This window comes from Pantoea sp. FN0302 (genome assembly GCF_050113775.1).
In the GTDB taxonomy this organism is placed as follows: Bacteria; Pseudomonadota; Gammaproteobacteria; order Enterobacterales; family Enterobacteriaceae; genus Mixta; species Mixta alhagi.
The window spans coordinates 113,556-574,928 of the sequence record NZ_JBNJSM010000001.1 but is presented as its reverse complement, the minus strand read 5'-3'; the positions used below and the strand labels follow the sequence as shown (position 1 = coordinate 574,928).

The following is a 461,373-nucleotide window of genomic DNA, read 5'->3' as shown; positions in this document are numbered from 1 at the left end:
AGCGATTGAGGCCGTTGGATGTAATGGTAAAGGGGCTCTGCGGTGAAGGACATAGTCATATTCTTATTAAAGATAAGAATCAGCACTTCGTAATCTTCGAAAATGATCTTCTTTTCATCGAAGGTGATACCATCAAACAGCTCGCGTTTAAAGAGCTTATTCCAGAGAAAGCCGGGGATCTCCCCTTCCAGCATAGCAATTAATGCCTGCTTGCCGGTCAGCGTACCGGCAGGCGCAAAGCGGTTAGTGACTTTTTTACTGCTGCCGTCTTCGCTTTCATAAAAATAGAGACACTGAGAAACATCTGCCTGCTTTTTTTCCAGCGTATTGACCAGTAAAGCGATCATATTGCTTTCCAGATAATCATCGGAATCCAGGAAGGCAATATAGTCGCCGCTGGCGGCGGCAACCAGCCGATTACGGGTTGCAGAAACGCCAAGATTAGGCTGATTCTGCTGAAGAACAAAGCGCACGTCTGGATGATTATCGCGTACCGCCTCTACCAGCGCGAACGTATTATCCGTTGAGCAATCATCGATAATAACGATTTCGAGATTTTTATAACTCTGGTTAATAATCGAAAGCAGCGTTTTCTCGATAAACTTTTCGCAGTTATAGACTGGGATCAGTACACTTACTAAAGCTTCAGTAGACATCGCACGATCTCTCTTACTCAATTTTTTATCTGACATCAGCGCCACACTCATGCAGGCTGTTGCCCGCTAATTAATGCGATTAGGCTGTCATAAGATTTTTTCTTATCGAACTCTTGCTCAACCTTGTAACGTGCCGCCTTAAGCATCGGCATCAAATCAGGTTTTTCATCCGCGATTTTAGCGATGACATCAGCCAACGCAGCGGCATCCTTTTCTTTAATCAGCCAGCCATTCTTGCCATCTTCAACCAATTCAGGAATGCCGCTGTGCCAGGTAGAAACTACTGGAATTCCACGCGCCATCGCTTCCATCAATGCCACCGGCACCCCTTCCATATCACCGTCTTCCGCCGTTTGCGAAGGCAGCATAAAAACATCTGATTCACGCAGAAACTGGTTAATCACCTGCGGCGACTGGAAACCGTGCAGAATGACATGGTCCTGCAGACCGTAACGGGCGATGGTCTGCTCAACCTCATCGCGCTGCGGGCCGTTGCCCAGCACATTGTAGATAAAGGAATAACCGCCTTCTTTCAGGATGCGGCATGCTTCCAGGGAGGTGAAAATGCCCTTTTTATCGGTCAAACGGGCAATCGTCAGCAGGCGGATCGGCTCGCCAATCTGGGTCAGTGGTGAAAAGTCGAAATCTTCAGTATCAATACCGACGCGCATAATATGCGTTTTGGTCGCATCGCCGCCCAATGAGCGAATGCGTTCCGCCCATAGTCGGCTAATAGGCAGAATAAATTTACTGTCCTGAAACAGCTCTCTGTAATCCTCTGCGTAGGTTTCCAGAATACGGTGAGTGGAAATATCGTAGCCGTGAAAGATTGTTGCCAGCTCGCCTTTCAGGACGCCAAATTTACGTAGCTTATTTGCCAGTACGCCAGCGGTGCCGAAATGTGCGATAAACAGATCGGCATGATAACTCTGTTTATTAGCGGCAATAATCGCCGGCAGAGAGAGATTTTTGGAGCTGTAGCCATACTTTTTGTAGTTAAGGGCTGGCAGCACATTGAATTTTGCCTGCACCAATCCTTTCACAATGGTTTTCAAACGACTCATGGCGCGAGCGCTGGTTTTATTTTCTTCAGCAGATAATAAATAGTGCGTTTTTTGCAACAGCGCATAGCGATCTTTCTTTGCAAATTCTTCAATTGCCGGTCCAGGCAGCACCGCAATTATTTCGACATCAAATCCTCTTTCTATAAAATAGGTTATCTGGTTTATTACAAATGTTTCTGAAGGCACCGGAAAAGTATAAACAAAAAAAGAGATTTTCATTGCCACCTCTGTCTACGATAGCTAAATACCTAAAAAAAAGGAGATAACCCATCTTCGTTAAAGATGGCACCTCCTTATTTTTTAAGCAAATATAATCGTAAAGCTCATTCAGCGTCGCCAAAAATGACGAGCGGCACATTCCTTGCCTTAACGCTGTTTCGCTAAATATAGATTAAAATCCTGCTATCCTGTCAGAAAATCAATGTATCGCTTTGCTGGCTTACCTGCAAGAGTAAACCAGCCTGCTTTTATTTACTGTTGAAAATTAAACAAGTATTTTTTAATAAGCTGTTTTACTGATAAAGCCTTTAAAGAGAGTCAGAAAAATAATGCGCATATCAAGCCACAGGCTCCAGTCACGGATGTACTGCAGATCGAACTCAACACGTTTTTCCATTTTTTCCAGCGTATCGGTCTCACCACGCCAGCCATTAATTTGTGCCCAGCCGGTAATGCCTGGTTTCACCTTATGGCGCAGCATATAGCCCTGAATAATCGAGCGATATTGTTCATTATGAGCAACGGCATGCGGACGCGGCCCAACAATAGACATATCGCCTTTTAATACATTGATGAACTGCGGCAGCTCATCCAGCGACGTCGAGCGTAAAATACGACCAATAGGTGTAATACGCGCATCGCCTTTCGTGGCCTGGGTAACCGTATCGCCATTCTCCATCACCGACATTGAGCGGAACTTCCACACTTTAATCGGCTTACCGTCCATGCCATAACGCACCTGGCGGAAAATCACCGGGCCCGGCGAGGTGAATTTCACCAGCGCGGCAATGGTCAACAGCGCAGGAGAGATAAACAACAGAATACAGGAAGAAACCACGATATCTTCGATACGCTTCAACACCATATTGATGCCGTTCATTGGCGTTTCAAACAGCGGCACCACCGGCACGCCATTAATTTCTTCGGTGCGCGACTGAAGAATATTAAAGGTGAAAATATCCGGGATAAGCATTACCGAACAGGTGGTGTCAGAAAGTTTGTTCACCAGCTCGCGGATCGCCATTTCTTCTGACATCGCCATGGCGATATAAATTTTATCCAGTTTCCCTTCCCGGGCATCAACCAACAGCTGCTCAAGATTGCCGCAGTAGTTGATATTGCCAGCATCACTACGAGATTCATTAGCAACGTCAGAATAAAGCCCGACAACGTTCATACCCATCCAGGGTGCGTTAATGAAACTATTAGCAAGTGAAACGCCAATGGGCATATTTCCGACGATGGCGACATTGCGCGTATTGTATCCCAGCTTGCGAATAATACGGGCAAAATAGCGAATTGCCAGACGGCAGGCGATAAAACCGATCGCCACAATCCCAAACCACAACAAATAAGCTTTAAAATTAAGATCCAGATCGCTGACGAACGACATCACGCCTGCAGTAATCAAAATACTTAATGCCCAGTTTTGCAAAATAAGCTGTAGCTCGTGGGCGAAACTCACACCGCGCCAGGAGCGATAAAAATCAGTAATACCGCCAATCATCTGGAATAATGCCAGAGCGGTAAGTGAAAGTAGCCACCAGGATGATGAAAAAGACTGGGATTCAATGCGTGCTAAAATATACAGCCCGGTAAACATCACAAAAATGTCAGAAAAACGCTGTATTATGGAAATAATCGACGCGTTAGTACGGGTACGAAATCCACTCGCCGTCATCATTTTATTATCATCCCTGCCTAATTCATGCATGATTGAAGACATGTCTTAGACCTCGCTAGTTAATTGGTGTTCAACGTTTCAGTATGTCGGCATATAAACCATGCGTTTTGGCTATCATAGCCTGCGAAGTAAAGTTATTGGTAAATAATTGATTTCCTTTTCGCCCCTTCTCCCTCAAATCAGATTTATCCAGGCGGTTTAGTACAGAAAGTAAGGAGTCAGAGTCACCGTTTTTAAACAGATAACCCGTTTCATTATTAATTACCACTTCCGGCAGTGAAGTTGCATCACTGGCAATAATTGGCACTGAATAGCTCATTGCCTCCAGCGGCACCATCGCGAACCCTTCCCAACGGCTGGGAATGACCAGCACATCCGCCGCGATAAAATAAGGTTCCATCTGGCTGGCTTTAAGCCAGCCGGTATACTCCGCCCCCGGCAGCTTTTCAATTTTCTCGGCGCTGTGTACGCTGTCGCCAATCAACGTCAGGTGAATATTGGGATTTTGATTACGCTTCATGGCATCCAGTAAAATATCGTAGCCTTTCTGGTAATCAAAACGCCCAACAAACAGCACGTTAATACGCGGATCGGCTAGCGTATCCGCCTTGACGATCTGCCGTTCAGCCACGCCGTTATGAATCACTACCAGCTTATCAGCGCTAATGCCGTGCGCCTTTGCCTGGTCAGCTTCATACTGACTGACGCAAATAATGGCGTCCGTCATTGGCAGCAACGCTTTTTCGATAAAGGAATAGATCTTTTTCTTACCGTTACTGGTCTGCATCAGGAAGCTAAATGCATGCGGGCAGTAAACCACTTTCGGACGAACAACAGGCCACAGCAACAGCAAACAGGCACGGCCAATAACGCCGGCAAAGGAACTGTGAAGATGCACCACGTCGGGCTTGAATTTGATTACCGTGCGGCAAAACGCAGCGGCAAATGAAAACAGCGCGCCGACCGACCGGCCCTTACGTTGCCATTTCACGACGTTTTCTGCATGTGCCGTATCCAGTTCTCCGGCCTGATCCGCCGGGATCAGGCACTGGATTTGATAACTGTTCTTCTCATCCTGTTGTGCCGCAACGAGTTGTTTTAAAACTGTGGCAACGCCACCTTTTATTGTCTCTGCAGCATGGAGGATTTTCATTTACTCTTCCTTTTTGAATTTCCCAAAACTTAAATAGACGTAAAACATTAATGGATAGAATGGCGACAGGTGACGCAGGTAGCTGCCATAATCTGGTTCAAACAGGCTCTGAATAACCGTGTAGGAAATAATCGCCAGCGCAAACACCACAACCAGCGGATAGGTTCTGTCCTGCAGGGCGGCATGAAGCGTTTGCCAGATTCTTCTGAACATCAAAATAATAAAGGTAGAAATAACCACATAATAAGGTGACAACATTAAAATCAGTGGGAACGGGAAAAAGAATGTTATCCACGTCAGACTAACGTTTAACCAGCCAAATAACGGATTACCGGCCGGGAACCAGGGACGAATCAGGGTATTGCTACCGTCACCTTCTCTCTCCAGTCGGTGTTCATTCACTTCATTACGGAAATTATCTACGTCAATGCCTAAACCATACTGGAAGCCAAGCGCCAGTACCAGCAGCGAAAGCAGACATAAAATAAATATCCACTTTCCTTTATGGACATAACGCGACATTAACAGCAGGGCATAAAACTCTATTAAAAACAGGAACCAGTATGTCCTGAAATAATAGGCGTAGAACAGAGCAAAGCAGGTCCATATTAATAGCCCGGCAGTACGATTCGCAAAGGTGATGAGCAACGGCATCATCATCAAAAATACGATAAAGTCTTTACTCTGCCACGTCAGGTTAATCATTGAAGAAAAGCAGAAAAACAAGAACACGCCGATATCAAATATATTCATCGAACCACCGCGCACCTTGATGAAAATAAATACAAAGGTGCTGATGATGAGAATGGCTGAAATCAGCGCAAATACAATCGAGCTTTGTTCAAATCCCAACAGTTTATAAAAGTAAGCTGTGCTGCCGTAGGAGTTTCCGGGGCCGAAGCTATAGGTAAACTTCATAAAGCTAAAGATGGTGATTTGGTCTGAAAAGAAGTACGGTTTCATCACCGACTCTTTTACTAACGCCACTCCCACCATCATCAACATCATAAATAAGAACAGCATAAAGGTCATATGTGGATCGAAATAGAGATAGCGATTCTTTCTTATACCTATCTTCATCGATAAAAATTTCATTGTATTTTCGCCATTCCAATTGCTGTTTTAAATCACTTCCCCGGAACAAAACGTTTCGCGGTAATAGTGGCTAACTTTTTAAATCTTTCATTCATCATCGCCATAAAATGGCTGAATTTAATTTTTCTCGACAGCAGCAGCTTTAAATAGATAGCCACGCCTTTCGATTTTTCATTAGAGAGCAAATAACTGTCGGCAATAATCTTTGCGTAGAAGCCGAACCAGATATAGCTGGGTACGCGCTTTTTAATGCTCTCCAGCCAGATTAACGATTTATCGCGTTTACCGTCGGAAGAGATACGCGCGGTAGAGTCCGAATCGTCATAAATGGTCAGCGGCAGGTCGAGATAAAAAAAGCTGGCTCCCCTCTCCTGCAGACGCAGGGCGAAATCCCAGTCCTGATGTTTACGCAGCGTAGGATCAAACTGCGTTTGTTTGGCTATCGCGGCGTCAAGCAGTAGCGTACTGGTTTGAAAATCGTTGCCCAGCAGCAGGAACTCCATGATCGAGGAATATTTTTTCAGGTCTTTATTCCGTCGCAGGTGCATGCCCTCAGGACGCTTATTATATTTAGCCGTCATGCAAACGCGGTTTTTACCCGGCTGCTGGCGTAAATAGGCCAGTTGTTTTTCCAGCTTCTCTGGCACCCACTCATCGTCGGAATCGAGCAAGGCGATAAACTCACCGCTGCTGCGCTCAATTCCTTCATTGCGCGGACGCGTGCCGCTGCTGTTTTGCGCCAGCTGAATAAAATGTACGCGCTCATCTTTAACGCCCGCCATGACCTCAGCGGTATTATCCGTGGAAGCATCATCCACCACGAACACTTCGATGTTACGCCAGGTTTGATTTAAAACGCTGTTTAGGGTTTTTAAAATGATGTCGGCACGATTATAGGTGGGAATAACAACGCTGATTAAAGGCGTAGACTCAGTCATAACATCAGTCTCAATGTGATTCGTTTTAAAAACCTTAAAAGGCCAGCCGCGAACGGCTGGCACTCTCGTTTTACGGCTTGGTCGATTCGTAGCTATAGTGGTAATAGCCATAACCGTAGGCGCTGGCAGCTTTTTTCACCACCAGGTTCAGAATGGCGCCTTTAATCTCAATACCGTTCTGCTCAAAGCGACGAACGCTGACTTCAATCTCTTTCACCGTGGATTTCTCAAATCCTGCCACCACCATACTGGTGCCGGCCTGCATACCGATAATGGCCGCATCGGTCACCGCCAGAATCGGCGGGGTATCGATAATCACGATATCGTACTGCTTCTGCACGTTGGCCATCAGGTCGATAAACTTCTGACTCATCAGCAGTTCAGACGGGTTAGGCGGCAGCTGACCGCGCGGAATAAAGTCCAGCCCGCTGACGTTAGTGGGTCGAATCGCCTGCTGCAGCGTTGCCTGATTTGACAGCAGGTCAGACAGACCGTGACGGTTATCGGTATTAAACAGCTCGTGCGAATAGCCTTTACGCATATCGCCATCGATAAACAGTACGCGCTGGCCTGACTGTGCAACCACGGCGGCCAGGTTAGTGCTGATAAAGGTTTTACCGATATCCGGGCTGCTACCGGAGATCATGACGATATTGTTAGGCGCATCCAGCATAGCGAAGTGCATGGTAGTACGCAGACTACGTACCGCTTCAACCGCCAGATCCGTTGGGTTTGCCAGCGCCAGCAACTCACCGCCGCGTATCGCTTTTTTGCCCTTATCTTTGCCCAGCATCGCCAGCTTACGATCGCGTTGCTGCTGCCATTCAGAGATAGGAATACTGGCGTATACGTTGATGCCGCTGTTTTCCAGCTGCTCCGGGCTCTCGATGCCACGAATCAGAATGGTTTTCATCAGCACGTAGATGGTGGAAGCCAGCAGGCCCAGCACCAGAGAAACGGCGATGATAATGGCAGAGCGCGGAGCGATCGGCTTGTTCAGCACCAGTGCCGGGTCAACGATACGTACGTTACCCACGGTGCTGGCTTTGTTGATGCTCAGCTCTTGCTGCTTGTTCAGCAGCTGCATGAACACCGCCTGGCCTGCATCGACATCACGCGTCAGACGAATAATTTCTTGCTGAGTGCGCGGCAGGGCTGAAACTTTACCCTCCAGCGATTTTTTCTCATCCCGCAGCGTCTTACGCTTTTCCAACAGCGTGCGATAGGCCGGGTGCTCTTTGGTATAGAGCTTGGAGATTTCCGCCTCACGGAAAGTCAGTTCGTTCAGCTGGTTATCCACATTAACCATGGTATCCAGCATCGACTTGGCTTCCAGCGTCAGATCCACTGAATCGTTTTGCTGACGGAACGCGTTCAGTTTGTTCTCAGCATCATCCAGCTTCTGACGCACCTGCGGCAGCTGACGTTGAATAAAATCGAGGCTCTTTTGCGCTTCCTCAGATTTACGTTCAACGTTTTGCAGCAGATAGTTTTCCGTAATGGCGCGCAGCGTATCCTGCGTCAACTGCGGATCGGAACCGTTCAGGGTTAATGCCAGCACGCCGGTATCTTTGCCCTGATCCACCACGCTCAGACGGCCTACCAAATCATTGTAGGTCGGCAGATAGCCATTTTTCTGCACAACAAAGGCGTCGCCCGGCCCGGCATTGGTGTCAGAGACGAGGATTTTTACTTTGCCCTGCCCTACATACTGGCCTACTTTGCCTTTTACCAGTTCACCGTCTTCGCCAGAGAGGGTAAAGGTGTGGTTCTCACCGATAACCAGCTCAAGCTTCTGACCGATCAGTTCCGGCGGCAATTCCAGACGAGAAACGGCGAGTTTTTTATCGTCGTTGCCCATCAGGCGCGCCCAGCCAGCACCCACAACCGGCAGATATTTCGGCGCGACGGTGGTTTGCAGGTTAAGATCTTCGATGGTTTTACCCAGCACCATCCGGGACATGATCAGACCAATCTGCGCATCTGAAGCCGGTTTGGTATCCGGCATCAGATTGGAGAGTTGAGTCATCACCAGGCTGCCCTGGTTTTGTTCAACCTGTACCAGCGCATCGGCCCGATAAACCGGGGTGGCGAGGATGGAGTAGATAATACCTATTACTGCGAATAGTGCGGTTACGCCAATAATGAGCCAGCGATGATCGATAATTGAACCGTATAAACGGGCTACATCGATTTCATCTTTGGCATCTGCAATTTTCTGCGAGCTATCTGATTTTTTGTTGACCATTATTATGCCTGATTATCGATTTAATGCGTGGGCCCATTTCTGAGCGGCGTCATCCAATAAAAGGTATACAGATTCAAAAGCCTCTATACTTTTTCGATATGGATCCGGGATTTCACGACCTGCGCACCAATGACCAAACAGCATGGTTTTGCCGCGAACTTCCGGGGCGATATTACTGATGTCATTGATATGCTGTTTTTCCATCACCAGGATCAGATCGTTTTCTCTGCACATGGCTGAAGTGATTTTGCGGGCGCGGTGCCCTTCCAGCGAGAGATCGTGTTGCTCTGCCACCTTGATGGCGTTTTCATCTGCTGGATAGTTCACCAGCGCGCCTAATCCTGCTGATTCAACTTTCACATCCGGGCAGTAGCGTTTTAGTAATCGTTCGCCAGTTGGCGAACGGCAGATATTGCCCACGCAGACAATGAGAATTGAATTAAACATATTCATCACCAGTTTTTGATATCTCTCGCTGAGTTGATGCTGTAGCGAACACTGTTGATGGTAGGCAGCAACTGATTGATGACGCGGTTCCAGCGGGTAAGCGGTGTTGCGGTCACGTAGACGATGTCATACGGCTGCAGCTGGAATTCCGTGCCCAGTACCATCGCGGTCGCATCAGCAGTATTAAGCTGATAGATATTCGCAACCTTGCCGCCCTGTTCGCGGTTCGGACGAATAACAAACACGCCGGTGGCGTTAGAGACATCCTGGTTCAGCCCTTCCGCATTGCCCAGTGCTTCCGTCAGCGTCATGCCGCTGCGATCCATTTTCAACGTCTGCTGGCGGTTCACTTCGCCCATGACAAAGATTTTCAGTTCGTCATTGCGCGGCACGTACAGAATATCGCCCGGATAGAGCAGGCGGTTTTGCGTCAAATCGCCGTTCTGCATCAGCGCCTGCAGAGAAATACGTTGTTCACGGCCATTGTGGGTCAGCACCACGTTACGCCAGTCGGCGTCTGCGGAGAGACCGCCTGCGGTGTTAATCGCATCCAGGACGGTCAACGGGATATTGGTGATTTCCTGTTTACCAGAGGTACCGACTTCGCCGGTGACGTAGACCTTTTGCGAACGGAAAGCCGCGATATTTACATCAACCTGCGGGCTTTCAATATAGCTGGCCAGACGACTCTGCAGCTCGCTGCGCACTTGCTGGATGGTTTTACCGGCGACCTTTACCTTACCGATGTAAGGATAATAGATGGTGCCATCTGAATGGACCCAGTTACCGGTGTCGCTGGCGCTGCGGTACTGGCCGGCTGGAGTCGTCAGCTCCGGGTGATCCCAAACGGTAACGCTCAACACATCGCCTACGCCGATACGATACTCATAGTTAGCCAGCTCACGATCGAGCTGCGGGTTCGGCTGGGCAACAATAGGTTTTCTGCGCAGCTGCTCGACCAACATCGGGGTAAGAGGAAAGACGTTAACCATTTTGTTGATGTCATAATCAGCGTCCTGCTGCTTGATAACATCTTTACCGCTGGTAGAAACATTTTGCCCTGGGACTACGGTACAGCCACTGATAAGTGAGATTGACACCAGTAACGGAGCCAACTTTAGTTTCGTTTTCATCATTGAATTATCATCACTATTGCTGATTTATTGTCTAAAGCGGTGTGTGTCGCCGCAAAAAAAAGTTCATGAATAAACGTCAATTCACGACCAATCTGCTCTAACTATTGCTGTTCCGTCATGAGATGTTTGCCCCTCGTTTTATGCATAAATGTCCCTGCTGCGAAAGCCACTCTGTCAACGCCCGGTAAAAACAGAGGCGGCCCGCTGTCCTGCAGTTCGACCATTAATGGTCAGCTTACTGACCGTATCGGTATTAATTCGTCCTGTAATGCCGGCATTAAGGCCTGAATCAGGTTTTATGATGGCATCAGTTATTCTGTCGTATTTATTTAGCATTAGTCTTAAAACAACAGAAATTTATACATTACTCTTGACGGGCATATTTGAACCCAACAGCCAGAGTTTAAGCACGCTACCGCCCCTGGCTTTCAGCTACCAATGCTGTTAAATCAGAAACAGTGCTATTTGAGGCGCAGGGATCGGTTAGCTCTTATAAGCTACATTAAGCCAAAGGGATTACTCATTTATCTGAGCGCAGCAAAAGAGCCGCATCAATTATCTCGGTCCGATCACATAAGTTATGGCTAGATTTTTATACTATTGACTGGTTGTGACAAGCACAGGAAAGCAGATCCATAGCACTTTCAGAATAAGACTAAAGAATATAAAAAATAATGGTTAATTTTCAGTAAGTTACCCCGACAGCGCCTTTCTTTTTTTTCCAGATAATTCCGGCTTGATAATAACTTTTATTACATAATGCAACCAGATGGCGTTTATTTCTGCAGCAGATGTTAATAATTACCTCTCTCTGCCCCCGTAAAATCCCAATAAGCTTGAGTGCTAATATATGCCTATCAGGCGCACATTAAGGCTTGCGCTTTTTTTGTTTAGGATTTATCTCAGGTAATATTGCGTTTTCATTATTCAGATTCCATCATCGCTCAGCAAAATAAACAATAAAAGGTGAAACAGGGTATGGAATGGATCGCAGATCCATCAATCTGGGCCGGACTGGTTACATTAATTGTGCTTGAACTGGTGCTGGGTATCGATAATTTGATCTTTATTGCCATCCTGGCGGAAAAGCTGCCTGCCGCGCAGCGCGATCGCGCCCGCGTTACCGGGCTGCTGTTGGCGTTGCTTATGCGCATGGCGCTACTGACCTCGATCGCATGGTTAACCGGGCTTACGCGCCCGCTGTTGACGCTATTCAGTCACACTTTTAGCACCCGCGATGTGATTATGCTGATCGGCGGATTATTCCTGCTGTTTAAGGCCACTATGGAGCTCAATGAGCGACTGGAGGGACGCGACAGTGATGAGAATCCACAGAAGCATGGCGCGCGCTTCTGGCCGGTGGTGGCGCAGATTGTCGTGCTGGATGCCGTTTTCTCACTGGATGCGGTTATCACTGCCGTTGGGATGGTGGATCACCTGCCAGTGATGATGGCTGCGGTGGCTATCGCCATCTGCCTGATGATCCTTGCCAGCAAACCGTTAACCCGCTTTGTTAACGGCCACCCAACCATTGTGATTCTTTGCCTGAGCTTCTTGCTGATGATTGGCTTTAGCCTGATTGCTGAAGGGTTTGGCTTCCATATTCCCAAAGGCTATCTCTATGCTGCTATTGGCTTCTCTATCTTAATTGAATGTCTTAATCAGCTGTCGCAGTTCAATCGCCGTCGCTTTCTTTCATCGACCATACCGCTGCGCAAACGCACCGCCGAAGCGGTACTGCATCTGCTGCGCGGTCAGCACGCCGAAGCGGAGCTGGATGCGGAGACCGCTTCGCTGGTGGGAGAGGCCGATGAGCACGCGGTCTTTAATAAACAGGAACGCCAGATGGTCGTGCGGGTTATGAGCATGGCGCAACGCAGCGTCAGCAGTATTATGACCTCGCGTCACGATATCGAACATATTGACCTGAGTAATAGCCCGCAAAAGATAATGGCGCAGCTGGACCGTAATCAGCATACCAGGATCTTAATTACCGAAAACGGCAGCGAGCCGCTGGGAGTGGTGCATATTATCGATCTTCTGCATCAGTCGCTGCATCATAACTCTCTCGACCTGCGCGCTTTGATTCGTCAGCCGCTAATTTTCCCGGAACAGCTTACGCTGCTGCTGGCGCTGGAGCAGTTCCGTAGCGCGCGCACCCATTTCGCCTTTGTGGTGGATGAGTTTGGTTCGGTGGAGGGCGTGGTGACCCTGAGCGACATCATGGAAACCATTGCCGGTAATTTACCAAATGAAAGCGACGAGCTGGACGCGCGCTATGATATTCGTCAGAAAGAGGATGGCAGCTGGATAGCCAATGGCCATATGCCGCTGGAAGATCTGGAGATGTATATCGACCTGCCGCTAAACGAAAAGCGCGATTATCACACCATTGCCGGTCTGCTGATGGATCAGCTGCAGCATATTCCTCAGGCGGGCGAAGAGCTGCAGATCGGCGACTGGCTTATTCGCACTTTAGAAGTGGAAAGCCATCGCGTGCATAAGGTGCAGATTATTCCGTTTGCTCAGCGCGAGTCGGATACCGAGGCGTAAACAGCCATAACGCGTTACCGCTGAGGAGAGCGCCAGGCGCAGGATATCAGGCGATTCCTGCGCCAGAGCGACTATTGCGGCGCTTTTTCCGGCGTCACATTTTTCTGATTACGCTGTGACCACTCATCCAGGCGCGATTTGATTTGACTCTCAAGCTTCTGACGCAGCAGCTGATCCACTTTCAGGTTGTATTGCAGATTATCCCAGCCGCCGTAGATATGCAGCGGAACCGCCGTCTGTTGCAGTGTGGCGATAAGGTCATTATCCCCTTTCCAGCCACTGGTAACCTGCACGCCAAAATGAATATCGCACTGACGACGCAGCATATCTATCTCACCCGCGCCGCCCAGACGGAAGCCGGAAGCCCCGCCCTGTAGGTTTTTAAGCGTAATAAGGCCATCTTTTAAGGTTGCCTGTGCCTGCAGCTTATCAAGGCGGGTTTCGTTACTGTTGCCCGTTTCATCTCCGCTGCTGACCCGATCGCTGTTACGGGCCACGGCCCGCTGGACCAGTTGCTGAAAATTCATGCCGATAATGCGAGCTGAATCCAGTGCTACTTCGGCTTCGCCGCGCCAGCGCCGATGAAAATCAACAACGCTCAGTCCCTCTCCACTCATGTTACCGGTTAATGTCAGCTGGCCATCCAGCGTTGGCGGCAGAGCAAACGCCTGCAGCAACGGCGCTAATGCAATATTCTGCAGCGCCGGACGCAGCGCCACCGCAACCGACTGCTGATGCAGATTTAAGGTGCCCGGTAACGAGAAAGTGCCCTCGCCTACCCGTCCGTTCAGCGTATTAAGCGCTATGTTACCCTGATGATTTTGCGCATCCAGCGCTACCTGCTGCATATCCATGCCACGCCAGCGCAACGTATCGACCTGAAGCTTCAGCGCTGCATTCAGACTGTTCAGGGGATGATCGTAACGGGTGGGTTCGGCGATCACCGGCGCGCGGCTAAAGGCGGTGGCGACAGACATGCCAGGCGAAGCGCTGGTTGGCGAATTCAGGCCGGAAAGCGCATCCAGATCGAGATGCGGCGAGCGCATATCAATCGTGACCGCCGGCGCGTTGCCAAGCTTGCCGCTGATAGCGCCGTTCAGCTGGCTGTCACCCAATGTCAGCGCCACGTTTTGCAATGAAAAACGCTGGCTGTCATTCAGCCACTCCGCCTGCAGGCTGCCTTTGCCCTGCAATCCCGTTGCAGGCAGACCCGGTCCCTGTAGCTGCCAGCTCAGCGACTTCACCGTACCACTTACGCGCTGCGGATAATTGGCCACATTCATCTCGCCATCCAGCGACAGCTGCAGCTCACGCTGATCGCGGCTAACCCGCGTCGCCAGTGACAGCCTCGCCTCACGGCGGCTGTCCTGCGTCAGGGAGAGATTAAGATCGCGAAAGTTAATCTCTTCTCCCTGCGGCTGACGCCAGATTAACAGGCTGTCAGCCACTTCGAGATGACTGATATCGAAAGTCCAGCCTTTTACCGGTTCCGGCGGCGTTGAGTCCGTCGGCCCTACCGGCGCATCGGCTGGCTGTTGAGCTTCGCTCTCCGGCGTCAGGCGGATCACTGCGCTCTTCAGCATGACCTGCTTAACGCTGAGCTGATGCGACAGTAAAGGAAAGAGATGGACATCAAGCCGCATGTTTTCAGCCATCACCATCGGCTGCTGTGCGCCAGGGGCGGTAACCGACATACGTCCGGCAAGGATGCTAAGCTGCGGCCAGACATGCCAGCGCAAATCGCCCTCCAGGCGCAGTTGATAGCCGCTACGCTGTTCAACCTGCTGCACCATATAGTTGCGAAAATCGTTGGGGTTAACCAACAGTACCAGCGCTGTCATGCCCGCTACAATCACGACGAATAAAATAGCCAGCGTGGTAATTAATCGTCTCATCCCATCCCCTGTTCAGGCAGTTAGTCTTTATCGATCCGACTGGCGTCCGCGCCCTGCTGCCCTTTGTATTTAGCATCTTCACGACGGTTATATGGGCGGGCGGCGGGACCAGACAAAGGTTCAAAGCTTAGCGCACCGATCAGCATACCGGGACGCAAGGCCAACGGCAGCTTACCTGAATTATAGAACTCCAGTACGATACGGCCCTGCCAGCCGGGATCGATGCGGTGCGCGGTCACATGCACCATTAAACCCAGACGCGCCAGCGATGAACGACCATCAAGCCAGCCGACCAAATCGTCAGGCAGCGTGACCGATTCCAGGGTCACGGCCAGCGCCAGCTCGCCCGGATGCAGATAAAACGCCTCACCCTCCGGCAGCACAATCTCATCGCTCATCACGCGATCCAGTGCCGCGCTGACCTCATGTTTAGGGCCGCTTAAGTCGATATAGGCTGCAGTATGCCCACGAAAAGTACGAAACTGATTGCCCAACCGCACGTCCACGGTTGCGCCGTTGATGCGCTCTACTGGCGGGCGCGGCGTAATCGCCAGCTTGCCGTTATCAAGCCAGGCTTCAATATCGCGATCGCATAATCTCATCGCCGTTTACTCCTTTTTCTTCGGGCTGACGCGCTTACTCAAAGAATTGATTGATTTTCGCTTTCAGAATATCGATGGCAATGCGGTTTTTACCCCCGCGCGGCACGATGATATCGGCGTACTGCTTGGAGGGTTCAATAAACTGCAGGAACATCGGACGCACGGTTTTTTGATACTGCGCCATTACCGAATCCATTGAGCGGCCGCGTTCGTTCACGTCGCGCTTCATACGACGCATCAGGCAGATATCCAGCGGGGTATCGACAAAAATGGAGAAATTCATCTCTTCGCGCAGGCGGGCATCGGTTAACAGCAGGATCCCTTCGAGAATAATGACCTTTTTCGGTTTGAGATGAATGGTTTCCTGCGTGCGGGTATGTTCAACGTAGCTGTAAACCGGCAATTCAATATGCTGGCCCGCTTTCAGGGCCTGAAGATGATGCAGCAGCAAATCATGATCCATCGCGCTGGGATGGTCATAGTTCGTTTTAATCCGCTCTTCCATAGTGAGGTGGCTTTGGTCTTTGTAATAACTGTCTTCAGGAATCACGCCGATATGCTCATCGCCGACCTGTTCGCGGATTTCACGATACAGCGTGCTGGCAATTAAACTTTTTCCTGATGCGGATGCGCCTGCGATACCTACAATGACGCATTGATGGGACTTGTCAGTCATAAAATTAAAGACCTGATAACTGTGTGACGTGGCACCAGGCGATGTCGAAACATCATCCTTAGCGTTCAGTCAGATATTGAGAGGATTAACTGGCGGCAATTATAGGGAGATCGCCGGTTTGATGCCAGAAAAAAGCAGCTTGCCCGTCGCCGGGCGATGAAGCGCTGCACGGAATGCCCGCTTTTCAGACTTTCTCCTTTGGCGCGCCCCCATTTCACCGATAAACTGCTACGCGCGATCCAGCTCTCACTTTTCGTGGCAGCGTAGCGACGCCCCTTCTCGCCAGTTGGCGAGAAGCATACTCATAACAGAAAGGTTGGCTATGTCCTGGAGAACGATTACCTATTTTGGCGACAGCATGTTGCTGATCCCCACAGCAATTCTTATCGCGCTGATCCTGCCCTGGAAAAGCAGCGATCGGCGCACGGTCTGGTTTTGGCTGTTGGCCTTTGGGCTAGCGGGACTGATCGTCAGCGTGTCGAAAATCCTGTTTATGGGGTTCGGCATCGGTAGCGCCCGCTTTAACTTCACCGGCTTTAGCGGACACAGCGCGATGTCAGCCACTCTCTGGCCGGTTATGCTCTGGCTGCTGTCAGGTCGGCTGCCCGCATTCTGGCGCGGCGTGGCGGTGACAATTGGCTATATGGTGCCGCTATTGGTGGGCGCTTCACGCCTGGTGCTGCTCGCGCATTCGAAAAGCGAAGTCGCCAGCGGTTTGCTGATCGGCTTTACGCTCAGCACGCTATTCCTGATCAATCAGCGCAATACGCAGCTGAAAGGCTTCTCCCTGCCGCAGGTCAGCGCCGCGCTGCTGCTGCCGCTGGTGCTTATTGGTCACGGACGCATCGCCCCTACGCAAAACTTTCTTGCACACCTCTCTGCTGATCTTGCCGGGCTGGAAAAGCCCTGGACACGCGCGGATCTGCTAAAACAGCGGCAGCCAGGCTATCAATCGTTTGAATAAACTGGCTATTTCAGCGGTTGCCATCGGGTTGGTTTTAACATCCTGTGCTAGCATCACCAAAGTGATATAACGCCTGCTCGCGCTTTTGCGGGCAGGCTCGCCGGACCCGTGAATGACAACCCATACTATTTCGCCCGCGCACAGCACGTTATCTTCTTTCAGGCCCGCTCTGCTGCTGGGCCTGATCTGCTTTATCGCCTCGCTGTTTTGCCTGACGCTGAGGGTGCTCGATAATGCTATTTCGCCCATCTGGTATGCTTCGGCGCTGATGACGGCGGTGGTTTTTCGCAGCCGTGGCCGCCAGCAGGCACTGCTGTTGCTGGCCTGCCTGGCCGGTACGCTGGGCGCGCATATTATGGTTTTGGGGCCGCACTGGCCGCTGTTCTCTTTTGCCTTTATCAATCTGCTGCAAAGCCTGCTGGGCGGCTACCTGCTGCGCCTGTTGATCAAGCCTGAATCCGCGCTCGATTCGCTGATGAGCTGGTTGAAGATAGTGGTTACGGCGGGGATGCTGGTGCCGTTAGCCAGCGGGCTTGTCGCGCTCTGGTGGTCCCACTTTTCTGGCGGCACGCCTACCCTGCGCTTTTTTACTGTCTGGGTATTATCAGAAGTTATCGGCATGCTGGCGCTCGGCCCAATCTGTCTGCTGTGGCAGCCGCGCTACCTGCGTCTGCAGGTGCAGCAGGACGTACTGTTGGCAACGCTGATCGCCCTGGCCGCTTCATTGCTTATGAGCTTTCTGGCGCTGCGCTTTTTACCCTGGCCCTTTACTTTTGTCATGGTGATTCTGTTTTGGGTTGCGGTACGTCTGCCGCGCCTCGCCGCATTTTTAGTTTTTTTCGCCAACGTCTCGCTGATATCGCTGATGCTGGTGCTGGGTTTGGTCAGCATGCCGGCGTTCAATTCTTCATTTATGATCACCGCGCCCTGGCTGCCGCTTCTGCTGATTTTGATCCCCAGTCACATGATGACGATGGTGATGCACGCCTTCCGCGAAGAGAAAAAACATATCCGCGCCAGCGAAGAGACGAACCGACGGCTAATGGAGCGCATTACGCTGGCTAATGAAGCGGGCGGCATCGGCGTCTGGGAATGGGATGTCATGCGCAATGAAATGAGCTGGGACCGACGCATGTATACTATTTATGAGCTGGAGCCAACCTTGCGTCCTACCTATGCGTTTTGGCTCAGCCGCCTGCTACCGGAAGATCGTCCCCTCGCGCAAGAGGCGGTACGGCGCGCGCTGGAGGATGACATCCCTTTCAGCATGGAGTGCCGGATTACTACCCGCAACGGCCTGCGCTTTATCCGCACGCAGGCGGAGAGCCAGCGCAACGCCGAGGGAAAAATTGCGCGGCTGCTGGGCATTAACCAGGACATTACCGAACTGCGCCTGCTGACCGAAGCGCTGTACCGTGAAAAAGAGCAGATGTTGATTACGCTGGACGCCATCGGCGAAGCGGTAATCAGCACCGATGAAGAGATGCGCGTGACGTTTATGAACCCGGTCGCCGAACAGATGAGCGGCTGGACGCAGGAGCAGGCGGCAGGAAAATCGCTGGGTGATATTTTGCGCATTACCCACGGCGCGCGCGGCCCGGAAGTAGAGGATATTCTGTGCTGTAACCTTCCCGGCACCATGAACGATCCCGATCGCGATCTGGTGTTGCATAACGCTTCCGGCGAACATTTCGCTATTCAGTACAGCCTGACGCCGCTGAAAACAGTGACGGGAAAAAACATCGGCAGCGTTATGGTGATGCAGGATGTAAGCGAATCGCGTGAAATGCTGAAACGTCTGCATTACAGCGCTTCACACGATACGCTAACGCGGCTACCTAATCGGGCCAGTTTTGACCACCAGCTTAAACGGCTGCTGCTCTCCGCCAGCGAAAGGCAACAACAGCACGTTCTGGTGTTTATCGATCTCGATCGTTTTAAAGCGGTCAATGACAGCGCCGGGCATGCGGCAGGTGACGCGCTGCTCACTGAGCTGGCCGAATTAATGACGCACCGGCTGCGTAGCAACGATTTTCTGGCTCGTCTTGGCGGCGATGAGTTCGGCCTGTTGATAGCCGACTGTGGAATAAGCGCGGCCCGTCAGGTGGCGCAGGATATTGTCAACGCCATTAATGACTACCGCTTTTTATGGGAAAGCAAGCTCTACCGCATTGGTGCCAGCGCCGGACTAACGTTGATTAATGGGGATAACTGTCAGAGCAGCGAGGTGCTGGCGCAGGCGGATTTGGCCTGTTACAACGCCAAGCACAACGGACGCGGTCAACTGACCGTGTATGAAACCCGGCCCCAGCCAGCGACGCCGGTTACGCTTACATTTAAAGAGCAGGCCACACCTCCTGATAAGCCGCTACGTTGGCAGGCCTGGTCGGTATCGGCCCCTGGCAAGACACAAACCGCCAGTTTTCATCTTTTGCAACCCCGACTCACCAACGCACAGGGGCATGAAGCCGATATCACTGACTATCGCGCCGCGTTACCAAATGACACGCGGCGTCTGGCGTTGGATCACGCGCTGATTGAGAGTTTTTTCTCTCTTTACGCGCCGGGCATCGCCCGGAAAGGGTTACAAATCGTGTTGCCGCTGACAGTCGAAGGCTTGATGAACGTGGCATGGCAGAAGACGCTTTTCAGCCACCTTGACGCCAGTCCGCTGCATGGTGATGCGTTAATTATGAGTCTGGAAACCTGCGCGCTGTTACAGCATAGCGAGGCGTTGCGTCCTGTCCTGCAGCATCTGCGTCAGCAGGGTTGCCGTATCCTGCTGCGTGATTTTGGCCGCAACCTGGATCTCTTTAAGCAGATTGCCCATGAACAGATCGATTTTATACAGCTGTCTCCCGACCTTACTGCCAACGTGCATTTTAATCTGATGGACGAGATGCTGGTTTCTATTATTCACGGACAGGCGCAGCGGCTGAACATCGCTACCGTTGCCGGGCCGGTGGACCTGGCGATGGCGTTGTCAACGCTGAACAGTATCGGCATTGATGGCGTTTGGGGCGATGCGCTCAGCAGCTGCGTGCCGTTAAACACGCTGCTGGAAAACAGCTTTTTCGCCATTAAATAGCCAGCCGATGAGCACAGGGCAATTTGCAACGTGTGAAACATTTGCCAGTGCCGATCGGCTCGGGTAAAGTCACCCCCTTTTTTCTTAAGGGGGATCTTTATGTTTATCGGTTTTGATTACGGAACGGCTAACTGTTCCGTGGCCGTGGTAGAAAATGGCGCGCCGCGGCTGCTTAAACTGGAAAAGGATTCTCCTTATCTGCCCTCAATGCTGTGCGGGCCGACGCGCGAAGCGATCAGCGAATGGCTCTTTCGCCATCATCAGGTGCCGACGCCGGAAGCGGAAAATCAGGCGCTGCTGCGGCGCGCCATCGCCTTTAACCGCGATGAAGATATTGAAGTAACCCCCGGCAGCATCCACTTTGGTCTTGATGCGCTGTCGCAGTATATGACCGACTCTGAAGAGGTCTGGTTTGTTAAATCGCCCAAATCCTTTCTCGGTGCCAACGGCTTGAAGCCGCAGCAGATCGCCCTGTTTGAAGATCTGGTGTGCGCCATGATGCTGCATATTCGCCAAACCGCAGAACAGCAGCTGAGCGGATCCATCGATCAGGCGGTGATTGGTCGACCGGTTAACTTTCAGGGATTAGGCGGCGACGAGGCGAACCGTCAGGCTCAGGGCATTCTGGCGCGAGCTGCCAGCCGCGCCGGTTTCCGTGATGTGATCTTTCAGTTTGAACCGGTGGCGGCGGGGCTCGATTTTGAAGCCACGCTGCAGGAAGAAAAGCGGGTGCTGGTGGTGGATATCGGCGGGGGCACCACCGACTGCAGTATGCTGCTGATGGGTCCGCAATGGCACAATCGCGCCGATCGCACCAGCAGCCTGTTAGGGCACAGCGGCTGCCGCGTTGGTGGTAACGATCTGGATATTGCGCTGGCTTATAAAGAGCTGATGCCGCTGCTGGGGCTGGGCGGAGAAACGCAAAAAGGCACCGCCCTGCCCGCCCTGCCCTGGTGGAACGCGGTGGCGATCAACGACGTTCCGGCGCAAAGCGACTTTTATTCAGCCGCCTGCCGCAAACTGTTACAGGATCTGATACGCGATGCGCGTCAGCCGGAAAAGGTGCAGCGCCTGCTGAAAGTCTGGCAGCAGCGCCTTAGCTATCGCCTGGTGCGGGCGGCGGAAGAGAGCAAAATCGCCCTTTCCGACCGGGCTGAAACCAGCGCAGCGCTGGCGTTTATCGAAGCCGGATTACGCACGGATATCGCCAGCAAAGGGCTGGAAGCGGCCATCGCCGCGCCGCTGGATCGTATCCAGGAGCAGGTCAGGCTGGCGCTGGAAACCAGCGGCACCACGCCAGATATGATCTACCTGACCGGCGGCAGCGCCCGCTCGCCGCTGTTGCGTCAGGCGCTGCAGCAGCAGCTGCCTGCCATTCCGCTGGCCTCCGGCGATGATTTCGGCTCGGTCACCGCCGGGCTGGCTCGCTGGGCGCAAATTATGTTTGCCTGACGATGCTTTAAAACAATTAACGCGGTTTCCTGGCGCGCGCATGTTAGCATTTCAGCCCCGTAATTAAAGTATGGATACATTTATCGTGAGCCTGTGGAATCTCAGTTTTCAACAGTATCTCGCTTTTGCTCTGCTGCTGATGCTGCTTTATCGCTATACCGGAGCGATGGTTTGTCTGGCAGTGATGGTTACAGGCGCTTCGCTCTGGCGCGTCTGTTACGGCGAAGCCTTACCGGCGTTACTGCTGCTGTTGCTTATCGGTAGCGCATTGGGCGTGCTGATTTTTTACGCGGAGCGATATCGCTCAATGCGCAAAGCCAACCGCTTTTTTGTTCAATAATAGGCTAATGGCCAGGCAGCCGCATAAAAAAAGCGCCCGCAGGCGCATTTTTATCAGGCTGGCTTAATAGCGGCTGGCCTGCGTGATCTTTTCCACTTCATCCAGATTCAGCCGTAGCTGGGCTGCTTTCACCAGCTCATTTAACTGCTCCAGCGACGTGGCGCTAACGATGGGAGCAGTGATCCCCGGACGGACAATCTGCCACGCCAGCGCGACCTGCGTTGGGGTAATGCCGCGCGCCTGAGATACCTCGTCCAGCGCCTGCAAAATACGCAGCCCACGCTCGTTAAGGTATTTCTCTACCACGCCCTGCCCGCGCTTGCTCTTGCTGGCATCCTCCGGACGACGATATTTGCCGCTCAGAAAGCCGCTGGCCAGCGAATAGTAATTGATCACACCGATGTCATTTTCAGTGGCAACCTGCTCCAGACCGCTTTCATATTCCTGGCGATCGTAGAGGTTATACTCCGGTTGCAGGGTCTCATAACGCGCCAGGCCATTTTCTTCGCTGATCTTCAGCGCCTGTGTGAGACGATCCGCTGAATAGTTAGAGGCGCCGATCGCACGCACTTTACCTTCCCGGATCAGATCGTCGAACGCTTTTAACGTCTCCTCCAGTGGGGTTTGATCGTCATCGCGATGCGCCTGATAAAGATCGATATAGTCGGTTTGCAGACGACGCAGCGAATCTTCCACCGCCTGCCGAATATAGTTGGCTGACAGTCCGGTTTTCTCCGGCGACAGCTCCATGCCCACTTTGGTAGCCAGCACAATTTTGTCGCGTTTGCCGCTTTTTTTCAGCCAGTTGCCAATGATGGTTTCCGATTCTCCCCCCTGGTTGCCCGGTGCCCAGCGTGAATAAACATCAGCGGTATCAATGAACCACAGCCCTTTTTCCACCAGCGCATCCAGCAGTGAGAAAGAGGTATCCTGGTCCACGGTCCAGCCAAAAACGTTGCCGCCAAAGGTAAGCGTAGGAACTTCAATGCCACTGCGCCCAAGCTGACGGGTTTCAATCTGGTTCATCATTGTTCTCCTGAATTAATGTATTGCCAACCTGTTGATGAGCGTAGCAAACATCTGTGCTTCTGTATCAGTTTCTGATGCCCTGCTCTGATTTGTCTCATCTGATGAGATTGCGGATACTTACGTCAGCCTTACGGCTGCCTTACAGATATTCTTATTTCCTTCATTTTTTTATCCTGTTTGGTAACTACACTGGTTAACTTTGCGGGAATAGCCTGACTGTCCCGCCTGGAACTATTGATTACACTGCCGGAGAGCAATAAACAGCAATGAATGCCTCACGCTCTATATCTAAAAAAATTCTGTTATTGATCCTTGTCGCGCTGGTCGCCGTTGCCGGTTATTTTTTATGGCCTAAAGGTGATGGCGGCAGCACCACAAACGCCTCCCAACAGCAGCCGCGCGGCAAAAACGGCAGGCGTAACATGCCGCTGGCGCCGGTACAGGCCGCCACCGCGCAGACGCAAAGCGTACCGCAATACTTTTCTGGTCTGGGCACCGTCACCGCCGCCAATACGGTGACGGTGCGCAGCCGCGTTGACGGCCAGCTGATGGCGATTCATTTTCAGGAAGGGCAACAGGTCGAGGCGGGTCAGCTGCTGGCGGAGATCGATCCACGTCCTTATCAGGTGGCGCTGGCACAGGCGCAGGGACAGCTGGCGCGTGATAAGGCAACGCTGGCTAACGCCCAGCGCGATCTGGCGCGCTATCAAAAACTGGCGAAGAGCAGCCTGGTCTCTCAGCAGGAGCTGGATACCCAGCGGTCGCTGGTCAGTGAAACCCAGGGCACCATCAAGGCGGACGAAGGCAGCGTCGCCAGCGCCGAACTTAATCTCACCTACAGCCGCATTACCGCGCCGATTGCCGGTCGCGTCGGCCTGAAGCAGGTCGATGTCGGCAACTATATCACCAGCGGTGACAGCACCGGGCTGGTGGTGCTGACGCAAACGCACCCGATCGATGTGCTGTTCACCCTGCCGGAAAATAACATTCAGCCAATTTTACAGGCGCAGAAAGCGGGCCAGCCGCTGATTGTAGAGGCCTGGGATCGCAGTAACAGCACCATGCTGACGCAGGGCGAGCTGCTTAGTCTGGATAACCAGATTGATACCACCACCGGTACCATCAAGCTGAAGGCCCGTTTCAGCAACGAGGATGACCGTCTGTTTCCCAATCAGTTTGTGAATGCGCGCCTGAAGGTCAATACGCTGCATGACGCAGTGGTAATTCCCGTTGCCGCGTTGCAGATGGGCAGCGAAGGCAATTTCGTCTGGGTCATCAACAGCGAGAACCAGGTGAGTAAGAAAAGCGTCAAGCCAGGGCTACAGGATAGCGAAAAAGTGGTTATCAGCGCCGGGCTGGATGCTGGCGAACGGGTGGTCACCGACGGGCTGGATCGCCTGACGGAAGGGGCAAAAGTAGAGGTGGTAGCGCCGCAAACAACGCCGCTGGCCAGCGATAAAGCCACTCAGCCCGCGCGCGCAAAAGGAGATCGCGCTTGATGCAGGTTTTACCTCCTAATGCCACCGGCGGCCCATCGCGCCACTTTATTCTGCGACCGGTCGCCACCACGCTGTTAATGGTCGCTATTCTGCTGGCCGGTATTCTGGGCTATCGCTTTTTGCCGGTTTCCGCGCTCCCGGAAGTGGATTACCCCACCATTCAGGTGGTCACGCTTTATCCTGGCGCCAGCCCCGATGTGGTCACCTCCGCCATTACCGCGCCGCTGGAGCGTCAGTTCGGACAGATGTCCGGGCTGCAGCAGATGTCGTCGCAGAGTTCCGGTGGTGCTTCGGTTGTGACTTTACAGTTTCAGCTTACGCTGCCGCTGGATGTCGCTGAGCAGGAAGTGCAGGCGGCAATTAACTCCGCCACCAACCTGCTGCCGGATGATTTACCCAATCCGCCGGTTTACAGTAAGGTCAACCCCGCCGATCCGCCGATTATGACACTGGCGGTGACCACCACCAGCATGCCGATGACGCAGGTGCAGGATATGGTGGAAACCCGTATCGCCCAGAAAATCTCCCAGGTTAGCGGCGTGGGGCTGGTTACGCTGTCGGGCGGGCAGCGTCCGGCAGTGCGTGTAAAAATGAATGCGCAGGCGCTGGCGGCACTCGGTCTTGACAGCGAAACGGTACGTACCGCTATCGCCAACGCCAACGTTAACTCAGCGAAAGGCAGCCTTGACGGACCAGAGCGCTCAATTACCTTGTCGGCCAACGACCAGATGCAGTCGGCGGAAGATTATCGTCAGCTGATTATCACCTACAGCAATAACGCGCCGGTGCGGCTGGGCGATGTCGCTACCGTTGAACAGGGTGCGGAAAACAGCTGGCTCGGCGCATGGGCCAACCGGCAGCAGGCGATTGTGCTTAACGTTCAGCGCCAGCCGGGAGCGAATATCATCGCGACCGCCGACAATATTCGTAGCCTGCTGCCTGAACTGACCGCCTCGCTGCCGAAATCGGTCGAAGTAAAATTACTTTCCGACCGTACCACCAATATCCGCGCCTCGGTGCATGATGTGCAGCTGGAGCTGCTGCTGGCGCTGGCGCTGGTGGTGATGATTATTTACCTGTTTCTGCGCAACGTCCCCGCCACCATTATTCCGGCGGTAGCGGTGCCGCTATCATTGATCGGCACCTTTGCGGTGCTCTGGCTGCTCGGCTTCTCAGTGAATAACCTGACGCTGATGGCGCTCACCATCGCCACTGGTTTTGTGGTGGACGATGCGATAGTGGTGATCGAGAACATATCCCGCTATATCGAGCAGGGGGAAAAGCCACTGGCCGCCACGCTGAAAGGGGCTGGTGAGATTGGCTTTACCATTATCTCCCTCACCTTCTCACTGATTGCTGTGCTGATCCCGCTGCTGTTTATGGGCGATATCGTCGGACGTCTGTTCCGCGAGTTTGCCGTTACGCTGGCGGTGGCAATATTGATTTCCGCTATTGTCTCGCTGACGCTCACGCCGATGATGTGCGCACGTATGCTAAATGCGGAATCGCTGCGCCGTCAGAACCGCTTTTCCCGCGCCAGCGAAGCGATGTTCGAACGTATTATCGCCGTTTATGGTCGCTTGCTGACCCGCGTGTTAAACCATCCGTGGCTCACGCTGGGCGTGGCGTTGGGTACGCTGGTCCTGACGCTGCTGCTGTGGATGTTCATACCCAAAGGCTTCTTCCCGCTACAGGATAACGGCATTATTCAGGGTACGCTGCAGGCACCGCAAAGCGTCTCTTACAGCAGCATGGCGCAGCGCACGCGCGATGTCGCCTCGATTATTGAGCGCGATCCGGCGGTGCAGAGCGTCACCTCATTCGTCGGCGTTGATGGCACCAATCCGGCACTGAACAGCGCACGCGTCCAGATTAACCTGAAGCCGCTGGATGAGCGTGACGATCGTATTCCGGCGGTGATTGAGCGTCTGCAAAGCGCGGTAGCGCGCGTGCCGGGCGTCACGCTGTGGCTGCAGCCGGTGCAGGATTTAACTATCGATACCCAGCTGAGCCGCACGCAGTATCAGTTTACGCTGCAAACCGGCTCGCTGGCGTCGTTAAGCCAGTGGGTGCCGCAGCTGTTGGCGCGCCTGCGTACGCTGCCGCAGCTGAAGGATGTCAGCAGCGACTGGCAGGATCAGGGGCTGGAGGCGTATGTTAAAGTCGACCGCGACAGCGCCAGCCGCCTCGGCATCAGCATGAGCGATATTGATAATGCGCTGTATAACGCGTTCGGCCAGCGGCTGATTTCCACCATTTACACCCAGGCCAATCAGTATCGCGTGGTGCTGGAGCAGGATACGCAAAACGCGCCTGGGCTGCAGGCGCTGGAGGCTATCCGCATCGCTACCAGCGACGGCGGCACGGTGCCGCTCAGCACCATTGCCCGGGTTGAGCAGCAGCATGGCGCGCTGACGATTAACCACCTCGATCAGTTCCCGTCAACCACCTTCTCGTTCAACCTCAACAGCGGTTATTCGCTGGGCGAAGCGGTACAGGCGATTAGCGCGGCGGAAAAAGATCTGGCGATGCCGTCGGAAATCATGACCCGCTTTCAGGGCAGCACGCTGGCGTTTCAGGCGGCGCTGGGCAGCACGGTATGGCTGATTGTGGCCGCCATCGTGGCGATGTATATCGTGCTTGGCGTGCTGTATGAGAGCTTTATCCATCCTATCACCATCCTCTCTACCCTGCCCACCGCCGGTGTAGGCGCGCTGCTGGCGCTGCTGTTGAGCGGTCACGAGCTGGATATTATTGCCATCATCGGCATTATTCTGCTGATCGGTATCGTGAAGAAAAACGCCATCATGATGATCGATTTCGCGCTTGCCGCCGAGCGCGAACAGGGTAAAACGCCCTATGACGCCATCTATCAGGCCTGTTTGCTGCGCTTTCGTCCCATACTGATGACCACGCTGGCGGCGCTGCTGGGCGCGTTGCCGCTGATGCTGAGCACCGGCGTCGGCGCTGAACTGCGTCGTCCGCTCGGCATTGCCATGGTCGGCGGGCTGATCCTCAGCCAGGTGTTGACGCTGTTCACCACGCCGGTGATTTACCTGCTGTTCGATCGCCTGGCGCACTATACGCGTCGCCGTTTGCAGCGCGGGGAGGCGCAGTCGTGAAGTTTTTTGCGCTGTTTATCTACCGACCGGTCGCCACCACGCTGTTAACGCTGGCGATTGCGCTGGTCGGCATACTTGGCTTTCGCCTGCTGCCGGTGTCGCCGCTGCCGCAGGTTGATTTCCCGGTGATTATGATTAGCGCTTCGCTGCCGGGCGCGTCGCCGGAAACCATGGCGTCATCGGTAGCGACGCCGCTGGAGCGTTCGCTGGGGCGCATTGCTGGCGTCAGTGAAATGACCTCCACCAGTTCGCTGGGCAGTACGCGCATCATTATGGTGTTTGACTACGATCGCGATATTAACGGCGCGGCGCGTGATGTGCAGGCGGCGATCAACGCCGCGCAAAGTCTGTTGCCCAGCGGGATGCCAGCCCGTCCCAGCTGGCGCAAGGCGAACCCGTCCGATGCGCCGATCATGATTATGACGCTGACCTCCGATGACTGGACGCCCGGTCAGATGTATGACTACGCCTCGACGCAGCTGGCGCAAAAGCTGGCGCAGATTGAAGGGGTTGGCGACGTGACCGTTGGCGGCAGCTCGCTGCCAGCGGTGCGGGTACAGCTGAATCCACAGGCGTTGTTTAATCAAGGCGTTTCGCTGGATGCGGTGCGCCAGGCGATCGCCAACGCCAATGTGCGCCGTCCGCAGGGGGCGGTGGAAAACACTGGAGAGCGCTGGCAGCTCAGAACCAATGATGAGCTGAAAACCGCAGCGGAATATCAGCCGCTGGTGGTGCATTACAACAATGGCGCAGCGGTGCGCCTGGCGGATGTCGCCACGGTTACCGACTCGGTGCAGGATGTGCGCAACGCCGGGATGACCAACGCTAAACCGGCGGTGCTGTTGGTGATCCGCAAAACCGCTGACGCCAACGTGATCCAGACCGTTGACCGCATTCGCGCCGAGCTGCCGGAGCTGCATGAAATTATTCCCGCCGCCATTAATCTGGCGGTGGCACAGGATCGCTCACCGACCATTCGCGCCTCGCTGGAAGAGGTAGAACAATCGCTGGTGATTGCCGTGGCGCTGGTGATTCTGGTGGTGTTTCTGTTCCTGCGCTCTGGTCGCGCGACCCTGATTCCGGCGGTGGCGGTGCCGGTCTCGCTGATTGGCACCTTTGCCGCTATGTACCTGTGCGGATTCAGTCTCAACAACCTGTCGCTGATGGCGCTCACCATTGCCACCGGTTTTGTAGTAGATGACGCTATCGTAGTGCTGGAGAATATTTCCCGCCATATCGAAGCGGGAATGAAACCCTTGCAGGCGGCGCTGCAAGGCGTACGCGAAGTGGGCTTTACCGTACTGTCGATGAGCATCTCGCTGGTGGCGGTATTTATTCCGCTACTGCTGATGGGCGGGCTGGTGGGACGGCTGTTCCGCGAATTTGCCGTCACCCTGTCGGTAGCGATTATGATCTCGCTGGTGATTTCTATCACCCTGACGCCGATGATGTGCGCCTGGCTGTTGAAGGCGAAACGGGCTGGCAGCCAGCCACGCACCCGAGGTTTTAACCGCCTGCTGCTGGGCCTGCAACGCGGCTATGGCCGCTCACTGCACTGGGTGCTGGAGCGGGCGCGCTGGACGTTGCTGCTGCTGCTGGCCACCATCGGTCTGACGGTATATCTCTATATCACCATTCCAAAAACCTTTTTCCCTGAACAGGACACTGGCCGCCTGATGGGCTTTATCTCTGCCGATCAGAGTATCTCTTTCCAGGCAATGCGCGGCAAGCTGGCGGAATTTATGCAGATCATTCGTCAGGATCCGGCGGTGGATAACGTAACCGGTTTTACCGGCGGTTCGCGCACCAACAGCGGCTCGATGTTTATCTCACTGAAGCCGCTCTCCGAGCGTACTGAAAGCGCCCAACAGGTGATTGCCCGGCTACGCGTCAAGCTGGCGAAGGAGCCGGGTGCCAGCCTGTTTCTGATGCCGGTGCAGGATATTCGCGTTGGCGGACGAGAGGCCAACGCCAGCTATCAATACACGCTGCTGTCAGATAATTTAAGCGACCTGCGCAACTGGGAGCCGAAAATTCGTGCGGCGTTCAGCAAGCTGCCGGAGCTGGCGGACGTGAGTTCCGACCAGCAGGACAAAGGCGCAGAAATGGCGCTGACTTACGATCGGCAAAGCATGGCGCGGCTGGGCATTGATGTTTCCGACGCTAACGCCCTGCTGAACAACGCTTTTGGGCAGCGCCAGATCTCCACCATTTATCAGCCGCTTAATCAGTACAAAGTGGTCATGGAAGTGGATCCGCGCTATACCCAGGATATCAGTGCGCTGGATCAGATGTTTTTGATCAACAGCGACGGCAAGCCCATTCCGCTGTCGTGGTTTGCCCGCTGGCAACCCGCCAATGCGCCGCTCTCGGTGAATCATCAGGGACTGTCGGCAGCGTCTACCATCGCCTTTAACCTGCCGGAAGGCGTTTCGCTGTCGCAGGCGTCAGAGGCGATTGAGCGCACCATTACCGCGCTGGGCGTGCCTTCCAGCGTGCGCGGCAGCTTTGCCGGTACCGCACAGGTGTTTAAAGAGACGCAGAACAGCCAGCTGTGGCTGATCCTTGCGGCGATCGCTACCGTCTATATTGTGCTGGGCATCCTGTATGAGAGCTATGTGCATCCGCTGACCATTCTCTCTACGCTGCCCTCGGCGGGCGTTGGCGCGCTGCTGGCGCTGGAGCTTTTCGGCGCGCCCTTTAGCCTGATTGCGCTGATCGGCATTATGCTGCTGATTGGCATCGTAAAGAAGAATGCCATCATGATGGTGGACTTTGCGCTGGAGGCGCAGCGCAACAGCAGCATGAGCGCACGCGAAGCAATCTTCCAGGCGTCACTGCTGCGCTTTCGTCCGATAGTGATGACCACGCTGGCCGCCCTGCTGGGCGCGCTGCCGCTGGTACTGACCAGCGGCGACGGCGCGGAGCTGCGTCAGCCGCTCGGCATTACCATTGTTGGCGGGCTGGTAATGAGCCAGCTGTTAACGCTCTATACCACGCCGGTGGTTTATCTCTATATGGACAAGCTGCGGCGACAGAAAAAACCGCTGGCGGTCGCCGGTTAACCGGCCGCCAGGCTTAAGACATAACCGGGGCGAACTATGAAGAATGCACAATCTGCATCGGTACGCTGGCAGCTGTGGATCGTTGCCATTGGCTTTTTTATGCAGACGCTGGATACCACCATTGTGAATACCGCCCTGCCCACAATGGCGCGCGATTTAGGGGTCGATCCGCTCCAGATGCATTCGGTGGTGGTTTCCTATGTGCTGACGGTGGCGGTAACGCTGCCGCTCAGCGGCTGGCTGGCGGACCGCTTTGGCGTGCGCAACATCTTTTTTGCCGCTATCGTGCTGTTTAGCCTCGGTTCGCTGTTTTGTGCGCTGGCGGGAACCCTGAATCAGCTGGTGCTGGCCCGCGTGTTGCAGGGCTTCGGCGGCGCGATGCTGGTGCCGGTGGGCCGCCTGACGGTAATGAAAATCGTGCCGCGTGAGCAATATATGGCGGCCATGACCTTTGTCACGCTGCCGGGGCAGATTGGCCCACTGGTTGGCCCGGCGCTGGGCGGCGTGCTGGTGGAGTATGCCAGCTGGCACTGGATTTTCCTGATTAACCTGCCGGTGGGGATTCTGGGGGCGCTGGCGACCATTATGCTGATGCCTAACTACTCTATGCAGACGCGCCGCTTCGACTTTTCCGGTTTTCTGCTGCTGGCGGCGGGCATGGCGACATTGACGCTGGCGCTGGACGGGCAACACGGATCCGGCAATTCGCCGCTGGCGCTGGGGCTGTTGATTCTGGCGGGCGTCTTCTCGCTGCTGTTCTATCTGATGCATGCGCGGGCTAATGATAACGCGCTGTTCAGCCTGACGCTGTTCGACAACCGCACCTACTCAATCGGCCTGCTGGGCAGCCTGACCGGACGTATCGGCAGTGGGATGTTGCCATTTCTTACCCCGCTGTTTTTGCAGCTTGGCATGGGCTACAGTCCGTTTCATGCAGGTCTGATGATGATCCCGATGGTGCTGGGCAATATGGGCATGAAGCGCATCGTGGTGCAGATCGTTAACCGCTTTGGCTACCGTAATGTGCTGGTAGGCTCCACCCTGGCGCTGGCGGGCGTGGTATTGCTGTTTCCGCTGGTGGCGCTGATGGGCTGGATCTGGGCGCTGCCGATCGTGCTGTTTTTCCAGGGGATGGTAAATGCTATTCGCTTCTCCTCAATGAATACGCTGACGTTAAAAGAGCTGCCAGATAATCTCGCCTCCAGCGGCAACAGCCTGCTGTCGATGATTATGCAGCTGGCGATGAGTATTGGCGTCACCATTGCTGGCCTGCTGTTGGGCGCTTTTGGTCATCACGCCGCTATCGACAGCGAAATGGCCCATGAAACCTTTATCTATACCTGGATTTGCGTGGCGCTGGTGATCGCGCTGCCAGCGCTGGTTTTCTGGCGCGTACCAAAAGCATCAAGTAAGAATGCGGCGCTGGGCCGCGGGAGATCGTCGCGTTAATGGGTAAATTGCGTTTTGGCATCAGCGCGAAGCTGTTTTGCGCTATTTTTTCTACCTGCATGCTGGTGCTGATCACCATGCACTGGGGCGTCCGCCTGAGTTTTGAGCACGGCTTTATCGATTACATCAAGCGCGGCAATGAACAGCGGCTGACGCTGCTGAGCGAGGCGCTGGCAGATCAGTATCAGCAGCACGGCAACTGGGATTTTTTGCGCAACAATAACCGGCTGGTGTTCTCTATTCTGCGCTCGCTGGAGCAGAATCCAGATACCAGTAATCATCTGCCGCCGCATGGCTGGCGCACCCAGTTCTGGATTATCGACCAGCGCTATCATGTGCTGATCGGCCCGCGCTCACCGGTGCCGCAGGAGGGGATCCGCCGCGCCATTAATACCGACAGCGGGCATGTTGTCGGCTGGGTAATCGGATCGCCGCCGGAGCGCCTGACGCGCAGCGCCGATATTAATTTCGATCAGCAGCAGCGGCGAACCAGCTGGCTGATTGTTGGACTCTCAACGCTGCTGGCGGCGGCGGTGACCTGGCTGATGTCGCGTGGGCTGCTGGCTCCGGTCAGGCGGCTGGTTGCTGGCACCCACCAGCTGGCAGCAGGTCATTTTACCAGTCGGGTGGCGGTAAGCAGTCAGGATGAGCTGGGGCGACTGGCGCAGGATTTTAACCGTCTTGCCAGCTCTCTGGAAAAAAACGAAAGCATGCGGCGCGCCTTTATGGCAGATATTTCCCACGAGCTGCGTACGCCGCTGGCGATCCTGCGCGGCGAGCTGGAGGCGATGCAGGATGGCGTGCGTAAACTGACGCCTGAAGCGGTCACTTCGCTGCTGATGGAGGTCGCCACGCTCACCAAGCTGGTCGACGATCTCCATCAGCTGTCACTGTCGGATGAAGGCGCCCTTGCCTATCGCAAAAGCTCAACCGACCTGGCGGCGTTGCTGGAGCTGGTCGCCGGTAACTTCTATGCCCGCTACGCCAGTCATGCTTTAAGGCTGCAACTGTCGCTGGTGGAGCAGGCACCCTTTTTTGGCGACCCCGATCGGCTGATCCAGCTGTTTACCAATCTGCTGGAAAACAGCCTGCGTTACACCGATGCGGGAGGAACGGTAAAAATGACGCTGCAAAGCACAACGGATCGCTGGCAGCTGCTGATTGATGATTCCGCGCCGGGCGTTGCTGACGCGCAACGGGAACAAATATTTGAGCGTTTTTACCGCACCGAAGGCTCCCGCAATCGCGCCAGCGGCGGCTCAGGGCTGGGTCTGGCGATCTGCCGCAATATTGTCGAAGCGCATGGCGGTACGATGTCGGCGGATCACTCTGATTTAGGTGGACTGCAAATCAGGGTAGAATTGCCGCACGATAAATCCTGAATAGCCAGCCATGACCGAATTTAACATGCCCCTTATCCTGATTGTGGAAGATGAACCAAAGATCGCTCAGCTGATGATCGACTATCTGCAGGCGGCCAGCTACCGCACCCATCATCTGGCACGTGGCGACGAGGTTCTTGCTTTTGTAAAACAAACGCCGCCGGACCTGATCCTGCTGGATTTGATGCTGCCCGGGCTGGATGGCCTTTCCGTCTGTCGTGAGCTACGCCGCTTTTCCGATCTGCCGGTTGTAATGGTTACCGCAAAAATCGAAGAGATCGATCGCCTGCTGGGGCTGGAGATTGGCGCGGATGATTATATCTGTAAGCCCTTCAGCCCGCGTGAAGTGGTGGCGCGCGTAAAAACGATTCTGCGTCGCTGTCAGCGCAGCCTGGAAGATACCGCACCGCCGTCGCCGCTGCTGGTAAATGAAGCGCGTTTTCAGGCCAGCTGGGCGGGAAAAGCGCTCGATCTGACGCCCGCCGAGTTTCGTCTGCTGAAAACGCTGGCGCAGGAACCGGGTAAAGTCTTTTCGCGCGAGCAGCTGTTAAACCACCTTTATGACGATTATCGCGTGGTCACCGATCGTACCATCGACAGCCATATCAAAAACCTGCGCCGCAAGCTGGAGGCGCTGGACGCCGATCAGCCCTTTATTCGCGCCGTCTACGGCATGGGCTACCGCTGGGAGGCGGATGCGTGTCGCTTGATCTAGCGCAATTTACATCGCTGCTTCAGCCGCTTAGAATTTCTCACCTTTTAACGGGCCATCAATTTTTGCTGTGCCCGTCAGCAATATCTGACCTGACATCAGACTGAGAATATTATGTTTAAACCGGAACTCCTTTCTCCGGCCGGTACGCTGAAAAATATGCGCTACGCCTTTGCCTATGGCGCAGACGCCGTGTATGCCGGTCAGCCACGCTACAGCCTGCGGGTGCGCAACAACGAATTTAACCATCACAATCTGGCGCTGGGTATTCAGGAAGCGCACGCGCTGGGTAAAAAATTTTATGTGGTTGTGAACATCGCCCCGCATAACGCCAAGCTGAAAACCTTTATCCGCGATCTCCAGCCGGTGATTGATATGCAGCCGGACGCGCTGATTATGTCCGATCCCGGCCTGATCATGATGGTGCGCGATGCGTTCCCCGCGATGCCGATCCATCTGTCGGTTCAGGCCAACGCGGTTAACTGGGCGACGGTGAAATTCTGGCAACAGATGGGGCTGTCGCGCGTTATTTTGTCCCGCGAGCTGTCGCTGGAAGAGATTGAAGAGATCCGCCAGCAGGTGCCGGAAATGGAGCTGGAGATCTTTGTGCATGGTGCGCTTTGCATGGCCTATTCCGGGCGCTGCCTGCTTTCTGGTTATATCAACAAGCGCGACCCCAACCAGGGCACCTGCACCAACGCCTGCCGCTGGGAGTACAAGGTTCAGGAAGGCAAAGAGGATGAGATCGGCAATATTGTACATCAGTATGAGCCGATTCCGGTGCAGGATGTCACCCCGACGCTCGGTGCCGGTCAGCCGACCGATAAAGTGTTTATGATTGAAGAGGCGATGCGGCCCGGCGAATATATGACCGCGTTCGAAGATGAGCACGGCACCTATATCATGAATTCCAAAGATCTGCGTGCCGTGGCGCACGTGGAGCGCCTGACGCGGATGGGTGTGCACTCGCTGAAGATCGAAGGACGCACCAAATCATTTTACTACTGCGCCCGTACCGCCCAGGTTTATCGTCGCGCTATCGACGACGCTGCTGCTGGCAAGCCGTTCGATCCCTCGCTGCTCACTACGCTGGAAGGCCTGGCGCATCGCGGTTACACCGAAGGTTTCCTGCGCCGCCATACCCATGACAGCTATCAAAACTACGATTATGGCTATTCGATCTCTGAGCGTCAGCAGTTTGTCGGCGAGTTTACCGGCGAACGACGCGGCGCGCTGGCGCAGGTTGACGTGAAAAATAAGTTCTCCGTGGGCGACAGCCTGGAGCTGATGACCCCCGCCGGTAACCTGCACTTTACGCTGACGGCGCTGGAAAACAGTAAAGGTCAGTCGGCTGAGGTTGCACCGGGCAATGGCCATATGGTCTGGCTGCCGGTACCGGAGGAGGTAGATTTGAACTTTGCTCTGCTGATGCGCAATCTTAACGGCACCACTACGCGTAATCCGCACGCGGAGGCGAACGCCTCCAGCGCAAATTAATGATCCGCCATAACAGTTTTTAGAATTTGATCACATTAGCCGGCGCGGTTTGTCGATAACATCGCGCTTGCTAAAACGAGCAAAAAGAAACGGCAGTCTATACCAGGAACCACCTCATTCGCCCGCCCGGCTCCCCCGCGCGGGTTTTTCTTTGCGTGTTGCTCTTAAAGCCCCCCCGTACGCACAGCTTTTTCCCGCTTCTGTGCTATAAAAACAGTCTGACAAAGATGAGTGAGCGACTCAACGCATGGAGGATTCAGGCCCCTGCGCAGGTGCGTTGTTTTGATGTCACTCTTACTACAATATTTGCTGCCAAGGGAAATAGCATGGAAAAACAGGCTTTGACACTGGTGATCCTGAATGGAAAAGGGGCGGGAAACGAGGCGCTGCGTACGGCGATCGCTACGCTACGCGCTGAAGGTTATCCTATTGAAGTGCGCGTAACCTGGGAAACAGGCGACAGCGAGCGTTATCTGCAGGAAGCTATTGCCCTGCATGCCACGACCGTGGTGGCGGGCGGCGGCGACGGCACCATTAATGAACTGGCGAACAGCCTGATCAAGATTGCATCCTCTTCCCGGCCGGTTTTAGGGATTTTACCGTTGGGCACCGCCAATGACTTCGCGACCAGCGCCGGTATCCCTGAAGATCCCGAGGCCGCGCTGCGGCTGGCGATTGCGGGAGAAACCGTCAATATCGATCTGGCGCGCGTTAATCAGGATCGCTATTTCATTAACATGGCCACTGGCGGTTTCGGCACGCGTATCACCACCGAAACGCCGGAAAAGCTGAAATCTGCTTTGGGCGGCGTCTCCTATTTTATTCATGGTTTGATGCGCATGGATGCGTTAAAGGCGGACAGCTGCGCCATCAGCGGTCCCGATTTCTCCTGGAATGGCGATGCGCTGGCGATCGGCGTCGGCAATGGACGCCAGGCAGGCGGCGGCCAGCGTCTTTGTCCACGGGCATTTATTAACGATGGCTTACTGGATCTGAGTATCGTCAATTCACAAGAGCTGCTTTCCACGCTGCTGCACTCTTTAACCAGCGATGAACAGAATCCGAATATCATTTCCGCTTCGCTGCCGTGGCTGAAGATCTCTTCACCCAACGAGATGACTTTTAACCTCGACGGCGAGCCACTCAGCGGCACTGAGTTTCATATTGAGGTCATCGCCGGAGCGCTGACTTGCCGTTTACCGCCGCAATGTGAACTTATCGCCTGACATAACTTTTCTGCCTGCGGCTAAAATGTTTTAGCTACCAGGCAGTTACCCTCTCTCTTCGCTGCTTCCAATCATACCCGATGCCCTTGTTTCTGGCCTGTTAGACGGTGGGTTAAACATATTCTTTACAACACAACCTGACAGCGCGAAACAGTGTGATCGCGATCGAACTCCTGCCCATCTCTACTTGTATGGTAGTACAACAGCGCTTAGATTTCGTTCATCCGAAGTCGCTATCAAGGTCAGAAGAATGAAAATCGTTAACGCTGAAGTCTTTGTTACCTGCCCGGGCAGGAATTTTGTCACGCTGAAAATTACCACCGATCAAGGGATCACTGGCATTGGCGATGCCACGCTCAACGGACGCGAGCTGCCGGTCGCTTCCTATCTGAAAGATCATATCTGTCCGCAGCTGATTGGCCGCGACGCGCATCAAATCGAAGATATCTGGCAGTTCTTTTATAAAGGCGCCTACTGGCGACGCGGCCCGGTCACGATGTCCGCGATTTCCGCCGTTGATATGGCGCTGTGGGATATCAAAGCCAAAGCCGCCAACATGCCGCTCTATCAGCTGCTGGGCGGCGCATCGCGTACCGGCGTTATGGTCTACTGCCACACCACCGGCCACAGTATTGATGAAGTGCTGGATGACTATGCGCGTCATAAAGAGATGGGCTTTAAGGCGATTCGCGTGCAGTGCGGCGTGCCGGGCATGAAAACCACCTACGGCATGGCAAAAGGCAAAGGCATGGCCTATGAACCCGCCACTAAAGGCGACTGGCCGGAAGAGCAGCTCTGGTCGAGCGAAAAGTATCTCGATTTTACGCCAAAACTGTTCGCTGCCGTGCGTGAACGCTTTGGCTTCGATGAGCACCTGCTGCATGACATGCACCATCGCCTGACGCCGATCGAAGCGGCACGCTTTGGCAAGCGCATCGAAGATTACCGACTGTTCTGGATGGAAGATCCTACTCCGGCAGAAAACCAGGAGTGCTTCCGCCTGATCCGCCAGCATACCGTTACGCCAATTGCCGTGGGCGAAGTATTTAACAGCATCTGGGATTGCAAACAGCTGATTGAAGAGCAGCTGATCGACTATATCCGCACCACCATTACCCATGCGGGCGGCATCACCGGCATGCGCCGCATCGCTGATTTTGCCTCGCTGTATCAGGTTCGCACCGGATCGCACGGCCCGTCCGATCTGTCGCCGATCTGCATGGCTGCGGCGCTGCATTTCGATCTCTGGGTACCGAACTTTGGCGTACAGGAATATATGGGTTACTCCGAGCAGATGCTGGAAGTCTTCCCGCACAGCTGGACCTTCGATAACGGCTATATGCATCCGGGCGATAAGCCAGGCCTGGGCATTGAGTTTGATGAAAAGCTGGCAGCGAAATATCCCTATGAGCCCGCCTATTTGCCGGTCGCCCGCCTTGAAGACGGCACCCTGTGGAACTGGTAAGGAAATGATGATGAAAAGCGTGGTTATCCAACAACCCGGCGAACTGCAGCTACAACAGCGCGCATTACCGGAACCAGCCGCAGGCGAAGTACGGGTAAAAGTGCGCTACGCCAGCATTTGCGGTTCAGATGTGCATATCTGGCACGGCCATAACCCTTTTGCGCGCTATCCGCGCGTTATCGGTCATGAATTTTTTGGCGTGATCGACGCCGTCGGCGCAGGCGTTGATGCCGCTCGCATCGGCGAACGCGTGGCGGTCGATCCGGTAGTGAGCTGCGGCCACTGCTATCCCTGCTCGGTGGGCCGCCCGAACGTCTGCCGTGAGCTACAGGTGATTGGCGTGCATCGCGACGGCGGCTTTAGCGAATATGCCGTTGCGCCAGCCCGCAATGCTTACCGCGTGCCGGATGCCATTCCCGATAAGCTGGCCAGCCTGATTGAGCCCTTTACCATTGCCGCCAATATCACCGCCTTTTTGCAGCCCACCGCGCAGGACGTTGCGCTGGTCTATGGCGCGGGTCCAATGGGCCTGACGGCGATCCAGGTGTTAAAAGGCGTGTATGGCGTGCGGCAGGTGCTGGTGGTGGATCGTCTGCCGGAGCGGCTGGCGTTAGCGCAACAAAGCGGCGCGGATGTGGTCTTTAATAACAGCGAGGTGCCGCTGGCGGCCCAGCTGGAAGGCGTACAGCCGACGCTGATTATTGACGCCGCCTGCCATCCATCGATTCTGGCGGAAGCGGCGGCGCTGGCCTCACCGGCGGCACGTATCGGCCTGCTTGGTTTCTCTGCCGAACCCTGCACGCTAACGCAGCAAAGCCTGACCAGTAAAGAACTGTCGCTGTTTACCTCGCGCTTAAACAGCCATCGTTTCCCGCAGGTCATTGAATGGATTGAGCGCGGCGCTATCCAGCCAGAGAAGCTGGTTACGCACTATTTCCCGCTTGCCGAGGTTGAACAAGCCATGACCCTGTTTGAAAAAGATCCGCGTACCTGCTGCAAAGTTATTTTATCTGTTGAATAAGCCAGGGGTTGGGCGACGCTGTCGCCCTCCCGTAAATTATTATAATTATCAAACGATTACGGAGATACCATGTTCAAGAATTTACGTTGGACCATAGTACTTCTGCTGTTTCTGGTCTACATGATCAATTACCTCGATCGCGTAGCGCTTTCCCTCACCGTACCGATGATTGAAAAAGATTTGATGCTGAACGCCGAGCAGTTCGGCATGATTTTCGGCAGCTTCTTTTTCGGTTATGCCCTGTTTAACTTTATTGGCGGCCTCGCCACCGATAAATATGGCCCGACGCTGGTGCTGGGCATCGCTGTTGGCATGTGGTCGCTGTTCTGTGGCCTGACCGCCATTGCGACCGGCTTTTGGTCGATGCTGATCCTGCGCGTGCTGTTCGGTATGGCAGAAGGCCCGATCTGCGCCTCCGCCAACAAGGCAATTAACGGCTGGTTCCCGAAAAAACAGGCGGCCACCGCGATGGGCTTTCTGAGCGCCGGTTCGCCGCTGGGCGGCGCAGTAGCCGGACCGATTATCGGCTATCTGGCGCTGGCGTTCGGCTGGCGACCGGCGTTTATCATTATCTGTTCGATTGGCATCGTCTGGATGGTGGTGTGGTTTTTCATTGCTGCGGATAATCCGGCGCGCAGTAAACGTGTTTCCGCCGAGGAACACGCATTAATCGATAAACTCAAAGAGGCACAGCCGGGCGACGAGCCGGAGCTGGATCAGGCAGCGCACGGACTGGGCTACTATCTGCGTCAGCCGATTATCCTGGTTACCGCCTTCGCCTTCTTTTGCTACAACTACATTTTGTTCTTCTTCCTGAGCTGGTTCCCGGCTTATCTGGTGCAGGCGCACAACCTGGACATCAAATCGATGAGCATGACCACCGTTATCCCCTGGATTGTGGGTTTTGTCGGTCTGGCGCTGGGCGGCTGGATCTCCGATAAGATTTTCAACATCACCGGTCGTCTGCTGCTGTCGCGAAAAATTGTGCTGGTGGTCTCGTTACTCGCCGCTGCCCTTTGTGTGGCGCTGGCCGGTACGGTAGAAGGGGTAACTTCTGCGGTATTGCTGATGTCGGTCTCTATCTTCTTCCTGTATATCACCGGCGCGATCTACTGGGCGATTATTCAGGATGTAGTGCATAAAAGCCGTGTCGGCGGCATTAGCGGCTTTATCCATCTGATTGGCAGCCTGTCCGGGATTATCGGCCCGATCGTTACCGGTTTTATTGTGCAGCATACCGGCAAATTTGACAGCGCCTTTGTGCTGGCGGGCGTGATTGCCGCGTTAGGCGCGATGCTGGTGCTGTTTGTGATCAAAAGCCCGAAAGCCACCAACAAACCTGTTTCTGTATAACCACTTCCGGCGCGCATGGCGCGCCTTTTACGTTAAGTAAGAAGGATTTTCTCATGCTATCCGTTGAGACACTGGCAGACGATGTTTTGGTTCCCGATTACGATCGTTCCCGGCTGCGCGCACGCATTCTGCATATCGGTTTTGGCGCTTTTCATCGCGCCCATCAGGCAGTATGCGCTGACCGGCTGGCGCGGGAGCAGCAGAGCGACTGGGGTTATATCGAGTGCGAGATCAATCTCCACAGCACCGGCACGCTGGTGGAATCGCTGCGTCAGCAGGATCATCTGTACACCGTGACGGAGATGGCGGACAGCGGTAAAACATCACGTGCGGTAGGAGTGATTACCGCTGCCGTAAATGCGCGTACCGATGGAATCGACGCGGTGATTGAGGCGATGTGTCAGCCAGATATCGCTATCGTCTCAATGACCGTGACCGAAAAAGGCTACTGCCACCATCCCGCCACCGGCCAGCTTAACCTTGAGCATCCCGTTATCCAGCACGATATCGCCCACCCCGATGCGCCCCAGTCGCTGCCCGGCGTGATTCTGGCTGCCGTGAAGCGCCGCCGCGAACGCGATCTGCCGCCTTTCAGCGTGATGTCTTGCGATAATATGCCGGAAAACGGTCATGTCACGCGCAATGTGGTGTTACAGCTGGCAGAGAAACAGGATGCCGGACTGGCAGACTATATTCGTCATCATCTGACCTTTCCCTCTACCATGGTGGATCGCATTGTTCCGGCAATGACCCAGGAAGCGCTGGATACGCTGGGCGAAAAGCTGGGCTGCTACGATCCGGTTGCCGTGCAGTGCGAACCCTTTTTCCAGTGGGTGATTGAAGATAATTTCGTTAATGGTCGCCCTGCCTGGGAAAAGGCTGGCGCAGAACTGGTAGAGGATGTGCTGCCGTTCGAGGAGATGAAGCTGCGTATGCTTAACGGCAGCCACTCCTTTCTGGCTTATCTCGGCTACCTGGCAGGCTATCAACACATCAGCGACTGTATGGAAGATGAAAATTTCCTGCGTGCCGCCCGCACGCTGATGCTGGCGGAACAGGCCCCAACCCTGCGTACCCAAAATGTGGACCTGGTCGCCTACGCCGATTCGCTGATTGCGCGCTATCAAAACCGCGCCATCAAGCATCGCACCTGGCAAATCGCCTCTGACGGTACGCAAAAGCTGCCGCAGCGCTGGCTTGACAGCATCCGCTGGCATCTGGCGCATAACAGCCGTTTCGATCTGCTGGCGCTGGGCGTGGCGGGCTGGATCCGCTATGTCGGCGGCGTTGATGAACAGGGCAATGCGATTGAAATTAACGATCCGTTAAAAGAGACGCTGGCACAGCGCGTCAGTGAAAGTGCTGAAGGCGAAGCGCGTATTGCTGCCCTGCTCTCGCTACAGAAAGTATTTGGCGACGACTTGCCGGCTAATGAGCAGTTCACCACGCGGGTGCTGGATTTTTATCAGCAACTACTGAAATCCGGGGCGAAAGAAACGGTTAAGCAGCTTATCGCAAGCTATTAATTGTTCCTTTGACAAAAGGGCTGGCGCGGAGCTAACGGGCTGTTTAGACTGAAGGCTTTCGCGTCCAGCTGTCCAGGAAAGTTGTCGTATGTCAATAGCCTACACCATTACCGCTAACGAGCCGGTTAACCAGCAGATTTATCGCTTTTTGCGTCAGGATATTGTCACCTGCGTCATTCACCCTGGTTCACTGCTGTCAGAAAAAGAGGTCTCTTCACGTTTTAACGTGTCACGTCAGCCGGTGCGGGAAGCCTTTATCAAACTGGCGGAGGCTGGACTGGTACAAATCCTGCCGCAGCGCGGCACCTTTGTCCGTAAAATTTCCGCTCAGCGCGTGGCAGATGGCCGCTTTATTCGCGAAGCGGTAGAGATTGCCGTGGTGCGTCGGGCAGCAATGGAAGCGGCGCCCGCAGCGTTAATGGCATTGGAACATAACCTTCAGCTGCAAAAAATGGCGGCGCAGCGCCATGACGTACAGGCTTTTTTAATGCTGGACGATGAATTTCATCTGCTGATTGCACAAAGTATTCACTGTGAGCTGGCGTGGGAGACGGTAGAAAATATCAAAGCCACCATGGACCGCGTGCGCTTTCTAACGCTCAGCAAAGTTTCGCCGCCGGAGAGTCTGATTGAACAGCATGAGGAGATCCTCAGCACGTTGCGCAATAAAGATGCCGACGGCGCTGAACAGGCAATGCGTCGACATCTGCAGGAGATGATTTTCTCTATTACGCCTATCGCCGAGCAGAACAGCGAATGGTTTGAGCAGGTTTAACGGCTGGCCGGGCGGCTCCAGGCCGCCCGGCCAGCAATCAGGCGACAGTAATGTCGTTAGCTAAATAGACATCCTGCACGGCATTGATTAACGCCACGCCATCCTTCATCGATTTCTTAAACGCCTTGCGGCCCAGAATCAGGCCCATGCCGCCTGCGCGTTTATTGATCACCGCTGTACGAATCGATTCAGCGATATCGGTCTCGCCCGCCGATGCGCCGCCTGAGTTAATCAACCCGGCACGGCCCATATAGCAGTTAGCCAGCTGATAGCGCACCAGATCAATCGGGTTTTCACTGGTGAGTTTGCTGTAAACGCGTTCATCGGTGTGACCAAATTTCACCATATTGTAGCCGCCGTTATTCTCCGCCATTTTCTGTTTTACGATATCTGCACCAATGGTGGCGGCGAGATGGTTGGCCTGACCGGAAAGGTCGGCGCTAACGTGATAATCCACGCCCTCTTTTTTAAAGGCGTTATTGCGCAGATAGGCCCAAAGCACGGTTACCATTCCCAGCTCATGTGCACGCTCAAAGGCGGCGGAAACCTCTTCAATCTGACGGCGAGACTGTTCAGAGCCAAAATAAATAGTGGCGCCCACCGCTACCGCGCCCAGATTAAACGCCTGCTCAACGCTGGCGTAGAGGGTTTGATCATACTGTGCCGGATAGCTCAGGGTTTCGTTATGGTTCAGCTTTACCATAAACGGGATTTTATGCGCATAGCGGCGCGATACCGATGCCAGCACGCCATAGGTTGAGGCCACGCAGTTACAGCCCGCCTCAATAGCCAGCTCAACAATGTTTTTCGGATCGAAATAGCGCGGATTGGCGGCAAAAGAGGCACCGGCGGAGTGCTCCACGCCCTGATCGACCGGCAGAATAGAAAGATAGCCGGTGCCCGCCAATCGCCCGGAATTGTACAACGTCTGCATATTGCGCAGCACCGCAGGAGGACGATTGTTATCAATCATCACCCGATCGATATAATCCGCGCCCGGAAGGTAAAGGCTTTCCGCTGGAATGGTCATGCAGCGATGTTGCAAAAGGCTGTCTGCTTCTTTGCCCAATAACTGTACGATGTCCGTCATGTTTGCTCCTGTAAGGTTGAGGCGAGGCTTGACTGATCGGGCAGGGTTCCCACCGCCCGACGACCCGGCACAGACTGACCTCGTTTCCCTCACTAACGCAAACTGCTGACTCCATTTTTCAGAAATATTCGCGGGTAAATTTTACGTTACGCCTACCACCAGCGATAAAAATGGTGCACAGGCCCGATGCCCTTTCCTACCTGTAGCGTATCAGCCTGTTCCAGCGCGCCCTGTAGCCAGCTTTTAGCCGCTGCAATCGTAGTGGCCCAGTCATTATGACGCGGGCGTAGGGCAGCCAGCGCCGAAGAGAGCGTACAGCCGGTACCGTGCGTATTACGCGTGGCGATGCGCGGCGCAGTAAAACGTTGCTCGCCTTCACGGGTAAACAGCCAGTCCGGGCTTTCGGCATCGCTGAGGTGCCCGCCCTTGATCAGCACCGCCTCGCAGCCCAGCGCCAGCAGCGCTCTGCCCTGCTGCTTCATTTCCGCCTCATTACGCGCGTGATGCGTTTCCAGCAGCGCCGCCGCCTCTGGCAGGTTAGGCGTAATCAACGACACCTGCGGCAACAACTGCTGGCGCAATGTCTCGACCGCCTGCGGCGACAACAGCGCATCGCCGCTTTTCGCCAGCATCACCGTATCCAGCACTACCCAGGGAATTGCGGCGTGGCGAAGCCTTTCTGCTACCGCTTCGACAATATCACTCTCCGCCAGCATGCCGATTTTGGCGCTATCAATACGCACATCGCTTAATACTGAATCCAGCTGTGCGGCGACAAAGTCAGGTTCGATACGGTAAACCGACTGCACGCCGCAAGTATTTTGCGCTACCAGCGCCGTGATTACGCTGGTGCCATAAGCGCCCAACGCAGAAAAGGTTTTCAGATCGGCCTGGATACCTGCGCCGCCGCTGGGATCGGTACCGGCAATGGTTAATGCGTTGATGCGGATCATGCCAGCGCCTCCTCATTCAGGTTCCAGAGTCCGTCAAGAAAGGCCGGGATAAAACTGCCCGGCCCGCTTGTTGAAGCTGCTGCCTGAGCGCCGACGCAGGAGATAATCCGGCAGGCGCTGGCAACATGCAGCAGCCGATCGCCCGGCAACGCCGCAAAGCCAGCCACCACCGCCGAAAGCGCGCAGCCGGTGCCAACCACGCGCGTCATCAGCGATGAGCCGCCTGGAATGCACAGCGTGCGCTCGCCATCGGTGACGTAATCCACCTCGCCGGTAATGGCAACGATGGTGGCATAGCGCCGGGCCAGCTGCTGGGCAGCAGAAAGCGCTGATTCCGTCGAGTGCTGCGTATCCACGCCGCGTCCGCCGCCCTGCTGTAGCGCCAGCGCGAGAATTTCAGAGGCGTTGCCACGAATCGCTGCGGGCCGCAGCGTCAGCAGTTGCTGGCAGAATTCGCTACGCAAGCGCAGCGCCCCTACTGCTACTGGATCGAGCGTCCAGGGCGTGTCGGCTGCGTTAGCGGCGTTGACTGCTGCCAGCATGGCTGCGGCACGCGACTGGGTCAGCGTCCCGACATTAATCAGCAGCGCATCGGCGATAGCGCTAAACTGCGCGGCTTCTTCGGCATCGATAACCATCGCGGGCGAGGCGTGCAGCGCCAGCAAGACGTTAGCAGTAAAGGATTGCACCACATCGTTAGTCATGCAGTGGATCAGCGGCGCGCGCTGGCGGAACAGGGAGAGTGTGTGCGCAACAAGCGCGTTATCAGGCAGATCAGGCTGTTTCATAATGCTCCTGGCCGACGTTCAGGAAGCAATGCCGACCAGGCATCTGACTTCCCTACGCTGGCATTATCCAGATCAGGTAATACGGGTATTTCTCAGCCTTCACAAAGAAGGGCACCCCGAGTCATTTAAAATCAATAGGTTGTGATTAGCGTCTTGTTCAGACCTGTTAAGGATAATGCCAGTGGGAACAAGGAGAAACAAGTTTTAAAATCAGTACAGGAAGAGGCATAAATGATACTTGCCGCAGTCTGTGAAAAATCACTAACTAATGCGAGAACAACCATGGGCCTGACACTATTTTATTCACCGGGATCTGTAACGAAACCACAAACTGCAACGGGCTATCCGGCTGTGCCAGATAGTGATATCACAGGATGCCAGGCTGCCCTCATGTCATGAATATATTGATCGGATCTGCGCGAGCTGAGCACTTAGCCGCGCTACAAGCTATTGAATTAGCATCGTTTGAAACGTTACGCAGCGAAGGTGCCGTTGCCGGATCGCCTGCCGCAGGCAGTATGGAAGAATTCAGCAAGCTATTGCATGAAGGGTTGCTGCTCGCTGCCTTTATTCCGGGAGAAATTCCGGTCGGGTTCGCCGGTGCCTTTATTGTTGATAACTGGCTGCATATCGCCGAAGCTGATGTCCATCCAATCTGGCAGCGTCAGGGGATTGGCCGACAATTAATGAATGCGCTGCTTTCAGAAGGGAAGCGGCGTGGCTTAACGGGTGCCTCGCTGACAACCGATCGCTATGCGCCATTTAATGCTCCTTTTTACGCCTCGCTTGGCTTTCAAATCGCCGAAGGTAAGGTCATTCAGCCCCGTCTGAGAGAATTGCTCACAGCGGAAGTCGCATCAGGATTAAACCCGCAACGCCGTGTTGCGATGCAACTCTTCTATTGATATCGGGTTGGTTTTCAGGGCACTAAACAATAAATGGCGGTCAGCGGCGAAAAGCGCGGGTGTGCTACGCGTTACGCCGCATCCTCTCCTGCCTATACCTCAAGCAACCGTAAAAGAGCATCCAGTGACGCTACCGGGCCGCTGTGATTCACCGTTGAACGGGTTGTATCCCAGGACTTTGCATCATCCGTGCAGTAATCAGCGATGCAGGGAATATTTGCATCCTCATCCAGCAAGCCCACAGGGATCCATACGTAAGGCATTCCCCTTAAGACATTAGGAACCGTTGAGCCACACGCCGAACAAAAATCGGTGCGGTAACCGCCTGGTTTTGTCCAGCTTTTGATCGCGCCCTCACCCTTTATCCAGGCAAAGTTTTCCAGCTTAACCAGCGTGGCCAGATTAAAGCCAACTCCCGTTTGCTTGCGACAGAGTGAACAGTGACAGCGATAAAATGCCTTTGGCGGGACAACTAATCTAAACCCTACGCTGCCACACAGACATGAACCATCCATAAAATCCCTTCCTTAAACGCTATTGTTTTATCACTGTTCCCAGCTCCAGCAGAATGCTCCGCCGCCAGGTCATATAGCCTATAGAATTCCAGCAGGAGCGGAAAAAGAAAACAGACGCGATGTCCCTCGCCTGCCGGGAAATAATTCGTCCGGCAGGCAAGATACTTAAGCTTTCCGCCTTACTGGCGCGCCAGGCCTACCGCTTCACCCAGTTGCCATACCGCCATCGCATAGTGATTACTGTGGTTATAGCGGGTGATCACATAGAAGTTCGGCAGGCCGTACCAGTACTGATAAGATTTCCCCATATCAAAACGCAGCAGGCTCACCTGCGGATTACCGTTAATAGCGGCTTGTGGACGCAGTCCCGCTGCCGCCAGGCTGGACAGGCTGTAGCGGGTCTTAAAGCCATTCTCCAGCCCCGGCGCCTGACCGCTGGCCGGTACCGCAACGGTTTTACCCGGCTGCCAGCCGTGCTGTTTGAAATAGTTTGCTACGCTGCCAATGGCATCAACCGGATCCCAAAGGTTGATATGTCCGTCGCCGTTAAAATCGACCGCATACTGTTTTTCAGAAGAGGGCATAAATTGCCCATAGCCCATCGCACCCGCATAGGAACCACGCAGATCGAGCGGATCCTGCTGTTCTTTACGCGCCATCAGCAAAAAGGTTTCCAGTTCGCTGCTGAAAAACTCCGCCCGACGAGGATAGGCAAATGCAAGCGTAGCCAGCGCATCGATAATGCGCGTTTTACCCATGACGCGGCCCCAGCGTGTTTCCACACCAATAATGCCAACAATGATTTCCGGCGGAACGCCATATTCCCGCTGCGCGCGCTGTAGCGCATCCTGATACTGATTCCAGAAGACCACGCCGTTCTGTACGTTATCTGGCGTAATGAATTTATTGCGGTAACGAATCCATGCGCCGTTCGGCCCGGAAGGCGGCTGATAACCGGGCGTCGGCGCCTGGCGATCCATAAGGCGCAGCACCCAGCCCAGGCGTTTTGTTTGCGCCAGCACATCGTGCAGTTGTTGGCGATTAAAACCATGCTCCCGCACCATTTTATCGATAAAGCGTTCGGTCTCCGGATTACCGGCAAAATCACCGCTTAACGGATGAATTTCGTGTGCGGGCTTAAGTAAAAATCCACCTTCTCCCAGAAAAGGGTTGCCGCTTTGCGGCGGGGTCGGCGTCGGTTTGCTGCTACAGGCAGCCAGGGTCAGAATCAGCGGTAGAAGAAGGCGAGCATGACGCATTACAAATCCATATATTCAGCGATAAAAAAGAATTAATGGTAATCATGGATTGGTAATACGTAAAAGAAAATTCCTAATTTACTGAAAATTTCTGATGGCGTTGAGAAAGTGTAAATAACCGGCGTTGCGGGGTAATATGCAAAGCGTTTTGAACAGCGCGGCAAGGGGGTCAGCACAGACCTCCTTGCCGCTGTTGTTACGGATGGTCGCGCCGAAACAGCGTCCATTCTTCAATGCGCTCGCCGCCCGGTAAACGACAATAGCTCTTCTCGCCTTCTGCGGTTTGCACCCTTTCCAGCGTGCCCCCCTGCTTAATGCAGTAAGCCGAGGCGGGATTTGGCATGCCAATCAGCGGTTGCCCCTTCTGCGGCACTGATTGGTGGCTGCACCCTGTTACCGCCAGTGCAGTCAGCAGCATGATACTTTTTTTCATATTCACCCCATTGTCAGGGCGGCGTGCCGATCGCTCACCGCCAAACCTGATTATTGCGTAACCGCGTCGCTGACGGCGCTATCCGCCTGCCACAGGCGATATTTCACCTGAACGTCGGCTGGCGTATAAACCACAATCGGTAGCTTGCTGTTATAGCGTTGCAGGCTGTGGGCGCCGATATTGGCGGTAACAAATGCCTGATGTTTGCTGCTATTGATACAGGCCATCCGCGTAGAGGCCGGAGGGGTCAGGTTTTTAACCACATAATAGTTGTAACTCCAACCGTTCAGCGTCTGCTGCTCTATCTGCGCGCCCATCAGATGTTGGTTACAGTCTACTTCCAGCGTTTTACCGATCAGCAGTTCTACTTTATACAACTCTTCGTTTTGCTGCTGCGGCAGCCAGATGACCTGCCGGACCTGGCCTTTTTCCGCAGCCGGATAAGGCGCGACGCTTTCCAACTGAGGATGCCCCTCCGCTTTCTTCGGCTGCTGCGCGCACGCTGATACCGTGATACAGAGCGCACTAAGCAATATTGCTTTCATTTTCATCTTCATTTCTGCCTTTTATTGATGCATTTATCCAGGCTAACACGAAACAGCCGTAGTTAATGCTGAACCTAATCAAAAAAAGGGTAAAAAGCCAGACTGCGTTATTCGTGAGCGATGTGGAAAATTGTTGTGAGCTGATGCAACGAAAAGAAAATATCTGTGACATGGAGCGAGATCTGCATCACAAAACTCCCCCCACCAGCAAGAATATCCATCTCTATGGACCATTTAACATCACGCCCGCCGCAAAGAATTTTGTATGTTGCCCTATGGTGCAGTAAATAAATCTGGAGCGGTAAATGTCTTACGTTAACAGTAATTTAGATATAGATGATATGCACAGACGCAAAGTGCGTCGTATGAATCTGTTTATCTCTGTTTCCGCCGCGCTGGCTGGCCTGCTGTTCGGGCTGGACATCGGCGTGATTGCCGGGGCTTTACCTTTTATTACCGACCATTTTTCCCTGACCAGCCACCAGCAGGAGTGGGTGGTCAGCAGCATGATGCTCGGCGCGGCGCTGGGTGCCATCTGTAACGGTTGGGTCTCTTCACGTCTGGGGCGCAAATATAGCCTGATGGCAGGCGCAGTATTATTTATCCTTGGCTCACTGGGGTCCGCTTTTGCCGATAGCCTTGAAGTGCTGCTGGGGGCGCGCGTGGTGTTGGGCGTAGCGGTAGGCATCGCCTCTTACACCGCCCCGCTCTATCTTTCTGAAATGGCCAGCGAAAATATTCGCGGAAAAATGATCAGCATGTATCAGTTGATGATCACCTTCGGCATTCTGCTGGCGTTTCTTTCCGATACTGCGCTGAGCTACAGCGGCAACTGGCGCGCCATGCTGGGTATTCTGGCGCTCCCGGCGGTGCTGTTATTCGGCCTGGTGATTTTCCTGCCAAACAGCCCGCGCTGGCTGGCGGCGAAAGGCTTACATATCGAGGCGGAAGAAGTGTTGCGTATGCTGCGCGATACCTCCGATAAAGCCCGCGCCGAACTGAATGAGATCCGTCAAAGCCTGCAGATGAAACAGGGCGGCTGGACGCTGTTCAAACGCAACAGCAACGTACGCCGGGCGGTGTTTCTGGGCATGCTGCTGCAGGCGATGCAGCAATTTACCGGCATGAACATCATCATGTATTACGCACCGCAAATTTTCAAAATGGCGGGCTTCAGCAATACGCAACAGCAGATGATGGCGACGGTAGTAGTTGGATTAACCTTTATGCTGGCTACGCTGATTGCAGTGTTTACCGTGGATAAAGCGGGCAGGAAACCGGTGCTGAAGATTGGCTTTTCGGTGATGGCGTTTGCCACGCTGGTGCTGGGCTACTGCCTGATGCAGGCTGGCAAAGGCGATATCACTCCCGGCCTCTCCTGGCTGTCGGTGGGAATGACCATGATGTGCATCGCGGGTTATGCCATGAGCGCCGCACCGGTGGTCTGGATCCTCTGCTCAGAGATTCAGCCGCTGAAATGCCGTGATTTTGGTATCACCTGCTCTACCACCACTAACTGGGTGGCTAACATGATCATTGGCGCAACGTTCCTGACGCTGCTGGATGTGATTGGCGCTGCGGGCACGTTCTGGCTCTATACCGGTTTTAATCTGGTGTTTATCGCGATCACTTTCTGGCTGATCCCTGAAACGAAAAACGTCACGCTGGAACATATCGAGAAGAACCTGATGGCCGGTAAAAAGCTGCGGGATTTAGGGCAGTAACACCTTTGGTATCCTGTGCCAATGCTGTATCAATTACCTTTGTACCGTTTGGGCCTGAACAGCAGGCCCAAACGTTTTTGCATGATGGCATCACCGTTGCCGCCCCTGGCATGTTTATCTCTCCCTTTAGTATGTTGTAACTAAGAAAATGCGCAGCGTTGTGCATTCGCCAGCGCCGTCACGCTTTCCACTATTGATTCCGTTGAACCCCCCCTTTTTTGATACCGCACAACCTGCAACTACCCATATAGAGGTATACAGGTATGTTTTTTTAACGGACGCAACGTTCATTAAATAAATAATTATAAACCAGGAGGTTACATGGCGAGGAACAGGCGCTTTTTACGCTTCGCGTGGCTTAAAAGCTGGCGAATTATGGGGCTGTTGCTGCTGGGAGCGATAGTGGGTGTTGCGGTATTAGCCGGCAGCGTCACGATAATGCATAAAACCAGCGACAGCGAGTTTTGCGTTTCATGCCACAGCATGCAACGTCCGCTGGCGGAATATCAGGGCAGCATTCATTTTCAAAACCCGGCGGGCATCCGAGCCGGGTGCGCTGATTGCCATGTTCCGCCCCAGCCGGTGGATTATATGCTGACAAAAATGGGGGCGTTAAAGGATGTAGTCGGCGAAATCAGCGGCAAGATCGATAGTGAGGAGAAATATAACGCCCATAAACTCACGATGGCGGAATCGGTCTGGAAAACCATGAAAGCCAACGACTCAGCAACCTGCCGTAGCTGTCATAGCTTTGATGCGATGGATGTGCTGGCTCAGCGCCCGGAGGCGCGTAAAGCGCATCCCGTCGCCATCCGTGACGGTCAAACCTGTATCGACTGCCATCGCGGCGTCGCGCATATTCTGCCGGACATGCGTGCCAGCAATGCCAGCGGTGCCACGCAGCTGTTGAACGCCGCCGCCCATACCCCGGCTCAGGCGACACGCCTCTATGCCGTCGCCACGCAGCCGTTCCGTCTTGACCCCAAATCTGACCAGACTCACGGCACCCTGTTCCCTTCCAGCGAAATCACCGTGGTAGAGCGCAACGGCGAACAGCTGCAGGCGCGTCTTAACGGCTGGCAGCAGCAGAATGTGCCCGGTGCCATCTATGCCGCGCCGGGAAAACGCATTATGAGCGCGGTGCTGGATGAGCGTGCCGCCGCGCAGGTGGTCGTGCTGAACAGGCAGACCGACAGCGAAACCGGCCAGCAGTGGAATCAGGTTTCGCTTACCTTCTGGCTGCCGCAAAAAGCCCTGATTGATGACCAGCAGAAAATCTGGCAGTACGCCGCCGGACTGATGTCCGCCAACTGTACCGGCTGCCACGGTCTGACCGCGTTGGATCACTACAACGCGAACCAATGGATTGGCGTGATGAAAGGCATGGCACCGCGCACCTCGCTGGATCAGGAGCAGCTGCGCCTGCTGACCCAGTATGCGCAGAAGCACGCCAGCGATATGAACAACAGAGAGGGACGTGAAAAATGAAAAAAAATCTCACCTCCGGCTGGTCACGCCGACGCTTTTTACAGGCGGGCGGCGGCCTGCTGGCCACCAGCGCACTGCATTTCGGTTACAGTAAAACCGCACTGGCTAAAGCGATTGGTCAGGCACTGCCACAGTTTACCGCCCTGCGTCCGGCGCAAAAAGGCATCCTTACCGCCGCGCACTGGGGCGCTTTCGAAGCGATTATCGAAAATGATCGGATGATTGGCGTACAGCCGGTTTCGGACGATCCGGCGCCAAATGAGCTAATAGCGATGGCGCCCTGGCAGGTTTATGCGCCTAACCGCATCAAAACACCCATGGTACGTAAAAGCTGGCTGGAAAACGGACCTGGCAGCCATCCTGAACGACGCGGGCGCGATAAGTGGGTTGCAGTCAGCTGGGAAAAAGCGATCGCGCTGGTGAGCACGGAAATTAAGCGACTGCAGCAGGATTACGGCCCTTCCGCTATTTACGCTGGCTCTTACGGCTGGAAAAGCACCGGTATGCTGCACAACTGCCGCGCCCTGCTACAGCGTTTAATGAACCTGTGCGGCGGCTTTCTCAGCTACAGCGGCGACTACTCCACCGGCGCAGCCCAGGTAATTATGTCGCACGTGGTCGGCTCTATGGAGGTTTACGAGCAGCAAACCAGTTGGCCCAACGTGCTGGAGCATAGCGAGCTGGTGATTTTGTGGGGCTGTAATCCTCAAACCACGCTGAAAAACAGCTGGAACGTGCCGGATCATATGGGTCTGGAGGGCTTTGCCCAACTGGCGAAAAAAGGCGTCAGGACGATCGCCATCGATCCGATTCGCCAGCCAGGGGCAAAAGCGCTGAATGCCGAGTGGATCGCGCCGCATGCCTATACCGATAGCGCAATGATGCTGGGCATTGCCCATACTTTGCTCAGCGAACAGCTGCATGATGAGGCCTTCCTGAAACGTTACACCGTGGGATTCGATCGCTTCCGCGCCAGTCTGCTGGGTGAAGATGACGGGGTGGTGAAAAATGCGCAATGGGCCAGCACAATCTGCGGCGTTGAAGCGGAAACCATCCGCCAGCTGGCGCGTGATATGGCGCAAAAGCGCACCATGATCATGGCTGGCTGGGGCATTCAGCGTCAGCACCATGGCGAACAGCCGCACTGGCTGCTGGTTACTCTGGCTGCGATGCTGGGTCAGATTGGCCTGCCCGGCGGCGGCTTCGGCTTTAGCTATCACTACTCTTCCGGCGGCAGCCCCACGGCGCGCGGCGGCATTATTTCCGGCATCAGCGCAGGTGACGCGCCCAAAAACGCCCCCGCACCGATTCCGGTGGCACGCATCGCCGACTGTCTGGCGAACCCCGGCAAGACAATTGATTTTAACGGCCGTCAGGTGACGTATCCGGATGTAAAAATGGTCTATGTTGCTGGCGGCAACCCTTTTCATCATCATCAGGATACCAATTATCTGCTGCAGGCGTGGCGGCGGCCGGAAACCATTGTGGTGCAGGAGCCTTACTGGACCGCGACCGCCAGGCACGCTGATATTGTGTTGCCCTGCACCACCAGCTATGAACGCAACGATCTCGATATGGGCGGCGACTACTCCCAGCTGTATGTTTTCCCGATGCGCCAGTGCGTTGCGCCACAGCATCAGGCTCGCAATGACTTCGATATATTTCGGGCGATCGCGGCGCGCCTCGGCGTGGAGCAGGCCTTTACCGAAGGCCGGGACGAGATGCTGTGGCTGAAATCGATGTACGATAATATGAAAGGCCAGGCGCGTACCGCAGGCGTGGCGCTGCCGCCTTTTGATATGTTCTGGCAGTCAAACAGCTATATCCGTTTTCCTGTTCCTGAAGCTAACAAACAGTGGGTACGCTTCGCCGATTTTCGCGCCGACCCGCTGCTTAATCCGCTGGGTACGCCTTCCGGCAAGATTGAAATTTTCTCACAGCGCATCGCTGCGATGCAGTACGCGGATTGTCCGGGACTACCGGGCTGGCTACCGCCGCAGGAGTGGCACGGTAGCCCGCTGGCTGAACGCTGGCCGCTGTCGCTTAACACAGCGCATCCGGCCCTGCGGCTCCATTCACAGCTGGATAATACCCCGCTGCGCAAGAAGCACGCGGTTGCCAATCGCGAGGAGATCCTTATCAATCCGCAGGATGCCGCGCGGCGCGGAATTCGCAGCGGCGATCTGGTGCGCGCCTTTAACGCGCGCGGGCAGATTCTGGTCGGCGCACTGGTTACCGAAGATATCCGTCCTGGCGTGGTGCGTATCAGCGAAGGTGCCTGGTACGATCCCGCCGAGCCCGCCCAGCCCGGTACGCTGTGTCGCAACGGCAACGTAAACTGCCTCACCGTTGATATCGGTACCTCTATGCTGGCGCAGGGCAACTGTGGCCATATGGCACTGCTGGAGATTGAAAAGTATCAGGGCGATGCGCCTCCCAACACAGCGCACGCCATGCCGTCCGGCGTGGTCTGATTGGTGTTTGCGCTGCCGCCCCGAAGCCGGGGCGGTTTTACCTGATACAAGCCTTTCTTCCCCCCCGCTCCATCCACCCGCCATTAATCATGCTAATTTTATTAACATCTGTTGATCTCGCACGGTGCATAAGGAGAACGCATGCATATACGACCTTTTACCGAAGCTGACCGCCCTTTTTTGCGCACGCTGTTCCTTGCCTCGCGTAAAGCAAACTGGACATGGCTTGATCCCGAGGGCTGGCAGCTGGAAGATTTTGACCAGGTGGTGTTAGGCGAAAAGGTGCTGGTTGCCGAAGAGGAAGGGCACCGGCTGGGTTTTGCTGCCTGGCTGGAAAATGACAATTTTCTGCATAGCCTGTTTATCGATCCCCAGTATCAGGGACGCGGCGTCGGTAGTGCGCTGCTCCAGGCAATTCAGGCGCGCTTTACCTCTACCGGCGCACTGAAGTGCCTGCTGGAAAATAAATCGGCCCAGCAATTTTATCTGCATCATGGCTGGCAAATCGTTTCTGAGGGGGAAAGCGAACATGGACGCTACCTGCTGATGCACTATCGTAAAGCGACCCGACTGCGCTACGCACAACAGCAGGCATGATTTAACCTATTGATAATATTTGATTATTTTATTTAACCCCCTAAAAGCGTGAACTCTCTGCATCGTTTCTTACTGCCAGTGCCAGATTGCCTGAGCCGGTGACCGTAACGGAAAGGTTTCCCCAGACTTGCTTCGTTAGTTTTATCTCTATCAATCGAAAGACGCATTTTCAGGCTGCCGATTGCGCTGCGGGTTCCGGCGCAGGCAGGTTTCAGATCTTGATGGAGATAAACATGAGTTTTCAACTGGCATTACCGGGCATCAGCCTGCATGGCTATGAAGCCATTGCCGATATGGCGCGCCTGCTGACGCAAAAAAACTGGGGCAAGGCGCTGATTGTGACCGACGCGCAGCTGGCGCAGCTGGGTTTAACCCGCAGCCTGACCCAAAGCCTGGATCAACAGGCGATTCCTTATGCCCTGTTTACCGGCGTCGCGCCCAATCCCACAGAACAACAGGTGCAGGCCGGTATTGCCGCCTTTCGTGAGCAGCAGTGCGATTTTCTGATCGCCTTTGGCGGCGGCAGCCCGATTGATACCGCCAAAGCCATTAAAATTCTCACCGCCAATCCGGGCCGCGCGGTGGATTACGCGGGCGTTGGCAAAGTGCGTCAGCCCGGCGTGCCATTGGTGGCGATTAATACCACCGCCGGTACCGCCGCCGAAGCCACCAGCAATGCGGTGATCACCGACAGCGATCGTCAAATTAAGCAGGTTATTATCGATACTCACCTGATCCCTGATATTGCCGTTGACGATCCGGCGGTGATGCTGGGCATTCCGCCTGATGTCACCGCTGCAACCGGTATGGATGCGCTGACGCATGCGCTGGAAGCCTATGTTTCGCTGGGTGCGCATGTTCTCACCGATCCTTCAGCGCTGGAAGCGATGGCTCTTATCCGCCGCTGGCTGCCGATCGCAGTTGAGGAAGGAGACAATCGCGAGGCGCGCGAAATGATGGCCTGCGCGCAGTATCTGGCAGGCATGGCTTTTAACAGCGCCGGATTGGGTCTGGTGCATGCGCTGGCCCATCAGCCGGGCGCTACTCACAATCTTCCGCATGGCGTCTGCAACGCAATTTTACTGCCGGTAGTGGCGGCCTTTAACCGCTCCGCCAGCGTGGCCCGTTTCGCCCGTATTGCCGTTGCGCTGGGGGTCGATACTTCCGCTATGGACGATGAGGCTGCCAGCCATGCCGCGATTCAGGCGCTGCGCCAGCTGGCAGCACAGGTTGGCATCCCTTCCGGCTTCCGCCAGCTGGGCATTAATGAAAACGATATCGAAGGCTGGCTGGATAAAGCGCTGGCCGATCCCTGCGCGCCCGCGAATCCCCGCCCTGCCACGCGTGAGCAGGTACGGGAACTCTATCTCCAGGCGCTGTAACGGTTACAGGGCGCGGAAAGCGATGTCGCCAGGGATAACCTCTCCCTGCCAGTAAAGCTCAGCTGCCACCGCGCCCGCCAGTTGACGATAGATCTCGGCAAATTCACTCTCCGGTCGGCGGATCACTGTGGGCTGACCGGCATCAAGATCTTCACGCAGCGTAATATGCAGCGGCAGCTGGCCCAGCAGGCGGGTATGATATTTTTCCGCCAGCATCTCTGCTCCGCCGCTGCCGAAAATCGCTTCATGATGGCCGCAGTTGCTGCAAATATGCATGCTCATATTTTCCACCACGCCCAGCACCGGCACGTCAACCTTTTCAAACATCACAATCCCTTTGCGGGCATCGATCAATGCCACATCCTGCGGCGTCGTTACCACTACCGCGCCGGTCACCGGCACGTTTTGCGCCAGCGTCAGTTGAATATCGCCAGTGCCCGGCGGCATATCCAGCACCAGGTAATCCAGATCTGGCCACAGGGTTTCATTAAGCAGCTGCATCAGCGCTTTGCTGGCCATCGGGCCGCGCCATACCATCGCGTTATCTTCGGTAACCAGATAGCCGATTGAGTTGGTGGCCAGGCCATGCACCATAATCGGTGCCATATGCTTGCCGTCCGGTGAAGAGGGACGCTGATCTTCGGTGCCCAGCATGGTCGGCACCGATGGGCCGTAAATATCAGCATCCAGAAGACCGACGCGTGCGCCTTCCGCCGCCAGCGCCAGCGCCATGTTTACTGCGGTACTGGATTTGCCTACGCCGCCTTTACCTGAGCTAACGGCAATAATATTTTTCACACCGTTAACGCCCGGCTGGTTTTTTACCCGCTTCAGAGTGGCGACATCATGGCTTAAACGCCAGTCGATCGCCTGCGCGCCGGTAATACGCAGCAGATCGGCGCTGGTTTGCTCCTGTAACGCTTCAAAACCGCTGCCCCAGGCAAAGGGCATTTTGATTTCAATATGCAGCTTGTTGTCCATCAACGCGACATGGTTCAGCGCTTTCAGCGCGGTGAGGTTATGCTTCAGCGTCGGATGGGTAAAGGTTTTTAATACGCCTGCGGTCATGGCGCGCAGCGTGTCGGGCGCTAAGGCCCTCTGGGAGTGTGAACTCATCCCTTCTCCTTGTGTTCGGGTTGTTTTATGTCCGGGCTGGTCGCCTGTTTCGACAACCAGCCTTTTCCGGGCATAAGTTGATGTTTCTAAGCATACCAGAAGCCCGTACAAATCGTATTTGCCTGACAGCGCGCGAAATCCCTTTGTTTACGTCAGGTCGGGCTTTCGGTTACCATCTAAAGCCCTTTTTAACCAGAAGAAATAAGTCCCGCTATGACTCAAGTCGCGAAAAAAATAATGGTAACGTGCGCTCTGCCGTACGCTAATGGCCCTATCCATCTCGGCCATATGCTGGAGCACATTCAGGCTGATATTTGGGTCCGTTACCAGCGAATGCGCGGCAATCAGGTTTGGTTCATTTGTGCCGACGACGCGCACGGCACCCCGATTATGCTGAAAGCACAGCAGATGGGAATTACGCCTGAGCAGATGATTGCTGAGATGAGTCAGGCGCATCAGAAAGATTTCGCTGGCTTTAACATCAGCTACGACAACTATCACTCCACGCACAGCGATGAGAACCGCGAGCTGTCGGAGCTGATTTATACCCGTCTGAAAGAGAACGGGTTTATTAAAAATCGTACTATTTCGCAGTTATTCGATCCGGAAAAAGGCATGTTTCTGCCGGATCGCTTTGTAAAAGGCACCTGCCCGAAATGTAAATCGGCCGACCAGTATGGTGATAACTGCGAAGTGTGCGGCGCAACCTATAGCCCGACCGAGCTGATCGATCCGAAATCGGTGATTTCCGGCGCGACGCCGGTGATGCGTGATTCTGAGCATTTCTTCTTCGATCTGCCCTCCTTCAGCGAAATGCTGCAGGCCTGGACTCGCTCCGGCGCGTTGCAGGAGCAGGTAGCAAATAAAATGCAGGAGTGGTTTGAATCGGGTCTGCAACAGTGGGATATCTCCCGCGATGCGCCCTATTTCGGCTTTGAGATCCCGGGCGCGCCGGGTAAATATTTTTATGTCTGGCTGGATGCGCCGATCGGCTATATGGGCTCGTTCAGGAACCTGTGCGATAAGCGTGGCGATCTGAACTTTGACGAATACTGGCAGAAAGACTCCACTACCGAGCTGTATCACTTTATCGGTAAGGATATTGTTTACTTCCACAGCCTGTTCTGGCCAGCCATGCTGGAAGGCAGCAATTTCCGTAAGCCGAACAACCTGTTTGTTCATGGCTACGTGACGGTAAACGGCGCCAAGATGTCTAAATCGCGCGGCACCTTTATCAAGGCCAGCACCTGGCTTGAGCATCTGGATGCCGACAGCCTGCGCTATTACTATGCGGCCAAGCTCTCTTCACGCATCGATGATATTGACCTTAACCTGGAGGATTTTGTCCAGCGCGTTAATGCCGATATCGTCAATAAAGTGGTTAACCTGGCTTCACGCAACGCTGGCTTTATCGCCAAACGTTTCGGCGGCAAGCTGGCAGACCATCTGGCAGATCCGGCGCTGTATAAGACCTTTACCGATGCCGCTGACAGCATTGGCGATGCCTGGCTCAGCCGCGAATATGGCCGAGCGATCCGTGAAATCATGGCGCTGGCGGACGTGGCTAACCGCTATGTTGATGAACAGGCACCGTGGGTGGTGGCGAAGCAGGAGGGCCGCGATGCCGATCTGCAGGCGATCTGCACCATGGGCATTAATCTGTTCCGCGTGCTGATGACCTGGCTGAAGCCGGTACTGCCATCGTTAAGTGAGCGCGCGGAAAGCTTCCTGAAAACTGAACTGCAGTGGGATGCGATCGCTACGCCGCTGCTGGATCATGAGGTTGCCACGTTTAAAGCCCTTTACAGCCGTATCGAAATGCCGAAGGTAAACGCGCTGATCGAAGCATCAAAAGAAGATGCCGCTGCCGCCGCAAAACCAGCGGTCTCCGGCCCGCTGGCGGACGATCCCATCGCTGACACCATTACCATCGACGATTTTGCCAAAGTGGATATGCGCGTGGCGTTGATTAAAACCGCCGAGCTGGTTGAAGGTTCCGATAAGCTGCTGCGTCTGGAGCTGGATGTGGGTGGTGAAATGCGCCAGATCTTCTCCGGTATTCGCGCCGCTTACCCGGATCCGTCGGTGCTGGTGGGGCGTCATACCATTATCGTGGCTAACCTGGCCCCGCGTAAAATGCGCTTTGGCGTATCGGAAGGCATGGTGCTGTCGGCAGGCCCGGGTGGTAAAGATCTGTTTATTCTCGGCGCGGACGGCGCTCAGCCGGGCATGCCGGTAAAATAAAACTCCTTGATGGGGAGCGTTAAAACCGGGTCCGGTGCCGGCGACGGACGTTCCGGCCAATGGTAAAGACGCCCCCTGACAGCCTGGCCTGCGGATGTTATGCCGCAGGCCGCTTTACTCCTTCATCGCTCTTACAGATAAACGTGACCGGTAGCACGAAAAGGGGTTTCAGCGTATGATTATCAGCGCTAACCACAGGAGTCTGCCATGTCAGTTGTGCTGTCTGCCTGCTGGCGCTATCTGCGCGCCTTCATCATTATTTATCTCTGTCTCTATGCCGGTATCGGTATTTCATCCCTGCTGCCTATCGTGATCCCCGGCAGTATCATCGGCATGCTGATCCTCTTTTTGCTGCTGGGATTTCAGATTGTCCCGGTAAAATGGGTGAAGCCTGGCTGTTATCTGATCATCCGTTACATGGCACTGCTGTTTGTACCGATCAGCGTCGGCGTGATGAACTACACCGATATCCTCACCGCTCAGTTCGGCCCGATTATGGTTTCCTGTGTGCTCAGCACCCTGCTGGTATTAATGGTTGTCGGCTACAGCTCGCATCGCCTGCACAGCAAGCCCATCGTGGGGGAAAATAAAAATGAGTGATATGTGGTGGTCGCTGCCGCTGACCCTGGCGGTGTTTTTTTCTGCCCGCTGGCTGGCGGCGCGGGTAAAAATTTCCCTGTTTAATCCGCTGCTGATCTCAATGGCGGTGATCATTCCCCTGCTGTTGCTGATCAATATGCCCTACGCGCGCTACTTCCAGGGCAGCGAGATCCTGAATAGTCTGTTGCAGCCTTCCGTGGTCGCGCTGGCCCTGCCGCTCTATGAGCAAATCCATCAAATTCGCGCCCGCTGGAAATCGATTATCGGCGTCTGTTTTATTGGCAGCATTACCGCCATGGTCTCCGGCACCGCTATCGCCCTGTGGCTTGGCGCAACGCCGGAAATTGCCGCCACCATTATGCCGAAATCGGTCACCACGCCGATTGCGATGGCAGTTTCCGCCTCACTGCATGGCATTCCGGCGATTAGTGCTATCTGTGTACTGATTGCAGGCGTACTGGGCGCGGTATTTGGCCACATGCTGCTTAACCTGATGCGAATTAAAACCAAAGCCTCACGCGGACTGGCGATCGGCAACGCGTCGCATGCGCTTGGCACGGCACGCTGCGCCGAAATGGACTATCAGGAAGGGGCATTCAGTTCGCTGGCGCTGGTAATCTGCGGCATCATTACCTCGTTGCTGGCACCGTTTCTTTTTCCTGTGTTGCTCGCCCTTTTTGGCTAAAAGTTGCGAGAGATCGCGCAAATTGTAATTTCATTTCATACATTGCATTGCCGTAGCGACACAGATCACATATAACCCGTTGTCGGTGCTTTACAATTTTGGGATATCCCTTTTATAAGAGGCATGCAATGCATCCACGTTTTCGTCCGGCCTTTGCCGACTTAGCGGCTGAACTTCAGACCGCCCTTCTTCCCATCCTTGACGCTGAAGATTTTGCCGCCTTTTTAACACCCGACCAGGTCGATTCTTTATGTCAGCGGAGCGGCATGGATGCAGACGCTTTAGCACTGGCGCTGCTGCCGCTGGCTGCTGCCTGCGCCGTTACGCCGCTGTCGCACTTTAACGTCGGCGCCGTTGCGCGCGGCAACAGCGGGCACTGGTATTTTGGTGCTAATATGGAATTTGCCGGTGCCACTATGCAGCAGACGGTGCATGCGGAGCAGAGCGCGGTAACCCACGCCTGGCTACGTGGCGAAAGCGGCCTGCAAACGATCACGGTCAACTACACGCCCTGCGGCCACTGCCGCCAGTTTATGAACGAACTGAACAGCGGCACGGCGCTGCGTATCAGTTTACCTGGCCGCCCGGTGGCGACGCTGGGCGACTATCTGCCGGACTCCTTTGGCCCACGAGATCTGCATATCTCCACCCTGGTGATGGATGAGGTTGATCACGGCTATGCGCCCACAGGAGATGCGCTGGCTCAGGCGGCCATCGCGGCGGCCAACCGCAGCCATGCCCCCTACAGCCAGGCGCATAGCGGCATTGCGCTGGAAAGCGCCAGCGGCGCAATTTATCACGGCGGATATATTGAAAATGCGGCCTTTAACCCCAGCCTGCCTCCGCTACAGGCGGCGCTGATCCTGCTGAATATGCATGGCGAAAGCTGCCAGCAGATCGTCCGCGCCGTACTGGCGGAACTGCCCGATGCGCAATTGCAGCAGCAGCCCGCCACCGCCGCCACCCTTCAGGCGCTGGGCTGCGGTACGCTTCATACCGTTACGCTAAAAAAAGCGTAACGCCTGGCGCAAAGTGTCAGCTTTTGTTATCGAAAGTTAACAAAAGCTGTACTTCTGCGAGAATTTTCTTAGGATCGTGGCACCCCTTATCGTGATAAAAACACGGGCCACTTCCCCAAAGAGAACGTGCCTGTAACCGGAGCAAACACTGCATGGAACTCGATTACGAGAGTAAACGTCCGCTTTATATTCCCTACGCTGGTCCCATTCTGCTGGAATTTCCACTACTCAACAAAGGCAGCGCCTTTACCATTGAAGAGCGCAACGACTTTAACCTTAACGGCCTGCTGCCGGAAACAGTGGAAACCATTGAGGAACAGGCGGAGCGTGCCTGGCGTCAGTTTCAGGATTTTAAAAACAATAACGATAAGCACGTCTACCTGCGCAACATTCAGGACACTAACGAAACGCTGTTCTATCGCCTGCTCGACAATCATCTGGAAGAGATGATGCCGATTATTTATACCCCGACGGTAGGGGCTGCCTGCGAGCATTTCTCCGAGATCTACCGTCGCGCGCGCGGGCTGTTTATCTCCTACCCCAATCGCGCCAGCATTGAAGATATGCTGCAGAACGCCACCAAACAGAATGTGAAGGTGATCGTGGTCACCGACGGCGAACGTATTCTGGGTCTTGGCGATCAGGGTATCGGTGGCATGGGCATTCCGATCGGTAAACTGTCGCTCTATACCGCCTGCGGCGGCATCAGCCCGGCTTACACCCTGCCGGTGGTGCTGGATGTCGGCACCAATAATCAGCAGTTGCTGAACGATCCGCTCTATATGGGCTGGCGTCATCCGCGTATTACCGGCGAAGAGTATGACCGCTTTGTCGATGAATTTATTCAGGCGGTGCGCAGCCGCTGGCCGAACGTGCTGCTGCAGTTTGAAGATTTCGCCCAGAAGAACGCAATGCCGTTGCTGGAGCGCTATCGCGATCAGCTTTGCTGTTTCAACGATGATATTCAGGGCACCGCCGCAGTAACGCTTGGCACACTGATCGCCGCCAGCCGTGCTGCGGGCAATCGCCTGCGCGATCAAAACGTGGTATTCCTCGGCGCGGGTTCCGCAGGTTGCGGCATCGCCGAACAGATTATCGCCCAGATGAAATCGGAAGGTTTGAGCGATGAAGAAGCGCGCGCCAAAGTCTTTATGGTGGACCGCTTTGGCCTGCTGACCGATAAGTTGCCTAACCTGCTCAGCTTCCAGAGCAAGCTGGTACAGAAAAGCGAAAACCTTAGCGACTGGAATCTGCCCAGCGACGCCATCTCGCTGATGGATGTAGTGCGCAATGCCAAACCAGATATTTTGATTGGCGTATCGGGCCAGCCGGGTCTGTTCAGCGAAGAAATTATCCGCGAGATGCATAAACATTGCGCGCGTCCGATCGTGATGCCCCTTTCTAACCCAACCTCCCGGGTAGAAGCCACGCCAGCCGACCTGCTCAGCTGGACCGATGGCGCGGCGCTGGTTGCGACCGGCAGCCCATTTGCGCCGGTAACCTGGCAGGGCAAAACCTATCCTATTGCCCAGTGCAACAACTCCTATATTTTCCCGGGCATAGGTTTGGGCGTGATCGCCTCTGGCGCAACGCGCGTAACCGACAGCATGCTGATGGCGGCCAGCCGCGCGCTGGCAGACTGCTCGCCGCTGGTAAATGAAGGCGAAGGGCCGGTGCTGCCGGAAATCAAAGATATTCAGGGCGTATCCAAAGTGATCGCGATGGCGGTAGGCAAGGCGGCGCAGCTGGCGGGCGTGGCGGTTGTCACCTCGGAAGATGTGCTCTCCCGGGCGATTGCCAATAATTTCTGGATGCCGCAGTATCGTAACTATCGTCGCACCTCGATTTAAGCGACACCCTCTCCACCCGAGCAACGGCGGAGATTGTTTAAAAAAGCCGCGCCCGACCGGCGCGCGCTTGCTTCACGTTAACGCCTCAAGTAGCCTTGAGACATTCTTTCCGCCCCATCCTGAGCAATGCCGAACATGTTGAAACGCATGACATATGGTCTGATTATCATCCTGCTGTTGATGATCCTGACCGCGCTCGGCCTCGATCGCTGGATTGCATGGAAAACGGCCCCGTGGATTTATGAAGATCTGACCTCGTTGCCGCATCGTCAGGTGGGTGTGGTGCTGGGCACCGCCAAATATTATCGTACCGGCGTACAGAACCAGTACTACTACTACCGCATCCGGGGCGCAATCAATGCCTATAACAGCGGCAAGGTTAACTATCTGCTGCTCAGCGGCGATAACGCGCAGCAGAGCTACAACGAGCCGATGACCATGCGTCGCGATCTGATCGCCGCTGGCGTCAATCCTGGCGATATCGTACTGGATTATGCCGGATTTCGTACTCTCGATTCGATTGTGCGCACCCGCAAAGTGTTTGATACCAACGATTTTATTATTATTACCCAACGCTTCCACTGCGAACGTGCGCTGTTTATCGCGCTGCATATGGGCATCCAGGCGCAGTGCTACGCGGTGCCCTCGCCGAAAAATATGTTAACGGTTCGCGCGCGTGAAGTGGCCGCCCGTCTTGGCGCGCTGGCCGATCTCTATATTATGAAGCGTGAGCCGCGTTTTCTTGGCCCGCTGATCCCAATCCCGGCGGTGCATGAAGTGCCGCAGGATGCGCAGAGCTATCCGGCGGTGACGCCGGAACAGCTGCTGGAGCTGGAGCAAAAGCGACAGAAGAAGTAGCGGCTTCTCTGTCGCCTCTTATAACGCCGCCTTGCTATTGAGTAGCGAATGAGACTCAGAGCCAGCGCTGCTGCGGATAAAGCGAGACGCGGATATTGAACAGATGCACCATGGCCGCAAAGGTCGCCGGGCAGGTAAGCGAAAGCGTCTCCAGCTTTTTCAGTAACTGATTCAGTTCATCCAGTAAATCCTGATGCGGCTGGGTCTGTAACGCCTTTATTTTGCGCCGCAGATAGAGGCTCAGCTCGTGAAACATCTGGCTGCTGTCAATCCGATGCTGTTGCAGCTCCGTGTGATAGCGCGCGTAAAAGTCATAGCAGTTAGCGCCAATCCAGGTTTCAGCGATCAGATCGCCTGCCGCACTTAGCTCAGCATCAGGATCGAGCTGTCTGCGCGGCAGAATGATATTGACCCGGTCGAGCATGCGGATAATAAAATGCTGGCGCATCAGCAGAGAAGAAGAGTTCCTTTCCACCGCTTTAATGAACCCCAGCAGATCCCTTATTCCCATGGAAAACGCGCGCCGGGCGATCCAGGAAGGCCGCCTGTTTCTGATAATGGCAGAAAGCGCCACGGCAATGATGATGCCGGCCAGAGTAGAAATACCGGCATTCAGCGTCGCAATCAAATTGGGCACATAGTGATGGCTAAGCCCAATAAAGCCGGGCAGCTGAATGGCCACGCTCAGCCCTATCAAATTGGTGGCAGGCCGGGCCAGTACCAGACCCAGCACGAACAGTCCGGGAAACAGGCAGATGATCAGCGCCTGTAACGTATTGGCCTGCGGTATCAGCACCGCGATATAAAACAGACTGATCAGCAGCGCAATTACCACGCCTTTAATAAACAGCCGCATGGGCGTGACCGGAGAATCGATGCTGGCAAAAAAAGAGCTGGTGATTGCTGCCATCAGCGGCGCATTCGCTCCGTCAGCCCAGCCGCTGCCTATCCAGAACAGCGAGGAAAGAAAGGTCGCCATAAACGCGGTTACGGCCGAAAGCAGCAACAGGCGCTGGTCGGTATGCCGCATATTCGTGCTGCTTTTAGACAAAACGGCATCGCTGCTGCTGTAGAGATCCGCTGCACGGGCGGTCACATTGTGCCAGGCGTCATCAATGCGGACAAAATTCCCCAGCCGCTCCAGTAGCCCGGTAAAGAGTAAAATCTCCTCCGTGCTGATGTTTCCTTCACGCCACGCTTGTTGCAGGGAAGTCTGACATTCCGCAAGCAGGTGCTGTATCACTGCCGTATTGCGGGAAACATCAAAATTAAGCCATAAGAGGAAGTGTTGAAAAACATGCGTCACGCACGGCGGAAACGGGATTTTCAGTTCGGCCAGCAGCGTGAGCCGGGTTTCAATCGCGGTCAGCGTTGGCAACAGCCAGGTTAAATGCTTGTACTGTACGCTGACCAGCCTGATCACGTTGCGCGCGGCCTCGCCATCATAGATACAGTGGGTGAGAAGCGTTTCAACATTCAGTGGATAGTTCGCCATGCCAATCAGGATATCTTCCCGCTCAGGCGAACGGCGTCCTGAGGTATGGGCAATTAAATCATTACAGAGTTTCTGTGCCGTTTTATACCAGTTGTTTACGCTCTGGCTTAGCAGATGATGCATGGGAACAGGCAGTATCAGTCGGTGAATCAGCGAACTACAGACGATACCCAACGTAATCTCTTCAAGGCGTGAAATCACCGTCCCGGTAATGGCATAGGGCGAGCTGACATCAGGAAATCCCATAATAGCCGCGCTGTATCCAGCCAGCATAAAAATATAGCTTTTAGGCGTACGATCTTTCAGCGACAGATAGAGACAAACGGACACCCATAACGAAACGCTAAAGCTGAAAAACAGCGGTGACTGCACCGTTTCGGGATAAATCAATAAAATAAAGAAACCGCCAAGCAGCGTTCCCAACAGGCGAAACACCGATTTTGACAGCGTGGAAGCGGCATATAACTGCGAAGTAACAAAAACCGTTGTTACTGCCCAGGCAGGTTTTTCAAAGTTAAGGAGAAGCGCAATCGATAAAGCCAGAAACGCGGCGAGAGACGTTTTGCATGAAAACAAAACCGCGCTTTTTGTGAACCACTTCATTTAGGGGGAGTACCGTAGCACAAGTATGTGCCGCCTATTCTGGCAAACGGAATAAAAACTTACTCTCACTAAAAATATACAAATTGTTTCCAGCGTGGCTTTAATTATTTAATTAAATTAAAACATCGCCGTTTTAATTTGTTTTATTTAATCACATTAATGCTTATTACTTATCTTTCTCCAGGCAATAGCATGTTCAAAAAAAGCCAGCTGCCTGTATTCCGCTGATTGCTAATAGCTATAAAGATGGTATCAGGTGAATAAAATTAACCTATAACATCACAGGCGGCGGTTTTCACCGCCGCCTTGGTGCTTATTTTTTACGCGAATATTTCAGTGAGTCTAGCGCCACGGCGAAAATGATAATGCCGCCCTTGATAATGTACTGCCAGTAAGGGTTAACGCCGATATAGGTCAGACCGTAGTTGATAACGGTAAAGATCAGTACCCCGGTCACCACGCCCGCTACGGTACCGACGCCGCCGGCAAAGGAGACGCCGCCCACCACGCACGCCGCGATGGCATCCAGTTCGTACATAAAGCCAAGGTTGTTGGTGGCGCTGCCGATACGGCCCGCTTCCAGCAACCCGCCGAAGGCATAGAACACGCCGGACAGCGCATAAATCAGGATCAGGTTAAGAGGAACGTTAACGCCGGAAACTCTTGCCGCTTCCGGGTTGCCGCCAATGGCAAAAATGTTTTTGCCGAAGCGCGTTTTGTTCCACAGGATCCAGACAAACACAATAGCGATAATGGCGTAGAACGTGATGTAAGAGAGTTTAAAATCGCCAAAACGCAGAAAGCCCTGGGTAAAGGTAGAGAAGCTCGCGTCAAATCCGGCAATCGGCGAAGCGCCCACGTAATCGTAATAGAGCGAGTTAATGCCGTAGACGATAATCATGGTGCCCAGCGTGGTGATAAACGGCGTCACTTTCAGATAAGCGATAATGATGCCGTTAACCAGACCAATCAGGCCGCCCACCACACAGACCACCAGAATCACCAGCGGGATCGGTAAGGTAGCCATGTCAGGGAACACTTTATTGGCGTTTTCCATCGACTGCAGCAGCGTTGCCGCTACCACCGCCGCCAGCCCAACCTGTCGTCCGGCGGAAAGGTCAGTGCCCTGGGTAACAATCAATCCAGCCACGCCCAGCGCGATAATAATACGCACCGAAGACTGAGTCAGAATATTACTCAGGTTCATTAAGCTGAGAAAAGTGGGATCCTGGAAGATAATAATTGCCAGCAGCACCAGCAATACCATATAAATGCCGCCCTCTTTTAACCAGGTCAGCGCATTCTTTTTAGTTGTAGCTTTCATGGTAACAGCCCTTACATCATTAAAGGTGTAACGACGCTAAACGTAATATTTCGTTCTGCGTGGTATTTTTGGTTTCGACAATACCGGCAACGAGACCGTTACTCATTACCAGGATCCGGTCAGTAATTCCCAACAGCTCCGGCATTTCAGAAGAGATAATAATGATGCCTTTATCTTTCTTCGCCAGCTCGGAAATAAGCTGATAAATTTCAAACTTTGCGCCAACGTCTATGCCGCGCGTTGGTTCATCCAGCATTAATATTTCCGGCTGGGTAAGCAGCCAGCGGCCAATAATCACTTTCTGCTGGTTACCACCGGAAAGCGAGCCTATTGAGGTATGATGTCCCGGCGTTTTTACCCGCATGGAATCAATCACCCACTGGGTATCGCTTTTCATACGGCTGTTATCCAGCAGGCCGAAGCGGTTTTTATACTGACGAATATTAGAAATTAACGAGTTAAAGCCAATATCCAGGTAGGCGTAAATCCCGGTGGATCGACGCTCTTCGGTAACCAGCGCAAAGCCGTGGTTAATCGCCTCATTGGCGCTGTGATTATTGATCGCCTTGCCGTGCAGCTTAATGGTGCCGCCCGACTTTTCGCGAATGCCAAACAGCGTCTCTACGATATCGGTACGCTTGGCGCCCACCAGACCGGCAATGCCAAGGATCTCCCCTTTATGCAGATCGAAGGAAACATCACGGATCGAAGGCTGACGTAGCGAGGTCAGATTGCGCACTTCCAGAATCACTTCGCCCGGCACGTTGGTTTTATCGGGGAAACGCTGATTCAGAGAGCGTCCTACCATCATGGCGATGATCTTATCCATATCCAGCCCTTCCAGCGGCTGGGTATTGATCCACTGGCCGTCGCGCAGAATGGTAATTTCATCGCAAAGCTGAAATATCTCTTCCATCTTATGTGAGATATAAACAATGCCGCAGCCACGATCTTTTAGCTTACGAATAATGGTAAACAGATGATTAACTTCTTTCTCAGTCAGAGAAGAGGTAGGCTCATCCATAATCACGATTTTAGCGTCATAGGAAAATGCTTTGGCAATTTCCACCATCTGCATTTGCGAAACGGAAAGCAGCGCTACTTTGTCGCGCGGATCGATATCAATATCCAGCTCATCAAAAATGGCCTTGGTATCGCGATACATTTTATCGTGATCGACAAATATGCCTTTGCGCGGATAACGCCCCAGCCACATGTTGTCCATTACCGAACGCTGCAGCACCAGGTTTAATTCCTGATGCACCATGGATACGCCATTTTCCAGCGCCTCTTTCGCGCTCTGGAAATTAACCTCTTTACCCTGAAAAACAATGCTGCCGCTGTCCTTACTGTAAATACCAAACAGGCATTTTAATAAGGTCGATTTCCCCGCGCCATTCTCTCCCATCAGCGCGTGAACGGAATGCGGCCGGACTTTTAGATTGACATTATCTAAAGCCTTTACGCCGGGAAATGACTTATTGACATTAGTCATCTCCAGCAAATATTCATGCTGTGCTGTTTTTTCACTGGCCATAATTTACCTGGCTAAATATATCTGCGTCTGGCAAAAAAGGGCACAGCTATCGCTGTGCCCGACTTCGTTTATTTACTGAATTGAGCAAGGTTTTCTTTATCTACCGCAACGTAAGGAATACGTACGATTTTATTTTCCAGCTTAAAGTTGGTGCCTTCAGCAGCCGGTTTGCCAGCCGCCAGATTTTTCGCCAGTTCAAAGGTGGCTTTCGCCTGGTTGGCACCGTCGTTCAGTACCGTACCGGCCATTGCACCCGATTTCACCATTGCCAGCGCTTCCGGCAGCGCATCGACGCCGAATACCGGAATGGAAGATTTATTGTGCGCCTTCAGCGCTTCTACCGCGCCCATCGCCATCGCATCGTTGTTAGCGATCACTACTTCGATTTTGTTGGCGTTAGGGCCAGAGAGCCAGGCGTCAACTTTGTCTTTTGCCTGAGCGGTGTCCCACATCGCGGTATCCATCGCCAGCTGCTGCGTTTTGATACCGTCTTTATTCAGCGTCTCGATCACGTATTTGGTACGTGCTTCCGCATCCGGGTGACCCGGTTCGCCTTTCAGCAGCACGAACTGAATCTGACCATCTTTATTCAGATCCCATGCCGGCGTCGCTTTCCAGTGCTTCTCAATCAGCTGCCCCTGGATCACGCCAGACTCTTTAGAATCGGTACCGACATAATACGCTTTGTCATAGCCAGCCAGCACTTTGGCGCTCGGTTCTTTGTTAAAGAACACCACCGGTACGTCGTTGCTGCGCGCTTTATCAATCACTACGCCTGCCGCTGCCGGGTCAACCAGGTTGATTGCCAGCGCTTTAACCCCTTTTGCCAGCAGCACGTCAATCTGATCATTCTGTTTTGACTGGTCATTCTGCGAGTCATTCATCAGCAGTTGGACGCCACCGGCAGCCTGCGCATCTTTTTCCAGATCCTTACGCACCATCGACATAAAGTTATCGTCATATTTATAGATGGTCACGCCAATACGGGTATCTGCTGCGTGCGCCGTTGCACCAAACATCATGCTGGCAACCAGGGCTGTGAGGGTGAAAACCTTCTTATTCATAATATTAGTATCTCCGGTTTTTACAGGGGTCGTTCTACATCCAAACCCTCCATCCAGCAGATGAAGGTGTGCGGATACTCAGTGAAAAAATCGGCCTGGGCGGGTAGTTAACTAAACGTTACGCAAAGCCGATGGATTGCTGACACAAAACCTGACTTCCTTAATCGGTAACGCTTCCTGGAAAGTAATGCCAAACTGTTGCGCGGCACGCTGTAGAGCAGTTCAGCCTGCAGGCTAAAACCGTTACATAATGTTTCATCGCCGTTAAGTCGCTGCTATCATAGAGAGGCGTATGTTAATTAACTGTGAATTTACTCACAGATTGAAAACGGTTACATGGCGGAATCGTTTGAAAGAGTGACCGGCCCCACATTTTGCCGGGCGGCCACTGAATGACGCCGCACCAGCGTTGGCATAAAAAAGTGTCGGGCGCTGGTATCCAGTTCGCCGACTGCGCCTTTTAATGCCAGCTCCGTAGCCAGTTTTGCCATAGATACAATGGGATAACGGATAGTGGTCAGCTGCGGATCGGTATAGCGCGACACCGGAATATCATCGAAGCCGATAATAGAGATATGCTGCGGCACCAGAATACCGTTATCTTTTAACGCGGTCAGCGCGCCGGTAGCCATGCTGTCGTTATAGGTAAATAGCGCCGTAAGCCGCACATTGCGCCCCAGCAGCTCAACCATGGCCGCCTCCCCGCCCTGCATGTCCGGCTCGCCGCTGCCGATCCAGACGTCCGGCGGCGTAATGCCCTGCTCGCGCAGCGCCTGCAGCCAGCCCGCCCGACGCTGTTCCTCATCCTCAATCGCATGGCTGGAGCCGAGATAGCCAATACGCGTATGGCCCTGCTGTAGCAGCATACGCGTCGCCATGAGCGCCCCGCTTACGTTATCCAGCCCGACGCAGCGATATTCATAGCCGGGTACGATACGGTTGACCAGCACCATGCCCGGCACCTGATCCATAAAGTTGCCCAGCTCGGCATCGGAAAGAGATTTGGAATGCACCACCAGCGCGTTGCAGCGTTGACGGATTAATACTTCAATGGCGTGGCGCTCTTCCTGTTCCTGATGCCAGGAGTTGCTGATGAGCACATGTTTTTGCACCCGCTGCGCCACGCTATCCACTGCTTTTACCAGCGCACCGAAAAAGGGATCGGAAACATCCATCACCACCACGCCGATGGTATCGCTAACCTGCGTGGCCAGCGCTTGCGCATTCGCATTTGGCCGATAGCCCAGGGTATCCACCGCCTGCTGCACAGCGTCACGGGTTTCAGCTGTTACCGCGCTGCTGTTATTCAGCACGCGCGAGACTGTTGCGACGGAGACGCCCGCCAGACGCGCGACATCACGAATAGTTATCATGATGAGTGACCTGAAATAAGGAAGATATGCTGCATGATGTACCTGCCAACTGGGATTGCTGGCGGCTATTCTGGCAGGCAACCGCGACGGGCTACGTGAAACAGGTCACACTCATGAAAACGGTTACATACAATTTTGTAACAATTGTGACAGGCGTCATTGTCCAGGGCGGGCGCTGTTCAGCGGTTTGCCTGCTGCCAACGCGGTAAGCTTACGCCATAACCACTCCAGCGGTCCCTGACGAAACCGGCGCAGCCACAGCGTGGAAAACAGCAGATTTGCCAGCCAGACCAGCGGCACCAGCATCAACAGCTGCAGCCGGTCGAAGTGCATAAACAGGCCCAGATGGTAGAACAGCGTGGTACAAATCAGGGTTTGCAGCAGATAGTTAGTTAACGCCATCCGGCCTACGCAGCAGATCGGCTGGGTGATTTTCAACCTGGCCAGCTGAGGCCAGAAGCCGAAGCAAAGCGCTGCATAGCCAAGGCTAATCAGCGGCGCGGCCAGGTCGCGCGGCGCCTGCAGGTAAAACGCTGACCAGCGAAACGCCCAGTCCAGCTGCCACTGTAACAGCGTCGCCGGCAGTTGAATCAGCCAGCCGAGGCCTAATAAGATCGCTGCCGTGCGGCGATAGTGACGACGACTAAACGCCCCCTGCAACCAGCCATTGCGCATCAGCGCACCGCCGATCATCATCAGCCCCGCCAGCTGCCAGCCATACTGCGCGCCCAGCGCCAGCAGCATGGATGAGAGATGATCGAGGCGGTTTTGCACCGCATTCCAGCCGCCGTTTAGCTTCCAGAAAGTTTCATACTGTATATCCGCCGCGCCGGGCAGCCAGGAGCGCGCCGGTTCCGGCGAGGAAATCAGGCCAAACAGCAGCAGTACGCCAACGCCGACCAGATAAAGCATCACGCCGGTGTTAAACAACGAGCGCGTGGAAGGAACATCGCGGATCATTCGCCAGGCAATCAGGCCGATAATGCCGTAGGCGAGAAGAATATCCCCTTCCCAGAGGAAAAGAGCGTGAATAAACCCGAAGATCACCAGCCAGCTTAAGCGTGCCTGAAGCCAGCGTTTGCCGCGCGGCAACAGCATTTGCAGGCCCGCGCCGAACAGCAGGGCAAACAGCGTAAGGAATTTACTTTGCGCCAGCAGATCGAGCGCCGCCCAGCTAAGCGCATCGCTCAGAGAGGGCTGACCGTGCCAGGCAGGGTTCAGGTAAGCGGCGGAAGGCAGGCCGAAGCCGCTGATATTCAGCAGCAGGATACCGAGAATGGCGAGACCACGAATAAAATCCAGCGTGATATTTCGTTGCATGCCCGTTCCTGCTGCGCTTCCCTCTGCCGTCAGAGGAGATTAGTTATGACGCACCGCACGTAAAAATTCCTGGCGCGTGTTCTGACTGGACTTGAACAGGCCGCCCAGCGATGTTGTGGTGGTAGCGCTGTTGGCATCGCGAATGCCGCGCGCCTTAACGCAGTAGTGCACCGCGTCAATCGATACCGCTACGTTATTGGTGCCGAGCAGCGTCTGCAACGCAATCAGTACCTGCTGCGTCAAACGTTCCTGGACCTGCGGACGCTGGGCAAAGAACTGAACGATGCGGTTGATTTTTGACAGACCAATCACCTTATCTTTGGGAATATAGGCAACGGTCGCCTGACCATCAATAATCACAAAATGATGCTCACAGGTGCTGGTTAGGGTAATGTCCCGCACGGTCACCATCTCATCCACCTTCATTTTATTTTCAATAAGGGTGATTTTGGGAAAGTTCGCGTAATCCAGACCAGAGAAAATTTCATTAACATACATCTTGGCGATGCGGTGTGGGGTTTCCATCAGGCTGTCATCTTCTAAATCAAGATTGAGCAGCTGCATGATTTCAGTCATATGCCCGGCAATCAGCCGCTTACGCGTTTCGTCATCCATTTCACGTACGGGCGCACGTAACGGGGTTTCCAGTCCACGCGCGACCAGCGCGTCGTGAACCAGAGCAGCTTCATGACTTAACGTCGCCATGTAATGTTTCTCCAGCAGGTGTAACAGCCGATAATCGCCAGCGTGGTCGTTATCGGGGTAATAATCTGAGGGCGTATTCTGAAGCACTCCGCCCGGTTTATCCAGTGAATACACGTAATCACCACTGAAATTGCTTCATGCAGCGCGTCGCCACACCAGAGCGCCAGCCACCAGCAGCGCCGCGCCAGCAACATATAACGCGGGGTCGAGGCGATGCAGAAACAGGCTGGAAAGCGAGGAGAGCATCGGCCCGGTCAGTTGGCCAATGGCGTAGCCGGTGGTCAGCAATCCTGCCAGATAGCGCGCATGCTGCGGAGCCAGCTCACGACCATACTGCAGCGTAAGCTGCACCACGCAAAGGAAACCGCCGCCCGTCAGCAGCGCGCCCAGCAGCAAACCGCCGATGCCCGGCATCAGTCCGCCGATAAACACTCCCAGCGCCTGCGCCCATAGCGCTATCGCCAGTCGGGTATGAGAGCCAGCCAATTGTCGGGTCACAATGCCAGGCACAATACCTGCCACTGCCGCCCCGCCAAAAATCGGCCAGACAAACTGGGCGAACAGACTGTGTGGGAAGCGAGTAACTGCCAGCTGGGAGAGAAAGGTGGCAGGCAGGATATAGCCGAAGCCTGCCAGGCTGTAGCTCCAGACCAGCCGCTTAAGGTTGCCGTTCAGTACCAGCGGCGCGGGGGCCGTTTCTGGCTGGTGCAGCTCGCCCCGGCGCGGCAGGTTGATCGCAATCGGCGCAACCAGCAGCAGCGCCAGCGTGCCGTAGGCCAGCCATGCGCCAGCCGCCGAGAGATGGTAGTGATTCAACAGCACTGCCAGCATGCCGCTAAGGAAAATACCGATACCCGGCCCGGCAAAAACCATCGCCAGCAGCGCCGGTCTGCCCTGCTTTTGCAACTGCTCGCCGCACCATGCCGCTACCAGCACCATCGCCCAGCCGCTGGCCCAGCCGATAAGAAAGCGCAGCGCGCCATGTAGCCAGGGATCGTTCAGCCATGCCGAAAGCAGCGTCAGCACCACCGCGCCCCAGACGCCCGCCTGCAGCCGCCACTCCACGCGCTGACGGGCGCGCATCGCATCAAAGGAGCCACAGAGATAGCCCAGATAGTTAAGCGCCGCCACCAGACTGGCGCTGGTTAACGTTAGCTGATGCCCGGCAATCATCAGCGGCACCTGCGGCGTAAAAGCAAAACGCCCGATGCCCATCGCCACCACCAAGGACAGCAGCGCACTGAGCGCAATGCGCCCTGCCCCTGTCTGAGCGCCCCGATTCTGCATAAGCCATATCATCTTTTGTAATCAACGGTTGCGCCCATGATGCGCGACGTTTAAACTCACGAAAAGTGAATATTTATAACCAAGTTGATTACGGTAAGAGAACAGATGGATTTAGTCCAGTTACGTATGTTCTGCCTGGTTGCAGAAACCGGTTCGGTGGCGCGCGCCGCTGAACAGCTGCATCGTGTGCCCTCTAACCTGACCACGCGCCTGCGTCAGCTTGAGCAGGAGATCGGCGTTGACCTGTTTATTCGTGAAAAACAACGCCTGCGTTTGTCGCCGATGGGCCATAATTTCCTGAGCTACGCCCAAAAAATTTTGACGCTGAGCGAAGAGGCGCTGAGCATGGCGCGCAACGGCGAGCCGGGGGGCAATTTCGCCCTTGGTTCAATGGAGAGCACTGCCGCCACGCGCCTGCCGAACCTGCTGGCGGCTTATCATCAGCGTTATCCGGCGGTGGCGCTTTCGCTGATCACCGGCACTTCTGGCGAGATTATCGATCGCGTGCGCGAAGGAACCCTTGCGGCAGCGCTGGTTGACGGGCCGGTGAATTATGAAGAGCTGAACGGCTGCATTGCCTTTCGTGAACAGATGATACTGATTTCCAGCGCTGGCCATGAGCCGATCCGCAGCGCGGTGGACGCCAGCAGCGATACGGTTTTCGCCTTTCGCAGCAGTTGTTCCTATCGCCTGCGGCTGGAAGAGTGGTTTCGCGAAGATGGCGTGCAACCGCATAATGTTATGGAGATCCAGTCCTATCACGCCATGATGGCCTGCGTTGCCAGCGGTGCTGGCGTGGCGCTGATCCCGCAGTCGGTGCTGGCGCAGATGCCTGCCCGCGAGCGGGTTCAGGCGCATGTGCTGCCGCCTAAGTTTTCTGATACCGCCACCTGGCTAATCTGGCGGCGTGATGCGTTTACCCCGAATGTGGAAGCGCTGAAATATCTGATTATTGAACAGTTTGACGACAAACCCGTTAACGATGAACTGATGCATCCTTTGGAGCTGATAAATGGAAATGATTAAAACCCGTGCCGCCGTTGCCTGGGCCGCAGGCGAACCGCTGAAAATTGAAGAAGTGGATTTGATGCCGCCGCAGAAAGGTGAAGTCCTGGTGCGTATTGTCGCCACCGGCGTTTGTCATACCGATGCTTACACACTGTCGGGCAAGGATCCTGAAGGCGTATTCCCGGCAATCCTCGGCCACGAAGGCGGCGGTATTGTGGAAGCGGTAGGCGAAGGCGTCACCAGCGTTGAAGTCGGCGATCATGTGATCCCGCTCTACACGCCGGAATGTGGCAAATGTAAGTTCTGCCTGTCCGGCAAAACTAACCTCTGCCAGGCGATTCGTACCACTCAGGGTAAAGGCCTGATGCCGGACGGCACCACCCGTTTCTTTAAAGACGGCAAGCCGATTTTCCACTACATGGGCACCTCAACCTTCTCTGAATACACCGTCGTGCCGGAAATCTCGCTGGCTAAAATCAGCAAAGAAGCGCCGCTGGAAGAAGTCTGTCTGCTGGGCTGCGGCGTCACTACCGGTATGGGTGCGGTAATGAACACCGCTAAAGTCAAAGAAGGCGACACTGTTGCTATTTTCGGTCTGGGCGGCATTGGCCTGTCGGCGATCATTGGTGCGAAGATGGCGAAAGCGGGCCGTATTATCGGCATCGACATCAATACCAGCAAATTCGATCTGGCACGCAAGCTGGGTGCCACCGATCTGGTTAACCCGAAAGATTACGATAAGCCGATTCAGGAAGTGATCGTTGAGATGACTGACGGCGGCGTAGATTACTCGTTCGAATGTATCGGTAACGTTAACGTAATGCGTTCAGCGCTGGAGTGCTGCCATAAAGGCTGGGGTGAGTCGGTAATTATCGGCGTTGCGGGCGCGGGCGAAGAGATCTCTACCCGTCCTTTCCAGCTGGTGACCGGACGCGTCTGGCGCGGCTCCGCCTTTGGCGGCGTAAAAGGTCGTTCGCAGCTGCCGGGTATCGTGCAGGATTACCTTGACGGTAAATTCCAGCTAAACGATTTTATTACCCACACCATGCCGCTGGAGGAGATCAATGAAGCGTTCGAGCTGATGCATGAAGGCAAATCGATCCGCTCCGTGGTGCATTTCAGTAAATAAACGGGAGCCATCATGCCAACGACGCTGGAATTACTGGAAGAACATCGCCTGTTTGGCGGCTGGCAGCAGCGCTGGCGGCACCACTCGTCGGTGCTGGGCTGCAACATGACCTTCGGCATTTTTTTGCCAGGTCCGCAGGGCGATGCGCCGCCACCGGTGGTCTGGTGCCTGGCGGGCCTGACCTGCACTGATGAAAACTTTTCCGTGAAGTCAGGCGCGCAGCGTGTGGCGGCGGAGCTGGGCCTGGTACTGGTGATGCCCGATACCAGCCCACGTGGTGATGAGGTGCCGAACGATGCAGCTTACGACCTGGGACAGGGCGCGGGTTTCTATCTGAATGCAACGCAGGAACCCTGGCGGCAGAATTTTCATATGTACGATTACGTTAACGAGGAGCTGCCGGCGTTGATTGCCGCAAGCTTTAAGGTAAGCGATCGTCAGGCGGTGATGGGGCATTCGATGGGCGGTCACGGCGCGCTGATGCTGGCGCTACGTAATCCGCAAAAATTTGCCTCAGCTTCTGCGTTCGCCCCGATCGTTAATCCCTGCTCGGTGCCTTGGGGTCAGAAAGCCTTTAACGCCTACTTAGGTGAAGATCGTGAGCAGTGGCGGCAATATGACAGCTGCTGGCTAATGCAGCAGGCGCAGCAGCAGCTGCCGTTGCTGATCGATCAGGGCGACAGCGATCAGTTCCTGGCCGATCAGCTACAGCCAGAGCAGCTGGAGGCGATCGCGCAGCAGAAAGGCTGGCCGCTGACGCTGCGTATTCAGCCGGGTTACGATCACAGCTATTTCTTTATTTCCTCGTTTGTTGAGGATCACCTGCGCTTTCATGCGCAGCATCTGTTGGCATAAAACCAGGGGCGGCGCAGGCCGCCCTTATTCCTGCAGAACCTACAGTACATCCCCAGACAGTAGCGGCGTCCATCTTGGGTATAACCCTTATCATCGCGGCTGAATCATACCGTGTTCAATAGTCTGTCTCTGAGCACAGAGAAACAGGTGCATTGCATATCGGCCACTCTCAGGCGCGCGGCGCTCCGGCACATATGCCACGCCTAATCTTCCGTGAAGGTCCATAACTCAATCTGCTGCCTTAAATCGTTAATCCACTATACTGACTATTGCAGTTGTAATTTACATACGAGGCTACGCACGGTTAATGGCCTGACACCAACCTTACCCATGACCACCCGGAGAGCAAAATGCTAAAGAGTAAAACCTTGAAAGGGCTGCTGGCCGTATCGGCAGTAGCAGTTATGTTCAGCACGGTCGGCGTGCAAGCTCAGACGCCAACGAGCGCCGTGCAGAATGACGCCGCAGGCCAGACCGGCTCGCGTGCCGGGCTCAGCTCCGGCGACGAAAAAGCGTTGAAGGACATGGCGCAGGCCAATATCAATGAAATCGCCGCCGCCAAGATCGCGCTGAGCAAGGCTCAGGGCAGTGAAGTCAAAGAATTTGCTCAGCAGATGGTCGACGACCACGGCGGTGCCTTGACCAAAGTACAGGCGGTCGCCCAACAAAAGGGCGTGACACTGCCAACTGAGCCGGACGCCAGCCACAAGGCCATAGCCGCCATGCTGGAAAAGCAGAGCGGCGACGCATTTGACAAGATGTATATGGAAAACGCCGGCATCAAAGACCACAAGATGGTGCTGTCGACGCTGCAGAGTGACGCCATGAAGATCAAGGATCCGGATGTGAAGGCCCTGGCCGACGCGCACACGCCGGTTGTCGAGCAGCACCTAAAATCTGCCCAGCAGATCGGTATGCCAGCAGGTAAGTAAACAGGTTGTTCGTGGGCGCATGGTCCTGCGCTCCGGGCGCGACCACAGTCAACAGGACGTTATTAACTGTTCCCTTGCCTATTCGCTGAACCCAGCCCTTATTTATTCGCCGTTGTGTTAGCGCTTTAAATAAGGGCTGGATGGCTTACAGGCCGGGTTCCGCTACCAGTCCGTCAATAAGTACCTGCGGCGAACCCTGTGAGCAGCGCTCAATGCGGCCACGCACGCCATATACTTTGGCCAGGCTTTCCGCAGTAATGACCGTTTCCGGTTCACCATCAGCAATTAACCTGCCCTGCTGCAGCATCAATACATGCTCTGCATGGCGCAGCGCAATATTAATGTCGTGAACCACAACCAGGGTAACAATATTTCGCAGCCGGGTTTCCCGCCGCACTAAATCCATTACGTGAAACTGATAATTTAAATCGAGCGCGCTTAGCGGTTCGTCCAGCAATAACAGCTGCGGACGTCGAATTAATGATTGCGCTAATCCCACCAGCTGTTTTTGCCCGCCGGAAAGCTGATCAAGATAGCTTAATGCCAGATGCGCAATACCCAACTGTTCCAGCAACGCCATGACTTCCGCTTCGCTGGCTGCGCTGGCGCCGTAACCTCCGGAGGCGCGCTGAGCAACAATAATGGATTCCAGCACATGTAAATGCACGCCCGCCGGCAGCGACTGCGGCAGATAAACCACTTTTTCCGCACGGCGCGCAAACGGCAGCGCCATTAACTCTTCACCGTTAAGCCAGAGTTCGCCCTGGGCCTGATTCAGGCCAGCCAGGGAACGCAGCAACGTTGATTTACCGCAGCCGTTTGGCCCCAGCAGCACGGTGATTTTGCCGCGCGGCAGTCGGGGAACGTTGAGGTTTTCAATGACTTTACGTTTCGGATAGCCAGTGTGAAACGCACGGATCTGTAAGCCTTCCATCAGACATTCCCCCGATGACGCAGAATAATGGTCAGGAAAAACGGCACGCCGACCAGCGACGTAACGATGCCGACCGGAATAATGATGCCCGGGATCAGGTTTTTGGAAGCCACAGAGGCCATCGACAGCACCAGCGCGCCGGTCAGCGCGCTGGCAGGCAGATAGAAGCGGTGATCTTCACCGAATATCAGCCGGGAGATATGCGGCGCAACCAGGCCAATAAAGCCGATCGGTCCGACAAAAGCCACCGCCAGCGCCGAAAGGATACTGATACGCAGCAGCGTGCCGAGACGCAGACGACGCACGTCGATGCCAAAGCTGATAGCGCGATCTTCACCAAGGCGCAGCGCGGTCAGCTTCCATGAACTCATCAGGGAGAACGGCAGCAGCAGCAGCACCGCCGCGCTTAAAATACCCAGCTTTTCCCAGGAGGCGCGCGCCAGGCTGCCCATGGTCCAGAACACCAGCCCCTGCAACGTATCTTCGCTGGCTATAAACTGCAGCATGGAGACCAGAGCATTAAAGGTAAACACCAGCGCAATACCAAACAGCACCACGCCGGAGGTGGCAACCCGCGTCCAGCGCGTGACGCCATCCAGCATCAGCGCAGCAAACAGCGCAAAGACAAAAGCGTTGCCGGAGATAAACCACTGATCGGGAATACCGGGAATGCCGATGCCGAGAATAATGGCCAGCGCGGCACCGAACGCCGCTGCGGATGAAACGCCCAGCGTAAACGGGCTGGCCAGCGGATTATTCAGGATGGTTTGCATTTCCGCACCGGCCAGGCCAAGCGCCAGGCCCACCACCACTGCCATCAGTGCATAGGGCAGACGGATTTCCCACACGATGACTCGTGTTCCGGCATCTACGCTCTCCGGCTGCAGCAAAGTATGCCAGAGTGTCTCCAGCGTCAGGCCGGAAGGGCCAAGGGTAAAATCGACGATTAGCGAGGCCAGAATAGCCAGCAGCAACAGGCCCATCATCATCAGGCGGTGCCGTAACAGCTGGCGGTAGCGTCCCATCACCTGCTCAGGCGGTTTAGCGCTGGCATAGTGGGCGGATTCGGGTGTCACACTCATGTTAAATCCTGTCAATGTCCGTTATTTCCGGCGCGGGCGGGCTGTGTCCCTTGCGTTAGTGGAGCCGCAATAAAGTTTGCGCGCCGCCCTGCTCCGCCGCTGGCCGCAGGCCCAACGGTAAGGGCTGGAACAATAAAACAAACGATAATGGTTATCAATGCAATTTGTGGCATCGTACCAGATAACAAAAAGGCGCAACTTTCGTCGCGCCTTTATTTTATTTGCCCGGCATTAACCGTTATTCACCGAAGCGTGGAAATTCCATATCGCGATAGCGTACGAAACGGCTGCGGCGTACCAGCTTGTAGCCAAACCAGATGATCAGGAACAGCGGAATGCCGATATAGGTAGCAGCCACGCCGTACCAGTCAATGGTGTCCGCCAGGAAAGCCTGATAGTTCTGACCGAGTGTAATAATCAAACAGAGCACAAAGGCGAAAATCGGCCCCAGCGGGAAGAAACCGGACAGGTAAGGCAGGTCTTCCAGCTTATGTCCCTGCGCCACGTAGCCGCGACGGAAGCGATAGTGGCTGATGGCAATGCCCAGCCAGGCGATAAAGCCAGTCATCCCGGAAGTATTCAGCAGCCACAGGTAAACCTGCTGGTTACCAAATTTTGAGGTCAGGAAGCAGAGCGCCGCTACCACGGTGGTGGCATAGAGCGCGTTACGCGGCACGCCGTTTTTCGACAGCTTAGCGAAAATACGCGGCGCTTTGCCTTCGCTGGCAAGGGTAAACAGCATGCGCGTCGAGGCGTACATCCCGGAGTTGCCCGCCGACAGCACCGCCGTCAGGATCACCGCGTTCATAACCGCCGCCGCCGACAGCAGACCGGCATGCTGGAACACCAGCGTAAACGGACTAACGCTGATATCTTTTACATCGTTACGCAGCAGGCTGGGATCGGTGTAAGGAATAATCAGGCTGATAATCAGAATGGCGAAGATATAAAACAGCAGGATACGCCAGAACACCTGACGTACCGCGCGCGGAATATTTTTTGCCGGATCTTCCGACTCGCCCGCCGCGATACCAATCAGTTCAGTCCCCTGGAAAGAGAAGCCGACAATCATCGCCACGCCAATCATTGCCGAAAAACCGCCAGCGAAAGGTGCTTCGCCAATCTGCCAGTTTTGCCAGCCAGCGCTCTCTCCGCCGCGCAGAATACCAATCATCATCAGCACGCCGATAATGATAAAGATAATCACGGTGGTGACTTTGATCAGTGAGAACCAGTATTCCGCCTCGCCAAAGCCTTTTACCGAAATATAGTTCAGCAGGAACATCAGGCCGAGGAACAGTGCGCTCCAGATCCAGCCCGGCGTATCCGGGAACCAGTAACTCATCACCAGCTGTGATGCCACCAGGTCAACGGCGATGGTAACCGCCCAGTTGTACCAGTAGTTCCAGCCAAGCGCGAAGCCAAACCCTTCTTCGACATATTTGGCACCATAGGTGGAGAAAGAGCCGGAAACCGGCATAAACGCCGCCAGTTCGCCGAGACTGGTCATCAAAAAGTAAACCATCAGCCCGATAAGCGCATAGGAGAGCAGCGCACCGCCAGGCCCCGCCTGCGAGATCGTCGCGCCAGAGGCGACAAACAGCCCGGTGCCGATAGATCCGCCGATAGCGATCATTGTCAGATGGCGCGCTTTTAGCGCACGCTGCAACCCAGGTGGTTGTGTTGTTTTTTTATCCTGAACCATATTTAAACGCTGTAAATGGGGTGAAAAGAGGCGCGATTGTAGCAACTCATCGGGTCAAGTATAGTGATAACCCTGCGTTATAAGTTACCTTCATGATCCGCGTTGGATTATTAGCCGTGCCCGTTGCTTACTCCCGGCAATAGCTCAGAAAGCGGCTCAGCGCCTTGGAGATATGCTTCTGCCGATGATGGATACGATAAAGTGTACGCGACAACGTTGGCAACGGCACCTTGATTTCCACCAGCGAGCCCGTTTCCAGCTGTTCGGCAATCACCCGCCGCGATAGGCAGCTAATGCCCATCCCGTGCCGTACCGCATGCTTGATCGCCTCAGAATTGCCCAGCTCCAGCGCCAGCTGAAAATGCGGCAGGTGCGAGAGCAGCAGATAATCCACGATTTCACGCGTGCCCGAGCCGTGCTCACGCAGGATCCAGGGCGCAGCGGCCAGGCTCTCCAGCGTGACCGGCTGCTGGCGCAACGGCGTATCAGGCGCGGCAAACACCACCAGCTCATCCTGCAGCCAGGGTTCGCTGATGATGTCGCTGAGGTGGCAGGGCCCTTCTATCAGCCCAAGATCCACGCGAAAATCGGCCACCGCATTGATCACATCCTGACTGTTGCCCACGCTCAGCTCCAGCGGCAGCTGCGGATAGTCGCGTCGCCAGGCGGCAAGCATTCCCGGCAACAGGTAGTTGCCAATGGTGCTGCTGGCGTACAGCCTAATCGCGCCGTTGTCTTCGCGAAACAGCTGTTCAATATCGGTCGCCTGCTCCAGCAGCCCTACCGCGCGTGGATAGAGCAGACGGCCATGTTCGTTTACCACCAGCCGCTTGCCCACGCGATCGAATAGCTGCACGCCCAGCTGCCCCTCCAGGTCGGCCAGCGCCGCGCTGACCGCCGACTGCGAAAGCGCCAGTTGCTGTGAAGCCTGGGTAGTAGAACCGCTTTTCAGCACCTCGGTAAAGACTTCTATTTGACGCAGCGTAATATGCATCGATTGTCCTTTACGTCACAAAATGCCTGACGCCCCACATCAGCAGCGCCAGCCAAAACAGCAGCAAAATAATAAGGCTGCTGCTCATCATTTTTTTACCCTGCCGCTGGCGTAGCTCAGCGTTGGCCTCGCTGCGGGCGCGTACCTGCGTTGGCATCAGGCGCAACAGCAGCATCACACCCGACGGTACGATAACCGCATCATCCAGCCATCCCACAATGGGCATTACATCAGGGATCAGGTCGATGGGGCTAACCGCATAAACCGCCAGCCCCCCGGTAAAAAGCTTTAACCACAGAGGCGCATGAGGGTCGCGACAGGCGAACCATAGCGTAAGCGCATCTTTTTTAATAAGCCGCACCCAGCGACGTAGACGATTAAACAGCACTTTCACCTCCGCCTATATTACTTATTCCGATTGATAATAAATATATAATCAATTTCACTTTTAAGCCAGGCGCGGCGCACACTTGCCTTACAGGAAAAAAGGAATCTGCATATGGCTGAGTTAACCCTGACAAAACCGCACTATCGTCCAGCACGTTTTTTACCTGGGCTGCTGCTGACCGGCCTGATGGCTGCCGCTGCGCTGACGCTGGGCAATCAGCCTTCCTTTGCCGCGCTGGGTCTGAGCGGGCTGACGCTGGCGATCGTTATGGGCATGCTGTTGGGCAATACCCTTTATCCGCATCTTCACGCTGTGTGCGATAGCGGCGTGCTGCTGGCGAAACAGCGTCTGCTACGGCTGGGGATTATCCTGTACGGTTTTCGTCTTACCTTCCAGCAGATTGCAGGCGTCGGCATCAGCGGCATCGTTATTGATGCGCTGACGCTAAGCTCAACCTTTCTGCTGGCCTGCTGGCTTGGCCGTCGCTGGCTGGGGCTGGATCGCGAGAGCTGCTGGCTGATCGGCGCAGGCAGCAGCATCTGCGGTGCTGCTGCCGTGCTGGCAACCGAACCGGTGGTCAAAGCGCAGGCGGCAAAGGTGGCGGTGGCGATCGCTACCGTAGTGCTGTTCGGCACGCTGGCAATTTTTATCTGGCCGCTGCTCTGGCCGCTGGCGCAGCAGCTGTTTCCTGCGCTGACCATGACGCAGTTCGGCATTTATACCGGTTCGACGGTGCATGAGGTGGCGCAGGTGGTTGCGGCGGGCCACGCGATCGGCCCGGAGGCGGAAAACGCAGCGGTCATCGCCAAAATGCTGCGAGTCATGATGCTGGCACCGTTTCTGCTGCTGCTCTCCGCCTGGATCCAGCGCCAGAGCCCGCACTCTTCGACGCAGCGAAGCGCCGTGCCGTTTCCCTGGTTTGCCCTGATGTTTATTGCGGTGACGCTGTTTAACTCCTTCCATCTGCTGCCTGCTGGCTGGATTACGTTTATTAACCAGCTCGATACGCTGCTGCTGGCGATGGCGATGGCTGCCCTGGGGCTGACGACGCGCCTGAGCGCGATTAAACAGGCAGGCATGCGCCCGCTGCTGTTGGGCCTGATGCTGTTTATCTGGCTACTGCTGGGCGGCGGTGCCATTAACCTGCTGGTTCACCATTTCATGCCATAGGCGCATCAGTTATCATGGCCTGCCTGCTCAGGCAGGCCATTAACAGGAGAACAGCATGAAATTTATTGGCGCGCATGTCAGTGCGGCGGGCGGTGTGGAACAGGCGGTGTTACGCGCTCATGAACTGGAGGCAACCGCTTTTGCGCTGTTTACCAAAAACCAGCGGCAGTGGCGGGCAGCGCCGTTATCCACTGCGACCATCGACGCCTTTCGCAGCGCCTGCGAAAAGTACGGCTATAGCAGCGGTCAAATCCTGCCGCATGACAGCTTTTTAATTAATCTCGGTCATCCGCAGGAAGAGCCGCTGGAGAAATCCCGCCACGCCTTTATCGATGAGCTGCAACGTTGCGAACAGCTGGGGCTGTCCCTGCTTAACTTCCATCCCGGCAGCCACCTCAGCCAGATTGACGAAGATGCGTGTCTGCAGCGTATTGCTGAGTCGGTGAATATTGCGCTGGATAAAACCACCGGCGTTACCGCAGTGATTGAAAACACGGCAGGCCAGGGCAGTAATCTGGGCTATCGCTTTGAACATCTGGCGGCGATTATCGATCGGGTAGAAGATAAGTCGCGCGTTGGTGTCTGTATTGATACCTGTCATGCGTTTGCTGGCGGCTACGACCTGCGCACCGAAGCGGACTGCGAGGCGACTTTCGCCGAGTTTGAACGCATTGTGGGCTTTCAGTATCTGCGCGGTATGCATCTGAACGATGCGAAAAGCGCCTATGCCAGCCGCGTCGATCGGCATCACAGCCTGGGTGAAGGCAATATTGGCAAAACCGTGTTTAGCTGGCTGATGAAAGATAGCCGCTTTGACCATATTCCGCTGATCCTGGAAACCATTAATCCCGATATCTGGAAAGATGAGATCGCCTGGCTGAAGTCGCAGCAGCTTGCTTCTGAAGGCACTCCCACACTTTGAATGCAGGCGCTATAAAAAAAGCCAGCCCGAAGGCTGGCTTTTTAACAACGTGAACCGGTTAATCAGGCTTTTACCAGCTCAGCTTCAGGGCGCTTCAGCACCGCATAAGAGACGCCAGCCAGCAACGTACCTACCGCAATCGCCAGCAGATAACCCAGCACCGGGGTGATCGCGCCCGGGATCAACAGCACAAACAGACCGCCGTGCGGCGCCATCAGTTTTGCGCCTACCATCATGGAGATGGCACCCGTCACCGCGCCGCCAATGATACAGCACGGCAGAACGCGCATTGGATCGCGAGCGGCAAACGGAATAGCCCCTTCGGAAATAAAGCACAGCCCCAGCACCAGCGCCGCTTTACCGCCCTCCTGCTGACCCTTGTTGAATTTCCGGCGCGCCAGCAGCGTCGCAACGCCCATCGCCAGCGGTGGCACCATACCGGCAGCCATAATTGCCGCCATCGGCGCATAGGTTTGCGAACTCAGCAATCCCACACCAAAGGCATAGGCGACTTTGTTAATCGGCCCGCCCATATCAGCACACATCATACCGCCAAGGATTGCGCCCAGCAGCACCGCATTCGCTGTGCCCATATTGCCCAGCCAGTGCGTCAGACCTTCCATGATTTTCGCGACCGGCGTACCCACCACGTAAATCATCAGCAGGCCGGTAATCAGGCTTGCTACCAGCGGAATAATCAAAATCGGTTTCAGCGCTTCCATACTCTGCGGCAGCTTTACTTTGCTGCTCAGGAATTTGGCGGCATAACCCGCAATAAAACCGGCAATAATCCCGCCAAGGAAACCGGCGTTAATTGAACTGGCCAGCATCCCGCCAATCAAACCCGGCGTCAGGCCCGGACGGTCAGCGATAGAGAAAGCGATGAAGCCTGCCAGCACCGGTACCATCAGCGCAAAAGCGGTGCCGCCGCCAATCTGCATCAGCGCCGCCGCCAGCGTGCCCTGCTCTTTAAACGCGGTAATACCAAAAGCAAAGGAAAGCGCAATTGACAGACCGCCCGCCACGACCATCGGCAGCATATAGGAAACGCCGGTCAACAGGTGACGATAGGCCCCGGCGCGCTCTTTCTGCTCGCCGTCGCTGGACGCGCCCGACTGATTGCCTTTCGGCTGATAAGGCCGCGCTTCAGCCAGCGCCTTGTCAAACTCCTGCGCGGTTTTCTTCAGCGCCAGGCCGGTAGAGGTGCGGTACATCGGCTTACCGGCAAATTTCGCCAGATCCACTTCGATATCTGCCGCCACGATCACCAGATCGGCATCGGCGATTTCCTGCGGGGTAATTGGGTTACCCGCCCCAACCGAACCGCGTGTTTCCACTTTTACCCACCAGCCGCGTTTTTTCGCTTCGGTTTCAATCGCTTCGGCAGCCATAAAGGTATGCGCTACGCCGGTTGGACAGGCGGTGATCGCCACAATGCGTTTTGCGCCTGTCGCAGCGGCGTCGGCGGTTGCCGCCGGAGCCGCAATCGGTTCCACAGCCGGAGCCTGCCAGGGTTTTGCTTCTGCTTTGGCGCGCGCAAGGAAAGCCTGCGGATCGCGTACCGCCTGCGCCGCCTCGCCCAGCCATACCGCTTTGCCGTTCAGCGCACTGTCAGCAGGCATCTTGCTGCCCAGCGCAATCACCAGTTCAGCATCAGCAGGATTTTCCACCAGCGTCAGGCCAGCATTGCCCGCCGCCGCCGTGATAAGTTGTTTTGCCATATAACCGGAGGCCAGCCCCAGCGAAGGATCTGTAATCAGCAGCGTTTTCATTCTACCTCTCCTGCTGTCAGTTAAAGGGTTTCAGGTCGACGCGCGCCATCATCGCGGCCAACTGAGTACGATCGGTAACGCCCACATTGCTTTGGCTGACCGCCAGCGCGGCAACCGCTGTCGCCAGGCGCAGCGTATGTTCGCTTGATTCGCGCATCAGCAGGCCGTAGATCAGCCCGCCTACCATGGAGTCGCCTGCACCCACGGTGCTGACCACCTCACAGGCCGGTGGTTTGGCGATCCACTCGCCGGAGGCGTTGACCCACAGCGCGCCTTCCGCACCCAGCGAAATCACCACATGAGCAATGCCCTGCTCGCGCAGCGCATGCGCAGCTTCAATAACATCTTCAAGCGTGGGCAGCTTGCGTCCGGCCCAGATCTCCAGCTCGCGGCGGTTTGGTTTCACCAGCCAGGGCGCAGCTTTCAGTCCTGCCACCAGCGCTTCGCGGCTGCTGTCAAAAATAATGCAGGGACACTGGGCACGCAGATCGCTCATCCAGCGGGTAAAGGCTTCCGGCGCAACGCCAGCCGGCAGGCTGCCGCTAACGCAAACCATATCGAACTGTCCAAGCCAGGTCAGGGAATCAGTGGTGAAACGCTCCCAGTCCTGCGCGCTCACGTCAAAACCGGAAAAGTTCAGGTCGGTGACTTCGCCATCTTTCTCGGTAAGCTTAACGTTGATACGCGTGCGGCCCGGCACCACATGGAAACGGTTGGCGATACCCAGTTCGCTAAACAGATGCTGGAAGCCGTCCTGATTCTCTTTACCCAGAAAACCGCCAACGGTGACATCAATGCCCAGATCCTTCAGCACTTTCGCCACGTTAATGCCTTTGCCGGCGGCATGCAGCCCGGTGGTTTTCACCAGGTTAACTTCACCACGCTCAATTTCCGGGCAATATCCCACCAGGTCATAGGCCGGATTTAGCGTGATGGTTGCAACGCGTCTGCTCATGCTGCCCCCTCGCCAAGGCCGCTGTTAATGGCCTCTTCAATCGCATTCAGCGCCTGCTGCGCATCTTCACCGCTGGCGGTAAAGCGCAGGCGATGTCCTTTTTTCACACCCAGCGCCACTACCTTCATCAGGCTGCGACCATTGGCTGGCTTACCGCTGCCGTCAAGGTTGGTGATCGTGACATCACAGTTGAATTGCTTGATCACGCTGACCAGCGCGGTGCCTGGTCGGGCATGCAAACCATGTTCGTTGCGGATAATAAATTCCGCCGTCAGCACTTCCGCCTGTTCATCCACTTCGCTGGTTAACAGCGCCAGCACGCCAGCGGCATCCGCTTTCAGCAGACGCTCCGCTTTATTTTTCAGCAGCAGATCGCTGAGATAGTTAAGCACCTGCAGCGGCTTATCATCAGCCACCGCCACGGTCACCAGCATCGCTGCGGTTTCACCATCAACAACAACAGGCTGTGCGACGCGGCTGACCGCTACGGCGCTGCCCAGATTGCCTTCGGTGCTGTCGTTCAGCCAGATGCCCTGGCCAAGGTTCAGCGGCTTCGCGCCAATAACCTGCGCGACAAAACGTGCATCAACCGCACCCGCCTGCTGCAGTCGGCCCGCATTGAGCGCCTGTAGCGTCATTAAATCGCTGGCGTTGACATCAACGGCAATCAGCGAGGTATCAAATTTGAATTCGCTGCCCTGCTTTTCACCCATCAGCAGGCTGCGCAGTTCTTCGGCAGAGCTGGTGGTTCTTAATTGCGCGGCAACATCATCATCGCTCAGCACATGGGTAAGCTGACGCAGCAGCGCCAGATGCTCGTCGGAACGGGCGGCGATACCGATTACCACATACGCGGTTTGATCGTCGCCCCAGACAATGCCTTGCGGAAACTGAAACACCTGCACGCCGGTCTGCTTAACCAGGTCGCGGGTGTCGGTGGTGCCGTGAGGGATTGCAATGCCGTTGCCCAGATAAGTTGAAGTTTGTTGTTCGCGGGCCAGCATGCCGTTGACATACCCTTCGCCTACATTGCCTGCGGCAGTCAGCGCTGCGGCGACCTGGCGAATGGCCTCTTCTTTATTACTGGCTGTCTGCCCTGGATGGATAGCCTTGATATCGAGCTGGAACATAGTTCTCCTCTCCTGCCGAAATTGAATCGTTTCAGCTGTATTGAGAAAAAAAGCGTTACCCCATGCCAACTTTACTTGCGAGATAACGCTGAAACGTTTCAATCAGTTTGGTACAGAGTAGCGTTGACACGCAAGTTATGTCTGAATCCACGTAGCATATTTTTGAAGCAACGCACATTTCATTTACGTTTTCAGAATAATTCTGCTGCAAAGCTGAAAATAGCGCTGACGGCAAAGGTGCTTCATCGTTCAGCTTCAGCAAGCATCAGCTGATAAGAATAAGAGGCGGTAAAAGACCACAGGAAAGGCGAACAGGCAGGGATATTTTCAGGGGGCAGTGGCTGCTTCCAGTGTTAACAGCCAGGTAAGCGCCTGCTCACGGGAGGAGCCGCACATTTCAGCGGAAGGCTGCAAACCAGCGCAGACTTTAGGGCGCAGCGGCGAGCCGAATATTTTACAGCGCTGTTGGGCATCCAGCTGAATACAGGGCGTATTGGCCGGCTTGCCCTGCGGCATGCCGGGAATGGGTGATGAGATGGACGGCGCTGTACAACAGGCCCCACAACCGCTACGACATTCCATAACATTCCCCCGCTGAAAACCTCGCGACAATAGCAGCCCGTTTCATGAATTGCTATCTGACTCGTTAAAAATCGCTGCGGGATCTTGCCTGTTCTGCTGGCCGGGAGTACTTTGTCGCGATTCTTAACTATACGATGCAGAGAGAATGTAGATGCCAAAAGCTAACGAAATTAAACGCGGTATGGCCGTGACCTGGAACGGCAAGCTGCTGCTGGTTAAAGACATTGATATTCAAAGCCCCAGCGCACGCGGCGCCTCAACTTTATATAAAATGCGTTTTACCGATATTCGTACCGGTATGAAAGTAGAAGAACGTTTTAAAGGCGACGATATCGTTGACGCTATCTCTCTGGTTCGCCGCTCGGTAACCTTTTCTTATGTCGATGGCGATGAATATGTGTTTATGGATGAAGAGGACTACACCCCTTACATCCTGAAAAAAGAGCAAATCGAAGAAGAGCTGCTGTTCATTCCTGAAGGCGGGATGCCGGGTATGCAAGTGCTGACGATGGATGGTCAGGTGCTGGCGCTTGAGTTGCCGCAGACCGTTGATATGGAAATTGTGGATACTTCGCCAGGCATTAAAGGCGCTTCAGCCAGCGCACGTACCAAACCCGCCGTGATGGCAACCGGATTATCTATTCAGGTGCCGGAATATCTTAGTAACGGCGACAAAATCCGTATTCATATTGCGGAGCGCCGCTATATGGGTCGCGCTGACTAAAATTCCGCTCTGTCTTTCACCAAACCAAATGTTACATTATAACATTTGGTTATTACTGATAGCTGACGATAATCAGTCCCCGCTGCTGCTGGTTATCCAGCCAGATAAGCTGGGCTTGCACACTTTTCTCCGCCAGATCGCTGCGGGTAAGGTGCGCTAACGGCTGAGACTGACGCAACCATTGACCCTGACGATAACACTCGCTGTTTAATGTGCCCTGCGCTACTGCGATATTGCAGCCTGGCTCCTCCAGGCCGCCATGAAACATAAGGGTTCCGCTGCTGTGAGCAGAAAGAGATAACAGCGTTAATATTAAGGTCAAGCCGATGCGGTATTTCATGATTATCGCGCCCCTGATGGTTTATTGCCGGTTAAATATATCATTAACGGCATTTCGTTAGTTTGCAGCAGCAGCAGAAGGCGAATTAATCAATAAAAGGAGATCTCCATGATCCAGGTCAACCTGATTACCGGGTTTCTTGGCAGCGGCAAAACTACCACGCTGCTGCATCTGCTGGCGCAGAAACCAGAAGGCGAAAACTGGGCCATCCTGGTAAATGAGTTTGGTGAAATCGGTATCGATGGCGCGCTGCTGGCCGAAAGCGGCGCGGTATTAAAAGAGATCCCCGGCGGCTGCATGTGCTGCGTTAATGGTCTGCCCATGCAGGTAGGGCTTAATATGTTGCTACGTCAGCATCAGCTTGATCGCCTGCTGATCGAACCCACCGGTCTGGGTCATCCCAAACAGATCCTGGATATGCTGAGCGCCGAAGTTTACCAGCCCTGGCTGACGCTTCAGGCTTCGCTGGCGCTGCTGGATCCGCGTCAGCTAAGCGATGCGCGCGTATGGACCAATGAAAATTTCCGCGATCAGCTGGCCGCGGCGGATATTATCATCGCCAACAAGCAGGATCGCTGGCAGGAAGAAGATCGACAGGCACTGGCGCAGTGGCAGGCGGAGGCGCTGGCAGGTCGCCTGCTGGTCTCCACCGAGTATGGCCGCATCGATCCGGCGCTGTTGGCGCAACCGCGCCGTAATCTGCGTACGCTGCCGCAGAGCGAGGCGCATCAGCATAGTCACCCTGGTTCAGGGCTCTCAGCGCTACGTCTCGATCGCAATGCGCGCTGGCGTCGCGCCTTTAATCAGGGCCAGGGCTATTACGCCTGCGGCTGGGCTTTTGACAGCGATACGCTGTTCGATACCATCGGCATTCTTGAGTGGGCGCGCCTGGCTCCGGTGACCCGCGTTAAAGGGGTTATGCGCATCGCTGAAGGCGCGGTCAGCATTAATCGTCAGGGTGCCGATTTCCATATCGAGACGCGCCAGGCGCCGCCGCCGGATAGCCGGATCGAAATTATTCACGACAGTGAAGCGGACTGGAATCAGCTACAAAGCGAGTTGTTGAAGCTCCGTTTAAGCGATAATACCTAGGCTATGTCGCTATTTTTGACCTTTGCTGTGAGTTCCCTATGAACGCAAAACGTTTGGCGATTATTCTGCTGCTGAACTTACTTGGGGTGGCGCTGTTTTTATCCTGGTTCGTGCCTGAACATCACGGTGCCTGGTTCAGCATCGACAGCGCGATTTTTCTCTGGTTTAACCAGCATATGGCCACCAGTCATGCGTTTGCCTTATTGCTGGCGATCACTAATTATCGCGGCTTTGATGCGGTATCGCTGCTGGCGATGGGCCTGCTGTACTGGTCGTACTGGCTGCGTGAAACGCCGCAAGAGCGTCGCCGTATGCTGGCGATCGGTATCTGCATGCTGTTGACGGCGGTGGTGCTCAACCAGCTCGGCCATCTGCTGCCGGTAAAACACAGCAGCCCGACGCTGTTTTTTGAGCAGGCTTATCGTGTAAGCGAGCTGACTGGCATTCCTGCCAAGGATGCCTCCAAAGACAGCTTCCCGGGCGATCACGGCATGATGCTGATGATCTTTGCCTGCTTTATGCTGCGCTACTTTGGCAAAAGGGCTTTTGCCATTGCGCTGGTTATTGTGGTGCTGTTTTCGCTGCCGCGCATTATGGCGGGCGCGCACTGGTTTACCGATGTTGCGGTAGGTTCGCTCTCGGTGGTGCTGGTTGGGTTGAGCTGGTGGCTGATAACGCCGGCCAGCGATGCGCTGGTTAACTGGCTCTGGCGCACCCTGCCCGGCAAATATAAACCCGGTTTGCCGCGCTAACCTTTTGCCTGCGCGTGTCGAAACCGTGAAAAGCCCCGTCTGGTTATTGCCGACGGGGCTTTTTTATTTCCTGGTAATGAGTCTGCTAATTAGCGACGTAAAAGAAATAGTGATGACCGCCCGGCCTGAATATTGGCGGGCGGCCCTGCTTGTCCAGCCTGTTTTTTCTGAAAAATGCCGCTATCCGATAAATTGACCGGTTAAAGCCCCTTTAATCCCGCCATTATTTGCACAAAGTTGTCGATAAAGTAGCCAAATGGTTATGTATTGATTTCACATCAAAAAAACCTATAAAAAAGTGCGTAAAACCACTCGCCATGCGGCTTGCAATCGGTTAACCTCAGCCACAGCCAGGCAAAAGTCGTACGTAATGTACGCTTCTGTAAATAAAAAATGTGCGTATTCACACATTTTAAAGATTCAGAAATTGTCTTATGTGCTGGGAGTATTTAATCTCGTGCCGTTTTGCTCATTAATCAGCGACCTCCGGTCGTAAGGACTTCAAGGGATAATAAACACAATGGTCAAATCTCAACCGTTTCTGAGATATATCTTGCGGGTAATCCCTGCTGTCGCGCTGGCGACATTACTCTCAGCATGTAGTGGTCATCACGGACAAAATGCGCAAACTGAGACCCATGCAGTGAATAACCAGAATGGTTTTTTACTTCAAGCGTCTCAGGATGAATTTGAACAAATGGTGCAGAATGTCGATATTAAATCGCGCATTCTGGAACAATATGCCGACTGGAAAGGCGTGCGTTATCGTTTAGGCGGTACCACTAAACGTGGCATTGATTGTTCCGCATTTGTACAACTCACTTTCCGTGAACAATTCGGTCTTGATCTGCCGCGCTCAACTTCAGAGCAAAAAGATACTGGCCGTGAGGTGGCGCGTACCAAGCTGCGTCCTGGCGATCTGGTGCTGTTCCGGGCGGGCTCTACCGGCCGCCACGTAGGGATTTACCTGGGCAACGACAATTTTGTCCATGCTTCGACCAGCAGCGGTGTCATGATCTCCAGTCTCAACGATTCATACTGGAAAAATCGTTATCGCGAAGCACGACGCGTATTGAGCCGAACACAAAGTTAATTCTTCTCCCTGAAGTTTGATATTAATGAGCAATTAAAAACGCTGCCCCGGCAGCGTTTTTTTCGCCCTGAATACACAGCTTTTGGAAAAAATGCCCTGCTAAAAACCTTTACTCCAGAATAGCAAGACATACAGCCTCACTCGTTATATTCTCCGTTTCTTATTACCAGATACTGGCTGTACTAATTCTCACTATAAAAAAGGCTAAAGCGGGAGATTATGCCCAATGCCATTGTCCAAAGTTATAAAGCGCCAAGCGGATCATCCGCGCCGGATAGCCTGGATCAGTACCGTTGCGGGTCTCATTTTCTTTCTTATTTTTAGCACCGCTACTCTGTTTATTATTCAGCACAAGCGGGCGCAGCAACATGATCGGCTGGCCAATGCCAGCAAGGTTTATATGCAGAATTTGTTTAATAATCTGCAGAAAAATCTGCTGCCGCTACTTAAGTATACTAACGATAGCTGTCAGCGCGTCAGTAGCATACTTACCTCGCGCGCAGCCTTTATCAACGATATTCGCACTATCATGCTGGTGCGCGACGGTCAGGCCTGGTGTTCATCGGCTACCGGCGCTTTTCTGCTACCGGTGCGTAATTTTTCCTCCTCGCTGGTGCTGTCGCGTCCATATGATGTTGCGTTGGTCGGCGGCACGCCCATGCTTCCCCATCAGCCTGCGATTTTGCTGTGGCTACAGCATCCCAGTGTTGCCAGTCAAGGTATACTCGCCACGCTGGATGTTAATATGACGCCTTTGCTGTTGCTGGCAGCGAGCCAGGAGAGCCTGGATGGACTGGCAATCGTATCAGGCGATAAGGCGCTGCTCACCTGGAGTAATAAGCTAATTCCGCGCATGGCGCTGCCCGCTACCGCCCTGCGTCAGTTTAGCGTGCCGGGTTACGCGTTGACCTTCTATCTGTACGGTGAAGAACTCTCGGTACGCGATATCGCTTTCGTGTTACTGGCTGGCCTGCTGCTGGCGGTGATAGTGGCGTCGGTCAGCTGGCTACTCTTTTCAGTGCGTCTGCGCCCCGGCAAAGAGATTTTGCTGGGCATTAAACGTAATGAGTTTCACGTGGTTTATCAGCCGTTGATCGAAGCGGCATCCGGTCGCGTCTACGGGCTGGAAGCTCTGCTACGCTGGACGCATCCGGTAACCGGCCCTATTCCGCCTGATGCCTTTATCACCTATGCCGAAAGCCAGAATATGATCGTCCCGCTGACGCGCCATCTGTTCAGGCTGGTCGCGCAGGATGCCCGGCTGCTTTGCTGCCATCTCCCACCGGGTGCTACGATGGGGCTGAATATTGCGCCGGGGCATCTCTCTGCCCCAGGCTTTCGCCAGGATGTGAACGAGTGGATTGCCAGCATGCCGCCTGCGCATTTTGATTACGTATTTGAAATAACCGAACGCACCATGGTTGCCGGGCAAAAGGCGGCGGCAGTATTTGACTGGCTGCACGAACAGCAGATCACCATCGCGATTGATGATTTTGGCACCGGTCATAGCGCGCTGATCTATCTGGAGAAATTCAGCTTTGACTATTTGAAAATCGATCGTGGTTTCGTGCAAAGTATCGGCATGGAAACGGTTACTTCACCAGTACTGGATGCGGTATTGACGCTGGCGCGTAAGCTAAACTTGAAAACCGTTGCCGAAGGCGTAGAGACGGAGGAGCAGGCCGCCTGGCTGATTAAGCGCGGCGTGACCCATATGCAGGGTTATCTGTTTAGCCGCCCGTTACCGCCTGAGCAGCTTATCCAATATTTGCAAAAGCAGCAGGCCGATCGAGCCGATGCTTAGCCCGCTGGTTCTTGACGGCGGCCACCGCGCCGCCTGTTTGTTCGGGAGATAACCGATTTAATGTTACTTCGTCTGCTTATACTGGCTCTTGCTATTGGCGCAGCGCCTGCTGCGTGGGCCGAAGTCATTCAGGAAGGCCACGCTTTCGCCGAGCTGGGCGAGCCAAAATATGACGCAAATTTTACCCATTATGATTACGCTAATCCGGCTGCGCCGAAAGGCGGTAAAATTACCCTGGCGGTGATAGGTAATTACGATAACTTCAACCGCTTTGCCTCTCGCGGCTATCCCGGTGAAGGAACCATTACGCTGTACGATCGGCTGTTCGCCACCTCTGACGATGAGCTCGGCAGCTACTATCCACTGATTGCAGAGTATGCACGCTATCCCGCCGATTTTAAGTGGGCGGAGATCACACTCAATCCCCGCGCCCGCTTTCATGATGGTTCGCCGATTACCGCGCAGGATGTCGCCTTTACCTTTGAAAAGTTTATGACCGAAGGCGTAACCTCATTTCGTCTGGTCTATAAAGGCGTTACGGTAAAAGCGATTTCACGGCTGACGGTACGCATTGAGCTGCCGAAAGCGGATAAAAGCCAGATGCTGGGGCTGTTTAACATGGTGGTGCTGTCGGAGAAATTCTGGCAGTCGCGTAAATTCAACGAGCCGCTGGGCTATCCGCCGCTCTCCAGCGGCCCCTACCGTATCAGCGCCTATAAAATTGGCCAGTATATTACCTATTCGCGTGTTAAAGATTACTGGGCCGCCGATCTGCCGGTAAACAAAGGCCGCTTTAATTTCGATACCATCCGCTACGACTATTACCTGGATGACAATGTCGCCTTTGAGGCCTTTAAAGCGGGCGCCTCAGATTTCCGCGCTGAAGGCTCGGCCAAGAACTGGGCGACCCAGTACCGTGGCAGCAGTTTCGAGCAGCAACAGATCGTGAAAGAGGCGCGACCGAATCAGGTCACCACCGATACGGCCTGGCTGGCATTTAATAATGAAAAGCCGCTGTTCAGTGACCGTCGGGTGCGTCAGGCGTTAACGCTGGCCTTTGATTTCGAATGGATGAACAAGGCGCTGTTTTATGGTGCCTATTTACGCAGCAGCAGCTATTTCCAGAATACCGAATATGCCGCACGCGGCTACCCGGATGCTGCGGAACTGGCGATCCTCGCGCCGTATAAAGGCCAAATTCCGGATGAGGTATTCAGCGAGCGTTATCAGCCGCCGCGCAGCGACGGCAGCGGCTACGATCGCGCCAACTTGCTCAAAGCGCTGGCGCTGCTGAAGCAGGCGGGCTGGCAGCTTAAAAATCAGCAGTTGGTTAACAGCGCCGGACAGCCGTTTCGTTTTGAACTGCTGCTGCCGAGCGGTGGTAATATCGCCTGGGTGCTCCCCTTCCAGCACAGTCTTAAGCGTTTAGGCATTACCGTAGATATTCGCCGGGTCGACAGCTCGCAATATTTACGGCGGCTGCGAGGTGGTGATTATGATATGACGCCAGGGCTGTATTACGCCACGCCCTGGCCAAACAGCAGCCTTAGCCAGCTCTGGCAGTCGCCATTTATCGATTCCAGCTGGAACCGGCCACGGGTAAAAAGTCCGGTGCTGGATGCGTTAATCGATCGTATTCTGGCGCATCAGGGCGATAAGGCAGCGCTGCTGCCGTTAGGGCGCGCGCTGGACCGCATCCTGCTGTGGAACTATTACATGATCCCGATGTGGTATGGTGCCAGTGACCGCTACGCCTGGTGGAATAAATTTTCACATCCCACAGTAACGCCCGCCTTTTCCGTCGGGCTGGAGAACTGGTGGTACGATGTGAACAAGGCTGAAAAATTGCCGGCCCAGCGGCGTTAAGGAGTCAATTTGGGCGCTTATTTGATTCGTCGTTTACTGCTGATTATCCCCACGCTGTGGGCGATCATTACGCTGAATTTTTTTATTGTGCAGATTGCGCCCGGCGGCCCGGTAGAACAGGCGCTGGCTAACGCGCAGTTTGGTCAGACCACCGGTTTGCCCGGCAGCGATGGCGCGGAAAGCAGCCGGGCAATACTTAACAGCTCGCCGGGCGATAGTCAGTATCGCGGCTCGCGCGGCCTCGATCCTGAAGTCATCGCCGAGATCACCAAACGTTACGGTTTCGATAAACCGCTACACGAGCGCTATTTCAACCTGTTGTGGGACTATATTCGCTTTGATTTCGGCGACAGTCTTTTCCGCAGCGCCTCGGTGATCCAGATGATTAAAGAGAGCCTGCCGGTGTCGATATCGCTTGGCCTGTGGAGTACTTTGATTATTTATCTGGTGTCGATTCCGCTGGGTATTAAAAAAGCGGTACGCAACGGCAGCGCCTTTGATGTCTGGAGCAGCACCCTGATTATCATTGGTTATGCGATCCCCGCCTTTCTGTTTGGCATCATGCTGATTGTGCTGTTTGCCGGCGGCAGTTATCTGGACTGGTTTCCGCTGCGCGGCCTGACGTCGCCGCAGTTTGCTACGCTGCCCTGGTATGAAAAGATCGCTGACTACTTTTGGCATATTACGCTGCCGGTAGTGGCGACGGTAATCGGCGGCTTCGCCACCTTAACTATGCTGACAAAAAACTCCTTTCTGGATGAGATACGTAAACAGTATGTGGTGACCGCGCGTGCAAAAGGGCTGGATGAAAACAAAATTCTCTACCGGCATGTATTTCGCAACGCCATGCTGTTGGTTATCGCCGGTTTCCCCGCCACATTTATCAGCATGTTTTTCACCGGCTCGCTGCTGATTGAAGTCATGTTTTCACTTAACGGTCTGGGCCTGCTGGGCTATGACGCCACCATCCAGCGCGACTATCCGGTGATGTTTGGTACGCTGTATATTTTTACCCTGATCGGCCTGCTGCTCAATATCTTAAGCGATATTACCTATACGCTGGTCGATCCTCGCATCGACTTTGAGGGACGATAATGAGCCGTTTAAGTCCGGTAAACCAGGCGCGCTGGCAGCGCTTCAGGCAAAATCGTCGCGGCTACTGGTCGCTGTGGCTGTTTGCGCTGATCTTTATACTATGTCTGGGCGCGGAACTGCTGGCTAACGACAAGCCGCTATTGGTGCATTATCAGGATCGCTGGTATGCCCCGCTGCTGTTTAACTATAGCGAAAGCGATTTCGGTGGTCCTTTTGCTACCGCCGCAGATTATCAGGATCCGTGGCTGAAACAGCGTCTGACGCAGGATGGTTGGGCGCTGTGGGCGCCGATCCGCTTTGATGACGACACCATTAATTTTGCCACGAAAGTCCCCTTCCCTTCTCCGCCCTCTACGCAAAACTGGCTGGGTACCGACGCCAACGGCGGCGATGTGCTGGCGCGCATTTTGTACGGCACGCGCATTTCTCTGCTGTTTGGCCTGATGCTGACGCTGATTTCCAGCGTTATCGGCATTACGGTGGGCGCGATGCAGGGCTATTTTGGCGGCAAAGTGGATCTGTTTGGTCAACGTATTATTGAAATCTGGTCCGGTATGCCGACACTGTTTTTGATTATTCTGCTTTCCAGCGTTGTCCAGCCCGGCTTCTGGTGGTTGCTGGCAATTACCGTGGCATTTGGCTGGATGAGCCTGGTCGGCGTGGTGCGCGCCGAGTTCTTGCGCACACGCAACTTTGACTATATTCGGGCGGCAACCGCGCTGGGCGTCAGCGACAGCCGGATTATGCTGCGCCATATTTTACCCAATGCGATGGTCGCGACCCTGACCTGGCTGCCGTTTATTTTGTGTGGTTCAATCACTACCTTAACCTCGCTCGATTTCCTGGGCTTTGGCCTGCCGCTCGGCTCTCCTTCGCTCGGCGAGCTGCTGCTGCAGGGGAAAAACAATCTGCAGGCGCCCTGGCTCGGTCTGGCGGGCTTCTTTACTCTGGCTATTTTACTGTCGCTGCTGATTTTTATCGGCGAAGCGGTACGTGACGCATTCGATCCCGCTAAGGTCTCCTGATATGTCTTTTCCCCTGCTTAGCATCAATCATCTCAGCATCGCTTTTCGCCACGGCGCTACCGAGCAACGCGTGGTGGATGACCTTTCGCTTAGGGTCGAAGCGGGCGAAACGCTGGCGCTGGTCGGCGAATCTGGCTCCGGCAAAAGCGTTACCGCGCTTTCAGTGATGCGTCTGCTGCCGTCACCGCCGGTGGTCTGGCCGCAGGGTGAGATCCTGTTCGAAGGGCAGGATCTGCTGCGCGCCGATGAACGCACGCTACAGCGGCTGCGCGGCAACCGCATGGCCATGATTTTTCAGGAACCGATGGTGTCGCTTAACCCATTGCATACTCTGGAAAAACAGCTGTATGAGGTGCTGTCGCTGCATCGGGGCATGCGACGCGAGGCGGCGCGCGCTGAAATGCTAAGCTGTCTTGATCGGGTTGGCATCCGTAACGCGCGTGCGCGCCTGGCTGACTATCCGCATCAGCTTTCCGGTGGCGAGCGTCAGCGCGTTATGATTGCGATGGCGCTGCTGACCCAGCCAGATTTATTGATCGCCGATGAGCCAACCACCGCGCTGGATGTCACGGTGCAGGCGCAGATCCTCACGCTGCTGAAAGAGCTGAAGCGCGAGCTGAATATGGGCCTGCTGTTTATTACTCATAACCTGAACATTGTTCGCCAACTGGCCGATAGCGTCAGCGTGATGCAAAACGGTAAAGGTGTAGAGCATAATCGCTGCGATCGGCTGTTTGCGACGCCGCAGCATCCCTATACGCGTAAGCTGATCGATGCGGAGCCGACCGGACGTCCCGCACCGGTTGACCAAAGCCAGCCCGCGCTTCTGCAGGTGAATCAGTTGCAGGTGGCTTTTGCAGTAAAACGCGGGCTGCTGCGCCGTACCACGCATCAATATCAGGCATTAAAGAACCTCAGCTTTACCCTGCGGCCCGGAGAAAGCCTGGGGCTGGTGGGCGAATCTGGCTCCGGGAAAAGCACAACCGGTCTGGCGCTGCTGCGGCTCATCGCCTCGCAGGGCGAGATTAACTTTGCAGGTCAGCCGCTACAGCATCTTAGCCGTCGGCAAATGCTGCCCTGGCGGCCCCGGCTACAGGTGGTTTTTCAGGATCCTAACTCTTCGCTGAACCCACGCCTGAACGTGGTGCAGATTATTGAAGAAGGTTTACAGGTACATCGTCCGGCGCTTACGGCGCAGCAGCGTGAAGAGCAGGTAATTCAGGTAATGCAGGAGGTCGGGCTCGATCCCGCTACCCGACATCGTTATCCGGCGGAATTTTCCGGCGGTCAGCGTCAGCGCATTGCTATCGCCCGCGCCTTGATCCTGCAACCTGAACTGGTGATCCTCGATGAGCCAACCTCCTCGCTGGATCGCTCGGTGCAGAAGCAGATCCTGGAGCTGTTAAAAAAGCTGCAGCAAGAGCATCGCCTGGCCTACATTTTTATCAGCCACGATTTGCAGGTGGTGCGTTCGCTGTGCCATCAGGTGGTGGTTTTGCGTCAGGGCGAAGTGGTTGAGCAGGGAGATTGCGCTGCGGTTTTTGCCGCACCGCAGCAGGAATATACGAGGCAATTGTTAACGCTGGCGCAAACGGCGGATTAGCAGAGGCACCGCAGCGCCTTATCAGTATCACTATCTGGCCGATAGCTAGCCAAATGACCGGAGTGACCGAATCAAAGCGACTGAGCGGTAAAGGTTTCGGCAATCGCCACGCCCTGATTTTTCAGGCGTACCGTGGCAGCGCTTTCATCGCTGCGCTGCACAAACAGACAGGGCTCGCCTTGCCACTCGACAATGGCACATTCCACCTGGATTTCCGCCAGCATGGCGCGCATTTTCTGCATCACTTCCCAGGCGGGCGCACCATCATGGCTAAGCAGCCGCAAACCAATCAAATCGTCATCGGCCGCCAGCGTATTCAGTTCTATCGCCCCGCCAGCCATTCCGGCAGCCCAACGGTAGCTTTGTGGTAAGCGATGTACAATCGACAATTGTAAAGTGTTCAAATGCAATCCCCAGGGCACCTGATGCTCGCGGTTCGCTGCCTCCGATCACAGCCTGACCAGATGGCAAAAGCGCGTAGCGAGCATTTTATTGTTACGGCATTTTGAGAGGTAGCTCTCATTTTGCTGCTATATGTACCGCGTTCGGGAAACAGGCACAACCACTTTTGCTTCATCCCTGTAACTTTTACACGCCTATACTTTTACATATAATCAACAAACCGCACTTTTGCCAGGGCGAAGAACGTTAACTTGCCTGCGTGTGCTTATGCGCGCGGCTGGCATAGCTAAACAGCAGCAGCGAACAGGTGGCGCATAAGGCTATTGACCATACCATCGGCCAGGCGGTGGTAAAATTAGCCATAGAGAGCAGTGCGCCTACCAACGCGCCCACACCAAAGCGCAGCGTGCCTGCCAGCGACGATGCGGTGCCGGCAATATGAGGAAACTCATCCAGAATTACCGCCATCGCGTTAGAGGAAACCATCGCCACACAGCCGATAAACAGCGCCACGCCAAACACCAGCGGCAGAAAACCGAGATCGAACGCGCTGACCACCAGCAGCCAGATGCCCATAGCAAACTGGATCAGCAGGCCAAATCGAAACATTGCCAGCGCACCAAAGCGGCGCACCGAGCGGCTGTTAATCAGCGTCATAATAAACAGGAACACTACGTTTAACCCAAAGTAGTAGCCAAAGTTCTGCGGCGAGACATGGTTAACTTCGATATAAACAAACGGCCCGGCGTTAAGAAATGAAAACAGCCCGGCAAACGAGAAGCCGCTGGCCATCATGTAGCTAAAGGCGCGCTTATGGCGAAACAGCGACAGAAAATTGCGTAGCGTGGTGCGTAAATGAAAGCGCTGGCGCTGCTCTTTTGGTAGCGTTTCGCGAATTTGCGTCGCGACCATTACCGTGACCGCCAGCGCCGCCAGCGACAGACTCCAGAAAATCGCATGCCAGCTCCACAGCACCAGCAGCCAGCCGCCGATAATCGGTGCCAGCAGCGGCGCAATGGTGGTTACCAGCATGACAAACGACATCATGCGTGAAAACTCCTCTTTCGAGAAAGCGTCACGCATAAGCGCGTTAATTACCACACTGGCCGCTGCCGCCGAAAGGCCGTGCAGAAACCGCATATTAATCAGCTGCTCAATGCTTTGTGACAGGGCACAGGCGGCCGCAGCCAGCGCAAAAATCAGCGTGCCGATGGTGATCACCGGCTTGCGGCCATAACTGTCCGCCAGCGGGCCATATACCAGCTGTCCCAGCGCAAAGCCCAGGATATAGACGTTAAGCGTCATCTGTACGCTGCCGGCGGACACGCCAAATTCCCTGGCGATCTGCGGCATCGCTGGCAAATACATATCGATCGATAAAGGCATTAACATCGCCAGCAGGCCAAGGATAATCACCAGCCCGATCGAGGAATTTTTTTCCTTACGCAACCTCTGCTCCTTTTGTCAGCTTATGCCACAGATGTCATGGTTAACGCGGCGCGCCGACGCTGGCGACCTCTTCCTCGGTCAGCGGGCGGTATTCGCCCGGCTCCAGATCGTCATCCAGCGTAATCTCGCCGATGCGCTCACGATGCAGCGCCACCACATGGTTGCCTATCGCGGCAAACATACGTTTTACCTGGTGATAGCGCCCTTCGCTGATGGTCAGACGCACCTCTGTTTCGCTAAGCACCTCCAGCGTGGCCGGTTTAGTCAGCGTTTTTTCTCCATGCAGCTGCACGCCCTCAGCAAACAGCTGCGCGGTATCTTCCCGTAGCGGATGCTCCAGCGTGACCCGATACGTTTTTTCACAATGGTGACGCGGCGAGGTAATGCGATGCGACCACTGGCCGTCATCGGTGAGCAGCACCAGCCCGGTGGTGTCAATATCAAGACGCCCTGCCGCATGCAGTTTCCATGCGGTCGGCTCCTCAATAAAATAGAGAATGGTAGGATGATCGGGATCGTCGGTAGAGCAGACATAGCCCTGCGGTTTGTTCAGCATAAAATAGCGCGGCCCGACCTGAAGCTGGAGCAGATTACCTTCATATTCTACCTGGTGTTCCGGCAGCACTTTAAATGCGCCGTCGCGTACAATTTCGCCGTCTACCGTTACGCGTTTGGCCCGCAGTTCCCGTGCGGCGATGGCCCGGCTAACTTCCAGTTGTTGAGAAAGAAATTTATCAAGTCGCATTACTGTTTTGATGCCTGTTGTCTGACCTGGAGAGATACGCCTGCGGCGCATTAAGAGCGCTAAGTATACCTGGAGTTGTCAGCAGCGGACAGAGTGAAATGCCGTTTCACCCGCTTTCATGGCATAATATGGGCCGGTTTCCAAAATCAATTCTGCTCATGTCGTTTACTCTGCGTCCTTATCAACAGGAAGCGGTTGAAGCCACGCTTAACCACTTCCGCCGCTCCCAACAGCCTGCGGTTATCGTGCTGCCCACCGGCGCCGGTAAAAGTCTGGTGATTGCCGAACTGGCGCGGCTGGCGCGCGGACGCGTGCTGGTGCTGGCTCACGTTAAAGAGCTGGTGGCGCAAAACCACAGCAAATATCTGGCGCTGGGGCTGGAAGCGGATATTTTCGCTGCCGGACTGGCGCGCAAAGAGAGTAAAAGCAAAGTGGTATTTGGCAGCGTTCAGTCGGTGGCGCGTAATCTGCCGCTGTTCGACAGCGCCTTTTCGCTGCTGATTGTCGATGAGTGTCATCGCATCGGCGACGATGAAAACAGCCAGTACCAGCAGATCCTTACGCATCTGCGTCAGCATAATCCTCAGTTGCGGCTGCTGGGGCTGACCGCAACGCCCTATCGTCTCGGCAAAGGCTGGATCTATCGGTTTCACTATCATGGCATGGTGCGCGGCGACGAGCGCGCCCTGTTCCATGACTGCATTTATGAACTGCCGCTGCGTTATATGATCAAGCATGGCTTTCTGGTGCCGCCGGAACGCCTGGATATGCCGGTGGTGCAGTACGATTTCAGCCGCCTGAGCGCCCAGGGTAACGGCCTGTTTGCCGAAGCCGATCTTAACCGCGAGCTAAAACAGCAGCAGCGTATTACGCCGCATATTATTAGCCAGATCGTAGAATTTTCCGCCGAGCGTAAAGGCGTAATGATTTTTGCCGCCACCGTTGAACATGCCAAAGAGGTGCTGTCGCTGCTGCCGGAAGGTAAAGCGCTGGTCAGCGCCGACACGCCAGGGCCGGAGCGCGATGCGCTAATCAATGCGTTCAAACAGCAGCAGATCAAATATCTGGTTAATGTCGCGGTGTTAACCACCGGCTTTGACGCGCCGCATGTCGACCTGATCGCGATTTTGCGTCCTACCGAATCGATCAGCCTCTACCAGCAGATTGTGGGGCGTGGACTGCGTCTGTGTGAAGGAAAGAGCGACTGCCTGATTCTGGATTATGCCGGTAACCCGCACGATCTTTTTACGCCGGAAGTGGGCGCGCCGAAAGGTCAGAGCGATAACCAGCCGGTGCAGGTATTTTGCCCGGCCTGCGGCTTCGCCAATACTTTCTGGGGCAAAACCACCGCTGACGGCACCTTGATCGAGCACTTTGGTCGCCGCTGCCAGGGCGTGCTGGAGGATGACGAAGGGAATCGTGAACAGTGCGACTATCGTTTTCGCTTTAAAAGCTGTCCGCACTGCAACGCGGAAAATGATATTGCCGCGCGCCGCTGCCATGAGTGCGATGCGGTGCTGGTCGATCCCGATGATATGCTGAAAGCCGCGCTGAAGCTCAAGGATGCGCTGGTGTTACGCTGCGGCGGCATGACGCTTGAGGCGGGCCGTGACGATAAAGGTGAATGGCTGAAGGCCACCTATTACGATGAGGATGGCACCAGCGTTAGCGAACGCTTCCGCCTACAAACGTCGGCCCAGCGCACTGCCTTTGAGCAACTGTTTATGCGGCCGCATCAGCGCGCGCCTGGCGTACCGCTCGGCTGGCAAAGCGCCCGTGACGTGGTCGCGCTGCAGCCACTGCTGCGTCATCCCGACTTTGTCGTGGCACGCGCACGCGGGCAGTTCTGGCAGGTGCGGGAAAAGGTATTCGATTATCAGGGCCGCTATCGCCGCGCTAATGAGCTGCGCTAATGAGCTGCGCCAGGCGCGCAGGCTTCAGCACTTCCGTTTGCCCCGGCGGCTAAACATCGCTATAATGCCGCGCGCTTTTGTCTGACAAGAGCTGAACAATCCAACCTGCTGCTGGGTCGCCTGTAGCAGGATCATTTATTAAAGAGAGTTACCATGTTAACTATCAAAGCAACTGAACGTAAAGAGCAGGGTAAGGGTGCGAGCCGCCGCCTGCGTGCTGCTAACAAATTCCCGGCTATCATCTATGGTGGCAAGGAAGCAGCAGTTTCTATCGAACTGGATCACGACTCTGTGCTGAACCTGCAGGCTAAGCCTGGCTTCTACACCGACGAACTGGTTCTGGTTGTCGATGGTAAAGAGACCAAAGTTAAAGTGCAGGCTGTACAGCGTCACCCGTTCAAGCCAAAACTGCACCACATGGACTTCGTTCGCGTTTAATCGCGTTTCGGACCCAAAAAAAACGCCGCATCTGCGGCGTTTTTTTATGCCTGCGCGCGGGCAGTAACCCACGCGCTCGCGTTTACTGCCCGCCAGTGCGACGCTGCAGCTGATCGCGCAGATTTGGCGGCGTGCCCTTGATGGTCAGGGTATCGGTCGCCGGATCCCAGAAGATACGCTCGCCCAGCAGCATGGCATCAAAATTGATGGTTAGCCCACCGCCGCGGCCGGCAAATTTGGTCAGCTGACGCAGCGTAGTGCGATCTGCCGGGAAGCTCTCTTCCAGTTCGTATCCCTGCTCCTTAGTAAACTGCTGAAAGTTCTTTTCCCCCAGCGGCGGCAACTCGCGCGCCAGCTCTTCAATGGCAATCTCTTCGCCCGCCTGCAGCTGTTCGTTACAGTAGCTGTAGACCTGCTGGCGATAGTTTTGCCGCTCGGCTTTATCCAGGCTGGATTCGGCACAGTAGTCGTCCACCGCCTGCAGTAATCCCCGGTTCTGCGCTTTGGTATCCAGCCCTACGCTGGCTCCCAGAAAATCCATGAAGAAATCAGCGACCTTACGCCCGACGCGCCCGCGCAGGAAGGTCAAATAACGCGTGGATTCCGGATTCGTTTCCCATTCGGTTAAATCAATGCGCGCAACGATATCGGCGTGGTTAATATCCAGGTAGTGAACGCTGCTGATATCAAGCTGCTCATTAACGCGCATGCTGCTTTGACTGTTCAGTACGGCGATCAATAAATACTCCACCGCCAGATAGCGGTAGTGGCAAAACAGTACAATGCCGCCTTCGGCAAAAGGATATTTTGCCAGTTCATCGCGCAGCCGTCCGGTCGCGGCCCGGCTGAAGGCCAGAAAATCCTGCTGGCCATCGCGGCATTCCCGCAGGGTTTGCGCCAGTTCGCTCTCGGCGTTAAACAGGCCAAACGCTTTGCTTTTCGCGCTGTAGATCCGGTGCAGCTCTTCCACCAGTTCCGACACGGCCTGGGTGGCGGGCAGCAGGCTATCACGCAGCACCAGTTCCAGCGTTTGCTCATCACGTTTGATCAACTGATGCAGGGCAATCTGGTCGATATCCAGACTCATGTTAGACTCTCCTTTAAGCTTCAGGCGCGTATTCAAACACCCCGAGCCCTTGCGATCAACTGGCGACTTCATCATCCGGAAGCGTTGCCGAAGTTTAACGCTACGGACACGATAAAAGTGCAGAAAAAAAGGCGTGCTTACGGTAAGATACCGCCTTTTCAATACGTATTAGTTAAGGTTATGCCACAATCATCCCGTTATAGTGACGAACGCGTGGAGCAGATCCTCGCGCAGCTGGTGCAGGTGCTGGAATCAAACCAGGCACCAACCGATCTTTCCCTGATGGTGCTGGGAAACATGGTCACCAACTTAATCAATACCAGCGTAGCGCCTGCACAGCGTCGTGCGCTGGCCCGTTCCTTCGCTGATGCGCTGCAAGCCTCAGTGCGCGAAGATAAAGCCCATTAATGTGATGATCTGACCGCAAATATGGTTACCAATCGGCAACGCTACCGTGAAAAAGTCTCCCAGATGATTAGCTGGGGGCACTGGTTCGCGTTGTTTAATATCATTTTTGCTACCCTGCTGGGCAGCCGTTATCTGCTGGTTGCTGACTGGCCCGGTTCACTGGCGGGGCGCGTTTACGCGTTTACCAGTTGGATCGGCCACTTCAGCTTCATTGTTTTTGCGGCCTATCTGCTGCTGATCTTTCCCCTCACATTTGTGGTGATGTCGCAGCGTTTGCTGCGCTTTTTATCCGCTATTGTCGCCACCGCCGGGCTTACGCTGCTGCTGGTTGACAGTACCGTGTTTAACCGTTTCCATCTTCACCTGAATCCGGTGGTCTGGGAGCTGGTCGTTAACCCGGATCAAAGCGAAATGGCGCGAGACTGGCAGCTGATGTTTATCAGCGTGCCGGCTATTTTTCTGGTGCAGATGCTGTTCGCCACCTGGAGCTGGCAAAAGCTGCGTAGCCTTAACCGCCGCAGCTTTGGCAAGCCGCTGGCCGCGCTGTTTATTAGCGCCTTTTTTGCCAGCCACCTGCTTTATATCTGGGCAGACGCCAACTTCTATCGCCCGATCACCATGCAGCGCGCTAACTTGCCGCTCTCTTATCCGATGACCGCCCGCCGTTTTCTGGAAAAGCATGGCTTACTGGATGCACAGGAATATCAACGCCGTCTGATGCAGCAGGGCAATCCGGAAGCGGTTTCTGTGGCTTATCCGCTGAGCGATATTCGCTTTAGCGACGGCGGCTCCGGTCAAAATCTGCTGGTGATTACTGTTGACGGTCTTAATCAGGCTTCTCTACCTAAGACGCTGCCTAACCTGACGCGCTTCGGGGAAGAGAACGTACGTTTCAACCAGCATTTTACTGCGGGCAGCTCGCCGGATAGCGGCCTGTTTGGCCTGTTTTACGGCATTTCTCCCAGCTATATGGATGGGGTACTGGCCTCGCGTATCCCTTCTGCCTTTATTAATGCGCTAAGTCAGCAAGGCTATCAGTTTGGCTTGTTTGCCTCTGATGGTTTCAGCTCGCCGCTTTATCGTCAGGCGCTGCTGGCTGATTTTTCTCTGCCGTTGGCAGGCGATCAGCCCAACAGTCAGACTACCGGGCAATGGCAGCGCTGGCTCGGTTCGCTGCCGTCAGGCCGCGCGCCGTGGTTCTCATGGATTTCCTATACCGGGCTGAGCGATCTGCCGGATGGCGCTAAACAGCGCGCGCAGCGCTATAGCCGTAACGCCAAAGAAATTGATAGCGAGATCGGTCAGGTATTAGCCACGCTGCAGCAAAAAGGACTGTTGGATAATACCGTGGTGGTGATCACCGCTCAGCAGGCCGTTACGTTGCATGCTCAGCAGAGTAATGATGCCCGCCCTGCCCTGCAGGTTCCGTTGCTGATCCACTGGCCGAATACGCCAGCGCAAACCATCAACAAGCTGACCGATCATCAGGATGTTATGACGACGTTAATGCAGCGCCTGCTGCATGTCAGCACGCCCCCTGCGGAGTATTCGCAGGGAGAGGATCTGTTTGCTGCCAGACGTCGCCATGACTGGGTTACCAGTGCGGATAACGATCGGCTCATTGTCACCACGTCGCAAATTACGCTGGTGCTGGATGCTAACGGCAGCTATCAGGCTTATAACCGCGAAGGTCAGCAATTGAAGGATCATAAGCCGCAGTTGGCACTGCTGCTGCAAGTGCTGACAGACGAGAAACGCTTTATCGCTAACTGATTATTAATAAAGCAGTTAGAAAGCCGGCGTCTTGCATTTAGCGAGATTCCAGGTAGTATAGCGTCCACATATCGGCACGTAGCGCAGCCTGGTAGCGCACTGTCATGGGGTGTCAGGGGTCGGAGGTTCAAATCCTCTCGTGCCGACCAAATTCCCTAAAAAACCAGCCCTAACCGGCTGGTTTTTTTCTTCCTGAAAATACCGGACGGCAGAAGCCCAGCAGCATTCTGATATTGCAGGGTAAATTTCTGCACAGGTAGTTTTCAGGACCCTATACCGCCCTGTTAACTCACACATCCTTTCGTTTATATTTTTCTGGCCTTAAAAATCTGATAAATTCAGTTTGATTTTTATCTACCTGAAAGGAATTAAGGTATGAGCAACTACAGGGAAATAGCGCAGCGTATAGTAAAAATACTCATCTCACCCGATTCAGCTTTCGGCTTCTGGAATGGCGTGCTTTCAGTACCAAAAGATATTGGTTATCTGGCATATGGCTTTATAGATACTGACTCACGGTATATTCGGGAAACCGAACGCATCAGGATAGTGACAGCGATTCGCTATGGCATTTTGAAGAATCATAATTTCATTAAAACCATTGAGATCGTGTTTGAGGCTTTTAATCAATATGTCCCGCAAGAAAAACAGAACAGTATCTACAGTAAAACACTGTTTTCCATTGCGGGCAGAGCCACGACTAATACGCTGATTTCTGGACGATTAGCACAAGCTATTGCACAAAATTCAGGCTTTTTTGTCGGCATACGTGGTAGTGTCGTTGGTAATGTATTACTGGCCGGAGGAATGGCGGAACGCAGTATTTATACGTCCCTACGGCTTCAAAATTACGCTCCTGAGGTTTATAAAGCTCTACGAGCTCACAATTATGATTTACTTTATTTTTTACTTGAGCCAGCTTTGCAACCCTTTGTAGAAGCGTTACATGTGAAATGGACTAACGGAACGCCAGCCTTTAACCGAATTCTCGATGCGGTAGATAATGAACTCAAACAAAAATGATGCAAAACACGAGACCGCTATTCGCATACTCCTGCATTACGCTGGTTCACTAATCGGTGGATTGCTCGTATTCCTGTGCGCCTACTGGTTTTTCCATTTTGAGACCTGGACAGAACGAGGCATCTATATTGGCCTGACACTACTGGCTGTATACATAATGCTTAAACTGGTGCCCAAAAAGTACCGTTAAATCCGCCCTGGCTGACTCAATACACTGCGAAACACCTGTTTGACAGGTTCGATATCTCTCTATGGTTACGTATTTTCTTTGCGCAACGAAATATTTTCCCTGAGCAATCATTCGCTTATTAATTTCTTTAATGAGGGGATCTATAAACTTTTTACCGCAGGCCGATAGTAACAACGTTCATTAATCATCCAGGTAAACCCTCATGAAATTATCGACCCGACTTGCGGCTGGATATGGCCTGCTTATCTTACTGTTAGTTCTTTGCGCTGGCGTAGCGCTGCATGCCCTGACTAATGCTCGGGAAGGCATGGACGATACGGTGAACGTTAAGATGAAAAAATATCAGCTGATCCTTGATATGCGCGGCAGCATTCGGGATATGGCTATTGCCGTTCGCAACCTGGCGCTGCTGAGTGATCCAAAGGCAATGCAGCCGGAGTGGGAGCGTCTGCAGAAGCAAAAGCAGCTTTACATTCATAATCGCGAAGAACTGTCGCAGATAATGAAAATTGATTCGACGTCGGCAGGACGCGATGCCTTCCGCAAGGTGCTGGATAATGAAGAGGCGGCATTTAACGCCTATGAAAAAGCGGGACAGCTCGGCTTGCAAAACCTGCAGCAGGAGACAACCACCTACCTGATGACCGTAACGCGTCCGGCGCAAAATAAGTTGCTCGACGCGCTAAACATCATGACCAATGTGCAAATGCAAAACGCCCGCAATGCGGTTACGGATAGCAGCGACGAAATCACGCGTACCTTTATTTTCCTGAGCGTGCTGGTAGCAGTGTCGATAGCGTTGGCGGCGGCAACAGGTTTTATAACCGTACGGAGCCTGATGCGACAGTTAGGCGGTGAACCGGCGCAGGCGCAGACGCTGGCAGCGGCCATCGCAGACGGCGATCTTACCTCCACCATGTCGTTGCGTTCGGGCGATACCACCAGCCTGCTGGCCTCGCTGTTGCGTATGCAAACGCGCCTGAGCGAGATGGTCACACAGATTAAAGATGCCTCCGCTTCCGTTTCACTCGCCTCGGATGAAATCGCGCGCGGCAATACCGAGCTTTCTGCACGTACCGAGCAGCAGGCTGCCGCTCTGCAGGAAACCGCTGCCAGCATGGAGCAGCTCACAGCAACGGTGAAAAGCAACACGGCAGGTGCCAGCCATACGGCAGGGTCGGCGCGTGATACCGCTACTCTGGCCCGTAACGGGGAAGAGAGCGTGCGCAAGATGAACAAAACCATGGCTGATATCTCTCTCAGCGCGGCGAAGGTAAGGGACATTACCAGCACCATTGAAGGTATTGCGTTCCAGACCAACATTCTGGCGCTGAATGCTGCCGTTGAGGCAGCGCGCGCTGGCGAGCAGGGACGCGGTTTTGCGGTAGTCGCTGGCGAAGTGCGCACCCTGGCGCAGCGCAGCGCCACGGCGGCAAGAGATATCAAAGGGCTTATCGAAGAGGCGGTAACACTGGTGGATCAAGGGGTCACGGTTGCTGACGGCACTGCGGCCAGCATTATGAGCGTGGTCACTATGGTCAGCGAACTGGCCAGTGCGATGGATGAAATCGCGCTCGCTTCAAAAGAACAGATGCAGGGGATCTCCCAGATCAGCGTCGCGGTAGGTCAGATGGATGGTGTCACGCAGAGCAACGCCGCGCTGGTTGAAGAGTCCAGCACCGCGTCGCAGTCGCTGGCGGAGCAGGTTCATGCCTTACGGGGTATGGTGGATACTTTCCGCGTCTGATCGGAACAATATTTGATGCCAGCCGAAGGCCTGAGGCTGGCCTGGTTTTCACCAAACAGCGTGCAAAGCACGCTGTGCCTAACACCAGATGCTGCGACATATATTTCAGTAAACTTACAATCTCTTGTTAAAAAAATGCAGGAATGTCATCATTAGCTATATCAACACATACAGTTATGCGCGTTTCAGGGTCATTCTTTATGATTTACGATTGTTTTCTTTATTATGACGAAGATATGCTGCTGGAGTTACGACTCAACGTCCTGGCTCCTCATATTGATAAATTTGTCATTGTTGAATCTACCCACACTTTTACCGGCAAGAAAAAAAAACTTAACTTTGATATTTCCCGCTTTCAAAAATGGGCCGATAAGATTATTTATGTGGTATTCGATGAGGTGCCCCACGAGGATGCCTGGGAGAATGAACGACGTACGCGTAACCATTTGATGGCAGGTCTGGCGCAGGCAAACGATGAAGACATCATTATTATCTCTGATGTTGATGAAATTATTTCACCTGCGGCTTTACAACATTTTAATAAACGCGCGCTCTGTACAGTTTTACATCTTAATTTTTATAACTATCAATTTAATCTTCAGGTGTTCAACGCTGATGGCTCGCCGCGAAAATGTACCTTAGCCAAAATGACCACTTTCAGGACGCTGCAACGCTTTTTTAACGGCAAACCAGAAGATTTCCGTAATGTGAAACGCTCACCTATTCACCAGCGATGGTTTAAATGGAATTATCTTAAATACCGCACCCGCATTATCCCTGATGCCGGCTGGCATTTCTCCTGGTTAATGCATCCGGAGCGGATTGCAGAAAAAATGTCGAGTATCTCTCATACTGAATATGATGTGCCTCAACTAAATAATCTGGAGCATATTCAGGCTGTGATGTCAGAAGGGAAGGATATCTGGAAGCGAGAAAGGATATTAAAAGCCGTTCCTCTGTGTAAGGAACAATTCCCCCTTCCGCTGGTAGAAAATCAGGAAAAGTATCGCGATTTTATCCGGTAGCCTTCAGTTAATCAGGGCCGGATAAATGCTGCGCCCTGTCACAAAGCGGTTTAACTTAATAAAACCTTCACATTATTGTCACAAATCTTTCCTAGCCTGTTGCCACCTTAACGAAACGGGAATCAGGCTATGGCGGCTGTTAAAGCAAAAAACATACAGGATACTGAAGCCCTGCTGCATTCAGGCGTTAACAAGGTGGAGCTGGACTGGGAGATAGACAGCGATGATTTCTTCCATCTTGCCAGCCACTGGTGCGAGCGTGGAGCAAAAATTACCCGCTCTCAGCATCACTTCGTGCTGTCGGTAAAAGGTTTCGCTATCCCGCCAAATGACTGACAACACTCGGCCGGGGTTGCGTTCGCATACCCCGGCTTACGGTACACGCCTAACGCCCGGTATCGGTGCGCTGAACTGCATCCAGCGTCGCCTTCTCTCTCTCACTACCTGTTAACTCGTACAGCTCCCCTTCGCGCATCTCCAGCAGCCGATCGGCATGGATAAAATAGTGATCGTCGTGGCTGATGGCGAAAACGGTTTTGCCGCTTTGCTGTAGCCAGGGCAAGAGTTCACGATAGAAAACCCGGCGGAAATGGGGATCCTGATCGGCGGCCCACTCATCCAGCAGCAGAATATCACGCTGCTCCGCCGCTGCCAGCAGCAACGCCAGACGCTTGCTCTGCCCTTTCGACAGCTGCAGGTTCACTACCCTGTTTCCATCCAGTTTTAGCTTGTCCTGCATTTTCAGTCGTTCCAGCCACTGTTGCACCAGCACCGGGCTGGCCGGCTGCGCGTCAGGACCGATAAGACGATCAAACAGATGGACGTCGGTGAAAACCGCAGAGAAGAGATGGCGGTAACGCTCAATATCCGTTACCGCTTCACCATCAAGCAGAATGGTGCCGGAAACCGGCTGATAGAGACCGGTCAGCAACATCGCCAGCGTCGATTTTCCGCTGCCATTGCCGCCAATCAAAAATACCAGTTCGCCGCGCTTCAGCGTCAGGTTGATCGGCCCAACGCTGAAACCGTTATCGCCATAATGGAAAACCAGGTCACGCAACTCCAGCGTTTGCCAGTCGGCGACAGCGGAGGTGGTTGAGAAATGCTCGTGCCACTCCGCCAGCTGAAAGCTCCGCAGCTTATTAAAAGCCACCTGGGCGCTTAACAGCGTTGGCAGTGCACCAACCGCCTGCAGCAGCGGCGTGCGTAAAAACAGCAGCATCAGAGAGTAGGTCGCGGCGACGGCGGTATTCGCCCATCCCAGACCGTTGGCCATAAAGAACACCATACCGATCGCACCCAGCATCATAATGTTCGACCAGTTAACCGCGCTGAGATGAAAGGTATCGGCACGCACGATATGGTGCCGGTAAGCGTTGGCATTTTCCTGATAAACGGTGTCATAAATCTGCTGCGCGCGCGTGCGGTTCAGCGCCAACTCTTTGCGGCCATCTATCACTGTCTGGTAATCGGCATAGAGACGATCTTCCGTCTCGCGCAGCTTCGCCATATGGCTGTAAACACGCGAAACCAGCAACCAGCCGCCGATAATGGTCACCGCAACCCAGATTGCCGTTACTGCCAGCATCCCCGGTGACAGCCAGGCAAGATAAGCCGCCGAGCCGATGGTCAGAATAATCCCCTGGATCAGCTCCGGCAGACGCACAAAGGCGATGGTGATATTGCGCACATCGCTGGTGAGCCCCGCCAGTAACTGTGCGCTGCCGATCTGTTCAATACGTTGAATATGCGTATCGAGGATACGCTTGATAAACTGACCGCGCAGCTTCCAGACAAAGTGATGTCCCAGCAGCGTCAGCGCCAGCTGTGAGGCCAGCGTGACCGCCATCAGCAGCAGCAACAGGCCAAGAAAAGTTGGCAGAACCGCCATTGAAGCATTGATACTGACAATCAGCTCGCGGTTAATGTAAGCAATAATGCCGATACCCAGCGCCGCACTGAGCAGATTAAGCACAATTATCGCAATAAACGGCCAGCGGTACTGTTTATAAACGACGGAGAGCAACTCCATAACTGCATCCTGATAAAAAACAAAGCAGCCTGCAGTTTAATGAGAAGCTAATCGATAGCAATAATAATTCTCAATCAGAATAATACAGATCTAACCTCAGCGCGCGCAGCGGAAAGTCAGGTTGTAACGGAACGCGCCCGCCAGAGGATGAATGCCCGCTTTTACCGGCAGGATACCGTGAAAACGCAGCCGTGAGGCGCCACCCCATACCACTACGTCGCCATGTTCCAGCATTACACGCTGAACGGCATCGCCGCGTTCAAAGCCACCAAACTGAAACACCGCCGGCAGACCAAGAGACACCGAGACGATGGGCTGTCGCAGATCCTTTTCATCCTTATCCTGATGAAGCGACAGTTTTGCACCCGGTTCATAGCGGTTAATCAGGCAGGCGTCAGGCTGAAAATGGCTAAAGCCCGCCTCCTGCGCGCACGCCTGTGCCAGCAAACGAAACGTCTGCGGCATCGGCGGCCAGCGGCGTCCGGTTTCATTATCTTCACCGGTATACTGATAGCCGCGCGCATCGCTCGACCAGCCGAGATCGCCACAGTTGGTCATCGCCACCGACATGCGGTGACCGCCCGGCGTAATGCGATGATGGAAAGGGTTACTCTGCGCTACCTCTTCAATCTGCGCCAACAGGCTGGCCGCCTGCTCGCGGGCACGCCGTCGCAGAATAACCGCACCCTCTGCCAGAGGCTCAGCCCAGGGGGCTTCTTCACTAAACAGATCTAACATTGCCGCTCCGCTTTCCGCCGTAAACCTTGTTGCATGCTAACGGGACGCAGAGGCGCCCTGCAACATAAATGCGCGAAACTGTGGCGACATCCAGCTGCTGAAACCCTCTTTATCTTTGGTAATCAGATAGACCGCCAGCTTTTCCCGCAGCGCCAGCGCTTTGGCTTTTTCAGTGCCCAGCACCATCAGGCCGGTATCCCAGCCGTCCGCTTCCAGCGCGGTAGTGGCGATAACGGTCGCAGAGACCAGACGGTGTTCAATGGGCTGACCGCTTTGCGGATCGATGACGTGGGAAATACGTCTGCCGTCCAGCTCGTAATAGTTGCGGTAGCTGCCTGACGTGCTGATGCCGTGCCCCTGTAAATTGACCAGCGCCTGCACAGCGTTCTCACGATCGGTCGGCTTCTGAATCGCCACCCGCCAGGTTTTGCCCGCAGTGTTACGGCCACGCGTCAGCACTGCGCCGCCAACCGAGACCAGATAGTTATGGATGCCCTCCTTTTCCATCAGGCGCGCCAGATGATCGGTAGCGAAGCCCTCTCCCATGGTAGAGAGATCGACATACAGCCCCGGCAAATCTTTCTGCAGATAAGCACCGTCGGCGCGTTCAATCACCTGCAAATGTTGCAGGCCGGTCAACGCTTTCGCCGCATTGATCTCCGCCTGCGACGGCGTATGCAATGGCTGTTTATCCGGACCAAAACCCCACAGATTAACCAGCGGCCCCACGGTAATATCCATCGCGCCCTGGGTTAACCTGCCAATACGCAGCGACACTGTGACGATATTGGCCATCTCCTGGCTAATAGGTTGCGGACTGAGGTCATGAGATTGGTTAAAGCGCGACAGTACGGAGTCCTTTTTCCACGTTGACAGCTCGTGGTCATCCCTGTCCAGCTGCTGCTGAATTTTCGCACGCAGCTCCTCTTGTCGGTCTGCTGACACGCCCGCCAGGCTAACGCGCCACTGGGTTCCCATGGTTTTACCTGTCAGCACCAGCCCGTTATCCGTCGGCGTCTGCTGCCGTTCACAGCCCGTCGCCAGCAATCCCAGCAGCATTACCGCTGCCAGCGCTCTTTTTTTCATTGCTTTCATCTTCATCTGTCGTTGTATTGTTCGGCGAGGCGGCACTACGCACGACGCACCGTGGCGGCACATTTTGCCCCATTTCTGCTCAGGCGATGTTGACAAATGTGCCTTAAATCCGGATTAACGGGCAAAACAAAGATGGCACGAGATGTGCTTTATTCAGGCAGGTTAACGCTATTAGGGGAAATGCGTATGCACTATGCAGGCTCGCGCCAACAGTGGATATACTGCCTTCTGGCCTGTTGCAGCTTTACGCCTGGCGGCACAGGGTTTGAAGGTATGTGGGGAGATGCGCTGAAAATGGTGCCCGGCGCGCAAAACAGTGAGGGTTCTGCCCCTCTAAAGCGAGGCGTAAAAAAGGCGACGCTGAGCGTCGCCTTGCAGAAAGCGGGAATGATTAGAACTGATAAACCAGGCCCAGCGCCACTACGTCATCGGTGTTGATACCAGCTGCGTCGGTAAACGCGTTGTCATCCAGCAGGTTGATCTGATAATCAACATAGGTAGACATGTTTTTGTTGAAGTAGTAAGTCGCGCCTACGTCGATATACTTTTTCAGGTTCTGCTTGCCGTAACCCTGGATATCTTTACCGCGAGAGGTCACATAAGCCAGGGACGGACGCAGACCGAAGTCGAACTGATACTGCGCAACCAGTTCCCAGTTGTCTGCTTTATCAGCAAAACCGTAGGCTGCCTGATCGTCGTCGCCGAAACGGGTAGCGTTATAAGAACGGGTGTACATCGCCGCCAGGTAGATGTTGTTTGCGTCATATTTGAGGCCGCCGGTATACGCTTCCGCTTTGTCGCCGTTGCCCAGAATCGCACCGCTGTTCTGGTAGTTAGTACGGTCAGACTGGAACATTGCCGCACCCAGCCCCAGGCCGTTGCCCAGGTCGTAAGTGGTGCTCAGGCCCCAGCCATCGCCGTTCTGCGCCACAGCTTTACGGCTGCCAGCTTCTTCCGGGTTGCTGTCATTTTTGCCCTGGTACTGTACGGCAAAGTTCCAGCCGTCAACCAGGCCGAAGAAGTTGTTGTTACGGTAAGTAGCTACGCCGTTAGCGCGCTGGAACATAAAGTTGTCTGCGCCGTAGGTATCGCCGCCGAACTCCGGCAGGACATCGGTCCATGCGCCGATGTCATAAGCCACGCCGTAGTTACGACCGTAGTCGAACGAACCTGCGTCACCAAATTTGATACCGGCAAAGCCAACACGCGTATAAGAATCTTCGGTGCCTTCGTTTTCGGAATGGTTCAGAGCAACCTGATACTCCCACTGACCATAGCCGGTCAGCTGCTCAGAGATTTGGGTTTCGCCTTTAAAACCGAAACGCAAATAAGATTGGTCGCCGTCGCTGCCGTCGTTGTCAGAGAAATAGTGCAGACCGTCCACTTTGCCGAACAGGTCAAGTTTATTGCCGTCTTTATTATAGATCTCTGCTGCGCCTGCGGAGCCTGCTACTAACAGCGCCGGGACCATCAGGGAGAGAATATGACGTTTCATTTTTATTACCCTCTGGTTATGTGCCTTATAATTGCCACTGCTTGTCGAGCGTTTATTTTTCGGTCGACAGCTCATTGTTCAATCGCCAGAAGTAATAATCCATAAAGAAAATGCTACTAATTTTCCAAAACTGTTTCTATATATTTTATTTTTATCGGTAAATGTAAATTACGTGGAACTTTTAAACAGCACATAGCGTTAAAAAATTAAGCACTATTTGATAAGAAATATCTTTATTACAGGTTATCAGAGAGTTAAAAATAACCATGATATCAGCACTGAATGATAAAAAATTTCTTATTGAGGGTTATAAAATAGATCCCGCTATCATCATTTTATTTCATTATTACCTTCATTCACCCTGAATGAGCTGTTTTACCCTTATATTCTGCCGGACATTAACTGTCCGGCTTTTTTTATCAATTTTTAACCAGCGCCCTACTGCAAACGCGCCAGCTGATGATTGGCGGTTATCCGCCTCCTGCTCAGTTACAAATATTTTTTAAACCACTCTGTCTGAACGCGAATAACCTGCTGGAAATGTGCGCCGGTATAGATATCGTAATGACGGGCATCGGCCTGCTCATACAGTTTCTTCTCCTGAGCACCAATGGCGGCAAATAAAGCGCGGCCCTGCTCTGGTGGATTAACGGTATCATTTTCGGCAATCACCACCAGCGAAGGGCATGTGACCTGAGCGGCAGAAAGAGCTGGTTTATATTGTAATGTTTCGCGCACCGTCAGGAACGGGATTTTAATATCCATCTTTGGATAAAGCGCCCGATTCTCTTCAAAAAAGGCTTTGGATTCGGCATCGCTTAATACGCGGTTGACGCTCACCATCATCTCTTTACCGCTATTTTTCTGCTTTTCAGCCATTTTATCCAGTGTGGCAATAAAGGCGTTTTTCTCTTGCTCATCCATTTGGCCGCTAACGATCGCTTCACCATCGGCAAAGGCCAACTGGCTGACAATACATTTAATTTCTGACGCTTCCGCCGCCGCGCCAAAGACATGGCATCCGCCAAAAGAGGTTCCCCAGAGACCGATGCGTTGTGCATCAAGCTCTGGCTGCTGCTGAGCCCAGCGCACCACGGAAAGAATGTCGGCAATCTGCATTGCCGGGATCAGGCGGCCCCGCTCACCGTCACTGTCGCCAAATCCACGGTAATCAAAGGTAATAGCCGCGAAACCGGCCCCGACAAAGGCCTCGGCAAACGCTGGCAGCAGAATTTCTCGAATGCCGCAGAACCCATGACATAAAACGATAACCGGTTTTTTACCTTCACCGCCTGGTTTGTGCAGCGTAATAACAATACCGTCATCATTTTTTTGCGTTAAAACATCCATTAACCTGTTTCCTGTATTTATTTAACCTGATACACACGCTTTACTTTTTAACAGCGCGCATATTATAAAACGGGAAAAGAGTAAACTTTGAGAGATTCGTCTGGGTTATTATTTAAACCTATTATTTTTCGCATTGTTGTCACAAAAAACAAGCTACGGCGCTTAGCGTTCACGCATCGCTTCGTTAATTTTATTTAGCGGTTTAATTAAATAATCCATTACTGATTTTTGACCGGTTTTTATCTCTACATTGGCGACCATGCCTGGCAGAATTGGAAATTTACGGCCAGCGCGGTTAGTCAACTCCGCTTTTTGCGTGCGCACATAAACGCGATAATAATACTGATCGCGCTTTACCTCATCCTGGAGGGTATCCGGGGAAACCGTTTCCACTTCGCCATCCAGATCGCCATAAATTGAAGAATCGTAGGCGGTAATTTTCACTACGGCAGGCAGGCCAGGCCGAATATAGGCGATATCTCGCGGGTTAATGCGGGTTTCAATCAGTAGCTGATCCTCCAGCGGCACAATCTCCATCAATTTACCGCCCGGCTGCAACACGCCTCCAACCGTGGTCACCTGTATATCTTTTACGATGCCGCGCACCGGGGATAACAGCGTGGCACGCGTCAGCTGATCCTCTTTGCCGGTCAATCCCTGTAGCTGGGCGTCCAGCTCGGCATTATTTTTGACCTGTTCTTCGCGCGCGCGCACCGCATATTCGTTACGCGCTTCGTCGATTTTGCCGCGCAGTTCGCTCACCTGCCGACGCAGACGAATCACTTCCACCTCGCCCGCCGCGCCCTTCGCCACCAGCGGCGCGGTCATGCGTAACTCTTCCTGCACCAGCTTCAGCGACTGTTGCAGGTTGTTGACGGTTTCCAGTAAATTACGGCGTCGTGACTCATAGAGCTGCGTTTCACGCGCTACCAGTTCCGGCTCACGCAGCGTTTGCTCGCTAAACTGCAGCGGCTCGCCGGTGAGCTCGGCGCGTAATCGTTCCGCTGAGGCACGCAGAGTGCGTACTTTCGACTGCGCCTCGCCAAAATTGGACTGAAAGCGGGTTGGATCAAGCCGCGCCAGAACCTGCCCTTTACTGACAATATCCCCTTCATGCACGTTCAGCTGATTAACGATACCGCCGTCAAGGCTCTCAATTACCTGCGCCCGGCTGGAGGGCGTCACTTTGCCGGTGCCCACCGTGACTTCATCGAGAATAGCGAAATGCGCCCAGACCAAAAAGATCACCAGCGCGGCGCTGCACAGCCAGATAATCAGCGAGGTGCGGCGTTCATGGGTTTTTAACTGGCGATCAACCGTAACCTGCGTCATGCGGCATCTCCTTTGGTTGGCTTCGCCGCGCTGGCGCTACGCAAAATATCATCGCGCGGGCCATCTGCGACAATACGACCGTTGTCCATCACCACAATCCTGTCCACCAGCTTTAACAGCGCCGGACGATGGGTTACCAATACCAGCGTGCGCCCGCTTAGCCAGCTTTTCATTTGCCGGATCACATGTTCTTCCAGTTGTTCATCCATCGAGGCGGTGGGTTCATCCAGCAGCACCACCTGCGGCTGACGCAGGATCATACGGCTGATAAGCACCATCTGGCGCTGACCGCCGGAGAGACCGCGGCCACCCTCGTTAATAATACGATCCAGGCTGGCGGCATCCTGCTGCACCAGGCTCAGTGCGCCGCTGACGCGCAGCGCCTGCAGCATCTCCTGTTCGCTGGCATGCGGATTGCCCAGCATCAGGTTTTGCCGCAGGGTGCCAAAAAACAGCCGGGAGTCCTGCGACAGCCAGCCCAGCTGACGCCGCAAATCAACCGGATCGATACCACTGATATCCACGCCATCAACAATCACCTTGCCCTGCGTCGCTTTCGCCTGTCCCGCCAGCAGCTTTAGCAGCGTCGATTTTCCGGCGCCAACTTTGCCCAGCAGCGCGATGCGCTCGCCTGGCTTGATCTGCAGCTGCCCGATGTTCAGCACATTTTTGACATTTTCTTCATCGTAGGTGTACTGCACGTTACGCAGATCGTAATGACCGGCCAGTGTCGGACAGTGCGCCATCTCGCCCTCTTCCGGCTGATCGAGCGGCTTTTTCAGCAGCTCATCCAGCCCTTTCATCGCGCTTTTGGCATGTTGCCAGCGTGAGAAAATCATCGTCAGCTGCATCAGCGGCGCAATGGTGCGTGAGGAGAGCAGGCTGCTGGCGACCAGCGTGCCGGTGGTGATATCGCCCGCCAGCACCAGATAGGTACCGTATACCAGCATGCTCGCGTAGGTCAGCTGCTGTACCGATGAGGCCCAGCCGGTGAGTCTCGCTCCCCACAGTCGCTGTTTCATGCCGATAGCGGCGCTCACTTCATGCGTCTGCTCCCACTGGCGCTGGAAATAGGGTTCCGCCTGTAGCGCTTTGATATCCTCTACGCCCTCAATGGTTTCCACCAGCACCGCATTACGCAGCGCTCCTTCGCGCATCCCTTCCTTCGCCAGTTTTGCCATCGGGATCTGCACCAGCAGGCCCGGGATCACAATCAGCGGGATCGCCAGCAGCGGAATGATCACCAGCGGACCGCCGATAAACCCCATGATAAACAGGAACAGAATAACAAACGGCAGGTCCGCCGCCGCGCCAACGGTGGTGGAGGTCAACAGCTCGCGTACCTGATCGATCTCACGCAGCTGCGAGATAAAAGAACCGGTGGATTTCGGACGCGCTTCGTTACGAATATTCATCGCTCGCGCAAACAGCATGGAAGAGATCTTGAGGTCGATGCGTTTGCCCATCAGATCGGAGACCTGGGTACGCATCAGACGGATCAGGTATTCAATCGCAGCGGCGATCAGCACGCCGGCAAATAGCACCCACAGCGTCGGCTCCGACTGCGCCGGGATCACGCGGTCATAAACCTGCATCGAAAACAGGATGCCCGCCAGCGCCAGCACATTACCCACCACCGAGGCGAGAGAGATTTCAGCGATGCGCCGTCCCATGCCGCGAAAGTTTTTCCAGAACCAGTGCTCCTCATACGGCTGCACAAACTCATCAATGCGCGCATCGCGTGCGCGCGCCGCCACGCCGGGCACCGCCACCTGCTGCTGACTTTGCGCCAGCAGCTCCGTCAGATCGCTTTCACGCACCACATCGCCGCCATCGCTCAGCCAGTAGTGCGCGCGTCCTTCAGCATCGATCGCCTCGACCACTGCCACGCTGCCGTTATCCAGCAGCAGGATCACCGGCGTCACCTCCTGTCGCCAGCGTAACTTTTCACGCGGCGTCATGCTGAGATGCAGGCCCAGCAGCCCTGCCAGACGCTCCAGCTGTTTATCAGACGGCAGATGCTCAAACCAGCGCATCTGCTGACGCAGCGTTTTACCATCGGCGGGCTTGCCGAAGCGGGCGGCAACCCGCAGCATCGCCGCGATCCAGTTATCGGTAGAGGTGGTCATAGTCGCTGCCTTATTCATCTCTGTTACCTGCTTGCTAATTCAGTGAAGGCAGACGCTCGCCGCTCTGCTTTTCGCGATCGATGCCCATCATATCCAGCAGATTGTCCACCGCTGCCGCATAGCGCACCGTGGCATTCCAGCCGTCATACAGCGCGGTGATGCGCATGCTGTCAGCCTGAAACACATCCTGCTCGACGCTGAGCAGATCGTTGAGGCTGCGCTTGCTGAGCCGGTACTCGTCCGCATAAACCGAGCGGGTGTGCTCTGCGCTTTCCAGCTGTACTTCTCCCGCCTGCTGACGCTGCTGCGCGCCGATCATGTCGGCGTAGGCGGTGGAGGCGTTCTGGTTAATATCGAGCTTGGCGCGCTGGATTTCCGCCTGCGCCGCCTGACGCGCCGCCTCAGCGGAGCGGGTGCGGGCATCGACCAGCCCCCCCTGATAAAGAGGCGCTTCTACCCGTAGCTGCAGTTCATCATCCCAGTAAGATCGGTTGTCGTTTTCATAGCGGGTACGTCCCGCCTCCACTTTAACCGTGGGCCAGTGATTCGATGCCGCCTGGTTAACCCGCTCGCGGGCCGCCTGCTGCCTGGCCTGCGCGCTGCGCACCGCGGCGCTTTTCTCATAGGCGATACGGTCCAGCGTTACCTGCTGCTGTAACAGCGATTCCGGCAGCTCTGGCAGGTTATCGGAGATGACGCCGGTGAGTACCGTAAGCTGCGCCTGCGCCGAACGCTGCTGAGCACGATACTGCTCCAGCGTGGCGCGCATTCCGGCCAGACGCGTGCCCGCCTGCAGCACGTCAGACTGCGAATTCAGGCCAGCATCGGCACGCAGTCTGGCGATGTCGCGCACATGCTCCAGTGAGGCGATATTTTTTCGTGCAGACACCACCAGCGCCTGATAGCGCTTCACCTCCAGGTAGGTCTGCAGCGTATCGGCGGCAACGGTTGTCATGGTATCGAACAGGGCAAAACGGTAGGCGTCAGAAAGCGCATGCTGCTCATCGATCGCTCCGCCGGTACGCCCAAAGTCATACAGTAGCTGGCTAAGCATCACGCCACCGGAGGCGGTATTGTTCAGGCTGCCGGAGGAGTTGGTCTGATTCGATCGTCCGCCGGTCGCCTGCAGGGAAATCTGCGGATACCAGGCGCTTTTGGCGGCGTCCAGCTCCGCCTCGCCCACGTTGATCTGTGCAGCGGCCTGGGCAATTTGTGGATTACGGGCGAAAGCGCGCAGAATCGCTTCACGTAGCGTAAGCGTGGCGATGCGCTCCTCGGTAGGTGCGGCACGCCAGTTAAATTCAGCTTTCGGCTCTGAGGCCGCCCAGGCGACATGCCCCACGCAGCCCCACGCGGCGCTCAGGCAAAGAGAAATAAGGAGTTTACGCATGCAGCTCGATCAACCTTTTTATTATTCGTACGCGTGAGGCAGGAGCCGTTCCCTCGTGCGATACTCATATCCGGTAAAATAACATCATGAATCATTACCGAATTCCATTCATTTTATTAATCAGTTGCGTAATTTTGCCGTCAGCTATTTTGCGGTATAAATCACATTCTCACTAACAGGTATAAAGGCGCCTGCTAAAGGACAAAGGCAGCACAAGGCCGCCTAAGTCATTAAAAAACAACTTTGTAACATTGCTTGAATATTAAAATGAACTAAACATTGTTATCAGACTACCGGCTGTAAATGCTGCTGTTGCAGCAGCTCGGCCAGCGCATTTTCCGTCGTCGGCGCATGGTGAGCGGCATCCTCGCTTTGCGTCGCGCTGTAGCCGACAGCGGTCACGCCGTGCCACATATCCGCCGGAGCGGGCGGCAGCGCCGTTTCCTCATTATGGCCTAAGATTTCTGCGCCAGCGGTTGCCTTTGCCACGCCCACGCCCTGTGCGGCGGTTTCGCCGTCAGCGACTGACTGCGCCGTTTGCCCGTCATACGCAGACGCTTCCACATGAGCTGCTGGCTTCGCCGATTCCACGCCGTGCACAGACGTTTCGGCGCCGGTGGTTGCCTGCGTATCTGTTCTGGTCTGGGCGTCAGCATCGGTGGCGGTTAAGCGATCCACCAGCGCGGCAAGCGAGGGCTGGCTGGCGCTGTGCAGACCGAGCGACGCCGTATCCAGCGGCTGGGCGCCATCGTCAACGCCCACGGTTTCCGTGGCGGTCAACGTTGCCGCGTGCATGGCCAGCGCGTCGGAGGCGTCATGACTCTGCGTCGACTGAACATCGCTAAAGGTCACCGCGCCATCGGCATCCACGGTAATAATCTTCGCCTGCACCTGGGTCACATTCGAACCGCTCCAGCTCAGCCAGTCGCTCATCATGGCGACGACGGTATAACTGCCGGGCTTAAGCGCCTCTACGTCGCTAGCGGGCACAGTGACCTGCCAGTGGTTATCGTAGCCCTGCCCATCTTTGCCCGCCTCAACGACAGAGGTGTAGGTTTTGCCGTTCAGCGTAACGTACACCGTTGAGCCAATGCCCAGTCCCTCGCCGGAGGAGCGGGAGGAACTGATAATCAGATCGCTATGCTTTTCCGCGCCGCTGAGATGGTTGTCGCCGCTGATCGGATCAAATTCAAACGTCATGGGATAATGATAGGGATAGCTGCCCGCCGCCGTTTTAATCGCGCGCGTAGCGGCAAACTGATTGCCGTCCTGATCCTGGTAGCTGATGGTAATATGGGTCGTGGTGCCGTTTTTGACGCTAAACAGATCGGGAACATTGACGCTCCAGACGCCCTCGCTGGTAACGGTGCCGAAAAACACCTTGTCCCCGGCGGTCAATTTCACCGTACTGTCCGCCGGAATGCCGGTGGCATGGCCGGTAATATAGAAAGGCGCCGCGATTTCACCGCCATCCACGTTGTTGTCGCCGGAAATCGTATCGATGGTTAACACCGGCGTTTCGTTACCTTCGCCGTTATGGTTCAGCGTCAGGGTTTTCGCCACCTGCGCCACTTCCTTCGCCCCACCGTAGAACACGGTGGCGATCAGCGTAATCTGGCCGTCCGGCAGCGCCTGTACATCTTCCTTCGGCACGGTAATCACCCAGCGGCTGTCGGTGGTGGTTTTGGTGCTGTAGGTGTGGCCGTTCAGCATCACCTGCACCTCATGTCCGCTGTCGATATAGCGGCCCCAGCCGGAAATCAGCAGTTCGCCGCCGCGCTCGACGGCGCTCAGCACGTCATCGCCGGTGACTTTATTCACCGCCAGCGTCGGTACCTTATTGCTGCTGTTGGTCAACGTAAACTGCGTGCTGACGTGATGATCCACGCCCGCGCTGTCGGTATGATCGGCGGTGACCGTCACTTTGCCGCCGGGAATGGCAGCGATATCGCTTTCCGGCACGGTGACGGCCCACATACCGTCGTTACCCAGCGTACCGCTGTAGGTTTTCCCATGCAGAGTGATCAACACGGTGTCGCCTGGCATTCCCTGATACGCGTAGCCGGAAATGACCGTAGCGTTGCCGTGCTCATTATTCGTGATGGCGTTGTTGACTGAGATCGGATTAAACGCCAGATCAGGGTCCATTACGGTAAAAGTCTTGGTCTGGGTGCTGTTCACGCTTTCGCCCGTGTTCAGCGTAGCGTTAATCGAGGCGATCACCGTATAGCTGCCGGGCGGCAGCGCCTGTACATCCCTGGCGGGCACGGTAATCTGCCAGTGGTTATCATAATTGCCGCCTTCCACCACGCCGGTATAGGTTTTGCCGTTAAGCGTGACGTAAACTGTCTCGCCGAAGCCAAGGTTTTCACCGGAGAATTTCGAGCCGGTGATAATCAGATCGCTGTGCCCTTCCTGCGCATCGACCTTGCCGTCAATGCTGATGGTATCGATCTGAAACGCCATCGGATATTTATAAGGGTAGCTTGAAGGCACCAGATGGATTTCGCGGCTGGCGGCCACCTCATTGCCGACGCTGTCCTGCCAGCTGACGACCGCATGGGTGGAATTGGCGTTTTTGGCGTTATACAGCTGTCCAACTTTGACGCTCCAGACGCCGTCGCTGGTCACTTCGCCATAAAAGACTTTATCCGCAATGGTCAGCTTAATGCGACTGCCTGCCGGAATGTTGCTGGCATGGCCGGTAAGGAAAGTTGTGGCGCCGATTTCATAGAGGCTAATGGTGTCATCTGCGGATACGGTATCAATCTCCAGCGACGGCGACGCCTTGCCCGCGCCCTCGTTATTCAGCGTCAGGGTTTTCGCCACCTCTGCGACGCGCGCCTCATGGCCGAGCGAAGCCAGCAGCGTAATCTTTCCTTCCGGCAGCGCCTGCACATCTTCCTGCGGCACGCTGATGGTCCAGCGGCTGTCTTTGGTGGTGGTGGCGTGATACTGATGGCCGTTCAGCGTTACCGTGACCTCATACCCTTCGCCGATATTGCGGCCCCAACCGGAAATCAGCAGATCGCCGCCGCGTTCGATGGCGCTCAGCACATCGTCGCCGGTCACCTTGTTAAGAAACAGCGTCGGCACTGACGGACTTGCGGTGCCCGCCAGCAGGTTAATCTGGCTGGTGGCCTCGTGCGCCACGCCCGTACTGTCGATATGAGAGGCGTTAACGGTCACTTTGCCGTTGGGGATTTGCGCGATATCGCTTTCCGGCACGGTAACGTACCACATCGCATCATTGCCCAGCGTGCCGCTGTAGCTTTTGCCATGCAGGGTGACGGTAACGGTGTCGCCTGGATTGCCCTGGCGCACATAGCCGGACACCACGGTGGCGTTGCCATGCTCGTAATAGCCGATGGTGTTATCGATGGAGATCGGGTTGATGGTGATCGTCTCGTCCGCTGCCGCCGCGCGCGTCGGGGCGTCAGCCTGTTGATGGCTGGATAAGGATGTCGTCGCCACGCGCGGCGAGGCGGTATCCGTTTCAGCCGCGAGACTGGTCACCAGGGTAGCGTCAGAAAAAGGAAGCGCAGCGGCAAGCCGCTGACGATCGATGGTGTTGGCCATAATAAATCTCCTGTGGCGCCAGATGAAAAATTGCCGTGGACAGACGCACCCCGCGGCCGGGATGAATGCACAGCTTTATTTATCCTTTCAAAACCTGAAAGGGAGGGTTGGCGCGCACCAGAGCTGAATCAGCCCAATAACCAGGCAATGAAACATTATCTAAAAACGGTTTGTTACCGTCATGTGCGACCAGATATAAAGAAAACAGGTAAGAACAGCATCTTTATCAATTTATCTTATCGATTAATAAAATTAATCGATGGCACCAAAATGGGGCAGCGCAATTTTACTTTTATTACATGCGTGCTGGCTAATCCCTTGATATCACGCTGTCTGCACGCGAAGCGCCGCTGTCCTTGTTAAGCTGAGGTGCCGCTTAACACTGTGCCGCCTTTGACTGTTACGCAGCGGGAATATTTAGGAATTAACCTAGGGGCTAAAATGTAGTTTCTGGCGTAGCCGACTACCTCAATCAGCGCTTCCCGCGCTCTTTAGCTGTAGGTGAAAAATGCGGCGACGCTGAATAAATCGGCAACGTCGTGTGAAATAAGCGGGCTTCGTTGGGCGACCGGTAAAAAACGGGGCGCGTCGGCCCCGTTGTTGAGTACAAGCGCAGCCTGAGGAAAGCGATCGTGTCTGTATGCGGCAAATCCTGCGACAGGGGGAACACTGCTACAATCTGCCGTCTGGGGTTCTGCTACCCTCGGCGCAGTTTTCCTTCATCTTTAACAGGTGTTTTCGCAGAAATGCCATTATCCTTAATTTGACTTATGGCAAAGTGACGCGCCTGATTTTGCCACTTTTAGCCAGGAACTTTCCTGAAAAAGCGCTCCGGCGGCGAAAACTGATTAACAACCTCCATTTTATCGTTTAATAACCTTGCTGGCGCAGAATAGCTGTAGCCGCCATCTCCCGATGAAACGCTGCTCTGCCGGTTGATTTTGTGTTAAAAAGGAACCCCTTTGCGCATCATGGATACTGACCAATGACCTCAGCGGATGTTGAACAGACACGGAAAAGCCAGCCGACCGTGCAGCTGGCCACGCGGATCATTTTTCTGATTGCGGGCATCGGCGTTTCAACCTGGGCACCGCTGGTGCCATTTGCCAAATCGCGCCTGGACGTTAGCGATGCGGCACTGGGCGGCCTGCTGCTGTTTCTCGGCCTTGGCTCGTTGATCGCCATGCCGCTGACCGGATCGCTGGTGGGCAAACAGGGCTGCAAGCGCGTGATCGTCTGCTCATCCCTGATTGTGATGCTGATGTTGCCTTTTATGGCGACGCTCTCCTCTCCCGTCACGCTGGCGCTGGCGCTGATGCTGTTCGGTGCCGCAATAGGCACCCTGGACGTAGCGATGAATATTCAGGCTGTAGAAGTTGAGAAAGCAGCTGAGCGCACCATGATGTCCGGTTTTCACGGTTTTTATAGCATCGGCGGGATCGCAGGCGCGGGGCTGGTCAGCGCGCTGCTGTGGCTGGGATTGTCGCCGCTACAGGCGGTGCTGGCGATGCTGCTGTTGCTGCTTCTGCTACTGCTGGCCAGCCAGCGCGGGATGCTGACGGAACGGATGCATCAGCAGGATACCCCCTTGTTTGTGGTGCCGCGCGGCTGGGTGCTGTTCCTCGGTGTGCTCTGTTTTATTCTGTTTCTTACCGAAGGCGCAGTGCTGGACTGGAGCGCCCTGCTGCTGACGCAGGAACGCAAAATGCCCGCCGCACAGGCCGGGCTGGGCTACGCGGTCTTTTCCATCGCCATGAGTATTGGTCGTTTGACCGGCGACCGGATCGTTAACCGCTTCAGTAATCGTCTGGTACTGGCGGGCGGCTGTCTTTGCGCCGCGCTGGGCGTGCTGCTGCTGATTAGCGTTGATAACGTGACAATTGCGCTGCTGTCGTTTTTACTGATTGGCTTTGGCGCGGCTAATACGGTACCGATCCTGTTCAGCGCCGCCGGGCGTCAAACTGTGATGCCGGTAAATATGGCGGTTTCCGCCATGACAACCATCGGTTATGCCGGTATTCTGGCAGGTCCGGCGTTAATCGGTTTTGTGGCTCACGGCTTTGGCCTGGTGACCGCGTTTGCTGCCATCGTGGTTCTTTTGGTGGCAGTTGCTGCCAGCGCACGGCTGGTAACACGTTAAATGGTCAGGTACCCCCTTTCATCATGATGTACAAGTTTCCTTTATCTTCCAGCAACGTTACGCGTTTTTTCGTGATGTTTATTCTGCTGCTGTTGCTGGCGCTGGGCTTTATGGTCCATAACGCGGTTAATACCTGGCTGATGGAAAAACGCTATGCCATGGCGGATATTACCCGCTCGGTGCAAAAACGCATCGATACCTATCGCTTTGCGACCTGGCAGATTTATGAGAACCTGGCGGCCAGCGCGGCCGGAAGTACTCCCTCTGCCAGCCTGCAGGAAACCCGGCTGCGTCCTGACGTCTACTATCTGGAAAAGATGCGGCGTAAAACCGAGGCGCTGATCTTCGGCTCGCACGACAGCAGCACGCTGGATATGACGCTGCGCATGTCGAATTACCTGGATACCCTTTGGGGTGCGGAAAACAGCACCTGGTCGATGTATTTTCTTAATGGGCAGGATAATAGCCTGATTTTGATCTCTACCCTGCCGCTGAAAGATATGGCGACGCGCTATAAAGAGAGCGCCATCAGCAATATCGTTGATGCGCGGCGTGCAGAGATGCTGCAGCAGGCTAACGCGCTGGATGAGCGCGAAAGCTTCTCGCCGCTGCGCCGTTTCGCCTGGCAAAACGATCACTATTTTACCGTGCGCACTACCTTTAATCAGCCCGGCCATCTGGCTACCGTGGTTGCGTTCGATATGCCGATTAACGATCTTATCCCGCATAATATGCCGCTGGAAAATTTCCAGCTTAAGCAGGATGTCGTTCTGAGCAGCAGCACGGATAACGAAGATGAGTTACAAAATACCCGCATCACGCTCAATAATCCCAACATAGAGATTGCAGCTTCGCTGCCCAGCACGCCGCAGCAGCTGATTTATCGCATCCCGCTGAGTACGCTTGCTTTAGATACGCTGCGCAATTTGATGTGGCCGCTGATGGCCAACCTGCTGTTGCTGTTAATGTCGCTGGCCGGCTTATTTTTGCTACGCCAACAGTCGCTGCGTCCGGGAGAAAATCAGAGCGCCGAGCTGGATGCGCTGCGTATGCTTAACGAGGAGATCGTCAGCAGCCTGCCGGTTGGCCTGCTGGTTTATGACTTCGCCAGCAATCGCACCATTATCAGCAACAAAATCGCCGAACACCTGCTGCCGCATCTAAACCTGCAGAAGATCGTTAATATGTCCGATCAGCATCAGGGCGTGCTGCAGGCGACGGTTAATAACGAAGTGTATGAGATTCGCCATGCCCGCAGCCATCATTCGCCACATACGCAGCTGTTTCTGATGCGCGATCAGGATCGCGAGCTGCTGGTGAATAAAAAATTGCAGAAGGCGCAGCAGGTGCTGGATCGTAATCATCAACTGCGTCAACAGCTGATGCAGAATCTTGGACATGCGCTGCATCGTCCGCTGCAGCAGGTTGTGGCTCAGTTGCAAACGCTCAGCGAAACCAGCGACGATGACCATGCGCACGACGCGCTGGAAAATAGCCAGGCGCTGGCCCGTCTGGTGGATGATATTGTGCTGCTGAACCGACTGGAAACCCATGACTGGGCTCCGGATGCTGCCTCATTTAATCTGCAATCTCTGCTGGATGAACTGACGCTGGAACTGCTGCCGCTGTCACGCCGTAAAGGATTGACGCTGCTGGTACGCAACCACCTTAACAGCGATGAGATGCGCTTTGGCGATAGTCGCGCTATTTATAAGGTGCTGGCCACCCTGCTTCACTATTCGCTTACCACCACCAGCTGGGGCAAGATAACGCTGGAGGTCGAGTCCCCTGCCGATCGTCCCGATCGTTTGAATATTCAGATTGTGGATACCGGCGCGGGTCTGACGCGCGATGAACTGGGCAATAATGATTTCCCGTTCCTTGGTGAAACCACTGAGGATCGTTTTGGGCAGGCTTCCGGCCTCGCCTTTTTCCTGTGCCGTCAGCTGTGCAAACAGATGGGCGGTCATCTGGAGATTCTGGCCCGGCCAGATATCGGCACGCGCTACAGCATTTTGTTGCATGTGCCGCCGGAACATCAACAGCAGCAGGAAGAGAAGCTGCTGGAAGATGTCATTATGCTTATCGACATCGCAGTCGATGACATTCGCAAAATCGTCACCCATCAGTTAGAAAACTGGGGTGCGAAGTGCATTACGCCGGATGAACGTTTTGCCGGCCAAACGCACGATATCCTGATCACTGACGATCCGGCGCGGCTTTCCGGCTGGTCGTTGTTGCTGACGGATAATGAACTGGGCTTTACCGTCCTGAATGAACAGCAGTATCGGGTTAACTTTAACCTGAGTAGCGCGTTGCAGGATGCGCTGTTACAGCTAATTGAGAAACAGCTATCTCAGGATATGTCGCCTGCCGGAGAAGATGAAGAAGAGGAAGCCGTTCCGCTTATCAGCGGGGGGTACTACCAGCTATTTGTCGAGACAGTACCGGAAGATGTACAGAGACTGTATACTGAGGCGTCGAACAGGGATTACGCGACGCTTGCTCAGACAGCGCATCGCCTGAAAGGGGTATTTGCCATGCTTAATCTGGTACCCGGCAAGGAGCTTTGTGAACAGCTGGAACAGCACATTAAAGCGAGTGACGATTTAAACATCAAAAATACCACCAGTGACATTGACGCTTACGTCAATCAACTGCTGCAGCAAGGTAACCAATAAGATGAATAATTTGAACGTAATTATTGCCGATGACCATCCAATTGTTCTGTTTGGCATTCGTAAATCTCTTGAACAGATTGAATGGGTCAACGTAGTTGGTGAGTTTGAAGACTCGACAGCATTGATTAACAGCCTTTCCAAACTGGACGCCAACGTCCTGATCACCGATCTCTCCATGCCTGGCGAAAAATATGGCGACGGCATTACGCTGATCAAATATATCAAACGTCACTATCCGGATCTGTCGATTATCGTTCTGACCATGAACAATAACCCGGCAATTCTCAGCGCCGTGCTGGACCTGGATATCGAAGGCATCGTACTGAAACAGGGTGCGCCGACCGACCTGCCGAAAGCGCTGGCAGCACTGCAGAAAGGGAAGAAATATACCCCGGAAAGCGTGGCCAAGCTGCTGGAGAAAATCAGCGCCGGCGGCTACGGTGACAAACGCCTGTCGCCGAAAGAGAGTGAAGTATTGCGCCTGTTCGCTGAAGGCTTCCTGGTGACCGAGATCGCCAAGAAGCTGAACCGCAGTATCAAAACCATCAGCAGCCAGAAAAAATCAGCAATGATGAAACTGGGCGTTGATAACGATATTGCGCTGCTGAACTATCTCTCTTCGGTCAGCACTACCGCCCCGATGGACAAAGAGTAAGCCGCCATAACGCGTCACGGAAGACGCGTTATGAATGAAGCTCTGCTACCGTCATGGTAAACATCAACAGCGTTTCCTGTTTATTGGCTGCGTTACCAGGGCCAACGATTCGTACATGGCGCAAATCAGCAAGTGAATCCATTCCGTCATTTTTACATTGCGAATGCCTCACGACCTATACGCCGCGCACTTTTCTGACGCGCTCGGCATAAATCGCCAGCGAGGTTTTTAACGTATCGAGCGTAACTGGCTTCGATAAACAGTTATCCATGCCCGCCTCCATACAGCGCTGCTTCTCTTCCGCCAGCGCGTTGGCGGTAACGCCAATAATCGGGAACGTTTGTCCCAGCTGGCGTAAGCGCTGCGTCAGACGATAACCATCCATATTCGGCATATTGACGTCGGTCAGCACAATATCGATTTCGCTGCGGCTAATCACATTAAGCGCATCCACGCCGTCCTGCGCCGTTTTCACCCGATAGCCCAGCGAACTAAGCTGATCGGAAAGCAGCATACGGTTGATAGGATGGTCGTCCACCACCAGAATCAGGATATCGTGATTATCCACGCCTGGCTGCTCCGGCACCGGCAACGATGCCAGACCATCCGGCACTTCAACCAGCACGCTGTAAATTTTGCCCAGCAACGCTGGCAGTTCATGCGGCATCGCGGTGCTGTGGATCCAGCGTCCGGGTTTGACCTCATACGGCACGTCAATGTGCGCGCCGTCAAACAGGATGATCGCGCGCACCGGCTGTTCTGGCTGGAAGTCGTAATCAGTAATAATCACATCATCCGCCCGCCATTGCTGGTCGTTAAGGCGCTTCACCTGAATCCCGTGCGCCTGCAACAGCCGCGTCATAAAGGCAGCCAGGGCATCGTTACGCAGCGCCAGCCAGATCTGCTTATCTTCCAGACCTTCATGCAACACCGGCGCCATCACCTGACTGTTGTAGAGCGGGATACGCACAATAAACTGACTGCCCATGCCCGGTTCAGATTCCACTTCAATGTCGCCATCCATCATATTGATCAGCTTTTCACAGATTGCCAGCCCAAGGCCGGTTCCCTGAAAATTACGCTGCACCCCGGTTCCCACCTGAAAGAACGGATCGAACAGCCGGGTGATCTCTTTGTTGGCGATGCCGACACCGGTATCACGTACGCGCACCGCCAGGTAACCCTCGCGAACATAGGCATGGAGAATAATGCAGCCGGTATGGGTAAATTTAATGGCGTTGTTGAGCAGGTTGGAAATCACCTGCTGCAGGCGCATCGGATCGCCATCCAGCGCAACCGGCACGTCATATTCAATAAAGCAGTAAAGCGTCAGACGCTTTTTCACCACCAACGATAAATAGTTGGCGGTGATATGCGTAATGATCTCACGTGGCGCAAAAGGACGCGGCTCGATTTGCAGCTGTTCCGACTCAATTTTAGAGAAGTCGAGGATGTCGCTAATGATTTTCAGCAGCAGGCTGGAGGAGTTGTTCATCGCTGTCACCAGCGAATCCACCCCTTTCGGCAGCTGTTTGGTTTGCAGCAGATCCAGATTGCCGATAATCCCATACAGCGGCGTACGCAGCTCATGGCTGACGGTTGCCAGGAACATTGATTTAGACTGACTGGCCTGCTCGGCCGCCTGCGCCATCTCCTGCAGCGACTCTTCCATTTTCACGCGCGCGCTAACGTCCACCAGCACGCAAATCGCTACGTTTTCATTACGATAGCGTGAATGCACGAAACTGATCTGCAGATTGGTATTGCTGCCGGTGAGCAGATCGACAAAGTTAACCTGCTGGCCGCTGATGATTTCCGTTAGCTTCTGGCGATCTTCCTGCGTCAGCATGGTGAGATAGTTATGTGCCAGCTCATTACTCAGAATATTGGTGCCATCACGGGTGCGCAGAATACAGATGCCAACCGGCGCAGAAGCCACAATTTTCCGGTTAAACTGCTCATGCTCTTCCAGCCGGTGCGCATTTTCCTCTGCCGGCAGGAACATCCGGCGTTCAAACAGCCAGGCCAGGGTAAAGAGAATAACCGCGCTGATCAAATTCAACAGGATGGCATTAATCATTAACAGCTTAAGCCGATCCACCAGCACATCGGTCGGCACTGAATAGATAATGCTTAAATTAGAAGGATGCAGAGTCTTCTTCAGCACCAGCTGTTTATAGTTATCAACATAGCCAAACCAGGCTTTCTTATCAGGCACCTCATCAAGCGAGAACGCGACGCGTCCCCGGTTGGAGGAGAGCACCGGCTGATTGGCCTCATTCACCAGCGTGGCGGTGACCGGCAGGCTGCCCGGCGTGACAAAATCATCCAGACGGATATTTTGCTCAATGCCCAGCAGCGCCTCCAGCTTGTTGGCGATATAAATGGGCGTAATCATATAGAAATAGCCGACGCCAGGCTGCCCGTTATTGCTTACCCAATAGAGGCTGCTTTTGCGCTCGTCCGTGCTGCTGTTGCGATAGCGCAAAATGCGCTCGTTCAGGGTTTTTACCGTGCGCTCGCGATCCACCGAACCGTTGCCGATACCAAAATCGGCCATACACAGCCCTTCGCCGCCGATAAAAAACACCCGGTTCAGCTCATAGGCGGAGGCGAAATTGGTTTTCCAGTAGTTCAGAAAATAGCTGAGTGATTCCAGCGAGCTGCGCCAGGTGTTGCTCATGGCGGAACAGTTTGAATTGGCGACCAGCGGAGAAAACTGCGGCAGCGTGACTTTGCCAGGAAAAACGCCGTTCAGCACGTCTGTGCCGTTGGCGCTGTTGTTCAGTCGGTTCTCGGCAATATATTTTAGCTGGCGAGTAATATCAGCGGAGTGACGCACGTACCACTGCGCCTGGTCATAGTTAAGCGTAAACTCCTGACGCACCTGCGCTTCTTGCTCATGCAAAATGCTGATAACGTAGAACGCCGTTAACAGCGCCCCCAGCGACCAGAGCATCAGCGCCAGCGCGCGAAACAGGTAGCGGGAAATCCTTAGCGTTGTGCGAAACGAAACGAGATATTTCAAGGGAAAGCCCCGGCGCAACCGCCGACAATAATTAAAATTTTTTGATCCCGCTACAGTAGCGGCAGATGGCGAAAAAAGCCAGACGTTAGCCGCATTCCGCCTCGCTGTTCAGACTAAATATCCTCTCTCATCGCGTATCGCCATCGCATAACCGGCAATCGCAACCTGATTCACCGATTTACTGGCCGCCTTAGGCTCGCTTACAGGGCGGTGCCGATCTCATAACCAACGGCACTTCTCGCCTCTTCCTCTCATATTTTTACGTGGCGAACGCACCCAGCTCTTGCAGCGTCTCTGCCAATAGTGTGAGTCCGGCTGCCTGACTATTTCAGAAAGATTGCCTGAAAACTTTTACGTCTTTGAGCCGTATCCGGCCAGGATTGAAGGCGAAAAAAACGGGCCAGCAGCTGCCTGGCCCGTTATATGTAGCGCTTGCTGTGATAATTTTTATCGCGTGATGGATTAACCCACTACGACAAAACAGCAAGCGGGCGATTACTCTTCTTCGCCGTCCGGAATATCATCATCATTTTCTACTTCCGGGGCGATATCGTCCTCCCCTTCAGCGACGCTGCCATCGATGGCATCCAGCTCTTCTTCTTCCACTGGCTCAGCAACGCGCTGCAGGCCAACCACGTTTTCATCCGCTGCGGTACGGATCAGGATCACGCCCTGGGTGTTACGACCAACAATGCTGACTTCCGATACGCGGGTGCGCACCAGGGTTCCGGCATCGGTGATCATCATGATCTGATCGCTGTCTTCGACCTGCACCGCGCCGATAACCGGCCCGTTGCGATCGGTGACTTTGATCGAGATAACGCCCTGCGTCGCACGCGATTTGGTCGGGTATTCGCTGTTTGCGGTGCGTTTACCGTAGCCGTTCTGCGTTACCGTCAGAATTGCGCCCTCTTCACGCGGCACAATCAGCGAGACCACGCGATCCCCTTCCGCCAGCTTGATGCCGCGGACGCCGGAAGCGGTACGGCCCATGGCGCGCACGGCCTGCTCGGAGAAGCGCACCACTTTACCGGCGGCAGAGAACAGCATCGCTTCGTTGCTGCCATCGGTCAGCGCCACGCCGATCAGCTCATCATCTTCACGCAGGTTGACGGCGATAATACCGGCGCTGCGCGGACGGCTGAACTCGGTCAGCGAGGTTTTCTTCACGGTGCCGCTGGCGGTCGCCATAAAGATATTGGTGCCTTCGGTATATTCACGCACCGGCAGAATGGCGGTAATACGCTCGTTGGCTTCCAGCGGCAGCAGGTTGACGATAGGACGTCCACGTGCGCCACGGCTCGCTTCCGGCAGCTGATAGACTTTCATCCAGTAGAGTCGGCCACGGCTGGAGAAGCAGAGAATGGTATCGTGGGTATTCGCCACCAGCAGGCGATCGATAAAGTCCTCTTCCTTGATACGTGCTGCCGATTTACCTTTGCCGCCGCGACGCTGTGCTTCGTAATCGGAAAGCGGCTGATACTTCACGTAGCCCTGATGTGACAGGGTAACCACGACATCTTCCTGATTGATCAGATCTTCGATATTAATATCGGCGCTGTTCGCAGTGATTTCGGTACGACGCTGGTCACCAAACTGATCGCGAATGGCTTCCAGCTCTTCACGGATCACTTCCATCAGGCGATCGGCGCTTTCCAGAATATGGATCAGCTCGGCAATCTGTTCCAGCAGCTCTTTGTATTCGTCCAGCAGCTTCTCATGTTCCAGACCGGTCAGCTTCTGCAGACGTAAATCCAGAATAGCCTGCGCCTGCTGCTCGGTCAGATAGTAGCGACCATCGCGAATACCAAACTGCTCTTCCAGCCACTCCGGACGTGCAGCATTATCGCCCGCACGCTCCAGCATGGCGGAAACATGACCCAGCTCCCACGCCTGCGCAATCAGCCCGGCTTTCGCTTCGGCCGGCGTTGGCGCACGGCGGATAAGCTCAATAATCGGATCGATATTCGCCAGCGCAATCGCCAGACCTTCAAGGATATGCGCGCGGTCGCGAGCCTTACGCAGTTCGAAAATGGTACGACGCGTGACGACTTCACGGCGATGACGCACGAAAGCCTGAAGAATATCCTTCAGCGCCATAATTTTCGGCTGGCCCTGATGCAGCGCCACCATATTGATGCCGAAAGAGACCTGCAGCTGCGTCAGCGAATAGAGGTTATTCAACACCACTTCCGCTACCGCATCGCGCTTCACCTCAACCACGATACGCATACCGTCTTTGTCAGACTCGTCACGCAGCGCGCTGATGCCTTCGATACGCTTGTCTTTCACCAGTTCAGCGATTTTCTCGATCAGGCGCGCTTTGTTGACCTGATAGGGAATTTCGTGAATCACGATGGTTTCACGTCCGGTTTTGGCATCGGTTTCCACCTCACCACGGGCGCGGATATAGATTTTGCCGCGACCGGTGCGATAGGCTTCTTCGATACCGCGACGACCGTTGATGATGGCGGCAGTAGGGAAATCCGGTCCCGGGATATGCTCCATCAGCCCTTCGACGCTGATATTTTCATCGTCGATGTAGGCCAGACAGCCGTTAATCACTTCGGTAAGGTTGTGCGGCGGAATGTTAGTCGCCATACCAACCGCGATACCGGAAGACCCGTTGACCAGCAGGTTAGGTACTTTGGTGGGCAACACTTCCGGAATCTGTTCAGTGCCGTCGTAGTTCGGCACAAAATCCACGGTCTCTTTATCCAGATCCGCCAACAGTTCGTGGGCGATTTTTGACATGCGCACTTCGGTGTAACGCATCGCTGCGGCGGAGTCGCCGTCAATGGAACCGAAGTTGCCCTGCCCATCCACCAGCATATAACGCAGCGAAAACGGCTGTGCCATACGCACAATGGTGTCATAAACGGCAGAGTCGCCGTGCGGGTGATATTTACCGATGACGTCGCCAACGACACGGGCAGATTTTTTGTAAGGTTTGTTCCAGTCGTTCCCCAGCACGCTCATGGCAAAAAGCACGCGGCGATGGACAGGTTTCAGGCCATCGCGAACATCTGGTAATGCACGGCCAACGATGACCGACATGGCGTAATCGAGGTAAGAGCTCTTCAGTTCTTCTTCGATATTAACCGGTGTGATTTCTCTGGCAAGGTCGCTCATGGAGCCGCTATCCCTCTACATTTATCCCGGATTTAAAGGTGCGAAAGTATATCACATTGCAACCTGTCGGTGAACGGAAAGCAGCGTTTTAAGCGCGCTTTCCCCTTTGGCGTGCCGTGCTGATTGCTGCGAGAAGATGTATACTCCGGGAAACTTTGTCAGGAGTAGAAAAAGATGAATGCGAGAGCGCAGATGAACAATGTGGATCAGGCTGAAATCGCCAAATTTGAAGCGGTGGCATCACGCTGGTGGGATCTGGAGGGTGAATTTAAGCCACTGCACCGCATTAATCCGCTGCGCCTTGGCTATATTGCCCAGCACGCGGGCGGCCTGTTCGGCAAAAAAGTGCTGGATGTGGGCTGCGGCGGCGGTATTCTCGCTGAAAGCATGGCGCGTGAAGGTGCGCAGGTGACCGGCCTGGATATGGGTGCGGAGCCGCTGGAAGTTGCGCGTCTGCATGCGCTGGAGAGCGGCGTAAAGGTCGATTACATACAGCAGACGGTGGAAGATCACGCAGACCAGTATGCTGGCAGCTATGATGTGGTTACCTGTATGGAGATGCTGGAGCATGTGCCAGATCCGCGCTCGGTGGTGCTGGCCTGCGCTCAGCTGGTCAAACCGGGCGGCGACGTATTTTTCTCTACCATTAACCGCAATGCAAAATCCTGGCTGATGGCGGTGGTTGGCGCGGAGTATGTGCTGCGCATGGTGCCGCGCGGCACGCATGATGCGAAGAAATTTATTCGCCCAGCGGAGCTGCTGCACTGGGTAGATGAAACCCCACTGCGCGAAAAACACATTATCGGCCTGCACTACAATCCGCTGCGTGACAGCTTCCGTCTTGCCCCTGGCGTTGACGTCAACTACATGCTGCATACGCGCCACGGCGAGAACTGATCGGCCATTTGGCCGGAGACAGGCCAGCGTAAACGGGCGCTCCCCCGCGCCCGGTTAGCCGCCCGCACGGCTACAGGTGAAAACCGCTGGCCTGCAGCTCATGCTCCAGCCAGCCCAGAAAACGTTGCATTTTTTCCTTTTTTTCACTGACGTGCGGGTACACTAAATGATGCGCACTTACCGGCATGGCGAAGCTGTCGTTAAATACCGGTTTCAGCTTCCCAGCCTGAATATATTCCTGCGCCAGCAGATCGCTCTCCAGAATAAATCCCATATTCATGCAGGCCGCTTCAAAACTCATATAGGAGCGGTCGAAGCTAAAGACAAAATTTTTATTTTTATATTCTACGCCATGCCATGAAAACCAGACGTCCCAGCCAATTAAGGTGATTTCCGAATTAATTAACTCGTTAACAACCAGCTGTTCGGGGTGCGTTATCGGATGACGTGCCAGATATTCTGGCGAGGCCAACACCACCATTTTTTCATTTTTAATGGTTTTGACATTAAGCGTTGGCCATTCGGCCAGCCCGTGACGAATATCAATATCCAGGTTATCGCGCGCAAACTGCAGGTTTTCATAGGAACAGGTCAAGTTGAGCTGAATATCAGGATGCGCCTGCCTGAACTTGTCCAGACGCTTCATCAGCCAGAGCAGCCCAAAGCTGGGCGAAGAGTGAACCCGCAGGTGCTCATGATGAATATCATGAATGGCCTTTTCCGTGGCCCGCCCGATAAGGGTCAGCGGCCCGGCAATCTCTTTCAAATAGACCTCTCCCGTGAGCGTCAACACCACGCCTTTGCCGTTGCGGGTAAACAACTTCTTGCCTAAAAAACTTTCCAGCGCGGCGATCTGATGGCTGACAGCAGAGGCGGTAACGTTTAAATTTTCTGCTGCGCTATTCAGGCTCCCGGTATTGGCGACCTCAATAAAAGCCAGGATATTCTTTAATGAAGGTAACGGCAGAATATTCTTTTTGCTGACGGTCACGTTATGCTCCTGAAGATCATCATTTGCGCAATGGGAAATTTTATCGTGCAACGGCTCGTTAAACAATAAACAGACCCCATTTTACTCACTGACCCCGTTGTTTTTTCTGGCTGACAAATGTGACAACGTTTGCAATTATCTATTTTTACTGTTGACTTACCTCAGGAATTCTCTGCTAAAAATTCGACGTTCCTTTATGACTTCTCTCACGAATCAAATTTTTCTCATCCACAAATGAAGTTTTTTAACTTCCCATTTAATTTTTAATGCATATAGTCAACCTATCTTATTTAATCGAGCTCTATAAAAAATGCATTTAAAACTATTTCCGACGCCATTTATTTAAGAGGCTACCCTATGTTAAAAACAGACGCTGTGCCGTTGACGCAAAGTCGGCAGACACGTTACCGCTTTATTGTGCTTGCGCTGATATTTATTGTCTATGCCGTTAATTATGCAGACAGAACCAATATTGGCGCAGTGCTGCCTTTTATTATCGAAGAATTCCACATTAATAATTTCGAGGCTGGCGCAATTGCCAGTATGTTTTTCCTGGGTTACGCCATAAGCCAGATTCCCGCCGGTTTTTTTATGGCGAAAAAAGGCATTCGCGGCGTCGTAGCGCTATCAATTTTTGGCTTTTCATTTTTTACCTGGCTGATGGGCACCGCTTCATCGGTATTGGCATTAAAATGGATCCGGCTGGGCCTGGGCCTGAGCGAAGGCCCCTGTCCGGTTGGCCTCGCCTCTACCATTAATAACTGGTTTCCCGCCAAAGAGAAGGCTACGGCTACCGGCGTGTTTATTGCCGCCACGATGTTTGCGCCGATTATTGTGCCGCCACTGGCAGTCTGGATTGCGCTCGATTACGGCTGGCGCTGGGTATTTTTCTCTTTCGCTATTCCTGGTATGTTTATCGCTGTTGCCTGGTATCTGCTGGTGAAAACCCGGCCGGAGGAGAGCCGTTTTGTTTCACAGGGCGAGCTGGATATTATCCATGCGGATAACCAACAAGGTAATCAGGCGCGAACGAACTTAGTTATGCATCCTAAATTCGCCTTACTCGATCGCCTTATTCGGGTAAAAAAACTGGAGCCGATTAGCCGCGCTAAAGATCTGTTCAAATCTAAAAATATCATCGGTGATTTCCTCGCTTATTTTATGATGGTCAGCGTGCTTTATGGGTTACTGACCTGGATACCGCTCTACTTAGTACAGGAAAAAGGCTTTACCTTCCTAAATATGGGTTTTGTCGCCACCATGCCCTGCCTGGGCGGATTAATTGGTGCCATCGGCGGCGGATATATTTCTGACAAACTACTGGGAAAACGCCGTAAACCCACCATGATGTTCACCGCTATTACCACCGTTATTATGATGCTGGTGATGCTGCGTATTTCCGGTGATACCTTCACTATTTGCCTCGGCCTGTTTTTTGTCGGGCTGTGCCTTAATATCGGCTGGCCTGCGTTTACCGCCTACGGCATGGCGGTTGCCGACAGTAAAACTTACCCCATCGCCGCCTCCATTATTAACAGCGGCGGTAATTTAGGCGGTTTTGTTTCTCCTATGGTGGCCGGATTTTTACTGGATAAAACCGGCAGCTTCAATGCGGTATTCACTTATTTCGGTATCTGTGCAGCGATAGGGCTGGTGCTTATTTGCCTGCTGGATGAGCCGGAATAACTCACGCGTTATTACGCTTCTGAATGGAGTTAATTATGTTATTACAAGATAAAGTCGCCGTGATTACCGGCGCGGCCTCGGTACGCGGTCTGGGTTTTGCCACCGCCAAACTTTTTGCCAGCCAGGGCGCAAAAGTGGTGATTATCGATCTCGACGCTGAAGCCAGCGCAACGGCAGCCCGGCAGTTGGGTGCTGGTCATCTTGGCCTTGCCGCCAACGTTGCCTGCGAGCAGCAGGTTAACGCGGCAATTGAGCAGGTGCTGGGTGCTTATGGCCGTATTGACATACTGGTCAATAACGCCGGGATCACGCAGCCGATTAAGTTAATGGATATCAAGCGCGAGAACTACGACGCGGTGCTGGACGTCAGCCTGCGCGGTACGCTGCTGATGTCGCAGGCGGTGATCCCCACTATGCGTAGCCAGCAATCAGGCAGCATTGTGTGTATCTCTTCCGTTTCCGCTCAGCGCGGTGGCGGTATTTTCGGTGGGCCGCACTATAGCGCCGCTAAAGCGGGCGTGCTGGGGCTGATGAAAGCAATGGCGCGCGAACTGGGGCCAGATAATATTCGCGTTAACGCCATCACGCCCGGCCTGATCCAAACCGATATCACCGCTGGCAAACTTTCCGATGAGATGCGCCAGTCAATTCTGGCTGGTATTCCTCTGAACCGCCTTGGCGAAGCGGCAGATATCGCTGGCGCAGCGCTGTTCCTCGCCAGTCCCCTTTCCGCTTACTCCACCGGTATCACGCTCGACGTGAACGGCGGAATGCTGATCCATTAATACACCGCAGGGGAATTCACTATGTCACAAACTGAACTACAAAAAGTTGCTGCGGCGGCGTGGCGTATTCGCCGCTATGCCCTGCGCATGGGTGAAGTACAGGGTCAGGGCTATATTGGCCAGGCGCTGGGCATTGCAGACGTACTGGCAACCGCTTTCTGTCACACCATGAATATTCGACCTCAGGAGCCTGAGTGGGAAGGCCGCGATCGCTTTCTGCTCTCGCACGGACATTACGCTATCGCCTATTACGCCGCGCTGATCGAAGCAGGCATCATCCCTGAAAGCGAGCTGGAAACCTATGGCTCGGACGACAGCCGTCTGCCGATGTCCGGCATGGCGACCTATACGCCCGGCATGGAGATCTCCGGCGGCTCGTTGGGACAGGGATTAAGCATTGCCGTTGGCATGGCGCTGGGCCTGAAACAGAAACAGAATCCTGCTCTGGTCATCAATTCCATGTCCGATGGCGAACTGGATGAAGGTTCGACCTGGGAAGCGGCGATGTCCGCAGCGCATTATCAGCTCTCTAATCTGATTAACGTGATTGATGTCAATCGTCAGCAGGCGGACGGCAACTCACAAAAAATCCTCGGTTTTGAGCCGCTGCAGGATAAGTGGGCATCTTTCGGCTGGTATGTACAACGCGTAGATGGCAACGATCTGAAACAGGTCATCACCGCGTTTGATAACGCAAAAAATCATTCTGAAGCCGTGCCACGCGTCATTATCTGCGACACCCTGATGGGCAAAGGCGTGCCTTTCCTTGAGGCACGCGACAAAAATCACTTTATCCGCGTTGATGCTGACGAATGGCAAAAAGCGCTGGCCATATTAGATACGCAACCACAAGGAGTCGCATAATGTCGCAAACGTCAACCAAACCCCGTTTGACCACCTCTGCGATGATCGCCTCTATCGCGGATGAAGGCCAGGAAACCCGTTCAGCGCCTTTTGGTCACGCGCTGGTCGAACTGGCGCGCCAGCGTCAGGATATCGTTGGAATGACAGCGGACCTGGCGAAATATACCGATTTGCATATTTTCGCTCAGGCCTTTCCGACGCGCTTCTTTCAAATGGGCATGGCCGAGCAGCTATTGATGGGCGCGGCGGGTGGCATGGCGAAAGAGGGCTTTGTGCCGTTCGTTACGACTTATGCGGTCTTTGCGACGCGTCGCGCCTACGATTTTATTCATCAGGTGATTGCCGAAGAGCATCTTAATGTCAAAATCGCCGCTGCCCTGCCTGGCCTGACCACCGGCTACGGACCCAGCCATCAGGCCACCGAAGATATGGCGATTATGCGCGGCGTGCCCGGCATGACCATCATTGATCCCTGCGATGCGCTGGACATAGAGCAGGCGGTGCCAGCTATGGCTGCGCATAATGGGCCGGTTTATCTGCGGCTGCTGCGCGGTAAGGTGCCGGTAGTGCTGGATAAATATGATTATCAGTTTGAAATAGGCAAAGCCAGGCTGCTGGAAGAGGGTCGCGATGTATTGCTGATTACCTCCGGCATTATGACGATGCGCGCGCTGGCGGTAGCGGAGCAACTGCGCAAAGAGAATATCAGCGTGGCAGTGCTGCATTCGCCGACCATCAAGCCGCTGGATGAAGAAACGATCCTGGCGCAGGCGGCTAAGCCAGGACGCCTGGTGATGACTGCCGAAAACCACAGCGCCGTCGGCGGGCTCAGCGAAGCGGTCGCCTCATTGCTGCTGCGTAAAGGCGTCCATGCGGACTTCGATACCATCAACCTGCCCGATGCGTTTCTGGACGCCGGTGCCCTGCCAACGCTGCACGATCGCTATGGCATCTCCACGGCGGCGATGATCGCGAAGATCAAAGCTCGACTGGGTTAAGCATACGCCGTCGGGTTGCCCGACGGCGCTTTCACGGTTTCTCGCTGCATCAGAACTTATATTGCAGACCAATACGCAGTCGCGTCTGGCGTTCATCGGTGGTTTTACGCACGCTGATATCACCGACCTCAATATAAGGCGCCCAGCTTTTATTAAATTTCCATAATGCCTTTATGTTTTGCTCGTAGTCCCATTTTTTATTATTAAAACGGATCTGATCGCTGTGTTTGTAGATATAGTTATATTCCACTTTCCAGTCAGTAAAGTCGTAACCTAACCATATTTCACCGCGGTTGGTTTTCATATCCTCTTTATCAGTCTCGCTCTCACGGGTGTATTCATAGCGGTAGCGGCCGTTAATATAGATACCGTTAGCAAACGCATAGCCGGTCATTAAAAAGGGCTTATAAATACTCCTTTCTTCCGAAGATTCCAGGGTAAAGCCCGGCTGTACAAACCACTCTTTGATCGGACGATACTGATAGTTGAGCGTACTTTCAGTGCCGTTACTCACCATATCGCGAAAGGCTTTGTTTTTATTATCGCCTCCCGATCTCCACTTTGCTTCCAGGCCAAAGCCAATACCATTATCAAAGCGATGCGATACGGCGATGCGATCCTTATGGGCTTTGCTGTCATCCAGCCATTCATGACGTACATCGATAGTTACCGCCGCGGTCTGTGTTGAAGCCAGCAGTAATCCGCAGCACATTAAAGTCTGTTTATTCATTGCTTGATCCCATCAGTATTGATACAGAGGTTTTTTATTATTTTATTAAGTTCGAGGCGTTATTTTTCGCTTAATAAAAAATCATTATCTTTTTCAATGCTTCCTGTTACCACATCGGCATATTTCACTGCATTATTTCGCAGTGACAGATTTCCGGCGAACTGACCCTGTTTTTTGGGTTGCGTATAAGGTCCGGCGCGGAAGATAAAATTAAAACGATGGTTATCTACGGCGATATTATTTTTCACCACCAGCATGCCAGGATTAAAATTGTCGGTGAATCCATCCATGCCATTTTCTATCGCTACGCTGTTGGTTATGCGATGCGCAACCGGGATCCCTTCACCGCCGAGCTTGAAACCATTATTGGTATTGCGTAACGCCACGCTATGCTCAATGCTGACCGCGCCGTTGGCACCATCTTCAATCTTGTTGAACAGATCAAAACCGTCATCAGCATTATCATGCGCAAAGCAGGCTACCAGCCGGTTTCCCTCACCCACACGCATTTTTACCGCAAATCCATCCGCATTGATGCGGCCAGCATCCTGATTTCCCCAGGATTCTGCGTGAGCAATCAGGTTATGACTGGCCCACAACGCCCTCCCCACACCTGGCGGCGAGGCGACCCAAATCCCGGTATCATCCGCATGATGGGCGATAACCTGACGGATCTGATTATGGCTGCCGGATATATTGAAACTCTTGTCGGTTACCTCGATATGTTCAATATCCCAATAGCTGGCCGGGAGATTTAATCCATGAAAAACCACCTTTCCTGTCAGCGGCCTGAGCTTTTTAAGTTGATCCCTGCTGCCGCTGCTGGCTGCTGCCAGCGTCGTTAATGGGTAGTCGCCCGGTGCCAGCCATAGCGTACCGCCGGGTGATAACAGTGCTGCCGCCGTCGCGACATCAAGCGGGTGCTGCTGGCTGCCGTCATTCTGCGCGTTACCCTGCGGGGAAGCGTAGAGGCGGCTGGCATCCGCAACGTGCTGCCGCGTAACGGTCAGATTATCCTGCACTACCTCGCCATGCCGGGTTTCCAGCCGGTAATCGATACGGGTGGCGTTGGCACTAAGCGACAGCGGCAGGCTCACCATTTCTCCCGCTTTTAGCGGGCGATCCTGCAGATGCACAATGCCATTACTGCTTACCGTTAACTGCCCGTCATCGCTGCTACGCAGCTGAAACTGATAGCGCGCGGTGGCAGAAACAGCCGCTGAGGCTATTTCAACGCTTACCGGCGGTTGTGGACTGACAAACGGCTGATGCGTCTGGGCCCGATGCTCGCTAAGCGTCAGGCTGGCGCTGTGTACGGTAATGCGGGCGTTACGTGAGGCGAAAAAGCCCACATAATAGGCGTCTGGCTCCAGTACCCTTATCCGCTCCGCATCTCCCGTCTGTTGGCTTTGCCAGTTATCACTGCCTGCTGGTGCCCATGCGGCGCTAAAGCCGGTATCAGTGCGTGCCAGACGCAGTCGAAAACGCGGCGTCTGGCTGAGATCGATCCTGGGCTGGTAAGACTGACGTTTGATCTCTACGCCGGTATTGCCCCACGGCTGGGTGACGCCATTACGGGAAATGAGCGTCGCCTCTACCTGGTGATGCGAACGCTTTTGGGCAGCAACGATCGCATTCATCACCATATTGGCGGCGGCGGGAAACTCTTCGTAACCAGCCTGTACCGGATCGCGGCGTGCTTTGCCGAGCGTATCCCGCACCAGCAGTCCTGCCCCCTCCTGACCCGCCGGTAACGCGCCGTTTTCGGGTCCGAACTGGTCAACGCTGATTTCAGCTTCCAGCTGCATGTTGGCGCTGGCTGGCAGGCGGGTATAATAGAAGGTCAATCCATCATGGCTGTTGCCAATTTTACCGCCGCGACTTTCCAGGATAGCGGGCAAATGCAATCTTTCGCCTTTTGCGCCTGCGCGGCTGCCATCGGCAAAGCTCACCTGATTCAGGCCCACCTTTTCCGGCAGAACATTGGTGGCGAAATTAACGTCGGTTGACTGACCAAAGGTAATCGCGTGCCACTCCAGCGAAGCGGTTTGCGGCAAAGCTGCGGCCGCGCCATTGCTGGCAATAACTAACCATAAACAAGCTTTGTACATTTTGTTTCCTTGAGGCGCAGGTATCCTGGCCCACCCGAAGGATGGGCCTTAAAAGCCATTTAACGTGGGGGTTTTTATGCCTGAGGGGCCTGTTTCGGCTCCGGCGTATTCTCCGTGACCAGCGGGGCCAGTTTCATTTTCTGGCAGATAGCGCTACGGCCCCAGCACTGCTCATAGGGATAGCCTACCAGCGCCTCGATAACTTCCCGTACTTCCGGTTTGATATCGCTCTGTGCGCCGCCAGCTTTAATGCGCGCCACCTCTTCCAGCACCACCAGATGCGTTTTACGGTTGAGTAGCATCTGTCGGCTGAAAATAATGGCGATAAGAGCCAGGCCAATCACACCGCCGAAGAAGACCCAGGAAATGGCATGCATCGCCGTTTCTGGCTGGGTATGAGATTTAGACTGGAAGCCGTAATAGCTAAGGATTGCCCCCATCACAAACACAATAATTGAGCGCATGATTTTACCGGAGAAGGTCATTGCCCCGGCGTAAATGCCTTCACGACGGCGGCCGGTAAAGACCTCGTCGACATCCGCCAGGAAGGTATACACCGTCCACGGAATGTAATAGACGCCGCCGGTGCCGAGGCCGAAAATAACGGTGATCGCAATGATAGCCACGGTCGCAGTTTGCGGCGGCAGGTTGAAAAAGTGCAGCAGGGAATAGCAGCAGACAGCGAAAATCACAATGCTCAGCGCCCAGATATAAGGCTTACTGAAACCGCGCTTCACGCAGAGCGCGATAAAAATCGCCGTGGAACAGAGCTGCAAAATGGCGTTCAGGCTGTTCAGCCCGGCAAGGATAGCCGGATCGTACAGCAGCACAAACACCACATAATAGGTAAATACCGAAGCGAACAGCCACTCCGCGCCAAAGCCGAACAGGTACATGCCTAAATGTTTGCGGAATACGCGCAGATAGAAAGTGGACTGCATATCACGCGCCAGCGCGGTCAGGGTTTTCCAGAGAGACTGCTTCTGGCGTAACTCTTTTATGCCGTTGTCTTTGCGCTCCCAGCTAAACCAATAAAGCAGGCCCACCGCAATAAACAGAATAGCGCCGTAGGTAATACCGGTATAAAGAAACGGCTGCGCCGATTCTTTGCCATACAGCAGAATAAACTGGCCCGGAATTAACGCCGCGAGGAAATTAGCAATCTTACCAAAGATGGCTTTATAACCGGTGAGCTTGGAGCGCAGGGTAAAGTCATCCGTCATTTCGGTAGCCAGCGTTTCATAGGGCACCATGACGGAGGTATAAATCAGCTCAAAAATAACGTAGGTGGTCAGGTAATACCAAAAGCCAAAGCCTTCAACCCACAGCAGCGGATAAAACACCATCAGCGGCGCGCCGATTAACAGAAAAAAGCGCCGACGGCCAAACCGCTTACCGAGCCAGGTATTACCAAAGTTATCGGTGAGATAGCCCATTATGGGGTTACTGATGGCATCAATAATGCTGGCGACGGAAAAAATAAACGAGGCCTCCAGCAAAGAGAGCCCGCAAAAGGTGGTGTAAAAATAGAGTAGCCAGGCGCCCGCGATGGCTAAAGCTCCACTGCCCAGCAGATTTCCGCCGCCGTAGGCCAGTTGATGACCCAGCGTGATTTTCTTATTGGTTCCCAGAGGTATTGATTTTCTTATCATGATATGTCGGCCTTTATATTATTAAACCGCTGTTTCATTTTAAATGAAGTGCTTTTTTATATATTTATAACGAGCGGAATAATGTGATTAACGCCGCATTAAAATCACGTTAATGAGCTATTCATAAGCGCCGTAACGCTTATGGCAGGAGGGGCAGAAAGGAGGCTAAGGAATTTTTTTATTTTTAATCAGCCTTTTACGAAAAGAACACGACAGGAAAAAGTGGGCGGCAAAGCTGATAAACATGAGTATTGTTAAGAAAATATTTTTGATTTAGCGAGATATGTCACACGCTGAAAAAACGCCCAGCTTTTCACTTGAAATTTTTATTTGGTTTCTCTCTTTTCAGGCAACCGTAAAACGCCAGAGATAAAGCAGACCAGGCCTGCTCTGCATTTGACTGTTTTTGCTACAGCGCGTAGACGTTTTTTGCAGAAAAAAAAAGGAATTTTTGCCTGCTGAACAAGAACCAGGCGCTCGATCAAATTCTAACGTTTTTTTTTCAAAGGATTGACATCCGCTGCGCGCCTTATGAAACGTGGACTTAGGAAATTACTTACCCACCGATCACGATTTTTACGCGAAAATCAAGGCTTGTTAAGATGCGATTAATTACTAGAATACTCACCATCTTGTTGTTCATTTACTCCTCACCCCCTATATATAGTGTTTATCCACAGAGTTACTCACAAAGAGCAAGCTGTGTATAAACGGGGGATATTTTTTCACGGACAGGTATAACGCGACATGAATCAGAGTCTGCTCGTCACTAAACGCGATGGCCGCAAAGAGCGCATCAATCTGGACAAAATCCACCGGGTTCTCGACTGGGCTGCGGAAGGCCTGCAAAATGTTTCCGTTTCTCAGGTTGAGCTGCGTTCCCACATCCAGTTCTACGACGGCATTAAAACCTCCGATATTCACGAGACTGTTATCAAAGCCGCCGCCGATCTGATCTCGCGTGACGCGCCAGATTATCAGTATATGGCCGCACGCCTGGCGATTTTCCACCTGCGTAAAAAAGCCTACGGTCAGTTTGAGCCGCCAGCGCTCTACGACCAGGTGGTGCGCATGGTCGATATGGGCAAATACGATCGTCATCTGCTGGAAGACTACAGCCGCGAAGAGTTTGAGCAGATGGACGGCTTTATCGACCATTGGCGCGATATGAACTTCTCCTACGCGGCAGTCAAACAGCTGGAAGGCAAATATCTGGTGCAGAACCGCGTCAGCGGCGATATCTATGAGAGCGCCCAGTTCCTCTATATTCTGGTAGCGGCCTGCCTGTTCTCTAACTATCCGCGTGAAACCCGTCTGGATTACATCAAGCGTTTCTATGACGCGGTATCCACCTTTAAGATTTCATTGCCGACGCCGATCATGTCTGGCGTTCGCACCCCGACTCGTCAGTTCAGCTCCTGCGTGCTGATCGAGTGCGGCGATAGCCTGGATTCCATTAACGCCACCTCCAGCGCCATTGTGAAATATGTTTCCCAGCGTGCCGGTATCGGTATTAATGCGGGTCGTATTCGCGCGTTGGGCAGTCCGATTCGCGGCGGCGAGGCGTTCCATACCGGTTGTATCCCGTTCTATAAGCATTTCCAGACTGCGGTGAAATCCTGTTCGCAGGGCGGCGTGCGCGGCGGTGCGGCTACGCTGTTCTACCCGATGTGGCATCTGGAAGTAGAAAGCCTGCTGGTGCTGAAAAACAACCGTGGCGTGGAAGGCAACCGCGTTCGTCACATGGACTACGGCGTACAGATCAACAAGCTGATGTATCAGCGCCTGCTGAAAGGTCAGGATATTACGCTGTTCAGCCCTTCTGACGTACCGGGCCTGTATGATGCGTTCTTTGCCGATCAGGATGAGTTTGAGCGCCTGTACACTAAATATGAGCAGGACGACAGCATCCGCAAGCAACGCGTGAAAGCGGTCGATCTCTTCTCGCTGATGATGCAGGAACGCGCCTCAACCGGCCGTATCTATATTCAGAACGTCGATCACTGCAACACCCACAGTCCGTTCGATCCGTCGATTGCCCCGGTACGCCAGTCCAACCTGTGCCTGGAAATCGCGCTGCCGACCAAGCCGTTGCTGGATGTCAATGACGAGAATGGCGAAATTGCGCTCTGTACGCTTTCGGCCTTCAACCTGGGCGCCATTAACAGCCTGGAGGATCTGGAAGAGCTGGCGACGCTGGCGGTGCGCGCGCTGGACGCCCTGCTTGACTATCAGGATTACCCGATTCCGGCCGCGAAGCGTGGCGCAATGGGTCGTCGTACGTTGGGTATCGGCGTGATTAACTTCGCCTACTATCTGGCGAAGCATGGCGTGCGCTATTCCGACGGCAGCGCTAACAACCTGACGCATCAGACCTTTGAAGCCATTCAGTATTACCTGCTGAAAGCCTCTAACGAGCTGGCAAAAGAACAGGGCGCCTGCCCGTGGTTCAATGAAACCACCTATGCGCAGGGTGTTCTGCCGATCGATACCTATAAGAAAGATCTGGATGCCATCTGCAACGAGCCGCTGCATCTTGACTGGGATACGCTGCGTGAGTCGATCAAAACGCACGGCCTGCGTAACTCCACGCTGTCTGCACTGATGCCGTCTGAAACCTCTTCGCAGATTTCAAACGCCACCAACGGTATCGAGCCGCCGCGCGGTCATATCAGCATTAAAGCTTCTAAAGACGGCATTCTGCGTCAGGTGGTGCCAGAGTACGAGCGTCTGAAAGATAGCTATGAACTGCTGTGGGAAATGCCAAACAATGATGGCTATCTGCAGCTGGTCGGCGTCATGCAGAAATTTATCGATCAGGCGATTTCTGCCAATACCAACTACGATCCGTCACGCTTTGCCAACAGTAAAGTGCCGATGAAGCAGCTGTTAAAAGATCTGCTGACCGCCTATAAGTTCGGTGTCAAAACGCTTTACTATCAGAACACCCGTGACGGTGCGGAAGATGCGCAGGACGACATCGCCCCATCCATTCAGGATGACGGCTGTGAAAGCGGCGCCTGTAAAATTTAATCGGGTCTGGCCGGCACCTCTCCGGCCATGACGCTTCTTTTGGCCACGTTGGCGACGTGGCCGCAACATGGCAGGCCGTGCGATGCACGGTCAAAACGGCTGTCAGCGCCTCGCCCTGTGCGGCAAGGCCAGCCTGTCCCGTTAGCATGTGGAATCAACTATGGCTTACACCACTTTTTCTCAGAATAAAAACGATCAGCTGCTGGAGCCGATGTTTTTCGGCCAGTCGGTCAACGTTGCGCGCTACGATCAGCAAAAATATGACATTTTTGAAAAGCTGATTGAAAAGCAGCTCTCCTTCTTCTGGCGTCCGGAAGAGGTTGACGTATCACGCGACCGCATCGATTTCCAGGCGCTGCCGGATCATGAAAAACATATCTTCATCAGCAACCTGAAATATCAGACGCTGCTGGATTCCATCCAGGGCCGTAGCCCGAACGTGGCGCTGCTGCCGCTGATTTCGATCCCGGAACTGGAAACCTGGGTAGAAACCTGGGCCTTCTCAGAAACCATTCACTCACGCTCCTACACGCATATTATTCGTAATATCGTTAACGATCCGGCGCTGGTGTTTGATGACATCGTTACCAACGAACAGATCCTGAAGCGCGCCAGCGATATTTCCGGCTACTATGACGATCTGATCGAGATGACCAGCTACTGGCATCTGCTGGGCGAAGGCACCCATCAGGTCAACGGCAAAACCGTAACCGTTAACCTGCGCGCGCTGAAAAAACAGCTTTATCTCTGCCTGATGAGCGTTAACGCGCTGGAAGCGATCCGCTTTTATGTCAGCTTTGCCTGCTCTTTTGCCTTTGCCGAGCGCGAGCTGATGGAAGGCAATGCGAAAATTATCCGCCTGATCGCCCGCGATGAAGCGCTGCACCTGACCGGCACCCAGCATATGCTGAACCTGATGCGCAGCGGCGAAGACGATCCGGAAATGGCTGAGATTGCGCAGGAGTGCCGCCAGGAGTGCTACGATCTGTTTAAGCTGGCCGCCGTGCAGGAAAAAGAGTGGGCGGAATATCTGTTCCGTGACGGCTCGATGATCGGCCTGAATAAAGATATCCTCTGCCAGTATATTGAGTACATCACCAATATTCGTATGCAGGCGGTGGGTCTGGATCTGCCGTTCCAGACGCGTTCAAACCCGATTCCGTGGATTAACGCCTGGCTGGTCTCTGATAACGTGCAGGTTGCGCCGCAGGAGGTAGAAGTCAGCTCCTACCTGGTTGGTCAGATCGACTCCGAAGTAGGCGAAAACGACTTCGACGACTTCCAGCTGTAATCATGGCCGGGAAGCGAATCACGCTGTGCATCTCCGGTGCGCAGCTTGAATATACCGACGAGCACCCTTCTCTGCTGGCGGCGCTGGAAGCGCATAATATCTGCGTGGAATATCAGTGTCGTGAAGGCTACTGCGGCTCCTGCCGCACCCGCCTGATTAAAGGGGAAGTGAGTTACGCCGGTCAGCCGCTGGCCTTTATTCAGCAGGGCGAAATTCTGCCCTGCTGTTGTAAAGCCAACGGTGATATCGAGATAGAGCTGTAGCGTTACTGCCTTCAAGCCCAACCATCGGTTGGGCTTTTGCGTTTCCCATTACGCTTTTAGCGTTTCCACCACATCAACCCAGCCATGCCCGGTAGAGACATCCATGCCGTGCAGCCAGCGACGCAGCATATTCATCGCCATCATCGCCACCAGCTCCTGACGCGTTTTGACCGTGTGACGCTGGTTATTAAACTTCACCTGCTGACCATACGTGCCATCCGGCGTGTGCAGCGCAAAACCGAGCTGCTCATCCTGCAACGATCCTACCAGCAGCGCCAGCGACGCCTGCTGCGCCTTTGCCCGCGCCTGCGCCCGCTGCGCCAGCTGTGAAAGCGTCTCTTCTCCGTCAGGCAGCACTTCACCAGCCCGGCACGCCACGCCGCCGGAAAGGAGCTGCCACTGCAGCAGGCCCGCGCTGAACCGTTCGCTGACGGTGAGTGTCAGCTGCCGCGCGTTTAGCTGCTGCGCCAGCAGCGCCGGTAGCCCCTGCGTGCCTTCAAACAAGGTGCATTCCGCCAGTTGCAGACGCACCTGCTGCCAAACCTGCTCCATTGCTACCCGCTGCGCGGCCGGGCCGGTGAGTTTGATTTCGATAATCGGCGCAGAGGAGCGATAGCCCATGACCACGCCTTTCGGCAGCGGCAGCGGCTCCAGCTCCGCCGCCAGATCGCTCTCGCCGCGCCCAAAGGTAGTCAGACGTAAACAGAGCGGCGGCTCCGGCAGTGCAAAGCGCGCTTTCAGGCGCGGCAGAATTTGCTGTTCCACCATCACTTTAAATTCTGACGGCACGCCGGGCGTAAAGAAGATCCAGCAATCATTGAGCGTGACGGCAAAGCCGCAGGCGGTGCCTACCGGGTTATCAATCAGTTCGCTGCCAGCAGGGATCTCCGCCTGCTTGCGATTGCTGGCTGCCATTGGCCGTCCACGGCTGGCAAAAAAAGCCTCGATTTTTTCCAGCCAGGCAGGCTGCAGTTCCAGCTGTACGCCACAGGCGTTTGCTGCCGCCTGCGCGCTTAAATCATCGCTGGTCGGGCCGAGGCCGCCATTAACAATCAGCACATCCGCAATGCGGCTGCGCTCGGTCAGTGCTTCCACCAGCGCGGAGAGGCTGTCGCCGACGGTGGCGCGGCTGGTCATTGGCAAGCCCTGCTGAAACAGGGTATCAGCCAGCCACGCGGCATTGGTATCGATAATCTGGCCGTGCAGCACTTCATCGCCCGTTGAGAGCATTTCCACTCTAATCACGTCACGTCCCTCGTTTGGTTAAGGCTTTTACTGTAGGAAGGCACGTCAGTGAATACAACGAAAATATCGGAGATGAGAGCGTTTCAGAGATAGCAGTGATAGCTTTTGCCTGATTGTCAGCACAGCGGCTTAGCAGCAAAATAGCGGAAACAATAGGTTTATCCAATTAATAACGGGTTTTACCTCGGTTAAACCTTTGACAATCACACCGATAGAGAATTGCCATATGAATAAAAAAGGTCTTACTACCGCTTCAGGCGCGCCGGTTGCCCATAACAATAACTCTATGTCTGCCGGACGTCGTGGCCCGCTGCTGTTGCAGGATGTCTGGCTGCTGGAAAAGCTGGCGCATTTCGATCGTGAAGTGATCCCGGAACGTCGCATGCATGCCAAAGGCTCAGGCGCTTACGGCACCTTTACCGTAACGCAGGATATTACCCGTTTTAGCCGAGCAAAACTCTTCTCAGAAGTGGGTAAAAAAACCGATCTTTTCATCCGTTTCTCTACGGTTGCCGGTGAACGCGGCGGCGCTGATGCCGAGCGTGACATTCGCGGCTTTTCCATGAAATTTTATACCGAGGAAGGCAACTGGGATCTGGTTGGCAACAATACGCCGGTTTTCTATCTGCGCGATCCGCTGAAATTCCCGGATCTTAACCATGTGGTTAAACGCGATCCACGAACTAACCTGCGCAACCCCACCTACAAATGGGACTTTTTCTCGCATCTGCCGGAAGCGCTGCATCAGTTGACTATCGACTTTAGCGATCGTGGTCTGCCGCGTTCTTACCGCCACATTCATGGTTTTGGCAGTCACACCTACAGCTTTATCAATGACCAGCAGGAACGTTTCTGGGTGAAATTCCATATGCGTTGCCAGCAGGGCGTGGAAAACCTGATGGATGAGGAAGCCGCGCAGCTGATCGCCCGCGATCGTGAAAGCTCGCAGCGCGATCTGTTTGAATCGATCGAACGCGGTGATTTTCCGCGCTGGAAATTTTACGTACAGGTTATGCCAGAGCAAGAGGCGTCACAGACACCGTACAACCCGTTTGATTTAACCAAGGTCTGGCCGCACGCCGACTACCCGCTGATTGAAGTGGGCGAGTTCGAGCTGAACCGTAACCCGGACAACTATTTCGCCGAGGTTGAGCAGGTTGCAATGAGCCCGGCTAACGTGGTGCCCGGCATCGGCTTCTCGCCGGACCGCATGCTGCAGGGCCGTCTGTTCTCCTATGGCGATGCGCATCGCTATCGTCTGGGCGTGAACCACCACCAGATCCCGGTGAACGCGCCGAAATGCCCGTTCCATAGCTATCACCGCGACGGCGCAATGCGCGTGGACGGCAACAGCGGCAATGGGGCGACCTATGAACCCAACAGCTTTGGTGTGTTCCAGGAGCAGCCAGACTTCAGCGAGCCGCCACTGTCGCTGGAAGGCGCAGCCGATCACTGGAACCACCGTGAAGATGATGACTACTTTAGCCAGCCGCGTGCGCTGTTTAATCTGCTGAGCGAAGAAGAGCATCAGCGTATGTTTAAGCGTATCGCCGGTGAACTGGTGCAGATACCAGAGTTTATTCAGCAGCGTCAGATTGCGCTGTTCCGTGAGGTAGACGAAGCCTATGGTGCCGGGGTGGAAAATGCGCTGCGGGCGCTGCAGGGGTAAGCCTGCATTTTCCTGGTACTGAATCAACCGTTTACAGCCCAACCGCAAGGTTGGGCTTTTTTATTGCCTGTTAGCGGCTGGTCAGCGGTAAGAGCGTCACCTAATATTCAGGGTTAATGAACATCAATCTAATCGGCTTTCTGCCAGCCCTGTTACCCGTGGCGCTTTCGCCTGGCGCAAGCTTTACGCTGGCTATTAACAGTGCGCTGGCAGGTGGCCGTCGCGGACTGTGCTCTACTCTGCTCGGAACGACACTGGGTATTTATACGCACGCCGTTTTAATCGGATTGGGTATCACGGCGATGGTCGCTTCGCCTGCATTTTTCAACATGCTGAAAATTGCCGGCACCGCTTATCTTCTCTGGTTGGGCATTCAGCTGATCCGTAGCGGCCTTTCAGCGCATACGTTTTCTTTCGATCATGCAGCAAATCCCGTGACGTTAAAAAAAGCCTGGCTGGCCAACGTGCTGAATCCCAAGGCCATCCTGTTTTATCTGACGGTGGTCTCCCAGTTTGCCGGCAGACAGGGGAATATCAGCGATTATCTGGTGCTGGCTTCGCTACACGTTGTGGTAATGGTCGCCTGGCTGCTGCTAGTCAGCAGAGCGCTAATTTTTTCTGTCCGTAAAATCGATCCGTTAATGCTGAAAAAATCTGTGAATATCACTGGCGGGCTGCTGCTTATCGCCCTCTCTCTAAAAGCGCTGCTATCCTGATTTTGTTATCAATAACAATTCAGGAAGCCGCCCATCGGCTGTTTTGCAAAACCACACGGTAGCCATCCTTGTCCTGAAAAGTGATACCTTTATTCTCCCAGTACGGGTTAAAAGCACAGGTTCGGGTAAAACCCGCCTGCTCCATTTGATTACAGGCTGCCGTCCACGCTTCCCTTTCCGGAATATACAAAACCAGAAGATCCTCTGCCGAGGGCGCAGGCATAACAGGATGGTCATGGCACAGAGTAAATTCCAGGTGCCAGGGCAAGTCATAACGACCAAGCATACATCCGCTAAAGCCTTCATGGTTGGTAAATTCGCCGATTTCCTGTAGCCCCAACCCACGGCAATACATGTCGCTGCTCTGCCTGAGATCTGTTACCGGTCGCGCGATACGTAAGTGATGAAATAACATCTGTTTTCGCCTGCAATGAAAGGTCAAAACACCATAACACTACTCCCGGCCGTTTTCACAGAGAGCCATATCATCAGCTTCCACTCTCCTGCTACCGGGCCTGCAGCCACTGCGCCAGCTGCTGACGTGATAATTTAATACCGCCCTGTGCAAGGTCTTCCGGTAGCTGCAGCCAGCGGAAGGGGCGTTGAAAGCTGGCCAGCTGCGTGCGTGCCCAGGCGGCGATGTTTTCCATCTTTTCATCCGCTGCCAGCGTCAGCAGCGCAACCGGCCTTGCCCCCCACTCTTCATCCGGCTGCGGCAGAATAACCGCCTGCATCACGGCGGGATGCTGCATCAGCAGGCTTTCTATCGCTTCCGGCTGTACCGCCTCGCCGCCGCTGAAAAACAGATTGTCTTTTCTGCCCAACACCTGCAGTTCGTCCTGATGCCAGCGCCCCAAATCGCCAGTGGCAAACCAGCCCTGCTCATTTGTCAGCGGCCACAGTTGTCCATCGCACCAGTAGCCGCTGGCTAAGGTTGCGCCACGGATCCAGATTTCGTCATCAACAATCGCTATCTCACGCCCGTTTAACGCCCTGCCGACGCCAGCCCGGTTGTCCGCCCGCTTGCCACATACCGTGGCGGCGCTTTCCGTCAGGCCATAACCACACCAGCAGCCGATGCCTGTGGCTTGTGCGCGCGTGACTAAATCAGCAGGGATCGCAGCGCCGCCGAGCAGTACCGCCCTTAACCCCGCAGGCCGCTCAGGCTCCCGGAGAAGACGCCATAGCTGGGTTGGCACCAGCGATGCAAAACTGCATCCGCTAAGCGCCTGCGACAAAGGCGATACGGGTAGCACCAGGCAGGCGCCCGCCAGCAGCCAGCGCCAGACGATCCCCTGCCCGGAGACATGATACAGCGGCAGCGACAGCAGCCAGCTTTCGGCAGCGTTGAAATTCATTAGCTGATTCACCCCCGCCGCGCTGAGCAGCAGCGCCTGAAACGTGTGCGCCGCCGCCTTCGGCAGGCCAGTGGAACCAGAGGTGAGCGTCAGCGTGGCGATAGCATCGGGCCGCCATAAAACCTGCATTGTTGTCGCCAGCGGCGGCGTCTGGTTTAACCAATGCGCCGTCGGAAAAGTAAGAGGCTGTGTTGCAACCGGCATAACGTCAGACAACGGCTCGGCCAGATCCAGCATGAAGTCAGGAAGCAACATGCGCAGCAACGGCAGCAGCGTCACTGACGGCAGCTGCGGATTAAGCGGTAATACCCGCGCGCCAGCCTGCAATAATGCCAGCCAGGCCAGCAATAGCGACAGGCTGTTATTACCACGTAGCGCCACCAGCGATCCGCACGTCACGCCCTGCTGCTGAAAACCGCTACAGAGCCGCTCCAGCCGCTCTGCCAGCGCCTGCCAGCTTAGCTGCTCTTTGCCTGCCTGCAGCGCGATTGCCGCAGGCAGGGTTTGCGCCCGCACGCGCCATGGAAAATCATTTAATAAATGCGCGTCCACGTTTCCCGATCCTGTAAGGGCAGCATGCAGCCAGGCCAGCATCGCACCAGCTGCTGACGCATCAACGTTAAGGTATCCAGCCCCGGCAGCGACTGTGGCGTTAGCCAGTGCGCCAGCCGCGCCAGCTGCGTCAGTCCCAGGCTGGACTCCAGCGCCGAGCTGATAATCACCTGTAACCCCAGCCGCTGCGCCTCGTGGATTTGCTGCTGAATACGCGCCAGCGAGCCGGTTAACGTGGGCTTGATCACCAGCGCAGCCAGCCCCGGCGCAGCCTGTAACTGAAAGCCCGGTTCACGCAGGCTCTCATCCCAGGCGATCGCTATTCCCCATTCGGCGGCAAACGCCAGGCTTTCGGCAGGTGTACGGCAGGGTTCTTCAATAAAGGCGATACGCGCACGCTGTGACGGCGTCAGGCAGCGGGCAAACTGCCGCGCTTTTTCCAGCGTCCAGCTGCGGTTGGCGTCCAGGCGCAGCTGCAGAGCGGGCAACGCTTCCAGCAGCAGGCTGACCTGCAGGCCGTCGCGTACCGCTTCATACAGTCCGACTTTCATTTTGGCACAGGGCGTTTCCTGCTCCTCAAGCTGTAACAGCAGCGCATCGGGATCGCCGTGACACAGCTGCGCGCTGCGCCAGATACCCGCTAACGGCAGCTCCTCCGCCAGCTCTGCGCGGGCACAGCTCAGGCCAAAAGCCACCGAAGGCAGCAGGCTTTCATCAACCGGCCGTGCGGCAAGCCACTGTGTCAGCCAGGCTACGCAGGCCTGCTGCGCCTGCTCCAGCGTTTCGCGGCTGAATCCCGGCAGCGGCGCGATTTCGCCCCAGCCCTGCCGATCCTGCTGTTGCAGCATCACCAGCAGCCCTTGCCGCTGCGTCAAACGACGATCGCGCAATACCACGCCGCTTTCCATGGGAATGGCATAACGCCACAGCTTCGCCTGACGCATCAGGGGTTACGCCTGAACTGACTGAAATCGGGCTGACGCTTCTGGTTAAAAGCGTTGCGCCCTTCCTGTCCCTCTTCGGTCATATAAAACAGCATGGTGGCATTGCCAGCCAGTTCCTGCAGCCCTGCCTGACCATCGCAGTCGGCGTTCAGCGCCGCTTTCAGACAGCGCAGCGCCATCGGGCTGTTATGCAACATTTCGCGGCACCAGCGCACCGTTTCCGGCTCTAACTGCGTCAGCGGCACCACATGATTCACCAGCCCCATCGCCAGCGCCTGCTGTGCATCGTACATGCGGCACAGGAACCAGATCTCACGCGCTTTTTTCTGCCCAACAATGCGCGCCATGTAGGATGCGCCCCAGCCGCCATCAAAGGAGCCGACTTTCGGCCCGGTTTGTCCGAAGCGCGCATTGTCCGCTGCGATGGTGAGATCGCAGAGCATATGCAGCACGTGCCCGCCGCCAACCGCATAACCCGCCACCATTGCTACCACCGGCTTCGGGCAGTTGCGGATCTGGCGTTGAAAGTCGAGCACGTTAAGATGATGCACGCCGCCGTCATCCTGATAGCCGCCGTAATCACCACGCACTTTCTGATCGCCGCCGGCGCAGAAAGCCTGTTCACCTTCGCCGGTAAGAATAATGACGCCGATCCCTTCGTCATAACGCGCATCCTGCAGCGCCAGCATCATCTCCTGTACCGTCAGCGGTCGAAAGGCATTGCGCACCTGTGGCCGGTTAATGGTAATTTTGGCTATGCCCTCCGGCGATTTGTGATAGCGGATATCGCTGAATTCACCGCTGCAGTCATGCCATTCAACCGGCGCGGTAAGCTGTTGTTCATCGGGATAAAGCATAAAGTTCTCCAGAATTCAGACAGGTTGACGCAGCAGTTGCGTCAACCGATCGCTAAAGGCGGCAGGACTGGCACGATGGGCATTGTGTCCGGCAGCCGGGATGGTGTGCAGCGGCAGACGCGCCTGCATGGCGAGCTGAATAAATTTATTGTCCCATTCACCGCACAGATAGCTGAAAGGCACGCTCAGCTGCTGAAGTTCCGGCAGCAAATCAGGCTGCTTGCTTAATGAAGTGGCGTGCAGCATTGCCGCCAGCGAAGGGCCGTCGCCCGTGCTACGGTGCCTGACCAGCGCGTTGCGCTGTTGCTCGGTCAGCTCGTTAAAGAGCGGCTGCCGATACCAGACCTGTAGCGCGTCAGGCAGCGGCAGCTGGCGGAAACGGCTTATCCACAAGGTATCGCGCGCAGCGCGCGCCCCACGCTGTTGTTCATCGGTCAGCCCCGGATGCCCCGCCTCCACCACCAGCCCGCATAGCCCAGGCAGCGCTGCGCGGCAGGCGTAATACATCGCCACGCGTCCGCCGAGGGAATAGCCGATGAGCCAGTAATGTTGAATCTGGTAATGACGCAGCGTAGCGCCGATGCGCTCGCTGAGTTCATCAAAGCCGCTGACGCGCTGCCCGCAGGAGCCGCCGTGTCCGGGCAGATCGATGCTCAGCATCGGCCAGTCGATAAACGCCTGCTGTACCGGCAGCCAGTCATGCAGGGTGCCCAGGAAACCATGCAGCCAAACCAGAGTTGGCTTGCTGCTGCGCCGATGTCCCTGCCAGCGGGCGTGCAGGATCATAGCGCTGCTCCCATCGCCACCAGGCGGGCAAAGGTCTCCGCACCGCTATCGGGCGCTACGCTGAACTCCACCAGCGTGCCGCCCTGCTGCATAAAACCCTGTTTAACGGCCTGTTGTAGCGGCGCCCAGGCGGCAACATGCTGATAATCAAGGCCGAACATCTGCGCTGCCGGAGCAAAGCTGACCGACTGCGGCAAAGTGAAAAAACGCTCGCGCTCGCTGACCGGCGTCGGCAACAGAGAGAAAATGCGGCCGCCGTTGTTGTTAACCACCACCAGCACCAGCGGCGCGGCAAGCTGACGCAGCAGCGCCAGACTGTTCAAATCATACAGGGCGGAGATATCGCCCAGCAGTGCCAGCACCGGACGCGCCTGAGCGCGCTGGATGCCGCTTAAGGTTGCTATCAGGCCATCGATCCCGCTGGCGCCGCGATTGCAGTAAACCGGGTAGCCAACCGGCAACTGCGCTAACGCATCTGTCAGTCGTACCAGCAGGCTGTTACCAAGAAACAGCGCGCCATCCGGCGGCAGTAATTCCGCCAGCCGGTGCGCCAGCAGTGTCTCTGGCTCATTTTCCACGACCGCACTGGCCTGGCGCTGAATGGATGCGGCCAGCGTGGCCAGCTCAGGTACCCAGGGCGTAGCGGCTACTGCCGGATGCGCATTAATCCAGCTGCCGATCTCACTGACGATACGTCGCCCCGGCTGGCTGGCAGGATCGCGCCGCCCCGGCAGCGCATCGATAAGCCACCACTGCTGCGGGCGCGCCTGCTGCTGCCACTGCAAGAGCCGTTTGCTAATCAGACTGGTGCCAAACTGCACTACCAGCTCCGCCTGATTTAATTGCTGCTGCGCCTGCGGGCTGCTCAGCCACAAATCCGCACAGGGCAGCGGCTGGCCGGTTTGCGATTGAATATCTGCCAGCAGCGGCCAGCCCAGCGTGGCCGCCCACCGTGCCACCGCCGCGCCCTGTTCCGGGTGCATTTTGCCTGCGATAACCACGCCGCGTTTTTGCCGCCAGGCTGGCCAGTCGCTCTGCTGCGCATGGTTTTCCGGCGCGCTGTGGGTCACCCACGGGATCGATTGCTGCATCCATGCATCCAGCGACGCCAGCCATTCGCGCCAGGCGTTATCCTCTGTGCCATAGAGCGGCTCAGCAAAGGGACAGTTAACGTGCAGCGCGCCCGTACTGGCTGCGGCAATCGCTTCATCCAGCGCCGCCGCCAGCCAGCGGGCGTCAATTTCAGGCGTTGGCCGCGGTAAATCGCAGCGGTGGGCAAAATGAGAAAATATGCCTGGCTGGGTAATCGCCTGATTAGCGCCGCAGTTAATCAATTCCGGTGGTCGATCGGCGCTCAGTACAATCAGCCGCTCACCGGTTAACTGCGCCTCAATAACGGCGGGCAGCAGATTCGCTACGGCAGTGCCCGAGGTCACTATCAGCGCCACGGGGGTACGCGAGCCTTTCGCCAGGCCAAGTGCTAAAAAGCCCAACCCGCGTTCATCAAAATGGGTATGGCAGGTCAATGCAGATTTGGCTGCCGCCAGCGTGAGCGGCGCAGAACGTGAGCCTGGCGCGATACAGATATGACGCACCTGATGACGCGCCAATACCTCAATAATCACCTGCGCCCAACGGCGGTTAAAGCTACTGTCAGACATACTCTCCCCTTAGTATCATGACGTCGTCCGACGATGCAGCGAGCTTTCCTTCGCCATGCGGATGAATTCAGGCGGAATGCGCCACTGGCGGCTTCCCGGTCAGGCGGGGTTGTAGTGGTGCCGCGCGGGTGGGCAGCAGTGCTGCCAGCGCCGCCATTTTGTTTTCTGTTTCCTGCCATTCCTGTTGCGCATCGGAACCGGCGACGATCCCCGCGCCGCCATACAGTCGCACTCGCGGCCCCTGGACCAGCGCACAGCGCAGCGTGACGCAGAATTCGCTTTTTTGTCGGGAGATAAAACCAGTGGAACCGGCGTACCAGTCACGATTCAGCGCTTCATGGCGCTGTAGAAAGGCGTATGCCGCCGTGCGCGGCAGGCCAGCTACCGCCGCCGTGGGTTGCAGGCGCTGTAAAATGCGCGCGTCGCTGCGGCTGCGTAATTTGCCGTGGATGCGTCGTCGTAAATGCTGAAGATTGCGCAGGCGTACCAGCTCTACCGGCATGACCTCCAGTTCGCTGACTATTTCCTGTAGCCGGGAACAGATATCTTCCATGACCATTGCGTTTTCATGCTGATTTTTGGCGTCCTGCAGCAGCCACTGCGCCTGCTGCAGGGCAAGTATGGGATCGATATCGCGCGCCACCGTGCCCGCCAGCGCCTCAGTCAGCAGCGTATTTTGCTGCCGCAGCCAGAGCCGCTCCGGCGAGGCGCAGACCAGCGCGCTGTCGTCTGCAAAGCGCAGCATAAACTGATAACAGTGCGGATTGGCGCGCCGGCTGGCCGCCAGCAATGCCTCCGGCGGCAACGGACGATCCCATAGCAGGTCCATCGTGCGTGCCAGCACCACTTTTTCCAGCTCTCCGGCGGCAATTGTCGCTAACGCCGAGTTTACTCGCTGGCTCCACTCCGCCTGTTCCGGCTCACACTGGCTCTGTTGCAGCTGCCCACGTATTAATGGCAACGGCTGCGGCACGCGCAACCCATGCAGGAAGCGTACGGCAACCTGCGCATCCTCCTGCAGGTTATGATCGCTTTGAACAAACAGCGTCAGCCGTTCACCACGGCTGTCCTGCTGCCACATTAGCCGCGGTAGAAAGAAAAAGCTGTCAGTGGCGGCAAAACGGTTGCTGCCCCAGATCCGCCAGTTCCCGGGCAAAGCGCGACACGCCTGTTCAGCCTGATACAGCGTCTGGTAACAGCGGATGGCTCCGCAAAGCGCAACCTGCTCATGGCCGTTGCGGTGCTGCCACCAGAGCTGGGGCCGGTACGGCTGGGCACAAAGCCAGGACAGGGAATCCTCGCCGGACGCAAGGGAAACGGTTAACGCGCGACAGCCCGCTCCTCTGCTGTTGATTTTTGCCAGCTCAGTGAGCAACGCGCTATACGCGGCAGGAAGCGAATACACGAACACCTCCATAATCATAAAGAGGTAGCTAGTGTAAAAGGGAGAGTGACAAGGGATTTTGATGCAGAACAGTTCGCACCACGTTTTGTCGCGGTTCAGGCTGAGAAGAGTCGGGTAAACGCAGAGGATTGCACGGCGGAAAAGAGGAAAAACCAGCCTCTTCCCGGTTGGTCAGAGGCTGTTTGCTACAGAACGCTTAGCGACGCGCCAGCAGCAGGCCGAGGATCAGGCCCGCAGCTGCGCCGATACCAATACCCTGCCAGGGTTTTTCATGAACGTAGCCATCGGCACGACAGGCTACCTGTTTGGCACGGTAGTAGTAGGAATCGGACGCCGCGCTGACGCGCGTTTTCACCCCGTGCAACGCCTGTTCCGCCTTCTCTTTTAGCTCAAGGTATTTCTGATCGGCCGGATCGCCGGAGGATTTCAGTACCTCTTCCAGCGTTTCGGTAAGCAGCGTGAGATCATCATCCAGGCGCGTTTCCTGTGGTTCACCGGCTACCTGAGGCTTATCCGTTACTTGCGGATCGCGCTTTTCTTGCGAGTCAGTTGATACAGCCATTTTCTTCCTCCGTGTAAAACACATGAATGTCCACTAACTATAGACACTTTTTACATCCCTGCCTGAACAGACGTTTAGGAATTTACTGACAGGGCTGGCGGAAATTCGTTGGTTTATATGATTAATCTGATAAATTCCTGTTAACCGAATTTTTGCCGCCTGCGTCTGTCGTAGCTGACTGTACCCCAGGCTCATCCTGGGAAAGCAAATGGGTGCAGAAGCTCGATCACTACAAACTCGTTCAGCATAAGGAAAGCGTTTCTGGCATGAATCGAAGAATGTTTATGAAAACCTCAATGGCATTCGCTGCGGTTAGCGGCATGTCTGGCTTATCCACGCTATTTGCTCAGTCCGCCTGGGCAGAAGATGGCATCGCTGACGGCACTGCGACGCGCTTTGACTTTGAGGTGCTAAAGAAAAAAGCCGCCGCGCTGGCGCAAAAGCCCTGGGGCGGCGCGCCAGGCCCGTTGCCGGATACGCTGGCGACCATGACGCCGCAGGCTTATAACGCCATCCAGTATGATGCGAATCACTCTCTCTGGAACGATATCGATAACCGGCAGCTGGACGTGCAGTTTTTCCACGTCGGCATGGGTTTTAAACGCCGTATTCGCATGTTCTCTGTCGATAAAAGCAGCCGCGAAGCGCGTGAGATTCACTTCCGCCCGGAGCTGTTTAACTACCAGAACACCAGTGTCGATACCAAACAGCTGGAAGGTAAAACCGATCTTGGCTTTGCCGGTTTCCGCGCGTTTAAAAAGCCGGAGCTGGCGCGGCGCGATATCGTCTCTTTCCTGGGAGCCAGCTATTTCCGTGCGGTGGATGAAACCTACCAGTATGGCCTGTCGGCGCGCGGCGTGGCGGTAAACACCTTTAGCAACGGACAGGAAGAGTTTCCCGATTTCGTCGCCTTCTGGTTTGAAACGCCAAAAGCGGATGACACCACCTTTACCGTTTACGCCCTGCTTGATGGTGCCAGCCTGACCGGTGCCTATAAGTTTGTTATCCACTGTGAGCCGAAGCGCGTGGTGATGGAGGTGGAAAACCACCTGTATGCCCGCAAAGATATTCGTCAACTGGGGATCTCCCCAATGACCAGTATGTTCAGCTGCGGCAACAGCGAACGTCGTATGTGCAACACCTATCATCCGCAAATCCATGATTCCGACCGTCTGGCGATGTGGACCGGTAAAGGGGAATGGATTGCCCGTCCGCTGAATAACCCGCGCAAGCTGCAGTTTAACGCTTACGATGATGAGAACCCGCGGGGCTTTGGCCTGTTGCAGTTGAATCATGATTTTGAAGATTATCAGGATGTGATTGGCTGGTATGACAAGCGCCCCAGCCTGTGGGTGGAGCCGATCGGCAAATGGGGTAAGGGCGCCATCAATTTGATGGAGATCCCTACCACCGGCGAAACGCTGGATAACGTGGTCTGTTTCTGGCAGCCGGAGCAGCCGGTTAAAGCCGGTAGCGAACTCTCTTTCCAGTACAAGCTTTACTGGAGCGGCCTGCCGCCGGTACGCAGCGAACTGGCGCGCGTAGAGGCAACCCGTTCCGGCATTGGCGGCTTCCCCGAAGGCTGGGCACCTGGCGAGCATTTCCCGGATGTCTGGTGTCGTCGTTTTGCCGTTGATTTTGTTGATGGCGATCTGAAAAATGCCGCGGCAAAAGGCATCGAGCCGGTGATTACCGTCTCTGCCGGCACCATTAAGCAGGTAGAGATTCTGTATGTTGAGCCGCTAAACGGCTATCGCATCCTGTTTGACTGGTATCCCACCAGCGATGCTGTTGATCCGGTCGATATGCGCATGTTCCTGCGCACCAACGATGAAACGCTGAGTGAAACCTGGCTTTATCAATATTTCCCGCCACCGCCGGACCAGCGGAAATATGTTGATGACCGCCAGATGACGGTAGGCTAAATAACAGGCGGAGCATTGCGCTCCGCCTGTTACGTATTACTTCATCATATCGATATGCGGAATATTATCTTCCAGATAGACCTCGCCCTGCGGCTTAAAACCCATGCATGCGTAAAAGCGCTGTAGATGCGCCTGCGCCGAAAGAAACTGCTGACGTTCAGGCCAGTACTGCTCACAGCTTTCCAGAACCCTTTCCATCAGGCGATAGCCGAGCTGTAATCCCCGCGCTTCGCTGGTAACAATCACGCGCCCAATCTTTACCGGGCTGTTGGCATTTTCTGGCGTCAAAATACGTGCGCAAGCCAGTATTCTTCCTTCGCCCAGCGCAAAAATATGGCGGTTATCACGCGCTAAATCCTGCCCATCGATATCTTCATACGCGCACTGCTGCTCGACGATAAAAACGCGATTACGCAGAGCCAGAATGTCATGCAGTTGCTGAACGTTTAGTTCACTATGATGCAAATCGTACCAGGTTAACTCCATACGCCTGCTTTCCCCTTGGTTTTAGCCACATGTCGCCATCAAACATCAATTTTGCCTGCTAATAATGCGCGTTATGCCGGTTTAATATAACCTCAATCGATGCTTAAAAAACCGGCATCGTTTTAAAAATCATGGAAAAATGCCTGCGCTTTTATATCAACAGGAGGTTGAAGATGAAATCGATAAAAGCGCTTTGCAACGGAACGCTCCCTTTGACGCTGTGGCTAATGAGCCCGCTGGCGATCGCCAACAGTCTCCCCTCTTATCCGGTAACATTTACACTGGCGACTGGCTGGCTCGGTGGCAAATCCAACGAATACGTTTACGACGAAGGGCATAAAAATAGCGAGCTGAACTGGAAAATAAAGAACGCAGCGGTTATTCGTGGCCATCTCGACTGGGAGATTGCGCCGCAACTTAGCCTGGCGCTTAGCGGCTGGACAACCCTGGCGCGGGGCAGCGCACAGATGGATGACTATGACTGGATGGTTGATAACCAGTCGCACTGGAGCGACTGGTCTACCTGGCCTGCTGCCCGTCTTAACTATGCTAATCAGTTTGCCGTCAGCATTACCGGCTGGCTGCTACAGCAACCGGAATATAAGCTTGGCGCAGCGTTGGGTTATCAGCAGACGCGGATCAGCTGGCAGGCACAGGGCGGCAGTTATATCTATGATAACGGTGCCGATATCGGCCGTTTTTCCCGTGATGAGCGTGCCGCCGCTTATCAGCAGCGTTTTTCCGCGCCCTGGCTCGGCATCGCCGGACAGTATCGTTATAAAAAACTGGAGCTTAACGCGCTGATTAAATATTCCCCGTTTACCAACGCACACGATAATGACGAGCATTACACCGATTATAATACCTTTCGCGTCAAAACCCGCCGTAGTGATTACTGGGCCGCCAGCATGGATGCAGGCTATTATCTTTCACCACAGTTAAAAGTGCTGGCAGCGCTAAGTTGGGAAGATTACCGGCAAAGTCGCGGGCAAATGCAGATAATTGATTATGACCAACAGACCTATGATTATAGCGAGAAGGGAGGCGGCGGCGTGAGTCATAAAAATTACAGCCTGACCGCTGGCCTGCAATATCATTTCTGATGCCAAAAAAAAAGCCCTGTATCGCTACAGGGCTTTCTCTTTATCGGCTGACTTACATCAGCGGCTGCGCCATCTGTACCAGGCTGATAAGCGGCTGTGGGTAAACGCCCAGCAGCAGAACCAGAATGGCGGAAATCAGCACCACGATGCCGCCCGCGGTAAACGCCCAGTTAGCTGGCGTATCGCGCGTATGCAGCTCAGGCGGGCTAAGATAGAGGCTAACGGTAACGCGCAGATAGTAATAAAGGCCAATGGCGCTGCCTAATACCACCGCACCGGTCAGCCACCACAGCGAGGCGCTAACGCCCAGCGCAATCACATAGAACTTACCAATAAAGCCCAACGTCATTGGAATACCGGCCAGCGACAGCATCATTACTGTCATCACTGCTGACAGTACCGGACGATGCCAGAACAGGCCGCGATAGGAGTAAAGCGAGTCGGCATCCGGACCACGATACGGGCTGGACATCAGGCTCACTACGCCAAAGGCACCGATGCTACTGAACAGGTAGCCAGCCAGATAAACACCGGCGGTTTCCAGTGACATCTGATGAGACTGCACCGCAATCAGCGCAACCAGTAAATAACCCAGATGCGAGATAGAGGAGTAACCCAACAGACGCTTGATATTACTCTGACTGATCGCCAGCAGGTTACCAAACAGGATGGAAACCACAGCGATAATCGCCAGCACGTTGCGCACCGCTTCGCTATCGGTAGCCGGAGCATACATAAACAGACGCATCAGCGCGCCAAAAATGGCGATCTTGCTGGCGGTCGCCAGGAAAGTGGAGACCGGAGCAGGCGCGCCCTGATACACGTCTGGCGTCCAGAGATGGAACGGCACCAGCGACAGTTTAAAGCCCAGACCGACAATCATCATGCCAAGACCCAGCAGCAGCAGCGGCTGATGCAGCACGGTGTCACTCAGGTTTTTACCCAGTTCCACAAAGCTCAGGCTACCGGCATCGGCATACACCAGCGCAATACCAAACAGCAGGAAGGATGAGGCCGCTGCCGACAGGATGGTATATTTCAGCGCCGCTTCCAGCGAACGTTTCTGACGGAAAGCGTAGCCAATCAGGCCAAACAGCGGCAACGACAGCAGTTCCACGCCGATAAACAGCGAAGCCATATGGTTAGCGCTTGCCAGCACCACGCCGCCCAGCGCGGCAATCAGCACCAGCAGATAGAACTCGTCGCAGTTATCGCTGAAGCCCTGCAGCCACGGATAGGCGAAGGTACAGGTGGCCAGACTCGCCAGCATCACCATCCCGGTATAGAACATCGAGAAACCATCAACGCGCAGCAGCGGCGTGACGTCCATCGGTCCTGCCTGGCCCACAAACCAAAGTGACAACAGCGCCAGGTTAAGGCCAATCACGGTCAGCGTCGCATTGGCAAAATGGTTGCGTCGCCACGCAATGGACAGCATCACAACCACCACCGTCAATCCGACGATCAACAGCGGCAACAGCGCGATCAGTTGTTGAGGAGTTATTGTCATGGCGAATTACGGCCTTGTAGTTGAAATTGAAGCGGTAAACCACTGCTGAATGTTGCTCATTGCAGCGTGTGAGGTGTCCAGGATCGGCTGTGGATAGACTCCAAGCAGCACCAGCAGAACCACCAACACCATAATCATGATGAACTCACGTGCGGACATGCCGCGCAGCGGCGTTTCCGACTTTGGCGCACCATAATAGGCGCGTTGCATCATGATCAGCGAGTAAACAGAAGCAAACACCAGACCAAAAGTCGCGATAACGATAATCGTCGGCACCACCTGGAAACTGCCGGTCAGAATCATAAATTCGCCAGCAAAGTTACCGGTGCCCGGCATGCCAAGGTTGGCCACCGCAAAGAACAGCGACAGACCCGGTATCCACTTCAGGCGTGACCACAGGCCGCCCATCTCACGCATATCACGCGTATGCAGGCGCTCATAAAGCTGGCCGCACAGGATAAACAGCGCCGCAGCTGACAGGCCATGCGCAATCATCTGCACCACCGCGCCCTGGAAAGCGAGCTGGTTGCCGGTATAGATGGCGATCAGCACGAAGCCCATATGGGAAATCGAGGTGTAGGCGATCAGACGTTTGATATCGGTTTGCGAGAACGCCATCCATGCGCCATAGAAAATACCGATAATCCCCAGCCACATTGCAACAGGCGCAAACTCCGCCGACGCGTTCGGGAACAGCGGCAGGCTAAAGCGCAGCAGACCGTAAGCGGCGGTTTTGAGCAGGATCCCGGCCAGGTCCACGGAACCGGCAGTTGGCGCCTGGCTGTGCGCATCCGGCAACCAGCCGTGTAGCGGCACTACCGGCATTTTTACTGCAAAGGCGATAAAGAAGCCGAGCATCAGCAGATATTCCACGCCACGTGACATTGGAGTGTGCAGCAACTCTTCATAGTTGAATGTCCAGACGCCGGTCGCGCGGTAATGCACAAACACCAGGCCAAGAATCGCAATCAACATTACCAGGCCAGAGGACTGGGTATAAATGAAGAATTTGGTGGCGGCAGTGATACGGGTTTTCCCGTCTGATGCCTTATGACCCCAGAGCGCGATGAGGAAGTACATCGGCACCAGCATCATTTCCCAGAAAAAGAAGAACAGGAACATATCGATGGCAAGGAATACGCCAATAACGCCACCGAGGATCCACATCAGATTGAGGTGGAAAAAGCCCTGATATTTCTCAATTTCATTCCAGGAACAGAGCACTGCCATCAGGCCCAGCAGGCCAGTCAGCACCACCATCAGCAGCGACAGGCCATCCAGTGCAAGGTGGAAAGCGATGCCGAAGCGCGGGATCCAGGGAACGGAGAACTCAGATTGCCACTGCGGCAAACCTGCTGCCTGGGTCAGTGAATAGCCTCCCTGCAACCAGAGCTGCAGTGAAAGCGCCAGCGTCAAGCCCATTGTAATCAGCGCGATCCAGCGCGGCGTCTTCGCGCCTAAGCGCTCAGCGAGCCAGCACAGAAAGCCGCCAACAAATGGGATAACAATTAGCCAAGGTAATAACATGGCGGTTACGGTCCCTTTTCTAGTCCTGCATGAGCCGCCGACAAAGATAACCGGTCAGCCCAACCTCAGGTTTTTTCACAAGCTTATCGGGTGGAAGGCAGCAACGCCGCCTCCCGCTCACTAACCTTACATCACCAGCAGCAACGCCAGCACCACAACGGCACCGATGCTCATGGAAGCGACGTACCAGCGCAGATAACCATTTTCGCTTACCGCCAGCCCTTTATTCGCCAGGCGTGATACCAGAGCCGGCGTATTCAGCAGCATATTCAGCGGATCGCGTGACAGCAGCCAGGCGATGCCTAAATAAGGCTTAACGAAAATTTTGTCATACAGCCAGTCGAAGCCCCATGCGGCGAACCACCAGGTGCCGAAGAAACGCCCCGGAGCGCTGCGCGCCACGCTGGTAACCAGCGTACGCTTGCCGAGCCAGAGCCAGGCGGCAATCAGAATGCCGACGATGGCCACCACGCCCGAAGCAATTTCCAGCCCCATTTTACCCGCTTCGCCATGTTCGCTGGCAGGCAGTACGCCAGCCAGCGGCGGCGTAATCAGCGCGCCAATAAAGGTGGAAAGAACCAGCAGCACGATAAGAGGCAGATGATGCGTGATCCCTTTGCCTGCATGCGCATGAATTTTCTCTTCACCGTGAAACACGATAAAGATCATGCGGAAGGTGTAAATCGAGGTCAGGAAAGCACCGACTAAACCGGCAACCATCAGATTGACATGACCGTTCGCCAGTGCGCCGAACAGGATCTCATCCTTACTGTAGAAGCCAGCGGTAACCAGCGGCAGCGCAGCCAGTGCCGCACCACCCACCAGGAAGCAGACATAAACCAGCGGAATGCTTTTACGCAGGCCGCCCATTTTGAAAATGTTCTGCTCATGGTGGCAGGCCAGAATTACCGAACCAGAAGAAAGGAACAGCAGCGCTTTAAAGAAGGCGTGGGTCATCAGGTGGAAAATAGCGGCATCCCATGCCTGAACGCCCAGCGCCAGGAACATATAACCGATCTGGCTCATGGTGGAATAGGCCAGGACGCGTTTGATATCGGTCTGTACCAGCGCCGCAAAACCTGCCAGCACCAGCGTCACCGCACCAACGATACCCACCAGATGCAGTACTTCCGGCGTCATCAGGAACAGCCCATGCGTACGGGCGATCAGATAAACGCCCGCGGTCACCATGGTCGCCGCGTGGATCAACGCCGAAACCGGCGTCGGACCCGCCATCGCATCAGCAAGCCAGGTCTGCAACGGCAGCTGCGCCGATTTACCGACCGCGCCGCCCAACAGCATCAGCGTAGCCCACTGCAGCATATGGTTATCAGCAGCGAAGTGCGCTGGTGCCAGCTCGACCATTTCGCGGAAGTTCAGCGTGCCCAGCTCGTTATAGAGAATGAACAGCGCAAAGGCGAGGAATACATCACCCACGCGGGTAATGATAAACGCCTTCATCGCCGCCTTGCCGTTATCCGGATTGGTGTAATAGAAACCAATCAGCAGATAAGAACAGAGGCCCACGCCTTCCCAGCCGAGATACATCAGCAACAGGTTATCGGCCAGCACCAGAACCACCATGCTGGCGATAAACAGGTTGGTATAGGCGAAGAAGCGCGAATAGCCCTCTTCCCCACGCATATACCATGAGGCGAACATGTGAATAAAGAAGCCGACGCCGGTTACCACCGACAGCATGGTCAGGGAGAGACCATCCAGCGTCAGGGTTACGCCGATATTAAAGTTACCGACATGCATCCAGGTCCACAACGCCTGGGTAAACAGCGTACGATCATGGTTAAAGAAATCGATGCCAACCCAGGCAGTGACCAGCGCGGTCAGTCCGATTGAACCCACGCCAACGGTAGCAGACAGGTTTTCTGACCAGCGGCCACGAGAAAACGCCAGCAGCAAAAAGCCGATCAGCGGAAGCAGTATGGTTAAGTAAAGAAGATTCATCCGCGCATCTCGCTCACTGTGTCAATGTTCAGGGTTTGACGACGGCGGTAGAGCTGCAGCAACAGCGCCAGACCAATGCTGGCCTCCGCTGCGGCAAGGCTGATCGCCAGGATATACATCACCTGACCATCTGCTTGCCCCCAGTAGCTTCCCGCCACCACTAACGCCAGAGCCGAGGCGTTAATCATGATTTCCAGACCGATTAACATAAAAAGCAGATTACGACGCAGCACCAGCGACGTGAGTCCGAGGACAAACAATATGGCTGCCAGAATCAGTCCATGTTGTAGAGGGATCATGCGCGTTCCTCCTTTGTTTTCGCAACCGCTGCATCGCTGACGCGGTTGCTAAGCACTTCGCCCTGACGATCTTCACGTCCGATATGGAACGCAACCACCAGACCTGCCAGTAGCAGCATAGAGGCCAGCTCAACGGCCAGTACATAAGGCCCGAACAGGCTGATACCGACCGCTTTCGCATCGATTACGGTGCCGTCGATGCCCTGGTCATTGGCGCTCATAATGGCGTACACCATTACCGCCAACAGCAGCAGCGACACCAGCCCTGGACCAATCCACAGCGAAGGCTGCAGCCACTGGCGCTCCTGCTCCTCAACCGACTTGCCAAGGTTAAGCATCATCACCACGAAGACGAACAGCACCATAATGGCCCCGGCGTAAACGATGATCTCCAGCGCGCCAGCAAAGTAGGCGCCAAGCGAAAAGAAGACGCCAGCAACCGCCAGCAGCGAAACAATCAGGTACAGCAACGCATGTACCGGGTTGGTGTGGGTAATCACGCGTAGCGTGGTTAACACCGCCACCAGACCACAAAGATAAAACGCAAATTCCATGCCGGGCTCCTTAAGGTAACAAGCCTTTGACGTCGATGGGTTTGGCTTCGTTTTCCGCTTCGCCCTTGTCTTTCCCTTCGATCGCCATGCCTGCCATACGGTAGAAGTTGTATTCCGGGTATTTGCCCGGCCCTGAAATCAGCAGGTCTTCTTTCTCGTACACCAGATCCTGACGCTTGAACTCGCCCAGCTCGAAATCGGGCGTGAGCTGAATCGCCGTGGTCGGGCAAGCCTCTTCGCACATGCCGCAGAAAATGCAGCGTGAAAAGTTGATGCGGAAAAATTCCGGATACCAGCGACCATCCACCGTCTCCGCTTTCTGCAGCGAAATACAGCTGACCGGACAGGCGACGGCGCACAGGTTGCACGCAACGCAACGCTCTGCCCCATCGGGATCGCGCGTCAGTACAATACGGCCACGATAGCGGGGCGGCAGATAAACCGGCTCCTCCGGATACATCTGCGTTTCACGCTTCGCGAAGGCATGCAGGCCCATCAACCAGATACTGCGTACCTGGGTGCCGAAACCGACAATAATGTCTTTTAATGTCATGGTTACAACCCCTTTACTGCGCGTTGTACAGAATCACTGCGGCGGTAGCCAGCAGGTTCAACAGCGTCAACGGCAGACATACTTTCCAGCCGAAGGACATTACCTGGTCATAGCGCGGACGCGGCAGCGCAGCACGAATCAGAATAAACATCATCATAAAGAACGCGGTTTTAATGGCGAACCAGATGAAGGGCGGCAGCCATGGTCCATGCCAGCCGCCAAAAAACAGCGTAACAATCAGCGCGGAAACCGTGGTAATCGCCACATATTCGCCCACGAAGAACAGACCGAATTTCATACCGGAATATTCGATGTGGTAACCATCTGCCAGCTCCTGCTCCGCTTCCGGCTGGTCAAACGGATGACGGTGGCACACCGCTACGCCAGCAATACAGAAGGTCAGGAAGCCAAAGAACTGCGGAATAATGTTCCACAGATGCGCCTGGTTATTAACGATGTCGTTCATATTGAACGAACCGGCCTGCGCCACCACGCCCATCAGCGACAACCCGAGAAACACCTCGTAGCTCAACGTCTGTGCAGAGGCACGCATTGCGCCCAGCAGGGAGTATTTGTTGTTACTCGCCCAACCGGCGAACAGCACCGCGTAAACCGCCAGACCCGCCATCATCAGGAAGAACAGCAGCCCGATGTTAAGGTCGGTCACCATCCATGTCGGACTGACCGGCACAATGGCGAATGCTAACAGCAGTGAAACGAAGGCGATGACCGGAGCCAGCGTAAAAATAAAGCGATCCGTGAACGGCGGGATCCAGTCCTCTTTAAAGAACATTTTGATCATATCCGCCACCAACTGCAGCGAGCCGCCCCAGCCGACACGGTTAGGCCCGTAGCGGTTCTGGAACAGGCCCAGCAGACGGCGCTCGGCGAAGCTCATAAAGGCACCGCAGGAGACCACCACCAGCAGGATGACAATCGCCTTGAGAATGCCCAGCAAGATATCGATAACGTCCGGCGTCAACCAGCTCATTGTGCTGCCTCCCGCAGAGTCTCAATAGTCGCGCCCGACAGGAACGGCGGTACGCCCGGCATGCCCAACGGTAAACCTACCTGCCCTGCCTGCAGTGCGTCAGAAAAGCGCACAGGCAGGCGCAGCGTTTCACCGGAGCAGTTGAACTCCACTGCTGTACCGACGTTAACGCCAAGCTGAGCGGCATCGGCCGGGTTAATTACCAGAGCGGCCTGCGGCATACGCTGCTGAATAACCGGCGCGCGCTGCGTCATCTCTTCGCTGCCGAACAGATTGTAGTAAGGCGCAACACGCCAGCCGCCGTTGCGGGCAAAGGCGGTTGGCACCTGGGTAAACCACTCCAGTTGTTCTGTCGTGGCTTCAAACAGACGCACGCCAGGATCGCCGTTACGCAGTTTGCCGCCCACTTCATCCTGGAACTTGTTCCACGCCTGCGGTGAGTTCCAGCCTGGCGCCCAGGCGAAAGGAATCTCAGAGCGCGGCGCGCTGGGCTGGTTGTTCCCTTCCATAGAGAAGGAGAACATGGTGTCCATATCCTGCGGCTGACGCGGCTCATGCACGCTGATATTAGCGCGCGCGGCGGTACGTCCGCTGGAACGATGTGGCGAACGCGACAGTTTCTGACCACGAATACGGAATGAGGCATCTGGCGCGGCATCTTTAATGCCTTTCAGCTGCGGCAGCGCCACAACCACGGCATCAATCACATGATCCAGCTGCGTCCAGTCAACGTGACGGCTTTCCAGCGCGCTGTGCAGCGAGTGCAGCCAGCGCCAGCTTTCCAGCATCACTACCGTTGAGTCGTAGTAAGAGGGATCGTAAACCTGGAAGAAGCGCTGAGCGCGGCCCTCCTGGTTTATCAGCGTGCCATCGCTCTCAGCAAAGCTGGCGCCTGACAGAATCAGACCGGCTTTTTCCATGGTTGCCGTGCGCTGATGATCGACCACGATAATGCTGTCGGCGTTGCGCAGTGCGGCATCCACTTTCGCTTTCGGCGCATGACGATAAAGATCGTTTTCCAGAATCACCACCGCGTCGGCGCTGCCGTTTTCCAGCTGCGCCAGCGCATCCTCCAGCGTATTGCCACCGATCATGCCAAGGCCCACGCTGTTCGCTGCGGAAGCCAGCAGCGTAATGCCGACATCGGCACCGCGCCCTTTCAGCGCTTTAGCGACGTTAGCCGCCGCCTCGATCATCGCCTCACTGCCAGAATGTGTACCAGAGATAATCAGCGGTTTCTTCGCCCCGGCCAGCGCCTGGACAATAACGTCAAGTTTACCGTTCAGGCTGCTGTCGAAATCGCTTACTGCCGGCGCACTTGCGTCCAGCGCGTGGGCGATAGCGAAACCGAGACGCGCCTGATCTTCCACCGGCGCGCGGTAGCTCCAGGCAGCGATATCATCCAGACGGGTTTCATCAACGTTGGTGACAAACAGCGGATGTTTCGCGTGCTGACCAATGTTCATGATCGCCGCGATTTGCCAGTCGGCTACTTTCTGCGCCGCCGCCATTTCGCGAGCTTTGCCTTTCACCGCCTGACGTACGGAGAGCGCTACGCGCGCGCCGGTTTGGGTCAGATCTTCGCCCAGCACCAGCACCGCATCGTAGCTTTCAATCTCACGTAGCGCGGGCGTATGGATACCGCCTTCACGCAGCACTTTCAACATCAGCTCCAGACGCGCCTGCTCGCCAGCGGGCATGCCGGTTGAGAAGTTAGCCGCGCCAACCAGTTCACGCAGCGCAAAGTTGCTTTCTACGCTGGCACGCGGTGAGCCAATACCGATCACTTTTTTCGCCTGACGCAGAATATCCGCCGCGCCCTGCATCGCCTGCTCAGCATTCAGCGCTACCCAGTCGTTGCCGCGACGCTGCATCGGCTGACGCGGGCGATCTTTGCGATTAACGTAGCCATAGCCAAAACGGCCACGGTCACAAAGGAAATAGTGATTCACGCTGCCGTTATAACGGTTTTCAATACGGCGCAGCTCACCATAGCGCTCGCCCGGGCTGGTGTTACAGCCGACGCTGCACTGCTGGCAGATGCTGGGCGCAAACTGCATATCCCATTTACGGTTATAGCGTTCGGAGTGGGTTTTATCAGTGAACACGCCGGTCGGGCAGATCTCTACCAGGTTACCAGAGAATTCGCTTTCCAGCGTGCCATCTTCCGGGCGACCAAAATAGACGTTGTCATGCGCGCCATATACGCCCAGATCTTTGCCGTCTGCATAATCTTTGTAGTAACGCACGCAGCGGTAACAGGCGATACAGCGGTTCATCTCATGAGAGATAAACGGCCCCAAATCCTGATTGCGATGGGTACGCTTGGTGAAACGATAGCGACGGAAGCTGTGGCCGGTCATCACCGTCATATCCTGCAGATGACAGTTGCCGCCCTCCTCACATACCGGACAATCGTGTGGGTGGTTGGTCATCAGCCACTCGACCACGCTTTCACGGAACTCTTTCGCTTCGCCATCGTCGATAGAAATAAAGGTACCGTCGGCAGCAGGCGTCATGCAGGACATGACGAGGCGACCGCGCGTATCTTCAGCGTTTTGGTATTGCTTTACCGCGCACTGGCGGCAGGCACCCACGCTTCCCAGCGCCGGATGCCAGCAAAAATAAGGAATATCCAGGCCAAGAGAGAGACACGCCTGTAGCAGGTTGTCCGCTCCATCTACCTCATATTCTTTACCGTCTACATGAATTGTAGCCATAGTGAACATGCTTCCGTAAGGCTCGGCATCACCGAGCGTTAAACACAATTCTTCTTACCCTTCACCTTTCAGGCCGCAGCGGTGTTGGCTGCCTTCACTCACCGCGCTCACTTACTTGTGTAAGCTTGCGGGTTTCATTCAGTTGCCGCCTTGCCGCAATCCGAAATGCTTTGGGTAAGCGGTGCGCACCTTTTCCGTTGCTGCTCTGTTTTACCAGCGCGCTTTCAGCAGGTTTGGCTGAATGCCGTTAATGGCACGCGTATTACCAAACACCTGCGGCGCGATACCGGCTTCAAACTCTTCACGGAAGTATTTGATCGCGCTTTGTAATGGCTCTACAGCGCCGGGTGCATGCGCACAAAATGTTTTACCTGGGCCCAGCTGACGACAAAGCTGCAGCAGCGTTTCGATATCTCCCGGCTGCCCTTTGCCCTGCTCCAGGGCGCGCAGAATTTTCACGCTCCACGGCAGGCCGTCGCGACATGGCGTACACCAGCCGCACGATTCACGGGCAAAAAACTCTTCCAGGTTGCGCACCAGCGAAACCATATTGATTTCGTGATCCACAGCCATCGCCAGCGCGGTACCCAGTCGGCTGCCTGCTTTGCCGATGCTGGCAAATTCCATTGGCAGATCCAGATGCTGTTCGGTCAGGAAGTCTGTGCCTGCGCCGCCCGGCTGCCAGGCTTTAAACTTCAGCCCGTCACGCATGCCGCCCGCATAATCTTCCAGAATTTCACGCGCCGTGATGCCGAAAGGCAGCTCCCAGACGCCCGGGTTTTTTACCCGACCGGAGAAGCCCATCATTTTGGTACCGGCATCTTCACTCTTCGACAGCCCCTTGTACCACTCCACGCCGTTAGCCAGAATGGCCGGCACGTTAGAGAGGGTTTCCACGTTATTAACGCAGGTCGGCTTGCCCCAGGCACCGGCAGAGGCCGGGAATGGCGGCTTGGAACGCGGGTTGGCGCGACGTCCTTCCAGTGAGTTAATCAACGCCGTCTCTTCGCCGCAGATATAGCGGCCAGCGCCGGTATGAACGATCAGTTCGAAATCAAAGCCGGTGCCAAGAATATTTTTACCCAGGAAGCCCGCTTCGGTAGCCTCGGCGATGGCGCGACGCAGATGTACCGCCGCCTCAATATATTCACCGCGCAGGAAGATATATCCACGGTACGCTTTCAGCGCAAAAGCGCTGATCAGCATCCCCTCCACCAGCTGGTGCGGCATTTGCTCCATCAGCAGGCGGTCTTTATAGGTACCCGGCTCCATCTCATCGGCGTTACAGAGCAGGTAACGGATATTCATCGACTCATCTTTCGGCATCAGGCTCCATTTCAGACCGGTGGAGAAGCCTGCGCCGCCGCGCCCTTTCAGGCCGGAGTCTTTAACTATCGCGACGATTTCGTCAGGTGCCAGGCCTTTCAGCGCTTTTTCCGCACCGGCATAGCCATTTTTGCTACGGTATTCGTCAAACCACACCGGCTGCTTGTCGTCACGCATACGCCAGGTCAGCGGATGGGTTTCCGCAGTACGAATGATCTCTTTTCTTGTCATTGATACTGCTCCAGTAACGATGGAATGTTTTCCGGCGTCAGGTGAACGTGCGTATCTTCATCCACCATCATGGTCGGGCCTTTATCACAGTTACCCAGGCAGCAGGTTGGCAGCAGCGTAAAGCGGCCATCCGTGGTGGTCTGGCCCGGTTTGATGTTCAGCGACTGTTCTAGCGCCGCCTGAATGCCCTGATAACCGGTGATATGACAAACCACGCTGTCGCAATAGCGGATCACGTGGCGGCCAACCGGCTGACGGAAAATCTGGCTGTAAAAGGTAGCAACTCCTTCAACATCGCTGGCGGGAATACCTAACACTTCAGCAATGGCATTAATGGCACCATCCGGCACCCAGCCGCGTTGTTTCTGCACGATTTTCAGCGCTTCAATTGAGGCTGCGCGTGCATCTTCATAATGGTGTTTTTCATGCTCAATCGCGTCGCGTTCTGCTGCACTCAGCTCAAAGACCTCGGTCGGGTCGATCGTTTCGATAGCAATTTTTTGATCGTGCATAATTAGCGGTCCACGTCTGACATAACAAAATCGATACTACCCAGGTAAACGACCAGATCGGATACCAGGCTGCCACGGATCACTGATGGGATCTGCTGCAGGTGCGGGAAGCTTGGCGTACGAATACGCGTGCGATAGCTTACGGTACTGCCGTCGCTGGTCAGGTAGTAGCTGTTGATCCCCTTGGTCGCTTCGATCATCTGGAACGATTCGTTCGCAGGCATTACCGGTCCCCAGGAGACCTGCAGGAAGTGGGTAATCAGGGTTTCAATATGCTGCAGCGTACGCTCTTTCGGCGGCGGCGTGGTCAGCGGATGATCGGCTTTAAACGGCCCGGCCGGCATGTTGTTCAGGCACTGCTCCAGAATACGCAGGCTCTGACGCATCTCTTCCATCTTCAGCATCACACGGGTATAAGCATCGCTGACGCCATCACCTACCGGAATTTCGAAATCGAAATTCTCATAGCCGGAATAGGGACGCCATTTACGCACGTCAAAGTCGATGCCGGTAGCGCGCAGACCAGCACCGGTGGTGCCCCAGGCCAGCGCTTCATCTTTACCATAAGCGGCAACGCCTTTAGCACGACCTACCAGCACGCTGTTTTTCAGCGCCACGGTTTCATATTCCTTCAGGCGCTTCGGCATCCAGTCGAGGAATTCACGCAGCAGACGTTCCCAGCCTTTCGGAAGATCGTGTGCGACGCCGCCGATACGGAACCAGGCGGGATGCATACGGAAGCCAGTAATAGCCTCCACAACGTCATAAATTTTCTGGCGGTCGGTAAAAGCAAAGAACACCGGTGACATGGCACCGACGTCCTGAATAAACGTAGAGATATAAAGCAGATGGCTGTTGATGCGGAACAACTCAGAGAGCATCACGCGAATGACATTAACGCGATCCGGCACCACGATGCCCGCCAGCTTTTCAACCGCCAGCACGTAAGGCATTTCGTTAACGCAGCCGCCCAGATATTCCACGCGGTCGGTGTAAGGGATGTAGCTGTGCCAGGACTGGCGCTCACCCATTTTTTCTGCGCCGCGATGGTGGTAACCGATATCAGGCACACAGTCGACGATCTCTTCACCATCCAGCTGCATGACGATGCGGAATGCACCGTGCGCCGATGGGTGGTTCGGACCGAGGTTGAGGAACATAAAGTCCTCGTTTTCGGTGCCACGCTTCATGCCCCAATCTTCCGGCTTGAAACGCAGCGCTTCCATCTCCAGATCCTCTTTCTGTTTAGTCAGCTCAAAAGGATTGAATTCTGTCGCACGCGCCGGATAGTCTTTGCGCAGCGGGTGCCCTTCCCAGGTCGACGGCATCATGATGCGCGTCAGATGAGGATGCCCGTCAAAGGTGACGCCAAACATTTCCCAGGTTTCACGCTCATACCAGTTGGCGTTAGGAAAAATTTTAGTGATGGTTGGCAGATGCATGTCATTTTCAGACAAGGCCACCTTGAGCATAATGTCGCTGTTGCGCTCAATAGAAAGCAGATGGTAGAAAACGGAAAAATCCGCAGCGGGCAGCCCGTTACGGTGGGTACGCAGGCGCTCATCCATGCCATGCAGGTCATACAGCATCACATAGGGCTTTGGCAGCTTGCGCAGGAATTCCGTAATCTCCAGCAGCTGTTCACGCTTCACCCAAACCACAGGAATGCCGGTTCGCGTCGCCTGAACGGTAAAGGCATCCGGCCCAAAACGGTTACGCAACTCGCCGATCACCGGATCATCCAGGTGATCCCGGGTTTGCCATGCAGGCTGAGCGAAATCTTGCGTGGTCAAATCTGTCATACGTTACTCACCATTGGCCTGAAAACAGGCACGAAGTCGTTGGTGTCAGGATGAGGTGCGCGCGTTGGTTGGTCGTATTATTGCGCTGCGTGTCAGGCCCCATCCATAAATTGTTGATTTAAATTTCGTCCGGGGTACGCAGGTTCGTTACCGCAATGCGATCGCCGCGCTTCCTTTCACGCTCGGACTGCATATTGGCGCGATAAACGCCCTGATCGCCAACGACCCAGGAGAGCGGACGACGTTCTTTACCAATGGATTCCTGCAACAGCAGCAGCGCCTGCATATAGGCTTCCGGGCGCGGCGGGCAGCCAGGGATATACACATCCACCGGCAGGAACTTATCAACGCCCTGCACCACTGAATAGATGTCATACATGCCGCCTGAGTTAGCGCAAGCCCCCATGGAAATCACCCATTTCGGCTCCAGCATCTGATCGTACAAACGCTGAATAACCGGGGCCATTTTGGTAAATGGCGTACCGGCTACCACCATGAAGTCAGCCTGACGCGGAGAGGCTCGAATAACTTCGGAACCAAAGCGGGCGACGTCATGCACCGAGGTAAAAGAGGTGGTCATTTCGACATAACAACAGGAGAGGCCGAAGTTAAACGGCCACAGAGAGTTCTTACGACCCCAGTTCACCATGTCATGCAGTGCGTTTTCCAACTTGCCCATATAAACGCTGCGGTGGACATGCTGCTCCAGAGGGTCGGAAACGATCTCCTGTTTCTGCAGGGGATAACGGTCGTTCTCACCGTTGGGGTCTATGCGGGTGAGCGTATAGTCCATCTTAATGCCTCGCTGTTACTGCTTTTGAGGGTTGGTGTTAGTGACCTTACCAGTGTCAACGTCTACGCGACGACGCGCAGGCGCCCAATCCAGCGCACCAATACGCACCAGATAAACCAGACCAGCCAACAGCACCAAAATGAAAATTGTGGCTTCAACAAAGCCGACCCACCCGCTTTCGCGGATAGAAGTCGCCCATGCATATAAAAACAGGGCTTCTACGTCGAAGATAACGAAGAACATAGCCACCAGGTAGAACTTGGCAGAAAGGCGCAAATGCGTGCTGCCAACCGGATCGATACCTGATTCAAAGGGAGTGTTTTTATTACGTGCGCGGGCGCGACCGCCTAACAGCCAGCCACCAGCCAGCATAAAGAGACATAGCCCAAAAGCGACAACGATAAAAACAGCGAATGCCCAGTGATGAGCGATAACTTCTGTGGTTGTTGACATACTCTCTGCTTACTCATCAAAAGTGGCGTTTAGCGTCCTGCGATGCCGATAGCGAAGAACACACCACATTAATTCAAGGGAAGGATGAAAAACCTTATAAATTATGCTGTCATTAACCTATAAGCAGCAATTTAATGGGGTTTTTTACCCCTTTCTATAACCTTTTGTCAACTTTGGCAAAAGTATCCACACGTTAATTTACAGCTGCAGCATTTTATTAACATATGATGCGTAATAATTAAGCTAAATCGTGTCAGTTTGAGAATGTAAATTAAGTGTAGTGGGTATTTGCACGGTTGGATCGTGCATTTAACAAACATATTTTGACAGGAAAACGGCAGATTTCCTGCCCCTTTGCGGGGTTATTTTTTTGATCCAGGACACACTTTTGCCCTTTTTGATAAAATAACAGACAATTCAGGTGGGTAATTTTTAGGCAAATGCGCAACAAAGGCTGATTACAACAAGAAACATTACGTTTTAAAATCGCGTTTCATTATGGCAGGAAGCATCACAAAGAAAGTTGCCAGGAAAGGGCAAAAATAGCAGCAAAAAGAACAACAAAAAGGCCTCTTAGATCGTTACCGAGCTAAGAGGCCTTTTTTTAACAGTTTAGAATCAGAAATCACATTCTAAATGAGAAAACGTCTCATTTTTATACTTATTCTTCATCATCCAGCAACATTGCATCACCCTGCCCTGTTAAGGACAGATTGTATGGGTCGTTGCTGGATTCCATGGCGTTGAAAATAGCCAACGCCAGTTCGTTTTCACTGTCCGGATTGCGGCACAGCAGGTATTGCGTATCCGGCAGCACTGGCAGGCCTTCAGCCGCGCCCATTACGCGCAGTTCCGGGCTCATCATTTCTACCGGACGTGCGGTCACGCCCAGGCCCGCTTTCACGGCGGCGCGAACCGCAGCCAGCGTAGAGGCCACGTAAGAGATGCGCCACGGAATGCCAGCTTCATTCAGATGGTCGATCGCCATATCGCGATACGGACTTGGCTCGTCCAGCAGCACCAATGGGATCGCTTCGCCGCGCTGGAAAATATAATCCGCAGCGCAGTACCACAGTGTTGGCGAAGTGCGCAGCACCTGATGAGTAAAGGAACCCGGACTGGAGGTGGTCACTACCAGGTCAACTTCGCCCTGGTTGAGCATTTCCATCATAAACGGATTGCGCTTCACGCGTACATCAATCGCCAGTTTCGGGTAGACAGAGGTCACGCGGTTCAGCAAGAACGGCAGAATGGTATCTGACGTATCGTCCGACGCGCCGATAGTCAGTACGCCCTGGACGTTGCTGTACATCAGCGAGGTACAGGCTTCATCGTTGAAACGTAAAATTTTACGGGCATAGCCGAGCAGCTGAATGCCATGCTCGGTCAGCAGCTTATTACGGCCATGACGGGCAAAAAGTTCTTTGCCTACCAGCTGCTCCAGACGCTGCATCTGCTGGCTAACAGCTGATTGCGTTCTGCATACGGCAGCGGCGGCGGCGGCGAAGGTGTTGAGATCTGCTACTGCAACGAAAGTTCTCAGCAGATCGAGATCGAGATTAAGTATCGGACGATTTGCATTAGTCATATTTTTCTTCACTTATAAGTTTTTAAGAACAACTACCCTGGTGTTACTCCCGCCGATCAAATGTCAAACGGAGATTTAAGATGGCAACAATGACGTCTCCGATAAGCCGGAAGCGACAGCTCAACACTGCAAAAAGAAAAGCTGCTTTTCATAATACCGCTGGAGGAATGCATACAGACCAGCCAGTGCCGCCGGTATTTAATGACCAAATACTCAGCGCCGGAGCGCTGCAACAGTAGACGCAAAATGCGCCCTGCTTAGTGATGGAAACCGCGCCAACTTCAGGCAAGTTAACTACGGGGCCGCTGGTTCATAATTTCTACATACTGCGTTTGCAAAACTGCGCAACGCAAAAAAACCAATAAATCGCCGGACTTAACCTTTACTGCCGCCGTTTTAATTCTGGCTACAGTCAGGCGTGTTTGTTTTATCACAAAGCCCGTTGATGGATATCCTGCCACAACGACGTCTAATTTTTAAGCCCCAATCGCATTTTTCTTATCAATAAAGCGCGGTTTTAGCATTATTGAGCTTTTTTTTAACGATTGTTTTTAACGGCTCGCTGGCTGAAAAGCATCCTGAAGCGCAATGGGGTGCTTGATGGCAAAACAGCAGAAAAGTATCCAACCCGTTTAATCATTATACCCCTTTCAGGTTATCGGCACTTTAAGTAGTAAAATTTAACTGTTTCACTCCGCATCAATCTACTTTTTTTATCTTAATTTGTTTCTTTTTCTGATCCAGCTCGCATACCGTGAAGAGATTTTTACAGTCAGGAGAGCACCCTGGTGCTTTATGCTGGATTTAAGAAAAATTTTGGTTTTTTAATCCAGCTAATCAAGGTTGCCTGACGTTGCATACCAGCCAGCTCCTTATTGCCTTTCAGTTGCGCCAAAAGCCAGCCTTGCCCTTCAAATCGCAGGAGCAGAAGAGTAAATTGAGCGGGTTTATTTCCACGGCAGGAACGCAGTTCTGTCAGTAAAGGCGCATGTAATGAATTCAACAATCGAAAAATCGTCAAAGCTGGATAATGTTTGTTATGACATCCGCGGTCCGGTGTTAAAAGAGGCCAAACGCCTTGAAGAAGAAGGCAACAAGGTTCTGAAATTAAATATTGGCAATCCCGCTCCGTTTGGCTTTGAAGCCCCGGATGAGATTCTGGTCGATGTTATTCGTAACCTGCCTGGCGCTCAGGGATATTGTGATTCAAAAGGGCTCTATTCGGCGCGCAAAGCTATCATGCAACATTACCAGGCGCGCAATATGCGCGACGTTACCGTAGAAGATATTTATATCGGTAACGGCGTATCTGAATTGATTGTTCAGTCAATGCAGGCGTTGTTAAACAGCGGCGATGAGATGCTGGTGCCTGCGCCGGACTATCCGCTGTGGACCGCTGCGGTTTCCCTTTCCAGCGGTAAAGCGGTTCATTATCTGTGCGATGAATCCGCCGGTTGGTTTCCGGATCTGGCCGATATTCGCAGCAAAATTACGCCGCGTACCCGCGGTATTGTGATTATCAACCCGAATAACCCTACCGGCGCCGTCTACAGCAAAGAGCTGCTGCTGGAGATTGTGGAAATTGCCCGCGAACATAATCTGATTATTTTTGCCGATGAAATTTACGACAAAATCCTTTATGACGCCGCGCAGCATCACTCTATCGCCGCACTGGCGCCCGACTTGCTTACCGTAACCTTTAACGGTCTGTCAAAAACCTATCGCGTTGCGGGATTCCGTCAGGGTTGGATGGTGCTTAACGGCCCGAAAAAACATGCCAAAGGCTATATTGAAGGGCTGGAGATGCTGGCGTCTATGCGCCTTTGCGCCAACGTCCCGGCGCAACACGCTATTCAGACAGCGCTGGGCGGCTACCAGAGCATCAGCGAATTTATCATGCCGGGCGGACGTCTCTACGAGCAGCGCCAGCGCGCCTGGGAACTGATTAATGACATCCCTGGCGTAACCTGCGTCAAGCCGCAGGGCGCGCTCTATATGTTCCCGCGTATCGATGCGAAAAAATTCAACCTGCACGACGACCAAAAAATGGTGCTGGATTTTCTGCTACAGGAAAAAGTGCTACTGGTACAGGGATCGGCTTTCAACTGGCCGTGGCCGGATCATGTCCGCATCGTGACTCTGCCGCGCGTTGACGATCTGGAGATGGCCATCGGCAAATTTGGCCGTTTCCTGGAGGGCTATCGCCAGTAACCGCCCTCAGCTCTGCCTGCTGTAGCGCAGAGAATGAAAAGGCGATACTGTTGCTGTGGAGACCGGAAATGCCGGTTTCCGCAGTGTACAGAGGAGAAACCTTTTCAATGAAGCAGAGCCATTTCTTTGCCCATCTTTCCCGCCTTAAACTGATCAATCGCTGGCCGTTGATGCGCAACGTGCGAACGGAAAATGTCTCTGAGCATAGCCTACAGGTCGCGATGGTTGCGCATGCGCTGGCGCTGATAAAAAACAGCATGTTCAACGGTAATCTTAACGCGGAACGCATTGCGCTGATTGCGCTCTATCATGATGCCAGCGAGGTGCTGACCGGCGATTTGCCGACGCCGGTTAAGTATTACAATGCGCAGATTGCCCATGAATATAAAAAAATTGAAGAGATCGCCCGCCAGAAGCTGATTGAAATGCTTCCTGCCGAGCTGCAGGATGCGTGGCGTCCGCTGCTGGATGAACAGCAGCAGAGCGAAGAGGAAACGGCTATAATCAAGCAGGCCGATGCGCTATGCGCCTATCTGAAATGCCTTGAAGAGCTTTCAGCCGGAAATAATGAGTTCCGCCGGGCCTTGTCGCGCCTGGAAAAAACGCTTGAGCGGCGTCGCAGCGAAGAAATGGACTATTTTATCGCCGTGTTTGTGCCCAGTTTTAACCTTTCGCTGGATGAAATATCGCAGGATACGCCGCTGTAAATCAGAACGGAAACAGCAAGGGAACCAGCAGGACGCTAACCACCATCACTACCAGGGTAAAGGGAACGCCAATTTTAACGAAATCAGCGAAGCGATAACCGCCCGGCCCTAAAACCAGCGTATTAACCGGGGAAGAGACCGGCGTCATAAAGGCGGCGGAGGCAGCGATAGCGATAATCATCGTGAAAGGATAAGGCGATACGCCCATCTGCTGCGCCGCCGCTACGCCAATCGGCGCCATCAGCACGGCGGTGGCCGTATTGGAGATAAACAGTCCAATGCTGGCACAGAGTATAAACAGGCAGAGCAGCATAATATGCGGGCTTCTGCCGCCAGCAATATCCATCAATCCCTGCACAATCAGCGCCACGCCACCGGTTTTTTGCAACGCCAGCGCAAAAGGCATCATGCCGGCAATCAGAATGAGTCCCGGCCAGTGAATGGCTTTATAGGCGCTCTCCATATCGATGCAGCGAAATTTCCCCATCAGTAAACAGGCGATAATTGCCGCAATCGGGCCGGGAATCACATCGGTAATCATCATCGCCACCATCAGCGACAGGGAGAATAACGCATGCGGTGCCTGACTGTGCGCCGGGACCGCCTCATCAATCTCTGCAGGCAGCGCCAGCAGCAACAGATCCCGTTTCTGCTGCTGTAGCTGCTGAATACGCCGCCAGTCACCGATAACCAGCAAAATATCCCCCACCTCCAGCACAGTATCCGCCAGCGTGCCTTCCACCAGGCTGTTGCGACGTCGAATACCGATCACGCTTAGCCCATAGCGCTGACGGAAACCCAGCTCGCGTACGCTTTTGCCTGCCAGTTCTGAATCGGGAACCAGGGCGGCCTCAGCCATACCGACATCACGCGCACGATCGGAAAAATAGTCGCCGCGTAAAATTAACGGTTCCAGCAACTGTTCACTGCAAAACTGCCGTAGATCGATCTCGGCTGCCGACATATCAATCAGCAAGACGTCTCCGCTGCGAAAGGTTGTTTCGCCCGTTACCGTAACCATCACGCGTCGAAACTTGCGCCAGCGCTCCAGGCCAACCACATTTGCGCCATATTTTTCTCGCAGTCTGAGATCGTCAAGGCGATAGCCCACCAGCGGCGAACCGGTGCGGATTGCCAGACGACGGGCGCGACCGCTAAGCCGATATTCCCGAATCAGATCGCGGAAATTGCGGCGGCGCGGTGCGGCAGATGAGGGTGATTCCGCAGATGAATCAGCCAGCCAGTAGCGAGCTAACAGCATATAGCCGATGCCCAGCGCCAGCACCGTTATCCCCACAGGCGTAACGGCAAAAAAGCTAAAGCCCTCCAGCCCTTCACGTTGAAGTTCACTATTCACTACCAGATTGGGCGGTGTAGCCACCAACGTCATCATGCCGCTAATCAACCCCGCCACGCTAAGCGGCATCATAAGCCGCGCGGGCGATGAGCCAATCTTCGCCGCTACGCTCAGCACCACGGGAATAAAGATAGCCACCACGCCGGTAGAACTCATAAACGCGCCTAACGCCGCCACGGTCAGCATCAGCCAGAAAATCATTTTACTTTCGCTGTTGCCGGCAATTTTCATTAGCCATTCACCGGTCTGCAGCGCTACGCCGGTGCGCACCAGCCCTTCACCAATGACAAACAGCGCGGCAATTAAAATCACGTTGGGATCGCTAAAGCCGATGGTCGCTTCCTGCAGCGTCAACGTACCGCTAAGCACAAAAGCGATAATCACCAGCAGCGCAACGACATCCATACGCAGCCTGCCGGACGCAAACAGCCAGACGGTTATTGCCAGCAGGCTAATCACCCAAAGAAGTTGACTATTCACAGCCCTTTCCGTGTCACCAATCCTGAATGCGCGCAGCATGCCATAAAATAAACCCCGCGGTAGCGGGGTTAAATCAATCAAGCCTGGGTTAGCACCGTGATTGTTCCGTCATCCTCTTTGGTGATGCGCAGCGCCGTGAGCGTGGTCAACTGCAGAGCGGTTTCCGCCAGGCGCGGCGTATCGGCAGGCGCGTTCACGGCAATCACCGCACAGCCGGCGGCAAGGCCGGAAAGAATACCGGCGGGAGCATCCTCCACCACCACGCAGTCAGCAGGCGCCAGGCCTAGCAGCTCTGCGCCTAACAGGTAAGCATCTGGTTCAGGTTTGCCGTTTTTAACCCGCTCGGCGGTGACAAAATGGGTTGGCAATGGCAGTCCTGCCGCCTGCCGCCGCGCGGAGGCGACCGGTACCGACCCAGAAGTCACGATCGCCCAGGGAATGGTCAGCGCGTTTAAATGCTCCAGTAGTTCACGGGCGCCCGGCAGCGCCGTTACGCCTTCCGTATCTTCAGCTTCGGTTTTTTCCAGTAGCTGAAATTCCTGCTGGATTTCCTCTTCGCTGCAGCCGCGCATAAAGTGACGCAGTGAAGTGATAGCCTGTTTGCCGTGGATAAAATCGAGGATCTCATCCGCGTCGATGCCGTGACGCTTGCCCCAGTTACTCCAGGCGCGTTCCACCGCCGGCAAAGAATCGACCAGCGTGCCGTCTAAATCAACCAAAAAACCTTTACACTTCACTCGCGTTTCCTTCTCAGGCGTTGATGATTTGCGCAATCTCTGTGGCGCAGAGATGATACTGGCGCGGGCAGGTTTGCCAGACGGCCAGCATGCGTTGATATTTGTCCCACATGGGCGTCTGGGCATTAAAGCCGTGCGTACCGGCATCGAAATGGGTATAGCGTCCTTCTACGTTAACCATAAAACGCACATATCCCAGATAGCGCGCTTCGGTTGCCGCATCGAACCCCAAAAACTGTAACCGACGCTCGTCAATAGCAGCGCGCTCCTTCAGGTTTTCCCAGGATATCCGCAGTGCATGATGCATTTCCATAATATTGATGATGGTGCGGCAAACCGCTTCGCCCAGTTCGCCAAATTCGCGATCTAACTCACGCATCTGCAGGCTGTAACCGCGTTCAATGATAGTTTGCAGGCGGCGATAGCGCTCGCCGTTATCAGGATCGAGCAGGGTCATCAGTTTGTATTGGTTAGAAAGAATTAAGCGCTGCGCATGCGTCATGTCCATCGTCATCTCCTGTATCAGGCACAGTAAAAGGATGTTCAAGAATCGCACGACACATAAAAAGGCGGTATCACAAGCCAGCCTTTCTTTGATTTAAGCCGGGTTGCCATTGAAAAATTCTCTGGCAACCCGAAACTTATTCAGAGATCGTCAAGGAAAGTGTTATCCAACTGACGGAAAGCGCGTTTAAGCAGATCTGCCAGCGCCTGATAGGTGGGTTTTCCTTCCACAGGCGCGATCGACTGCCCGGCCTGCTGCAATTTCTCACGCACCTCATGAAACCAGTTCAGCAGCGTGGGCGGCAGCGGCGTTACAGAACGGCGTCCTAACCACCACAGCCCCTGCATCGGCAGGCTACAGGCAAACAGTGCGGTCGCGACCGCCGGTCCCAGCTGTCCACCCAGGGCAATTTGCCAGCTGAGCGTGAAAATCGCCAGCGGTGGCATAAAGCGGATCGCAAAGCGCGTGGCGCTGCTGATACGGTTCTCCGGAAAAACCGGCGCGAGGCGTTTATCGTTCGGCCATGTTTTCATGTAGTGCTGTCCAAGCTGGAATGTTTTAAACCAACCGACGCTGGATTCATTTGCCATGGCTCACCTCAACTTCTTTTGCAAGATTTAAAAAATTTAAACAACGAAACAACTTTGTGTGACAACCTTCAAAAAATTTTGTTTTTACCAGAGACTGCCGTTATTCTGAGCGCGTTATCAGCGCCGCCAAAGGCAATAATCTTTATTATTTTGAGGTGAAGCCATCGAAGGCGACACAAATTTCAAAATTTTACGTAAAATTACCGTCTTTTTTTGCTGTCGGATAACTTTTTGCTGGCAGTATGATGATAATCATTAATGTACCAGCTTTCATACACTACGATGATAGGCTGATTGCTTTTTTTTTAGCCACTTTTGACAAATAGGTACTTCCATGTCGAGTAAGTTAGTACTGGTTCTGAACTGCGGTAGCTCATCTCTTAAGTTTGCCATCCTCAACCCGGCGGACGGTAAAGAGTATCTGTCAGGTCTGGCCGAATGCTTCCATTTGCCTGAAGCGCGCATTAAATGGAAACTGGACGGCGCTAAACAGGAAGCTGAGCTGGGTGCGGGCGCAGCCCACAGCGAAGCCCTGAACTTCATTGTTAAAAACATTCTGGCACAAAAACCAGAGCTATCGGCACAAATTGCTGCAATCGGTCATCGTATTGTTCATGGCGGGGAAAAACTGACCCAGTCAGTGCTGATTGACGATAAAGTGGTGCAAAGCATTAAAGACGCCTCCTCTTTTGCTCCGCTGCATAACCCGGCGCACCTGATCGGCATTGATGAAGCGCTGAAAAACTTCCCGCACCTTTCTGATAAAAACGTAGCGGTTTTTGATACTGCTTTCCATCAGACAATGCCGGAAGAGTCTTACCTCTATGCCCTGCCTTATAATCTTTATAAAGAACATGGCGTTCGTCGCTATGGCGCTCATGGCACCAGCCACTATTATGTGTCGATTGAAGCTGCCCGCATGCTGAATAAGCCGGTGGAAGAGCTGAATGTCATTACCTGTCACCTCGGCAACGGCGCTTCCGTCTCCGCGATCCGCAACGGCAAGTGCGTGGATACCTCTATGGGTCTGACCCCGCTGGAAGGCCTGGTAATGGGTACACGCAGCGGCGATATCGATCCGGCGATTATTTTCTTCCTGCACGATACGCTGGGCATGAATATTGATGCCATCAATAAGCTGCTGACCAAAGAGTCCGGCCTGCTGGGTCTGACCGGCGTAACCAGCGACTGCCGCTACGTAGAAGAAAATTACACCACCAAAGAAGATGCGAAACGCGCGATGAACGTTTTCTGTCATCGTCTGGCTAAATATATCGGTTCCTACAGCGCGATGATGGATGGCCGCCTGGATGCCGTGGTGTTTACCGGCGGTATCGGTGAGAATGCGGCCATGGTACGCGAGCTGTCGCTGGCAAAACTGGCGCTGCTGGGCTTCGAGGTGGATCACGAGCGCAACCTGGCGGCGCGCTTCGGGCAGGAAGGCTTTATTAACAAAGAAGGCACCCGTCCGGCATTGGTTATCCCCACCAATGAAGAGTTGGTTATCGCCCGCGACGCTGCGCGCCTTACCGCATAAGACTTTCTCCGTCAGCTCAGGCTGGCGGAGTTGTTTTGACAGCCTGAAATACCTGAGAGGTTTACTGTGTCACGTACCATAATGCTTATCCCTACCGGCACCAGCGTCGGGTTGACCAGCGTCAGCCTCGGCGTTATTCGTGCGATGGAGCGCAAAGGGGTTCGCCTCAGCGTGTTCAAACCCATCGCGCAGCCCCGCGCCGGTGGCAATACGCCTGACCAGACCACCACCATTATTCGTAAAAACTCCTCCATTCCTGCCGCTGAGCCGCTGCAGATGTCACGCGTGGAATCGCTGCTGGGTTCTAACCAGCAGGACGTGCTGATGGAAGAGATCATTGCTCGCTACCACGCCAATACCCAGGACGCGGAAGTGGTGCTGGTGGAAGGCCTGGTGCCAACGCGTAAACATCAGTTCGCCAGCGCGCTTAACTATGAGATCGCGAAAACCCTGAATGCGGAAATTATCTTTGTGACCGCGCTGGGCAACGATTCACCGGCACAGCTGAAAGAGCGTATCGAAGTTACGCAGAGCAGCTTTGGCGGCAGTAAGAACAAAAACATTACCGGCGTCATCATCAACAAACTCAACGCGCCGGTCGATGAACAGGGCCGTACTCGCCCGGATCTGTCAGAAATTTTTGATGACTCCACGAAAGCCAGCGTGGCGAATATCGATCCGAGCCAGCTGTTTGCCAACAGCCCGCTGCCGGTGCTGGGCTGCATTCCCTGGAGTTTTGATCTGATCGCCACCCGCGCGATTGATATGTGCCGTCACCTGAACGCGCGCGTAATCAATGAAGGTGAAATCCAGACGCGTCGCGTAAAATCAGTGACCTTCTGCGCCCGTAGCCTGCCGCATATGCTGGAACATTTCCGCCCTGGCTCGCTGCTGGTGACCTCCGCCGATCGTCCTGATGTGCTGGTTGCAGCCTGTCTGGCTGCCATGAACGGCGTTGAAATCGGTGCGATCCTGCTGACCGGCGGCTATGAAATTGATGACCGTATTTACAAACTCTGTGCACGCGCCTTCCAGACCGGCCTGCCGGTGTTTATGGTTGAAACCAATACCTGGCAAACCTCTCTTAGCCTGCAAAGCTTTAATCTGGAAGTGCCCAGCGACGATACGCAGCGCATCGAAAAAGTTCAGGAGTACGTTGCCAGCCATATCAGCAGCGACTGGATTGAATCTCTGACCGCCACCTCTGAGCGCAGCCGTCGTCTTTCACCGCCAGCCTTCCGTTATCAGCTCACCGAGCTGGCGCGTAAAGCGGGCAAACGCATTGTGCTGCCGGAAGGCGATGAACCGCGTACCGTTAAGGCTGCCGCCATTTGCGCCGAGCGCGGCATTGCGCATTGCGTGCTGTTAGGCAACCCGGATGAAATTCAGCGTGTCGCCGCGGCGCAGGGCGTCGAACTGGGCAAAGGTATTGAGATTATCGATCCGGAAGTGGCCCGTGCCAATTATGTGGCGCGCCTGGTTGAACTGCGCAAAAACAAAGGCATGACCGAAGTTGTTGCGCAGGAGCAGCTGGAAGATAACGTGGTGCTGGGCACCATGATGCTGGAACGTGACGAAGTGGATGGCCTGGTTTCCGGCGCGGTACATACTACCGCCAACACCATTCGTCCGCCGCTGCAGCTGATTAAAACCGCCCCTAACAGCTCGCTGGTCTCTTCCGTGTTCTTTATGCTGCTGCCGGAACAGGTTCTGGTTTATGGCGACTGTGCCATTAATCCGGATCCAACCTCTGAACAGCTGGCGGAAATTGCTATCCAGTCGGCGGATTCCGCAGCGGCATTCGGCATTGAGCCGCGCGTCGCGATGATCTCCTACTCTACCGGCAACTCCGGCGCGGGTAGCGACGTTGAAAAAGTGCGCGAAGCAACGCGTATTGCGCAGGAAAAACGTCCCGATCTGGTGATCGATGGTCCGCTGCAGTATGACGCAGCAATTATGGAAGATGTAGCGAAATCAAAAGCGCCAAACTCTCAGGTAGCGGGTCGCGCTACGGTATTTATTTTCCCGGATCTGAACACCGGTAATACCACTTATAAAGCGGTACAGCGTTCAGCAGATCTGATCTCCATCGGACCGATGCTGCAAGGCATGCGTAAGCCGGTTAACGATCTGTCACGTGGCGCACTGGTTGATGATATTGTTTATACCATCGCTCTGACCGCGATCCAGGCTGCACAGGCGGAAGCAAAGCAAAACTAATTTTGCCTGCTGATTACAGGCGGCCTGCGGGCCGCCTTTTTATTTCCCGCTGTTAACACGGCTATCTTTGCAAATTCCCAGCCCTCCTTTCTTTCTTTTTTCTCTTAATAAAAGGCCCTGCCGACACAATGTTTGTTGTGACTGTATTTGCCAGTTAAAACGTAATAAATAAGCGCATTGACAAACGCGTGAATTATAAAATAACAAGCGAGACGCCAGAAAAAATAAGCGAAGCGGCAACCGACGCGTTTATTTTTCTACGCAATTTGTGAAATTATTTTGGTCAAATCCGCATTCCCTAACTAGCCTTAAATTACCTGAAACAGAGGTGTCGAAATTTTTCACGCACGTTGAAAAATTAATACTGTGGCAACGGGTTAAAAGATAAACATAGGGAGTAAATATTATGAGTGAACATCCTGAGCATCTCCGCAACCGGCACGATACGGCCTGGGTGGAACCGGTGAATGGTGTACCGCTGAAGCGCATTTCATGGAGCGCTATCTTTGCCGGCGTTATCGCTGCGGTATTAGTCCATTTATTATTATCGCTATTGGGAATGGCGATCGGCACATCCAGTATCGATCCGATGAAAGAGCAAAATCCGATGGACGGCATCGGCACCGGCGCGGCCATCTGGACCGGCCTTAGCATGCTGGTATCCATCGCCGTGGGTGCCTGGGTTAGCGGACGTCTGGCGCAGCGTGAAGGCATGCTGCATGGTCTGTTAATGTTCGGCGTGAATACCCTGTTTAGTCTGTGGCTGGCTATTATGCTGGTTAACTCCGCTATGAGCGGCGCCATGAACGTGATGGGTGCCGGCCTGAGCGCGATCGGCAGCAGCATTAGCGCCGTCGCTCCACAGGCAACGCAAATGGCGCGTGATAAGCTGCAGGAAAGCGGTATTAATCTCGATGACTTGCAGAATGAATTAGAAACCACGCTGCGTCAGACGGGTAAACCTGAGCTGCAGCCGGAAAACCTGCAAAACGATGCGCAAAATGCGGCAAACAGTGCGCAGAATCAGGCGCAGGCCACGGCAAATAATCCACAGAATGCCGATACGGATATTGCTAACTGGATTAAAGGCGTAATTAACAGTAATCAGGACACGTTACAGGCTGCCGACCGTGAGGCACTGAAAAATATTATTCAGGCACGTACCGGTAAATCTGATGCCGAAGCTGAACAGATTGTTACTCAAACGGAACAAACCTATCAGCAGGCGCGTCAGAAATATAATGAGCTAAAACAGCAGGCAGAACAGAAAGCGCGTGAAACTGCGGATAAAGCTGCAGAAGCAACCGCTAAAGCCAGCTGGTTCGCCTTCTTTATGCTGATTATCGAAGCGATTCTGGCAGGCGTCATGGGTATGGTCGGTCGTCGTACTCAGCCGCGTCAGGTACTGAGCAATCAGCGTCCTACAAAACGCGATTAAATACCCTCAGTGAGTAAAAAGGCGGGAGACTCTCCCGCCTTTTTTATTAGAGCAGTTCACGCGCGGCTAAAACAATATCCTGCGCCGTCAGGCCATATTCCTGTTGTAAAAACGCCTGCGTGCCTACCTGACCGTAGCGCTCCTTCACGCCAACGCGCCGCATCGGCACCGGACAGGTTTCTACCAGCACTTCCGCTACTGCCGAACCCAGCCCGTTATGGATACTGTGGTTTTCACAGGTCACAATACGCCCGGTTTTACCGGCATAGTTTTTTATCAGCATGCGATCCACAGGTTTTAGAGTAAACATATCGATCACTGCGGCGCTGATGCCTTCCTGCTCCAGCTGCCGCGCCGCCTCCAGCGCTTCTGTTACCATAATACCGTTGGCGATCAGGGTAATATCTTCGCCATCACGTAACACATTGCCCTTGCCGATAGTAAACGTTGAGCCTGGCGCATATACGGCGGGTGCCTGTTTGCGGATGGTACGCACCCAATAAAAACCGTCCAAATCGATAAGCTGATGCAGCAGATCGTCAAACATTACTGCGTCTGTGACCTCCAGCACCACCGAATGGGCCAGCCCGCGCACAATGCCCATATCCTCAAACGACATATGCGTGCCGCCGTTGTGGCAGGCGGTGATGCCGGCATCCGATGCAATGACCTTCACATTATTACGTGCGTAATCCAGCGCCATAAATAACTGGTCAAAGCAGCGACGGCTGGCAAAAGCAGTAAAAGTGTGTACGAAAGGCTTTCGTCCCGTCAGCGACAGCCCTGCGGCAATGCCTATAACATTGGCCTCCATGATGCCGCAGTTGATAACCTGCTGCGGCCAGGCCCGCGCCACGCTATCCATCGCCATTGAACTCATCAGATCCGCCTCAAGGGCGATAATAGAGCTTCCCGCCGCAATCTGTTTCGTTACGAAGCTGGCATATACCTTACGCATCTCGGGCGCGTCGTTTTGTCCTGCAGGTGCAATCTTAATCATGTGCCGCCTCCAGTTGGTGAATGGTTTCCCGGAGCGTCTGTTTCATCTCATCCGTCAGCCGCAGATGATGAGAGTTACTTAACTGCTCGAGGCAGGGCACGCCCTGCCCTTTAATACTGTCGAGGATCACCACGCGTGGGCGGGCATCCGCAGCCGGAACTGGCTGAACCTGCTCCAGCAATCCGGCGACGTCATCGCCTTTTACCGTTACCACATCAAAGCCAAAGGCACGGAATTTTCCTTCAAGGTCAAACGCGCAAATGATCTCGTCCAGCTCGCCGTCAAGTTGCTGTTTGTTCCAGTCGATAAATATCGTCAGGTTATTCAGGCGGTGATGGGCGATAAACTGAAATGCCTCCCAGCACTGGCCTTCATTCAGCTCACCGTCACCAACGATGCAAAACACCCGATTTGACCGTCCCGCCAGCTTATGCGACAGCGCCATGCCACCGGCAATGGAGATCCCCTGTCCCAGCGAGCCGGTTGTAGCATCAACGCCGCGCGTTTTCAGTCGGTCCGGGTGACTGGGAAGCCGGGTGCCGTTCTGGTTTAGCGTGTTTAACGCTTCAACAGGAAAATAACCTTTAATGGCTAATGTGCTGTATAACGCCGGGCCGGCGTGCCCTTTCGACAGAACAAAATAGTCCCGCTCCGGCCAGTCTGGATCTGCCGGGTCGATTTTCATTACCGCGCCGTACAATACCGCCAGCGTTTCCACTACCGACATACTGCCGCCATAATGACCGAAACCCAGCTGCGTCAGAGATTTAAGCGTGGCGATGCGAATATTGCGCGCCAGCTGTGTGACTTCCTGTACATTCATGATTTAGCCCCGCTATTTTCCTGCGGCTTACCGTCCGCAGATCTGTTTTTTGCCATCAGGTTGTAGGCCACCAGCAGCACGAACAACGCCACTACCAGTCCCGTAATGGCCAACGGCGGCAGATAGCGCGCCAGATTACCCAGCACAATCCCGATTACGCCAAAATCAGCGTCTGAGAAGGTGGTATTGGCAAAGCCTATCGCGCCCAGTACCGGCAGCAGCAAAACCGGCAGAAAGGTAATCAGCAGCCCGTTAGCGAATGCGCCAACCATTGCCCCGCGCCGTCCGCCGGTGGCGTTACCAAACACGCCAGCCGTCGCGCCGGTAAAGAAGTGCGGCACCACGCCTGGTAAGATCAGTACCAGTTTGAGCTGCCCCAACAGAAATAACCCCACCAAACCGCCAAGGAAGCTGAACAGAAAGCCAATCAGTACCGCATTAGGGGCGTAGGGATAGACAACCGGACAGTCCAGCGCAGGACGCGCATTCGGCACCAGCTTTTCCGAAAATCCGGTAAAAGCCGGAACGATTTCCGCCAGGATCAGACGCACGCCCTGCAGGATGATAAACACGCCCGCCGCGAAGGTAATCGCCATGATAATGGCGTACACCAGATAGTGCTGACCGCCGCTGAACTGGCTTTCAACATATTCTCTGCCCGCGCTTACCGCCATAATCAGATAAATAATCATCATGGTCAGAGAGATGGAAATTGAGCTATCGCGCAGGAAGCTGAGGTTTTTCGGCAGGTTCATCTCTTCGGTGGATCGGGAGCCTTTACCGCACTTGCTGCCGATCCAGCCGGAAAGCACGTAGCCAAGCGTGCCGAAATGACCGAACGCAATATCATCACTGCCGGTAATACGTTTCATATAACGCTGCGCCAGCGCCGGGAAAAAGGCCATAACCAGGCCTAAAATCAACGAGCCGGTAAACACCAGGCCAACGTCTCCGAACCCGGCTACGGTCAGGATCACGCTGATCATACAGGCCATATAAAAAGTGTGATGTCCGGTCAGGAAAATATATTTCAGCCGTGTAAAGCGCGCGACAATAATATTCGCCACCATCCCGAATGCCATTATCAGCGCGGTAGAGGCACCATATTTTTCCAGTGCAATAGAGACAATGGCCTCGTTATTGGGAATAATACCCTGGATATTAAAGGCGTGTTCAAACATACCGCCCAGCGGATTTAATGACCCGACCAGCACCGTTGCGCCGCCGCCCAACACAATAAAGCCGAGAATAGTTTTAATTGTGCCCTTAACAACGTCAGAAAAAGACTTTTTCTGTGCCACCAAACCAATTAAGGCAATTAAACCCACCAGCACCGAGGGCACTTTAAGAATATCAACGATAAAATTCAGCGTTTCCCGGATAAACATATCCACCTCGCTATAGAGATTTTATTTTTCAGGCTGCTTTTTCCTGGCTGGCGTTATATACCCGATTAAAAACATAAGAAGCGTTCGGTTGCCGCCTTGCTGCACCCTGAATTTTGATGTTTTGTGATTATTGTTTGTCGAACCAGGCGCGCAGCTGCGTTTCCAGTTCATTGATATCGATAATGTTCTTAATCACCACCAGCTTGCTTTCCGGCACGCTGGCGCTGGCGGCGATATCCTTTGCCATAACAAACAGGTCTGCCGCGTCAGGCGTTGCGGAAGAGAGATCGGCATGCTCTACCTCCGCCTCTCTGCTTAGTTTTTTCAGTACTTTTTTAATATTCATTTCGATCATAAAACTGCTGCCAAGACCGGAACCGCAAATAGCCATGATTTTCATGTTTACCACCTTTTTGAGTAGAGAGGCCCCCACCACGCTGGCGCGTAATGTATTTAAAATCGAAATGCGAAGTGAATTCAGAAGCGTTCGATAATCTTTTTAATATCCTCCACGCTTTTCGCCTGATGTAATTGTTCCATATCCTTATCGCTGGAAAACAATTCCGCCAGCGCAGATATCATTTCAATATGGCTATGTTTATCAGGCGCCGCGAGCATTACTATCAGATCTACCGGGTCAAAGGCTTCAGACTTAAAGGCTACGCCGCGTTTTAGCTTGAGCAGCGATAGCCCTAATCCTTTTGCTCCCTCTTCCGGTCTGGCATGCGGCATCGCCAGCCCGGGTGCCAGCACATAATAAGGTCCCAGCTGGCGATGCTGCTCAATCATTGCCGTAACGTAATTGGGTGTGATGACTCCGGCCTCCAGCAACGGCCTGGCCGCGAGTTCCAGCGTCTGCGGCCATGCTTCTACGCTCTCCTGTAGCCTGATGGTGGCGTCATGCAGCCATTGTTTAAGCACTTTTCTGTTCCGCCGTTTAGCACAAGATGAACAAACTTTATGCAAGGCAACAATTGTTAACCGTGATAATAATCACAAAGATAGCGCTACCAAAAAGTATCATGCAAAATTGTGATAGCGCTATCAAAGCGTAATCCTGGCAGGAATTCACAGTAAGCAAAGAGGCTTAAGGCGTATACTCTCTGCTATGTGAAGCGAAGGAAGACACTCAGCGTCTGGTCAGCAGGAATGTGTATGTCTCTAACCCGAAAACGGCGCAGTACCGGTAAAGTCACGCTTGCTGATGTGGCTCAGCTTGCCGGTGTGGGCACCATGACCGTATCCCGTGCGTTACGTACGCCTGAACAGGTTTCCGATAAATTACGTGAAAAAATTGACGCTGCGGTGCAGACGCTGGGATATATGCCCAATCTTGCCGCCAGCGCGTTGGCATCAGCCTCATCCAGAACCATCGCCATGGTGGTGCCCAACCTTGCCGAGGCGGGCTGCCCGGAGATGTTTGCCGGGCTGCAACAGGCGCTACAGCCTGCCGGATATCAGATTATGCTGGCGGAATCGCGCCATCGTCTTGAACAGGAAGAGAAGCTGCTGGAAACGCTACTCGCTTCCAATATTGCCGCCGCAGTTTTGTTGAGCGTTGAGCACAGCGATACCGTGCGCCACTGGCTGCACAACGCCGCGATCCCGGTGATGGAAATAGGCGCAATACGCGCCGATCCTGTTGATATGAATATTGGCATTGATAACGTTGCCGCAATGTACGAACTCACCGACATGCTTATCCAGCGCGGTTACCAGAATATCGGCATGCTCTGCGCTAATCAGGAACAGTGGATTTTTCAGCAGCATCTGCAGGGCTGGTATAAAGCGATGCTGCGCCATCATTTATCGCCCCATCGCGTGATCAACGCGGCGCTTCCGCCTAATTTTTCCACCGGCGCCTCTCAGCTACCGGAATTTTTACTGGCGTGGCCAGAACTGGACGCGCTGGTCTGCGTTTCCGACGAGTTGGCCTGCGGTGCGCTGTATGAATGCCAGCGCCGACGGATCAAAGTGCCGGACGAGCTGGCGGTGGTGGGTTTTGGCGACAGCGATGTCAGCCGCGTTTGTCAGCCGCCGTTAACCACCATCGCGGTGCCGCATCGCAAAATTGGTATCGAGGCGGGACGCGTACTGCTGGCGCGTTTAAACCATGAGGAGTGGAGCGATCGGCAACCGATCGCTTCCAGTTTATGTTTGCGGGATAGCTGCTGAGGAATTATTCCGCCTTGACCTGTTTTTCCTGCCTGGCCGGTTCGTTATTGGCGTTGCGGCTGAGCCACAGCGATAGCGCCTTCAGCGAATCGGAGGTGAATTCATCACAGCGGGCGGTGATCTCCTCCGGGGTCAGCCAGAAAACCTCAACCACTTCTTCCGGCTGCATGGCAAACGGGCCGTGAGAAACGCAGCTGAACAGCGCGCCCCAGACGCGGCAGTGTTCATCTTCAAAATAGAACTGACCATGTTCGGCGAACGGCACGGCAGCGATACCCAACTCCTCTTCCGCCTCACGACGTGCAGACTCCAGATACCCTTCCCCGCTTTGCACCACGCCGCCTGCGCACGCATCCAGCATGCCGGGCAGAAAATCTTTCGTTTCCGTTCGGCGCTGCACCAGAATATTACCCATGCCGTCGTGCACCACTATATAGGTAGCGCGATGACGCAAATGTTGTGCCCGCATCTGGGCACGGCTGGACTGAGCGATAACTTCGTTATCTTCGTTAACGATATCTACCCATTCAGTGCCGGCATCCTGACCTTGCTCCACCATCAGTAACCCTTTTCGTTCTGGCGCCCATTGCGCGATGATATTTCCCACAGGTTTTGCGTTACGTTGACGCAAACCGCCATAACTTAAAGGCTTCGCCTGCCGGACGCAAGCCGGGCGATTAGCCTTTTTTAACCGACTCTCCCAGCCACAGCTGAACCGAGGCGCGCTGCCACTGAAACCAGGCGTATTGCGCCAGATTTTCCGGCAATTCATCACCATGCAAAGCCAGACGATTCAGCATAATAGCCAGGTCGGTATCAGCAATAGACCATTCGCCAAACAGGTTCTGTTGCCCTGCGCTCAGCAAACGTTGCGCGCCTTCGATAAGTTTAGCGGCGCTCTGGCGCGCTTCCTCGCTAAGCGGTGAATATTTTTCACCGGCAAAGATAACTTCTGTAGGGCGTTCCTGACGGAGCGGCATAAAATCGCTGCGCAGCCACGCCTGCAGTTCGCGCGCACGGGCGCGTTTCTCGCGATCGTGTGGATAGAGACGTTCATAGTCGGGCGCAGGAAAACACTCTTCCAGATATTCAATAATCGCTGAGGATTCGCTGAGATACAGACTATCCAGCGCCAACGCAGGAACGCGGCGGGTCAGCGAAATGGCCGCATACTCTTTGGTCAGATGTGCGGCATGTGCCAGATCGACTCGCTGTAGCGTAAAAGGTAGTGCTTTTTCCCTCAGGGCGACATAAACGGACATCACCCAGGGACTGTAGCAATGAGCATCTGACCACAGCTTAATTGTAGGGTATTGCATGCGGTTCTCTCCTGCGAGTTAACGATCGGTATATTTGGCCAATCGATAATAGCACCACTGTAAAGGTTCTCTTCTATGCTGAATAAAGAGTGATAAAACAGGGATGAGGCCTGGCATGCAAATATTAATTACCGGCGCTACCGGCCTGATTGGGCGTCATCTGGTGACGCATCTGCTGGCGCGTGGCGATCGCGTCAGCGTAGTAACGCGTAACGTCGAGGCGGCGCGCGATCTGCTTGGCCCGCAGGTCAGTATCTGGTCCGGGCTTAATCAACAGCGCGATCTCAACGGCATCGATGCGGTGATCAACCTTGCCGGCGAGCCCATTGCCAGCAAACGCTGGACGCCACAGCACAAGCAGCTGCTGTGTGAAAGCCGCTGGCAAATCACCGAGCGGCTGGCCTCATTAATCAACGCCAGCAGCGAGCCGCCTGCAGTACTGATTTCCGGTTCGGCCACCGGTTATTATGGCAATGCTGGCGAGTCAGTATTAACCGAAGAGGATAGCGGTCACGATGAGTTTACCCATCAGCTTTGCGCCCGCTGGGAAGCGCTGGCGATGACCGCCGCCAGCGATCGTACCCGCGTTTGCCTGCTGCGCACCGGCGTCGTACTGGCAAAAGAGGGCGGCGCGCTGGCGCAGATGAAAAAACCCTTTCTGCTGGGCCTCGGCGGTCCCATCGGCAACGGACGTCAGTTTCTGCCGTGGATCCACCTGGAGGATATGCTGAGCGGCATTCTCTGGCTGCTGGACCATCCGTTGCAGGGGCCTTTCAATATGGTTGCGCCGTATGCGGTACGCAACGAACAGTTTGCCGCCACGCTGGGTAAGGTGATGCATCGCCCGGCTCTGATACGCACGCCGGCCAGCGCAATAAAGCTGCTGATGGGGGAATCCTCGGTGCTGGTGCTGGGCGGACAGCATGTGTTGCCCCAGCGGCTGGAGGCATCCGGCTTCCGCTTCCGCTGGTATGAGCTGGATAAGGCGCTGGCCGACGTCATATAAACACCCTGATAAAAAACGGCTGACCGGCGCAGAGCTATCCGCTTATAACGCCCCTGCCAGGCTATTTCAGCACGCCGGAAAGAAACTGCTGGAGACGCGCGCTTTTCGGTTGGCTGAAAAGCGTCTCTGGCGGCCCTTCCTCTTCTATTTTGCCCTGATGCAGAAAAATAACGTGGCTGGAGACATGGCGGGCAAACTCCATTTCGTGCGTGACCACTACCATGGTTTTCCCCTCTTCCGCCAGCTTCTGCATAATGCGCAGCACTTCGCCCACCAGTTCAGGATCAAGCGCTGAGGTTGGCTCATCAAACAGCAGCACATCCGGCTCCATCGCCAGCGCACGGGCAATGGAAACGCGCTGTTGCTGACCGCCGGAGAGGTTGACCGGATACTTCGCCTGAGCGCGCTCGTCAATGCCCACCTTATTGAGATAGCGCAGCGCGCGTTCCCGCGCCTCGGTCTTGCTCAATCCCAGCACCTGAATCGGCGCTTCCATGACATTCTCCAGCACCGTCATATGGTTCCAGAGATTAAAGTGCTGAAATACCATGGTGAGACGCGTACGCAGCAGGCGCAGCTGCTCTTTATTGGCGACTTTCAGCTGCCCGTCACCGTCACGCACCAGCTTTATAGGCTGGTTATTGACCGCAATCGATCCTTCGCTGGGCTTTTCCAGAAAGTTTATACAGCGCAGGAAGGTGCTTTTCCCGGAGCCGGACGATCCGATAATGGTAATCACATCACCGGCGTTTGCCTGGAGCGATACGCCTTTTAACACCTCATGCTCACCATAGCGTTTGTGCAGTTCGGTAACGTTGAGTTTATTTTCAGCCATAGTCATACTCAGTGGGACGATGAAGGTTTAAGGTGCGCCAGCCAGCGTTTTTCCGCCTTGCGGAACAGGCTAATCAGCACGTACGAAATCACTAAATAGATCACTGCCGCAATGCCAAAGGCGGTAAACGGCTGATAGGTTGCGGCATTGATATCACGCGCGATTTTCAGCAGATCGGGAACGGTGGCGGTAAAGGCCAGCGCCGTTGAGTGCAGCATTAAGATCACTTCATTGCTGTAGGCAGGCAGTGCGATACGCAGCGCCGCAGGCAGAATAATGCAGCGATAGAGCTTAAAAGTAGAGAAACCATAGGCGCGCGCCGCCTCAATTTCTCCATGCGGGACGGAGCGAATCGCACCAGCAAAAATCTCGGTGGTGTAAGCGCAGGTATTCAGCGTAAAAGCCAGCAGCGTACAGTTCAGTCCGCTGCGGAAAAAGGCGCTGAGCAGCTCCGATCCCTTGACCACTTCCAGCGTATACATGCCGGAATAGATGATCAGCAGTTGCACATAGAGCGGCGTGCCGCGAAAAATATACGTAAAAAACCATACCGGCGCGCGCACCGCTCTGTTTGGCGAAACGCGCGCGATAGCCAGCAGCACCGCCAGGGCACCGCCGACGGTCACCGAAAGGATTAACAGCCACAGCGTAATTGCCACGCCGGTGAAGCGATAGCCGTCGGTCCAGAGCAGCGCTTTCCAGTATTCCTGTAAAATCTCGATCATAGCTCGGCCTTCTTCACGCCAACGGAATAGCGACGCTCCAGCCACCACAGTACGCCGTTTGATAAGGTAGTGAACAGCAGATAGATAATGCCGGCGACAAGGGCGAACCAGAACGGCTGCCAGGTGCTTTTGCCAGCCAGCTGGGTCGCTTTTACCACATCCTCCAGCCCCAGCAACGAAACCAGCGCCGTGGCTTTCAGCACCACCTGCCAGTTGTTGCCGATGCCGGGCAGCGCAAAACGCATCATGGAAGGGAAAAGAATGCGGCGAAATACCTGCGAGCCGGTAAAGCCAAAGGCGGTTGCCGCTTCTATCTGCCCTTTCGGTACCGCCATAAAAGCGCCACGGAAGGTTTCGGTAAAATAGGCACCATAGATGAAGCCGAGAGTGATCACCCCGGCCGCCATCGGATCGATATCAAACTGCGCGATCCCCAGCATGGTGGTAATTTGGTTGAGTGCGATCTGCAGACCATAAAAGATCAGCAGCATCAACACCAGATCGGGCACGCCGCGTATCAGCGTGGTATAAGCCTCAGACAGCAGCGCCAGCGGACGATGGCGCGACAGGCGTGCGCCAGCGCCCACCAGACCTAAAATCACCGCGAGCAATACCGAGCTGAGCGCCAGCTCCAGCGTCACCAGCGCGCCGCGCAAGATAACTTCAGAATAGCCATACAGCATCAACGAAATCCTGGCGTAACAGAAGAAACAAAATGCCGCTCGCGCTAAGCAAGCGGCCATAACGGTCGGCGATTAATTACCGTAAACGTTAAAATCAAAATACTTTTTCGCGATCTTGTCATAGGTGCCATCTTTGCGCATTTCAGCAAAGGCTTTATCAATGGCCGCCTTCAGTTCGCTATCTTCTTTGCGCAGCCCGATACCGGTGCCGACGCCAAAGATTTTGTCATCTTTTACTGCCGGACCGGCAAAGGCGTAATCTTTGCCCACCGGCTGTTTCAGAAAGCCTTCGCTCGCCTGCACTTCATCCTGGAAAGCGGCATCGATGCGGCCCGCATTCAGATCCTGATAGACCAGATCCTGATTAGCGTAAGGCGTGATGGTAACGCCTTTCGGACGCCAGTACTGATTCGCATAGGTTTCCTGGGTGGTGCCCTGCAGCAGGCCGATATTTTTCCCTTTTAACGACTCCGGCGTTGGCTCCAGTTTTGCGCCTTTTGGCGCTACCAGCCGCGAGTTAGCGGCATAAAGCTTGTCAGAGAAGGCGATCTCCTGCTGACGCTTTTCAGTGATAGAGAGCGAAGAGATAATAAAATCAATTTTCTTCGCCTTCAGCGAGGGGATCAGCGCATCAAAATCGCTCTCCACATAGGTACAGCGAGCCTCAATACGTTTGCAGATCTCATTGGCCAGATCGATATCAAAACCGACCAGCTCGCCCTGCGCATTTTTCGATTCAAACGGCGGATAGGTGGGATCGTTACCGATACGCAGCGTTTTCGGTACGGCAGCGCCGACAGTGCCTGCGAAAGCCAGCAGCAAAGAGAGAGCCAAAACTCGCTTTTTCATGGGTTATCCTCAAGTGAAGAGCTTATAGTTATGTGAGATGTGACAGGTTTGCTTTCAGGAAACTGCACTTTTCATGCCAGTTTACAATGCTGCGGCATGAATGACGTCTGGCCTTCACGGCAGCAAAAAACGGACATAAGCGCTTCGTTTGTGAATGAAATATAGCAGGCTTGAAAAGAGGAAAAAGCGACATTGTTACGTTTTGGTGCATGACCTGCACGAAAAGTGATCCAGGCCGGATTAATGCACCAAAACAGAACATTTTATGTGAGGTTATGCACCCTGCCAGCGCGTGAACAGATCTTCCGGCAGAGTAATATCAAACTGATCGAGTACGCGATTCAGCGTTTGATCGACTACCTCCATCAGGCTCTGCGGGCGATGATAAAAGGCTGGCACCGGCGGCATCACAACGGCGCCCAGCTCGGCGGCAGCGGTCATCATCCGCAGATGTCCCAGATGCAGCGGCGTTTCCCGCACGCACAACACAAGGCGTCGACGCTCTTTCAGTACCACGTCGGCGGCTCGCGTCAGCAGCCCATCGCTATAGCTGTTAACGATGCCGGAGAGCGTTTTCATCGAACAGGGTAAAATCGCCATCCCTGCGGTTTTAAACGAACCGGAAGAGATGCTGGCAGCGATATCACGCACATCATGCACCACATCGGCAAATCCCTGAACTTCGCGCAGGGTAAAATCTGTCTCCAGCGCCAGCGTTTGGCGGGCGGCATTGCTCATCACCAGGTGCGTTTCAATTTCCGGCAGCGGCTTTAAAAGCTGTAACATGCGAACGCCGTAAATGACGCCGCTGGCGCCGGAAATGCCAACGATCACTCTTTTCATGAAAATACTTTCCTTATTGGTGGGAGGTTAAGTTTGGACGCCCGCCCACAAGATTACAATCAAACCGTTAACGCGACGCCCTTTAGCACCTCTGCCTGTGCAGCAAAAAGATGAATAAGGTGATCGGCTACCACTCTGACCCGACGCGAATGCGCCAGATCGGCATGCATTACCAGCCACACCGGCTGCTCAACGCCCGGCTCCGCCAGCAGACAATGCAACCCTGCCCGCTGCGCCAGAAAATGAGGCAGCAGCGCTAACCCCATCCCGGCAACGGCGGCGGAAAGCTGTGCCGCCAGCGTATTGGTTTCCAGCCGACAGGGACGCCCGCGCAAGGTACGTAAAAGCCATTTTGCTGCAGGCAGATGATGATGCGTTTCCGCCCAGCCAATAAAATCATCATGCTCGAAAGCGGCGTTCTCTTTATCGAAGCGCCGGGTGGTCAGATAAGAGGCTGACCCGTACAGGCCGAAGCCCAGCGTGCCTACGCGTTTTATCGTTAAATTACCCGCTTCAGGGCGCACCATGCGTACTGCCAAATCGGCATCGCGGCGGTGCAGATTCACCGTTTCCAGGCCGCTGATGACCTCCACCCGCAGTTCAGGATGCTGCGAGAAAAGCGCCCCCAGCGAAGGGATAATCAGCGGGTTTGCCAGATTTTCCGCCGTCGCCAGCCTTACCACTCCCGCCACCTTGCCCTGGGTTTGCGCCGCCTCGCCAAAAGCAAGTGCGGCATGTTCCAGCGCTTCAGCCCGTTCCAGCAGCGCTTCGCCATCATCGGTCAGACGATAGCCGGTCTGATGGCGGCTGAAAAGCGGTACGCCCAGCGCGGTTTCAAGCCGATCCAGACGGCGCGACAGCGTGGCGATCCCGATGCGCAGTTCATCTGCAGCACGACTTAAGGTGCCGCTGCGGGCAACGGCAAGAAATATCCGGGCATCATCCCAGTGAATAGAGGCGTACATTTTGTTTTTCAAAAATGGAAAACGGAACGCCGATTTTAACGCTACTTCGCCAATAGAGAAAAGCAGATACTTCCTGCAACCAACAGGAGGAGCAAAAATGCAACAACGACAGCTGACAAAAAATCTGCAGGTTTCTGCACTGGGCCTGGGCTGCATGGGAATGAGCGAATTCTACGGGCCGCGCGATGACGCTGCCTCGCTGCGCGTACTGGAACAGGCGCTGGATAGCGGAATTAACTTCTTTGATACGGCAGATATGTATGGTCCTTATCACAACGAAGAGATCATTGGTCGCTTTCTGGCCTCCCGGCGGCAACAGATAAAAATTGCGACCAAGTTCGGCATTGTGCGCCAGCCGGGGGAATACCGTCGCCATATCGATAACAGCGCGGACTATGCCCGCCGCAGCTGTGAAGCTTCGCTGCGACGTTTGGGCATTGAGCAGATCGATCTCTATTACGTTCACCGTCTGGATAGCGCAACGCCGGTGGAAGAGACAATGGAAACGCTGGCACAGCTGGTACGTGAAGGAAAAATTGCCCATATCGGCCTGTGCGAAGTTAGTGCAGCCACGCTAAAACGGGCGCATGCGGTTCATCCGGTGGCGGCACTTCAAACGGAATATTCACTCTGGACACGCGAGGTAGAAAACGCTGTGCTGCCGACCTGCCGGGAGCTGGGTATCGGACTGGTGGCCTACTCTCCGCTTGGGCGCGGCTTTTTAACCGGTCGCTTTCAGCCAACGACAACCTTTGTGCCCGGCGATTTCCGCGCCAGCCTGCCCCGTTTTCAGCCGGAAAATATCGCCAGGAACCAGCCGCTTGCTGAAGTGATCGCTGCGTTGGCGACAGAAAAAGCGTGTACCGCCGCCCAGATTACCCTTGCCTGGCTGCTGGCGCAGGGAGAAGACATTATTCCCATTCCCGGCACCTGTAATCGCCTGCATTTGCAGGAGAATGCGGCGGCGCTCAAGGTAACGTTAAGCCCGCAAGAACTAACGGCATTACGGGAGGCGGTGACGGCATTACCGGTAGCTGGCGAACGTTATACCGCAGAAGGCATGAAAGGTCTTGATGCGTAAGCAACTTAAGAAAAGGAACCAGATATGAGCAGAACCGCAATTCTTGAGAAGCCAGCCATTCAGAGCTGGCGTAGCTGGCTGGCCGTGGTGGCGCTGGGCATTAGCGCTTTTACTATTGTGACCAGCGAACTGGCCCCGATCGGCCTGCTCTCGGCGCTGGCGCAGGATTTTAACCAGTCTCAGGCCGGGACCGGGATCATCGTCACGGCCTATGCCTGGGTAGCAGCGGTAGCCGCACTGCTTTCCGGGGCTTTGCCGCAGCGCGTTCCGCGCCACATGCTGCTGACCGGCATGATGCTGGTATTGGCAGCATCCTGCCTTGCCGTCGCCTGGGCCAGTTCTTTCAATCTGCTGCTGGCGGCACGCATCACTGGCGCGCTGGCTCATGGTGCTTTTTGGGCATTGATCGGCACCGTTGCCGCCCAGTTGGTTCCGCCTGCCCGCTTTGGATTAGCGACCGCAATTATTTTTGGCGGGGTTTCCGCTGCCAGTGTGGCAAGCGTGCCACTGGCTAATTTTCTGGCGAACGTGGCGGGATGGCGCAGCGCCTTTATTATTGTTGCCGTGATTGCTCTGTTAACCGCCTGCGTTATCGCCTGCAGCGTTCCACCTCTGCGGGCGACATCTCCGATCGGGCTGCGTGCACTGTCAGCGCTCTTAACGCAGCGCACTTTTTTACAGCTTTATCTCGCCACTGCCTGTGTGATTACCGCGCATTTTGCAGCCTTTACCTGGATAGAACCCTTGTTGTCAGAAACCTTACAGTTGCCTGCCCCGCTGGTAAGCATGCTGCTGTTGGTATTCGGACTGGCGGGTATTGTTGGCAATGTGCTGGCGGGTAAGCTTATCGATCGTCATTTGAAAGGTCTGGCGATTGCAGCACTAATCATGGCGGCTGCCGCCGTTGCGCTGTTAGCCATATTGCCTTTACAGCGGCATCCGGCTGTAACTGGATTACTGCTGTTGGGCTGGGGAACAGGCATTGCGGTGATTTTTGTCGGCTTTCAAACGTGGCTGTTACGGCTGGCTGGCGCTGCCGCGCAGGCCGCTTCGGCAATTTATGTCGCTATTTTCAATGTGGCGATTGGCTCAGGTGCGCTGGCGGGAAGCCTGCTCCTGCGCTTCACATCAATTGATGGTGTGCTGCTGACGGCATCGGTGGCGATTCTGCTCGGACTGCTCCCGATCCTGCTGTTGCCTCCGCCGGTAGAGCATTAAGTTTTTGACGGGGCTTGCCGCTATGGGAACCCCTGTTAGTTTTATGCTAAGCAACGTCATGATGCGGTAGCTAATTCAAGCTGATTGTAGAGTTTGCGGCGTAAGTTATTAAGCTTTCTATTTTCATAAAGCAAAGGTATACCCTCTTTATGAAGAACAAGATCGTTAAATGATCCCATGCCGCCATATAGCGCCTTCAGCGATCTAAGCGATGACTCGTAGTCCATATCAAGCGCCGAGCCTAAATTTTCAAATTCTTTCGCCCATGAAAGCTCATCATTGGATGAGAGTATACAGGCAATATCAGTAATGATTTTTCGTATCTCATGCTTCATTTTAAACCTCCGCTGCTCAGTACTTTAACGCCAGGAATTTCCCACGGCTCCATTATTAACACTTGTTCCGTACCGCCCGAATAAAGGGCATTCTGATATCCAACCTCACCCACATACACCCTGGTTCCCGCAGGGATTTGTATTTTATGATAGCTATCAAGGGGTGATTTATTACCGTTAGGCCACCTGGGTAACAAGGCTTTATCTATGCGGGTTTGTAGTATGCCTTGAGGTTGTTCATATCCGAAAAACTGGCCCAATGGCCTATTGGCTACGCCACCCCGAAAGAATGTCGTATCGGTTGATAATATTATTTCTTTGTATATGCCACCAGAAAATGTCCCGGCGATATCATTAGGTAACGGTCCTGGCTTTATCATTGAGTATTCTCCCTCAACCTTTCCAAGAACATGTAAGCTTCTTAGTTCAAAAATTTTACTGCTTGCACCTAAATGACCCATACCGAAAGCAGCTGCAACAGAAGCGCCTGCGATAAGCAGGCCTTTGACCTCGTCAGACATCATCTGCTGATAACCGGCGAGCGCATCGCCTCCGAGCTGTTCTGCGGTCTGTCTGAAACCGTCGGGATTACCGTTATACATCCCGCCTGCCGCCAGCAGCCGTCCGGCGGTTTTGCTGTTGATGATGTTCAACGGCGCGGACTGCTTTACCTTCGCCTGCCGGGCAGGTAACACCGTGGGACGTGGTTTTCCGCCCCTCCTGCTGTAGTCGCGGCGGGCAACCGACCGCTTATACTCACGGATAATATCCCGCGCCCCGTCAAACTTATACGCCAGAGGGTTGCGGCAAATCAGTTCGCCATGCTCATCAATATAAAACAACTCCCCCTTTGTGACAGAAGACCCGCCGAGCATCACCACCTCGCCGCTGAAGAGCATTCTTCGCAGCTTTTCCCGCTCCCGCGGCCCGTGCGGCGGCAGCTGGTTGGTATAACCGTTAACGTCGCGCTGATACATATTAATCAGCTGAAATCCCAACGTTGGACGGTCATCAAAAACGTATTTGCTGTCGATATGCCACCAGGCGGAATAAGGAGAAATAATTTCCTCATATTTTTCCGGGGCCAAATCGTCACGTGGCAGGTAATAAAGATCGGTTCCAGGCAGGCTGAAGCTCATGCATCATATCCTTATGATGGAAACACAGGATAAAAATCGCACATCCTGTCAGCAGCTTCAACCATAAAAACCTATGATTTTCATGAAATTAATAAATCAACTACAACGGTTCCTGTGATTATCGCTGGAAAGATTTATTGGCTGAGAATAACGTTTTCACTTCAGCCAGCTTAGAACCAGCGCCGTAAAATAGAGGCCCATGCCAAACACCAGGTGGGTCATCAGGCTGCGCAGGCGCGCCCTGGCTGGCGAAGCTGTTTTCGCGGCGGCAATGCCAAAACCCAACATTGGTTGCATAATAAAAAACGGAAAACAAAGCGTCAGCATGCCGGTCAACAATGCAGGCGCAAGCGTCGGCTGATACAGCCACGTTTTGCCCGTTAGCATTATCAACAGCGCCGCAAACACGATTCCCGTAACGTAGTGAATCAGCCAGCCAACTAATTTTTCTCCCTTATGCGGTGGCGTCGACATAATCGGACAGTGAACCCATTTTCCGTGCCGCAGCCACAGCAAAGCCCTGCCCACCAGCGCATAATCCAGCGACGGGACAGAAAAAAAACGCCGCTGCGAAAATCCCCATACATCCATTACTGCTGTCGCGCCAATCCCTGTAGCGATGACATCTAATACGAGATTTTCCATCTTTACCGCCCCCTTTTATGTTGAAATGTTAAGCTGTGCGGCATTGTGCAACCTGAAGCTGACTTCAAGTCAACAGAAAAACAGGACCTGAAATGAAAGCGTTAGATATTGCAGAGGTGGTAAAAATATCGGGCGTATCACCTTCTGCGCTGCGGTTTTATGAAAAGAAAGGACTCATTACGCCGACAGGCAGAAAAGGATTACGGCGACAGTACCAGGCAGAAGTCATACAAACGCTGGCGTTGGTGGCTTTAGGAAGACTGGCAGGTTTTACGCTGGATGAAATAGCTGAGGTTGTTAACCCTAAAGGCTATGCAATCCAGCGCGAACAGCTGATGGCGAAAGCAGAGGAAATTGATAACACGATTAAGCGTCTGGCAAAAGTACGCGACGGGCTACGTCACGTGGCGAACTGTAGCGCGCCCAGCCATATGCAGTGTCCGCAGTTTCAGAAAATCATCAAAGCTGCTCAGCGTTCTACAACACATCCCTGTCTAGTGAGGTAAAGCATGACCACCGTTACCCAGCCCAAAAAAGCGACGCTACATCTTTTATGTGGCAAGATCGCGTCAGGTAAATCCACGCTTTCGGCAAAATTAGCAGCTTCGCCCGGTACAGTGTTGATTAGCGAAGATCGATGGTTGGCGGCACTCTATGCTGATGAAATGCACTCTGTAGCAGATTATGTTCAGTATTCACTAAAACTCAGAAATGCAATGAAACCACACCTGGTTTCATTACTTGAGGCGGGAGTAAGCGTTGTTTTAGATTTTCCGGCAAATACGCTGGCAAACCGTGACTGGATGATGAGTATCATTACAGAATCTGGTGCTGAGCATTGTCTGCACTATCTCAAAGTTGCTGACGAAGTCTGTAAGTCCCGCTTACACGCACGCAACGCTGCAGGTTAGCATGATTTTTCAGCAACGGATGAACAGTTTCACCAGATAACGCGTTATTTTGTCGAACCCGGCGCAGACGAAGGTTTTCATGTAATTGAACACCCTTAAAGCCAATGCTGTGAGGTAAACCGCGTCAGACGGTATTGCTTTACAGGGCGTGAGTTAACTTGCTGGCAAACCCCATTGCTGGAGAAAATGGCAAAATCTTTTTGCCAGCGATAATTTACACAGGCTGCTTCGATATACATAACTCTCTGGCAGCCCATCAATCAATAATCGCGATAAAGCAGCATCATTAGTAAACCGGCGGCGTGACACCAGAATCTGCAGGCGTAACGATTTTTTCCAACTTACCAATTTGTGAAATATCACTTTGCGAAATCACACTGCTGATATTGGAATCAGGAAAACGGAGATCCTTGATAACATGTATTTTAGCAGGAGCGCCCTTACTGTCAGTATCCATCACCCATGCCAGAAAACCCCCAGCGTATTTGGCCAGGCTTCCAATCGGCGATGGTCCGTAGAGTTGAACATATTCAATAAGCGCGGCTTTTTCATAGGCGCTTCCCGCTTCATTTATCTGGCGGTAAGCCTCCAGCGGTGAGTGAGCCGGAATATCATTACGCGCGTGCTCTAACTTGTTGATCGCCTTAATCACCGAGACCAGTCGCGATAGCTCCGAAAGCTGCTCCCCACGTTTGCCTGCCGGATAACCCGTGCCGTCCAGACGTTCATTAGCATTTTCAATCACATCGCGGCAAACCGGGCCGGGCATCCAACCTGATTCCGGCAGTTTTCTGATAAGCTCTTGCACATGCCCGCGAAGAATTTCCTTCTGAGCGGGATTCATCGACAGTTTCAGGGACGGCAGACTGGCGCTCATTAACAGGGGTTTGCCCATAGTGTGCATGAGCGCACCCAGCACAGCTTCGCGCACCTGGGGATGATGCGGGTTACGCAGCAGCAGCATATCAGCCAGTTTACCGGCAACCTGCACAGCATGTCTGACCCATTCTGGCTTATTCCATAATACCGACAGGGCATAGAGAAAAGCTTTACGGTCTCGTCTCACCAGGCTGAGTATGCTATCGGCACAGCCATAAAAGACATCAATTGAGAACTGACTCCGGGACTTAAGATACATCAACCCGGCCTGGAGCTGGTGCGCCACGTTAATGACATCACTCTCCATCGGAATATGGCGCGCGCGTTTCTCACGCTCTATCGCTGCCAGTTTTAACATCTTTAATTCCTTATGACCGGGAATAAACAGAGGAGACTTGAAAATCAATTTACCGCTCATACCGATGCGGTAAGAAGCTTCTCTCTCTGCTTCATTTACAAAGTGAAACAGCGTCTGTAACTGAGACGATGAAAGATTGATAAAGTTAAAATAAACCGCAGCATAACCGTGATTGCCGAAGGGTCGGATATGACGAACCCTGCCTTCGGCAAAAAAGCTTTCGCCATTGGGAAACTCCAGCGTAATGCCGGGGATCTCCAGGCCTACGTCAAGCGCAATACTGTCGACCAGATCCACCTCAACCATACAGCAGTTGACGGATAACTCACGCAGCCTGCCTGGGACGTTAAGTTCATGCGGATAAACTTCAACATGGGCACGGGCCTGCATACCAAGAATAAAGGGCACACGAAGGGTGCCTTCGTCATCATTAGCGAAAATGGTATCAGGGAGTTGAAAATCAAGACGATACAACATGCTGTTCGTCTTGTGCAGTTTGGCAGGGATATTACTAAGACTATAGGTTTCCCGTTCAGTGGTGGGAGACCCTTTCAACGTTTCGATATCAAAGATCAATCCGTCACTGGTCAGATATTTTTCAATATTCGAGCCGCCATACTCCACTTCCAGGCTCATGTTACCGGTATTCAGGTTGAGCTCAGAGATTTCAGCCTTTAACGCATAGGGCATGTCCTCGGCATAAACAGACAGAGAATGTGTATACTGAAGTAGTGAACGAATGATATTTGATGAAGGAGAAGCATATTGAGTCATAATATAAACACCTGGCATTAAATTTAAAAGGAGTTGCCCGAAATGCCAGTTATCTGGCATCAGATATGGTTTATACCTATTATTAGGTAGATGGTACTTTGATACCTGTTATCAGGTGCAAGGCGCTTCTACTATCAATTCCCTGGTACATTCTTTTTTAAGACTGCTTGCTCAAAAATAATCGACCCGGAAAAGCCGAAGTCAAAGAACAGTAATGTTAAGAATGTAGTTCCCTTTAAAAAACATAATCAAGTCTGAATAAACAAATTTATTCGACGGGAAATATATATATTCTTTTTACATGAGGCGCAATAGTCTTAATAAAATGGCTGATTTACTGCATATTGTAATAAAGCAATATAATACAGTAATTTATGATAGAAAGCTTCCGATCACTTCTGGATACTTACTTTGCTTTACTTTATTTTACTTTAAACTAAAATTAACAAGCATAATAGATAAAGAATATATATAACAATAAGTTAAATCAAAGCCCTTATTGTCTGGACAGGTATTCAAATCAGCCAACTTATTAGCTAAATGAGGCGTCACTTTATCTTTTAACTGTAAATATCAAGCAGTTAACTAAATAACATTTTATTATTATGATGTTATCGATATTAGCAAAAGTAATACTTTCACTTTGTAATTAAAAATTTTAATTTTATGACTCAGGTAAGAAAAATTACAGCCTGACGGCACCATATTTATTTAACCCATATCTTTTTCTTATAGTTTGAAATTTCCTGACCTGTGACTGAGCACATTTAAATAAAAGACTGCTGTGCCATTTAGAGATATTCGTCTCTTTTTATTTGCTCGGGAAAACACATTAAAAATAAACCCGGAATTAAAATTTACCTTAAGTTATTAAATGGATATTTTATTATTACAAAAAAGCCGCTTTGAGTTTTAATAACTCAATATGGTTAGATAACTGCTGTTATTGACAATGGGTTTACGCAGTGGCTGTAATTATGTTTTATCTACAGACTAATACTACCATGCAGGAATATCCAGCAAGGTAATGTAACCCACAAAACTAATTAATAAAATCTATGTGTATTTTCTTAACGGAGCGAGTATCCCGGCTCGTAATCACGGTTAAAGAAAGGAATAGTGGAAATCAGAGGCAGGCTCAACAGCTCAGGTTTGCTGCCTGTCGCCTTTAACGATACGGCTCAACCTGCCCTAAAAACCGGCGAAAGCGATAAACAAGCAGGAGATAAACAACGATGAGGTACAGATGGAGGCAGCAATCGGGCTGTTGACGAGCATTGTCGTCTGTAACAGAAAAGCTGCGGGCCGGAGAACCGGCCCGCAAAGAAGTTTAACCTTCGTTGTGCATTTCGAGGCTTTCCACCTCGTTCTGACGCGCCAGCGCTTTGGCATCGTCATTACGTAGCGATTGCAGATACTCCAGATATTGCAGATCGACATCTTTCGTGACGTAGATACCGTTAAAGACCGAGCATTCAAACTGCTCAATATCCGGGTTTTCTTCACGTACCGCTTCGATCAAATCATTAAGATCCTGGAAAATCAGCGCATCGGCTTTAATCAGTTGGCGGATCTCTTCCACCTCACGACCGTGTGCAATCAGTTCCGTAGCGCTCGGCATATCGATGCCATAAACGTTCGGAAAACGGATTTCCGGTGCGGCAGAGGCCAGATAGACCTTTTTCGCGCCCGCTTCACGCGCCATCTCAATGATCTGTTCTGACGTGGTGCCGCGCACAATGGAATCATCCACCAACAGCACATTCTTATCGCGGAACTCAGCACGGTTGGCATTCAGTTTACGGCGCACCGCGTTACGACGCAGCTGCTGACCCGGCATGATAAAGGTACGGCCAACATAGCGGTTTTTTACAAAGCCCTGACGGTAAGGCTTATCAAGGATGCGAGCGATTTCCAGCGCCACGTCAGTGGAGGTTTCCGGTATTGGGATCACCACGTCAATATCCAGGTCTTCCCATTCGCGGGCGATTTTCGCGCCAAGCTTGGTGCCCATGCGTACACGGGCGCTGTAGACCGAAATCTTATCCAGGAAAGAGTCCGGGCGAGCAAAATAGACATATTCAAACAGGCATGGGTTATTACACGGATTTTCAGCACACTGGCGGGTATAGAGCTGACCGTTAACGGTGATATACACCGCTTCGCCCGGCGCGACGTCGCGCAGAAACTCAAAGCCCAGCGTATCCAGCGCCACGCTTTCCGAAGCCACCATATATTCAGTGCGACCTTCAGCCAGCTCACGCTTGCCCATCACCAGCGGACGGATACCGTTAGGATCGCGGAAGGCGACCATGCCGTGACCGATAATCATTGCCACGCAGGCGTAGGCACCGCGCACATGCTGATGTACGGCGGCAACGGCAGAGAAAATATCATCTGCTTCCAGCGGGTGATGCGGGCAGCGATCCAGCTCCTGCGCAAAAATATTCAGCAGAATTTCTGAATCCGAGGTGGTATTCACATGACGGCGGCCGCTTTCAAACAGTTGCTTACGCAGCTCGTGCGCATTGGTCAGGTTACCGTTGTGGGCCAGGGTAATACCGTACGGGGAGTTGACGTAGAAAGGCTGCGCTTCGGACGCGCTGGAGCTACCGGCGGTAGGATAACGCACATGACCGATGCCCATATTGCCCTGCAAACGCTGCATATGGCGAGCTTCGAACACATCGTTGACCAGCCCGTTGGCTTTGCGCAGACGGAAACAGTTCAGCGCATCGATGGTACAAATGCCTGCGGCATCCTGCCCACGGTGCTGGAGCACCGTTAACGCGTCATAAATCGACTGGTTGACCGGCATAAAACCGGTGATACCGACAATACCGCACATGTTGTCATATCCTCATTGGCCGCACACCCGGCGCGATTACCGGGGTAAAAAACTCGACGTGCTTTGCAGATAGTCAAAAAACCATCTGATGATGTAACTGAACTCAGGGATCAGCTGAGACTGCTGCCAGTCCGGGCTTTTGGAAAAGCCGGTAAAGGTATCGAGGAAGAACAGCATCGCTGAAACGATCAGCACGCCACGCAGTGCCCCGAAGCAGACCCCCAGTACTCTGTCGGTTCCCGACAAACCCGTTTTTTCGACCAGCGAGCCAATCACATAGTTCACTATTGCTCCGACAATCAGGGTAGCAATAAAGAGAACGGCGATGGCAATACCGTTGCGCACCAGCTGATCGTCAAATCCGGTGAACCAGACAGCAAGGAAGGGATAGTAATGACTGGCAACAAAGAATGCGCATCCCCAGGTGATAAGAGATAAAGCTTCCCGAACAAACCCACGAATCAGGCTGACAAGAGCAGAAAAACCAACAATCCCAATGATGACGTAATCTATCCAGACCATGAACTCTTCCAGCGACAGTGCCCCTGCATCCAGTTCGGGGCGCATTCTAACAGAAAAAGAAAACGTTTGCGTAGCGTTTTCCCCATCCCATAAAAATAAAAAAGCGAATAAAAAAACCGCAGCGGGAGCAGGCGCAGCGGCAATCCCCGTGCGGGGATCCACTGCTGCGCGGGCTCTTTAGCGTGCGCTGTAAGGTTTAACCACGCCGCTCAGGCCAGAGATACTTTTCAGTTCGCCTACCGCAGCCTGCATTTTAGCCTTTGAGGCATCCGGACCAACGTAGATGCGGGTAATCTGCCCCTGTACCGGCGTTGACGGCACGGTCCAGGCACGATAGCCGGAGAGACGCAGCTGCGCCACAATCTCATTCACCTTGGCAGCATTTTTCAGCGCGCCCAGCTGTACCATCCAGGCTTGCCCTGTCGGGGCCGTTTGCTCTGCCGGTTTCGGCGTTTCCACCGGCTTTGGCGTCTCTACCGGTTTCGGCTTCGGCGTTTCTACTGGCTTAGGCTTCGGTTTCGGTTGCTCAACCGGCTTCGGTCGCTCTGTTTTCACTTGTGGCGGCGACTGCACCACCGGCGGCGGCGCGACTACCGATGGTTCGCTGTTGGGCTGCGGTATCGCAGCGCCGTTATCGCCCGTCTGCTGCGGACGATTACTGTCGCCTCCGATCGCCGCGCCAGCGCCTTCTGGCGGCTGGGATGGCAGCGACTGCGTGACCGGCGGCACCATATCGCTATCCTGCTGATCGTCCGGTTTCGGCACCAGCGGGATCGCTGCAAATTCCTCTTTATAATGCTTTTTTTTCCCGTCAAGCAGGCCCGGCAATACAATGACGCCAACGGCGACCAGAATAACCGTGCCGACTAAACGGTTCTGAAACTTACTTGCCACTGCCCTTCTCCGTTTCCATCGCTTCCATGACCTGTGCCACGGTATGGAATGATCCACATACCAGCACAATATCCTGTACAGCTGCCTGCTGCATGGCGGCCTGCCATGCTTCGGTAACAGAACCAAAGGCGATTGCCCGATCCGTTTGTAGCTCGGCCATTAGCTGCTCTGCGCTGGCACCGCGCGGGCCTTCCAGCGGCGCTAAATACCAGCAATCAACCTGCAGTGCCAGAGATGCCAACGTACCGGCAATATCTTTATCATGCAGCATGCCCACTACCGCATGCACCTGCCCCGCTTTTGGCAGCTGCGCCAGTCGTGCGGCCAGATAACCTGCTGCATGTGGATTGTGCGCCACGTCCAGAATCACCTGCGGCTGCTGTGCCACGGTCTGGAAGCGTCCCGGCAGCACCGCTTTATCCAGATGCTGACGAATAATCGCTTCGCTGACGTGCAGGCCAGAGGCGCTCAGTGCCGCCAGTGCGGTGGCCGCGTTAGGCAGCGGCACCTGCGGCAGTGGCAGATTTTCCAGCGTTATGCTGGCATTGCAAAAACGCCAGCCGCTCTCCTGCGATTGCCAGCGCCAGTCGCGGTCCAGCTGCAGCAGCTGCGCGCCTTTTTCCTGCGCCACCTGGGCGATACTCTGCGGCATGTCAGGCTCGCCGACCACGGCAGGTTTGCCTGCGCGGAAAACGCCCGCCTTTTCACGGCCAATGCTTTCACGATCCGGTCCCAGCCAGTCGGTATGGTCCAGCGCGATACTGGTGATCACCGCCACGTCCGCATCCACGATATTGGTGGCATCAAGGCGACCACCCAGTCCCACTTCCAGAATCACCACGTCCAGCGCCGCCTGTTTAAACAGCTGCAGCGCCGAGAGCGTACTGAACTCAAAATAGGTCAGCGAGGTTTCGCCGCGCCCTGCTTCAATCGCCGCAAAGCTGGCGGTATGCGCCGTTTCCGGCAGTTCATCGCCCTGAATACGCACCCGCTCGGTATAGCGCAGCAGATGCGGCGAGCTGTAAACGCCAACGCGATAACCGGCGGCTATCAGCAGCGTCTCCAGGGTGCGGCAGGTGGTGCCTTTGCCGTTAGTGCCGGCAACGGTAAACACACAGGGGGCGGGTTTTAACAGATCGAGCGTACGGGCTACGCGTTCAACGCGCGTCAGACCGAGATCGATGGCCTGCGTATGCAGACGCTCAAGATAATAAAGCCACGCGGCCAGAGGCGACGTGGCTTGAGGAAGGTGAAGATTTTCCATGGATCCCGTTCACAAGGTTACGGTTCATTGGTGAAAGGCGTCGTGAAAGACGCCTTTCCATCATCTGTCAGGCCTCTTGGCTTTCCGATTTCGGCTCGTCCGGCTGATCAACGTGATCGGGCAGCGGCGCAGGCAGATTCTGCATTTTCGCCAGCAGGCTCGCCAGTTTATAGCGCATTTCCGGACGGCGGATAATCATATCGATCGCGCCTTTTTCAATCAGGAACTCGCTGCGCTGGAAGCCCGGCGGCAGTTTTTCACGTACCGTCTGCTCAATCACGCGCGGGCCGGCAAAACCAATCAGCGCTTTCGGCTCCGCCACGTTCAGGTCGCCCAGCATGGCGAAACTGGCGGAAACGCCGCCCATGGTCGGGTCGGTTAATACAGAAATATAAGGCAGACCGCGCTCACGCATTTTCGCCAGCGCTGCACTGGTTTTCGCCATCTGCATCAGCGACATCAGCGCTTCCTGCATACGGGCGCCGCCACTGGCGGAGAAACAGATCAGCGGGCAGTTATCTTCCAGCGCCTGCTCTACGGCACGGACAAAGCGCGCGCCGACGACGGAGCCCATTGAGCCGCCCATAAAGGAGAATTCAAACGCAGCGGCCACAATTGGCATGCTGTGCAGCGTGCCCTTCATGACGATCAGCGCGTCTTTCTCTTCAGTTTCTTTCTGCGCCGCAGCCAGGCGATCCTTATACTTTTTGGAGTCGCGGAACTTGAGAACGTCTTTCGGTTCCAGTTCGCTACCCAACTCAACCAGCGTGCCCTGATCTAACAGGCTGTGCAGGCGCTCGCGCGCATGCATACGCATGTGATGGTCGCATTTTGGGCAAACTTCCAGGTTGCGCTCCAGCTCGGCACGGTAAAGCACCTGCCCGCAGCTGTCGCATTTTGTCCAGACCCCTTCAGGAATGTTTGCTCTGCGCGACGGGGTAATTGTGCTCTTATTGAGAATTCGTTCAATCCAGCTCATTGATGACCTTTCTGTTTGAACCTGGTGAGACCAGTTTTTCTTGTTGCTGCTGAAGCCGTCTTCAGCAGACCATAAATGTCGCTCATTAAACCATAACCATTACGCGCTGTGGATAAAAATCTGGTCATACCCGTTAGCGCCGATAGCTTAAGGCTGTTTTTGCTGGCGGGCCGCACGGCGATGACGCCACACTTCCACCACGCCCGGCAGTATCGATACCACGATGATCGCCACAATCAACAGCTTCAGATTTTCCTGAACCATCGGCAGCGCGCCAAAGAAGTAGCCCGCATAAGAGAACAACAGCACCCACAGCAGCGCGCCGGCTACGTTAAACAGCGCGAAATGGCGATAAGACATATGTCCCATGCCCGCGACGAACGGCGCAAAGGTGCGGACGATCGGCACGAAGCGCGCAAGAATAATGGTTTTTCCGCCGTGACGCTCGTAAAAAGCGTGGGTTTTATCCAGATAGCTGCGGCGGAAAATACGCGAGTTGGGATTGCTGAAGAGCCGTGCGCCAAACAGCCGCCCAATAGTGTAGTTAACCGCATCGCCCAGCACCGCAGCGATCACCAGCAGCGTTACCATAACATGCACGTTGAGATCGTTATCCGGCAGCGCCGCCAGCGCGCCTGCAACAAACAGCAGCGAATCGCCGGGTAAAAACGGCGTCACCACCAGTCCGGTTTCGCAAAACAAAATCAGAAACAGAATGGCGTATACCCACATGCCATACTGCGCCACCAGCTCGGCCATATGGACATCAATATGCAGGATAAAATCAACAACAAAATGGATTAGATCCATAACTCTTCCTTAGTGAGCGGCAGCGCCTGAAAGTTAATCTTCGAGAAACAGCGGCCCCATCGGGGGCCGGGGTAAAGCAAAATGCGCCGGGTAATCAACGGCGACCAGATAAAGTCCCTCCGCTTTGGCCGTTGCGGCGGCCAGCTTACGATCTTTGGCCGCCAGCAGCTCAGCCATCCAGCCTTCAGGCTGATTGCCGCAGCCGATCTCCAGCAAACTGCCAACGATATTGCGCACCATATGATGGACAAACGCGTTGGCCTTGATATCTACCACCACATAACCGCCGTGGCGGCTGACGTTAAGGTGCATCACATTACGCCAGGGCGTGCGCGACTGGCACTGCACCGCACGAAACGAGGTAAAGTCGTTTTCGCCCAACAAACACTGCCCGGCGCGGTGCATTTTTTCCACATCCAGCGGCAGATGAAAATGCGTTACGCCACCGTGCAAAATCGCCGGACGCAGCCGGTGATTATAAATCACATAGCGATAACGCCGCGCCGTTGCGCTAAAGCGCGCATGAAATTCGTCCGGCACCGCTTTTACCCACCGCACAGCAATATCGTCCGGCAAATTAGCGTTGACGCCCAACGTCCAGGCGGCGTCTTTCCGCACCGACGTGGTTTCAAAATGCACCACCTGGCCGGTGCCGTGTACGCCCGCATCGGTACGTCCGGCACAAAATACCGTAACGTCATGGTTTGCCACCTGCGACAGTGCCTGCTCCAGACGTGCCTGCACGCTGCGCACTTCCTGCTGTCGCTGCCAGCCATAATAACGGCTGCCGTCATATTCAATACCGAGCGCCAGTTTACTGACGCCCGGGTTAACCGCCTGCGTCATTAGTACAGATACTCCTGTACCAGCTTTTCAGCAGTTTTTATCGCCATCAGCGCGCCGCCGAAGCGCACGTTATCGGCCACCGACCAGAACTGCAGCAGTTCCGGGATACCGTAATCGTTACGCAGACAACCCACATTGAGATTGGCATTATCTGAGGCATCCGTTACCTGAGTCGGATAGTTGTTTTCATCCGACAACACAATCTCATCGATGCGCGACAGCTCATCGCGCGCCTCTTCCGCTGAAAGCGGACGCAGGCTTTCCAGATGCACAATCTGCGCATTGCCGTAAAACACCGGCGCCTGCACGCTGCTGACCGCGATCGGTAATCCTTCGTCCTGCAGCACTTTACGCACCTGCTCAACCAGACGACGTTCGCTTTCCACGCTGCCGGTGTTGTCCGGCAACTGCGGCAACAGGTTAAACGCTAACTGACGGCCAAAGTGATGCTCTTCGGCTGGCAGGCCGTTCAGCAGACGCGCACTTTCGCCCGCCAGCGAATCTACCGCCGCCTTGCCGTGCGCCGATACCGACAGCAGATTAGTCACCTGCAGACGGCCCAGACCGGCCTGATCGGTAAGCGGCTTGATGGCGCTCAGCAGCTGACTGGTCAGGCTGTCCGCAACGCTAATGATATTGCGGTTACGGTAGTCCGCCAGCACCTGAGGATTCACATCCGGCACCACCAGCGGCACATCCGGTTCCAGCGCAAACAGATCGCTGCTGTCAATCACCAGACAACCTGCGCTGGCCGCTTCCTCTGCGTAGCGCGCCGACGCATCGCGACCGGCCACAAAAAAGGCCAGCTGCGCCTGCGACCAGTCAAATTCACTGGCGTCCTGAACGCGCAAAGAGTGCCCGGCAAACCGTACGCTTTCTCCAGCGCTACGCTCGCTTGCCAACAAATACATTTCACCAACCGGGAACTGGCGTTCGGCCAGCAACTCCAGTAAAGCGTTCCCTACTGCGCCTGTCGCGCCTAAAAGCGCAATATTCCAGCCGTCAGACATGTTGGTTTACTCCAGACAATGACATAAAAACAGAAGGCGGTGATATTCACCGCCCGTTGATTCAGATTATTCCCCTGCGATAAGCGCAGGCGAAATAATAAGGGTTATGCTGGCTGATGGACCGCATTAAAGCCCAGCTTTTGCAGCAGCGCCGCCGCGTCAGCGTTATCACACTCAACCCGCAGCGATGACCATTCGCGTCGTTCCAGATATTGCTTGCGCAGGCGATCAAATTCACCGGGCTGGCCTGCGACTTTTCTCAGCGGCGCATCATCGCGGCGCACATCATACACCAGATGCGCCAGACGTTTTAGCGTTGGCTGATCCAGCGGGCCGCGCAGCGTAATGCGGTCAAACTCTGGCGCAGGCAGCAGCGTCTCCAGCGCCACCTGCTGCGCCTGACCGATAAAGCGCGTCCAGGCTTCAAATACCTGCGTGGTGCCGCGCGCTTTTCCTTCCAGCGTATAGCCAGCAATATGCGGAGTGCCGATATCTACCCGCTCCAGCAGCGCCACGTTCAGATCCGGCTCCGGTTCCCACACATCCAGCACCACGCTTAAATCGCGACGCTGCTGCAGCACCCGCAGCAAGGCGGCGTTATCCACCACCGATCCACGGCAGGCATTGATTAAAATCGAGTCCGGCTGCAACGCCTGCAGCAGCGTTTCATCGGCCAGGTGCAGCGTCTGATAAGGCCCCGCTTTATGCAGCGGCGTATGGAAGGTCAGCACATCCGCTTCCGCCACCAGCTTCTCCAGTGAATGAAACTCACCCGCGTCGCCGCGATCGGCACGTGGCGGATCGCACAGCAGCGTCTTAATGCCCAGCGCTTCGAGCCGTTTTTGCAGACGCCCGCCAACGTTGCCGACGCCCACAATCCCCACGGTGCGATCGCTTAGCTGAAAGCCATCGCGTTCCGCCAGCATCAGCAGTGCAGAAAAAACGTATTCCACTACGGCGATGGCGTTGCAGCCGGGCGCAGCGGAAAAGCCAATCCCGGCGCGCGCCAGAAAATCCTCATCGACATGATCGGTGCCTGCCGTGGCGGTGCCAACAAACTTTATCCCTTTGCCGCCCAGCAGCGCCTCATTCACCTTGGTGACCGAGCGTACCATCAGCGCATCCGCATCGTTCAGTGCCTCGGTGGGAACGGGCCGACCAGGTACCGCAACCACTTCCCCGGTGCGGCTAAATAGCTCACGGGCATAAGGCATATTTTCATCTACCAGAATTTTCACAACGGCTTTCCTGCATCAGCTGAAAAATTGGCGGTTATGTTGCCATATCCAGACAGGGAATTCATGCCGCGACGTGCCGTCCACGCGCCCGGTAGCGTTCCGGCGTGGTGCCCGCCTGCTGCTGAAACATAACGATCAGCGCGGAAGAGGAACTGTAGCCCAGTTCCAGCGCAATATCCTGCACCTGCATCCCCTGCTCCAGCAGCGAAATTGCCTGCAGGAATCGCAGCCGCTGTCGCCACTCGCTAAAAGTCATCCCCAACTGAGCCTGGCAGCGCCGCGCCAGCGTACGCTCGGTGGTATAGACCTGCTTCGCCCACTGCGCCAGCGTACGGTTATCACCGGGATAGTTTTCCAGCGCCTGCAGCACCGGCGCCAGATATTTATCATCGGAGCGCGGCAGATAGCTCTCCTGCACTGGCGCCTGCAACAGTTGATCCAGCACCACTTCGCAGAGGCGTAAATCAGCCGTGATCTGCGGTATATGCAGCTGCCGCGCGGCAAAATCGGCCATAATCGCCTTAACGATCGGACCGCTTTGGATCAGACAAGCCTGCTGCGGCATGCCGACGCAGCGTTCCACAGCGATATTAAAGGTCAGTAGCCGGGTATGCTTATGGTTATAGCTGGCATGTTGATGCTCAGGCGGGATCCAGACCGGGAACGCGGCGGGCGTCAGCAGACGTTTGCCCTCCACCTCTATCTGCAATACGTTCCCTTCGACAAAAATTAGTTGCCCCCAGCGGTGCGCGTGCGGCAAATATTCCGTACGGGCATTGGTTTGCTCATAACGCAGGAAGAAACGGAAATCGCTGGCAAAGGCGGGTTCCTGATAAACAAGCTGAACCATCTTTTCTCCCGGCTGCGCCGAACGCCTGTCTGTCCGGTCAGTGATACATTTTGTCTGATATTAACTATCTGTCTGAAAACGGACAAGCGTACACTGTCCACTATTGATTCAAAGACGTTGAAACCATTATGAGCTTTTTATTTCCCCTGTTTGCGGTGCTGATCTGGTCGGTTAACGCCATTGTCAGCAAGCTTTCCGCTGGCGCTATCGATCCGGCGGCCATCTCCCTTTATCGCTGGCTGCTGGCGCTGCTGGCGCTAACGCCCTTTGTGCTGCCTGCCGTCTGGCGCAACCGTCGTGAGGTGGCGCAGGTATGGTGGAAGCTGCTGGTGCTTGGCCTGTTGGGTATGGTGCTGTACCAGTGTCTGACCTATTACGCAGCGCACAGCGTGACTGCTCTGTTTATGGGCATCCTGAACGCGCTGATCCCGCTGCTGACGGTACTGTTAAGCGTGGTTATTCTGCGTGTTGCGCCGACGCTGGGAATTCTGCTGGGAAGCCTGCTTTCATTCGGCGGGCTGACCTGGCTGGTAAGCCAGGGGAACCCGGCTCAGCTGCTGACGCACGGCATGGGCAAAGGCGAACTCATGATGTTTGCCGCCTCAACCTCGTACGCACTCTATGGTGTCCTGACCCGGCGTTGGGCGCTTACCCTGCCGGGCTGGCAAAGCCTCTATATGCAGATTTTCTTCGGTGTACTGTTGCTACTTCCCGGTTTTTTACGTGCGCCGGATATCAGCCTGAACGCCCAGAATATCCCGCTGGTGCTGTTTGCCGGTATTCCCGCCTCGATTATCGCGCCGTTCCTCTGGATCCAGGGTGTACTGCGCATGGGTGCCAGCACCACCAGCATTTTCATGAATCTGGTGCCGATATTTACTGCGATAATTGCCGTGCTGTTTTTGCATGAAACCCTGCAAAGCTATCATTTTATCGGCGGCGGCATTACGCTGCTTGGCGTGATTGTGGCGCAGCGCCTGCGCATACCGCTGACCGCCGCTCAGCGTGCGGCTAACGATCCAGCGGCCTGACGCGCTAAGATTGTACGCTTTTTCCGCGCTAAATCGGGCCGGTGCTGCGACTTCCCCGCATCGGCCCGTAATAAACGCCGCCGGTAATGAATTATCCCACCTGATTCCCTACATTTTCCGCGCCAGGATTGGTATCATAGCCGACTATTCTACTTTTCCGGCGCGCCCCGGATATTGACCTGCCGTTTTAAGGATTCCGCCATGCAACCTCTTACTGGCCCCGGCGCGCCCCAGGGCGATCGTACTACTGTACCCGGCGTATCCGGCCAGGCCCCGCGCAGCGGCGGCACGCCCGGCGAGCAACCGCTTTCTCCTGGCCAGCGCACTACGCTGGAAAGGCTGGTGGTGCGCATTATGTCGCTCAGTACCCTGAAAGCGCCTGAGCTGTGGGCGGGATTACGCCGCGAGGTGGGAGTGAAAAACGATGCCGAGTTGCAGTCGCGCCACTTCCCCGCTGCGGAAAACTTCCTTAATGGCAGGCTTACGCAGGTACAAAATAATCACGCGACCCGCCAACTGTTACACCAGCTGACCGAGCTGCTGCCGCAGGGCAATAATCGCCAGGCCGTTAGCGATTTTATCCGCCAGCATTTTGGTCATACGGTGCTCAGTTCGCTGTCGCAGGATCAGCTACGTCAGGTGCTGACCATGTTGCAGAACGGTCAAATGACCATTCCGCAGCCGCAATTAACGCGCAACAGCGATCGCTCGCTGCTGCCTGCAGAACATCAGACGCTGAATCAACAAGTGGTCAAACTGGCGGCCGCAACCGGCGAGCAGCCCTCAACGGTCTGGTCATCGACCCTGAAGCTGGTCGGTCTGAAAAGCGGCGATCCTATCCCGTTACGCCACTTTCCGCTGCTGACGCAATATTTGCAGGTTCGTCAGACACTGAGCCAGCAGCATGCCCCGACGCTGCATATGCTGGAGGCCGCGCTGAAGCATCCGCTGGATAACGCTGAACAGCAGATGTTAGAAACGTACAGCCTGCAAAATTTCCAGGCGACGCCGCAGACCATTCTGACTACCGCGCAGGCGCAGGATCTGCTAAACCTGCTGTTTTCCCGTCGCGCCGAGCGCATTAGCGACAGCGAGACGCCGCGCGTAGCCAGCGATATTAATCCGCAACCCATCTATAACCCGCTGGTTCCCTGGCTTCCGGCGCCGCTGCAGCCGCTGGCGAACCGGCCTGCTCTGGCTGCGCTGATAGTGCTGCTGGTTATTGGCCTGCTTTGGCTGCTGTTTTAATTAACAGCCGCAGTCACGCGCCGTAGCCTGTTGCGGCCATTCGCCAGGGCTATCTCCTGTAACAACCGGATGCTGGTCGCGACGCCAAAAATCGAGTCCGCCGATCAGCTCCTTTACCCGCAGCCCGGCGCTGGCCAGTTTCCACGCCGCCTTAGTCGAACCATTGCAGCCGATGCCATCGCAGTAGGTGATATAGACCTTGCTGCGATCGAGGCGCGCCAGACTCTCCGGCGTCATATCGCGATGGGGAAAATTCACTGCGCCGCAGATATGCCCGGCCTGCCACGCCTGCGCTGAACGCGCATCTATTACCACGATCTCCGTTACACCATTGGCTAAGTCTTCAGCTACGTCCCATGCATCCGCATAATACGCCAGTTTATGCGCCAGCCAGGCTGCGCTGGCCTCCGCTTCAGGTGGGGGGAAAGCCAGAACGCTGGAAGTGATTGACATGTTTTTTCTCCGTTGGTTTTTCTGCCATCATAGCGGCTCTTCGGTATGATGACTGATACCGATTATTCTTTGCTGATAAGACCCATTATGGCCTCGCTTAGCGCACGTATCTCCATGCTTTATGCTACCCAAACGGGCGCGACCCGGCGTGACCGGCTCTGCGGCGCGCTGCGTCAGACCATTAGCGAAGGCAGTCTGCCAGCAGGAAGCCGTCTGCCCTCTTCGCGTTTATTGGCCGCTGAGCTAAAACTGTCACGGGTAACGACAGAGGCCGCCTACGGCCAACTGGAAAGCGAAGGCTATCTGCATCGCAAAACCGGCCAGGGAACGTTTGTCGCTATTACGGTGCGCGCTCCCGCTGCCAGCAGATCCGCCGCCGCGTTGCCCTTTACCCCTTCAGCACGAGCGGCAACGGTCATCGCCAGCGGAGGCTGCCAGGATCCGCCCTTTCCTCACGCTTTTGCCGCTGGCTCGCCGGAACTGCGCGCATTTCCTCACGAGCTGTGGCGCAGGCTCACCGCTCGCCAGCAAAGAGTGCATGGCAACACCCTGATGCGTTATGGCGATCCACAAGGCTGGCTGCCGCTGCGTCAGGCATTAAGCACCTGGCTGGCTCAGGCGCGCGGCGTGCGCTGTGAGCCTGAGCAGCTGCTGGTGTTAACCAGCTCACAGCAGGCATTACAGATGCTGGCGCTGCTACTGCTCGACAGCGGCGAAGAGGTGTGGATGGAAAATCCGGGCTATCCCGGGGCACGCCACGCTTTTCATAGTGCAGGCGCGCGCGTGACTGGCATAGCGGTTGATGAGCAGGGAGCCATACCCGGCGACGGTACGCCACGGCTTATCTATCTGACGCCCTCGCATCAATATCCCATTGGCCCGGCGCTTAGCCTTGAACGTCGGCTGGCGTGGCTGGCGCTGGCGGAAAAGCGGCAAAGCTGGATTATCGAAGATGATTACGACAGCGAATTCTGGTACGACGCGCAGCCGATGCCCGCCATGCAGGGACTGGCGCCACAGCGCACCATCTATCTTGGCACCTTTTCCAAATCGCTGTTCCCTTCGCTGCGTCTGGCATGGATGGTGGTGCCTGAGCCGCTGGTGACGCCGCTGATCCGTTTACGAAGCGTGATAGATGGGCACAGCGCACAGCTGCCGCAGGCGGTGACCGCAGCCTTTATTGAGCAGGGCCATTACGCAGCGCATCTGCGGCTGATGCGCCAGCTTTATCACAGCCGGCGTGATCTGCTGCAGGAACGGCTTGCCGAGCTGTTGCCCGACCAGCTGGAGGTGCTGCCCTGCCGTGGCGGACTGCAGATGACGGTTTTACTGCGTAAAGGGAATGAAGCTGAGCTGACCGCACGAGCGGCGGCGCAACAGCTGCTGTTACCGCGTCTGGCACCCTGCTGGCTCAACGATATGCCGGAACAGCAGGGCTGGCTGCTGGGGTTTTCCGCGCTGGAGCGCGCGGAAATCATCAGCGGCGTGAACCGGCTGGCGGGCCTGTTCTGAATCTATGCCCGCCAGTAATGATAAACGCTATTATGGTGCGGATGGTGTTTTTACCTGACGCACCATTAACAGCGACAGCAGCAGGCCAAGCAAAGCACATGCGGCAGCGGCAAAATAAACCGAGCCATACCCCAGCGAGGTCGCCAGCAGGCCGGTCAGCGGTCCGCTGATGCCGTAGGCCACATCCTGAAAGGCAGCGAATCCGCCCAGCGCCGTGCCTCGCACCTGCGGCGCTACGCGTTTCACCACTTCCACGCCCAACGCCGGGAAGACCAGCGAACAGCCGCAGCCGGTCAGCGCCGCGCCCGCCAGCGCCATCCAGCCGTTGAATGAAAATCCCAGCAGCACCAGTCCAGCCGCCTCAATGGCCAGTGAAGCTACCGCAACGCGCACGCCGCCCAAACGGTCAGGCAAGTTGCCAAAAAAGATGCGCATCAATACAAAAGCACCGCCAAAGGCGCTCAGAGCAAAACCCGCATTGCCCCAGTGACGCTCTGCAAACCATAGCGAAGTAAAGGTGCCAATGACTGCAAAACCCACGCCCTGCAGCGCCAGCGCGCTGCCCGGTGACAGAATTTGCCCCACCACGCGCCACAGCGATGGGCGTTCGCCGCTCTGGGTTGGAACCGCCCGGATCCTGCTGTTCAACCCCAGTGCCAGCAGCGGCAGGACAAGCGCAACGATGCCCAGCCCGCTAAACCCCCAGTGCGCATGGATCCACAGCCCCAGCGGCGCGCCAGCCGCCAGCGCGCCATAGATGGCCATGCCGTTCCAGGACATTACAAGGCCGGAGCGCTTCGGCCCGACCAGCCCCAGTCCCCAGGTCATGTTGCCGGTCAACAGCAGGCTTTCGCCAAACCCTAACAGCAGTCGTCCCAGCGCCAGCAGCGCGAATTTCCCTGCCGCTGGCAGCGCCAGCTGAGCCGCCAGCAAATAGGCGACGCCAACCAACGCGATTGCCATCATGCCCTGCTGGGTAGTGATTTTTGCGCCGTGGCGATCGGCCCGCTTGCCGGCCAGTCCACGCGTCAACAGCGTGGCGAAAAACTGGATACCCACCGCCACGCCGACCATGAGATTGCTGTAACCCAGCTCCTGATGTACAAACAGCGGAATAACCGGCAGCGCCAGGCCTGCGGTCAAATAGGTTAAAAATACCGCGAAGGAGGTGCAGGCAACTAAAGCCGTACTCCGGGAAGATGAATTGATTGTCGTCTCGGACATTCGTCATGTATCTCCTGAATATTGCGGACGCAGGTCAGTTACCGCGTCCATCACGCCAGCAGAGCACTGGTCTGAATGCGTTGGTAACGTGAGAGTTTACGCAATATCATGACGATAGCAGATTGCAGATACAAAAAAGCCCGGCTTTCGCCGGGCTTTTCATTAAACGATTACTGATATTTACGCAGCGTCAGCGTTGCGTTGGTGCCGCCAAAGCCGAAGCTGTTGGACATCACCGTGGTCAGTTGACGTTCGGTTGGCGTGGTAACGATGTTCATTCCTTCCGCCACCGGATCCAGCTCTTCCACGTTAATGCTTGGCGCGATAAAACCGTGCTCCAGCATCAGCAGGGTGTAGATCGCTTCCTGTACGCCTGCGGCACCCAGCGAGTGACCGGTCATGGCTTTGGTTGCGGAAATGGCCGGCTGGTTCTCGCCAAACACTTCACGAATCGCACCCAGTTCTTTCGCATCGCCAACCGGCGTTGAGGTGCCGTGGGTATTGATATAGTCGATAGGGGTATCCACGCCCTGCGTCGCCATTTTCATGCAGCGCACTGCGCCTTCGCCTGACGGGGCAACCATATCAGCGCCGTCGGAGGTTGCGCCGTAGCCCACGATCTCTGCGTAGATATGCGCGCCACGCGCCAGCGCATGTTCCAGCTCTTCAACTACAACCATACCGCCGCCGCCAGCGATAACAAAGCCGTCACGGTTGGCATCATAAGTACGGGACGCTTTTTCTGGCGTGTCGTTATAACGGGTAGAAAGCGCGCCCATGGCATCAAACTCACAGGCCATTTCCCAGCACAGCTCTTCGCCGCCGCCGGCAAAAACGATATCCTGTTTACCCAACTGGATCTGCTCTACCGCGTTACCGATACAGTGCGCGGAAGTGGCGCAGGCGGAGCTAATGGAGTAGTTAACGCCGTGGATTTTGAACGGCGTCGCCAGGCAGGCAGAAACGCCAGAAGCCATCGCTTTGGTTACTACATATGGACCCACTGCTTTCAGGCCGCGCGGGCTACGCATAGCATCAGCGCCAAACACCTGGAAACGCGGAGAACCGCCGCCGGAACCGGCAATCAGGCCCACACGCGGATTATTTTGGTAGGTTTCGTCGCTCAGCCCAGCGTCTTTAATCGCTTCAGCCATTGAAAGATAGGCATAAATGGACGCATCACTCATAAAACGCACGATTTTGCGATCGATGAGGCCGGTGGTATCAAGCTTAACGTTACCCCAGACGTGACTACGCATGCCGGAATCTTTCATCTCTTGAGAGAAGGTAATGCCAGAGCGACCTTCACGCAGAGATGCCAGGACTTCTTCCTGGTTGTTGCCAATGCTGGAAACGATTCCCAGGCCAGTAATCACTGCACGTTTCATCAAATACCTCTTCCATCATCATAATTAGGTTTTAGCAGGCACTCTAGCTTACACTTGTACGCCGAACAAGTCCGATCAGCAAAATAGTTGTGTAAATTTGCGTGATGTGACCGCTCTCGCTAAAATCGCGGCACTGCCTGATAAGTGAGCCATTCCCGTTGAAAAACATTCCGATAGAACATGCAAAACTGGACTGGAACGATCAGGGTACACCTGTATCCCGAGAATTTGACGACGTCTATTTTTCTAACCAGAACGGTCTGGAAGAGACCCAGTATGTCTTTCTGGGCGGCAATAATCTGCCCGCCCGCTTTGCCACGCATTCACGCGCCTTATTTATTGCCGCAGAGACCGGTTTTGGCACCGGCCTTAATTTTTTGACGCTGTGGCGCGCTTTTGATCGCTTTCATCAGGCGCGCCCGCAGGCAACTTTGCAGCGCCTGCACTTTATCAGCATGGAGAAGTTTCCGCTGACTCAGCAGGACCTCGCGGCCGCCCACAGAAGCTGGCCAGAACTGGAGCCATATGCTGCACAACTGCGTCAGCAGTGGCCATTGGCGCTACCTGGATGCCATCGTTTGCTGTTGGATGGCGGACGCGTCACGCTGGATCTCTGGTTCGGCGATGTTAATACGCTTATTCATCATTTTGATGACAGCCTGCTGCGTAGCGTGGATGCCTGGTTTCTTGATGGCTTTGCGCCCTCTAAAAACCCAGAGATGTGGACGCCCGCGCTGTTTGAGGCGATGGCGCGACTGGCGCGCGCTGACGGCAGCTTCGCCACCTTTACCGCCGCTGGTTTTGTGCGGCGTGGACTGCAACAAGCGGGCTTTGCAGTGACCAGGCGTAAAGGTTTTGGTCATAAACGTGAAATGCTGTGCGGTACGCTGGCTGATGCGCCTGCTCTGCCCCGTTCCGCTCCCTGGTATGCGCGCACTCCTGCCACTGGCGAGGAGATTGCTCTTATCGGCGGCGGTATCGCCAGCATACTGCTGGCGCTGGCGCTGCTGCGCCGTGGCAAACGGGTTACGCTCTACTGTGCTGACGATGCGCCGGCGCAAAACGCCTCCGGCAACCGTCAGGGCGCGCTCTATCCACTGCTTAACCAGCACGATCCGGCGCTGGCTCAGTTTTTCCCCGCCGCCTTCAGCTTTGCGCGGCGGCTCTATGACAGCCTGCCGGTGGCTTTTGCCCATGACTGGTGCGGCGTAACGCAGCTGGCGTGGGATCAAAAGAGTCACGATAAAATTCAGCATATGCTGGCAATGGGGCTGCCTGAAGCTCTGGCGCAGGGCGTGGATGTCGGGCAAGCCGAACAGCTTGCAGGCGTGTCGCTCGGCTGCGGCGGCATTCATTATCCTGCTGGCGGCTGGCTGGCCCCGGCAGAGCTCACCACGGCGCTGTTTACGCTGGCTCAGCAGCAGGGACTACAGGTTCACTGGCAACATCGCTTAGAGCAGCTGGAAAAAACGGATAACGGCTGGCGGCTACGGTTTGCCGACGCGCCGGATCAGCAGCATCAGAACCTGGTGCTGGCGAATGGTCATGCCATTAGCGCGCTGGCGCAAAGCGCTAAGCTGCCGGTCTATCCGGTTAGCGGCCAGGTGAGCCATATTCCAACCGCGCCCGGTTTAACCGAACTCAGGCAGGTGTTGTGTTATGAAGGTTATCTGACGCCGGTCAGCCCGCAGTTTAATACCCACTGCATTGGTGCCAGCTATCATCGTGGCGATACCTCGGTGCATTATCGTGAAGAGGATCAGCAGGAGAACCGTCAGCGGCTACGGCACTGTCTGCCCGCAAGTGAGTGGACGGAAGCGGTGGACGTGAGCGCCGGTGAGGCCCGCAACGGCGTGCGCTGCGCAACACGCGATCACTTACCGATGGCGGGCAATCTGCCGGATTACGAGTCGCTTTTAGCGTGCTATGCCAATCTGCCGCAGCAGCGCGACGCGCTGGCAGAGATAACGCCTGCTCCAACATGGTCGGGATTGTTTGTGCTGGGCGCGCTGGGCTCACGCGGTTTATGCAGCGGCCCGCTGGCGGCTGAAGTGCTGGCGGCGCAGTTGTGCGATGAGCCGATACCGCTGGATCGCGATACGCTGGCGGCCCTTAACCCCAATCGTTACTGGGTGCGAAAACTACTGAAAGGCAAGCCGGTGAGCTGACGGCAGTTTGTACGTACAGGAAATGTAAAAAGCGGCCTGCGGGCCGCTTTTTACTCTCACTCCGCACCCACAGCGCGGGGAGGCCCGGCAGAAGAGTAAAGCGTCCCACGCCAGGGAAGGCGCGGGCCGAGCTGTCAGGGATGACGTTTTTTACGTCTTTACGATCGGCCTGGCCTCCCCGTGCAGTCACGGTATAAGGTCAGTTACTCTTCGCCGTTTTTTTAATAAAACTAGGCGGGCTGGCGCGCCTGCAAAAACAGATTATCCCACATGCCGATCACCAGCGCCTGATCGCGCGGCGAGAGTTCACCGGCGGCAATAGCGTTTTGCAGGCTGTTTTGCACCTGGATCTGTAGCGCCTCTGCAGTATGTTCGCCGCTCTTTTCCAGCTCCACTACCGCCAGAGTGAGGTGACCGCGCAGGTAGCCACTGGCAAATAGCTCATCATCGCTGGCATGCTCGACCATATCGTCAATCAGGGCCAAAATACGCGTTTCAAATTCTGCGATCATCTCAATTCCTCATTATGTCGCGCCTCCGTTCAGCGCAGATCTTCCGGCCAGGGAAACTGCGCCGCCGTCAGCGGGGGCGTGTGATAAAAACGCTGTAGTTCAGCGATAAAACGGGCCGGGCGCGCCGGAATACCGTTTTCAAGATAGTGCATTACCTGAGCATAAACCTTACGCTGAAACGCAATGCGATCCGGCTCATGATCGCCATTGAGATTGTCACAACTTACGTTGAAGGGAAAGCCCGCCGCGACGCTGAACATCCACTCCAGCGCCTGCGGTTTAATCTCAACGGATTCAAACTGATTTTGCGTGGCGGCGTCACGTCCATCGGGGCAATACCAGTAACCAAAATCAACCAGCTTGCGACGCTCGGCACCGGCAATACACCAGTGAGATATCTCATGCAGCGCGCTGGCGTAATAACCATGCGCAAACACCACGCGATGCCAGGGTGACGTTTCATCCGCCGGAAGATAAATCGGTTCATCGTCGCCTTTAATTAGACGCGTCTGAAAATCATCCTGGAAACAGCGATCGAATACGCTAATCAGGTCCTGATAGTGGTGCGTTGTGTTCATATACTTATATGTCTGCTAAAAAAAACGCGCAAATTGTCGCATTATGCATGCGCATTGACGAGCATTATCCAAAAAGGTGCGTGAGCCAGCGACCAATGGCAGCGCCGTAATCTTCATACAGCAGCTTGCTGCTCATCACCACCGAAACAATTACTACCATCGGACGGATCAGCTTCTGTCCGCGCGACAGCACCATCCGCGCGCCCAGACGCGCGCCGCAAATTGAACCCAGCAGCATCACCAGCCCCACACCCCACACCACTTTGCCGCCCATGATAAAAAACAGCAGGCTGGCGAAGTTAGAGGTGAAATTGAGGACTTTGGCATGCGCGGTGGATTTGGCCAGATTGAAACCGGCCAGCGTCACGAAAGCCAACGCATAAAAAGAGCCGGCCCCCGGCCCGAAAAAGCCATCGTAAAAACCAACCGTGCCGCCCGCCACCAGCGCAAACGGTAGGCCGTACAGGCGGCGCTGCCGATCTTCTTCGCCTAAGCGCGGCATTAGCAGAAAGTAAAGGCCAATACCGATAATCAGCAGCGGCAATACCTGACGCAAAAAGTCGGAGCGCACATGCTGCACCAGCAGCGTGCCGCAGACCGCGCCGATAAAGGTCATCGCGATATTCAGACGGTGCTCACGCAGCAATACCGCGCCGCGTCGGACAAAATAGAGGCTGGCGGAGAAAGAACCGCCAACCGCCTGCAGTTTGTTGGTCGCCAGCACCTGAGCAGGCGTTAGCCCGGCTGACAGCAGCGCAGGCACGGTAAGCAGGCCGCCGCCGCCAGCAATTGAATCGATAAACGAAGCCAGCATAGCGACAAAAAACAGCACCGCTATCATCTGCGGCGTGACAACCAACCAGTCCATGTAAGGTCCTAAAGTAAATGTTTATCCAGCAGCGCCTGACAGGATGGCGGCAGCGGCGGCGGTTCACGCTTCACTGGCGCTCCGCTGCCTGGTTTTTTCGGCAAAAACCAGCTTTCCAGCTCGGCATCGCAGCCATCGCCCGGCGGCGGCGGCGCCTGATCCTGACACTCCAGGCTATCCGGCGGACAACGCAGGCGGACATGCATATGGGCACGGTGGGCAAACCACGGGCGCACCTTGCGCAGCCAGTCGCGATCGCTACCGGCATCAGCGCAGAGCTGCTTTTTGATCGCCGGATTGACAAAAATGCGCGTGACCTGCTCATCTTTCGCTGCCAGTTTAATCAGGCTACCGATCTCCGGCTTCCAGTGACGCGCCACGACGCGCTTACCGTCGGCGCTCACCAAATCAAGCGGTTGCGGCTTCAATAGCATCTGCGGCGTCCAGCGTTTTTTCGGTAGCTGCAGCCAGATATCAACATCCAGCCCGCTCTGATGGCTGGCATGACCGCTGCTGAAGCGCCCGCCCGCCGCCATGCCCATATCGCCAATCAGCACCTGCCCCAGCCCCAGATTATGGACCTGAGTCGTCAGGCGCTGGATAAACAGGATCAGGTCAGGATGACCAAAATAGCGTCGCTGATCCGGGCGCATTACCTGATAAGCGGGATTATTCAGCGGCAGCGGCTGTGCGCCGATAACACATCCGTTGGCGAATGCGCCAATCGCCTGCGGCGAGCCGGGGATCGGCGAAGTAATGCGCTGCCACGGCGTGGCCGCCAGCGTCGACGCGCTGAACAGCAGCGCGCCCAGCATAAGAAGCGTTTTTTTCATCATTACCAGCGAGGAATGGTGGTAGAAACGTCAGCGCACTGCGCACGGTGGCGCAGCAGATGATCCATCAGCACGATCGCCATCATTGCTTCCGCGATCGGCACCGCACGGATCCCTACGCAGGGATCGTGACGCCCTTTGGTGATCATCTCCACCTCATCACCCGTGCGGGTGATGGTTTTACCCGGCACGGTAATGCTGGAGGTGGGCTTCATCGCCAGATGGGCAATCACCGCCTGGCCGCTGCTGATGCCGCCGAGAATGCCGCCCGCGTGGTTGCTCTGGAAGCCGCTGGCGCGGATCTCATCGCGATGCTGACTGCCACGCTGATTCACCACGGCAAAACCGTCGCCGATCTCAATCCCTTTCACCGCATTGATGCTCATCAGCGCGTGGGCCAGATCCGCATCCAGACGGTCAAATACCGGCTCGCCAAGGCCGACCGGCACATTTTCCGCCACGACTGTCACTTTCGCGCCAATCGAGTCGCCCTCTTTCTTCAGCGCCCGCATCAGCTCGTCCAGTGCTTCCAGCTTGTCGGGATCGGGACAGAAGAAGGGGTTTTGCTCAACCTGATCCCAGTCTTTCAGCTCGCAGGCAACATCGCCAATCTGCGCCAGATAGCCCCGCACCTGAACGCCAAACTTCATCTGCAAATATTTTTTCGCAATAGCACCAGCTGCAACGCGCATCGCCGTTTCGCGTGCGGAAGAGCGCCCGCCGCCGCGATAGTCACGCAGGCCATACTTTTGCTCGTAGGTGTAATCGGCATGGCCCGGACGAAACAGATCTTTGATTGCGCCGTAATCCTGCGATCGGTGATCGGTATTTTCAATCAGTAACCCAATACTGGTGCCGGTGGTGACGCCTTCAAACACGCCGGACAGAATGCGTACCTGATCCGGTTCACGCCGCTGGGTGGTATAACGCGAGGTGCCCGGGCGTCGCCGGTCAAGATCCCGCTGTAAATCCGCTTCGGTTAGCGGAATACCTGGCGGTACGCCGTCAACGATACAGCCCAGCGCAATGCCATGCGACTCACCAAAGGTGGTGACGCGAAAAATCTGTCCAATCGTGTTGCCTGCCATCTCGGCTCCGTTATTGTGCGATTAATCTTTGAAGAATTTGAAATGATGCTGTGCGTCGATAATTTGCTGACGGGTCAGCATAAACACACCGTCGCCGCCGTTATCAAACTCCAGCCAGGTAAAGGGCACGTCAGGATACTGCTCCATCATATGCACCATGCTGTTGCCTACTTCGCAAATCAGCACGCCATCCTCCTGCAAATAGTCTGGCGCGCAGGCGAGGATGCGCCGCACCAGCTTCAGACCATCGCTGCCTGCTGCCAGCCCCAGCTCCGGCTCATGCCGGTACTCGTTGGGCAGGTCATCCATATCATCCGCATCAACATAGGGCGGATTGGTGACAATCAGATCGTACTGCAGCCTGGGCAGGTCGCGGAACAGGTCGGAGCGGATTGGCGTAACCTGATGAATCATACCGTGCTCGTCAATATTCTGCTCGGCAACCGCCAGCGCATCGATTGAGAGATCCACTGCATCCACTTCCGCCTCCGGAAAAGCGTAGGCGCAGGCGATAGCGATACAGCCGCTCCCGGTACACATATCCAGAATATGCTGCGGCGCGCGATTTACCAGTCCGGCGAAACGGCTATTGATCAGCTCACCAATTGGCGAACGCGGCACCAGCACGCGCTCATCAACATAAAACTCATGACCGCAAAACCAGGATTTATTGGTGAGGTAGGCCACCGGTATCCGTTCGTTAACACGGCGGATAACGCGCTCAACGATACGGTGGCGCTCACTGGAGGTCAGGCGCGCGTTGCGCATCTCCTCAGGAATATCCAGCGGCAGGTAAAGGGTAGGCAGAACCAGCTGAACAGCTTCGTCCCAGGGATTATCCGTGCCGTGGCCGTACCAGATATTGGCGGCGGCAAAACGGCTTACCGCCCAGCGCAGCATGTCCTGAATGGTATGCAGTTCATTCACTGCCTCATCGACGAAAATTTTGTCCACGTTGCCCTCCACAGGCCGTTCCGTAATTACGGCGGGTAGTTTGCCATGAAGCGGGCAAGAATTCAGCGCGGCGAGGTGAAAAAGCTGACTTTTGTTTACAATGCGGGTTATCGTAGCCCACAGGCCGTGCAGCCTGCGACTTTCAACCAGCAGATAATTGAAGATTATGAAGAAAAAAGAGCAGCTCAGCGATGATGATAAAGCGCTGTTTCGTCAGCTGATGACCGGCACCCGCAAGCTAAAGCAGGATACCCTGGTGCATAAGCCGGTGCGTAAAAAAGCAGAAGTTTCGCTGAAGCGTCAGCTGTCGGAACAGGCGGATAACAGCCACTATTTCTCAGATGAGTTTCAGCCGCTGCTGGCAGAGCAAGGTCCGGTACGCTATGTGCGCAGTGATGTCAGCCACTATGAATTAAAAAAACTGCGGCGCGGCGACTATACGCCGGAAATTTTTCTCGATCTGCATGGGTTAACGCAGCAGCAGGCCAAACAGGAACTGGGCGCGCTGATCGCCGCCTGCCGGCGCGAACATATCTTTTGCGCCAGCGTGATGCACGGTCACGGCAAGCATGTCCTGAAGCAGCAAACACCGCTGTGGCTGGCACAGCATCCTTTTGTGATGGCGTTTCATCAGGCACCTAAAGCCTTTGGGGGCGATGCGGCCTTGCTGGTGCTGATTGAAGTAGAAGAGTGGCAACCGCCAGAGTTACCCTGACGGCCGAGAGGATTACATCGCTTTTGCCAGCTTAGAGGGGCTAACCTGCCACTTTAAAATGCCTTCGCTTTTTTCGGCATCAAAATCGATGCAGGCAATGGCCGAGGTAGCAAACATCGGCGGTGGCTCCTGCGGACAAAGCTCCGAGACCAGATAGCCCACCAGGGGAAGATGCGAAATAACCAGCACCGATTTCACGCCCTCTTTCGCCAGAGTCTGTAGATAGCAGGCCACCAGCGCCGGATCGCCGCCCGGCGTCAGCTCAGGTAAGACTTCCTGCTCCTGCGGCAGCCGCAGGGCTTCACGTACTGTTGCCAGCGTCTGCTCTGCCCGCAGGTAGGGACTGACCAGCACCCGTTCAATATCCAGAGTCTGGCTGTTTAGCCAGCTCGCCATCTGGCGTGATTCATCACAACCACAATGGGTAAGAGGCCTAACCGAATCACTGGCTGCCTCAAGTGCAGCGTCGCCGTGACGCATGATAAAAACTTGCATAAAGCACCGCTGTTGTTTAACAAAATCGTCAGATCATCAGGCTGTCCGACGCTTCATTCTGCGAATGAACGCTGTGTTGTAACCTAATGCCTTGAGTATAGTCAACCGATTGTTTATTAAACGAGCTATTGTCGGGATCTGCCACTCAACACAATGAAATTGCACCCTGCCTAAGCCGCTGAATCATTGTGGGTATTAACTTCTGGTAATGAATTGTAAAAGTGTTCCCCGCGCTCGGCGCGTTGGCGAAGCGCTTCGCAGGGAGAAAAACGATCGCCGTACTGATGCATCAGGCTGGCTAATGTATTAACCACATTGGCGATCCCCAGGCTATCCATATAGCGGTAAGGACCGCCCAGGAAAGGAGGAAAGCCGATGCCGAACACCGCGCCCAGATCGCCGTCGCGCGGGCTGCGGATGATCCCCTCTTCCAGACAGCGTGCCGCCTCATTCAACATCATCATTACGCAGCGCTGAGCAATCAGCGCACCGTCCAGCCGATGCTGCGGCTGAATATGCAGCAGAGAGTAAATGGTTTTATCGGGGCGTTTTTTTCCGCCCTGATAACGATAGAAACCGCGCCCGTTCTTACGCCCTTTGCGGTTATCGTTGAGCACGGCGGCGAAGGCTTCCGGCGCGGCGAAACGCATGCCATATTCCTGTTCCAGAATCGGCAGAATTTTAGTGCCGACATCGATACCGACCTCATCCAGTAGCTGTACCGGCCCCACCGGGAAGCCAAATTTAATCAGCGCCTTGTCTACCGCTTCAATAGGCTCGCCTTCCAGCACACAGCGCATGGCTTCATTTATATAGGGCGCCAGAATGCGGTTAACGTAAAAACCAGGGCGGTCGGCTACCACAATCGCTGTTTTTCCCTGCCGCTTTGCCAGCGCCACGGTGGTGGCAATGGTACGGGCGGAGGTGGTTTGATGCGGTATCACTTCCACCAGCGGCATTTTTTCTACCGGGCTGAAGTAGTGCAGGCCGATAACATTTTCCGGACGCTGCGCCAGCGCGGCGATGCGGGCTATCGGCAAAGAGGAGGTGTTCGAGGCGAAAACCGTATCAGGCGCGCAATGCTGTTCTACTTCCGCCACCATCTGCTGCTTTAAGCTGAGATCTTCAAACACCGCTTCGATAATCAGATCGCGCTGACTAAAGCCGCGATAGTCGATGCTGCCGGTAATCAGCGCCATCTGACGTTGGCGTTCGGCGGCGTTAATTTGGCGCCGCCGGACCTTTTTACTCAGCAGCTCCCAGCTATATTTCATCGCATGGTTAATTCCCTCCACGCTGACATCTTTAATACGCACCGGCAGTTTCGCTTTGGTTGCGGTAACGGCGGCGATACCGCCGCCCATCAACCCGCCGCCCAGTACGCCAATACTGCGTAACGTGACGGATTCGGCGTCATACTCTTTTTTCAGCGCGGTGTTGGCAAAAAACAACTGGCGCAACGCGGCGGACTGCGCGGTCATGGTGAGTTCGCCAAAGGCAAGCGCTTCGGTTTCATGACCGGCCCGCATCCCCTGCTCCAGCCCGGTTCTTACCGCTTCCAGGATACGTCGCGTAGCCGGATAGTTACCGTGCGTTTTCGCCTCGCTCTGGCGTGCCGCCAGCTGAAACAGAATGGCGCGCCCCGCCGGTCCGTTCAGCAAACGCTCACGCAGTGGCAACTGACGACGCGCGCTTTTGCCTTTCAGCGCCAGCTTAACTGCCGTTTCCAGCAGAATGCTGTGCGGTACCGCCTCATCAACCAGCCCCAGCTTCAGCGCCTGCTTTGCCCGCAGGGTTTTACCGGTAAGAATCAAATTCAACGCCTGGGATGCGCCAATCAAACGCGGCAGGCGTTGCGTGCCGCCGCTACCAGGCAGCAGGCCCAGCTGTATTTCCGGTAATCCAAGCCGGGTTTTATCATCCAGCGTACAAACACGCCGATCGCACGCCAGCGCCAGTTCCAGTCCACCGCCAAGGCAGGCGCCGTGGATCGCGGCAACAACCGGCACCGGCAGCGCGGCAATCTCTGACATCACACGCTGCCCCTGCTCGGCCAGTTTGCGTGCCTCATCGGCGCTGTGGCACCGATCGATCATGCTGATATCCGCGCCGGCAATGAAGGAATCCGGCTTGCCGGAAATAAACACCAGTCCGGCCAGCGTCGGGTTTTGCCGCGCCTGAGTTATCACCGCCCGAATTTGTTCAATAAACGCTGCCTTCAGGGTATTCATTTTTTCATCGGGGACATCAATAACGATGATGCCGATATTGTCGCTGCGCATGCTCAGATGAAATGCGGATTGCTGTTCCATGACCTTATTCAACCTCCAGTACCATTGCCGCACCCAGCCCGCCAGCCGCACAGGCGGTAACCAGACCGAGACCGCCACCGCGCCGCCGCAGTTCGTTCAGCGTTTGCGTAATCATACGCGCGCCGGTTGCGGCAAAAGGATGTCCATAGGCGATAGAGCCACCGAGAACATTAAATTTCTCCTGGTCCACTTCCCCCAGCGCCTGGGGACGATTAAGCACCTCGCGGGCAAAACGCTCGTCGCGAAATACTTTCAGATTAGCCAGCGTTTGCGCAGCAAATGCCTCATGCATATCAATCAGCGTAAGATCGTTTAGCGCGACGCCCGCACGATCCAGTGCCAGCGGCGAGGCATATGAAGGCCCCAGCAGCATATCCTGCCAGACATCGGTAGCGGTAAAGGCGTAGCTACGCAGATAACCCAGCGGCGTTATCCCCAGTTCGCGCGCGCGCGATTCGGTCATCAGGATCACCGCAGCGGCGCCGTCGGTAAGCGGTGTGCTGTTGGCCGCCGTCACGCTGCCATGCTGACGGTCAAAGGCGGGACGCAGCCGGGCATAATCCTCAACGGCGCTGTTTTCACGTACGTTATTGTCCTGCTGAAGCGCTGCGCGCCATGGCGGCACCCAGGTTGTCATCACTTCATCCGTTAACTTACCTTCCCGCCAGGCCTGCGCTGCGCGCTGATGGGAACGGTGCGCCAGCGCATCCTGCTGCTCGCGGCTGATGCCATGCGTTTTCGCCATCTGTTCAGCGGTATCGCCCATGCGTAGGCCGGTAGAATACTCCGCTACCGCAGGTGGCACCGGTAACAGGTCTCGCGGACGCAGCTGGCTAAACAGCCTGAGTTTTTTGCTCAGGGTGCGGGCTTTAGTGAGGTCGACCAGCGTCCTGCCCAGTTTTTTACTGACGCCAATCGGTAAAACCGATGAGGAGTCGGCTCCGCCGGCGATACCGGCGCTGACGCTACCGGCCAGCAGGCTTTCCGCCAGGTTAGCCACCGCCTGAAAACTGGTGGCGCAGGCGCGGCTGACGCTGTAGGCGTCGGTCTGAACGTTGAGACCGCTGCTTAATACAATTTCGCGCGCAATATTGGGCGCTTCAGGCATCTGAATGACCTGTCCGAAAACCAGCTGTTCAATGATCTCTGCCGGGATTTCGCTCCGGGCCATGAGTTCGCTAACCACCATCCTTCCCAGCTCCACTGCCGGAATGCCGTGCAGCGCCGTCGCCTGTCGGGCAAAGGGAGTGCGAAGTCCGTGGGTAATGGCGATGCGATCGCCCTGACGCGTCAGCAAAGGAAGCGCTCTGCTCATTATTCTCACCTGTTAACCGCGACCGCAGCATCATTGCCAAAGAGGTCAGACCTGCACAGTGTAAACAGTTTGTTTAAGCGTGCCAGCGGCGCGGCGAGAAAATGAGAGCAGCAACACAGTTGCCGAAAAGATGAAACCGGCACGAGCACCGGCATTGCGGGCAAGGAAAATCGGCGCCGTTTCCTGCGCCGACAGGCAGGAGTTAGCGCAGGCCGAGCTGGAAGATGAGGGTTTCCGCCTGGCAGCTAAAGGTAAAATCCACATCCAGACGCACACCATCAGGCTGCTCAGTGAAGATCGGGGTGATAACACAAGGTTCAGATTCAACGCCACGCGCTTTTTCTGTAAGCGAAGCCAGCATCGCTTCGGCCTGCTGACGATTCTCAAACAGGCGTGACCACGAGGCGGTACAATCGCTGTTATCCATTACGGTGCCGACATCAACGCAGCAGCAGGCTGCTGTTTCGTTAGCGCTACATTTATTTAAAGCATCACTCATCGCTCTCTCCTGGCATGCTTTTATACAGTCAATTTTAACTGCAGGTTATTTTACCCCGCCTTTTTATCTGCACTAACTTGTGTGAACGCAATCACGAATAATATTGATCTGACGCAGGATTAAGCACACTTCGATTCAGGAAAACGCCTTTTTTTGTTAAGGAGATCTTATTTTATCGATCACATTTGAAATATTTAAAGAACAAGATTGCAACATAGACACAGGTCAGACCTATACTGTGCGCACTGGTCTGATTTGTCCGTTGTATTTCAGCCCCTAAAATCCCCGGCTCCTTGTTACTTGATGTAACAGATTTTATAAAAATCACATAATGAGGTTGTGGTCATGAACCATAAAAACCTGTGTGCAAAGTCAGCTTTAGCAGTAGCAGTCGCAATCGCTTCCTCAAATCTTTATGCAGCGGGCTTTCAGCTCAATGAATTTTCTTCAATCGGTTTGGGTCGCTCTTATTCAGGCGAAGGGGCAATGGGCGACACGGCAGCCTCTGCCAGCCGTAACCCAGCGACGATGGCATTAATGGATCGCCCAATGTTTTCTGTTGGCGCGGTATTTATCGATCCCGATGTTAATATTGATGGCGATAGCGGCGCGGGTAATAGCCTGCGTGCGAATAATATTGCCCCAACGCAATGGGTGCCCAATATTCATTATGTGCAACCCATTAATGACCAGTGGTGGGTGGGCGCTTCCGCAACCACAAATTACGGTCTGGCTACCGAATTTAATAATGATTACGCGGGCGGCGCATTCGGCGGTAAAACCGATTTGCTGACCACGAATCTTAATCTCAGCACCGCATGGCGCATGGATGAGCATTTCAGCTTCGGCGTGGGATTCAATGCGGTTTATGCGCGGGCGAAAATCGAACGCTATATGGGCGAACTTGGCGGCCTGCTCCCGGCTGTGGGTTTGCCAGCCGCCGCGGCGGATACGCAAATTGCGCACCTGAAAGGCGATGAATGGGGCTATGGCTGGAACGCCGGTATTTTATATGAAGTGGATGATGATAACCGCTTCGGCCTGACCTACCGTTCCGAAGTAAAAATCGATTTTAACGGCGATTACAAAAGCGCCATTCCTTCGCAGTTAAACCCCATTATCGGTGGAGCAGGACTGGATCTGCCTTACGGCACCAGCGGCAGCACCATTCCGGGTGCGCTGACCCTGAACCTGCCGGAAATGTGGGAAGTCTCAGGCTATCATAAAGTTGCTCCGCAGTGGGCGGTGCACTATAGCCTGGCCTACACCAGCTGGAGTCAGTTCCAGGAGCTGAGGGCCACCGGCAACAATGGTCAGCAGCTTTTCTATAAAGATGAAAGCTATCGCGATGCTTACCGTATTGCGCTCGGTACCACCTGGTTCTATGACGAGCACTGGACGTTCCGCACCGGTATCGCCTTTGATGACAGCCCGGTTCCGGCTGATAAGCGTTCTATCTCGATTCCGGATCAGGATCGCCTGTGGCTGAGCGCGGGTGCCTCATACGCCTTTAATGAGAACGCGTCGGTAGATGTAGGCGTTTCTTATATGCACGGACAGAAAGTTACCGTGCGTGAAGGCATCGATCCAGTGGCGACCGCACGCAACGGTACGATCACGCCTTACGAATTTAGCTCAGAAGGCAAGGCATGGCTGTACGGCGCCAGCTTTAACTATCGCTTCTGATTGCTTATTGATTTAATCAAGGTGAAAAGGCGGGGGTCTCCCGCCTTATTGATGCACCTGTATCAAGGCGCAGGGCGTCCGGGCAGAAAAGTAAAGCGGCCTGCGCCAGTCACGCCATAAAAAAGCGGGGTTCACCCCGCTTTTTTATTTATCTTTACTCAGCGTCGATCTCATCCAGATCGCCCTGAATCGCCTGCGCGTTAGGGTTCTCCTGCGGCTTCAGCTTGCCACCGTGGGCAAGGAAGTCGTGACGCTGGAAGTAAGCGTTACGCACGAATGCGTAAGGATCGCGGGTATTACGCAAAATCGCATCGGAATCCAGCAGCTGTGCCCGCGTTTCTACCCCTTCCAGCACCCATTTTCCGGCAGTCATCGGCCAACTCAGCCAGCTCAATACCGGATAAAGCGTATCAAGATAATCACCGCCATTCTCACGCGGCGTAAAACTGCCATAGCCAGGCAGCACCACATATGGCCCGTAGCCGACGCCCCAGGTACCCAGCGTACCGCCAAAGCGCGGCGGCTCTTCACGCGCCAGCTTATCATTCGCCATGCCGGCAACATCGATAAAGCCCCCCAGACCCAGCACGGTATTCAGGAAGAAGCGGTTAAAGTGCACCATACCGCGATAGGGATCGCCGCGCAGGAATGAGTTCACCATTGCTGCCGGCTCACTCAGGTTACCAAGGAAATTACTGACGCCGGTACGCGCCGGAACCGGCACATAGTCGCGCCAGGCGACCGCTACCGGGCGCAGCACATAAGGATCCAGCACGTTGTAGTTGAAATCAAACATCGTGCGGTTAAAACCTTCCAGCGGATCGGAACGCCCCTGCGGTTCGTCGTTATGCTGTGAACTGGCGCAGCCTGCTAACAAAATGCTGGCCAGCGCCAACCCCGTCAGGCGGAAGTTCATAATTTTCTCCCTGTATAATTAATTGCTTACCGCTTCAGGGCTGCTGCTGATTAATCTCAACAGCAAGATGCTGATGACCATCAAAAGGCGTTAACGCACTCTCGCCGAACCAGTCGCCTGGCCGGGGAGTTGCGCTGCCGTCACGCGCGATACGCACGCGAACTTGCACCTGATGCAGCGCCGAAAGCAGACGTTCCGGCATCATGGCATTGCTGTCATCCAGCGTCAGCGATAGCGGAAAATGACTCCGCGGCAGCTTTTTTACTGCCACCGGAACCGGTGAAACACCGTCGGAAACAGAAATATACATGACTCCGCCCGGCGGTAACATTTTTTCTACAGCATCTGCCAGCGTGATAGTGAGTGAAAGCTCGCTGGTGTGCAGTCCGGCGGCCGTTTTCGCCTGCTGGATACTTCGCTGCACCTGCTCTGTACGCGGATCGCTGATCGGTAACTGCCTCAGCATGGTTTGCCAGACGTTAATCGCCTGTATGTACTCTTGCTGCTGAAAAGCATTAAAGGCAATCAGACTCAGCAGACGCATATTCGCCGGATCCTGCTGTTGCATAACGTTGAGCATCGCCTGCGCTTCACGGTTATCCTGCGGATCGCTGGAGCGGGTCAGCACTTCAGCATAGCTGAGTTTTACCTCTTCGTTATTCGGCGCCAGCTGTAATGCGCGCTGAAACGCCTCAACGGCCGTATCGCGGTTATTTAACACCATGCCGATGCGCCCCAGCATAAGCCAGTCATGCAGCTTACTGCCATCCTGCTGCAGCGCCGTGCGCAACCCCAGCCCCAGACGCGCCAGCTCCTCCGGCGTTAGCGGCTGCGCCTGCGGATCCAGCAAACGCGCGCGCAGCGCGGGATAATCATCCTGCACCTGATGCCAGACGATCAGGCCCGGCAGATCGCCGGTTTTCAGATAACATCCCAGGCTAACCACCACCAGCAACAGCGCGCCGGGCAGCAGCACCCAGCGACTTAGCGGATGCGCCGGTGTGCATAAAGAAGAGCAAGGAATATCGGTCAGCAACGTTTGCTGTAGCTCCTGCACCATCGGCTGACGGGCGGCGATCACGCCCTGTGCCTCATCCTGCTCCAGCTCATTCAGGCGCTGCTGGTAGAACATTTTATTTAACGTATCGCGGTCCACCGGCGACTGACGGTCACCGCGCCAGCCAGCGGTTAACAGTAATAGCAACCCGGCCAGTAGCAGAGCGGTAAGCACTATCCAGAAAAGAGTCATGACGATTTCCTGTGATCTTTCAGCAGCGCGTCGAGGCGCTGTTGATCGCCCGCATTCAGTTGCTCGTCGGCGTCCGGCTGACGACGGCTGCGTAGAAAAATCACCAGCGCCCCCGCGATAATAAACAGCAATGGACCGGCCCACAGGATCAGCGTTGATGGCGTAACCGGCGGTTGGTAGGTAACGAAATTGCCGTAGCGGTCGATCATATACTGCGTAATCTGATGCTTATCCTGGCCCTGCTTCAACAGCTGATAGACCTTCAGGCGCATATCTGCTGCGATCATCGCATTCGAATCGGCAATGCTATTATTTTGGCATTTTGGGCAACGCAGCGAGGCGGTCAGCTCACGGTACTGCTGCTCCTGCGCGGCAGAATCAAATTGCCAGGTTTCAATCGCTGCCAGCGCGTTCAGGCTGAACAACAGCCCCGCCAGCAACATGAATAGCTGCTTCATTGTACCGCCTCCCTGCTATATTTTTGCCACAGCGGCGCGACTTCCCGCTGCCAGATCTGTGCGTTGAGATCGCCCGCATGGCGATAGCGAATAATGCCCTGACCATCAATCAGGAAGGTTTCCGGCGCGCCATATACCCCCAGATCCAGCCCAAGCATGCCGCTGCCGTCATACAGGCTCAGCGCATAAGGATTTCCCAGCGTGTTTAACCAGTTCACCGCTTTTGCGCGGTCATCCTTGTAATTCAGACCGACCACCCGCACGCCCTGCTCTGCCAGCCTGTTCAGATACTGATGCTCGGCGCGGCAGGTAGGGCACCAGGTTGCCCAGACGTTCAGCAGCAGCGGTTTGCCGTCCGCCAGTGCCGCCTGATCGTAAACCTGTCCCGGACGCTCAAGCGACTCCAGCTTAAACAACGGCACCGGCTTACCGATCAGCGCCGACTCCAGCCGCGTCGGATCGTCGCCTTCAGCGTTGCGCGTTAGCTGCCACATTAGCGCCAGCGCCAGCAGCAAAAACAGGATCAGCGGAATATAAAAAAGTTTATTGTTCATGCCTCCTCCCGCTGCGCTTTTTTACGGCTGCGATAACGCGGATCCAGCAGGCAAAGCAGGCCGCCGAAGGCCATAAACAGGCCGCCGTACCATATCCAGCGCACAAAAGGTTTGTAATAAATACGCACCGCCCAGGAGCCGTCATCCAGCTCCTCGCCAAGCGCGGCGTAGAGATCGCGCGTCAGGCCGCCATCAATCGCCGCTTCGGTCATCATGCTGCGCGCCACGCTGTAGTAGCGCTTTTCCGCCCGCAGCGTCGCTTCCGGCCTGCCGTCACGCGTCACCTCAATGATTGCCGCTCCGCCGCTGTAGTTAGGGCCGTTGAGTTCACGTACGTCGCGAAAAACAAAGTGATAATGATGAATATCCACGCTGTCGCCCGCCTTCATGCGTACGTCGCGCTCAATGCTGTAATTCTGGCTAAAGGCGATGCCGATCACCGTAACCGCAACGCCCAGATGCCCCAGCACCATGCCCCAGTGGCTGCGGGAGAGATGCCGGATGCCACGTAGCAGAGTATGACGATGCGTGGCGCGCTCGTGCAGCTCCAGCAGCGTGAGAATAATCACCCACAGCGCCATTATCAGGCCTACTACCGTCATCGCCTCGATACGATCCTGCATCCGCCACGGCAGGATGATTGACAGCAGCAGCGTGATCAACAGCGCCAGCGCCAGCCGCTTCCAGAGCTTTTGCGGTTCATCGCGTCGCCAGCGTACCAGCGGGCCGATGCCCAGCAACAGCGCAAAAGGCGCCATCAGCCAGGTGAACATGGTATTAAAAAAGGGTTCGCCCACCGAGATAGTGCCCAGCCCCAGTTGCTTGTGCACCAGCGGCAGCAGGGTTCCCAGCAGCACCACCAGCATGCCAGCCATCAACAATACGTTGTTGCCCAACAGGAATGACTCGCGTGACCAGAAATCGTTTTGCACCCTGCTGCGCACCTGCCCGCCTTTTACCGCATACAGCAACAGCGAACTGCCGATAACGATCACCAGAAACGCGAGGATAAACATGCCGCGAGCCGGATCGGAGGCAAAAGCATGCACCGAAACCAGCACGCCGGAGCGCACCAGAAATGTTCCCAGCAGGCTGAGGGAGAAGGCTGCGATCGCCAGCAGTACGGTCCAGGCTTTAAAGGCACCGCGCTTTTCCGTTACCGCCAGCGAGTGGATCAATGCGGTGCCCACCAGCCACGGCATAACGGAGGCGTTTTCCACCGGATCCCAAAACCACCAGCCGCCCCAGCCCAGTTCGTAGTAGGCCCAGGCGGAACCCAACACGATACCGATGGTCAGGAACAGCCAGGCCGCCAGTGTCCAGGGCCGCGACCAGCGCGCCCAGGCCGTATCCAGCCGCCCCGCCATCAGCGAAGCGATAGCGAACGCAAAGGCCACTGAAAAGCCAACGTACCCCATATAGAGCAGCGGCGGATGGAAAATCAGACCGATATCCTGCAGCATCGGATTCAGATCGTGGCCGTCAATGGGATAGTCCGGCAAGGTACGGGCAAATGGGTTGGACGTAAAAATGATAAACAGCAAAAAGCCGAAGTTAATCATGCCCATAACCGCCAGCACGCGCGCGATTGCATCCTGTGGCATGGCGCGGCTAAATATCGCCACCGCCAGCGTCCAGCCGCTAAGCATCAATACCCACAGCAGCAGCGATCCCTCATGCGCTCCCCAGGTGGCAGCGATGCGGTAATACAGCGGTAACTGGCTATTAGAATTGCTGACCACATAGGCAACAGTAAAGTCATTAACCACAAAGGCATGCACCAGCAGCAGAAAGCTGCCAGCCACGCAGAAGAACAGGCCAACGGCGAGCGGTCGCGCCAGCCCCATTAACCTGCTGTCCTGGCGCGCTGCGCCCCATAGCGGATAGAGACTCAACAGCAGCGCCAGCGTCAGCCCCAGACAGAGCAAGAAATGACCGATTTCTGGCATCATGAGCGATCACCTTGCGGCTGCGCTGCCGCCACGGTTCCGTGATGGTTTTTCTTCATCGCATCGCTGATTTCCGGCGGAGTATATTTTTCATCATGCTTCGCCAGCACTTCTTTTGCCTGGATCAAATTGCCCCCCTGCAATTCGCCCTGCGCCACCACGCCCTGCCCTTCGCGGAACAGATCGGGCAGGATGCCTTCATAGCTAACGTTAACCACGCCGTTGGCGTCATACAGCTTAAAAGAGACGCGCAGCGTTTTTTCATCCCGCTTAACGCTGCCGGGCATCACCATACCGCCAACGCGCAGCCGCTGACCGGGTTCAGGCAGCGTATGCGCTTCGCCTTTGCCATAGAGAATTTCGCTGGGGGTATAGAACAGGTCAATATTAGCGCGCAGCGCATACATCACTAATGCCGTTGCCAGGCCCAGGCCAGTCAGAATCGTCACGACCACATAAAGGCGGTTTTTACGACGGGTATTCACATCACTCTCCTGCCGCTTCGCTGGCGGCCCGTTTCATTTTTGCCGCCCTGATGCGGCGTTCACGCGCCTGATATTGTCGGACGCTTTTTAACAGCTGACGACGTTGCCATAAGGTATGTCCTGCCAGCGCGGCCAGTGACAGTAGCGTGACGCTCACCGCCAGCCAGACATAAAAGCCGTAGCCGCCCATAGCCAGGAAAGCGTGCCAGGAAGAAAATGCAGGCTTCATGCGGATCGCCCTCCCTTATTCACCAGTGCGGCGACCCAGGGACGATGACGCTCGGTCAGTAAGATCAAATTGCGCAGCCGCATCAGCGTCAGGGTAATAAACAGCAGCAGATAACCGATAATCGACCAGCGCAGCGGCACGCGCATCTCAGGCGCAATCGCCTGCTGTAACATGCCTGAGGAACCCTGATGCAGGGTATTCCACCACTGTACGGAGAAATGAATAATGGGGATATTTACTACGCCCACCAGAATCAAAATACTGGCGGCGCGTCCGGCAAGACGCCGGTCATCAAAAGCGTTATACAGTGCGATAACGCCCATATAGAGGAACAGCAGCACCAGCTCTGACGTTAGCCGCGCGTCCCAGATCCACCAGGTGCCCCACATTGGTTTCCCCCAGGCCGCTCCGGTAATCAGCGCGATGAAGGTAAAAATTGCACCAACCGGCGCCATAGCGGCTGCGGCTAAATCGGCCATCTTCATCTGCCATACCAGACCGGTAAAAGCGGCAACGGCCATTGCGCTGTAGATGCCCATCGACCAGATAGCGGCAGGCACATGGATATAGATAATGCGATAGCTCTCTCCCTGCTGATAATCTGCCGGCGCGAAACCAAATCCCCAGCTCCAGCCAATAAATAGCGCCACGGTCGCCAGCAGTGCAAATCCCGGCACTAAACGACCACTAAACTGATAAAGCCGTTCGGGCTTCGCCAGCTGATGTATCCATTTCCACATTGTTATTGCTCACGGTAAAAATATAAATTCATAGCCTGTCTTAGTGCAGGCTGATACGTAACGCGGCCGCTGTCGCAAACGGTGCCAGGCAGAGACTGGCCGCCAGCATGGCCCCCAGAATCGCCAGATAACCACTGATGGGCAGCCCCATGCTGGCGGCATCAATGGCGGCACTGGCGAAAATCAGCACCGGCACCGCCAGTGGCAATACCAACAGGCTAAGCAGTACGCCTCCCCGGCGCAGGCCCACGGTTAACGCCACGCCGATCGCCCCAAGCAGGCTCAACACCGGCGTACCGAGTAACAATGTCAGTGCCAGCGCACGCCAGCCGTTAAAATCAAGCGACAGCAGCAGCGCGGCCAGCGGCGACAACAGCAACAGCGGCAGGCCGGTGATCAGCCAGTGCGCGATCACTTTTCCCAGCACCGTCACTGGCAGCGGCGTCGGCAGCAGCAACAGCTGTTCCAGAGAGCCATCGTTAAAGTCATCCCGGAACAGCCGCTCCAGAGCCAGCAGCGATGAGAGCAAGGCGGCGACCCACGCCACGCCCGGCGCAATACGCGCCAGCAGCTGCGGCTCAGGCCCAATCCCCAACGGGAATAGCGTAATCACAATCAAAAAGAACCACAGCGGGTTAATGATTTCCGCCCCGCTGCGAAAGGCGATGCGCAGCTCGCGGCTTATCACGCGCCATAACATCAGATGCGTTCTCCTGCCGTCAGGCTAATTTTTCTTAGTGGCCAGGCTGCATCAGGCAGCGGCTGATGGGTGGTAAGAATCACCATGCCGCCCCGTTGCGCATGCTGCACAAACAGCGTCATTAACTTTTCGACGCCATTAACATCAATCGCCGTTAAAGGCTCATCCAAAATCCACACCGGCGCCTGACTTAACCACAGCCGCGCCAGCGCAACGCGCCGTTGCTGGCCCGCCGACAGCTGCGCTACTGCTATCTCTTCAAATCCCGTCAGATCTACTGCTTCAAGCGCGGCGAAACACTGCTCGTCATCACATTCGGCATGATAAAAGGTGAGATTTTCCAGCGGCGACAGAACATTTTTCACGCCAGGCTGATGCCCAAGGAACAACAGATCGCGTTGCCATTGCTCGCGCTGCTGCTGAAGACGCTCTCCCTGCCAACGCACCTCGCCCTCTTCTGCACGGCTCAAGCCCGCCAGTAAACGTAACAGTGAGGTCTTACCCGCGCCGTTAGGCCCTTCAATCTGCACGATGTCGCCGCTATTCACCGTGAAATTAAGGTCGCTGAATAAAATACGGTCATCGCGAATGCAGGTCAGGCTGGTGACTTCCAACATAAAAGGAATCGTTCGCGCTATTGAATCGGGCCGCGATAATAACATAAGTCAGTATTCGGCCGAAGTCCGTGCTTGCGTTTAGAAAGTACTGATATGAATAGATAAGCTGCAGAAGATAGCTCTTTTGTTGAAAAAAAACACGATATTAAAGGTTTGTTACTTTTATTCTAAAATCAGGTCACATTTTACTTACCTGAAAACTGGCTACGCTTAAATCACTGGTTAATAACGCAGGGTGAATTATGACGTCACAACATAAGAACGATGAACCGGAAGTGGAAAGCGAGGAAAAGGATCAGGGAGAAGAGATTGAGGTTGATGAAGAGCAACTGCCCTCAGGCGCGGCGGCGATTCATGAACAGATCCGTCAGGAGGGTGAGAAAGAGCTGGAACGCGACAGCATAGCGCTGCTGTGGTCTGCCATCGCCGCCGGCCTTTCCATGGGCGCTTCGCTAATGGCCAAAGGTATTTTTCAGGTACACTTGGGCGATATTCCAGGGGGATTTTTGCTGGAGAACCTGGGTTATACCTTCGGCTTTATTATTGTCATTATGGCGCGCCAGCAACTGTTTACGGAAAACACCGTTACTGCCGTACTGCCAATAATGCATAAACCGAGCGGCAGTAATTTTCTACTGCTGCTACGTCTTTGGGGCATGGTGCTGCTGGGGAACCTGATCGGCACGGGTTTGGTTGCATTGGCCTTTGCCCATATGCCAATTTTTGATGATGCCACGCGTCTTGCCTTTACGCATATCAGTGAAAAAGTGATGGAGAATTCGCCAACAGCGATGTTCGCTAACGCCATTATTGCCGGCTGGATTATCGCCACCATGGTCTGGATGTTCCCTTCCGCAGGCGCCGCCAAGATCCTGGTGATTATTCTGATGACCTGGCTGGTGGCGCTGGGGGACCTTGCGCATATTGTGGTGGGTTCGGTAGAGGTTTGCTATCTGGTGTTTACCGGCGAGCTGCCGTGGCAGGCGTTTATCTGGCCCTTCGCGATACCGACGCTGGCAGGCAATATTATCGGCGGCACCTTCATTTTCGCGCTGATCAGTCATGCGCAAATCCGCAACGATATGAGCGCTGAACAAAAAGCGCAGGCAAAAGCGAAACAGAAAAAGCAGGCGCAGCAGGGGGAGAAAGCGCAGAAAAACCAGCGTAAATGACAAAATTGCTGACAGAATAAGCAGTCAGGCGGGTAAGTGGTTAATCTGGTGAACAAATTGCGCTATACTGCCCGCCGCTGTCCCCTTAGTTAAATGGATATAACGAGCCCCTCCTAAGGGCTAGTTGTAGGTTCGATTCCTGCAGGGGACGCCATCTCAGCGTTTGTTAACTTCACTTACGCTCGCAAAATCCTGGCAGGCGCAACCAGAACTCCCGTTTGATTTACCATCACTTATTACCCATCTGTTTTTTGTTTTGCTACCGCAATCATGGTAAGTCGCCAGCTATTTTAGATGTTCAACTATTGGGCACTGCAGGCATTAAGCGCTCAGTCACACTAAGTGTTTAGCGGCGTACCGTTTTCGCTGAAGATAAATTATAAATTTTCGTGGCAGTAAAATAAGAGAAGTGCCTATTATAAACATCTCAGATATCAGCACAGCCTTGAAGTTAAACATATCCATTTTAATAAATTATATAAAAAAATTATTAGTCTGAAGATATTTCACATGTTGCCAGTGTAAATTCGCGATAAAAACCACTATCGCCTGATGAGTCTAATTAACACTAAATAAAAACAATCCCAGCGCTTTTCACCGCACAATAAACAGAGCCGGACAGATGAGCGCCTTTCTTATACCTCTGAACCCATGGCAGGCCTCCATGCCTGCCGGTTTAGCTTAACGCGCCTGACGGAAGGCGCTCAGGTTTACTACCTGATGCGGCTGGTTGAGCGCTTTCCTTGCCAGCCAGTAGAGTAGAACCCGGTCATCATCGCTTTCACTGTCTGCCATAGAGAGCAGCTTGAGCGAGAGGGTCGATTTGTTTAATGGCTGACTGGCGTCACTCAGTTCAATAACAGCACGACCGATAAGACAACAGACTTCGTCCTCTTTGGCAGTGGATTCATATGCTCGGTCTTTCATATTTCCTCCTTTTATGTAAAAACTAAGTCTGGCACAAATAATAGTTTCCGGTATAAATTTTCCCGAGAGGAAATATATTGCAACGCTTATTGAAGTTTGCTTGCGATTTAACGGTATTTTCACGGAAAAAATGCCTGTCAGGAGAGAAATTATGCGGTTTATTGCCCGTGGCGCGCTGTTATTTAGTCTGCTGGTTAACGTTATGCCGGCAACCTTAGCTAACCCGCTAACGCATGTTAATCCGATGACCGACTGCCTTAATGGCCATATTTTGCCGCAGATGGGCAGCAACGAAGCGCCAGAGGCGATCGTTAATCATGCTTTTCTTCTCTGTAAGCCTTTTGTTGATAGCTGGCTCGCTTCTTATCCGGATGCACGTCGCCAGCAGTTAGATCAGGCGCTGCGACAGTTTTATCTGGACCGGCTTAATGCTGCGTTAAACAGATCGGTCAGATAAACCAAACAAATTGCGATACGATCGCGATTGCAATAATATATTCTCCTTGTTTAGCAAAATATTTACCAAAGTTTCACCTCTGAGCCCTGGTTTTAACCTCCCTTTGCTCGCCAGCCTTCTTCTTATTAATTAATGCAATGCCGTTCATACCGTGAAACAGGCACTTTATTCCTTACGCATGGCTGTTCACGGCAATTTTCCCCGTAGTAAGATGCACCGGCTCTATTATCAGGCTAATTAAGGCATTCTCTCAGGGAGAAGATAATGAGCAGAGCAAACCTCTCGTCCGTTCCAGATTCAGTTCGCTGGCTAACGCTACTCGGTACCATCATTACTCAATTTGCACTCGGCTCTGTTTATACCTGGAGCCTGTTTAACGGTCAGCTATCGCAAAAACTGGATGCGCCGGTTAGCCAGGTCGCCTTCTCGTTTGGTTTACTCAGTCTCGGGCTGGCGCTCTCGTCATCGGTAGCCGGCAAGCTACAGGAGCGTTTTGGCGTGCGCAATGTTGCTATCGGCGCCGGTCTGCTGTTGGCATTGGGCTTTTATCTTACGGCGCAGGCCAATTCTCTGCTGATGCTGTGGCTGAGCGCAGGCGTGCTGGTTGGTCTGGCGGATGGCGCAGGCTATCTGATGACATTATCGAACTGCGTAAAATGGTTCCCGGAACGCAAAGGCGTTATCTCCGCCTGCGCTATCGGCGCTTACGGACTGGGCAGCCTCGGCTTTAAATTTATCTGCAGCAGCCTGCTGGCGCATTTCACGCTGGAAAATACCTTTTTAATCTGGGGTGCCCTCGCCATGAGCATGGTGATTTTAGGCGCATTGCTGATGAAGGATGCGCCGCAGCAGCAGGTTTCTCAAAACAAGAACGGCGAGGCCGCCGCGCGCGATTTCAGCCTGGCGCAATCAATGCGTATGCCGCAGTACTGGATGCTGGCGCTGATGTTTTTGACGGCCTGCATGAGCGGCCTGTATGTGATTGGCGTAGCGAAAGATATCGGCGAGGGTATGGTGCATCTCAGTACGCAAACCGCAGCCAGTGCGGTGACGATTATCGCTATCGCCAACCTGAGCGGTCGTCTGATCTTAGGCGTGCTGTCAGATAAAATTGCCCGCATCCGGGTTATTACACTGGCGCAGGTCGTTTCACTGGCAGGCATGGCTATCCTGCTGTTTACTCAGATGAACGAAACCACTTTCTTTATTTCCGTTGCCTGCATCGCCTTTAGCTTCGGCGGCACCATTACCGTGTACCCTTCCCTGGTCAGTGATTTCTTTGGTCTTAATAATTTGACGAAAAATTACGGCGTCATTTACCTGGGTTTTGGTATCGGCAGCGTGCTGGGTTCGCTTATCGCTTCGCTGTTTGGCGGTTTTACCGTGACGTTCAGCCTGATTATGACGCTGCTGGTTATCTCACTGGTGATGTCGTTGATGATTCGTATACCGCATCGGGAGCGCAGCATGCAGCAGGTTTTGCAACGCGGTTGATACTGCTGCCGGGTAAGCCATCAGGGCACCCGGCAGGCTGTTATTCAGACACCGGACGCGCTACAGGCCGTCCGGTGTCTTTTAACCAAACAAGGGTTCAGGCAGACCAGCAACCGGCATCCGCACCGCGAATAGGCTTCCGGACCATGGATACTGCGCCAGTTCTTCTGCGCTACGGTTTTCCCGACTGGATGTGATATAGAGCGTTTTCAAATCCTCGCCGCCAAAGGCGACCATCGTCGGCCAGCGCACCGGTAGTGGAATTTCATCTACCATCTCTGCGGTATTTGGATCGATGCGCACGATACGTCCGCCATCAAACATCGCCGACCAGTAAAAACCTTCTTCATCTACCGCCGCCCCATCCGGCATTAGCCCATCGCTAAAACGCCGGAACAGCTCGCGCTTGCCGTTCTCGCCGGTTTCAGCATCAAGCGAATAGCGCCAGATCACATGGTTCGCCGTGTCGCTGTGATACATCCAGCGACGATCGGGGGAGAAAGCCAGACCGTTAGAGACTTTGATATCCTCATCGATCACATGCAGCTGTAGATCTTTATCGAGACGGCAGAGCTTCGCGCCGTTACGATCCTGAGGCTCCCACAAACTGCCGCACCAGAAACGGCCAAAGGGATCGACGCGCCCGTCATTAAAGCGGCTTTTACTCGCTTCACCTGGATTATCAGCTATTTTACGCTCCGGCTTTCCCTGTGCGTCAATAAACCAGACGCCGCTGCGCAACGCCGCTACCAGGCCGCCTTCACGGCGCAAACCGATACAGCCCACCTCTTCCTGCTGTGGGAATACCCGGTGTTCGCCGCTTTTTGGATCAAAGCGATGAATCGCCGGGGCCAGAATATCAACAAACCACAGCGCCTGCTCTGCGGTTGACCAGAGCGGGCATTCGCCCAATTCGGCCTCAATGGGTAAAACGCGCTCTACCTGCCAGTTCATTATGGCTCCTTTTCGCTACGCATTTGGTGCATAAACTGTAGCGGAAATTGCCGTGTCGGGGTTTACCCGCCAGGCAAAATAATCACGGTTTCAGGCTTTCGCCATGCGTGGTCATCACCTGTGGATATCAGTAAAACATTTTGCAGCTACGCGCCGGGCTGCCTCCACTCTTATCATGGCGATCCATACAGATAAAGCTATAGCGCCCGGATTAAGCACTTTATTAATTATTTACCTGTATATTTATCCAGAATCCTTCTTCAGGATCGCCAGTTATTTCCTGGGCAATGCTTTAATATTTTCACTTGTTATCGGCCCGGCAAGGTAAATATTTCTCCCTTTGAAAAAATGGCCAGGGAAAAACTAATCACCTGGACGGCAAATGAGAATGAGAATATAGATGAGGGGTTGCGTTTAGGATAATTCCTGCTATTATTGCTTTCCATTCAGCCCATTCCTATATTTTTGCGCGGCCCTTTTACTCTACTCTTAATTGCATTGAAACATTTATAAATATTTAAATATTAAACTCTACATTAGTGCCGTTATTCCTTCACTTTTAGCTTTTATAGTGAACGGCATTAAAGGCAATAAGAGAATTGATCATGCAAATAATGATAAAAAGCGCTTCTGTACTGGCGATTGTCAGCATGCTAAGCGGATGTATCATTGCTCACGATCGCGGGCATCATAAGGGCTGGCAGCACGATAACGGCCATCATAAGGGCTGGCGCCATCATCATCGAGGATGGTAAAAAAAATTCTAAACGGGTAGGTCACAGCAACATACCTGGCGGGCAAAGCCTGCACACAGCAATATAATAAAAATAAGGTAGGAAAAGTTGGGCGAGAATATTCTCGCCCTTTTCTTTTTTAGCTTTTTAAAGCGAAATTACATTGATACCAGACCGTGGTTAATCCCGGCACATGGCTATCCTGCGGAGGTAATGATTCAACCAAATCAAAGCCCTGAGCGTGGCAATAGTTGGTCACATCAAGCTTCAACGCATCTTTATCCACTTTTTTCGGGTGATAGCGATACTGCACCGTATGTGAAACAAGATCTTCATCCACTCGTTCGAACGCGCCTGGTTTGCTGGCCGTACAGCCTGCTAATAAAAACAGCGCCAAAACGCCGTAAATTTTGCTTTTCATAATTCTTCCTTATGCTGGTGCGGCATCTTAACAGGCAGCCATAAAGGCACAATCGGAATGCTGCTTAAAGCGCAGCGGTGGATTGATGGTTTTACCTATTGAATCGATTCAATTTAACGTTTAGAGCTGCTGACTGTTAAATGCGATTATCTCTACAGATGCCATGATATCTGTGCTATACACCAGGTTTTTTACGATAGATAATAATAAGTTAACTACGAATGCCCGCCTGAAGCGGGCTTTTTTTTGTGGATTATCCGGCGTTAGCGCTGAGCATCATACGCACAACGCTGAGCGTTTACCTGTCAGGAAGTGCGATGGCACCCTCGCCAGCAACAGAACGCGCACAGAAAGAGAATGCTGCAAAGTTTTCTACCGATCCCGTTACTGCGCGCGAACGTCTACCAGTACCGGACAAGGCGCACGCTCAATAACCGCTGCGCTCACGGAACCTTTCAGCAGACGATTAAACGGCGAAAGATGGCGACGCCCCATAATAATCATTTGGGCATCCAGCACGGCGGCCTGCGCCACAATGGTCTCCGCCGATTCGCCCGCCACCACGCGACCGCGCGCAACGATTCCTGCTCCCAGCAGCTGTGCCAGCGCATGGCGAATCACCAGCTCTGCGGTGTTTTGCTCATCCAGCGCCGCGCCGAAGTCAGCCGGATCTTCGCCAGCCGTAATATCCAGCGGCTCGCCGCAGGTGGCATAGGCCGGATCGATGCAGCACAGTACCATCACCTGCGCTTTTAACGCTCGCGCCTGCTCCGTTGCCAGGGAGACGACTTTACGTGAGTGATCCGAGTTATCTATTGCGACCAGCAAGGTTGTCATTCTGTTTATTCCTCAGTCATGCGCCAGATGTTTGCCAATTTCACGCGTCATCGCTTCCTTACATCTTAGTATTTCATCACGATAGAACGCCTCATTCCTGTGAAAGCGCGCCGCCGGCACCAGCAGCGAAACGGCAAAGCGTCCCAGCAAGGTATCCAGCGCAACGCCCATCGTAGAGATCCCTTCCAGGGTTTCACCACGATCGAAAGAGACGCCGCTCTGGCGGATCTCTTTTAACTGCCGCAGCAGCTCCGGCAAGGTTTTAATGGTGTTTTCGGTAATAGCATCCCAGGAATCGCCAACCAGCGCCCGGACATCTTCATCGCTCTCCAGCGCCAGCAGGGCACGGCCGCCCGAAGTACTGTACAGAGGCAGATTAAGCCCCATCCTTGGTACAACGCGCAGTTCACGATCGGCAACGATAAAATGCACAATTGCCAGCTGGGTGCCGCTGGCGCGCGCCAGCGAAACGGTTTCTCCGGTGGCATCGCTCAGCGCCTGCAGCAAAGGACGCGCCACTTCCACGACATCCGTATGAACGCTGGAGATCAAACGCAGCAGCGCTGGCCCGAGCCGCACGCCGCCTGCGCCGTGGCTGCGTACCATTTGGGCCGCGTCCAGCGCCGCCACAATACGCTGTACCGTTGAACGAGGGAGATCCACCGCCTGAGCAATTTCTCCCAAACTCATACCGCCCGGCTGTTCTCCCAGAGCGTTAAGGATTTTCGCTGCGCGTGCAATCACCTGGATGCCGCCCGTTTTCTCATCATCACGATGGTACGGTTTTTCAGACATGAACATGCTGTTCTCTTTCCATGAAGGGCATCGATACTGTAGCGCATTTCATGCCACCTTCCCAGCCTGTATCACATTGCAATACATCTAATCGGCATGTAAGATGCGCGCTCGCTGTATCGCATCACAATACACCACACCATAATAAAAACGCTATGGAGTACCTGCTATGAACGGTCAGCCTGCCGCTGCACCGGCTCCCCATCCTTTTACCCTGCGTCTGGCGCTGGGGCTGGTCGGGGTGCTGATTGCTGCCCTTGCTTCCGGGCTTAACGATCGCGTCACCGATATGGCTCTGGCCGATATTCGCGCCGCGCTGGGCATCAGTTACGATCGGGGAAGCTGGCTTATTGCTGGCTATCAGGCGGCAGAAGTCGCCGCAATGATGATCGCGCCCTGGTTTGCCGTTACGTTATCGCTGCGTCGCTTCGCGCTTGGCGTAGCGTTCGGTTTTGGGCTGATGGCGGCGCTGCTGCCTTTTGTCACGCACTATCCGCTGTTCCTGACGCTGCGCGTGCTGCAGGGAATTTTTGGTGGCGCATTGCCGCCATTGCTGATGACGGTCGCGCTGCGCTTTCTGCCGCCGCCGCTAAAGCTTTACGGACTGAGCGCCTATGCATTAACCGCCACCTTTGGCCCCAATATGGCCGCTACCCTGGCCGCTTTCTGGACCGACAGCGTGGGCTGGGCCTTTGTTTTCTGGCAAATTATTCCGGCTATGCTGATCGCTATGGTGCTGATTGGCTGGGGGCTCCCGCAGGATCCTGTGCGGGTTGAGCGTTTTCGACAGATGGATCTGTTTGGCATGCTCACCGGCTGTAGCGGCATTGCGCTGCTAATCCTGGCGTTAAGCCACGGAGAACGTCTCGACTGGCTCAGCTCGCCGCTGATCTGCGCTATGTTGCTGGCGAGCGTGGCGCTGCTGACGGTTTTTCTGATTAATGAGTGGTTTCATCCGCTGCCGCTGTTCCGCCTGCAAATGCTGTCACGTCCTAATCTGACGCACGGTTTGCTTACGCTGACGGGCGTGCTGCTGCTGGCCCTCTCCGGATCGGCGCTGCCTTCGGCATACTTTTCTCAGGTAGACGGTTTTCGCACCGCACAGTTTGCGCCGTTAGCGCTGATGATTGGCGCGCCGCAGCTGCTGATCGCTCCGTTTATCGCCATGCTGCTTAATCTGCGCTGGATCGACTGCCGCTGGGTGCTCTCATGCGGCGCCCTGCTGATGGCAGGCTCCTGTGTGATGGGCTCGCAGCTTACCGGTGACTGGGCGCGCCAGAACTTTTGGCTGATCCAGATGATGCAGGCCTTTGGCCAGCCCATGATGATTTTGCCGGTGTTAATGAGCGCCACATCGGTGGTGCTGCCGCCGGAAGGCCCGTTTGCTTCAGCAATGTTTAATACCGTGCGCGGATTTTCCAGCATCGCGGCCGGTACGCTGGTGGAGTGGTTTCTCAGCCATCGCGAGCAGTTTCATTCACATATTTTACTGGACGGCGCTGCCAACCGCAGCTGGCTGCTGCGTGCCGGTTCGTCTGCAGAAGCCAGTGCCTCCGTACCGCTATTGCCGGACGGCAGCATCAGCTCCACGGAAAATATCGCCCACTTCTCCACGCTGGTTAAGCATCAGGCGCAGATATTAAGCATCAGCGACAGCTATCTGTTGCTGATCGCTTTTGCGCTGCTGCTGATCCTGCTGACCGCCTGGCTGCCGAAGCGTGTCTGGCCGCCGCAAACGCTATTACAACAACCTGTTATAACAAAACCGGGAATTTAACGATGTCTTTAACACCTGCTAAACGTACCGGCCTGTTGGCGGTACTGTTGATTGTCTTACTGGCTATTGCCTTCTTTATCTGGTCCAGCATGATGCGGGCCGACTATCGCACTGATGACGCATGGGTCACCGCGGACTATACGTTAGTTGCGCCGAAAATTTCTGGCTATATCAGTCAGGTGATGGTGCGTGATAATCAGCGGGTGAAAGCGGGCGAACTGCTCGCCACGCTGGATGACCGCGACTACCGCGTTGCGCTGGAGAGCGCCAGAGCGAACCTACAGCTAAGCGAGGCGAAGCTTGCCAGTATTGTTGCCCAGCGGGAGCAGCAGCAGGCGGTGATTGCCCAGCAAAAGGCGGCGGTGAACGCCAGCCAGGCGACCTTAAGCTACGCCGGGCAAAACGCCGAGCGCTATCGTCGTCTGTTGCAAAGCGGCACCGCCACCGCCGACGAGCAACAGAAGGCCAGCTCTACCATGCGATCTGCCGCCGCTCAGGTTGAGCAAAATCGGGCTGCGGTAGTGGCAGCAGAGAAAGAAACGGCAATTTTACTGGCCAGCCAGAAACAGGCGGAGGCCGATATTGCTGCCGCTCAGGCGGCAGTCGATCAGGCGCAGCTGAATCTCTCTTATACACGTATTGTGGCGCCGGTAAGCGGCATGGTGGGTCAGCGCGCGCTGCGTCAGGGCGCGTATGTTTCTGCCGGCAGTCGCCTGCTGGCGCTGGTGCCGCTGGAGCAAAGCTATATTGTCGCGAATTATCTGGAAACCCAGCTGGATAAGGTGCAACCCGGCCAGCCGGTAGCGATTACCGTTGATGCGCTGCCCGGCCAGCAGTTCCATGGTCACGTCGACAGCATCGCGCCCGCAACCGGCGCGACTTTTTCCGCCATTGCCGCAGATAACGCCACGGGAAATTTCACCAAGGTGGTCCAGCGTCTGCCGGTTAAAATCGTTCTGGATGCCGATCAGCCTAACCTGGCGCATCTGCGGGTAGGCATGTCGGTGATCCCGGAAATTAAAGTGAAGTAACGGCAAGCTTTTCGGGCTACGGCTCGGAGCATGCCTATTTATTTTGTGATCGAATCCGCGTAAATTAGCGCGCGATCCCGTTCTGAGTTATTCAGAACTAACCGGAGCAAAGGCGTCGTACTAAAGAAAGCGCGCCTTGTTTTTATTCTGTTCGCGTTATGCAGGCCTGGGATCGCCACCGACATAACCGCTCAGAGGAGTTGTCAGGTGAAATACGCGTTGATGGGAATCTCTTTTTTCCTGTTAGTCTGGGTTGGTACCTTCATGCTAATGCTGTAAGCGTGCGAAAATAGGGGCGACGTTATGCGTCGCCCGATTTGCTTTCAGAGGTCGCTTTTTCCATTGCCCGGCAAAATGCCATCGGCACGAAACATCGCTTTAATTCCCCGCACCGCCTGACGAATACGATCGCAATTCTCAATCAGCGCAAAGCGCACATGCGTATCGCCATAGTCGCCGAAACCAATACCCGGCGAGACGCAAACTTTCGCCTCCTGCAATAGCCGTTTGGCAAACTCCAGCGATCCCAGCTCCGCATAGCGATCGGGAATTTTGGCCCAGACGTACATGGAAGCCCTGGGCATCTCAACCATCCAGCCTGCCTCATGCAGCCCTTTTACCAGCACGTCGCGGCGGCGTTTATACTGCTGTGCAATATCGCGCACGCACTGCTGATCGCCTTCCAGCGCGGCGATGGCCGCCACCTGCAGCGGCGTAAAGGTGCCGTAATCGTGATAGCTTTTGATACGCGCCAGCGCGTTCACCAGCTCTTTATTACCCACCATAAAACCGATGCGCCAGCCCGCCATGTTGTAGCTTTTTGACAGCGTAAAAAACTCAACCGCCACGTCGCGCGCACCTGGTACCTGCATAATAGAGGGCGCTTTCCAGCCGTCGTAAACGATGTCGGCGTAGGCCAGATCGTGGATCACCAGTACGTTGTACTGCTTCGCCAGCGCAATCACCCGCTCAAAGAAATCAAGCTCGACACACTGCGCGGTAGGATTTGATGGGAAACCGAGGATCATCATTTTCGGCTTGGGATAACTTTCGCGGATCGCCCTTTCCAGCTCGTTAAAAAAGTCCACGCCAGCCACCAGCGGCACCGAGCGCACCTGCGCGCCAGCGATCACCGCGCCGTAAATATGAATGGGGTAGCTGGGGTTGGGCACCAGTACGGTATCGCCATGATCAAGCGTCGCCAGCATCAGATGCGCCAGCCCCTCTTTCGAACCGATGGTAACAATCGCTTCCGATTCGGGATCGATCTCCACCTCATAACGGTCAGCGTACCAGCGAGAGATCGCCCGACGCAGACGCGGAATACCGCGCGAGGTGGAGTAGCCGTGCGTATCGTCACGCTGTGCCACCTGACATAGCTTTTCGACGATGTGCGGCGGCGTCGCGCCATCGGGGTTGCCCATGCTGAAATCGATAATATCTTCGCCGCGCCGACGCGCAGCCATTTTCAGCTCAGCGGTAATGTTAAAAACGTAAGGGGGGAGACGTTCGATACGCGAAAAACGACGAGACGAGCTGTTATCAGCCATAGCATCCTCAGAATATACGTAAGCGCCCGGACCGTCCGAGCGACGCTGACCACTGATGTGGTCGAATAATGAACATAGCCTGGCGGCGCTCCCCTTGTCGACAGGCCAGCAAAAATAAACTTTTTGTCGAGCCGGCTGGCGGAACATGCGAAGATCGTGGCGCCGTATGGCCACATTTTTTATGATGTTACTTCTTCATTACGCCACGAGATGCCTGTGCAATCTATATTCGATATGCTGCTTGCGGTGTTCGACCGCGCCGCTTTAATGCTGATTTGCCTGTTCTTTTTGACGCGCACGCGCCATTTCCGCCAGCTTTTGCAGAAAGATGAGCACTCTCGCCAGGAGCTGCTGGCGGTCACCGCGATCTTCTCGCTGTTTGCCCTGTTCAGTACCTGGTCGGCGGTGAATGTTGAAGGTTCCCTGCTGAACGTGCGTACTATCGCCGTGATGTCCGGCGGCATACTATTTGGCCCATGGGTGGGCATCGCCACCGGGATTATCGCCGGGCTGCATCGTTTTTTAATCGATATTCACGGCGTCTCTTCGGTGCCCTGTTTGATTACCAGCATTATTGCTGGCATGGTCTCCGGCTGGATTAACCTGAAAGTGCCGAAAGCGCAGCGCTGGCGGCTCGGTATTCTTGGCGGCATGCTGTGCGAATCGCTGACCATGCTGCTGATTATTCTCTGGGCGAAGCCGTCAGCGCTGGGCCTGGAGATCGTCTCTGAGATTTCAATTCCGATGATTCTGGGCGCGGTCAGTATCGGCCTGATTGTGCTGCTGGTACAAAGCGTTGAGGGAGAGAAAGAGGCGGTTGCCGCACGTCACGCCAAGCTGGCGCTGGATATTGCCAATAAAACTCTGCCGCTGTTCCGCCAGGTAAACAGCGACTCGCTGCGTCAGGTCTGTGAGATCATCCGCAACGATATCAACGCCGATGCCGTCGCGATGACCAATAAGCATCAAATCCTGGCCTATGTCGGCTACGGCGAACAGCACTATCGTCAGGGCGATGATGGCCTGAGCCCCACCACGCGCCAGGCGATTAACTACGGTAAAATCATTATTAAAAACAACGATGAGGCCTATCGCACGCGCGATATTCACTCAATGATTGTGATCCCGCTGTGGGAGAAAGGTGAAGTCACCGGCACGCTGAAAATCTATTATCGTCATGCGCATCGCATTACCTGGTCACTTAAGGAGATGGCGGTCGGCCTGTCGCAAATTATCTCTACTCAACTGGAGGTGTCGCGCACCGAGCAGTTGCGTGAAATGGCGAACAAGGCGGAACTGCGCGCGCTGCAAAGCAAAATTAATCCGCATTTCCTGTTTAACGCGCTGAACGCGATCTCCTCTTCTATCCGGCTTAATCCCGATACTGCGCGCCAGCTGATTATTAATCTGTCGCGCTATTTGCGTTACAACCTTGAGCTGAATGATGACGAGCCCATCGATATTAAAAAAGAGCTGTATCAGGTGAAGGATTATATCGCCATTGAACAGGCGCGCTTTGGCGATAAGCTGACGATGATTTATCACATCGACGAAGAGATAAACTGTACCCTTCCCAGCCTGCTGATCCAGCCGCTGGTGGAAAACGCTATCGTACATGGCATTCAGCCCTGCCGTGGTAAGGGCGTGGTGACGCTGTCGGTAGAAGATGTTGGCGATCGGGTGCGGATTGCGGTACGCGATACCGGAAACGGCATCAGCGATGAGGTTATCGCGCGCGTGCAGCGTAATGAAATGCCGGGCAATAAGATTGGCCTGCTGAACGTACATCATCGCGTTAAGCTGCTGTACGGCGGCGGGCTACAGATTACACAGCTGCATCCGGGCACGGAAATCGTGTTTTTCATCAGCAAGAACGGTGAAAAACTGCCGGAAAAAACGCTGTCGCTGACGGCCTGAAGGAGAGTAGTAAGTGAAAGCCATCATTGTGGAAGATGAGTTTTTGGCGCAGCAGGAGCTGAGCTGGATGATTAAGCAGCACAGCCATATCGATATTGCAGCCTGCTTTGATGACGGCCTCGACGTGCTGAAATTTCTGCAGCACAACGAAGTGGACGTGATCTTTCTGGATATCAATATCCCCTCGCTGGATGGCGTTCTGCTGGCGCAGAACATCAGCAAGTTTGCCCATAAACCGCAAATTGTTTTTATTACCGCCTGGAAAGAGCATGCGGTACAGGCGTTTGAGCTGGACGCGTTTGACTACATTCTTAAACCCTACCACGAATCGCGCATTGTCAGCATGCTGCAAAAGCTGGAAGCGCACTGGCAACAGCAGCAGCCCGCCGCACCGGAAACCTCATCGCTGCGCCCGGTGGCGCAAACCGTCAATCTGATCAGGGATGAACGGATTATCGTTACGGATATCAATGAAATCTACTATCTGGAAGCGCATGAAAAGCTGACTTTCGTCTATACGCGTCGCGAGGAGTATGTGATGTCGGTGGCGATTAGCGAGTTTTGTAACCGACTGCCGGAAAGCCAGTTTTTCCGCTGCCATCGCTCCTACTGCGTAAATCTGAACAAGATCCGTGAAATCGAACCCTGGTTTAATAACACCTATCTTTTGCGACTGCGCGATCTGGATTTTCAGGTGCCGGTGAGCCGCAGCAAAGTAAAAGCCTTTCGCCAGCTAATGCGTTTGTAAGCATGTTCGGGGTAGGATCAGCGCGCGGATGATTAGCCTGCGCACATGCAGGCTAACCATGAATGTTGTGAAATTAGAGTACGCGTCCCAGCGTCTGGCGCAGATGCGCGCCTGCGCCCAGCAGTCCTGGCTGATCGTGCTTGATCATATAGACCGGAATATCATGCACGTAATCACGGAAGCGGCCCTTGTCTTCAAACGCGGCGCGGAAGCCGGAGGCTTTAAAGAACTCAAGGAAGCGCGGCACGATACCGCCAGCAATATACACGCCGCCGAAAGTCCCCAGGGTAAGCGCCAGATTACCGCCGAAGCGTCCCATAATGACGCAGAACAGCGACAGTGCGCGTCGACAGTCGATACAGCTATCGGCCAGCGCTCGCTCGGAAACATCTTTTGGCTTCAGGTTTTCCGGCTCGCGCTTATCAGATTTAACAATGGCGCGATAGAGGTTAACCAGACCGGCACCAGACAATACGCGCTCAGCTGAAACGTGGCCCAGCTCTTCACGCAGCACGCGCAGGATCAGATCTTCTTCCACGCTGTTTGGAGCGAAATCAACGTGTCCGCCCTCGCCTGGCAGGCTAACCCAGCGGCGATCGACATGCACCAGATGCGCCACGCCCAGCCCGGTGCCCGCGCCATACACGGCGATAGGCTTATCTTTTACCGCTGCGCCGCCGCCAAACTGAATAACATGCTCTTCAGTCAGCATCGGGATCGCCATAGAGACTGCGGTAAAATCGTTAATGATTTCCAGATGATCAAATGCCAGGTTGGCTTTCAGCGCTTTGGTAGAGAACGCCCAGTCGTGATTGGTCATTTCTACCCAGTCTTCGGTAATCGGGCAGGCGATGGCGATACAACCATCTTTTACATCCTGCTGCTGCTCTTCCAGAAACAGACGAATCACCTCTTCCAGACCATGATGCTCTGAAGTGGAATATGTCGTTACCTGAGAAATCAGGCCGGTTTCTACTTCACACAGCGCCAGGCGCGCGTTGGTACCGCCAACGTCACCCACCAAAGCGTATTTAGTCATTATTCTGCTGCTCCGCTTATGTCAATTCACTACGGGACACTATAAATTTCCCCCGGTAAAACAACAACGCTCATCAAAACGAAAGCGCTTTGCCAAATTGCCCGTTACCATAACCGTGAAAGTCCGTGCTGAACAGCACCATCTTTCTGAAATCACTGTGCTGAATTACGCTGATGCAGCGAGGCGGAGACCTGCTGCAGTAAAGGCGGCATATCCAGACGTGGCAGCACCACTTCAACCAGGGAAAGTCGGCGCGCGTCGGCAATCAGCTTCAGGACTTCGGTAAGCTGTACCGTCTCCAGTACGCGCCAGCTTTGCGCCGGACACGCGGTGCTCAACGCCTGCGGTATTTGCGTCCAGTTCCAGTCGGCAATATCGTTATAGCGCTGACTGGCGCCGTTAATGGCACGCTCAACGGTATAGCCGCCATTATTTAATACAAAAATCAGCGGCTTCAGGTTATCGCGCATCATCGAGCTCAGCTCCTGTACCGTTAACTGCGCCGACCCATCGCCAATAAGCAGGATGACTCGCCGCTCAGGCTCTGCGGTCTGGGCGCCAAAGGCCGCTGGCAAAGTATAGCCGATAGATCCCCAGAGCGGCTGCACCACCAGCTTCGCACCCGTAGGCAGACGCAACGCCGCTGCGCCAAACGCCGCGGTGCCCTGCTCCGCCACCAGTAGATCTCCCGGCTGCAGAAATGCCTGTATCGCCTGCCAGAACGCATTTTGCGTCAGACCCGGCTGGTCACTTGCTGCCAGCGGCGCGGGCTGACAATGATCCAGCGTCCAGCGTGCGGCGTAACGCTGGCAGAGCAGCCGGAGTTCTTCAATGACCGTAGACATCGGCAGCGAATCGAATCTCTGCCCGGCGACCGTGACGCTAAAAGGCTGTACGTCGATGTTTTTTGCCGTCCCGATTTGCTGGGTAAAGCCAACCGTAATGGTATCCGTGAAGCGTACGCCGACAGTAATAATAACATCCGCCTGCTCAATCACCCGCCGCGTCCCGTCAGCGCACCCCTCCCCGGCGTAGGTTCCGGCAAAGCCTGCACGCTGCTCATCCAGTACCCCTTTTCCCATCAGCAGCGTGGCGTGCGGCAGCGGAACCGCCTCCAGCCAGTACGCCAGCTGCTGCTGTACGCCAAAACGGTCGGCCAAAAAATCTGCCAGCAGCGATACGCTGCGCGCGCCTGAAAGCAGCGTTTCCGCCGCACAGCGAAAAGCCTGCAGCGCCTGGTCATCGGGCTGCGTCTGAAGAGTTAACGGCTGCCCGGGCGCGCAAGCCGGCGCGCCTGCGACATCGACCGGCAACAGTAAATAGCCTGGTCGTCGTTGCGTCAGCGCTTCGCGCATAACCCGATCGATCTCCGCGCAGGCGTTCTCGGCGGTAAGCGTCGCCTGTGCTACCGTTACCTCGCGCTGCATACGCAAAAAATGGCTGAAATCGCCGTCGCCCAGTGAATGATGAATAAGATCGCCGCGCTGCTGCGCCGATAAAGAAGGCGCACCAACAATATGGATCACCGGCACATATTCCGCGTAGCTGCCCGCAATGCCGTTAATGGCGCTAAGTTCACCGACGCCAAAGGTTGTCAGCAATGCACCTGCGCGACGACTGCGGGCATAGCCGTCTGCGGCGTAAGCCGCGTTCAGCTCATTGGCGCAGCCCACCCATGCCAGCCGTGGATGGGCGATAACCCGATCGAGAAACACCAGGTTAAAATCTCCCGGCACGCCAAACAGGTGATCGATACCGATTTCATTCAGACGCTGTAGCAGATAATCACTTACCGTTAAGCCAGACATAGCAGACTCCTTGCGTAATCAGGTCATTTCAGTATCGATTATTCTGCTGCCACGTCGACATACGATATTGTTATCTTCAGGCGCGGCGTGGCAAGCGGGCGTTACGCCTGCAAATTTTTCTGTAATTGCGATCCGCCCCGCGGCTTTCGCTTTGTGTAAACGTATACACTACTAAGCTTCCTGTTTAACCTCTGCTTTCTTCAGGGAATCGCCATGTACTATCAACCCGCCGCTGAGCGCTATCAGCAGATGGAATATCGCCGTTCTGGCCGCAGCGGTCTTAAGCTGCCCGCTATTTCCCTCGGCCTGTGGCATAACTTTGGCGACAGCACGCGCGTGGACAATAGCCGTGCTCTGCTGCGTCACGCTTTTGACGCCGGCATTACACATTTTGACCTCGCCAATAATTACGGTCCGCCGCCGGGTTCCGCCGAGGAAAATTTTGGCCGCATCCTGCGGGAAGATTTTCACGCCTGGCGCGATGAGCTGATTATCTCGACCAAAGCAGGCTACACCATGTGGGATGGGCCATACGGCGACTGGGGTTCGCGTAAATATCTGATCGCCAGCCTTGATCAAAGCCTGAAGCGTATGGGACTGGAGTATGTCGATATTTTTTATCACCACCGTCCCGATCCGGAAACGCCGCTGGAAGAGACTATGATGGCGCTGGATCAAGTGGTGCGTCAGGGCAAAGCGCTGTATGCCGCGATCTCTAACTATCCCGCCGAGCGGGCGGCAGAAGCGATTAAAATTTTGCGCGAGCTGGGGACGCCGTGCCTGATTCATCAGCCAAAGTATTCGATGTTTGAGCGTAAGCCGGAAGAAGGTCTGCTGGATACGCTACAGCGCGAGGGCGTAGGCTGTATCGCCTTTTCACCGCTGGCGGGCGGCGTGCTGACCGATCGTTATCTGCAAGGCGTACCGGAAGATTCCCGTGCCGCCAGCGGCAGCCGCTTTTTGAATGCTGAACAGCTGACCACAGATAAAATGGAAAAGGTGCAGCAGCTCAACGCTATTGTGCAGCGCCGTGGACAGAAACTGGCGCAAATGGCGCTGGCCTGGGTACTGCGTCAGCCAGCCATGACCAGCGTATTGATTGGCGCCAGCAAAACCAGCCAAATCGACGATGCGGTACAGATGCTACAGCAAAGCCCTCTGAGCGCAGAGGACCTGCAGGATATCGAGCGCGTGCTGCGTTAGACCCTCCTCTGGCTGCCCCGGCGCAGCCAGAAAAATCTCAATTCAGATTATCCTTAACTTTTTCAGAAATGCGCCGATGTTATGCCTGAGCTTTCTTTATATGCTGGCACCACAGTGCTGCTGCTTGCGCACTGATAAGGAGAAACATGAAACGTGCCATTATTTTTGCCGCTTTGTTGGCAACCTTGTCCCCTTTAGCTACACACACAGCACAGGCAGATGGCGCCACAATTACTCTGGCTCCGGGCGTGACGTTGCAATTGGGCGATCGCGATCGCCAGGGTCAATACTGGGATGGCGGACACTGGCGCGACGGTCGCTGGTGGCATGACCGTTATGAGTGGCAGCAGGGCCGCTGGTGGCGTCATGAGCAATGGCGACGTCATCGCGAATGGGAGCGCCAGCAATGGCAGCGGGAACGGGAATGGCGACATCATGAGCGCGCTCGTGAACGCGAACACCGTAAATGGGAAAAACACCGTGAACGCGATCACCGACGGTGGGAAAAACATCGTGAGCACGAGTATCGCCAGTGGGAAAAACATCATCGCGATTAAGCGCCCGTGCGCTTAAGCCGCTGGCCGTGGCTGTGCGGTAAAGTCGATGTCCGATCCAGAAAATACCAGGCGCCGTATTAACGGCGCTTAGTTTCAACCAAGACCCAACGCTTCTCCGACCAGTAGGTAAATATTCAGCGTAACCACCAGCGCGACAATCACCCAGCCCACGGTTTGCATGATACGTGAATTAGTCATATCTCCCATCAGCTCTTTCTTGCCGGTAAACACCAGCAGCGGTACCAGCGCCAGCGCGATACCAAAGCTTAACAGCACCTGACTCATTACCAGAATACGTGTAGGATCCCAGCCCGCCATGATGACCACAAAAGAGGGCAGCATAGTAATCGTCCGGCGCAGCCACAGCGGGATATAAAAGTGAATAAAGCCCTGCATCACCACCTGCCCCGCCAGCGTGCCGACAACCGTGGAGGAGAGCCCCGCCGCCACCAGGCTTAGGCCGAAGACGAATGCAGCAGCATCGCTTAACAACGGCTTCAGCGTCAGATAGGCCTGATCGAGATCCGCTACGCCGGCATGCCCATTAAAATGGAAAGCCGCCGCCGCCGTGGCCATCATTGCCAGATTCACAAAGCCAGCAATGGTCATGGCGATCGCCACATCCAGCTTGGTGGAAGAGTAACGTTCGCTGCGCGAGCTGCCGCGTCCGCCGTTTTGCGTCAGTGAAGAGTGCAGATAAATCACGTGCGGCATAATGGTTGCGCCCAGCACGCCCGCCGCAAGAAATACCGCATCAGCCGTGGGCAGCGAAGGCACGGCCATTCCGCGCGCCAGCTCGCTCATTTGCGGCTGGGAGAAGAACAGCTCAACAATATAAGCCGCAGCAACAAACAGCAGCAGCCCACCAATAACCAGCTCCAGCGGCTTTTGACCACGGCTTTGCAGCATTAAAATCAAAAAGGTCGCGACGCCGGTAAGCACTGCTCCCTGCAACAGCGAGATCCCCAGCAGCATCTTAAAGCCGAGCGCAGCGCCGATAAACTCAGCCAGATCGGTGGCCATAGCGATAATTTCCGCCTGCACCCAATAAAACCATACCGCCGGACGCGGAAAGCGATCGCGGATATGCTCAGCAAGATTTTTGCCGGTGGCGATGCCCAGCTTGGCGGACATCAGCTGAATAATGGTCGCCATAATATTGGCCCAGACCACTACCCACAGCAGCTTATAGCCGTAAGAAGCGCCCGCCTGAATATTAGTGGCAAAGTTACCAGGATCAATATAACCAATGGCCGCAATAAAGGCCGGCCCCAGCAAAGCCAGCTTTATCTTACGGGCTCCGCGTGCTGCTCGTTCCGCGGTGCGGCTTTCTAACATAGTCATTATCCTGTCTAAAAGTTATGTCACCCTTACAGCGTAAAGGGACGTAAGGCAAGGTAAAACAAGGTTGTCGTTATCGTTGTGATAGCTCGCGCTATAAAGTATAGCAAATGCTATATCTGTATTCACAATAGCCGACTGTTTAACAAGCATCAACCCACTAACTGTAGGTCATCCCAAAAATGTTAACAATGCAGATGTGGTTTTTTTAATCGGTGTTACAGTTGTGATCGGGATGCCTTTTCTGACGCAAGTTGCTATAGGCAATTGTTATATTGTGGAGTTGATCTCGTTTTTACGCCCGGTGTTACATAGAATACGCAGCGAAATATAATCTGCCTCAAATTTGGAGCATACATGTCCCGCATTTTGCATTTTGTTCTGGCGCTGGTGGTGGTTGCGTTACTGGCCTTGCTGGTTAGCCGCGATCGTAAAAATATCCGCGTCCGTTTTATCATACAGCTACTGGTAATTGAGGTTCTGCTTGCCTGGTTCTTCCTCAATTCAGAAGCTGGCCTGGGATTCGTGAAAGGCTTTGCCGGCCTGTTTGATTATCTGCTGAAATACGCTGCTGAAGGGACCAACTTCGTATTCGGTGGGATGAATGATAAAGGTCTGGCGTTCTTCTTCCTTAATGTTCTCTGCCCTATCGTCTTTATCTCCGCCCTGATTGGTATCCTGCAGCACTTCCGCATTCTGCCCATCGTTATTCGCGCTATCGGCACGGTACTGTCGAAAGTCAACGGCATGGGCAAGCTGGAATCCTTTAACGCGGTGAGCTCACTGATTTTGGGACAGTCAGAAAACTTTATCGCCTATAAGGATATCCTTGGGCAGATGTCGCAGCGCCGGATGTACACCATGGCCGCAACCGCGATGTCTACCGTCTCCATGTCTATCGTGGGGGCGTATATGACCATGCTGCAGCCGCAGTATGTGGTGGCCGCGCTGGTGCTGAATATGTTCAGTACCTTTATTGTGCTGTCATTGATCAACCCCTATCGCGTTGATAGCGAAGAAGATTTACAGCTAAGCGATCTGCATAAAGGCCAGAGCTTCTTTGAAATGCTGGGCGAATATATCCTTGCTGGTTTCCGCGTGGCGATTATCGTTGCGGCGATGCTGATTGGCTTTATTGCCATTATTGCCGGGATTAACGCACTGTTTGATGCGATTTTCGGCATCAGTTTCCAGGGCGTGCTGGGCTATGTGTTCTTCCCCTTCGCCTGGGTGATGGGCGTACCTTCCAGCGAAGCGCTGCAGGTTGGCAGCATCATGGCGACCAAGCTGGTTTCCAATGAGTTCGTGGCCATGATGGATCTGCAAAAAATCGCCGGACAGCTCTCTCCGCGCGGTGAAGGCATCCTTTCCGTGTTTCTGGTCTCTTTTGCTAACTTCTCATCTATCGGCATCGTTGCCGGTGCGATCAAGGGTTTGCATGAAGAACAGGGCAACGTGGTTTCCCGCTTCGGCCTGAAGCTGCTGTATGGCTCTACGCTGGTCAGCGTGCTGTCAGCGTCTATTGCGGGTCTGGTGCTCTCCTGATCGCCGCCGTTACGTTAAAAAACCGGGCCTGGCCCGGTTTTTTTATACCCGTGGATAACAGGCTTAATAATGTACTTCTGGGCAGATAAGCAGACAGTAACTAACGGGAAATAATAAGAAGATAAAATCGAAAGGAAAATGGTGGAGATAAGCGGGATCGAACCGCTGACCTCTTGCATGCCATGCAAGCGCTCTCCCAGCTGAGCTATACCCCCACATCAAATGATTACCGTTACCAAACCTGTTGGGATAAGATTTGGTGGAGCTAAGCGGGATCGAACCGCTGACCTCTTGCATGCCATGCAAGCGCTCTCCCAGCTGAGCTATAGCCCCATACCGGATAATCGTGTCGTGTTGACGGAGCGCATGATATGAAACCGCCTCCAGGGTGTCAACGGCAAATTCAAAATCTGTGTTTGATCGCTGAAAAAGACGTCAAACGAAATTAAACCTCGTCAGCATCAGGTGTGTCAGCTACCAGATAATCTCCCTTAAAACACGCTTCTGGCTGTGAGCTATCGCGCAGGTTGGCGTTGGGGAAAGATTTATTACTGGCTGGTCCTGATCACGCCCGTTTTGTTGTTAATTTTGCGTTAATGTCTTTATGAAAAGGTACTTGTTATTGTTAATTTGCTATGCAAAACTTCGCGCGCTAATTAATTTATTGGTTTATCGAGTCCGCTCTGGCTGCCTTCTGCCGCCGACGAGAAGCGAAAACCATCATTATTCTTTGACTAACACCAGAGCTACTATGTCCTTGCATTCACCTAAAGAAATCGCTGCCATTGCTATTCAGTCTGGCGTGGCAAAAAGTCGTCTTTCTATTCCGTCGCTGTTGATCCTAGGCTTTATGGCTGGTGCATTTATTGCCACCGGCTTTCTGCTTGATCTCCATGTGATTAATAAACTGCCAGCAGACTGGGGTTCCTTCGGCGGCTTCCTTGGCGCTGCGGTCTTTCCGGTTGGCCTGATCCTCACTATTCTTGCGGGCGGCGAACTGCTGACCGGCAACATGATGACGATGCCTATTGCCTGGTTTGCCCGTCAGGTAAGCGGCCTCAGCGTGCTGCGTAACTGGTTCTGGATCACCATCGCTAACTTCATCGGCAGCGTGGCCGTTGCCTGGTTCTTTGGTCATCTGCTTGGCATGACAGAAGGCGATTACCTGAATAAAACCGTTGCGATCGCCACGGCAAAAGTCAATGCCGATTTCATGCACGCCTTTATCTCTGGCATCGGTTGTAACTGGCTGGTTTGTCTTGCCGTCTGGCTGGCCTTCGCCAGTAAAGATATGGTGGGTAAAATCTTTGGTGCCTGGTTCCCGGTAATGGCTTTTGTTGCTATCGGCTTTCAGCACGTGGTTGCCAACATGTTTATTATTCCTGCGGCAATCTTCGCGGGTCATCTTAGCTGGGCTGAATACCTGCCGAACTTTATTGCGGTCTTTCTTGGCAATGGCGTTGGCGGTGCGATTTTTGTCGGCCTCGCCTATTTCCTCGCCTTCCGTCCAGCTGTAGAAAGCGCCACTACCCCGCGCTAATCTTGTTTGTCCTCTGCCTGCGGGCAGAGGATATAACCTTCCCTGTTAGTGATCCTCGTTAGTTAATCGCATGACGTTTTCATGTAATATATTCGCCTGTTGCTTAAGTTTACAGGGAATGAAACGTGAAAGAGGAATGGTTAACGCCGGAAGAGCTTGCCCAACGGACAGGCTATACGCGTCAGACAATCAATAAATGGATTAAGCGCGAGCACTGGATAACGAAACCCAAGCCCGGCGTACAAGGTGGTAAAGCGCGCGTGGTTAAAATTGACGAAAGGGTAACGGCCTTTTTGGATGATACCCGCCACGCTGCGGAGCCGGCCGGGACTTACCTGGTAAGATCCAATACGCTGCCCGCGCTGCTGACTTCTTTTGTTCAGCAGATGACTTTGCAGGAACAGGAAAACCTGCAGAAATTGTTGCTGCGTGAAGGCGTCACAGGGCTTCTTCAACGGCTGGGGATTGAAAGCAAGTAAAAAAAACCGGAAGCATGCTTCCGGTTTTTTTATCTGCCGCAAGGAGGATTTAGCCCTGCGCTTCACGTTCGCTGATAAAGGCCAGCGCTTTTTCAATACGCGCTACCGCACGCGAGCGGCCAATCGCCTGCACCGTCACGTCCAGCGCCGGTGACTGCCCTGCTCCGGTTACCGCTACGCGCAGCGGCATGCCCACTTTCCCCATGCCTACTTCCAGCTCGTCCGCCGTGGACTGAATAGCATGGTGAACGTTTTCTGCCGTCCAGTCGCTGATTGCTGCCAGTTTATCACGCACCACTTCCAGCGGCTGACGCGCAACCGGACGCAGATGCTTTTTCGCCGCATCGGCATCAAAGGTCTCGAACTCTTCATAGAAATAGCGGCAGCTGGCAGCCATTTCTTTCAGTGTCTTACAACGTTCGCCCAGTAATTTCACCAGCTGCGCCAGTTCAGGACCGGTACGGGTATCAATTTGCGCCTGCTCAATGTGCCATTGTAAATGCGTAGCGACATATTCCGGTGCCAGGCTATTAATATAGTGGTGGTTTAGCCACTGCAGCTTCTCAGTATTGAAAGCGCTGGCGGACTTGCTTACCGCATCCAGTGAAAACAGCTGTTTCATCTCTTCAATCGAGAAGATCTCCTGATCGCCGTGGGACCAGCCCAGACGCACCAGATAGTTGAGTAGCGCTTCCGGCAGATAACCGTCGTCACGGTACTGCATTACGCCTACCGCGCCGTGACGCTTGGAGAGTTTTTTACCATCGTCGCCGAGGATCATGGAGACGTGCGCGTAAACCGGCACCTGCGCGCCGATCGCCTGCAGGATATTAATCTGACGCGGCGTGTTATTGATATGGTCTTCACCACGGATGACATGGGTGATGCCCATATCCCAGTCATCAATCACAACACAGAAGTTGTAGGTCGGCGACCCATCGGTACGACGGATAATCAGATCGTCCAACTCCTGGTTACTGAACTCAATCGGACCACGGATCTGATCGTCAAACACCACAGAACCTTCCTGTGGGTTACGGAAGCGCACAACATGCGGTTCATTATCAGCATGATGTTCATGGCTGTCACGGCAGCGGCCATCGTAGCGTGGCTTTTCGCCATTCGCCATTTGCGTTTCGCGCAGCTGCTCCAGGCGTTCTTTAGAGCAATAGCATTTATAGGCCGTCCCCGCTTCCAGCATCTCGTCAATCACTGCATTGTAGCGATCGAAACGTTTGGTCTGATAATACGGACCCTCATCCCAGTCCAGATTCAGCCAGTTCATGCCATCCATAATGGCATCGATCGCCTGCTGCGTGGAGCGCTCCAGATCGGTATCTTCAATGCGCAGGACAAATTCACCGCCGTGATTACGAGCAAACAGCCAGGAGTAGAGTGCGGTACGAGCGCCGCCAACGTGCAAATAGCCGGTCGGACTGGGCGCGAAACGGGTTTTGATTTTCATTGAGCTTGCCTTAGTGCGCAGATTTTCTGCGGAATGACAGAAAAGATGATTTTCATGCAGTGTTTAAGTGCGCATATTCTATCACCTGCCCCTGATTCCTCAACGGCTAACCCGGCGTTGATGCGGCATGCTGCTGAATTTTCATGCATCCGGAAGGCGGTTTCGGCTAAAAGCGCGACACGCTGCCTAATTTTAAGACGAACAAACATTTTCGTTTTAAAAAGCGTTGACTCGTTGCGAACTCTCCCTATAATGCGACTCCACACAGCGGGGGTGATTAGCTCAGTTGGTAGAGCACCTCCCTTACAAGGAGGGGGTCGGCGGTTCGAACCCGTCATCACCCACCATCTCTAAGATGGCCCGCAGTGTAAGACAGATGATAAAAGATGGGTGATTAGCTCAGTTGGTAGAGCACCTCCCTTACAAGGAGGGGGTCGGCGGTTCGAGCCCGTCATCACCCACCATCTTTTATACTTTGTCGCACCGAAAATGGGTGATTAGCTCAGTTGGTAGAGCACCTCCCTTACAAGGAGGGGGTCGGCGGTTCGAGCCCGTCATCACCCACCATCGGGTCGTTAGCTCAGTTGGTAGAGCAGTTGACTTTTAATCAATTGGTCGCAGGTTCGAATCCTGCACGACCCACCAATGTAGAAAGGCGCCCTAAAGGCGCCTTTTTGCTATGCAAAATCGGCAACCTTTTCACTTTCTTAACGATTTTTTTACGCTCTTTTAGGTTAAGTCATTCCAAAAATTGACCGATAGATATATTGATCTATTAAAAAGGAGAGGATCGTGACAACTATTGCTATTTCCACGCCAGGCGTTAGCCAGAGCAGCGGCGCCAGCAGTTCCAGCAGCGGTAGCGATAGCGATAGCGATGTATCATCGCAAATTTCTCGTCTGACTAACCAGATTACTAAGTTGCAGCAGCAGCTGAAAGATGTGACTAACTCAGACTCTTCCGCAGAAGAAAAACAGAAACAGCAGGAGCAGATCCAGGGTCAGATAGAAATGCTGCAAGCTCAGCTGGCTCAGCTACAGCGTCAACAGGCTGAAGAAGCGGCAAAGAAACAGCAGAACAGCAACAGCTCAGGCAACCCGAGCGACCCGAAAGTGGCTGATGGGGTGAATCGCCCTACCGCAGAGAATCAAATTAACGTCTATATCTAAAAAGCGGGCATGCTTTGCCGCTGTTGCGTCAGCAGCATCGCCTGCTGACGCACTTCCTGCCAGATAGCTTCGGCGGCGGGTGTCAGAGAGCGGTTTTTCCGCCGAATCAGCATCAGCGTACGATTAATCTCCGGCAGGAGTCTGCGGACCATCAATGGTCGTCCCGCAGGCAAGGGCAGCGCCAGCGCTGGCAGAATACTGATCCCGATCCCCGCCTCAACCATGGGATAAAGCGTGGTAGGGTGACCAATTTCCTGAACAATCTCTGCCTGCACTTGCTGTTGCCTGAGCGCTTCATCAATCAATACCCGGCTGCCGGAAGCATAATCCTGCAACACCAGGGGACGCCCGCTCAGCATTCGCCAGTGAAGCTCTTTAACCTGCGCCAGTTCATCATCCTGTCGGCACAGCAGCAGGAAAGGCTCATCAAGAATGGGCTGCGATGTAAACTCGCCTGCGGTCAACGGGCCAACCACAATGCCGAAATCCACTTCAGCATCACGCACGCTTTGAATAACCCACTGCTGTGGCCGGTCACGTAACATGACCTTGATTTCAGGATAATTAAGCTGACTGGCGGCCAGACACTGCGGCATCAAGTGGGCAGAAATAGTCTGGCTGGCTGCTACCCGCACCGTGCCGCTGCGCTGTTGCCCAAAGCTGCGCGCATCAAGCAACGTGGTATTCAGCTCTTCCAGCAGACGTTCAAGGCGATTAGCCAGAAGCTGTCCGGCGCTGGTAAGGAGCACTTCGCGTGTGGTACGGTCCAGCAGACGAATCCCCATCTCCGCTTCCAGCTCTTTAATGCTATGGCTCACTGCCGACTGGCTAAGACCGATCACCTGCCCTGCCTGGCTAAAGCTGCCATGCTGCGCGACGGCCACAAACACCCGCAGTTGACGTAACGTATAATTCATCTGTTTTATTCATCAATGGATGCAATAAATCAATTTTATTTCTAAACCCGGCTAGCCCACAATAGACCATCGAATTTTAATCTGGATTTAACAATGCGAGTTTTGCGTCTCGACCCGATGATGGTCAAATTGCTGATTGTCGTATTACTGGCAACCTTTTTACCGGCAAAAGGCGGCTTTGTTGCTTTTTTTGAATGGCTGACTACCGCCGCGATTGCGCTGCTGTTTTTTATGCACGGCGCCAAACTTTCGCGGGAAAAGATCATTGCCGGCAGCAGCCACTGGCGGCTGCATCTGTGGATTATGTTCAGCACCTTTGTGCTCTTTCCGATTCTGGGCCTGCTGCTGGTGTGGTGGCATCCGGTTAATCTCAGCAACGAAATTTATACCGGCTTCATTTATCTTTGTATTTTGCCGGCCACGGTTCAGTCCGCTATCGCCTTTACTTCAATGGCGGGCGGCAACGTTGCGGCTGCCGTCTGCAGCGCCTCTGCTTCCAGCCTGCTCGGCGTGTTTATCTCCCCGCTGTTAGTCAATCTGGTAATGAATATTCATAGCGAGATGCCGGGCAACGGCCTGGAGCAAATTGGTCGCATCATGCTGCAGCTGCTGGTGCCTTTTGTGCTGGGACACCTGTCGCGTCGCTGGATTGGCGGCTGGGTTGAACGCCATCGCAGCCTGATTGGCAAAACCGATCAGGCTTCAATTTTGCTGGTGGTCTATTCTGCCTTTAGTGAAGCGGTGGTTAACGGAATCTGGCATCGGGTGGGCGTAATCACTCTGCTATGGATCCTGGCGGGAAGCGTACTGCTGTTGGCGATTGTGCTAATAGTAAATTTGCTGGCGGCGCGGCTGTTCGGCTTTAAGCGGGCGGATGAGATTACTATTCTGTTCTGCGGCTCGAAAAAGAGCCTGGCGAACGGCGTACCTATGGCAAATATTCTGTTTCCTGCCGCCGCCGTGGGTATTATCGTGTTGCCGCTGATGGTGTTTCATCAGGTACAGCTTATGGTGTGTTCGTTTATCGCCCAGCGCTATAAAAAGAAAAACGAAGCCGAGCTTCAGGCCAGCGAGCCAACGGGCAAAGACATGATGGGATCTCAAAAGTAAACCAGACGCGCCGTCGCTGACGGCGCGTCTCAGGCTTAACGCTTAAGCGGCTTCACCAGCCCTTCCAGTCCTTCAATCTTGATCGCCAGCGTCAGCTGCATCAGCTCACCCAACTGCCCTGCCGGAAATTCGCCCTTGCGGGCGAACCACAGCAGATAAGGTTCAGGCAGATCGATCAATACGCGTCCCTGATATTTACCGAAAGGCATCACGGTATTGGCGATATCGATCAACTGCTGTTTATCCATTCTGGCTGTCCAGCAGACGGATCATTTCCGCTTCATCAATGACCTCGATTCCCAACTCCTGTGCCTTAGCCAGCTTGGAACCTGCCGCTTCGCCCGCGATCACCAAATCGGTTTTCTTTGATACGCTGCCGCTGACTTTGGCGCCCAGCGCCGTTAAACGCTCTTTCGCCTCATCGCGCGACATAATACTCAGCGAGCCGGTTAGCACCAGGGTTTTACCGGCAAATGGATTGTCCAGCGCTTCGACATTCACCAGGGTAATTTCTGGCCAGTGGATGCCAATATCCTCAACCAGCTGGCGGATAACTTCACGGTTGCTCTCTTCTTCCATAAAGTTCCGCACGTGGGAAGCGACAATCTTGCCCACATCCTGCACGGCAATCAGCGCATCCAGATCGGCATCCATAATCTTTTCCAGCGAGCCGAAATGATTCGCCAGGTTCACCGCCGTCGCTTCGCCAACTTCACGAATGCCTAACGCATAAAGAAAACGCGGCAAGGTCGTGGCTTTCGCCTTATTAAGCGCATCGACAATATTTTGCGCCGATTTCGGTCCCATGCGCTCCAGACCGGTCAGCAGACCGGCGCTGAGGCGGAACAGATCGGCGGGCGTTTTCACATACTCTTTTTCCACCAGCTGATCGATGATTTTATCGCCCATGCCCTCGACATCCATCGCACGACGCGAGACAAAATGCTTCAGCGCCTCTTTACGCTGCGCGCCGCAAATCAGGCCGCCGGTACAGCGCGTTACCGCCTCGCCTTCCACTCGCTCTACGTCCGAACCGCAAACCGGGCAGTGACTGGGGAAAGTAATTTCTCGCGTATCGTCAGGGCGCTCTGACTCCACCACATTAACCACCTGCGGTATCACATCACCCGCACGGCGAATAACCACGCGATCGCCAATTCGCAGGCCAAGACGCGCGATCTCATCGGCGTTATGCAACGTTGCGTTGCTGACCATAACGCCTGCAACCTGTACCGGCTCCAGACGCGCTACCGGCGTAATCGCGCCGGTACGACCCACCTGAAACTCCACGTCACGTACGCGGGTAAGTTGCTCCTGCGCCGGGAATTTAAACGCAATCGCCCAGCGTGGCGCGCGCGCCACAAAGCCCAGACGTTCCTGTAGCTCCTGCGAATCCACCTTGATAACCACGCCATCAATATCAAAGCCAAGTTGAGGACGATCACGCTCTACCTGATGATAAAAATCCAGTACTTCATCAGCGCGGTGATGAAGACGAATACGATCGCTGACCGGGAGTCCCCAGGCTTTAAACTGCTGCAAGCGTTCCCAGTGGCTGTGCGGCAACTCTCCACCTTCTACCAGACCAATGCCGTAGCAGAAGAAGGTCAGCGGACGCCTGGCGGTAATCCGGGGATCAAGCTGGCGCAGCGAGCCCGCTGCCGCATTACGCGGGTTAGCAAAAATTTTGCCGCCGGTGCGGCGCGCTTCATCGTTTAGCTTCTCGAATCCCACCTGATTCATAAACACTTCGCCACGCACTTCCAGCCGTGCCGGAATATTATCGCCTTTAAGACGCAGCGGAATCGCGCGGATGGTGCGCACATTGGCCGTGATATTTTCACCGGTCGTTCCATCACCACGGGTAGCGGCACGCACCAGCAGGCCATTTTCATACAGCAAACTCACGGCAAGGCCATCCAGCTTTAGCTCGCAGCAAAAAGTAATATCATCGCTGCTCTTCAGCCGATCCTGCACGCGCTTATTGAACGCCAGATAGCCCGCCTCGTCGAAAACGTTATCCAGCGACAGCATCGGCACTTCATGACGTACCTGTTCAAAAGCGGTTAACGGCGCGGCGCCCACGCGTTGGGTGGGTGAATCAGGCGTGATTAAATCGGGATGCTGCTCTTCCAGCGCCCGCAGCTCGCGCATCAGGCGGTCATATTCCGCATCGGGAACTTCCGGCGCATCCAGAACATGATAGAGATATTCATGATGACGAAGCGTGGTTCGCAGCTCGGTGATTTTTTCTTGTACGGATTCCATAACGCACCATCAGAGAAAGAAAACCCCCGGCAAGCGGGGGTTCAGGGGAACAAAGCGGGAACCGGCTATCAGGCGTTCGCCTCAACTACGTCGCGAATACGCGCCTTATAGGTTTCCAGTTTTTGCGGCGTCATCATCCGACGCTCATCATCCAGCACCACGCCGCCAACATCGTCAGCGATGCGCTGCGCTGACTGCAGCATTAACTTAAAGTTTTGATGCGGATCGCCATAGGAAGGCACCATCATAAACATAGAAACGCCTGGCGTTGAAAAGTCTGACATGGCATCAGGATTGAACGATCCCGGCTTCACCATATTGGCCAGACTGAACAGCACCGGGCCGCTTCCGGCCGGACTTAAATGACGATGGAAGATGTTCATTTCGCCAAACTGGAACCCGGCCTGCAAAATGCCCTGCAGCAGGCTTTCGCCGTTCAGCTCGCCGCCAGCATGAGCAGCGACATGCAGCACCAGCACCGTCTCTTTGCGACGCGCTTCTTCACGCGATTGCGACACAGGCTCTGCGGCTGCAGGCGCATCGCTTTCAACATTCATTACCGGTTCATTATCATCCTGCCACTGCGGTTCATCATCCAGTAAAGGATCGGCAGGCTGCTGTAACGGCGTTTCAACCGGACGCGCAGGCGCAGGCTGTTGCGTACGTGAAACGGCAGGCTGCCGCTCGCTTTGCGGACGCGGCTCGAAAGCGTCATCGTCAACCGCAGCGGAAGGCTCGGCATCAAACAGCGGATCGCGTTCCGGCTGGGGAACAACAGGCACCGCCGTAGGCGTCGGTTGCGGCTTACGCGCAGCAGGACGTGGCGCAGGCTCTTCGTCTTCTGCGGTAAACCCATCAAAAGAAGGTTCATTATGTGAAGATTTTGTCGGCGTTCGTCGGACCCGAACGTCACCTACACCCTGGGTGTCCTCTTCGGTCAGGTTATCTTCTTGATCCTGCTTTAAACGCTTGTGCGGGCGATCGCGAAACACAGATGAGCGCTCTTTACGGCTGGTCCACAGCCCGTGAAGCAGCAGCGCTATTATGGCGATCGCACCAACAACGATTAATATCAGACGCAAATCCTGCATCATTGTATTCTCTGTTGTTCCAATACCTTGCCACCACGGCAAACTTTATCCTCTAACTGTATTTGTCCCGCTAAACAAGTGCAAGTCTGCACCGGCTTTTCTGACAAATAAGATAGAGCTATCCCGATTTTTTGCTGTTTTTTCAGCCAAAAGGCGGCTGGTAAGAGAAAAAACCCAGGTTATGATAGCCTGGCCTGCCAAACAGAGGAGAAAAACTGTCGATGGCTACGGTTCAACCCACGTCTTACAATGGTATTCACTACTTCGCTCAGGGCTGGAAATTGATCCGCCTGCCGGGCATTCGCCGTTTCGTTGTTATCCCCTTACTGATCAATATTATTCTGCTCGGCGGCGCTTTTACCTGGCTGTTTTATCGGCTTAATGAATGGATCCCCCGGCTGATGTCGCATGTGCCTGACTGGCTGCAATGGTTAAGCTATCTGCTCTGGCCGCTTACGGTGCTCTCGATCGTGCTGGTGTTTAGCTACTTTTTTTCTACTATTGCGAACTGGGTCGCCGCGCCCTTTTGCGGTCTGCTGGCGGAACAGCTTGAAGGCCGACTTACCGGACACCCGCTGCCCGACAGCGGCTGGCTGGCGCTGGTAAAAGATATTCCGCGCATCATGAAACGCGAATGGCAGAAGTTTGCCTGGTATTTGCCGCGCGCGTTGGGATTGCTGATGCTTTACTTTATTCCTGGTTTCGGCCAAACCGTTGCGCCGGTATTGTGGTTTCTGTTCAGCGCCTGGATGCTGGCTATTCAGTACTGTGACTATCCTTTTGATAATCATAAGGTCAGTTTTCAGAGCATGCTTGGTGCGCTGCGCCAGCACAAAACCGCTAATATGCAGTTTGGCGCGCTGGTAAGCCTGTTTACCATGATCCCGCTACTTAACCTGGCGATTATGCCCGTCGCGGTCTGTGGTGCGACGGCGATGTGGGTTGATCGTTATCGTAACCAGTTAGGTATACATGAGCGTCGTTAAGCAAAGATTAAGCAGGTTAAGAACCGCTGATCGTTGCATAAAACCCATCTTATGCATTTTCGTCAGGGCTTATTTCAGCTAAACATATACATATACTATTTCCTTCCTTCCTTGCGAAACTGGAAAAGGTATGCTCTGACGGTTCCCTGAAATTCATACAGTTAAGGACGGGCTATGAGTAAGATTTATGAAGACAACTCTTTGACAATCGGTCATACGCCGCTGGTTCGTCTGAACCGCATCGGCAATGGACGCATTCTGGCGAAGGTTGAGTCGCGCAATCCCAGCTTTAGCGTCAAATGCCGTATCGGTGCCAATATGATATGGGACGCTGAAAAGCGCGGGATCCTGAAACCCGGCGTGGAGCTGGTGGAGCCTACCAGCGGCAATACCGGGATCGCTCTGGCCTACGTTGCGGCCGCACGCGGCTATAAGCTGACGCTGACCATGCCGGAAACCATGTCCGTTGAACGCCGTAAGCTGCTGAAAGCGCTGGGTGCCAGCCTGGTATTAACCGAAGGCGCAAAAGGCATGAAAGGCGCTATCGCTAAAGCAGAAGAGATCGTAGCCAGCAATCCAGACAAGTTCCTGATGCTGCAGCAGTTTAGCAATCCGGCTAACCCGGAAATTCATGAGAAAACCACCGGTCCTGAAATCTGGGAAGATACCGATGGCCAGATTGATGTCTTTATTTCCGGCGTTGGCACCGGCGGCACGCTGACCGGCGTTACCCGCTTCATCAAAAATACCAAAGGCAAAAAAGATCTGATCGCCGTGGCGGTTGAACCCACCGACTCACCGGTTATCGCTCAAACGTTGGCCGGGCAAGAAGTTAAACCCGGTCCGCATAAAATTCAGGGCATCGGCGCTGGCTTTATTCCGGGTAACCTGGATCTCAGTCTGGTGGATCAGGTTGTGGCCATCACAAATGAAGAGGCAATTTCCACTGCCCGACGTCTGATGGATGAAGAAGGCATTTTGGCCGGCATCTCTTCCGGCGCAGCCGTGGCCGCCGCGCTTAAGTTGCAGGAAGACGAAGCTTACGCCAATAAAAATATTGTGGTAATCCTGCCCTCTTCCGGCGAGCGTTATCTGAGTACCGCCCTGTTTGCCGATCTTTTTACGGAAAAAGAATTGCAATAGTAGTGCCAGAGTGCCGGCATTGTTGCAAAAAGCGCCTTTCGGGGTGCTTTTTTGTGGACCACTTCAAATTTTTACCACCCCTGTCATTGATTCACTCTGGTAGCTCTGGTATTTAAGCTGACAATTATTTCGAAGCGCAAAATTAATAGCGCTTTGAACTGGATCAAGCTGAATCGATTTACTGATTTGGCGGAATAGCGCAACACGCGGCATAATGAGGAGTAGAGCAGCGAAGCGAAAACCCCCGTTTTTTTGCCCCGTCCGCTCTCATGCCTTAATTGCGCATTTTTTGGTGAGTCCCGTACTCGAACCAGCGCGACCTACACAGGCTAAAGTTTCGCCGCCAGGCTAGACTTTAGAGACAAAACACCAAACCTAATTAAGTTGGGGAAATATAATGTTCCAGCAAGAAGTTACCATCACCGCACCTAATGGCCTGCATACTCGTCCGGCTGCTCAGTTTGTTAAAGAAGCAAAAGCTTTTGCCTCAGAAATCACCGTGACGTCTAATGGTAAATCTGCCAGTGCGAAAAGCCTGTTCAAGCTGCAGACTCTGGGCCTGACTCAGGGCACCGTGGTGACGCTGTCCGCTGAAGGTGAAGATGAACAGCAGGCTGTTGAGCATCTGGTTAAACTGATGGCTGAACTCGAGTAATCGTCCAGCCGACGAAAAACCGTTTCATCAGGCAACTGAGTGCAAACATATTGATCGCGGACATTATGTCCGCGTTGTTGCATCCGTAAAGTACGGTTCCGCAGGATCCTGGCACCTCGTTTCGCCTGGTAGGCATCGTTATAATAAAGGTAGGGTTATGATTTCAGGCATTTTAGCATCACCGGGTATCGCTTTCGGCAAAGCACTTTTGCTGAAGGAAGATGAAATCGTTATCAACCGGAAGAAAATTTCTGCCGATCAGGTTGATCAGGAAGTTGCTCGCTTTCTTGAAGGTCGTGGTAAAGCCGCTACACAGCTTGAAGCTATAAAAATTAAAGCTGGCGAGACTTTTGGCGAAGAAAAAGAAGCCATCTTCGAAGGCCACATTATGTTGCTGGAAGATGAAGAGCTGGAACAGGACATCATCAGCCTGATTAAAGATGAAATGGCCACGGCCGATGCCGCAACTCATAGCGTCATTGAAGGTCAGGCTAAAGCACTGGAAGAGCTGGATGATGAATATCTGAAAGAACGTGCTGCCGACGTACGCGATATCGGTAAGCGTCTGCTGCAGAATATTCTTGGTCTGCACATTGTGGATCTGAGCGCGATCAAAGACGAAGTGATTCTGGTTGCTAAAGATTTGACGCCGTCCGAAACCGCACAACTGAATTTGAAAAAAGTGCTGGGCTTCATTACCGATCTTGGCGGTCGTACTTCACATACGTCTATTATGGCGCGCTCCCTTGAGCTGCCTGCCATTGTCGGCACCGGTGACGTCACCAGTCGCGTTAAGAACGATGATTATGTGATTCTGGATGGTGTTAACAATAAAGTTTATGTTAACCCGACTGCTGAAGTCATCGAAGAGCTGAAGGCAGTACAGCATCAATATCTGAGCGAGAAAAATGAACTCGCTAAACTGAAAGATCTGCCAGCGATCACGCTGGATGGACATCAGGTAGAAGTGGGTGCCAACATCGGCACCGTGCGTGATATTCCGGGCGCTGAGCGTAACGGCGCAGAGTGTGTTGGCCTGTATCGTACCGAGTTCCTGTTTATGGATCGCGATGCGCTGCCCACTGAAGAAGAGCAGTTCCAGGCTTACAAAGCCGTTGCCGAAGCCATGGGCTCTCAGGCAGTGATTGTCCGTACCATGGACATTGGCGGTGATAAAGATCTGCCGTACATGAACCTGCCGAAAGAAGAGAACCCGTTCCTTGGCTGGCGTGCTATCCGTATCGCTATGGATCGCAAAGAAATTCTGCATGCACAGCTGCGTGCGATTCTGCGCGCCTCCGCGTTCGGCAAGCTGCGCATTATGTTCCCGATGATCATTTCCGTGGAAGAAGTGCGCTTCCTGAAAGCAGAGCTGGAGATGTTAAAAGCCCAGCTGCGTGAAGAAGGCAAAGCTTTCGACGAAACCATTGAAGTCGGTATTATGGTGGAAACGCCAGCCTCAGCCGTTATCGCTCGCCACCTGGCGAAAGAGGTCGACTTCTTTAGTATTGGGACAAACGATCTGACGCAGTATACTCTGGCGGTCGATCGCGGTAACGAACTGATTTCGCATCTTTATAACCCAATGACGCCGTCAGTGCTTGGCCTGATTAAGCAGGTTATTGATGCTTCTCACGCCGAAGGCAAGTGGACCGGCATGTGTGGTGAGCTGGCCGGTGATGAACGTGCTACACTACTGTTATTGGGAATGGGGCTGGATGAATTCAGCATGAGTGCCATTTCTATCCCGCGCATCAAGAAGATCATTCGTAACACGAACTTCGAAGATGCGAAGGCATTAGCAGAGCAGGCTCTGGCTCAACCGACCGCGGAAGAGTTGATGAACCTGGTCAACAAGTTCATTGAAGAAAAAACACTCTGCTGATTCCGCGATACGCTGGCCCAACATTACTGCTTAGGAGAAGATCATGGGTTTTTTATCCAAACTTTTTGGCGATAAAACAGAAAGCGCATCTGGCACCATTGAGATCGTCGCCCCGCTGTCTGGTGAGATCGTAAATATCGAAGACGTGCCAGACGTAGTATTTGCGGAGAAAATTGTCGGCGATGGCATCGCGATTAAACCGGCAGGCAATAAAATGGTTGCTCCGGTTGATGGCACTATCGGCAAAATTTTCGAAACCAACCATGCGTTCTCTATCGAATCCGATAGTGGCATTGAGCTGTTCGTTCACTTCGGTATCGATACCGTGGAGCTAAAAGGCGAAGGCTTTAAACGCATCGCGGAAGAAGGCCAGAAAGTGAAGAAAGGCGATGTGGTTATTGAGTTTGACCTGCCGCTGCTGGAAGAGAAAGCGAAATCGACCCTGACGCCAGTCGTGATCTCCAATATGGATGAGATCAAAGAGCTGACCAAGCTGACCGGTCAGGTTATTGTTGGCGAAACACCGGTGATTCGTATTAAAAAATAACGGTTTTCATGCTGACTAAAACGGCACCTGCGGGTGCCGTTTTTATATCATAATGCAGTGCTAAGCTAGTTTTCCCAGTGCGGCAGACGAATAATCATTTCTAATCCACCGTTACGCCCGTTGAATGCCTGTACCTCACCATAATGCGCCAGCACCACCTTACGTACGATAGATAACCCCAAACCGTAACCTTTGCCCTGCATAGGGGAATTGACACGCACAAAGGGATCAAAAATACTGGAGAGCTTATCGGCATCCACGCCAGGTCCGCTATCGCTCACACGAATGCTTAGCCAGTGGCCGTCAGGCCGCAGGCTCACTTTGACCACCTGCCCTCGCACCGAATAGCGCAGCGCGTTACGCACCACATTTTCTACCGCACGGCGTATCAGTTCAGCGTTGCCTTTCACCGTATAGTCGACGTTTTCCCCAACTTCCAGCGTAATATCTACGCCAGGCAACTGCGCCTCATAGCGTGCATCATTAACGACCGTTTCCAGCAGACCGTGTAGATCGAAATATTGCTCATCAGGCATCTTTTCATTTTCGGCCCGGGACAGCGTCAGCAGCTCGCCAATCATCTTATCCAGCCGCCGCGCCTCTTCATCAATGCGATCGAGAGAGGTGTTAACCGACTCCGGCGTCTGACGTGCCAGGCCGGTCGCCAGTTGCAGCCGTGCCAGCGGCGAGCGCAGCTCATGCGAAATATCGTGCAGTAGCTCTTCACGCGCCTTCACCAGCACAGCAAGGCGTTCAACCATCGCATCAAAGTCATGGGCGACGACGGAAAACTCGTCGTGGCGACGACGCATCTGCGGGTAAAGACGTACGGAAAGATCGCCATTGGATACGCGGGTAAAGCCCAGACGTAATTGACGCATCGGCCGCGTCAGGTTCCATGCCAGCAAAGAGCTGAACAGCAGCCCCATTACCCCGGCAAACCAGAACACCGGTTCTGGAATATTCAGGATCTTACGCGGCGGTCTGCCCATCTCGCTGTCTTCGCGTAGCCCTTTTACGTCATAGCGTAGCTGGTACTGCTGGCCATCTGCGCCGGTCACCCACTCAATAACCTGATCGGGGAAGCCGCTACCCGGCAGTGAAAGATTGAGCTGATGACGCGAAATCTCCTGCGGCGGCGTTGGCATAAGCGTGACGGAGAAAAAGCGACGATCGCCGGGCGACCAGTCCGACATCATATTATCCAGCGCTGGCAGACCGCCGTGCTGCAATACCGAAACGGCTGAAGCCATCTGAAGATTAACAATACGCCGCGTAGCAATATGTTCTGGCGGCTCGCGATGCTTGCCATACAGGGTGAACCCCAGCCACAGTAGTTGGCTAATCAGAAAAAACACCAGCAGGAAACCAAACAGGATTTTCCAGAACAGACGGCCTCGAAAACGGTTCCTCATCGAATGCGATAACCGATGCTGCGTACGGTTTCAATATTGATCGCCTCGCCAGCCAGGCTGGATAGTTTTTGCCGGATATTGCTGATATGCACATCCACGCTGCGATCGTAGGCTTCGCGCGGACGCCCCAGCCCTTTCTCTGACAACTCATCTTTTGTCACTACCCGATCGGGCGATCGCAGCAGCAAATCAAGCAGATTGAATTCGGAAGCGGTCAGGTCGAAAGGCTTGTTTTTCCATTCGCTGATACGCGTAGCCGGATTAAGCGTCAGATCGCCCCAGCGTACCACCTCTTTTTTCTCCTGCTGGGCAGGCAGCTCATCAAAGCGACGCAGCACGGCCCGCAGGCGTGCCACCAGCTCACGGGGATAGCAGGGCTTGGGAACATAGTCATCTGCGCCCATTTCAAGCCCGATAACCCGATCGATATTATCCCCTTTTGCCGTTAGCATAATCACCGGGATACGACTGCTTTGTCGTACCTGACGCAGCACGTCAATACCACTCATATCTGGCAGCATGATATCTAAAATCATCGCCTGAAAGTCACCGGACAGCGCACTATTAATTCCGGCCTGACCGGTAAGCACCAGCGAGGCATGAAAGCCCTCGCCCATTAAATATTCACTGAGCATCGTGCCCAGCTCCAGGTCATCGTCAACTAACAGAATTTTCATGCATACACTCTCATAATCGGTTGGCGTTATTTTGACCTCAAGCGGAACAGTACGCAGCAGAATTTACTCAATCCTTACAGATATTCTTGCCTGATTGCGCTGCTGTTTCACTTTATTGTGGCAGCCTTTTAGGCTATACCAGTGTTTTCTTCGTACCAGGGATATTGGTCATGGCATTAAGTCGCACTTTGTTCAGCCGTAAAGGATTTTTACTGCTGTTATTTATCATCATTGCTGTTGTTATCACCTGGGCGTTACTGCATCAGCGGCAGAAACCCGCAGAATTTTTGACCGCTACGGCGGAACAGCGCCCGCTGCAACAGGCGGTGCTGGCAGACGGCACGCTCACCGCCAGCAAACTGGTTAGCGTCGGCGCGCAGGCTTCAGGTCAGATCAAACGGTTGCGGGTCGAACTGGGCGATGAGGTCAAACAGGGGCAGCTGGTGGCGGAAATTGACAGTATGACGCAGCAAAACGCGCTACAAAACGCGCAGGCGGCCTTAAAAAATATTGAAGCGCAGCGAGCAGCTAAGCAGGCCCAGCTCAGCAACTATCGGGCAACCTTTGCCCGTCAGCAGGTGATGCTGGCCAGAAACCTTACGGCGAAAGCGGAGTATGACGATGCGCAGGCCAGGCTGATCGCTACCGAAGCGGAGATCCGCGCGCTGGATGCACAGATCGTTCAGGCGCAAATTGAAGTGAATACCGCCCAGGTGAACCTTGGCTATACCCGTATCGTGTCACCGATAGACGGCACGGTTGTTTCGGTACCGGTTGAAGAAGGACAAACGGTTAACGCCGTACAAAGCGCGCCAACGCTAATCAAAGTCGCCAACCTCGACACCATGACGGTAAAGGCGCAGATTTCTGAAGCGGACGTTATCAAGGTGGAACCGGGCATGAAAGTCTGGTTTACCATTCTCGGCGAGCCGCATAAACGCTATGAGGGCACGCTACGCGCCATCGAACCGGCACCAGACTCGATTAATAACGACAGCTCCAGCAGTAGCCTGACCAGCTCTTCCAGTAGCTCCAGCAATAAAACCGCCATCTATTATTATGGTCTGTTTGACGTGCCCAATCCGCAGCATCGCCTGCGCATCTCTATGTCGGCGGAGGTGCATATTGTGCTGGGCGAGCGCAAAAATGCCGTGGTGATCCCCGCGACCGCGCTGGATAACATTGACGGTAAAACATCGGTACAGGTACTGGATGCCAGTCAGCAGGTCACGCGCCGACAGGTTGAGGTGGGGTTGAATGATAATGTCGAAGCGGAAATTGTTTCCGGCCTGAAGCCCGGCGAGAAAGTGATACTGGGCCAGCGCAACACGGCTGACGCGCCCTCGGGCGAAATGGGGCCACAATAATGGCGCTGCTACAGCTTAATGATATCTGCCGTTCTTTTCAGAATGGCGAACAGCAGGTGCAGGTGCTGCGTAATATTAATCTGTCCATCGATTCAGGCGAATTTGTTGCCATTGTAGGGCAGTCCGGCTCTGGCAAATCAACGTTAATGAATATTCTCGGCTGCCTGGATAAAGCCAGCGCCGGTGAATATCTGATTGCCAATCGCGCCGTTTCGGCGCTGGATAACGATGCGCTGGCGGCGCTGCGGCGCGAGCATTTCGGCTTTATCTTCCAGCGCTATCACCTGCTAAGCGAACTCACGGCACTGGGTAATGCCGAGATGCCCGCTATCTACGCCGGTCAGGCGGTGCAGGCGCGGCGTGAACGGGCCGCTGCTCTGCTGACGCGTCTTGGCCTTGGCGAGCGTCTGCATTATCGACCGGGTCAGCTTTCGGGCGGACAGCAGCAGCGTGTCAGTATTGCGCGCGCCCTGATGAACGGCGGCGAAGTGATCCTGGCCGATGAGCCGACCGGGGCGCTTGATAGCCACAGCGGTGAAGAGGTAATGCGCATCCTGCATGACCTGCATCAGCAAGGGCATACCATTGTTATCGTGACGCACGATATGCAGATTGCACAGCACGCACAGCGGATTATTGAAATACGCGATGGCGAAATTCTCAGCGACAGCCAGCGTCAGGCGCCTGACGCTGGCTCACGGCAAATGACCCGGCGCGCAGAGGGTAACGCCTGGCGCGCCGCGCGCGATCGGCTGACCGAAGCATTTCGTATGGCGCTGGTCTCCATGATGTCGCAGCGCTTACGCACGTTCCTGACGATGCTGGGCATAATTATCGGTATCGCCTCGGTGGTGGCGGTTGTGGCGTTGGGTAAAGGATCGCAGCAAAAAATCCTGCAAGAAATCAGCTTAATGGGCACCAGCACGCTGGATATTTTTCCCGGCAATGATTTTGGCGATATGAACTCCTCCGCCATTCAGACGCTGCGCGCCAGCGATGCCGATGCGCTGGCTTACCAGCCTTATGTGCACAGCGTGACCCCTTCGCTTTCAACCAGTACCACGCTGAAATATCGCAATCAGGCGCTATCGGTAATGGTAAACGGCGTTGGCGAACAGTTTTTTGCTGTACGTGGCTATCATGTGACGCAGGGAATGGCCTTCGATCGTCAGGGTGTAGACAGCCTGGCGCAGGATGCGGTGATTGATGAAAATACCCTAAAAAGGCTCTTCCCTCACGGTGAAAATCCGCTGGGCCAGGTTGTGATCCTCGGCAATATGCCGGTGCGCATTATCGGCGTCGCTACCCATCAAAGCAGTTTCGGCAATGACAGCAATCTGAATCTGTGGGTGCCCTACACCACGGTGATGAAGCGCATGGTTGGGCAGACGTGGCTCAGCGGCATTACCGTACGAGTGCGTGATAACGTTGATCTGGATCTGGCGGAACAGGGCGTTACCCGCCTGCTGACGCAGCGCCACAATGGCAAAGATTTTTTTATCCTTAATACCGACAGCATTCGGCAAACCATTGAGCGCACCACCGATACCATGACGCTGCTGGTAGCGATGATTGCGCTGATTTCACTGCTGGTGGGCGGCATCGGGGTGATGAATATTATGCTGGTTTCAGTGACTGAGCGTACCCGTGAAATCGGCGTGCGCATGGCGGTAGGCGCGCGCGCCAGCGATATTATGCAGCAGTTTTTGATTGAAGCGGTGCTGGTCTGCCTGACCGGCGGTATTATCGGCGTGCTATTGTCGCTGGTGCCAGGCATCATTCTGGCGCAGACCACCAGCAGTTTCAGCATGATCTACTCGCCCTTCTCAATCGTGGCGGCTTTTATCTGCTCCAGTCTGATCGGTGTGATCTTCGGCTTTTTCCCGGCAAGGCGGGCTGCCCGGCTCGACCCAATTCATGCGCTGGAGCGCGAATAGCTGACCCTTTTGTTACAAAACCGCAGGAGAGGCTCGCGCCGTGGGCCTGTCGCTCTTTGCGGGGCGCGTTATTGATAAACGCCGGTCGAGAGGTAACGGTCGCCGCGATCGCAAACGATCGCGACCACTATGCGACCTGGATTTTCCGTAGCGATGCGAATCGCGCCCGCCGCCGCGCCGCCAGAGCTAACGCCGCAGAAAATTCCTTCACGCCGCGCCAGTTGGCGCATGGTCTCTTCCGCTTCGCCCTGCCCCATATCGATAATGCGGTCAATCAACTCCGGGCGCCAGATACCCGGCATATAGGCAGCAGGCCATCGGCGAATGCCGGGAATACTGCTGCCCTCCTGCGGCTGCAGCCCCACAATTTGTACCTGCGGATTTTGCTCTTTCAGGTAACGGCCAACGCCGGTTATCGTGCCGGTGGTGCCCATACTGGAAACAAAATGCGTGATGCGTCCGCCGCTCTGCTGCCAGATTTCCGGGCCGGTAGTGGCATAGTGACCCAGTGGATTATCAGGATTATTAAACTGATCCAGTACTTTGCCCTCACCACGTTCCGCCATTGCCAGAGCCAGATCGCGTGCCCCTTCCATGCCCTGTTCACGGCTAACCAACACCAGTTCAGCCCCGTAGGCGCGCATCGCTGCCTGCCGTTCCTGGCTCATATTATCCGGCATGAGCAGCTTCAGACGGTAACCTTTCATCGCAGCGATCATCGCCAGCGCAATACCGGTATTGCCGCTGGTCGCTTCGATCAATTGATCGCCGGGAGCGATTTCACCACGTTGCTCAGCGCGCTGGATCATCGACAGCGCGGCACGATCCTTCACAGATCCGGCAGGGTTGTTGCCCTCCAGCTTCAGCCAGATTTCGCTGCCGTTGGCAGGCGTCAGGCGCTGCAGTTTAATCAGCGGCGTATTGCCGATGGTGGTTTCCAGAGTCGTCACGATGTTTTCCCGGCAGGCAAAATAACAGGGCGGGAAAATCCCGCCCAAATAAAATATGTGGAGTTAGAAAATATCAGGCGCTTTCGGCAAAGGCAACCGCACGCAGCGGCGTGTTGCCCTGATAGAGACGCGCCTGCTGCAGGCCAACGTAGAGGCGCTCGCCGCGCTGCGGGGCCGCCTGTTCACCATCAAACACCAGGCTAAAAGGCTCAGCCTGCCAGCCAGCGGGTTGGACCAGCAACTGCCAGAAGTGCCCACGCGGGCTGACTTCCAGAATCTGAACCGGCAAAGGGGTTTCCAGGCTACCCTGGCGCGCCGCATCAATTTCCCAGGGACGCAGGAACAGCTCAACCGCACCCTGATGCGCTGGCGTATAGCCCAGCGGCCAGTGATGCGCGCCCACATGGAAATGAGAGCCATGAACCTCAGCATCAAAGCGGTTCACTTCGCCAAGGAACTCCAGCACAAAACGGTTGGCCGGTTCGCGCCACACATCATCCGGCGTACCGACCTGCTCGATATTACCCTGGCTCATGACCACCACCCGATCGGCAACTTCCATCGCCTCTTCCTGATCGTGAGTTACAAACACGCTGGTAAATTTCAGTTCTTCATGCAGCTGACGCAGCCAGCGACGCAGTTCTTTACGCACCTGCGCGTCCAGCGCGCCAAAAGGTTCATCCAGCAACAGAATCTGCGGCTCGACCGCCAGCGCGCGCGCCAGCGCCACACGCTGTTTCTGACCGCCGGAAAGCTGGGCCGGAAAACGGGTTGCCAGATGTCCCAGCTGCACCATTTCCAGCAGCTGCGTGACCTTCTGCTTGATCGCCGCCGCTGACGGACGTTCGCGACGTGGCAGCACCGTCAGGCCAAAAGCAATGTTGTCGAACACGGTCATGTGACGGAACAGCGCATAGTGCTGAAAAACAAATCCAACCTGGCGATCGCGCGCATGTACATGGCTGACATCTTTATCATGAAAGCGGATCTGTCCGCTGTTTTGATGTTCCAGACCGGCGATAATGCGCAGCAGCGTGGTTTTCCCGGAGCCGGACGGCCCCAGCAGCGCCACCATTTGACCAGAAGAGATATCCAGCGAGATGTCATTGAGCACCCGCGTACGGCCAAACGATTTATTAATCTGCTTAATCTCAATGCTCATGATTTTCCTCCTGCTGTAAACGCTTCTGCTGGTTCTCTAATCGCCATTGCAGCGCGCTTTTCAGAAACAGCGTCACTATCGCCATCAGAGTCAGCAGCGCGGCGGCGGTAAACGCGCCCACGCTGTTGTAATCCTGATGCAGTAACTCAACCTGTAGCGGCAAGGTATAGGTCTCGCCGCGAATCGCTCCCGAAACCACTGAGACCGCACCAAATTCACCGATCGCGCGGGCATTGGTCAGCACCACGCCATACAACAGCGCCCAACGGATATTGGGCAACGTCACGCGGCGAAACATCTGCCAGCCGGAAGCGCCCAGCAGTACTGCGGCTTCATCTTCATGACTGCCCTGACTAAGCATCACCGGTACCAGCTCACGCACCACAAATGGGCAAGTGACAAAGATTGTTGCCATCACGATGCCCGGCCAGGAGAACATCAGCTGTATATGGTGTTCATCCAGCCAGCCGCCCGCGGGCCCGTTTACGCCCCAGAACAGCAAATAAATCAGGCCAGCCACCACCGGCGAGACCGCAAACGGAATATCGAACAGCGTCAGCAGTAACTGGCGCCCCGGGAAGGTAAAACGGGTCACCAGCCAGGCAAGCAGCGTACCGAAAACCAGGTTAACCGGTACGGTAATCAATGCCACCAGCACTGTGAGCCAGATAGCATGCAGCATATCGCTATCGCTGAGGTTACTCAGCACCGCGCCCAGCCCCTGTGCCAGCGCCTCGGTAAAAATGGCGATCAGCGGCACCACCAGCAACAGAAAAGAGACCAGCACGCCAACAGCAATCAGCAGCCATTTACCCCAGTTAATGCGCGGACGCTCAACGCCATTCAGTTGGGTGATATCAGCCATTAATGACCTCCAAGACGACGGCCAAAGCGGCTCTGTAACGTATTGATAGCGAACAGCAGCAGCAGCGAAGCGGCCAGAATAACGGAAGCAATCGCACTGGCTGCGGGGTAATCGAACTCCTGCAGACGAATAAAAATCATCAGCGAAGTGACTTCCGTCTTCCAGGCGATATTACCGGCAATAAAAATAATCGCGCCAAACTCACCCAGACTGCGGGTAAAGGAGAGCGCCGTACCGGCCATTAATGCCGGTGCTACTTCCGGCAGCACCACGCGGCGGAAACTTTGCCAGGGCGTCGCGCCCAGGGTTTGCGCCGCCTCTTCATATTCCGGACCCAGCTCTTCCAGTACCGGCTGAACGGTACGCACCACAAAGGGGATGCTGGTAAAAGCCATCGCCACGGCAATTCCCAGCCAGGTATAGGAAACCTTGATATCAAACTGCGCCAGCCACTGACCATACCAGCCGTTCACCGAAAACAGCCCGGCCAGCGTCAGTCCCGCTACGGCCGTTGGCAGCGCGAAAGGCAGATCCATTAACCCATCCAACACACTGCGGCCGGGAAAGCGGTAGCGGGTTAAAATCCAGGCCATCAGCATGCCGAAGAAGGCATTAAACAGCGAGGCCACCGCCGCCGAGATCAGCGTTATTTTGTAAGCCGCTACCACCTGCGGATTAGTAATGACTTCCCAGTATTGCGCCAGCGACATTTGCGCCAGTTGCATAATCAAGGCGCTCATCGGCAACAGCAGGATCAGGCAGGTGAAAAACAGGCTGCTGCCGAGGCTAATGCCAAAGCCAGGAAGTACGCGTTTACTACTTGCTACAAACATTAACCACGCCCCGCCGCTAACAGCTTATCCAGCTCGCCACCGCTGGCGAAGTGGGTTTTCATGATCTTTTCCCAGCTGCCAAAGCGATCTTCCACACGGAACAGCTCGGTTTGCGGGAAGTTCGCCTGCTGCATCATTTGAGGGTTATTCACCCGATAATAGAATTTGGTCATTATCTGCTGCGCCGCTGGCGTGTAGAGATAATTGAGGTAGGCTTTCGCCGCTGCCTCGCTATGATTCTGAGCCACGTTTTTATCCAGCCACGCCACCGGGAACTCGGCGAGAATATCGGTTTTCGGCACCACTACTTCGTAACCTGCTTGCGCATACTGGTTACGAATATTGTTCACTTCTGATTCAAAGCTGATCAGTACGTCGCCCAGGCCACGCTCAACGAACGTGGTGGTTGCGCCACGTCCGCCGGTATCCATCACTTCGACATTTTTCAGCAGTTGAGTCATAAACTGGGTGGTTTTAGCGCGGTCGCCATTGTTGGCTTTATCTGCCGCTCCCCATGCCGCCAGCCAGGTATAGCGGCCGTTGCCGGACGTTTTTGGATTAGGGAAAATCAGCTTAACGTCGCTGCGGATCAGATCGTTCCAGTCATGAATTTGCTTTGGATTGCCCTTGCGCACCAGAAACGCCATGGTGGAATAGAATGGCGAGCTGTGGTTCGGCAGACGCGATTGCCAGTCGGCAGGCAGCAAACGACCGCGATCGTGCAGGATTTGTACATCGGTGACCTGGTTATAAGTGACCACATCCGCCTTCAGGCCCTGAAGGATCGCCAACGCCTGTTTCGACGATCCGGCATGTGACTGGCGAATAGTAAGCTTATCGTTCGGGTGCTTTTCATCCCACTGCTGGATAAAAGGAGCATTCAGCGCCGTAAAGAGTTCACGTGACACATCATAAGAGCTGTTTAACAGCTCGGTTGCCTGCACGTTCGCGGCCAACAGCAAAGAGAGCGCCGCGCCGCCGAGTAACTTTTTCGCTACGGGAAAGGTCATTTCACACCCTGAGTATTGATCCGGCTCACATCACCGTATGCTCAGTGTATTTATAACTCAGGGCAAAGCTGTAACGGTTTTATATATCTTTTGCTGCTTTAAAAGTAGAAAAAAGCATAAGCGCACGGCAAAGCTTAACGGCAATACAGCAAAGCTGAAAAACAGCGGTACGGCAGAGTAGATCGGGCGATACCAGGCCGGTATCGTCCGTTATTTACAGCGCCAGTAGCGTCTCAAGAGAAGGCGCAAACCACCACGCGCCGCTGACCGGTTTAGTAAAGCGCAGCATGGCGTCATACTTGCCGTCACGCTCGCCAAACATACTTAACAGCTGCTGTTCAATATTGTAGAGCGTGGCGCAGTAAGCGATAAAATAGAGGCCGTTAGTGCCGCTGGCGGTGCCGTAAGGCAGGCTCTGGCGCAGGATTTTTAATCCCTGCCCGTTTTCTTTCAAGTCAACGCGGCTAACGTGCGATGTTGCAGGACGCGCATCGCCTTCCAGCTCTTCATTGCTCAGCCTGGTACGCCCAATGATTTGCTCCTGTTTTGCAACCGGCAGACGTTGCAACTGCGATAAATTATGCTCCCAGCGCTGGGTAAACACATAGCTGCCACCGGCGTCAGCCCCGTTGGCGATAATCGCTACCTGTTGACGCATCTCTCCCTTCGGGTTTTCAGTGCCATCAACGAAGCCAGAAAGATCGCGATCTTCCGTCCAGCGGAAACCGTGCGTCTCTTCTTCAATGCGTACCGCCGGGCCAAAAGCCGTCAGGGCCGCCTGGGCCAGGGTAAAGTTAATATCATGACGCAGGGATTGAATATGAACCAGCAGGTCGCGTTGAGTCGCAGGTGCCATATTTTTGCCCAGCGGCTGAAAATCCTTCAGCTCCGGCGCACTGTCTCCAGGCTGTAGATCGCGCCAGAGCGCGTTGCCAAAAGCAAGGGTCGCGCCCAGCGCCGCATCGGGATAGCGCGCCTGCAGCTGGATTAACTGATGATGGAAGGTTTTTACCCCCTGGCGAATCCTGTTCAGGTCGTCCTGAACCACGGCTTCCAGCCAAATGGCAAAACGATTATTTTCGGGCAAAATGCCGCTCTGATGCGGGGACATGCAGTGCTACTCCGGAATGAAACGGGTCGAAACAGGGCAATTATCATACCGGAAAATAGCGGCAGGGGTTGAGCTTGTACATATATTCACGCTGACTGATGAATAAATCGCTGAAAACAGCATGCAAAAACCATCGCGCATAACCTGTTGCACAGTTCTTTCAGTTAGCGTTCTGTACCATTGTTGATCCCGGTTCAGTGATTCCCCTGGCGGGCGTTGCGCCCGCCGTTCTGGGTTTACTTAACGTTGCCAGATAATTTTACTCACCTGCCAGCTTTTTAGCACATCATCCGGCGGGATCAGCCCCTGTGGACCCGCCCATTTTCCCTGATAGATATAGCTGATATGCTGGTTGCCCGGTGCCTGGCACAGCACTGCGGGAGCCGTTTCCCCACTGGCGGCCTGACAATGGCCAAAGGCTTTTTGATAATGATCGCTGAATACATCGCCAATGCGGGTGCCGTCGGCGCTGGCGATATCGCGATCCGTTACCTCTATGCGGCTCACTGTATCTTTGCCGCTGAACGTCAACTTCACCTCGTTATCGGTCAGCGCCTGCCAGAAACTGACCACGCTGCCCTGCTCGCTACGCATGCCCTGCCGCAACCGATAGTCACCATTCAGGCCCGCGTTAAGGGCGCTTTCCTGCAGTGGCGTAGCGCCATTGATTGCGCCAACGCCCTGTTCGGTTACCGTCAGCGAGGAGCCAAACCAGTTGCCGGGCCATAGCGTAGACCATGACCAGTCGATTGGATTCCACCAGCTTGCTTCGTTGCTGTTCGAGCCGTGACTGGCACAGCCCGCCAGTAGTAACGTAGCGACGATCAATGCCGGACGTAGTGATTTCATTGCAGCTCCTGTAGTGATTACGCAACCTTTTTCAGTGGGGTTGGAGTCGCATAAGCGCAAAAAGTTTTATTCCGTCTGATTGAGCTGCACATTAAAGCAGGCTTTCAGGCGACGACTAAGCAGTAGCCAGAGCAGCGCTGACAGGTCAAACAGCGCCGGCAGCCACAGCGCGAACAGCGAGATATCGCTCTCCTGCCCACTCTGCCACAGCACCAGCAGCAGGTTCAGCAGCAAGGTAGCGCACAGTGCCCAACGCCAGGCTCGCCAGAGCTTAGGCCAGCGTTGTCGATAGCCGGTAAGCAGTAGCCCGACGGCGGCGGGGATCCCCAGCGCCATGCCCATCCAGAAGATGTTTCTGTCAGGATAAAAGAGCTCCAGCAGTTCGGCACCCTGCTGACGTGATGCGCCAGCCATAATAAACAGCGCCCAGGTACGCGCCTGTAACAGCAGAATAAGCCAAAAGGTCAGCGGCAGACGCAGCTGACCTTTACTGTCGTAGTCATCAGGGGTGAAAAGCATCATGCACACAGTCTACAGCCGCAACCATGCGGCCCGGCAAGGTTAATACTCACGATCTTCAATCAGTCGTTTGCCCAGGCAGACAGCGTCTTGCATTTCATAATCGAGCTTTTCATAAAAGCCAATAACCGCGTCGTTCTCTTCACGTACGATGAGATTGATTTTCGGACAGCCGCGCGCAATCAGTTTTTTCTCCAGCCGGTTAAGCAACGCGTTGGCAAAGCCGCGTCCACGATAATCAGGATGCACGCCAAGATAATAGACGGAGCCGCGATGGCCGTCGTAGCCGCCCATCAAGGTGCCGACAATTTCACCGCCGACCACCGCCACCAGAAAGAGATCGGGATCGTGATTTAGCTTACGCTCAATGTCCATTTCCGGATCGTTCCAGGGGCGAAGCAGATCGCATCGCTCCCAAAGCGTAATGACTTCTTCAAAGTCTTCCTGGCGGAATGCGCGGATTTCCATGGAATTTTCTCAGAGTTACTTACAATTCGCTGATTATCACGCATTCTTTCCCTGGCGCAACCCTCGTAGCGCATCAGGCGGCAAAAAAATTCACGGCTGCTGCTTATTTAGCTGAAATAAATAGTAAAAGGCTGAAACAGCTTGCCTGTCGAAGCCCCTGGGCTGTCATGTTATAACGTTATTTTAACACTGGACGCCGCCATGAAAAAATTCTCACCGTTAACTTCCCGCCGCAAGCTGCTGTTTTCCGGAGCCGCTCTGGCCCTGTTACCCTCCGTGCGGGCGCTGGCGAAAAGCGAACAGGCCACGCTGTCGACAATGCCGCGCCCTGAGGCCAAAGCGTCTCGCCCGGCCAGCGGCAAAAAAATCGTGATGCTCGATCCCGGTCATGGCGGCATTGATTCCGGCGCGGTGGGTCAGGAAGGCAGCGAAGAGAAACATATTGTGTTGGAGATTGCGCATCACGTGCGCGAGCAGCTGAGCCAGCACAATCATATTGAGGTGCGTCTGACGCGCGACAGCGACCATTTTATTCCGCTGGCCGAGCGGGTAGAGATCGCGCATCAGCATGGGGCCGATCTCTTTATGTCTATTCACGCCGACGGTTTTACCAGCCCAACCGCTAACGGCGCATCGGTGTTTGCCCTGTCGAACCGTGGGGCGAGCAGCGCGATGGCGCGTTATCTGTCGGAAAAAGAGAATGCGGCGGATAAAGTGGGCGGCGTTAAGGTACAAAGCGACAATCCTTATCTGCAACAGGTCCTGTTTGATCTGGTTCAGACAGATACCATCAAGAACAGCCTGACGCTTGGCAGCCATATTCTTCAGCAGATTCGTCCGGTTCATCATTTGCACAGCCAGCACACCGAGCAGGCCGCCTTTGCCGTGTTGAAATCCCCGTCGATCCCCTCAGTGCTGGTTGAAACCTCTTTTATTACCAATCCGGCGGAAGAGCGTCTGCTGGGCACCACGGCTTTTCGGCAAAAGATTGCCCGCGCCATTGCCGACGGCATCGTTAGCTTTTTTGTGGAATTTGACCGCCGCAATCAACGACCGGGTTAGGTATACTCTTCACCCTGAAGCAAAAGGCCAGAAGATGGCCTTTTTATGACATAGCGAAGCGAATATGAATGCTCCCAATATTGAACAGGTAAAAGCCTTTCTGCAGGCGTTACAGGATGAGATCTGTCAACAACTGGAACTGGCAGACGGCGGCGCGCAGTTTCAGGAGGATAGCTGGACGCGCGTTGGCGGCGGCGGCGGCCGGAGCCGCGTGCTGCGTCAGGGCGCAGTGTTTGAGCAGGCGGGGGTGAATTTTTCCCATGTGCATGGCGACCAGATGCCCGCCTCCGCCACTGCGCATCGTCCCGAACTGGCTGGACGCAGCTTTGAGGCGCTGGGCGTTTCTCTGGTGATCCATCCGGAAAACCCCTATATCCCGACCAGCCATGCCAACGTGCGCTTTTTTATTGCGGAAAAACCGGGGGCCGATCCGGTCTGGTGGTTTGGCGGCGGCTTTGATTTAACGCCGTTTTATGGCTTTGAAGAGGATGCGATTCACTGGCATCAAACCGCTTTCGATCTGTGTCAGCCGTTTGGTGGGGATGTTTATGCCCGTTATAAGAAATGGTGTGATGACTATTTTTACCTGAAGCATCGCAATGAGCAGCGTGGTATCGGCGGGCTGTTTTTTGATGATCTGAACACGCCTGATTTTGAACGCAGCTTCGCCTTTACGCAGGCGGTGGGCCGGGGTTTTCTTGATGGCTATTTGCCTATTGTGCAGCGTCGCAAAGGCATGCCGTGGGGCGAGCGTGAGCGTGAGTTTCAGCTTTATCGTCGTGGGCGCTATGTGGAATTTAACCTGGTTTGGGATCGCGGCACGCTGTTTGGTTTGCAGACCGGTGGCCGTACCGAATCGATTCTGATGTCTATGCCGCCGCTGGTGCGCTGGGAATATGATTATCAGCCACAGCCTGGCTCGCCGGAGGCAGCGCTGTACAGTGATTTTCTGCCGGTAAAGGCGTGGCTGCCGGAGTAAAACAGCGGCAGGGGTGCGGGAGTTTCAGGATTAAACCGCACTGGTAGTGCGGTGCCCGCTGAAGTACACCGGGCTGGTAGCGCGGTGCCTGCACAGGGAGTGCAGGCCGATCGTAAAGACGCAAAAAACGTCATCCCTGACAGCTCGGCCCGCGCCATCCCTGGCGCGGGACGCTTTACTCTTCTGCCTGCACTCCCAGTGCTTCAGGCTCAGGTGTCGCTGTACAGTGGTGACTTACACCTTACCGGCGTTTTTAACCATTCTGTGCAGACACGTTATTGGTCATGTGCGAAGTGAGCGTTGGCAGTTCGCCTGTACTCCCTGTGCTTCCGGTTTAGAAAACGTCTGTAGAGTAACTGCCCACAGCTACAGCGGCTGCGTTTGCGCTTCTACTACCGCCAGCGCCACCATATTCACGATGCGCCGCACCGATGAGATGCGCGTCAGCACATGAACCGGCTTTGCGATACCCATGAGTACCGGTCCAACGGTTACCCCTTCCGAACAGGAAACGCGCAGCAGGTTATAGCTGATACGCGCCGCCTCAACGTTTGGCATAATCAACACGTTAGCAGAACCTTTTAACGGGCTGTCCGGCATTAAATCCTGGCGAATGCTTTCCACCAGCGCGGCATCACCGTGCATTTCGCCATCAATTTCCAGCTCCGGCACGCGTGCATTAACCAGCGCCAGCGTCTCACGCATTTTACGCGCCGCAGGTGCGTCGGAGGTGCCAAAACTGGAGTGCGACAGCAGCGCCACTTTGGGCTCGATACCAAAGCGCCGCACCGTTTCCGCCGCCATAATGGTTAACTCAGCCAGCTGTTCCGGTGTGGGATCTTCGTTAACGTAGGTATCGGCAATAAAGGTATTACCGCTGGGCAGCAGCAGCGCATTCATTGCTCCCGCCACGTTAATACCGGGTCGAAAACCAAACACCCGCTCAACGATCGTATAGTGCTCCTGATAATCGCCGATGGTGCCGCAGATCATGGCGTCCGCTTCGCCACGGTGCACCATAATCGCCCCGATCAGCGTGGGATTGCCAATAACCGCGCGCTGCGCCTGTTCGGGCGAGACGCCGCGCCGCTTCATCATCTGATGGTATTCTCTCCAGTAGGCTTTAAAGCGTGGATCGGACTCATTGTTCACCACTTCAAAATCTTTACCCGCCTCGATTTTTAAACCCAGCTTTTGCAGGCGCATCTCAATAACGTTGGGCCGGCCGATAAGAATCGGCTTTGCCAGCCCCAGCGTGACCAGCTCCTGGGTGGCATGCAGTACGCGCGCCTCTTCGCCCTCCGCCAGCACCACCCGCTTCGGCTCTTTACGCGCCTGGGCAAACACCGGCTTCATAAACAGATTGGTTTTATAAACAAATTCGGTCAGCTTTTCACGATAGGCATCGAAGTCGTTAATGGGCCGGGTCGCCACACCCGATTCCATTGCCGCTTTCGCTACCGCAGGCGCAATCTGCACAATAAGGCGCGGATCAAAAGGTTTAGGGATCAAATAGTCGGGGCCGAACGACAGCTCCTCATCGCCATAGGCGGACGCCACCACCTCGCTCTGCTCCGCCAGCGCCAGTTCGGCTATGGCATGCACCGCCGCCAGCTTCATCGCTTCATTAATGGCCGTCGCGCCCACGTCCAGCGCGCCGCGAAAAATAAACGGAAAGCAGAGAACATTGTTTACCTGATTAGGGTAATCGGAGCGGCCAGTACAGATAATCGCATCCGGACGCACCGCTTTCGCCAGCGGCGGCAGAATTTCCGGTTCCGGGTTGGCCAACGCCAGAATCAGCGGATCAGGCGCCATCTCTTTAACCATCTCGGGCGTCAGCACCTTCGGTCCGGAGCAACCCAGGAAAATATCGGCACCAGCAATCGCCTCATCCAGCCGACGCATCCCGTTATCGGCAATGGCATAGGCCGCTTTGGTTTCCGCCATCTTCTCGTCGCGGCCCTGGTAGATCACCCCTTTTGAATCACACACAATGATATTACGTCGCTGCAGCCCCAGCTCCACCAGCAAATTCATACAGGCGATAGCGGAAGCACCCGCACCGGAAACCACCAGCCGCACATCGGAAATATTTTTCTTCACGATGCGCAGCCCGTTCAGCACCGCAGCGGTACAGATAATCGCCGTACCGTGCTGATCGTCATGAAACACCGGTATCTTCATGCGTTCGCGCAGCGCTTTCTCAATATAAAAGCATTCAGGTGCCTTGATATCCTCCAGATTGATGCCGCCGAAAGTCGGTTCAAGCGCGGCAATGACATTAATCAACCGATCGGGATCCTGTTCATCGACTTCAATATCAAACACATCAATGCCAGCGAACTTCTTAAACAGGACGCCTTTGCCCTCCATCACCGGCTTACCTGCCAGCGCACCGATATTGCCCAGCCCGAGTACCGCCGTGCCGTTAGAGATCACAGCAACCAGGTTGCCGCGTGCGGTATATTTATGCGCGGCCAGCGGATCTTGCGCAATTTCCAGACAGGGTGCGGCCACGCCCGGTGAATAGGCCAGCGCCAGATCGCGCTGCGTTGCCAGCGGCTTGGTGGGAGAAACCTGTATTTTTCCTGGCTGCGGATATTGGTGAAAATCGAGCGCGCTCTGCTTGAGTTGATCGTCCATCATCGGTTCCTTCGGGTTGATAACGCGTGAAAAAGCATCAGCTGAGCAGTATAGGAGCGTGCTGCGGCGAAAAAACTTGAGGTGCGCCAAAGAATGACTATCTGCGCCTGAACGTATAGTGGAAGAACTGGACTCAGACACGATATTTTTTACTTCTGCTATGCTTTTTAGTGGCCTGCATGCTGTTTTAGCCTGGGCAGCAGAAGCGTTCCCGGCGGTGTCTTACCTGACGCAACAGGAACGGGTTATCAAGTTCATGCTTTATTGTCGTGGCATTCTGCCCGTGGCGATCAAGCATCGGCATGGTCTTACGCACCGCCAGGCCGCATCACAACTGGCGCGGCTCTCGCTATTGAATGAGCCCATTGCAACAATCAGAGAAAACGCATTTCCACATGAGAGCAGCTGGTGCAATGTGGTTCGTCTGTATTAAAGGACCGGGCCTGGCAGGCAAGGCCTGACAGCCATGATTAAATTTGCACTACCCTTCGGTTATCAAGGAGCTAAGAGATGAATCAGCTAGATGCACTGAAACAATTCACTACCGTTGTGGCGGACAGCGGCGATATTGAATCCATTCGTAATTATCACCCTGAAGACGCTACCACCAATCCGTCTCTGATCCTGAAAGCCGCTGGCCTCGAATCCTATAAGCACCTGATTGATGACGCGATCGACTACGCGAAAAAACAGGGCGGCAGCAAAGAAACCCAGATTATCAACGCCAGCGACAAAGTTGCTGTGAACCTCGGCATGGAAATTTTGAAAAGCGTGCCGGGCCGTGTTTCGACCGAAGTGGATGCGCGCCTCTCCTTCGATCGTGGCATGTGCGTCACCAAAGCGGAAAAGCTGGTAAGAATGTATGAAGATCACGGCATCGACCGCTCACGCATTCTGATCAAGCTGGCTTCCACCTGGGAAGGTATCCGTGCAGCGGAAGAGCTGGAGAAAAACGGCATCAACTGTAACCTGACGCTGCTGTTCTCTTTTGCCCAGGCGCGCGCCTGTGCCGAAGCAGGCGTTTTCCTGATCTCCCCGTTCGTGGGCCGTATTTATGACTGGTATAACAGCCGCCAGCCGCTGGACCCTTACAATGTGGATGAAGATCCAGGCGTGAAATCGGTACGGGCGATTTACGAATATTATAAATCGCATCGTTATAAAACCATCATCATGGGCGCAAGCTTCCGTAAAACCGAGCAGATTCTGGCGCTGGCGGGCTGCGATCGCCTGACTATTTCTCCGAACCTGCTGCAAGAGCTGCAGTCCAGCGACGCGCCGGTAGAACGCAAGCTGACGCCATCAACGCAGGGCTTCCACGAGCCGTCACCGCTTACTGAAACAGAGTTCCGTTGGGAACATAACCAGGATCCGATGGCAGTGGAAAAACTGTCTGAAGGCATCCGTCAGTTTGCCGCTGACCAGATTAAGCTGGAAGAGACGCTGGCCGCACGGCTGTAACAGCCGCATAACGGTTTGATTCAGGGGCGAATTTTCGCCCCATTTTCATCCCCTCTACTTTCCTTCAAGGGAGAAAAACATGTCCTCACGTAGAGAACTGGCGAATGCGATTCGTGCGCTCAGCATGGACGCGGTACAAAAAGCAAAATCAGGCCATCCAGGTGCGCCGATGGGCATGGCGGATATTGCCGAAGTGCTGTGGCGCGATTTCCTGAAGCATAATCCGACCAACCCCGCCTGGGCTGACCGCGACCGCTTTATTCTCTCTAACGGTCACGGCTCTATGCTGTTATATAGTCTGCTGCATCTGAGCGGCTACGATCTGCCGATTGAGGAATTGAAAAACTTCCGTCAGCTGCATTCCAAAACCCCGGGCCACCCGGAGATTGGGTATACGCCTGGCGTGGAAACCACTACCGGTCCGCTGGGCCAGGGGCTGGCTAACGCGGTAGGTCTGGCAATTGCCGAGCGCACGCTGGCTGCGCAGTTTAACCGCCCTCAGCATGAGATTGTCGATCACTTCACCTATGTTTTTATGGGCGACGGCTGTCTGATGGAAGGTATTTCGCATGAGGTTTGTTCACTGGCGGGAACCCTGGGCCTTGGCAAGCTGATCGGTTTCTATGACCATAACGGCATTTCTATTGATGGTGAAACCGAAGGCTGGTTTACCGATGATACGGCAAAACGCTTTGAAGCCTACAACTGGCATGTGGTTGGCGACATTGACGGTCACGATCCTGACGCGGTTGCTGCAGCGATCAAAGAGGCGCAGAGCGTTACCGATAAGCCCTCTCTGATTATTTGCCGTACCATTATCGGTTTCGGTTCGCCGAACAAAGCGGGTAAAGAAGATGCGCACGGCGCGCCGCTGGGCGATGACGAGATCGCGCTAACGCGTAAACAGCTGGGCTGGAATCATGCGCCGTTTGAAATTCCACAGGATATTTATCAGCAGTGGGATGCCCGACAGACAGGCGAACAGCATGAAAAAGCCTGGAACGAGAAATTTGCCGCTTATAAAGCCGCCTTCCCGGAGCTGGCTGCGGAATATACACGCCGTATGACCGGTGGCATGCCGGAAAACTGGCAGCAGGAAACACAGAAGTTTATCGAACAGCTACAGGCTAATGCCAATAAAATCGCCAGCCGTAAAGCATCACAGAATGCGCTGGAAGCCTACGGTAAACTGCTGCCGGAATTCCTTGGCGGCTCTGCGGATCTGGCACCCAGCAACCTGACAATTTGGTCAGGCTCGAAATCGATTAAAGATGATCCGGCGGGTAACTATATTCACTACGGCGTTCGTGAATTTGGCATGACAGCCATTGCCAACGGCATCGCGCATCATGGCGGTTTTGTACCTTATACCGCCACCTTCCTGATGTTTGTAGAATATGCGCGTAACGCGGCACGTATGGCAGCGCTGATGAAAGCACGCCAGATCATGGTTTATACCCATGACTCTATCGGACTGGGTGAAGATGGCCCAACCCATCAGCCAGTTGAGCAGTTAGCCAGCCTGCGTCTGACACCGAATATGAGCACCTGGCGTCCTTGCGATCAGGTAGAAACTGCCGTGGCGTGGAAACATGCGATTGAGCGTCATAACGGCCCGACCGCGCTGATTCTGTCGCGTCAGAACCTGATGCAGCCGGAGCGCACGCCGCAGCAGCTGGCAGATATCTCTCGTGGCGGCTATATTCTGCGCGACAGCGAAGGCACGCCAGAAGTGATCCTGATCGCCACCGGTTCTGAAGTGGAGATTACCCTGGGCGCGGCGGAGAAATTGACGCGTGCCGGACATAAAGTACGTGTGGTTTCTATGCCATCAACCGACCTGTTTGATAAACAGGATGTGGCTTACCGTGAATCGGTGCTGCCTTCCACTGTTACCGCTCGCGTGGCGGTAGAGGCAGGCATCGCTGACTACTGGTACAAGTATGTTGGCCTGAACGGAGCGATTGTTGGCATGACCACCTTTGGTGAATCCGCGCCAGCCGATAAGCTGTTCGCTGAGTTCGGCTTTACCGTTGAAAACATCGTTAGCCATGCCGAAGCACTGTTGAAACCGCATTAACAGGTAAACAGAGAAAAAAGCACGCCATCGGGCGTGCTTTTTTATGCATGTCATTTCTCTGAGAATAAGAAACCCCGCCCACCTCTTTCCTGATGCGCGCTCTGGATAAGTTAATAACATTATTTATGCAGCACCGCATTGAGCTATTAATAAAAGCGGCACACAGAATAAAACAACTCCACAAGAATAAATCGAGCATCTAATTATAAAGCGTTAATTGCTTAACTATTAATATAACCTTCTGGCTTTCTAACCATTAAAATAACCCAGCATACCTCACAAATTTATTTATTTCATCTTCTTTCATTTTTAGGAGTGCACTACCCTTCCCGCTAAGGATCGTAATTAGAAGGAGCTTAGCGATGACCGAGACCATGATATTTCCAGCCATAAAACTGCCCTGCCTGCTTTTCGCCACCCAGCATAAAATGGATGATTACGGTGCGCCTGATATGCTGTATGGCGACCTCTCCGCTGAGGTACTGCGCCAGCAATATCATCTGCGCGATATCTCCACGCGCATCGATCCCTATACCCACCCTAACCGTGAAGAGTGCGCCCGCATTCTGTTTGATGAGTTTCGCGATCTGTCAGATATGTTTTCATTTTATGGTGATTATAAAAGCCTGGCGCGCACCATGATCACGCATATGCAGTATGGCAACGGCGCGGTTTTCAGTGATCCGCTGCTGGATCAGGCAATGGCGGAGCATAGTTCTATGCAGAGTTCACTTAATAACATTTTAAAAACCCTTCAAAATTACATTGACTGGAACAGACAAGTGTTACCTGAGCCAGCACGTAAAGTTTTAACTGATTCAATAATGAAATCTCTTCTGCCCAGATTTGACAACTTTACCGACCGGTTTAATGGTTTAGGCATCACGATACACGACACTTGGGCAACTCATATTACCCTGAAAGACTTATTGATTAAAAAGGATAGTTTTACCGCAGTAATAAAATACCATATTCAGGATCACTTTGGTTTGGATGCAGAAGATATAAGCAATAATTTTTATCGGCAGTTTCGTATTTTCAGGATATGGTTCTATCTTCAACACATCAATAATAAGCCGTTCAAACCATTCATTAGTGAGATAGTGTTAGTAACAGAAAAAAGTGTAGGCCGCTATGATAAAATATAAAATTTCGCTTATTACATTATCAGCCATCCTGCTATTTATACTATATCAGGCACTGTTACCGGTAGAAATCATTGGCGTACATAAGCCAGGCAAAACGTTAGCGGTTGTGATTGTAAAAAACTTCCCACTAACAAGAGTCGGCAAAATATCCTGGTGGAAACAACATCAACGCCAATTGCAAGAAAAGCACCCATTTATTAATTCTCCCGAAAATCACATTATCCTTTTTTTGCAAACGGAATATAAAAAAGATTCCGGCACCGACCAGGATAGCGATCTGCTCTGTTTTAAGGATATGCCCGGCGACGTTAACTGCGTATCCAAAGAAAACCGCCCTCTACTGATATGGCATTATCCTGATGGGCATACCGAGTATGAAACCGAAAACTTCTTTCAGCGTTTTCTTCGTCATTTTTAATCACTACAAATATGAGGTCAGGAAGTGATTAACCGTTACTAACCACAAACACAGGAGTTAAGGATGAGCATCGATCTTTTTTTAAAAATCGAAGGTATAGAGGGAGAAGCAAAGGATGCCAATCATAAAGGGTGGATCACGCTCTCTGGTTTCAACTGGGGGGCCAGTCAGCCGGGCAATATGCAAACGGGTGGAGGGGGTGGCGCTGGTAAGGTTACCTGGCGCGACCTCACGGCTAATGCGTTGATTGATCGGTCGACGCCAGCGATTTTACGCTACCTTTCCAGCGGCAGACATATCAATAAGGTCGAGCTTTCTGCCTGCAAAGCCGGCGATCCGCAGATTGAATATATGCGCATTACCCTGGAGGAAGTGCTGTTAACTAACCTCACTTATAACGGCACCAGCGGCAATGAACAGGTTGGCATGACCTATAGTTTCCAGGCAGCCAGGGTGCGCCAGCAGTACTGGGAACAGACGGAAAAAGGTGGCAGAGGCGCAGAAATCGCGGCCGGCTGGAATATCAAAGAAAATAAAGAACTGTAGCGTTAGTTATCTGCCGCCGCCTTTTTGCGGCGGCTTGTTTGGTAAGGTTGTTAAAAGGAACTTAGCCATGACAGATAATTTATTATCACCAGCCATAAAACTGCCCTGCCTGCTTTTTGCCACCCAGCATAAAATGGACGACTACGGTGCGCCCGATATGCTGTATGGCGATCTCTCCGCTGAGGTGCTGCGCCAGCAATATCATCTGCGTGATATCTCTACGCGTATCGATCCCTTTAACCACCCTAACCGTAAAGAAAGCGCCCGCATTCTGTTTAAGGAGTTTCGCGATCTGTCAGATATGTTTTCATTTTATGGTGATTATAAAAGCCTGGCGCGCACCATGATTACGCATATGCAGTATGGCAACGGCGCGGTTTTCAGTGATCCGCTACTGGACCAGGCGATGGCGGAACATAGTTCTATGAAAACGTTTCTTAATTTTTTGTCTGAACGGTTCACACAATATAATATGGTCACGAAAGAAGGTATTATAGATATCCCCGTTGAGGATATATTAAAGCAAATTAGTCAAACTAAGTTACCTAAATTTAATAATCTTCAGGATAGTTTTAACAGCCTGGGGATCACTGTTCATGATATATGGGCAACGCATATTTATCTTGACTCATTCAAAGTCGAAGGAAATCGTTTTTTTGCCACCGTAAGGTTTAAATTCCAGGACCATTTTGGCTTAGATACTACGGATATCAGCAATACTTTTTACCGTAATTTCCGTATATTCCGCATTTGGTTTATCTTGCAAAGATGGCAAGGCTATGGCTTCCGTCCATTCCTTACAGAGTTCAATTTCGTTGCAAAATTTCAAGGTGATTTAAAAAAATGAGAAAAATTGCTTTTCTTCTTATTTCCCTGGCGTTCGCCGTCATTTTTTATCGACTCTGCTATCCAGCAAGAATTATTGACATTCACCACACTTCAAAACATTCAATAGCATTAGTTGTTGAATATTTCCCCTGGACTAAAAAAGGAAAAATCAGGTGGTGGGAGAAGCATCGTGAAGAAATTTTCAAACAGTTAAAATTTAATGAAAGCATTTATTCAATATATATTTATAACACCCATTATAAAAAGGATTCCGGCACTGATCAGGACAGTGACCTGCTCTGTTTTGATGATATGAATACCGAAGCTAATTGCATATCAAAAGAGAATCAACCCTTGGTTATTCACCATTATCGTGACGGCCATACCGAATATCAAACCGAAAACTTCTTTCAGCGTTTTCTTCAGCATTTTTAATCACTACAAATATGACGTACTGGGAACAGACGGAAAAAAGTGGCAGAGGCGCAGAAATCGCGGCCGGCTGGAATATCAAAGAAAATAAAGAACTGTAGCGTTAATTATCTGCCGCCGCCTTTTTGCGGCGGCTTGTTTGGTAAGGTTGTTAAAAGGAACTTGGCAATGACAGATAATTTATTATCACCAGCCATAAAACTGCCCTGCCTGCTTTTTGCCACCCAGCATAAAATGGACGACTACGGTGCGCCCGATATGCTGTATGGCGATCTCTCCGCTGAGGTGCTGCGCCAGCAATATCATCTGCGTGATATCTCTACGCGTATCGATCCCTTTAACCACCCTAACCGTAAAGAAAGCGCCCGCATTCTGTTTAATGAGTTTCGCGATCTGTCAGATATGTTTTCATTTTATGGTGATTATAAAAGCCTGGCGCGCACCATGATTACGCATATGCAGTATGGCAACGGCGCGGTTTTCAGTGACCCGCTGCTGGACCAGGCGATGGCGGAACATAGTTCTATGAAGCAAGCCGTTGAATTAATTAGTACTATATTATCTCAATATAGTGTGGCAACCAAAAACGGCACAGTTAATATATCTTTTGATGGGATAAAAAAAGATATTAATGAAATAAGACTTCCAAAATTTAATGGGTTTTTAGATAGGTTCAATAGTTTAGGCATTACCGTTCATGACATCTGGTCTACACACATTTATCTTGATTCGATTGAATCTAAAGGGAATAATTTTACAGCAAAAATAAGATTTAATTTTCAGGACCATTTTGGTTTAGATACCGCAGATATAAGCAATGCTTTCTACCGTAACTTTCGTATATTTCGCATTTGGTTTGTATTACAACGATGGGAGGGGTATGGTTTCCATCCGTTCTTTACTGAAACTAGTTCTGTCACAAAAATTCAAGGCACCTTAAAAAAATGAAAAGAATTATTATTTTTTTCCTGTCATTGCTTTTTATAACTGCTGGCTACCACCTGTATTACCCAACCAGAGTTATTGGCATCCATCATACTTCTGAACATATAATAGTAATAGTTGTTGAGCATTTCCCCTGGACTAAAAAAGGAAAAATAAGATGGTGGGAGAGGCATCGTAACGACATATTCAATCAGGTAAACTTCAAAGAAAATGTTTACTCTATATATATTTACAACACCCATTACAAAAAAGATTCCGGCACCGATCAAGACAGTGATTTGCGATGTTTTGAAGAGATGAATACCGCAGCCAACTGTATATCCAAAGAGAATCGCCCGTTGATAATCAGGCACTATCGAGATGGCCATACCGAGTACACAACGGAAAGCATCTTCCGCCGTTTCTATTAACGGTTCAAAAACAGCGAGGCGGCTCCATGAAGCCGTTAATGCGGATGCAGCCTGCGATCTCCTGGTTGCAAAGCTCTCTGTTGCCTGCGCTTCCGCTGCTATCGCCACGATCCTGACGCTTCGCAGAGAGGAAAAATTTCTTCGGTTCCCCCCTTTCCGTTATTGAGAAAACGATTACTATACCCGTCATATTTCAGGTTGCAGATGCGCTGGCTTTCTTCACTCCCCCGGTCATTTACGGGTGTAAACATCCGGGATTCACTGTGTCGCCGCCTTGCTGCAACCCGGATTATTCAGGGTAATATCATTTACCTTCCGCTAAACCTTGATGGATCTGCCTCCGTTGAAAACTCGTTTTTATTTGCTGGCTGCACTGTTTGCCACGCTGCCGCTGCGCGGCCAGGCGCAGTCTTCGCCCGACCCGCTTCTGGCTTCACAAATTGTCGATCGTTATGCTGAGCATATTTTTTATGGCAGCGCCGCTACCGGCATGGCGCTGGTCGCTATTGATGGTAATCAGCGAGTTTTTGCCAGCTTCGGCGAGACCCGCCCCGGCAACGAGACGCGCCCGCAAAAAGATTCGTTAATCCGTATTGCCTCGATAAGCAAACTGATGACCAGTGAAGTGATGCTTAAAATGGCGGAACGGGGACAGGTCAGGCTTGACGATCCTTTGGCTAAGTACGCACCGCCCGGCTCGCGCGTGCCTGACTATGCCGGACAGCCGATGCGTCTGATCCATCTTGCTACCCATACCAGCGGGCTGCCGCGTGAACAGCCCGGCGGCAAAGCGGGACGCCCGGTATTTGTCTGGCCGACAAAAGCCGATCGCTGGAGTTGGCTACGGCAGGCGCAGCTGAATACACCGCCAGGCGTACGCGCCGCCTACTCTAACATCGCCTATGATTTACTGGCGGATGCGCTCTCCCGCGCGGCAGGCACGCCTTATCCGGCGCTGTTTCGTCAGTTGATTACCCGACCATTAGGCATGAAAGACACCACGTTCACTCCTTCACCAGACCAGTGCAAACGCCTGATGGTGCCGGAGCGCGGCGCCAGCCCCTGCATCAATACGCTGGCAGCCATTGGCAGCGGCGGTGTCTATTCAACGCCGGAGGATATGGGCCGCTGGATGCAGCAATTTTTGAATTCCGATATCAATACGCGCACGCCGCAAATCGATCGTCTGCAAACGCTGATCTATCAGCGCAGCCAGTTGACCAAAGTAGAAGGTATGGATGTGCCAGGTAAAGCTGCGGCGCTGGGTATGGGCTGGGTCTATATGGCACCTGAAAACGGTCATCCCGGCATTATGCAAAAAACCGGCGGCGGCGGCGGCTTTATCACCTATATGGCGATGATCCCGCAGTACAATGTTGGCGTATTTGTGGTAGTGACCCGTACCAGTTTGACGCGCTTCCGCGCCATGAGCGATGGGGTAAATGATCTATTGACCGAACTGGCAGGCAACCAGCAAGGCTCGCCAATCAGGGTACAGGAAATTCGTTAAGGTAGCGGCGGATAATAGCGCCGCCGCTCAGGGCGGTGACGGACGCTGGCTCACCCACAGGGTGGGCCATTCGTCACTGCCATGCCAGGCGTCACAGGTTCCCTCTTCGGCATACTCAGCCAGCGCAAATTCCTGACCGTTAAACTGCCAGCGGGTAGCAATACCGCAATCGCCCAGCCCACGCCCTTTTGCATAGGTAAAAAGTTGTGCATTAGCCGCATCATACTCTGCATTAATTATCTCCAGCAGCCTGTCATTGCGGCCCGGCGGTGCAAAAGGCAACGACAGCGTCAGGCGACGTGATAGCCAGGGCTGGGTGCGGGTGACTTCAAAGGCCAAATCAATCATGTTGTAGGCCCCCATTTCACAGCTCACCAGCAGCAGAGCCTTGCTGTCAGTGAGTGGGGCCACGCTGACTTCGCGGCGCATCGGGTCCAGCGAACACTCATCGGCGCTTACACGCCAGGTTCCGTAATCGATCAGGCCGGTGGTTTCTTCACGCGTTAAGGGCGTCGCGGGACGCTCCGAAAGACGCATTACTGGCGCTGCCGGTTCGGGCGGCACATCCCACACGCTGCGGCTGCCGCGCTTTACCCAGGCGCTCAGGCTACCGACGCGGCCCTGGACATCATCCATTAGCAGCAGCGCCGCCTTAAGCCCATGCAGTGAAATTGCGGACTGGGGCCGCCATGTAAGCTGGATATTATCAGCATCCATGATTTGCGTGAGAAATTCATCGATAGCGATGGGATGACTGGTCACCAGGTGATGCGGTTCCACCGTCCAGTGTTTGAAGTCAGGACGCAGACGCTTCTGATCGAGCAGCAGGTTATCCTGCAACGCCGCGCCCTTTAAATCACCGGTATAACGATTACCATAATCAATACGCAATATGGGACGATCGTTGACGCCCGCATAGCGAGAAAGCGTCATTACCAGTCCATTTTCGCCGGTGATATTTCGTGCCACACAATAATTAAGGTTATTACAGGTAATCTGCCAGTCGGTAAATATTTTCTGTAACGGAGCCGCCTGCACGCTGGCAATGAAAAGGAAAGGCAACAACAGCGATTTCATCCAGTAAGGCATTTAATAACCCAATCCCTAAATTAGTTCATTGATGATAGCGCAACGACAGCGGTTCAACATGCCTTTCTCTGGTTATACAAGAAAACAGGCCTGCAACCGGGGAACAAACCAGGGTGATAACCTAACGTTACGATTTATCATCCTGTGCCGCTCTGTTTATCTCAATCGGATTTCTCGGACTCTTCAATCATCTCTGCAAACGGTCATATCCTTACAAGAGGTCATCATCAGTCACACTGATTTTGCTGGCAAGAAACGCGGGTATGGCATCACTGAATGCCGGAAGAGTGAAAGAACAAGAATTTTTGTGATGTATGCCACATAAAAGTGATATGCCATATTTTATTTACATAGCAATTAAGCATCATATCCGTTATTTGGCCGTTACGCTTTTGTATACCTTAATTTTTTCTCAGGGCATATTTTGCAACCCCGCTTTCTTGGGTTTTTATTACACCGCAGGCATTTTTTTACCTGCTAAGGGTCAGCCGCAAATATTGAGGAATTAAATCTCAATAGCTGGATGCCAGGCTGGTTAAATTATGCCGGATGTCACAGGAACTATTCTTCGCAATCTGACGCAGATGAAAAAGGAATTTACAACGTCGCCATGGCGGCGCGGTTATTAACCAGTCCTTATCAGGGAGTCAAAATTACCGCCGTGCCGCATTTAGAATATGAAGTTACTTTTCGCCAGCCAACAATGAGAACGAGCAGCACCTCCTCTGTTTAATTATATGCTGAAGCCAGACGCAGCGGCTTTGTAGCGATGCGTTAGCCTGGCTACAGGAACATTCGGCATAGAAAATGGAACGAATTGAGCCAGAAAATTTTGCAAGGCCAGGGCAAAACCCTCGCCTGGTAAGCATCGGCGCCTCAGGCGTGCAGCCAGCCAGCCTGCTGCGCGTACTGCAACAGCATGATGGTTTTGCCGTCGCGAATTTCACCGTTTTTAATCATTGCCAGCGCCTGTGGAAAAGGCAGCTCCAGCACTTCAATTGATTCATCTTCCACGCCGCCACCCGCATTATCCCGCTGTGATTCATCATACTCAGCGGCAAAAAAATGTAGTAGCTCTGTTACGCCGCCCGGCGACATATAAGCCTCAAACAGCTTCTCTACTTTGCCAACGGCGTAGCCGGTCTCTTCAATTGCTTCTTTGCGAATGCAGTCTTCCGGCGAATCATCATCAAGCAGCCCGGCGCAGGTTTCGATCAGCATGCCATTCTCATTGCCATTAACAAAAGTAGCCATACGGAACTGTCGGATCAGAACCACGCTGTTCTTTTCGCGGTTATAAAGCAGAATGGTGGCGCCATTGCCGCGATCGTAAACTTCCCGCTTGTGGCGTATCGTCTCACCGCTACTGGTAGTGAGTTCATAGGTATAGTTACGCAGGACAAACCAATTTTCTGACAGCAGCTTATCTTTGATCAGCTTGATATGGGCAGGCATAGCGGCTCCGAAAATAAACAGGGAGCCTGCAATCATAAAACTGCCGCAACGAGAAAACTATCCGAATTGCGTCAGGGATAACGGGAAACTGTCTCTGTACTGGGGAATGGAGAAGATGCCGCAGGCCAGAAGACCTGCGGCTGAAGCCATCAGTGGCGGTTACGCACCAGCTGATAACGACGGGTCAGATACTCTACCGGCGCGCTCCAGATATGCACCAGACGGCAGAACGGGAACAACAGGAACAGCGTCATGCCCAGCACCATATGAACTTTATAGATCAGCGCCACGCCTTCCAGATGCGCTGCCGCACCCGCATGGAACGTGACTATGGCCTGTGCCCAGCCAACCAGCTTCATCATTTCGCTGCCATCCATATGGTGAGCAGAGAAAGGAATCGTCAGCAGGCCAAGCGTTGCCTGAGCTACCAGCAACGTCAGGATCAGAATATCGCCGGTGCTGCTGGTAGCGCGCACGCGCGGATTGGTCAGACGGCGTTTCAGCAACAGACCGCCGCCTATCAGCGTCATCGCGCCGCAGATGCCGCCAGCCACCATCGCCAGTTGCTGCTTCACGGCGATCGGCAGGAAAGATTCGTACATCCAGTGCGGCGTCAACATGCCGACCAGATGACCAAAGAAGATGCCGATAATGCCGATATGAAACAGGTTAGATGCCAGGCGCATCCCCTTTTTATCCAGCATCTGGCTGGAGCCTGCGCGCCAGCTGTATTGCCCGTAGTCGTAACGCAACCAACTGCCGACCAGAAAAACCGTCCCGGCCAGATAAGGATAGATATTAAAGAAAAACAGATTCAAGAATTGCATGATCAGCGTCCTGTCATTCCTGTGGTGGCTTGCGCCACGTCCAGATACTGTGGCGCAACGGCACCGGCAAAGCGGCGCTGATGCGCTTCCTGCTGTGCTGAGGCGCAGCCCTGTTCACCCAGGAAGCGGATTTGTTCCTCTTCCCAGACCGCATCCAGCGCCTGCGGCGTATCGTCGCGCGCCTCCTGTGCCACCTGTGTCTCCAGCGCATCGGCAGCGACGTCGCTGTCAGAGAGCGCCAGCAGCACGTCAAGCAGATCGGCCCAGCGGCTATTGCGCTGGCGCAGTCGCGCACTCAGCAATGCCAGAATCGGCGCAACGTCCACTAATCCTTCACGCGCCTCCTCAGGGCTACGGCTGCTGAGATATTCCAGGTAAAGCGGCAGGAAATCTGGCAGTTCACGACTGTCCAGCGCCAGTCCGGCAGCACGATACTGTTCCATCAAATCGACCATCGCCTGACCGCGATCGCGGGATTCGCCGTGAACATGCTCAAACAGCAGCAGTGAGGTAGCGCGTCCACGATCGAACAGTTCACAGTAATCAGCCTGCAGATCGAGCAGCGGTCGGGCGCTGAAATCGCACACCACGGCCAGCAGTTGCGCACGCAGTTGCTCATTTAGCTCGCTGGCGGAGGCCAGCGCCTCCTCCAGCTCCTGCTGATGCTCGAATAACGCCCGATCGGGATAATCCAACAGGCGACCAATAATTCTTAGCGCCATCATGAGGCATCCTCCCGATTCCCGGTTTTGCGTGTAATATCAACCGCATCAATGCGACGGGTATTAAACAGGTTAAATTTGCTGTCGCTGCCGTGGCAGCCATCACCGAAGCTAAAGCCGCAGCCTTTGCTTTCCGGGAAGGCCTCACGCGCCAGCTCGCGGTGGCTGGAAGGCACTACAAAGCGATCTTCATAGTTGGCGATCGCCAGATAGCGGTACATTTCCTGAGCCTGCGCCTCTGTGAGACCTACCTGCTCCAGCGCGCTGGTATCCACCACGCCGTCCACGCTTTCCGCACGCTTGTAGTGACGCATCGCCAGCATACGTTTCAGCGCCAGCAACACCGGCGCGGTATCGCCTGCGGTCAGCAGATTAGCCAGATACTGCACCGGAATACGCAGGCTTTCTACGTTTGGCAGCACGCCCTGTTGATCCAGCACGCCCGCATCGGCAGCTGACTGAATCGGCGATAAAGGCGGCACATACCACACCATCGGCAGCGTGCGGTATTCAGGATGCAGCGGCAGCGCCAGCTTCCAGTCCATGGCCATTTTATAAACCGGCGATTTCTGCGCTGCGTCGATCACACTTTGCGGGATGCCATCTTTTAGCGCCTGTGCGATAACAGTCGGATCGTGCGGATCGAGGAAAACGTCCAGCTGGCTTTGATAGAGATCCTGCTCGTTCTCCACCGCTGCGGCCTGCTCGATACGATCTGCGTCATACAGCAGCACGCCTAAATAGCGAATGCGGCCTACGCAGGTTTCGGAGCACACGGTCGGCTGGCCCGCTTCGATACGCGGATAGCAGAAAATACATTTTTCTGATTTACCGCTTTTCCAGTTGAAGTAGATTTTTTTATATGGGCAGCCGGTCAGACACATACGCCAGCCGCGGCATTTGTCCTGATCGATCAGCACAATGCCATCTTCCCCACGCTTATAGATGGCGCCGCTTGGGCAGGTGGCGACACAGGCCGGATTCAGGCAGTGTTCGCACAGGCGCGGCAGATACATCATGAAGGTGTTTTCGAACTGTCCGTACATCTCTTTCTGGATGTTATCGAAGTTTTTATCCTGGGAGCGTTTAGAAAATTCGCCGCCAAGGATCTCTTCCCAGTTCGGGCCACCTTCGATTTTTTTCATGCGCTGGCCGGTAATCAGCGAGCGCGGACGCGCGATCGGCTGATGCTTGCCAGCAGGGGCATTGTGCAGATGCTGATAATCAAAATCGAACGGCTCGTAGTAATCATCCAGCGCCGGGACATCCGGGTTGGCGAAAATTTTAGACAACAGGCCGACGCGGCTGCCCATGCGCGGCTGTAGCTGACCGTTGATTTTACGGATCCAGCCGCCTTTCCATTTTTCCTGATCTTCCCAGGCGCGGGGATAGCCAACGCCCGGTTTGCTTTCTACGTTGTTAAACCAGGCATACTCCATGCCTTCGCGGCTGGTCCAGACGTTTTTACAGGTTACCGAACAGGTATGGCAGCCGATGCATTTGTCGAGGTTTAACACCATACCGACTTGCGAACGAATTTTCATTGCTGAGCCTCCTGGCGGGAACCCTGGCACTCGTCGTTGCCTTCGCCATCTAACCAATTGACATTGTTCATTTTTCTTACCACCACAAACTCATCACGATTCGAACCTACGGTACCGTAATAGTTGAAGCCGTAGGCCAGCTGCGCATAACCGCCAATCATATGGGTCGGTTTCGGGTAAACGCGCGTTACTGAGTTATGAATACCGCCGCGCTGACCGGTGATTTCCGCCCCCGGAATATTCACGATACGTTCCTGCGCGTGATACATCATGGTCATACCGGCAGGGACGCGCTGGCTAACCACGGCACGCGCGGTCAGAGAGCCGTTGGCGTTAAAGGCTTCGATCCAGTCGTTGTCTTCAATACCCAGATCTTTGGCATCTTCCTCGCTCATCCAGACAATCGGTCCGCCGCGCGACAACGTCAGCATCAACAGATTGTCGCTGTAGGTTGAGTGAATGCCCCATTTCTGGTGTGGCGTCAGGAAATTCAGCGCTTTTTCCGGGTTGCCGTTCGGCTTTTTATTCAGCAGCGGCTGCACGGCTCGCGTATCTACCGGCGGACGGTAAACCAGCAGGCTTTCACCGAAAGCGCGCATCCATTCATGATCCTGATAAAGCTGTTGACGACCGCTCAGCGTACGGAACGGAATCAGCTCATGGATATTGGTGTAACAGGCGTTATAAGAGACATGCTCATCTTCCAGGCCAGACCAGGTCGGGCTGGAGATGATTTTACGCGGCTGCGCCTGAATATCGCGGAAGCGGATTTTTTCATCTTCCTTATTCAGCGCCAGATGCGTATGGTCACGACCGGTGATTTTGCTCAGCGCGCCCCAGGCTTTTACCGCGACCTGTCCGTTGGTTTCCGGCGCCAGTGTCAGAATCATTTCCGCCGCGTCAATTGCGCTGTCAATCATCGGACGGCCCGCTGCCGGCCCTTCATGCTTAACGTAATTAAGCTTTTTCAGCAGCTCGATTTCTGTATCGGTGTTCCAGCTGATGCCTTTACCGCCGTTGCCCAGCTTATCCATCAAGGGTCCAATGGAGGTGAAGCGTTCCCAGGTGGCCGGATAATCACGTTCAACGGTGATGATATGCGGCGCGGTTTTACCCGGGATAAGATCGCACTCGCCTTTTTTCCACTCTTTCACGCCGAACGGCTGCGCCAGTTCTGCGGCAGAGTCATGCTGCATCGGCAGGGTCACCACATCGGTTTCTTTGCCGAGGTGGCCGTGACAAACTTCCGAGAAGCTTTTGGCAATGCCTTTGTAAATTTCCCAGTCGCTCTTCGCTTCCCAGGCGGGATCGACAGCGGCCGAAAGCGGATGAATAAACGGATGCATATCCGAGGTATTCATGTCGTCTTTTTCATACCAGGTTGCCGTCGGCAGCACGATATCGGAGTAGAGGCAGGTGCTGGACATACGGAAATCGAGCGTTACCACCAGATCCAGTTTGCCTTCACCACCGTTATCCTGCCATTCCACTTCCTGCGGCTTGACGCTGCCCTGCTCGCCCAGGTCTTTGCCCTGAATGCCATTTTCCGTACCCAGCAGGTACTTCAGCATGTATTCATGGCCTTTACCGGAAGAGCCCAGCAGGTTGGAACGCCAGACAAACAGGTTACGCGGGAAGTTCTGCGGATTATCCGGCTGCTCTGCCGCAAAGCGCAACGAGCCCTGTTTCAGGCTGTCAACGGTATAGTCGATCGGCGTCTGACCAGCAGCCTGCGCTTTGGCCGCGATATGCAGCGGGTTAACAGAGAGCTGCGGCGCAGACGGCAGCCAGCCCATACGTTCGGCGCGCACGTTAAAATCGATCAGGCTGCCCTGGAAACGCGATTTATCCGCCAGCGGTGAGAGCAGAGTGGCGGTTTCCACCGTTTCATGACGCCACTGGCTGGAGTGGTTATAGAAGAAAGAGGTGCCGTTCATATGGCGTGGCGGACGTTGCCAGTCCAGACCAAATGCCAGCGGTGTCCAGCCGGTTTGCGGACGCAGTTTTTCCTGGCCCACATAGTGCGCCCAGCCGCCGCCGCTCTGTCCGACGCAGCCGCAGAACACCAGCATATTGATCAGCCCGCGATAGTTCATATCCATATGGAACCAGTGATTCATACCGGCACCGACAATGATCATGGAACGACCATGGGTTTTTTCCGCGTTTTGCGCGAACTCGCGTGCGATACGGATAATCTGCTCGCGGGATACGCCGGTGATTTTCTCTGCCCAGCCCGGAGTATAAGCTTTGATCTCATCGTAACTGGTGGCGCAGTTAGCATCATCCAGACCACGATCAAGGCCATAGTTAGCCAGCGTCAGATCGTAAACGCTGGTCACCAGCGCTTCGCTGCCGTCGGCCAGTTTCAGGCGTTTAACCGGCAGTTTATGCAGCAGGATTTCATCCAGCGCCACGCTGTTGAAATGTTCGCTTTCGATACCGCCGAAGTAAGGGAAGCCGACCTTCGCCACCTCATCGTGGCTGCCCAGCAGGCTCAGCTGTAGCTCAACATCCCGCTGCGAACCGCCTTCACGCGCTTCAAGGTTCCATTTGCCCTCTTCGCCCCAGCGATAGCCGATAGAGCCCAGCGGCGCTACCAGTTCACCGCTCAGGCTATCAAGCGCGATGGTTTTCCATTCCGGGTTATTTTCCTGGCCGAGGTTATCCACCAGATCGCTGGCGCGCAGCATACGACCCGCCGCGTAATAGCCGCCTTCACGTGGTTCCAGCATCACCAGCATCGGCATATCGGTATAGCGACGCACATAATCACGGAAATAGGGCACTTCGCGATCGAGATGGAACTCTTTCAGCATCACATGGCCCATCGCCAGCGCCATTGCGCTGTCGGTGCCCTGTTTCGGGTTTAGCCAGAGATCGCACAGCTTGGCGACTTCCGCATAGTCCGGCGTCACCGCCACGGTTTTGGTGCCTTTGTAGCGTACTTCAGTGAAGAAGTGGGCATCCGGCGTACGCGTCTGCGGTACGTTGGAACCCCAGGCGATAATATAGGAAGAGTTATACCAGTCGGCGGATTCTGGTACGTCGGTCTGCTCGCCCCAGGTCATTGGCGAAGCGGGCGGCAAGTCGCAGTACCAGTCGTAGAAACTCAGGCAGGTACCGCCAATCAGCGACAGATAACGCGCGCCAGCGGCGTAAGAGACCATAGACATTGCCGGAATTGGTGAGAAACCAATAATACGGTCTGGCCCAAAGGTTTTTGCGGTGTACACGTTCGCAGCGGCGATAAGCTCATTGACTTCCTGCCAGCTGGAACGCACAAATCCACCGCGTCCACGCGCCACTTTATAACTTTTCGCTTTTTCAGGATCGTTGATGATAGAGCCCCAGGCATCAACCGGATCGCTGTGCCGCGCTTTGGCTTCGCGCCATAATTTCACTAGCCGCTTGCGCATAAGTGGATATTTCAGGCGATTGGCACTATATAAATACCATGAGTAGCTGGCGCCGCGTGGGCAACCGCGTGGCTCATGGTTAGGCAGATCCGGACGAGTGCGCGGATAGTCAGTCTGCTGCGTTTCCCAGGTGACCAGTCCGTTTTTGACATAGATCTTCCAGCTACATGAACCGGTGCAGTTGACGCCGTGCGTAGAACGCACGATTTTGTCATGCTGCCAGCGGCTGCGGTAACCATCTTCCCAGTCCCGGTTAGTATTAAGTGTCTGGCCGTGTTGACCAGCAAAGGGTTCGGCTAGTTGTTTAAAATAGCGAAACCGATCCAGAAATTTGCTCATCCGGAATTCTCCTGAAGGCTCGGTGTTGTTATAAATGGCTAAACGACATTGCGTATGGTGTGGGTATCAGCCTACTGAGCTGATAACGCTGGCCGCTTGATTGCGATCAAGTCAGCACGGCGAAGCGGTTCCCGCCTGCGCCCTCTTTACTCCTTAAGTAGTAACTCCTGCCCAGTGCTAACCTCATAATTTGAATGGATAAATTTCATGCGGCATAGCCAGTACTTCGGGTTTCTGCGGCTACCAGCTATTTAGGAGTACGGCGCGTAAGGAACAATGAAAAAAACCGGCTTTGTCGGTATGACAAAAGCCGGTTTTGGCGATTAGCGCGCAGCCTTGCGACCGTAGACTAACCAGGTGATCAAAATGCAAACCACATAGAACGCCAGGAAGATTTTCATCGCGCCAGCCGGTGAACCGGTCATCGCCAGTGAAATACCGAAGGTTTGCGGAATAAAGAAGCCGCCTGCCGCGCCGATGGCGGAAATAAAGCCCAGCGCGGCTGCCGTATCGGTCACCGCTTCCTGCTGCGCCTGCTGATCGCTACCGCCGCGTGCTTTTACGCTATCCCAGGTAATTTTACGGAAGATCACCGCTATCATTTGATAGGTGGAACCGCTACCCAAACCTGCGGTTAAGAACAGCACCATAAAGATGCCGAAGAACAGCGGGAACGAACCGCCCTCTCCCTCTACTGGCAGCGACAGAAACAGCAATCCGGTAAATAACGCCATCACGATAAAGTTAATTAGCGTGACGCGAACGCCGCCAAAGCGGTCAGAAATCACCCCGCCCGCAGAACGAGCCAGCGCGCCCAGCAGCGGACCAAAGAAGGCGTACTTCATGATCACGATCTCTGGAAACTGCGTTTTTGACAGCATGGCGAAACCAGCGGAGAACCCGATAAATGAACCGAAGGTAGCCAGATAAAGCAGGCTCAGCCCCCACAGGTGCGCGCGTTTTAATACCGGCAGCTGTTGACGCAGAGAGGCTTTAGACGCGGCGAGATCGTTCATACCGAACCAGGCGGCAAGCGTGGCGATAAACAACAGCGGCACCCAAATCCAGGCGGCATTTTCCAACCACATATGGTCGCCGTCGCTGGTCACCTGTCCCTGGCCAAAATAGCCAAAAATCGCCATTGAGATGGCCAGAGGCGCCAGCAGCTGCATGACGCTTACGCCCAGATTGCCCAGGCCGCCGTTAATGCCCAGCGCGCCGCCCTGCTGCGCTTTTGGATAAAAGAAACTGATATTGCCCATACTTGAAGCGAAGTTTGCGCCGGCAAAGCCGCAAAGCAGGGAGATCAGAACAAACACCGCAAAAGGCGTTTGTGGATTTTGTACGGCAAAACCGAGCCACAAACAGGGGATCAGCAGAAAGCCGGTGCTGAAAGCAGTCCAGCGGCGACCGCCAAACAGAGGAATAACGAAAGAGTAAGGCACACGCAGCAGCGCGCCAGAAACGGAAGGTAAAGCAGTCAACAGAAAAAGCTGATCGGTTGTAAAGTTAAAGCCAACTTTATTTAAGTTAACGGCAACGGTGCTAAACAGCATCCAGACGCAGAATGCCAACAACAGGCAAAAAACAGAAATCCATAAGTTACGGCTTGCAATACGTTTACCGCTCTGCTGCCAGAATTCTGCATCTTCCGGCTGCCAGTTTTGGATAACGGCACCTGATGCTTTTTTTTCTGACGGCGTGGCTAAATTTGACATAATAACCCCGATGATGAAATGAGAACTGCGCACATCCTGCCTGGTCGTTAGCGGTGCGGAGTTGACATAAATCAACGGGGCGGCAATTAATTTCAGGCAGCAATTGTGTCTTAACCACTAAATGAGTAGTGTTTGCCCTGAAAACAACTTTAATAAAAACAGATAATTAAAAAACAAGAATCGCTACCGTTAAAGATTTTAATCTCCTTTGCATTTACTTTTGCTACCTATTTATAGGTATAAAACATCTTTTAAGAATAATGAAAAATAGCTGGCGACAGTGCTGTTTTCACTGAAACCGGCTTTCGTTATGTCTTATGCAGCGTTGCAGATGCTGACAACACCATGATTAACCGGAGCCTGTATGACTATCCACGATGACGCCGCCACTATCCTGTTGATCGACGATCATCCGATGTTGCGTAACGGCGTTAAGCAGTTGATTAGCCTGGATTCGCAGTTAAAGGTGATCGCCGAAGCAGGCAATGGCGAACAGGGTCTGGCACTGGCCGAGCAGCTCGATCCTGATTTAATTTTACTTGATTTGAATATGCCGGGGATTAACGGGTTGGAAACGCTCGATCTCTTGCGCCGTATCGATCTTTCGGGCCGGATCGTCGTGTTTACCGTTTCAAACGATGAAGAAGATGTGGTTAGCGCGCTAAAGCGTGGCGCAGATGGTTATCTGCTGAAAGATATGGAACCCGAAGCGCTGCTGACCTCACTGCATCAGGCCGCTGCGGGCCAACTGGTCTTAAGCGAGACTCTGACTTCGGTTCTGATTAGCAGTCTGCGCGAAACGCCGCCTGCGACTCGACGCGATCTGCAGCAGCTTACCCGAAGGGAGCAGGATATTTTGCGACAAATCGCGCGTGGGCTCCCGAATAAAACTATCGCCCGTAAACTCAATATCACCGAGAGCACGGTAAAAGTGCATGTTAAACATCTGTTAAAGAAGCTGCAGCTAAAGTCGCGGGTAGAAGCGGCGGTCTGGTATTTACAACATAAGATGGGAAGTTAAGACGCGGCGGACGACTGGTTGATCGTCCGCCGCCAGACTCTTATTTAGAAGGGTTTTCTTTTAACGGCGCGGCTGGCTGCGCATCGTCATGAGCCTGCTCATGCTCGGTCATGGCAACCGCATGGACGCGCTTACGCACGCCAAACCACCCCAAAACCAGCACCACGGCGAGCAGCGGCAGAGAAGCCACGGTATAGGTTCCGTTAGGGTAGTCAAACGCCATCAGCACCAGCACACTCACCAGAAACAGCAGCGTCAGCCATGATGTCACCGGCGCGCCTGGTAGCTTAAAGCTAACGTCATCGGCCCTGCCTTCCTTGATCGCCTTACGCAGACGCATCTGGCAGACAATAATAAATGCCCAGGTCGAAAGAATACCCAGCGAGGCGATGTTAAGTACGATTTCAAACACCTGTGACGGAACATAATAGTTCAGCGCAACGCCCACTATATAAACGCCGATGGTAACCAGAATACCGGCGTAAGGCACCTGCTGGCCGCTCATTTTTGACAGAACCTGCGGCGCAGAACCGCCCATCGCCATTGAACGCAAAACGCGTCCGGTGGCATAAAGGCCAGAGTTCAGGCTGGAAAGCGCCGCACTCAGTACCACAATATTCATGATACTGCCGATATAAGGCACGCCCAGCTTTGAGAAGAAAGTCACAAACGGGCTTTGTCCGGCCTGATAAGCATTCCACGGCAGCAGCAGCACCAGCAGCGTCACGGAGCCGACATAAAACAGGCCAATACGCCAGATCACGCTGTTAATCGCTTTCGGCAGCACTTTCTTCGGCTCTTTACATTCCCCTGCCGCAATCCCCACCAGCTCTATCGAGGCAAAAGCGAAAACCACGCCCTGCACCAGAACCAGTGCTGGCAACAGCCCATGTGGGAACATGCCGCCGTTATCTGTGATCAAATGGAAGCCAGTGGTATTGCCATCCAGCGGTTTACCGCTGCCCAGGAACACCACGCCCACCACCAGGAAAATCATAATGGCCAGCACTTTTACCAGCGCAAACCAGAACTCCATCTCAGCAAACCATTTCACGCCGATCAGATTCATCGAGCCGACAATAACCAATGCACCCAGCGCAAACATCCACTGCGGCACATCACCAAACGCGCCCCAGTAGTGCATATAGAGTGCTACGGCGGTAATGTCCACGATACCGGTCATCGCCCAGTTAACAAAGTACATCCAGCCAGCAACGTAAGAAGCCTTTTCACCTAAAAACTCGCGCGCATAGGAAACAAAGCTGCCGCTGGAGGGACGATGCAGCACCAGTTCGCCAAGCGCACGCAAAATAAAGAAGGAAAAAATACCGCAAACGAGATAAACCAGCGCCAGCGCCGGACCTGCAGCCTGTAAGCGCGCGCCCGCGCCGAGAAACAGACCGGTTCCTATTGCGCCGCCGATGGCGATCATCTGTACCTGACGGTTACCCATCGCCTTGTCGTAACCAGCATCATGTGAATTCAGCCAGCGTCTTCTGGCAGCGCGTTGATCCGCCGCCGTTTTCTTGGTTGCTTTCATTGCCTATCCTGTTGTCCTGTCCGATAAAGGAGCGCCTGTCCGCTCAGCTCTCTTCGCCCCTTAATAAACAAACGATTGCGTTATAAAGAGCTGAAGGAATAAATCCGCTATAGATCTGGGTCTTTTAATGTGGCGACACAGCGAATTTACGGCGATGAATCCTAACCTTTCTGTTAATGGGAAGCAAAACTCCCATGGTGAAAATTTTTACCCTTTTTGTCATTTTTGTAACACGGATAAAAGTATCGGCGTGAAGAGGCAGAAAACGGTAATTGACCCAATTCCATCGATATTTGACATTCAGGCTACTCACCTGGCTGAGCGCCCTGCTCTTATAGTGATGGCACGTTAGCATTTCAGGCATGCATGCCTTATTCGGCGGGCGCTACCGATACCGCGAGTGCAAAATCATCTGGAGCAAAACATGAAACTGACCCAAATACGCAACGCAACATTACGCCTTGATTACGCAGGAAGCCGCTTTCTTATCGATCCGGTTTTAGCTGACAAGGAAGCCTGGCCTGGTTTTCCCGGCACAGCGCGCTCACATCGACGTAATCCGCTTGTTGAGCTACCGGTCGCCATTGATGAACTGTTGAAGGTTGACGCCGTTATCGTTACCCATACCCATCTGGATCACTGGGATGAGGCAGCTCAACACGCTATACCCAACGACATGCCGATCTTCGTTCAGCATGAAAATGATGCCGCGCTTATCCGTTCGCAGGGGTTCACTGAAGTTCGCGTATTGCAGGATGAGAATAGCTTTGCTGACATCACTATCATTAAAACCGATGGTCAGCATGGCAGCGATGAAGCCTATGCTAATCCTGAAATGGCGGCTATGCTCGGCGATGCCTGCGGCCTGGTGTTGCGTCACAATAGCGAAAAAACGCTCTATATTGCGGGTGATACCATTTGGGTTAAGCCTTATGTGGATACGTTGCAGACGTGGCAGCCTGATGTCGTGGTTCTCAACGCTGGCTTTGCGCAGGTGGATGGCTACGGCGCTATTATCATGGGGAAAGAGGACGTTCTGCGTACCCATCAGATTCTGCCCCATGCGACGATCGTCGCTTCGCATCTGGAGGCGATTAATCACTGTGTACTGACACGTGCTGAGATACGTGAATATGCGCATCAGCAGAGCATTGAGCAGAGCGTACGGATCCCGGAAGATGGCGAAACGCTGGTGTTCTGAATCCAGCCCATCCGGCCTATTAAAACATACCGGACAATGGCCTGACGCCGCATCATAAAACAGGGATAGCCGTAATGGCTACGGCATATCCTCTTTGTTTGAATCGGGAGGTAATTTTTGACCACTCCAACAGTTGCCGTTATTGCCACCGCTGGCGTCAGTTCATTTCACTTTTCCGTTCCGTGTATTATTTTCGGTCAGGCAATGCCTGAGCCGGATCGCTTTGATTTGCAGATCTGTGCTGAAAGGCCCGGTATGCTGCCGTCAGATAGCGGCCTGATGATCAGGGTGAAAAACGGGCTGGAATTGCTAGAAACGGCAGATATTATCATCGTTCCTTTCTGGAGCCATCCCGAAGAAAAGCCTGCGCAAGTGTTACTTGATGCGTTAACGGCCGCCTGGCTCCGGGGCGCTGAGATAGTGGGATTATGTCTGGGAACCTATGTTCTTGCCTACGCCGGCCTGCTGGAAAATCGGCGGGCTGCGACCCATTGGGAATATGAACGCGACTTTACGCAGCGCTTTCCAAATGTATATCTTGATACCAATGCGCTTTATATTAACGATCGGCGTTTGATTACCTCTGCGGGGACGGCCGCCGGCATCGACTGCTGTCTGTATATTGTCCGCGAGCGTTATGGCAGCGCTCTGGCTAACAAAATTGCGCGCAGGATGGTGACGCCGCCCTACCGCGAAGGCGGCCAGGCGCAATATATTGCCCGTCCGGTACCCGAAACCACGCGCGATAACACCATTAATGAACTGATAGATCACCTGCGCCGTCATCTGGATAAACCGCATAAACTTGATGCTCTGGCCAGGTTCGCCAATATGAGCCGTCGCACCCTTACCCGGCATTTCTTTTCTGCTACCGGATTAACCCCTGGCGACTGGCTTAACAGAGAGCGCCTTCAGCGCAGTCAGGAGTTGCTGGAGTCCACCGATCACAGCGTGGAAAAAATTGCCTCCATGGCAGGCTTTCAGTCGCCGGTTTCCTTTCGTCAGCGTTTTAAAGCTAAATTTGCTATCAGCCCAAGTGAATGGCGGCGCACTTTCCGCGGGCCTGACAGCCAGCTGGTGAATAAACAGAATGGATAACCGCACTACCTGCGCTTAATTTGACTTAACACCGCTGCGCACGCGCAGGTTTCGGGCTATTATTGCCACCCTCTTTTCTGGGTTAAGTTTTCTTATGCTGAAACGCTCCGTTACCAGTTCTATTGCGCGTGCGCTGGCCGGCATCGTTATTCTTTCGGTGCTCTCCACCAGCCTGGCGTTACTGACCCTGTCCGGCAGCCTGCGCGATGCGGAAATGATTAATATTGCTGGCTCACTGCGAATGCAAAGCTATCGCCTTGCCTGGGATCTTGACAGGCGCTCTCCCGAACTGGAAGCGCATCTGCGTTACTATCAGCAGTCGTTGAATGCGCCGGTACTGCAACATCTGAACCGGTTCTACGTGCCGCAAAACGTGCGTAATCGTTATCAGCAGCTCCAGTTATCCTGGCCCCTGCTGCGGGCAGATTTAACCAGCAGCGATCCTACCCGCTATTCGCAACATGTGGCGCATTATGTCAGTGAAATCGATCGCTTTGTTTACGATCTGCAACGCTATGCGGAACGTAAAATGCAGCTGGTGGCGTTGACCAGCGCGCTGGGTTTTATCGCCATCGTAGCGCTGGCATTCTGGACTATCCGCCTGACGCGCCGACAGGTCGTCAAACCACTGAACCAACTGGTCACCGCCAGCCGCTATATCCAACAGGGTAATTTTAACTACCCAACGCTGGATACAACATTAGCAAATGAACTGGGCCTGCTGGCAAATACCTTTAATCGCATGTCCGGCGAGCTGGAGCGTCATTACAGCGAGCTGGAAAACACCGTTAAGGCGCGCACGGCGGATCTGATGGCTGCGCACCAGACCATGACCATTTTATACGAGGCGTCACAGGCGCTGGCCGTAAGCAGTCTTGGTCATCCAACCATTACACAGGTCATGGAGATCGTTTTTACCCGTGCCGGCCTGAACGCGCTGACATTAGATGCCGGGGAAAACTGGCAGATTGCGCTGGGAACGCCGCAACCGGATAAAAACTGGCAGCGACTGACGCTACAACAGGAAAATCAACCGGGCGGCGAGATGCGCTGGCAGGAAGGCACCAGGGAAACCTCTGCGCCGCTGATGCAAAGCGTTGGCAATTTGCTGTCGCGCGCTATCTGGATCCATCAGGCGCAGAAACAGCAGCAGCAGCTACTGTTGATGGAAGAGCGCGCCACTATCGCCCGCGAGCTGCACGATTCGCTGGCGCAGGCGCTCTCCTACCTGCGTATTCAGCTAACCTTACTGAAGCGCAACATGAATGCCGATCAGCAGCCAGCGCAGCAGATCGTCAGCGACGTCGATCAAGGGCTGGCAGAAGCCTATCGCCAACTCCGCGAACTACTGAATACCTTTCGCCTGTCGGTGGACGAAGCCTGTCTGCCTGCCGCGTTGCAGGCGATGCTGACTCCGCTAAAACAGCAAACCAGCGCTGAGATCGATCTGCACTGTTCCCCTGGCTTTGATGCGCTTACGGCTCAGCAGCAGGTGCATGTATTACAGATTGTCCGCGAGGCGGTGTTGAATGCCATCCGCCATGCGAACGCCAGACAGATTAAGGTAAGCTGCGACACGCAGGAAAACGGCGAATATCAAATTGTTATTAGTGACGATGGCTGCGGGCTGAGCACCGTTGAGGAGCCAGCGGGTCATTATGGACTGACGATTATGCATGAACGGGCACAGCGCCTGGGCGGTAGCTTACAGCTGGATACCACGCCGCAGCAGGGAACGCGGTTGCTGTTACTTTTTCCTTCACAAACAACTGAAACGGTGGCGAATTAATCGCCCTCGTTATTCTTTTTTACTCAGCCAGCCACTGCTGGCGGTCTGGTCCGGGGAGTATTATGAACAACCGACATTTTACCGTGATGCTGGTCGACGATCATCCACTGATGCGCCGGGGAATTCGTCAGTTGCTGGAGTTAAACAGCAGTTTTGACGTGGTAGCCGAAGCCAATAATGGCACCGAAGCGCTGGCTGAAGCTCGCCGCCTCTCTCCCGATGTGATCCTGCTGGATTTACATATGAAGGGCATGTCCGGCCTTGATACCCTGAAGGCGCTGCGCAATGAAGGGGTCGCAGCGCGTATTCTGGTGTTAACCGTTTCTGATGCCCGCAGCGATATTTACGCTATGCTGGATGCGGGCGCAGACGGCTATCTGCTTAAAGACAGCGAACCGGAACTGCTGTTACAGCAAATTACCGAAGGCGCGCAGGGTCAAAACGTCTACAGCCGCATCGTGCGCGACTATCTGGCGACGCGCGGCCACAGCGCCAATCCGTTCCAGACGTTAACAGAACGTGAGCTGGATGTTTTGCAGGAGGTGGCACGCGGGCTCTCGAATAAAGAGATCGCCCTCGCCCTGCATATTTCCGAGGAGACGGTAAAGGTGCATATCCGTAATTTCCTGCGTAAGCTGGATGTGCGCTCACGCGTCGCCGCCACCGTGCTGTGGCTGGAAAATAAACATAGCTAGGCTTTTTTTCATCAAAGGCGCTTTTCGGCACGATAATTTACACTTTCTTCTCTTTTCCTCCACGTTTCTCTGTGGGTGGGCGCGTAAAGTGATTTGGCATGCAACCGCACTGAATCGATATACAAAGCGTGCCCTGTTGCTGGTTGCGACGCCAACGCGACCGGCTGCTTTTCCCAATTGATGACATCGTATTGAGGAGTGCCGCTTCAATGGCGAATTTTTTCATTGACCGCCCAATCTTTGCCTGGGTGTTGGCGATAATGATCTGCCTGACCGGCGCGCTGGCAATAAAATCATTGCCGATAGAACAATACCCTGACCTGGCGCCGCCCAACGTGCGTATTACCGCTAACTATCCCGGCGCATCAGCAGAAACGCTGGAAAATACGGTAACGCAGATTATCGAACAAAGCATGACCGGCATCGATAACCTGATGTATATGTCATCGCAAAGCAGCAACACCGGCCAGGCCACCATTACGCTGACCTTTTCCGCCGGTACCGATCCTGACGAAGCGCGCCAGCAGGTGCAAAACCAGCTGCAATCCGCGCTGCGTAAGCTGCCGCAGGATGTCCAGCAGCAGGGCGTGACGGTAAATAAAACCGGCGACAGTAATATCCTGATGTTTGCTTTTGTCTCTACCGACGGCAGCATGGATAAGCAGGATATAGCGGACTATGTAGCGAGTAATATTCAGGATCCGCTCAGCCGTATTAGCGGCGTGGGTCAGGTGGATGCCTACGGCACACAGTATGCGATGCGTATCTGGCTCGATCCGAACAAGCTGATTAACTATGCGTTAACCACCAGCGACGTGGTGAGCGCCATTGAATCGCAAAATAGTCAGGTTGCCGTGGGTCAGGTCGGCGGCACCCCGTCGGTGGATAATCAGGCGTTAAACGCCACGGTGAATTCCCAGTCTCTGCTGCAAACACCAGAGCAATTTAAAGCCATTACGCTGCGCACCAATCATGATGGCTCGGTGGTCACGCTGGGCGATGTCGCCGAGGTGGCGCTGGGGGCAGAAAAATATGATTACCTCAGCCGCTATAACGGTATGCCTGCGTCAGGGCTCGGCATTAAGCTTGCTTCCGGTGCCAATGAACTGGAAACCGACCAGCTGGTACGGGCGCGTATTGCTGAGCTTTCCCCTTATTTCCCGCATGGCCTGGAAGCGAAAATCGCCTATGAGACCACGCCGTTTGTTACCGCTTCGATTCGTGATGTGGTGAAAACTCTGCTGGAAGCGGTGCTGCTGGTATTTTTAGTAATGTATCTGTTTATGCAGAACTTCCGCGCCACGCTTATTCCCACCATTGCGGTGCCGGTGGTATTGCTGGGCACGTTCTCCGTTCTGTACGCCTGCGGGTTCAGTATTAATACGCTCACTATGTTCGCGATGGTACTGGCGATCGGGCTGCTGGTGGATGATGCGATTGTGGTGGTGGAAAACGTCGAGCGCATCATGATTGAGGAAGGGTTATCGCCACGCGACGCGACGCGTAAATCGATGGGGCAAATTCAGGGCGCGCTGGTGGGTATCACCCTGGTGCTCTCTGCGGTGTTTGTGCCGATGGCATTTTTTGGCGGCACCGTAGGCGCTATTTATCGGCAGTTCTCTATTACCGTGGTTTCGGCAATGGTACTGTCGGTGCTGGTGGCGATGATTCTTACGCCTGCGCTTTGCGCCTCGCTGCTGAAGCCGATAGCGGCTGGACATCAACAGCGGCGCGGCTTTTTCGGCTGGTTTAACCGTATGTTTACGCGCAATACCGACCGTTATGAGCGCGGCGTGGCAAAGCTGCTGCGCCAGGCAGGACGCTGGCTGCTGCTCTATCTGGCGATTATTGCCGTGATGGCCCTGCTTTTTTTACGTCTGCCCTCCTCTTTCCTGCCGCTGGAAGATCGCGGCATTTTTACCACTCAGGTTCAGCTACCGCCGGGCTCGACTCAGCAGCAAACGCTGAAGGTGGTGGAAAAAGTCGAAAACTACTATCTGACCCATGAGAAAGAGAATATCGAATCGGTATTTGCCACCGTTGGTTCAGGGCCAGGCGGCAACGGGCAGAACGTAGCGCGCCTGTTTGTACGCCTGAAGAACTGGGAAGAACGCTCAGATGCCGATCGCTCCTCTTTCGCCATTATTGAAAGGGCGACAAAAGCTTTCCGCAAAATTCAGGAAGCGAGGGTCATCGCCAGCAGTCCGCCAGCGATTACCGGGATGGGTAGCGCCGCCGGTTTTGATATGGAACTGCAGGATCACGCCGGTATTGGTCACGCTAAGCTGATGGAGATGCGTGATCAGCTGCTGGCGAAGGCTGACCGCGATCCGCGCCTGGCGCGCGTGCGGCATAACGGCCTCGACGACAGTCCGCAGCTGCGTATCGATATCGATCAGCGCAAAGCGCAGGCGCTGGGCGTCTCCATTGATGATATTAACAGCACGCTGACCACCGGCTGGGGCTCAACCTATGTCAATGACTTCCTTGATCGCGGGCGAGTGAAAAAAGTTTATGTTCAGGCGGCGGCAAAATATCGCATGCTGCCGGATGATATTAATAAATGGTATGTACGCAACAGCGAGGGCGGCATGGTGCCGTTTAGCGCCTTTGCGAAAACCGCATGGGAAACCGGTTCGCCGCGTCTGGAACGCTATAACGGCTATTCGTCGCTGGAGATTGTAGGTGAAGCCGCGCCTGGCGTTAGTACCGGTACGGCGATGGATGCAATGGAAGAGTTGGTGAAACAACTGCCGCTCGGCGTGGGTTTGCAGTGGACCGGCGCATCGCTACAGGAACGGCTATCGGGTTCGCAGGCGCCGGCGCTGTATGCGATTTCTCTGCTGGTGGTGTTCCTCTGCCTGGCGGCTCTGTATGAGAGCTGGTCGATTCCGTTTGCCGTAATGCTGGTGGTGCCGCTTGGCGTGGTAGGCGCGCTGGTGGCCACATGGGCGCGCGGGCTGGAAAATGATGTCTATTTTCAGGTGGGGCTATTGACGGTGATTGGTCTGTCGGCAAAAAACGCCATTTTGATCGTGGAGTTTGCCAATGACATCAACAGCCGTGGCGGCGATCTGATTGAATCAACGCTGGAAGCGTGCCGTCAGCGTCTGCGGCCGATTCTGATGACCTCGCTGGCATTTGTTTTTGGCGTATTGCCAATGGCGATCAGCAATGGTGCCGGCTCCGGCAGTCAGCATGCGGTAGGCACCGGCGTAATGGGCGGTATGATTTCTGCGACGCTGCTGGCGATCTTCTTTGTGCCGTTGTTTTTTGTATTAATCAGACGGCGTTTTCCATTAATCACCCGCACCGCTGAACAAAAGTAAACAGTAATTATGCATTAAACACGCATAAATAATAAAGGCAGCCGGTAAACCGGCTGCCTTATTTATTTTTATGGAATTTCAGATGCTAAAACGAATAGTGAGTTCGTTACGCTTCTCTTTATCAGGCATTATTACTTGCGTAACATCGCGTCAATAAAGTCTTTCCAGTTCCCCAGTTCAGTGTCAATCATATCTACCTCTCTTCTTATTAAAGTCTATATTACGCTCGTTTTTGCAGCAAAGGAATCGATGTTTTCAAAATTACTATGGGAATAGCTCCTAAAAACCAAATCAATTTCAAAAAATGATAGCTGACTCACACTTCAGCAAAATTAATAACGTCCTGCAATAATTAATAATATCGTTCCTGAGGTTTCATCGCTTTCATCAAGGTAGGTCTTTGAAGTCGCCACCAGCATCCAGGTAATTGTTATATATAGCTATTAATTGTAAGGCGAGAGAAAAAGAGCCTGGAAAAACTTGCGATGGTCAGAGGAGGTTAAAGCGCAACGCCAGAGCGGTTGGCTGACAGGTTTCACTTTCGCGTTGTCATGATCAGGCTTATCGCGGGTAGTCGATGTTAGATTGTCCAGAAAACTGCCTGAACGCGGTGCCGGTCTGCCAGAGAAGCCAGCTTTTACCCTATGAAGCGCAGCTTTTATTTTTCAGGCAGGCTAAACTTTATGGAAATATATTTGTTAACTATCAAGGGTCCGGCAATAATTTATCAGCAGCAGTAAAGCATATTTACATTACAATCTTACCTGCACAGAATAAATATATTTCAGGCTCTATGATTTATCACAACCGGGGAGAATCAAGAGTTCAGCCAACGCCATCATTTATCCTCGGCGTTTCAGGGTGAAGGCGCTGTCACCAGCGCCTTATGGTTTATCACCACTCAAGACAAATTTTACCCAAATGAGCACCGCTCTGTTGCCAGGCAAAGGCTTTGCTGAGCTCTTCATATTTGAAGATGCGGTCAATAACCGGCTTCTGCTCCATAACTTCCAGCGCCCTGACAAAATCCAGCTGATCCTGACGGCTGGCCACAATCAGACCTTTAAGGTGAACCTGTTTACTCAGCAGAGTAACCACAGGCACTGCAGCTTCATTCCCGGAGAGAATGCCAATTTGTGCAATATGGCCGCCCACCTTCACTGACTTAAGCGATTCATTAAGGGTTGCCGGTCCGCCCACTTCAACCACATGGTCCACACCAAAACCATTGGTCAGTTCCAGCACTTTATCTCCCCACTCGGGCGTGGTTCTGTAGTTAATGGTTTCATCAGCGCCGAGCTGTTTTACCCGGGCAAGCTTCTCATCAGATGATGAGGTGGCAATGACTTTTGCGCCCATTGCTTTAGCAATCTGCAGCGCCGCGATAGATACCCCGCCGGTTCCCTGAACCAGGACGGTTTCTCCCGCCTTAAGATTGCCATCGGTAATCAGCGCTCTCCAGGCGGTCAGGCCAGAAGTGGTGATGGTTGCTGACTCAATATGACTCCAGCCTGCTGGAGCACGGGTAAATGCCCCCTCCGCACGGACCACATATTCACAGGCCATGCCATCAATACCGTCACCTGGCGTATGGGCGAAGCCGCCAACTGCCGGCACAGGTTTGCCTGCTGACCAGAGCGGGAAAAATGTTGAGACAACATGATCGCCAACGTTAAACGCTTCCACGCCCTCTCCCACTTCTTCTACGATCCCTGCACCGTCAGAAAGCAATATTCTTCCATCCGCTGTGGGCCATTGTCCGCCAGCAACCGCTAAATCGTGAAAATTCAGAGATCCGGCCATGATAGCGACCCGGATTTCACCTTTACCGGGTTTACCTGGGTCCGGGATATCCGATACGGTAATATTTTCCAGCCCACCAGGCGCTCTAAGAGTTAATGCTTTCATTTGATCTCCATTATCATGATTGGCTTTATGCTCAGAATAATCATACATGTACTTTATAAAACAGAGTCTTTTTTATGACACAGGTACATTTTGCAACTTGTTAACTTTTTTGGATTCATGATCTGTGCTCTGCAAGTACCTTAAAGAGCAGCGATGAGTAAACGACAAACAGCCCCTGCGTAATTTGGGGCGGATTCAATTAAACCAGCCACCGTTATTTGCCATACGCTTTAATTTGAAGCGCATCTGCTGACAAATTCGTGGCCGTTAATCATTTGCATTTGCTGCCCTTCCATTACGTTGCCTGATAGTCATCACTCTGATGCAATCAATCAGATTGTTATTGAACTCTTTTCAGACGCATACTTTTATCAGACCAAGCAGCTGCTGCTAGTTACCTGATATAAAAAAGTTTTCACAGTAACAAGCTCTTTCCACGTTCTCACCTCAATGCACTGTGCATAAAACCATGCAATCAATGATGCAATCAAGTTTCATATTGATTTTCTTTATGGTATCAATACAGGTGCACTCACTATCCATATAAGCAGGAAGATGATTACCTCACTTTTTACTCGCTGGTCATCCCAGCTTCAGCAGCACTCTCAACGTCCGGCTTACCTGCTTATCGCTGATTTTATTGCGGAAGGGATTAACAGTGGCGAATTACCGTCAGGCTGTCGGTTACCGCCGCTGCGTGAACTGGCTCCTGTCCTTGGCCTTAACTATACAACCGTGACGCGCGCCTATGCTGAAGCGCGCCGCCGGGGGCTGATAGATTCCCGTCCTGGCTTAGGCAGCTTTATTCGCAGTAAAGCCTCGCCGTCTTCACCCACAGCGGTCAGCATCTATGAAATGACTATGAATGCGCCCGTAGAGCCGGAAGGACCCGCTATTGAGGAGGCGATACGAAACGGCGCGCTCACTCTTTTCAATAGCAGCGATATGATGAGCCTGATGCGTTATCAGGATTTTGGCGGCACCGCTGAAGACAAAGCAGCCGCGATGCACTGGATAGGCCATCAACTAAAATTAAAAAATGAGGCGGAAATCCTGGTTTGTCCGGGTATACACAGCGTTCTTGTGGGCCTGCTTACGCTTTTTAAGCGTAAAAATGGCGCTGTTTGCGTAAGCAATCTGGTTTATCCGGGAATAAAAGCGATCGCCAGCCAGCTTAACGTTAGATTAAAAGCGGTAGTCTGTGACAGTGAAGGCCCCGATCCTTTCGCTTTTGAAGCGCTGTGTAAAACAGGCGGTATCAGTGCTTTTTACGTTAATCCAACGCTCCATAACCCCACGACCATTACCATTCCTGCCGGACGCAGAATGGCGCTGGCTGAAATTTGTCGCCGTTACAATATTTCAGTGATTGAAGACGATGCCTATGCCGCTCTGATGGAAAATCGTATTCCAGCCTTTGCTGAACTGATGCCGGAATTAACCTGGTACATTACCGGCATGTCTAAATGTTTTGGACCCGGTCTGCGCATTGCCTTCGTCAAAGGGCCCGATAAGCAATCAACACAGTTGCTCTCCGGTGTGCTTCGGGCTTTAACGGTCATGTCGAGTCCGCTGACCAATGCGCTGGCACGTCAGTGGATCAATGACGGCACGGCTGAGCGAATGTTAGCGGCAATACGGGCAGAAGCGAAGGTACGTCAAAAAATGGCGGCGGTTTATCTTGCGGGCCTGAACTACCGTGCTGATATAAATGGTTATCATCTGTGGTTGCCACTGCCAAAAATGATTAATTCTCACTCTTCAGACGTGGCCGCTAAATTACGCGAGCAGGGAATGAGCGTTGTCTCTGGCGTTGCCTTTTGCACCGACAATAATCCTCCTGAGGCGCTGCGCTTATGTCTTGGCGGCGCTAAAACCCGTCTGCAATGTGAAGATAATCTTAAAACGCTGGCTGAAATGCTCTCAGATCCACTCCATTTCGCCAGTATGGCCATTTAGTATGAGCATCAAGAGGCGTTTAAAACGCGAAAAAGATATTGCTGTAACCCATTTAATATGGGTTTAGATGTTAACGCACTGAAATAATTAATCATTAATACGACGATATTTACAAGGCTTAAGCGATGAACAATGAACTTAACACTCTTTTGCAGGAAGAGTTAGACAAAATCAACCGGGAAGAAAACCGAAACGATCGGCCCTACTTTGACGTTTCCTTTATCAAACTCTATCCGGGCCTTTATGGGTTAATGTGTTTTCTGTTCGTGTTAACCATGAGCCTGTTACTCTATTCTGATTCATTCGGAAATATCGAATATAGCGTCTGCTGTATCATCTTTATTATTTGCAATTTCTTTTTCTTTTTTCATATTAACCCCTCCTACAAAGTGACAGATATTGACAAAGGAGCCTGGAAGAATTGCTACACGGGCGACTGGTATATGGAAGTCCATGTACGGGAAGCCTTTATTAAAACACTTCTCGAAGGTAATGTGTTAACTGACTCGGAGAAAAAACGCCTTACAGAGCAATATGATAAGAAAGGCTATTTATACTTTTCAGATATTTACCGCCTGAGAAAGTAAAGCCGCCCTGTTCCGTAGCCGGTGAAGAATATAGTAAAGGCCTTTTACCAGCAGAGGCCTTTTTATTTATCTGCGGGAATAATCTGTTCATTACACAGCAGAGTAAAATCAAAGTCAGCCACCTGATCAATACCTTTATTGCTTAATGACCCGCTGGCGATGACATTGCGGCGAGCCGTCTACCTTAGTTCAGCATGTCTGATGCTGATCATGGCCGCCGTGCTTGGTAAAGCGATTCCTGCTACCCCGCTTGCGCCACTTAAAGCATCTTATCGTACACTCATGCTGTCGCTAATCAGGCTGTTTGTCGCTGACGCCACGCTGAGAGTCAGAAGCGTTTTTGCCCTGCTTATTTTTGCTGCCTTCAGCATGTTCTGGACATCAATGGTATTGCCGCTAAGTGAGCGTTCGCTTTCTTATACCCAAATTGGACTCTTTGGACTGGCTGGCATCGCGGGTGCCCTGGCTGCCTCTAAAGCCGGCTTGTGGGCTGACCGGGGCATGGGGCATCGCACCACTGGCATAGCGCTGGCACTGTTAACGTTTTCCTGGCTGCCCATCGCTTTTGCCGAAACTTGCCTGGTACTACTGGTGCTGGGGGTCATCCTGCTGGACTTCGCGGTCCAGGCAGTTCACGTAACTAACCAGAGCCTGATATTTGCCGCCAGGCCTGATGCACAAAGCCGCGTTGTCGGTGCCTATATGTGTTTTTATTCTCTGGGCAGCGCATCAGGGGCGATCATCGCTACGCAATTTTATGCCCTCTGGGGCTGGCATGCAGTATGCCTGGCCGGTGCAGCAGTCAGCGCTATGGCTTTGATATTATGGCGATGGTTACAAAAACAGTAAGACACTCTGAGCCGTTTCGGCCTTTACTGTTAGGGCGTCCAGTCAGGTATGAAAAAGCATGACGAGTGCGTAACGGCTGAATGATTCTGACTTTATCGTTACAATCATGTTTATGACAAAAATCTGTAGCTGATCGGATAAAGCATTTTTTTTGGCGGTCCGGTTGTCGTTACTGCTTTGAGACCTGCTACCTATTCTGCAATACAGACAGCATTTAAGAGCACCAAAAATTATGTTTAAGATTTACGGCATCAAAAACTGCGACACTATCAAAAAAGCGCGTCGCTTTCTCGACAGCCAGCCCGTTGATTATCATTACCATGACTATCGGGTGGATGGATTAAACAGCGACCTGTTACAAAGTTTTATCGATACGCTCGGCTGGCAGGCGCTGTTAAATACGCGCGGTACCACCTGGCGCAAACTCTCTGCAGAGGAAAAAGCAACGATCGATAACGCGGAAGCGGCAAAAGCGTTAATGCTGGAGCAACCGGCGCTGATCAAACGTCCATTGCTCACTGCGGCAGACGGATCTATGCTGCTGGGTTTTAATGAAAATCACTACCAGCAGTTTATTCAGGAGAAGTCATAGTATGTTTTGTCCGGTTATTGAGCTGGCGCAGCAGCTTATTCGTCGCCCTTCGCTGAGTCCTGATGATGCCGGATGTCAGGCGCTAATGATTGAGCGTCTGCAGGCGATTGGCTTCACCGTTGAACCCATCAATATTGCCGATACGCAGAATTTCTGGGCCTGGCGCGGTCAGGGCGAAACGCTGGCCTTTGCCGGTCATACTGATGTGGTGCCGCCCGGCGATACCAGCCGCTGGATCAATCCGCCGTTTGAACCCACCATTCGCGATGGCATGCTGTTTGGTCGCGGCGCTGCCGATATGAAAGGCTCGCTGGCGGCCATGGTGGTGGCTGCGGAGCGTTTTGTCGCCGCCCACCCTCAGCATCGCGGGCGTCTGGCGTTTCTGATCACCTCCGATGAGGAAGCCAACGCTACCCACGGTACGGTAAAGGTGGTTGAACACCTGATGGCGCGTAATGAGCGCCTGGATTACTGTCTGGTTGGCGAGCCCTCCAGTACGGTCCAGGTGGGCGACGTGGTGAAAAACGGCCGTCGCGGCTCAATAACCGCTAACCTGACCCTTCATGGCGTACAAGGACACGTTGCCTATCCCCATCTGGCGGATAATCCGGTACATCGCGCCCTGCCCGCACTGAATGAACTTGTCGCCACCGAATGGGATCGGGGCAACGAATTTTTCCCGCCAACCAGTATGCAGATCGCCAACGTCCAGGCCGGAACCGGCAGCAATAACGTGATCCCCGGCGAGCTGTTTGTGCAGTTTAACTTCCGCTTCAGCACCGAACTGACCGATGCAGATATTCGCCAGCGCGTTGCCGACCTGCTGGATCGCCATCAGCTGCGCTATTCCCTTGAATGGAAACTCTCCGGGCAACCGTTCCTGACCACACGCGGCCAGTTGGTGGATGCGGTAATCAACGCAGTTGAACACTATACTGAAACCAGGCCTGAGCTACAGACCACCGGCGGTACGTCCGATGGGCGTTTTATTGCCCGTATGGGCGCTCAGGTAGTGGAACTGGGACCGGTTAATGCCACCATTCATAAAATCAATGAGTGCGTGAAGGCATCCGATCTGCAACTGCTGAGCCGTATGTATCAACGCATCATGGAGCAGCTGATCGCATAAGCGTTCTTCAGGAGGAAAAATCATGGAATGGGTAAAAGATTACTGGTGGATCATTGTGATCCTGTTGCTGGTTGGCGTCATGGTCAACGTTTATAAAGATCTGAAGCGCATCGACCACAAAAAATTTATGGCGAATAAGCCCGATCTGCCGCCACATCGTGACTTTAACGATAAGTGGGATGATGAAGACGACTGGCCGAAAAAGAAATAGTCCGGGGGCAGCAGCGAGCGCTGCCCTTTTGCTGTTGCATGATTACATAAAAGTTACCACGTCATCGCCAGGCTTACCGCTGCTGAGCGCCTCTTCAAAATAGCGGCGCGGCACGGTATAACGCAGATGATCCAATGCCAGGTTCATGCTGCGCTGATCGATGGCGTGCGGTAGATCTTCCACAATATCCAGCGTCACATCTCCACCCAGCGAGGTCAGACGCTCCGCCGCCTGCTGCGCCAGTTCAGCCTGATAAACCTCATCATTTTCGCCATGAATCAAATGAATCGTGGTCTTGACGCTGGCCTGTTCCGGCAGGCTGGCATAACGACCGCTAAAGGCCACGATCCTGCCCGCCATCGCTGGCTGCACCTTGCTGCTCTCCAGCACCATTACGCTGCCCTGCGAAAAACCGATCAGCGCCGTCGCCTCAGGCTGTACGCCGCTAAGCTGCTGCCACTCTTGCACCGACTGCAAAAACTGGGGCATGACCTCATCGACCTGTTGCTGCAGGCTGACATCCTGCAACGCGCTTTCACTGTACCACTGGCGGCCTGGCGCGGGACCACCTGCTTCAGGCCCGCCAATACTCACCACCAGCGCCTGCGGAAAGACTTCTGCAAACCAACTGCCAATCTGTCCCATTGAGACCGGGTTATCGCCAGCGGCATGATAAAGCAGAAACAGCTGCGTTGGGGGAGCAGACGGACTTTGCACAACAAAATGGTTAAGTTTCATAACATCCTCCTCGCTATTAACTATAAGACGTTTACAGCGAAAGCAGGTCTGGAAAGGAAAATTAGCGTGGATTTATCTCAGTGTGGAAAGCGTGCGCTGGGCATTTTTACAGCGTTCAGCATCCAGCTGCCGCATCAGCTGTTGAGCCTCAACGCGCCATCTGCCCAGCAGCGCCTTGCGTCCGCTCAGGCCCAGATCGCGGCAGATGTCGCCCAGCGGCCTGCGCTGGATAATGGCGTGCCAGAGCGCCAGCTCGCTGCTTTCGCCAGCCAGCAGCAGACGCCCCAGCGCCGGCAGGCTAACCTCGAAAGGCCGATGGGCAAAAGCAAAACCAGCCAGCGCCAGCCAGTCCGCCTCATTCAACGACGGCTGACTTGCGATTGCCAGCGGAATCGGCTCATCAATTAACGGCTGCAGCCAGAAAAGATCGCGCGCCAGCTGCTGCTCCGCCTGCTGGCTCAGCAGCTCCCCAGCCTCGCTCAACGGCAGAATAGCCATTACGCTATAGCAGCCGCTGCTCGCCTCGCGCTGCGTAGCGATACGCGCCAGGGTAAAACCGCAGCGCTGCCAAAAGTGCCACAGCTCCTCAGTAAAACCAAAACTCACTGAAAGATAGTCCAGCCCCTGCGCCTGCTGGCGGGCAAACTCAACCATTCGGCTGCCCACCTGCTGCCGTCGCAGGCCCGGCGCAACGGCAATACGGCTGATGCGCTGCGATCGCAGCTGTGCGGCCTGCGGAAAACCGGCATGAGCGGCCAGAGACTGCGCGACCAGATTGCCACGCGGACGCCGCAGCCCGGCCCATACCTGCCAGGCCAGCGCAGCGGTAAGCCCTCCTTCCGCCACCAGCCATGCCGCTCCGCAGACCTCTCTGCAAGCGCTTTCCGCAGCAATAAATTGTTGCCCTGGCGCATCCATCAGGCGGCGTAAATCAAGCGGCGTGGTGCGATAATGCGCGCTGGTTAACAGCCGATAGAGCGCCAGCAGACGCGGCCCATCCTGCTGTTCACACCCGGCGATCGTTAATCCCTTATCTGTCGCGCTGTGCGTCGTGCCTTGCGCCTCATCCAGCAGCAGCGCAGCATTGACCAGGCTTTCCAGCGGATCGCCCTGACGCCAGCGTAGCGGCTCATCCAGCTGATAAAAACGCGCCTGCGGCAATGCGGCGCAGAATTTCAGCAAAAAGCCGCGTCCGGTGCCTTCATAGCCCTGTACGGTGGTGGTTAATAATACGCGCGGAAAGCGCGTTATCAGACGCTGCAGCAACGGTGCCGGAATAGCCGCCGCCTCGTCAATAATCAGCCAGTCAGCCTGCTGCGGCTCCGCGCTGGCCAGCAGCGCATCGGGTGCGATAAAGGCGAAACGTTCACCGGCAAAACGGGCCAGCACCTCTGTCGAGACTTTCGCTGGCGCGGTAACCAGACAACGTCCCGGCCAACGCTGCATCAGCATGCCAGCCAGCGCCGACTTCCCGCGTCCTCGGGCGGCAGTCAACACAGAGATGCCGGGCGGCGCCTGCAAAAGGTGGCTGAGCAGCCGCTGCTGCTGCTCTAACCCGGCGGGCTGCCACGAAGATAGCGATAAAGAGGTTGGCATGCGGCAGGGCTGATGCTGCTGATGCAGCAACACCTGTTGATCCGCATAAAGCTGGCGCTGTAAATGATGAATAAAATGGGGCGTGGCAATGGGTATGTCGCTTTCGCTCCAGCGTAGCGAGTCGCTGTCAGGATGCAGGGACCACGTCTTCCAGGCCGGCGTCAGCAGCAGCAGCCAGCTCCCGGCGCTGAGCGTGCCCGCCAGCGCAGCAAAGGATTCACTGTGAAATCCCTGACGGGCATCAAAGATGGCATGGCGGAATTCTTGCCCTAAAAGATTGCGCAGCGCTGAAGGCGCAACGCTGTTGGGCAACTGCGGATCGTCACTAAGAAAAAGCCAGTCTCCCGCCAGCGCCTGTTGCCATTGCTGCGCCTGCTCGTCACACCAGTCAGGATCGCCAGCAAGCACCGCCAGCCGCCGAATGCCGGTACGCTGCATCTCAGCGGTAACGGATAACAGCATCTTTATTTAGCGGCGGCGAACGTATCGCATCGGCCCGGATTGCCAGAATCAAAGCCTTGTTTAAACCAGCTGTAACGCTGTTCCGAGGTGCCGTGGGTAAAGCTGTCCGGGGTGACGCGTCCCTGGCTCTGCTGCTGGAGCCGATCGTCGCCAATCGCTTCGGCCGCATTCAGCGCTTCCTGCAGGTCGCCCGGCTCCAGAATCTGCTGCTGCTGCATATAGTGGCCCCAGACGCCTGCAAAGCAATCCGCCTGTAGCTCCAGTTTCACCGACAGCTGATTCACCTGGCTTTGTGAGGCGCCCTGCTGCATCTGGCGTACTTTCGGTTCAATACCCAACAGTTTCTGCACGTGATGACCTACCTCATGCGCAATAACATAGCCCTGCGCGAAGTCGCCCCCGGCACCCAGCTTGTTTTTCAGTTCATCATAAAAAGAGAGATCGATATAAACGGTGCTATCCGCCGGGCAATAAAACGGGCCCATCACCGATTGTCCGGTGCCACAGCCGGTACGCGTAGCGTTGCGGTACATAACCAGATGCGGCGGCTGATACTCTTTGCCCATCTGGGTAAAGAGTTTTTGCCAGGTATCTTCCGTTGTGGCGAGGATCACCGAGGTAAACTTTGCCGCTTCATCATCCTGCGGACTGATACGCTGCGTTTGGCTTTGCTGAGTAACCGACCCGCCGCCGGTAAGCAATGGGGACAAATCATAGCCGTAATAACTGGCAATTATCACCACCACCAGCAGGATAACCCCGCCTTTACCACGCGGAATGCGCATGCGTCCGAAGCCCACGGTGGGAGACTGATTCCGACGATCTTCTACATTGTCGCTTTCGCGACGCCCTTGCCAACGCATGACTTTCCCCTGTTACTGATTCCTGGCGAATACGGCAAATTCTAGTCGCGACGGCGCTGAATAACCAGCAGGCGGCACGCGGAATGGAAGGGTAACGGAAAAAGCGGAGGGGAACAATGTTGGGGAACCAGGCCGACGGCACATGCGCGTCGGCCACGGGCAGGAAGTTTAGTCGAGCTTAACGCCCAGACGCTGTGCCACTTCTTCGTAAGCTTCGATCACGCCGCCCAGGCTCTGGCGAAAGCGATCTTTATCCATTTTGTTCATGGTCTGCTTGTCCCACAGGCGGGCGCCGTCTGGTGAAAATTCATCGCCCAGCGTGACTTCGCCTTTGTAGAGACCGAACTCCAGCTTGAAGTCCACCAGGATCAGACCGGCATCGTCAAACAGTTTGCTGAGCACCTCGTTAGCCTTGTAGGTCAGCTCACGCATGCGCACCAGATTCTCTTTATTTACCCAGCCAAAAGTCTCGCAGTAGGATTCGTTGACCATCGGATCGTGTTTGGCATCATCTTTCAAAAACAGATCGAACAGCGGGGGATTGAGGACGATCCCCTCCTCCACGCCCAAACGTTTCACCAGCGAACCTGCCGCGCGGTTACGGATAACGCATTCAACCGGCACCATCTCCAGTTTTTTTACCAGCGCTTCGTTATCTGAGAGCAGCGCTTCCATCTGGGTTGGAATGCCCGCCTCTTCCAGCTTACGCATGATGAAATAGTTAAACTTGTTGTTTACCATTCCTTTGCGATCAAACTGTTCAATACGTGCGCCGTCTCCTGCTGACGTATCATTGCGGAATTCGAGTACCAACAGATCCGGGTTTTCGGTGCTGTAAACGGTTTTCGCTTTGCCGCGATACAACTCAGCTAGCTTTTGCATCTTGATAAACTCCAAACTGGGAAAAGTGTGAATGGTCATAACCACACGACGCAATCGTTTACGTCGTGGCGCGACATTATGCCAAAATTCAATAAAAAAGGCCGGAGTTTTCCGGCCTTTTTTTTACTGGCTCAGGGCTGCCTGAAAGACCGCCACCAGCGCGTCGTTTTGCGACTGCGTCAGTACGTGGCCTTTCGGATCGATAAACTGCAGACTGCTGCGGTTATCGAGGTCGCCGACCTGCAGCTTATAATCGCCGTTCGGCAACTGCGGATCTTTAGCACCGATTTCATCCCAGGTGCTGTCGCCCGGCGCGTTATAGGTAACCGCCATGCTGCCCTGCGAACGGTTGCTGTCGGTCACTTCCATGCCGATACGCTTCAACGCCGCCGGCAAACGCTGCCAGGTGACATTAAACGGCGCACGCAGAATCAGGTTCGGCAAGCCGGTATCATCCGCGCCGCTCTGCACATCAATCTGTGCGGCGCTGCGGTTAGCTGCAGCATCCTGTGCGGCAGTATCCATCTTATCCAGACCGGTGCTGATGTCGTTCAGCATCTGCGCGGTATAACGCTGGATCTGCGTTGGCGAAGTAATATCTTTACCCGCCTGCTGCAGCTGCAGCAGTTTTACGGTCAGCGCCTGCTGATACCCTTGCTGCTGCACACTGATCTGATAGCGGCCACGGTACTGGTTGTCTTCATCCGCACGGTTCCACTCCACCCAGTCGGTGGTCAGTTGCTGGCTGGCATCCTGACGCGCGGCGATCGGGAAGTGGTAAGACTGCACCACATTGACCACCTGTGACCAGATTGAACCGCTGCGGCTGTTCTCCATCATCAACACGCCGGTATTACCGCTAAACTGCGCACGTGCGCCGTTCATCAGCGCCAGCGGCTGAGCGGGCGGACGAATGTCCAACTGTTTGCCCATCGCGCCGTTCGCGTTGGCGCGCGGCACGTCGTAATCTCCATTTTGCAGCGGCAGAATCATTCCTGCCGGCGCGCGTAAATCCTGCAGCTCAGCCGCCTGCAGGTATGTTTCATCTCCGCTGACCTGACGCTTATAGCGCTGATCGTTGGAACATCCTGCCAGCAGCATCACCGTGGATAGCCCAACGATAGTCGCAACCGTGGACTTTTTTACTGAATAAGCCATTAACTCTCCCTAAATTACAGCAGACCCGCATTTTTCAGCGCCTGCTCCACAACCGGACACGCCGCCGCGGATAACGGAACCATTGGCAGGCGCAGGGTATCGGTCGCGATTAATCCCAGTTTTTTCGCGGCCCATTTCACCGGAACAGGATTAGATTCAACAAACAATTTCTGATGCAGATGCATCAGGCGCTGGTTTAGATGACGCGCCTCGGCGAAGTTGCCTTCGCGCGCCAGCCGACACAGTTCAACCATTTCACGTGCGGCGATATTTGCCGTAACGGAAATCACACCGTGGCCGCCCAGCTGCATAAAGTCCAGTGCGGTAGCGTCATCGCCGCTAACCAGCACGAACTCATCATCAACCAGCTCTTGGATCTGGCTGACGCGGGATAAGTTCCCGGTTGCCTCTTTGATCCCGATAATATTTTTGATTTTCGCCAGGCGCGCCACCGTTTCAGGCAGCATATCGCAACCGGTGCGCGAGGGTACGTTATACAGCATTTGTGGCAGATCGGTACTTTCTGCGATCGCTTTAAAGTGCTGATACAGCCCTTCCTGCGTTGGGCGGTTGTAATAAGGCGTTACGGTAAGACAGCCGATAACGCCACTATTTTCAAAGCGTTTGGTCAGAGAGATGCCTTCTGCGGTAGCATTCGCGCCGGTTCCGGCAATCACCGGAATACGACCGTCGGCCAGGTCAAGCGTCATCATCACCACATCGCCGTGCTCATCATGGCTAAGCGTCGCGGATTCGCCGGTGGTTCCCACAGAAACGATGGCGGATGTTCCGCTCTCGACATGATAATCAATCAGTTTTTTCAGGCTCGCACGGCAGACATTACCTTTGTCATCCATTGGCGTAACGAGCGCAACAATACTTCCCGTGAACATTGGCCATCCCCTCGACAAACAAGTACTTCATGGTACGTTTGACCGGCGGGGAAAAGCAAGCGACCAGGGGCCGGGAGCGCTTGGCAGAGGGTATTTTTTATGTTTACCTACGGGTTATTACCATTACTTATCAGCTTACCCCACAGGAAAAGTTATTTTGCCGCAAACACCGCAACACTTTTTAGTTATTACGGCGTTGGGCGTCGATCGTCCTGGGATCGTCAATGCCATTACTCGTCACGTCAGCAGCTGCGGCTGTAATATCGAAGACAGCCGCCTGGCCATGCTGGGTGAAGAGTTTACCTTTATCATGCTGCTTTCCGGCAGTTGGAACGCGATTACCTTAATTGAGTCTACGCTGCCGCTGAAAGGTGCCGAGATGGAGCTGCTGATTGTAATGAAGCGCACCAATGCCAGCCGCCGACCGCCGATGCCGGAAACCGTTTGGGTGCAGGTGGAAGTCAACGACTCGCCGCATATTATCGAACGCTTTACCGATCTCTTTGATTCACACCAGATGAATATCGCAGAACTGGTTTCGCGCACTCAGTTAACGCAAGAACATCAGCCACCCTTGCTCTATATTCAAATTACGGCTCACAGCCCGGCGCACCGGGACGCGACATTAATCGAGCAGGCGTTTCACGCCCTATGTACAGAACTTCATGCGCAAGGCACTATTAGCGTGGTCAATTATCCGCAGCATGATGAAAAAATGGAGATGAGTGATGAATCCACTGAAAGCCGGTGATATCGCACCGAAATTTAGTTTGCCCGATCAGGACGGCGAACAAGTAAATTTAACCGACTTCCAGGGACAGCGCGTTTTGGTCTATTTCTATCCCAAAGCGATGACGCCCGGTTGCACCATTCAGGCGTGCGGCCTGCGTGACAATATGGATGAATTTAAAAAAGCGGGCGTAGAGGTTTTGGGTATCAGTACCGATAAGCCGGAAAAGCTGTCTCGTTTCGCCGAAAAAGAGCTGTTAAATTTTACGCTGCTCTCGGATGAAAACCATGAAGTCAGCCAACAGTTTGGCGTCTGGGGAGAGAAAACCTTTATGGGGAAAACCTACGACGGCATTCACCGCATCAGCTTTTTGATTGATGCCAACGGCTATGTTGAGAAGGTTTTCGATGATTTTAAAACCAGCAATCACTACGATATTGTGATGGCATATCTGAAATCAGTCTGAGAAAACGCGTGGCGTCAACGACGCCACACAACCTTACTGAAACTCACCGCCTGAAGTATCCTCAGGCCAGGCATGGACCACCGCTTTGATAAGCGTCGCCAGCGGAATGGCAAAAAACACGCCCCAGAAGCCCCACAGCCCGCCGAAAATCACCACCGCAAGAATAATCACCAGCGGATGTAAATTTACCGCTTCGGAGAAGAGCACCGGCACCAGCACGTTGCCATCCAGCGCCTGGATAACCAGATAGACAATGATCATCGTCCAGAAATCGCTGCCCAGCCCCCACTGAAAAAGCCCCACGCAGATCACCGGCAGGGTAACCGCCAGCGCACCGATATAAGGGATCAGCACCGACAGCCCAACCAATACCGCCAGCAGCAGCGCGTAATTCAGCCCCAGCACCAGAAAAGCGATCCAGGTCGCGACACCGACCACCACCATTTCCAGCACTTTGCCGCGAATATAGTTGGTGATCTGCTGATTCATCTCGCTCCAGACCTGCCCCGCCAGACCGCGATTGCGCGGCAGCACACGGCGCACCGCATTCAGCATCTGCTGCTTATCCTTTAGCAGGAAAAAGAGCATTAGCGGCACCAGCACCAGATAGATTGCCAGCGTCATCAAGCCCACCAGCGAAGCCAGCGAATATTTCACTACTGACTCGCCAACGCCTGACAGTCGGCTTCGCAAATTCTCGATCACAATATCAACGATACCGGCATCGGCCAGCGCCGGAAACCGTGCCGGCAGTCCGGCAGAGAAGGTATAAAGCTTATTCAGCATATTCGGCATGTCACGCACTAAATGGATGCCCTGCTGCCAGGCAACCGGCGCGACCACCAGCACAAAAAGCAACAGAATGCCTACAAAGAACGCCAGCACAATGGTGGTGGCCCAGCTGCGGGAACAGCCCAGCCGCTCCAGACGCACTGTAGGCCACTCCAGCAGATAAGCCATTACCAGCGCCACCAGCAGCGGCGCCAGCAAGTCACTGAAAAAAAACAGGATAAAAAAAGCTGCCAGCAATATTACCAGCAGGGCAATCGCCTCCGGATCGCTAAAGCGACGGCGATACCATTGAATCAAAAGAGCCAGCACGGCGTATCCTTCCCGTATCAACAAGGCTGACGATTGTACTGAAATGCGCGGCAGAAAACAGAACAACCTTAAGCGTTAGCTTTCATAGAGCGGCGTCTCGTTCTCTGATTGCGCCGCTGCGGCAATCACACGGTTTCTACCGCCGCGCTTAGCGCGATACAACGCCTCATCGGCGCGCCGGAAACAGGATGAAATCGCCTCGCGATCGGATAACCAGCAGCTGACCCCAATCGACAGCGTCACCTCACCAACCGGATCGATCGCCTGACGCTGCGTCGCCTGGCGTAAGCGTTCCGCCATCTTCATCGCCGTGTCATGATCGACTCCCGGCAGGATCATTAAAAACTCTTCACCGCCGCTGCGGCAGGCTACGTCCGTTTGCCGTGCATAGCTTTTCAGTTGTTGCGCCACCTGCTGGATAACCCGGTCGCCAGCACCATGTCCCCAGGTATCATTAACCTGCTTGAAATGATCGATGTCGAGCGCCAGCACGGCAAAAGGCTGGCGCGTGGTGGCAAGGTAGTCCAGCACCGCCTGCAGGCCACGGCGGTTAAGCAACTGCGTCAGCGGATCGGTTTGCGCCTCAGATTTCAGCTGGCCGATCTTGGTTTGCATTAGCCCGATACCGGAAAGCAGTGCCCGCTTGATTTGCGATGCTTCAAAATACCAGGAGCGGATACGGCTAATTTCCATGGCGGCATCCTGCTCATCCATTTGGCCCGCTTTACGCGCCAGCTGCCACAGCGGCATGGCGATCAGCCGCGCCAGCAGCCAGGCTGCTGCCAGGGTTATCAGCGCCAGCGGCAGCGAATGCTGTATGACCTGAAACAACAGGCTGCTAAGCGGTGCCAGCGTCACGCTGGTTTGCTTGAGCACCAGAATAGTCCAGTCGGAGTCCGGCACGTGCGCGTAGCCCGCCAGCATTGGCACGCCCCGCTCATCGGTAACTTCCTGATAGCCGCTGCTGGCATAGGCGATCGCATCCTGATGCAGCAGCGGCGCAATTTTCTTCCCAACCATCTGACCATTCTGGTGATAAAGCACGCGGTTATTGCGATCCAGCACATAAAGTTGCGTTCCGTCACGGTAAAACTGACTAAGCAGCAGTTCATGCAGAATGCTTTTACGCTTCAGGTAAATGGTGCCGCCAATGTACCCAAGGTAGCTGCCGGCCGCAGACCAAACCGGGCGGGAAACAAACACGATCAGGTTATTTGCCGCCGAAAGGCTGGGCTGCCCAATCAACGCGGTGCGCCGCGCCAGCGCTTCACGCGCGCTGTCGGTATGCAACTGCGTGCCCTTCAACGTCAACGACTCAGGTGAGATTGCGCGCACCCAACCGGCGGCATCAACAACCACCACCGAATTAAAGCTGTTGGTTTGCTGCCGAAGACGCTCAACCTCTTTCTGTAACAGCGCTTCATCATCAAAGCGCTCGCTAAGCTCGGTAGCGCTCCAGGCCAGCTGTGACTGAGCCTGCTGAAAAAACTGCCCGGTCGAGGCAGCCAGTTTGGCAGCATAAACCCGGTTCGCCTCCAGCGTATTAGTGATCAGTTGTTCACGCTGAACGCGCCAGGCGGCGTACAAGGAATTAGCAAGGGTAATAACGATACTGGCCACAGCCAGCAGGGTAATAAGCGTCCGCAAATCCGTTTTCGGCCTTGGCAGCCTTAACATGGATTCGCCTCCATTGTGTTTATCATTTCTTTTGCGCCTTGTGGTGCTTTTATTATCAATACTTATCGTGCTACAGGTGCCCTGGTGAGATGCACGTCTCAATTGTACATGGATTGAGCAGACAGAAAAACGACTCAGCGCAGTTTATTAAGATTTTTCTTAGTTTGGTAAGTAAGCCTGAGCAGCAGGAAAGGAATAAGCTGGGTGAAAATGCAAAAAATGACACCGCCACTGGCGGTGTCATTTTGGATAGCGCAACAGAGAGAGAAAAAGATATATAATCAGAGCATTAACAGCGCATAACCCTGATTTTGCAGCGTGGCAACGGTTGTCCCGCTGGAAATAGTATGGGTCACTGATTTATCAATCCACTCACGATCAATATGATGGAAGGCCACCGACTGATCGCAAACCGTGACTTTTACGCCCGCCTTTTCCAGCTCGCTGATCAACTTAAGATTGGGGTTATCGATACCGTAAGCTTTATGGAATTCTTCATTATTCAGCCCGGCAATCACGGCATCGCCGTTCATTGATACCACAAAGTTAAGCTTATTCAGCGGAATACCTGCCGCATAATAGAGGTTAACAACGCGCGCGACGCGCTCCAGGCCCAGGTGCGGATCCTTGATGTCACCGTCGTTTTTATTAAGCTGAAAGACGATCTTATTGCTGAGGTTAGCATCATTACGCGGATTATAAGCGGGCGTATCCACGTAATGAATTTTGCCATAGTTAGCGATAGCTGGCGTTGACCAGAAGCCTTCCGGCTCGCTTTTGCTGTTAGCGATATGGTTAGTGACTTTGTCATAGAGCTGTGGTGCCTGAAGCACATTACCGCCGACAAAACCGGCCAGAGCCGCCACGACGATATAAGTTACGGGACGCATAAAAAAGCACTCCTTTAAAAGAGGATGTTAGTCATAGAAAACTGAAAGTATTATATTTGCAGCAGAACCTTTTCCCGATTTTCAGGCGAACAAGCGCCCTTCGATAAGATAAGAAATATCTCATCCGAGAGACGCTCGCGATCTGTTACTGCGTTTTATTTGCCACATAATTTTATTGCTGAACCCTGCCGCTAAATAAACTCCCGCCCCGCCTGCGTCTGGCAGAGAAGCCAACAAAAAAACCTTAACTGCATAACGCATTTTTTTTGCTCTCCGATGAATATTCAGCGGCGCCAGGAGGGAATCTCCACCTCTATCTCTTAGCGGCCTTTTTTATCTATATCACAGAGTCTTAGCAGGGAAATACAGGTTACGCAGCGACATTATCGAAGTACTTTCAACAAGAAAAAATAACCCACAACAATCATCGTTGTTTTCTTTATTTTTCGTTAATTAATGCCATTTAATCCCCGGAACGGAGTCTTAAGAATTACCTTACAAGAAGCCCCCTCAAAGCGATCCGATACAAAACAGAAAACAAACAAAGAAAAACAGGCAATGGTGCGCTTTCTTTAATTATCCCTGGACCTTAATCTCATCCTTTTTTTTTGAAATAAACCTATCAACAAGACCATTCTAAAATCCACAGCAGAGACCGTTTTTAACCATACCATCAGTGTTATTAACGATTTTAAAAATCCCTCTACATTATCAACAGCTGATTTTCAGAAGATGCTTAATCAAATCTCATGCCACTTTCAGTTTCTCTGAATAAGTTTACACAACTTTGAACTTCCGCCGTGACCTGACTCACTGTTTTTCCCTTATGGCATCAGGCTTAAACAGCCATTTCATTATGCAGTTTACCTCGCTAAGATAACGCCCTGAGCGTGGCTGCTGCGCTGGTATATGAACTATCAGGACCGGGATCGGTCGAAACGTTACTCTTTGCCCTGGGGAAGATGTATGTTTAATCGCTTGAAGAAAACTGTGATCGCTTCACTCATGATCACGCTGCTGGCTGGCAACGTGCTTCCTTCCCAGGCCGACGTCGCTGATACGCTTCCCGATATTGGCACCACCGCAGGCGGTACGTTATCGATCAATCAGGAACTGCAAATGGGCGATTTTTACGTCCGCCAGCTGCGGGCCAGCGCACCGCTGATCAACGATCCCCTGCTTAACCAGTACATTAATCAGCTTGGCGTGCGGCTGGTCGCGCACGCCAATTCAGTGCGCACGCCTTTTTATTTCTACCTGATCCGCAATGATGAAATAAACGCCTTCGCCTTCTTTGGCGGTAACGTTGTGCTGCATTCAGCCCTGTTCCGTACCAGCGACAATGAAAGTCAGCTCGCCTCGGTATTAGCGCACGAAATTTCGCACGTGACTCAGCGTCATCTGGCGCGTGCGATGGAAGAGCAGCAGCGTAACGCCCCGCTCACCTGGGTGGGTGCGCTGGGTTCAATTCTGCTGGCAATGGCTAATCCACAGGCGGGTATGGCGGGTTTAGCCGGTACTCTGGCGGGTACGCGGCAGGGGGTGATCTCATTTACGCAGAACAACGAACAGGAAGCGGATCGGATCGGTATTCAGGTTTTGCAGCGTGCTGGTTTCGATCCGCAGGCGATGCCCAATTTTTTACAGAAGCTGGCGGATCAGTCCCGTTTCGCCTTTAAGCCGCCGGAAATTCTGCTGACGCACCCGCTGCCGGACAGCCGTCTGGCCGATGCCCGTAATCGGGCCAGCCAGATGCGTCCGGTAGTGGTGCAGTCTTCGCAGGATTACTACATGGCGAAAGCCCGCGCGCTGGGCATGTATGCTACCGGGCAGAATCAGCTGGGCGAAGATTTGCTGGAAGAGTGGTCGAAAGGCAATGCACGTCAGCAGCAGGCTGCGCAATACGGCAGAGCGCTGTTGTTCCTGGAAGCCAAAAGCTTTGCTAATGCAAAGAAGATTATCGAGCCGCTACTGGCAAAAGATCCTGGCAACGTCTGGTATCTGGATATCATGACCGATATTGATTTAGGCCTGAATCAGCCGCAAGCGGCAGTAAAGCGTCTGATGGCGCAGAAAGCCAGCAGTAACGACCCGGTGTTACAGCTTAACCTGGCGAATGCGCTCCTGGAGGCCAAACAGCCTGTGGCAGCCAGCCGCATCCTGAATCGCTATACCTGGGCGCATCCTGACGATACTAACGGTTGGGATCTGCTGGCGCAGGCGTCGGCGGCACAAAACCGACGTGATGAGGAGCTGTCGGCGCGTGCAGAGGGGCTGGCGTTAACCGGTCAGTTAGATCAGGCGATCACCACGCTGAGCAGCGCCAGCGCGCAGGTGACGCTGGGCAGTTTGACGCAGGCGCGCTATGACGCCCGTATCGATCAGCTGCGTCAGCTACAGCTGCGCTTCCGGCAATACCAAAAAGGGCGTTAATCACCCTACAGCGCCAGAATTTCCTTCACAAACGGAATAGTGAGCTTACGCTGGGCGCTAATGGAAGCCCGATCGAGACGATCCAGCGTGGTAAACAGCGTACGCATCTCACGATCCAGTCGCTTTAGCAGAAAACGCCCCACATCTTCCGGCAGCTCGAAACCTCGCAGGCTGGCGCGTAGCTGTAGCGCCTGCAACTTATCCTCATCCGAGAGCGGCTGTAATTTATAGATTTGGCCCCAGTCGAGGCGTGAAGCGAGATCTGGCAGCTTAAGATTAAGCTGGCGCGGCGGGCGATCGCCGGTGATCAGCAGACGCGTTTTTCCGGTTTCCAGAATGCGGTTATAGAGATCGAAGATCGCCATCTCCCACTCATCTTCTCCGGCAATGCATTCGATATTATCGATGCAAACCAGCGCAAGCTGTTCCATGCCATCCAGGACTTCCGGCACGAACCAGGTACGTTTATCAAGCGGAACATAGCCAACGGCATCGCCGCGCGTTGACATTTCAGCACAGGCGGCATGTAGCAGATGGCTGCGTCCGCCACCCTGGCGTGACCAGAAATAGAGATAACTGCCATGTTCCTGCGCTAAAGCGCCTTTCAGTGCAGCCAGCAGGGACGAATTTTCTCCCGGCCAGAAACTGGCGAAAGTTTCGTCATCCGGTAAATAGAGTGGCAGTGAAAGTTGTGCCGGCGTGTTCAGAAGCACCTCAAGCGTGAACGGGCTAAAAACCGCAGTAGTTTAACACATCTTTTCACATGAAATGAAATCGCAGCATTAGGCTGCCCCACAGCATTGCGGGCCGTCTCTGCGGTAAAAGAAAATGAAATTTCCTGATGTTGGCAATCAGTAAAATGTCTTACTCACTAAAAAATCTTTATTTTATTTGGCGGTTCATGCATTGAACTGAACGATAATGCCGGCGGTCTGGTCGCCTGCACCTGGTGGGGCGGACTGGAGGTGCAATATCTCTGGGTGAGTGATGATTATCACGCCCGTGGCTTTGGCCGTCAGCTGATGTTGTAGGCGGAAAAAGAGGCGAGAACGCGCGGCCAAACCACAGTAATCGAAACCCATTACTGGTTCGGTAAAGTTTACCTGACGCCACATAAATATATTAATCAGCAGAAACCCAGCGTGTTAATCACCGACGTTTCCAGTGACTTATTTAACCAGTCGGAGCTGGATATTATTTTTTTATGCTGCAGCGACTTTCCGTTAAGGAGATAGCCAAAATATATAATGCCAACCGTAAAACCATTCAAAAGCGTATTTATAACATCTATCAAAAAGCGGATGTACATTCTCTTGCTCAGTTAGAAGAATATTGTTTTCACGCACAGCTTGATAGTTATATTCCTTATCGCCTGCCTGAAAAAAGCATTCAGTTTATCTGAAACTCTCACGGCCCCTTTTCATGATAAAGGCCGTCTGGGTTCAGTGCTGACAGGTCTGATTATCGCTATCAGCCTGCTGGGCTGGTTTGGCATTCAGAATGCGATTTTTTCCAGGTCGCTGAATGAGAGCCGTGGCATCGGCAGCAGCGATAGAAAAGGCGCCCTGAGGCGCCTTTTCTGCTTGTGGATTTTACTCCGGCGATTTATCCGGCGCGTCCAGAATGACTTCTTCCGGGCGCAGCACGTTAATCACTTTAAAAATCAGGCTCAGCGCCACGCCAACTATCGTTGCCAGCGCCATACCTTTCAGTTCAGCCGCGCCGATATGTACCTTCGCCCCGCTAACGCCGATAATCAAAATCACCGAGGTCAGGATCAGGTTCTGCGCCTTGTTATAGTCCACTTTTGATTCAATCAGTACGCGAATACCGGATGCGCCGATTACGCCATACAGCAGTAGCGAAACCCCACCCATTACCGGCACCGGAATCGCCTGAATTGCCGCTGCCAGCTTGCCGATGCAGGAGAGCAGAATAGCGATAATCGCCGCGCCGCCGATAACCCAGGTACTGTACACGCGGGTAATTGCCATCACCCCGATATTCTCACCGTAAGTGGTGTTCGGCGTTGAGCCGAAAAAGCCGGAAATAATGGTTGAGAAACCGTTGGCGAACATTGAGCGATGCAGCCCTGGATCGCGAATCAGATCTTTTTTCACGATATTCGCCGTGACCACCAGATGCCCGATATGCTCGGCGATAACCACCAGCGCAGCCGGGATAATCGTCAGCATCGCATACCATTCGAAGCGCGGCGTATAAAAAGTCGGCAGCGCGAACCACGGAGCAGCCTCTACTCCGCTCCAGTCTACAATGCCCATCGCCCACGACAGCAGATAGCCTGCCAGTACGCCGATCAGAATTGGAATGATGGCGAGAAAACCGCGAAACAGCACCGAACCAAACACGGTGACCGCCAGCGTCACCAGCGAAATGGTTACCGCAGTGCTATCGACCGTCGCGCCGCTGGCAGGTAGCAGGCCGGCCATATTTGCTGCAACACCCGCCAGCTCAAGCCCGATAACGGCGACAATCGCGCCCATCGCTGCCGGAGGAAACATCACATCCAGCCAGCCGGTGCCGGCTTTTTTCACAATCAGCGCCACCAGACAAAACAGCACGCCGCACAGGATAAAACCGCCCAGCGCCACCTCATAACCAAGCGGCAGCAGTAGCAGCACCGGCGAGATAAAAGCAAAGCTGGAGCCTAAGTAGGCGGGAATTTTTCCTTTACAGATAAAGAGATAGAGCAAGGTACCGACGCCGTTAAACAACAACACCGTAGCCGGATTGATATGAAACAGAACCGGCACCAGCACCGTAGCGCCAAACATCGCGAACAGATGCTGAAAACTGAGCGGTATCGTTTGCAGTAGCGGTGGGCGTTCGCTAACGCCAATCGCGCGACGAGTCATGGAGTATCCCTCTGGGCTGTTTTTTGGCAGAAAAAAGCCGACTCTGCGGTCGGCTGAATCGTTATTTGGTTCCGAAAATCTTATCGCCCGCGTCACCAAGACCGGGGATAATGTAGCCTTTCTCGTTCAGGCCGCGATCGATAGAGGCGGTATAGAGCTCAACGTCCGGGTGCGCTTTTTCCAGCGCGGCGATACCTTCCGGCGCAGCCACTAATACCAGCACCTTGATTGAGTTACAGCCCGCTTTTTTCAGCAGATCGATCGTCGCAATCATTGAGCCGCCGGTGGCCAGCATGGGATCGACTACCAACGCCATGCGCTCTTCGATGTTAGAAACCAGCTTCTGGAAATAAGGTACCGGCTCCAGCGTCTCTTCATCACGATAAACGCCTACCACGCTGATGCGCGCGCTTGGCACATGCTCCAGCACCCCTTCCATCATGCCGAGACCGGCACGCAGAATCGGGACAACGGTGATTTTCTTGCCTTTGATCTGGTCGATTTCTACCGGACCATTCCAGCCTTCAATGGTTACTTTCTCTGTTTCCAGATCGGCGGTGGCTTCGTAGGTCAGCAAACTCCCCACTTCAGATGCCAGTTCGCGAAAGCGCTTGGTGCTAATGTCTTGCTCACGCATCAGGCCCAGTTTATGTTTGACGAGCGGGTGTTTGACTTCCACGATCTTCATTGTTGTACTCCCGGAGTGTTGAGCGGAAAAAAAAATCGCCGGATTATACCGCCTTTTGCCTGCTGCGCCATATGCGATCGGGCAATAAACAGCAAAACCTCCGCGCTCTGTTAAGCATCATCTAAAATAAAGAATCTGCAACGCTGGTCTCGCAAACGTTTGCCTGCGCTGTTAGAATTGCGCCGCTTTAATTCAAACCGCAAAACCGCGTGGGGAAACCGCTTTGACCGACAAGACCTCTCTCAGCTATAAAGACGCCGGCGTTGATATTGATGCAGGCAACGCGTTAGTCGATCGTATTAAAGGCGTGGTGAAAAAGACCCGTCGTCCGGAAGTAATGGGTGGCCTCGGCGGTTTCGGCGCGCTTTGTGCGCTGCCGCAAAAATATCGCGAGCCGGTGCTGGTTTCCGGCACTGACGGCGTCGGCACCAAGCTGCGTCTGGCGATGGATCTGCAGCGCCACGACACCATCGGCATCGATCTGGTCGCCATGTGCGTTAACGATCTGGTGGTCCAGGGCGCTGAACCGCTGTTCTTCCTTGATTACTACGCCACCGGCAAGCTGGATGTCGATACCGCTTCCGCCGTTATCAGCGGGATCGCTGAAGGGTGTCTACAGTCGGGCTGCGCGCTGGTTGGCGGTGAAACCGCAGAGATGCCAGGCATGTACCACGGTGAAGATTACGATGTGGCAGGTTTTTGCGTCGGCGTGGTGGAAAAGTCAGAAATCATTGACGGCAGCAAAGTGCAGGATGGCGACGTGCTGATCGCCCTCGCTTCCAGCGGCCCGCACTCTAACGGCTACTCCCTGGTACGCAAAATTCTTGAAGTCAGCCAGACCGATCCGTTAAGCAAACAGCTCGACGGCAAGCCGCTGGCCGATCATCTGCTGGCACCGACGCGCATCTACGTTAAAAATATTCTTAACCTGATTGAGCAGATCGATGTGCATGCCATCGCCCACCTCACCGGTGGCGGCTTCTGGGAAAATATTCCGCGCGTGCTGCCGGAAAACACTCAGGCAGTGATTGATGAAGCCAGCTGGCAATGGCCGGCAGTCTTTAACTGGCTGCAGCAGGCGGGCAACGTCAGTCGTCATGAGATGTACCGCACCTTTAACTGCGGCGTCGGCATGGTGATTGCGGTAAGCGCTGCTGAAGCGGATAAAGCGGTTGAGCTGATGAACGCCGCAGGCGAACAGGCGTGGAAAATTGGCGTGATTAGCGCCTCTGACGCAGAAGAGCGTGTGGTTATCAAATGAAACGGCTGGTCGTGCTGATATCGGGTAACGGCAGTAATTTGCAGGCGATTCTCGATGCCTGTCAGCAGGGCCGGATCAACGCTCGCGTGGCGGCGGTTTTCAGTAATAAGGCCAACGCGTTTGGCCTTGAGCGCGCCCGCAGCGCGGGCGTTGCCGCCCATGCGCTTTCCGCATCCGCTTATGAAAGCCGTGAAGATTTTGATCGCCAGCTGATCCGCGAAATCGATGCATATGCGCCCGATCTGGTCGTGCTGGCGGGCTATATGCGTATCCTTAGCCCGGTTTTTGTCGCGCGCTATCAGGATCGACTGCTGAATATCCACCCTTCTCTGCTGCCAAAATATCCGGGCTTGCATACGCACCGCCAGGCCATCGCCAACGGCGACAGCGAACATGGTACTTCGGTGCATTTTGTTACTGACCAGCTGGACGGCGGCCCGGTGATTCTACAGGCCAGCGTGCCGGTGTTCAGCGGCGACAGCGAAGAAGAGGTCACCGCGCGCGTACAGCATCAAGAACATGCGATCTATCCGCTGGTAATTAACTGGTTCGTTGAGGGCCGCTTAGTGATGCGTGATAACACCGCCTGGCTTGATGGCAACCCACTTCCGCCCCAGGGCTACGCGGGCGATTAGTTTCTTGCGCCTTGCGTGCGTAAATCATCTTCCAGAGCCAGCCTGCTGGCTCTGTTCTTTTTCAGCCAAAACGCCCGGTTATATAATCCTCGGTGCGTCGCTGTCGTGGCGTGGTAAACAGCGTATCGGTATCAGCAAACTCCACCATCTTTCCCTGGTGCATAAAAGCGGTGTAGTCAGAGACGCGTGCCGCCTGCTGCATGTTATGCGTTACCAGAATCAGCGTGAAATGCTGCTTCAGCGTGGTCATTAGCTCTTCAATCACCAGCGTGGAGATCGGGTCCAGCGCAGACGTCGGCTCGTCCAGCAGCAGCACTTCCGGCTCAATAGCAATGGCGCGCGCAATCACCAGCCGCTGCTGCTGGCCGCTGGAGAGCGTCAGCGCATTTTGCCGCAGGCTATCCTTCACCTCAGGCCACAGCGCCGCAGCGCGCAGCGCCCGCTCCACCGCCTCGTTTAAAATACGTCGATCGCGCACGCCTTGCAGACGTAAACCGTAAACCACATTTTCATAAATCGATTTGGGGAACGGATTGGGTCGCTGAAAAACCATGCCGACGCGCCGCCGCAGCGCCGAGAGATCGCCGCCGCGCTCGAGGATATTACGCCGATCGAGCAGAACCTCGCCCTCAACGCGACAGTTATCAATCACATCGTTCATGCGGTTAAGGCAGCGCAGCAGCGTGGATTTACCACAGCCAGAAGGGCCAATAAGAGCGGTAATGCGATTTTTCGGGATCTGCAGGCTAACGGTATCCAGCGCCTGTTTGTCGCCATACCACAGCGAAAGATTATTGATGGTTAGCGCAGTGTCGATTTCAGCGGTCATGGTCCTCACCGTTATTGCACCAGCGAGCGGTAACGCTCGCGCAGACGATGGCGTAAGGCCATCGCCGTAAGATTTAAGCCAAGAATAATGGTCACCAGCAGCAACGCCGTGGCATATACCAACGGACGATCGGCCTCGGCGTTGGGACTTTGAAATGCCAGATCGTAAATCTGAAAGCCCAGATGCATAAACTTACGATCAAGATGCAGGTAAGGGAAAACGCCGTCTACCGGTAGTTCCGGGGCCATTTTCACCACGCCCACCAGCATCAGCGGTGCCGTTTCGCCCGCCGCACGTGCCACGGCGAGAATCAATCCGGTTAGCATGGCGGGCAGCGCCAGCGGCAGGGTAACGTGCCACAGCGTTTCCGCGCGGGTCGCGCCCAGCGCCAGCGAGCCGTGGCGCAGGCTGGCAGGAATGCGCGACAGTCCCTCTTCGGTCGCAACAATCACCACCGGCAAGGTCAACAATGCCAGCGTTAGCGACGCCCACAGCAGACCCGGCGTACCAAAGGTCGGATTAGGCAGTGATGTCGCGTAAAAAAGCTGATCAATCGTGCCGCCAATCAGCCAGACGTAAAACCCAAGACCAAACACGCCATAAACAATCGACGGTACGCCCGCCAGGTTAACCACCGCAATACGCACCAGCCGGGTTAACGCATGCCGATCGGCATACTCATGCAGCCAGACGGCGGCCACCACCCCCAGCGGCATCACCACCACCGACATCAACAACACCATCAGCACAGTGCCGAAAATAGCCGGGAAAGCACTGCCCTCGCCCGGGGAATCATCCGACGAAACGGCAACGAAATGCCACAGCTGCTGCAAAAAGTGCTGCCATTTTTGAACAAGCGTCATGGCGTTGGGATACCAGGCGTCACGGATTTGCGCCAGGGGAATGCGGTGCAGCTGGCCGTTCGCATCACGCAGCATCAGCGTATTACGCGCGCTCTCCTGTAACAGTGAAGCACGCCGCTCCGCCTGCCCCACAAACTGCCGCTGCAGTTCCACACGATTCGCCATCAGCATCGATCTTTTCTGCTCATTATCATTGCCGCTGGCCTTCAGCTCTAACGCTTCGGTTTCCAGTGCCTCAAGCTGCGCCGTGATATGCGCCATTTCATGACGGCGGATGCGCTCAGCCTGCTCCAGCAACTGATGCGTTTGCTGCAGGCGCTCCTGCAGGGCGCGTTGCATATTCTGCGCCGTAAGCGGCTGCTGATTCTCATAGAGACCGGCAAACCAGCCCAGCGCATCGCCGCCCACGCGCCGCTGTAGCACCAGCACCTCCGGCGGCTGTTCGCGGCGCTGAATATCACTTTCCAGCAGCGTGCGGAAATCAGAGGCGGAGACGTCGCGGTTACCGGTTTTAATTAAGTAGCGCGTAACCTGCTCCGGCAACTGCTGCGCCTGCGGCAGACCGGCATCAATCAGCTGCTGACGCGACAGGCGCTGGGTACTCACCACTTCGCCCAACAGCTGCGCCTCTCCGGCGGCGGGCTGGGCCAGCGTAAACAGTGTAACCGGCTGCGGCCAAAAATGGCGCAGCCCCTGCCAGGCCAGCAGCAGTAACAGCAGCAGAAACGCCAGCAGGCTAAAGGTTACTGCGCCTGCCGTCAGCCAGCGCCAGCGATCGTTTTGCGTTAGCGCACTCATCCCTGCCCCTCATGCTGACCATAACGACGACGCAAGCGCTGTCGCACCACTTCCGCCAGCGTATTCAATATCAGCGTAAACACCAACAGCACCAGCGCGCTGAGAAACAGGATGCGATAATGCGCGCTGCCTGCCGCCGCTTCCGGCATCTCAACGGCAATATTGGCGGAAAGCGCACGCACGCCGTGAAACAGGCCGCCTTCGGTCACCGGCGTATTGCCGGTGGCCATCAATACAATCATGGTTTCTCCTACCGCCCGACCAAAGCCAATCATCAATGCGGCAAAAATTCCCGAGGCAGCGCTGGGCAAAATCACGCGTGACAGGGTTTGCCACGCCGTGGCACCCAGCGCCAGCGACCCCTGCCCCAGCGCAGCCGGAACGCTGAAAATGGCATCTTCCGCCAGGGTAAAAATCAGCGGCACCAGTGCAAAGCCCATCGCCAACGCGGCGATCAGGAGGTTACGCTGCTCGTAGCCGCCCGGCAGCCGCTCCGCCAGCGGTTTGCCCCATAGCGCGGTATCAGCCAGCGGCATCAGCCACAGCGAGAGCGCACTTACCAGCAGCAGCAGCGGCACCAGCAGCCAAACCTCGCGCCCCGGCGCATCCAGCAGCCGCCAGCGCGACGGCAGACGCTTCAGTAATGGCCCACACAGCAGCAATGTCGCCGCCAGGGCAATAGGCAATAGCAGCACGCCGGAAAGCCGGGCGGCAATCTGCGGCGCCAGCCACAGGCTGGCGAACAGGCCAACCACCACGCTGGGCAGCGCGCCCATCATCTCCATCGCCGGTTTGATCCAGCGACGTAGCGCCGGCGACATAAACCAGGCGGTGTAGATAGCCGCGGCCAGCGCCAGCGGCGTGGCAAACAGCATCGCCAACGCAGCCGCCTTCAGCGTACCCGCCACCATCGGCACCAGACTGAATTTCGCCTGATAAGGATCGTCAACCGCCGTCGATTGCCAGACCCAGTCCGGCTGCGGATAGTTTTCATACCAGACTTTTTGCCACAGGTTTTTCAGGCTGATATCGGGCCAGGGATTGTCGATGCGCCAGTATTGCCAGCCGTCAGTGCGTTCGATCAGCAACCCATCGCCCGACGGCGCAAATTGCGCCTGCTGTACGCCCTCGCCCAGCGCGTGGCGAAAAAAAACGCCCTCTCGCTTGCTGGCGAACATCTGAAGTTCGCCAGCGGCGCTGATGGTGGCAAACACCCGGCGCTGTGGCTCGGTAATCAGCTGTTGCTGCGCGCGCGCGCCAGCAAAATCGCGGATACGATGCAGATGTACACCTCGCTCATCGGCAACATCAAACCACTGGCTGATGCCGCGTTCGTCAGCCAGCAACAGCGAACGCCCGCCGCTCAGCAAAGCCATCTGGCGCGGTGGATGCGTCAGCGGAAAGGTATCGCGTAGCGTGACCTGTTGGCCGTTTATCTGCCAGACGCGTAAGCTGTGCTCGCTGGTGGCAAACAGCAACGAGCCGTTGGGCGTCAGTAACAGCTGATTAACTGGCCCGCTGGCCAGCATATCGCTCTGCATCGGCTGCCCGGCCTGTAAGCGCAGCAGCCGGATATGCTGCCCATCGCTGAGCGCCGCCAGCCACTGCTGCGCGCCGCTGGCTGCCAGGGCCGCCAGGGTAAAGCCACTGCCGCCGCTGTCAAAAACGCCATCGCCCAGCGGAAACTTCCAGTTCGGCATCGCGTCCGCCGCGCTAAAGTCAGGTTGGACCAGTCGGAAATTGCCATCGGGCTGTAACAGCAGTAGGCTGCTGTTATCGGCGGTCGCCGCGCTTACTACCGGCCCGCGTGCCAGCTGTAAAGATGGCTCGGGCGCAGCGCCGTTCAGCGGAAAAAAGCGGCCTTCGCCCTGGCTATCGATACGCCAGCCCCAGCCCTGATTAACACCCAGCGCGACGGCAGGCTGTGCCGAAAGCACGGGCTGCGACGGCCCCGCCTGCATGGACGGCGTGGCAAACAGTGGCATTACTACCCACAGCAGCCAGACAAACAGCAGCATCATGACCAGCAGCACGCTGACGCCACAGGCAGCGATCGCACGCGCGGTCAGGCGGTCAACATAACGCCGGGTACGGTTGCTGTAGTTGACGGGAATATGGTTATCGATCATCGTGCCTGCGGATTCCTTGTATTGAAGCCGCTATGTTGCCCGTAGCTCTCTGATATGACAACCATTGAGGTTAGACATTGCTGCCATACTCTCGCCATAATGAAATCGGAAACTGGATACCCTCGTCTCAAATCAGCACAACGGAGCCATAATGGGTCAGGAAAAGCTTTACATAGAAAAAGAACTGAGCTGGTTATCCTTTAATGAACGCGTACTGCAGGAAGCCGCAGACAAGACTAACCCGCTGATCGAGCGCATGCGCTTTCTGGGCATTTATTCGAATAACCTGGAAGAGTTTTATAAGGTGCGCTTTGCCGACCTGAAGCGGCGCATTTTGATTGGCGAGGAACAGGGGTCACCCAACACGCCGCGTCATCTGCTAAAGAAAATTCAGCAGCGCGTCCTGCGGGCCGATCAGGAGTTCGATGGTTTATATAACGATCTGCTGCTGGAGATGGCGCGTAATCAGATCTTCCTGATTAACGAACGGCAGCTGTCGCCTAATCAGCAAAGCTGGCTGCGTCACTACTTTAAGCATGAGCTGCGCCAGCATGTGACGCCGATTCTGATAAATCACGATACCGATCTGATTGAGTTCCTGAAGGATGATTACACCTATCTGGCGGTGGAGATTATTCGCGGCGAAGATATCCGCTATGCCCTGCTGGAAATCCCCTCTGATAAAGTGCCACGCTTTGTTAATCTGCCTGCAGAGTCGCCACGCCGCCGCAAGCCGATGATCCTGTTGGATAACATTTTGCGTTACTGCCTGGACGATATTTTCAAAGGCTTTTTTGACTACGACGCGCTTAACGCCTACTCCATGAAAATGACGCGTGACGCCGAGTACGATCTGGTTACCGAAATGGAATCGAGCCTGCTGGAACTGATGTCCTCCAGCCTCAAACAGCGTCTTACCGCCGAGCCTGTGCGCTTTGTTTATCAGCGCGATATGCCCAATGCGATGGTTGAGCTGCTGCGTAATAAGCTGAATATCTCTAATTACGACTCTATCGTCCCGGGTGGGCGTTATCATAATTTCAAAGATTTCATCAGCTTTCCGAACGTGGGCAAAACCAATCTGGTGAACAAGCCGATGCCGCAGCTACGGCATATCTGGTTCGACGGCTTTCGCAACGGTTTCGATGCGATCCGTAATCATGACGTGCTGCTTTATTATCCTTACCACACCTTTGAACATGTGCTGGAGCTGCTGCGTCAGGCGTCATTCGATCCCAGTGTGCTGGCGATTAAGATCAATATTTATCGCGTAGCGAAGAACTCACGCATTATTGATGCGATGATCCACGCCGCCTATAACGGCAAAAAAGTGACGGTGGTGGTAGAGCTGCAGGCGCGTTTTGATGAAGAGGCCAATATTCACTGGGCCAAGCGCCTCACCGAAGCGGGCGTGCATGTGATCTTCTCGGCGCCGGGCCTGAAAATTCACGCCAAGCTGTTCCTGATTTCGCGCCGTGAAGGCGATGAAATTGTGCGCTATGCCCATATCGGCACCGGTAATTTCAATGAAAAAACCGCGCGCATTTATACCGACTACTCCCTGCTTACCGCCGATGCGCGTATCACCAATGAGGTACGCCGGGTATTTAACTTTATTGAAAACCCCTATCGCCCGGTAAGCTTTGATTATCTGATGGTGTCGCCGCAGAACTCGCGCCGCATGCTCTATCAACTGATTGATGAAGAAATTGCCAACGCGCAGCAGGGTATCCCGGCAGGGATTACACTGAAAGTGAATAACCTGGTTGATAAAGGTCTGGTGGATCGTTTGTATACCGCTTCCAGCGTGGGCGTGAAAGTGAATCTGCTGGTGCGCGGCATGTGTTCACTGATCCCTAATCTTGACGGGATCAGCGACAATATTCGCGTAACCAGCATTGTTGACCGCTATCTGGAGCACGATCGCGTTTATATTTTTGATAACGGCGGTGATAAAAAAGTCTTTCTCTCTTCCGCCGACTGGATGACGCGCAATATCGATTACCGCATTGAAGTGGCGGTGGCCATCCTTGATCCTGTTCTGAAACAGCGCGTGCTGGATATTATTGCCATCCTGTTAAGTGATACTGTAAAAGCCCGCATTATTGATAAAGAACTGAGTAACCGTTATGTGCCGCGTGGAAACCGCCGTAAGGTGCGAGCGCAGCAGGCCATTTACGAATACATCAAATCTCTGGAACAACCTGAATAACTCACTATGCCGATATCCCATAAGAATATGCCACGACCGCAAGAATTTGCCGCTATTGACCTCGGTTCCAATAGCTTTCACATGGTCATTGCCCGCGTGGTGGATGGCGCAATGCAGGTGCTGGGCCGTCTGAAACAGCGCGTGCACCTGGCGGACGGGCTGGGCGCGGATAACGTGCTGAGCGAAGAGGCTATCCAGCGCGGACTTAGCTGTCTGGCGCTGTTTGCCGAGCGTCTGCAAGGCTTCAGCGCCTCGAACGTGACCATTGTCGGTACGCATACGCTACGCCAGGCGGTTAATGCAGAAGATTTTCTGCGGCGCGCGGCGGAAGTGATCCCCTACCCGATTGAAGTGATCTCTGGTCATGAAGAGGCGCGCCTGATTTTTATGGGCGTTGAGCATACGCAGCCGGAAAAAGGCCGCAAGCTGGTGATTGATATCGGCGGCGGCTCTACCGAGCTGGTAATCGGGGAAGATTTTGAACCCAAGCTGGTAGAGAGCCGCCGTATGGGCTGCGTCAGCTTCGCCAATCTCTATTTTCCCGGCGGTGTGATTAGTCAGGAAAATTTCCGCCGCGCGCGTCTGGCTGCGGCGCAAAAACTGGAAACGCTGGCCTGGCAATATCGGCTGCTCGGCTGGCAATACGCGCTGGGCGCTTCCGGCACCATCAAGGCTGCTTGCGAAGTGCTGCAGGCGATGGGCGAAAAAGAGAAACAGGTGACGCCGGAGCGGCTGGAAAGGCTGTATGACGAAGTGATGAAGCACAAATCCTTCGCCGCGCTGAGCCTGCCTGGCCTGTCGGAAGAGCGGAAAGCGGTATTTGTGCCGGGTCTGGCCATCCTTTGCGGCGTATTTGATGCGCTGGCGATCCGCGAGCTGCGTCTTTCCGACGGCGCCCTGCGCGAAGGGGTGCTGTATGAGATGGAAGGCCGCTTCCGCCATCAGGATATTCGTAGCCGTACCGCACAGAGCCTGGCGAATCATTACAATATCGACAGCGATCAGGCGCGACGCGTGCTGGAAACCACCGATGAACTCTGGCAACAGTGGCGCGATCAAAATCCCCGACTGGCTAATCCTCAGCTCGCATCGCTGCTGCAGTGGGCGGCACTGCTGCACGAAGTTGGCTTAACCATCAACCACAGCGGTATGCAGCGCCACTCGGCCTATATCCTGCAAAACACCAACCTGCCCGGTTTTAATCAGGATCAACAGCTGCTGCTGGCTACGCTGGTACGCTATCACCGTAAAGCGATCAAGAGTGACGATCTGCCGCGTTTTACGCTGTTTAAAAAGAAACAGATCCTGCCGCTGGTGTTTTTGCTGCGTCTTGGCACGCTGCTGAATAATCAGCGCCAGGCGACCAATCGCCCGGAGCGGCTGACATTGACCACCAACGAAGGGCACTGGACGCTGCGCTTCCCGGCCGGATACTTCAGCCAGAATACGCTGGTCCAGCTCGATTTAGAGCGTGAGCAGGCGTACTGGGAGGATGTTACCGGCTGGAAGCTAGTGATAGAAGAAGAGGCGTAACGCACGCCGGCGAATTCGGGCGGCGCTTCCTCCGCCCGCATCAACCAGAAAAAAGAAGATGACGATACGTCCGGATAACTATTTTACTGAAAAATATCAGCTTACCGCCACGCACTCCGAAGTGGTGGCGGCGTTACCTTTCCTGACGCCAGGCAAAGCGCTGGATGTAGGCTGCGGCAGCGGACGCAACAGCCTGTGGCTGAATATGAAAGGGTTTGAGGTCACCGCCTGGGATAAAAATCCGCAAAGCATTGAGCGGCTGAACCAGATCATTGTTGCCGAAGCGATCGGCGGCATTGAAACGCAGGTTACCGATCTCAACAGCGTACGTTTTAACGGCGCGTATGATTTTATTCTTTCCACCGTCGTGATGATGTTTTTACAGCCGGAAACCATTCCGCAGCTGATTGCCGATATGCAGGCCAGCACCGTCAAAAACGGCTATAACCTGATTGTCGCCGCGATGGATACAGACGATTATCCCTGCCCGATCCCCTTCCCTTTCACCTTTAAATCAGGTGAATTGAGCCACTACTACCGCCAATGGCAGATTATTAAATATAACGAGCATGTTGGTCAGCTGCACAGAACGGATGAGAACGGCAACCGCATTAGCCTGCGATTCGCCACGCTGCTGGCAAAAAAGGCGCCGGCAGAATAATCAGCTCTCTATCAGCGTGGTTAGCGGCTGCGGCTCACTGATGGCGAAGCCCTGTAAATAGTCGATGCCCAGCCCGCGCAGCGCAGCCGCGACCGCATCTGATTCAACGCACTCCGCCACGATCTGCATCCGCTTCAGCCGGGCGACGCGGCAGATAGATTCAATAATTTGATAGTCCAGCGGGCTGTGCAGCATATTCTGGATAAAGCTACCGTCAATTTTCAGCATATCAGCCTGCAGGGTTTTCAACTGCAGGTAGCTGGCATAGCCCGCGCCGAAGTTATCAATCGCAATGCGGCATCCCAACCGACGCAGGGAATTAATGGTGCGATAGCCTGCTGAAAAGTGCCTGTTTCCGGCGGCCTCGCTGATTTCCAGAATCAGTTGCCACGGCTCAACCTGATGCTGCTTAAGCAACTGCTCCAGCTCGCTGACAAAGTGCGGACGATAAAGGCTGGCGGCATGAATATTGATAGCAAAACGCATCGCCGGCAAACGCGTCCGGCTGCTATCGATAAAGCTCAGCGCATGATTTAATACCCAGCGATCCATTTCCCATGTCAGACCAAACTCCTGCACTATCGGTAAAAAATGCTCAGGCGCCAGCTGTTCTCCCTGCGTATTCACCAGCCTCAGCAGCAGCTCATGGTAATCATCGCCGCGTAAGCCCTCAATACGCTGCGCCATCATCACAAAGCGCTCGTTATCCAGCGCCTGCTGAACTTCATCCAGCAGCGCCAGCTTTTCTTTCACCAGGCGCTGAGCGGTAATGTTGTCCTGCTGCAAGTTTTCCGGCTGATGGCTACGCAGAGAAATTTCAGCCATTTCACTAAGCTGTCCCAGCAGCCCTGGCAAATTACTTACCGGCGGCACTATATGACAAAAGCTGATGCCGATATCGGGCTGTAACGGCAATCCCTGCCAGCGCAAACTGTAGCGTTCGATGCGGCTGCTTATCTGTTCAATGCGCGTTTCATAGGTGGCTTTGTCCAGACGCAGCGCCAGCGCAAAGCCAGGCAAATGGTAAATCACCTCTTTGGGCTGCAACAATGGCTGTAGATACGCCGCCAGCCGACGCTTATATTCAACGCGCAGATCCAGCCCCCAGGTTCGGCTAAGGCGATCGAGATCGGGAATGCGTAAAAAACAGAGCGTGGAGGAAGCCTGCTGCGCCAGCATCGCTTTGAGCGCACGCAGATTCGGCAGATCCACCACCGGATCCACCAGCGCCGCCTCGCGTGATTTCTTAATCAGCCTGCGCTGGCGCACACCGTTGACGCCAATAAAGTACAGAATTAACGACCATATCAGCAGATTAGTGGTATTGAGGGCCAAGTGCAGCGACAGTTCGGGCTGGGTACGAAATTGATAGAGTAAAATCAGCACCAGCGACCATGCCAGCGCGGAGATGAGATAGCCGAAGCGCGCCGATGCCCATAGCATGACGGGCAGCAGCAGCAGCAAGGCAAAGTCTCTGATTGCCTGGTTATGCAGCTCGCGATTCATTAACATCAACAGGATAAGCAGCGACGTCAGCAAAATCAGCCAGCCCCTGATTTCTACAGCGCTCACGCTTTCCGCGATCTGCTGGCGCAACAGGTTAACCTGACGGGAAAAGTAGCGCGTATGGCGAAAACAGCGGATCGCCATATAGTAAAGCGGCAGGATCGCCACACAGGATATCAGGATGGCCTGATAGTTGATCAGCGTGCGTAACGTCAACGGATTGCGGTTAAAAATCGAGAGGGCCACGGGGATAACTTTCATCGTTACCATCGTTTGCAGCAAAAATACCAGCAGCGTCGGCAGAAGAAAGCCGATCCAGAACAGCCGCATTATGCCCAGCCCTTGCGTACCGGGCGTCGCCCCCCATCTGCGTCCAGCCCAGATGCGGTAGCCCAGCCAGCAGATGCTGATTGCGCTAACAAACAGGATGCAGGTGATCAGCGCGGGCCCTGGCGAAAAAATCATTAAATAATGCCATAAAAGCGCCAGCGTAATGCCGGGCAGTGCCGCCCAGTCAAACACCATCAGCAACGCCACCGTTAACGTCACCGGTAAAAACAGCAGATAAACCGGACCGTCTGGCAGCAGCAGCTTGACCGATAAAGCGCTGGAAAGCGGCATCAGCAATAATGCCAGCCATAACGGGACGCCCCACCAGCAGCGTCGGAATTGACTAAGCGATGACAGGTTATATCCGGTAAACAAAACGGCCCCTTCGGAATGATAAAGCGCGCAGCGAATGCTGCCTCAAGCAAAACCGCTCTCATACTAAGTTCCGGCAGGCTTTCAGGCTTGATATACGTCAAACATTCTTATTAAAACCGCTTTAGTCCGCCCGTTGTTTAGCTCACAGACCGATTATATCGGTTAGTTTTCCTGAACCGGCTGATAGCACGACATTGACCTGACGGTAACGCTGTGCCTAAATTGTCTCACCGCCTCCGGGCCAGCTACAGGAGTCCCTGCGTGAACAGCATTACCTCATTGCGAAAACGGCGTAAAACTGGCCGCATGACCCGCATTGTGTTGTTAATCAGCTTTATCATATTGATTGGTCGTTTGTTGTTTGTTTTGCCCGGCGCGTTTCAGCATCATCAGGATAAAAAAACCAATGCCGGGGTGCCCATGACAATTCAGCCCGTCAATAAAGAGTAATGACGCGAGCGTTAAGTTGCCTTAACTGAGACAACTTACCCTCTCTTCATGCCTGTAGAAAACAGCGGGCTTATGCCCATGCTTCCGGACACAAGGGAATTTTTATGTCTGTATCCCAAGCCCAATCTCAAGCCCGGCAGCTCGCCGATACCCGCAGCCGTATTCTGACACTTTTACTTAATGAGCCGGAACTGATAGAAAGCCTACTGCAGCCGCAGGAGCACTCGCCGTTGTCGGCAGAACTGTCGAGGCATATTGACAGCCTGCGCCAGGATCTTGCCCTGCTGCATGCGGCGGATATTGCCGATATTCTTGAAGCCCTGCCGGAAGAGGAGCGCCAGGCGCTGTGGCAGCTGGTGGATAACGACCGTCGCGGTCAGGTGCTGGTAGAGGCGTCGGAAACCGTCTGGGAAAGCCTGACTGAAGTCATGAGCGATAAAGATATTCTGCAGGCCATTGCGCCGCTGGATATTGACGATCAGGCTTATCTGGCGAAATATCTGCCGCGCGATCTCACCGGACGGCTGCTTACCACGCTGGACCCAACGCTGCGCGCCCGCGTACTGAACGTGGTGCATTTCGACCGCGATCGCGTTGGTCGCATCATGGACTTTAACTTCATTACCGTACGCGCCGATGTCGATCTGGCGACGGTGCAGCGCTTTTTACGACGCCGGCGCGCCATCCCGGAAGGCACCGATAAGCTGTTTATCACCGATAAAAACAATGTGCTACTGGGTGAGCTGCCGCTTACCGATATTTTGCTGAACCAGCCCGACACGCCGGTTTCTTCAGTGATGAACGATCGCCCCAATACTTTTCGTCTGGATGATAAGGCGGAAGATGCCGCTGGCGCTTTTGAACGCTATAACCTGATTTCCGCCGCGGTGATTGATGCGCAGGGCAAGCTGATTGGCCGCGTGACAATTGAAGATATTATCGACCTGGTAAATGAAGAGAACGAAAGCAATATCCGTAAAATGGGCGGCCTGAGCCAGGAAGAAGAGGTTTTTGCGCCGGTAAAAAAGGCGGTGCGCACCCGCTGGACCTGGCTGGCGGTGAATCTTTGCACGGCGTTCATCGCTTCCCGGGTGATTGGCCTGTTCGAAGAGACAATTTCGCAACTGGTGGCGCTGGCGACGCTGATGCCGATTGTGGCGGGTATCGGTGGTAATACCGGCAACCAGACGATTACCATGATCGTGCGCGCGCTGGCGCTGCATCAGGTCGAGCCTGGGAACTTTAATTTTCTTTTTATGCGTGAGCTGGGCGTGGCGCTCATCAATGGCCTCTTCTGGGGCAGCATCATGGGCGGCATCACCTGGCTGATGTATGACAACCTGGCGCTGGGCGGCGTGATGATGCTGGCGATGGTCCTTAACCTGCTGCTGGCGGCGATGGTCGGCGTGCTGATCCCGTTGGTCATGACCAAACTCAACCGCGATCCGGCCATTGGCTCCAGCGTGATGATTACCGCGCTGACCGACACCGGCGGCTTCTTTATTTTCCTCGGTCTGGCAACGCTGTTTTTGCTGCACTGAAACAGCCCGGCATCACTTCTCACTGACAGGCCTTCGGTTTACCGCAGGCCTTTTTTCTGCCTCCTCTTTCTTTCAGTCATAAGAGCATTGGCCGCTGCCCCTCACAAATCGCCAACATTATCGCCGGGTTTTGTTGACAATTTGTTGTAGGTGAAAATAAATGTATAGACAACCCATGACAAGTGGAAGGTAAACCGTGCTTCTTGCTGCTCACGATGTTGTCTGGCGCAATGCCCGTCTGGCAACGTTCGATCCCGATCGTCAAACGCCTTATGGATTGCTGGATAATCACGATCTGGTTATTCGCGACGGCCATATTTTGGCTATTTTACCGGCGTCCACCGCCTCTGGTGGTACGGTTCACGACCTTCAGGGGCGGCTGGTCACCCCAGGCTTAATCGACTGCCATACCCATTTAGTGTTTGCCGGCAACCGCGCCGCTGAATGGGAACAGCGGATGAACGGCGTCTCCTATCAACAAATCAGCGCCCAGGGCGGAGGAATTAACGCCACGGTTGCCGCAACCCGTCAGGCCCCGGAAAGTGAGCTGCTGAAGCTGGCTACCGCACGGCTGCAGCGGCTGATGAATGAAGGGGTAACCACGCTGGAAATTAAATCTGGCTACGGGCTTACGCTGGAAGATGAAGCGAAAATGCTGCGGGTGGCGCGCCAGCTGGCGGCTCAGCATCCGGTGGACATCAGCCCGACGCTGCTCGCCGCCCATGCGGCGCCCGCTGAATATCGTCACGATAAAGATGCCTGGATCAGCCTGATTTGTGAAACCCTGCTGCCACAGCTGTGGCAAGAAGGCCTGTTTGAAGCGGTCGATGTGTTTTGTGAAAGCGTGGGCTTCACGCCGCAACAGTGCGAGCGGGTATTTGCTGCCGCACAGCGTTACGGTATTCCGGTTAAAGGCCACGTTGAGCAGCTCTCGTTGCTGGATGGCGCGCAGCTGGTGAGCCGCTATCAGGGGCTGTCGGCAGATCATCTGGAATATCTGGATGAGCAAGGCGTGCGGGCGATGCGCGCCAGTAATACGGTAGCGGTACTGTTACCAGGCGCATTTTATTTCCTGCGGGAAAGCCAGCGTCCGCCGGTAGAAATGCTGCGCCGCCATCAGGTGCCGATCGCGGTAGCCACCGATTACAATCCTGGCACCAGCCCTTTCGCCAGTCTGCATTTATCTATGAACATGGCCTGCGTTCAGTTCGGCCTGACGCCGGAAGAAGCCTGGTCGGGCGTAACGCGTCATGCGGCTCAGGCGCTGGGCCGACAGCATACGCACGGTCAGCTTAAAGCGGGCTTTATCGCCGATCTTGCCATCTGGGAGGCGGAGCAGCCGGTGGAAATGGTTTACGAGCCGGGCCGCAATCCGCTTTATGCACGGGTCTTTCGCGGTCAAATTACGCACGGGAGCGCATTATGAAACAGTGGCGTCCCACCTCTGCTGAGGTCTGGCAGGGTCGCGACGATAGCGGAGAGGCAGCTAACGCCCTGCGTCTGTTCCAGACCATTATCTGCAGCACAACGTTTTGCCCTGAACAGCTACCCGGCGATATTGCGCTGCTGGGATTCGCCTGCGATGAAGGGGTAAGACGCAACCACGGACGAACCGGCGCTGCTCAGGCACCCGCTATACTGCGTCGCGCCCTGGCCAATCTGGCCAGCCATGCGGAACATACGCGACTGGCAGACTGCGGCGATATTTTTGTCGAACAGGATAACCTGGAACAGGCGCAGCAGGCGTTGCGCGAAGCGGTACTCGCCTGTCAACGCGCCGGGAAACGCACGTTGGTGCTGGGCGGCGGCCATGAAACCGCTCTGGGGCATGGCCTGGGAGTGCTGGATGCCTTCCCGCAGGAAAAGGTGGGCATAATCAATCTGGATGCGCATCTGGATTTACGCCATGCGCCGCAGGCCACCTCAGGCACACCGTTTCGTCAGCTGGCGCGCTATTGCGAAACGCAACAGCGCGACTTTCGTTACGCCTGCTGCGGCTTAAGCATGGCGGCCAATACGCAGGCGTTGCTTGATGAGGCAGCCTGTCGTCATGTGACGATCGTAGAGGATTTACACTGTCTGAGCGCGCCGACAGAGGCCATTGCGCAGCTTGAGCAGTTTATGGCGGATCTTGATCGCATCTATCTCACCATCGATTTAGATGTACTGCCCGCCTGGGAAATGCCGGCGGTCTCTGCCCCTGCCGCGCTCGGCGTTCCCTGCGCAATATTGTTGCAGTTGCTGGCAGCCATTTGCCGCAGCGGCAAACTCCAGGCGGTGGATCTGGTGGAGTTTAACCCTGCGCGCGATCGGGACGGGCAAGGGGCAAGCGTGGCGGCGCGCATCGCCTGGCAGGTCGCGCGCTGGTGGGGATAAATTACTGAATCCGGGATGGAATTGGGTATACTTATTGCCATCAGCCAGGCAGCCGCAAGGAATATCGCATGTTTTTATCCCGATCCCGGTCTACCGCCGCCAGCGCGCCCGTGCCCTTGTACGCGAAGGTCAAACAGGCCATCAGTAAACAAATCAGCGCTGGCGTCTGGCGTCCTCACGATCGCATCCCTTCGGAAGCGGAACTGGTGGCGCAGTTTGGCTTCAGCCGAATGACGATCAACCGCGCGCTGCGGGAACTCACCGATGAAGGCCTGCTGGTGCGTCTGCAGGGCGTTGGCACCTTTGTGGCGGAACCCAAAGGCCAGTCGGCGCTGTTTGAAATTCGTAGCATCGCTGATGAAATTACCGCACGTCATCATCAGCACCGCTGTGAGGTGCTGAAACTTGAACAGATCAAGGCTGATTTTACCCAGGCAGCCGCGCTGGACGTGGAGGAAGGCACGCCGGTTTTCCATTCAGTGATGGTTCATTTTGAAAACGACGTGCCAGTGCAGATTGAAGATCGTTGCGTTAACGCAATGGTTGCCCCGCATTACCTGCAACAGGATTTTACCGCCACCACCCCGCATGCTTATCTCTCTCTGGTCGCGCCGCTTACCGAAGGTGAGCATATTGTCGAGGCGGTAAAATCAACGCCTGAAGAGCAGATGCTGCTGCAGATTGACGATAGCGAACCTTGCCTGCTGATCCATCGTCGCACCTGGTCAACGCAGCACATTGTTTCCCATGCCCGCCTTTTATTCCCCGGTTCACGCTATCGTTTACAGGGTCACTTTATGTCCTAATGCCGGTCAACGTTGCCGGCGAAATTTATGTAAAAGCGCTGTGAAATCCGTGATAGCTAACGCAAATTTTTCTAAAATATCCTACCTCATTTACCCATTGATAAATAACAGAAAAAATCATTAACTGCTGGCGGGCGCCCTTTCCTCTTATTCATATCCGTTTGATTTTTAAAAGTTTTAATTGTGTCTTAATTGTTAAATATCGGCTTGCGCACATTTGTATATACAAGTATATGTGTTTGCATTCTCTCTCTGATTCGCTTCGCCGAAGCAGATAATTTTTTCATGCAACCATCAGGAGTTAACCGCGATGTCGCAAAGCAAATACCGCGCGCAGGAAATTCGCGCCCCACGCGGAACCACGCTTAATGCCAAAAGCTGGTTCACCGAAGCGCCGCTACGTATGTTGATGAATAACCTCGATCCGGACGTGGCGGAAAATCCGCATGAGCTGGTGGTATATGGCGGCATTGGCCGTGCGGCACGCGACTGGGAGTGCTTTGATGCCATTGTCGCCGCGCTTAAAAAGCTGGAAGACGACGAAACGCTGTTGATTCAGTCCGGTAAGCCGGTCGGGGTTTTTAAAACGCACGAAAATGCCCCGCGCGTATTGATTGCCAACTCCAACCTGGTGCCACACTGGGCCACCTGGGAGCATTTCAATGAGCTGGATGCCAAAGGGCTAGCCATGTATGGCCAGATGACCGCCGGAAGCTGGATCTATATCGGCAGTCAGGGCATCGTTCAGGGCACCTATGAAACCTTTGTTGAAGCGGGACGTCAGCATTACAACGGCGATCTGAAAGGACGCTGGATCCTGACCGCAGGTCTGGGCGGAATGGGCGGCGCGCAGCCGATGGCGGCGACGCTGGCAGGCGCCTGCTCGCTGAATATTGAATGCCAGCAAAGCCGTATCGATTTCCGCCTGCGTACGCGTTATGTCGATGAGCAGGCCGATTCACTTGATGACGCGCTCAACCGTATCAGGAAATACACTGCGGAAGGCCGGGCGGTTTCTGTTGCGCTGTGCGCTAACGCGGCGGAGATCCTGCCGGAGCTGGTGAAACGCGGCGTGCGTCCGGATATGGTTACCGACCAGACCAGCGCGCACGATCCGCTGCACGGTTACCTGCCGAAGGGCTGGCACTGGGAAGAGTACCAGCGTCGGGCGCAGACCGAGCCGCAGGCGGTGACCGAGTCGGCGAAACGTTCTATGGCCGACCATGTCCGCGCGATGCTGGCGTTTAAAGAGATGGGCGTTCCGGTTTTCGATTACGGCAATAACATTCGCCAGATGGCAAAAGAGATGGGTGTGGCAAACGCTTTTGATTTTCCTGGTTTTGTGCCTGCCTATATTCGTCCGCTGTTCTGCCGTGGCATTGGTCCCTTCCGCTGGGCGGCGCTTTCCGGCGATCCGCAGGATATCTATAAAACCGACGCTAAAGTTAAAGAGCTTATTAAAGATGATAAACATCTGCACCACTGGCTGGATATGGCGCGCGAGCGCATCAGCTTCCAGGGACTGCCCGCGCGCATTTGCTGGGTAGGCCTGGAGTGGCGACAGAAGCTGGGCCTGGCGTTTAACGAAATGGTACGCAGCGGTGAGGTTTCTGCGCCCATCGTTATCGGCCGCGACCATCTGGATTCGGGATCGGTAGCCAGCCCTAACCGCGAAACCGAAGCGATGCGCGATGGTTCAGACGCCGTCTCTGACTGGCCGCTGCTGAATGCGCTGCTTAATACCGCCAGCGGCGCGACCTGGGTTTCTCTGCATCATGGCGGCGGCGTGGGCATGGGCTTTTCTCAGCATGCCGGGATGGTGATTGTGTGCGACGGCAGCGACGACGCGGCGGCCCGCATCGCTCGCGTGCTGCATAACGATCCGGCGACCGGCGTGATGCGCCATGCCGATGCCGGTTATGACATCGCTATCAACTGCGCGGTAGAACAACACCTTAACCTGCCGATGATCGCCGCTACTCAGGAGAAACGCTGATATGAACCTCACTCTTCATCCCGGTACGCTTACGCTTGCTCAGTTACGTGAGATATACAGCCATCCCGTCCATATCGAACTGGATGAGCGCGCTATTCCGGCTATCAATAACAGCGTAAACAGCGTTAACACCATTCTGGCTGAAGGCCGCACCGCCTACGGCATCAATACCGGTTTTGGCCTGCTGGCCCAGACCCGCATCCCGGCGGAAGATCTGGAAAATCTTCAGCGCTCGCTGGTGCTTTCCCATGCGGCAGGCATTGGCGAACCGCTGGACGATAGTCTGGTTCGCCTGATGATGGTGCTGAAAATTAACAGCCTGGCACGCGGTTTTTCCGGCATTCGTCTCAGTGTGATTCAGGCGCTGATAGCGCTGGTGAATGCGCAGGTTTTTCCATTAATCCCTGCCAAAGGGTCGGTGGGCGCATCGGGCGACCTCGCGCCGCTGGCACATATGTCGCTGACGCTGCTTGGCGAAGGCAAAGCGCGTTATCAGGGAGAGTGGTTACCGGCGGCAGAAGCGTTGAAAAAGGCCGGGCTGGAGCCGATTACACTGGCCGCTAAAGAGGGGCTGGCGCTGCTTAACGGCACCCAGACCTCTACCGCCTTTGCATTGCGCGGTCTGTTTGAAGCGGAAGATCTGTTCGCATCTGCGGTGGTATGCGGCGCGTTAACCACCGAGGCGGTGCTTGGCTCGCGCCGTCCGTTCGATTCACGCATTCATGAAGCGCGCGGCCAGCGGGGGCAAATTGATACGGCGGCGCTGTTCCGTCATCTGTTAACCGACAGCAGCGAGATCGCTAAATCGCATCAAAACTGCGACAAGGTTCAGGATCCCTATTCGCTGCGCTGTCAGCCGCAGGTGATGGGTGCCTGTCTGACGCAGCTTCGCCAGGCGGCGGAGGTGTTATTGATCGAGGCTAACGCGGTATCTGATAACCCGCTGGTGTTCGCTGATGAAAACGAAGTGATATCGGGCGGCAATTTCCACGCCGAGCCGGTGGCAATGGCGGCGGATAATATTGCGCTGGCGATCGCCGAGATAGGTTCGCTTGCCGAGCGGCGCGTGGCGCTGATGATGGATAAACACATGTCGCAGCTGCCGCCTTTCCTGGTTAAAAACGGCGGTGTTAATTCAGGCTTTATGATTGCGCAGGTGACCGCCGCTGCGCTGGCTAGCGAGAACAAAGCGCTGGCGCACCCGCACAGCGTGGACAGCCTGCCCACCTCCGCCAATCAGGAAGATCACGTCTCTATGGCACCCGCCGCCGGACGGCGACTGTGGGAAATGGCTGCCAATACGCGCGGCGTGATTGCCGTGGAGTGGCTCGCCGCCTGCCAGGGCGTTGACTTACGTGAGGGGCTAAAAACCAGCCCTGCGCTGGAGAAAGCGCGTCATATCCTGCGCGAGCAGGTTACTCACTATACCCAGGACCGTTTCTTTGCGCCGGATATCGAGCGCGCCGCTGAGCTGTTGAGCGCTCGTCATCTGACGACGCTGCTGCCTGCCGTACTGCCCAGCTATCAGTAATTGTTGTTCTCTGCTCTGCCGGGAAACGCTCCCGGCAGCCATGCGCATATTCCACTCTTTTCAGAGCCTTGATATGCAACAACCTACGACACATCTGCTGCGCGGACTCAGTGCGCGCCACATCCGCTTTATTGCGCTGGGTTCCGCTATTGGAACCGGGCTGTTTTATGGTTCCGCCGCCGCTATTCAACTGGCGGGGCCTGCCGTGCTGCTGGCCTACCTGGCTGGCGGCGCGGCGGTATTTATCGTTATGCGTGCGCTGGGTGAAATGGCGGTGCGCCATCCTATCTCCGGTTCTTTTAGCAGCTATGCGCGTCACTATTTAGGGCCGCTGGCGGGCTTTATCACCGGCTGGACCTATACCTTTGAGATGATCATCGTTTGCCTGGCGGATGTAACCGCATTCGGCGTCTACATGGGGCTTTGGTATCCTGACGTGCCGCGCTGGATCTGGGTATTGAGCATTATCTGCTTTATCGGTGCCCTGAACCTGTGCCACGTACGGGTATTTGGAGAGATGGAGTTTTGGCTGTCGCTGATTAAAGTCGCCGCTATCTTTGCCATGATTATCGCTGGCGCAGGTGTGATCCTGTTTGGTTTCGGCCACAGTTTTCCCGCTACCGGCGTGGAAAATCTCTGGTCGCACGGCGGCTTTGCGCCGGATGGATTGGGCGGCGTCATCGCCTCGCTTGGTATCGTAATGTTTGCTTTTGGCGGCATCGAAATCATCGGTATTACCGCAGCGGAGGCACGCGATCCGCAAAAAGTCATTCCCCAGGCGATTAATACCATTCCCTTACGCATCATCCTGTTTTACGTCTGCACGCTGTTTATCCTGATGGCGATTTTCCCGTGGAACAGCATCGGACAACAGGGCAGCCCGTTTGTATTGATTTTTGATGGTCTGGGGCTGCCTGCCGCCGCCAGCGTGCTGAACATCATTGTGATTAGCGCTACCATCTCGGCGATTAACAGCGATATTTTTGGTGCCGGGCGCATGATGTACGGTATGGCGAAAGAAGGCATGGCGCCAAAAAGCTTTCTGCGTATCGCCAGTAACGGCGTGCCCTGGATGACGGTGGTGGTGTTGACGGTAGCGTTGCTGGCTGCGGTAGTACTTAACTACTTAATCCCTGAACAGGTGTTCGTGCTGATCGCCTCGCTGGCGGCCTTCGCCACAATTTGGGTATGGCTGATGATTCTGCTTTCCCACTTTGCCATGCGCCGCAGCTTATCCGCGCAGCAGCGACAGGAGATTCGCTTTCCTGTGCCGTTCTGGCCGGTCGCACCCGCGATCACGCTGCTGTTTATGCTGCTGGTCATTGGCGTGCTGGGTGCGGTGGCGGAAACCCGCCTGGCACTGATCGCCGGGCTGGTATGGCTGGCGATCCTGACCGCATTTTACTTTTGGCGGATTAAAAAACGGCTCAGGCCGATGGTGCTGGAGCAGCCTGAATGACCGTTGTGCACTCAGTTTTCCCAGACGCGCCAGTTAGGTAAGATTCGCAAATTAGCTGTTGCCTGCTGAACTAACGCCGAACCGGAAGCGTAGATAATAAGCTTCTTCAGCGCTTAATTATAAAGCCAGTGTCCTGCACTGGCTGATTTGCTTAATATTTCTGTAATGAAATCCGGCACGACACAAGCTCGCTTTGTGCGAAAAACACTGACAACAGTGGCGTCGCAGCCGGTGTATTAATCAACAGGCACGGATAAAGGTGAAATGCTCTTGCCCTGGATTAACAAGGACACCGGGCCGGTGAATGAGGGACAAAAAAAAGCCCGCATAATGCGGGCTTAGCTTTTTAGCGCTAATTAAAGCCGATGCCTAAAGCGGGTTTATCCTGCTCAGTCACCGACAAAAGCTAACGAGCATGCAGATCAAGGCAGACTATAGGCGATAATATCATCCCCGGTTTTCGGTGAATGCGGCGAACCGCCAGCAAAGATAACCACATATTGCTTGCCGGTTTTCTTCGATCGATAGGTAATAGGACCGCTCTGCGTACCTACAGGCAGCCTTGATTTCCAAACCTCTTCGCCGGTGCGGCTGTTGAAGGCGCGCAGATAGAAATCCTGGGTTCCGGCGAAGAAAATCAATCCTGAACGTGTTGCCAGCGATGGGCCAAGGGTCGGCATGCCAAGCGGCATTTTCAGGCCGACAGGGATCCCCAACGGGCCGGTGTCTTGTACCGTGCCAACAGGAACCTGCCAGACCAGCTTGTGTGTTTTAAGATTGATCGCCGAAAGTGTACCAAAAGGTGGTGCCTGGCAAGGTACGCCCAAAGGCGACATGAAGCGCTGACGCATAGAGCCGTATGGCAAACCTTTTTGCACTACGATACCCATTTCTTCACTGCTACCCAGCCCCGGCGGAATATCTTTAGCCGGCACCAGATAGTGATACAAGCCTAAACGTAGATCGTTCACGTACATCAGGTTGGTCGTGGGATCAACCGAGACACCGCCCCAGTTCATGCCACCCAGCGAGCCCGGATATTGAATCGCAGTATCTAATCCCGGTGGCGTGAAAATGCCGTCATAACGGCTTGATTTGAAGCGAATGCGGCAAATCAACTGGTCAAACGGGGTAGCGCCCCACATATCAGACTCAGTCAACACCTCATTGCCGATGCCCGGCATACCGGTGGAGTAAGGCTGTGTAGGTGAATAACGCTCGCCGGGTGCATTTCCTTGCGGTACAGGAAGTTCTTTAATGTCGGCGAGAGGTTTACCGTTACGACGATCCAACAGATAGATCATGCCGGTTTTAGAGACTTCCGCCAGCGCAGGTGTTACTGAACCGTCATCGTTAGGAATGTCGTACAGCAGAGGCTGTCCCGTAACATCAAAGTCCCATAGATCATGATGCACTGTCTGGAATGACCAGACTGGACGGCCGGTGGCCACATTCAATGCCACAACAGATGAACCATATTTGTCATCCAGCGCGGTTCGCTCGCCAGCATAGAAATCTGGCGTCGCATTGCCGGTAGGTAAATAAACCATTCCCAGTTCAGCGTCATACGACATGGCTACCCAAACGTTCGGCGTGCCGCGAGTATAGCCTTCCGGTGAAAGCGGCTCACGCGTAACTGCCGGATTGCCCGGATCCCATGCCCAAACCAGTTTACCGGTGACCGCGTCATAGGCACGTACTACGCCAGGCGGTTCGCCCGTTTCGAAGTTGTCGATAACACGACCGCCGACAATAACCAGATTCCCGGCAACCAGTGGTGCTGAAGACTGCTGGTAATATCCCGGCTTAACTTCGCCCATACCGACTTTGAGGTCGATAACGCCGTTATCGCCAAAGTTAGCTGCGGGTTTGCCTGTGTGCGCATCAATGGCAACCAGTCGGCCATCGCCGGTTGGGAAGAAGATACGCTGCGGGCTGATGGAAGCATCAAGCGGCTCACCGGTTGTGCTGGTTACATCTTTCGAAGTAGTCGCATCAAAATATGCAACGCCACGGCAGCGCTGATACTTTGAATTACCGCGGCCTGCGGTATAACGCCACTTTTCTTTGCCGCTATCGATGTCATAAGAGATCAACGAGGTATAGGCGGTACAGACGTAAAGACTGTCGCCGATTTGCAGCGGCGTATTCTGATCGGCAGCATCACCGGTGCCGGGAACCACAGCCTCGCCCGTATGGGCAGTCCAGGCGACCTTCAGATCCTTGACGTTTTCTGGCGTGATATCACTGAGCGCTGAAAAACGGGAGCCGTGATTGTCACCGGACCAGGTGTTCCAGTTCGCCGGCTCTTTATCCGTGCTCGCATCATCTGGCACAGGCAGTGACGCGATCTCGTCTGCATTCCTGATAATGTTCTTGGGTTGAAACGAACTGATAAAGGTCCAGACAACACCTACCAGCATAACCGAGCCCAGGCTGCGTGCCCACAACTTCACCTTTCGGTTGTCGGTAAGCAAAGGCACCACGCTAAAAGCAATAACTACCGCGCCAGCACTTAATGCAAACAGACGCGAGAAGAGCGGCCAAAACGCCAGGCCGACATCCCATAACGCCCATACCGCGGTAAACAGTAGAGTCAGCGCGAATAATACGGCACCGGCTAATTTCCGACGGAAAATGGCTACACCACTTCCCAGCAACATCAGCCCGGCTAACAGGAAGTACCAGCTTCCTCCAAGCCATGCCAACCAGATACCACCTACTACAAAATAGATCCCGGCTAAGGCGGAAATAATTCCTACAATAGCCAGCCACCTTTGCCCCGCTTTCCCCGGGTTGCCTGTATTCACAACATCTTCCCAATCAAATTAAAATTTTTCTCTTCCGATTTCGAAAATTGGTATTAACCAATCATTTCCAAACCACCTGAACCATTCCCTTGCCCATACATAAAGCCGCTTCAATAAATTCCTTACACCAGCCTGCAGGCTAAACAGACGATTAGAAGCAGCCAGGAACGTATCTATCAAACTGATGCTTTCTGCATGGTTTCCGTTGTGTACCGTAACGATTGAAACGTTGAATAGAGCCAAAAAGAAAACCCTACTTATGTATTCAATCTTGTACACAACAGCGGGTGGGATGATAAAGATCCCAACTTTGGGAAGTCAACAAAAAGTTAACAATCGTGAACACATACGTGTATTTGTTAAAATGATTCTGAGTATTATTATGCAAAGGTTAATTTTCGTCTCAATCCGGTGAAAATATCGGCAGACGGGCACACGGTGGGTAGAAAAATAAGGACATTATTCAGGCATGGGAAAAGCGCCGATTGTAATTATATCGGCGCGAGAGATGATGGCAGGGAAATTTTGCGCTTAATGCACAGGCTTCATTTCAATGGCAGGTAACGCGCGACTCGCCAGTTCGGTATGTTAGCGCACATAGTCAGCCCCGGTAATGTCAATGGTCGAACCGGTGGCATGTCGGCATCGTCCGCTCGCCAGAAAAGCGATCATCGCTGCGACATCGGAGGGCGGCGTCACTTCTCCCAAAGGCAGGTTGGCGGTAGCCGCTTCCTCTCCTATTTGCGCAATATGTTCTTCTGCCATGGCGGTGCGTACCCATCCCGGTGCCAGCGCATAGGCCAAAACGTTCTGCTGACCGTACCCTCGCGCAATACCTTTGGTTAGCGCCAACAGACCGCCTTTTGCTGCACCATAAGCCAGATGGTCTGGTCCGTCACCACGGTGAGAAGAGCGGCTGGCCATATTAATAATGATGCCACCGCCGCGTTGGGAGTAGTGTTCAATCGCCAGTCGGCATAGATCCGCAGGCGTACGCAAATTTACTTGTAGATTCACCTGCCAGCCGTCGTCCCAGGCAGCGGCGTCTGCAAGCGGGGATGCGCTATATACTCCCGCGTTATTCACCAGAACATCGATCTTTTCGCAGCATTTCAGTGCTTCATTCCAGAGTTTCTCTGCGGCATCGGGCTGCGACAGATCCTGTTGTACAAACTGGAGACGTTGAGGGTACTGTTCAGCCAGCTGCACTGCACTCTGGCGATCGTGACCGTAATGACCAATCACCATCGCGCCTTCAGCATGTAGCGCTTTGACAATTTCACGGCCTATGCCTTTCGTGGCGCCAGTAACCAGAATGACTTTCCCGGACAGGTGGTGCATATTCATCTCCTTGTTGTCAGGTAACGACCCATGATGCGTTAATCACAACAATCTACGTTATCAATAAGGCGCAACATCTGGGTCGAAAGCCAGCGCGATAAAATTTCGGATCGTCGCGGCGCTCAGCTAATAGGGCACCAACATCGGGATTAATATTGTAGTTCCATATCGCTCAGTAAGTTACGCTGCATAAAGGTCAGGAAGCGGTTCTGAAACAGCATAGTATGCTCATGAGCAACCCGATCGGCAGTTTCAGCATCTCCGGCTTTGATTGCGGCAATCAACTCATCATGATCGCGTCCCAGCTTTAGCGGTGTATCCTGACGTGTCATAAAGTCGAACTGCAGATGCTGAATCCGCTGGCCTTCAGAGAGCAGTTTTTCATAGTAGTTGGCCAGATAACTGTTACGCGCTGCAGCGGCAATAGCCAGATGAAACTCCTTATTTTTTTCAGCCATCGCGCTGAATTCGCCCTTGTAGACTTTCTCCATGTATATTTCATTGGCCGCCTCGATTCTGGCTATATCTTCATCATTACGATGTGTCGCGGCCAGCCGCGTTACCGCACGCTGCATCAGATCTAATGCGGTGATGTAATGAGGAAACTCTTCAATTTCAAACGGCGTAACAATGGCTGTACGGTTTGGAAGAATGGTTACCAGCCCTTCGCTAACCAGCCGCGCCATGGCATCGCGCACCGGAGAGCGCGACAGGCCAAACGTCGTCGCCAGCGAAATTTCATCCAGCTGCTCGCCATGTTTAAGTTGCAGCGTCAAAATTTGTTTGCGCAGCTCTTCATAAATATAGCGCCCGGCATGACGACGTCCGGTACTTTCTTCGCTACTGTTTTGTTTGCTCATCATTAAATTCCCTGTATCACGCCTGGTGAGCGCTATGATATTACAGACTTATCAGCATAACGCAGGACCCCAGGTATCGCTTAGCATAAAGCCAGCGGATAGCGGATCGTCAGGATCGATACCCAGTTGTTGAATGCCATAAACCCAGGCGCGCCCCGTCACACGCGGTAACACGGCCAGCTTATCGCCGACCTGCGTGCGGCCTCGCAGCTCCACCCTGAATTCACCATTAATAGTGGAACGGGAAGTCAGCTGATCGCCTATTTCAACCTGGCCACGAGCATCGAGCGTTGAAAGGTTAGCTGAGCTGCCGGTCCCGCATGGCGAACGATCAACGCGCCCCGGTGGTAACGTAGTACAGGTCTGCCAGGTCTTTTCATCAACACGATGACGAAACATTACATAGGCTATCTCATTGATTAAAGGCAATAAAGGATGACGAACCTGAATCTGTTGATTGATATAATGCCGGAACTCCACGCCATAGCTGGCCAGCGCACGTGCATTATCGGGCGATATCGATAGCTGAATTTGCTCGACGTCGATCAGAGCGTAGTAAACCCCGCCAAAAGCGATGTCCGCCGTAATGGTGCCGAAACCAGGGATCGTAAACTCATGGTCCAGTTGCTCCACAAAGGCAGGCACCATATCCAGGGAAACGCTAAGGCAGCGTCCGTCTGAACATGTCGCCACAGCGGTTACCAGACCGGCGGGCGTATCCAGTACCACGGTTGTTTCAGGTTCCTGCATAGCGATCATGCCGGTTTCAAGCAGTGCGGTCACCACGCAGATACAGTTGCTGCCAGACATGGGATGCGCCTTATCTGCCTGTAATACAATAAAACCGGCATGAGCGCCCGGTACGGTCGGGGGCAGAAGCAAATTTACGGACATCTGCAAACAACCGCGTGGTTCCAGAGTAACCATACGCCGCAGGCTGTCATCAACTTCGTTGATGTAATTCATTTTATCGAGCATGGTCGCGCCCTGGATATCAATCACGCCCGAGGTAATGACTTTGCCGATTTCGCCTTCGCAATGGACATCAATCAGCTGTAACGTTTTTTTCCAGCGCATCGCATTCTCTCTTATTTCAAATACCAGCCCCAGGGCTCCTGACTATCATAGCGAGTGATCTGTTTGATCTCTAAATAGTTATTAAGCCCCCACTCACCCAGCTCGCGTCCAATGCCGCTCTGCTTGTAACCGCCCCATGGTGCTTCAGTAAAAGTGGGCTGTGAACAATTGATCCAGACGATGCCGGCACGCAATTTGCGTGCGACGCGTTCAGCGCGCACCAGGTCGGAAGACATTACGGCAGCAGCCAGCCCAAAGCGTGAACGGTTGGCTGAAGCCAGCGCCTCCGCTTCATCATCAAACGGACGTATACATACTACCGGGCCGAAAATCTCTTCGCGCCAGAGATCGCTCTCTTCCGCTACATCAGTAAAAATGGTCGGCTGAAGGAAAAAGCCTTTTTTCTTTTCTTTCGGGCGTTTCCCACCGCTCAGCAGCGTTGCGCCCTGCTCCAGGCCCCGGTTAATAGCCTGCTGTACCTTTTCATACTGCGCCGCATTAACTAATGGCCCAAGCAGTACATCCTGTTCCATACCGTTGCCAATGCGAATTTTTTCAGCTTCCTGCACCAGTCGGAGCAATAGCGCATTATACAGGCCGCGCTGTACCAGCACGCGTGATGTTGCGGAACAGACTTCGCCTTTATTCCAGAAAATGCCGAACAGTATCCACTCTACCGCCTTCTCAATATCGCTATCATCAAACACGATAAATGCAGATTTACCACCGAGCTCAAGGCTAACATTTTTAATCTCTGCCGCTGCCGCCTGCATAATCCTGCGACCGGTCGGTACGCTGCCGGTAAACGCCAGCTTATCAACGCCGGGATGTTCAGTTAACGGCGCGCCCGCCTCGGCACCAAAGCCGGTAATCACATTCAGTACGCCAGGCGGCAGCTCCGCCTCACGCGCAATATCCGCCAGTTGCAAAGCAGTTAACGGCGTTACCTCAGAAGGTTTCAGCACGACCGTACAGCCCGCTGCCAATGCCGGCGCGACTTTCCATGCCGCCATCAGCATAGGGAAGTTCCAGGGAATAATCGCGCCACACACTCCAACCGGTTCTTTACGCGCCACAGAACTAAAACGATCGTCAGAAAGCGCTACGGTTTCCTCCTGACACTCGTCCAGCTTTTCCGCCAGGTCGGCGTAAAAATCGAAACAACCGGCGGCATCGCCAATATCCCAGAGCGCTTCCGGCAGTGGTTTACCGTTATCACGCACTTCCAACTCTGCCAGCATCTGCTGTTTATCCCGAATCAGACTGGCTATACGGCGAAGATAATCGGCCCGAGATTTACCGCTCAGACTGGGCCATTCGCCTTCGTCAAAAGCCCGACGCGCTGCCTGTACCGCAAGCTCCACATCTTCTTTCGTGGCAGCAGCCACCTGGGCAATTGCCACTTCGTGTGCCGGATCGATGGTATCGAAGCTGCCACCTTTAACCGGTATCACCCATTCTCCATTGATAAACAAACGGTTGGTAAAATTCATGCATGTTCTCCTTCCATAAAACGGTAAGCGCTGAACGGGCTCAGATCCTGAGCAGTGGGACGTTGTACGGCGAGGTCAGCAATAAGCCGACCGGTGGTGGCCCCCAGAGTCAGCCCCAACTGGCCGTGACCAAAGGCCATCAGCACATTTTTCAGACGGCGCGAACGATCAATAATGGGTTTGGTATCGGGCAGGAAGGGACGATGGCCGACGCCAACCTCTTTTGCCGCGATATTCAGTTGCGGTACCAGCTGGCGCGCTTTCTGCAGGATGATGTCAGCGCGGCGGAAGTCCGGTTTAGCATTCGGTCCGGCGAATTCAATCGTGCCGCCGATTTGCAGCCCGCGCGTCATTGGTGTAAAGCAGAAGCCGCCATCAGCATAAATCACCGAATGACGAAACTCGACATCCGGCTGTGGCAGCAGGGTTTGATAGCCTGAAATACCGGTAAGCGGAACACGAACGCCCAACTGACGAAAAAAATGACGCGAGCCGGTTCCCGCGGCAATCACCACATGTTGCGCTGGCAGGATACGGCCATCACGCAGCTTAACGCCGTTCGCCTGCTGCTCTGTTTCAAGCAGCGAGGCGGCTTCAGTCTCAATTCGTATGCCGCCCTGGCGAATAAAAGCTTCGGTTAGCGCCGCGATAAAGCCTCTGGTATCGCTAACGGCGCGCCAGTCAGGAAACAGCAGACCATGGGAAAACTTCCCGGCCAGCGCCGGTTCAAGCTCCGCAATATCAGAGGCATTCAGGTTTTCAGTATAAAAGCCTAATGTTTCACGCAGTTGCAGATGCTTGCGCTCGGCTTCCAGTCCACGCAGCGTATCGAATACTTCTATCACCGGACGCTGCCCCATCAAACTTTTATCCGGGCACATTGCCAGTAATGGCGCATAATCGCGGTAAACTTCGTGCGTCAGAGTCGCCATCGCCTGCGCGATAGCATCGATCCGGCTGTGGCGGGCATTTGCAACAAAGCGTAAAAACCAGGGTAAAATGGTCGGAACGGCGGCAGGACGTAACGCCAACGGTCCCTTTTGATCCAGCAGCCAGCCCGGAATACGTTTTAAAATACCAGGTTTTGACAGGGGAATAATTTCACTAACCGCCATCTGACCACAGCTCCACTTTGCCGTACTGTCGCCCGGCTTAGCCGGATCGATAAGCCAGACCTGGTGTCCCTCTTTTTGCAGATAGAGGGCGCAACAGACGCCAACGATACCGCCGCCAATAACGACTGAATTCTGCTGAATCTGCTGTTTTGACATAGTTGTCACTCAATGTAGACGGCCGACAAAGCGGCGCGATTCAATGCTAAATAGTCTGTGGCGTCGTCCCTGACGCCTGAAACCTGCATGTACTGTTGGTTTTATCCCTGAGAAGCTTCAAAAACCTTACGAAACTCTGCTTTCTCTTCCGTGGTCAACGGCTGTAGCGGCATACGTGCATTACCCGCCTTAAAGCCAGCCAACTCACAGCCATACTTTACCTTCTGAATAAATTTTCCCGCTTCCATACTGACCATAACCGGGAACAAAGAACGCATGACATTTTGGGCTCCGCTGAGATCGCCGCTGCTAAACTTACGATAAAAATCAACAATTTGATTAGGGAAGCAGTTAGCCGGCCCGCAAATCCAACTGCTGGCACCCCAGATAAAAAAGTCAAAGGCAACATCATCTGAACCACAGGAAAGTTGATAGTGCTCTTTATAAGCGTCGCCAATTTCAACAGCACGCAGTACGCTACCACTACTTTCTTTGATACCTACAACCCGAGGATGATCTTTAAATGCGTCCAGTACTTTGAAACCCACTTCAACATTGGTGCGGACCGGGTAGTTATAAAGCACCAGATTAATATCACTGAATTCATCAAGAATGGCGCGGTAATGGCCAATCAGTTCTTCCTGTGAGGGCAGCGCATAATAGGGCGGCGCAATCAGCAGGTTGTTGTAACCTGCCTCCAGCGTCTGCTTTACCTGTTCCATGACTTCGCGTGTACAGGATCCGTTTGCGCCGGCAATCAGGGTGCCGCGATCGCCCACTACGGTTTTCACCGTTTTCAATACCTGACGACGCTCTTCATTAGTCAGCGCATAATACTCTCCCGTTGAACCCAGCGGCACAAAGCCGTTAACACCGGCGTTCAACTGATACTCCAGAATATTGGCTAATTGCTCATGATCGACCGCACCAGCATCGTTAAACGGTGTCACCAGGGCCGGTAAAATACCTTTCAGTTGCATATTTTTCTCCATTTATTCTTTGTTCAAAGGGCATAACGCCGTAACAAACGCGACTCGACCACGCCAACCAGGCGCGTTAAGGGGAATGCCACAACGAAATAGATCACCGCAACGGCGCTCAAAAACTCAACCGGACGCGCAGTACTGTTGGAAATGTTCTGACCGACAAACATCAGATCCGCGACGCCGACCGATGAAATCAGCGCGCTCTCTTTAAACAAACTGACAACGTTCGAGAGCAGTGTGGGTATTGCGCGCAGCATGGCCTGGGGGAAGATGACATAAAAAGTCTTAACCACCGGAGTCAGGCTCAGGGCCACGCAGGCATCATGTTGTTCGCCAGCGATTGATTTCAATGCGCCACGGAAGGTTTCGCTGGTTATTGCCGTCATATACAGCACCAGCGAAAGGGTCACACACACCCAGGGCGCGATATTGATGTGAAACACCACCGGAAAACAGAAAAAGACCCAGAAAAGCTGTATCAGCAGCGGCGTGCCGCGAAAAAATTCAACATAGAGCGTAATAAGCCAGCGTAAGGGACGCAGCGGCGACATACGCAGCAGGCTGACAACAAAACCAGCCGTGCTTCCTAACAGTGCGCAGCTTAGGGTAAAAGCCAGCGTAAGCCCCAGCCCCTGCAACAGGACCTGCCAGTAAGAAAAAACTTGTGAGAAATCAAGCGTCATAATCAGCCCCTTAACGTTCAGTAACTGCGTCCTGACGACGCTCGATAAAGGAAACCAGCCGCGAGATAGGTAGCGATAACGCGAAATAGATCAGCGCAATTAGCGAATAGATCTCCAGAGGACGGTACGTTTCCGTGGCAATATTTTTGCCGACGTACATCAGGTCGGAGATGGCAACGATGGCGACCAGCGCACTCTGCTGAAGAATCGAGATGCCGTTGGTCATCAGTACCGGCAGCGCGCTACGGATCGCCTGCGGCAGCACGACATACAGCGTTTGCTGCAACCGGTTTAACCCCAGCGCCACGCTGGCGTCATGATGCTCACGCGGCACCGCCTGCACACCCGCCCGATAGGCTTCAGCGTTAAAAGCAGCTAGATTCAGGCCGAGCGCTAAAAAGCCCATATATATTGGATCAATAAACAGGTTAAATAGCATAGGGACGCAGTAATAAAACCAGACAATTTGCAGTAACACTGGCGTACAGCGGAAAAACTCAATAAAAAGCTTTGTTGGCCAGCGTAATAATGCAACAGGGCTCATTGCCATGAGACAGAGAATAAAACCTAACACCAGCCCCAAAACATTGGCAATCAACGCTAATTCCAGCGTTACTTTTAACCCGTCCCACAGCGCACCTGCATTACCTTGTAAGAAATGAAAATCAAACTGATAATCCATATTTCACCTCTTTAATCTAAATGCAGCACTTTTTCTAAAAACTCACGAGTGCGTTTTTCTTTTGGGCGGGTAAACAGCGTATCGGGATGACCTTGCTCAACGATTTTCCCATTAGCACAAAATACGACGCGAGAAGCAATGTGACGGGCAAAATGCATATCGTGTGTGACGATAATCATAGCCATTTTTTGTTCTGCCAACTGCATCATGACGCTTTGTACTTCTACCACCATTTCAGGATCGAGCGCGGAAGTGACCTCATCGAAAAGCATCAGTTCCGGCTCCAACATCAGGGCGCGTGCAATTGCCACGCGTTGCTTCTGCCCTCCGGAAAGCTGGCTGGGATAAGCGTTGAGCTTACTTTCCAGCCCAAAACGAGCCAGTAGTGCACGCGCCCTTTCAATCGCCGTTTTCTTTTCTATTTTATGCACCTTTACCGGTGCCAAAATAAGATTCTGTAATATAGAGAGGTGCGGAAATAGCGTATAGTGTTGGAACACCATACCAATTTTCTTCTGAATGTCGGCATTAACTATTTTGGCATGCTTGCTTTTATCACCAATGATATAACTCTGTTTTTGAAAATTTATTTCTCCACCCTGAATGCCTTCCAGTCCCATTAACACACGCAGCAAAGAACTCTTACCACTCCCGCTTGGGCCAATTATTACCAGCCGATCGTCATTTTTCATGGTGAGATCAAAATTATCCATCACTACCAGCTCACCATAAGACTTATAAACTTTATCCAACTGAATAAAGCTGCCTTTATGATATTCATTAATATAAATTGGTTGCTCATCTTGCAGACGAGCGGACGCCGCCGCGAAATGGGTTGAGGCACTCATGGTTATTCCTCCGCTGCGTGCGTAATGCACACGGGTTATAAATTTCAGGTTTAATTAGCGCCTGTTTTACCGGCGTTTGCTTCCATTGAGGCTTTATTTACCAGTGCGTCGATTTCACCAGTGGCACGCCGTTGCGTCAGATAAATATTAAGAACGTTCATATCCGCTTCTGTTACGGTGCGGGGTAAAGCAAAAGAGACACCCTGTTTAGCCAATGCCGGCTTCGGTAAAACTTCTTTAGCCCAGCCGGGATTGGCCAGCGCAAACAGGTGGTTGGTATCGCTGGCATCCACCAACACATCAGCCCGGCGCGCCATCAGTGCCAGTCGCGTTTCATCATTGCCCGGCAAACGCATAATTTTGCCTTGTTTAACTACGGCGCTAATCGCTTTATCTTGCGCCGTTCCTGACATAACGGCGAAAATTACGCCCGGCTTATCATAATCAGCGATTTTATCGCCTGCCCCAGTGAGTTTGGGGTTGTCTTTATTGACCAGCAGCGATATCTGATAATCTTGCGCGGGTGCGGAAAAGCCTACTGCCAGCGCCCTTTCAGGCGTCTGATTTAACGCCATCGCCATATCCCATTTATCGCTCTGTAATCCTGCAACCAACGTATCCCAGTTGGCATCTACAAATTGCACTTTTACTTTCAACACATCCTGGCCGAAATCGCGACACAGTTCAGCGAAATAACCGCTGTACTGACCCGTTTTCGGATCGCGCATAACATAAGGCGCAGCCGATGCGGCTCCACAGCGTAATACGCCTTTTTTCTGGATAGTCTGCCAGTAATTGGCAGCGGAATGGGCTGCGGTTATCGTGCTAAAAAGCAAGGCACCAAGCGCCAGACGACAGGAAAACTTTTGAATATTTGACAGACAAACACGGACCATAAAGACCTCGTTCAGGCGTGAGTGTTGCGAACAGGAACAGTTAGGTGGTGCTTATACATCGTCACATGTATACAAATTTGTATGCAGTGATAACAGGGAGAATAGAAGCACAAAATTAACAAAGTCAACCAATATGGTTTACTTATCGTTAAAGTTTGAAGCCGATCGCTTGCCTGATGTGATCGGTTTCAAAGAATCAAATTCAACAGGTTTAGCGAGCAAGGTTCTGCAGGAAAACGTCGAGAATAGTATTTGGACGTCGCCCCTTTCGGGTGACAATGGCAATTTTACTGCTGAAGTTAAAAAATTCCGGTTTGATAGCGCGCATCAAATTTTTCCCAACCCACTGCGCCGCATAGTGATCGGGCAGAAAACCAATAAAACGGCCGGTAAGAATAAGGAAAGCGATACCTTCTCGATCTGAGGCAGTAGCGGTACAGTTGAGTCTTTGATGCATGCCAATAGTTTCAGCCGTCATGCGAAAACTGGGTGCAATGGCATCGTATTGTGCCAGTTCCTTGTCATCAGGCGTTTCCTGCAAAGCAAACAACGGATGCTGGCTGCTGCAATAAAGGTATGATTTTTCATCATAAAGCTGCGTATAGTCTAGCCCGGATATGGGTGACGTCAGCGGCAGCGCGCCCACATGCAGCCGTCCATCCATTAGGCCGCGTTCAATTTCAGCTGCGGTACACATGCTGAGGTTAATACGAATTTCCGGCCCTTTTTCCCGCAGCAAAGCCAGCGCCTGGGTAATTTGCATCATCGGCTGCGTTACCAGATTGTTGATAATGCCAATGTTAAATTCCCCGCGCAGTTGCTTGTGTAACTGATTGACCTGCTGCCTGAATGTCTCAATTGCTGCCAACAGCGTTTCGCTGTGACGCAATATTTCCCGACCTTCATCGGTTAAGGCAAAGCCGACACGTCCGCGCTGACAGAGGCGCATTCCCAGTCGTTTTTCCAGATCGCTCATATGCAGGCTGACCGCCGATCGCGTAATCCCCAACAAACCTTCCGCTGCCGAAAAGCTGCCGCATTCGCTTACCGTTTTAAAAATGCGCAGCAGTTTGATATCAAAATCCGTTACCTGGGCCAGAGATTTAGTTTTCATATAGGTGAGCAATTCCGTAACTAAAGGTTAGTTTAAATAGATTTAACTTAACCATAACTTAAATGCACACTCCTTCTGAACCTGTCGGGAGGAAAAAATATGTCTGAAGCCGTTAATACCGCCGCACTGAATTTAAAAGCGCACTGGATGCCTTTTAGCGCTAATCGCAATTTTCATCGGGATCCACGTTTTATTGTTGCCGCGCAAGGCCGTTGGCTGACCGATGATACCGGACGTCAGATTTTTGACAGTCTGTCAGGACTATGGACCTGCGGCGCAGGCCATACACGCAGCGAAATCCAGACGGCGGTAGCGAAGCAGTTGGGTACGCTGGATTACTCACCCGGTTTTCAGTACGGTCATCCGCTCTCTTTCCAGCTGGCCGATAACATTGCGCAACGCATGCCGGGCGATTTGAATCACGTCTTTTTTACCGGTTCTGGCTCGGAATCGGCGGATACGGCAGTGAAAATGGCGCGCGCCTACTGGCGAGCCAAAGGTCAACCGACAAAAACCAAACTGATTGGCCGCGCGCGTGGTTACCATGGAGTAAATATTGCAGGCACCAGTCTCGGCGGCATTGGCGGCAACCGTAAAATGTTCGGTCAATTTATGGATGTTGACCACCTCCCCCATACATTGCAGCCCAATATGGCATTCACCGCGGGCATGGCGGAAACAGGCGGAGTGGTACTGGCCGACGAGATGCTCAAGCTGATTGAACTGCATGACGCCTCCAACATTGCCGCCCTGATTGTTGAGCCGCTTTCTGGCTCAGCAGGTGCTCTTATTCCACCGCAGGGCTATCTGCAACGACTGCGCGAAATCTGTACTCAGCACAACATTCTGCTGATATTTGATGAGGTGATTACGGGTTTTGGTCGCATGGGACGGTGGACCGGTGCAGAATATTTCGGCGTCACGCCTGATATTCTCAATTTCGCTAAACAGGTTACCAATGGCGCGATCCCGCTTGGTGGCGTGGTCGCCAGCAGTGAAATCTATAACACTTTCATGTCTCAGCCGCTGCCGGAACATGCCGTGGAATTTAGTCACGGTTATACCTACTCCGCGCATCCGGTCGCCTGTGCCGCCGGGCTGGCCACGCTCGATCTGCTGGAAAGCGAATCACTGATTGCGCAGTCTGCTGAACTTGCTCCCCATTTTGAACGTACCCTACACGGCCTGCGCGGCTGCCCGCACGTTCTTGATATTCGCAATTGCGGACTGGTTGGCGCTATTCAACTGGCATCGCGCGAAGGTGATGCCACTGTGCGTCCTTTTGATGCTGGCATGGCGCTGTGGAAAGCGGGGTTCTATGTCCGTTTTGGCGGCGATACCTTGCAATTTGGTCCGATGTTCAATACGCAGCCAGCCGAGCTGGATCGCCTGTTTGACGCCGTGGGCGAAGCGCTGCATCACATTAATTAAGGAGCATTATATGAATACAGTTACTCATTTGATTAATGGAGAGGTACGTAAGCCTGACGGCCGTACCGCCCAGGTTTTTAATCCCGCTACCGGTGAAGCGATTCGTCAGGTAGAGCTGGCCAGCACGGCTACCGTGCAGGCAGCGATTGCCGCTGCGAAAGCCGCTCTGCCTGCATGGCGCGATCTTCCTCCAGCGAAACGCACTCTGGTGTTATTCCGCTTCAGGCAATTGCTGGAAGCCCATGAAAAGGAGATTGTGGCGCTGATTAGCGAAGAGCACGGAAAAACCCTGGAAGATGCCGCCGGTGAGCTGAAACGTGGTATTGAAAACGTCGAATATGCCTGCGCTGCGCCTGAACTGTTAAAAGGCGAATATAACCGTAACGCCGGTTCAGGTATTGATACATGGAGCGATTTCCACGCCGTCGGCGTGGTGGCAGGCATCACTCCTTTCAATTTCCCGGCGATGGTACCGCTGTGGATGTATCCACTGGCCATTGCCTGCGGCAATACCTTTGTCCTGAAGCCTTCCGAGCGCGATCCCAGTTCTACGTTGCTGATCGCTTCGTTGTTTCAACAGGCAGGCTTGCCGGCTGGCGTACTCAATGTCGTTAACGGCGATAAAGAAGCCGTTGATGCGCTGCTCGACAGCCCGGATGTAAAAGCCATCAGCTTCGTTGGCTCTACGCCAGTCGCGGAATATATTTATCACGAGGGAACCCGACGCGGAAAACGTGTACAGGCGCTGGGTGGTGCGAAAAACCATGCGGTTATAATGCCGGATGCCGATCTGGATAATGCTGTCAGCGCGTTAATGGGCGCGGCCTATGGCTCCTGCGGTGAACGTTGTATGGCGATTTCCGTTGCGGTTTGCATCGGCGATGCTGTCGCGGAAGCATTGATTGGCAAACTGGCCCCCAAAGTCTCAGCACTGAAAATAGGTGCCGGTACGCAGTGCGGCCTGGACATGGGGCCGCTGGTAACCGCGGCGCACCGCGATAAAGTTGCAAGCTATGTTGAAGAGGGGATTTCAGCAGGTGCAACATTAGTTGTGGATGGTCGCGCATTACGGATAAAAGATCATGAAAACGGCTTCTTTTTTGGCGGTTGTCTTTTCGACTACGTAACGCCGGAGATGCGCATTTATCAGGAAGAGATTTTTGGGCCGGTGCTTTGCGTCGTGCGCGTTCCCTCTCTTGAACAGGCCATCGCATTGATCAACGAACATGAATATGGCAACGGCACCTGCATCTTTACCCGCGACGGTGAAGCGGCTCGTCGCTTCGGTAATGAGATTGAAGCAGGGATGGTTGGCGTTAACGTGCCGTTACCGGTACCGATGGCTTTTCACAGCTTTGGCGGCTGGAAGCGTTCATTGTTTGGCGATCTGCACGCTTATGGCCCTGACGGCGTACGCTTCTATACGCGGCGTAAAACCATTACTCAGCGCTGGCCTAAACAACAAAGCCCGGAAGCAGCACAGTTTGCTTTTCCCAGTAACCACTAACCTGCAGGCCAGACTTTCTGTTTTGGAGAATCGCTAATGAAAGTGTTGATTTTGGGCGGCGGCGTGGTGGGCGTTACCAGCGCCTGGTATCTCGCTAAAGCCGGACATGAGGTCACCGTAGTCGATCGCCAGCCTGCCGCCGCAGAAGAAACCAGTGCAGGCAACGCAGGACAGATTTCTCCAGGCTATGCCACGCCATGGGCTGCGCCCGGTATCCCACTCAAAGCGATAAAATGGATGTTTCAGCGGCATGCGCCGCTGGCTATTCGTCCGGATGGATCGCGGTTCCAGCTGCGCTGGATGTGGCAAATGCTAAAAAACTGCAACCATGAGAATTATGCGGAAAATAAAGCCCGCATGGTGCGTATCGCTGAATACAGCCGTGACTGCCTGCGTGCGCTAAGGCGTGAAACCGGTATCGCCTACGATGAACGCCAGGGGGGCACGCTACAACTGTTTCGCACCGCCGCGCAATTTGATCATGCCGCGCAGGATATTGCGGTGCTGAAAGACGCGGGCGTCCCCTATCAATTGCTGGAATCACGCCAGCTGGCGCAGGTGGAGCCTGCGTTGGCCAGCGTGGCGCATAAACTCACTGGCGGCCTGCGTCTGCCAAATGATGAAACCGGCGACTGCCAGATGTTTACAAAGCAGCTGGCGAAGATGGCTGAAGAGGCAGGCGTGACTTTTGTTTATAACTGTACCGTTGATAAGCTTCTGACAGACAGCGATCGCCTTCTCGGCGTACGGTGCGGTAATCAGGTAATGAGCGCCGATCGCTATATTGTGGCTTGCGGTTCTTACTCTACGCAGTTGTTGCACGGACTGGTATCAATTCCAGTTTATCCGTTAAAGGGGTATTCGCTGACCATTCCTGTGACCGATCCAGCCGCCGCGCCAGCTTCAACCATTCTGGATGAAACCTATAAAATAGCAGTGACACGTTTTAACGACCGGATTCGTGTCGGCGGCATGGCGGAAGTGGTGGGTTTTAACACTCAATTAAAGGAAGCACGGCGTGAAACGCTGAAAATGGTGGTTAACGATCTCTATCCTAATGGCGGGGATCTCTCCAGAGCCTCCTTCTGGACAGGTTTGCGTCCTATGACACCGGATGGCACACCTGTTGTTGGCGCTACGCGTTTTGAAAATCTCTTTTTAAATACGGGTCATGGTACCCTGGGCTGGACCATGGCGTGCGGCTCGGGACAATTGCTTGCAGACCTGATATCTGGCAGAGCACCGGCTATTCCTTTCAGCGATCTTTCCGTTATGCGCTATGCCAACAAATCTACGCCACGCTTTCATCCTGCCATCACCGAAATACGCTAAGTAAAAAAACGCACCGCCCTGCGGCGCGTTTGTCTCTTACCATACGCGGTAGACTTTACCGGTATCAATGCCTTCCAGACTGCGGCGATAAGCCAGTGCCACCCGACTGGCAGCAGCGCTTTCAAAACCAGGAAAGAAAGGCCCATATTTATCCAGCGCCTCGGTTAGCACTGTTGGGCTGACGGCGTTGATCCGTAATCCCTGCAGTTCATTAGCCGCAGCAAGCACAAACCCTTCCAGCGCGGCATTAACCGCCGTCGCGTTAACGCCAGTGCGAATAGGGTGCTGGGTAAGAATACCGGTTGTCAGGGTAAAGGATCCGCCGGGGTTAAGATGATTCTGCCCAATCAGTACCAGCCGCACTTGTCCCATCAGTTTATCCTGCAACCCGGAATTAAACTGCGTACTACTCATATCACTCAATGGACCAAAATGTACGCCGCCGGTTGCCGAGATCACGCTGTCAACTTTGCCGCACTGCGCAAATAACCGCTCTACGCTGGCCTCATCTGTCAGATCTACCCGGTAATCGCCCTGGGTTTTACCAACGCGAATGATGTCATGATCCCGTGCAAGATTTTCAACCACCGCCCGTCCAACGGTACCGCTGGCACCAATTACCATTACTTTCATTTTATCCTCCCGACAGTTAGCCTGATTCCATACTGATGGATTGCAATCACGGGAAAAATGGGCCAAAAATTTAATCATTAAAAACTAAAAGTTAGTAATCATGAATAAATTACGCTGGATGGAAATTTTCGTGGCGGTTGTTGAAAGCGGCAGCTTCAGTGAAGCGGCAAAACAACTGGATATATCCGCCGTAATGACCGGCAAAGCGGTCGCACAGATGGAAGCGTACTTTCAAACCAGACTGCTGCAACGCAATACCCGGCGTCAAACCCTGACGGAAGCCGGTAAAGCCTGGTATCAGGAGAGCCTGCAGGTAATGGCCGCCTTGCACAATGCTGAAAGTCGTATTGAAAGTTTGCGCCGTTTTCCGGCTGGAAGCTTGCGCATTAGCGTGGCAACCACGCTGGGTGCTTGCGTCATCGCCTCTTTATGTAGCGAATACCAACTGCAGTTTCCCGATGTACATATTGAACTGGAACTGAGCGACCGCTTTGTTGATGTAATCGCTGAAGGATTCGATTTTGTTTTCCGCATTGGCAATTTGTCGAGCGATACGCCATTGGTTGCCCAGCACATTGGCGTTTACCACATGGTGATTGCCGCCGCGCCAGCGTATCTGGCCCGATATGGCACGCCACAAAGTCTGGAAGACCTGGCGTCGCATCGATGCCTGCGCTACACCAGCTGGAATAAACGCAACGCCTGGCGCAGCGGCGATAGCGTAATCTGGCCAGAGAGTGCCACATTCAGCTGCAATGATGGCCAGGCGCTCAGACGCGCAGCGCTTTCTGGTGCTGGCATGATTTTTCAGCCGCGGCTGCTGCTGGCTGAAGATATTGCCGCCGGGAGGCTCATCTCATTACTGGAACATACTTTGCCCTCGCCACGACCGGTTCACCTGCTTTGGCGTCAGGATCACCATGCAGGCGTCAAACATCGCAGCTTTATCGAGTGGATAGCGAAACGGGGACCAGAAATGTTGCGTACTTATGAGGAATAACCTGAAGCCAGGCCAGCACTATATAATGCTTCTCCTTGCGGAACGCGGGCTGTGGCTGAGCCAGCGTTCCGCCAGGTTATATCAGAAATAATGGCTGGTCCGTAAGGTTTTCAATTTGTCAGGTTAATCGCTGGCCCTCACCTCCCAGGGAGACGTTAACCACCGCCTTGCCCTGTCGCTGTTCCACGGAAACCACCACCTGCGCGCCAAGACGCTGAAATGTCAGATCCAACAGCGAATCGCCGACAGCCAGCCGCCTGATTTGCAAACAATCAATGCCTACCGGCAGCCTCGGCTGCTCAACGGTTACCGTTTCACGGCGGCCATCAATCGTTATGCCCAGACAGGCCTGCATCAGCATAAACACGGAACCTGACGCCCACGCCTGCGGCAGGCAGGCGACCGGATAGGCGATCGGCGCTTCGCCGGGATCGCGTTCAAAACCGCAAAACAGCTCAGGCAAGCGCATATCAAAGTAAACGGCGGCTTCAAACAGGCTGGAAAGCAAGTGCATCACGCCGTCCCGCTCGCCATAACGTGCCAGCCCCGCAGCGCATAGCGCTACGTCGTGCGGCCACACCGAACCATTGTGATACGACATCGGGTTATAACGCGCTGCCTCTACTGCCAGCGTGCGGATCCCCCAGCCGCTGTTAAAGGTACGCGACAGCAGTTGTTTGCCTGTGGCCTGCGCCCGCTCTGGTGCTGGCAATCCGCAGTAGAGCAAATGCCCGGCATTGGAAGCACGAACCCCACAGGGATTGCCCTGGCCATCCAGCGCCAGCGCATAGAACTGACGCTCCTCAAGCCAGAAACGTGTTTCCACAGCCTGACGCAGCTTATCAGCACGCTGTTCCCATTTCTCGGCCTGCTCAGCCAGCCCGCGCCGCCGCGCCAGCCCGGCCATTTCAAGCCAGGCGCGGTAAGCGTATCCCTGTACTTCAATCAGGGCTATCGGCCCCTGCACCATATTGCCCTGTTCATCAAACACCGAGTCATGGCTGTCCTTCCAGCCCTGATTAAGCAATCCGCTGACTTCGCCGCGCGCATATTCCACCAGCTCACGCGGGCTGGTTTCCACCATCCGCTCCAGCCAGCTGGCAGCGCGCATCAGTGCAGGCCAGATGGTGGTGATAAAGGCATCATCACCGGTACGCTGGACATAAGCCCCGGCCAGCATGAGAAACAGTGGTGTGGTATCCACCCCGCCGTAATAGCGACCAAACGGCAGCTCGTTAATGGCGGACATTTCGCCTTTACGGGTTTCATGCATGATTTTACCCGGCTGCGCATCGCGGAAGGTGGAATCCTCCTCGGCCTGATTTTTGGCAAGAAAGGCCAGCACACCACGCGCCAGCTCCGGATCGAGCCACAGCGTCTGCAATGCCGTGATGATAGCGTCTCGCCCGAACGGCGTAGAAAACCACGGGATACCGGCATAGGGATAAGGCCCCTCCTCCAGCTCCGTGGTCAGCAGCGCCAGGTCCATACGTGATTTGTCCAACCAGGCCTGGAACAACCGGCCCGACGCCTGCAGACGGGCGCCGCGTCGGCTTCGGCGGCGCATCATGCGTCGCGCGGCTGCGGCTGCGCGACGGTAACGCTCCCGACTGGGCGTGCTGCGTTCAGGTCCGATTTCAAGATAGACTTCCTGATAACCATGTCCGGCAATATCAATTAAAAACTCGGCACGGTGCGCATCCAGACGGCGCGGCGGCAGGGAGAAATTCAGCGAGGTAGTACGCAACTGATGGTCCAGTCCCTCATAGGCCATCTCCACACGCTGCTGCTCTACCCGCAGCGGCCGCAGTTGACCTCGCTGTTCGCGCTGCTGGCCGCGCACCTCGAACATATCGCGAAAATCAGCGGCGAAGGTCAGCATTAGCGGCACCTGCACCGGCGTATCGCTGTGATTGTTCAGCAGGATGCGCTCGTACACCCTGTCATGCCACAGAAAACGCTTGCGCTCAATATGCACCACGCCCTGCGGCAACGGGTGATTGGTTAAATGGGCGGTAAAGAATACGTTGTCCTGACTGACGGCGCTGGACAACAGCGATGGCTGCACTCCCCCCAGCGTCAGCCGCAGCTCAGACAACATGCGCGTGTCATGGTGAAATAACCCGTCCTGCTGGCCGAGTATATCGCCCCGGGCGTCCGCCACCAGGAAAAGGTCGCCCTCTTTAAGTACAAACAAACTGGCCGAGGTATGATGCTGCATACTGGTTGTCTCCCTCTCATCCATGATTCGCCGCCCTCTGTGCAGTAGCAGCAGCCGGCACGGTGGCAGCCAGCAGCTGTTCATACAGTGTCAGGTAGCGACGCGCCATCACCCGTGCTGAAAAACGCTGTTCATATACCGTGCGGATACGCGCACGATCGAGTGTCTCCGCCACCCGTATTGCCGCCACAGCATCATCTTCGTTATCAACAATCAGTCCGGTAACGCCGTGATCAATTACCTCCGGCACCGAACCGCAACGCCAGGCAATAACCGGCGTGCCGCTGGCCATCGCTTCGATCATTACCAGACCGAACGGCTCCGGCCAGTCCACCGGGAACAACAACGCCTTCGCGTCAGCGAGGAAGCGGCCCTTCTCTGCATCGTTGATTTCGCCAATAAACTCGATCAGCGGATCGTCCAGCAGCGGCTTCACGCACCCCTCGAAATATTCCCGATCGGCGTTATCAACTTTGGCAGCGATCCTGAGCGGCAGCCCGGCGCGCCTTGCGATGGCGATAGCCCGCTCTGGTCCTTTTTCAGGAGAGATACGGCCAAGGAATGCCAGATAGCCGCCATCGCCTGGCGTAACCGCCGGGATATCCATGCCATGATGTACGGTAGCGAACCAGTTGGCGAAAGGCAGCGGTGTACGCTGATGCTGGGAAATAGAAACCAGCGGATAACGATGCCAGCGTCGATAGGCTTCCGGAAGATCTTTCAGATCGAGCCGCCCGTGCAGCGTCGTTAAAGTGCGTCCGGCCATCTCTTCAAACAGAGGAAAGTGAAGCAGGTCGGTATGGAAGTGGATGACATCGAATTCGTCCCGGCGGCGGGACACGTCATGCAACATACTCAGATGACAGGCGAGATCGGACTTTAGCGGTGCCGGATCCAGACGCAGCGCCTGATCCCGACAGGGCACCAGCCTGGCGCTGGTTTGCGTATCGGCGGAGGCGAATAAGGTCACTTCATGGCCCTCTGCCACCAGCGCATTGGCCAGATGAGCCACCACCCGCTCGGTGCCGCCGTACAGTCTGGGCGGAACAGCTTCATACAAAGGAGCAACCTGAGCAATCTTCATCGTAGAAATCTCCACAAGGTTCCAGAAAATGCAAACAAAGCGAAAAAATCAGGGATAAAGGATTGGCGTAAAAACCAGAAACTATATTAGGACGATCACGGGCGTTTTCAAGCTGACGCAGCGTGCTGACAGCAGACGAAAAAGCCCACTTCATGCGGGCTCAGAGAATATTTGGGAGCCTGGCGGCACTGGCGGCGCAGCGTTAAAATTCTGGCGCGTTTTATCTTTGTGCAGGCGTGAAGCCGTGGCGCTTACTCGCCCAGACGACGGCCAGCGTTAAGATCAGCAACACCAGCAGCGCAGGCGGGAATGCCGGGACGCCGATGCGATCCAGTAAAACTCCCCCGATAATGCCGCCGCCCGCAATCGCTATGTTCCACGCCGTAACCAGCATCGATTGCGCCACATCGGCTGCTTCCCCAGCGGTCTTTGCGAGCGCAGTCTGGAACAGAGCCCCTGCCCCGCCGAAAGCCAGGCCCCAGGCGGCCGTAGCGGCATACACAACGCCGGGGATATTGCTTGCTATACCCAGAGCCAGTGCGGATAGCCCGAACAGAATGGTACTGCACAGCGTTAACGCGCGCAGATAGCGATCAATCAGCACGCCGATCATCCAGATGCCCAGCAAAGCGGTAATGCCGAACACCAGCAGCACCATATCCGTCCGCTCTGCCATGCCTGCCGACGTTAAAAACGGCGCGATGTAGGTATAGAGAATATTGTGAGCCAGCACGAAGGCCAGCACCGCCAAAAGCACCGGACGCACGCCGGCTACGGTAAACACAAGCCTTAGCGAGAGCCGCTTACCCACGGCCTGCCCGGAGAAATCCGGCACCTTGAGGCGTACCCATACCATCAACGCCAGCGCCAGCCCGCTCATCATGCCGAAGCACATGCGCCAGTCAACCAGGCTACCGATGAAAGTGCCCACAGGTACGCCAAGCGACAGCGCCAATGGCGCGCCCACCATCGCAATGGCGATAGCTCGGCCCTTCTGGTGCTCTGGCACCATGCGCGCGGCATAACCCGCCAGTAGCGCCCATAACAGTCCGGCCGATACGCCAGCCAGAAAACGGGCCACCATCGTCAGGAAATAGCTGTCGGAAACCATCGTCACGGTATTGGCAACAACAAACCCCGCTATCGCCGACAGCAGCAGCGGGCGGCGGCGTACGCTCTGAGTAACCGCGATCAGTGGAATGGCCGCCATCAGCGAACCAATGGCGTAAACGGTGACAAGTTGCCCGGCCAGCGCCTGGGAGATTTTCAGTCCAGCGCCGATCTGCGGCAGCAGCCCCGCAGGCAAAGCTTCGGTCAGGATGGTGATAAAGCCCGCCAGCGCCAGCGCCAGTAGCGATGCGATGGGAAGCCGTGCGGCGGGCACGTTGATGGTTGCAGTTGAAGTTGTCATAAATCTGCCTGTAAAGGGTACCGGCCAGGCGCAAATAGCACGGAACCGGCACCGGTTGAACGTAAGCCGCATAGTGCAGGCGTTCCCGATTAACGACAATAATGCTAATGTTCCAAACATATCGGACAAATATTCCTGGGCAGACGCAACAATGGAACCTCTAAGTGGCATTTCATTCTTTGTACAGGCGGCAGAAACGCGTAGTTTTTCTGAAGCCGGGCGTTTCCTCGGCGTATCTTCATCAGCTGTGGGCAAAAGCGTATCCCGGCTGGAAGAGCGCCTGGGCGTGCGCCTGTTTCACCGTAACACCCGTAGTATTACGCTGACCGCCGAGGGTACGCTGTTCCTTGAACGCTGCCGACGCATCCTGTGCGAGGTTGAAGCGGCCGAACTGGAACTCTCTGAGACACAGCAAGCGCCTCGGGGTCGGTTACGCATTAGTCTGCCGCTGGTTGGAATGCTGGTTATGCCCGCGCTTACTGCTTTCATGCATCGCTATCCGGCTATTGAGCTGGACGTGGATTTTTCCGATCGTTTGGTGGATGTAATTGAAGAAGGCTTCGATGTGGTAATGCGTACCGGCGACCCGGCCGATTCACGCCTTATGTCTCGCCCGGTAGGCAGCTACCGGTTGATGCTGGTCGCCTCGCCCGACTATCTGGCAAAGCATGGCATACCCCAGGCTCCCTGCGATTTGACACGCCACGCCTGTTTGCATCACAAGTTTCCCAGCAGTGGAAAACGAGAACCCTGGCCACTGAAGCGCGCTGAAAACGCACCGGAACTCATGCTACCGACAACCATGGTATGCAACACCTGCTCCGCCTTAATTGACGTGGCGGTGGCAGGTCTGGGAATCGCGTGCCTGCCGGACTTTATGGTGCAGCAGGCTATCGAACAAGGCCTGCTGGTTTCGGTACTGGACAAGCATATCGAGCATCAAGGCACCTTTCGGCTGCTTTGGCCATCAAGCAAGCACCTGGCACCGAAGCTACGCGTTTTCATCGACTTTATGGTCACAGAGCTTTTGCAGAAAAACGCCTAATATACGGCAAGTCTCCTGGCTGACACACGCGTCGTCAGGAGCACTTTCCAGAGCGATCGATGTTCTGCCGGATGACTCTGGGGATTAGCTGTAACCGTGACGATTCGAAATAATTAGTTGTGATTCGATTCACATTAAGTTGATTGACGAATAGACAAAATTTTTTGGTGCCATATTGTAGCATTGTGTCTTCCGAGGATAAGTACATTATGAATATCTTACATATATGTGTAACCTCAAAGTGGTTTAACATCGACAACAAAATTGTCGAGCATCGTCCTTAGTTCCCTCTGCATTTATCTCCAGCAAAGACAAATCAATCAGATTCCATGTGATCTTTTTGTTTGATCCGCCTGAATTTTGTCGCTTATAGCGGCCCGGCCATTATCACTATTTTCTCATTTGAGTTAATGGTTGCGCCTGCCTTTATAAATATGGCAAATCAACGGCTAGAGCAAACTGACGTTTCACAGGGATCGTTGTAATTAAATATATTAGAGGACGATGTCATGGAAAATTTCAAACACCTGCCTGAACCGTTTCGCATCAGAGTTATCGAACCGGTAAAACGTACAACAAAAGCATACCGTGAAGAAGCCATTATTAAATCGGGCATGAACCCTTTTCTGCTTGATAGCGAAGATGTCTTTATCGATTTACTGACTGACAGCGGTACCGGTGCGGTTACCCAAAATATGCAAGCGGCGATGTTGCGCGGTGATGAGGCCTACAGCGGCAGCCGCAGTTATTATGCATTAGCTGAGGCGGTGAAAACTATTTTTGGTTATCAACATACTATTCCGACCCATCAGGGGCGTGGCGCTGAACAGATCTATATTCCGGTACTGATTAAAAAACGCGAGCAGGAAAAAGGTCTGGACCGTAGCAAAATGGTGGCGTTCTCAAACTATTTTTTTGATACCACACAAGGCCATAGCCAAATTAATGGCTGTACCGTTCGCAACGTATATATCAAAGAAGCTTTCGATACCGCGATACGTTACGATTTTAAAGGCAACTTTGATCTTGAAGGGCTGGAAACAGGCATTGAAGAAGTCGGTGCCAATAACGTGCCTTATATTGTTGCGACCATCACCAGCAATTCCGCTGGTGGTCAACCGGTCTCCCTTGCAAATTTAAAAGCGATGTACAGCATTGCAAAGAAATATGATATTCCGGTGGTCATGGACTCTGCACGCTTTGCTGAGAATGCTTATTTTATCAAACAGCGCGAAGCGCAATATAAAGACTGGAGCATCGAACAGATCACCCGTGAAACTTATCAATATGCGGATATGTTGGCCATGTCGGCCAAAAAAGATGCGATGGTGCCTATGGGCGGCCTGCTGTGCGTCAAAGATGACAGCTATTTCGATGTTTATACCGAGTGCAGAACGCTTTGCGTGGTACAGGAAGGCTTCCCAACCTACGGCGGCTTAGAAGGCGGCGCCATGGAGCGTTTGGCGGTGGGTTTGTATGATGGCATGAACCAGGACTGGCTGGCTTACCGCATTGCGCAAGTTCAGTATTTAGTCGATGGCCTGGAAGAGATTGGGGTTGTTTGCCAGCAGGCGGGCGGCCACGCAGCCTTTGTGGATGCAGGAAAATTATTACCGCATATTCCGGCTGAGCAATTCCCGGCGCAGGCCCTGGCGTGTGAGCTTTATAAGGTTGCGGGCATCAGGGCGGTTGAGATTGGTTCTTTCCTGTTAGGCCGCGATCCGAAAACCGGCAAACAGCTCCCTTGCCCGGCCGAATTGCTGCGTTTAACGATCCCGCGTGCCACCTACACGCAAACTCACATGGATTTCATTATTGAAGCCTTTCAGCAGGTGAAGGCAAACGCAGAAAATATCAAAGGCTTAACCTTTACCTACGAGCCTAAAGTGTTGCGTCATTTCACGGCAAAACTGAAAGAGGTTTAATTGTCGTCAGCGTGGCCTTACGCATATAGGGCGGTAATATTATCCTGACAAGGGTCATTGTTTTTAGTGTGACGGTGATCCTTTGCTGGTTTAATAATCTCTTCAATGTGTTAGCAATATTCAGTTGGGTCACTTTTTTCGGCTAATGCCATTTGCATGATTTATAAAGTCCCAGGCCTGTAGTGTATGCGGCTAACTAATTTGCCAAAAGAGCAAACAAACTTCGCCCTTTTCAATCTTCCTTCATTTTTACCTCTCATTACTGGAGCGACTCTGGAATTCAGCTCCCATGACGTCAAAATTTTACGGTAAAATTTACTCAACTCTTCAGCAAGCTGAGCATCTGCTTGCAAAACATCAGGTTTAATATTGGCAATAAAAAAGCCCGCAAGGAAGCGGGCTTAAATAATATTGAATGGTTAGTCGTGCCGGTTGCTCACTACTAAATCATTCCCACTCGATCGTAGCCGGTGGTTTACCCGAAATATCGTAAACCACACGGGAGATACCGTTCACTTCATTGATGATGCGGTTAGAGACGCGGCCAAGGAATTCATACGGCAGATGCGCCCAGTGGGCCGTCATGAAATCGATGGTTTCTACTGCGCGCAGTGATACCACCCAGTCATATTTACGACCGTCGCCCATCACGCCTACCGAGCGTACCGGCAGGAACACGGTAAAGGCCTGGCTCACCTTGTTGTAGAGGTCGGCTTTACGCAGCTCGTCAATAAAGATGGCGTCAGCGCGGCGCAGCAGATCGCAATACTCTTTTTTCACTTCGCCCAGCACGCGCACGCCCAGACCCGGGCCCGGGAACGGATGGCGATAAAGCATATCGTAAGGCAGGCCCAGCTCCAGACCAATCTTACGCACTTCATCTTTGAACAGCTCTTTCAGCGGCTCAACCAGCCCCAGCTTCATCTCTTTCGGCAGGCCGCCCACATTGTGGTGCGATTTAATCACATGCGCTTTGCCGGTAGCAGAGGCGGCAGATTCGATTACGTCCGGGTAGATGGTGCCCTGCGCCAGCCATTTCACGTCGGTAAGATGGGTAGCCTGCTCATCAAACACTTCAACAAACACGCGCCCGATGGTTTTACGTTTGGCTTCCGGCTCATCAATGCCTGCCAGCGCATCCAGGAAGCGCGCTTCTGCCGGTACGTGGATGATGTTCAGGCCGAAATGATCGCCGAACATGTCCATTACCTGCTCCGCCTCGTTCAGACGCAGCAAACCGTTATCGACAAATACGCAGGTCAGACGATCGCCAATGGCGCGATGCAACAGCATCGCCGTCACGGAAGAATCAACACCGCCGGAAAGGCCAAGGATAACTTTATCGTTGCCTACCTGCTCGCGCAGACGCTCAACGATATCTTCAATGATTTTTGCCGGCGTCCACAGCGCTTCACATTCGCAAATGTCACGCACAAAGCGCTCCAGCATGCGCAGGCCCTGGCGGGTATGCGTCACTTCCGGATGGAACTGCACGCCATAAAAGCGCTTCTCTTCGTTCGCCATAATGGCAAACGGGCAGGTCTCAGTGCTGGCAACGGTCACGAAGTCAGAAGGGATCGCGGTAACCTTATCACCGTGGCTCATCCAGACATCCAGCAGCGGCAGGCCAGCAGCGCTGACGGAATCTTCGATGCCGCGTACTAGCGCGCTGTCGGTTCTGACTTCCACCTGCGCATAACCGAACTCGCGCTCGCTGGAGCCTTCTACTTTACCGCCCAGCTGCATTGCCATGGTCTGCATGCCATAGCAAACGCCCAGCACCGGCACGCCCGCGTTGAAAACATATTCCGGCGCGCGCGGGCTGTTAAGTTCGGTAGTGCTTTCCGGGCCGCCGGAGAGGATGATACCGCTCGGCTTAAATCCACGGATCTGCTCTTCAGTAACATCCCACGCCCAAAGCTCACAGTAAACGCCCAGCTCACGCACACGGCGTGCAACCAGCTGGGTGTACTGTGAACCAAAATCGAGGATTAAAATACGGTGCTTATGAATATTTTCCGTCGTCATTAAGGCAATTCCAGGGCGATAGACTTAATAAAAGCGCCCGGCTGAGGCCGGGCGAGAAAAGTTCGGGATTACGATCCCATGCGGTAGTTCGGAGACTCTTTCGTAATGGTCACGTCATGCACGTGACTTTCCGAAATGCCCGCGCCGCTAATGCGAACAAATTCAGCTTTGGTACGCAGCTCTTCAATGGTGGCGCAGCCGGTCAGCCCCATGCAGGAGCGCAGGCCACCCATCTGCTGATGAACGATCTCTTTCAGGCGACCTTTATAAGCCACGCGGCCTTCGATCCCTTCCGGCACCAGTTTATCCGCCGCGTTGTCGCTCTGGAAGTAACGGTCAGAGGAGCCTTTAGACATCGCGCCCAGCGAGCCCATGCCGCGATAGGATTTAAACGCGCGGCCCTGATAAAGTTCGATTTCGCCCGGTGATTCTTCCGTACCGGCCAGCATAGAGCCCACCATTACGCAGGCGGCGCCAGCCGCGATCGCCTTGGCGATATCGCCGGAGAAACGGATGCCGCCATCGGCAATAACCGGCACGCCGGTGCCTTCCAGCGCTTCGACCGCGTCAGAAACCGCGGTGATCTGCGGTACGCCGACGCCGGTCACGATACGGGTGGTGCAGATAGAGCCCGGACCGATACCAACTTTCACCGCGCTTACGCCCGCCTCAGCCAGCGCACGAGCGCCCGCGCCGGTGGCTACGTTGCCGCCGATGATTTGCAGATCGGGATATTTAGCGCGGGTTTCGCGAATGCGCTGCAGCACGCCTTCGGAATGACCATGAGAAGAGTCAATCAGCAGCACGTCAACGCCTGCGGCAACCAGCGCATCCACGCGCTCTTCGTTACCGGCACCGGCACCTACCGCCGCGCCAACGCGCAGGCGACCATGCTCATCTTTACAGGCCAGTGGCTTACGCTCGGCCTTCTGAAAATCTTTTACGGTAATCATGCCCAGCAGACGGAAACTCTCATCCACCACCAGCGCTTTTTCGACACGCTTCTCGTGCATTTTCTGCAGCACGACTTCACGCGCCTCGCCCTCTTTCACCGTAACCAGGCGCTCTTTCGGCGTCATCACCGCCGTTACCGGCAGGTTCAGATCGGTCACGAAGCGCACATCACGACCGGTAATAATGCCAACCAGTCGGTTATCATCACTCACCACCGGATAACCTGCAAAGCCATTACGCTCGGTCAGCTCTTTTACTTCGCGCAGCGTGGTGGTCGGCAGCACGGTTTGTGGATCGGTCACCACGCCGCTTTCATGTTTCTTCACCTTGCGCACTTCTTCCGCCTGGCGCTCGATGGACATATTTTTGTGGATAAAGCCCAGCCCGCCTTCTTGCGCCAGTGCGATAGCCAGACCGGCTTCGGTCACGGTATCCATAGCGGCAGAGAGCATTGGAATGTTCAGACGAATTTTTTTGGTCAGTTGGGTACTGAGATCGGCCGTGTTAGGCAGGACAGTAGAGTGAGCAGGAACGAGCAAAACGTCGTCAAAAGTGAGTGCTTCTTTAGCGATTCGTAGCATGGCAATATCTCAACCTGGGGTGAATGAGAACAGATAAAATATTGCCGCGGCATTATACAGGGCGTAATCGGTTGCCTCCAGCTTTTTTTCAGAAAATGTCTTGATCCTCTGTATCAGCCATGTAGTATCGGCTAATTAACTCGCTGATTTATTATTTGATCCCTATCACATGTCGCTACCTCCTTCCGCCAATATTTTTACCGTTAGCCGCCTTAACACCACGGTGCGTCAGCTGCTGGAAGGCGAGATGGGGCATATCTGGCTCAGCGCAGAAATCTCCAACTTTACCCAGCCCGCTTCCGGTCACTGGTACTTTACGCTCAAAGACGATACCGCTCAGGTGCGCAGCGCGATGTTCCGCAACAGCAACCGGCGCGTGAGCTTTCGTCCGCAGCATGGTCAACAGGTGCTGGTGCGCGCGACGGTCACGCTCTATGAGCCACGCGGCGATTATCAGCTGATTGTGGAGAGCATGCATCCGGCTGGTGAAGGAGTGCTGCAACAGCAATTTGAGCAGTTAAAGCAGCGGCTGGCGGCAGAAGGCCTGTTTGAGCAGCAGCATAAACAACCGCTGCCCGATCCGGCGCGACAGGTTGGAGTGATAACCTCTGCCACCGGCGCGGCGCTGCACGATGTGCTGCGTGTGCTGCATCGTCGCGATCCTTCGCTACCGGTAATCATCTATCCAACGGTGGTACAGGGTAACGAGGCGCCTGCCGCCATTGTGCGTGCCATTGAGCTGGCAAACCTGCGTAATGAGTGTGACGTGCTGATTGTGGGACGCGGCGGCGGCTCGCTGGAAGATTTATGGTGCTTTAATGATGAGCGTGTGGCGCGCGCTATCTTTGCCAGTGGTATTCCAGTTGTCAGCGCCGTAGGCCATGAAACAGACGTGACCATTGCCGATTTTGTCGCCGACCTGCGCGCGCCCACTCCTTCTGCTGCGGCGGAAATCGTTAGCCGCAATCAGGTGGAGTTGCTGCGTCAGCTTCAGTCGCAGCAGACGCGGCTGGAGATGGCGATGGATTACTATCTTGCCCAGCAGCAACGCACCTTTACCCGCTTGCAGCATCGTCTGCAGCAACAGCATCCGCAGCTGCGGCTGGCGCGCCAGCAAACCACGCTGTTCCGCCTGCAGCGTCGGCTGGACGAAGCGATGCAGCTACAGTTGCGTAACGCCTCGCGTCAGCAGGATCGTCTGACGCAGCGCCTGACGGCCCAGCAGCCACAGCGCAATATCAACCGGGCGCAGCAGCAGCTTCAGCAATGGCATTATCGCCTGACGCAGGCGATGCAGCAGCGGCTGAGTGCAGAGAAACAACATTTTGGTGTGCTGGTGGCGCATCTGGAAGGCGCTAGCCCGCTGGCGACGCTGGCGCGCGGCTTTAGCGTGACGCAAACGCCACAAGGCGAAGTGCTTAAAAAGACCCGACAGATACAGCCTGGCGAAACGTTGCAAACCCGACTGCAGGATGGATGGGTAGAGAGCGAAGTGAAAGCGATTAGGCCGTTGAAAAAAGCGCGTAAGAAGCAAGCCTAACGCTCTATTACGCGCCTGAATGCCCTATTACCCGTCTGCTACAGACGATAGGCTGAAGTGAGCTCGCCGTTAATCCAAAGCTGGCGCTGCTCACCGGGCGGCAGCGTAATAGTTAAACGTCGCCAGGCGGGCTGATAGTGTCCCTCCCGCTCCACATTCAGCTCAATGCGCGTTGTGCTACAACTGATGCGCCAGCGCAGCCAAAGCGCATTGCCCTGACGCCAGCCATGGCTTTCGCCGTCATCCTCGAAAATCATTCCTTCGCTCTGCCCTTCCAGTAACGGGAACAGCCGCAGCTCGCGCCAGTCATCCGCCGCCGCGTCCACGTGCGCCATCCGCTGCGACAACGGCAACCCTGCTCCGGCGCGCACCAACAGCGGCAGCCGTTCCAGCGGCGCATCCAGCGTGATCCACTGCCCGCCGCCATACCGTTGTCCACTCCAGAAGCAGTACCAGCCCGCATGGTTATCCGGTAGCCAGACTGCGCGCTGACGCTGGCCAGGCTCTACTACGCTGGCCACCAGCAGGTCGCGTCCGATAAGAAAATCATCACTTTCCTGCCAGGTTTGTGCGTCATGCTCATGATCGAGAAAGGCAGGCCGCAGCATCGGCTCGTCGCAGTCGCAGGCCTGCCACAACAGCGTGTAAAAGTAAGGTAACAGGCGATAGCGCAGGCGGATCGCTTCACGCACTATCGCCGTCACGCCGGGATACATCCACGGCTCATTAACCGTGCCGTCATCGTTCCAGGAGTGAATGGTAAAGCGCGGATGCATCACGCCGTTTTGTACCCAGCGAACAAACAGTTCCGCATCCGGTCTGTCGCCGGCAAAGCCGCCGACATCGTGCCCTACGTTATATAATCCGGAAAGGCTCATCCCTAATCCCATGCGGATGTTGTAACGCAGCGTCTGCCAGCTGGTGCGGTTGTCGCCGCTCCAGGTTTGCACGTAACGCTGCATTCCGGCGCAGCCGGAGCGCGAAATCAGATAAGGCCGTCGCTGCGGGGCAAAACGCTGCTGCGCTTCCAGCGAGGCGCGCATCATCAGCAATGGCATCACCGGGCGAATATGTTTAATCGCCACGGCACGACCAAAGCCGTGACAACGCGCCTCGCCGTCCCAAATCTCATATTCATTGTTATCGTTCCAGGTAGCATCGATGCCCATCTCCAGCAGCTGGCTGGTGACACCCTGTTGCCACCAGCGAATCGTTGCCGGATTGGTGAAATCAAGATGGGAACCTTCATCATCCCAGAAGCAGGATCGCTCTGGCGCAGCGCTTTCTGAATCGCGTATAAACAGCCCCTGCTGCGCCACGTCTTCGTAGAGCGGATGATCCTGCAGCAGGCAGGGCTTGATATTGGCTGCCAGACGCAGCCCGGCATCATGAAACGCCTGGCTCAGCGCACGCGGCTGCGGCACTTTTTCATGATTCCAGTTAAACACGTAACGCTTGTTGCCAATGGATGTGTAGCCGGAAGAGAGCTGAAAGGCGTCGCAGGGAATCGCATGCTGACGGCAGAGCTGGATAAACTGCTGTAGCTGCTGCTGCGCATCAGGCGCATCGGTGTAGTGCATGGTTGAGCCACTGTAACCCAGGCTCCACCTGGGGCCAAAACAGGTTTTCCCGGTGAGCCGCACAAAAGCTTTCGTGACATCCAGCACCCGCGGGCCAAAAAACAGGTAATAATCGAGATCGCCCGCCTCTGCCTGATAACGTCGATACGGCTGATGGTAGTTGTCCAGCTCATTACCAAGATCGATCCAGCAGCTACTCAGATTATCGTAAAACAGCCCGAAGCTGACCTCGCCATGACGGGTAATGGTAAAGGGAATATGTTTATAGAGCGGATCGGTGCTGGCGGCGTTATAGCCCATGGCATCAAGGTTGCGCATCTCAAAGCGGCGTCCGCTACGCTCAAGATCGCCTGACTTCTCACCCAGCCCATAGTAACGATCGTTGGCGAAACGGCGTTGATAGTGCGCAATGCCATCGCCATGTATGTTTAATAAGTAGGCGCTGGTGCGGCGATCTTCGGTGAGTAATTGCCACTGATTATCCGCATCAAGATATTCCCACTGCAGCCAGAGCGGCTGATGGATCGTCACGCGCAGGTTCTGGCTGCTGATAAGCAGCCGCTCATCCTGAATTTGCAGATGATAGCCCGGCAGGCTAAAGCCTTCCACGCTCAGGCGATCGCGTCCCTCCCAGGGCACATCCTCTTCCGGCGCGATACTCCAGGTACGATCCAGCGCCAGTTCGCCACGGCGTTTGATCAGGATGCGAAACAGCGACTCTTCCAGCACATAGAGGTAGAACAGATGCTGTTCATCTACCCGCAGTTCGATCCTGTCGGCATACTCCCCCACCAGCGTCCAGTTTTTTAACGTTTTCATATCCACCCCAGCATTTAACGTTTTTTAGCGCTGCGCTCCGCCAGCAGAGCGATCAGGAACAGCGCGCCAATCAGGTCGAAAAAGCCCATCGCCACAAACAGCGGGCCGAAGCCGACGGTATCGGAAACGGCACCAATGAGCAGAGAAAAGAGGAAGCTGGCGATCCAGGCACAGGAACCACGCATACCGTTAACCGTGGCCATCTGATTTTTATCGAATGATTCCACCACCAAGGCGCTCAGCATGCAGGAGATCACCTGGTGGCCGAAGCCGCCCACCGAGATCAGCGCGATGGCCAGAAACGGATCTTTGGTTACCGCAACCAGCGTTAGCGAGAGCATCAGAAAAGCGCCGGTTACGGAGCTGGCGATCACTGAGTTAATGCGCCGGAAGCCGAACCATTTGCGATACAGGCTGGTGAGATAGCCGCTGGCGACGCTGCCGATATCGGCCGCCAAAAAAGGCAGCCAGGCGAACAATGCAATCTGTTTGAGATCCATGCCGCGCTCGGTGGCGAGATAGAGCGGCACCCAAAAACTAAAGACCGCCCAGGCTGGCTCGGCAAGAAAGGCCGGGATCGCGATGCCATAAAATTTCTTATCGCGACAGAGCCGGCCCAACGAGGTGAAAAATGGCAGCTTCGGCAGATCCGGCTCATTATCCTCGCGAATCAGATCCCGCTCCTGCTGGCTCAAATTCGGGTGCTGCTGCGGCGCATGATAAAAGCGCCACCACAGCACGACCCATACCAGGCCCAGCGCACCGGAAAACAGAAAAGCCCCCTGCCAGCCCAGCGTCAGATGGGTCACAACAATAATCGGCGGGGCCAGCATCGCGCCGATCGAAAAGCCGACGCCAGCCCAACCGGCGGCAACGGGACGCTCTTTTTTTGGAAACCAGTCGGCGATGGCACGGGCGTTAGCGGGCGTAGCGGCCGCCTCAGCGCCGCCCATAAAAAAGCGCAGCAGCGCCAGCTGTACCCAGCTTCCCGCACCGGCGTGCAGCATACAGACCAGCGCCCAGATAATGGCGCAGATCATAAAGCCGGTTTTCAGGCCAATCACATCGATCAGCCAGCCGCAAAATGGCTGGAACAGGGTATAAGCGAGCTGGAATGCCGCCACCACCCACGAGTACTGTTCGGTGGACATATTCAGGCTGGCTTTCAGCTCCGGCGCCAGAATGCCCAGCGAATTACGGGTGATGTAGTTAATGGTGATGCCCAGCAGAAATAGCGCCAGCATCCACCAGCGCAGCGATTTGAATTTAGGGGCGGAACGGGTTGCGGTTGCCTGTTCTGTTTCAATACTCATCTGTTTCTCCCTCGCCGCCTGTTATGCGGCTCGCCCGCAGGCGCTTCAGTTGTGGTATCGAAGGCTACAACAGCGGTGCAATGCGACGGCTTTCACAAAATGGCCGCATAGAACGCATAACCCTATGATTATTAGTTGATTTCCCTGGCGCACCGTCAGCATAGTAAAGCTCCGCGCCTGACCAACAGGGATACCGTTGCAGACTAACCAGCAGGTTTACCGGGCGAAACTATGTTTTTTGCAAGGATTTTCATTGATAGCAGTCTGTTGATGGAGATCGCCCCTGTGCCCGCAGCTATCCGCCATTTGCCCGTCATGAAAAAATTTTCATCACTTGATTTGAAGGGGATCACAAAATGAATGGAAAGTTAAAAATCAGCCTGATCGCCCGACAAACCGGACTGTCGATCAGCACGGTTTCACGCGTGCTGGCGGGAAAAGCCAATACCAGCGATAGTGCTCGCCAGAAGGTCATGACCTGTGCCCGCCAGTACGGCATTTTGCAGGATTTGTCGCAGGGAAGACTGATGCTGAACAACCTGATCATCTTCGCGCCGCCGCGCGCGTTTTCCGTGCGTACGGACATTTTTTACTACAAGGTGATCCAGAGCGTGATTGAAGCGCTGAGGCCGTATGAGGTGCGCATCAGCTCCTGCGGCCTGGCTGAAGAACAGAGCGATAGTGCGCTGTTTGTTGCAAGGATGAATCATGCGCAAACGCAGGCGGCGCTGATTATTGGCATTGACGATCCCCATATTCATTCGCTGGCGGCGGATCTGAATAAACCCTGCGTATTAATTAACTGCAGCGATCGTGAAATGCGCCTCGACAGCGTTTCCCCCGATCATCATCTCATCGGGGAATTTTCCGCCAGTTATCTGTTCCGACAGGGGCACCGCAATATCCTTAATTTGCAGTGTTTGCGGCGCGCTACCATGGAGCTGCGTCTGGCAGGGATTCGTCAGGCATGGATGCGGCAAAATCTCACTTTTGACGCAGGTCAGCATCTGGTTACTACCGCCGGTTTCGGCGCAGAGGAAGCGGAGCTGGCGGTCACCAGCTGGCTCAGCACCCTGCCCGATCGTACCCATCGGCCCAGCGCGATCCTTGCCAGCGGCGATTTTATGGCGATGGGCGCAGTGGCGGCGATAAAAAAACTGGGCCTGTCAGTGCCTGATGATATCTCCGTAATGAGCACCGACAGTTCGAATCTGGCAGAGATCCATGACGTTCCTTTAACCTCAGTACAGGTACCGCGCGATGAACTGGGATTTGAGGCGATCCAGCTATTGCAGCGCCGACTGCTGCGGCCCGCTGCTCCATCCTGCAACCTGTTATTACAGGGAAAACTGGCGGTACGAGAATCGGTGCGGCGTTTCAGTGCACATAAAATAGAACCGGCGCTGAGTACCCATCATCCGCAGCTCTATGACGATCGCTTATAACATTAAATTTTTTAATAAATAAACAGTCGGAGCGAGAAGCAGATCCGTTTCATATCTGAGCTACACTTAGCTGGACCGCTTTAATCAATAAGGGTTATTTCAGCCTAAGGAGAGCCATTATGCCTCGTACGTCAGCTTGCTCAGTTATTCCTCCCTATATTCTGCGTAAAATTATTGATAACGGATCGGGGCATCAGCAGGATTATGCCCGCCGTACCTTAACGCATGTTCAGCATCTGATGGCGCATAACTGGCATAAGCCAACAGCGCCGCAAAACGCCGTCGGCGGTCATGTGGATCGTGAAATTTATGATGCGCAAAATACAGAAAGCTTGCCCGGTACGCTGGTGCGTAAGGAAGGCCAGCCTGACAATAACGATATTGCTGTTACCGAAGCCTGGGACTATTTGGGCGTAACCTATGATTTCTTCTGGCAGGCATATCAGCGTAACTCGCTGGATAACCAGGGGCTAACGCTGATGGGCACGGTGCACTATGGTAAAGAGTATCAAAACGCCTTCTGGAACGGACAGCAGATGGTGTTTGGCGACGGCGACGGCGAGATTTTTAACCGCTTCACCATTGCTATTGATGTGGTGGCGCATGAGTTAGCGCATGGCGTGACAGAAACCGAAGCGGGTCTGATTTATTTCGAACAGGCAGGCGCGCTGAATGAATCGCTCTCCGATGTATTTGGATCGCTGGTTAAACAGTTCCATCGCAAGCAAACTGCGGATCAGGCCGACTGGATTATTGGCGAAGGTTTACTGGCGGAGGGCATTAATGGACGCGGGCTGCGCTCAATGGCCGAGCCGGGCACCGCCTATGATGATCCCATGCTGGGCAAAGATCCGCAGCCGGGCCATATGCGCGACTATATTAAAACCCGTGAAGACAATGGCGGGGTTCATCTTAACTCTGGCATCCCAAACCGTGCATTTTATCTGGCAGCCAAAGCGCTGGGCGGCTACGCCTGGGAGCTGGCGGGACACGCCTGGTACGATACGGTTTGCGACAAAGAGTTGCCGCAGGATGCTGATTTTAACACCTTTGCGCAGTTCACGATTCGCCATGCGCAAAACCGTTTTAACAAGGCAACGGCGCAGGCAATTGAGAACGCGTGGAAAGAAACGGGCGTTTTATCATGAAAGAGTTACCGGAACTGACCGACGACGCCGTGATCGATCTGGCGCGCGAAGGCGGTTTTGCTTATATACCGAAACTGGCCGGTCAGCGGCGCATTGCGCTGGGGCAATTGGCCAATCCGCAAAAAGAGCGCGTCTGCGAAATTTTGCGGCACTCTTTACCATTAGGGGAACCGGCCGATAAGCAGCAACAGGCCGGGCGTGGCGATCAATATTATTACCGTATTCAAATCAGCTACGATACGCAGCATCACTCTGCTGATATTGTGATTGTGATTCCTGACAGCCTCGCGCCGCCGGAACTCAAGGCGCTGTGGAAAGAAGGCGAGTAAGACCATAAAAAAGGCCCCTTACGGGGCCTTTTTATTATTTCTTCTCGATCTGGTCATCCAGCGCGTAAGCAATCACATAATCGCCGCGATCCGGCGACTGACGTGCGCCGCCCGCAGAAATCAGGATGTACTGCTTACCGGTAGTCGGCGAGACATAGCTCATGGGGCCGCCCTGACTGCCGACCGGCAGACGTGCTTTCCATACCTCTTTACCGGTGGAGCTGTCGAAGGCGCGCAGATAGTAATCCTGCGTACCGGCGATAAACACTAACCCGCCCTGCGTGGCCAGCGTACCGCCCAGCGTCGGCATACCAATCGGCATCTGCATACGCATTTTCACGCCAAACGGACCGGTATCCTGCACGGTGCCTACCGGAACCTGCCAAACGATTTTCTGCGTTTTCAGGTCAATTGCAGAGAGCGTACCGAACGGCGGTGCCTGGCAGGGAATGCCCAGCGGCGACATAAAGCGGTTTTTATTAACCGCATACGGCGTGCCTTTCAGCGGTACTGCACCCATGCCGGTATTGATTGCTTCGCCGCCGTTGCTGCCGCGTGCAATTTTATCGGTGTTGGCCGGGATCATCTGTACCCACAGACCCAAACGCATATCATTAACAAAGATATAGTGATTGTTGGGATCGGTAGAGAGGCTGCCCCAGTTCATGCCGCCCAGCGAGCCAGGGAAACTGAGTGACTTATCGGTACCCGGTACGGTGAACAATCCGTCATAACGCATCGATTTAAAGGCGATACGACATACCAGCTGATCGAACGGCGTTGCGCCCCACATATCAGACTCTTTCAGCGTTTGCGCACCGATTTGCGGCATGCCTGTAGAGTGCGGCTGCGTTTTGGTGTACTGCTCGTTCGGGATATTGCCCTGCTTCATCGGCAGCTCTTCGACTTTCGTCAGCGGCTGACCGGTGAGGCGATCCAGCACAAAAATCTGCCCGGCCTTGGTGCCAAAAACCACCGCCGGTTTGGTGCTGCCATCTTTTTGCGGGAAATCAATCAGGCTCGGCTGCATGGGGATATCAAAATCCCACAGGTCGTTATGTACCGTTTGATAAACCCACTTCTCTTTGCCGGTAGTGGCATCAAGCGCCAGAATCGACGCGCCATATTTATGATCCAGCGGCGTACGATTAGCACCCCACAGGTCAACGGAGGAGCTGCCCATTGGAATAAATACGGTATTGGTCGCGGCATCCCATGACATTGGCGCCCAGGAGTTTGGCGTGCTGCGGGCATAAGACTGGCCCGGCTGCAGCGGCGCATTCGGCTGCTCATTGCCTGGATCGAATGCCCAACGCATCTGACCGGTAACCACATCGAAACCGCGCAGTACGCCGCCCGGCATATCGGTCTGCACGTTATCCGCTACGCGGCCGCCCACAACCACGGTAGTCCCTGCCAGAGTAGGCGCAGAGGTCAGCTGATATTTAGGATCCTGCGCATCGCCAAGTCCTGCTTTAAGATTAACGCTGCCGTTGTCACCAAACTGCTGGCAAAGCTCGCCATTATCAGCGTTGATCGCGATCAGGCGCGCGTCGATGGTGTTCATCAAAATACGGCGCTGGCAGCTATCACCCGCTGGCAAAGAGACCGGCGTAACCGGCGTTGAGCCAGGCATTGTTGGCTGAGGCAAAGGCTTATTAATATCAAAATAGGCCAGGCCACGGCAGCGGTTCCACACCTCGGCCTGTGCGTTAACCTCATGTTTCCAGATTTGCTTGCCGCTGTCGGCATCGACCGCAATCACATTGTTGTGCGGCGTACACATGTAAAGACGGTTGCCTACCTGCAGCGGCGTTTGCTGATCTTCCGCGCCGTTGCCGGTCGGACTATCCGGTACATCACCGGTGTGGAAGGTCCAGGCAACTTTTAAATCTTTCACGTTGTCACGCGTAATCTGATCCAGCGCCACAAAGCGGCTTCCGCCCGCTGTGTTGCCGTAGTTCTCCCAGTTTTTCTGCGCTTTACTTTGATCGACTGGCACCAGCGGCAGCTGTTGACCTTCAAAAGCTACCGTAGGGTGAGGCTGAAACATCTGCACCAGCGTTGCCAGCATAGCAACGACCAGCACGGCACTGGCACCATAAGCGGCTTTCGCGGCTGAGGGTTTATTCTCATGTTTGCGCAGTGCCGGTAACGTCAGCAACGCAAGGATCATAAAGCCGGTCGGCACCATCAGGCGCGAAACCAGCGGCCAGAAATCAAAGCCACCATCAATCGGTGCCCAAATCAAGGATCCGACAAACACCAGCGCGAACAGCAGCACCGCTGACGTTTTGCGACGGAAAAACTGAATTGCAGAGAGAATGGTGACAATGCCAGCAATAAGGAAGTACTTGCTACCGCCAAGTACGGCGAGTTTACCGCCGCCGATAGCAAAGAATCCCCCGGTAGCCAGCAGTACCAGCCCCAGCAAAATGCACCATATACCCAGCCCTTTCGATGAGCGGGCAGTTGTTTGAACCATAGTAGAACTCTCCTGGTGGAACCAAGGCTTAGCAATAATGATTAAGTCATCTGCCCGGCATGCGGACCGGCGCGGTGATTTATTATGCAGCCATAACAATGAGTTAATCCGAAACGGGCGATCCGCCCGCCAGTAGATCTTCTTCCTTAACCATCAACGCTTACTGCGCGACTCAAAAGAAAATAGACCAACGGCGCGGATTGTACCAATTGGTTCATAATGATTTAAACAAATATTTAACAATAGTGCGAAAATTCGCACTTTTACTGCAAACAGACGGAGAGAAAAGCGGGAGGGAAAAGAAGAGTTGCGCATCTGGCCGCCAGCCAGAGTAAAAGCGGTGAAAGCTTTACCGACTCAGCGGGAAAATTCGACCCGTTTCTTTGAAATAAGCCCGTGCCCATGCGTGCAGAAATAATCGGTCGCACCGCAGGCTTTCAACACCTGAAGCGGCTGATGGCATTCAGGACAGTGTGCCTGGCGAACATAGTGCGCACCGCACCGCTCACAGCAGAAATCGCTATCGGTCAGGGTTAGCGGGAAATCACATGCGTCACAGTGTTGCTTCATAACCTTTCCTTAACAATGAATATAAATTAAGCATCCGACTTTTTGCCGTCGGGAAAAAACCACAAGGCCTTAATGCCAGAATAATCTTTTTCAGTGAGATTTGCATGGCGTCAGTGATAGCTGGATAAAATATAAGTAAATCAATGATAAAAAACAAATAATGAGCAATATGGTTTATTTTTAATAACTCATTAAAAAAATAATAATAGTAAAAACTAACCGCAGATTTATTAATTAATTGCTTATCGGGAGATACAAAAAATAAAGTTCAACTAGCTATTCTATTAGAGGATAATTGAAATGAAGTGCTTAAATAATGCACAGCTAAAACAGATTTCTGGCGCTAACCGTCCTGGCGGCTACTGGGAAAATGATTACTGGGACTACGACCAGCACAGCGCCTGGGCTAATCAGTGGCATGATGCGGGTCGCGATGCCTGGAACAACCGGGGAGAGAGAGATTATCCCTGGAACAGGTCATAAATATGATACGGGGCTGCATTTGCAGCCCCGTATCAATTAACGCTTGTTCTTTTTCAGGTGCGAAAGCAGACGCTTACGTTTACGCTGCTGATTTGGCGTCAGCAGGTTACGTTTACCGGCGAAGGGGTTATCGCCCTCTTTAAACTGAATACGGATCGGCGTTCCCATCACGTTCAGCGAACGGCGGAAATAGTTCATCAGGTAACGCTTATAGGAGTCAGGCAAATCCTTCACCTGGTTACCGTGAATAACCACGATCGGCGGATTATAACCACCGGCATGCGCATACTTCAGCTTAACGCGACGGCCACGCACCAGCGGCGGCTGATGATCTTCTGAAGCCATGTTCATAATGCGCGTCAGCATAGAGGTACCAACGCGGCGCGTAGAACAATCGTAGGCTTCATTGATGGATTCAAACAGATTGCCAACGCCACTACCGTGCAGGGCAGAAATAAAGTGAACCCGTGCGAAGTCAATGAAGCCCAGACGGAAGTCGAGCGTCTCTTTCACTTCGTCCCGGATCTCCTGCGACAGGCCATCCCACTTGTTAACCACAATAACCAGTGAGCGCCCACTATTCAGGATGAAGCCAAGCAGTGAGAGATCCTGATCGGAAATCCCCTGACGGGCGTCAATAACCAGCAAGACAACGTTCGCATCTTCAATCGCCTGCAGCGTCTTGATAACCGAGAATTTTTCAACCGTCTCGGTTACTTTACCGCGCTTACGCACGCCAGCGGTGTCGATCAGAATATATTCCCGATCGTCACGTTCCATAGGAATATAGATACTGTCACGCGTGGTGCCCGGCATGTCATATACCACGACGCGATCTTCACCAAGGATGCGGTTAGTAAGCGTTGACTTACCAACGTTGGGGCGACCTACAATGGCAATTTTTACCGGCAGGCCCGTTGGGTCGAACTCTTCTTCCTCTTCCTCATCTTCGCCGCTCTCTTTAGCCGCTAACGCCGCCCAGTAGGCTTCGTTTTCTTGCTCTTCAGTCAGCGGTTCGGCCGGCACGACCTCGTCCATCCACGGCAGCAGCGCCGTTTCCAGCAGCGTGGTGACGCCGCGTCCGTGCGATGCAGCGATAGAGTGAATCTCGCCCAGCCCCAGCGCATAAAAATCAACCACGGCGCTGTCAGCATCCATCCCATCGGTTTTGTTGGCGACCAGAAAGGTTGCTTTCTCACGCGAGCGCAGATGTTTGGCAATAGCCTGATCGGCTGGCATCAGGCCAGCACGGGCATCAACCATGAACAGCACCACGTCCGCCTCTTCAATCGCTAACAGCGACTGTTCCGCCATCCGCGTTTCCACGCCATCCTCGGTGCCGTCAATACCGCCGGTATCGATGACGATGAACTCACGTCCTTCTACCTCGGCGCGCCCGTATTTACGATCGCGCGTCAGACCGGGGAAATCTGCCACCAGCGCATCGCGGGTGCGCGTTAAACGGTTAAACAGGGTGGATTTGCCCACGTTAGGACGCCCAACCAGCGCGACCACAGGTATCATAAATAAAGCCTCATTACGAAACGAAAAATCAGAAGCCTGAACAGGTTAGTATATACGGTCAGAACCGCCCCGATCAGGCTGAAGGCGCTAAGGATAACACGCCATCAAAAAAACGAAACGGCCCCTGTAAGCCAGGAGCCGTTAATCAGCGTTACGTTAGCCGCCAGGGGTTAACGGGTGATGGAATAAACCTCTCCGTTTTTGGCCTGGATCAGCAGCTTATCGCTGGCCACTACTGGCTCAGTCTGGAAGCCGGAGCCGTCAACTTTCTGCTGTGCCACAAAACGACCATCATCAGTATTCAGCCAGTGCAGATAACCTTCGCTGTCCCCTACCACGATATAGCCGTTATAGAGCACCGGCGAAGTCAGGTTGCGGTGCAGTAGATCGCTCTGACGCCAGATGGCGACACCGCCGTCGGCGTTAAGCGCCACGACGCGGTCATCCTGATCGACAAGATAGATACGGCCTGCATCAACAATGAAATCTTTCACCGAGCCGATCTCACGTTTCCATAAGATCTGACCGGAGCGCAGGTCCAGCGCCGTCAGGTTGCCGTTGTAAGCAAGCGCATACACCACACCGTTAAGGATCACTGGCGTCGTATCAACATCGCTCAGACGATCGATTTCAGTGGCGCCGCTCGGCTGAGAAATACGCTGCTGCCAAATAATCTGACCCTGATTAAGGATCACGGCACTAACGCGACCATTATCGCCGCCTACAATCGCGCCGCCAAAGGCGGTTGCTGGCGCAGACTCGCCGCGCAGCGACAGCGCTGGCATGTCCAGGTTAACAGTCCATTTTACCACGCCGCTGCTCTGATCCAGCCCCTGCAGCATGCCGTTACTGGTATGAACCAATATCAGACCGTCGCTCACCACCGGACGAGAAAGCGCCTCGCCTGCGACTTTTGTCTGCCAGGCTATGGAACCATCACTGCTGTTGAGCGCATAAACCTGAGCGCGTTCGCTGCCAATATAGATATGCTCGCCGGCTGCGGTAATACCGCCTGACAGCAAGGCTGGCGTATTCTTCGAGAAGAAACCATTATCGGTAGAAAGGTTGATCTTCCATTTTTCTTTACCGTCACTGGCATCCATCGCCTTAACGATACCAAAACGGTCGGCAGCATAAACGGTGCCTTCCTGCCAGGCGGGATGCAGGTTTGAGTAATAATCGCCAATGCCGTCGCCGACAGAGGTGCTCCACGCTTCCTGCGGCTCAAATTGGTTTTCAACTTTCGGCAACGGGGCCATTTTGACGACATCTTCTTCGCCGCTAAACAGCGAGCAACCGCTGAGTAAAGTGACTGAAATCAGCCCTGGCAGCAGGTATTTACGTAATTCCATGCGCTCTCTCTTGAATGGCTTAACCTAAGTTATTCATTTTCATCTGCATCATTTCTTTCAGCGCCGGTGACGCTTCGGAATCGATCCCCTTACTCCAGGCATCACGGGCACCTTGTTTATCGCCCTTGCTTAGCAGCGCTTCACCGCGAATATCCGCGATGATAGCCGTCCAGCCTTCGCCTTTTATGCTGTCCAGGGTTTTCAGCGCCTCGTCAGCCTGCTTTTGCTGCAGCTGAATTCGCGCCAGACGCAGATTCATTACCGCCTGCAGGTTAGCGTTCTGCGTATGTTTTATGCCACTCTGAAGCTGCGTAGCCGCTTTAGCCAGCTCATTTTTATCAACGTATTGCTTCGCTAAATCGAGCGAAGCCAGTGCGCCATAGGTATTGCTGTTATCGTTAGCAAACTTTGCCACCGCTTCCAACGTCTGCGGCTTGCTGCCATCCAGCGCGCTGGTCAGCTGCTGGTAATGCGCTGACACCTCACGTGCGGAGGTATCTTCATGACCGCTCCAGTAACGCCAGCCAGCCAGGGCACCGATGCCCAGCACCACGCCAACCGCTAATGCTTTGCCGTTATTGGCAAAAAAACGACGGAGCGCGTCCACCTGTTCGTTTTCGTTGCTGTAAACTTCCACGCCATCCTTCTCCTTAACTGTTCCTGCCGTAAGCGCTTATGACAACAGCGTCACTAACGCCGCCGCGACATCGTTTTGCGCCAGCGTTTGTTGCTCGCCGCTGCGCAGGTCTTTCACCACTACCTGCCCGGCTTTTACTTCGTCTTCACCCAGCACCAGCGCAACGCGAGCGCCCCACTTATCGGCACGGGCAAACTGCTTCTTAAAATTACCGCCGCCGAAGTTGGTCATGAGTTTCAGCGCTGGCGCGGCATCACGCACCTGCTCAGCCAGTTGCATGGCGGCAGACTGCACGCCCTGACCTGAAGCGATAACATAGACATCAACAATACGAGACGGTTCAAAATCGGGGTTTACCGCCTGCACCAGCAGCACCAGACGTTCCATACCCATGGCGAAACCCACGCCCGGCGTAGCACGACCGCCCAGCTGCTCTACCAGACCGTCATAACGGCCACCGGCACAAACCGTGCCCTGCGCGCCCAGGCTGGTGGTTACCCATTCAAACACTGTGCGGTTATAGTAGTCGAGGCCGCGCACCAGACGCTGGTTGACGGTATACGCGATACCAACGCTGTCCAGCAGCGCACACAAGCCGGTGAAATGCTCGCGCGACTCTTCATCCAGATAATCGCCAAGCGTAGGCGCATCGTTTAACAGCGCCTGCACCTCTGGATTTTTACTGTCCAGTACGCGCAGTGGATTGCTGTACATACGACGTTTGCAATCTTCATCCAGCTTTTCTTTATGCTGCTCCAGGAACGCTACCAGCGCTTCGCGATAGTTGGCGCGCGCTTCCAGCGAGCCAATAGAGTTCAGCTCCAGTGCGACGTGGTCGGCAATTCCCAGCGCTTTCCACCAGCGAGCGGTCATCATAATCAGTTCGGCATCAATATCCGGCCCCTGCAGGCCAAAGACTTCAGCACCGATCTGGTGGAACTGACGATAGCGGCCTTTTTGCGGACGTTCATAGCGGAACATGGGACCCATGTACCACAGACGCTGCTCCTGGTTATAGAGCAGGCCATGCTCAATACCCGCTCGCACGCAGCCTGCGGTCCCTTCCGGGCGCAGCGTCAGGCTTTCGCCGTTGCGATCGTCGAAGGTGTACATCTCTTTTTCCACCACGTCGGTCACTTCGCCGATAGCGCGCTTAAACAACGGCGTATGTTCTACGATCGGCAGGCGAATTTCGCTGTAGCCATAGCTGGCCAGCACCTGTTTAAGGATCCCTTCGATACGCTGCCAGACAACGGTGTCTGTCGGCAAATAGTCGTTCATGCCGCGGATGGCCTGGATGTTCTTCGCCACGTCATTTCTCTCTATATGTAAATTACACCAGACATATTGCCTGGCCGTTCTGGTAATAACACCAAAAACGTAAAACAGAAAAAACCTGTACGGCGCAGCCGTTCAGGTTCATTCAGCGCGCCACCAGCGTGACGCCGCCAGTTACTTTTCTACCTGCTGCACATTAATGCGGCGGGTTTCATCAAGCATTGCTGCTTTGGCACGAATTCGCGCCTCAAGCTGATCGATCATATCATCATTGTCGAGACGGTCGCGCTGACGCACACCATCTTCATAAAAGCCGCTTTTCTTGTTGCTGCCGGTTACGCCCAGCGTTGAAACCAACGCTTCGCCTGGTCCATTTACCACACAGCCGATAATCGATACATCCATCGGCGTGATAATATCTTCCAGCCGCTGTTCCAGCGCGTTAACGGTGCCGATAACATCGAACTCCTGGCGGGAACAGGTTGGGCAGGCGATAAAGTTAATGCCGCGCGTACGAATGCGTAGCGACTTCAGAATATCGAAGCCAACTTTAACTTCTTCTACCGGATCGGCCGCCAGCGAAATGCGCAGCGTATCGCCGATGCCTTCTGAAAGCAGCAGCCCTAAGCCAATGGCTGATTTCACTGCACCAGCGCGTGCGCCACCCGCTTCGGTGATACCCAGATGCAAAGGCTGATCGATCTGCTTCGCCAGCAGACGGTAGGATTCGACGGCCAGGAAAACATCAGAGGCTTTAACGCTCACCTTAAACTGATCGAAGTTCAGTCGATCAAGGTGATCCACATGACGCATCGCTGACTCAAGCAGCGCCTGAGGCGTCGGCTCGCCATACTTTTCCTGCAGATCTTTTTCAAGCGAGCCGGCGTTCACGCCGATACGAATAGGGATATTACGCTCGCGCGCGCACTCCACTACCTGGCGGATACGCTCATTGTTGCCGATATTACCGGGATTAATACGCAGGCAGTCAACGCCATACTCCGCTACTTTCAGCGCAATACGGTAATCAAAGTGAATATCCGCCACCAGCGGAACATTGACCTGCTGCTTGATAAGCTTAAAGGCTTCTGCGGCGTCCATCGTGGGCACTGAGACCCGCACGATATCAACGCCAACGCGCTCCAGCGCTTTAATTTGTTTAACCGTCGCTTCCACATCCGTGGTACGCGTATTGGTCATGGATTGTACGGCGATAGGTGCGCCGTCACCCACTGGCACCTTGCCGACGTAAATACGCGTTGATTTGCGACGGATAATGGGTGCTTCGTTATGCATGTTGTTTCTCCATAATCGCCGCGAAGCAGCGCTCGGGGCTTACTGCGCCCCAAGCGTCAAGCGGGCAACCTGGTTGGTACGAATAAAACGACTTAAATCAACGGGCTGGCCCTGGTAGTGAACCTGTACCGCTGCCGGTGCGCCAATTTTCAGACGATAAGGCGCCGTACCGGAGAGGCTGAGTTTACCACCACTACGTTGCATTCCGCTGAACAGTTTTTTACCTGCCGCATCGGTCACTTCCAGCCAGCAGTCGGCATTAAAATCCAGTACGACCGTATTTGCATCAGCGGCGGGCGGGCTAACGCTGGCGCTGCTGGTTGGTAAAGGGGAAGCGTTATGCGTTACAGGCGCGGGCTCGGTAACTGGCGCCTGACTTGGGGAAACGACAGCATTCGCGTTATCAGCGCTGGCGGTTGCCGTAGGCGCTGCGGCAGCTGGCGCAGAGGTATTCGGCGCTGGCGCGCTGGTACCGGGCGCGGCGGTGTTAGCCGCAGCGCTGCTGGTATTGTTGGCGTCATTTAACGGCACGCTGGTCCCCTGGTTTTCAGGTTGCGTTGCTGTCTGAGACGTACTATCGATGCTGCCGCTGTCGGTTAAAGGAATCGACTGGCTATTATCGTCAGCGGTACTGCTCTGATCGGAGAGCGAGACCAGATCGTCCTGGGCGGCTTTATGGTTCTGCCACCACCAGGCGCCGGTCAAACCCACCACGACAAAAACCACCAGCCAGGTAAAAATCATTAACCAGCCGTCACGTTTTTTACGCCGTTTGCCCAGCGAGAAGCTCTGCATCGGCTCGACCTTTGCCGCACGCACCGGAGCCTGCTTCGCCATCATCGGCAGCAGCTCCTCTTCAGGCACGTGAACCAGACGCGCATAAGAGCGAATGTAACCACGTAAAAAGGTTGAGGCTAAATCAGCGGGGGCTTTATCCTCTTCAATGTTTCGCACGGTGGAAAGTTTCAGGCACAGGCGCTCAGCTACGTTTTGCTGTGTCAGCCCCATTTGCTCACGGGCTGCGCGCAGGCGGGTGCCTGTGGAATTTGCTGCTGCTGTTGTATCTTGAGTGGCTTCAGTATTCATTAGCTAGAAAATGCTGGTACTGTATCGATTGTGGAAAATTTTGCGCCAGTTGCTGACCGTAACGTGCTTTATCTACGGTCCGCTGTTCCAGCGCAGCGAAACGAATCTCCAACCACAGGCTTTCTGCTGTCGCAGGCACGCTGTGATGATATACCTCTAACAAAAGCCGCGCTTGCTCAAGCTCATGTTTTTCAAGATGCTTTTTAGCTTCAGTCAGTAACGCATCCACCTTGTGCCGATCGTTCTGCAGCGCCTGGAGGAGCATCTGTCGTGCAGATGCATACTCCTTCTGCTGCAACCAGCAATAACCGGCGCGTTCCTGACTGTCAGCCCTCGCTACGGCAGAATCCTGCACCGCAGCCAGAGTAAATTGTTGATGCGCCGCATCATACTGCCCTAAACCGCAAAGAAACGCACCGTAATTGTTAAGTACATAACCATTTTTTGGTGCGTTTTTCAGCGCCATTCGGAAATAATGGTGCGCCATTGCACTATCATTTTCCTGCTGACAGAGACGCGCCATCGCCAGCAGTACCCGATAATCTTTTGGCGCATCCTGCAACGCCCGCTGCAAATTGCGCCGCGCCGCCGACAATTCCCCCTGCGAGAGGTAAATCAGCCCCAACTGCAGGCGAATTTGTCCGCTGGTGCCGGGCTGTTTTTGTCCGTTGCAGCCCGTCAGCATCAGCGTCGCTAATACTATCAGGCAGGGTAATCCTTTACGCATACCGCCTCCCTGTGTGATGAAGTCTGGTATGTTACGCCAAACTCAGCAAGGCAGGCAGCCTGTAACGCCTGAAAAAGGCTTTACTTGTCCGGTTTCAGAGCGCCTTCACAGATATTTGTTCACCGGCCATTTTCTTGCGCAGCGTACGCTTGGTGCGGTCAATAACATCACCGGCCAGCTGACCACAGGCGGCATCAATATCGTCACCACGGGTTTTACGAACGATGGTGGTAAAACCATAGCCCATCAGCACTTTCGCAAAGCGATCGACGCGGCTATTCGAACTACGGCCATAAGGCGCGCCCGGGAAGGGGTTCCATGGGATCAGGTTAATCTTACATGGAGTATCCTTCAGCAGCTCTGCCAGCTCATGGGCGTTATCGGTGCTGTCGTTAATATGATCCAGCATGACATATTCAATCGTAACGCGACCCTGATTAGCATTGGATTTTTCCAGGTAACGGCGCACCGCAGCCAGGAAGGTCTCAATATTATATTTTTTATTGATCGGCACGATCTCGTCACGAATGGTATCGTTCGGCGCATGCAGCGAAATCGCCAGCGCGACGTCGATCACATCGCCCAGCTTATCCAGCGCAGGCACTACGCCAGAAGTGGAGAGCGTGACACGACGCTTGGAGAGGCCAAAGCCGAAATCATCCAGCATAATTTCCATCGCCGGGACAACATTATTCAGGTTAAGCAGCGGCTCGCCCATGCCCATCATCACGACGTTAGTAATCGGCCGCTGGCCGGTGACTTTAGCGGCACCAATAATTTTCGCGGCGCGCCATACCTGGCCAATGATTTCAGAAACGCGCAGGTTGCGGTTAAAGCCCTGCTGTGCGGTTGAACAGAATTTACACTCCAGCGCACAACCAACCTGGGAAGAAACGCACAGCGTAGCGCGGTCGTCTTCCGGGATATAGACCGTTTCCACCAGCTGATCGCCAACGCGAATCGCCCATTTAATCGTGCCATCGGCAGAGCGTTTTTCTTCAGCGACTTCCGGCGCACGGATTTCGGTTAACTGCTTGAGCTTATTGCGCAGCACCTTATTGATGTCGGTCATTTCATCGAAATCATCACAGCAGTAGTGATACATCCATTTCATAACCTGATCGGCACGGAAAGGTTTTTCGCCAAGGGAAAGGAAAAACTCGCGCATCTGCTGACGATTAAGATCGAGCAGATTGATTTTTTCGCTTTTGGGGGAAACAACAACGGGAGATGCGGACGACGGCGTCACAATGTGTTCGGACATAATTTTCTCTGGCCTCGTTATTACACGTTATGGCCCTGGTTAGGGATAAAAAAGAAGCGCCCTCGCTGAGTAAACTCATGAGGGCGCATTATTGTACAAATAACTGTAGCGTGAAGCTATTGCACGACCGGTTAACCTGACAATTAATTTGTAACTGTCATTGTGCGGTCAGGCGCATCCGTGATTAACGGGTACGCGGGCAAATCTCGTTTTCACCGAAAAAGAACGCGATTTCACGTGCAGCAGACTCCAGAGAGTCAGAACCGTGCGTGGCGTTTTCAGTGAAGCTGTCAGCGTAATCAGCACGCAGCGTACCAGCCAGCGCGTTAGCCGGGTTGGTTGCACCCATCAGATCGCGGTGACGCTGAACGGCGTTTTCGCCTTCCAGTACGGAAACAACGATCGGACCGGAGGTCATGAACTCAACCAGACCGTCGAAGAAAGGTTTGCCTTTATGCTCGGCATAAAAACCTTCCGCCTGCTCCTTGGTCAGGTGCAGCATTTTTGCAGCAACAATTTTGAAACCAGCGGCTTCGAAACGGTTATAAATTGCACCAATTACGTTTTTTGCCACCGCGTTGGGTTTTACGATGGAAAAGGTACGTTCTACTGTCATTTTGACCTCTGTCTTAACTTCCAGGTTAAGCCGGTTGTGAATATATTGATACCGGCCTGTGAAAACGGCGCCGATTATAGGGGCGCAGAGCCAGCTTGCCTATCTCAGAATCAGCAATTTATAGAAAAAGTATGATCCTTTTCGCGTTGCTGCTTCATTAATGCTCATTCTGACCCTACCGTAATTTATTCCACGGTAAAAGAGACGGCGGCGACCTGGCCAGCAGCATCCAGCACGCTGAGCTGATATTGCCCCGTACGATTAAATACCAACCGCTGCGTCAAACTGCCGTCGGCAGCGCTCAGTACTTCACCATTAAGAAACCACCATCGCGCCGTACCTTCTCCTCCCTGTGTGGTTACGCTCAGCGATAATTCAGATTTTCCCGGCAGACGATGCAGAATCTGCCCATCCCGTATGCCGGTTAAGAGTAGCGGCGGCGCGATACTTTGCAGGGCTGGCGCACAGCTGGCCGAGGGCAACGGCAGACGCTGCGCGCGCCGCTCGTTGGGCAGCAGCCACGGCTCCAGCGGCATGGGCCAAAGCGCTACCCGCCGGGCCCGCGCGCCACTGCAATCCGCTGCAACCCGCTCTCCTTGCGCATTGAGCCAAACGGTTTGCTGCAGGCCGAAAAGCCCTTCCTGACCGTCGGCAAGCAGGGTGGGTGGCGTGGTGCCGTTTAATACCCAGCTTTGTCGTCGCTGACGGCAGTTGCTGTCGCCTGCAGGCAACGGTTGTCCGCCCGGCCAACATAACGTTAACGCACTCACGCTGGCGGGACGCGGATCGGCAGGCAGCACAGCCCCACGCAGCTGCGGCGAGGCCATCAGCAGATGATGCACCTGATTAAGAACCGGAATAGCGCTTGCTGCACCAAACTGACCGGCTACCGGCGTGCCATCAGGCCGTCCAACCCATACCCCGATCAGATAACGCGCATTGATCCCGATAGCCCAGGCGTCACGATAGCCATAGCTGGTGCCGGTTTTCCAGGCTAACGGCGCTATCGCAGGCAACGCGGCGTCAGGCTGAGGCTGGGCTTCGCCCGCCAGAATGCGTCGTATAATCCAGGCCGCGCCAGGGGATAACAAAGGCCGTTCGATTAAGGGATCGCTGGCCAGCATACGCAAACGGGCCGCCTGGCCATGCCGGGCAAAAGCGCCATATGCCGCCACAATCTCTTCCATGCGCGCACCTGTGCCGCCAAGAATCAGCGACAGATTAGGTTCTGCCGCAGCGGGAAAACGCAGGGTTAAGCCCGCATTACGCAGCGCCGCAGTCAGACGTTTCGGACCATAAGCCTCCAGAAGCTGCACCGCAGGCAGGTTTAGCGAACGAACCAGCGCTTCGCTGGCGCTAACCGGGCCATGAAAGCCGGTATCAAAATTACCGGGTCGATAATCGCCAAAGCGGCGCGGCACATCCTGTAGCAAAGACTCTGCGGCGATCAAGCCATCATCCAGCGCCAGCCCATACAAAAAGGGTTTCAGCACCGATCCCGGCGATCGTACGCTGCCGATCATATCGACATGACCGAAGCGGCTCTCATCGTTAAGATCGACCGAACCCATCCAGGCGCGCACCTGCATCGTAGTATGATCCACTACCAGCACCGCCATAGAGGTACGCGGCGGCAACGATCCTTTCCAGCCCTGCGCTAACGCTTCGATCTGCCGCTGTAGCGAGGCATTGATGGTGGTGGTGATTTTGCCCTGCTTTGATAACGCCAACACCCGCCGCGCCAACAAAGGCGCTAACTGCGGCATCTGGCGCGGCGCAAGCCACACCGGCTCCTGCATTATTTCCTCAACGTCCGCCCGTGGCCAAACGCCATAGTCTGCCAGACGTAACAACACTTTATCGCGTGCTGCCTGTGCCCGTTCAGGCCAGCGGTCGGGGCGTAAACGGCTTGGCGCCTGTGGCAATACCGCCAACAGCGTCGCTTCGCCGCGCGTGAGCGCTGCAGGCGACTTACCCAACCAGCTCCAGCTGGCTGCTCCCACGCCCTCCAGCGTTCCACCAAAGGGCGCGCGGTTCAAATAGAGCGTTAATATTTCGCGCTTGGAGAGATGCCATTCCAGCTGCAATGCACGCCAGGCCTGATGCAGTTTGCCAGCAAAGGTTCGCGGCTGTGGATCGATCAACCGCGCAACCTGCATGGTAAGGGTGCTGCCGCCAGAGACGATCTCACCACCGCGTAGATCCTGCCAGGCTGCCCGTAAAAGCGCTAATGGATTGATGCCCGGATGATGCCAGAACCAGCGATCTTCATAAGTCAGCAGCGCCTGCAGATACCAGGGCGAGACTTCTTCCGGCGTGACCGGATAACGCCAGATGCCGTTTTTATCAGCGAAGCGCCATAGCGGGGTGCCATCTTCTGCTACCACCAGGCGGGCAGGTGCGGCCTGCTGCAACGGTAAAGGAAACAAACGATCCGCCATCCACAGCAGGGCCAGCAGAAAAAACAGACCTGCCAGCACAATTTTTACGGGGCGTAAAAGAGATTTCATAAAAAATAACGCCCGGTTTTACCCGGGCGCTCAGTTAGCGAACCGTCAGCCGCGCCGGCGTTTCACCGGTTGCGCGCCACTGCGGCACATACATCGATTCCACCTGCGGCGCCGGAACCTGATAGTTACCTGGCGTAACCGCTCGCGCTAAATAGAGCAGTTGAGCGGGCCGGTAGTTGTCCACATCAATAGCGGCAACAAAGCGATCGTCACGAAACTCCATGTGCTTAATGCTGACCTGCTGCATATCATTCATCAACTCCTGCACGTTCGCCGCGCTTTCGCCCAGGCTGGCGCTGGCGCTGGCAAGGTTCTGATTCTCCAGCTCCAGCCCCGCAGGAAGCAGATCGGTAACCAGCGCATCCGGCACACGGTCGGTAGCCGAGACGGTGAGATGCACCAATATCAGTTGGCCACTTTTCACTGCTGTCAGAGACAAGGGGTTGCCATTGAGATCGAGATATTCACGACGCACAGCAAGGTTATGACTGGACGCCGGCGGCGGGATCTGCGGGTAGCCGACTACCTCCAGGCGGCCATATACCGGGGCCTCGCTCAGGCTGTTTACCGTTATCCCAGCATCAAGCAGCGACTCGCCAGGCGGCAGAATGCGGGTTTTATTGCCGCTAATCAGCGCCTCCTGCTCATTGAGCCTTACCTGCCACGCCGTGCTTTCATCTTGCTCCAGCGTATGTGCTGCAAGAAATAGCGCATTGTTTTCCTGCGTCGATAGCCACTGCTTCCCGTTAAGCTGTTGCGCCAGAGCAATAATTAAATTGTCCTGCGCTTCCGGCAGTAACTGATACTCGCGCAGCAGGGTGACAATTTGCGCACTGTCACGCAACGGGCTGCCGTAATCTTCCAGCCAGTAAAAATGGGCGGGACGCACGCTATGTATGCCCTGGTCCAGCAGCGCGTTGGCGCGTGGCGTATCGCCCATCAGCTTCAGCGCCACGCCCAGCTGCACCAGCGCCAGGCCCGATTTTGCCTGTGCTCGCTGTTCATACAGCGCACGCAATGCCCCCAGCGGCGCTTTTTGCTGACGTGCCAGAACCAGCGCAGCGTAAGACTGCACGTTAAAGCGCGTTGCCGCAGCATCATTGCTGTAATACACCTCTATTTGATTGCCATCCTGCAGGTAGCGCAGCAGACGCTCATTGCCTTTGGCCAGGATCGTCTTATCAGGATGATAGCCCTGCTCGCCTGCGCGCGTCAGGAAATCCATCGCATAGGCTGTAAGCCAGAATTCTTCGGCGCTCTCCTTACCCCATAAACCAAAGCCGCCGTTATAGCGCTGCATCTGGCCGATACGATCAATCCCGGTTTCAATCGCCGCGTGTCGCTCGCTATCGCTACCGCTTTTAATGCCCAGGGCCGTCAACTCTTTATGATTGGTGTATAGCGAGGGCCACAAACCGCTAATAGTTTGCTCCAGGCAACCGTAAGGCCAGGCATAAAGCTCGCTGATATAACGTGCAATGTTAAGTGGCGGACGGCCACTCAGCGCCAACTGGCTCTGTACTGTCGCAGGCTCCAGTCCGCTGAAGTTTTCAGCAGGCAACTGCCACGGCGTCCCGGGGCGTATAACAGCGTTAAAACTGCGCGTCTCTGCGGGCCAGGCGGGCCGTACGCCAAGGACCCAACGGCCTTTACCCGGTGCCACATTTTCGCCCGGAATTTCCACGCCTGTAATAAGAGCCTCAATACTGCCTTCGCCATAACCCATTGCGGCACTGACCGGCACCAATAGCGTGGTGCGCTCTCCCGGACGCAGGCTTATCTGGTGCGGCGACGGATCCATCAGCGTTACCAGACCACTGGCCTGCAGGTTAACTGTCAATGTTTGCGGCCTTTCTGTGAGGTTGGTGATATCCAGCGCCAGACGGCTGCTGTCTCCGCCAGCCAGAAAGCGCGGCGATGCCATTTGAGTAATTAACGGCGCGGCAACCACCACGGTGCTTTCACTCTGGCCGAAGCGATCCTCGCTCCATGCCTGCGCCATCAGCCGCATCTCCCCGTTAAACTCCGGTATCGGCAGCGTAATGGTGCCCTCGCCGTTGGCATCCAGCGTAACCGGCTGAAGCTGTGTAGCCAGAATATTGACATGATTAACCGGCTGTTGCCCGCCGCGCTTTAAAGGATCGCCTTCATCGCCATCTCCACCGAAGCGCAACGCGGCCAGCCGCCCCTGCCCTTCGATTAGCTGTCCATAGACATCATACTGATCGGCGTTATAGCGCTTACGTCCAAAAAAAGCAGCATAAGGATCGGGCGTTTTATAGTCAGTAATGTTCAATACACCGCTATCAACAGCCGACAACAGTACCTGCACCTGCTTCGGCATATCACCGCCTGCGCTCGATGCCTTTACCTTTATCGTGAGGTTTTGGTTTGGTCGTATTTTTTGCGGCGCCGTTAGCGTCAGATTCAGTCGGCGCGCCTCGTCCTGCATCGGTAAATGTAAAATTCCTACGGCGCGCTTCGGCGTAATGCCCTGCGCTTTATCTCCGGGACGAATAACCAGCGCGCTGAAGTAAAGGTCGTGACGACGCCACGCCTTATCGACAGGAACCGCCACCTGGATGCCCCCGGCAGGTACATCGACTGTTTGCCACCAGAGCGGACCGCCACTTGACTCCACCAGCAGATAGCCTTTGCCTGCAGCAGGCGCTTCTATCTGTACCATCGCCCTGTCGCCCGGCTGATAGTTGGCTTTATCCAGCTTGAGTTTCACCTGATCGGGCCGCACCGCGCCGGTGCCATCAGTATTATCCTGCCAGCTGTAGCCTGCCCAAAAACGTATGCTACTGCGGCGCTCACTGTCAGGCGCAACCGCTTCGATTCGATATGAGCCCCACTCTACCGGGAAAGCGACTCTGGCCTCGCCTTCAGCGCTAAGCGTTATCTGGCGCGTCTCTTCAACCAGATCTTTTTGATCATAACGTGACTGCCAGCCATCGCCTTCGGCGAAACTCCAGTAATAGTCACGTCGTTCACGGATCAGCCGTACTTCAACCTGCTGATCGGTTATTTTTTCGCCGCGCGCATTAGCCAGCACAATGCTGAATTCTGCGCTGCTGTTCTCATCGACAACCGGCTGCATGAGGGTGGTGTCGTTGCGGTAATCATAAACCTCTTTACTGGCAAATAATGGGCGGATGCCCGGCAGCACCTCGGCAGGCCAGATCGCCTGGCTAACGCGACGTGTAACCGGACGCCCACCGCTTTCCAGCAGGCTGGCCTGCAGAATAAGACGAGCTGGCGAAGCTATTTCCTGCCAGGAGGCAGGCGCGGCGACCGACGCCTTGCCCTGCGTATCCAGCGTCAAATCGATTTCATCCAGATTGCGCTTCAGCCCCTGCTCATTAATATCGCCGAACTGATAGCCAGGCAGGCTTTTCACCGCTTCGCGATCGGGACGCAAAAACAGCTGCCCCTGCAGGCGATTGCCTGCAGCCGGCGCGCCATACAGATAACGTCCGCTGACGTGAAAGTTGATATCGCTGGTTGGTGATACAGGCCGATCGCTGGCTGTCAGGCTGAGCGCCATGCGCTCCGGCATAAAATCTTCGACGCTAAACGGCCACTGACGCGGACGGCCATCGCCCGCATCCACCCGTAGCATCCAGCGCCCGGTCGGCGCATCTTTTGGTAACGGATAACGCAGCTGCCACAGGCCGTTTTCCGGCTGCCAGGTCAGGGTGCGTGCCGTGTCACCATCCGGCTTCACAATATCTAACTTTACCGGCTGCGGTGGCAGCGGTTTGCCATCCGCGTCGCGCATCAGCGCATTAGCGATCAGCGTCTCGCCTGGGCGGTAGAGATCGCGCGGCCCGAAAATAAACAGCTGTTTGTCATAGCCTTCAGGCCCGGCAACGGCAAACTCCGCCAGATCCAGCGCCGGGCGACTAAGATCGATCAGCGACGTTTGATCGTTTTTGGTTGCGAGGATCAACTTCGCTTTGGCCTGCCAGGGCAGTGTCGCATGCCCCTGATCATCGGTGGTGGCCTGGCTTAAGATATGCCCTTTTTCATCCAGCATGCTCAGAGCCACGCCATCCAGCGACGCGCCATCCTCCAGCCGCTGGCTAAAGAGATCCACTCGCTGTGGGAACTGATGCAGCGAGAGGCCAATATCGCTGAGCGTGAAGAGCGTAGCGGCATTGGTGTAGCTGTAAGTTCCCGCCTGCTTCATAACGGCCAGATAGACGCCTGGCTGCGACAGCGGCTTAATATCCCCCAGCGGCAGCTGGAGCTGTTCGCGCGTATTGCGTACCGGGTTCAAATCAAAACGTCCGGTATAAACCAGATCCGCCTTTTGCAGCAGCGATTCAGACTGCCAGGTTTGCAGGCTGTTGCCATACTGCCAGTCGGCAATAAACGCCGGCAGGGAGGCCATTTTAATGCGGAAGAAATCAACATCCACCTGATTGACGTTAAGCGCCATTACCGGCAGCCCCGTTGTGATGCGCGTCGGCAACAGCGATCCACGGCTGGCGAACCCTACCATCGGCTGTATATCACGCGTGGTCAGCATCTGTTCCGCCGCTTTTTCCAGCGTGGCGCCGTTAGCGGCTTTCAGCCCGCTATCAACACGCACCTTGAGTTCTCTTGCTGGTTCCAGATGACGAAAACGCAGCTCTTTACGGTTAGGTGAAAGCTCCCAGCCGCCCTCCAGTGCGCCGCTTTTGCTGTCTGCGATATGAGCATATTGATTAAAGTTTTGCTGCTCATTCAACGAAACGGAAAAGGTCACCACCAGCGTGCCGGCGCCGTCGAGCTGCACTTCTGAAATATCGATAACCTGCAGCGGCTTGCCCTGCTCTCGCGCCTGCTGTGCGGCCCGCTGTTCAGCGCTAAGCTCAGTTGCGCTGCTCCTGGCTGTGGCCGTTGGTTGACTGGCGGCGGCCTTCAACGGCGTATCGGAATTGTTATCATCACAGCCGCTCAGCAGCATTAGCGACAGCAGCCAGGCGGCGCCAGCTTTATACCTTAACCGGGACATAGTTACTCCATGGCAAAAGTGCCTTGTAAAATCAGAGCGGCATTATCGCCTGAACAGAGAGAAAATTTAACAAGCCTGAATAATTTCCTGCGCAGCACCTTATTGCTCTGTTTACAAATTCTGGCAAGCGCTTATCGTGACGAAGAGAGGTTATTGCGGCGAGTGCCGCAAAACAAATGTAACCCTGAGGAAAAATATTTCGCTTTTTGCGGCTGCTTTTCCGAATCTGTAATCATGAACGCAGCATCAAAGATTGGGCCTTGAGCTGGGCTGCGAGATCGTCGACACTCACAGCACATCATTGGATATTGAGGTTGTTATGACATCCGCTCTCTTTGTAACCGCTCAGTGGTTAGCTGAACATCAGAACGATGCAGATTTGCAGATTATCGACGCGCGTATGGCGCCTGCGGGTCAGGAGCACTTACGGGATATGCATGCCGAATACGCGGCGGGACACCTGCCCAATGCGCCTTTTTTTGATATTGAGCAGCTCTCCGATCGTAACAGCCCTTATCCACATATGATGCCGCGTCCGGAAACTTTTGCGGTGGCGATGCGAGAGCTGGGCATCGACAGCACAAAACATCTGGTGGTATATGATGAGGGCAATCTGTTTTCAGCGCCACGCGCCTGGTGGATGCTGCGCGCCTTCGGCGTTGAACGGGTTTCACTGCTGGCGGGCGGCCTGGCAGGCTGGAAGCAGGCTGGCTATGCGCTGCAAACCGGCGATGTCGATCTGCCGGAAGCGGAGTTTGAAGCACACTACGATCCGCAGTTGGTGAAAAGCGTTACTGACGTGCTGTTGATCAGCCATGAAGGCACCGCGCAGCTGATTGATGCGCGCCCGGCCAATCGCTTCGCAGGCGAAGTTGACGAGCCGCGTCCAGGCCTGCGTCGCGGCCATATCCCCGGCAGCAGGAATGTCCCCTGGGGTGAGTTGGTGATGAACGGTCAACTGAAGCCGGAAGCGGAGCTACGCGCCATTTTTCAGCGTCAGGGCGTAGACTTAACCCAGCCTATCGTAGCCAGCTGCGGTTCTGGCGTCACGGCGGCGGTCGCTATCCTGGCGCTAGCAGCGCTGGGTATCAAAGAGGTTAAACTGTATGACGGTTCATGGAGCGAATGGGGCAGCCGCGACGATCTGCCTGTTGCCACGTCGCACTAAGCGCCGCGGCCTGGGGTAAGGCATCGCCACAATAAAGAAGGGTCGCCAGGCGACCCTTTAATCATTTATACGCTCTGCGCGGCGGCGAAGCCAACTTAGATAATGCGCTGGCCGCCTTTGAACTCACGCAGGAAACTTCCCCAGCGTCGTTCATAAAACGGCGTAATGTGCGCCGTGAAGAAATGGCTGATGCCCTTCTCGCCTTCGACGATTTGGCAGATATCCACCGGTTCATCATCCAGCACCGTATCGGTGGCGACCGCCCCTACAGCGCGAATGATCTTATCGATATCCTCATCCGCCTCAATAGCGATCAGCAGATTAGGTCGATCGTCTGCCTGCTCTTTGATATGCGCAACAAACGCCCGGCGCACCTGCTTATATTTGCTTAACAGCTGCGTTAAAGAATCGATCATCTGCGCAGGCGGCTCGGCAACTTCCGATAGCAGCAGCGGCGTACCGCCCTCCAGCACCGTTTGCTGGCTTAGCGCATCGCCCTCTTCCCCCAGCAGATGAGCAATCTCGCGTGGAGAGAACTCTTTCCCCGCTGGCAGTTTGGGATTAAGAAACAGCGTTTCGCCCTGCGTCATCTCAAACAGCGTGCGTACCGGCAGAATGACATAAGACTGTTCGCCCTCTGTCGCTTCCGCCATCGCCGCTTCGGAGGTAAAAAAAGGAATCACGCTGGTGCCATCTTCCTTTTCCCAGTGCTGTAGCTCTACCGGCGTGCTGGCATCCAGCTTTTCATCAGTGCTGCTGCCCGGCACCCAAACGCTGGCTTCCATCAGCAGGGTAAAAAACTCTGGCCGATGCGCAGGCTCGGTCGCCGCCAGTTCCAGCACCTTTTCCAGACGTGCGTTAGCGTTTGTTTCCATGTGATTCATGCTCTTTCTGTCTTGTTTAACGGGGCCAGAACCAGGCTGGCCCCAGGCGCTTATTTCAGCAGCAGATTAGCGATGGTGCGCACGCCAAGCCCGGTCGCACCGGCTGCCCACTGTTCAACCGCGCCTTTACGATAGGTAGCGGAACAATCAATATGCAGCCAGCCCTGCTGATAGTTACTGACAAAATGCGACAGGAACGCAGCGGCCGTACTTGCGCCTGCGGTATGTGCCGCACCGGCAATATTGTTCAGATCGGCAAAGTTGGATGACAGATGAGTCCGATGGAACTCCGCCAGCGGCAGACGCCAGAACGCTTCGTTTTCGCTGGCGGCGCTGTTTAACAGCTCCTGCGCCAGCCGATCGTCAAAGGTAAACAGCGCGTGATAATCGTTGCCCAGTGCGGTTTTTGCAGCGCCGGTCAGCGTAGCCGCATCAATAAGCAGCTCCGGCTGCTGCTGGCTGGCATCAATCAGGCCATCCGCCAGAACCAGACGCCCTTCCGCATCGGTATTCATGACCTCAACGGTTTTGCCGTTGCGGTAGCGAATAATATCGCCCAGGCGGAAAGCGTTGCCGCTCACCATATTGTCTGCACAGCAAAGATAGAGTTTTACGCGTTTTTTCAGGCCGCGCGCAATCGCCAGCCCTAACGCGCCGGTAACGGTTGCTGCGCCGCCCATATCGGACTTCATGGAGTCCATAAAGGCGCTTTGCTTCAGGCTGTAGCCGCCGGTATCAAAGGTAATGCCTTTGCCTACCAGACAGGCGTAAACCGGGGTATTTTCGTCACCGCCCGGATTATAATCCAGCGCCAGCAGGACCGGACTGCGCGACGAGCCACGGCCCACGGTATGCAAACCCATATAGTTTTGCTCGCGCAGATCTTCACCCTTGGTGATACGGTAACTCACCGCATCGCCGGCATATTTGCTGATCAGATCAACCGCGCGCCGCGCCAGTTGCTCCGGGCCCAGCTCTTCAGCCGGCTGGTTAATCACATTGCGTACCCAGTCGATGATGTTCAGACGGCGCTCCAGCTCCTGGCGATCGCTGTCGCTGAGCGGTGCCCAGTCAACGCTGCGTTCGCCTTTTGGTCCGCGATAGCCTTGCCAAAACGCCCAGCTTTTTTCCAAATCCCAGCCGTCGCCGCTCAACGTCACATGGCGAATGCCCTGACCGTCAATTTTACGCGCGGCGCGCTGAATGGTTGCCAGCGCATCGCTGCCGTTCAGGTGGATCGTCATTCCTTCCTGGTTGCTGCTGAGGATCGCTTTTTCGCCCCAACGTGCATCCGCAGCCGTGGTCGACAGCGCGATATTCATCTTTTCAGTGGTCATTTTTGTGTCCCTTTATATTTTTCTGAAACGAGAATGAAGCTGCCGGAGTTACTCAAACTCATCCAGCCAAACCAGCAGTATCGCTTCAAGAATTTTTTCACTGGATGCATCAGGATTATCATCAAACCCTTCCAGCTGACAAATCCATTGATGCATATCGGTAAAGCGTACCGTTTTTGGGTCGGTATCAGGATAAGCATCGTACAAGGCTTCGCCGATTTCACGGCTGTCGGTCCATTTCAGTCCCACAATTTCTCCTCAGACGAAAACGGGCCGGCTTTAAGGCCGGCCCGCGTAATGATTAATGTTCGCGTGCGTGGTTGATGGTATAGCGTGGAAGCTCCACTACCAGGTCTTCATCCGTTACGCGCGCCTGGCAGCTGAGACGGCTTTCCGGCTCCAATCCCCAGGCTTTATCCAGCATATCATCTTCATCTTCGCTGCTTTCCGGCAGTGAATCGAATCCTTCACGCACGATGCAGTGGCAGGTGGTGCAGGCACAGGATTTTTCACAGGCATGCTCAAGCTCAATGCCGTTGCGCAGCGCGACGTCAAGAATAGTATCGCCCTGTGCGGCGTCAAATACGCCGCCTTCCGGCAGCAGGTCCTTATGGGGTAAAAAGACAATCTTCGGCATTGATCAAACCTCATCCACAGAATGACCGGCCAGCGCGCGACGGACTGAGTTGTCCATACGACGGGCGGCAAAATCCTGGGTTACTTTATCAAGTTGTTTTACCGCCGCGCTGATGGCATCGGCCTCTTCGGCGCGGAGTGTTTCCTGCAGCTGCTGCTGCGCCTGTTGAATCTTCTGTAACTCATCTGCGCTCAGCAATGCGGCATCTTCCGCCAGCGCGCCGGCCAGGCTTTCCAGCACCCGCAGGCCTTCAACCTTCTGCTCGGCCAGCTTACGCGCCGCCACATCCTGCTGCGCATAGGCCATAGAGTCGGTAATCATGCTGGCAATTTCGTTTTCGGTCAGTCCATACGAGGGCTTAACCTGAATCGAAGCTTCTACGCCGGTGGATTTTTCCATCGCAGTCACGCTCAGCAGCCCATCCGCATCCACCTGAAAGGTTACACGAATATGCGCACCACCAGCGGGCATGGCCGGAATATTGCGCAGCGCGAAACGCGCCAGCGAACGACAATCGG

390 protein-coding genes, 8 tRNA genes, 4 pseudogenes and 1 riboswitch (2 of these 403 running past the window's edge) are annotated in these 461,373 nt (G+C 54.3%); of the genes and pseudogenes, 173 read left to right on the top strand and 229 right to left on the bottom strand.

Annotation, left to right across the window (positions count from 1 at the left end; all coding sequences use genetic code 11):
• From ACQE32_RS02580 to ACQE32_RS02540, 9 genes are all read right to left on the bottom strand, one after another.
• Positions 1 to 656: the 5' portion of a glycosyltransferase family 2 protein gene (locus tag ACQE32_RS02580; RefSeq protein ID WP_426972031.1), read on the bottom strand. The gene continues 349 nt to the left of window position 1, outside the view; 656 of the gene's 1,005 nt are visible here — the first part of the coding sequence; it begins with the start codon at positions 654 to 656; its stop codon lies beyond the left edge, outside the window.
• A 47-nt stretch (positions 657 to 703) separates the two neighbouring features.
• Entirely contained in the window at positions 704 to 1,939 is a 1,236-nt protein-coding gene (locus tag ACQE32_RS02575; RefSeq protein ID WP_427021285.1) for a glycosyltransferase, read from the bottom strand.
• Between the two features lie 280 nt (positions 1,940 to 2,219).
• Positions 2,220 to 3,620 (bottom strand): undecaprenyl-phosphate glucose phosphotransferase, encoded by a 1,401-nt coding sequence (gene wcaJ / locus ACQE32_RS02570; protein ID WP_085072328.1) that lies wholly within the window; start codon positions 3,618 to 3,620, stop codon positions 2,220 to 2,222.
• Between the two features lie 73 nt (positions 3,621 to 3,693).
• Positions 3,694 to 4,776 carry a glycosyltransferase gene (locus tag ACQE32_RS02565; RefSeq protein ID WP_427021284.1) on the bottom strand — a complete coding sequence of 361 codons (1,083 nt, stop codon included), beginning with the start codon at positions 4,774 to 4,776 and terminating at the stop codon, positions 3,694 to 3,696.
• Entirely contained in the window at positions 4,777 to 5,856 is a 1,080-nt protein-coding gene (locus ACQE32_RS02560; RefSeq protein ID WP_426972028.1) for a hypothetical protein, read from the bottom strand. It abuts the gene before it with no gap.
• Positions 5,857 to 5,903: 47 nt separating this feature from the next.
• Entirely contained in the window at positions 5,904 to 6,809 is a 906-nt protein-coding gene (locus ACQE32_RS02555; RefSeq protein WP_250650323.1) for a glycosyltransferase family 2 protein, read from the bottom strand.
• Between the two features lie 70 nt (positions 6,810 to 6,879).
• Entirely contained in the window at positions 6,880 to 9,057 is a 2,178-nt protein-coding gene (gene wzc, locus ACQE32_RS02550) for a tyrosine-protein kinase Wzc (RefSeq protein ID WP_426972026.1), read from the bottom strand.
• 12 nt (positions 9,058 to 9,069) lie between these two features.
• On the bottom strand, positions 9,070 to 9,504 hold the full coding sequence (locus ACQE32_RS02545) for a protein tyrosine phosphatase (protein ID WP_250650325.1): 435 nt from the start codon (positions 9,502 to 9,504) through the stop codon (positions 9,070 to 9,072).
• Positions 9,505 to 9,509: 5 nt separating this feature from the next.
• Positions 9,510 to 10,640, bottom strand: coding sequence for a polysaccharide export protein (locus ACQE32_RS02540; protein ID WP_426972024.1), 1,131 nt, complete (start codon positions 10,638 to 10,640; stop codon positions 9,510 to 9,512).
• A gap of 978 nt (positions 10,641 to 11,618) precedes the next feature.
• Here ACQE32_RS02540 and ACQE32_RS02535 point away from each other — a divergent pair.
• Positions 11,619 to 13,193, top strand: a complete 1,575-nt coding sequence (locus ACQE32_RS02535; RefSeq protein WP_426980788.1) for a TerC family protein — start codon at positions 11,619 to 11,621, stop codon at positions 13,191 to 13,193.
• A 71-nt stretch (positions 13,194 to 13,264) separates the two neighbouring features.
• Here ACQE32_RS02535 and asmA read toward each other — a convergent pair whose 3' ends face one another.
• The 3 genes from asmA to udk are packed head-to-tail and all read right to left on the bottom strand — an operon-like array spanning position 13,265 to position 16,366.
• The gene (gene asmA / locus ACQE32_RS02530) at positions 13,265 to 15,088 is read right to left on the bottom strand and encodes an outer membrane assembly protein AsmA (RefSeq protein WP_427021283.1); all 1,824 of its coding nucleotides are present in this window, start codon (positions 15,086 to 15,088) and stop codon (positions 13,265 to 13,267) included.
• Between the two features lie 20 nt (positions 15,089 to 15,108).
• Entirely contained in the window at positions 15,109 to 15,690 is a 582-nt protein-coding gene (dcd, locus tag ACQE32_RS02525; RefSeq protein WP_426972021.1) for a dCTP deaminase, read from the bottom strand.
• Positions 15,691 to 15,724: 34 nt separating this feature from the next.
• Entirely contained in the window at positions 15,725 to 16,366 is a 642-nt protein-coding gene (gene udk, locus ACQE32_RS02520) for a uridine kinase (RefSeq protein WP_249891531.1), read from the bottom strand.
• 322 nt (positions 16,367 to 16,688) lie between these two features.
• Here udk and ACQE32_RS02515 point away from each other — a divergent pair, with 322 nt between their 5' ends.
• The 4 genes from ACQE32_RS02515 to ACQE32_RS02500 all read left to right on the top strand — a co-directional run bounded on the left by ACQE32_RS02515 (position 16,689) and on the right by ACQE32_RS02500 (position 22,210).
• Positions 16,689 to 17,330 (top strand): phosphatase PAP2 family protein, encoded by a 642-nt coding sequence (locus tag ACQE32_RS02515; protein WP_085071169.1) that lies wholly within the window; start codon positions 16,689 to 16,691, stop codon positions 17,328 to 17,330.
• Between the two features lie 112 nt (positions 17,331 to 17,442).
• Positions 17,443 to 20,418 carry a diguanylate cyclase domain-containing protein gene (locus tag ACQE32_RS02510; protein ID WP_427021282.1) on the top strand — a complete coding sequence of 992 codons (2,976 nt, stop codon included), beginning with the start codon at positions 17,443 to 17,445 and terminating at the stop codon, positions 20,416 to 20,418.
• A gap of 99 nt (positions 20,419 to 20,517) precedes the next feature.
• The gene (gene yegD / locus ACQE32_RS02505; RefSeq protein WP_426972019.1) at positions 20,518 to 21,870 is read left to right on the top strand and encodes a molecular chaperone; all 1,353 of its coding nucleotides are present in this window, start codon (positions 20,518 to 20,520) and stop codon (positions 21,868 to 21,870) included.
• 70 nt (positions 21,871 to 21,940) lie between these two features.
• The gene (locus ACQE32_RS02500) at positions 21,941 to 22,210 is read left to right on the top strand and encodes a hypothetical protein (protein WP_426972018.1); all 270 of its coding nucleotides are present in this window, start codon (positions 21,941 to 21,943) and stop codon (positions 22,208 to 22,210) included.
• Positions 22,211 to 22,273: 63 nt separating this feature from the next.
• Here ACQE32_RS02500 and ACQE32_RS02495 read toward each other — a convergent pair whose 3' ends face one another.
• Positions 22,274 to 23,236 (bottom strand): aldo/keto reductase, encoded by a 963-nt coding sequence (locus ACQE32_RS02495; protein WP_250652745.1) that lies wholly within the window; start codon positions 23,234 to 23,236, stop codon positions 22,274 to 22,276.
• A gap of 269 nt (positions 23,237 to 23,505) precedes the next feature.
• Between ACQE32_RS02495 and ACQE32_RS02490 the strand changes: the two genes are divergently transcribed.
• The 13 genes from ACQE32_RS02490 to ACQE32_RS02430 all read left to right on the top strand — a co-directional run bounded on the left by ACQE32_RS02490 (position 23,506) and on the right by ACQE32_RS02430 (position 43,331).
• The gene (locus tag ACQE32_RS02490; RefSeq protein WP_427021281.1) at positions 23,506 to 24,738 is read left to right on the top strand and encodes an MdtA/MuxA family multidrug efflux RND transporter periplasmic adaptor subunit; all 1,233 of its coding nucleotides are present in this window, start codon (positions 23,506 to 23,508) and stop codon (positions 24,736 to 24,738) included.
• On the top strand, positions 24,738 to 27,860 hold the full coding sequence (locus ACQE32_RS02485) for an MdtB/MuxB family multidrug efflux RND transporter permease subunit (RefSeq protein ID WP_426972015.1): 3,123 nt from the start codon (positions 24,738 to 24,740) through the stop codon (positions 27,858 to 27,860). The genes ACQE32_RS02490 and ACQE32_RS02485 overlap by 1 nt, the downstream gene beginning before the upstream one ends.
• Positions 27,857 to 30,925 (top strand): multidrug efflux RND transporter permease subunit MdtC, encoded by a 3,069-nt coding sequence (gene mdtC / locus ACQE32_RS02480; protein WP_427021280.1) that lies wholly within the window; start codon positions 27,857 to 27,859, stop codon positions 30,923 to 30,925. The genes ACQE32_RS02485 and mdtC overlap by 4 nt, the downstream gene beginning before the upstream one ends.
• A 36-nt stretch (positions 30,926 to 30,961) precedes the next feature.
• Positions 30,962 to 32,374, top strand: coding sequence for a multidrug transporter subunit MdtD (gene mdtD, locus ACQE32_RS02475; protein ID WP_427021279.1), 1,413 nt, complete (start codon positions 30,962 to 30,964; stop codon positions 32,372 to 32,374).
• Positions 32,374 to 33,756, top strand: a complete 1,383-nt coding sequence (gene baeS, locus ACQE32_RS02470) for a two-component system sensor histidine kinase BaeS (protein WP_426972011.1) — start codon at positions 32,374 to 32,376, stop codon at positions 33,754 to 33,756. The genes mdtD and baeS overlap by 1 nt, the downstream gene beginning before the upstream one ends.
• 10 nt (positions 33,757 to 33,766) lie before the next feature.
• Positions 33,767 to 34,471 carry a two-component system response regulator BaeR gene (gene baeR / locus ACQE32_RS02465; RefSeq protein WP_427021278.1) on the top strand — a complete coding sequence of 235 codons (705 nt, stop codon included), beginning with the start codon at positions 33,767 to 33,769 and terminating at the stop codon, positions 34,469 to 34,471.
• Positions 34,472 to 34,582: 111 nt separating this feature from the next.
• Complete coding sequence (gene yegQ, locus ACQE32_RS02460; RefSeq protein WP_427021277.1) at positions 34,583 to 35,965, top strand: tRNA 5-hydroxyuridine modification protein YegQ; 1,383 nt, start codon at positions 34,583 to 34,585, stop codon at positions 35,963 to 35,965.
• A 326-nt stretch (positions 35,966 to 36,291) separates the two neighbouring features.
• Positions 36,292 to 37,191: a lipid kinase YegS gene (gene yegS / locus ACQE32_RS02455; protein ID WP_426980781.1), complete on the top strand. Its 900-nt coding sequence runs from the start codon at positions 36,292 to 36,294 to the stop codon at positions 37,189 to 37,191.
• Positions 37,192 to 37,441: 250 nt separating this feature from the next.
• Complete coding sequence (gene manD, locus ACQE32_RS02450) at positions 37,442 to 38,656, top strand: D-mannonate dehydratase ManD (RefSeq protein ID WP_426972006.1); 1,215 nt, start codon at positions 37,442 to 37,444, stop codon at positions 38,654 to 38,656.
• A gap of 10 nt (positions 38,657 to 38,666) precedes the next feature.
• On the top strand, positions 38,667 to 39,677 hold the full coding sequence (locus tag ACQE32_RS02445) for a Zn-dependent oxidoreductase (protein WP_426980931.1): 1,011 nt from the start codon (positions 38,667 to 38,669) through the stop codon (positions 39,675 to 39,677).
• A gap of 69 nt (positions 39,678 to 39,746) precedes the next feature.
• Positions 39,747 to 41,030 (top strand): MFS transporter, encoded by a 1,284-nt coding sequence (locus ACQE32_RS02440; protein WP_426972005.1) that lies wholly within the window; start codon positions 39,747 to 39,749, stop codon positions 41,028 to 41,030.
• A gap of 53 nt (positions 41,031 to 41,083) precedes the next feature.
• Positions 41,084 to 42,556: a mannitol dehydrogenase family protein gene (locus ACQE32_RS02435; protein WP_426980780.1), complete on the top strand. Its 1,473-nt coding sequence runs from the start codon at positions 41,084 to 41,086 to the stop codon at positions 42,554 to 42,556.
• A gap of 88 nt (positions 42,557 to 42,644) precedes the next feature.
• Positions 42,645 to 43,331, top strand: a complete 687-nt coding sequence (locus ACQE32_RS02430) for a GntR family transcriptional regulator (protein WP_085071150.1) — start codon at positions 42,645 to 42,647, stop codon at positions 43,329 to 43,331.
• Positions 43,332 to 43,368: 37 nt separating this feature from the next.
• Here ACQE32_RS02430 and fbaB read toward each other — a convergent pair whose 3' ends face one another.
• The 3 genes from fbaB to thiM all read right to left on the bottom strand — a co-directional run bounded on the left by fbaB (position 43,369) and on the right by thiM (position 46,162).
• On the bottom strand, positions 43,369 to 44,421 hold the full coding sequence (gene fbaB / locus ACQE32_RS02425; protein WP_427021276.1) for a class I fructose-bisphosphate aldolase: 1,053 nt from the start codon (positions 44,419 to 44,421) through the stop codon (positions 43,369 to 43,371).
• A gap of 152 nt (positions 44,422 to 44,573) precedes the next feature.
• Entirely contained in the window at positions 44,574 to 45,374 is an 801-nt protein-coding gene (gene thiD, locus ACQE32_RS02420) for a bifunctional hydroxymethylpyrimidine kinase/phosphomethylpyrimidine kinase (protein WP_426972003.1), read from the bottom strand.
• Positions 45,371 to 46,162 (bottom strand): hydroxyethylthiazole kinase, encoded by a 792-nt coding sequence (thiM, locus tag ACQE32_RS02415; RefSeq protein ID WP_426972002.1) that lies wholly within the window; start codon positions 46,160 to 46,162, stop codon positions 45,371 to 45,373. The genes thiD and thiM overlap by 4 nt, the downstream gene beginning before the upstream one ends.
• Positions 46,163 to 46,194: 32 nt before the next feature.
• A riboswitch (TPP riboswitch) is annotated at positions 46,195 to 46,291 on the bottom strand.
• Between the two features lie 266 nt (positions 46,292 to 46,557).
• Here thiM and ACQE32_RS02410 point away from each other — a divergent pair.
• A complete protein-coding gene (locus ACQE32_RS02410) occupies positions 46,558 to 47,067 on the top strand; it encodes a GNAT family N-acetyltransferase (RefSeq protein WP_427021275.1) in 510 nt (169 codons plus the stop codon).
• A 92-nt stretch (positions 47,068 to 47,159) separates the two neighbouring features.
• Here ACQE32_RS02410 and ACQE32_RS02405 read toward each other — a convergent pair whose 3' ends face one another.
• From ACQE32_RS02405 to eco, 4 genes are all read right to left on the bottom strand, one after another.
• Entirely contained in the window at positions 47,160 to 47,582 is a 423-nt protein-coding gene (locus tag ACQE32_RS02405; protein ID WP_426980775.1) for a GFA family protein, read from the bottom strand.
• 179 nt (positions 47,583 to 47,761) lie between these two features.
• The gene (gene mltB, locus ACQE32_RS02400; RefSeq protein ID WP_426971998.1) at positions 47,762 to 48,841 is read right to left on the bottom strand and encodes a lytic murein transglycosylase B; all 1,080 of its coding nucleotides are present in this window, start codon (positions 48,839 to 48,841) and stop codon (positions 47,762 to 47,764) included.
• A gap of 196 nt (positions 48,842 to 49,037) precedes the next feature.
• Complete coding sequence (locus tag ACQE32_RS02395; RefSeq protein ID WP_426971997.1) at positions 49,038 to 49,274, bottom strand: putative hemolysin; 237 nt, start codon at positions 49,272 to 49,274, stop codon at positions 49,038 to 49,040.
• 50 nt (positions 49,275 to 49,324) lie between these two features.
• Positions 49,325 to 49,825, bottom strand: coding sequence for a serine protease inhibitor ecotin (gene eco, locus ACQE32_RS02390; protein WP_426980774.1), 501 nt, complete (start codon positions 49,823 to 49,825; stop codon positions 49,325 to 49,327).
• A gap of 299 nt (positions 49,826 to 50,124) precedes the next feature.
• On the opposite strand from eco, the gene ACQE32_RS02385 reads away from it, so the two are divergent.
• The 5 genes from ACQE32_RS02385 (at position 50,125) to fucO (ending at position 57,484) form a co-directional block, all read left to right on the top strand.
• On the top strand, positions 50,125 to 51,543 hold the full coding sequence (locus ACQE32_RS02385) for a sugar porter family MFS transporter (protein ID WP_426971995.1): 1,419 nt from the start codon (positions 50,125 to 50,127) through the stop codon (positions 51,541 to 51,543).
• A gap of 321 nt (positions 51,544 to 51,864) precedes the next feature.
• Positions 51,865 to 53,031: a NapC/NirT family cytochrome c gene (locus ACQE32_RS02380; RefSeq protein ID WP_427021274.1), complete on the top strand. Its 1,167-nt coding sequence runs from the start codon at positions 51,865 to 51,867 to the stop codon at positions 53,029 to 53,031.
• Positions 53,028 to 55,505 carry a trimethylamine-N-oxide reductase TorA gene (gene torA / locus ACQE32_RS02375; protein WP_427021273.1) on the top strand — a complete coding sequence of 826 codons (2,478 nt, stop codon included), beginning with the start codon at positions 53,028 to 53,030 and terminating at the stop codon, positions 55,503 to 55,505. Before ACQE32_RS02380 ends, torA begins: the two co-directional genes overlap by 4 nt.
• 141 nt (positions 55,506 to 55,646) lie before the next feature.
• Positions 55,647 to 56,102 carry an N-acetyltransferase family protein gene (locus tag ACQE32_RS02370; protein ID WP_426971991.1) on the top strand — a complete coding sequence of 152 codons (456 nt, stop codon included), beginning with the start codon at positions 55,647 to 55,649 and terminating at the stop codon, positions 56,100 to 56,102.
• A gap of 233 nt (positions 56,103 to 56,335) precedes the next feature.
• The gene (gene fucO, locus ACQE32_RS02365; protein ID WP_426980771.1) at positions 56,336 to 57,484 is read left to right on the top strand and encodes a lactaldehyde reductase; all 1,149 of its coding nucleotides are present in this window, start codon (positions 56,336 to 56,338) and stop codon (positions 57,482 to 57,484) included.
• Positions 57,485 to 57,487: 3 nt separating this feature from the next.
• Here fucO and apbC read toward each other — a convergent pair whose 3' ends face one another.
• On the bottom strand, positions 57,488 to 58,600 hold the full coding sequence (gene apbC, locus ACQE32_RS02360; protein WP_426971987.1) for an iron-sulfur cluster carrier protein ApbC: 1,113 nt from the start codon (positions 58,598 to 58,600) through the stop codon (positions 57,488 to 57,490).
• A 213-nt stretch (positions 58,601 to 58,813) separates the two neighbouring features.
• Between apbC and metG the strand changes: the two genes are divergently transcribed.
• The 6 genes from metG (at position 58,814) to sanA (ending at position 65,856) form a co-directional block, all read left to right on the top strand.
• Entirely contained in the window at positions 58,814 to 60,844 is a 2,031-nt protein-coding gene (gene metG, locus ACQE32_RS02355; RefSeq protein WP_426971985.1) for a methionine--tRNA ligase, read from the top strand.
• A gap of 207 nt (positions 60,845 to 61,051) precedes the next feature.
• Positions 61,052 to 61,444 carry a CidA/LrgA family protein gene (locus ACQE32_RS02350; protein ID WP_085071125.1) on the top strand — a complete coding sequence of 131 codons (393 nt, stop codon included), beginning with the start codon at positions 61,052 to 61,054 and terminating at the stop codon, positions 61,442 to 61,444.
• The gene (locus ACQE32_RS02345) at positions 61,437 to 62,129 is read left to right on the top strand and encodes a CidB/LrgB family autolysis modulator (RefSeq protein WP_085071124.1); all 693 of its coding nucleotides are present in this window, start codon (positions 61,437 to 61,439) and stop codon (positions 62,127 to 62,129) included. Before ACQE32_RS02350 ends, ACQE32_RS02345 begins: the two co-directional genes overlap by 8 nt.
• A gap of 128 nt (positions 62,130 to 62,257) precedes the next feature.
• Positions 62,258 to 63,148 carry a cytidine deaminase gene (gene cdd, locus ACQE32_RS02340; RefSeq protein WP_427021272.1) on the top strand — a complete coding sequence of 297 codons (891 nt, stop codon included), beginning with the start codon at positions 62,258 to 62,260 and terminating at the stop codon, positions 63,146 to 63,148.
• 152 nt (positions 63,149 to 63,300) lie between these two features.
• Positions 63,301 to 64,998 carry an NAD-dependent malic enzyme gene (locus ACQE32_RS02335; protein WP_426971980.1) on the top strand — a complete coding sequence of 566 codons (1,698 nt, stop codon included), beginning with the start codon at positions 63,301 to 63,303 and terminating at the stop codon, positions 64,996 to 64,998.
• A 135-nt stretch (positions 64,999 to 65,133) separates the two neighbouring features.
• Positions 65,134 to 65,856, top strand: a complete 723-nt coding sequence (gene sanA, locus ACQE32_RS02330; RefSeq protein WP_426971979.1) for an outer membrane permeability protein SanA — start codon at positions 65,134 to 65,136, stop codon at positions 65,854 to 65,856.
• A gap of 55 nt (positions 65,857 to 65,911) precedes the next feature.
• Here the strand turns inward: sanA and ACQE32_RS02325 are convergent, their stop codons facing one another.
• From ACQE32_RS02325 to ACQE32_RS02290, 8 genes are all read right to left on the bottom strand, one after another.
• Positions 65,912 to 67,954, bottom strand: a complete 2,043-nt coding sequence (locus ACQE32_RS02325; RefSeq protein ID WP_426971978.1) for an FUSC family protein — start codon at positions 67,952 to 67,954, stop codon at positions 65,912 to 65,914.
• A 313-nt stretch (positions 67,955 to 68,267) separates the two neighbouring features.
• Positions 68,268 to 69,278 carry a galactose/methyl galactoside ABC transporter permease MglC gene (gene mglC / locus ACQE32_RS02320; protein WP_426971976.1) on the bottom strand — a complete coding sequence of 337 codons (1,011 nt, stop codon included), beginning with the start codon at positions 69,276 to 69,278 and terminating at the stop codon, positions 68,268 to 68,270.
• Between the two features lie 19 nt (positions 69,279 to 69,297).
• Positions 69,298 to 70,815 carry a galactose/methyl galactoside ABC transporter ATP-binding protein MglA gene (gene mglA, locus ACQE32_RS02315; RefSeq protein WP_420851568.1) on the bottom strand — a complete coding sequence of 506 codons (1,518 nt, stop codon included), beginning with the start codon at positions 70,813 to 70,815 and terminating at the stop codon, positions 69,298 to 69,300.
• Positions 70,816 to 70,883: 68 nt separating this feature from the next.
• A complete protein-coding gene (gene mglB / locus ACQE32_RS02310) occupies positions 70,884 to 71,879 on the bottom strand; it encodes a galactose/glucose ABC transporter substrate-binding protein MglB (RefSeq protein WP_085071117.1) in 996 nt (331 codons plus the stop codon).
• Between the two features lie 332 nt (positions 71,880 to 72,211).
• Positions 72,212 to 73,252 (bottom strand): HTH-type transcriptional regulator GalS, encoded by a 1,041-nt coding sequence (gene galS / locus ACQE32_RS02305; RefSeq protein ID WP_427021271.1) that lies wholly within the window; start codon positions 73,250 to 73,252, stop codon positions 72,212 to 72,214.
• A gap of 156 nt (positions 73,253 to 73,408) precedes the next feature.
• Positions 73,409 to 74,572 (bottom strand): DUF418 domain-containing protein YeiB, encoded by a 1,164-nt coding sequence (yeiB, locus tag ACQE32_RS02300; protein WP_427021270.1) that lies wholly within the window; start codon positions 74,570 to 74,572, stop codon positions 73,409 to 73,411.
• Positions 74,573 to 74,611: 39 nt separating this feature from the next.
• Entirely contained in the window at positions 74,612 to 75,277 is a 666-nt protein-coding gene (gene folE / locus ACQE32_RS02295; RefSeq protein ID WP_085072325.1) for a GTP cyclohydrolase I FolE, read from the bottom strand.
• A gap of 135 nt (positions 75,278 to 75,412) precedes the next feature.
• The gene (locus tag ACQE32_RS02290) at positions 75,413 to 76,564 is read right to left on the bottom strand and encodes a YbfB/YjiJ family MFS transporter (RefSeq protein ID WP_426971973.1); all 1,152 of its coding nucleotides are present in this window, start codon (positions 76,562 to 76,564) and stop codon (positions 75,413 to 75,415) included.
• 105 nt (positions 76,565 to 76,669) lie between these two features.
• Here ACQE32_RS02290 and ptrR point away from each other — a divergent pair, with 105 nt between their 5' ends.
• The 4 genes from ptrR (at position 76,670) to ACQE32_RS02270 (ending at position 80,488) form a co-directional block, all read left to right on the top strand.
• Positions 76,670 to 77,590: a putrescine utilization regulator PtrR gene (gene ptrR / locus ACQE32_RS02285; protein ID WP_426971972.1), complete on the top strand. Its 921-nt coding sequence runs from the start codon at positions 76,670 to 76,672 to the stop codon at positions 77,588 to 77,590.
• On the top strand, positions 77,577 to 78,701 hold the full coding sequence (locus tag ACQE32_RS02280) for an S-(hydroxymethyl)glutathione dehydrogenase/class III alcohol dehydrogenase (RefSeq protein WP_250650374.1): 1,125 nt from the start codon (positions 77,577 to 77,579) through the stop codon (positions 78,699 to 78,701). Before ptrR ends, ACQE32_RS02280 begins: the two co-directional genes overlap by 14 nt.
• A gap of 12 nt (positions 78,702 to 78,713) precedes the next feature.
• Positions 78,714 to 79,556, top strand: coding sequence for an S-formylglutathione hydrolase (gene fghA, locus ACQE32_RS02275; RefSeq protein ID WP_426971971.1), 843 nt, complete (start codon positions 78,714 to 78,716; stop codon positions 79,554 to 79,556).
• Positions 79,557 to 79,906: 350 nt separating this feature from the next.
• The gene (locus ACQE32_RS02270; RefSeq protein ID WP_426971970.1) at positions 79,907 to 80,488 is read left to right on the top strand and encodes a DUF4142 domain-containing protein; all 582 of its coding nucleotides are present in this window, start codon (positions 79,907 to 79,909) and stop codon (positions 80,486 to 80,488) included.
• Between the two features lie 145 nt (positions 80,489 to 80,633).
• Here the strand turns inward: ACQE32_RS02270 and ACQE32_RS02265 are convergent, their stop codons facing one another.
• The 5 genes from ACQE32_RS02265 to ACQE32_RS02245 all read right to left on the bottom strand — a co-directional run bounded on the left by ACQE32_RS02265 (position 80,634) and on the right by ACQE32_RS02245 (position 85,591).
• Positions 80,634 to 81,425: an ABC transporter ATP-binding protein gene (locus tag ACQE32_RS02265; RefSeq protein WP_426973035.1), complete on the bottom strand. Its 792-nt coding sequence runs from the start codon at positions 81,423 to 81,425 to the stop codon at positions 80,634 to 80,636.
• Complete coding sequence (locus ACQE32_RS02260; RefSeq protein WP_426971969.1) at positions 81,422 to 82,504, bottom strand: FecCD family ABC transporter permease; 1,083 nt, start codon at positions 82,502 to 82,504, stop codon at positions 81,422 to 81,424. Before ACQE32_RS02260 ends, ACQE32_RS02265 begins: the two co-directional genes overlap by 4 nt.
• A 238-nt stretch (positions 82,505 to 82,742) precedes the next feature.
• Complete coding sequence (locus ACQE32_RS02255; RefSeq protein ID WP_250650379.1) at positions 82,743 to 84,209, bottom strand: amino acid permease; 1,467 nt, start codon at positions 84,207 to 84,209, stop codon at positions 82,743 to 82,745.
• A gap of 127 nt (positions 84,210 to 84,336) precedes the next feature.
• Complete coding sequence (gene yieE, locus ACQE32_RS02250; protein WP_250650380.1) at positions 84,337 to 85,203, bottom strand: DNA-binding transcriptional regulator YeiE; 867 nt, start codon at positions 85,201 to 85,203, stop codon at positions 84,337 to 84,339.
• A 10-nt stretch (positions 85,204 to 85,213) separates the two neighbouring features.
• Positions 85,214 to 85,591: a YkvA family protein gene (locus ACQE32_RS02245; protein WP_426971968.1), complete on the bottom strand. Its 378-nt coding sequence runs from the start codon at positions 85,589 to 85,591 to the stop codon at positions 85,214 to 85,216.
• A 111-nt stretch (positions 85,592 to 85,702) separates the two neighbouring features.
• On the opposite strand from ACQE32_RS02245, the gene ACQE32_RS02240 reads away from it, so the two are divergent.
• Entirely contained in the window at positions 85,703 to 86,761 is a 1,059-nt protein-coding gene (locus tag ACQE32_RS02240; protein ID WP_426971967.1) for a YeiH family putative sulfate export transporter, read from the top strand.
• Between the two features lie 55 nt (positions 86,762 to 86,816).
• Positions 86,817 to 87,683, top strand: coding sequence for a deoxyribonuclease IV (gene nfo / locus ACQE32_RS02235; protein WP_426971966.1), 867 nt, complete (start codon positions 86,817 to 86,819; stop codon positions 87,681 to 87,683).
• Positions 87,684 to 87,745: 62 nt separating this feature from the next.
• Here the strand turns inward: nfo and fruA are convergent, their stop codons facing one another.
• The 4 genes from fruA to ACQE32_RS02215 form a co-directional block, all read right to left on the bottom strand.
• Entirely contained in the window at positions 87,746 to 89,455 is a 1,710-nt protein-coding gene (fruA, locus tag ACQE32_RS02230; RefSeq protein WP_426971965.1) for a PTS fructose transporter subunit IIBC, read from the bottom strand.
• 16 nt (positions 89,456 to 89,471) lie between these two features.
• The gene (gene fruK / locus ACQE32_RS02225) at positions 89,472 to 90,410 is read right to left on the bottom strand and encodes a 1-phosphofructokinase (RefSeq protein WP_085071091.1); all 939 of its coding nucleotides are present in this window, start codon (positions 90,408 to 90,410) and stop codon (positions 89,472 to 89,474) included.
• The gene (fruB, locus tag ACQE32_RS02220; RefSeq protein WP_427021269.1) at positions 90,407 to 91,540 is read right to left on the bottom strand and encodes a fused PTS fructose transporter subunit IIA/HPr protein; all 1,134 of its coding nucleotides are present in this window, start codon (positions 91,538 to 91,540) and stop codon (positions 90,407 to 90,409) included. The genes fruK and fruB overlap by 4 nt, the downstream gene beginning before the upstream one ends.
• Before the next feature lie 327 nt (positions 91,541 to 91,867).
• Positions 91,868 to 92,122 carry a YkgJ family cysteine cluster protein gene (locus ACQE32_RS02215; protein WP_426980766.1) on the bottom strand — a complete coding sequence of 85 codons (255 nt, stop codon included), beginning with the start codon at positions 92,120 to 92,122 and terminating at the stop codon, positions 91,868 to 91,870.
• A gap of 151 nt (positions 92,123 to 92,273) precedes the next feature.
• Between ACQE32_RS02215 and yeiP the strand changes: the two genes are divergently transcribed.
• Complete coding sequence (gene yeiP, locus ACQE32_RS02210; protein ID WP_426971962.1) at positions 92,274 to 92,846, top strand: elongation factor P-like protein YeiP; 573 nt, start codon at positions 92,274 to 92,276, stop codon at positions 92,844 to 92,846.
• Positions 92,847 to 92,898: 52 nt separating this feature from the next.
• On the opposite strand, the gene ACQE32_RS02205 is transcribed toward yeiP, so the two are convergent.
• Positions 92,899 to 93,114, bottom strand: coding sequence for a hypothetical protein (locus ACQE32_RS02205; RefSeq protein WP_426971960.1), 216 nt, complete (start codon positions 93,112 to 93,114; stop codon positions 92,899 to 92,901).
• Positions 93,115 to 93,294: 180 nt separating this feature from the next.
• Between ACQE32_RS02205 and ACQE32_RS02200 the strand changes: the two genes are divergently transcribed.
• The 8 genes from ACQE32_RS02200 to yejF all read left to right on the top strand — a co-directional run bounded on the left by ACQE32_RS02200 (position 93,295) and on the right by yejF (position 103,516).
• Positions 93,295 to 94,278 (top strand): CobW family GTP-binding protein, encoded by a 984-nt coding sequence (locus ACQE32_RS02200; protein ID WP_427021268.1) that lies wholly within the window; start codon positions 93,295 to 93,297, stop codon positions 94,276 to 94,278.
• 38 nt (positions 94,279 to 94,316) lie between these two features.
• Positions 94,317 to 95,030 carry a phosphatase PAP2 family protein gene (locus ACQE32_RS02195; RefSeq protein WP_426971957.1) on the top strand — a complete coding sequence of 238 codons (714 nt, stop codon included), beginning with the start codon at positions 94,317 to 94,319 and terminating at the stop codon, positions 95,028 to 95,030.
• A gap of 520 nt (positions 95,031 to 95,550) precedes the next feature.
• On the top strand, positions 95,551 to 96,123 hold the full coding sequence (gene mepS / locus ACQE32_RS02190) for a bifunctional murein DD-endopeptidase/murein LD-carboxypeptidase (protein WP_426971955.1): 573 nt from the start codon (positions 95,551 to 95,553) through the stop codon (positions 96,121 to 96,123).
• Between the two features lie 226 nt (positions 96,124 to 96,349).
• Positions 96,350 to 97,927 carry a cyclic di-GMP phosphodiesterase gene (locus tag ACQE32_RS02185; protein WP_427021267.1) on the top strand — a complete coding sequence of 526 codons (1,578 nt, stop codon included), beginning with the start codon at positions 96,350 to 96,352 and terminating at the stop codon, positions 97,925 to 97,927.
• 60 nt (positions 97,928 to 97,987) lie between these two features.
• Positions 97,988 to 99,793, top strand: a complete 1,806-nt coding sequence (locus ACQE32_RS02180; RefSeq protein WP_427021266.1) for an extracellular solute-binding protein — start codon at positions 97,988 to 97,990, stop codon at positions 99,791 to 99,793.
• Between the two features lie 9 nt (positions 99,794 to 99,802).
• Positions 99,803 to 100,888, top strand: a complete 1,086-nt coding sequence (locus tag ACQE32_RS02175; RefSeq protein ID WP_426980762.1) for a microcin C ABC transporter permease YejB — start codon at positions 99,803 to 99,805, stop codon at positions 100,886 to 100,888.
• Complete coding sequence (locus tag ACQE32_RS02170) at positions 100,888 to 101,913, top strand: ABC transporter permease (RefSeq protein WP_426971950.1); 1,026 nt, start codon at positions 100,888 to 100,890, stop codon at positions 101,911 to 101,913. The genes ACQE32_RS02175 and ACQE32_RS02170 overlap by 1 nt, the downstream gene beginning before the upstream one ends.
• Position 101,914: 1 nt before the next feature.
• Positions 101,915 to 103,516, top strand: a complete 1,602-nt coding sequence (gene yejF / locus ACQE32_RS02165; protein WP_426971949.1) for a microcin C ABC transporter ATP-binding protein YejF — start codon at positions 101,915 to 101,917, stop codon at positions 103,514 to 103,516.
• 71 nt (positions 103,517 to 103,587) lie between these two features.
• Here yejF and ACQE32_RS02160 read toward each other — a convergent pair whose 3' ends face one another.
• From ACQE32_RS02160 to rsuA, 3 genes are all read right to left on the bottom strand, one after another.
• On the bottom strand, positions 103,588 to 103,920 hold the full coding sequence (locus ACQE32_RS02160; protein ID WP_085072322.1) for a YejG family protein: 333 nt from the start codon (positions 103,918 to 103,920) through the stop codon (positions 103,588 to 103,590).
• 244 nt (positions 103,921 to 104,164) lie between these two features.
• Positions 104,165 to 105,367 carry a Bcr/CflA family multidrug efflux MFS transporter gene (locus tag ACQE32_RS02155; protein WP_426971948.1) on the bottom strand — a complete coding sequence of 401 codons (1,203 nt, stop codon included), beginning with the start codon at positions 105,365 to 105,367 and terminating at the stop codon, positions 104,165 to 104,167.
• Between the two features lie 40 nt (positions 105,368 to 105,407).
• Positions 105,408 to 106,112 carry a 16S rRNA pseudouridine(516) synthase RsuA gene (gene rsuA, locus ACQE32_RS02150; protein WP_250650395.1) on the bottom strand — a complete coding sequence of 235 codons (705 nt, stop codon included), beginning with the start codon at positions 106,110 to 106,112 and terminating at the stop codon, positions 105,408 to 105,410.
• A 158-nt stretch (positions 106,113 to 106,270) separates the two neighbouring features.
• Here rsuA and ACQE32_RS02145 point away from each other — a divergent pair, with 158 nt between their 5' ends.
• A complete protein-coding gene (locus ACQE32_RS02145; RefSeq protein WP_427021265.1) occupies positions 106,271 to 108,025 on the top strand; it encodes a DEAD/DEAH box helicase in 1,755 nt (584 codons plus the stop codon).
• A 153-nt stretch (positions 108,026 to 108,178) separates the two neighbouring features.
• A complete protein-coding gene (gene rplY, locus ACQE32_RS02140; RefSeq protein WP_250650397.1) occupies positions 108,179 to 108,463 on the top strand; it encodes a 50S ribosomal protein L25 in 285 nt (94 codons plus the stop codon).
• An 82-nt stretch (positions 108,464 to 108,545) separates the two neighbouring features.
• On the opposite strand, the gene yejK is transcribed toward rplY, so the two are convergent.
• Positions 108,546 to 109,550, bottom strand: coding sequence for a nucleoid-associated protein YejK (gene yejK / locus ACQE32_RS02135; protein WP_427021264.1), 1,005 nt, complete (start codon positions 109,548 to 109,550; stop codon positions 108,546 to 108,548).
• A gap of 180 nt (positions 109,551 to 109,730) precedes the next feature.
• Here yejK and ACQE32_RS02130 point away from each other — a divergent pair, with 180 nt between their 5' ends.
• From ACQE32_RS02130 to ACQE32_RS02100, 7 genes are all read left to right on the top strand, one after another.
• Positions 109,731 to 109,958, top strand: coding sequence for a YejL family protein (locus ACQE32_RS02130; protein ID WP_085071075.1), 228 nt, complete (start codon positions 109,731 to 109,733; stop codon positions 109,956 to 109,958).
• A 21-nt stretch (positions 109,959 to 109,979) separates the two neighbouring features.
• Complete coding sequence (gene yejM / locus ACQE32_RS02125; RefSeq protein WP_427021263.1) at positions 109,980 to 111,731, top strand: LPS biosynthesis-modulating metalloenzyme YejM; 1,752 nt, start codon at positions 109,980 to 109,982, stop codon at positions 111,729 to 111,731.
• A 72-nt stretch (positions 111,732 to 111,803) separates the two neighbouring features.
• Positions 111,804 to 111,880 (top strand) — tRNA-Pro (locus ACQE32_RS02120).
• A gap of 226 nt (positions 111,881 to 112,106) precedes the next feature.
• The gene (locus ACQE32_RS02115) at positions 112,107 to 112,754 is read left to right on the top strand and encodes a hypothetical protein (protein ID WP_426971944.1); all 648 of its coding nucleotides are present in this window, start codon (positions 112,107 to 112,109) and stop codon (positions 112,752 to 112,754) included.
• Between the two features lie 392 nt (positions 112,755 to 113,146).
• Positions 113,147 to 114,691: a methyl-accepting chemotaxis protein gene (locus tag ACQE32_RS02110; RefSeq protein ID WP_426971943.1), complete on the top strand. Its 1,545-nt coding sequence runs from the start codon at positions 113,147 to 113,149 to the stop codon at positions 114,689 to 114,691.
• 143 nt (positions 114,692 to 114,834) lie between these two features.
• Positions 114,835 to 115,716 (top strand): benzoate transporter, encoded by an 882-nt coding sequence (locus tag ACQE32_RS02105; RefSeq protein ID WP_427021262.1) that lies wholly within the window; start codon positions 114,835 to 114,837, stop codon positions 115,714 to 115,716.
• 129 nt (positions 115,717 to 115,845) lie between these two features.
• Positions 115,846 to 116,052: a hypothetical protein gene (locus ACQE32_RS02100; protein WP_085071069.1), complete on the top strand. Its 207-nt coding sequence runs from the start codon at positions 115,846 to 115,848 to the stop codon at positions 116,050 to 116,052.
• Between the two features lie 49 nt (positions 116,053 to 116,101).
• Here ACQE32_RS02100 and ACQE32_RS02095 read toward each other — a convergent pair whose 3' ends face one another.
• The 9 genes from ACQE32_RS02095 to ACQE32_RS02055 form a co-directional block, all read right to left on the bottom strand.
• The gene (locus ACQE32_RS02095) at positions 116,102 to 117,748 is read right to left on the bottom strand and encodes a multidrug ABC transporter permease/ATP-binding protein (RefSeq protein WP_426971942.1); all 1,647 of its coding nucleotides are present in this window, start codon (positions 117,746 to 117,748) and stop codon (positions 116,102 to 116,104) included.
• A 96-nt stretch (positions 117,749 to 117,844) separates the two neighbouring features.
• Positions 117,845 to 118,486 (bottom strand): DNA oxidative demethylase AlkB, encoded by a 642-nt coding sequence (alkB, locus tag ACQE32_RS02090; protein ID WP_426971941.1) that lies wholly within the window; start codon positions 118,484 to 118,486, stop codon positions 117,845 to 117,847.
• A 36-nt stretch (positions 118,487 to 118,522) separates the two neighbouring features.
• Positions 118,523 to 119,572 (bottom strand): FAD:protein FMN transferase ApbE, encoded by a 1,050-nt coding sequence (gene apbE / locus ACQE32_RS02085; RefSeq protein ID WP_427021261.1) that lies wholly within the window; start codon positions 119,570 to 119,572, stop codon positions 118,523 to 118,525.
• A 400-nt stretch (positions 119,573 to 119,972) separates the two neighbouring features.
• A complete protein-coding gene (gene ompC / locus ACQE32_RS02080) occupies positions 119,973 to 121,076 on the bottom strand; it encodes a porin OmpC (protein ID WP_426971938.1) in 1,104 nt (367 codons plus the stop codon).
• A gap of 489 nt (positions 121,077 to 121,565) precedes the next feature.
• Complete coding sequence (gene uilS, locus ACQE32_RS02075; protein WP_427021260.1) at positions 121,566 to 122,426, bottom strand: UilS family quorum-quenching N-acyl-homoserine lactonase; 861 nt, start codon at positions 122,424 to 122,426, stop codon at positions 121,566 to 121,568.
• Between the two features lie 162 nt (positions 122,427 to 122,588).
• Entirely contained in the window at positions 122,589 to 123,758 is a 1,170-nt protein-coding gene (locus tag ACQE32_RS02070; protein WP_426971936.1) for an HlyD family efflux transporter periplasmic adaptor subunit, read from the bottom strand.
• Positions 123,755 to 125,905, bottom strand: a complete 2,151-nt coding sequence (locus ACQE32_RS02065) for a type I secretion system permease/ATPase (RefSeq protein ID WP_427021259.1) — start codon at positions 125,903 to 125,905, stop codon at positions 123,755 to 123,757. Before ACQE32_RS02065 ends, ACQE32_RS02070 begins: the two co-directional genes overlap by 4 nt.
• 16 nt (positions 125,906 to 125,921) lie before the next feature.
• Complete coding sequence (locus ACQE32_RS02060; protein WP_426980759.1) at positions 125,922 to 127,277, bottom strand: TolC family outer membrane protein; 1,356 nt, start codon at positions 127,275 to 127,277, stop codon at positions 125,922 to 125,924.
• Positions 127,278 to 127,562: 285 nt separating this feature from the next.
• The gene (locus ACQE32_RS02055) at positions 127,563 to 130,856 is read right to left on the bottom strand and encodes a hypothetical protein (RefSeq protein ID WP_427021258.1); all 3,294 of its coding nucleotides are present in this window, start codon (positions 130,854 to 130,856) and stop codon (positions 127,563 to 127,565) included.
• Between the two features lie 985 nt (positions 130,857 to 131,841).
• Here ACQE32_RS02055 and ACQE32_RS02050 point away from each other — a divergent pair.
• From ACQE32_RS02050 to rcsB, 3 genes are read left to right on the top strand one after another with little or no spacing between them, the layout of a single operon-like run.
• The gene (locus ACQE32_RS02050) at positions 131,842 to 132,996 is read left to right on the top strand and encodes an MFS transporter (protein ID WP_426971928.1); all 1,155 of its coding nucleotides are present in this window, start codon (positions 131,842 to 131,844) and stop codon (positions 132,994 to 132,996) included.
• A gap of 23 nt (positions 132,997 to 133,019) precedes the next feature.
• Positions 133,020 to 135,677, top strand: a complete 2,658-nt coding sequence (gene rcsD / locus ACQE32_RS02045; protein WP_426980756.1) for a phosphotransferase RcsD — start codon at positions 133,020 to 133,022, stop codon at positions 135,675 to 135,677.
• A gap of 1 nt (position 135,678) precedes the next feature.
• A complete protein-coding gene (rcsB, locus tag ACQE32_RS02040; protein WP_085071058.1) occupies positions 135,679 to 136,332 on the top strand; it encodes a response regulator transcription factor RcsB in 654 nt (217 codons plus the stop codon).
• 175 nt (positions 136,333 to 136,507) lie between these two features.
• Here the strand turns inward: rcsB and rcsC are convergent, their stop codons facing one another.
• Together rcsC and gyrA are read right to left on the bottom strand one after the other, a co-directional pair.
• Positions 136,508 to 139,360 (bottom strand): two-component system sensor histidine kinase RcsC, encoded by a 2,853-nt coding sequence (gene rcsC / locus ACQE32_RS02035; protein ID WP_426971926.1) that lies wholly within the window; start codon positions 139,358 to 139,360, stop codon positions 136,508 to 136,510.
• Between the two features lie 495 nt (positions 139,361 to 139,855).
• Positions 139,856 to 142,492: a DNA topoisomerase (ATP-hydrolyzing) subunit A gene (gyrA, locus tag ACQE32_RS02030; protein WP_426971925.1), complete on the bottom strand. Its 2,637-nt coding sequence runs from the start codon at positions 142,490 to 142,492 to the stop codon at positions 139,856 to 139,858.
• 174 nt (positions 142,493 to 142,666) lie between these two features.
• On the opposite strand from gyrA, the gene ubiG reads away from it, so the two are divergent.
• Positions 142,667 to 143,389, top strand: a complete 723-nt coding sequence (ubiG, locus tag ACQE32_RS02025) for a bifunctional 2-polyprenyl-6-hydroxyphenol methylase/3-demethylubiquinol 3-O-methyltransferase UbiG (RefSeq protein ID WP_427021257.1) — start codon at positions 142,667 to 142,669, stop codon at positions 143,387 to 143,389.
• Between the two features lie 70 nt (positions 143,390 to 143,459).
• On the opposite strand, the gene ACQE32_RS02020 is transcribed toward ubiG, so the two are convergent.
• On the bottom strand, positions 143,460 to 144,380 hold the full coding sequence (locus ACQE32_RS02020; protein WP_427021256.1) for a LysR substrate-binding domain-containing protein: 921 nt from the start codon (positions 144,378 to 144,380) through the stop codon (positions 143,460 to 143,462).
• A 357-nt stretch (positions 144,381 to 144,737) separates the two neighbouring features.
• Between ACQE32_RS02020 and ACQE32_RS02015 the strand changes: the two genes are divergently transcribed.
• Genes ACQE32_RS02015 through ACQE32_RS02000 form a run of 4 tightly spaced genes read left to right on the top strand, consistent with a single transcriptional unit; the run spans position 144,738 to position 148,713 of the window.
• A complete protein-coding gene (locus tag ACQE32_RS02015) occupies positions 144,738 to 146,066 on the top strand; it encodes an MFS transporter (RefSeq protein WP_427021255.1) in 1,329 nt (442 codons plus the stop codon).
• Positions 146,067 to 146,101: 35 nt separating this feature from the next.
• Entirely contained in the window at positions 146,102 to 146,851 is a 750-nt protein-coding gene (locus ACQE32_RS02010; protein ID WP_426971921.1) for an SDR family NAD(P)-dependent oxidoreductase, read from the top strand.
• A gap of 21 nt (positions 146,852 to 146,872) precedes the next feature.
• On the top strand, positions 146,873 to 147,715 hold the full coding sequence (locus ACQE32_RS02005) for a transketolase (protein ID WP_426971919.1): 843 nt from the start codon (positions 146,873 to 146,875) through the stop codon (positions 147,713 to 147,715).
• Positions 147,715 to 148,713, top strand: coding sequence for a transketolase family protein (locus ACQE32_RS02000; protein WP_250650421.1), 999 nt, complete (start codon positions 147,715 to 147,717; stop codon positions 148,711 to 148,713). The genes ACQE32_RS02005 and ACQE32_RS02000 overlap by 1 nt, the downstream gene beginning before the upstream one ends.
• Positions 148,714 to 148,762: 49 nt before the next feature.
• On the opposite strand, the gene ACQE32_RS01995 is transcribed toward ACQE32_RS02000, so the two are convergent.
• The 3 genes from ACQE32_RS01995 to ACQE32_RS01985 form a co-directional block, all read right to left on the bottom strand.
• Positions 148,763 to 149,443, bottom strand: a complete 681-nt coding sequence (locus ACQE32_RS01995; protein ID WP_426971916.1) for an oligogalacturonate-specific porin KdgM family protein — start codon at positions 149,441 to 149,443, stop codon at positions 148,763 to 148,765.
• A 59-nt stretch (positions 149,444 to 149,502) separates the two neighbouring features.
• Positions 149,503 to 151,554, bottom strand: a complete 2,052-nt coding sequence (locus tag ACQE32_RS01990) for a right-handed parallel beta-helix repeat-containing protein (RefSeq protein WP_427021254.1) — start codon at positions 151,552 to 151,554, stop codon at positions 149,503 to 149,505.
• Positions 151,555 to 151,628: 74 nt separating this feature from the next.
• Positions 151,629 to 153,206, bottom strand: coding sequence for an MFS transporter (locus tag ACQE32_RS01985; protein ID WP_427021253.1), 1,578 nt, complete (start codon positions 153,204 to 153,206; stop codon positions 151,629 to 151,631).
• A gap of 747 nt (positions 153,207 to 153,953) precedes the next feature.
• On the opposite strand from ACQE32_RS01985, the gene nrdA reads away from it, so the two are divergent.
• The 3 genes from nrdA to yfaE all read left to right on the top strand — a co-directional run bounded on the left by nrdA (position 153,954) and on the right by yfaE (position 157,793).
• Positions 153,954 to 156,239 carry a class 1a ribonucleoside-diphosphate reductase subunit alpha gene (nrdA, locus tag ACQE32_RS01980; protein ID WP_426971913.1) on the top strand — a complete coding sequence of 762 codons (2,286 nt, stop codon included), beginning with the start codon at positions 153,954 to 153,956 and terminating at the stop codon, positions 156,237 to 156,239.
• 160 nt (positions 156,240 to 156,399) lie between these two features.
• Positions 156,400 to 157,530, top strand: coding sequence for a class Ia ribonucleoside-diphosphate reductase subunit beta (gene nrdB / locus ACQE32_RS01975; RefSeq protein ID WP_085071046.1), 1,131 nt, complete (start codon positions 156,400 to 156,402; stop codon positions 157,528 to 157,530).
• Between the two features lie 2 nt (positions 157,531 to 157,532).
• The gene (gene yfaE, locus ACQE32_RS01970; RefSeq protein ID WP_426971912.1) at positions 157,533 to 157,793 is read left to right on the top strand and encodes a class I ribonucleotide reductase maintenance protein YfaE; all 261 of its coding nucleotides are present in this window, start codon (positions 157,533 to 157,535) and stop codon (positions 157,791 to 157,793) included.
• 48 nt (positions 157,794 to 157,841) lie between these two features.
• Here the strand turns inward: yfaE and ACQE32_RS01965 are convergent, their stop codons facing one another.
• Entirely contained in the window at positions 157,842 to 159,038 is a 1,197-nt protein-coding gene (locus tag ACQE32_RS01965; protein WP_426980752.1) for a nicotinamide mononucleotide deamidase-related protein YfaY, read from the bottom strand.
• A gap of 226 nt (positions 159,039 to 159,264) precedes the next feature.
• On the opposite strand from ACQE32_RS01965, the gene ACQE32_RS01960 reads away from it, so the two are divergent.
• Together ACQE32_RS01960 and ACQE32_RS01955 are read left to right on the top strand one after the other, a co-directional pair.
• A complete protein-coding gene (locus tag ACQE32_RS01960) occupies positions 159,265 to 160,707 on the top strand; it encodes a catalase (RefSeq protein WP_426971908.1) in 1,443 nt (480 codons plus the stop codon).
• 116 nt (positions 160,708 to 160,823) lie between these two features.
• Positions 160,824 to 161,423, top strand: coding sequence for a LysE family translocator (locus tag ACQE32_RS01955; RefSeq protein WP_427021252.1), 600 nt, complete (start codon positions 160,824 to 160,826; stop codon positions 161,421 to 161,423).
• 19 nt (positions 161,424 to 161,442) lie between these two features.
• On the opposite strand, the gene ACQE32_RS01950 is transcribed toward ACQE32_RS01955, so the two are convergent.
• From ACQE32_RS01950 to elaB, 8 genes are all read right to left on the bottom strand, one after another.
• Positions 161,443 to 161,838, bottom strand: a complete 396-nt coding sequence (locus tag ACQE32_RS01950; RefSeq protein WP_427021251.1) for a VOC family protein — start codon at positions 161,836 to 161,838, stop codon at positions 161,443 to 161,445.
• Positions 161,839 to 161,929: 91 nt separating this feature from the next.
• Positions 161,930 to 163,333, bottom strand: a complete 1,404-nt coding sequence (gene menE, locus ACQE32_RS01945) for an o-succinylbenzoate--CoA ligase (RefSeq protein ID WP_427021250.1) — start codon at positions 163,331 to 163,333, stop codon at positions 161,930 to 161,932.
• On the bottom strand, positions 163,315 to 164,277 hold the full coding sequence (gene menC / locus ACQE32_RS01940) for an o-succinylbenzoate synthase (protein ID WP_427021249.1): 963 nt from the start codon (positions 164,275 to 164,277) through the stop codon (positions 163,315 to 163,317). The genes menE and menC overlap by 19 nt, the downstream gene beginning before the upstream one ends.
• The gene (gene menB / locus ACQE32_RS01935) at positions 164,277 to 165,134 is read right to left on the bottom strand and encodes a 1,4-dihydroxy-2-naphthoyl-CoA synthase (protein WP_085071038.1); all 858 of its coding nucleotides are present in this window, start codon (positions 165,132 to 165,134) and stop codon (positions 164,277 to 164,279) included. Before menB ends, menC begins: the two co-directional genes overlap by 1 nt.
• Positions 165,135 to 165,149: 15 nt before the next feature.
• Positions 165,150 to 165,920, bottom strand: a complete 771-nt coding sequence (menH, locus tag ACQE32_RS01930) for a 2-succinyl-6-hydroxy-2,4-cyclohexadiene-1-carboxylate synthase (RefSeq protein WP_426980747.1) — start codon at positions 165,918 to 165,920, stop codon at positions 165,150 to 165,152.
• The gene (gene menD, locus ACQE32_RS01925; protein ID WP_427021248.1) at positions 165,917 to 167,581 is read right to left on the bottom strand and encodes a 2-succinyl-5-enolpyruvyl-6-hydroxy-3-cyclohexene-1-carboxylic-acid synthase; all 1,665 of its coding nucleotides are present in this window, start codon (positions 167,579 to 167,581) and stop codon (positions 165,917 to 165,919) included. Before menD ends, menH begins: the two co-directional genes overlap by 4 nt.
• Before the next feature lie 67 nt (positions 167,582 to 167,648).
• Positions 167,649 to 168,986: an isochorismate synthase gene (locus ACQE32_RS01920; protein WP_427021247.1), complete on the bottom strand. Its 1,338-nt coding sequence runs from the start codon at positions 168,984 to 168,986 to the stop codon at positions 167,649 to 167,651.
• 196 nt (positions 168,987 to 169,182) lie between these two features.
• Positions 169,183 to 169,548, bottom strand: coding sequence for a stress response protein ElaB (elaB, locus tag ACQE32_RS01915; RefSeq protein ID WP_250650432.1), 366 nt, complete (start codon positions 169,546 to 169,548; stop codon positions 169,183 to 169,185).
• 266 nt (positions 169,549 to 169,814) lie between these two features.
• Here elaB and ACQE32_RS01910 point away from each other — a divergent pair, with 266 nt between their 5' ends.
• A complete protein-coding gene (locus ACQE32_RS01910) occupies positions 169,815 to 171,473 on the top strand; it encodes a glucan biosynthesis protein D (RefSeq protein ID WP_426971898.1) in 1,659 nt (552 codons plus the stop codon).
• Positions 171,474 to 171,509: 36 nt separating this feature from the next.
• On the opposite strand, the gene ACQE32_RS01905 is transcribed toward ACQE32_RS01910, so the two are convergent.
• Entirely contained in the window at positions 171,510 to 171,959 is a 450-nt protein-coding gene (locus ACQE32_RS01905; protein ID WP_427021246.1) for a GNAT family N-acetyltransferase, read from the bottom strand.
• 173 nt (positions 171,960 to 172,132) lie between these two features.
• Here ACQE32_RS01905 and ACQE32_RS01900 point away from each other — a divergent pair, with 173 nt between their 5' ends.
• Positions 172,133 to 173,062 carry an omptin family outer membrane protease gene (locus ACQE32_RS01900; RefSeq protein WP_427021245.1) on the top strand — a complete coding sequence of 310 codons (930 nt, stop codon included), beginning with the start codon at positions 172,133 to 172,135 and terminating at the stop codon, positions 173,060 to 173,062.
• Positions 173,063 to 173,114: 52 nt separating this feature from the next.
• On the opposite strand, the gene nuoN is transcribed toward ACQE32_RS01900, so the two are convergent.
• The 15 genes from nuoN to ACQE32_RS01825 form a co-directional block, all read right to left on the bottom strand.
• Positions 173,115 to 174,572, bottom strand: a complete 1,458-nt coding sequence (nuoN, locus tag ACQE32_RS01895; RefSeq protein WP_426971893.1) for an NADH-quinone oxidoreductase subunit NuoN — start codon at positions 174,570 to 174,572, stop codon at positions 173,115 to 173,117.
• 6 nt (positions 174,573 to 174,578) lie between these two features.
• Positions 174,579 to 176,099 (bottom strand): NADH-quinone oxidoreductase subunit M, encoded by a 1,521-nt coding sequence (gene nuoM / locus ACQE32_RS01890; RefSeq protein ID WP_085071029.1) that lies wholly within the window; start codon positions 176,097 to 176,099, stop codon positions 174,579 to 174,581.
• Positions 176,100 to 176,225: 126 nt separating this feature from the next.
• Positions 176,226 to 178,061: an NADH-quinone oxidoreductase subunit L gene (gene nuoL, locus ACQE32_RS01885; RefSeq protein ID WP_426971890.1), complete on the bottom strand. Its 1,836-nt coding sequence runs from the start codon at positions 178,059 to 178,061 to the stop codon at positions 176,226 to 176,228.
• On the bottom strand, positions 178,058 to 178,360 hold the full coding sequence (nuoK, locus tag ACQE32_RS01880) for an NADH-quinone oxidoreductase subunit NuoK (protein WP_085071027.1): 303 nt from the start codon (positions 178,358 to 178,360) through the stop codon (positions 178,058 to 178,060). The genes nuoL and nuoK overlap by 4 nt, the downstream gene beginning before the upstream one ends.
• Positions 178,357 to 178,914, bottom strand: a complete 558-nt coding sequence (gene nuoJ, locus ACQE32_RS01875) for an NADH-quinone oxidoreductase subunit J (RefSeq protein ID WP_426971888.1) — start codon at positions 178,912 to 178,914, stop codon at positions 178,357 to 178,359. The genes nuoK and nuoJ overlap by 4 nt, the downstream gene beginning before the upstream one ends.
• Before the next feature lie 10 nt (positions 178,915 to 178,924).
• Positions 178,925 to 179,467: an NADH-quinone oxidoreductase subunit NuoI gene (nuoI, locus tag ACQE32_RS01870; protein WP_426971887.1), complete on the bottom strand. Its 543-nt coding sequence runs from the start codon at positions 179,465 to 179,467 to the stop codon at positions 178,925 to 178,927.
• Between the two features lie 13 nt (positions 179,468 to 179,480).
• Positions 179,481 to 180,458 carry an NADH-quinone oxidoreductase subunit NuoH gene (gene nuoH, locus ACQE32_RS01865; protein ID WP_426971885.1) on the bottom strand — a complete coding sequence of 326 codons (978 nt, stop codon included), beginning with the start codon at positions 180,456 to 180,458 and terminating at the stop codon, positions 179,481 to 179,483.
• The gene (gene nuoG / locus ACQE32_RS01860) at positions 180,455 to 183,178 is read right to left on the bottom strand and encodes an NADH-quinone oxidoreductase subunit NuoG (RefSeq protein ID WP_426980742.1); all 2,724 of its coding nucleotides are present in this window, start codon (positions 183,176 to 183,178) and stop codon (positions 180,455 to 180,457) included. Before nuoG ends, nuoH begins: the two co-directional genes overlap by 4 nt.
• Before the next feature lie 210 nt (positions 183,179 to 183,388).
• On the bottom strand, positions 183,389 to 184,735 hold the full coding sequence (gene nuoF, locus ACQE32_RS01855; protein ID WP_427021244.1) for an NADH-quinone oxidoreductase subunit NuoF: 1,347 nt from the start codon (positions 184,733 to 184,735) through the stop codon (positions 183,389 to 183,391).
• The gene (nuoE, locus tag ACQE32_RS01850) at positions 184,732 to 185,247 is read right to left on the bottom strand and encodes an NADH-quinone oxidoreductase subunit NuoE (RefSeq protein ID WP_085071021.1); all 516 of its coding nucleotides are present in this window, start codon (positions 185,245 to 185,247) and stop codon (positions 184,732 to 184,734) included. Before nuoE ends, nuoF begins: the two co-directional genes overlap by 4 nt.
• 2 nt (positions 185,248 to 185,249) lie before the next feature.
• Complete coding sequence (gene nuoC / locus ACQE32_RS01845) at positions 185,250 to 187,049, bottom strand: NADH-quinone oxidoreductase subunit C/D (protein WP_426971881.1); 1,800 nt, start codon at positions 187,047 to 187,049, stop codon at positions 185,250 to 185,252.
• Positions 187,050 to 187,167: 118 nt separating this feature from the next.
• Entirely contained in the window at positions 187,168 to 187,842 is a 675-nt protein-coding gene (locus ACQE32_RS01840; protein ID WP_085071019.1) for a NuoB/complex I 20 kDa subunit family protein, read from the bottom strand.
• Positions 187,843 to 187,857: 15 nt separating this feature from the next.
• Complete coding sequence (locus ACQE32_RS01835; protein ID WP_085071018.1) at positions 187,858 to 188,295, bottom strand: NADH-quinone oxidoreductase subunit A; 438 nt, start codon at positions 188,293 to 188,295, stop codon at positions 187,858 to 187,860.
• A gap of 661 nt (positions 188,296 to 188,956) precedes the next feature.
• Positions 188,957 to 189,883 (bottom strand): transcriptional regulator LrhA, encoded by a 927-nt coding sequence (gene lrhA, locus ACQE32_RS01830; RefSeq protein WP_085071017.1) that lies wholly within the window; start codon positions 189,881 to 189,883, stop codon positions 188,957 to 188,959.
• A gap of 793 nt (positions 189,884 to 190,676) precedes the next feature.
• Positions 190,677 to 190,889 carry a hypothetical protein gene (locus tag ACQE32_RS01825; RefSeq protein WP_427021243.1) on the bottom strand — a complete coding sequence of 71 codons (213 nt, stop codon included), beginning with the start codon at positions 190,887 to 190,889 and terminating at the stop codon, positions 190,677 to 190,679.
• Between ACQE32_RS01825 and ACQE32_RS01820 the strand changes: the two genes are divergently transcribed.
• Positions 190,877 to 192,094, top strand: a complete 1,218-nt coding sequence (locus ACQE32_RS01820; RefSeq protein WP_426971878.1) for a pyridoxal phosphate-dependent aminotransferase — start codon at positions 190,877 to 190,879, stop codon at positions 192,092 to 192,094. The genes ACQE32_RS01825 and ACQE32_RS01820 overlap by 13 nt on opposite strands.
• A gap of 107 nt (positions 192,095 to 192,201) precedes the next feature.
• Positions 192,202 to 192,801, top strand: coding sequence for a 5'-deoxynucleotidase (yfbR, locus tag ACQE32_RS01815; RefSeq protein ID WP_250650442.1), 600 nt, complete (start codon positions 192,202 to 192,204; stop codon positions 192,799 to 192,801).
• Between the two features lies 1 nt (position 192,802).
• Here the strand turns inward: yfbR and ACQE32_RS01810 are convergent, their stop codons facing one another.
• From ACQE32_RS01810 to yfbV, 4 genes are all read right to left on the bottom strand, one after another.
• On the bottom strand, positions 192,803 to 194,638 hold the full coding sequence (locus ACQE32_RS01810) for an SLC13 family permease (protein WP_427021242.1): 1,836 nt from the start codon (positions 194,636 to 194,638) through the stop codon (positions 192,803 to 192,805).
• A 77-nt stretch (positions 194,639 to 194,715) separates the two neighbouring features.
• Positions 194,716 to 195,375 (bottom strand): sugar phosphatase, encoded by a 660-nt coding sequence (locus tag ACQE32_RS01805; protein ID WP_427021241.1) that lies wholly within the window; start codon positions 195,373 to 195,375, stop codon positions 194,716 to 194,718.
• 13 nt (positions 195,376 to 195,388) lie between these two features.
• Positions 195,389 to 195,883: a YfbU family protein gene (locus ACQE32_RS01800; RefSeq protein ID WP_427021240.1), complete on the bottom strand. Its 495-nt coding sequence runs from the start codon at positions 195,881 to 195,883 to the stop codon at positions 195,389 to 195,391.
• Positions 195,884 to 196,020: 137 nt separating this feature from the next.
• Positions 196,021 to 196,470, bottom strand: coding sequence for a terminus macrodomain insulation protein YfbV (gene yfbV / locus ACQE32_RS01795; protein WP_426971873.1), 450 nt, complete (start codon positions 196,468 to 196,470; stop codon positions 196,021 to 196,023).
• A gap of 334 nt (positions 196,471 to 196,804) precedes the next feature.
• Here yfbV and ackA point away from each other — a divergent pair, with 334 nt between their 5' ends.
• The 3 genes from ackA (at position 196,805) to ACQE32_RS01780 (ending at position 201,665) form a co-directional block, all read left to right on the top strand.
• On the top strand, positions 196,805 to 198,007 hold the full coding sequence (gene ackA, locus ACQE32_RS01790; RefSeq protein WP_085071011.1) for an acetate kinase: 1,203 nt from the start codon (positions 196,805 to 196,807) through the stop codon (positions 198,005 to 198,007).
• 66 nt (positions 198,008 to 198,073) lie between these two features.
• Positions 198,074 to 200,227, top strand: coding sequence for a phosphate acetyltransferase (pta, locus tag ACQE32_RS01785; protein WP_427021239.1), 2,154 nt, complete (start codon positions 198,074 to 198,076; stop codon positions 200,225 to 200,227).
• 406 nt (positions 200,228 to 200,633) lie between these two features.
• Complete coding sequence (locus ACQE32_RS01780) at positions 200,634 to 201,665, top strand: hypothetical protein (protein WP_426971870.1); 1,032 nt, start codon at positions 200,634 to 200,636, stop codon at positions 201,663 to 201,665.
• A gap of 46 nt (positions 201,666 to 201,711) precedes the next feature.
• Here the strand turns inward: ACQE32_RS01780 and ACQE32_RS01775 are convergent, their stop codons facing one another.
• The 5 genes from ACQE32_RS01775 to ACQE32_RS01755 form a co-directional block, all read right to left on the bottom strand.
• Positions 201,712 to 202,665: a transketolase family protein gene (locus ACQE32_RS01775; RefSeq protein ID WP_426971868.1), complete on the bottom strand. Its 954-nt coding sequence runs from the start codon at positions 202,663 to 202,665 to the stop codon at positions 201,712 to 201,714.
• Positions 202,658 to 203,488 (bottom strand): transketolase, encoded by an 831-nt coding sequence (locus ACQE32_RS01770; RefSeq protein WP_426971866.1) that lies wholly within the window; start codon positions 203,486 to 203,488, stop codon positions 202,658 to 202,660. Before ACQE32_RS01770 ends, ACQE32_RS01775 begins: the two co-directional genes overlap by 8 nt.
• The gene (locus ACQE32_RS01765; RefSeq protein ID WP_426980737.1) at positions 203,485 to 204,876 is read right to left on the bottom strand and encodes a PTS ascorbate transporter subunit IIC; all 1,392 of its coding nucleotides are present in this window, start codon (positions 204,874 to 204,876) and stop codon (positions 203,485 to 203,487) included. The genes ACQE32_RS01770 and ACQE32_RS01765 overlap by 4 nt, the downstream gene beginning before the upstream one ends.
• 127 nt (positions 204,877 to 205,003) lie before the next feature.
• Complete coding sequence (locus ACQE32_RS01760) at positions 205,004 to 205,276, bottom strand: PTS sugar transporter subunit IIB (protein WP_250650450.1); 273 nt, start codon at positions 205,274 to 205,276, stop codon at positions 205,004 to 205,006.
• A gap of 77 nt (positions 205,277 to 205,353) precedes the next feature.
• Positions 205,354 to 205,797: a PTS sugar transporter subunit IIA gene (locus ACQE32_RS01755; protein WP_427021238.1), complete on the bottom strand. Its 444-nt coding sequence runs from the start codon at positions 205,795 to 205,797 to the stop codon at positions 205,354 to 205,356.
• Positions 205,798 to 206,031: 234 nt separating this feature from the next.
• Here ACQE32_RS01755 and ACQE32_RS01750 point away from each other — a divergent pair, with 234 nt between their 5' ends.
• A complete protein-coding gene (locus tag ACQE32_RS01750; protein ID WP_426971863.1) occupies positions 206,032 to 207,051 on the top strand; it encodes a LacI family DNA-binding transcriptional regulator in 1,020 nt (339 codons plus the stop codon).
• 4 nt (positions 207,052 to 207,055) lie between these two features.
• On the opposite strand, the gene yfcD is transcribed toward ACQE32_RS01750, so the two are convergent.
• Positions 207,056 to 207,610 carry an NUDIX hydrolase YfcD gene (gene yfcD / locus ACQE32_RS01745; RefSeq protein ID WP_426971862.1) on the bottom strand — a complete coding sequence of 185 codons (555 nt, stop codon included), beginning with the start codon at positions 207,608 to 207,610 and terminating at the stop codon, positions 207,056 to 207,058.
• Between the two features lie 118 nt (positions 207,611 to 207,728).
• Positions 207,729 to 208,370: a glutathione transferase gene (gene yfcF, locus ACQE32_RS01740; RefSeq protein ID WP_426971861.1), complete on the bottom strand. Its 642-nt coding sequence runs from the start codon at positions 208,368 to 208,370 to the stop codon at positions 207,729 to 207,731.
• A 115-nt stretch (positions 208,371 to 208,485) separates the two neighbouring features.
• Here yfcF and ACQE32_RS01735 point away from each other — a divergent pair, with 115 nt between their 5' ends.
• On the top strand, positions 208,486 to 209,376 hold the full coding sequence (locus ACQE32_RS01735) for a TIGR01777 family oxidoreductase (protein WP_426971860.1): 891 nt from the start codon (positions 208,486 to 208,488) through the stop codon (positions 209,374 to 209,376).
• A 61-nt stretch (positions 209,377 to 209,437) separates the two neighbouring features.
• On the opposite strand, the gene hisP is transcribed toward ACQE32_RS01735, so the two are convergent.
• The 6 genes from hisP to ACQE32_RS01705 all read right to left on the bottom strand — a co-directional run bounded on the left by hisP (position 209,438) and on the right by ACQE32_RS01705 (position 214,276).
• Positions 209,438 to 210,211: a histidine ABC transporter ATP-binding protein HisP gene (hisP, locus tag ACQE32_RS01730; protein ID WP_426971859.1), complete on the bottom strand. Its 774-nt coding sequence runs from the start codon at positions 210,209 to 210,211 to the stop codon at positions 209,438 to 209,440.
• A gap of 8 nt (positions 210,212 to 210,219) precedes the next feature.
• Positions 210,220 to 210,936: an ABC transporter permease gene (locus tag ACQE32_RS01725; RefSeq protein ID WP_250650455.1), complete on the bottom strand. Its 717-nt coding sequence runs from the start codon at positions 210,934 to 210,936 to the stop codon at positions 210,220 to 210,222.
• Positions 210,933 to 211,619: a histidine ABC transporter permease HisQ gene (locus tag ACQE32_RS01720; RefSeq protein ID WP_250650456.1), complete on the bottom strand. Its 687-nt coding sequence runs from the start codon at positions 211,617 to 211,619 to the stop codon at positions 210,933 to 210,935. Before ACQE32_RS01720 ends, ACQE32_RS01725 begins: the two co-directional genes overlap by 4 nt.
• Before the next feature lie 72 nt (positions 211,620 to 211,691).
• On the bottom strand, positions 211,692 to 212,468 hold the full coding sequence (gene argT / locus ACQE32_RS01715) for a lysine/arginine/ornithine ABC transporter substrate-binding protein ArgT (RefSeq protein ID WP_250650457.1): 777 nt from the start codon (positions 212,466 to 212,468) through the stop codon (positions 211,692 to 211,694).
• 273 nt (positions 212,469 to 212,741) lie between these two features.
• Entirely contained in the window at positions 212,742 to 213,311 is a 570-nt protein-coding gene (locus tag ACQE32_RS01710) for a UbiX family flavin prenyltransferase (RefSeq protein ID WP_250650458.1), read from the bottom strand.
• A 59-nt stretch (positions 213,312 to 213,370) separates the two neighbouring features.
• Positions 213,371 to 214,276: a LysR family transcriptional regulator gene (locus ACQE32_RS01705; RefSeq protein WP_426971858.1), complete on the bottom strand. Its 906-nt coding sequence runs from the start codon at positions 214,274 to 214,276 to the stop codon at positions 213,371 to 213,373.
• A 97-nt stretch (positions 214,277 to 214,373) separates the two neighbouring features.
• Between ACQE32_RS01705 and ACQE32_RS01700 the strand changes: the two genes are divergently transcribed.
• A complete protein-coding gene (locus tag ACQE32_RS01700; RefSeq protein WP_426971857.1) occupies positions 214,374 to 215,357 on the top strand; it encodes an aldo/keto reductase in 984 nt (327 codons plus the stop codon).
• A gap of 24 nt (positions 215,358 to 215,381) precedes the next feature.
• The gene (locus ACQE32_RS01695; protein WP_427021237.1) at positions 215,382 to 216,575 is read left to right on the top strand and encodes an MFS transporter; all 1,194 of its coding nucleotides are present in this window, start codon (positions 215,382 to 215,384) and stop codon (positions 216,573 to 216,575) included.
• A gap of 56 nt (positions 216,576 to 216,631) precedes the next feature.
• On the opposite strand, the gene ACQE32_RS01690 is transcribed toward ACQE32_RS01695, so the two are convergent.
• The 3 genes from ACQE32_RS01690 to ACQE32_RS01680 form a co-directional block, all read right to left on the bottom strand.
• Positions 216,632 to 216,910, bottom strand: a complete 279-nt coding sequence (locus tag ACQE32_RS01690; protein ID WP_426971855.1) for a DUF6966 domain-containing protein — start codon at positions 216,908 to 216,910, stop codon at positions 216,632 to 216,634.
• Positions 216,907 to 218,049, bottom strand: coding sequence for a hypothetical protein (locus ACQE32_RS01685; RefSeq protein WP_426971854.1), 1,143 nt, complete (start codon positions 218,047 to 218,049; stop codon positions 216,907 to 216,909). Before ACQE32_RS01685 ends, ACQE32_RS01690 begins: the two co-directional genes overlap by 4 nt.
• 156 nt (positions 218,050 to 218,205) lie before the next feature.
• Positions 218,206 to 218,694: a DUF2938 domain-containing protein gene (locus ACQE32_RS01680; RefSeq protein WP_426971853.1), complete on the bottom strand. Its 489-nt coding sequence runs from the start codon at positions 218,692 to 218,694 to the stop codon at positions 218,206 to 218,208.
• A gap of 92 nt (positions 218,695 to 218,786) precedes the next feature.
• Between ACQE32_RS01680 and ACQE32_RS01675 the strand changes: the two genes are divergently transcribed.
• Both ACQE32_RS01675 and ACQE32_RS01670 read left to right on the top strand, forming a co-directional pair.
• Positions 218,787 to 219,200, top strand: coding sequence for a helix-turn-helix domain-containing protein (locus ACQE32_RS01675; RefSeq protein ID WP_427021236.1), 414 nt, complete (start codon positions 218,787 to 218,789; stop codon positions 219,198 to 219,200).
• A 3-nt stretch (positions 219,201 to 219,203) separates the two neighbouring features.
• Positions 219,204 to 219,704 (top strand): annotated as a pseudogene (locus ACQE32_RS01670) (AAA family ATPase).
• A 187-nt stretch (positions 219,705 to 219,891) separates the two neighbouring features.
• Here ACQE32_RS01670 and ACQE32_RS01665 read toward each other — a convergent pair.
• The 11 genes from ACQE32_RS01665 to ACQE32_RS01615 form a co-directional block, all read right to left on the bottom strand.
• Positions 219,892 to 221,616 (bottom strand): HD domain-containing phosphohydrolase, encoded by a 1,725-nt coding sequence (locus tag ACQE32_RS01665; RefSeq protein ID WP_427021235.1) that lies wholly within the window; start codon positions 221,614 to 221,616, stop codon positions 219,892 to 219,894.
• 1,330 nt (positions 221,617 to 222,946) lie between these two features.
• Positions 222,947 to 224,464 (bottom strand): amidophosphoribosyltransferase, encoded by a 1,518-nt coding sequence (purF, locus tag ACQE32_RS01660; protein ID WP_427021234.1) that lies wholly within the window; start codon positions 224,462 to 224,464, stop codon positions 222,947 to 222,949.
• 36 nt (positions 224,465 to 224,500) lie between these two features.
• On the bottom strand, positions 224,501 to 224,986 hold the full coding sequence (gene cvpA / locus ACQE32_RS01655; RefSeq protein WP_085072315.1) for a colicin V production protein: 486 nt from the start codon (positions 224,984 to 224,986) through the stop codon (positions 224,501 to 224,503).
• Between the two features lie 177 nt (positions 224,987 to 225,163).
• Positions 225,164 to 225,880: a cell division protein DedD gene (gene dedD / locus ACQE32_RS01650; protein ID WP_426971846.1), complete on the bottom strand. Its 717-nt coding sequence runs from the start codon at positions 225,878 to 225,880 to the stop codon at positions 225,164 to 225,166.
• Positions 225,870 to 227,144, bottom strand: coding sequence for a bifunctional tetrahydrofolate synthase/dihydrofolate synthase (gene folC, locus ACQE32_RS01645; protein ID WP_427021233.1), 1,275 nt, complete (start codon positions 227,142 to 227,144; stop codon positions 225,870 to 225,872). The genes dedD and folC overlap by 11 nt, the downstream gene beginning before the upstream one ends.
• A gap of 67 nt (positions 227,145 to 227,211) precedes the next feature.
• The gene (gene accD / locus ACQE32_RS01640; protein WP_426971844.1) at positions 227,212 to 228,123 is read right to left on the bottom strand and encodes an acetyl-CoA carboxylase, carboxyltransferase subunit beta; all 912 of its coding nucleotides are present in this window, start codon (positions 228,121 to 228,123) and stop codon (positions 227,212 to 227,214) included.
• Positions 228,124 to 228,270: 147 nt separating this feature from the next.
• Positions 228,271 to 228,933 (bottom strand): DedA family protein, encoded by a 663-nt coding sequence (locus ACQE32_RS01635; RefSeq protein ID WP_250650471.1) that lies wholly within the window; start codon positions 228,931 to 228,933, stop codon positions 228,271 to 228,273.
• Positions 228,934 to 228,966: 33 nt separating this feature from the next.
• The gene (gene truA / locus ACQE32_RS01630) at positions 228,967 to 229,779 is read right to left on the bottom strand and encodes a tRNA pseudouridine(38-40) synthase TruA (RefSeq protein ID WP_426971843.1); all 813 of its coding nucleotides are present in this window, start codon (positions 229,777 to 229,779) and stop codon (positions 228,967 to 228,969) included.
• Positions 229,779 to 230,789: an aspartate-semialdehyde dehydrogenase gene (locus ACQE32_RS01625; protein ID WP_426980732.1), complete on the bottom strand. Its 1,011-nt coding sequence runs from the start codon at positions 230,787 to 230,789 to the stop codon at positions 229,779 to 229,781. The genes truA and ACQE32_RS01625 overlap by 1 nt, the downstream gene beginning before the upstream one ends.
• A 104-nt stretch (positions 230,790 to 230,893) precedes the next feature.
• Entirely contained in the window at positions 230,894 to 232,027 is a 1,134-nt protein-coding gene (pdxB, locus tag ACQE32_RS01620) for a 4-phosphoerythronate dehydrogenase PdxB (RefSeq protein WP_426980731.1), read from the bottom strand.
• A gap of 61 nt (positions 232,028 to 232,088) precedes the next feature.
• Positions 232,089 to 232,877 carry an AraC family transcriptional regulator gene (locus ACQE32_RS01615; RefSeq protein ID WP_426980730.1) on the bottom strand — a complete coding sequence of 263 codons (789 nt, stop codon included), beginning with the start codon at positions 232,875 to 232,877 and terminating at the stop codon, positions 232,089 to 232,091.
• Positions 232,878 to 233,005: 128 nt separating this feature from the next.
• On the opposite strand from ACQE32_RS01615, the gene ACQE32_RS01610 reads away from it, so the two are divergent.
• Together ACQE32_RS01610 and flk are read left to right on the top strand one after the other, a co-directional pair.
• Positions 233,006 to 233,908 carry a DMT family transporter gene (locus ACQE32_RS01610; protein ID WP_426971839.1) on the top strand — a complete coding sequence of 301 codons (903 nt, stop codon included), beginning with the start codon at positions 233,006 to 233,008 and terminating at the stop codon, positions 233,906 to 233,908.
• Between the two features lie 201 nt (positions 233,909 to 234,109).
• Positions 234,110 to 235,156: a flagella biosynthesis regulator Flk gene (flk, locus tag ACQE32_RS01605; RefSeq protein WP_426980729.1), complete on the top strand. Its 1,047-nt coding sequence runs from the start codon at positions 234,110 to 234,112 to the stop codon at positions 235,154 to 235,156.
• Here flk and ACQE32_RS01600 read toward each other — a convergent pair whose 3' ends face one another.
• Positions 235,157 to 235,609, bottom strand: coding sequence for a rhodanese-like domain-containing protein (locus ACQE32_RS01600; RefSeq protein ID WP_250650477.1), 453 nt, complete (start codon positions 235,607 to 235,609; stop codon positions 235,157 to 235,159).
• Between the two features lie 87 nt (positions 235,610 to 235,696).
• Between ACQE32_RS01600 and ACQE32_RS01595 the strand changes: the two genes are divergently transcribed.
• The gene (locus ACQE32_RS01595) at positions 235,697 to 237,121 is read left to right on the top strand and encodes a PLP-dependent aminotransferase family protein (protein ID WP_427021740.1); all 1,425 of its coding nucleotides are present in this window, start codon (positions 235,697 to 235,699) and stop codon (positions 237,119 to 237,121) included.
• Between the two features lie 30 nt (positions 237,122 to 237,151).
• Here ACQE32_RS01595 and ACQE32_RS01590 read toward each other — a convergent pair whose 3' ends face one another.
• On the bottom strand, positions 237,152 to 238,345 hold the full coding sequence (locus ACQE32_RS01590) for an arabinose transporter (protein ID WP_250650478.1): 1,194 nt from the start codon (positions 238,343 to 238,345) through the stop codon (positions 237,152 to 237,154).
• 170 nt (positions 238,346 to 238,515) lie between these two features.
• On the bottom strand, positions 238,516 to 239,733 hold the full coding sequence (gene fabB / locus ACQE32_RS01585; protein ID WP_426973031.1) for a beta-ketoacyl-ACP synthase I: 1,218 nt from the start codon (positions 239,731 to 239,733) through the stop codon (positions 238,516 to 238,518).
• A gap of 158 nt (positions 239,734 to 239,891) precedes the next feature.
• Between fabB and mnmC the strand changes: the two genes are divergently transcribed.
• Positions 239,892 to 241,901, top strand: a complete 2,010-nt coding sequence (gene mnmC, locus ACQE32_RS01580) for a bifunctional tRNA (5-methylaminomethyl-2-thiouridine)(34)-methyltransferase MnmD/FAD-dependent 5-carboxymethylaminomethyl-2-thiouridine(34) oxidoreductase MnmC (RefSeq protein WP_426980726.1) — start codon at positions 239,892 to 239,894, stop codon at positions 241,899 to 241,901.
• A gap of 230 nt (positions 241,902 to 242,131) precedes the next feature.
• On the opposite strand, the gene ACQE32_RS01575 is transcribed toward mnmC, so the two are convergent.
• From ACQE32_RS01575 to prmB, 6 genes are all read right to left on the bottom strand, one after another.
• The gene (locus ACQE32_RS01575; protein ID WP_085070971.1) at positions 242,132 to 242,413 is read right to left on the bottom strand and encodes a YfcL family protein; all 282 of its coding nucleotides are present in this window, start codon (positions 242,411 to 242,413) and stop codon (positions 242,132 to 242,134) included.
• Positions 242,414 to 242,442: 29 nt separating this feature from the next.
• Complete coding sequence (locus tag ACQE32_RS01570; RefSeq protein ID WP_085070970.1) at positions 242,443 to 242,991, bottom strand: elongation factor P hydroxylase; 549 nt, start codon at positions 242,989 to 242,991, stop codon at positions 242,443 to 242,445.
• A gap of 64 nt (positions 242,992 to 243,055) precedes the next feature.
• Positions 243,056 to 243,859 (bottom strand): sulfite exporter TauE/SafE family protein, encoded by an 804-nt coding sequence (locus ACQE32_RS01565; RefSeq protein WP_426971834.1) that lies wholly within the window; start codon positions 243,857 to 243,859, stop codon positions 243,056 to 243,058.
• A gap of 8 nt (positions 243,860 to 243,867) precedes the next feature.
• On the bottom strand, positions 243,868 to 244,692 hold the full coding sequence (mepA, locus tag ACQE32_RS01560) for a penicillin-insensitive murein endopeptidase (protein ID WP_426971833.1): 825 nt from the start codon (positions 244,690 to 244,692) through the stop codon (positions 243,868 to 243,870).
• 2 nt (positions 244,693 to 244,694) lie between these two features.
• Positions 244,695 to 245,780, bottom strand: a complete 1,086-nt coding sequence (aroC, locus tag ACQE32_RS01555; RefSeq protein WP_426971832.1) for a chorismate synthase — start codon at positions 245,778 to 245,780, stop codon at positions 244,695 to 244,697.
• 21 nt (positions 245,781 to 245,801) lie between these two features.
• Positions 245,802 to 246,734: a 50S ribosomal protein L3 N(5)-glutamine methyltransferase gene (gene prmB / locus ACQE32_RS01550; RefSeq protein WP_085072313.1), complete on the bottom strand. Its 933-nt coding sequence runs from the start codon at positions 246,732 to 246,734 to the stop codon at positions 245,802 to 245,804.
• 166 nt (positions 246,735 to 246,900) lie between these two features.
• Between prmB and smrB the strand changes: the two genes are divergently transcribed.
• Positions 246,901 to 247,449 carry an endonuclease SmrB gene (gene smrB, locus ACQE32_RS01545; RefSeq protein WP_250650483.1) on the top strand — a complete coding sequence of 183 codons (549 nt, stop codon included), beginning with the start codon at positions 246,901 to 246,903 and terminating at the stop codon, positions 247,447 to 247,449.
• Positions 247,450 to 247,461: 12 nt separating this feature from the next.
• Here the strand turns inward: smrB and sixA are convergent, their stop codons facing one another.
• The 4 genes from sixA to ACQE32_RS01525 all read right to left on the bottom strand — a co-directional run bounded on the left by sixA (position 247,462) and on the right by ACQE32_RS01525 (position 252,070).
• Positions 247,462 to 247,944 (bottom strand): phosphohistidine phosphatase SixA, encoded by a 483-nt coding sequence (sixA, locus tag ACQE32_RS01540; protein ID WP_426971831.1) that lies wholly within the window; start codon positions 247,942 to 247,944, stop codon positions 247,462 to 247,464.
• 170 nt (positions 247,945 to 248,114) lie between these two features.
• A complete protein-coding gene (gene fadJ, locus ACQE32_RS01535; protein WP_426971829.1) occupies positions 248,115 to 250,256 on the bottom strand; it encodes a fatty acid oxidation complex subunit alpha FadJ in 2,142 nt (713 codons plus the stop codon).
• 4 nt (positions 250,257 to 250,260) lie between these two features.
• Entirely contained in the window at positions 250,261 to 251,571 is a 1,311-nt protein-coding gene (gene fadI, locus ACQE32_RS01530; protein WP_427021232.1) for an acetyl-CoA C-acyltransferase FadI, read from the bottom strand.
• Between the two features lie 202 nt (positions 251,572 to 251,773).
• The gene (locus ACQE32_RS01525; RefSeq protein ID WP_426971827.1) at positions 251,774 to 252,070 is read right to left on the bottom strand and encodes a YfcZ/YiiS family protein; all 297 of its coding nucleotides are present in this window, start codon (positions 252,068 to 252,070) and stop codon (positions 251,774 to 251,776) included.
• Between the two features lie 345 nt (positions 252,071 to 252,415).
• Here ACQE32_RS01525 and fadL point away from each other — a divergent pair, with 345 nt between their 5' ends.
• On the top strand, positions 252,416 to 253,756 hold the full coding sequence (gene fadL, locus ACQE32_RS01520) for a long-chain fatty acid transporter FadL (protein ID WP_426980723.1): 1,341 nt from the start codon (positions 252,416 to 252,418) through the stop codon (positions 253,754 to 253,756).
• Between the two features lie 154 nt (positions 253,757 to 253,910).
• On the opposite strand, the gene mlaA is transcribed toward fadL, so the two are convergent.
• From mlaA to ccmA, 10 genes are read right to left on the bottom strand one after another with little or no spacing between them, the layout of a single operon-like run.
• Complete coding sequence (gene mlaA, locus ACQE32_RS01515) at positions 253,911 to 254,672, bottom strand: phospholipid-binding lipoprotein MlaA (protein ID WP_426971825.1); 762 nt, start codon at positions 254,670 to 254,672, stop codon at positions 253,911 to 253,913.
• 34 nt (positions 254,673 to 254,706) lie between these two features.
• Complete coding sequence (ccmI, locus tag ACQE32_RS01510) at positions 254,707 to 255,921, bottom strand: c-type cytochrome biogenesis protein CcmI (RefSeq protein WP_427021231.1); 1,215 nt, start codon at positions 255,919 to 255,921, stop codon at positions 254,707 to 254,709.
• Positions 255,918 to 256,379, bottom strand: coding sequence for a cytochrome c-type biogenesis protein (locus tag ACQE32_RS01505; protein WP_426971823.1), 462 nt, complete (start codon positions 256,377 to 256,379; stop codon positions 255,918 to 255,920). Before ACQE32_RS01505 ends, ccmI begins: the two co-directional genes overlap by 4 nt.
• Positions 256,376 to 256,933 (bottom strand): DsbE family thiol:disulfide interchange protein, encoded by a 558-nt coding sequence (locus ACQE32_RS01500; RefSeq protein ID WP_427021230.1) that lies wholly within the window; start codon positions 256,931 to 256,933, stop codon positions 256,376 to 256,378. The genes ACQE32_RS01505 and ACQE32_RS01500 overlap by 4 nt, the downstream gene beginning before the upstream one ends.
• On the bottom strand, positions 256,930 to 258,885 hold the full coding sequence (locus ACQE32_RS01495) for a heme lyase CcmF/NrfE family subunit (RefSeq protein WP_427021229.1): 1,956 nt from the start codon (positions 258,883 to 258,885) through the stop codon (positions 256,930 to 256,932). Before ACQE32_RS01495 ends, ACQE32_RS01500 begins: the two co-directional genes overlap by 4 nt.
• On the bottom strand, positions 258,882 to 259,367 hold the full coding sequence (gene ccmE / locus ACQE32_RS01490; RefSeq protein ID WP_427021228.1) for a cytochrome c maturation protein CcmE: 486 nt from the start codon (positions 259,365 to 259,367) through the stop codon (positions 258,882 to 258,884). The genes ACQE32_RS01495 and ccmE overlap by 4 nt, the downstream gene beginning before the upstream one ends.
• Position 259,368: 1 nt before the next feature.
• Positions 259,369 to 259,596: a heme exporter protein CcmD gene (gene ccmD / locus ACQE32_RS01485; protein WP_426971819.1), complete on the bottom strand. Its 228-nt coding sequence runs from the start codon at positions 259,594 to 259,596 to the stop codon at positions 259,369 to 259,371.
• Positions 259,593 to 260,336 (bottom strand): heme ABC transporter permease, encoded by a 744-nt coding sequence (locus ACQE32_RS01480; RefSeq protein ID WP_085070953.1) that lies wholly within the window; start codon positions 260,334 to 260,336, stop codon positions 259,593 to 259,595. The genes ccmD and ACQE32_RS01480 overlap by 4 nt, the downstream gene beginning before the upstream one ends.
• Positions 260,337 to 260,376: 40 nt before the next feature.
• Entirely contained in the window at positions 260,377 to 261,036 is a 660-nt protein-coding gene (gene ccmB / locus ACQE32_RS01475; protein ID WP_250650494.1) for a heme exporter protein CcmB, read from the bottom strand.
• The gene (ccmA, locus tag ACQE32_RS01470; protein WP_426971817.1) at positions 261,036 to 261,653 is read right to left on the bottom strand and encodes a cytochrome c biogenesis heme-transporting ATPase CcmA; all 618 of its coding nucleotides are present in this window, start codon (positions 261,651 to 261,653) and stop codon (positions 261,036 to 261,038) included. The genes ccmB and ccmA overlap by 1 nt, the downstream gene beginning before the upstream one ends.
• Positions 261,654 to 261,895: 242 nt before the next feature.
• Here ccmA and ACQE32_RS01465 point away from each other — a divergent pair, with 242 nt between their 5' ends.
• The gene (locus tag ACQE32_RS01465) at positions 261,896 to 262,825 is read left to right on the top strand and encodes a formate/nitrite transporter family protein (RefSeq protein WP_426971816.1); all 930 of its coding nucleotides are present in this window, start codon (positions 261,896 to 261,898) and stop codon (positions 262,823 to 262,825) included.
• A gap of 79 nt (positions 262,826 to 262,904) precedes the next feature.
• Positions 262,905 to 262,979: transfer RNA gene (locus ACQE32_RS01460), tRNA-Arg, on the top strand.
• Positions 262,980 to 263,506: 527 nt separating this feature from the next.
• Here the strand turns inward: ACQE32_RS01460 and ACQE32_RS01455 are convergent.
• On the bottom strand, positions 263,507 to 263,752 hold the full coding sequence (locus ACQE32_RS01455; protein ID WP_426971814.1) for a hypothetical protein: 246 nt from the start codon (positions 263,750 to 263,752) through the stop codon (positions 263,507 to 263,509).
• Between the two features lie 151 nt (positions 263,753 to 263,903).
• On the opposite strand from ACQE32_RS01455, the gene ACQE32_RS01450 reads away from it, so the two are divergent.
• Together ACQE32_RS01450 and ACQE32_RS01445 are read left to right on the top strand one after the other, a co-directional pair.
• Positions 263,904 to 264,209 (top strand): hypothetical protein, encoded by a 306-nt coding sequence (locus ACQE32_RS01450; protein ID WP_427021227.1) that lies wholly within the window; start codon positions 263,904 to 263,906, stop codon positions 264,207 to 264,209.
• A 264-nt stretch (positions 264,210 to 264,473) separates the two neighbouring features.
• Positions 264,474 to 265,703, top strand: a complete 1,230-nt coding sequence (locus tag ACQE32_RS01445; protein WP_426980716.1) for an L-lactate MFS transporter — start codon at positions 264,474 to 264,476, stop codon at positions 265,701 to 265,703.
• Between the two features lie 81 nt (positions 265,704 to 265,784).
• Here the strand turns inward: ACQE32_RS01445 and ACQE32_RS01440 are convergent, their stop codons facing one another.
• Positions 265,785 to 266,657: an SMP-30/gluconolactonase/LRE family protein gene (locus ACQE32_RS01440; protein WP_427021226.1), complete on the bottom strand. Its 873-nt coding sequence runs from the start codon at positions 266,655 to 266,657 to the stop codon at positions 265,785 to 265,787.
• Between the two features lie 103 nt (positions 266,658 to 266,760).
• Here ACQE32_RS01440 and ACQE32_RS01435 point away from each other — a divergent pair, with 103 nt between their 5' ends.
• Entirely contained in the window at positions 266,761 to 266,985 is a 225-nt protein-coding gene (locus ACQE32_RS01435) for a hypothetical protein (RefSeq protein WP_427021225.1), read from the top strand.
• 545 nt (positions 266,986 to 267,530) lie between these two features.
• Here the strand turns inward: ACQE32_RS01435 and ACQE32_RS01430 are convergent.
• From ACQE32_RS01430 to ACQE32_RS01420, 3 genes are all read right to left on the bottom strand, one after another.
• Positions 267,531 to 267,812, bottom strand: a complete 282-nt coding sequence (locus ACQE32_RS01430) for a hypothetical protein (RefSeq protein ID WP_426971806.1) — start codon at positions 267,810 to 267,812, stop codon at positions 267,531 to 267,533.
• Positions 267,813 to 268,196: 384 nt separating this feature from the next.
• Positions 268,197 to 268,649 carry a universal stress protein gene (locus ACQE32_RS01425; RefSeq protein WP_426971805.1) on the bottom strand — a complete coding sequence of 151 codons (453 nt, stop codon included), beginning with the start codon at positions 268,647 to 268,649 and terminating at the stop codon, positions 268,197 to 268,199.
• A gap of 12 nt (positions 268,650 to 268,661) precedes the next feature.
• Positions 268,662 to 269,444, bottom strand: a complete 783-nt coding sequence (locus ACQE32_RS01420) for an IclR family transcriptional regulator (protein ID WP_250650503.1) — start codon at positions 269,442 to 269,444, stop codon at positions 268,662 to 268,664.
• 169 nt (positions 269,445 to 269,613) lie between these two features.
• Between ACQE32_RS01420 and ACQE32_RS01415 the strand changes: the two genes are divergently transcribed.
• The 3 genes from ACQE32_RS01415 to ypdK all read left to right on the top strand — a co-directional run bounded on the left by ACQE32_RS01415 (position 269,614) and on the right by ypdK (position 272,531).
• Positions 269,614 to 271,221, top strand: a complete 1,608-nt coding sequence (locus tag ACQE32_RS01415; protein WP_426980713.1) for an MFS transporter — start codon at positions 269,614 to 269,616, stop codon at positions 271,219 to 271,221.
• 2 nt (positions 271,222 to 271,223) lie between these two features.
• Complete coding sequence (locus ACQE32_RS01410) at positions 271,224 to 272,252, top strand: HlyD family secretion protein (protein WP_427021224.1); 1,029 nt, start codon at positions 271,224 to 271,226, stop codon at positions 272,250 to 272,252.
• A 207-nt stretch (positions 272,253 to 272,459) separates the two neighbouring features.
• Positions 272,460 to 272,531, top strand: a complete 72-nt coding sequence (ypdK, locus tag ACQE32_RS01405) for a membrane protein YpdK (RefSeq protein ID WP_103061073.1) — start codon at positions 272,460 to 272,462, stop codon at positions 272,529 to 272,531.
• A 44-nt stretch (positions 272,532 to 272,575) separates the two neighbouring features.
• On the opposite strand, the gene alaC is transcribed toward ypdK, so the two are convergent.
• The gene (gene alaC, locus ACQE32_RS01400; RefSeq protein ID WP_250650506.1) at positions 272,576 to 273,802 is read right to left on the bottom strand and encodes an alanine transaminase; all 1,227 of its coding nucleotides are present in this window, start codon (positions 273,800 to 273,802) and stop codon (positions 272,576 to 272,578) included.
• A 234-nt stretch (positions 273,803 to 274,036) separates the two neighbouring features.
• On the opposite strand from alaC, the gene ACQE32_RS01395 reads away from it, so the two are divergent.
• Together ACQE32_RS01395 and ACQE32_RS01390 are read left to right on the top strand one after the other, a co-directional pair.
• Positions 274,037 to 275,719 (top strand): LytS/YhcK type 5TM receptor domain-containing protein, encoded by a 1,683-nt coding sequence (locus ACQE32_RS01395; RefSeq protein ID WP_426980926.1) that lies wholly within the window; start codon positions 274,037 to 274,039, stop codon positions 275,717 to 275,719.
• A 13-nt stretch (positions 275,720 to 275,732) separates the two neighbouring features.
• The gene (locus ACQE32_RS01390) at positions 275,733 to 276,467 is read left to right on the top strand and encodes a LytR/AlgR family response regulator transcription factor (RefSeq protein ID WP_426980710.1); all 735 of its coding nucleotides are present in this window, start codon (positions 275,733 to 275,735) and stop codon (positions 276,465 to 276,467) included.
• A gap of 73 nt (positions 276,468 to 276,540) precedes the next feature.
• Here ACQE32_RS01390 and glk read toward each other — a convergent pair whose 3' ends face one another.
• Entirely contained in the window at positions 276,541 to 277,506 is a 966-nt protein-coding gene (gene glk / locus ACQE32_RS01385) for a glucokinase (protein WP_427021223.1), read from the bottom strand.
• 152 nt (positions 277,507 to 277,658) lie between these two features.
• A complete protein-coding gene (locus ACQE32_RS01380; RefSeq protein ID WP_427021222.1) occupies positions 277,659 to 279,314 on the bottom strand; it encodes an alpha-keto acid decarboxylase family protein in 1,656 nt (551 codons plus the stop codon).
• 213 nt (positions 279,315 to 279,527) lie between these two features.
• Here ACQE32_RS01380 and mgrA point away from each other — a divergent pair, with 213 nt between their 5' ends.
• Both mgrA and ACQE32_RS01370 read left to right on the top strand, forming a co-directional pair.
• Entirely contained in the window at positions 279,528 to 280,517 is a 990-nt protein-coding gene (gene mgrA, locus ACQE32_RS01375) for an L-glyceraldehyde 3-phosphate reductase (RefSeq protein ID WP_427021221.1), read from the top strand.
• Between the two features lie 146 nt (positions 280,518 to 280,663).
• A complete protein-coding gene (locus tag ACQE32_RS01370; RefSeq protein ID WP_426980708.1) occupies positions 280,664 to 281,074 on the top strand; it encodes a DUF2502 domain-containing protein in 411 nt (136 codons plus the stop codon).
• 93 nt (positions 281,075 to 281,167) lie between these two features.
• Here the strand turns inward: ACQE32_RS01370 and ACQE32_RS01365 are convergent, their stop codons facing one another.
• On the bottom strand, positions 281,168 to 282,412 hold the full coding sequence (locus ACQE32_RS01365) for an Nramp family divalent metal transporter (protein ID WP_426971791.1): 1,245 nt from the start codon (positions 282,410 to 282,412) through the stop codon (positions 281,168 to 281,170).
• Between the two features lie 360 nt (positions 282,413 to 282,772).
• Between ACQE32_RS01365 and ACQE32_RS01360 the strand changes: the two genes are divergently transcribed.
• Positions 282,773 to 283,960, top strand: coding sequence for a NupC/NupG family nucleoside CNT transporter (locus tag ACQE32_RS01360; protein WP_085070929.1), 1,188 nt, complete (start codon positions 282,773 to 282,775; stop codon positions 283,958 to 283,960).
• Between the two features lie 139 nt (positions 283,961 to 284,099).
• Here the strand turns inward: ACQE32_RS01360 and ACQE32_RS01355 are convergent.
• Together ACQE32_RS01355 and ACQE32_RS01350 are read right to left on the bottom strand one after the other, a co-directional pair.
• Positions 284,100 to 284,175, bottom strand: a tRNA-Ala gene (locus tag ACQE32_RS01355).
• 42 nt (positions 284,176 to 284,217) lie between these two features.
• Positions 284,218 to 284,293 (bottom strand) — tRNA-Ala (locus ACQE32_RS01350).
• A gap of 418 nt (positions 284,294 to 284,711) precedes the next feature.
• On the opposite strand from ACQE32_RS01350, the gene ACQE32_RS01345 reads away from it, so the two are divergent.
• Together ACQE32_RS01345 and ACQE32_RS01340 are read left to right on the top strand one after the other, a co-directional pair.
• Positions 284,712 to 285,500 (top strand): formate/nitrite transporter family protein, encoded by a 789-nt coding sequence (locus ACQE32_RS01345; protein ID WP_085070928.1) that lies wholly within the window; start codon positions 284,712 to 284,714, stop codon positions 285,498 to 285,500.
• Positions 285,501 to 285,625: 125 nt separating this feature from the next.
• Positions 285,626 to 285,979, top strand: coding sequence for a YfeC-like transcriptional regulator (locus ACQE32_RS01340; RefSeq protein WP_427021220.1), 354 nt, complete (start codon positions 285,626 to 285,628; stop codon positions 285,977 to 285,979).
• A 49-nt stretch (positions 285,980 to 286,028) separates the two neighbouring features.
• Here ACQE32_RS01340 and gltX read toward each other — a convergent pair whose 3' ends face one another.
• Positions 286,029 to 287,444: a glutamate--tRNA ligase gene (gene gltX, locus ACQE32_RS01335; RefSeq protein WP_250650513.1), complete on the bottom strand. Its 1,416-nt coding sequence runs from the start codon at positions 287,442 to 287,444 to the stop codon at positions 286,029 to 286,031.
• A 271-nt stretch (positions 287,445 to 287,715) separates the two neighbouring features.
• On the opposite strand from gltX, the gene ACQE32_RS01330 reads away from it, so the two are divergent.
• From ACQE32_RS01330 to ACQE32_RS01310, 5 genes are all read left to right on the top strand, one after another.
• A tRNA-Val gene (locus ACQE32_RS01330) sits at positions 287,716 to 287,791 on the top strand.
• Positions 287,792 to 287,832: 41 nt separating this feature from the next.
• Positions 287,833 to 287,908 (top strand) — tRNA-Val (locus tag ACQE32_RS01325).
• Positions 287,909 to 287,935: 27 nt separating this feature from the next.
• Positions 287,936 to 288,011 (top strand) — tRNA-Val (locus tag ACQE32_RS01320).
• A 2-nt stretch (positions 288,012 to 288,013) separates the two neighbouring features.
• Positions 288,014 to 288,089, top strand: a tRNA-Lys gene (locus ACQE32_RS01315).
• Between the two features lie 147 nt (positions 288,090 to 288,236).
• The gene (locus tag ACQE32_RS01310) at positions 288,237 to 288,614 is read left to right on the top strand and encodes a FlxA-like family protein (RefSeq protein ID WP_427021219.1); all 378 of its coding nucleotides are present in this window, start codon (positions 288,237 to 288,239) and stop codon (positions 288,612 to 288,614) included.
• Here the strand turns inward: ACQE32_RS01310 and ACQE32_RS01305 are convergent.
• Positions 288,611 to 289,531, bottom strand: a complete 921-nt coding sequence (locus ACQE32_RS01305) for a LysR family transcriptional regulator (RefSeq protein ID WP_427021218.1) — start codon at positions 289,529 to 289,531, stop codon at positions 288,611 to 288,613. The two genes, ACQE32_RS01310 and ACQE32_RS01305, sit on opposite strands and share 4 nt — an antisense overlap.
• A gap of 93 nt (positions 289,532 to 289,624) precedes the next feature.
• Here ACQE32_RS01305 and ACQE32_RS01300 point away from each other — a divergent pair, with 93 nt between their 5' ends.
• Positions 289,625 to 290,641, top strand: coding sequence for a bile acid:sodium symporter family protein (locus tag ACQE32_RS01300; protein ID WP_426980706.1), 1,017 nt, complete (start codon positions 289,625 to 289,627; stop codon positions 290,639 to 290,641).
• Between the two features lie 35 nt (positions 290,642 to 290,676).
• Here the strand turns inward: ACQE32_RS01300 and ACQE32_RS01295 are convergent, their stop codons facing one another.
• From ACQE32_RS01295 to zipA, 3 genes are all read right to left on the bottom strand, one after another.
• A complete protein-coding gene (locus ACQE32_RS01295) occupies positions 290,677 to 290,889 on the bottom strand; it encodes a DUF3820 family protein (RefSeq protein ID WP_085070923.1) in 213 nt (70 codons plus the stop codon).
• Entirely contained in the window at positions 290,882 to 292,909 is a 2,028-nt protein-coding gene (ligA, locus tag ACQE32_RS01290) for an NAD-dependent DNA ligase LigA (protein ID WP_426971784.1), read from the bottom strand. The genes ACQE32_RS01295 and ligA overlap by 8 nt, the downstream gene beginning before the upstream one ends.
• Before the next feature lie 68 nt (positions 292,910 to 292,977).
• A complete protein-coding gene (gene zipA / locus ACQE32_RS01285; RefSeq protein ID WP_427021217.1) occupies positions 292,978 to 294,003 on the bottom strand; it encodes a cell division protein ZipA in 1,026 nt (341 codons plus the stop codon).
• Positions 294,004 to 294,221: 218 nt separating this feature from the next.
• Here zipA and cysZ point away from each other — a divergent pair, with 218 nt between their 5' ends.
• The 5 genes from cysZ (at position 294,222) to crr (ending at position 299,216) form a co-directional block, all read left to right on the top strand.
• A complete protein-coding gene (cysZ, locus tag ACQE32_RS01280; protein ID WP_426980705.1) occupies positions 294,222 to 294,986 on the top strand; it encodes a sulfate transporter CysZ in 765 nt (254 codons plus the stop codon).
• A gap of 174 nt (positions 294,987 to 295,160) precedes the next feature.
• On the top strand, positions 295,161 to 296,129 hold the full coding sequence (gene cysK, locus ACQE32_RS01275; RefSeq protein WP_085070919.1) for a cysteine synthase A: 969 nt from the start codon (positions 295,161 to 295,163) through the stop codon (positions 296,127 to 296,129).
• A gap of 397 nt (positions 296,130 to 296,526) precedes the next feature.
• The gene (gene ptsH / locus ACQE32_RS01270; protein ID WP_038624898.1) at positions 296,527 to 296,784 is read left to right on the top strand and encodes a phosphocarrier protein Hpr; all 258 of its coding nucleotides are present in this window, start codon (positions 296,527 to 296,529) and stop codon (positions 296,782 to 296,784) included.
• A gap of 157 nt (positions 296,785 to 296,941) precedes the next feature.
• Complete coding sequence (ptsI, locus tag ACQE32_RS01265; protein ID WP_426971778.1) at positions 296,942 to 298,669, top strand: phosphoenolpyruvate-protein phosphotransferase PtsI; 1,728 nt, start codon at positions 296,942 to 296,944, stop codon at positions 298,667 to 298,669.
• A 43-nt stretch (positions 298,670 to 298,712) separates the two neighbouring features.
• Positions 298,713 to 299,216: a PTS glucose transporter subunit IIA gene (gene crr, locus ACQE32_RS01260; protein WP_250650519.1), complete on the top strand. Its 504-nt coding sequence runs from the start codon at positions 298,713 to 298,715 to the stop codon at positions 299,214 to 299,216.
• A gap of 65 nt (positions 299,217 to 299,281) precedes the next feature.
• Here crr and ACQE32_RS01255 read toward each other — a convergent pair whose 3' ends face one another.
• Both ACQE32_RS01255 and ACQE32_RS01250 read right to left on the bottom strand, forming a co-directional pair.
• Positions 299,282 to 300,631 carry an ATP-binding protein gene (locus ACQE32_RS01255; RefSeq protein ID WP_427021216.1) on the bottom strand — a complete coding sequence of 450 codons (1,350 nt, stop codon included), beginning with the start codon at positions 300,629 to 300,631 and terminating at the stop codon, positions 299,282 to 299,284.
• Complete coding sequence (locus ACQE32_RS01250) at positions 300,628 to 301,308, bottom strand: response regulator transcription factor (protein WP_426971776.1); 681 nt, start codon at positions 301,306 to 301,308, stop codon at positions 300,628 to 300,630. The genes ACQE32_RS01255 and ACQE32_RS01250 overlap by 4 nt, the downstream gene beginning before the upstream one ends.
• A gap of 170 nt (positions 301,309 to 301,478) precedes the next feature.
• Here ACQE32_RS01250 and ACQE32_RS01245 point away from each other — a divergent pair, with 170 nt between their 5' ends.
• Both ACQE32_RS01245 and ACQE32_RS01240 read left to right on the top strand, forming a co-directional pair.
• Positions 301,479 to 302,675 (top strand): efflux RND transporter periplasmic adaptor subunit, encoded by a 1,197-nt coding sequence (locus tag ACQE32_RS01245; protein ID WP_427021215.1) that lies wholly within the window; start codon positions 301,479 to 301,481, stop codon positions 302,673 to 302,675.
• A complete protein-coding gene (locus ACQE32_RS01240; protein WP_426980701.1) occupies positions 302,675 to 304,612 on the top strand; it encodes a MacB family efflux pump subunit in 1,938 nt (645 codons plus the stop codon). Before ACQE32_RS01245 ends, ACQE32_RS01240 begins: the two co-directional genes overlap by 1 nt.
• 68 nt (positions 304,613 to 304,680) lie before the next feature.
• On the opposite strand, the gene cysM is transcribed toward ACQE32_RS01240, so the two are convergent.
• The 9 genes from cysM to ACQE32_RS01195 form a co-directional block, all read right to left on the bottom strand.
• Positions 304,681 to 305,562: a cysteine synthase CysM gene (gene cysM, locus ACQE32_RS01235; protein WP_427021214.1), complete on the bottom strand. Its 882-nt coding sequence runs from the start codon at positions 305,560 to 305,562 to the stop codon at positions 304,681 to 304,683.
• Between the two features lie 73 nt (positions 305,563 to 305,635).
• Positions 305,636 to 306,724 (bottom strand): sulfate/thiosulfate ABC transporter ATP-binding protein CysA, encoded by a 1,089-nt coding sequence (cysA, locus tag ACQE32_RS01230; protein WP_426971772.1) that lies wholly within the window; start codon positions 306,722 to 306,724, stop codon positions 305,636 to 305,638.
• A complete protein-coding gene (gene cysW / locus ACQE32_RS01225; protein ID WP_426971771.1) occupies positions 306,714 to 307,589 on the bottom strand; it encodes a sulfate/thiosulfate ABC transporter permease CysW in 876 nt (291 codons plus the stop codon). Before cysW ends, cysA begins: the two co-directional genes overlap by 11 nt.
• Entirely contained in the window at positions 307,589 to 308,422 is an 834-nt protein-coding gene (gene cysT / locus ACQE32_RS01220) for a sulfate/thiosulfate ABC transporter permease CysT (RefSeq protein ID WP_085070902.1), read from the bottom strand. Before cysT ends, cysW begins: the two co-directional genes overlap by 1 nt.
• Positions 308,422 to 309,432 (bottom strand): thiosulfate ABC transporter substrate-binding protein CysP, encoded by a 1,011-nt coding sequence (gene cysP, locus ACQE32_RS01215; protein WP_426971768.1) that lies wholly within the window; start codon positions 309,430 to 309,432, stop codon positions 308,422 to 308,424. The genes cysT and cysP overlap by 1 nt, the downstream gene beginning before the upstream one ends.
• 214 nt (positions 309,433 to 309,646) lie before the next feature.
• Positions 309,647 to 310,543 carry a Dyp-type peroxidase gene (locus tag ACQE32_RS01210; protein WP_426971767.1) on the bottom strand — a complete coding sequence of 299 codons (897 nt, stop codon included), beginning with the start codon at positions 310,541 to 310,543 and terminating at the stop codon, positions 309,647 to 309,649.
• A 240-nt stretch (positions 310,544 to 310,783) separates the two neighbouring features.
• Positions 310,784 to 311,392: an RpoE-regulated lipoprotein gene (locus ACQE32_RS01205; protein WP_426971765.1), complete on the bottom strand. Its 609-nt coding sequence runs from the start codon at positions 311,390 to 311,392 to the stop codon at positions 310,784 to 310,786.
• Between the two features lie 66 nt (positions 311,393 to 311,458).
• Positions 311,459 to 311,911: a DUF2919 domain-containing protein gene (locus ACQE32_RS01200; RefSeq protein ID WP_426973029.1), complete on the bottom strand. Its 453-nt coding sequence runs from the start codon at positions 311,909 to 311,911 to the stop codon at positions 311,459 to 311,461.
• A 42-nt stretch (positions 311,912 to 311,953) separates the two neighbouring features.
• Positions 311,954 to 312,379 carry a GNAT family acetyltransferase gene (locus ACQE32_RS01195; protein WP_085070892.1) on the bottom strand — a complete coding sequence of 142 codons (426 nt, stop codon included), beginning with the start codon at positions 312,377 to 312,379 and terminating at the stop codon, positions 311,954 to 311,956.
• Positions 312,380 to 312,580: 201 nt separating this feature from the next.
• On the opposite strand from ACQE32_RS01195, the gene amiA reads away from it, so the two are divergent.
• Together amiA and hemF are read left to right on the top strand one after the other, a co-directional pair.
• On the top strand, positions 312,581 to 313,441 hold the full coding sequence (amiA, locus tag ACQE32_RS01190) for an N-acetylmuramoyl-L-alanine amidase AmiA (RefSeq protein ID WP_426971764.1): 861 nt from the start codon (positions 312,581 to 312,583) through the stop codon (positions 313,439 to 313,441).
• A 64-nt stretch (positions 313,442 to 313,505) separates the two neighbouring features.
• Entirely contained in the window at positions 313,506 to 314,420 is a 915-nt protein-coding gene (hemF, locus tag ACQE32_RS01185) for an oxygen-dependent coproporphyrinogen oxidase (RefSeq protein WP_426971763.1), read from the top strand.
• A 366-nt stretch (positions 314,421 to 314,786) separates the two neighbouring features.
• Here the strand turns inward: hemF and maeB are convergent, their stop codons facing one another.
• Positions 314,787 to 317,066 carry an NADP-dependent oxaloacetate-decarboxylating malate dehydrogenase gene (gene maeB / locus ACQE32_RS01180; RefSeq protein WP_427021213.1) on the bottom strand — a complete coding sequence of 760 codons (2,280 nt, stop codon included), beginning with the start codon at positions 317,064 to 317,066 and terminating at the stop codon, positions 314,787 to 314,789.
• A gap of 118 nt (positions 317,067 to 317,184) precedes the next feature.
• On the opposite strand from maeB, the gene ACQE32_RS01175 reads away from it, so the two are divergent.
• The 11 genes from ACQE32_RS01175 to ampH all read left to right on the top strand — a co-directional run bounded on the left by ACQE32_RS01175 (position 317,185) and on the right by ampH (position 326,844).
• Positions 317,185 to 317,499, top strand: coding sequence for a hypothetical protein (locus ACQE32_RS01175; RefSeq protein WP_427021212.1), 315 nt, complete (start codon positions 317,185 to 317,187; stop codon positions 317,497 to 317,499).
• 77 nt (positions 317,500 to 317,576) lie between these two features.
• Complete coding sequence (gene tal / locus ACQE32_RS01170) at positions 317,577 to 318,527, top strand: transaldolase (protein WP_250650530.1); 951 nt, start codon at positions 317,577 to 317,579, stop codon at positions 318,525 to 318,527.
• Positions 318,528 to 318,606: 79 nt separating this feature from the next.
• Positions 318,607 to 320,607, top strand: a complete 2,001-nt coding sequence (gene tkt, locus ACQE32_RS01165; RefSeq protein ID WP_426971761.1) for a transketolase — start codon at positions 318,607 to 318,609, stop codon at positions 320,605 to 320,607.
• A 362-nt stretch (positions 320,608 to 320,969) separates the two neighbouring features.
• Positions 320,970 to 321,755: a DUF3289 family protein gene (locus tag ACQE32_RS01160; RefSeq protein ID WP_427021211.1), complete on the top strand. Its 786-nt coding sequence runs from the start codon at positions 320,970 to 320,972 to the stop codon at positions 321,753 to 321,755.
• Positions 321,742 to 322,173: a DUF943 family protein gene (locus ACQE32_RS01155; RefSeq protein ID WP_427021210.1), complete on the top strand. Its 432-nt coding sequence runs from the start codon at positions 321,742 to 321,744 to the stop codon at positions 322,171 to 322,173. Before ACQE32_RS01160 ends, ACQE32_RS01155 begins: the two co-directional genes overlap by 14 nt.
• Positions 322,174 to 322,236: 63 nt before the next feature.
• Positions 322,237 to 322,719 (top strand): Hcp family type VI secretion system effector, encoded by a 483-nt coding sequence (locus ACQE32_RS01150; protein WP_250650532.1) that lies wholly within the window; start codon positions 322,237 to 322,239, stop codon positions 322,717 to 322,719.
• Positions 322,720 to 322,786: 67 nt separating this feature from the next.
• Positions 322,787 to 323,566, top strand: coding sequence for a DUF3289 family protein (locus ACQE32_RS01145; protein ID WP_427021209.1), 780 nt, complete (start codon positions 322,787 to 322,789; stop codon positions 323,564 to 323,566).
• Entirely contained in the window at positions 323,563 to 323,982 is a 420-nt protein-coding gene (locus ACQE32_RS01140; RefSeq protein WP_426971757.1) for a DUF943 family protein, read from the top strand. The genes ACQE32_RS01145 and ACQE32_RS01140 overlap by 4 nt, the downstream gene beginning before the upstream one ends.
• Positions 323,983 to 324,021: 39 nt before the next feature.
• Complete coding sequence (locus ACQE32_RS01135; protein ID WP_427021208.1) at positions 324,022 to 324,927, top strand: DUF3289 family protein; 906 nt, start codon at positions 324,022 to 324,024, stop codon at positions 324,925 to 324,927.
• Positions 324,924 to 325,334 carry a DUF943 family protein gene (locus ACQE32_RS01130; RefSeq protein ID WP_427021207.1) on the top strand — a complete coding sequence of 137 codons (411 nt, stop codon included), beginning with the start codon at positions 324,924 to 324,926 and terminating at the stop codon, positions 325,332 to 325,334. The genes ACQE32_RS01135 and ACQE32_RS01130 overlap by 4 nt, the downstream gene beginning before the upstream one ends.
• 328 nt (positions 325,335 to 325,662) lie before the next feature.
• Complete coding sequence (gene ampH / locus ACQE32_RS01125) at positions 325,663 to 326,844, top strand: D-alanyl-D-alanine-carboxypeptidase/endopeptidase AmpH (protein WP_420851655.1); 1,182 nt, start codon at positions 325,663 to 325,665, stop codon at positions 326,842 to 326,844.
• A gap of 27 nt (positions 326,845 to 326,871) precedes the next feature.
• Here the strand turns inward: ampH and ACQE32_RS01120 are convergent, their stop codons facing one another.
• From ACQE32_RS01120 to ACQE32_RS01090, 7 genes are all read right to left on the bottom strand, one after another.
• Positions 326,872 to 327,933 (bottom strand): DUF1176 domain-containing protein, encoded by a 1,062-nt coding sequence (locus tag ACQE32_RS01120; RefSeq protein WP_427021206.1) that lies wholly within the window; start codon positions 327,931 to 327,933, stop codon positions 326,872 to 326,874.
• A gap of 876 nt (positions 327,934 to 328,809) precedes the next feature.
• A complete protein-coding gene (nudK, locus tag ACQE32_RS01115; protein ID WP_085072307.1) occupies positions 328,810 to 329,388 on the bottom strand; it encodes a GDP-mannose pyrophosphatase NudK in 579 nt (192 codons plus the stop codon).
• Positions 329,389 to 329,537: 149 nt separating this feature from the next.
• Positions 329,538 to 330,215, bottom strand: coding sequence for a respiratory nitrate reductase subunit gamma (gene narI / locus ACQE32_RS01110; RefSeq protein WP_250650536.1), 678 nt, complete (start codon positions 330,213 to 330,215; stop codon positions 329,538 to 329,540).
• Positions 330,216 to 330,217: 2 nt separating this feature from the next.
• Positions 330,218 to 330,940, bottom strand: coding sequence for a nitrate reductase molybdenum cofactor assembly chaperone (gene narJ, locus ACQE32_RS01105; RefSeq protein ID WP_427021205.1), 723 nt, complete (start codon positions 330,938 to 330,940; stop codon positions 330,218 to 330,220).
• Complete coding sequence (gene narH / locus ACQE32_RS01100) at positions 330,937 to 332,481, bottom strand: nitrate reductase subunit beta (protein WP_427021204.1); 1,545 nt, start codon at positions 332,479 to 332,481, stop codon at positions 330,937 to 330,939. Before narH ends, narJ begins: the two co-directional genes overlap by 4 nt.
• On the bottom strand, positions 332,478 to 336,239 hold the full coding sequence (locus tag ACQE32_RS01095; RefSeq protein WP_427021203.1) for a nitrate reductase subunit alpha: 3,762 nt from the start codon (positions 336,237 to 336,239) through the stop codon (positions 332,478 to 332,480). Before ACQE32_RS01095 ends, narH begins: the two co-directional genes overlap by 4 nt.
• A 323-nt stretch (positions 336,240 to 336,562) precedes the next feature.
• Complete coding sequence (locus ACQE32_RS01090) at positions 336,563 to 337,957, bottom strand: NarK family nitrate/nitrite MFS transporter (RefSeq protein WP_250650539.1); 1,395 nt, start codon at positions 337,955 to 337,957, stop codon at positions 336,563 to 336,565.
• A gap of 364 nt (positions 337,958 to 338,321) precedes the next feature.
• Here ACQE32_RS01090 and narL point away from each other — a divergent pair, with 364 nt between their 5' ends.
• Complete coding sequence (narL, locus tag ACQE32_RS01085; RefSeq protein WP_426971747.1) at positions 338,322 to 338,978, top strand: two-component system response regulator NarL; 657 nt, start codon at positions 338,322 to 338,324, stop codon at positions 338,976 to 338,978.
• 40 nt (positions 338,979 to 339,018) lie between these two features.
• Here the strand turns inward: narL and ansP are convergent, their stop codons facing one another.
• On the bottom strand, positions 339,019 to 340,518 hold the full coding sequence (ansP, locus tag ACQE32_RS01080) for an L-asparagine permease (protein WP_426971745.1): 1,500 nt from the start codon (positions 340,516 to 340,518) through the stop codon (positions 339,019 to 339,021).
• A gap of 424 nt (positions 340,519 to 340,942) precedes the next feature.
• Between ansP and ACQE32_RS01075 the strand changes: the two genes are divergently transcribed.
• The 5 genes from ACQE32_RS01075 (at position 340,943) to acrD (ending at position 348,630) form a co-directional block, all read left to right on the top strand.
• Entirely contained in the window at positions 340,943 to 341,719 is a 777-nt protein-coding gene (locus ACQE32_RS01075; RefSeq protein ID WP_427021202.1) for an MBL fold metallo-hydrolase, read from the top strand.
• A 117-nt stretch (positions 341,720 to 341,836) separates the two neighbouring features.
• A complete protein-coding gene (locus tag ACQE32_RS01070) occupies positions 341,837 to 342,817 on the top strand; it encodes a GlxA family transcriptional regulator (RefSeq protein ID WP_426971743.1) in 981 nt (326 codons plus the stop codon).
• Between the two features lie 94 nt (positions 342,818 to 342,911).
• Positions 342,912 to 344,606, top strand: a complete 1,695-nt coding sequence (gene narQ, locus ACQE32_RS01065; protein ID WP_427021201.1) for a nitrate/nitrite two-component system sensor histidine kinase NarQ — start codon at positions 342,912 to 342,914, stop codon at positions 344,604 to 344,606.
• Positions 344,607 to 344,668: 62 nt separating this feature from the next.
• Entirely contained in the window at positions 344,669 to 345,301 is a 633-nt protein-coding gene (locus ACQE32_RS01060; RefSeq protein WP_250650543.1) for a response regulator, read from the top strand.
• A gap of 209 nt (positions 345,302 to 345,510) precedes the next feature.
• Positions 345,511 to 348,630 carry a multidrug efflux RND transporter permease AcrD gene (gene acrD, locus ACQE32_RS01055; RefSeq protein ID WP_427021200.1) on the top strand — a complete coding sequence of 1,040 codons (3,120 nt, stop codon included), beginning with the start codon at positions 345,511 to 345,513 and terminating at the stop codon, positions 348,628 to 348,630.
• A 131-nt stretch (positions 348,631 to 348,761) separates the two neighbouring features.
• Here acrD and ypfM read toward each other — a convergent pair whose 3' ends face one another.
• Positions 348,762 to 348,821 carry a protein YpfM gene (gene ypfM, locus ACQE32_RS01050; RefSeq protein WP_157130239.1) on the bottom strand — a complete coding sequence of 20 codons (60 nt, stop codon included), beginning with the start codon at positions 348,819 to 348,821 and terminating at the stop codon, positions 348,762 to 348,764.
• Positions 348,822 to 349,207: 386 nt separating this feature from the next.
• Between ypfM and ACQE32_RS01045 the strand changes: the two genes are divergently transcribed.
• Positions 349,208 to 349,495, top strand: coding sequence for a hypothetical protein (locus tag ACQE32_RS01045; RefSeq protein ID WP_426971739.1), 288 nt, complete (start codon positions 349,208 to 349,210; stop codon positions 349,493 to 349,495).
• A 29-nt stretch (positions 349,496 to 349,524) separates the two neighbouring features.
• On the opposite strand, the gene ACQE32_RS01040 is transcribed toward ACQE32_RS01045, so the two are convergent.
• Positions 349,525 to 350,538 carry a zinc-dependent alcohol dehydrogenase family protein gene (locus tag ACQE32_RS01040; protein WP_426971737.1) on the bottom strand — a complete coding sequence of 338 codons (1,014 nt, stop codon included), beginning with the start codon at positions 350,536 to 350,538 and terminating at the stop codon, positions 349,525 to 349,527.
• 555 nt (positions 350,539 to 351,093) lie between these two features.
• On the opposite strand from ACQE32_RS01040, the gene ACQE32_RS01035 reads away from it, so the two are divergent.
• The 6 genes and pseudogenes from ACQE32_RS01035 to ACQE32_RS01010 all read left to right on the top strand — a co-directional run bounded on the left by ACQE32_RS01035 (position 351,094) and on the right by ACQE32_RS01010 (position 355,865).
• Positions 351,094 to 352,497, top strand: a complete 1,404-nt coding sequence (locus ACQE32_RS01035) for a PLP-dependent aminotransferase family protein (RefSeq protein ID WP_426971736.1) — start codon at positions 351,094 to 351,096, stop codon at positions 352,495 to 352,497.
• A gap of 125 nt (positions 352,498 to 352,622) precedes the next feature.
• The gene (locus tag ACQE32_RS01030; protein ID WP_426971735.1) at positions 352,623 to 353,084 is read left to right on the top strand and encodes a YlaC family protein; all 462 of its coding nucleotides are present in this window, start codon (positions 352,623 to 352,625) and stop codon (positions 353,082 to 353,084) included.
• Between the two features lie 171 nt (positions 353,085 to 353,255).
• A pseudogene (locus ACQE32_RS01025) lies at positions 353,256 to 353,933 on the top strand (MFS transporter); the annotation flags it as partial.
• Positions 353,934 to 354,165: 232 nt separating this feature from the next.
• The gene (locus ACQE32_RS01020; protein WP_426980690.1) at positions 354,166 to 354,525 is read left to right on the top strand and encodes an ArsC family reductase; all 360 of its coding nucleotides are present in this window, start codon (positions 354,166 to 354,168) and stop codon (positions 354,523 to 354,525) included.
• Between the two features lies 1 nt (position 354,526).
• On the top strand, positions 354,527 to 355,654 hold the full coding sequence (gene dapE / locus ACQE32_RS01015; protein WP_426980689.1) for a succinyl-diaminopimelate desuccinylase: 1,128 nt from the start codon (positions 354,527 to 354,529) through the stop codon (positions 355,652 to 355,654).
• 22 nt (positions 355,655 to 355,676) lie between these two features.
• A complete protein-coding gene (locus tag ACQE32_RS01010; RefSeq protein WP_085070830.1) occupies positions 355,677 to 355,865 on the top strand; it encodes a YpfN family protein in 189 nt (62 codons plus the stop codon).
• A gap of 42 nt (positions 355,866 to 355,907) precedes the next feature.
• Here ACQE32_RS01010 and ypfH read toward each other — a convergent pair whose 3' ends face one another.
• The 6 genes from ypfH to dapA (ACQE32_RS00980) all read right to left on the bottom strand — a co-directional run bounded on the left by ypfH (position 355,908) and on the right by dapA (ACQE32_RS00980) (position 362,457).
• Complete coding sequence (ypfH, locus tag ACQE32_RS01005) at positions 355,908 to 356,603, bottom strand: esterase (RefSeq protein ID WP_426980688.1); 696 nt, start codon at positions 356,601 to 356,603, stop codon at positions 355,908 to 355,910.
• A 72-nt stretch (positions 356,604 to 356,675) separates the two neighbouring features.
• A complete protein-coding gene (locus tag ACQE32_RS01000; protein ID WP_427021199.1) occupies positions 356,676 to 358,661 on the bottom strand; it encodes a tRNA(Met) cytidine acetyltransferase TmcA in 1,986 nt (661 codons plus the stop codon).
• A gap of 2 nt (positions 358,662 to 358,663) precedes the next feature.
• Positions 358,664 to 359,524 carry a KPN_02809 family neutral zinc metallopeptidase gene (gene ypfJ, locus ACQE32_RS00995; protein WP_426971730.1) on the bottom strand — a complete coding sequence of 287 codons (861 nt, stop codon included), beginning with the start codon at positions 359,522 to 359,524 and terminating at the stop codon, positions 358,664 to 358,666.
• A 168-nt stretch (positions 359,525 to 359,692) separates the two neighbouring features.
• Entirely contained in the window at positions 359,693 to 360,406 is a 714-nt protein-coding gene (purC, locus tag ACQE32_RS00990; protein ID WP_426971729.1) for a phosphoribosylaminoimidazolesuccinocarboxamide synthase, read from the bottom strand.
• Positions 360,407 to 360,529: 123 nt separating this feature from the next.
• Entirely contained in the window at positions 360,530 to 361,564 is a 1,035-nt protein-coding gene (gene bamC / locus ACQE32_RS00985) for an outer membrane protein assembly factor BamC (protein ID WP_085070822.1), read from the bottom strand.
• A 14-nt stretch (positions 361,565 to 361,578) separates the two neighbouring features.
• Positions 361,579 to 362,457 carry a 4-hydroxy-tetrahydrodipicolinate synthase gene (gene dapA / locus ACQE32_RS00980; RefSeq protein WP_250650555.1) on the bottom strand — a complete coding sequence of 293 codons (879 nt, stop codon included), beginning with the start codon at positions 362,455 to 362,457 and terminating at the stop codon, positions 361,579 to 361,581.
• 157 nt (positions 362,458 to 362,614) lie between these two features.
• Here dapA (ACQE32_RS00980) and ACQE32_RS00975 point away from each other — a divergent pair, with 157 nt between their 5' ends.
• Positions 362,615 to 363,208, top strand: coding sequence for a glycine cleavage system transcriptional repressor (locus ACQE32_RS00975; RefSeq protein ID WP_085070818.1), 594 nt, complete (start codon positions 362,615 to 362,617; stop codon positions 363,206 to 363,208).
• Positions 363,186 to 363,653: a thioredoxin-dependent thiol peroxidase gene (gene bcp, locus ACQE32_RS00970; RefSeq protein ID WP_426971728.1), complete on the top strand. Its 468-nt coding sequence runs from the start codon at positions 363,186 to 363,188 to the stop codon at positions 363,651 to 363,653. Before ACQE32_RS00975 ends, bcp begins: the two co-directional genes overlap by 23 nt.
• A gap of 33 nt (positions 363,654 to 363,686) precedes the next feature.
• On the opposite strand, the gene ACQE32_RS00965 is transcribed toward bcp, so the two are convergent.
• Complete coding sequence (locus ACQE32_RS00965; protein ID WP_426971727.1) at positions 363,687 to 364,754, bottom strand: AI-2E family transporter; 1,068 nt, start codon at positions 364,752 to 364,754, stop codon at positions 363,687 to 363,689.
• A gap of 75 nt (positions 364,755 to 364,829) precedes the next feature.
• Positions 364,830 to 366,431 carry a sensor domain-containing diguanylate cyclase gene (locus ACQE32_RS00960; RefSeq protein ID WP_426971726.1) on the bottom strand — a complete coding sequence of 534 codons (1,602 nt, stop codon included), beginning with the start codon at positions 366,429 to 366,431 and terminating at the stop codon, positions 364,830 to 364,832.
• An 89-nt stretch (positions 366,432 to 366,520) separates the two neighbouring features.
• On the opposite strand from ACQE32_RS00960, the gene ACQE32_RS00955 reads away from it, so the two are divergent.
• Complete coding sequence (locus tag ACQE32_RS00955) at positions 366,521 to 366,712, top strand: hypothetical protein (RefSeq protein WP_426971725.1); 192 nt, start codon at positions 366,521 to 366,523, stop codon at positions 366,710 to 366,712.
• On the opposite strand, the gene ACQE32_RS00950 is transcribed toward ACQE32_RS00955, so the two are convergent.
• Positions 366,713 to 367,321, bottom strand: coding sequence for a DsrE family protein (locus tag ACQE32_RS00950; RefSeq protein ID WP_085070808.1), 609 nt, complete (start codon positions 367,319 to 367,321; stop codon positions 366,713 to 366,715).
• Between the two features lie 966 nt (positions 367,322 to 368,287).
• Between ACQE32_RS00950 and ACQE32_RS00945 the strand changes: the two genes are divergently transcribed.
• Positions 368,288 to 369,754 (top strand): M48 family metalloprotease, encoded by a 1,467-nt coding sequence (locus ACQE32_RS00945; protein WP_426980686.1) that lies wholly within the window; start codon positions 368,288 to 368,290, stop codon positions 369,752 to 369,754.
• A 5-nt stretch (positions 369,755 to 369,759) separates the two neighbouring features.
• On the opposite strand, the gene hda is transcribed toward ACQE32_RS00945, so the two are convergent.
• Positions 369,760 to 370,461, bottom strand: a complete 702-nt coding sequence (gene hda, locus ACQE32_RS00940; RefSeq protein ID WP_237172496.1) for a DnaA inactivator Hda — start codon at positions 370,459 to 370,461, stop codon at positions 369,760 to 369,762.
• Positions 370,462 to 370,683: 222 nt separating this feature from the next.
• Here hda and ACQE32_RS00935 point away from each other — a divergent pair.
• Together ACQE32_RS00935 and ACQE32_RS00930 are read left to right on the top strand one after the other, a co-directional pair.
• Positions 370,684 to 370,782: pseudogene (locus ACQE32_RS00935) on the top strand (GNAT family N-acetyltransferase); the annotation flags it as partial.
• Positions 370,783 to 370,788: 6 nt separating this feature from the next.
• Positions 370,789 to 371,156, top strand: a pseudogene (locus tag ACQE32_RS00930) (helix-turn-helix transcriptional regulator); the annotation flags it as partial.
• Between the two features lie 190 nt (positions 371,157 to 371,346).
• Here the strand turns inward: ACQE32_RS00930 and uraA are convergent.
• Together uraA and upp are read right to left on the bottom strand one after the other, a co-directional pair.
• Positions 371,347 to 372,630 (bottom strand): uracil permease, encoded by a 1,284-nt coding sequence (gene uraA, locus ACQE32_RS00925; RefSeq protein ID WP_426971722.1) that lies wholly within the window; start codon positions 372,628 to 372,630, stop codon positions 371,347 to 371,349.
• Positions 372,631 to 372,691: 61 nt separating this feature from the next.
• On the bottom strand, positions 372,692 to 373,318 hold the full coding sequence (gene upp, locus ACQE32_RS00920; RefSeq protein WP_085070795.1) for a uracil phosphoribosyltransferase: 627 nt from the start codon (positions 373,316 to 373,318) through the stop codon (positions 372,692 to 372,694).
• Between the two features lie 223 nt (positions 373,319 to 373,541).
• Here upp and purM point away from each other — a divergent pair, with 223 nt between their 5' ends.
• Positions 373,542 to 374,579: a phosphoribosylformylglycinamidine cyclo-ligase gene (gene purM / locus ACQE32_RS00915; RefSeq protein ID WP_250650563.1), complete on the top strand. Its 1,038-nt coding sequence runs from the start codon at positions 373,542 to 373,544 to the stop codon at positions 374,577 to 374,579.
• Positions 374,576 to 375,214 (top strand): phosphoribosylglycinamide formyltransferase, encoded by a 639-nt coding sequence (purN, locus tag ACQE32_RS00910; protein ID WP_426971721.1) that lies wholly within the window; start codon positions 374,576 to 374,578, stop codon positions 375,212 to 375,214. Before purM ends, purN begins: the two co-directional genes overlap by 4 nt.
• Positions 375,215 to 375,275: 61 nt before the next feature.
• On the opposite strand, the gene pstB is transcribed toward purN, so the two are convergent.
• From pstB to ACQE32_RS00895, 3 genes are read right to left on the bottom strand one after another with little or no spacing between them, the layout of a single operon-like run.
• Entirely contained in the window at positions 375,276 to 376,043 is a 768-nt protein-coding gene (gene pstB, locus ACQE32_RS00905) for a phosphate ABC transporter ATP-binding protein PstB (protein ID WP_085070789.1), read from the bottom strand.
• Between the two features lie 11 nt (positions 376,044 to 376,054).
• Positions 376,055 to 377,704 carry a phosphate ABC transporter permease PstA gene (gene pstA / locus ACQE32_RS00900; protein ID WP_426971720.1) on the bottom strand — a complete coding sequence of 550 codons (1,650 nt, stop codon included), beginning with the start codon at positions 377,702 to 377,704 and terminating at the stop codon, positions 376,055 to 376,057.
• Positions 377,701 to 379,833, bottom strand: coding sequence for an ABC transporter permease subunit (locus tag ACQE32_RS00895; protein WP_427021198.1), 2,133 nt, complete (start codon positions 379,831 to 379,833; stop codon positions 377,701 to 377,703). Before ACQE32_RS00895 ends, pstA begins: the two co-directional genes overlap by 4 nt.
• Positions 379,834 to 379,984: 151 nt before the next feature.
• Here ACQE32_RS00895 and ppk1 point away from each other — a divergent pair, with 151 nt between their 5' ends.
• Genes ppk1 through tehB form a run of 3 tightly spaced genes read left to right on the top strand, consistent with a single transcriptional unit; the run spans position 379,985 to position 384,239 of the window.
• Positions 379,985 to 382,045, top strand: coding sequence for a polyphosphate kinase 1 (ppk1, locus tag ACQE32_RS00890; protein ID WP_085070783.1), 2,061 nt, complete (start codon positions 379,985 to 379,987; stop codon positions 382,043 to 382,045).
• Between the two features lie 6 nt (positions 382,046 to 382,051).
• A complete protein-coding gene (gene ppx / locus ACQE32_RS00885; RefSeq protein WP_426971718.1) occupies positions 382,052 to 383,578 on the top strand; it encodes an exopolyphosphatase in 1,527 nt (508 codons plus the stop codon).
• Between the two features lie 58 nt (positions 383,579 to 383,636).
• On the top strand, positions 383,637 to 384,239 hold the full coding sequence (gene tehB / locus ACQE32_RS00880; protein WP_426980682.1) for a tellurite resistance methyltransferase TehB: 603 nt from the start codon (positions 383,637 to 383,639) through the stop codon (positions 384,237 to 384,239).
• Here the strand turns inward: tehB and ACQE32_RS00875 are convergent, their stop codons facing one another.
• Positions 384,240 to 386,450, bottom strand: coding sequence for an EAL domain-containing protein (locus ACQE32_RS00875; protein ID WP_427021197.1), 2,211 nt, complete (start codon positions 386,448 to 386,450; stop codon positions 384,240 to 384,242).
• 261 nt (positions 386,451 to 386,711) lie between these two features.
• Between ACQE32_RS00875 and ACQE32_RS00870 the strand changes: the two genes are divergently transcribed.
• From ACQE32_RS00870 to ACQE32_RS00835, 8 genes are all read left to right on the top strand, one after another.
• The gene (locus ACQE32_RS00870; RefSeq protein ID WP_426971714.1) at positions 386,712 to 386,900 is read left to right on the top strand and encodes a YfgG family protein; all 189 of its coding nucleotides are present in this window, start codon (positions 386,712 to 386,714) and stop codon (positions 386,898 to 386,900) included.
• A 104-nt stretch (positions 386,901 to 387,004) separates the two neighbouring features.
• Positions 387,005 to 388,441, top strand: coding sequence for a magnesium transporter (gene mgtE, locus ACQE32_RS00865; protein WP_426971713.1), 1,437 nt, complete (start codon positions 387,005 to 387,007; stop codon positions 388,439 to 388,441).
• Positions 388,442 to 388,637: 196 nt separating this feature from the next.
• The gene (hutI, locus tag ACQE32_RS00860) at positions 388,638 to 389,867 is read left to right on the top strand and encodes an imidazolonepropionase (protein ID WP_427021196.1); all 1,230 of its coding nucleotides are present in this window, start codon (positions 388,638 to 388,640) and stop codon (positions 389,865 to 389,867) included.
• Positions 389,864 to 390,817, top strand: a complete 954-nt coding sequence (hutG, locus tag ACQE32_RS00855; protein WP_427021195.1) for a formimidoylglutamase — start codon at positions 389,864 to 389,866, stop codon at positions 390,815 to 390,817. Before hutI ends, hutG begins: the two co-directional genes overlap by 4 nt.
• A gap of 68 nt (positions 390,818 to 390,885) precedes the next feature.
• On the top strand, positions 390,886 to 391,623 hold the full coding sequence (locus tag ACQE32_RS00850; RefSeq protein WP_426971708.1) for a histidine utilization repressor: 738 nt from the start codon (positions 390,886 to 390,888) through the stop codon (positions 391,621 to 391,623).
• Positions 391,624 to 391,933: 310 nt separating this feature from the next.
• Entirely contained in the window at positions 391,934 to 393,619 is a 1,686-nt protein-coding gene (hutU, locus tag ACQE32_RS00845; RefSeq protein WP_426980678.1) for a urocanate hydratase, read from the top strand.
• Position 393,620: 1 nt separating this feature from the next.
• On the top strand, positions 393,621 to 395,150 hold the full coding sequence (hutH, locus tag ACQE32_RS00840) for a histidine ammonia-lyase (RefSeq protein WP_427021194.1): 1,530 nt from the start codon (positions 393,621 to 393,623) through the stop codon (positions 395,148 to 395,150).
• A gap of 73 nt (positions 395,151 to 395,223) precedes the next feature.
• Entirely contained in the window at positions 395,224 to 396,609 is a 1,386-nt protein-coding gene (locus ACQE32_RS00835) for an amino acid permease (RefSeq protein ID WP_426971704.1), read from the top strand.
• Positions 396,610 to 397,031: 422 nt separating this feature from the next.
• Here ACQE32_RS00835 and ACQE32_RS00830 read toward each other — a convergent pair whose 3' ends face one another.
• The 12 genes from ACQE32_RS00830 to ACQE32_RS00775 all read right to left on the bottom strand — a co-directional run bounded on the left by ACQE32_RS00830 (position 397,032) and on the right by ACQE32_RS00775 (position 410,670).
• Positions 397,032 to 399,419, bottom strand: coding sequence for a membrane-bound PQQ-dependent dehydrogenase, glucose/quinate/shikimate family (locus tag ACQE32_RS00830; protein ID WP_426971702.1), 2,388 nt, complete (start codon positions 399,417 to 399,419; stop codon positions 397,032 to 397,034).
• A gap of 588 nt (positions 399,420 to 400,007) precedes the next feature.
• Positions 400,008 to 400,760 carry an SDR family NAD(P)-dependent oxidoreductase gene (locus tag ACQE32_RS00825; RefSeq protein WP_426971701.1) on the bottom strand — a complete coding sequence of 251 codons (753 nt, stop codon included), beginning with the start codon at positions 400,758 to 400,760 and terminating at the stop codon, positions 400,008 to 400,010.
• Between the two features lie 149 nt (positions 400,761 to 400,909).
• Positions 400,910 to 401,623 carry a GntR family transcriptional regulator gene (locus ACQE32_RS00820; RefSeq protein WP_426971699.1) on the bottom strand — a complete coding sequence of 238 codons (714 nt, stop codon included), beginning with the start codon at positions 401,621 to 401,623 and terminating at the stop codon, positions 400,910 to 400,912.
• A 48-nt stretch (positions 401,624 to 401,671) separates the two neighbouring features.
• Positions 401,672 to 402,697 carry a proline racemase family protein gene (locus ACQE32_RS00815; protein ID WP_426971697.1) on the bottom strand — a complete coding sequence of 342 codons (1,026 nt, stop codon included), beginning with the start codon at positions 402,695 to 402,697 and terminating at the stop codon, positions 401,672 to 401,674.
• An 11-nt stretch (positions 402,698 to 402,708) separates the two neighbouring features.
• Positions 402,709 to 404,190 (bottom strand): aldehyde dehydrogenase family protein, encoded by a 1,482-nt coding sequence (locus ACQE32_RS00810; protein WP_426971696.1) that lies wholly within the window; start codon positions 404,188 to 404,190, stop codon positions 402,709 to 402,711.
• Complete coding sequence (locus ACQE32_RS00805) at positions 404,187 to 405,461, bottom strand: NAD(P)/FAD-dependent oxidoreductase (protein WP_426980677.1); 1,275 nt, start codon at positions 405,459 to 405,461, stop codon at positions 404,187 to 404,189. Before ACQE32_RS00805 ends, ACQE32_RS00810 begins: the two co-directional genes overlap by 4 nt.
• Before the next feature lie 101 nt (positions 405,462 to 405,562).
• Positions 405,563 to 406,441, bottom strand: a complete 879-nt coding sequence (dapA, locus tag ACQE32_RS00800; protein WP_427021193.1) for a 4-hydroxy-tetrahydrodipicolinate synthase — start codon at positions 406,439 to 406,441, stop codon at positions 405,563 to 405,565.
• A 23-nt stretch (positions 406,442 to 406,464) separates the two neighbouring features.
• Positions 406,465 to 407,130: an amino acid ABC transporter permease gene (locus ACQE32_RS00795; protein WP_426971693.1), complete on the bottom strand. Its 666-nt coding sequence runs from the start codon at positions 407,128 to 407,130 to the stop codon at positions 406,465 to 406,467.
• 10 nt (positions 407,131 to 407,140) lie between these two features.
• Positions 407,141 to 407,812, bottom strand: a complete 672-nt coding sequence (locus ACQE32_RS00790; RefSeq protein WP_426971692.1) for an amino acid ABC transporter permease — start codon at positions 407,810 to 407,812, stop codon at positions 407,141 to 407,143.
• 11 nt (positions 407,813 to 407,823) lie between these two features.
• Entirely contained in the window at positions 407,824 to 408,525 is a 702-nt protein-coding gene (locus tag ACQE32_RS00785) for an amino acid ABC transporter ATP-binding protein (RefSeq protein WP_426973023.1), read from the bottom strand.
• A gap of 185 nt (positions 408,526 to 408,710) precedes the next feature.
• Entirely contained in the window at positions 408,711 to 409,556 is an 846-nt protein-coding gene (locus ACQE32_RS00780) for a transporter substrate-binding domain-containing protein (protein WP_426971691.1), read from the bottom strand.
• Between the two features lie 211 nt (positions 409,557 to 409,767).
• Positions 409,768 to 410,670, bottom strand: coding sequence for a LysR family transcriptional regulator (locus tag ACQE32_RS00775; protein WP_426971690.1), 903 nt, complete (start codon positions 410,668 to 410,670; stop codon positions 409,768 to 409,770).
• Between the two features lie 99 nt (positions 410,671 to 410,769).
• Between ACQE32_RS00775 and ACQE32_RS00770 the strand changes: the two genes are divergently transcribed.
• Genes ACQE32_RS00770 through ACQE32_RS00760 form a run of 3 tightly spaced genes read left to right on the top strand, consistent with a single transcriptional unit; the run spans position 410,770 to position 414,940 of the window.
• Positions 410,770 to 412,101: an aspartate aminotransferase family protein gene (locus ACQE32_RS00770; RefSeq protein ID WP_427021192.1), complete on the top strand. Its 1,332-nt coding sequence runs from the start codon at positions 410,770 to 410,772 to the stop codon at positions 412,099 to 412,101.
• 10 nt (positions 412,102 to 412,111) lie between these two features.
• A complete protein-coding gene (locus ACQE32_RS00765; protein WP_426971687.1) occupies positions 412,112 to 413,608 on the top strand; it encodes a CoA-acylating methylmalonate-semialdehyde dehydrogenase in 1,497 nt (498 codons plus the stop codon).
• A 36-nt stretch (positions 413,609 to 413,644) separates the two neighbouring features.
• Positions 413,645 to 414,940, top strand: a complete 1,296-nt coding sequence (locus tag ACQE32_RS00760; RefSeq protein WP_426971686.1) for a D-amino acid dehydrogenase — start codon at positions 413,645 to 413,647, stop codon at positions 414,938 to 414,940.
• 36 nt (positions 414,941 to 414,976) lie between these two features.
• Here ACQE32_RS00760 and ACQE32_RS00755 read toward each other — a convergent pair whose 3' ends face one another.
• The gene (locus ACQE32_RS00755; RefSeq protein WP_426971685.1) at positions 414,977 to 415,573 is read right to left on the bottom strand and encodes a short chain dehydrogenase; all 597 of its coding nucleotides are present in this window, start codon (positions 415,571 to 415,573) and stop codon (positions 414,977 to 414,979) included.
• Positions 415,574 to 415,673: 100 nt separating this feature from the next.
• Between ACQE32_RS00755 and ACQE32_RS00750 the strand changes: the two genes are divergently transcribed.
• Positions 415,674 to 416,573 carry a LysR family transcriptional regulator gene (locus ACQE32_RS00750; RefSeq protein WP_426971684.1) on the top strand — a complete coding sequence of 300 codons (900 nt, stop codon included), beginning with the start codon at positions 415,674 to 415,676 and terminating at the stop codon, positions 416,571 to 416,573.
• Between the two features lie 118 nt (positions 416,574 to 416,691).
• Here the strand turns inward: ACQE32_RS00750 and ACQE32_RS00745 are convergent, their stop codons facing one another.
• From ACQE32_RS00745 to ACQE32_RS00735, 3 genes are all read right to left on the bottom strand, one after another.
• Complete coding sequence (locus ACQE32_RS00745) at positions 416,692 to 418,794, bottom strand: glycogen debranching N-terminal domain-containing protein (protein WP_427021191.1); 2,103 nt, start codon at positions 418,792 to 418,794, stop codon at positions 416,692 to 416,694.
• A 16-nt stretch (positions 418,795 to 418,810) separates the two neighbouring features.
• Positions 418,811 to 419,878 carry a glycosyltransferase family 4 protein gene (locus ACQE32_RS00740; protein ID WP_427021190.1) on the bottom strand — a complete coding sequence of 356 codons (1,068 nt, stop codon included), beginning with the start codon at positions 419,876 to 419,878 and terminating at the stop codon, positions 418,811 to 418,813.
• Between the two features lie 220 nt (positions 419,879 to 420,098).
• Positions 420,099 to 421,289 (bottom strand): MFS transporter, encoded by a 1,191-nt coding sequence (locus ACQE32_RS00735; RefSeq protein ID WP_427021189.1) that lies wholly within the window; start codon positions 421,287 to 421,289, stop codon positions 420,099 to 420,101.
• A gap of 151 nt (positions 421,290 to 421,440) precedes the next feature.
• On the opposite strand from ACQE32_RS00735, the gene ACQE32_RS00730 reads away from it, so the two are divergent.
• The 3 genes from ACQE32_RS00730 (at position 421,441) to tnaA (ending at position 424,259) form a co-directional block, all read left to right on the top strand.
• Positions 421,441 to 422,334, top strand: coding sequence for a LysR substrate-binding domain-containing protein (locus ACQE32_RS00730; protein WP_427021188.1), 894 nt, complete (start codon positions 421,441 to 421,443; stop codon positions 422,332 to 422,334).
• A gap of 209 nt (positions 422,335 to 422,543) precedes the next feature.
• On the top strand, positions 422,544 to 422,618 hold the full coding sequence (gene tnaC, locus ACQE32_RS00725; RefSeq protein ID WP_032257250.1) for a tryptophanase leader peptide: 75 nt from the start codon (positions 422,544 to 422,546) through the stop codon (positions 422,616 to 422,618).
• A 225-nt stretch (positions 422,619 to 422,843) separates the two neighbouring features.
• Entirely contained in the window at positions 422,844 to 424,259 is a 1,416-nt protein-coding gene (tnaA, locus tag ACQE32_RS00720; protein WP_426971676.1) for a tryptophanase, read from the top strand.
• Positions 424,260 to 424,706: 447 nt separating this feature from the next.
• Here the strand turns inward: tnaA and guaA are convergent, their stop codons facing one another.
• Both guaA and guaB read right to left on the bottom strand, forming a co-directional pair.
• Positions 424,707 to 426,287 carry a glutamine-hydrolyzing GMP synthase gene (gene guaA / locus ACQE32_RS00715; protein WP_085070750.1) on the bottom strand — a complete coding sequence of 527 codons (1,581 nt, stop codon included), beginning with the start codon at positions 426,285 to 426,287 and terminating at the stop codon, positions 424,707 to 424,709.
• A gap of 68 nt (positions 426,288 to 426,355) precedes the next feature.
• Positions 426,356 to 427,822: an IMP dehydrogenase gene (gene guaB / locus ACQE32_RS00710; protein ID WP_426980671.1), complete on the bottom strand. Its 1,467-nt coding sequence runs from the start codon at positions 427,820 to 427,822 to the stop codon at positions 426,356 to 426,358.
• Positions 427,823 to 427,991: 169 nt separating this feature from the next.
• On the opposite strand from guaB, the gene xseA reads away from it, so the two are divergent.
• A complete protein-coding gene (gene xseA / locus ACQE32_RS00705) occupies positions 427,992 to 429,362 on the top strand; it encodes an exodeoxyribonuclease VII large subunit (RefSeq protein WP_427021187.1) in 1,371 nt (456 codons plus the stop codon).
• A 38-nt stretch (positions 429,363 to 429,400) separates the two neighbouring features.
• Here the strand turns inward: xseA and ACQE32_RS00700 are convergent, their stop codons facing one another.
• Entirely contained in the window at positions 429,401 to 431,761 is a 2,361-nt protein-coding gene (locus ACQE32_RS00700; RefSeq protein WP_427021186.1) for a TIM-barrel domain-containing protein, read from the bottom strand.
• Between the two features lie 14 nt (positions 431,762 to 431,775).
• Positions 431,776 to 433,074: an MFS transporter gene (locus tag ACQE32_RS00695; RefSeq protein ID WP_426980665.1), complete on the bottom strand. Its 1,299-nt coding sequence runs from the start codon at positions 433,072 to 433,074 to the stop codon at positions 431,776 to 431,778.
• 356 nt (positions 433,075 to 433,430) lie between these two features.
• Between ACQE32_RS00695 and ACQE32_RS00690 the strand changes: the two genes are divergently transcribed.
• The 3 genes from ACQE32_RS00690 to ACQE32_RS00680 all read left to right on the top strand — a co-directional run bounded on the left by ACQE32_RS00690 (position 433,431) and on the right by ACQE32_RS00680 (position 435,996).
• Positions 433,431 to 434,519 (top strand): LacI family DNA-binding transcriptional regulator, encoded by a 1,089-nt coding sequence (locus tag ACQE32_RS00690; RefSeq protein WP_427021185.1) that lies wholly within the window; start codon positions 433,431 to 433,433, stop codon positions 434,517 to 434,519.
• Between the two features lie 119 nt (positions 434,520 to 434,638).
• The gene (locus ACQE32_RS00685; RefSeq protein ID WP_426971666.1) at positions 434,639 to 435,667 is read left to right on the top strand and encodes a M4 family metallopeptidase; all 1,029 of its coding nucleotides are present in this window, start codon (positions 434,639 to 434,641) and stop codon (positions 435,665 to 435,667) included.
• Positions 435,664 to 435,996 (top strand): protealysin inhibitor emfourin, encoded by a 333-nt coding sequence (locus ACQE32_RS00680; RefSeq protein WP_085070736.1) that lies wholly within the window; start codon positions 435,664 to 435,666, stop codon positions 435,994 to 435,996. The genes ACQE32_RS00685 and ACQE32_RS00680 overlap by 4 nt, the downstream gene beginning before the upstream one ends.
• Before the next feature lie 34 nt (positions 435,997 to 436,030).
• On the opposite strand, the gene ACQE32_RS00675 is transcribed toward ACQE32_RS00680, so the two are convergent.
• Both ACQE32_RS00675 and ACQE32_RS00670 read right to left on the bottom strand, forming a co-directional pair.
• Positions 436,031 to 438,481 carry a glucose/quinate/shikimate family membrane-bound PQQ-dependent dehydrogenase gene (locus tag ACQE32_RS00675; protein ID WP_426971664.1) on the bottom strand — a complete coding sequence of 817 codons (2,451 nt, stop codon included), beginning with the start codon at positions 438,479 to 438,481 and terminating at the stop codon, positions 436,031 to 436,033.
• Between the two features lie 357 nt (positions 438,482 to 438,838).
• The gene (locus tag ACQE32_RS00670; protein ID WP_426971663.1) at positions 438,839 to 439,051 is read right to left on the bottom strand and encodes a zinc ribbon domain-containing protein; all 213 of its coding nucleotides are present in this window, start codon (positions 439,049 to 439,051) and stop codon (positions 438,839 to 438,841) included.
• A gap of 300 nt (positions 439,052 to 439,351) precedes the next feature.
• On the opposite strand from ACQE32_RS00670, the gene ACQE32_RS00665 reads away from it, so the two are divergent.
• Positions 439,352 to 439,534: a hypothetical protein gene (locus tag ACQE32_RS00665; protein ID WP_426971661.1), complete on the top strand. Its 183-nt coding sequence runs from the start codon at positions 439,352 to 439,354 to the stop codon at positions 439,532 to 439,534.
• A gap of 36 nt (positions 439,535 to 439,570) precedes the next feature.
• On the opposite strand, the gene der is transcribed toward ACQE32_RS00665, so the two are convergent.
• The 11 genes from der to ACQE32_RS00610 form a co-directional block, all read right to left on the bottom strand.
• Positions 439,571 to 441,058 (bottom strand): ribosome biogenesis GTPase Der, encoded by a 1,488-nt coding sequence (der, locus tag ACQE32_RS00660; RefSeq protein WP_426971660.1) that lies wholly within the window; start codon positions 441,056 to 441,058, stop codon positions 439,571 to 439,573.
• 170 nt (positions 441,059 to 441,228) lie between these two features.
• Positions 441,229 to 442,410: an outer membrane protein assembly factor BamB gene (gene bamB / locus ACQE32_RS00655; RefSeq protein WP_427021184.1), complete on the bottom strand. Its 1,182-nt coding sequence runs from the start codon at positions 442,408 to 442,410 to the stop codon at positions 441,229 to 441,231.
• A 19-nt stretch (positions 442,411 to 442,429) separates the two neighbouring features.
• Positions 442,430 to 443,047, bottom strand: a complete 618-nt coding sequence (locus ACQE32_RS00650) for a YfgM family protein (protein WP_250650591.1) — start codon at positions 443,045 to 443,047, stop codon at positions 442,430 to 442,432.
• Positions 443,048 to 443,083: 36 nt separating this feature from the next.
• Complete coding sequence (gene hisS / locus ACQE32_RS00645; protein WP_085070724.1) at positions 443,084 to 444,358, bottom strand: histidine--tRNA ligase; 1,275 nt, start codon at positions 444,356 to 444,358, stop codon at positions 443,084 to 443,086.
• Between the two features lie 141 nt (positions 444,359 to 444,499).
• Positions 444,500 to 445,621: a flavodoxin-dependent (E)-4-hydroxy-3-methylbut-2-enyl-diphosphate synthase gene (gene ispG / locus ACQE32_RS00640; protein ID WP_427021183.1), complete on the bottom strand. Its 1,122-nt coding sequence runs from the start codon at positions 445,619 to 445,621 to the stop codon at positions 444,500 to 444,502.
• Between the two features lie 39 nt (positions 445,622 to 445,660).
• Positions 445,661 to 446,707, bottom strand: a complete 1,047-nt coding sequence (gene rodZ, locus ACQE32_RS00635; protein ID WP_427021182.1) for a cytoskeleton protein RodZ — start codon at positions 446,705 to 446,707, stop codon at positions 445,661 to 445,663.
• Complete coding sequence (gene pilW, locus ACQE32_RS00630; RefSeq protein ID WP_426971655.1) at positions 446,697 to 447,434, bottom strand: type IV pilus biogenesis/stability protein PilW; 738 nt, start codon at positions 447,432 to 447,434, stop codon at positions 446,697 to 446,699. Before pilW ends, rodZ begins: the two co-directional genes overlap by 11 nt.
• A gap of 94 nt (positions 447,435 to 447,528) precedes the next feature.
• Positions 447,529 to 448,698 (bottom strand): bifunctional tRNA (adenosine(37)-C2)-methyltransferase TrmG/ribosomal RNA large subunit methyltransferase RlmN, encoded by a 1,170-nt coding sequence (locus ACQE32_RS00625; RefSeq protein WP_085070716.1) that lies wholly within the window; start codon positions 448,696 to 448,698, stop codon positions 447,529 to 447,531.
• Positions 448,699 to 448,882: 184 nt separating this feature from the next.
• On the bottom strand, positions 448,883 to 449,314 hold the full coding sequence (gene ndk / locus ACQE32_RS00620) for a nucleoside-diphosphate kinase (RefSeq protein ID WP_038624703.1): 432 nt from the start codon (positions 449,312 to 449,314) through the stop codon (positions 448,883 to 448,885).
• Positions 449,315 to 449,499: 185 nt separating this feature from the next.
• Entirely contained in the window at positions 449,500 to 451,824 is a 2,325-nt protein-coding gene (pbpC, locus tag ACQE32_RS00615) for a peptidoglycan glycosyltransferase PbpC (RefSeq protein ID WP_427021181.1), read from the bottom strand.
• 34 nt (positions 451,825 to 451,858) lie between these two features.
• Positions 451,859 to 456,829: an alpha-2-macroglobulin family protein gene (locus tag ACQE32_RS00610; RefSeq protein ID WP_427021180.1), complete on the bottom strand. Its 4,971-nt coding sequence runs from the start codon at positions 456,827 to 456,829 to the stop codon at positions 451,859 to 451,861.
• A 9-nt stretch (positions 456,830 to 456,838) separates the two neighbouring features.
• Here ACQE32_RS00610 and ACQE32_RS00605 point away from each other — a divergent pair, with 9 nt between their 5' ends.
• Positions 456,839 to 457,093 carry a hypothetical protein gene (locus ACQE32_RS00605; protein WP_250650597.1) on the top strand — a complete coding sequence of 85 codons (255 nt, stop codon included), beginning with the start codon at positions 456,839 to 456,841 and terminating at the stop codon, positions 457,091 to 457,093.
• 55 nt (positions 457,094 to 457,148) lie between these two features.
• A complete protein-coding gene (sseA, locus tag ACQE32_RS00600; RefSeq protein WP_426971650.1) occupies positions 457,149 to 457,997 on the top strand; it encodes a 3-mercaptopyruvate sulfurtransferase in 849 nt (282 codons plus the stop codon).
• A 95-nt stretch (positions 457,998 to 458,092) separates the two neighbouring features.
• Here the strand turns inward: sseA and sseB are convergent, their stop codons facing one another.
• The 5 genes in view from sseB to hscA are tightly spaced (at most 59 nt apart) and all read right to left on the bottom strand, a layout consistent with a single transcriptional unit that may run on beyond the window.
• A complete protein-coding gene (sseB, locus tag ACQE32_RS00595; protein ID WP_427021179.1) occupies positions 458,093 to 458,872 on the bottom strand; it encodes an enhanced serine sensitivity protein SseB in 780 nt (259 codons plus the stop codon).
• A 59-nt stretch (positions 458,873 to 458,931) separates the two neighbouring features.
• Positions 458,932 to 460,218, bottom strand: coding sequence for an aminopeptidase PepB (pepB, locus tag ACQE32_RS00590; RefSeq protein ID WP_426971646.1), 1,287 nt, complete (start codon positions 460,216 to 460,218; stop codon positions 458,932 to 458,934).
• 48 nt (positions 460,219 to 460,266) lie between these two features.
• Positions 460,267 to 460,467, bottom strand: a complete 201-nt coding sequence (gene iscX, locus ACQE32_RS00585; RefSeq protein ID WP_085070708.1) for a Fe-S cluster assembly protein IscX — start codon at positions 460,465 to 460,467, stop codon at positions 460,267 to 460,269.
• A 52-nt stretch (positions 460,468 to 460,519) separates the two neighbouring features.
• Positions 460,520 to 460,855 (bottom strand): ISC system 2Fe-2S type ferredoxin, encoded by a 336-nt coding sequence (gene fdx / locus ACQE32_RS00580; protein ID WP_085070706.1) that lies wholly within the window; start codon positions 460,853 to 460,855, stop codon positions 460,520 to 460,522.
• 3 nt (positions 460,856 to 460,858) lie between these two features.
• Positions 460,859 to 461,373 carry the end of a Fe-S protein assembly chaperone HscA gene (gene hscA, locus ACQE32_RS00575; RefSeq protein ID WP_426980655.1) on the bottom strand. Its footprint extends 1,336 nt past the window's final position, so only the last 515 of its 1,851 coding nucleotides appear in the window; its start codon lies beyond the right edge, outside the window — the gene reads right to left on this strand; it ends in the stop codon at positions 460,859 to 460,861.

Excerpts from the sequence above, each read along its gene's own strand:
- ACQE32_RS02575 (WP_427021285.1), bottom strand. The coding sequence starts at position 1,939 with ATGAAAATCTCTTTTTTTGTTTATACTTTTCCGGTGCCTTCAGAAACA.
- wcaJ (WP_085072328.1), bottom strand. The coding sequence starts at position 3,620 with ATGACGGCGAGTGGATTTCGTACCCGTACTAACGCGTCGATTATTTCC.
- ACQE32_RS02565 (WP_427021284.1), bottom strand. The coding sequence starts at position 4,776 with ATGAAAATCCTCCATGCTGCAGAGACAATAAAAGGTGGCGTTGCCACA.
- ACQE32_RS02560 (WP_426972028.1), bottom strand. The coding sequence starts at position 5,856 with ATGAAGATAGGTATAAGAAAGAATCGCTATCTCTATTTCGATCCACAT.
- ACQE32_RS02555 (WP_250650323.1), bottom strand. The coding sequence starts at position 6,809 with ATGACTGAGTCTACGCCTTTAATCAGCGTTGTTATTCCCACCTATAAT.
- wzc (WP_426972026.1), bottom strand. The coding sequence starts at position 9,057 with ATGGTCAACAAAAAATCAGATAGCTCGCAGAAAATTGCAGATGCCAAA.
- ACQE32_RS02545 (WP_250650325.1), bottom strand. The coding sequence starts at position 9,504 with ATGTTTAATTCAATTCTCATTGTCTGCGTGGGCAATATCTGCCGTTCG.
- ACQE32_RS02540 (WP_426972024.1), bottom strand. The coding sequence starts at position 10,640 with ATGATGAAAACGAAACTAAAGTTGGCTCCGTTACTGGTGTCAATCTCA.
- ACQE32_RS02535 (WP_426980788.1), top strand. The coding sequence starts at position 11,619 with ATGGAATGGATCGCAGATCCATCAATCTGGGCCGGACTGGTTACATTA.
- asmA (WP_427021283.1), bottom strand. The coding sequence starts at position 15,088 with ATGAGACGATTAATTACCACGCTGGCTATTTTATTCGTCGTGATTGTA.
- dcd (WP_426972021.1), bottom strand. The coding sequence starts at position 15,690 with ATGAGATTATGCGATCGCGATATTGAAGCCTGGCTTGATAACGGCAAG.
- udk (WP_249891531.1), bottom strand. The coding sequence starts at position 16,366 with ATGACTGACAAGTCCCATCAATGCGTCATTGTAGGTATCGCAGGCGCA.
- ACQE32_RS02515 (WP_085071169.1), top strand. The coding sequence starts at position 16,689 with ATGTCCTGGAGAACGATTACCTATTTTGGCGACAGCATGTTGCTGATC.
- ACQE32_RS02510 (WP_427021282.1), top strand. The coding sequence starts at position 17,443 with ATGACAACCCATACTATTTCGCCCGCGCACAGCACGTTATCTTCTTTC.
- yegD (WP_426972019.1), top strand. The coding sequence starts at position 20,518 with ATGTTTATCGGTTTTGATTACGGAACGGCTAACTGTTCCGTGGCCGTG.
- ACQE32_RS02500 (WP_426972018.1), top strand. The coding sequence starts at position 21,941 with ATGGATACATTTATCGTGAGCCTGTGGAATCTCAGTTTTCAACAGTAT.
- ACQE32_RS02495 (WP_250652745.1), bottom strand. The coding sequence starts at position 23,236 with ATGAACCAGATTGAAACCCGTCAGCTTGGGCGCAGTGGCATTGAAGTT.
- ACQE32_RS02490 (WP_427021281.1), top strand. The coding sequence starts at position 23,506 with ATGAATGCCTCACGCTCTATATCTAAAAAAATTCTGTTATTGATCCTT.
- ACQE32_RS02485 (WP_426972015.1), top strand. The coding sequence starts at position 24,738 with ATGCAGGTTTTACCTCCTAATGCCACCGGCGGCCCATCGCGCCACTTT.
- mdtD (WP_427021279.1), top strand. The coding sequence starts at position 30,962 with ATGAAGAATGCACAATCTGCATCGGTACGCTGGCAGCTGTGGATCGTT.
- baeS (WP_426972011.1), top strand. The coding sequence starts at position 32,374 with ATGGGTAAATTGCGTTTTGGCATCAGCGCGAAGCTGTTTTGCGCTATT.
- baeR (WP_427021278.1), top strand. The coding sequence starts at position 33,767 with ATGACCGAATTTAACATGCCCCTTATCCTGATTGTGGAAGATGAACCA.
- yegQ (WP_427021277.1), top strand. The coding sequence starts at position 34,583 with ATGTTTAAACCGGAACTCCTTTCTCCGGCCGGTACGCTGAAAAATATG.
- yegS (WP_426980781.1), top strand. The coding sequence starts at position 36,292 with ATGGAAAAACAGGCTTTGACACTGGTGATCCTGAATGGAAAAGGGGCG.
- manD (WP_426972006.1), top strand. The coding sequence starts at position 37,442 with ATGAAAATCGTTAACGCTGAAGTCTTTGTTACCTGCCCGGGCAGGAAT.
- ACQE32_RS02445 (WP_426980931.1), top strand. The coding sequence starts at position 38,667 with ATGAAAAGCGTGGTTATCCAACAACCCGGCGAACTGCAGCTACAACAG.
- ACQE32_RS02440 (WP_426972005.1), top strand. The coding sequence starts at position 39,747 with ATGTTCAAGAATTTACGTTGGACCATAGTACTTCTGCTGTTTCTGGTC.
- ACQE32_RS02435 (WP_426980780.1), top strand. The coding sequence starts at position 41,084 with ATGCTATCCGTTGAGACACTGGCAGACGATGTTTTGGTTCCCGATTAC.
- ACQE32_RS02430 (WP_085071150.1), top strand. The coding sequence starts at position 42,645 with ATGTCAATAGCCTACACCATTACCGCTAACGAGCCGGTTAACCAGCAG.
- fbaB (WP_427021276.1), bottom strand. The coding sequence starts at position 44,421 with ATGACGGACATCGTACAGTTATTGGGCAAAGAAGCAGACAGCCTTTTG.
- thiD (WP_426972003.1), bottom strand. The coding sequence starts at position 45,374 with ATGATCCGCATCAACGCATTAACCATTGCCGGTACCGATCCCAGCGGC.
- thiM (WP_426972002.1), bottom strand. The coding sequence starts at position 46,162 with ATGAAACAGCCTGATCTGCCTGATAACGCGCTTGTTGCGCACACACTC.
- ACQE32_RS02410 (WP_427021275.1), top strand. The coding sequence starts at position 46,558 with ATGAATATATTGATCGGATCTGCGCGAGCTGAGCACTTAGCCGCGCTA.
- ACQE32_RS02405 (WP_426980775.1), bottom strand. The coding sequence starts at position 47,582 with ATGGATGGTTCATGTCTGTGTGGCAGCGTAGGGTTTAGATTAGTTGTC.
- mltB (WP_426971998.1), bottom strand. The coding sequence starts at position 48,841 with ATGCGTCATGCTCGCCTTCTTCTACCGCTGATTCTGACCCTGGCTGCC.
- ACQE32_RS02395 (WP_426971997.1), bottom strand. The coding sequence starts at position 49,274 with ATGAAAAAAAGTATCATGCTGCTGACTGCACTGGCGGTAACAGGGTGC.
- eco (WP_426980774.1), bottom strand. The coding sequence starts at position 49,825 with ATGAAAATGAAAGCAATATTGCTTAGTGCGCTCTGTATCACGGTATCA.
- ACQE32_RS02385 (WP_426971995.1), top strand. The coding sequence starts at position 50,125 with ATGTCTTACGTTAACAGTAATTTAGATATAGATGATATGCACAGACGC.
- ACQE32_RS02380 (WP_427021274.1), top strand. The coding sequence starts at position 51,865 with ATGGCGAGGAACAGGCGCTTTTTACGCTTCGCGTGGCTTAAAAGCTGG.
- torA (WP_427021273.1), top strand. The coding sequence starts at position 53,028 with ATGAAAAAAAATCTCACCTCCGGCTGGTCACGCCGACGCTTTTTACAG.
- ACQE32_RS02370 (WP_426971991.1), top strand. The coding sequence starts at position 55,647 with ATGCATATACGACCTTTTACCGAAGCTGACCGCCCTTTTTTGCGCACG.
- fucO (WP_426980771.1), top strand. The coding sequence starts at position 56,336 with ATGAGTTTTCAACTGGCATTACCGGGCATCAGCCTGCATGGCTATGAA.
- apbC (WP_426971987.1), bottom strand. The coding sequence starts at position 58,600 with ATGAGTTCACACTCCCAGAGGGCCTTAGCGCCCGACACGCTGCGCGCC.
- metG (WP_426971985.1), top strand. The coding sequence starts at position 58,814 with ATGACTCAAGTCGCGAAAAAAATAATGGTAACGTGCGCTCTGCCGTAC.
- ACQE32_RS02350 (WP_085071125.1), top strand. The coding sequence starts at position 61,052 with ATGTCAGTTGTGCTGTCTGCCTGCTGGCGCTATCTGCGCGCCTTCATC.
- ACQE32_RS02345 (WP_085071124.1), top strand. The coding sequence starts at position 61,437 with ATGAGTGATATGTGGTGGTCGCTGCCGCTGACCCTGGCGGTGTTTTTT.
- cdd (WP_427021272.1), top strand. The coding sequence starts at position 62,258 with ATGCATCCACGTTTTCGTCCGGCCTTTGCCGACTTAGCGGCTGAACTT.
- ACQE32_RS02335 (WP_426971980.1), top strand. The coding sequence starts at position 63,301 with ATGGAACTCGATTACGAGAGTAAACGTCCGCTTTATATTCCCTACGCT.
- sanA (WP_426971979.1), top strand. The coding sequence starts at position 65,134 with ATGTTGAAACGCATGACATATGGTCTGATTATCATCCTGCTGTTGATG.
- ACQE32_RS02325 (WP_426971978.1), bottom strand. The coding sequence starts at position 67,954 with ATGAAGTGGTTCACAAAAAGCGCGGTTTTGTTTTCATGCAAAACGTCT.
- mglC (WP_426971976.1), bottom strand. The coding sequence starts at position 69,278 with ATGAAAGCTACAACTAAAAAGAATGCGCTGACCTGGTTAAAAGAGGGC.
- mglA (WP_420851568.1), bottom strand. The coding sequence starts at position 70,815 with ATGGCCAGTGAAAAAACAGCACAGCATGAATATTTGCTGGAGATGACT.
- mglB (WP_085071117.1), bottom strand. The coding sequence starts at position 71,879 with ATGAATAAGAAGGTTTTCACCCTCACAGCCCTGGTTGCCAGCATGATG.
- galS (WP_427021271.1), bottom strand. The coding sequence starts at position 73,252 with ATGATAACTATTCGTGATGTCGCGCGTCTGGCGGGCGTCTCCGTCGCA.
- yeiB (WP_427021270.1), bottom strand. The coding sequence starts at position 74,572 with ATGCAACGAAATATCACGCTGGATTTTATTCGTGGTCTCGCCATTCTC.
- folE (WP_085072325.1), bottom strand. The coding sequence starts at position 75,277 with ATGGCGACGTTAAGTCATGAAGCTGCTCTGGTTCACGACGCGCTGGTC.
- ACQE32_RS02290 (WP_426971973.1), bottom strand. The coding sequence starts at position 76,564 with ATGCAGAATCGGGGCGCTCAGACAGGGGCAGGGCGCATTGCGCTCAGT.
- ptrR (WP_426971972.1), top strand. The coding sequence starts at position 76,670 with ATGGATTTAGTCCAGTTACGTATGTTCTGCCTGGTTGCAGAAACCGGT.
- ACQE32_RS02280 (WP_250650374.1), top strand. The coding sequence starts at position 77,577 with ATGGAAATGATTAAAACCCGTGCCGCCGTTGCCTGGGCCGCAGGCGAA.
- fghA (WP_426971971.1), top strand. The coding sequence starts at position 78,714 with ATGCCAACGACGCTGGAATTACTGGAAGAACATCGCCTGTTTGGCGGC.
- ACQE32_RS02270 (WP_426971970.1), top strand. The coding sequence starts at position 79,907 with ATGCTAAAGAGTAAAACCTTGAAAGGGCTGCTGGCCGTATCGGCAGTA.
- ACQE32_RS02260 (WP_426971969.1), bottom strand. The coding sequence starts at position 82,504 with ATGAGTGTGACACCCGAATCCGCCCACTATGCCAGCGCTAAACCGCCT.
- ACQE32_RS02255 (WP_250650379.1), bottom strand. The coding sequence starts at position 84,209 with ATGGTTCAGGATAAAAAAACAACACAACCACCTGGGTTGCAGCGTGCG.
- yieE (WP_250650380.1), bottom strand. The coding sequence starts at position 85,203 with ATGCATATTACGCTGCGTCAAATAGAAGTCTTTACCGAGGTGCTGAAA.
- ACQE32_RS02240 (WP_426971967.1), top strand. The coding sequence starts at position 85,703 with ATGGCTGAGTTAACCCTGACAAAACCGCACTATCGTCCAGCACGTTTT.
- nfo (WP_426971966.1), top strand. The coding sequence starts at position 86,817 with ATGAAATTTATTGGCGCGCATGTCAGTGCGGCGGGCGGTGTGGAACAG.
- fruA (WP_426971965.1), bottom strand. The coding sequence starts at position 89,455 with ATGAAAACGCTGCTGATTACAGATCCTTCGCTGGGGCTGGCCTCCGGT.
- fruK (WP_085071091.1), bottom strand. The coding sequence starts at position 90,410 with ATGAGCAGACGCGTTGCAACCATCACGCTAAATCCGGCCTATGACCTG.
- fruB (WP_427021269.1), bottom strand. The coding sequence starts at position 91,540 with ATGTTCCAGCTCGATATCAAGGCTATCCATCCAGGGCAGACAGCCAGT.
- ACQE32_RS02215 (WP_426980766.1), bottom strand. The coding sequence starts at position 92,122 with ATGGAATGTCGTAGCGGTTGTGGGGCCTGTTGTACAGCGCCGTCCATC.
- yeiP (WP_426971962.1), top strand. The coding sequence starts at position 92,274 with ATGCCAAAAGCTAACGAAATTAAACGCGGTATGGCCGTGACCTGGAAC.
- ACQE32_RS02205 (WP_426971960.1), bottom strand. The coding sequence starts at position 93,114 with ATGTTTCATGGCGGCCTGGAGGAGCCAGGCTGCAATATCGCAGTAGCG.
- ACQE32_RS02200 (WP_427021268.1), top strand. The coding sequence starts at position 93,295 with ATGATCCAGGTCAACCTGATTACCGGGTTTCTTGGCAGCGGCAAAACT.
- ACQE32_RS02195 (WP_426971957.1), top strand. The coding sequence starts at position 94,317 with ATGAACGCAAAACGTTTGGCGATTATTCTGCTGCTGAACTTACTTGGG.
- mepS (WP_426971955.1), top strand. The coding sequence starts at position 95,551 with ATGGTCAAATCTCAACCGTTTCTGAGATATATCTTGCGGGTAATCCCT.
- ACQE32_RS02185 (WP_427021267.1), top strand. The coding sequence starts at position 96,350 with ATGCCATTGTCCAAAGTTATAAAGCGCCAAGCGGATCATCCGCGCCGG.
- ACQE32_RS02180 (WP_427021266.1), top strand. The coding sequence starts at position 97,988 with ATGTTACTTCGTCTGCTTATACTGGCTCTTGCTATTGGCGCAGCGCCT.
- ACQE32_RS02170 (WP_426971950.1), top strand. The coding sequence starts at position 100,888 with ATGAGCCGTTTAAGTCCGGTAAACCAGGCGCGCTGGCAGCGCTTCAGG.
- yejF (WP_426971949.1), top strand. The coding sequence starts at position 101,915 with ATGTCTTTTCCCCTGCTTAGCATCAATCATCTCAGCATCGCTTTTCGC.
- rsuA (WP_250650395.1), bottom strand. The coding sequence starts at position 106,112 with ATGCGACTTGATAAATTTCTTTCTCAACAACTGGAAGTTAGCCGGGCC.
- ACQE32_RS02145 (WP_427021265.1), top strand. The coding sequence starts at position 106,271 with ATGTCGTTTACTCTGCGTCCTTATCAACAGGAAGCGGTTGAAGCCACG.
- rplY (WP_250650397.1), top strand. The coding sequence starts at position 108,179 with ATGTTAACTATCAAAGCAACTGAACGTAAAGAGCAGGGTAAGGGTGCG.
- yejK (WP_427021264.1), bottom strand. The coding sequence starts at position 109,550 with ATGAGTCTGGATATCGACCAGATTGCCCTGCATCAGTTGATCAAACGT.
- ACQE32_RS02130 (WP_085071075.1), top strand. The coding sequence starts at position 109,731 with ATGCCACAATCATCCCGTTATAGTGACGAACGCGTGGAGCAGATCCTC.
- yejM (WP_427021263.1), top strand. The coding sequence starts at position 109,980 with ATGGTTACCAATCGGCAACGCTACCGTGAAAAAGTCTCCCAGATGATT.
- ACQE32_RS02115 (WP_426971944.1), top strand. The coding sequence starts at position 112,107 with ATGAGCAACTACAGGGAAATAGCGCAGCGTATAGTAAAAATACTCATC.
- ACQE32_RS02110 (WP_426971943.1), top strand. The coding sequence starts at position 113,147 with ATGAAATTATCGACCCGACTTGCGGCTGGATATGGCCTGCTTATCTTA.
- ACQE32_RS02105 (WP_427021262.1), top strand. The coding sequence starts at position 114,835 with ATGTCATCATTAGCTATATCAACACATACAGTTATGCGCGTTTCAGGG.
- ACQE32_RS02100 (WP_085071069.1), top strand. The coding sequence starts at position 115,846 with ATGGCGGCTGTTAAAGCAAAAAACATACAGGATACTGAAGCCCTGCTG.
- ACQE32_RS02095 (WP_426971942.1), bottom strand. The coding sequence starts at position 117,748 with ATGGAGTTGCTCTCCGTCGTTTATAAACAGTACCGCTGGCCGTTTATT.
- alkB (WP_426971941.1), bottom strand. The coding sequence starts at position 118,486 with ATGTTAGATCTGTTTAGTGAAGAAGCCCCCTGGGCTGAGCCTCTGGCA.
- apbE (WP_427021261.1), bottom strand. The coding sequence starts at position 119,572 with ATGAAAAAAAGAGCGCTGGCAGCGGTAATGCTGCTGGGATTGCTGGCG.
- ompC (WP_426971938.1), bottom strand. The coding sequence starts at position 121,076 with ATGAAACGTCATATTCTCTCCCTGATGGTCCCGGCGCTGTTAGTAGCA.
- uilS (WP_427021260.1), bottom strand. The coding sequence starts at position 122,426 with ATGGATGTTTTAACGCAAAAAAATGATGACGGTATTGTTATTACGCTG.
- ACQE32_RS02070 (WP_426971936.1), bottom strand. The coding sequence starts at position 123,758 with ATGACGCAGGTTACGGTTGATCGCCAGTTAAAAACCCATGAACGCCGC.
- ACQE32_RS02065 (WP_427021259.1), bottom strand. The coding sequence starts at position 125,905 with ATGAATAAGGCAGCGACTATGACCACCTCTACCGATAACTGGATCGCG.
- ACQE32_RS02060 (WP_426980759.1), bottom strand. The coding sequence starts at position 127,277 with ATGCGTAAACTCCTTATTTCTCTTTGCCTGAGCGCCGCGTGGGGCTGC.
- ACQE32_RS02055 (WP_427021258.1), bottom strand. The coding sequence starts at position 130,856 with ATGGCCAACACCATCGATCGTCAGCGGCTTGCCGCTGCGCTTCCTTTT.
- ACQE32_RS02050 (WP_426971928.1), top strand. The coding sequence starts at position 131,842 with ATGACCTCAGCGGATGTTGAACAGACACGGAAAAGCCAGCCGACCGTG.
- rcsD (WP_426980756.1), top strand. The coding sequence starts at position 133,020 with ATGATGTACAAGTTTCCTTTATCTTCCAGCAACGTTACGCGTTTTTTC.
- rcsB (WP_085071058.1), top strand. The coding sequence starts at position 135,679 with ATGAATAATTTGAACGTAATTATTGCCGATGACCATCCAATTGTTCTG.
- gyrA (WP_426971925.1), bottom strand. The coding sequence starts at position 142,492 with ATGAGCGACCTTGCCAGAGAAATCACACCGGTTAATATCGAAGAAGAA.
- ubiG (WP_427021257.1), top strand. The coding sequence starts at position 142,667 with ATGAATGCGAGAGCGCAGATGAACAATGTGGATCAGGCTGAAATCGCC.
- ACQE32_RS02015 (WP_427021255.1), top strand. The coding sequence starts at position 144,738 with ATGTTAAAAACAGACGCTGTGCCGTTGACGCAAAGTCGGCAGACACGT.
- ACQE32_RS02010 (WP_426971921.1), top strand. The coding sequence starts at position 146,102 with ATGTTATTACAAGATAAAGTCGCCGTGATTACCGGCGCGGCCTCGGTA.
- ACQE32_RS02005 (WP_426971919.1), top strand. The coding sequence starts at position 146,873 with ATGTCACAAACTGAACTACAAAAAGTTGCTGCGGCGGCGTGGCGTATT.
- ACQE32_RS02000 (WP_250650421.1), top strand. The coding sequence starts at position 147,715 with ATGTCGCAAACGTCAACCAAACCCCGTTTGACCACCTCTGCGATGATC.
- ACQE32_RS01995 (WP_426971916.1), bottom strand. The coding sequence starts at position 149,443 with ATGAATAAACAGACTTTAATGTGCTGCGGATTACTGCTGGCTTCAACA.
- ACQE32_RS01990 (WP_427021254.1), bottom strand. The coding sequence starts at position 151,554 with ATGTACAAAGCTTGTTTATGGTTAGTTATTGCCAGCAATGGCGCGGCC.
- ACQE32_RS01985 (WP_427021253.1), bottom strand. The coding sequence starts at position 153,206 with ATGATAAGAAAATCAATACCTCTGGGAACCAATAAGAAAATCACGCTG.
- nrdA (WP_426971913.1), top strand. The coding sequence starts at position 153,954 with ATGAATCAGAGTCTGCTCGTCACTAAACGCGATGGCCGCAAAGAGCGC.
- nrdB (WP_085071046.1), top strand. The coding sequence starts at position 156,400 with ATGGCTTACACCACTTTTTCTCAGAATAAAAACGATCAGCTGCTGGAG.
- yfaE (WP_426971912.1), top strand. The coding sequence starts at position 157,533 with ATGGCCGGGAAGCGAATCACGCTGTGCATCTCCGGTGCGCAGCTTGAA.
- ACQE32_RS01960 (WP_426971908.1), top strand. The coding sequence starts at position 159,265 with ATGAATAAAAAAGGTCTTACTACCGCTTCAGGCGCGCCGGTTGCCCAT.
- ACQE32_RS01955 (WP_427021252.1), top strand. The coding sequence starts at position 160,824 with ATGAACATCAATCTAATCGGCTTTCTGCCAGCCCTGTTACCCGTGGCG.
- ACQE32_RS01950 (WP_427021251.1), bottom strand. The coding sequence starts at position 161,838 with ATGTTATTTCATCACTTACGTATCGCGCGACCGGTAACAGATCTCAGG.
- menC (WP_427021249.1), bottom strand. The coding sequence starts at position 164,277 with ATGCGTCAGGCGAAGCTGTGGCGTTATGCCATTCCCATGGAAAGCGGC.
- menB (WP_085071038.1), bottom strand. The coding sequence starts at position 165,134 with ATGCTTTATCCCGATGAACAACAGCTTACCGCGCCGGTTGAATGGCAT.
- menH (WP_426980747.1), bottom strand. The coding sequence starts at position 165,920 with ATGATCCTGCACGCCCGCTGGCAGGGACATCGGCGCAGCAGCAAGCCA.
- menD (WP_427021248.1), bottom strand. The coding sequence starts at position 167,581 with ATGTCTGACAGTAGCTTTAACCGCCGTTGGGCGCAGGTGATTATTGAG.
- elaB (WP_250650432.1), bottom strand. The coding sequence starts at position 169,548 with ATGGCTGTATCAACTGACTCGCAAGAAAAGCGCGATCCGCAAGTAACG.
- ACQE32_RS01910 (WP_426971898.1), top strand. The coding sequence starts at position 169,815 with ATGAATCGAAGAATGTTTATGAAAACCTCAATGGCATTCGCTGCGGTT.
- ACQE32_RS01905 (WP_427021246.1), bottom strand. The coding sequence starts at position 171,959 with ATGGAGTTAACCTGGTACGATTTGCATCATAGTGAACTAAACGTTCAG.
- ACQE32_RS01900 (WP_427021245.1), top strand. The coding sequence starts at position 172,133 with ATGAAATCGATAAAAGCGCTTTGCAACGGAACGCTCCCTTTGACGCTG.
- nuoN (WP_426971893.1), bottom strand. The coding sequence starts at position 174,572 with ATGACAATAACTCCTCAACAACTGATCGCGCTGTTGCCGCTGTTGATC.
- nuoM (WP_085071029.1), bottom strand. The coding sequence starts at position 176,099 with ATGTTATTACCTTGGCTAATTGTTATCCCATTTGTTGGCGGCTTTCTG.
- nuoL (WP_426971890.1), bottom strand. The coding sequence starts at position 178,061 with ATGAATCTTCTTTACTTAACCATACTGCTTCCGCTGATCGGCTTTTTG.
- nuoK (WP_085071027.1), bottom strand. The coding sequence starts at position 178,360 with ATGATCCCTCTACAACATGGACTGATTCTGGCAGCCATATTGTTTGTC.
- nuoJ (WP_426971888.1), bottom strand. The coding sequence starts at position 178,914 with ATGGAATTTGCGTTTTATCTTTGTGGTCTGGTGGCGGTGTTAACCACG.
- nuoI (WP_426971887.1), bottom strand. The coding sequence starts at position 179,467 with ATGACATTAAAAGACATTATTGTCGGTTTCGGCACCCAGGTACGCAGT.
- nuoH (WP_426971885.1), bottom strand. The coding sequence starts at position 180,458 with ATGAGCTGGTTGACGCCGGACGTTATCGATATCTTGCTGGGCATTCTC.
- nuoG (WP_426980742.1), bottom strand. The coding sequence starts at position 183,178 with ATGGCTACAATTCATGTAGACGGTAAAGAATATGAGGTAGATGGAGCG.
- nuoF (WP_427021244.1), bottom strand. The coding sequence starts at position 184,735 with ATGACAAGAAAAGAGATCATTCGTACTGCGGAAACCCATCCGCTGACC.
- nuoE (WP_085071021.1), bottom strand. The coding sequence starts at position 185,247 with ATGCACGATCAAAAAATTGCTATCGAAACGATCGACCCGACCGAGGTC.
- nuoC (WP_426971881.1), bottom strand. The coding sequence starts at position 187,049 with ATGACAGATTTGACCACGCAAGATTTCGCTCAGCCTGCATGGCAAACC.
- ACQE32_RS01840 (WP_085071019.1), bottom strand. The coding sequence starts at position 187,842 with ATGGACTATACGCTCACCCGCATAGACCCCAACGGTGAGAACGACCGT.
- ACQE32_RS01835 (WP_085071018.1), bottom strand. The coding sequence starts at position 188,295 with ATGTCAACAACCACAGAAGTTATCGCTCATCACTGGGCATTCGCTGTT.
- lrhA (WP_085071017.1), bottom strand. The coding sequence starts at position 189,883 with ATGACTAATGCAAATCGTCCGATACTTAATCTCGATCTCGATCTGCTG.
- ACQE32_RS01820 (WP_426971878.1), top strand. The coding sequence starts at position 190,877 with ATGAATTCAACAATCGAAAAATCGTCAAAGCTGGATAATGTTTGTTAT.
- yfbR (WP_250650442.1), top strand. The coding sequence starts at position 192,202 with ATGAAGCAGAGCCATTTCTTTGCCCATCTTTCCCGCCTTAAACTGATC.
- ACQE32_RS01800 (WP_427021240.1), bottom strand. The coding sequence starts at position 195,883 with ATGGACATGACGCATGCGCAGCGCTTAATTCTTTCTAACCAATACAAA.
- yfbV (WP_426971873.1), bottom strand. The coding sequence starts at position 196,470 with ATGGCAAATGAATCCAGCGTCGGTTGGTTTAAAACATTCCAGCTTGGA.
- ackA (WP_085071011.1), top strand. The coding sequence starts at position 196,805 with ATGTCGAGTAAGTTAGTACTGGTTCTGAACTGCGGTAGCTCATCTCTT.
- ACQE32_RS01780 (WP_426971870.1), top strand. The coding sequence starts at position 200,634 with ATGAGTGAACATCCTGAGCATCTCCGCAACCGGCACGATACGGCCTGG.
- ACQE32_RS01775 (WP_426971868.1), bottom strand. The coding sequence starts at position 202,665 with ATGATTAAGATTGCACCTGCAGGACAAAACGACGCGCCCGAGATGCGT.
- ACQE32_RS01770 (WP_426971866.1), bottom strand. The coding sequence starts at position 203,488 with ATGAATGTACAGGAAGTCACACAGCTGGCGCGCAATATTCGCATCGCC.
- ACQE32_RS01765 (WP_426980737.1), bottom strand. The coding sequence starts at position 204,876 with ATGTTTATCCGGGAAACGCTGAATTTTATCGTTGATATTCTTAAAGTG.
- ACQE32_RS01760 (WP_250650450.1), bottom strand. The coding sequence starts at position 205,276 with ATGAAAATCATGGCTATTTGCGGTTCCGGTCTTGGCAGCAGTTTTATG.
- ACQE32_RS01750 (WP_426971863.1), top strand. The coding sequence starts at position 206,032 with ATGTCTCTAACCCGAAAACGGCGCAGTACCGGTAAAGTCACGCTTGCT.
- yfcD (WP_426971862.1), bottom strand. The coding sequence starts at position 207,610 with ATGGTGGAGCAAGGTCAGGATGCCGGCACTGAATGGGTAGATATCGTT.
- yfcF (WP_426971861.1), bottom strand. The coding sequence starts at position 208,370 with ATGCAATACCCTACAATTAAGCTGTGGTCAGATGCTCATTGCTACAGT.
- ACQE32_RS01735 (WP_426971860.1), top strand. The coding sequence starts at position 208,486 with ATGCAAATATTAATTACCGGCGCTACCGGCCTGATTGGGCGTCATCTG.
- hisP (WP_426971859.1), bottom strand. The coding sequence starts at position 210,211 with ATGGCTGAAAATAAACTCAACGTTACCGAACTGCACAAACGCTATGGT.
- ACQE32_RS01725 (WP_250650455.1), bottom strand. The coding sequence starts at position 210,936 with ATGATCGAGATTTTACAGGAATACTGGAAAGCGCTGCTCTGGACCGAC.
- ACQE32_RS01720 (WP_250650456.1), bottom strand. The coding sequence starts at position 211,619 with ATGCTGTATGGCTATTCTGAAGTTATCTTGCGCGGCGCGCTGGTGACG.
- argT (WP_250650457.1), bottom strand. The coding sequence starts at position 212,468 with ATGAAAAAGCGAGTTTTGGCTCTCTCTTTGCTGCTGGCTTTCGCAGGC.
- ACQE32_RS01710 (WP_250650458.1), bottom strand. The coding sequence starts at position 213,311 with ATGAAAAGAGTGATCGTTGGCATTTCCGGCGCCAGCGGCGTCATTTAC.
- ACQE32_RS01705 (WP_426971858.1), bottom strand. The coding sequence starts at position 214,276 with ATGTACGCCTCTATTCACTGGGATGATGCCCGGATATTTCTTGCCGTT.
- ACQE32_RS01700 (WP_426971857.1), top strand. The coding sequence starts at position 214,374 with ATGCAACAACGACAGCTGACAAAAAATCTGCAGGTTTCTGCACTGGGC.
- ACQE32_RS01695 (WP_427021237.1), top strand. The coding sequence starts at position 215,382 with ATGAGCAGAACCGCAATTCTTGAGAAGCCAGCCATTCAGAGCTGGCGT.
- ACQE32_RS01690 (WP_426971855.1), bottom strand. The coding sequence starts at position 216,910 with ATGAAGCATGAGATACGAAAAATCATTACTGATATTGCCTGTATACTC.
- ACQE32_RS01685 (WP_426971854.1), bottom strand. The coding sequence starts at position 218,049 with ATGAGCTTCAGCCTGCCTGGAACCGATCTTTATTACCTGCCACGTGAC.
- ACQE32_RS01680 (WP_426971853.1), bottom strand. The coding sequence starts at position 218,694 with ATGGAAAATCTCGTATTAGATGTCATCGCTACAGGGATTGGCGCGACA.
- ACQE32_RS01675 (WP_427021236.1), top strand. The coding sequence starts at position 218,787 with ATGAAAGCGTTAGATATTGCAGAGGTGGTAAAAATATCGGGCGTATCA.
- ACQE32_RS01665 (WP_427021235.1), bottom strand. The coding sequence starts at position 221,616 with ATGACTCAATATGCTTCTCCTTCATCAAATATCATTCGTTCACTACTT.
- purF (WP_427021234.1), bottom strand. The coding sequence starts at position 224,464 with ATGTGCGGTATTGTCGGTATCACCGGTTTTATGCCGGTCAACCAGTCG.
- cvpA (WP_085072315.1), bottom strand. The coding sequence starts at position 224,986 with ATGGTCTGGATAGATTACGTCATCATTGGGATTGTTGGTTTTTCTGCT.
- folC (WP_427021233.1), bottom strand. The coding sequence starts at position 227,144 with ATGGAAAATCTTCACCTTCCTCAAGCCACGTCGCCTCTGGCCGCGTGG.
- accD (WP_426971844.1), bottom strand. The coding sequence starts at position 228,123 with ATGAGCTGGATTGAACGAATTCTCAATAAGAGCACAATTACCCCGTCG.
- ACQE32_RS01635 (WP_250650471.1), bottom strand. The coding sequence starts at position 228,933 with ATGGATCTAATCCATTTTGTTGTTGATTTTATCCTGCATATTGATGTC.
- truA (WP_426971843.1), bottom strand. The coding sequence starts at position 229,779 with ATGACGCAGGCGGTTAACCCGGGCGTCAGTAAACTGGCGCTCGGTATT.
- ACQE32_RS01625 (WP_426980732.1), bottom strand. The coding sequence starts at position 230,789 with ATGTCTGACGGCTGGAATATTGCGCTTTTAGGCGCGACAGGCGCAGTA.
- ACQE32_RS01615 (WP_426980730.1), bottom strand. The coding sequence starts at position 232,877 with ATGGTTCAGCTTGTTTATCAGGAACCCGCCTTTGCCAGCGATTTCCGT.
- ACQE32_RS01610 (WP_426971839.1), top strand. The coding sequence starts at position 233,006 with ATGAGCTTTTTATTTCCCCTGTTTGCGGTGCTGATCTGGTCGGTTAAC.
- flk (WP_426980729.1), top strand. The coding sequence starts at position 234,110 with ATGCAACCTCTTACTGGCCCCGGCGCGCCCCAGGGCGATCGTACTACT.
- ACQE32_RS01600 (WP_250650477.1), bottom strand. The coding sequence starts at position 235,609 with ATGTCAATCACTTCCAGCGTTCTGGCTTTCCCCCCACCTGAAGCGGAG.
- ACQE32_RS01595 (WP_427021740.1), top strand. The coding sequence starts at position 235,697 with ATGGCCTCGCTTAGCGCACGTATCTCCATGCTTTATGCTACCCAAACG.
- ACQE32_RS01590 (WP_250650478.1), bottom strand. The coding sequence starts at position 238,345 with ATGTCCGAGACGACAATCAATTCATCTTCCCGGAGTACGGCTTTAGTT.
- fabB (WP_426973031.1), bottom strand. The coding sequence starts at position 239,733 with ATGAAACGTGCAGTGATTACTGGCCTGGGAATCGTTTCCAGCATTGGC.
- ACQE32_RS01575 (WP_085070971.1), bottom strand. The coding sequence starts at position 242,413 with ATGATCGCAGAATTTGAAACGCGTATTTTGGCCCTGATTGACGATATG.
- ACQE32_RS01570 (WP_085070970.1), bottom strand. The coding sequence starts at position 242,991 with ATGAACACAACGCACCACTATCAGGACCTGATTAGCGTATTCGATCGC.
- ACQE32_RS01565 (WP_426971834.1), bottom strand. The coding sequence starts at position 243,859 with ATGGACTGGTTGGTTGTCACGCCGCAGATGATAGCGGTGCTGTTTTTT.
- mepA (WP_426971833.1), bottom strand. The coding sequence starts at position 244,692 with ATGAAAAAAACGCTTCTTATGCTGGGCGCGCTGCTGTTCAGCGCGTCG.
- aroC (WP_426971832.1), bottom strand. The coding sequence starts at position 245,780 with ATGGCAGGCAACACGATTGGACAGATTTTTCGCGTCACCACCTTTGGT.
- smrB (WP_250650483.1), top strand. The coding sequence starts at position 246,901 with ATGAAGAAAAAAGAGCAGCTCAGCGATGATGATAAAGCGCTGTTTCGT.
- sixA (WP_426971831.1), bottom strand. The coding sequence starts at position 247,944 with ATGCAAGTTTTTATCATGCGTCACGGCGACGCTGCACTTGAGGCAGCC.
- fadJ (WP_426971829.1), bottom strand. The coding sequence starts at position 250,256 with ATGGAACAGCAATCCGCATTTCATCTGAGCATGCGCAGCGACAATATC.
- fadI (WP_427021232.1), bottom strand. The coding sequence starts at position 251,571 with ATGAGCAGAGCGCTTCCTTTGCTGACGCGTCAGGGCGATCGCATCGCC.
- ACQE32_RS01525 (WP_426971827.1), bottom strand. The coding sequence starts at position 252,070 with ATGAGTGATGCTTTAAATAAATGTAGCGCTAACGAAACAGCAGCCTGC.
- fadL (WP_426980723.1), top strand. The coding sequence starts at position 252,416 with ATGAACCATAAAAACCTGTGTGCAAAGTCAGCTTTAGCAGTAGCAGTC.
- mlaA (WP_426971825.1), bottom strand. The coding sequence starts at position 254,672 with ATGAACTTCCGCCTGACGGGGTTGGCGCTGGCCAGCATTTTGTTAGCA.
- ccmI (WP_427021231.1), bottom strand. The coding sequence starts at position 255,921 with ATGACTCTTTTCTGGATAGTGCTTACCGCTCTGCTACTGGCCGGGTTG.
- ACQE32_RS01505 (WP_426971823.1), bottom strand. The coding sequence starts at position 256,379 with ATGAAGCAGCTATTCATGTTGCTGGCGGGGCTGTTGTTCAGCCTGAAC.
- ACQE32_RS01500 (WP_427021230.1), bottom strand. The coding sequence starts at position 256,933 with ATGAACAATAAACTTTTTTATATTCCGCTGATCCTGTTTTTGCTGCTG.
- ACQE32_RS01495 (WP_427021229.1), bottom strand. The coding sequence starts at position 258,885 with ATGATGCCAGAAATCGGTCATTTCTTGCTCTGTCTGGGGCTGACGCTG.
- ccmD (WP_426971819.1), bottom strand. The coding sequence starts at position 259,596 with ATGAAGCCTGCATTTTCTTCCTGGCACGCTTTCCTGGCTATGGGCGGC.
- ACQE32_RS01480 (WP_085070953.1), bottom strand. The coding sequence starts at position 260,336 with ATGTGGAAATGGATACATCAGCTGGCGAAGCCCGAACGGCTTTATCAG.
- ccmB (WP_250650494.1), bottom strand. The coding sequence starts at position 261,036 with ATGTTATGGCGCGTGATAAGCCGCGAGCTGCGCATCGCCTTTCGCAGC.
- ccmA (WP_426971817.1), bottom strand. The coding sequence starts at position 261,653 with ATGTTGGAAGTCACCAGCCTGACCTGCATTCGCGATGACCGTATTTTA.
- ACQE32_RS01465 (WP_426971816.1), top strand. The coding sequence starts at position 261,896 with ATGACGTCACAACATAAGAACGATGAACCGGAAGTGGAAAGCGAGGAA.
- ACQE32_RS01455 (WP_426971814.1), bottom strand. The coding sequence starts at position 263,752 with ATGAAAGACCGAGCATATGAATCCACTGCCAAAGAGGACGAAGTCTGT.
- ACQE32_RS01450 (WP_427021227.1), top strand. The coding sequence starts at position 263,904 with ATGCGGTTTATTGCCCGTGGCGCGCTGTTATTTAGTCTGCTGGTTAAC.
- ACQE32_RS01445 (WP_426980716.1), top strand. The coding sequence starts at position 264,474 with ATGAGCAGAGCAAACCTCTCGTCCGTTCCAGATTCAGTTCGCTGGCTA.
- ACQE32_RS01440 (WP_427021226.1), bottom strand. The coding sequence starts at position 266,657 with ATGAACTGGCAGGTAGAGCGCGTTTTACCCATTGAGGCCGAATTGGGC.
- ACQE32_RS01435 (WP_427021225.1), top strand. The coding sequence starts at position 266,761 with ATGCGTGGTCATCACCTGTGGATATCAGTAAAACATTTTGCAGCTACG.
- ACQE32_RS01430 (WP_426971806.1), bottom strand. The coding sequence starts at position 267,812 with ATGAAAAGCAAAATTTACGGCGTTTTGGCGCTGTTTTTATTAGCAGGC.
- ACQE32_RS01425 (WP_426971805.1), bottom strand. The coding sequence starts at position 268,649 with ATGACAACCTTGCTGGTCGCAATAGATAACTCGGATCACTCACGTAAA.
- ACQE32_RS01420 (WP_250650503.1), bottom strand. The coding sequence starts at position 269,444 with ATGTCTGAAAAACCGTACCATCGTGATGATGAGAAAACGGGCGGCATC.
- ACQE32_RS01415 (WP_426980713.1), top strand. The coding sequence starts at position 269,614 with ATGAACGGTCAGCCTGCCGCTGCACCGGCTCCCCATCCTTTTACCCTG.
- ACQE32_RS01410 (WP_427021224.1), top strand. The coding sequence starts at position 271,224 with ATGTCTTTAACACCTGCTAAACGTACCGGCCTGTTGGCGGTACTGTTG.
- alaC (WP_250650506.1), bottom strand. The coding sequence starts at position 273,802 with ATGGCTGATAACAGCTCGTCTCGTCGTTTTTCGCGTATCGAACGTCTC.
- ACQE32_RS01395 (WP_426980926.1), top strand. The coding sequence starts at position 274,037 with ATGCTGCTTGCGGTGTTCGACCGCGCCGCTTTAATGCTGATTTGCCTG.
- glk (WP_427021223.1), bottom strand. The coding sequence starts at position 277,506 with ATGACTAAATACGCTTTGGTGGGTGACGTTGGCGGTACCAACGCGCGC.
- ACQE32_RS01380 (WP_427021222.1), bottom strand. The coding sequence starts at position 279,314 with ATGTCTGGCTTAACGGTAAGTGATTATCTGCTACAGCGTCTGAATGAA.
- mgrA (WP_427021221.1), top strand. The coding sequence starts at position 279,528 with ATGTACTATCAACCCGCCGCTGAGCGCTATCAGCAGATGGAATATCGC.
- ACQE32_RS01370 (WP_426980708.1), top strand. The coding sequence starts at position 280,664 with ATGAAACGTGCCATTATTTTTGCCGCTTTGTTGGCAACCTTGTCCCCT.
- ACQE32_RS01365 (WP_426971791.1), bottom strand. The coding sequence starts at position 282,412 with ATGTTAGAAAGCCGCACCGCGGAACGAGCAGCACGCGGAGCCCGTAAG.
- ACQE32_RS01360 (WP_085070929.1), top strand. The coding sequence starts at position 282,773 with ATGTCCCGCATTTTGCATTTTGTTCTGGCGCTGGTGGTGGTTGCGTTA.
- ACQE32_RS01345 (WP_085070928.1), top strand. The coding sequence starts at position 284,712 with ATGTCCTTGCATTCACCTAAAGAAATCGCTGCCATTGCTATTCAGTCT.
- gltX (WP_250650513.1), bottom strand. The coding sequence starts at position 287,444 with ATGAAAATCAAAACCCGTTTCGCGCCCAGTCCGACCGGCTATTTGCAC.
- ACQE32_RS01305 (WP_427021218.1), bottom strand. The coding sequence starts at position 289,531 with ATGAATTATACGTTACGTCAACTGCGGGTGTTTGTGGCCGTCGCGCAG.
- ACQE32_RS01300 (WP_426980706.1), top strand. The coding sequence starts at position 289,625 with ATGCGAGTTTTGCGTCTCGACCCGATGATGGTCAAATTGCTGATTGTC.
- ACQE32_RS01295 (WP_085070923.1), bottom strand. The coding sequence starts at position 290,889 with ATGGATAAACAGCAGTTGATCGATATCGCCAATACCGTGATGCCTTTC.
- ligA (WP_426971784.1), bottom strand. The coding sequence starts at position 292,909 with ATGGAATCCGTACAAGAAAAAATCACCGAGCTGCGAACCACGCTTCGT.
- zipA (WP_427021217.1), bottom strand. The coding sequence starts at position 294,003 with ATGATGCAGGATTTGCGTCTGATATTAATCGTTGTTGGTGCGATCGCC.
- cysZ (WP_426980705.1), top strand. The coding sequence starts at position 294,222 with ATGGCTACGGTTCAACCCACGTCTTACAATGGTATTCACTACTTCGCT.
- cysK (WP_085070919.1), top strand. The coding sequence starts at position 295,161 with ATGAGTAAGATTTATGAAGACAACTCTTTGACAATCGGTCATACGCCG.
- ptsH (WP_038624898.1), top strand. The coding sequence starts at position 296,527 with ATGTTCCAGCAAGAAGTTACCATCACCGCACCTAATGGCCTGCATACT.
- ptsI (WP_426971778.1), top strand. The coding sequence starts at position 296,942 with ATGATTTCAGGCATTTTAGCATCACCGGGTATCGCTTTCGGCAAAGCA.
- crr (WP_250650519.1), top strand. The coding sequence starts at position 298,713 with ATGGGTTTTTTATCCAAACTTTTTGGCGATAAAACAGAAAGCGCATCT.
- ACQE32_RS01255 (WP_427021216.1), bottom strand. The coding sequence starts at position 300,631 with ATGAGGAACCGTTTTCGAGGCCGTCTGTTCTGGAAAATCCTGTTTGGT.
- ACQE32_RS01250 (WP_426971776.1), bottom strand. The coding sequence starts at position 301,308 with ATGAAAATTCTGTTAGTTGACGATGACCTGGAGCTGGGCACGATGCTC.
- ACQE32_RS01245 (WP_427021215.1), top strand. The coding sequence starts at position 301,479 with ATGGCATTAAGTCGCACTTTGTTCAGCCGTAAAGGATTTTTACTGCTG.
- ACQE32_RS01240 (WP_426980701.1), top strand. The coding sequence starts at position 302,675 with ATGGCGCTGCTACAGCTTAATGATATCTGCCGTTCTTTTCAGAATGGC.
- cysA (WP_426971772.1), bottom strand. The coding sequence starts at position 306,724 with ATGAGCATTGAGATTAAGCAGATTAATAAATCGTTTGGCCGTACGCGG.
- cysW (WP_426971771.1), bottom strand. The coding sequence starts at position 307,589 with ATGGCTGATATCACCCAACTGAATGGCGTTGAGCGTCCGCGCATTAAC.
- cysT (WP_085070902.1), bottom strand. The coding sequence starts at position 308,422 with ATGTTTGTAGCAAGTAGTAAACGCGTACTTCCTGGCTTTGGCATTAGC.
- cysP (WP_426971768.1), bottom strand. The coding sequence starts at position 309,432 with ATGACCTTTCCCGTAGCGAAAAAGTTACTCGGCGGCGCGGCGCTCTCT.
- ACQE32_RS01210 (WP_426971767.1), bottom strand. The coding sequence starts at position 310,543 with ATGTCCCCGCATCAGAGCGGCATTTTGCCCGAAAATAATCGTTTTGCC.
- ACQE32_RS01205 (WP_426971765.1), bottom strand. The coding sequence starts at position 311,392 with ATGAAATCACTACGTCCGGCATTGATCGTCGCTACGTTACTACTGGCG.
- ACQE32_RS01200 (WP_426973029.1), bottom strand. The coding sequence starts at position 311,911 with ATGCTTTTCACCCCTGATGACTACGACAGTAAAGGTCAGCTGCGTCTG.
- ACQE32_RS01195 (WP_085070892.1), bottom strand. The coding sequence starts at position 312,379 with ATGGAAATCCGCGCATTCCGCCAGGAAGACTTTGAAGAAGTCATTACG.
- amiA (WP_426971764.1), top strand. The coding sequence starts at position 312,581 with ATGAAAAAATTCTCACCGTTAACTTCCCGCCGCAAGCTGCTGTTTTCC.
- hemF (WP_426971763.1), top strand. The coding sequence starts at position 313,506 with ATGAATGCTCCCAATATTGAACAGGTAAAAGCCTTTCTGCAGGCGTTA.
- maeB (WP_427021213.1), bottom strand. The coding sequence starts at position 317,066 with ATGGACGATCAACTCAAGCAGAGCGCGCTCGATTTTCACCAATATCCG.
- tal (WP_250650530.1), top strand. The coding sequence starts at position 317,577 with ATGAATCAGCTAGATGCACTGAAACAATTCACTACCGTTGTGGCGGAC.
- tkt (WP_426971761.1), top strand. The coding sequence starts at position 318,607 with ATGTCCTCACGTAGAGAACTGGCGAATGCGATTCGTGCGCTCAGCATG.
- ACQE32_RS01160 (WP_427021211.1), top strand. The coding sequence starts at position 320,970 with ATGACCGAGACCATGATATTTCCAGCCATAAAACTGCCCTGCCTGCTT.
- ACQE32_RS01155 (WP_427021210.1), top strand. The coding sequence starts at position 321,742 with ATGATAAAATATAAAATTTCGCTTATTACATTATCAGCCATCCTGCTA.
- ACQE32_RS01150 (WP_250650532.1), top strand. The coding sequence starts at position 322,237 with ATGAGCATCGATCTTTTTTTAAAAATCGAAGGTATAGAGGGAGAAGCA.
- ACQE32_RS01145 (WP_427021209.1), top strand. The coding sequence starts at position 322,787 with ATGACAGATAATTTATTATCACCAGCCATAAAACTGCCCTGCCTGCTT.
- ACQE32_RS01140 (WP_426971757.1), top strand. The coding sequence starts at position 323,563 with ATGAGAAAAATTGCTTTTCTTCTTATTTCCCTGGCGTTCGCCGTCATT.
- ACQE32_RS01130 (WP_427021207.1), top strand. The coding sequence starts at position 324,924 with ATGAAAAGAATTATTATTTTTTTCCTGTCATTGCTTTTTATAACTGCT.
- ampH (WP_420851655.1), top strand. The coding sequence starts at position 325,663 with ATGGATCTGCCTCCGTTGAAAACTCGTTTTTATTTGCTGGCTGCACTG.
- ACQE32_RS01120 (WP_427021206.1), bottom strand. The coding sequence starts at position 327,933 with ATGCCTTACTGGATGAAATCGCTGTTGTTGCCTTTCCTTTTCATTGCC.
- nudK (WP_085072307.1), bottom strand. The coding sequence starts at position 329,388 with ATGCCTGCCCATATCAAGCTGATCAAAGATAAGCTGCTGTCAGAAAAT.
- narI (WP_250650536.1), bottom strand. The coding sequence starts at position 330,215 with ATGCAATTCTTGAATCTGTTTTTCTTTAATATCTATCCTTATCTGGCC.
- narJ (WP_427021205.1), bottom strand. The coding sequence starts at position 330,940 with ATGATGGCGCTAAGAATTATTGGTCGCCTGTTGGATTATCCCGATCGG.
- narH (WP_427021204.1), bottom strand. The coding sequence starts at position 332,481 with ATGAAAATTCGTTCGCAAGTCGGTATGGTGTTAAACCTCGACAAATGC.
- ACQE32_RS01095 (WP_427021203.1), bottom strand. The coding sequence starts at position 336,239 with ATGAGCAAATTTCTGGATCGGTTTCGCTATTTTAAACAACTAGCCGAA.
- ACQE32_RS01090 (WP_250650539.1), bottom strand. The coding sequence starts at position 337,957 with ATGTCAAATTTAGCCACGCCGTCAGAAAAAAAAGCATCAGGTGCCGTT.
- narL (WP_426971747.1), top strand. The coding sequence starts at position 338,322 with ATGACTATCCACGATGACGCCGCCACTATCCTGTTGATCGACGATCAT.
- ansP (WP_426971745.1), bottom strand. The coding sequence starts at position 340,518 with ATGAAAGCAACCAAGAAAACGGCGGCGGATCAACGCGCTGCCAGAAGA.
- ACQE32_RS01075 (WP_427021202.1), top strand. The coding sequence starts at position 340,943 with ATGAAACTGACCCAAATACGCAACGCAACATTACGCCTTGATTACGCA.
- narQ (WP_427021201.1), top strand. The coding sequence starts at position 342,912 with ATGCTGAAACGCTCCGTTACCAGTTCTATTGCGCGTGCGCTGGCCGGC.
- ACQE32_RS01060 (WP_250650543.1), top strand. The coding sequence starts at position 344,669 with ATGAACAACCGACATTTTACCGTGATGCTGGTCGACGATCATCCACTG.
- acrD (WP_427021200.1), top strand. The coding sequence starts at position 345,511 with ATGGCGAATTTTTTCATTGACCGCCCAATCTTTGCCTGGGTGTTGGCG.
- ACQE32_RS01045 (WP_426971739.1), top strand. The coding sequence starts at position 349,208 with ATGTTAGATTGTCCAGAAAACTGCCTGAACGCGGTGCCGGTCTGCCAG.
- ACQE32_RS01040 (WP_426971737.1), bottom strand. The coding sequence starts at position 350,538 with ATGAAAGCATTAACTCTTAGAGCGCCTGGTGGGCTGGAAAATATTACC.
- ACQE32_RS01035 (WP_426971736.1), top strand. The coding sequence starts at position 351,094 with ATGATTACCTCACTTTTTACTCGCTGGTCATCCCAGCTTCAGCAGCAC.
- ACQE32_RS01030 (WP_426971735.1), top strand. The coding sequence starts at position 352,623 with ATGAACAATGAACTTAACACTCTTTTGCAGGAAGAGTTAGACAAAATC.
- ACQE32_RS01020 (WP_426980690.1), top strand. The coding sequence starts at position 354,166 with ATGTTTAAGATTTACGGCATCAAAAACTGCGACACTATCAAAAAAGCG.
- dapE (WP_426980689.1), top strand. The coding sequence starts at position 354,527 with ATGTTTTGTCCGGTTATTGAGCTGGCGCAGCAGCTTATTCGTCGCCCT.
- ACQE32_RS01010 (WP_085070830.1), top strand. The coding sequence starts at position 355,677 with ATGGAATGGGTAAAAGATTACTGGTGGATCATTGTGATCCTGTTGCTG.
- ypfH (WP_426980688.1), bottom strand. The coding sequence starts at position 356,603 with ATGAAACTTAACCATTTTGTTGTGCAAAGTCCGTCTGCTCCCCCAACG.
- ACQE32_RS01000 (WP_427021199.1), bottom strand. The coding sequence starts at position 358,661 with ATGCTGTTATCCGTTACCGCTGAGATGCAGCGTACCGGCATTCGGCGG.
- ypfJ (WP_426971730.1), bottom strand. The coding sequence starts at position 359,524 with ATGCGTTGGCAAGGGCGTCGCGAAAGCGACAATGTAGAAGATCGTCGG.
- purC (WP_426971729.1), bottom strand. The coding sequence starts at position 360,406 with ATGCAAAAGCTAGCTGAGTTGTATCGCGGCAAAGCGAAAACCGTTTAC.
- bamC (WP_085070822.1), bottom strand. The coding sequence starts at position 361,564 with ATGGCTTATTCAGTAAAAAAGTCCACGGTTGCGACTATCGTTGGGCTA.
- dapA (WP_250650555.1), bottom strand. The coding sequence starts at position 362,457 with ATGTTCACGGGAAGTATTGTTGCGCTCGTTACGCCAATGGATGACAAA.
- bcp (WP_426971728.1), top strand. The coding sequence starts at position 363,186 with ATGAATCCACTGAAAGCCGGTGATATCGCACCGAAATTTAGTTTGCCC.
- ACQE32_RS00960 (WP_426971726.1), bottom strand. The coding sequence starts at position 366,431 with ATGTTAAGGCTGCCAAGGCCGAAAACGGATTTGCGGACGCTTATTACC.
- ACQE32_RS00955 (WP_426971725.1), top strand. The coding sequence starts at position 366,521 with ATGCACGTCTCAATTGTACATGGATTGAGCAGACAGAAAAACGACTCA.
- ACQE32_RS00950 (WP_085070808.1), bottom strand. The coding sequence starts at position 367,321 with ATGCGTCCCGTAACTTATATCGTCGTGGCGGCTCTGGCCGGTTTTGTC.
- ACQE32_RS00945 (WP_426980686.1), top strand. The coding sequence starts at position 368,288 with ATGTTTAATCGCTTGAAGAAAACTGTGATCGCTTCACTCATGATCACG.
- uraA (WP_426971722.1), bottom strand. The coding sequence starts at position 372,630 with ATGACTCGTCGCGCGATTGGCGTTAGCGAACGCCCACCGCTACTGCAA.
- upp (WP_085070795.1), bottom strand. The coding sequence starts at position 373,318 with ATGAAGATCGTGGAAGTCAAACACCCGCTCGTCAAACATAAACTGGGC.
- purN (WP_426971721.1), top strand. The coding sequence starts at position 374,576 with ATGAAACGGCTGGTCGTGCTGATATCGGGTAACGGCAGTAATTTGCAG.
- pstB (WP_085070789.1), bottom strand. The coding sequence starts at position 376,043 with ATGACCGCTGAAATCGACACTGCGCTAACCATCAATAATCTTTCGCTG.
- pstA (WP_426971720.1), bottom strand. The coding sequence starts at position 377,704 with ATGAGTGCGCTAACGCAAAACGATCGCTGGCGCTGGCTGACGGCAGGC.
- ACQE32_RS00895 (WP_427021198.1), bottom strand. The coding sequence starts at position 379,833 with ATGATCGATAACCATATTCCCGTCAACTACAGCAACCGTACCCGGCGT.
- ppk1 (WP_085070783.1), top strand. The coding sequence starts at position 379,985 with ATGGGTCAGGAAAAGCTTTACATAGAAAAAGAACTGAGCTGGTTATCC.
- ppx (WP_426971718.1), top strand. The coding sequence starts at position 382,052 with ATGCCGATATCCCATAAGAATATGCCACGACCGCAAGAATTTGCCGCT.
- tehB (WP_426980682.1), top strand. The coding sequence starts at position 383,637 with ATGACGATACGTCCGGATAACTATTTTACTGAAAAATATCAGCTTACC.
- mgtE (WP_426971713.1), top strand. The coding sequence starts at position 387,005 with ATGTCTGTATCCCAAGCCCAATCTCAAGCCCGGCAGCTCGCCGATACC.
- hutG (WP_427021195.1), top strand. The coding sequence starts at position 389,864 with ATGAAACAGTGGCGTCCCACCTCTGCTGAGGTCTGGCAGGGTCGCGAC.
- ACQE32_RS00850 (WP_426971708.1), top strand. The coding sequence starts at position 390,886 with ATGTTTTTATCCCGATCCCGGTCTACCGCCGCCAGCGCGCCCGTGCCC.
- hutU (WP_426980678.1), top strand. The coding sequence starts at position 391,934 with ATGTCGCAAAGCAAATACCGCGCGCAGGAAATTCGCGCCCCACGCGGA.
- hutH (WP_427021194.1), top strand. The coding sequence starts at position 393,621 with ATGAACCTCACTCTTCATCCCGGTACGCTTACGCTTGCTCAGTTACGT.
- ACQE32_RS00835 (WP_426971704.1), top strand. The coding sequence starts at position 395,224 with ATGCAACAACCTACGACACATCTGCTGCGCGGACTCAGTGCGCGCCAC.
- ACQE32_RS00825 (WP_426971701.1), bottom strand. The coding sequence starts at position 400,760 with ATGCACCACCTGTCCGGGAAAGTCATTCTGGTTACTGGCGCCACGAAA.
- ACQE32_RS00820 (WP_426971699.1), bottom strand. The coding sequence starts at position 401,623 with ATGATGAGCAAACAAAACAGTAGCGAAGAAAGTACCGGACGTCGTCAT.
- ACQE32_RS00815 (WP_426971697.1), bottom strand. The coding sequence starts at position 402,697 with ATGCGCTGGAAAAAAACGTTACAGCTGATTGATGTCCATTGCGAAGGC.
- ACQE32_RS00810 (WP_426971696.1), bottom strand. The coding sequence starts at position 404,190 with ATGAATTTTACCAACCGTTTGTTTATCAATGGAGAATGGGTGATACCG.
- ACQE32_RS00805 (WP_426980677.1), bottom strand. The coding sequence starts at position 405,461 with ATGTCAAAACAGCAGATTCAGCAGAATTCAGTCGTTATTGGCGGCGGT.
- dapA (WP_427021193.1), bottom strand. The coding sequence starts at position 406,441 with ATGCAACTGAAAGGTATTTTACCGGCCCTGGTGACACCGTTTAACGAT.
- ACQE32_RS00795 (WP_426971693.1), bottom strand. The coding sequence starts at position 407,130 with ATGACGCTTGATTTCTCACAAGTTTTTTCTTACTGGCAGGTCCTGTTG.
- ACQE32_RS00790 (WP_426971692.1), bottom strand. The coding sequence starts at position 407,812 with ATGGATTATCAGTTTGATTTTCATTTCTTACAAGGTAATGCAGGTGCG.
- ACQE32_RS00785 (WP_426973023.1), bottom strand. The coding sequence starts at position 408,525 with ATGGATAATTTTGATCTCACCATGAAAAATGACGATCGGCTGGTAATA.
- ACQE32_RS00780 (WP_426971691.1), bottom strand. The coding sequence starts at position 409,556 with ATGGTCCGTGTTTGTCTGTCAAATATTCAAAAGTTTTCCTGTCGTCTG.
- ACQE32_RS00775 (WP_426971690.1), bottom strand. The coding sequence starts at position 410,670 with ATGAAAACTAAATCTCTGGCCCAGGTAACGGATTTTGATATCAAACTG.
- ACQE32_RS00770 (WP_427021192.1), top strand. The coding sequence starts at position 410,770 with ATGTCTGAAGCCGTTAATACCGCCGCACTGAATTTAAAAGCGCACTGG.
- ACQE32_RS00765 (WP_426971687.1), top strand. The coding sequence starts at position 412,112 with ATGAATACAGTTACTCATTTGATTAATGGAGAGGTACGTAAGCCTGAC.
- ACQE32_RS00760 (WP_426971686.1), top strand. The coding sequence starts at position 413,645 with ATGAAAGTGTTGATTTTGGGCGGCGGCGTGGTGGGCGTTACCAGCGCC.
- ACQE32_RS00755 (WP_426971685.1), bottom strand. The coding sequence starts at position 415,573 with ATGAAAGTAATGGTAATTGGTGCCAGCGGTACCGTTGGACGGGCGGTG.
- ACQE32_RS00750 (WP_426971684.1), top strand. The coding sequence starts at position 415,674 with ATGAATAAATTACGCTGGATGGAAATTTTCGTGGCGGTTGTTGAAAGC.
- ACQE32_RS00745 (WP_427021191.1), bottom strand. The coding sequence starts at position 418,794 with ATGCAGCATCATACCTCGGCCAGTTTGTTTGTACTTAAAGAGGGCGAC.
- ACQE32_RS00740 (WP_427021190.1), bottom strand. The coding sequence starts at position 419,878 with ATGAAGATTGCTCAGGTTGCTCCTTTGTATGAAGCTGTTCCGCCCAGA.
- ACQE32_RS00735 (WP_427021189.1), bottom strand. The coding sequence starts at position 421,289 with ATGACAACTTCAACTGCAACCATCAACGTGCCCGCCGCACGGCTTCCC.
- ACQE32_RS00730 (WP_427021188.1), top strand. The coding sequence starts at position 421,441 with ATGGAACCTCTAAGTGGCATTTCATTCTTTGTACAGGCGGCAGAAACG.
- tnaA (WP_426971676.1), top strand. The coding sequence starts at position 422,844 with ATGGAAAATTTCAAACACCTGCCTGAACCGTTTCGCATCAGAGTTATC.
- guaA (WP_085070750.1), bottom strand. The coding sequence starts at position 426,287 with ATGACGACGGAAAATATTCATAAGCACCGTATTTTAATCCTCGATTTT.
- guaB (WP_426980671.1), bottom strand. The coding sequence starts at position 427,822 with ATGCTACGAATCGCTAAAGAAGCACTCACTTTTGACGACGTTTTGCTC.
- xseA (WP_427021187.1), top strand. The coding sequence starts at position 427,992 with ATGTCGCTACCTCCTTCCGCCAATATTTTTACCGTTAGCCGCCTTAAC.
- ACQE32_RS00700 (WP_427021186.1), bottom strand. The coding sequence starts at position 431,761 with ATGAAAACGTTAAAAAACTGGACGCTGGTGGGGGAGTATGCCGACAGG.
- ACQE32_RS00695 (WP_426980665.1), bottom strand. The coding sequence starts at position 433,074 with ATGAGTATTGAAACAGAACAGGCAACCGCAACCCGTTCCGCCCCTAAA.
- ACQE32_RS00690 (WP_427021185.1), top strand. The coding sequence starts at position 433,431 with ATGAATGGAAAGTTAAAAATCAGCCTGATCGCCCGACAAACCGGACTG.
- ACQE32_RS00685 (WP_426971666.1), top strand. The coding sequence starts at position 434,639 with ATGCCTCGTACGTCAGCTTGCTCAGTTATTCCTCCCTATATTCTGCGT.
- ACQE32_RS00680 (WP_085070736.1), top strand. The coding sequence starts at position 435,664 with ATGAAAGAGTTACCGGAACTGACCGACGACGCCGTGATCGATCTGGCG.
- ACQE32_RS00675 (WP_426971664.1), bottom strand. The coding sequence starts at position 438,481 with ATGGTTCAAACAACTGCCCGCTCATCGAAAGGGCTGGGTATATGGTGC.
- ACQE32_RS00670 (WP_426971663.1), bottom strand. The coding sequence starts at position 439,051 with ATGAAGCAACACTGTGACGCATGTGATTTCCCGCTAACCCTGACCGAT.
- ACQE32_RS00665 (WP_426971661.1), top strand. The coding sequence starts at position 439,352 with ATGAAGTGCTTAAATAATGCACAGCTAAAACAGATTTCTGGCGCTAAC.
- der (WP_426971660.1), bottom strand. The coding sequence starts at position 441,058 with ATGATACCTGTGGTCGCGCTGGTTGGGCGTCCTAACGTGGGCAAATCC.
- bamB (WP_427021184.1), bottom strand. The coding sequence starts at position 442,410 with ATGGAATTACGTAAATACCTGCTGCCAGGGCTGATTTCAGTCACTTTA.
- ispG (WP_427021183.1), bottom strand. The coding sequence starts at position 445,621 with ATGCATAACGAAGCACCCATTATCCGTCGCAAATCAACGCGTATTTAC.
- rodZ (WP_427021182.1), bottom strand. The coding sequence starts at position 446,707 with ATGAATACTGAAGCCACTCAAGATACAACAGCAGCAGCAAATTCCACA.
- pilW (WP_426971655.1), bottom strand. The coding sequence starts at position 447,434 with ATGCGTAAAGGATTACCCTGCCTGATAGTATTAGCGACGCTGATGCTG.
- ACQE32_RS00625 (WP_085070716.1), bottom strand. The coding sequence starts at position 448,698 with ATGTCCGAACACATTGTGACGCCGTCGTCCGCATCTCCCGTTGTTGTT.
- ndk (WP_038624703.1), bottom strand. The coding sequence starts at position 449,314 with ATGACAGTAGAACGTACCTTTTCCATCGTAAAACCCAACGCGGTGGCA.
- pbpC (WP_427021181.1), bottom strand. The coding sequence starts at position 451,824 with ATGAAATCTCTTTTACGCCCCGTAAAAATTGTGCTGGCAGGTCTGTTT.
- ACQE32_RS00610 (WP_427021180.1), bottom strand. The coding sequence starts at position 456,829 with ATGTCCCGGTTAAGGTATAAAGCTGGCGCCGCCTGGCTGCTGTCGCTA.
- ACQE32_RS00605 (WP_250650597.1), top strand. The coding sequence starts at position 456,839 with ATGGCAAAAGTGCCTTGTAAAATCAGAGCGGCATTATCGCCTGAACAG.
- sseA (WP_426971650.1), top strand. The coding sequence starts at position 457,149 with ATGACATCCGCTCTCTTTGTAACCGCTCAGTGGTTAGCTGAACATCAG.
- sseB (WP_427021179.1), bottom strand. The coding sequence starts at position 458,872 with ATGGAAACAAACGCTAACGCACGTCTGGAAAAGGTGCTGGAACTGGCG.
- pepB (WP_426971646.1), bottom strand. The coding sequence starts at position 460,218 with ATGACCACTGAAAAGATGAATATCGCGCTGTCGACCACGGCTGCGGAT.
- fdx (WP_085070706.1), bottom strand. The coding sequence starts at position 460,855 with ATGCCGAAGATTGTCTTTTTACCCCATAAGGACCTGCTGCCGGAAGGC.